A 461373-nucleotide genomic window follows, 5' to 3' on the forward strand; every position below is an offset into this window, starting at 1 on the left:
ACATTGTTTCTAAATTTTCTTTTGAAAATTTATTAATCATATGATGAGCATTTGTCATTTTGTCTTCTGTAATTTTATTTAGGTGATTGAGAAATAAAGTTTCATTTTTTCCATTTTTATTTGCAATATCTCTTTTCTCCAATCCTTTGTTTGATAATTTAAGCAATTCTTTCGACCAATATAATAAATCTTTACCCATTAACTGAGTATTGAAACCATTTTTTGGCGCTTCTAAATAAGCATTTATAATTTTATTTTTGTCCCATTTTGAAATTAGATCATAAGTTTCATCTAAATTCCCATAAAGGATACCTATGTTGTAAGCTGGTCCTGAACACAAACAATCCCAACCACATGTATCCATTGATCTCAATTCAATATATTTCTTAAGTCTGTTTTCTGTGAAAATGGTACTTAGATGGGTGGTCAGATCTTTTTCCGAAGGTAAACGATTTTCTATTTCATCAATTTTACCATCCATAAAGTCTTTAAAATAATATTTGTTACCAGAAATATAGGTGTCTTTATTTTCGATAAATAATAATGAAGAATTTATAATAAAATCAGCATATTTTTCAAAATTCATATCTTCAAAAAATATGGAAGGTAAACCACCTCTAGATGTGTTTTGCCAAACTTTTGATCTATAAGATAAGTATCCACTGTTCGATTTTTCAACTAGAGATGAATTTGCAAATAGAGCTATTGAAATGGGCACAAGTGCATTCACCACTTTAAATTTTTTAACAAAGTCTTCCTCAGAATTATAATCTATGTTTAGTTGCGTACCACAAGTTCTATACATCATATCTAAGCTCAGCTGACCTCCTTGAGGCATATCTTTTGTCATTAGTTCGTAACGTTGTTTAGGATTGTTTGGAATTTCATCTAATTTAGAAATTGGATCAAAACCTGCACTTACAATCCTGATATCAAGTTTTTTAGCAACTTGTTTTAATTCAAATAAATAATCTTGTGACTCAGCGCAGGCCTCATGAATGTTATTTAGTTTTGCTCCGGATAATTCAATTTGATTACCTGGCTCCAAAGTAATGTTACGCCCTTCTTTACTAAGACCAATTATATTATTTTTTTCTTTAATTGGTGCCCAACCAAATTCAGTTAAGCCAGCAAACATTTCTAAGATTTTTTTGTAGTCAATTCTTTTATTGGTATTTAGGTCAAATAAAAATTTTTCATGCTCAATACCAATTTTAAAATCTTTGTCTGCTTTTATACCTGAATTAAAATAGTCGATAATCTTAGATTTAGAATCCATCATGTGGTCTAATAAATAGTTCTTTATATGCTTCTTTCAAGAAGAGAGTAGGGTTTTCTAGCAAAAATTCTCTTAACCATTGGCTTAAAATCATTTAAAGACAAGCTTTTATAATTTGGATCAAATGAGGCCTGATCCCATTTTTCACAAAAATTTACCGTATCCGCATAATATTCATGACCTTTATATTTATCTCTTAAATTTCTATTTCTTCCTAAATGGTGAGCATAATAATACATTTGGAACTCGCCATGCTTTTCAATTATCCAATGTGTTTTTTTTGTAACATAAGGCTTTAATACAGCTGCAGCATACTCCGAGTGATTGAGTGGAGCCAATTCATCGCCTATATCATGCAATAGGGCAGCAACAATCATTTCTTCATCAGCTTTATCATTTAATGCTCTTGTGGCTGATTGCAGTGAATGTTCTAATCTTGTAATTTTGTAGCCTTCAAGAGTCGATTGCAAACCTTCCATAAATTTTAAAATTCTATCTGCAGTACCATCAATATAATTTTTTTCATGTTTATCTAAAAGAAGGTATTCTTCTTTTGTACCATCTTTCATTTGAGTAAAATTTACTGTTTTCATTAATTATTAGAAGCAGTGCTTAATAATGAAAGTTGTGTAATTTTATTATCACCTAAGTCATCAATAAGTTTGACAGGATAATCACCTGTAAAGTAATGATCTGTTAGTTGAGGATAATTCTCATTTCTATTTTCAAAACCAATAGCTCTATACATTCCGTCAATAGATAGAAATTTTAAAGATTTTGCTCCTATATATTCACAAATTTCTTCAGTTGTTTTGTTTGCTGATAATAATTCTTTTTTTGTTGGTGTATCAACACCATAAAAATCTGGAAATTTAATTTCGGGACAAGCTATTTTTACATGAACTTCTTTAGCACCTGCATCATATAACATTTTTACAATTTTGTGTGAGGTAGTACCCCTAACAAGCGAGTCATCAACTAAAATAACTTTTTTGTTTTCAATTGCTGTTTTATTTGCATTTAGTTTTAGTTTAACCCCTAAACTTCTAATCTGCTGACTAGGTTCAATAAAAGTTCTACCCACATAGTGATTTCTAATTAATCCTAATTCAAAGTTTAAATTTAAATGTTGTGCAAATCCTAGAGCAGCCGCATTACCAGAATCTGGAACAGGCACAACCACATCTGCATCTATTTCATTTTCTTTTGCTAATTGAACACCAAGATTTTTTCGATGTTCATAGGCTGTTTTTCCATTAAGAATACTATCCGGCCTTGAAAAATAAATATATTCAAATACACATGGTCTTATCTTCTTTGGAGGAAAAGGTTTGATACTTTCTAATTTATCATCTTCAATCAAAACAATCTCACCATTTTCAACTTCTCTTACAAATTTCGCACCAATAATATCTAGCGCACATGTTTCTGAAGCTAAAACATAACTATTTTTTATTTTTCCAATAACTAATGGTCTTATTCCAAAAGGATCTCTTACTCCTACCAAAGATTTTTGTGTTAACATAACAAGAGCATAACCACCTTGAATTTGAAAAATAGCATCAACAATTTTATCGATTGTTTTTGTTCTTTTTGATCTTGCTATTAACTGAACAATTGTTTCCGTGTCAGATGTTGTGTAAAAGATAGCTCCATCCTCTACTAATTTTTTTCTTAATGTAATCGAATTTGTTAAATTTCCATTATGAGCAACGCCAATACCACCGGCGTTAGTATCTGCAAAAAAAGGCTGAATATTTCTTAGAGTGTTACTACCAGTAGTACTGTATCTGTTGTGGCCAATTGCAAAGTTTCCTTTTAATTTACTTAAAACTTTTTCTTTATTAAAATTATCACCTACAAGTCCAAATCTTTTTTCAGAATAATATTTTTCACCATCAAAGCTTACAATTCCGCAACCTTCTTGACCTCTATGTTGTAATGCGTGTAATCCAAGAGCAGTTATTGCAGAAGCATCTTTTATATTACTAACTCCAAAAACACCGCACTCTTCATTTAATTTTGATTTAAAGTTCTTGAATTTTGTCTTTAGCATCTTGGTATTCATCTTCGTCTGGAATTTCATCACTTAAAAAACTACTACCTTTTTCTATTATTGAGAATGTTATAGATTCATCTGTATCAATTGGCCAGTCTTTATAATCAAAAAAATTATTAACTGTTGAAAAAATACAAATACAAACAATATAAGTCCTAAGTATTCCAAAGAAAAAACCGAATATTTTATCTACCTTACCTAAACTAGATAGTTTTATAGCTTTTTTTAAACCTTTATTTATCATTAATATAATAAACAAAATTAAGATAAATAATCCTACACCTAATATTATATCTAAAACATATTCATTTTTACTAAAGTCAGACACATAGGGTTTAACTATTGGAAAAAGATACAGTGTAAAAACATATGACAATAGCCATTTACTTGCAGAAAGTAGACTTGAAATAAAACCATTTATGTAACACTGGATGACTGAAAATATTAATAAAGTAAAAAAAAATAAATCAATTGGAGAAGAGTTTAAAAAAAAATCTTTTATATTTTCAATTATATTTTCAACCATAATTTTAAAATGGTCTAACTTTTAAAATTAGAGAAGGTAGTAATGTTAAAACAGATATCATAGCAAGCAACATAGCTATACCAGTAAAAACTCCAAAATAAATAGTAGGTATAAATTTTGATAATACCAAAATAGAAAAACCAAACACAATTGTTATTGATGTGTTTAAAATTGCAACCCCAACTGTTGAGTGACAGGTTTTCAAAGTTTCTTCATAATTTTGAATACGAGAGTATTCTTCTTTAAATCGATAAATGTAATGAATACTATTATCTACAGCAATACCAATTGTGATTGCAGCAATTGTTATAGTCATCATGTCTAAAGGTATTTCTAAAAGCCCTATAATTCCCAAAATAAAAAAAGCGGCAATAAAGTTTGGTACAACTCCGATTAAAGATAATTTAATATTTCTAAACAAAATTAGAAACATTCCAAATATTCCAATCATGACCAAACCTAGAGTTAGTATCTGAGATTTAAATAAACTTTGTAATAAATTGTTAAAAAGAATTAATACACCAGCAAGCTTAAATTCACTTTTATCTAAACCAATTTCATTTTCTAAGTCATAATTTATTTTATTAATTAAATCATTACGTCTTAAGTTTTCTTGAGAATCAATAATTCTAAGATTTATTCGAGCCTCATTATCTTTTATTGAAATATATGGATCAATAATTTCTGTTTTTATATTCTCCGGGATTTTAGAATATAGAACTCCCATTTCCAATGTACCTAATGGTTTGTTATTGTTTAGTTGTGTTGCAACATCAATAATTGAAGAGAAGGATAAAACTTTTCCTATTTCTGGCAATCCATCTAAATAATTGTGTACAGATTTTATTTTATCTATCTTATCTTTTGTAAACCAATATTTTTCATCATTAGTATCCTCTTCATTTTCCCAATCATCAAAATCATCATCTTCATTACTTTCATTAGTTTCAACTTTAGGAAATTTGATAATTACTTCCAATGGTGTTGTTCCTCCTAGCTCTTCATCAATTAATTTCATTCCTTTATAAATTTCAGTGTCTTTATCAAAGTAATTTATAAAACTGTTTTCAACTTCGAGCTTACTTATTCCAAGTATACTCAAAGTTATAATTATAATTGTTACCCCAAAAATAGAATTTTTATTATTGACTGATAAATTTCCTAAAAATTTTGTTACTTTAGAGTCCTTTTCCTCTTTAAGAGAAATATTGCTACTTGGTGCAAAACTTAAAAGGGTAGGCAACAAAGTAAATGTGATTAAAAAAGATGTTATTAAACCAAATGTCATCATCCAACCAAAATCAATAATTGGTTTTATTTCGCTAAAAATTAAAGATAAAAAAGCACACACTGTAGTTAGTACAGTGTAAAGTATTGGCCAAAACATTTTTCCAGTTGTTAGAGATAAGATTTCGAAATTTGTTTTATCCTCAAACTCTTTTCTTAGTTGAAGAAATCTTGTACTCATATGGATATTCATTGCCATTGTAAGAATTAACATTAAGGCGATGAAGTTTGATGAGATAACTGTCACTTTCCATCCTAATAATCCCAACAATCCCATCATTATTATAACTGAAAAAAAACAACTACTTATTGGGACTAAAATCCAAATTAATTTACGAAATACAAACCACAGAGTAGCTATGATAAATAGCAGAACTCCAATACCGAAGACGATGATATCACTCTTGATGAATGTCATCATATCATCAGCAATCATTGGAATACCACCAAGGTAAATTTTTCCAACACTTTCATAACTTTTAATAATGTCTCTAATCTCCAGGATATTTTGATGATTTTGTTTTTTTATTTTATCTTTGAACTCTTCAATCTCTTTTTTTGATTTATTATCAACATCCTCAAGTTCTTTATTTTTTTTTATATTAACAATTATTCCACTTGTTTTGCCATCAATACTAATGACAAAATTTCTAAAAACAGGACTGTTCAAAATTTCTTTAAATCCTCTTTCTCTGTCAACTTCTTCATCTTTTAAGGTTTTAAAACTCTCAAGTCTTTCTTGCAATGAAGCATCAGAATTATTTAGTAATGGGATATCAAGAAGTGTAATTACGCTATGAACCCATTCCAGACTTTGAATTTTATATTTTAAACTTAAAAGGTTATTAATTGATGTTTCCGATATCATTGATTCATTTGGCGTATATGTGAGAACCAAAAACTCTTTAGAACCATACCGATTTGTAATTTCTCTAAGATATTCTAAATCCGGATCCCCTTCGATCAAAAGTGTTTCAGATGATGCATCTAATCTAAAGTCTTTAGAAAAATAGCCAAAGCTTAATAATGCTATAATTAAAAGTATAAATATTGATTTTGGGTTTTTTAAAATAGTGCTTTGATATAATTGAGCAAACATTTTTACTCACTATATATTTTAAATTAGTTAATTTGAGTATCTTTAAATTTGGTATACATTGCCTCAAATTCAAGCATTATATTGCCTGTTGGTCCGTGTCTTTGTTTACCAACTATTATTTCTGCCAGATTCGAAACCTCATTCATTTTTGCTTGCCATTCAGCGTGCTCTACGGTTGCAGGTCTTGGTTCTTTTCTCTCTAAATAATAAGCTTCTCTATAAACAAACATGACAACATCAGCATCTTGTTCAATAGATCCCGACTCTCTTAAATCTGCAAGTTGAGGTTTTTTATCATCTCTTTGTTCGACAGCTCTTGAGAGCTGAGATAAAGCAACTACAGGAACTGACAGTTCTTTTGCTATTGCTTTTAAGCCTTGAGTAATTTCTGAAATTTCTTGCACTCTGCCATCTCTATTATTTATTGAACCTTTCATTAACTGAATATAATCAACAACGATCATATCTAATCCAAATAATCTTTTAATTCTTCTTGCTCTATTACTCATAGCAGCAATACTGATTGCTGGAGTTTCATCTATATAAAGAGGAAGCTCTGCAATATTTTTTGAGGTTTCTATGAATTTATCAAACTGCTCATCTGAAATTCTTCCTCTTCTAATATCGTTTGATTTAATCCTAGATTGCTCAGCCAAAATTCTAGTAGATAATTGCTCAGAAGACATCTCTAAAGAAAAAAATGCTATTGAAGATTTCTTTCCACTTTCCTGAAGTTTTTGCGCTGCATTAAATGCAATATTTGTTGCAAGAGCTGTTTTACCCATTGATGGTCTTCCTGCAATTATAATCAGATCAGATTGGTGCAATCCACCAAGTCTATCATCTAAATCTCTTAATCCAGTAGGGACACCCACAATTCCTTCATCATTTTTGTAAGCAGCTGAAGCCATTTCAATCGTTTGTCTCATAGCTTCATCAAATTTAACCATTGAAGAACTAAATGAACCTTTTTCTGCTAAATCAAATAACAATCTTTCAGAATTTTCAATTATATTTTGACCACTAACATCCAAGTCATTTAATTTTGCACTATCAATTGTTTGTTCTGAAATTTTTATTAATTCTCTTCTTACAAACATATCGTAAATAATTTTTGAATACTCAATCGCTTGTCTCGAAGAAGTTGAAAATTTTGTAATTTTTACAAGATACTCTGGAATATTGATTTCATCTTTTTCATCTTCAAAGTAATTCTTCAAGGTAATTGGATTTGCCAGCATCCCTTTGTAAATTAATACTTCAATTGCAGAAAATATTTTTTGATGCATTGGATCATAAAAATTTTGGCTTGAAATTATTGTATTAACTTCATCAAATATTTCATTGGTTACAAGTATTGAACCAATAACAGCTTGTTCTGCTTCAATATTATTTGGCAATTCTTTAAAGTTGTCTTTAACAATACTTAAGTTTGTTTCCATGATTTTGATCATAGAATGATAAACCTAAATTTAAATAAAATTTATTTCTTGGGGAAAAGTTTGTATAATTACTACTGAATGGATTCAGCTGACTCTACATTCACTACTATCTCTGCATCAACTTCAGAGTGTAAAGAAACTTTTACTTTAAACTTTCCAATTGATTTAATCTCATCAACCGGTTGTATCATTGAGGGTTTAATTTCAATTTTTTCCACAGTATAAATAAGCTTAGATATTTCTGTAGGCTTCACTGAACCATAAAGCTCATTATTTTCTGTGCTTAATCTTTTAACTGTATATTCTTTTTTGTTTATTTTTTCTGAAATTGATTTTGCATCTTGTTTCTTTTCATTATCTTTTTTTGATAACTCGGATTTAATTTTTTCTACTTCAGCGATATTATCTTTTGATGCATAAAGCGCTTTTTTATTTGCAATCAGAAAATTTCTAGCAAAACCTCTTTTAACATCGATTATTTCACCGATAGTTCCAATTCTCTTGATATTTTCTAATAAAATAACTTTCATTTAAATTAACGCTAAACTTCTTGCTCTCTTAATTGATAAAGCTAATTCTCTTTGTTTTTTCTGACTTACATTCGTTATTCTTGAAGGCAAAATCTTACCATTTTCAGAAACATATCTTTTTAAAAGCTTCACATTTTTATAATCAACCTTTGGAGCTCCTTTTACTGATAATGGACAAGTTTTTTTAAATTTATACTTGTTAGGTTGAAATATGCTTAATTTTGCAAAGTTACTTTGTTTACTTTTTTTATTTCCTGATTGTCTTTTAGGCATAATTAATTCTTAGTTTCTTTCTTTTCAGTTTCTCTATCGCTATTAAAATAGTTAGTATCTAAATCAAATTCTTTTACTTTAATTGTTAGATATCTAAGTAATTTTTTGTCTATAGCTTCATTTTTTTCAAGCTCATCTATCATTTTGCCATCACCCTTAATTTTGAAATGAATGTAGCTACCTTTTTTATTCTTTTTAATTAAGTGTGATAGATTGATTAATCCCCAGTTCTCTGTTTTTACAATTTCACCCTGATTTTTTTCAACAATTTTTGAGTACTTTTCAGTTAACTGTTTTATTTCCGCTGTAGACGTATCTTGACGTGCTATAATTGTGTGTTCGTATAAGTTCATATTAATTCTTTGATAAAAAGTGAGGATATACTATTATAATTATTATTTTACAACACATAATTAACAATATAGTCATTAATTTTTTATATGTTTTCAGTAGTTTTTCCAGGTCAAGGCTCTCAAGTTGTCGGAATGGGTAAAGAGTTTTATGATAAACATAAAATAGTTCAAGATCTTTTTAATGAAGCTGATGAAACCCTAGGTTTTAGCCTATCTAAACTCATTATAGATGGACCTAAAGATGATCTTGATTTAACTATAAATACTCAACCTGCTATTTTTTTAACTAGTTACTCAATATTTAAAGTAATTAAAGATGAACATAATATAGATCTTAGTAATGCCCATGCGTTTGCTGGCCATTCTTTGGGAGAATACTCTGCTTTGGCTTGTGCAGGTTATTTAAATTTTAATGAAACTTTAAAAATTTTAAAGTTGAGAGGTGAGTCTATGCAAAATGCGGTTCCGAAAGGAATAGGGGGAATGCTAGCGGTGTTAGGTACAACAACTGAAATTATAGAAAAAATATTAGATGAAAATAAAGACAACTTTCAAGCTCAAATTGCAAATGATAATTCAGATGGCCAGATAGTAGTAAGTGGTAAATTAGAAGATTTGAAAAAAATGATGGAAAATTTAAAAGAGAACAAGATAAAGAATATACAATTACCTGTAAGCGCCCCATTTCATTGCTCTTTGATGGAAAAAGCAACAGAAAATATGATAGGACCGCTAAACAACTTAAGCATAGAGCCAGTTGACATTAATATAGTTTCAAATGTAACAGCCTTAGCGGTTAATGAACCATCGAAAATTAAAGAATTGCTTATTAAGCAAATTGAAAACAGAGTTAGATGGAGAGAAAGTGTACTTAAGATGATAGATGAGGGGGTAGATAACTTTATTGAAATTGGTCCAGGTAAAGTTTTAGCTGGATTAATTAAAAGAATAAATAAACAAGTTAAAACAATCTCAATTAACAGTGAAGATGATATAAAAAATATAAACATATGATGATAGATCTTAAAAGTAAAAATATAATTGTGACAGGTGCTTCTGGGGGAATTGGAAATTCTATTGTAGAAAAATTGAATTTGAGCGGAGCTAATATTTTGGCCACTGGTACAAGAGAAGAAAAACTGAAAGAGTTAAAAGAAAAATTCAATAATATTAAAACTTTAAGGTTTGATATTTCTAATCACGAAAAGATTGAGGAATTTATCGAAAACGCAATAAACGAGCTTGGTGGAAGTTTGGATTGTATAGTTAACAATGCCGGAATAACAAAAGATAATCTAACAATAAGAATGAATATGGAAGAGTGGTCTAAAGTTATAGACATTAATTTAACATCAACTTTTTTAATGAGCAAATATTCAATTAAAAAAATGTTAAAAAATAAATCTGGAAAAATTATAAATATAACTTCAGTTGTAGGTCATACTGGAAATGTAGGACAAGCAAATTACACTGCTTCAAAAGCAGGAATAGTTGCAATGTCTAAAAGTTTAGCAATTGAATACGCAAAAAAGAATATTAATGTTAACTGCATTTCACCTGGATTTATCAGTACAGCTATGACGGATAAAATTGACGAAAAATTTAAAGATTCAATAATTTCAAAAATCCCTGCAAGTAGATTAGGAAAACCTGAAGATGTAGCTAATGCAGTTGTTTTTTTGGCATCCACAGCCTCAGACTATATTAATGGAGAGACAATTCACGTAAATGGTGGAATGTATTTAGGTTGACAAAATAAGTATTTCTACTATTAACGAAATTACAACAATAAAGGATTATTATGTCAGATGATGTTTCAAGCAAAGTAAAAAAAATAGTAGCAGATCACTTGGGTATTGATGAAGCTAAAGTAACAGAAGAATCAAGTTTTATCGATGATTTGGGTGCAGACAGTTTAGATACCGTAGAATTAGTGATGGCTTTTGAAGAAGAATTTGGATCTGAAATTTCAGATAGTGAAGCTGAAAAAATTCTTACTGTAGGTGATGCTATTAAATTTATAGAAGGTAAGGCCAATTAAACAAATCATGCCCATACGTAATGATGGGACAATGATAATTTTATCTTCACCATCTGGTGCGGGTAAAACTACGCTTGTAAATTTACTTTCAAGATTAGATAATTTCGAGATATCCATTTCTCATACCACTCGAAAACCAAGACCTCAAGAACAACAAGATAAAGATTATTATTTTGTAAGCGAGGAAGAGTTTAAGAGATTGATCAATAACCAAGAATTTTTAGAGTATGCGAAGGTATTTAATAATTTGTACGGCACAACAAGAACTCCAGTTATAAATAAGCTAAATGAAGGAAAAAATGTATTATTTGATATTGATTGGCAAGGTGCTGATCAAATAAAAAACAAAAAGTTAGATTATAGATTAATTACATTTTTTATATTACCTCCAAGTAAAGAAATTCTCTTTGATAGATTGTCTAATAGAGACATGAAAGACAAACTTATAGCTGAGGAAAGAATGAAACAATTTAGCAGAGATGTTTTGCATTGGATTAATTATGATTATGTGGTCATCAATGACAATCTTGATGAATGCTTCTTAAGAATTCAAAATTTAATTACTGCTGAAATTAAAAATGGTTCAAAAGACTATGATAAAGATTTTGTCAGAAACCATGTTGAAAAACTAACTAGTTAATTTTTCATATTCTTCAGTTAGTAAAAAATAATCATTGAGACTAAGGTTTTGAGGTCTTAAATTTAAATCAATATTTAGTTTTTCTGCTATCTCAGATTTTCCATTAAAAATAACATTAAAAGGTTTTTTAATCATTTTTCGCCTGTGATTAAAAAAAACTCTAGTTATATATTCCAAATTAGATGATTTTTTAAAGTTATAAAACTTTTTTTTAGGTTCAAATTTTAGAACAGAGCTATCTATTTTTGGTTTTGGGGAAAAACTAGCTGGACTTACATCACAAATTTTTTTTATATCTAACTTCCAATTTGCTAGAACTGACAGTCTGCCATAATTTTTGGTATCACTTTCAGCTAAAATTCTATCAGCTACCTCTTTTTGAAACATCAGAATTAGTTTATCAAACCAAAATAAATTATCTAAATTTACTATCCATCTACAAATAATTTCTGTTGAAATATTATAAGGCAGGTTTCCAAATACAGTTAATTTTTCTTTTGATATATCTTTTTCATTTATTTTTAGAATATCACCATTAATTATAGATAACTTATTTCCAAATTCTTTTTCTAATAATTCAGCTAAAGAATTGTCTTTTTCAACAACATAAAATTTTTTTGGATTTTTTTTTAAAATTGCAGTCGTTAAGTTTCCTGTACCAGGGCCTATTTCTAAAATTGATTTATTTTCAATCTCTGAACTTGAAATTATTTTATCAATAATATTCTTATCAATTAAAAAGTTTTGACCAAGACTTTTTTTTGCTATGACCACTATCTATCTAAAAATTCAATCGCTCTTATCAAACTCAAAGGATTAGATCTGTTTTTTCTAAACATTTTTATATTAGGACCATGATCTGGAGATACTCTAACAAATGGAAGGCCTAGCGTAATATTAATTGCATCAAATTCATATAAAGTTTTTAATGGAGTTAATACTTGATCATGATACATTCCAACAATCACATCAAATTTATCTCTATTACTTTTTTGAAATATTGTGTCAGCAGGAAAAGGACCTTTAATTTTCAAACCCTTTTTATTAAGCTTTTCAACACATGGTTTAACAATTTTTTCATCTTCATTAAATTTTGAAACACTCTCACAGTGAGGATTTAATCCAGTAACTGCTATATTTGGTTTTCTTTTTAAATGATTTTTATAAAATTTATTAATTAGGATAATTTTATCAAAAATATTTTTTTTATTTAAACTCTTAGAGATATTTTTTACTGGTAAATGGGTTGTGATTGGACAGACTGATTGTCTGTTATTAAAGATAAGCATTGCTACATTTTTAACTTTAAATTTATTAGCTATATATTCTGTAACACCTAGGAACTTTTTATCTAAAAAAATCTCTTTTGTTATTGGGCCATTTATAAATTTGTTTGAAATTTTTAATTTGATTAATTTGAAGACCTCGTCAAAACATTCTTTAACATATTGTTTGATTACTTTTTTTTGATCTATTTTTTTTAAATCTAACTTAATGTCAATAATATTAAGACAATTTTTATCTAGTTTTAAATGGTTAATTTTTTTTGTGTTAATAATATTAACTTTTTTTTTAAACCTAAAGATTTTCATTTCCTCTTTAAGAAGTTTATGAGATGTTATTAGTAAGATAGGATTTTTGACCTTAATTTTTTTCAGAGTCTTGAAAAAAATTTCAAAAAAAATACTTTTTGGATCACCAGCTATAATTAAAATTGGTTTATAATTCATTAATTATAAATTCTTTTTCAACTTTTTTGTAATATATATTTGAAAACTGGTTTAATTGCTCATTTCTTTTTGCATTAGCAATTGTTTCAATTTCTTTTTCAATATCAATTTTTTTTTCTTCAATTTTAATGTCTTTTAATTTTAAGATTATAAATCCTCCAGGAATCGTCACAGGATTTGTGTATTCATTTGTTTTTATTTTTGATATTTCTTTTAAAATTGTATCACTTACAGATGTTTCTTTGATCCATCCTAAATTCCCACTTGCTTTTGCGCTATCGGAAATACTATATTTCACTGCAGCATTCTCAAATCCTATCTTATCAATTTCATTTTTTATTATTGATAATTTATTTTCATAATTTTCATTTTCTTTAATATCAAATACTATTTCAGACAAATTATAATTTTTAATTTTTTCTCTATTGTTTTTTTGAATGTCTTTTCTTATTTTATTTAAATCTATCTGAACTTTTGATGAATATTTTGAAAAAACTAAATCATTCCACAAAGCTTCTATAATTATTTTTTCTTTAAAATTATTGAAGTCAATATTGTAATTTTTTAAATGAGCTTTTAATTCATCTAAACTTTTCATATTTAGCCTTAAATAAACATTCTTAACTAAAGGGTCTAAAAATTTTTTTTCAATTTCTATTTTTTCTACATAATTTAGTATTTCTTTTCGTTTTATTTTTTCTCGTATTAAAGAATTTTTTGCAATTTGAATAATTTGCTCTTCTCCAATATTTTCTAGTTCTCTATTTAAAGAAATTAAGTATCGGTATTCCTCTTGTATGTCCAAACTTGTAATTATTTCATTTCCTACTTTTAGGATTATTTGATTTTGTAAAGCTTGAGTATTATTTGACACAAAAATATTCAAAATAATTAAAAGAATTATAAGAAGTCTTATCATTATTATTGATCTACTTTTTGTTCAAAAGTGGATAAAGGAATTATTGTAACTGTGAATAGCAAGTCTTCATTTGGTTTTAAATCCCTATCTGCATAATAAGTCTTTTTATATTTAATACCGGCAGTAAGACAATCATTTTTATATTCATAAACTAAATCATAATATTCAGTTAAATTAATTTTTCTATTTCTTCTAGTCGTAAATTTAAGAAAATTTGAATCGTTGAAGTTATAAGAAGTTTTGTTTTCTAATGTATTTGTTGAGCCTATCAATCCATTTTTTTCAATGAAGTTAAATTCTGTGCTAAGTTTTTTTATACTAAGATTTGTATTCAATGAATTATACTCAAAATTTTTCATATTTTCATTTACAGAAAAATCATAACTTAGGTTAAAGTTTTTATTAAAATTGTTTTTGAATCTTCCAAATAAGTTTGAATTTTTTTTATCAAGAGATGAGCTTGTTGGTATACTCTGCTCATGTTTATCTCTAAATAATTTTGCAAGCTTGAATTCAAAATATTTATTTACATCTTTAATTTTAGATTTTTTGTAATCTACGCCCAATGTAAGTGATTTCCCAGCTTCTAAAGTATCGTTTAATCCCAATCGATTTATATTGAATATATTTTCAGTTGTAATAAGCCTTTCTTTAGATGTGGAATTTATCATCCCGCTCTCACTTAATCTTAGTGATAATTTAGGCGTTAGGATATCTTTTGTTTTGTTACTTGATTTAGTTAATGGCAACGATGAGGCCATTTCAAAAAGGCTTTTTCCGTCAACTTGAAGTGAATTTGTGTAAATTGTATCATTTTTAGCTGATCTATTAACATTTTTGAAATATGCATTAAAATTATTTTTTATTCCATAATTTGAAATCCAATCGAATGATTTATAATTGATATCATTTATAATTCTAGAACTTAAATTATTTGTATTTGAAAGTTTATTGTCTCCACTTGAAAACAAATCGAAGTTACCATTAAGTTTTTCAGCAGAAATAGTTTTTGAGAAATTGTAATAGGGAAACACATATTGGTATCTATCACTGTTTGTACCACTTAAAGTTTCATATGCAGAAAAACCTGACGTTAGATTAAAATCGCTGTTTGAAAGTGTATATTTTATTTCATTTTTTGTTTTATTTTTTTCAGAAGGTTTCAAATTTACATTTGAAAGATCTGTATCAAATACTTTTAAATATGTGTCATTACTAACTTTTTCTATATTTATTTGTAATTCGCTCAAGTCGTAATCAGGAAAATTAAAGTCATAATTAAATTGAGCAAATAAGTGTCCAATACTTTTTGTCTTAGCAGTGGTAGAAGATTTATATTTGCTTACTAAACCTACATCCGATTCTAAATAAGAATTTTTTGTTATTTGTCTGTACTCAGTTTGTAATGAAGTTTTGTTATCATCATATATAGTTGGTTTGAATGTTAAATCTTTATTTACGTCTAAAACTTTGAAATATGGCAAATAAAAAGATGAGCCTAAATTATTAGAATTGTTAAATTGTGGTTTTAAAAAACCTGATTGCCTTTTTACAGTTGGATCTGGGTGAAAAAATTTTGGAAAATATGCTACCGGCACATCATAAATTTTTAAAATTGCATTATCATAAACCATCTCTTTATTTTGTTTATCATGAGTGATTTTCTCTGCTTTAATACTCCAAGGTGTACAATCTTCATTTTTTTGACAACTTGTAAATACACCCTTATTTACAATTGTTTTATTATTATCACCTTTAGATGACACACCATACAAACGAGGATCATTTTTAGTATTGTCAAATATATCTTTAGCTACATAAATTTTTGTATCCGTAGATAAAAATTCATTTGAATTTAGATTGATGATGCCTTCAGCAAAATTAAACTTATCAGAGTAAATCTTTTTCGTATCATCAGTTATGTTAATATTTTTACCTTTTAAAATCTCATCAGTTATTGAGTATCTAAAATTATCTAATTTAATTAGTCGATTGTTATTATCTTCTATGATGCTTAAATTATCTGAAATTAACACCTCGGCTTTTTTATCATAGGTTACGTCTTCAGACTCAAAATCATATTTTGATGAAATTTTAGCCTTTGTTTTGCCTTCACTAAAAAAAGTTTCATCATTTTTTTTATATAAAATTTTTTCAGATAAAATTTTTATATTTTCAACCTTATCCTCAATAACAACTTTTTCTTTAATCGTTATTGTTTCAAATTTTTTATTATACTCAAGATAATTTGATGTAATTTTCAAACCTTCCTTATTATTTGCAATCACATTTCCATTTGCAATAAAGAGATTCAAGATTTTATTATATTCAAAAGTATCTGATTGAATTTCAAACCCATCATCTTTGCTCGTAATCGTTCCTCTCTTTAAACCTTTTATTACGTTACCATTCTCAGTAATTTCAATCTCAGTTACATCAAAATTAAATTGCTCATTAGCATTAATTTCTTTTGTAAATAGAGCGAAAAATATTAAAGTTATAAGTTTGATTGTTTTATTTTTCATTAATTCCATAAGTAAAAATTAAACTAATAGTGGTAATAATCAAAATTGGCAACCAAACTGAGTAAATTATCGATATTTTCTCAGTATTTCCTAGAACGTTAAAAAAATTATTTAAATAGTAAATAACTACTGACATAGCTAAGCCAAAAGTAATTTTGACGGTAGAATTATTGAAATTTTTACTATTAAACATGATTATGGATGCTAGTAATGTCATGGCGGCAAGGTATAGCGGGTATGAATAAATTTTTTGAATTTGTATATCCACTTCAGTTGTAGAATAATTTAACTGATTATAATTTTCTTTAAGTTCAAACAACTCAAAAATTGTTAAAGCAGAGAGATTAGAAAATAAGTTAGTTATTTTCTGGTAATTGAAATTTGAATTTAAAGTATAAATGTCTTTTCTAATAATTTCTTTTTCAGAATATATTTCAACATCATACAAAACCCATTCATTTTTTTTAACATCAATTTTTTTACTATTTAGATTTCTAATGATATTATAATTTTCGTCAAATTGACTTATAAAAGTATTAATCAAATTTGTACCTTCTAGATTTGAAGCATTAATGATATAAGTTTCTTTTCCAATTTTGTCTTTAATCCACAATCCATTGTTCGTAATTACAACCAAGTATTTTCCATCATCAGTGTAATTAGTTTTAAGTTGTAGATAATAGTTTTTTAAACTTGAAGAAAAATTATAAAAAATACCAATCAATAATAAACTCATTAAAAAAGACATTGTACAAATTACAGTTAAAATTCTTGAGTTTTTTAAACCAGAATATTTAAAAATATTTATTTCATCATTATTAAAAAGCTTAATAAATAAGACTTGCGTAGATAATAAAAAAATAAAAGGAAACATTTCAAATAAAAGATCTGGAGAATTTAATAGCGATGCATAGAGTGGCAAAAGCGCACTTACATCATAGTCTTTAAAAAATTCTATTTCTGTTAAAATATTTAAGATAAAAACTAAACTTAACATCACAGCACTTACATATAGAAAAGAATTTAAAAAGGTTTTGATTAGGAATTTTATATATACTTTCATCTAGTTTTTAATTTAGGTTTTTTGAACAAAAAACACAAAGTTGCGTAAATGATTAAAAATATAATGATAGGTAATGAAAAAATTATCAAATTGTGGTTAAATTCGGTAGTTATGAATTTTAAAACTGACTCAGAAAAAACTATAATTATTATTCCTGATGTAAATACAATATACTTCAACCTGGTATAATTTGGGTTTTCTTTAGAGGAAATAATCAAAAAAAAAGAAATTAAAATTAAAATTGGTAAATAAAATGGAACTATCAATCTTTTATGTAATTCTTTATAAATATTGTATAGATTTTTCTTAGAACAATTAGTGATATCTTGATTGACAGAGCTAGAGTTGGAAAAACTTAAATTCTTTACACAGGTAATTAAAAATTTTGAGGGCATTTCTTGAGTTTTGGTTTTAACAACTGTATTCGTGTCTAAATTATTAAGACTAAAATCTGATTTCTCAAAATTAAAGGTTGTAATTTTATTACCATCACCATTAATTGTTTGACCATTATACAAGACCAAAACTCTATTTTTATTTCTATTTTCAAATATACCAGTTTTTGCAATTGTTATCTGAAAACCCTTGTCTGTGTTTTTTTTCAAATAAATGTTTTTTAAATTTCCATCATCATCTTTTTGATCTGTAAAAATTGTTAATCCTTTTATGGTGTCATTAAATTTTTTTGGTTTAATAAATCCTTCAAGAAAATTAACATCAGAAGATCTTAACAATGAACGTGCTGTATCTAATGTTTTAGGAACAATGAGTGCGTTTAGGAGCATTTGAAATAATAAAACTAATATTGAAAATCCTAAAAAAAAATTAATAACTTGTAATTTGCTAATTCCAAAATTCCAAAAAATTACCATTTCATTATTCGCCTCATATCTAGAAAGAACATTAAAAAAACTAAAAAAAATTGCAAAGGGTAAGATTTTACTTATTATTTTTGGAAAGTTGTAAAGACTATATGAAATATATACTAAATAATCTCTTCCATCCTCAATCATTATGTCCAGAAAATTAACTGCTTGAAATACCCAAATTATTGTACTTGCACTAATGAGAGTAATGAAAAAAAATAACAAGCAATCAGTTAATAATTTTCTAAATAAAATTTTTTTCATTGAATTATGGTAATATTAAACTTATATAACCTTAAATTTTCAGATTGAATCAAAAAATTTATGACAGTCAAATACAGCCTTATAAACAAAATAGATCTTAAAAAAATCAGAAATTTAGGGTTATTTTGTGATGAAAATTTTAACATAATAAACCTCGATAATTTAGGACTTTCCGACAAAAGTTTAATTGCAAATTTAATTAGAAATAACAAAAATCAAAAAAAAAGTATCTTAACAATCAATACTAGTGATAAGCAAAACCTTATTCTTATAAAACTTAAAAGAAATCAAAAATCAATAGACAATGAGAAAATTGGTGCAAAATTTTATGATTTTATCAGATCAAATTCTATTTTTGACTTAACATTCATTGATAAGAATTTTACAGGTCAAAAATTTGATCAATTTTTTATGGAAGAATTCTTACATGGAATTGAATTAAAATCCTATGAATTTAGAAAATACAAATCAAAAAAAGAAATCGAAAATTTTAAAATAAATATTTTTTCAAAAAATAATAAATTTAAGATAACTAATTCAAAGAGATTTAATTCTTTAATCTCAGGTATAAATTTTACCAAAGAATTAGTTTCTGAGCCTGGAAATATTTTGCATCCAGATGAATATGCTAAACGATTATCTTCTTTAAAAAAAGATGGTTTGAAAGTCACAATTTTAGATGAAAAAAAATTAAAAAAATTGGGCATGAATTCACTATTAGGTGTAGGACAAGGAAGTATCAGGGGATCATATTTAGTTTGTTTAGAGTGGAATGGCGCGAAGAACAACTCGAAGCCTCTAGCATTTGTAGGTAAAGGAGTTTGCTTTGATACAGGAGGCATTTCATTAAAACCTGCAAAATTTATGGAAGACATGACTTATGATATGGCCGGGTCTGCAGTAGTTGTGGGATTGATGAAAAATTTAGCATTAAGAAAAGCAAAAGTTAATGCAGTTGGTGTTGTAGGCTTGGTAGAAAATATGCCAGGAGGAAATGCACAACGACCTGGAGACATTGTAAAATCTTATAGTGGCAAAACAATTGAAATATTAAACACTGATGCTGAAGGAAGATTAGTTTTAGCTGACGCTCTAACTTATACTGAAAAAAAATATAAACCAAAATTTATTGTTGATTTAGCAACCTTGACTGGAGCAATAATTGTTTCTTTAGGATCAGAGTATGCGGGTCTATTTTCTAATGATGATAAATTATCTAATCAACTTTATGAGGCAGGGTTGAAGGTTGAGGAAAAAGTTTGGCGAATGCCATTGAATGAAAATTATGATAAGTTAATTAATTCAAAAAATGCTGACATGCAAAACATCAACTATCAAGGTGGTGCAGGCTCCACAACAGCAGCGCAATTTTTACAAAGATTTATTTTAAATAAAACACCATGGGCGCATCTCGATATAGCCGGTATGGCTTTTTCAAAATATAATGGTGCTTTAAATTCATGGGGCGCAACAGGCTTTGGAGTGAGATTATTAAACAAACTAATAGAGGATAATTATGAGTAATATTGAACAAACTTTATCAATCATTAAGCCAGATGCGGTTGAGAGAAATCTTGATAATGAAATTAAAGAAATGTTTAAAAGTAATGGATTTAAAATAGTAAATGAGAAAAAAATCCAAATAGAAAAAGCTGAAGCTGAGAAATTTTATAAGGTGCATGAAACTAAGCCATTTTATAATGATCTTTGCGCATATCTTTCATCTGGTCCGATTGTAGTTATGATCTTAGAGAAAGAAAATGCTGTATTAGCTAATAGAGATTTAATGGGAGCTACCAATCCTAAAGATGCAGCTGAAGGAACTATTAGAAAAAAATATGGAATTTCAATCGATAAAAATTCTGTTCATGGATCTGATAGTATTGAAAACGCAAAAATTGAAATAGACTTTTTCTTTAAAGACTAGAAATAACTTTATTTAGGGCAAGAGGATAAATTTTATGTTCTTGCCTTAGTATTCTTTTAGCTAAAATTTCAGCGTTGTCATTCTTATTAACTTTTACTTTTTTTTGTAAAATTTTTTTTCCAGCATCTAGTTTTGCATTAACAAAATGCACAGTACAACCTGAATATTTCTCATTATTATCTAAGACTCTTTGATGTGTATTTAAACCTTTATATTTTGGCAATAGTGATGGATGGATATTGATTATTTTGCCTTTATAGCTTTTAATAAATTTGCCAGATAAAATTTTCATAAAACCAGCTAAACATACAATTTTTATATTATTTAATTTAAGATATTTTAAAGATTTTTTCTCAGCATTTTTTTTATTTTTGTAATTCAAAATTTCGTAAGGAATTTTAAATTTTTTTGCAAATTTTAAACCCCCAGCGTTTTTTTTGTCAGAAAAAACATATTTTACAGTATATTTTGAATTCTTTAATTTTGAGTATTTGATAAGGTTAAGTAAGTTTGATCCAGTTCCTGATATAAAAACAGCAATATTTACTTTTCTAAGACCAGTTGATCTTACCATTTAATTTAACTCTATTTTGACCGTTTATTTTTGAAATTTTACCAATTACATAAGGTTTAAAATCTTTATCAAAAAAAGTTTGAATCTTATTAAATTTTTTTTGGTTGATAATTAAACAGAAACCCACTCCACAATTAAAAGTTTTAAGCATTTCTTTGTCACTTATTCCTTGTTTTTTTAACCAATTAAATATTTTTTTAACTTTAATTTTATTTAAATCTATTTCAGCTGTTAAATTTTCAGGAATAATTCTCTTTAAATTATCTGCGACTCCACCACCAGTTATATTTGCACATCCATTAATTAAATTATTGTTAAGTAAATTCAAAATTTCCTTAACGTAGATTTTAGTTGGCTTTAATAATTCTCTACTTAGATATTTGTTTTTTTTTAAGTTAATTTTTTTTTCTTTTAAAACATGTCTCACTAAAGAATACCCATTTGAATGAACTCCATTTGAAGGTATTGACAATATCAAGTCTCCTTTTTTAATTTTTTTTTTATTAAGGACTTTATTTTTTTCAACTATGCCTACCGCAAAACCTGCAATATCAAATTTATCTTTTTCATATGTGCCTGGCATTTCAGCAGTTTCACCACCCACTAATTCACAATTAGATATAGCACAACCTTTAACTATACCTTTGATGATAGATTTAAGTTTTGATGAATTTACCTTGTTGATTGATATATAATCTAAAAAAATCAGAGGAGTTGCACCTTGAACAATCAAGTCATTTACACTCATAGCAACTAAATCAATTCCGATAGTATTAAATTTGCTCAAAGTATTTGCTATTTCTATTTTTGTCCCAACACCGTCTGTACATGCTACAATCTGAGGGTTTTTGAATTTTTTAGAAATATTAGTTATTGATCCAAAACCACCAATGTTTGATAACTTTTTTTTGCCTTTTTTATTTGTATTTAATTGTGAAATAAATTTTACAAAATTATCTGCGGCTGCAATATTTACTCCGCTTTTTTTATAGGTTAAGTTTTTTGAAATCATTTTTTAAAATATGAATATAAAATTATTAATTATTCAAAAACATATATATCTATTTTTATTATTATTTTCTTTAAGTTATTTTTTTTTATCCACAAATAATGCTTTTTCAAAAAATTTAAAAATTGAAAATATTGAAATTTCAAAGAAATTTGATGAAAAGTTTAATAGAGATAAAGTTATAGATGAAGGATTTAATTTAGCATTTAAAGAGCTAATATCTATGCTGGTTCAATCTCAAGATCAATCAAAAATAAAAAATATTACTTTAGAAAATATTAAAATTTTGATTGAAAATTTTTCAATCAAAGAAGAAAAATTTCTTAATAATATGTATTATGTGTCTCTAGATGTAGAGTTTAGTAAAAGAAAAATATTTAGTTTATTGGAAAAAAAAAATGTTTTTCCTTCTCTGCCCAAAAAAAAGAAAGTTATGTTTATTCCAATTTTAATTGATGAAGAAAAAAATGATATTGTTCTTTTTTCAGAAAGTAAAATTTATAATAACTGGATTAAAAATAATGATAAAAAAGACTTGCTAGAATATATTTTACCCAATGAAGATTTGGAAGATGTTAATATCATTAGAGAAAACTATTCTGATTTAGAAGACTATGACTTTAATGATATAATAAAAAAATATTCTTTGAAAAGTTATATAATTTCTCTATTTTACAAAAATTCTAAAAAAGTTAGAGTATTATCTAAAGTTAATTTAAACAATCGTCTAATCTTGGATAATCAATATTTTGATAATTATAACTCAGAAGATGAAATAAATAATTTAATCAAAGTTACGAAAATAAGATTTAATGATTTATGGAAGAAAGAAAATCAAATAAATACATCAATAAAACTTCCTTTAATTATTACTGTTGATTTAAATGATAATAAAAAGATAGAAGATTTTGAAAAAATAGTTGACGAGCTAGATTTAGTTTCTAATTTTTTTATTTCAAAAATAGACAACAAAAAGGTTTATTATACATTAATTTATAATGGTACACCTAAAGCATTCATTAATAGTATTGAAAACTTTGGACATAAAATTGATTTTAAAAATAAGATTTGGAATCTGCAATGACAGATTTAAATCAATTGATTTTAGAGTTTGAATTTAAAGAAAATTTTAAGGATCAGGATTTTTATGTCTCAAATAGTAATCAACACGCTTATAAATTAATTAACATTTGGCCCAAATGGGAAAAAAAATTCCTAAATATTTGTGGAGATAAATTTTGTGGCAAAACACATTTGGTGAATATTTTTCAAAAAAATTTCGAAGCTACAAAAATTGAAGCAATTGAACTAAATAATAATTTTTTAAATCAAGCTAAACTAAATAAAAATATTATAATTGAAAATATAGATGAAAATACAAATGATGAGTTTCTTTATAGTATTTATAATATAGTAGATATGGAAGATAAATTCCTAATCACCACTTCTAAGATCCCAATTTTTGAAATCAATTTTAATTTGAATGATTTAAGATCAAGATGTAGTAATTTTGTTGTTTCAAAGATTTCAAATCCAGATGATGATTTAGTTTATGCATTAATAATAAAAAATCTTTCAGATAGACAAATATTAATTGATAAAAAATTAGTAGATTACATTGTAAAAAGAATAACGAGATCCTATGGAAAAATTTCGGATTTCATATATAAGATCGACCAAATTAGCTTAAAAGAAAAAAAATCTATAGATTTTAAAATAATTAAAAAAGCATTGGAGATGAATTGAATAAGTATAGGACACACACATGTAGTCAGTTGACCAAAAAAGAAGTTGGATCAAAAGTAAAAATTTCTGGATGGATTAATAAAAAAAGAGATCATGGAAACTTATTGTTTATTGACTTAAGAGACAATTATGGAATTACTCAATGTATTATTGACCAAGAAAATAAAAATTTTAAAGAAATCGAAAAATTACAGCTAGAAACAGTTGTTAAGATAGAAGGTTCTGTTTTAGAAAGAACTACCGAGACTGTTAATAAAGAAATATCTACAGGAGAAATCGAGGTTTCAATTGATGAATTTGAAGTTCTTGGAACATGCAAAGAATTGCCGATGCCAGTTTTTAGTGATCAAGAATACGCAGAGGAAATAAGATTAAAATATAGGTTTTTAGATTTAAGAAGAAAAAAAATTCATGAAAATATTTTATTAAGATCTAAGGTTATTTCATTTATCAGAGAACAGATGAATAAGTTTGGTTTTTTAGAATTTCAAACACCGATTTTAACTTCATCAAGCCCAGAGGGTGCAAGAGATTTTTTAGTTCCTAGCAGACTAAATCCTGGAAAATTTTATGCACTGCCACAAGCGCCTCAACAATTTAAACAGTTAATAATGGTTTCAGGCTTTGATAGATATTTTCAAATAGCACCCTGTTTTAGAGATGAAGATGCCAGAGCCGATAGAAGTCCTGGGGAGTTTTATCAACTAGATCTAGAAATGTCATTTGTTGAACAAGAGGATGTGTTTAAAGTTGTTGAAGAGTTATTGATAAACACTTTTAAAAAATTTTCAGATAAAAAAATGTTATTTGAAAAATTTCCAAGAATTTCATACGACGAAGCTATGTTAAAATATGGTTCTGATAAGCCAGATTTAAGAAATCCTTTAATTATAAATGACATAACTGAGATCTTTAGTAGAGAAGATGTATCCTTTGAAATTTTTAAGAAATTAGTAAAAAATGGTTCTTTGGTAAGATGTATTGTAACAAAAAATACCAAAGATAAACCTCGAAGTTTTTTTGATGGGATTGATAAGTGGGCGAAAGATCAAGGCTGGGCTGGATTAGCTTATTTTACTCTTGAACAGGACAAGGAAATAACAGCAAAAGGCCCAGTAGGAAAATTTTTCAAAGAAGAAGCTTTAAAAGAATTAATGAAAATAACAAATGCTGAAGTAGGAGATAGTATATTTTTTGCGTGTAATAAAAAAGACGAAATTGAAAAAATTACTTCACAAGCAAGAGAAAAAATAGCTAGTGATTTACAATTAATTGATGAAAACATTTTTGCTTTTTGTTGGATAGTTGATTATCCAATGTTTGAAATTGATGAGAGTAATGGTAAAATAGGATTTAGTCATAATCCATTCTCAATGCCACAAGGTAATTTAGAAACACTAAATCTTGAAAAACCTTTGGAAATGAAAGCTTATCAATATGATATTGTTTGTAATGGTATTGAGTTATCATCTGGTGCTATTCGAAATCATAAGCCAGAATTAATGTATAAATTATTTTCAATAGCCGGATATAGTAAAGAACAAGTAGATGAGAAATTTAGCGGGATGATTAATGCATTGAGTTATGGGGCACCGCCTCACGGTGGTATAGCTCCAGGAATAGATAGAATAGTCATGCTTTTAGCAAACGAAAAGAATATAAGAGAAGTAACAATGTTTCCTATGAATCAAAATGCCCAAGACCTCATGATGAATGCGCCATCAGAAGTAAGCGAAAATCAACTAAAAGAGTTAAATTTATCTCTAAAAAAAAGAAACTAGTTATTTCTTTCCTTTAAGACTTATTTTAACATCTGATAAATCAACTAGATTTTTTTTATAGTTATTTCTGACAAAACCTTTACTTGTCATGTCCTTCATAATTTTTAGTAACTGATTTTGACCTTCATTTTCTTGATCATCTATTGAAATACTGTCAGAGCTTCCAATCGACGGAGTATGAGCCAGGTCTTCTCTATTTTGATACGAAATTGCAAGTTCTCTAAAGATATAATCTAAAATTGAAGATGCGCTCAAAATTCTATCATTACCATAAACTTTACCAGAAGGTTCAAATTTAGTTCCTACAAACGCATTAATAAACTCATCAAGAGGAACCCCGTATTGAAGACCTAAAGAAACAGCAATTGCAAAATTATTCATTAATGCTTTAACCAATTCACCTTCTTTACTCGTATCAATAAAAATCTCACCAATCTTACCATCTTCGTATTCTCCAGTATGTAAATAAACTTTATGGTCTCCAATAGTTGCTTTTTGAATGTAGCCTTTTCTTCTGTCGGGCATACTTAATCTTTTTCCAGATTTTTCTGAAGTTTTCGCAAATATATTCTGTTGAAGGTTTTTTTCGGTTAACTTTGAATCATCTTTTTTAGCAACAATATTTATCTTTTTTTCTTCAACGACTTTATTATTTTTTGGATCTAAATTTTTTGTTTTTCTGTTATCTAGCTTAACATCTAAGACTTCAAATTTTCCATCGTCCCTTTTTTCAAGATTTTTTAATTCATTTTCGTTTATGTCATCAAGGTAATGATTAACCTTAAATGTACACGTGTAATATGTTTCAACTAAATATTTTGCCATTTTTCCTCTGTTAATAAAAATTGTTTGAAAATCGATTCAATTAATTTATATACATTATAATCTTTTAGTCTAATTTAATTTATACAATTAAAAATTGAAAAATTTATAAATGATATCTTTACTTCAAAAAATTTTTACCTGGTGGAATCAAGATACTTTTGGAACAAGACTGAAAACTTTAATTAGCGGAAGACTTGTTGGTCAAGATTCATTCGGAAATAAATATTATGAAAATAAAAAAGGTGAACGATGGGTAATTTACGCTAATGAAATAGATGCATCAAAAATCCCTGTAGAGTGGTATTCTTGGATCCATTATACGCCTAACAAAATCCAAAATGAACATGACCTTAAAAAATATTCTTGGCAAAAACCTCATCAACCTAATCTTACAGGTACTAAAGAAGCTTATTATCCAAATAAAGATAAAGATGAACCTGAAAAAAAATATAAAAGTTGGCTTAATTAGTATTGCCCTTTTAATTACTTCTATTTCTTTAGGAAATTCCAATACAAATCTTGAAGGAAATTATACAGAAATCAAAATTTTGAATAAAATCAGTTCAAAAAATACTTCATTAGAATTAGAAAATAACAAAGAAAAAGCTTTTGATGATTTATTAATTAAAAGTATCAAATGTAAAAACTCTGAGTTTGATGATGATCCAGAAATAATTGCATATATTCAAGTTATTGATCAAAGTACAACTAATAATAATGAAGTTTTTGTATTTAATGGCTGGATGTTTTCATCAAGTCCTTCGATCAATCCTTTTGATCATCCGGTATACGATATTTGGCTTACAAGCTGTTACTAAATTACTTTCTCGTTATCTAACCAGCTAACATTGTAATCAGAATCTAGAAACTTTTTATGTTTTAATAAAGTTTTATGAAGTGGAATAGTGGTAGTTATGCCTTCAATCACAAATTCATCCAAACATCTGTTCATTCTTTGAATAGCTTCAGTTCTATCTCTTCCATGACAGATTAATTTACAAATCATACTGTCATAAAATGGTGTTACTTTATAACCTTGAAATATTGCACCATCTACTCTTGTTCTAAATCCTGACGGTTGATGGCACATACCAATTGTTCCGGGAGAAGGCTGAAAGTTTTTACTAGCATCTTCAGCATTTATTCGACATTCAATAGCATGACCTCTTGGATTTATATCAGTTTGTTTTAAAGTAGTTTCTCCTGTAAAGGCAATTTGGATTTGCTCTTTAATAATATCTACACCGGTCACCATTTCACTTACTGGGTGTTCAACTTGAACTCTTGTATTCATTTCTAGAAAATAGAATTTTCCATCCTCATAAATAAACTCAACTGTTCCAGCTCCTTCATAACCAATTTTGGACACCATTTTTACAGTTTTTTCAAATAAATCTTTTCTTATTTCATCTGTCAGAACTGGACTTGGAGTTTCTTCAATCAATTTTTGATGTCTTCTTTGTACTGAACAGTCTCTTTCATGTAGATGTACTGTTCTATTTTTCCCTGCTAAAATTTGCACTTCTATATGTCTAGGATTTTGAAAAAATTTTTCGATATAAACTTCATCATTACCAAAATATTTTTGAGCTTCTGATTTAGCAGTAGAAAAAAGTGTTTCAAACTCTTCCTCTTTTTGAACAATTTTCATTCCTTTACCACCACCACCTCCTGATGCTTTAATCAAAACTGGGAAACCAATTTTTTTACACAAATCTTTGGCCTCTTTAATATCTGTCACACCACCTTCAGACCCCTCTATTACTGGAAGACCATTTTCTTTCGCAATTCTTTTTGCTTGAATTTTATCACCCATCATCTCTATATGTTTTGCTGAGGCCCCTATAAATGTAATTTTATTTTCCTCTAATACTCTCGCAAAATTTGCATTTTCAGATAAAAATCCATAACCAGGGTGAACTGCCTCTGCATTCGTAATTTCTATTGCTGACATTAAAGCAGGGATATTTAGATAACTATTTGCTGGTTGATGAGAACCAATGCATACACTTTCATCAGCAAGTCTTACATGCATGCTATCTCTATCCACATCAGAATGAACTGCAACAGTAGATATACCCCATTCTTTACAAGCTCTGATAATTCTAACTGCAATTTCCCCACGGTTTGCAATTAAAATTTTCTTAAACATTATTCTACTATGATAATTGTTTGGCCGAACTCTACTGGTTGACCATCTTCAACACAAATTTCTTTAACGACACCATCAGCTGTAGAAGGTACATGATTCATTGTTTTCATTGCCTCTACAATCATGACTGTGTCACCTTTTTTTATTTTTTTTCCAATTTCTACAAATTTCTTAGCTCCTGGTTCTGGAGCATGATATGCTGTTCCAATAATTGGAGATGTAACTTTTGTACCAGAAGTTGATTGTTGTTTAGTAATATCATTTTTTGAATTTTCAGTTGCTGATATTGCATGAATAGGTGCAGCAGCTGTTGTTACAGTTGCTGATGTTTTTGAAACTTTTATTTTTGTATCTTTGTCTGTGTATTCAATTTCAGTTAAGTTAAATTCATTTAGATATTCACTTAACTCTTTTATGGTTTCTTTATTTATTTTCATCTTGTAGCATCTTATGTAATCTAATTATGGCTAAAATATAACCTTCAGTACCTAGACCAAATATTCCACCAGTAACCACATCACTAATTAATGATTTTTTTCTAAATTCTTCTCTCTTATATATGTTAGAAATATGTAATTCAATAACAGGCTTCTTTAAAATATCTAAAGCATCTCTTATTGCAACAGAGGTATGTGTAAAACCAGCTGCATTTATAATCATTCCGTCATATTTTTTTCTTGATTCTTGAATAACATTCACAATTTCACCTTCCACATTGGACTGAAAAAAATCTATTTCCAAACCAATCTTTTTTGCTTCGGTTTCGCAATTTTCTTTTAATTGTTTGTAATTCATTGACCCATATTGTGATTGTTCTCTTTCTCCTAATAGATTAAGATTAGGACCATTAACTACAATAATTTTATTCATAAAATTCTTTATACATTATGAAAAAGATAAAAAAAATAAATATTAAATTAAATGGAAAAAAAACTAATGTAGATGATCAAATTAGTTTAAATAAAATTTTAAAAAATTTCAATATTCCAACAAATAAGGTGGCTATTGAGTTAAATAAAGAAATAGTTAATAAAAAAAAATTAAGTTCAATAAAAATTAGAAATAATGATAGTATTGAAATAGTTCATTTTATTGGTGGTGGTTAACATGAAAAAAGACAGTTTAGTAATTGCAAAAAAAAAATTTAAATCACGTTTAATTGTTGGTACTGGCAAATATAAGAGCATGTCTGAGTGCGCAAAGGCAATTAGCTTATCTGCTGCAGATATTGTAACAGTTGCAGTTAGAAGAGTGAATATTTCTGATAAATCAAAACCTTTACTAATGGATTATATAAATCCAAAAAAAATTACATATCTACCTAATACAGCAGGTTGTTTTACATCAGAAGAGGCACTTAGAACTTTAAGATTGGCAAGAGAAATAGGGGGTTGGAAATTAGTAAAACTTGAAGTTCTTGGAGATAAAAAAAATTTATATCCCGATGTTATTGAAACTCTTAAATCTACAGAAGTTTTGTCAAAAGAGGGATTTAAGGTAATGGTTTATTGTACAGACGATCCATTAATGGCAAAAAGATTAGAAAACGCTGGCGCATGCGCGATCATGCCATTAGCTGCTCCAATAGGATCAGGACTAGGAATTTTAAATAAAGTAAATATTAAGATGATAAGAAGACAAACTAAACTTCCATTAATAATTGATGCAGGGCTTGGACAGGCATCCGATGCTACAATCTCAATGGAACTAGGTTGTGATGGAGTGTTGGTAAATACCGCTATAGCTAAAGCAAACAAACCTTTTGAAATGGCTTTAGCATTTAAAAACGCAGTTATAGCAGGAAGACAATCTTTTTTAGCAGGAAGAATAAAACAAAATTTAATGGGAAGTGCCTCTTCACCATTAGATGGTATTATTTAGTTTTTTTATAATATTTTTTTTTAAATGGTTTTTTTTTAAATTTTTTTTTTACAATTTGTTTCGAATTTGAAAAGTCTTCATCAATAGGTGAGTTTGATAAGTTCTGAAGATTAATCAAATTCTCAAATATTTCTATTGTCTTTTTAGATTTATTTTTTAAGTCAATTATATATTCAGGGATGATAAGTTCGTTATCAGATATTATATCAATCTTAATTTTATTTTTCTTTTCAAAATAATTGAGGCTATCAATATAATTTTCTTTTAGAAAATTTGAAATTTTTTCACATACTTTAAGCTCAACAAATTTTGCTTTATTTGTTACGGCTTTAATTTCAACAAGCTTTAACACTTTTCTTGAAAAAGATTCATCTGTTAGTACAACTTTCCATTTTACTGCACTCTCTCTAAGTCTTTGTCTAGACATCTCTAACAATCCAAAATTACTAATCTTTCCAATTTGGATTCTTGCTCTGTCTGATCTGCATTTTTCTTTTAATCTTCTCTCAACTAATCTTCTGTTTCCAAAACTAAGCATGTCAATAAAATCAATGATTATTAATCCCGATAAATCTCTAATTTTTATTTGCCTAGCAATTTCTTCTGCTGCTTCTAAATTAGTATCTAAAGCAGTGCTTTCTACATTTTTTTGCTTAATTGAACTTCCCGAATTTATGTCTATTGAAACTAGAGCCTCAGTTGGGTTGATAACTAAGTATCCACCAGAAGTTAACTTAATTTCAGAGTCAAATATTTGATTAAGTTTTTGTTCGATATTTTCTTCAATGAATAAAGGTAGTTTACCTCTATATTTTTTTACTTTTTTTACATTTGAAGGCATCATCATTTTCATAAATGATTGGGCTTTTTTGTAACCTTCGTTACCATCTACAATTATATTTTTTGTATTTTCATCATACATATCTCTAATTGTTCTTTTGATAATCTCACTTTCTTGATGAACTAATGATGGAGCAATTGAGTTAATAGCTGTATCTTTGATTTGGTTCCATGTATTTATTAACGTTTCTAAGTCATGGTTAATTTCATTTTTAGTTTTATTACTACCCGCTGTTCTTACAATTAAACCCATTTCCTTTGGAATTTCTATTTCATTCAAAATTGATCTGATTTTTTTTCTATCGATTGGATTGAATATTTTTCTAGAAATTCCTCCGCCTTTTGCAGTGTTAGGCATTAAAACAATATATTTCCCTGCAATAGATATAAATGTACTTAAAGCAGCACCTTTTTGACCTCTTTCATCTTTAATAACTTGTACAAGAATGACTTGATTAGGTTTTATAACTTCTTGAATCTTGTATCTTTTATGTTTTATCTTTTTTATCTCTTTTTTATCTTCAACCTTTTCCTCAGAAGCATTACCATCTTTTTTTTCGTCTAGTTCTAAATCTTTATTTGAATCTTCAGCTTCATTATCGTTATTTGGTTCAACAGGATCGTTGGCATCCAATTTACCTTCTGCTAGATTTTCGTTATCTATTTCTTCTACTTGTTTTGATAATTCTTCTCTTATTTTTTCTTCTTCTTCTTTAAGTTTCCGTAAGTCACTTTGGGGAATTTGATAATAATCTGATTGAATATCATTAAATGATAAAAAACCGTGTCTTTCTCTTCCAAAGTCTACAAATGCAGCCTGTAGAGATGGTTCTATTCTGCTTACTTTTCCAAGATAAATGTTATTTTTGATTAAATCGTTTTTAAAACTTTCATATTCATAATCTTCAATATGATTGTCTGATTTAAGTACAACTCTTGTTTCATTAGGATGCGAAGCATCGATATATAAATTTTTTTCCATAATATTGATGTTTGATTTTTGTTAGAATTAATCGTCATAAAAATTTTGTGTGTAGCCTTATATTTAACAAATTCCACTATATAATGGAAACATAAATGAGCAAATTAATTAAAAATTTTACAATCATTTCAATAAGCCTAATTTTACTAATATTTGTTACTGGTTTAAGTGTTCTTTGGGTATATTCAAACAAAATACCAGATTATAAATTTTTAAAAAATTATAAACCTCCAGTATCAAGCAAAGTTTATTCAGGAAACGGAACTTTGGTGGCAGATTTTTCTCGAGAAAAAAGAGTTTTTGTTCCATATGAAACAATACCTCAAAATGTAATTGAATCTTTTCTTTCAGCTGAAGATAAAAATTTTTTTTCTCACCCAGGTGTAGATGCCAAGGGTGTTGCAAGAGCAGTAATAAACAATATTTCAAATATAAAAAATCAAAAAAGGCTTGAAGGTGCATCAACTATTACACAGCAAGTAGCCAAAAATTTTTTATTATCAAACGAGGTTAGTTTTAACAGAAAAATTAAAGAGGCAATTTTAGCTTTTAGAATTGAAAGAGCTTTAAATAAACAAAGAATTTTAGAATTATATTTAAACCAAATATATTTGGGTGGTGGAGCTTATGGAGTAGGAGCAGCAAGTTTAGAATATTTTGATAAATCTATTAAGGATTTAAATTATTCAGAAGCCGCGTTGTTGGCTGCACTTCCTAAAGCGCCAAGTAGATATAATCCATATAAAAATATAAAGCTTGCAAAATTTAGAAGAGATTTAGTTTTAAAAAACTTATATGATAATAATTATATATCTTTTAAAGAATATCAAAAATATCGAAATCAAAAAATACAACTAAAGAAAAAACAAAAAGTATTCTTAGAAGATGCTCAGTATTTTATTGAAGATATCAGGAAAAAAACGATTAAAGATTTAAGTTCTGACAGTGTTTATAAGCAAGGTTTAGTTATTAATACACCAATTGATTTAGAACTACAAAACTTTGCAACAAAATCGTTAAGAGATGGGTTGATTAGTTATGATAAACGACAAGGGTGGAGAGGCCCAATATTGAACATTAAAAACTACAATAAAAATTGGGCAGATAACTTAGAGAAATATAAACTTGAAAAATCAATAAACTGGAAACTTGCGATAATAAAAGATGTTAAAAACTACTCTGCGATAATAGAAACTCATGATTTAGAAACTGGAACTATAAGTTATAATGATATTTTGTGGACTAAAAAAGATTTAAATGATTTGTTAAAAATTGGAGACGTGGTTTATGTTGAAAAACTTAATGATAATTTTTATAGCTTAAAACAATTGCCGTTAGTTAATGGGGGCATAGTTGTTATGGACCCGTATTCTGGAAGAGTTTTAGCTATGAGTGGTGGTTTTAGTTTTAAATTAAGTGAGTTTAATAGATCTACTCAAGCTTTTAGACAACCAGGATCAGCATTCAAACCATTTGTATATGCTCTAGCTTTAGAAAATGATTATACTCCCTCCACTTTAGTTTTAGACGCACCATTAGTTCTTGATCAAGGTGAGGACCTTAAACTATGGAAACCTGAAAATTATGGAAAAAAATTTTATGGACCATCAACTTTGAGATCTGGTTTAGAGAAATCTAGAAATCTAATGACAGTAAGAATTGCTCAAGATTTAGGATTAGATCGAATTGTAAATTTTTCAAAGAATTTGGGTATATATGATAATCCAGATGAATTACTTTCAATATCTCTCGGTTCAGCAGAAACTACTCTTCTTAAATTAACGTCAGGCTATTCCGCATTTGTAAATGGAGGAAAATTAGTTACTCCGATAATAATAGACAGAATTCAAGATAGTGAAGGTAAAACAATTATGAATAATGACTTAAGACGATGTAGTAATTGTAATGAAATATCATATTTAGGAAAAAACTATCCAGAGATAAAAGATAATTATAAACAGATTTTTTCTCCTCAAACTGCTTATCAAATGACATCAATTTTAGAAGGGGTTGTTCAAAGAGGAACTGGAAAAAAATTAAGAGATTTAAATTTAAATATTGGTGGAAAAACAGGAACCACTAACAAAAACACTGATACCTGGTTTATAGGTTTTAGTTCTAACTTAGTTGTTGGAGTTTATGTTGGTTCTGATAATCCCAAACCCCTTGGAAAAAAAGAAACAGGAGCAAAAACAGCTCTCCCAATATTTAAAGATTTCATGAGTAAAGCTGTAAAAAAATCTGAGGCAAGACCATTTAAGGTTCCAGAAAATATTTTAATGATGGTAGTAGACTCAAAAACAGGGGAAAAAGTTAATTTTGCATCAAAAAATACAATTATTGAAAATTATAAAAAAAAAGATATTTTGAATCTGAGCGGTGTAAATGTTGGTCTTAATAAATTAAATATTAATAACACACTCAAATTTTACTAATGGAAAATAATACTTCAGAAATAATTCAAGATATTGATAAAGTAAATTTAAGAATCAAGGAGTTTCTTTGAAAAAAAGAAATTTCACTCAAAACTTGAGGAATTAAATTCAAAAATTCTTGAAGAAAATTTTTGGAAAGACAAAGAAAATTCAAAGAAAGTTTTAAAAGAAAAAAAAATTTACGAAGATTTAATAAATTCTTACAATCAATCACACCAAAAAACTTCTGAATTAAAAGAATTAATTGATTTAGCAAGTGAGGAAAATAATCAAGAATTAGCAGATGATCTTTTTAAAGAGCTAATTGAATTAAAAAGAAATGTTAAAAATTGTGAAATTAAATGCTTCTTATCAAATGACGTTGATCCTTTAGATTGCTATGTGGAGATTCATGCGGGCGCTGGTGGTACAGAGAGTCAAGATTGGGCTAACATGTTGAGAAAAATGTATGTCAAATGGGCTGAACATAAAGAATTCAAATTTGAATTAATTAATGAACACAAAGGAGAAGAGGCAGGCATAAAATCATCAACAATTAAAATAGAGGGAAGCTATTCATTTGGATGGCTGAAAAAAGAAAGTGGTATTCATAGATTAGTTCGTATCTCTCCATTTGATTCAGGAGCAAGGAGACATACAAGTTTTGCAAGTGTTTGGGTATACCCTGTTTTAAACGATACAATTAATGTTGAAATTCTTGAGAAAGATTTGAGAATCGACACTTACAGATCAAGTGGTGCTGGCGGACAACATGTTAACACCACTGATAGTGCTGTCAGAATTACTCATATACCATCTAAAATTGTAGTGCAGTGTCAAAATGAAAGATCTCAGCATAAAAATAAAGAAACCTGTATGAATATGTTAAAAGCAAGATTGTATGAACACGAAATGAAAAAAAAAGAAGAGCAAAGCAAAACAACTGAAGATTCCAAATCAGAAATTGGGTGGGGTCATCAAATTAGATCTTATGTTTTGCAACCTTACCAATTAGTAAAAGATAATAGAACAAATTTTGAAAGCACCAATCCTGAAAAGATACTAAATGGTGAAATTGATGAATTTCTTGAAAAATCTTTACATCAACTTTAATGAAAAAAATTTTATTTAAATTACTTACATTAATTATTTTCTCAGTTTTGAGTGTAGTTGCTTATCTAAGTTTAGTAGGTGTAGAAACAAAAAAATTTAATTCTTTAATTATAACTAACATTGAAAAGGTAGATCCAAAACTAAAAGTAAATTTAAGTGATGTTAAAATTAAATTAAACCCTTTAAAATTTAAAATCGATTTAAAGACATTAGGAACTTCTATATCTTACCAATCAAAACCAGTAGATCTGGAATATATAAAAATAGAAATTTCTTTAAGAAATTTATTGGACAAAAAAATTTCTTCGTCAAAATTTTTAATTTCAACTAAAGCTATAGAGGTCAATAATCTAGTTTCATTTACCAGATCTTTAACTGGAGAGACTAAATTATTTATTTTAGAAAATTTTATTCAAAAAGGAATTATTATTGCAGATTTAAAACTTAGTATTGGTGATAGTGGAAAAATAAAAGATGATTTTGAGATAAAAGGTCTTGTCAAAGATGCAAATATAAAATTATTAGATAATAAAAAAATATCAGATATTAATTTTATATTTAATATTCAGAAAAGTTTAGCGTCTATAAATGATTTAAATTTCAAATATGATAAAGTTAATTTAAGTGCTGAAAGTGTTAAAATTAAAACAAATCAAGATGAAATTGATATTTCAGGTAAATTAAGAAATCAAATTACAACTTTAAATGATCAAGAAACTTTAGACTTAATTTCTTTTGATGATTTTAATTTCAAAAATGTCAGATTTACTTCAAACAATGAATTTAAACTTGTTTTTAATAAAGATCTTAAATTAAAGAATTTTCGAACCAATTCATTTATTAATATCAAAGAAGCAAGCATTCAAAATGATTATGATTTTACAAATATTTTTCCAAATATAAAAAAAGAATTAAATTTAAAAAATCATGAATTAAATGTACTAAATGATAACTCAAAAATTATAATTGAAGGGCAAGGTGAGATTTCGGCTCAAAAAAATTTGGATAAAATAAAATATAAGTTTGAAAATATTGCTGACAAATTTTTATTTGATCTAAAATTAGATTTAATATCAAATCCAATTAATATTAGTTTTTTAAATTATAAAAATGATAGTAAGGAAGACACGTTAATTGATATCAAAGGAACATACCTAGAAAACAAAAAATTTAATTTTGATAAAATTAATATTAGCTCAAAAAACAATAAGATAAGTTTAAATAAATTATACTTGAACGATAAATTTCAATTTTCATCAATTCAAAATGCAGTTTTTAATTTTGTAGATACTATAAATATTCGAAATGATTTTGAATTGAAAAAGAGTAAAAAGAACGAATACAGTATTGTTGGAAAAAGTTTTAATTCTACTAAAATTATTGATGAACTTTTAGTTGGTGAGGATATTGATAATTTTTTACCAGATATTAAGCTCGAGATTAATATAGATAAAGTCTTAGTTGATAAAGAAAATGATATTAATAATCTAAAAGGAAAATTAGTTTTTAAAGATAATAAAATTGAAAACGGAAATTTAACTGGACTATTTTCTGATAATGAAAAAATAAATTTAACTATTATTACTAAAAATGAAAATACAGTCACAACTTTCTTCTCTGATCGAGCTGAGCCATTTGTAAAAAGATTTAAATTTATTAAAGGTTTTGAGGAGGGAGCTTTAGATTTTTATTCAGTTAAATCGGGAAATTCTTCTAATTCTCATCTGAAAATTTATGATTTTAAATTACAAGAATTGCCTGCTCTTACAAAAATTTTAACCTTAGCTTCATTACAGGGGATTGCTGATCTTTTATCTGGAGAAGGTATTAGATTTAATGATTTCGAAATGAATTTTGAAAATCGAAAAAATTCTTTGAAGATAAATGAAATTTACGCAATTGGACCGGCTATATCTATTATGATGGAAGGGTATGTTGAAAAAAATGATATCATTAGTTTAAGGGGAACATTGGTTCCTGCTACTACTATTAATAAGGCTATAAGTTCAATTCCTTTGTTGGGCAATATATTGGTTGGTAAAAAAACTGGTGAAGGAGTTTTTGGTGTAAGTTTTAAAATCAAAGGACCTCCAGGTAAAACAGAAACTTCTGTTAACCCAATTAAAACTTTAACCCCAAGATTTATTACTAGAACTTTAGAAAAATTAAAAAAGAATTAATTTAATTCAATTTTTAAGTGTCTTTTTTTTCCAATGGATAATTTCAGATAATCATTTTTAAAATTATCTAAATTTATTTTTAAATTTTCATCACTAATAACTTCATTATTAATTTTAATTCCATTATTTTTGATTAACCTTCTAATTTCACTTTTTGATTTTTCTAATTTTGTAATAATTATTAAATCAATAATATTTATAGTTTCTTCAACAGTTGATTTTTTAATATTAATAGTTGGTAAATTTGCACCATCTGAATTTTGTGTAAATGCCTCTTTTGCTGTTTTTTCTGACCTTTCTGCCTCTTCTTTGCCATGAAGCATTTCAGTAGCTTTATTTGCTAGTAATATTTTTAAATTATTAATGTCATCATTTTTGATTTTTTCAATTTCATCAATCTCTAAATCTGTAAAAATTTTTAAGAATTTAACTACATCTCTATCATCGGTATTTCTCCAAAATTGCCAATAATCATACGCAGATAAAAATTTTTTATCTAACCAAATAGCGCCAGTTTCAGTTTTACCCATTTTTGCACCTGATGCTAAAGTGATCAAAGGAGTTGTTAATCCAAAAACCTGATTTCCGCTGTATCTTTTTATTAAATCAACTCCATTAACAATATTTCCCCATTGATCTGAACCTCCAATTTGCAACATGCAATTTTCTTTTTTATTAAGTTCCAAAAAATCATATGCCTGAAGTATCATGTAGTTAAATTCCATGTAACTTAAAGACTGCTCTCTTTCCAACCTAATTTTAACACTATCAAAAGTTAACATTTTGTTGATTGTAAAATGTTTGCCTATATCTCTTAAAAAAGAAATATAATTTAAATGTTTTAGCCAATCATAGTTATTTACAAATATTGGTTTTGTTTTTTCATCTTTATCATCAAGAAAGTTTTTTAAAATTTTTTCGATGTTAGTGATATTTCTATTAATTTCTTCTTCATTAAGAATTTTTCTAGTTTTATCTTTGCCCGAAGGGTCACCAATTCTTGTGGTTCCTCCACCAATTAAAACAATAGGTTGGTGACCATGTTTTTGTAACAATCTTAAACACATTATTTGTAACAGGCTACCAACATGTAAACTTTCAGCTGTGCAGTCAAAACCTATATACGCTTTGATTGATTTATTATTTAATAAATCTGATAGTTCGTCATCACCTGTGCTTTGATAAAAAAGACCTCTATCTTTAAATTCTTTTAAAAATTTATTCATATGTCTATAAACTCTTTATACACATTTTATTAAAAAAAAATATTCATGAGTAAAAAAAAATATTGCTCTTTAGGATTTATGAGTGGAACTTCAATGGATGGTGTAGATGCATCATTAATTATATCTGACGGATATGATGATATTGAATTTTTAGATAATATTTATTCTAAATTTCCTGAGGGTTTATATTTAGGACTGATTGAACTTAGATCTAAAATTCAAAATTATGAAGATATCAATGAGAATATTAATAAAATTAACAAAATTGAAAGAGAGCTTACTTTATTTCACGCCGAAATAGTACAAAAACTCAAAAGAGATAGAAAAATTGATTTAATTGGATTTCATGGACAAACAATTTTTCATAATCCTGAAAAAAAAATTTCAAAGCAAATTGGTAATGCAAATTTATTAGCTCAATTAACAAAAAATAAAGTTGTATATGATTTTAGAAAAAATGATTTAGAGAATGGTGGACAGGGTGCACCACTAACACCAATATTCCATAATTTAATTTCAAAAAAAATACTTCATACTCAAGAAAACAAAAATCAAATTATCGTTTTTCTGAATATTGGCGGTATTAGTAATTTGTCAATTATAAGACCAGATAAGAACTTCAATTTAGATGAGTTAGAAGGATATGATATTGGACCAGGCAATTGTCTGATCGATAATTGGGTAAGAAACAACTCAAAACTTCAATTTGATAAAAATGGAGAAATAGCGTCTAGCTCAAATATAAATCAAATTATATTAAATCAAGCTATAGATAATATTGAGATTGATATTAAGCAATCACTAGACATAAGTGATTTTGATATTTCTTTTGCAAGAGGACTTTCTTTTGAAGAGGGTTGTGCAACAATTAGTGAATTAACTGGATACCTAATTTCAAAAGGAATTGAGAAAAGTATAAAATCTTTTTATGATAAACAAGTTATATGTGTTGTTTGCGGAGGAGGTGGAAAAAATAATTTTTTAATCAACAGTATAAAAAAAAATATCCAATTAAGTCAGGATATCATTATCAAAAAAATTGATGAGTTTAATATGGATGGTGATTTCATTGAGTCACAAGCATTTGGGTACTTAGCAATAAGATCATATTTAAATTTGCCATTTTCATTTCCAAAAACTACCAGATGTAAAAAACCTGTTTCTGGGGGAATAGTGGTAGAAAATTAGTTATATTAATAAAGAGCAGACTCTTTTTTTATATAATCATCTAAGCATTTTGTCAGATCATTTTCTGTTTTTGAAAAAAAATGATTAGCTTCTGGAATAGATTTAAATTCTACTTTAATACCTTTTTGAGCGCTTAATCTTTGATCTAATTCATTTATATATTCACTTGGAACTAGTTCATCTTTTTTACCATAAACCATTAAACCTGATGTTGGACACGGTGATAAAAAAGAAAAGTCATAGGCATTTGGTTGTGGTGAAATTGCAATGAATCTATTTATTTCTGGTCTTCTCATTAAAAGTTGCATTGCAATTAAAGAACCAAAAGAAAAACCAGAAACCCAACATTGTGAATTATCAAAATTTTCTCTTTCAAGCCAATCTAATGCAGCTGCTGCATCTGCCAATTCACCTTGGCCATTATCAAATTCACCATCACTTTTTCCTACACCTCTGAAATTAACTCTACAAACTGAAAAATCATTTTCCATAAAAGTATGAAAAGTTTCGACAACAACCTTGTTGTTCATTGTTCCACCATATTGAGGATGAGGTTGTAAAACTAAAGCTACTGGTGAAGTGGGTTTTTTGCTTTTATAATATTTAGCTTCTAGCCGCCCAGCTGGACCTGGTATGAAAATTTCTAAGATTTTATTATCCATATTATGAAAAACAGCATCATTAACATAACTATGCGATGAAATGGTAGTTTTTTTTTATGTCGCAATACTTGACTATTTTAGTCGGGTTTATATATACCCCCTTATAAATCTTATGAAATTAACATCTAAAGGTAGATATGCTGTTATGGCTTTAGTAGATATTGCTAAATTTGATAGTATTAACCCAGTATCTCTAAGAGATATTTCTCTTAGACAAGGAATATCTATTGATTACCTTGAGCAAATTTTTTCAAAATTAAAGAAGTATGAAATTGTAAAAAGTATCAGAGGTATCCAAGGTGGATATATTTTAAATAGAAAACCATCTGAAATTAAATTGAATAATATTTTTGATGCAGTTGATGAAAAAGTAAAAACTGTTCAATGCAAAAAAGAGTCTAAAAAAAGTTGTAATGGGAAATCAACAAAGTGTGTAACTCATGATTTGTGGAACGAATTAGAAACTCACATCAATACTTTTTTTGAACAAAAAAGTTTAGAGGATTTAGTAATTAATAAAGAAAGTAGAATTTAAATGGATCAAAGAAATAAAGAGATTGAAAAACTAAAAGATTATAAATACGGATTTTCTACTGATATAGAAGATATCAAAGCCCCAAAAGGATTAAATGAAGATGTAATAAAATTTATTTCAAACATAAAAAAAGAACCATCATGGATGCTAGAATTTAGGTTAAAGGCTTTCAATAGACTTAAAAGTTTAAAAGAACCTGATTGGCAAAAACCAAAATATCCTAAAATTGATTATCAAGATCTTTATTATTACTCAGCTCCAAAGAGCATGAAAGAAAAACCAAAAAGTTTAGATGAACTTGATCCTAAATTATTAGAAACTTATAATAAATTGGGCATTCCACTTCAAGAACAAGCTAGATTAAACGGTATTGCCGTTGATGCAGTTTTCGATTCAGTTTCTGTCGCAACAACTTTTAAGGAAGAACTAACTAAACAAGGAATAATTTTTTGCTCAATGTCTGAGGCTATACAAAAGCACCCAGATCTTGTTAAGAAATATCTTGGATCTGTAATTCCTATAACTGATCATTATTTTGCAACATTGAATTCTGCAGTTTTTACTGATGGTTCATTTGTTTACATTCCGGAAGGTGTTAAATGTCCAATGGAACTTTCAACGTATTTTAGAATTAATGCTTCAGAAACAGGTCAGTTTGAAAGAACATTAATTGTTGCAGATAAAGGAAGTTATGTAAGTTACTTGGAAGGGTGCACTGCTCCAATGAGAGATGAAAACCAATTACATGCAGCTAACGTTGAATTAGTAGCCTTAGATGATGCAGAAATAAAATATTCAACAGTTCAAAACTGGTACCCTGGAGATGAAAATGGAGTTGGTGGAATTTATAATTTTGTTACCAAAAGAGGTTTATGCAAAGGAAGAAATTCAAAAATTTCATGGACACAAGTTGAAACAGGTTCTGCTATTACATGGAAATATCCAAGCTGTATACTTAAAGGAGATAATTCTGTAGGAGAATTTTACTCTATTGCAATTACAAACAATCATCAAAAAGCAGACACAGGGACAAAAATGATTCATTTAGGAAAAAATACAAGAAGCAAAATTATCTCTAAAGGTATCTCAGCAGGAAAATCTGATATGATGTATAGAGGTCTTGTTGATATTTCATCAAAGGCAGATAACTCAAGAAATTTTACTCAATGTGACTCGTTGTTAATGGGAAATAAATGTGGAGCTCATACAATTCCATATATTAAAAATAAAAATATTAAATCAAATATCGAACATGAAGCGACAACTTCAAAAATTAGCGATGAGCAATTATACTATTGTAACCAGAGAGGTTTAAATCAAGAAGAGGCAGTAAGTTTAATTGTAAATGGATTTTGTAAAGAAGTATTACAACAATTGCCAATGGAGTTTGCAGTTGAAGCACAAAAATTAGTTGGAATTAGTTTAGAAGGGAGCGTTGGTTAAATGTTATCAATCAATAGTCTTAAAGCAAAAGTAGAAAATAAAGAGATATTAAAAGGTCTTAATCTAGAGATAAAACCTGGTGAAGTTCACGCAATAATGGGTCCCAATGGATCTGGTAAAAGCACACTTTCTAACATTTTATCTGGAAAAAAAGGTTATGAAATTGATGGGAAGATAACTTTTGAAAATGAAAATCTCCTTGATTTAGAAACTGAGGAAAGAGCTCACAAAGGAATATTCTTGGCATTCCAATATCCTCTTGAGATACCAGGGGTAAATACTAATACGTTTTTAAAGACATCTTTAAATGCAATTAAAAAAGCACGAGGAGAAAAAGAGTTAGATGCGATTGAATTTTTAAAGTTAGTTAAACAAAAATCAGCCGAATTAAAATTTGATGAAAAAATCTTAAGCAGACAATTAAATGTAGGTTTTTCTGGAGGTGAAAAAAAGAAAAACGAAATTCTTCAAATGTCTATTCTTAATCCAAAGCTTGCTATATTGGATGAAACAGATTCTGGTTTAGATATTGATGCTTTAAGAATAGTTTCAGAAGGTGTTAATTCATTAAGAAATAAAAATAATTCTTTTTTAATTATTACTCATTACCAAAGATTACTTGATTATATAAAGCCTGATTTTGTTCATGTGTTAAAAAATGGACAAATCATCAAATCAGGCGGACCTGAGCTAGCATTAGATTTAGAAAAAAAAGGTTACGAGGAATTTAATTAATGGAAAATAATTCACAAATAAATTTTGAAAATTTTTTGAAAGAGAAATCTTTTTCTAAAGACCAATTAGAAATAAGAAAAAAAAATTTTGAAAAATTTTCTACAGAAGGCTTTCCAAACAAAAGATTAGAGGATTGGAAATTTTCAGATTTAAATCAAATCATAAAAAATAATATAAAAAACTTTAATATTGATATATCCAATGAAAATAGTTTTGATGATAAAGATATAATTAATGACTTTGATCATAATAAAATTTTTATTTTAGACGGAAAAGTTATCAAAGAAGATTTTTCTTTTGAGAAAAAAAAATCAATAAAATTATCTGTAAAAAAAGAAATTGAAGATACAATTTATGGTAATACTTTATTAAATCTTAATTCTGCTCTAAATGAAGAAAACATATCCATTAATGTAACAGAGGGATATCAATCTGTAGCACCTTTAATTATTTACAATATATATTCCGATAAAAATCATAATTTAATTAATAATAAGATAAATTTTAATTTAGAAAAAAATAGTTCTTTAAAAATAATTAGTTTATCAAATGAAAATGCTAGTAGCAGTTTTTTAAATAGCAATTATGATATTAACTTAAAAGATGATGCTGTATTAAAATATTATTCTTTAAATTTTAAAGAGAATTCAAACATTATCCACTCATTTAGTAATATAAATTTAGAAAAAAATAGTCATTGTGAATATTTTATTTTATCTGCTGGAGCAAAGTTTTTAAAAAATGAAATAAAATGTTCTCTTAACAAGGATTTTGGATCAGCTTTTATTAATGGTGTTATCAGTTTAGATAAAGATAATCATCATGAAATAAAAACAATAATAAATCATAATGATGAAAATTGTAAAAGTTATCAATTAATCAAGTGTGTTCTTAATGATAATTCAAAAGGAATTTATCAAGGAAAAATTTTTGTAGATTCTAAAGCACAAAAAACTGATGGTTATCAATTAAGTAGAGCATTACTTCTAAATGAAAATACTGAATTTAATGCAAAACCTGAATTAGAAATTTATGCTGATGATGTAAAATGTTCACATGGATCCACATCAGGAAACATTGATGAAAATTCAATTTTCTATCTTATGTCTAGAGGATTATCTTATAAGCAATCAAAACAATTATTAATTAATGGTTATGTAGGCGAAGTTGTTGAAAAAATTACTGAAGATAAGATTAAAAATTTTATTAAAAAATTATTAGGAATAAATAATGAGTATTAATAACATAAAGAAAGAATTTCCTATTTTTGATGAGAAGATACATAATAATGACCTTGTGTATTTAGATAGCGCAAATTCTTCTCAAAAACCAAAAATCGTACTGGATAGAATTAATGATTTTTACTCTAAACAATTTTCTAATGTTGGTAGAAGTGTCCACTATTTATCAGTTGCTGCCACAAATATGTATGAAAACACAAGAACTTCTGTCCAAAACTACATAAATGCAAAAGATAAAAATGAAATTGTATTCACTAAAGGTGCTACAGAAGCGTTGAATTTAGTAGCAAATACTCTTGGGCAAACTGTTTTAGAGCCTGGAGACGAAGTGATTATTACTGAACTTGAGCATCACTCAAATTATGTGCCTTGGCATTTTCTAAGAAAATCAAAAAATATTAAAATTAATTTTGCTGAAATAAATGAAGATGGAGAAGTTCCAATAGAAAATATTGAAAAACTTATTACCGAAAAAACTAAAGTGATTTCAGTTACACATTTATCAAATGTAACGGGTGCAATTTTGCCAATTAAAGAAATAACATCATTAGCTCATTCAAAAAATATTATTGTTGTGATTGATGGTTGCCAAGGAGCTCCTCATTTAAAATTAGACATGCAAGATTTAGATTGTGATTTTTATGCGATCTCTTGTCATAAAATGTATGGACCAACTGGTTTAGGAGTGCTGTACGGGAAAAAGAAATGGTTAGAAAAATTACCTCCATACCAAGGTGGAGGAGGAATGATAAGAGAAGTAAAAAAAGATAGAATTACTTATGGAGATTTGCCAAATAAATATGAGGCAGGGACTATGGCTACAGCTCAAGTTATAGCTTTTGATCAATCTATAAAATTTTTAGAAACTATTGGTATAGAAAATATAATGAAACATGAAAAAGAATTAATTGAATATGGACAAGAATTATTAAGAAAAAATAATTCAGTAAAACTTTTGGGAAATCCAAAGGAAAGAGGAGGAGTCCTTTCTTTTATTATAGAAGGCGTTCATCCACATGATATAGCAACAATTCTAGATGAAGACGGTGTTGCAATAAGAGCTGGACATCATTGTTGTCAGGTATTGCATGATAAATTAAATATTCCTGCTAGTGCTAGAGCTTCTTTAGGTGTTTATAATACTAAAGATGATTTAGATAAGTTAAATGAAGCAATCAATAACTGTAAAAAAGTTTTTAATATATAATGAACTTAAAAGAATTATATCAAGAGATCATTCTAGATCATGGAAAAAATCCAAGGAACTTGAGAAAAACTGAAAATTTCAATAAAGACGCAAAAGGTAACAATCCATTATGTGGTGATAATGTTCATGTTTATTTGAAATTAAATGAAAATAAAAAAGTAGAAGATATTTCTTTTGAAGGAAGTGGCTGTGCGATTTCAATGGCATCAGCATCAATAATGACAGATCTTGTAAGAGGCAAAGAAGAATTTGAAGTTAAAGAAATTGTAGAAGATTTTTTAGGAATGATTAAAGAAAATCCAGAATTAAAATCTCAAAAACTTAAAGAGGATGAAAAAACTAAGCTAATGTGTTTATCTGGAGTAAAACAATATCCAATGAGAGTAAAATGTGCAACTCTATCATGGCACACATTAGTTTCAGCAATAGATAATAAGCAAGAAGAAATAAATACTGAAAATTAATTTATGAACACTAAAGAAAAAATAATTGAAGAAATTAGAAAAATTTATGATCCTGAGCTACCAGTGAACATTTATGAACTAGGATTGATTTATGATATTGAAGTAAATGAAAATAAAGCAAAAATTAAAATGACTCTAACCACTCCTAATTGCCCAGTCGCAGAAAGTCTTCCTAAAGAAGTGAAAGATGGTGCAATGCAAGTAGAAGAAATAGATGATGTGGATTTAGAGCTAGTATGGGATCCACCATGGAACAAAGACATGATGTCAGAAGCTGCAAAATTGGAGTTAAATTTGTAATGACACAGATTATTAAATTAAGCGACAATGCTGCTAGCAGAATAAAAGAGATTATGTCTAATGCAGAAAAAGATGCGTTAGGTGTTAGAGTTTCAGTTAAATCAGGAGGATGTGCAGGTATGTCTTATGTTATGGAATACACTAAAGAGGCAAACCCGGGTGATGAGGTGATAGAAGATAAGGGTGTTAAGGTATATATAGATTCTGCTGCTATTCTTTATCTATTAGGCACAGAAATGGACTATAAAAAAGAGGAATTTTCATCATCTTTTGTGTTTAATAACCCTAATGAAACTGAAAGATGTGGTTGCGGAGAGTCTTTTAAGGTTTAAAAAACTCTAGGTTGAATTGTCCCACTTTTAACATATCAGTATTGCATTGAATGCATATCTAGTGTAGCGTTTGAATAATGAACAAATTTGAATTTAGAAATCTTGTTAAGTCTTTAAGAGACACCTTAAAGCAAAAAACTTTTTTTAAAGATTTGCGAAAGGAAGTAGAAACTGGTGCAAATGGCACACAGGACTACGTTGTTAAAAAAGGTATTAACAAAGATACAGTTGCTACAACTAGACAGTAATTAAAATTAACTACTGTAATACATCTCAAACTCTACAGGATGAGGTGCGTGTTCAAACTTGTGAATTTCCTCAAACTTAAGAGCGATATAAGCATCAATCTGATCATCAGTAAATACACCGCCTTGAGTTAAGAACTCCCTGTCTTTATCTAAACTTTCCATAGCTTCCCTTAAAGATCCACATACAGTTGGGATTTTATTAACTTCTTCAGCAGGTAATTCATATAAATCTTTATCAAAAGACTCACCTGGGTGAATTTTGTTTTTAATACCGTCTAATCCAGCCATTAACATTGCTGCAAAAGTTAGATAAGGATTACCTGCTGCATCTGGAAATCTAATCTCACATCTTGCTCCTTTTTTACTTAATGTAATTGGGATACGACATGAAGCAGATCTATTTCTTGCTGAGTAAGCAAGCAGCACAGGTGCTTCAAATCCTGGTATTAATCTTTTGTAACTATTTGTTGTTGAGTTTGCAAAAGCATTAATTGCTTTGGCATGTTTTAAAATTCCACCAATATAATGTAATGCAGTTTCAGATAACCCTGAATATGCATCACCTGAAAATACAGGTGTATCACCTTTCCAAATTGATTGGTGAATATGCATACCTGAACCATTATCACCAGCAACAGGTTTAGGCATAAACGTTGCAGTCTTGCCAAATGAGTGTGTCACCATTTGAACTACATATTTGTAAAGTTGAACATTGTCTGCTTGATCAACCAAAGTACCAAAATACATTCCAAGCTCATGTTGGCTCGGAGCAACTTCGTGATGGTGCTTTTCAACTTTAATACCTACATCTTTTAAACTTTTTAGGTATTCACTTCTCATATCCTGTTCACTATCAACTGGTGGAACTGGGAAATAACCACCTTTTACACCTGGTCTATGACCCATATTTCCATTTTCGTATTCTTTACCTGAATTATAAGGACCTTCTTTACTATCAATCTTAAACCCAGCTTCATTCATATCGTTTTTAATTCTTACATCATCAAAAACAAAAAATTCTGGCTCAGGTCCAAAAAACGCTTTATCACCAATTCCTGAAGATTTTAAAAATTCTTCTGCTTTTTTAGCAATACCTCTTGGATCTCTTTCGTAAGGAGTTTTCTTTACTGCATCTAAAATATCACAAAATAAAACTGCAGTGTTATGAGAAGTAAATGGATCCATAAACATTCTTGAAGTATCTGGTTTTAAAATCATGTCCGACTCATTAATTGCCTTCCATCCAGCAATTGACGAACCATCAAAAAACACACCTTCATTGATCATATCTTCATCAACAATACTTGCATCCATTGTAAGATGTTGAAGTTTACCTCTTGGATCAGTAAATCTTAGATCAACAAATTCAGCTTCTTTTTCTTTAATAAATTTTAAAACATTATTTGCACTCATTTTAACTCCTTTTGATTTTGGTGGTTCTTAGCAAAAAAAAGTTTATAAATATCGCTCTTTAAATAAATAACACCTATGCAAAAATTACATAGATAGCAGATTATGAATGCAATTTTAGATAAAGAACCCGTGAAAAGAGCAGAAAAATCGCTCAAAAAATTTGACGAAAAACTAGAGGTAATTTGTTTGGAGCAATCAGCTAGAACTGCACAAGATGCTGCTACAGCTTTAGCTTGTGATGTGGGCGCTATTGTAAAAAGCTTGCTATTTAAAGCTGGAGACAGATTCATTTTAGGATTAGTTGCAGGTGATAAAAGATGTTCTTTAAATAAACTTAAGAAAATTCTTAATGAAAAAGATATATCGATGGCTTCACCTGATCAAGTTAAAGAAAATACTGGCTATACAATTGGAGGGGTGTCACCTGTGGGTCATTTGAAAGAGTGTGAGATTTTTATCGATGAAACTTTAGTCAGATTTAATGATATTTTTGGTGCAGCAGGTCATCCAAATGCTGTTTTTAAAATTGATTACAATAACCTAATAAACATGACGAAAGGTCTACCTAAAGATATAGTTGAATGAGAGAACCTAAATTAGCTGATTATACTTTACTAACACTTTTAGCAGTTATCTGGGCTTCAGCCTTTTTTAATATAAAAATTGCAACTTACTCATTTGGTCCAGTGACAATTGCTTTTTTAAGAGTTTTTTTTGGTGCACTACCTGTTTTGTTAATTTGTTATATCAAAAAAATTAACATTGAGGCTTTCTCAAAAGATTGGCATTGGTTTGCCTTGATTGGGTTTATAAATTTAGTAGCCCCATTTTTTTTGATAGCATATGGAGTTAAATCTGTTCAAAGTAATTTAGCTGCTATTTTAATGTCTACAACAACATTAAGTTCAACCGTCCTTGGTCATTTTTATACAAAGAATGAAAAATTTAATTTTACTAGAACAATTGGAGTATTAATTGGCTTTTCAGGTATCGTATATTTATTTTCTGACAATTTTTTAATCAATGAAAACAACTTTGGATCTGCATTATTAATTTTACTAGGATCTACTTGCTATGTTGTTGGAGGAGTTCTAACTTTAAAAATAAGTAAAAAGAAAAATGAAAATGTAACTGGATCAATTTTAATTTGGGCTACTATAATTTTATTACCTTTAGTATGTTTTATTGAACAACCTTGGAAAAATATTCCAAGATTAGATTCAACAATCTCAGTTGTATATCTTGGACTTGTTTCTACAGGAATTGCTTGGTTATTAAGGTTTAGAATTTTAACAACCAATGGATTGATTTTTCAGTCCCAAGTTTCATATTTAATTCCAATTTTTGGAGTTATCTTGAGTTATATTTTTCTAAAAGAATTAATAACGGTAAAAGTTTTAGTGGCCTTAGTTGCTGTAATTATTGGAATTTATTTTGTAAAAAAAGCTGGATTAAATAAAAACTAAAGAATTTTTTTTATAGCCTCAATATGAGCGGGAGTTGTTTCACAACAACCACCCAACATAGTTGCGCCACTCTCTTTAAATTTCTTTGCTAATTTTGCAATTACCTCAGGTGTTAAATCTTTTCTTTGACCTAAAAATTCATTAGGGTTACCATTACTCTTTCCATAGCTAGTTGTGTAACCATCTTTCGGTTGCGTAGTTTCAAAAGCATTAAATTTAAAACCACAAGGAACATCAAAACTTTTAAGTTCATCAAAATTTTTTTCAAAGTTTTCAGGAGAAATACAAGTTAAAATTACTCCTAATAAATTTTCATCAAATACTTTTTTTATATCTGAAACCTTTTCTCCACTTGGAAGTTTTGTCCCTTCAGAGATATGTATTCCAATTAGATAAGGCTTTTTAAATTCTTTAATAGCTTTTATTGCACACTCAAATTCTCTAACACTGCTTAATACGTGTAAAATAAAAAAATCTACATAAGGATTTAATAATTTAGCTTGTTCATTAAAACTCTTTGTAATCAAATCAGTTTCACGATCATCTGCTTCATATGTAAAATTTTGCGGAGGTAATTCACCAGCAATCTTAACATGTGGAAATTTTTCTTGAGCTTTTTTTGCTATTTCACCAGCTTTTTTATTTAGGTATTCAAATTTATCTTCAACACCATTATCTCTTAATCTTACTCTTCTGGTAGTAAATGTTGTTGTACAAATTACATCAGCTCCAGATTTAATATAATCTAAATGTGTATTTAATAATAATTCGTGATATTTTTCATCTAACAGGGCATTGGCGCTCCACAAGGTCCCGTTTGGCTTCATTCCTCTCGCTAAAAGTTCTTGTCCCATTCCGCCGTCAAGAATTCTTATCTTTTTGAAATAATCTAATTCCATGATTATTAAAATATTCTTATTCCTATTCTCATTGCTACAAAAATTACAAGTAATGATGTTAATATTGCTAATAATCTATTTGATAAAAATTTCAAATTAAGAAAATTTCCAATTTGACCACCTATTAAAACAGCCAAAAAAAGTGGGTAGTAGTTAAATAATTCATTTATTACATTTTCCTTCGTTAATTGGCCTAAAATCCCTGAAATTGAATTAAGTAATATAAATAAAGAGGCCGTTGTTACAATTTGCTTTGGGTGAGCGGCTTTTAATAAAAATAATATTGGGCTTAAAAAAATACCTCCACCAATACCAACTATACCAGATGTAAATCCTATTACTGACCCAATCATTATTGAAAACAAAGGATTAATGTCATTAATTTTAATTATTTTTTCAGAGTAGTTTCTATTGCTAATTAGTAAAAAAAAGCCTGCCAAACTTAAAACAACAAATAAGATTATTTCAAAAAATTTTTTTTCTACTGCAATTGAACCACCTAAAAATGCAAAAGGAATTGATCCCACTAGATACACTAATAATAATTTGGAATTGAAATTACCTGTTCTAATATAATTAAATGAATTACCTGAAACTACAATTACATTACAGACTAAAGCTAAAACAGGAAAAATATAATATGGAATATCCCATATTAACAAAAGAGCTAAATAAGTAGATCCACCACCAAATCCCACACTTGAATATAGAATAGCAGTTACAAAAAATAATATTGATAGTATAAACATAAATAATTTATGAAAGTTAACATAGCATTATTAACAGTTACAGACACTAGAACTTTTGAAAATGATAAATCTGGTGGAATTTTAGTAAACAAAATTAAAGAAGCTGATCACAATCTAATTGATAGAAAAATTTGCAAGGATAACAAGGATGACATTAAAGATATAATTAATGAATGGCTTAAAGAGAAAGATATTGATGTTATCATTACAACAGGTGGCACTGGGCTAACAGGTAGGGATATTACTCCTGAAGCATTGAATGAAATTGCAGACAAACATATTCCTGGTTTTGGCGAAATGTTTCGATATATAAGTATAAAATCTGTTGGAACTTCCTCTATACAGTCTAGAGCATGTGCAGTTTTAGCAAACGGTAAATATGTATTTGCATTACCAGGTTCATCAGGTGGAGTAACTGATGCATGGGATCAAATACTTAAGTATCAACTAGATATAAATCACAAACCCTGTAATTTTGTTGAATTATTTCCTAGACTAAAAGAGAAATAAACAGGTATCTAGATATCTTTCCAATACCAACAAGTATTAAAAAAATAAAAAACTTTGTTTTCATTGTGCCTGCAACAAATGTTAATGGATCACCAATTATTGGCACCCAAGCAAATAACAAAGACCACTTTCCATATTTTTCGAACCATTGAGAGGATTTTGAAATCTGTTCTTGGTTAAAAGGAAACCATTTTTTATTTTGTAATTTAATAAAATAAAATCCTAAAACCCAATTGAATACTGATCCAAGAATGTTTCCCAAGCTTGAAAATGTAATCAGTAATGTTCTATTATAATTTTCTATAGATAGCATTGATGCTAATATTAATTCAGAAGAAAAAGGTAAAATTGTTGCTGCTAAAAATGATATCGTAAATAAGCTAAGATAACCAATTATCACTTTGGATTAGATTGTTACTTTTGATATTTTTCTTTCCACTCAGAGTAGGGCATACCGTAAACATGCTCCCTTGCATCAGGATCTGAAATTGTAATTCCTTTTTTTTCTGCTTCTTCTCGGTACCATTTTGATAAGCAATTTCTACAAAAGCCTGCCAAGTTCATTAAATCAATATTTTGAACATCTTTCCTATTTCTTAAGTGTTCCATTAATCTTTCAAAAGCAGCAGATTGAAGTTCTTTTTTAGTGTTATCGTCCATAAAAATTTTATATAATTAGATTATGAAACTTTCAGGATCTTATCAAATAAATTTACCAAAAGAAAAAGTCTGGGAAGCTTTAAATGATCCAGAAATATTAAGACAAGCAATACCAGGATGTGAAGAGTTCACAAAAAACTCAGATACAGAATTTACTGCAAAAGCTACAAATAAAATTGGTCCTTTTAATGCCAGCTTTACAGGAGATGTAGAGCTTAAAGATTTAAATCCACCAAATAGTTACAAAATATCAGGATCTGGAAATTCTCCAGTTGGTTTCGCATCTGGTGAAGCAAGTGTGAATTTAGAAGATGAAAACGGCGGGACAAAGCTTACTTATGAAGTGGAAGCTAATGTAGGAGGAAAAATTGCTCAAGTAGGGGCAAGACTAATAGATATGACAGCAAAAAAAATGGCTGATATTTTTTTTGGTAAATTTTCAGAACTCATTACACCTTCAATTAATGAAGAGAGTGTAATTCAAAATCAGTCAGAAGAAAAAAATTCTGCAGATTCTTCTGGTAAGAAATCATCAAATCAAAAGTTATTAATTTATGGTGGTGTTGTTTTAGCTGTGGCAATTATCGCTTATTTAATTTTTTAAAATATTCATAATTACTCGATTTTTAGTTAGTTTCCTCTACCTCAGGTAGTAATGCATCAAATAATCGATTGCTTCTCTATTTTAGTTATGATCAGATGTTATTTAGGGAATAAGGCAATAGAGAAGGAGTAATTAATGACTAAAGTAACTTTAGAAGTTAATGGCAAAAAGGTAACTAAAGAAGTTCCGGACCATACACTTTTATCAGTATTTTTAAGAGATAATTTAAATTTAACAGGTACTCACGTAGGATGTGACACCAGTCAATGCGGAGCTTGCGTAGTCCATGTTGATGGAAAATCTATAAAAAGTTGTTCAACATTAGCTGCAGACATCGATGGATCAAAAGTAACTACTATCGAAGGTTTAGCAAAAAATGGAAAAATGCATCCAATGCAAGAAGCATTTAAAAAAACTCATGGTTTACAATGTGGATACTGCACACCAGGAATGGTTATGAGTGCAGTAGATTTACTTCAAACAAAAAAGAATCCAAGTGAGCAAGAAATTAGAGAGTGGTTAGAAGGTAACATTTGCAGATGCACAGGTTATCAAAATATAGTTGCTGCAGTTAAAGAAGCATCAACAAAAATGTAATTAAGATAAGGAGGAGAAAAATAAAATGCCAAGTTTAGTAGGATCAAGAGTTGAAAGAAAAGAGGATAAAAGATTTTTAACAGGAAAAGGAAGATACACAGCTGATATCAATATTGCTAATCAGACTTATGCTGTATTTGTTAGATCTCCACATGCAAGAGCAAAAATTAAAAAAGTAGATACATCAAAAGCATTAAAGTCTTCTGGTGTCGTTTCTGTATTAACAGGAAAAGAAATAGCAGAAGATAAAATTGGAGGATTAATAGCAGGTTGGGCCATTAGAAGTGAAGATGGTTCAGAAATGAAAGTACCTGCAAATCCACCTTTAGCTGGAGAAGTTGCAAACTTTGTTGGTGAACCTATTGCTGTAGTTTTTGCTGAAACTTTAGATGAAGCAAAAGCAGGCGCGGAAAAAGTTGAAGTTGATTATAAAGTCTTAAAAGCAGTTGTAGATCCAGCTGAAGCTATGAACAGTGAAGCTGTTCACGATGGAATAGATAAAAACCTTTGTTATGATTGGTTGTTAGGAGATAGAAAAGCTGTTGATGAAGCATTTGCAAAAGCAGACAAAATTATCAAAGTTGATTTAATTAATAATAGATTAGTTCCAAATGCAATGGAACCAAGAGCTTGTGTTGTTGATTACAATACAGCGTCTGAGGAAATAACTTTATATACTACAAGTCAAAACCCTCATCTATCAAGATTAGTAATGTCCGCATTTGGAGGTGTTGCTCCAGAAAACAAATTAAGAGTAGTTGCACCAGATGTAGGAGGTGGATTTGGTTCTAAGATTAATGTTTACAATGAAGAAATAGTTTGTAGTTGGGCATCTAAAAAAATTGAAAGACCAATTAAATGGGTTGCAGAAAGAACTGAGTCTTTCTTAACTGATACTCATGGAAGAGATCACGTAACACATGCTGAACTTGCTGTAACAAATGATGGTAAGTTTTTAGGTTTTAAAAATGAAACTATTGCAAACCTAGGTGCATATGCAAGAGTATTTGCAACAGTAACTCCAACATATTTATTTGGACCTTGTGCAACAGGTGTTTACGTAATTCCTGCTGCATACTCAAATGTAAAAGCAGTTTATACAAACACAGCACCAGTTGATGCATACAGAGGTGCTGGAAGACCAGAGGCAACTTATACTATTGAGAGATTAGTAGAGAAAGCTGCTATGGAACTTGGAATTGATAAAATTGAATTAAGAAAAAGAAACTTTCCAAGTGAGTTTCCATTTAAACAAACATTAGTTCATACAGTGGACTCAGGTGATTATGTTGCAGGTATTGAAAAAGCAAAAGAGATGGCAGATTATGCTGGCTTTGAAGCTAGAAGAAAACAATCTGAAGCTAATGGTAAGTTAAGAGGTATTGGTGTTTCTTCTTATTTTGAAGCTTGTGGTATTGCACCTTCGGCAGCAGTAATGTCACTTGGATGTGGAGTAGGTTTATGGGAATCTGCAGAAGTAAGATTTAATCCTACTGGTCAAGTTTCTGTATTTACAGGTTCACACAGTCATGGACAAAGTCATGACACTACATTTGCTCAAATTGCAGCAGATGAATTAGGTGTTCCAATGGAAAATATTGATCTAGTTCATGGTGATACAGATAAGAGTACATTTGGTATGGGTACTTACGGTTCAAGATCACTTGCAGTAGGTGGTATTGCAATTGTAAATGCTTGTAAAAAAATAGTTGCAAAAGGTAAGAGAGTTGCAGCTAAAATGCTTGAAGTCAGTGAAGAAGAGATCGAGTTTAAAGATGGAGAGTTTGTTGCTCTTAAATCTAATAAAAAGAAAACTATTGGTGAAATTGCTTTTGCTTGTTACGTACCAGGTCAAAGAGATGAAATGAAGTCACCAATTCCTGAAGGTGATGAGCCAGGTTTAATTGAGTCTGCATTTTACGACCCACCAAACTTTTCTTTCCCAGCAGGTTCACATATTTGTGAAGTAGAGATAGATCCTGCAACTGGAAACGTGAAGGTTGAGAAATATACAGCAGTCGATGATTTTGGAAGAATAGTAAATCCAAACATTGTTGAAGGACAAGTACATGGTGGATTGGCACAAGGAATTGGTCAAGCTTTGTATGAAAATACCATGTATGATGAAACTGGTCAGTTAATGACAGCTTCTTATATGGATTATACAATGCCAAGAGCTGATAATTTCCCAGAGTTTAATCTAGGATTTACTTGTACGCATGCAACATCAAATCCTTTAGGTGTTAAAGGATGTGGAGAAGCAGGAGCTATTGCTTCACCTCCAACTGTAATGAATGCAGTTATTGATGCATTAGGTGGTCAAGAAATTACAATGCCAGCTACACCTGAAAAAGTTTGGAAGGCTTGTAAAGCGCTTAAAAAATCTAACTCTAAAGCAGCTTAAGGAGGTTAATTATGAAAACTTTTAATTATCATGCACCAAAAGATGTAAAAGAAGCATCTAAACTTGCATCTTCTAATTCTGCTTTTTTAGCTGGAGGAATGACTTCTATTCCATCAATGAAGTTAGGATTAGCAACTTATAAAGATGTAATTGATATTAAGAAAATAAGTAAACTTTCTGGTATCAAAGTAAGTGGCAAGACAGTTAAAATAGGAGCTACAACTAAACATGCAGATGTTGCTTCATCAAAAGATGTTCAAAAAGCAATTCCTGCCCTGGCAAAGCTTGCTGGTAATATTGGTGATGCACAAGTTAGAAATAGAGGAACAATTGGTGGTTCTATTTCAAACAACGACCCATCAGCTTGTTATCCATCAGCTTGTATGGCTTTAAATGCAGTCATCCATACTAATGATAGAAAAATTGAAGCCAATAAATTTTTCAAAGGTATGTTCGAAACTGCTTTAAAGAAAGGTGAGATAGTTGAAGCTGTAGAATTTGCTATTCCAGAAAAAGCTGACTATCAAAAACATCCAAATCCTGCATCAAGATATGCAATAGTTGGTGTGTTTATTGCTAAACATAAAGATGGAGTTAACGTAGCCGTAACAGGTGCAAAATCTTGTGTTTATATTGATAAAGATTTATCAGGAAAACTTTCATCAGATTTTTCATCAGGAGCTATTGAAGGAATGGAACTTGATGATAGTGAGATGAACTCTGATATGCATGCGTCATCTGAATACAGAGCAAATCTAGTTTCATTATACGCTAAAAAAGCTGTTGAAGCTTGTTAGTATAGTTTTATATTTTATCAGATGAAAAATTCATTTGATGAAAAAATACTAGAAGAAGCAAACGATTGGATTAATGCCAATCAAAAAGTTGTCTTAGCAACAGTTATTCAAACTTGGGGATCATCTCCAAGACCCACAGGTAGCAGAATGATTATCAATGAAAAAGGCGATTTTTCAGGTTCTGTTTCTGGTGGATGCGTAGAGTCCGCAGTTGTAAGAGAGTCTATGTCTTTGATAAAAGACAATAAACCATTCAAAAAATTAGAGTTTAAGGTTTCAAATGAAAGTGCCTGGGAGATTGGCCTAGCTTGTGGTGGTGAAATAGCTGTTTATTTAGAGCAATTCAATTAATGCAAGTAGAGCTTAACAATTATTTTAAGTGCAAAATAGATAAATCTATTCTTAAAGAACTTTCACAAAAATCTGACATCAAAGGATTATTACATGTTAGCGGATACTTTGTATTGTTATTTGCTGTAGGATTTATCGCATATTTTACATGGGGAACTTATTGGTCGATCTTTTGGTTTTTAATTTATGGAAATATATATAATTTTGTAAATGCAATTTGGCATGAAACTAGTCACAATACTGCTTTTAATTCAAAAATTTTAAATTCAATTTTTTTTCATTTATCTTCGTTTATGGCTATGTTTGAACCAACAAGGTGGAAGTTTACTCATTTTGTTCATCATAAAAATACATACTCAACAAAAGATCCTTATGATCATGAAATTTTATATGGCAATGATTTAAAAAAAACTCCAAAAAGTTTTTTAATTAACTGCATACCTTTTGCAGACTTGTTATATTTAAAAAATCACATTTCTTTTGAAATTATTAAGCATTCATTAGGTATTGAAACCAAAGTTATGAAAGAGTGCATTCCAGATAATGCAAAACCAAGAGCTATTTTAATTTCTAGGATTTATTTAGTAATTTGGCTTTTAATAATATTTAGTTCAATAGTTTTTAAAACTTGGTTGCCTGTTTTGTTTTTGTTACTTCCAATATTTTATGGAAAAACTATGCATAGAATTGTTGCATTTGCTCAACATGCTGGACTTGCAAGAAACGTGAAAGATCACAGATTATCTTCAAGAGACATGCACTTAAATCCAATATTGAGTTTTTTATATTGGAAAATGGAATATCATTGTGTTCATCACATATATCCAACTGTTCCATCTTATAATTTAAAAAAATTGTATCATCATCTTGAAGATCAACTACCTAAAGCAAAAAATGGTTTGATTGAAACTTATAAAGAAATAATACCAGCATTATTGAAACAAAGAATTGATCCTAATTATAGTATCAACGTAAGATTGAATAAAAATGAAACAGTCACTGCTTAAAGAAATTATTAACCTAAAGGAACAAAAAAAAGAATTTGCAATAATTACAAATCTTGAGAATGGAAATTCTACAATTTACCATAATGAAAATGAATTAACTGGAGAGTTTGAAAGTTATAAAGATCAGATAATAAATTTCTATAAATCAAAAAATAATGGTGTAATTGATGGAACAAATGTTTTTGTTGAATCATACGTTAGACCAATAAAAGTTGTTATAGTTGGGGCCGTACATATCGCTCAATATTTAGTTGATTTTGCAAAAAGTTTAAATTTTGAAATCTCTATCATTGATCCAAGAGGTTACTTTGCATCTGAAAAAAGATTTCCCAATATGAAAATAATTAATAAATGGCCAGATGAAGCTTTCAAAGAGTTAGATACAAACGAAAGTACAGCACTAATTGCTTTAACACATGATCCAAAAATAGATGATCCAGCATTACAATATGGATTGAAAAATAAATTTTATTACATTGGTGCATTAGGAAGTAAAAAAACACACGCTAATAGATGTGAAAGATTGAAAGAAGCTGGGTTTAATGAAGAGCAGATAAATTCAATACATGGTCCAATAGGAATTAAACTTGGAGGCAAATCAGCCCCAGAAATTGCTTTATCTATTATTGCACAACTTGTTTCAGTAACTTATACAAAGTAATGATTAAATTACTTTATATTTTTTTATTTTTTTTTATCTCAACTAATATCTCAGCAAGTACATTAGACTATAAGGATTTAGATAAAATTTTAAAGAAAAGCACGTTTGTTGATAATCAAGGAAAAACTTATTCAATTGATAAAATAAATGACAAGAGAAATACTTTATTAATAATTGATAATCATGGCAGTGATTACGACATGGTCAAGGATAAATGTCAAAAAAAACCAAAATTGGGATATACATGGAATGGAGCTACAGTTCCTGCAATATTAAAACTTCACAACAAACAAATTAAAGGTTTAACCATTAAGATTTATCGCCTTTGCTCGGGAGTAAAAGGAATGTCTTTGAAAACAATGAAAAAATATAGAGATCAACTTAAGGAAACAGGCAATATTGAAATTGTTGAAGATGAGACAAAAAATATTAAAAGACAAAAAATAATCCTTAATGAATTGAATAAATTTAATGAAATGGGATTTGAACATATTGTTCTTTCAGGTTTTTCAGCTGGAGCCTGGGCGTCATTAAATTTGCAGTCTAAATATTCAGACAAAATAAAAGGAACTATTGCAATCAATCCAGCTGCATTTGGAAAAAAATCAATTTGGAAAAAAAAATACCCTGAATGGGGATTTTTTAGAAAATCAAACTTTGATGAACTAAAAAAATCTCAATCAATTAATTCAATTATATTCGTACACAACAAAGATAAATTTGAAACTCCAGAAACATTGTCTTTTTTTGAAGATATCAAAGGAGTAAATTTTATAGATTATAGCGAACTTAAACCTACAACGTGTAAATGGGCAGATGCAGATCACAATATGGGCCCCGCAGATGGTCATGGTATTCCTCAATCTATTTGTTTCACAAAATTTATAAATAAAAATGATTATTTAATAAAATTCTTAGAAAGAATTATACGATGATATCAGCAATATTACTTGCTGCAGGACAATCAAAAAGAATTCCAAAAGAAAACAAACTCCTTAAAAAATTTAAAGGAAAAACATTAATTAATCATATTTTAAATCAACTAATAAAAAGCAAAGTTAAAAAAATTATAATTGTTTTAGGACACGAACATTCATTAGTAAAAAAAGCAGTAACGAAAAACAAAAAAATTCAATTTATATTGAATAAGAATTATAAATCTGGAATTGCTTCATCAATTAAAACAGGAATTAAAAAAGTAAATAAAACTTCAAAAGGTTTTTTGATTGTTCAATCTGATATGCCATTCATAAAAAAAAGTCATATAAATAAAATTTATAACTCTATAGATAAAAAAGATAATCCTGTTCATTTATTAAAGTTTAAAAATAAAATTGGCAATCCCATTGGTTTCAATTCTTCTGTAATTTCAAAATTTAAAAAAATTAAAGGTGATGTTGGAGCTAAATTTATGGTTAAAAGTTTAAAAGAAGAAGCAGCTATAATTAAAGTGAATTCTCAAAAAATATTTAAAGACTTAGATAAGTTAGCTGACTTTTGAGGATGATTTAAAGTTTATTCTAAATGCTAATAAAGCTAAAATTATAAAAAGATAAATTAAAGGTTCAGTGAGATCTCTTTTTACTAACCAAATAAAATGAACTACAGCAAATATTGCTATTATATAAGTTAATCTGTGAAGTTTTTTCCAGTTATGTTTTAAAATACCCATCATTTTTTTGGAAGATGTTATTGCAAGAGGAACTAATAACAACCATGCAGCAAAACCTATAAAGATAAATTTCTTTGTAAGTATATCTCTTGAAATATTTTCCAAATCAAATCTATAGTCTAAACCAACATAAGTCATTAAATGTAAAGATGCGTAAAAAAAAGCGAACAGACCAAGCATCCTACGAAACGAAATCCATATATTTAAATTAGTAATTTTTTTTAAAGGCGACATTGCAAGAGTAAATATGATAAATAATAAAGCCCATTCTCCTGTATGATGAGTAATTTCTTTAATTGGTTCTGGACCTAAATTGTTAGTAAAAGTTTTATAAACGATAAGTATTAAAGGAATTAGACTGAGAAAAAATATTGATGGCTTGTATATTTTACGCATTAAAAGTTTTTCTTTAAATCCATGCCAGTATATAGATGAGCAACCTCATCACCATAACCGTTGAACATTAAAGTTTTTACTCTTGGAGAAAATACTTCACCATTAATAACTCTTTCAGTGGCCTGTGACCATCTTGGATGATTTACATTTGGATTTACATTAGAGTAAAAACCATATTCTCTTGGTGATGCCCACATCCAAGCAGTCATTGGCATTTTTTTTACCAACTCAATTTTTACAATAGCTTTGCCACTTTTGAATCCATATTTCCATGGAATGAATATTCTTAAAGGTGCTCCATTTTGATTTGGTAGCGGTTTACCATATAATCCTGTCACAACAGTTGTTAGAGGATGCATTGCTTCATCTAATCTCAATCCTTCAACGTATGGCCAATTTAATACTGCTCTTCGTTGTCCAACCATGTTTTCTGGATCATAAACACTTTCAAATTTTACAAATTTTGCCTCAGGTTTTATTTTAACTTTGTTTAGTAATTCGCTGAGCGAAAAACCCATCCAAGGTATGATCATTGACCAGCCTTCAACACATCTTAATCTTTGCACTCTTTCTTCTGACGGAAATGAATTTAGAATTTCATCTATAGGTAAGTCTATAGGTTCTTCAACTTCTCCCTCAATTCTTACAGTCCATGGTCTTGTTTTAAAATCTTGGGATTTTTTATAAGGATCTCCTTTACTAGTGCCAAACTCATAATAATTATTGTAAGTAGTTATATCTTTATAAGATGTTGGTTTAGATAAATCTGTGTTTGCTAAAGCATTATTTGCGAAAGCAATACCACCAATTCCATAGCCTAAATTTTTTAAGAATGTTCTTCTATTATTATAAATCTTTTCGGGTGTTATTTCTGAGTATTTAAATTTTTTCATTATTTATTGGGTTACCTTTCAACCATTTACTATCTTCATTTTCATAATGTTCTTTTTTCCAAATTGGTGATCTTTTCTTTATTTCTTCAATTATATATCTTGATAAAACATATGCTTGATCTCTATGCTTACAAGCAACAGCAATAATAATACTCATCTCACCAAGTTTTACATAACCTTTCACATGTTCAATATAAACCGCCTTATCTGTAATATTAAGTTTTTGTTCAGTTTCTTCATAGATTTCTTTAAAGCTTTTTATAACCATAGCATCATGGCTATCATATGTTATTCCTGTGACTTTTTTATTTTCATTAAAATCTCTTACTGTCCCAGTAAAAAAAATTGATGCTCCAAATTTTGATGAGGCAATAAATTTTTCAGCATTAGAAATTTCTATTCTTTCTTTTTCTGTATCTATGATTTTAGTATGAAGCATTAACCTCCTCCAATTGGGGGGATAATACCTATTTTTTGATCTTTTGTGATTTTATAATTGTCGCTAATTATTTCATTATCTTCAGAGCAAAAAGCAGAGGAATTAATTATTTTCTTAAAATTTTCATTTCCATTAAAAGTTTCATCAATAAAATTTAAGAGAACATTTTTAAAATCTTTTATGGTTATTTGAGATTTTAAATCAAATTCCAAAATATTTTTGTCACTAAAATCTCTACTAGCCCCGAATAATTCTAATATTATTTTCATTTCTTTAATTTAGATGAAAATTTTAAATTCTCATTAATAAAGCCTGATTGATTTTTACTTATAAATTCATCCATTATTTTTAATTTTTCTTCTTCAAATTCTGAAACTTTACGAGTGTTCAAATTCACATAAAGCGCTAGTGCTTCAAAGGTCGATGCTAAATATCCTTCTTTTTTATTTATCATTTCCATTTTGTATTGAAGTCTTTTCTTATCATGATCAAAATATAATAAGTTAATATCTACTTCATCATCAAGCTTAAGTTCTTGGTTATAAGTTATATTTGTTTCAACAATCATAGTGCTCATACCAGTACTTTTTGCAGATTCTTCACCCATCTTAAACATTCTATTTAGATTATCTGCTCCAAACTTATCAAAAATTAAAAGATAATAAGCTACATTCATATGATCGTTATAATCGATCCAATCTTTAATAATTTTTTGAGAACTAAGATGAACAGACATTTAAATTAAAAAATGTTTTCAAGAAATTTAGGTAATCCATCTGGATTGGTCCATAAACCATTTTTTCCACCTTCTTTAATTAGAAGCTTAACATTATCAATTTTTAAATGAGGATTAACAATTTTACTTAGATCATAAATTGTTGTTAATGCAGCATTCACCCCCATTATCGCTTCCATTTCAACACCAGTTTTCGCAACTGCAGACACTACACAAAATACTTCCAGGGAATTATCTTCTTCATTCATAATTATCTTTGTAGCAGTATGATCAATTGGAAGTGGGTGGCATAAAGGAATTAATTCGCTAGTTTTTTTTACACCCAATACAGCAGAAACTTCAGCTAAAGTTATAGGATCACCTTTTGGCATCTCTTTATTTTTAATTAATCCAAATACTTCTTTACCCACATAAATTTTTCCTGAAGCTAATGCTCTTCTGAAAGTTTCTTTCTTTGAAGATACGTCTACCATGTTAAAAGAGTTTTTTTGAAATATCTCTTTTGCCCAATCTTTTAATGATTGTTGGTCTACAACTTTTAGATTTTTCATTATCCTCCAGTAGTTGATAAATTTTTAGTTAAACCTGTTTCACCAAGCTCTAAATAATGAGACTCTTTTTTAAAATTTAATTGTTTTAAAATTAAATCTTTCAGTTCTTCAATTTGTTCATCTGTTTGCATTAAATGCCTTATGTTAATCCCTGTATTTCCAAATAAACATAATCTTAAGTCACCTTTTGCTGTAATTCTTAATCTGTTACAACTTTTGCAGAAATCTTTTGAGTAGGGTGCAATTACTCCAAACTTTCCCTTGAATTCAGAATTAATATAATTTTTGGATGGCCCAGCATCTCTTCCTAGTGTTTGAATTATCCAATTATTACCATTTAAATAATCAGTAAACTTTGTTGCAGGCACATGATATTTATTGAAATAATCTAAATTATCTCCCGTTTGCATTAATTCAATATATCTAAAGTCTATTTCATTATTTTTAATAAATTGTGACCACTCATTAAAATCTTTTTCACTATCATTAACGCCTCTTAGAAGAACAGCATTTACTTTAATATTTTTAAAATTAAGTTTCTGTAACTCTTCAATACCTTTTAATATTTCTGGTAATCTGTCATGACTTGTAATGTTTTTAAATGTTGCTCTATTTAAACTATCAATACTAATATTAATTCCATCAAGACCACTATCTTTAATTTTAGATGCAATTTTATCTAAATGATAACCATTAGTAGTAATTACAGTTTTTTTTATACCTGAATTTGATTTTATTAATTTTATAATATCAAAAAAATCTTTTCTTACAGTTGGCTCACCTCCAGTTAATCTTATTTTACAAACACCTAATTCAGACAAAGCTTTTGATAATCTTCCAATTTCTTCTGCGCTTAAAAAAGTTCGATTGTCACTTTTGTCTATTTGATATCCATTTGGTAAACAGTATCCACACTTAAAATTACAAACATCTGTTATTGATAATCTGATGTAGGGAAAAGATCTTCCAAAACTGTCTTTTAGAGTATTCATTTTTAATATAAGGTTAGCATAATTTAACTAAATTATCATGAGTCAAATATTAGAAAAAAGCCTTATTGATGAGTATAACCAAAATGGCGCAGTCTTAATTAAAGGAAAATTTGATCATTGCTGGATAAACAAATTAAAAGAAGGTTTTGAGAAAGCTAAATCCAATCCTAGTCCAAGGTTCGTTAATCACACAAAAGTTAAAAGTTCTCCAAGTTACTATGAAGATTTTTGGACATGGAATTTAATTCCTGAGTTTAAAGATTTTGTCTTTAACTCACCAACACCAAAAATTGCATCAGAACTTCTTGAAGCAAAAGAAATTAATTTAGTTATGGACAATTGGTTTTATAGAGAAGCTGGCTCTAAATCAAAACCACCTTTTCATCATGATATTTCTTATTTTGATTTTGAGGGTTCAATGTGTGTTTTATGGTTACCTTTAGAGCCAGTTAAAAAAGAAGAGGGGATTGCTTGGATTAAAGGTTCTCATCTATGGAATAAATTATTTTTAAGAACAAGATTTAACGATGGTCATTTGGTTGATGGTGAAGCTGGAATTGTTAATGGAAAAAAATATGAGGTCACTCCTGATATATTGAAAAATAAAGATGATTATGAATATTTAGAATGGGATCTTGAAGTTGGGGATTGTGTGTATTTTGATATTAGAACTCTACATGGTGGATTATACGAAAGTACCCCAAAATCTGATATTCATAGGTTCACCTTAAGAATGGCTAAAGAACAATCAAAAATTGAATACCGAGGTGATTGGGCTCGAGAAGAAAGAGCAATTATGGAGCAAAATGGCTACAAAAATGGGGATGATTTAGCTGGCAAAATGTTTCCAACTTTATATAAAAATTCATAAAAAAAGTCTTCACATTTTACAAAAAATTAGTACATAGAGCTCAAAATTTTTAATTAAATTTTTATTTTTTCTCTACCCTTATTCCCCTTTTGTCTCTTCAAAAGGGGAATTTTTTTTACCTAAATTATTTCCCAACAGGTCTATAAGCTGAAGCAGCCTTTGCTGCTTTCTCTGCAGCTTTATTGAAGTCAACGGCTTCCATTATATTCATATCTTCAATTGTGCCAGTTGATTGCATCAACATTTTCATTCCAGCCATAGTTTCAAAATCTGGCCCATCAATAATAGCGATGAAATCATATGCTCCTCTTAGAGTCATCATATCAATAAGTTTTCCACCAGCAGCTTCAGTTATTTTTTTTGCAGCTTCTTGTCTATTATCAGAAGGGTTTTTTACAAAACCAGCAAGACCTTGTGTTGAGTATTTTCCTAATACAACAAACTTCATTCTACCTCCTTTTTTAATGCTTTATTTTAACATTGTTACAAAAATATTATTATGTTTTAATTGCAAATCTGATACAACCTCGGTTATTAATTTTTTATGTACGAAAAATTTGGACAGTTTATTGACGGAAAATGGTCTCCTTCTTCAGATAATAACACGTATGAAGTGATTAATCCTGCAAACGAAGAAATTTTAGGAAAAGCATCTAAGGCAACATCAGAAGATGTTGATAGAGCATTAAAGTCTGCTGAAAAAGGATTGGAGGTTTGGAAAAAAACTTCCCCTTGGCAACGATCGTATATCATCAGAAGAATTGCAGACAAGATGAGAGAAAAACAAGATGTATTAGCAAAATGGATGACTTTAGAAGTTGGCAAACCTTTCGCAGAAGCAAAAGGTGAAGTAGGTGCTGCTGCAGATATTTTTGAATGGAACGCAGAAGAAACTAAAAGAATTTATGGTCAAACAGTTGAAAGTAGATTTGAAGAAACAAGAGTTCATGTTTATTATCAGCCAGTTGGTGTAGTTGCTGCTTTAACACCTTGGAACTTTCCATTAGTTTTGTCTTCAAGAAAAATTTCTACAGCTCTTGCAGCTGGTTGTTCTGTAATTGTTAAACCAGACACCATTACACCAGGAACAGTGATGGAATTAGTTGACATTTGTAGAGAATGTGGCGTTCCTGCAGGCGTTGTTAATTTATTATCAGGTGATCCACCAGCAATTGCTTCTCAATTAATTTCATCTGATATAATTAAAAAAATTTCAATAACTGGATCTACACGAGTTGGTAAATTAATTTTAAAACAAGCTGCTGATAAAGTCCAAAGAGTTACTATGGAGTTAAGTGGTCATTCACCTTTTATAGTTTTTGATGATGCTGATTTAAATAAAGCAACAGATATGGCTATTGCAGCAAAATTTAGAAATAATGGTCAAGTATGTATTTCACCAAACAGATTTTACATCCAAGAGAATAAAAAAAGTGAATTTACAAATTTATTTATAGACAAAATAAAAAAACTTAAAATTGGAGATGGTATGGATCCTGATACTCAGCTTGGTCCTTTAACAACTCAAAAAAGATTAAATGAAGTAGAAGCTTTGGTTGAAAAAACAAAACAAGAGGGTGCTACTGTTTTATTAGGTGGAAAAAGACCTTCTGGTTTTAATAAAGGTTTTTATTATGAACCAACTGTTTTTGATAATGTGAAAGATGATTTTACGATTATGAGAGAAGAACCATTTGGACCTTTAGTTCCAATGCTATCTTTTAAATCATTTGATGAAGTAATTGAAAGAGCTAATAATAATGATTTAGGTTTGTGTAGTTATATTTGCACAAATTCAATGGAAAAAGCACACAGAACATCCGAGTTAATGGAAACAGGAACTGTAGCAGTTAATACTCCATTAGTTGCAATAGCAGAAGCTCCTTTTGGTGGTATCAAGCAAACAGGTTATGGTCGTGAGGGTGGATCAATGGCCATTAAAGATTATCTTAATATAAAGTATACTCATCTAGGTATTAAAGGTTAAAAATGAAACTTTTAAGAGTTGGTGAGGTTGGAAATGAAATTCCAGCGGCACTAGACGATAAGGGTGTAATTAGAGATTTATCAAATCATATAAATGATTTTTCAGCTGAAACTTTAAATTTTGATAATTTAAAAAACTTAAAAAAATTAGATTTAAAAAATTTAAAAGAGATTGATAAAAATATAAGAGTTGGATCATGTGTTAAAAAACCCGGAAATTTTTTTGCAATAGGTTTAAATTATAAAGCACATGCAGAGGAAACTGGTACTGAAGCTCCAAAATTACCAGTGGTATTTAACAAATCTGTTCATTGCTTGGTTGGACCAAATGACAATGTTGTTATACCAAAAAATTCAGAAAAACTTGATCATGAAGTTGAAATAGCAATGGTGATTGGAAAAAAAGCTAAAAGAGTCAAAAGAGAAGATGCTCAAGATTTTGTTTTTGGTTATTGTATTTGTAACGACATTAGCGAGAGAGATTGGCAGAAAGATAAAGGCGGACAATGGGTAAAAGGAAAATCAGGAGATACATTTGGGCCTCTTGGACCTTATTTGGTTACTAAAGATGAAATAAAAGATTTAAACAATTTAAATTTATCCTTAGATGTAAACGGCAACAGGCACCAGACTGGAAATACAAACTTAATGATATTTGACTTTAATTATTTAATTGAACACTTGAGCAGTTTCATAACCTTAATGCCAGGCGATATAATTACAACTGGCACACCACCAGGTGTTGGACTTGGTATGGATCCACCACAGTTTTTAAAAGATGGAGATTTGATGCATCTTAAAGTTGATCATTTAGGAGAGCAAAAAAGTAAAGTTGTCAAAGAAGTTTGATGAAAAAAAGAGATCTATATTACGACAGAATTCCCACTAAATTTTTGAGGGAAGATATAAGATTACTTGGAAAAATATTCGGTGATGTTTTAAGAGAACAAGAAGGAGATAAATTTTATAAATTAGTAGAAGAAACAAGGTTATTATCAAAACCAAATTTATCTCTTATAAAATCTAAAAATCCTCATGAAAGAGTTTTGAGTAAAATTAAAAATTTGAATTCTGAAACTATTTTTAAGTTAACAAGATCTTTTAATCACTTTTGTAATTTAATGAATTTAGCTGAAGCTTTAGATACTTCGCATACGTTAAATGAAATAGAACAGAATAAAAATAAAAAAACTAAAAGTTTATTTATTGAAGAAATATTTGAAAATTTTTTTAAAAATAAATCTATTCCAAATAAGAAAATTTATGATTTAGCTCAGAAATTAAAAATTGGCATAGTACTTACAGCGCATCCAACTGAAGTAAAAAGAAGAACTCTTATTCAAAAGTATGCAAAGTTAATTGAGTTACTTGAACAAAGACATTTACATACAAAATCAAATAAAAAAATTTTAGAAATTGACAAATCTCTTTATAGTGAGATCACTATTATTTGGAAAACAGATGAATTAAAACGTTCAAAACCTTCTCCGTTAGATGAAGCGAGATGGGGACTTGCAATCATAGAAGATAGTCTGTGGGACACAATTCCAAGAGTTTATAAGAGATTAAATAAAATTTTTAGAGAGAACTATGGCAAAGATTTATCAAAAGATTTTAACCCATTAGAGTTTGGTTCTTGGATGGGTGGAGATAGAGACGGCAATCCAAATGTAACTTCAAAAGTCACATCTAAAGCAATTCTTTTTTCAAGATGGCAAGCAGCAAAATTGTATGACAAAGAACTTACAAAGTTGATTCAAGATTTATCAATGCAAAATTGTTCAAAAAAAATAAAAAACTTTTCAAAAAATTCTTATGAACCTTATCGTGTATTTCTTAGACCAATTAGAGATAAGATTAGATACACTCATATTAATATAGAAGAACATTTGAATGAAAATAAAAAGTTAAATGAAGAAAAGTTATTTAATGATAAAGATGAATTGATTAGTATCCTAAGAGATGTCAGAAAATCTCTTAATGAGAATAATGATAGAAGGGTAGGAAATTCAAATCTTTTAGATCTTATAAGAAGAGCAAAATGCTTTGGTATAAATCTTGCAAAACTAGATATTAGACAGGAGTCATCAAGACATCTAGCTTTAGTAAATGAAATTTTTACTAAAAAGTATGATCTCAAATACCAAAATTTATCAGAAAACGATAAGATTTCTAAAATTTCAAAATATTTTAATAATAAAAATAAAGATTTAAAAAAAATAAAAATATCAAACAAACTTAATAAGGAAGTTTGGGAAACTTTCGAAATAATATCTAAACAACCTTCAGAATGTTTGGGCGCTTATGTTATCTCGATGACATCAAATTCTTCAGATATTCTTGATGTTTATTATTTACAAAAATTAGCAAAAATTAAAAATTATTTGCGAGTTGTTCCGTTACTTGAAACCTTAGATGATTTGAAAAATGGAAAAAAGATAATGGAAAATTTATTTTCTTTAAGTTGGTATAGAAAATTAATCAATCATCAGCAGGAAGTAATGATAGGTTATTCAGATTCTAGTAAAGATGCTGGAAAATTATCATCTAGTTGGCATCAATATAAAGTAGAAGAGGAATTAAGAGACTTAGCAAAAAAATATAAAATTACACTTACCTTCTTTCATGGTAGAGGTGGATCACCTGGACGAGGAGGCGGACCTATACAGGCAACTTTAAAATCTCAACCAGCAAATACTGTTAATGGAAGAATAAGAATTACTGATCAAGGTGAGGTTATTCAACAGAAATATGGATATAAACCATTAGCGGAATATAATTTATGTAGTTACATTGGTGCAGTAATGGATGCTTCATTAAATCCTCCACCCAAATCAAAAATACAATGGAGAAATTTAATTGAGAAAATGACAGATCTTTCTACTTCATCTTACAGACGGAACATTATCTCAAATCAAGATTTTATAAGATATTTTAAAACTGTAACTCCTCATAAAGCTCTTGGAAAATTATCTATAGGATCAAGACCTACAAAAAGAAGAAATGTTGATAGTATTCAAAGCTTAAGAGCAATTCCTTGGGTTTTTGCCTGGACGCAAATTAGACTTCTTCTACCAGCATGGTTAGGAACAAGCGAAGCTTTAAGATATGCTTCAATTAAAAAATTTAAAAATACAATTAATGACATGGAAAGAAATTGGCCTTTTTTTTCTTCAACAATGGATATTTTAGATATGGTTATTTCAAAAGTAGATCCTGAAATATCTAAAATTTATGAAGATAACTTAGCAGATGAAAAATTGAAAAGAGTTGGAAAAAAACTCAGGTTTCAATTTGATAATTTAGTGAAACTTCATAAAAAAATTACACCTAAGGAAATTTTACGAGAAAGAAAGAATTTTAGAAAAAGCTTATATGTAAGAAATAATTACACAGAAGTTTTGAATGTTTTACAAGCAAAAATTATGAATAAATTAAATTCAAAAAAAATTAATAATAAAGATAGAAAATATCTGAATGATGCGTTAATGACATCTATCGCAGGAATTTCTGCGGCAATAAAAAATACAGGATAATGTTAGAATTATTTTTAGCTTTTGGAGCTGGTCTTATTAGTTTTCTTTCACCATGTGTATTACCATTAATACCTGGTTACATTTCATTTGTATCAGGACAATCTCTAAAAGAAATCACTGAAAAAAAAGATTTCAATCTTGCTCCACTGATAAAATTTTGTATTGGTTTTTCAATTGTCTTTATAACCTTTGGTGCATCAGCATCCTTCTTAGGTCAAACTTTACTACAGAATTCTCAATCCTTTAGATTATTGGCTGGTTTGGTAATTATCTTTTTTTCTTTACAGTTATTAGGTGTTTTTAATATTGGTTTTTTAAACATGGATAAAAGATTTGATTTTAAAAAGTTTGATAGCTTTTTTTTTCCAGTAATTATTGGTTTTGCATTTGGCTTTGGTTGGACGCCTTGTATCGGTCCAATACTAGGTTCAATCTTAGTTTTAGCTTCAATAGAGGAAACTTTGTTTAGAGCTATTTTGCTTTTAAGTTTTTATTCTTTAGGGTTAGCTGTGCCATTTATTATATCAGGGTACTTAATTCAGAGATTTTTAATTTTTTCAAAAAATATGAGAAAACATATAAATAGAATTTCTAAAATTGGAGGAATTTTACTTTTAGCTACTGGAATTTTAATTTTAACAAATAAATTACAATTTTTAGGTTTTTATTTAATAAATATTTTTCCATTTTTACAAAATATCGGATAAAAAATATTTATGAAAATTTATCAAATAGACTCAAGTGCAAGAAAAAAAGGTTCAACTTCTAGAGCATTAGCTAAAAAACTTTTAGATAAAATAAAAAAACCAGAGGATGAAATAATTTATAGAGATCTTGATGATGAAATGCTTTTTGTATCAGGCTTAACAGAGTCTGGAATGAATATTGATGAAAAAGACCAAACCCCAGAACATAAAAAAATGTTTGAGCTATCAGACAAACTTGTACAAGAATTGAAAGATAGTGATATTATAATTATTTCAGCCCCAATTTATAATTACGGACCTCCAGCAACACTAAAAGCTTGGTCAGATCTTGCTGCAAGAGTAGGGGAAACTTTTAGATTTAAACCCAACGGTAGAAGAGAGGGTTTGTTAAAAAATAAACAAGCATATTTGGTTATTACCTCTGGTGGTACAAAACTTAATAGTAACGAAGATTTTTTAACGCCTTGGTTAAAATTTATACTTAATTTTTTTGGAATAGAAAAAATCGAAGTAATCAGTGCAGATCAAATGGCTCTTGATTATGAAAAGTCAATCAATGATGCTGAAAAGCAGATTAATGATTTAATAATTTAGAGATTATTTTTTATTTGTTCAGAACAGGTAACGGTATCAGATTCACCACCCAAATCTTTTGTTCTATTCTTTTTATTTTCTAAAGTTTTTTCAATCGATGAAACTATTGAATTGGCCGCTTCTTTTTCTCCAAGATAATCTAACATCATAGCACCAGACCAGATTTGACCAACTGGGTTTGCTATACCTTGACCTGCAATATCAGGAGCAGATCCATGAACAGGTTCAAACAGTGATGGAAATTTATTCTCAGGATTAATGTTTCCAGATGGAGCTATGCCTATAGTGCCTGTACAAGCTGGACCAAGATCTGATAAAATATCACCAAATAAATTAGACGCCACCACAACATCAAACCATTCTGGATTTAAAACAAATCTTGCAACTAAGATATCAATATGAAACTGATCTGTTTCTATATCTGGGTAAAGTTTTTTATTTTCATTAAATATTTCATCCCAAAATGGCATTGTAATTGAAATGCCATTGGATTTTGTAGCATTTGTAAGTTTTTTTCTTTTTCTTGTTTTAGCTAATTCAAAAGCAAACTTTTGAACTCTATTTACTCCATGCCTCGACATTATTGTTTCTTGGATAGCAATTTCTCTATCGCTATTCTTAAACATTCTTCCACCAACTGATGAATATTCACCTTCGGTATTTTCTCTAACAATTAACATATCAATGTCACCCGGCTTTTTATTAGCTAATGGTGGGTTTATTCCTGGAAATAATTTTACAGGTCTTAAATTTATGTACTGATCAAACTCTCTTCTAAACTGAAGTAATGATCCCCATAATGATATATGGTCTGGAACTCGTTCAGGCATTCCAACTGCTCCAAAAAATATGGCATCATGTTTGCTTAATTTTTGTTTCCAATCATCTGGAAGCATTTTTCCATGTTTTTCATAATAATCACATGAAGCAAAATCATATTCTTCTAAATTAATTTTAAATTGATGTTTTTCAGCAGTTTCATTCAAAATTTTAATACCTTCAGGAAGAACTTCTTTTCCAATTCCATCTCCAGCAATACACGCAATATTATATTCTTTCATTCTAGTAATATATAAAATTAGCAGTTACAATAATCAACTAATAATAGGTTTATTAAGAGTGATGGGCAATTTAAATAAAACTGATGATGTTATTTTTAATTTCTTTAAACAAATTTGTGACGAAAAAAATGATGAAAAGTGTGTAAAACTTGGAAATGATTGGATATCAGCTATGGAAAATAATTTAAATAATATGGAATTACAATTAGATGAAGCTGACAAGATAAAACATAAAGAAGATATCAAAAATAACAGAGATCACTTAAATAGTTTAAAAAATAAATCATCTTCTGAGTGGAGAGAATACGCTACGCAATGTATGATTGAAATAATGGAAAACAAAAGGTCATGAGCAATCAAGAAAAAACTTTTATAATGATATGTATTTCACTGATAATATTCACTCTATATTATCTTATTGAAAAACATTTAATTTAATCTAATATTTACATAACGGGGTGTCATTAATGACTGAGATTAAACCCTTAGAACCTGTCCGGTAATTCAGAAAGGGATAAAATGGAAAATTATTTAGTAAGTCAATCAAACTCACTTTTATTAGTTATATCAATCAGTTTAGTCTTTAGTTTTTTAGGAATATTTTATTCAAAACAATTTAAAGGTTTATCCAATTATTTAACTGCTAATAGAAATATAGAATCATTTTCATTAACCTTAAGTTTAGTTGCATCAGCTTTAGGAGCTTGGATTTTGTTTGGCCCTGCATCCGCAGCTACTTGGGGAGGAATGGGCGCTGTAATTGGTTATGCCTTAGGAACTGCATTTCCAATGATTGCATTTATATTCCTTGGAAAAAAAATTAGAAAAGATTTTAAACAAGGATCAACTTTAATTGAATTTGTGAGAAAAAAATTTGGTAAAAGTTTATTTAAATTAGTTTTATTGATGAGCATATTTTATATGTTTATATTTCTGTGTGCAGAGCTAACTGCGGTTGCTTTTTTAATTAATTTTATATCTAGTACAGAATTATGGATCACATCCTTAATAATCATTTTATCAACATTGGCTTACACTCTTTATGGAGGTTTGAGAGCTTCTATTTTTACTGATAATATTCAAATGATAGTGATCTTTATATTGTTAATCATCTCATTTAATTACATATTGAATTTTAATGCTGATCAATTTTCTTTATCATTTATAAAAGAAAAAAGTCCTCATCTAGTAAGCTCTAATTATTTACCTAGTTATACAGCTGGATTAACTTTCTTTATTGCAGTTGCAGCTACAAATTTATTTCATCAAGGAAATTGGCAAAGAGTGTATGCAGCAAAGAACTTTGAAACTTTAAAAAAAAGTCTTTTAGTTTCTTTTTTTATAATTATTCCAATTGTATTTTTTATGGGTTTTTCAGGTTTAGTTGCAGTTTCGGTAAACTCAAAAGTTATTCCAGATTTAGGATTTTTTACACTTTTATTAAATGAAAATACGAAATACCTTTCTTTATTAATTGTAATTTTAGCTTTAGCTCTAACTATTTCTACAGTTGATACTTTAATTAATGCGATATCTAGCCTGATAGTAGTTGATGGAAAAGCAGCTCTTAATTTAGATAAGAAAACTGATTATCTAAAATTATCAAAATATATAATTATTGGATTATCTTTAATTGCATTTTTTGTAGCTTCAAAAGGATTTAGTATTTTATATTTATTCTTATTAGCAGATTTATTTTGTTGTGCTTTTGTCTTCACAATTTTTTATAGTTTTTATAATAAAAAATTAAAAGAGAAGTTGGCTTATAAAGCAATAATTGCAGGTTTGATTGGAGGATTTTTATTGTTTCCATCTCCAGATTTTTCAAAAAGTTTGTTAGTTGGTGTATTAATGTCAAAAGAATTATTTAATCCTTTTATATCTCAATCTCTATTATTTTTATCTTTTGTAATTGCAACGTTCTTACCGGCAATTTATTTAAAAATTAAAAAAAATTGATTTAAAAGAATAATCACTTAAAAATATCAACCTATGAATAGTTATAATTGGAATTATCCAACAACTATATGGGTTGGAGAAAATAGGATTAAAGATTTAAATGATGCATGTAAAAATTTGAATATAAAAAAACCTTTATTGGTAACTGATAAGGGTCTAAGTAATTCAGAATTTATACAAAAATCTTTAAAAGATTTAAGAGATCAAGGAACACATGTTGAAATTTTTTCTAATGTAATTGGAAATCCAACTGGCAACAATGTGGAAGAAGGAGTTCAATTTTTTAAGAAAAATAATTGTGACGGTGTGATTGCATTTGGAGGAGGTAGCGCTTTAGATGTTGGTAAAGCAATTGCTTTTATGTCAGGTCAAACTTTATCTATCTGGGATTTTGAAGATGTGGGTGATAATTGGACAAAAGCAAATTCAGATAAAATTGCTCCAATTATTGCAGTCCCAACAACAGCAGGAACTGGTTCAGAAACTGGAAGAGCATCCGTAATACTTAATGAGGAAACAGGTATAAAAAAAATAATCTTTCACCCAAAGTTTTTACCTTCAATCGTAATACTGGATCCAATGTTAATATTGGCATTACCAGCAAATATTACAGCAGCAACCGGTATGGATGCTTTAGCTCATAATCTAGAAGCTTATTGTGCACCAGGATATCATCCTATGGCTGATGGAATTGCTTTAGAAGGTATAAGATTAATTAAAGGTTGTTTGATAAAAGTTGTTGAAGATGGATCAAACCTTGAGGCAAGAATGAATATGCTAACTGCTGCAAGCATGGGGTCCACTGCATTTCAAAAAGGCTTAGGTGCAATTCATTCTCTTAGTCATCCGGTGAATGGTCAAAATAATATTCACCATGGTTTATCCAATGCAATATTTATGCCTTATGTTTTAACATTTAATAAAGATGTTATTGAAAAAAAGATAATTAAAATTTGTGAATATATAAATCTGAAAGATAAATCTTTTGAAGGTTTTATCGAGTGGATTTTAGATTTAAGAAAAAAATTAAATATTCCTCATAAATTATCTGATGTTATTCCTGAGAAAGATTTTGATTTAGAAAAATTATCTAAACTTGCATTAGAAGATCCTTCAACTGGAGGTAATCCAAAAAAGTTAACTTTGGATGATATGCGAATAATGTATGAACATAGTATGTCTGGAAAATTGTTTAGCTAAAATTGCTAGTTTTTATTAATTATAATTTCGTTGTATAAATATTATTTACAATTATATATCCATCGATGTCGGACGTTGAAATTTCAATAAATAATTTATCTAAAACTTATGATAATGGTTTTAATGCTCTTAAAACTGTTAACCTTGAAATAAAAAAAGGTGAGATATTTGCTATGCTAGGACCAAACGGTGCTGGCAAAACCACTTTAATAAGTATTATTTGTGGAATTGTAAAACCATCTGGTGGGAAAGTTACTGTAGATGGATTTGATATTATTGATGATTATAGAGAAACAAGATCAAAAATTGGACTTGTACCACAAGAGTTAACATTAGAATCATTTGAAACAGTTTTTAATAATGTTTCTTATTCAAGAGGATTGTATGGAAAAAAACCAAATCCAGAACACATTGAAAAAATTTTACGACAGTTAAGTCTTTGGGATAAAAAAGATCAAAATCTCAGAAAACTATCAGGAGGAATGAAAAGAAGAGTGCTTATTGCAAAAGCTCTTTCTCATGAGCCTACTATATTATTTTTAGATGAACCTACCGCTGGAGTTGATGTAGAATTAAGGCAAGATATGTGGAAAGTTGTTGAAGAATTAAGAAAAACTGGAGTTACAATCATTTTAACAACTCATTATATCGAAGAGGCAGAAGCTATAGCTGATAGAGTAGGTGTGATTAACCAAGGTGAAATAATAGTTGTTGATGAAACAAAAGAACTTTTAAAAAAAATGGGTCATAAAAAACTTACCGTAGAACTTCAAGAAAAAGTAAATGAAATTCCAAAGGTTTTAGAGAAATATGAATTATCTCTTGTTAATGATAATATGGCGTTAGATTATACCTATAATGTTCAAGCACAACAAACTGGAATAACTACATTGTTACAAGATATCAAAGATGCTGGATTAAAATTAAAAGATTTAAAAACAGAACAAAGCACATTAGAGAAAATTTTTGTGAATTTAGTAAAGGAAAAAAATGAAAGTTAATTTTTACGCACTAAAAGCAATTTATCTTCACGAGATGGATAGATTTAGAAGAACATTAATGCAATCAATATTGTCTCCAGTTTTATCTACTTCTCTTTATTTTATCGTTTTTGGTTCTGTAATTGGAGGATATGTAAAAGATATTGATGGTATAAGTTATGGATCTTATATTGTTCCAGGTTTATTGATGCTTACTTTATTAACTCAATCAATTAGTAACACGTCTTTTGGTATTTTTTTTCCAAAATTTAATGGAACTATCTATGAAATTTTAGCAGCTCCAATTTCAACTTTTGAGATTGTTTTAGCATTTGTTGGTGCGGGAGCAACTAAAACACTTATAGTAGGATTGATAATTTTCATTACCTCCACTTTTTTTGTTGATGTTGAAGTCCAACATCCTTTATTAATGATATTTTTACTTTTACTTGTTGCTTTTACATTTGCATTGTTTGGTTTTTTAATTGGGTTAATGAGTTCAAATTTTGAGCAAATGTCTATCATTCCAACTTTAGTTATTACTCCAATGGTTTTTTTGGGAGGAAGTTTATATTCTCTTGATATGTTGCCACCATTCTGGCAAACAATTACTTATTTTAATCCAGTAGTATATTTAATTAATGGATTAAGATTTTCTTTTTATGGAGTATCAGATTTTAACATTTGGTTTAGCATAAGTTCGATGGTTGGTTTTCTAATAGTATGTGTAACGATTGTGAGTGTATTATTGAAAAAGGGTTATAATATTAAAAATTAATTTAATGAAATTAGAAATTAAGTCAGATCCTGCTAACTTAAAAATAGTAAGGAGAAATATTGAAAGTTTCTGCAAAGAAAGAGAAATAGGTGTTGATGTTTTTAATGTAAAACTAGCAGTTGATGAAGCATTACAAAATATTATTCGTTATGCATATAATTTTGATAAAACAAAAGATATCATTATTAATTTTGAGAAAGTTTCCAAAAGCAGTTTAAAAGTTGAATTAAGAGATTTTGGTACTAAAGTTTCAACTAGTCATATTAAACCAAGAGAATTAGATGATGTTAGACCTGGTGGACTAGGAATTCATTTTATAAAAAGTATTGTAAAAGGAATGAGTTACGAACATAAAGAAGATGGTGGAACTCTTTTAACTTTAAATTTTTAATTACTCAGCTTTTATAACTTTGGGGGCTGAGCATTTATAAAATTGATTTGATCCTCTTAGCGCTGTTTGAAGCATGGCTAGGTCACCTTTTTTTTCGTCAAAATTGATAGTCGTCACTAAGTCATCAATTTCTCCTTTAGCCATAAATGCAGTTTCAGTTTTTCTGTCTATACTAAAACTCACTTTTGTTTTGGAATTATTAATTTTTGTTAAGATCATTTGATTTCTTTTTTTTGAATAAACCCATACGGTACTGTTTTTCTTACTTTTACAAGAAGTTTGAAAAATATTTGCATTAGTATTATTTGGAAAAAAATATACTATCAAATTTATGAAAAAAAAACTTATTAGAAATCGAGATAACATAAAAACTTTTTTAATAATGTTTTTTGCATTTTTAGCAGCAAATTATTTCTATAATAATATCGTTTCAAAGTCTACAGCAAGTAATGTTAAATTTCGAGATGTAAACGTAGAAGTGAATGGTGAGTTAACAGTAGAATTGAATTGCAAAGGATCAATTGACCCAAATCCTTCAAGTACTAACAGAGGCTTGGGTGAGCAATCAAAAAACAATTGCACAGGGACTGGAAAATTTAAAGCAATAGTTCCACAACAAAGATTTGTTGAAACACCTTAATTTATTCAACTAAATTTTTTTGCTTTAAACCTTCTAAACATTTTTCCATTGTGAACATTCCGTCTTTTGCGGATGTTTGAAGAGTAGATGCAATTTGTTCTGTTTTACCTTCTCTAATTAAATTTCTTATTGCCGGTGTTCCTGTCATTACTTCATGACAACCAATTCTTCCACCACCTTTTCTCTTCAGAAGTTGTTGAGACATCACCAATCTTATTGAACCAGCTAACATAGTTTGAGCTTGTTCTTTTTGTGCAGGAGGAAATACATCTAATACCCTTGTGATAGTTGATGAGGCACTACTTGCGTGCAATGTTCCAAAAACTAAGTGTCCTGTTTCTGCTGCTGTTAACGCTAATGAAATTGTTTCAAAATCTCTCATTTCTCCAACTAAGATAACATCAGGGTCTTGTCTTAATGCCGATTTTAAAGCTTTAGAAAAACTTCCAGTATCTTTTCCAACTTCCCTTTGTGATATGATACTTTTTTTTGCAGGATGAACAAATTCAATTGGATCTTCTATTGTGATAATATTTTCTGCCCTATTAGAGTTTATTTGATCTATCATTGCTGCAAGAGAAGTAGATTTTCCAGAACCTGTTTGGCCTGTTACAAGAACTAATCCAGTTTTATGTGTAATCGATTCATGTGCAGCTGGTGGCAATCCTAATTTTTCAATGTTTGGTATTTCACTAATAATCTTTCTTAATACCATGCTTGGTCCATATGATGAATAATAACCATTAGCTCTAAATCTTTGCCCATCTACAACAACAGCAAAATCCAGATCTCCATTATTTATTAAATAATCATATTGTGCTTTATCTAATGACTGTTTCCAAAATGTTTCAATATCTTGTCTTGTAACCACATCATTACTAAAGACTTTAATTTCACCATTTTCTCTTATCGCGAAGGGTTGATTCGATCTTATGTGAATATCAGACAGATCATATTCTTTTGGATAAGTTTTTAATTTGTCTTGAAGACTCATATCGACTTAAATGCTCTAAAAGTAATTGTTTTTCAAGTGTTTTTTAATGTTTACATTTATATATAAAGTAACACAACTAATGCTTGTGTACCGATTCGGTATTTATTAATGTGATTCTACAAGGTTTTTTTAAAAAAAAATGATTGATAAAATTGGGCCACCTATAGCAAAAATGTTTGCACCAATAATAAAAATTATTGGAAATTCTCATACAAAAAAAGAAAAAGTTGTGGGCGTTGTTGTTAGGGACAAATATATCCAAGCAGCCGAGATAACATTTAAAAAAAATACTTGCAAAATAAATAATTTTTCCAATCAACAAATTGCTGGCATAGGTGATGACCAAGATTTTTTGTCTGCAACTACTTATTTAAGTGATCAAGTAAAAAACGCATTAGATTCAATTAAAACAAAAACAAAAGACGTTGCAGTATCTTTAGATACTTCGAAAGCCCAAATTTATAATTTGCAAATACCAGTTATGGACGAACAAGATTTAGCTGATGCTAACGCTTTGGGCGGATTTTGGGATCAATTTGATGAGACACCAGAGAATTTAGATGAATTTGAAACAAGCTATTCAATTATAAATACTAATCAAGAACTTGGGATAATGGATATTGTTCTTGTTACAATGGAAAAAAAGTTTGTAGAAGCATATGCAAGTATTTTTAGATTGGCAGGCTTTAACCCGGTAGTAATTGATTTAGCTCCTTTTGCACATGTTAATACACAAGGGATTGAACTAGGCTTGGAAGGTTTTGAAACTCCGAATGCAATCTTTAATTACACAAAAGATTCAAAAAATATAACAATTTGTTCTGCCAAAGGATTTCAATTTTCAGAATTAAATATAATTGAAGCTGATCAAGTATTATTAGATACTATGGAAGAAGTTCCTACTGTGGAAACTGAATTTTGGGATGAAATTTTTGAAAGACTAGGATCGCAAATTAAACAAGCTTTAGTAGAGTATGAGACTAAATATGAGTTCGATCCAATTAGCATTGTAACAATTGTAACTGACAAAACAAAAGTAAAAAATTTATCCAAAGGTATTGAAAGACAATTAGGTGACGTTGTTGTTAAAGTTTTTAATCCCGAAGACTCAATGGAATTTTCAAAAGATGCAAAAAAATACATGGACTCTCTAAGTAATAAATCTCTTGCTTCAGAAGCTATTGGAATTGCTTCAAGAAAACTTAATTCGTTTAATCTCCCAACAAGTGAGATAATTTCAATTAATTTATTATCAAACTTTAATCAGATTAAAATTAATAGAAGATCAAAATCATTGGGTAATTTTTGTTTAATGATTTCAATTTTTTTTATTTTAGGATTTATTGGCCATGTTGTTCCTTTTAAAATTTTAAAGATGTTCAAAAATTCTTCCGATTTAAGTGAAGTTGCAACTCTACAAGAAGATCTAGCTGGAAAAAAAAATCTTTTGGATGGATATAGAGCAAAAATTCAACAGATTAACGAAAACAAAAGAATTGCAAGTTCACTTGGTTCAAATTTGAAAACAACTGCAAATCTATATGCAAATTTAAACGAAATAGTTCCAAAAGATATAAGATTAACTAAATTTGGTATAGAAGAAAAAAATACTGTTTTAATTTCTGGTGTAGCCAAGAATGGTCAAGCTGTAATTAATATGATGGAAAACTTTTCTGGAAGCGAAGTTGTAATGGATAGTAAAATGGAAGAAATGGTTGAGCTAAGCAAAGAAGATAGAATTGAACTATACAGTGTGAAGGGACAACCAAGACCAAAAGAAGAAGAGCTTCCAACGGAAACTATTACTAAAAAATTTAATTCAAGACTTTCTCTTAAACCTTTAGCAGAAGAATCGTTTGATGATGAAGCAATTGTAACAAATTTACTTAAAGCAGGAAAATGATGATAGTTTTAAGGTTTTTATTAATTTTATTTTTTACTTTCTTTAGTTTTACTGTTTCATCTGATCCATTTACCAATGAAATTGGATTAGTAAGTGAGCAAACAGAGGAACAAGTTGTAGAAATTGAACAAGATGAAATAGCAGAATCAGAAGCAGAGAATTTGTTTGATGAGGAGATTACTGAAGATATATCTTTAACTGAGGAGAGCCAGCAAACTGAGGAAATAACTGAAAAGGTAGTTGAAAAAACACAAACAGAAACTGATGCAGATTTAGATGTTGTGAGAATTTTAAATGTTGACCCAATAGTAGGAAGTCCATTAAAATCTTATATTTTAAAGGGTACAGCATTAAGCAAAAAAAATAAGAAAAATAATACATTTAAAAGATCGCGAATTAAAAGGACAGACCAGGCTAAAGTGCCTACAACTCACACAATTCAAGCAAATGAAACTGTTGAAAAAATCGCATTTAAATATGGTTTTCCATTAAGAGAATTGGAATTGGCGAATGCGATTTATCCAGGATCAAGAAAGCTTATTGCGGGAGATAAGTTGGTGATTCCGAATAGGTTCCATGTAGTTAAAGAAGGACAAGATTTAACAACTATAGCAGAAAGGTATAACTTAGATCCTGTGCAGTTGGCATCATACAACGATATGAATGACGAGTCTGTTCTTTTAATTGGTGACAAATTACAATTACCATTTTTCATACATGTCACTGATTCAAATGAGACATTGAGTGAAATAGCAGGTAGATATGAAAGAGAAATAGATGAGCTTATTAATTTTAATAAGCTTGATGAAAATGTGCTTGTATTAAATGAAAACCAATTAGTAAAAATTCCAATTTATGCTAATAGCATGATTGATTACGAAAATTTAGACAAAAAAAGTGTTAATGACTTTGAAATTGACAGAAAAAATCTAGCAATTGTTCAAATAGGATCTGGTCAATATCTTGTAAGAGAAGGTGATAGAATAGGTAATAGAGATGGAGTGATAGTTTCTATTGAAAGTACCAGAATGATAGTTTTAGAAAATAATATGGAATTTGAATTCTTAATTAATACTCCAATTGTGGGTGATGAATTTGCTCAAGTTACAGAAACAACAACTGGTAATATTGTAGAAGATATTTTAATGACCACAGATGAAGAGGAAACTTCTAATGAAGAAGTTCCAACTAATGTCGAGGATTTATTTAACTAATGAAAACTAATTTGAATATAATTTTTACGATCTTACTTTCAGTATTTTTAGTAAGTTGCAGCTTATCTGATAGGCCTAAAATGGCATATGACACTAAAGATGGAGGAGCTGTTCAAGAAATTAGTGCTTTTGATCCACTTGCCTCTGCTGAAAATTTTAGACAGGAAGCTGAAGGTTTTATTGCCAACTCTAGAGAAATAAAAAATAAAAATAAAACTGAGCAAAATTTGGTTAGGAGAGTATCACTTATTGACGGGAGTCAAGAAAATAAAAAAACTAGTCTCAAATTAATAGATAGGAATTTAAGAATCAAAAAATTAGAAAATAATGAAGTCAGTTTAAAACTCAATAACATGAGCATTAGATCTGCATTAAAACTTTTTGCAAGTTTAGTTCAAAGAAACATTATTATTGGTGATGAAGTTATTGGAGAAATTACAATTGACTTTGAAAATATAAAATGGGGATCAGCTGTTTATGCAATTTTAGACATTAATAGTTTAATAATGACAGTTGATGAGGATTCTGGATTGTTAAGAGTGCATACAAAAGAAAAATTTGCTGAATTAGAAAAATCTAAAATAGATAGCACAATTGAATCAAATAATAATATGGCATCATTAGAACTTGGTGGATCAGCAGATATTAGTGGAGATGACGAAACAGAAGAGCCAACTATAACAGAAGTGTTTAAAGTTTTTTATCAAAGTTCAACTGACTTAGCAGAAACATTAGAAAAAGTTATAGGAGAAGAGAATGAAGAATTTGTAGTTAATGATGATACTAAAAACAATCAACTTTTGATAACAGGTACCTTAGCCCAGTTAAACCAAGCTGAAAGATTATTAAATAAGATTGATTTAGAACAAAAGCAAGTAATGATAGAAGCTTATATTGTTAATGCTACAGATGGATTTAATAAAACATTTACAGCTAACATAGACGCATTTAATGCATCAGCAACTGCAAATGGTAGAGACAGAATTACATTTGCAGCAATCGGAACAAATCCATCAACTACAACTTCAGTATCAGCTGTAAACGATACAAATCCTGAAAATGCAGAGGTTCAAAATAATGATTTTGCAGATGTTAGTCTAGCTAGTGGAGCATTTATATTAGGTAATATTGGACTAACAAAACTCAAAGCTGTCATTAAAAGTTCAGTTAAAGATGCAAATACTGAAACTGTTTCAAATCCAAAATTATTTGCAATGGATGGTGAAGAAGCAACTTTAACTCAAGGTACAACTTTGTTAAAAGTTATACCAGCTTCAGGTGATGCCGCAGGCTCAACAGTTGAAGTACCACAAAATTTAAGTATTACTGTTAAACCAGAAATAGTTGGAGAAAGTGGAATCAAAATAGAATTAACACTTGCAAATGATACACCAGGCGAAGATGCGGGCGAAGATGTTGTTACAAATGAGGAATCAATTACATCTAAAATTAAAATAAATGCAGGTGAAGTGGCAGTGCTTGGTGGAGTTTACAAAAATACTAGAGAGAATTCAGAAACTTACGTTCCATTCTTTTCAAAAATTCCATTATTAGGAGCCTTTTTTAAACAAAAGACAGATAAGGACGATAAAACTCAACTGTTAATATTTATCAGTGCAAATGTTGTATAAGTTATAATTTCAATTATAACTTTCACTGATGACATCATTAAACCCTGAAATAAGCTTCAAAATTTCAAATTTACTTAAGACAAGTGGTAAATTATCAGAAGCAAATCTTAATGATGCAAAAAAGAAATATGAGGGCAACGGAAAAGCCCCATTAGGAGTTCTAGAATATTTACTAAGCGATAAGTTTGTTACTGAGGATGATATTGTTGCAGCGGTATCAAGAAATTATGCTTTACGTAAAATAGTACTGACAGAACAAAATATTAAAAAAGATGCTGTAAAAAAATTACCAAAAGAATTTATATTAGAGAATGAAATGCTTCCATTTGAGTTAAATGGTAGAATTTTGAAAATAGCTTTGTTTGATCCTACCAAATCTACATTAGCGGGTAAGATCAAGAGTATGACTGGTTGTAATGTGGAATTGTATGTTGCTAAACCCTCAAACTTAGAACAAGCCATGAAGTTTAAAAGTGTTGTTGAGGCAACACAAGAAGCGAAAAATCCGGCATCTACACAAACACAAAAAGTGGCAACTAAACCCAATCTAAATATTAAAGTTCCAACAGCAAAAAAAACTGAAGGCGGTGAAGAAAATGCAGTTGTTGAGTTTGTTGATAAATTATTGCTAGAGTCTTTTCTAAGTGGCACCAGTGATATTCATATTGAAGTATTTAGAAGAGGCGAAGCGTTCGTAAGATTTAGAAAAGATGGTGTTTTACAAGAACAAGAACAGTTTAGAGGATTTTTAAGAGAAAATTATAACGCTGTAATTACAAGATTAAAAATTATGTCTGGCTGTGATATTTCTGAAAAAAGATTGCCTCAAGATGGTAAACTTCAATTTAAAAATCCCAAACCAAAAAATGAAGATGATGTTGATATTGATGTTAGATTTTCAGTAATCCCTGCAAAAGAAGGTGAAAGAGTTGTAATGCGTTTACTTGCAGCTGGTCCAGATCTTGGTTTAGAGCAGATTGGTTTAGATAAAGAAGATTATGACAAATTAGTTGCGGCAATCACCGCCCCACAGGGAATGGTTTTAGTTACAGGTCCTACAGGTAGTGGTAAGAGTACAACTTTATACGGATGTATAAAAAAAATTAATAATCCAGGAACTAATATTATGACAGCTGAAGACCCTGTTGAATTTTATCTTAAGGGCGTTGGTCAAATTCAAGCTAACAACGAAATTGGATTAACATTCGAAGCAATTTTAAAATCTTTTTTAAGACAAGATCCAGAAGTAATCCTAGTTGGAGAGATCAGGGATAAATCTACCGTTGATATTGCAATTAAAGCAGCATTAACAGGTCACTTACTTTTAAGTACACTCCACACTAATGATGCGGTTTCTACTGTTGTAAGATTAACAAATATGGGCGTGCCTAATTTCATGGTTGCGTCTGCACTTAGCCTTATTGTTGCTCAAAGACTTGCAAGAAAAAATTGCTCTTCTTGTTTGGTAGATGATGAAAAAGCAACTAAAGAAACTTTGTTACAATATGGATTCACAGACGAGGAAATGACTGAATTTACCGCTAAAAAAGGAGCTGGTTGTGGAGAATGTAATAACACTGGCTATAAGGGAAGGCAAGGGATTTACGAAGTATTGAAAAAAACACCAAATCTTGAAGCAGCCATATTAAGAGATGCCAGAGGTGATGAAATGTTAGAAGTTGCAGTTAAAGATGGTTTTAAAACAATGCAAACAATTGGAAGAAATTTTATTAAAAAAGGTATATTATCAGTAACTGAATATTCAAGAATCTTAGTAGTTTAAATTATGGCAACATTTCAATATGCTGGCGTTCAAGCTGGCAAAAAGATAACTGGTCAAATTTCAGCATCTGATCCTAAAGCTGCTCAACTTGAGTTAAGAAAAAAAAAAATAATTGTAACATCGATTAAGAAAGGAAACGGAAAATCACAAGCTAAAGATGGACCATCATTAGACGATATACCAATTAGTAACGCTCCAATCATTATTTCTAAAGGAAATATTTATTTAAACTTTGGTCCATGGGCTAAAGTCCCTCCAAAAGAACTTCTGCAATTTACAAAAAAAGTATCTACAATGATTAAGGCTGGACTGCCCATCTTAGAGTCTATTGCAATGATCAGGGATCAAACAGTTCATATGAAAATGAAGATGACGGCTCATACTATTGTCAAAGATTTGAATGGTGGATTGAACCTTACTGATTCATTTGCAAAGCACCCAACAGTTTTTGATAACATTTATTTGAACATGATTTCAGCTGGTGAAGCTAGTGGTAAACTTGATGAATTTTTAATTAAACTCGTAGAATTATTAGAAAAAAATGCCAAAATTAGATCAGGAATAAAAAGTGCATTGTTCTACCCTGTAATGCTTTTAACAGTAGCAACTACCATTACTATATTCATGTTATGGAAGGTAGTACCTGTCTTTGAGAAAATGTATGGAGCCATGGGTGTAAAATTGCCAGCAGCAACACTGGTAATTGTTAATGCGAGTAAATTTATTGCAGATCCAGCTAATATAATGAAAATTATAGGCACAATTATAATAATAAGAGTCCTCTATAATTTTATGTATAAAAATATTGAAGGATTTAGACATGTAATGCATAAAAGGTTCTTAAAATTTCCATTATTTGGTGATTTAATTGTTAAAGCTACTGTTTCTAGAATGTGTATGATAATGGCAAATCTTACTAGAGCAGGTGTAAGCATTATAGATACGATAAAAATTTCAAAATCAGTGACAACAAACCTCGTCTTTATATATGCGCTAGAGCGAATATCTAAATTAATTATTACAGGTCAAGCTTTGTCCACTTTATTAAAACAAGAAGAGCATATTTTTCCACCTGCGTTATCTCAACTTACTGCAGTTGGAGAAAGGACCGGTAATATGGAAGAAATGTTTCAATCAATTGCAAGTTATTATGAGGAGGAGTTTGATGGAGTAGTGGCCGCTTTATCATCTATAATTGAACCTTTAATGATTGTATTAATTGGAGCAATTATTGGAGTACTTATGATAGCATTGTACATGCCAATTTTCAGTATTGGTCAAGCAGTAGGTTAAGTTATGAAAAAGTTTCAAAAAGGTTTTAGTTTAATGGAAGGTCTTGTTACGATCGGGATAATTTCTTTGGTTGTTGGAATAGGATTTCCAACAATTGACAACTTTGGAGAACAAGAACATTTTGAAGCCGATCTTGCAACGATTAGAGGTCAAGTAAATTATGTAAGGCAATTATCTTTAGAAGATGGTAACGCCTATGCAATTAGAATAGTTAATGACACAAGTAATAACTCCTCAGATTTGGAAGTTTGGAGAGCTGACGGTATTCATAGGCACAATGTTGAATATCATAAATCTACATCTACTAAATGTTCAGATTTTAATGGCACAGGTGATCGAGACACTTTTACTAAAGGCACAAAATTAAATGAGCTTACTAAAAAGCTTGAACATATGACAATAAAGAAGTGTACTAATTTAACCAGCGCTACATGTACAGCTGTATCCAATGATAATAATTTTTTTTGTTTTCTACCAGATGGAACAGCGCCAGAAAATACAAGAGGTGAAGTTCAAGCTTCAGCTAATGCAGGTAGTAAAAAAGATTTTATCCATTCATACGAAACAGGATTTTTTAATATTGGAAGTAGAATGTGATGATAGATTATTTGAAATATAAATTACAAAAAGGATTATCAATAGTTGAAGGAATGACAGCAGCAGCCATCTTAGGTGCCTCAATGACTGTTTTCATGACACTGCAATCAACACAAGAGCAAGATTTTTCGACCTTAAGAAAATTTGATAAAGCAGCTTATGCAGTAGAATTAATGTTTGAAGAGCTCGCAGCAGTTTATCAACCTATAGCAACTCAGTATGGAAACCCACAAGTAGCAGAAGATACAACAGCGGGGACACAACTTAAAGCCAAAGGATTTAGTGGCTTACCCAAGGTAGGAGATGAAATCATAATAACTGGTGTTGGTGGAAAATACGAAATTACAGCAAGAACTGTTTTTGATGGAGATCAGAATACCACACTAACTCTTGATCGCTCAGATGTAGCTGACACTAACATCGTTAATATGGCTGCAGATGCAGCATTGAATGCAAATATTACAATTATATCTAACGCTCAAGGGTCTTTAGATCCTTATCATTCTTTGGATTTAACAAGACACGAAGATGCTGCTTATATAGAGGATCTAGAAGATGATGACCTCGAGAAAGTTGCGCTGGACCTTCAAAACTGGGGAGCTTTGTTAGAAACACATTTAGGTCCAGCAAGAGATGGAGACATTCGAGAAATTGCAGTTGAAGATATAACAAAAAATGTCCCTTTAGATTTAGACAATGATGGTGTAACAGACACAGATAGTGAAGGTGATGACATTATTGAACAAGTTAAAAAGAAACAAGTAACAATAACTATAAAGCAAGACAATATTGAAGAAAGGTTTAGGAGATTATTTTTATCAGGAACTTAAAATGAATATTAAATATTTATATCAAAAAGGTATGTCAATTGCTGAAGTTTTAGTTGCATTAGTTATTGCAACTACAGTTATGGGCGCGTCTTATATGATTTATAATAATTTCCAAGGGACATTTGTTCGTCAGATAGGCCACAACAATATCAAACAAGAAGCTAGATTTGCTCTACATACATTACAATTTGATAGCAGAATGGCAGGATACAAACATCCAGATAGTGATAACGGAGAAATTCAATACCCAGTCACAGTTTTAAATGATGATGGAACAGAAGTGGCTGATTCAACAGAAATCGGTGAAGTAGTAAAATTTTGTTATGATACAGAGGCTATTACAGGCTATGATGATGATGATAACCCAATAGTAGAAATTCAGAGAAAGCTTATAAGATATGAGTTGAAGGTTCCATACTCACCTTTTACAGAAAAAACTATTTTAAAGAAGAAAACTTGGGTTACGTCTACGTGTATAGAAGACGATGATGATGTTGAAACCGATTGGACACCTGTTGCTCAATTTTTTAGTAAATTTGGAGTAAGAATAAGAAGCAAACATATTGATTATGAAATCAATATGACATCAAAAGATGAAAAAATTACTGAAAAATACAGTGCCTCGTCATATATGAGAAACTTAAATTATGGAGGGAACACATATTACGCTCGAGATGAAAATGATCTACACGACCAAAGAGATGAAGTTTTAGCATTCACCGGAAGTTTAAAAGCAACTTGTGCTAATAATGTAAAACGAGATATACAGCTTGCAAACTTTACAACTGATGATGATATCATTGAGCTTCACCAAGGTGAGTTAGTTGGAACTGATAACGAATATAGAACCCATGAAGCAATAACGATAAGAGCAGAAAAACCTCCTGAAATTTTAGGTATCCCTAGCATCCAACATTCTCAAATGAAATTAAGATTAACAAGAAAAGTAATAATTGGTCAAGATCTTCCATCTGGTTTAACAGCAACATCTGGTTTTACAGATACTGATAACGATGGTTCAAAAGATTCAGATGAAGATTATGATGGAACTTTAATAATCGAAGGTGATTTATCAAATGATGACTCAAGCTATACTTTTAACTCAAATGGTTATCAAGATTTTACTGTAACAGTTGAGGCAGATTTAGACGTGGATTGCAACAGTGATGGAACTTTTGATGATCAAAGTGTAGCGAAGAAAGCTTACAAAATTAGAGTTCATAAATATAAAGCCCCTCAGTTGTCTGATATCAACATGCATGAATGGAGTGGAAAAGGTATTACTCAAGACAAAGGAAACTACGAGTCAAGAGGTAATAGTACAGCTAATGGTGGACCATTTTATGATGTAAGTGCAGACGGAAAATCTTTTTATGTTCAGCAAAATTTATCTTCACCATCTTTTTATGTATCCAATGAAGAATATTCAGATGTAGTAGTGAAGGGTATGATTTGTCAGGGCAGTTATCCTGACTGTGTTAATCCAATGACTTCATGGATGGATGATGATTTAGTTGGAATGGCATTTGGATACACAAGACCAGCTACTGCACTAAAAGTATGGCCTGATGGAAGAATAAGAGCTTGCGCAGGAGTTGATTATCTAAATATTAAAGATAATGCTAATTTTAGTGAGACACGTCTAAAAAATTCATTAAAATCAAATGAGAGAAGTTCTTTTACCTCGGATAAAGAAAACTTTTTTGGGCCTGTAGCTGATAAAGTTTTTGATATGTATCTGTGGCATTGGTACGGACATTGGGGAACTAATTCATCTGGTCATGCAATATCTCATTTTAACAACGTTGAATTCACTCACGAAAAAGGTTGTGGTTTTTCTGATAGTGGAGCCGCTTATCCTGAAACTGGACCAACTATTTGGAATAGAGGAACAAGCTCACCTATAACATATTATGCAAAAGGCTATGATCACTTGTATGCAAACATGTCAGAAACAAGACCTAGCGGAGGAGAGGCTAAAAGACAATGTTATAAAAGTGGGAGTTGGAGCAACACAAATGGAGAATACAGCTTTGGTGTTTTAAGTTATGCCCCAGGAGCTTATCACACTCAAAGAAGAAGAGGTTGTTGGAGATGGGGTAAAGACACTGGAATTAAAAATTTGATTACTGCAACTTACAAATCAAATAACTTAAGAGTTAATATTGAGAATAAACCTTTCAGAATTGGTACTGACAGAATTAGATATACAGCTTTTAACTTAAAGTTTGATGGAGGAGTGTTAAAAGATTATAATCAAGCTACACCAGCAAATATCGCTTTGCCAACAGATACTGATTGCACGGACACGGTCACAACGAATTGCGCTAAACCAGAATTAAAATCTGATGGATTTAAAAAATTTCAAAGTGGATCTATAGCAATTTTTACTCAATCACAACCTGACGTTAAATATTCTAATTTCCAAATTGCAAGATTACCAAGATGGGTTCCTAAATCAAATGCATCAAACAAACCTATGCCTAAAGCTAACAATTTATACTATTATATGAATGATACATATAACACCATTAATAAAGTTAGCGGATTATTGAGTAAATCTTATGATCCTAATGGCGAGTTATTAAATGTTGCAGTTTCAGCAGACACCTGTGAAACAGTTGGTGGCAGGGGTACCGCTTCAAGTGGAACATTAAAAACTCAAACTATCGATGGAGCATCTAGAACAATTAATTGTAGACTTAGTGGGGTTTGGAGAGCAAAAACCATGGATTGGGAAAAACCTAACAATCTTCCAAATATAAATGAAATTTATGATATGAATGCAAAAGCTTCATACAGTGGAGCAAGAGCTACCGTTTCTACAGCACAAGGTGGAGAAATATATGTATATACAGATGGCTCATTTAAATACAAAACAGTTCCATCTGCTTTTTCAGGAAATACGCCAGGAACAGACTCATTTTATTATGCAGTGCAAACTGATGATACTGGTAATGCAAGAGTTTCAGACATAAAAAAAGTAACTATTGGTTATAATATTGCCAACACAACACCAACAGGACTTACATTAAAGAGTGTTAAGATTAATCCTGGAGATAAAGATGTGTTTATTTTAGATGATACAAATTTAAATTCTGCCACTCTAACAACTATTTCTGATGAAGATGATTTAAATTTTGATGAAGATTCAAAAAAAGATCTTGTTATTGCTAAATTAGAAGTAACATCTTCTCAAGAACCAGACACAGCTGATATCGTTAGATTTAATATAGGTAAATTAAAAAGTGACGACAGTGATATAGCTTTAAAACATAGTAACAGATTTAGAATAGATCAAAAAGACGATGATTTCTATTTAGTTTTAAACAGAGATGATGACAACAGATGGAGTGATTTACCACAAAATAAAAAATTTTTTAAAGTAAGAATTATTGCAACTGACTTAAGAGGTAATCAGTATAATAAAGACACTAAAGTTTTTGTTAATAGAGTTGACTGCTCAGAAACAGGCATGGAAAATATTATTGTTTACAAAACAAAGGCTGCAATGACAATAAGTGGCTTTATTAAAGCAACTTCAGATAAAAAAGTGTTTAGAAGAAAAACTGTTCCTTTAACAAAAGATCCAGATGAAGCGATTATAAAGTTTAATTTTCCAGAAAGAAGTGTTCAACCAAGTATAAGAATTACAGATGATGGAATGCTATCTAACAAATGTAAAGACTCTCATAATTTCATTGATAGACAACAGCTTTGGAGTGACAGCTAATGTATACAAAAAAAAAACAAAAGGGATTTGCTTTAGTTTTTGTAATTGCAGTGATTGCCGCTTTATCTGTAATGACAACTTCAATGTTTTTTTATTATGACAGTGATTTAAAATCAGTTTCTAGAAATTCTGTAATGCAACAAGTTTTGCTAGCATCAGAAACTGGTTTACAAGAAGGTCAGAAATGGATCAATGATCAATTGAACGCTGATACTTTTGGTTTAGCTGATATTCAAAATGATTTTCACATTGATGCCTCAAATAATACATGTTTAAACCGTCATGGTTATACTGATACAACGGAAGATATTTATTTTGCAAGAAGGTTATATGATAATATTGGTGATGATGATCCAAAATTTAAAGATATTGAATATGAAGTTTTTGTACAAAGATATGCTGATTATGTAAGATCAATTTATTTTAAAGGAGTTGAGGCAAGAAATTCAAACGTTGGAATAGATTATAAAAAAAGATCTTTCGCGCTAGTTAAACAATTCAAAGATTTTCCAACCAAACAATTTACCATAGAAATGTGGATTAAAAATATGAAAGCCGCTGATGACTCTGACTATAACATGCATGCTTTTGAATGGGGTAGAGAGTGGGACTTAGTATTTAAAGTTCTTGATGATAGGTGGTCTCCAAGATTAGGAGAGAAAGTTTTAGGTGGAAGTGGAACTGTTGGAACACCGGTTAAACAAAAATGGGCACATATTGCTTGGGTCTGGGATGGTGGAACACCCGGTTCTACAGATACAGGAAATGTTAAGATTTACCAGGATGGAGTTTTAGTTGGAACTTATAATGCTGATATCGGTGCTAGATCAAAATCTGGATATACAAACAAACCTGAAACTTTACCTGAAGGTGATTACTGGCCACTTGCAATTGGTGAGGGATTACATGGATTTCAACCATCAAACTATCTTAAAGGAGTTCCTAAAATTCAAGGTGTACCTTGGAAGGGAAATATTGCAGAAATGAGAATTTGGAATATTTCAAGAACTGGTGACGATATTGCAAACAATAACAGAAAAAGACTTACAGGATCAGAACCTGGTTTGGTGAGTTATTATAAATTTAATGAGGGCGCTGGTGATATTGCAAAAGATTTTAACACATCGAGAGAAGTTAAAAAAAGAAACGATGCTAAAATCTATGGTTTAGGTACCGCTGGTACAAAATGGGAAACACAACTTGCATATTACAAAACAAGACAAGTAGACAGTACGCCTGACGATGATGATGATGATATGGCTCCAGCACAAAATGTGCCACCAGGAGAAGATATAGTCTTATACAGAATTTTATCTTGTGGAACTGGACCTCAGGGTCAATTAATTCCATTAGAAAAAATTGTTTCAGCTCCAGTGGTTAAAGGAGACGTTGGTGATGGAAAAATATCTATTTCCAAACAAGATGTATCAGAGTTAACAGGTCAAGATGGATCTCCATTAGAAATTCCTTTAAGCCCTTATATTGCAGATCCAGATGTCACTGATGATATAAAAATATCTCCAAAAACTGAAACAAATTCAGATTTTTATGTTTTTAAAAGAGCACTTGAACAATGTACTAATAATACAAATTATGGAACATTCAGCACCTCTTCCACTTATACAGAAGGTCAGTGTGCAGAATTTGATGGTAAACTTTGGTTCGCAGAAGAGTCTATTTCTGCTGATGATTTTAAAGAAGAACAATGGAGTGAAGTACTTGGAAGTGGATGTGATGGGATACAATTTAAGAGTAACGGCAATAGTAATAATGGACATTATTATAAATATTTTACCACAAGACCAAATATAGGTAATCCAACTCAGGCAGATGCTGTTAGTTGGGATGAAGCAAGAAGAAGAGCTGAATTAACGACTTGTGGTGGAATGAGAGGTTATTTAGTTTCAATTGATAATGCTGCAGAGAATAATTTTATAAGAGACGCAATTGACAATGATAGCGGTATCACTTTTCATGGCCAAGCTGGACTAACAAGATCTGAGATGTACGGAAGTAATTTTTCAAACACAAACGCTCAACATTATGTTTGGTTAGGTAATTCAGACTGGAGAAATGAAGGCACGATGGCCACAGAGTCTGGACCAGATTTAGGTAATACAAATTCATATGTAAACTGGCAAAACAATGAACCAAATGACGTAGGCACTGACCCACCAGGTGAAGATTATGCTGATATGGAAATAAATAGAGGTGATAGGGGAGCTAACAGTGATGGAAAATGGAATGATTTACCTTTAAGACCAACACCAAGTGGAGCATTAGATGCTATTTCTGGTTATATAGTAGAATATGGTGGTTGGGATTATACAGATGTAAATTATGATCAAGATCTTGACGGCACTGTGGATCAAGGCGATATTCAAGAAAGCACAAAAATTTGTTACGCAAGAGCTACTATAAGAAAAGCAGAATACGTTAAAAATGAAGACTATTTAAAATATGACACAACATTCGATGATGCTCCAACAGGAATAATCGCAGATACATCGTCTACAAATGATAGCCAGCTAGATGAAGATTCAGAAACTGCGGGATCTCAAAACACATACCCTGGCTGGAACCATAATACTGGAGTTTTAACTTTAATCCACAATGATTTAACTGGAAGCAATCCAACCGTTCCAGCATGGAGTGGATCAACATCTTATTCAGCAAATGATTATGTCTGGTTTAATAATAGAGTTTGGCGAGCAATACAAAGTATTACAAATTCAGGCAGTGATACATTTCAAGTGCCAACATTGGATAATCCAAGTTATTGGGAACTTGTAGATGGTAATGACTCAGGTGATCCTTGTGCTCCAATTTCTGATTGGTTACAGGCTTTTGAAGGAATTAAGTATTACAACTCTAAGGTAATAGCAGAGGAAGAAAATGTAGGAGAAATAGAACCTGATGATGGTACAGATAATTTAGGTGGAGCAACTGAGTCTGAAATACTTCCAAAGCTTGGAGAAAGAGTTATTACTTTTTCTTTAGGTCCTTTGCACATTTATAATCACACAGATGGCTTTCAACATTTCTATGAATTTTACTCCTTTCCTACACCAGAAACAAGATTTTTATCAGAGAATAGAACTTGGACTAGTAGCTTACGAATGGCAAATAGACTTACTTACTTTGGAAAACAAGGTTATATGGCAAATGTAACTAGCCAAGATGAATCTGAAGTTTTAAGAGAAAAGGTTAAAAGTACTGGCTGGTTAGGAGGCTTAAGAGTCAGTCATGGTGATTCTGAAGCAAGAACTGAACAATGTGGTGGATTTAGACAATTAGATGAAGGTAGAGAAAGAAGATCACGTGCTCAGTACAATGAACTATTTAAAAATCCGACAATGGAAACATGGCAGAGTAAGATGGCAGGCGACACAATCTTGCCAAATGAAACATTTTATACGGGAACGAATAGAAGAACAGTTTATCAAAATTTAACTGGTTCTAACTTAACTGTTCCTAATCCAAAACCAGGAGATAACAATGATCCAGGTGCATTTGTTGATGAAGATATTGATAACGTGATGACAATAGTATGGGTTGATACACCTAGACAAGGCTCTGTACCAGCTAATTTTAATACAAATTGTACTCAGTGGAGATGGGTAACTGGCCCTGAAAGTTTTTTAGATAATGGTGTTGGTTTGGTATGGGACACTGGAAATCTTGGTACAGCAGATTGGGATAGAAATGGAACAACAACAGGTGTTGAATTTGGTACAGAAATTGTATCAACCGCACCTCAAATTGGAGAAGTTTTTAAGATGAATGGTTCACCATTTGAAGATTGGGCCAAGGTGTATCCAAATGAACCAAACAACAGCAGTACTGAATGGCTTGCTCATACTGTTGGCTTAGGAAATTGTGATGCGAGAAGCTCAATATCACAATCAAATAAAGCTGATTGTAAGAAAAAATATGAATTATATTGGAATGATTTACCTGAAAAAACTAATTGGGCAGGAACTGAAGTATTTGCGCCAAAAGGTATTGTTGTAGAGTATGGTGGCCTTGAAAATGAAGGAGACCCTAGGTTAAGATTTTCAACTCAAAGAGTAATCAAATTACAAGAAAGACAATTAAATCAAGCGACTATTTCTATATCTGCAGGCGCTCAATCAGGTGACGTTATATCATTTGGAACTGATGAGTTAACTGATGCGGGTATAACTGCAACAGATAATAATACAAACAGTGTTGAATTAACTGGAGAAGCTAGCTGTAAAACTTATGTTGGATTATTACAATCAGCTATATTTAAACATACTGCTTCGTCAGCAGGTACAAGGACTGTAAAAGTAAGTCTTGGTAACGTAACAAAACCAACAAATGCTCAACATTATTATCAAGTAGTAGAAGATGATTTAACTTACGCACAAGCAGATTTTCAAGCTAGTTATCAAAATTTATGTGGCCTTCAAGGTTATCTTGCTTATGTAAAAACTACTGAAGATGCTACAGCTGTAGGACAATTAGATTTACCAGATGGAAAAAAATCATGGGTGAATGGTTCAGACGAAACAATAGGAGGTACTTTTGATGAGAGAGAATGGAGATTTACCTCTGGTCCTGAATATTTAGAAAGTTTCTGGAAAGTAAGATCTGGAACAGACGCTTCAGTAACTAATTTTGCAAGTGCTAATTTTGCAACAGGTGAACCAACAAATGGTGGTGCTGATTATCTTGTGTGGGATGAAGCAGACTCTCAACTAGAGCAAGATGATGGAAATGCAAATTCAAATATAGGAAGCTTTATAATTAGATATGGGGGTTCTGTTGGTGATTATTCAGAAGCTGACGTTGAGGAAGATAACAATGATATAAACGTTATTTTACCTCCGTTAAGGGTAGAAGTTTCATTTTATGATGATAATTCTGATAATAGTATATATATGACTGGTGAAGATACAGTTCAATTTAATAATGCTGATCTAGATGGGTGGACAAAAAGTAACTTTAATGGAAACAGTTTTCCTTTAACATTAACTGCCCCTTCAGGAACATCAACGACAGTTGCACAGTTTAAAAAGAAGTTAGAAAAAGTTTATTATCAAAATTGTTCAAAAGATGCCGATTGTTCAGTTAAACCAAAAACATACACACCTGGAAACAGAAAAATTAAGATTACTTTAGTGTATGCAGATGCAAATGAAAACCAAACAATTGGTGTTCTTAAAACTATAGGAAGCAGAAATAAAGTTAATATTACTTCAATATCTTGGAGTAATAGAGAAAGATTAAACCAAGATTAAATTATTTTTTAATCATTTTCTTAAATTCTTCTTTAATCATATTTAAGAACTCTTCAGATTTAAGTTTTTCCAATGTGTCTTTAGACGTAAGCTTTCCAATAATGCTTTGAGATTGTAACAATTCTTTCAACTGATCAGGGTTAATTTTTGTATTACTATTAGATGTATTTAGATTTTGTATTAATTTATTTAAGTCTTGATTTTTAATATTTTCATTTTGTTTTAATCTTTTTAATATATCTTCTATATTTTTCTCATCTATTTTAACTTGTTTGTTAATTAAGTTTGTATCTAAATTTTCTTTTTCTTTTTTAACAATTTTTTCTTTAGAACATTTTGCCGTGATCTCATCTAGTTCATCATCAATTAATTTGTATTCTGGGGCTTGATTTGTTTTAAAATCATTTTTTCTTATATAAGAAAATTCTGGGCTAAAATTTAGTGTGTAAAATAAATCTTTAGCATCAAATATCATTCCATCTTTATTATGAATTTTAGTAATATCTATTTTGTATTTAGTTTTTTTATTGTTTAATTTATTCAATACAACTGATCCTCTATTAAACGAGTAAACAACAGAAAATGATTTTAGTGAGTTACCATTTTCATTTGTTTTGCAAGTGATTTGATAGATATTTGCTAAAGATTTTTCTGTAAGAATTAAAAGAAATAACAAAGAAACTATTATTGTTTTCTTAGTCTCTACCATTAGACGCTACTCCAGATACTTTGTTAGTTCCAGAGCCATCTGTAGTTTGTACTGTTACTGTTGTATCAACTGTATCTGCAAACGATCTATTAGTTTGATTGTTAAACTTAGATTCTACAGTCATAAATATTGTAGCAGAAGATAAATCTTCATAACCTGATGCAGGAACAGTTTTAGTAATATCTCCAGTAATTGAACTTGAAATATTAGAAACATTGCTAGAACTATCTATAGAAAATGATGCTGCTGGATTTACATTTCCAGTTGTGCCTGTGTTGTAGTTATAATCTTTACTTGTTGTGAATGATCTTGCTGTTGTGACAGAACCAATCTTTACAGAACCAGTAACACCTTGATTTATTGTTCTTGTACTGAAATTAATTGTGTGAGTTGGTTTAAATGATCCTGCTATACTTCCAGCAGCAGCTCCTCCACTTACATCCCTATCAACAATTAAATTTGTTGTTTTTCCAGTATAAGTATCAGTTCCAGTTGATCTTGTATTTAAGTCAGTATAAGACGTAGTTCCAACAGTAAATGAGTTAACTTCTTCTCTGTAACCAGGAACCTCTAATGGATTTGTTGGATATTTAACTACGATAAATTTTCTTAAAGCCTCATCAAAAGAAATTTTAGGGGTTTCTATTTTTCTTGGCTCTATTTTCGGTTCTTCTTTTACCTCTTCAACTTTAACATCTTCTTTTGGTGCTTCTCTTGCTATAATTTCTTCAGCACCAATTTCAATTACTTCAGTTTTAATTTGAGCAATTTTAATTTCTTTTTTAACTTGTGTTACCTCAACATTTATTTTTTCCAACTCTTTACTGGCTTTACTAGCTATTTGAGTTAGCTCTTCTGGTGTTGCACCCCTATCTTTTGCTTCATTAAGTTGTATTGTTATAATTTTTCTTTCTTGTTCAGCTAATTGACCTAATTCTTCAGCTTTTTTTTCTGCAGCAAAAATTTCAGGAAATTGTTGTGAATATTCTTGTTCGTATTGTTCATCTCTTATTTGCCATTGAGTATCAGCCTCATCTTTTTGAAATCTACTAACTCTTCCATCTAATTCAAAAATTGGAACAAAACCAGCTTGACTTGCTTCTTTCCATTCATTTGAATACTGATTTGTATCAAAAATGAAACTTTCTTTTGTTCTTTGGAAATCTTCATTTGAGAATACATCTAATTTAAAGTCATTGCCAAATTGATTTTGAAAAGCATTCACTTCAAAAGCTTGCGCAGCTTCATTTGCTTCAAAAATTACTTGATCTATTTCAAATGCTACTTCATCTAACTCTTGTGGTGTAGCACCAGAGGCTAAAAGAGTTTCAAATCTTTGATTTAAAGCTTCGATTTGTGGATCAACTTCTTGCTCAAAAAACCTACCTTTTTCTAAATCGATTGCTACTCGATCTTGTCCTTTTAAAAAAATTTGTTCATTAAATGAAGGTTCGCCAAAATCTAAATTGTTTCCAGTTAAACCAGCAAATTGAGGTTTAAAATCTATATCTCCCATTTCTAAAAAAACAACATCACCAGTTTCATCATTAAAAATTGGAACTTTTATATCACTGAAGCCAGCATTAAATTGATTAAATTCAGTTGGAACAAATTCAACATCTTCAATCCTTGCTGATACTAGCATAACTTTTTCTAATTCATTTTGAAGTTCATTTGCAAAAAAAGCATCAGCTTCAGGTGAGTTTATATCAACACCTTCAGGTAATTGCTCTTTAACGTCATCTGGGATTAAAGCTCTTGGAATAGCTGCTCCACTATTTAAAAAAGATTTTCCTAATAATTGAGCTGTAATACCACCATCATCTTTTGCTAATGCTGTAACTAGTGTATCTAAAACTAAATCACCAACATCTTCATCACCTGCAAAAATCTCATCTTTAATCAATTCTTTTATTTCATCTTCATTACCTGCTAATTGAATTTCTTCATCTTGTTGGTTGCTATCTGTAACTGGCGCGTCAGGCTCAATTTCAAGCTCTTGAAATTTTTTTAATTCGGTTTGTGGAATAATAGTTGGTTGCTTCGGAGCTGTGTTTTGATTTACTTCAGTAAACAAGTAAGGTTTATCCAACAGTACAGTTCCAGCAGCGTTAGAAACTTCAACGGCACCAGGTCTTAATCCAAGTGAATTTTTAGGTCCAGGACCAATTAATAAAATTTTACTTTTTTGAGTTTCAGGATCAACTGCTGCTTTAAATTCAGTACCCCTTGTTCCAATTGTTCCAGCTGGAGTTTCAACTACAAGATTTTCAGGATTTTTTTCGCTAATTTTACCTGTAAGAACTTTTACACTCCCTGATTTTATTGTTGAAAGAAGCTTGCCTTCTGTTTTTTTAGCGTCATATACAAATTCATCAATTGTTAGCTCTGTGCTTGAGCCAACCGTCATGACAGTTTGATCTACAAAAAGTATTTGAGATTTTCCGCCTTCATTTGTTGTTATTGTATCTCCAAAATATATTGGATCTCCTACACTCAATTTTTTACCATCTTGATTGAATGCTTCGCCAGTTATAAAACCAATTACACCTATTTCTGACGCATTAGATACGTTAGTAAAAAGCAGGATTATAGCAAATAACTTAAGGAAAATTTTCATTTTAACGTCTTTATATATGCTTTATTTTAATAATAAATCCTTTTTGTAAGGCCAAAAGTGAAGGTTTCTTTATCATAATTGTGCTGTAGCAGGCGACCTTCATTATTTGTTTCAGCCCATGACATATTATACGTAAGCGTATTCAATTGATTAATTATCCATTCAGGCAATTCTATCACAGGCATTGATCTCATTATTTGTCCTATACTACCATTCATCGAAACCGTATGGCTTTGTGATTCCTCTTCTCTTGTGAGCAACGAACTTACAAAACTATCTCTTTCATCATATTGTTTGTCAGATTTAGAGTAGCTATAAGTAAAATTACCCCAAGGAGTATTTTCTGTGTAAGAAGCTGAATATGTATGATTATCAAATGCATTATAATTTGCAATTGCATGAGTATCTGTAAAAGAATATTTAACACTTAATTTATGTTGAGCACCTTCGCCCATTAGCAAGTCGTATCCAACAGAATAACCCTGGCTCCAGGTATTTGAAGCTCTTCGAGTTAGATTTGAAGGATTTTGATCACCTTTATTTGTTGTAAAAGTTAGTCCACCATTAAACCTATGATTATTGGTTAAGCTATATGTATTATTAAAACTTAAGTTATTTGCATATGTGTCTGCTGCTCTTCGAGTATTAGTATCTGTAAATGAATAAGACGTTGTAAATGAATTTTTTTCTGAAAATTTACTATAACTTGTAGAAAATGAGTTTGTATCATTTTCATCTGTTGTACCTTTATTCTGTTCAGACGAAGACGTCCCTAATGATAAAGATAAATTTGAGGTATCGTTTATTTGATATATGACACCAGTTAAAGTGTTATATGTTTCAATATTATCACCTTGCACACCGTTCATTGCTACTGCAACTCCACCTGATAATTGAGTAGCAGTAGCTGAAACATTACCAACATTAGAATGCAGTGCAGTTTTGTAACCAATATCTTGGTAAAAAGTAAATTTACTTAGTAAACCTGTAGATCTTTCCGTTTGTTTTTCTACATCTTCAACAATTTTTCTTGCTTGTTTACGAGCATCAGCTTTTTCATCATCAATTTTCTTTTTGTTAATATCATCAAAGACTTGAGCTACTCTTTTTTTTACGTCATCAGTAATTTCGTCAGATTGCCTAATCTCATCAATTAATCTTAAAACTTTTTCTGTACTATCTGTTTTGACAGCAACAGATAATAAATATAATTTTAAATCTAAATTAGCTGGATAAAGAGCAGTTAATCTTTCTAATGTCGCAATTACACTTTTAAATTCACCTAAAGCTTCTTGTTCCTTTGCATATTGAAGGTTTAATCTTAAATCAGTAGGATCTTTTAAAATTTCCAAATAGGTAACTTCAGCTTTAGAAATTGAAGTAAAACCAAATAAGATAAGTATGATTAAAATTTTTTTCATAAGATTAATGACCTGAAACTACCATACTGGTAACATCATCTCTCAAAGGTGCATTTCTTTTGGTTAAAATATTGCTAACGTGTTCTATTATTTCAGTCGTATTAATTAGTTTATTGTTCGTTAATTCCTTTTCTAATCCGGCAACCTGAAGTTCTTCACCATTTTCTAAATAACCTTCAGTCACACCATCAGTATAAATCATTAAATTTTTGTCTTTAATATTGATTTTGTTAGTTTGAAAAAAGCCATCATCTTCAATACTCATTATACCAAGTGGTGGAAGCGTTGATTTCAAATATTCAAATTCATAATTTTTATCAAATACCATTATAGGTTCGTGACCGAGGTTTATATACTCAATTTCTTTTTCTGCTATGTTTAATTTTCCAATTACAGCGGTGATAAACATTCCCTGATAAGAGTTGTCAGCTACTTGATTATTGATAAATTTTGCTATTGTGGATACAGACTTTTCAAGTTTTGCCATTGATCTAAAAACTGCAGCAGCATTAGCCATCAAAATACCAGCTTTTACTCCTTTTCCTGATACATCAGCTAAAGTAAAATAAATTTCATTCTTATTAATCGAGATATAATCGTAATAATCACCCGAAACGTCTTTAGCAGGTACATTTTTAGCGTAAATTAACTCCTTATTTGAAAATTCAGCTGGAAAGAGTTTCTTTTGAACTTCACCAGCAATTTCTCTTTCTTGTTTTAAAACAATTTGTTTTTTTTCATTTTCAATAGCAATTTCGTTTTCTCTTAGATATCTGAAATATAATGTTGTTAAGAAAAGCAATGAAGAACTTAAGATTATATACAATACATCTACAAAATAATTATACTGGTATGCACTCATACTCAATATAAAGAGAAACACAACTAATCCAGTAAAAAAAACAATACTAAATTTTGGTAAAATTTTATTTGGTATAATTAGAACTAATACTAAAGATATAATTAGCAATATATTTTCAACAATCGTTGTGTAAATATTTTTTATTATAAAATCATTGTTTACAATATTTTCAATTAAATGAGCATGAGTTTGAACACCTGGTATAACATTTCCATTAGGAATTTTTACAAAATCAAATAACCCAGCAGCAGAACTTCCAATGATAACCATTTTGTTTCTTAGTTTTTCTGCTTCAACTTCCATATTTAAAACATCAACTGCTGGAATATAATTTTCTTTGTTGAACTCTTTATATTTTATATGAACGATGGCATTAGGGTCGGGTTCAATTTGATATTTCCTTGTTTTAATTAAATTAATCCCTGTTTCATCAGAGTTAATTAAAATACTTTTATGACCATGCACTACTCTTAATGCTTCTAAACTTAAAGCAGGCCAAACATCTCCACCTATCTTTAAAAAAATTGGAACAGATCTTAATACCGCATCAGGGCTATCTAAATAGGAGATAGTTCCAATTCCTGATGTTACATCATTAAATTTTTTTAAAGATGTAATTTTATTTTTAAAACTATAAACATAATCAGAGGCATCCATTCCTCTTGAAATTATATTTGTTTTTGGTTTTGATAAATTTTCTTTATTATAATCTGATACGTCACCAAGGACTGCCAAGACAACGTTTGATGATTGAATGCTTTCTAAAAGTTTTTGATCACTATCAATTACAGTGTCACTTTCAATATTAAATTCTTCTAAAATTTTTTTTGGATTTTGTTTATCTTCTTCACTAAAAAATATATCAAATGCAACAACCAATACTCCATATTGATTTAATCGATTAAGTAAATCTGCAAACACATCTCTTCGCCATGGAAACTGACCAATTTCACCGATACTTTTTTCATCAATATCTACAATTACAACTTCATTGTAATCACTCTTCTCAATAAAAATAGTTTGATAGGCATCATATAAAATATTTTCAACTTTCATAACAAAGTTGCTATCTTGAATTTTAATGAGAACTAAAAAGATTAATAAAACAATGCCTGTATATTTTTTTACATTGTTCATTAAAAAATTTTAACTTTTAGAATTACTCAATTCCTTATACGCGTTGTTAAACCCTTGTAGGGAGCTTTTTATAACTAATGGATCTTTTTGAAATGCATCTATACTTAACTCAAAGAAAACAGATTTATTAAGTGCAGCTTTAATTTGTTTAAACAAACTTTTTTCCGCATTGTCTTTACTATTATCTGACAATGTAATCACACAACCAAAAGCCTCACATTTTGTAAAACTTAAGTTTACTGCGGTTCCTTCATGAAATTTAACACCAACTTTTTTATTCAAATTAACACCTAGAGGAGTGATTATATTAAACACTTCTTTCAGTTCATTATCTTCATTAATGAAATTTGAAAAAGCGAAAGAAAATTGAATGTTAGTGTTATTGATTGTTAAAGTTTGAATAATTTCGCATTGATTTTTTTTGTTTACATTCACACATCTATAAACCCAATCTCTATATTGTTTTGTTAAAGAATTAGGTTTGTCTTCAGCAATAGATATTGAATTAAAACCAGTGATGAACGCAAGACTTAGCGCTAACTTTAAGAAATTTTTAATCATAAAATTCATGTTATAGTTTCTATATATAGTTGAATTTGATATAAATAAAGCAGTTTTATTAAGACTTTAAAACAGTTTAATTCAAAAATTAAGATCAAGAAATTTAAAAAGTGAGCACTTTTAATTTAAAAATTATAGTTAAGATACCTTTAGTTTTTTTGTTATTTTCATTGCTAACTATCAATCATTCACACGCAATTGATATTAATTGGACAATCAATAGCAACACTACAATAAGTTCTACTACTTGGAACAATAATGCATCCAATCAATCTTCAGCATGTCAATCATCTAACTATAGAAGTAGCACAGATTGTTTGCAGACAAGATTTGACAATTACAACATAACAGGGAGCAATACACTTACTTTAAATATAACATCTAACTTATCTTATAATAATTATAGCTCATTGCTTCAGCCTAGTATAACTGACTCAAGTGCAAATGTGATTTCAGGAACTGGTGGTCTAACTAAAACTGGTTCTGCAACATTAGATTTAATGGACTCTCAACTTACTTATACTGGAAGAACTCGTATTAACGCAGGTACTTTAAGAGCAAGTAGCGCTAATACTTTATCTGATACAACGCGAGTTAGTGTTTCGAGTGGTGCAACTTATGATGTAGATGGTTCAGATACTGTAGGTTCAATTGAAGGTGCTGGAACAATTGATATTGCAAGTGGAGTTACTTTAACTGCTGGTGATGGAACGAATAGAACTTTCTCTGGAAGTGTGACTGGTTCTGGTATTTGGAATAAATCAGGTTCTGGCCGGTTAACTACTACAGGTTCAAATCCATTTAATGGTACAATTAATATTAACGCTGGTACGTTCAGAATTACTAGTACATCCGGCACAAGTTCTCAGAGAGTAAATGTTTTAAGTGGTGCTACTTTAGATTTAGACGATAAAAATTTTCAATCTAATACGAGAGTAATTACAATTGAAGGAACAGGAGTTGGAAATGTTGGGGCTTTGTATCTTTCTGACGGTGGATCAGATAATACAGCGTTTAATAATTCAACAATTCAATTAAATGCAGATGCAAGTATTGGTGCAGCTTCTGGTGATACTTTAAGATTGTATGATGGAGATGCTAATACAGTAATTACAAGCCAAGGTTCAGAAAATAACAGTTTAACTATTACAGGCTTGGGAAAAGTTCAAGTTGAAGATGATATAAATCTTGGAAGTGGAAATATTACAGTTGGAAGTAATGCAACTTTAGAAATGCAAGGAAATTCAGGTAATACTATAGTTGGCATTTCTGCTGGAACAGTGACAGTCAACGGTACAATGATTTTAGATAGTCATGATGTATTTGGTAATCACATAGCATCATCCAGACCCACAATGGTTATTAATGGAACTTTAACGAATGCGACAGGTCACATAAATATGTTAGGGGCAACCACTTTGAGTGGAGCCACTATAAATATGTCACAAGGACATTCTGCAGGAGGAAGAACACTTGGAATTGTTTTTGATGATAATGTTACAGTATCAGGTTCTAGTGCATCTACTGTTTCAAGTTCTGGTACAGCTGTTATTGGTTTAACTTCAAATAATGCATCTGGAAGTAGAGATGTTACTTTTGATGTTGGAAATGTTGCAAGTGGCACTGATTTAACAATTAGTGCTGCAATCGAAAATGGTGTTGGTTCAACTTATCCTAATGCTGTTGCTTCTGGTTTAATCAAAGATGGAGCAGGAACAATGAGTTTATCTTCATCTTCAAATACTTTTACTGGTAGTACAGTTGTAAGAGCTGGAACTTTGATAGTTACCAGTTTATCATCTTCTTCAACAGTAACATTAACAGATAGTTCAACAACAAGTTCAGATACTCCTCAACTTTTAATACCGTTAACGACAACTTTAGCATCTGATATTGTTGTTGCAAATAACAGTACAGCAAGTAATCCAGTAATTGGATCTTCAGGTAGTGGTTTTAACAATGCTTTCTTTAGTGGAGATATAACTTTAAACAGAAATGTTACTTTCCATGATGCTGGAACCGATAGAACAACTTTTACTGGTAAAATTAGTTCATCAAATAATGATATTACAATAACTGGTACTAGAGTTACTTTAGACAACGACTCTAACTCTATTAGTGGAGCAACATTTGATGTTACAGATGGTTCAATTCTTCAATTAAACAATGAAGAAGTAATAGGTTCAAGTTCTACCTTAAATACTGTTGATCTTAATTCAACAGGTAAACTTTATATTAACGGAGGAACTGGTAGCAGCTTTTATGTAGGAGGTCTTACAGGTTCAGGTGGAACAGTTCAGAGAAATACAGGTGGCACAGAAACAATAAACATAGGTAACAATAATGATAACTCATTTGGTGGTGTTATTAGTGGCTCAGATCGAAATGGAAGTGCTGCAACAATAAATGTTGTAAAGGTTGGTAGTGGAATTCAAACTCTATCAGGCACTAATACTTATACTGGAAATACTACAGTTTCTGCTGGAACGCTTGAAATATCAGGAACTTTAGGGTCAGGAGATTATGCTGGAGACATATCTAATTCAGGAACTTTGTCATTTTCATCAAGTTCTGACCAAGATTTAACAGGAGATATTTCAGGAACTGGAGCTTTAACAAAGTCAGGAACAGGTGAACTTAAATTATTAGGATCAAATACTTACACAGGTACTACAACAATTAATGCTGGCACTTTAAGATTAGCAGGAACTTCTTCTAATACAGCAACTTTAGGACAAACTAATGTGACTGTTAATAGCGAAGGAAGATTTATTATTGATAACTACTCATCTATAAATGGAAACGCAACTATAGATATTAATTCTGGTGGTGAGATGAGAGTAAAACGAGATCTCTCAAACAATATCACTATATCTGGTGGAGGTAATACATCCTCTGTTACCAATAAGGGTGCAATAATAAATACAAGTGGAAATAATACTTATTCAGGACTTATTACTCTTGATGGAAATGCAACTATTGCTGCAAACTCTAATAATATGACGTTTAATGTAAGTTCTGGAAATTCTTTTACTGGGACTGGAGATTTAACTTTTGATACATCTAGTAATACAATTACGGTTTCAGATCCAATTGCTGTTACAGGAAATGTGATTAAAGAAGACAGTGGAACTTTAGTTCTTGCTGGAACAAACTCTTATTCTGGAAGTACTACAATAAGTGGAGGTACTTTAAATTTAACTGGCTCTTTACCAAACACAACTGCATTGACAGTAGCAACAGGTGCATTGTTTGATACTAGCAATCATGAAACAGTAGGTTCAATTGCAGGAGCAGGTACTATTGATATTGGACATAAAACTCAGTTAACAGTTGGGGGTGATAATACTTCAACAACATTTTCAGGAGTAATAAGAAGTGACAGTGGATCAGGTACTGGAGGAATTACAAAGCAAGGGACTGGCACACTAACTCTTTCTGGAACTAATACATTTTCAGGACCGGTAAATATTTCTGCTGGTACGGTTGCTGTAACTGCAAATGATGCTTTAGGGGATACTGGTAACATCACAAATATTTCATCAGGTGCTACTCTTGATTTACAAAACGTAAATTATTCAACAACAGAGACAGTACGAAGCTCAGGTACTATTTCAACATCAACAGGTACTAGTACTTTAGCTGGAAGTGTTGCGCTAGATGGAAATTCAATTGTAGACGTTGATGGAACACAATTAACTCTAAGTGGTGCTGTAAGTGGTAGTAATAATTTAGAAAAAACTGGAGATGGTATTGTAATACTATCTGGCACAAACACATATACCGGAAATACAACTATCTCTGCTGGAACTTTAAGAATTACAGGTACTTTAAATAGTTCGACAAATGTTTCTGTGAGTTCCGGAGCTACTTTTGATGTAGATGCATCAAATACTATAGGTTCTATCTCTGGTTCAGGTATTATTGATATAACTAATTCTACAACATTAACGTCTGCTTCTGGAAGCAATACGACTTTTGGTGGAGTTATCCAAGGATCTGGAAGTTTAACTAAATCTGGCTCTGGAGCTTTAACTTTATCTGGAACAAATACTTATTCAGGTAACACAAGAATTTCTGGTGGTTCAGTAATACTAACAGGAGCTTTATCAAACTCTACTTCTTTAACAGTTGCATCAAGTTCTTCATTAGATCTTCGAACAACCCAAACAATAGCTGGTTTAAATTTAGACGGAACAATTAGTAATGGCACAGGATCTTCATCTTTAATTGTTTCTGGAACTTCTGACATAGGTGGCAATATCACAACAACTGGTACGCAAACTTATAGAGGTGCAACTACATTGAGTGCTGCAAATACATTAACAACTACTAATTCAAGTATTACTTTTGGTAATACAGTAAACTCAAATAGTAGCGCAAGAGATTTAACATTATCAGTTGGAAGTGGGTCAGTTCAATTTTCAGGTATAGTAGGAGCAACTAATGCTTTAGCAAATATAGATATAACAGGTGCACTGGACTTAGATGCTTCAATTTCAGGTGCAACAACATTAGCTGTATCAGGTACATCAAATATAGGCGCAAATGTAACAACAACAGGAACACAATCATATTCTGGTACAACAACACTTTCTGGTGGAGATAGAACACTACAAGGTTCAACAGTTACACTCGCTGCCGTAACAGGTGGATCGAACGCTTTAACAGTTACTGGTAATTTAGACTTGGATGGCGCTATATCAGGAGTAACTGATTTATCAGTATCAGGGACATCAAATATAGGCGCAAATGTAACAACAACAGGAACACAATCATATTCTGGTACAATAACTATTTCTGCAAGCTCAACATTAAACGGTACAGGAATTACAGCAGCCGCGATAGTCTTAGATGATAATTTGAAACTAACTAACAGTAATTCTTCATCTGTGAGTGGAGTAATTTCAGGAACTGGTAATTTAAGAAAACTAGGTTCTGGCGCATTAACACTAAGTGGAACTAATACATATTCTGGATCTACAACAATTAGTAACGGAAGGTTAACTGTTTCAGGAACTTTAAATGATAACACTATTGTATCAGTAGCTTCTGGTGCTGTTTATGATGTTGATGAAACTGATGAAATAGGAAGTGTATTTGGTGCTGGTAACATTGAAATTGCTAGCTCAAAAACATTAACAACTGGTGATGCTGATGGATCATCAACTACAAGAACTATCAGTGGTATTATTTCTGGTGCTGGTGGTTTTACAAAAAAAGGCGAGGGTAGATTAAACTTAACTGGTGACAGTACTTATACAGGAACAACTTCAATTACAAATGGTCAATTAAGACTTCAAAGTGGATCTTCTATTGACTCGACAACAATAAATGTCTCTGGAGATGGAAGATTATATTTAGAATCTGAAGATGCTTTAGTAAGCACAACCAATATTACTTTAAATGGAGCAGCGTCTAGACTTTATGTTGCTGAAGACAATACTGTAAATACAGTTTCAGGAGCTGGTGCAATTCATATTCAAAGTGATAATATTTTAACTGTCACAGATATTTCATCTCACACAGGTAAAGTTAAAGGTCAAGGAGATATAGTTATAGCAGCATCTCATACTCTTGGTGCATTTATCGATACCACAGACAGCTCAAATGACAATATTAACACAAGAATATCCGGTGCTAGCACTACTGTAACAATGGCAGCCTCTAATTTTTTACCTGATGATGAAGATCTTACTGTAGAAAATAGTGGTACTTTAAATTTAAATTCAAACACTGACACTGTAGCTAATGTAAATTTAACTTCAGGTACAATTAGTGGAGGAACTATTAATGCTTCTAACCAACACACTGTAAGTTCAGGAACAATTGCTTCAACAGCAACACTAGGTGGAGCTGGAGCATTATCTAAAACTTCATCAGGTACAACAACTTTTGCAGGTACAGGAAGTTATTCTGGAGCTACTACAGTATCAGCTGGAACTTTAACAGTTACTGGTGCTCTTTCTAATACTACTGGAGTTACATTAAGTGGTGGTACTATGAATTTAAACTCAACTTCAGCAGTTAATTCAAGTGCTGATATGACTGTAAGTTCAGGCTCACTTAATGTTAATGAAAATACTACTGTAGCAGATTTTACTTCAAGTAGTGGAACAACAACAACAATTGCAAACGGAAGAATGCTGACAGTTAATCCAGGTACAGCTAATAATGATATTTATGGTTTAGCAGGGTCTGGTGGGTTTAAAAAAATGGGATCTGTAAGATCTATTTTAAGAGGAACACATAGTTACACAGGTGAGACAAGAGTTACAGAAGGAATTTTACAGTTAGCTTCAGGAGGAAGCATTAATTCATCAACTGATCTTATCATTGAAAGTGGAGCAGAATTTGATCTAGATGAAAGTATTACAGCAGCATCATTAGCTGATGCTGGTAATGTAGATGTTGCAAGTTCTAAAGTTTTAACAATTAATGGTTCTGGAGAAAAAACATTTACAGGGAGATTAAGAGGTAGTGGAGGATTTACATACTCAGGTTCAGGTGTAATGACTTTTAGAGGCAATAATGATATCTCAGGTCCTATAGCATTTAACAGTGGTACAATTTATGCTGGTACAGCATCAGACTCTGCTACAACAATTTTTTCAAATAATATAACACTTGCTGGTGCAACATTAGGTGGTGGAGGTAAACTAGGAGGTAATGTAACATCAACCGGTGGTTCTTTGGCACCTGGAAATAGTATTGGAACATTGACCATTGATGGTAATCTTACTTTAGATAGTTCTTCAACAACTACAATGGAGTTTGATCCTTCAAACTCCGATTTAATAATTGTTAATGGAGATATTTCGTTAGATGGTTCATTAGTTTTAGAACCAGCTTCAGGAACTTATTCGGCAGGAGTTTATACTTTAATTGATGGAAATAGTGGATCAGGAAATACATTGTCAGGAACATTTGCATCAACTACTGTTAATAATTCCAGCAATATTTCTGGCTTTACAACATCAATTTCTTATGACACGAGTTTAAGAAGAGTATTTCTTACACTTGGTGAGGCTAGCGTTGATACAGTGAAAAGTAAAACGACTATTTCTGGCTTTAAAGACATAGCAGAAATTTTCGATACAAATACAGCTTCTAAATTTGTAAGTGTAAAAAATCATCTTACAGATAGTGGTACAGATACAGCAACAGTAAATAAAGAACTAGAAAAATTAAAAGGTACAGTTTTCACAACTGCTTATGCTCAACCTGCATTAAATCACGGTCACTTTAATAGAGCTTTAAATAACGTTACATCAACTAATATGAGCACTTCTTTGGTAAGTAATTTTGCAAACACAACCGATGAACTTACATTGGCTTCTTTACAAGAAGCAGGTTTATTTGGAAAAAAAGAAAATTATGATGAATACTTTGATTATTCAGATCAATCCGTTTTAGGGTTCATAAAAAATAACAAAAATAAATCATTACTAAATGATTTTAGATCAGATGACTCAGCTACATTTATTAGAACATACGGAACAACTGCAAATAGAGACAATATTGGAACATCATACACAGGTTACAAATCAGAGACAGCAGGTATTCTTTTTGGTCAACAATTCAAAAATGATGATAATAAATTTACAGGTTATTCTTATGGTTTTACAGGAACAGACACAGATTATAAAAATAGTTATGGTAATTCAAAAACATATTCAATGCATGCATCATTATTTAGACAAATCGATAAAGAAGATTATGGTATAAATTTAATTTCGGGAATGTATGTTTCTAAAACTGAGAGTGAAAGAAATGTAGTTATCTCTGGTGCATCAATTAACGATAAATATTTGTCAGATTACTGGGATATAGGTTTTAACCAAGAAGCACAGTATATTAAAAAATTTGAATTTGCAGGTTTAAATTTAGCACCATCAGCAAAAATTAATTCTACGTATGTTATAAAAAGTGATACAGAAGAAACAGGTGGTGAACTTGCTTTAACAATTGAAAATGACAATTTATTTATCGTAAAACCTGAAATTGGACTTTCTGTTGGAAAAGATACCAGCCAAAAAGATGAAATTTCCAATGAGTTTAACATAGCAATGTTTGCTTCTAAAGATCACTTTCTAGAAGGAACGACATCTAAAGCGAGATATACATCAGGATCGTCATTTAATGTGGACATGCCAAGAAATGATGAAATTTATTATTCGCTAGGTCTGGGTTATAATTTTTTAAATAAAGAAACTGACACTAGCTTAATGGCTAATGTATTTTTAATGCAAAATGAACATAGTGATATGGACTCTAATATATTTTCATTCACTTTTAGAAAACTATTTGGTGAGTTTGGTAAGGGAAGAGTACCACCTGTTATAGCCAAGAAATCTGAAGAAGATATTATTAAAGTTATTTTACCTGATGAAACAACTAACAAAACTGTAATTAAAGAGGGAGAAAAATCTTTAGAGCAATTAGAAGAAAATATTGAAATTGTTTTAAAAGAAAATCCTACAGAAGAAGAGGTAGGAGAGGTTTATAGAAGTTTGAGTGATGGTTTAATTACAAAAAGAAAACTTACTGTAAATGATGTATACAATAATCTAGCTGCTAACTGTTACGCCGTTGAAAACAATTTAGTTCAATTAGTTAATTACTATAATAAACTTCAGTTATATAAAATCTTAGATAAGTGTAACAAACTTTCAGAACCTAAAGTTCATTTAATTGCAGAAAGACTTCATCAAATACAATTAGATGAAACAACTAAACTGCAAGAATTATATTATGGCTATCTTAGAATTTTGAATTATGTTCCTTACATTACTTTCATAGCATTTATAATATTAGCTTATGAATTTGTAAGAAGTTATATTGTTGCTCATTTTAGATCTCGAAGATCGATTTAACCAAAGTTATTTATTGCATTTTCAACATCTTCTTTTTTAATCATCATTAAATCTATCTTAGTTTTGTTTTCTTTTTGTTGTAGTCTTAATGATTGATATTGAATACTACTTTCAAATAATCTTCTAGCATCTCTTGCATTTGAATATGTATCTCCTGTCATTTCTATTAGCTTTTTACAAGAATTTTTAACTGTTACACTGGCATCATTTGCAATCATATAATTACTATCACGACACATTTTATAAAATATTTGGTAAAGCTCTAAATCATTATAATTTTCAAAATTAATATTTTTTTTAAATCTTGAAGCTAATCCTGCATTTGCATTTATAAAATCTTTCATTTCTTTTTCATAACCTGCCACAATTACTATTAATCTATCCCTATAATCTTCCATATATTTTAACAACTCATCGATTGCCTCTTGACCATTATCGTTTGGATCTTTTTTATTAATAAGAGTGTAAGCTTCATCTATAAACAAAACATTATCCAAAGCTTGATTGTATTTGTCAGCTGCCCTTAAAGCAGTTTTACCTTTTTCAGCAACCACTAAATCACTTCTTGTAACTTCAAAGAGTTTTCCACCTTGGATTAAACCAAGATCTCTATAAATATTTGCCAGTATTCGAGCTACTGTTGTTTTACCTGTGCCTGGGTTTCCAGAAAAAATTAAGTGTAAAGTAAGTGCTGGACCATCTCCCAAACCCTGTTCTTGTCTTTCTTTAGAACTTTGTAAATAAGCAACTAATGCTTTTACTTCATTCTTTACTTTTTTTAGACCAGGTAATTTATTAATCTCATCTAAGTTTTTTTGAAGTGTTTCGGTCATTGATTTATTTTAATTTATTAGTTAATTATTAATGTATTGTTTTAAATAAATGAACATATTAATTCAAATATTTTTATTAATTTTTCTATTTAACGTAAGTGCTTTTTCAGGTGAGTCGGGAGAATTACCGGGTCAAGAATCTCAGCAACCTAAAGAAGATACAGAGGTAGTTGAAGAAATTTCTGAGGAAACAGAAGGAATGAATGTTTCTAATGTTGATGATCTGTTAGAACCAAAAGATATCAATGAAATAAACTTACCAAAAAATAGATTAGTAGAAATTTTTGATCAATATTTTTTAGAAGAAATTAATCTTAATAAATTAGTTGTAATTGGTGAATGCGAAAAAAATACTACTGAAGGAAAATGTTATGTAGTTGAACCTTCCAAATTATCAAATCACTTTAATAACTATTACTTTTATACGAATGCAAATAATCAAGTTTATTCAATAATAGCATTTAATGACAAAAAACAAGGTGACCTAAATAAATGTAAAGAAAAAATAAATTTGTGGCGAGATTATTTTAACAGATACGATTTAGAAGAAAAAAAACCAACAGATAATAGTTTAAATTTTGTTATGACAGATGCGCCACAACAAAATAGTCTTGAAGTATTTGCTTCTTGTTATACAGAAAAACTTAGAGACATCTCATCTAGCTTTAGTATTAAATTTTATAAAAATATTTAATGAAAGTTTTAATTATTTTAATAATAATTATTTCTTTTAATAGTGATTTAAATGCTGGTAATATCACTGAGCAAGTAAGAAAGTCTTATGAAGAAAGAGCCAATTTCATAAAAGATTACATTTCAACAATAAAAGAAAATAGAAAAAAAGATAAAAAGTTTAAAGGCAGTGTTGTAGAGTCTGTTTCGGGAAGATTATTTACTCGGTGGGGGCCATTTTCTCAAAAAACGTTAGACAAAAATGCTTTAGATGATTGTAAAGAGGCTGGTGAACTAGATTGTCTTGTAAGATTCCGTACACTCACAAAAAATTCAAACTATAATAGATATGCTAAGTATGATAGTTCAAAGAAAAGTTTAAAAGTTTTAGGTGAATTCATAAAATCAAAAAAAATATTTACAACAAGAGGAATAGATGTCCTGATAAGTGAAGAAAATTTTAAAAATAGTAGAAATTTTTTTTGCGGCAAAACCAAATCAAATTATAGAGAAGTTGTAAGTTATTTAGTTAAAGAAATAGAAATTTATCCGTTAAGTTTTATAAAAAATTCTGGTCTCAAATATGTAATGATTTGTGAAAAAATTGAAGATGAAGAATTGGGATTTGAACCAGGAGGATTAGCTCCTGGGCATGTTGATCAATCACCAGGAGTTTTTTATTTAAATTTATCAATTTTAAATAAATATAAAAATCCAAAAATTAAAAAAGAAACCGTTAAACTTTTGTTTCACCATGAATATTATCACATAATAGACTCTTCATTATCCTTGATGCAATTAGATGAGAAATGGGAAAAGATAAATAAAGTTCCTTATACAAATAGATCAATGTTAGATGGATGGGGTATAGATACATCGGTTGAAGGTTTTATATCTGAATATGCAAGAAATAATTCTGCAGAAGATAAGGCCGAATTATTTGCATTTATGATTTCTGAGCATAAAAAATTTAAACAAGCTGTATCCAAAGATAAAGTTTTGTTAAAAAAATCAAAATTAATGATTTCTAGGCTCAAAGGAATTTCACCTGAGATAAATAAAAATTTCTGGAAAAAATTAAACTAGCTACTTCTTAGTTCGGTAATATTTTTAATAAGTTCAGAACAGTCTTTTTCAACTCTAGAAAACACTTCTTGCCAATCACCTTGCCTTCTCTGTCTGTAAATTCTAAAATTGTCATACCATATTGTTTCATCTTTAGAATTTAACCATCTCCAATCTGATACTTTTGGTAATAATAACCACGTTTGAGTACCCAATGTTCCTGCCAAATGAGCAACAGAAGTGTCTGTTGTAATTACTAGATCTAGATATTTTATGATTGCCGCAGAGTCTAAAAATTTTTTTGAGCCAGTATCCATCAACATATCGTAACTAATTATATTTTTTTGTAATTGTAATTTTTCAATATCAGATACAGCAGCACCTTTTTGCAAACTAATAAAACTTGCAGCTTTATCTGAGACTATATTTTTAAAATAATCTAAAGTAACAGAATTACTAGCAACTCTAGGGTTTGTTTTGCTGCCCTGCCAATTTAACCCTATTTTAATTTTGTCATCTAATGCGATTAATGTTTCCCATTCCAATAATTTATTATCATTAATTTTTAAAATAGATGGAAGAGGGCAATTAGCTGTTAAATCAGGTGTTAATAAATAAATTAAATTTTGGAGGGGAACCCAATAATCAAATTCTTGAAAATCATTGTCTAGACCTACAATTTCCTCAATATGTATCATGTCCTCAAAGAAATGGTGCAGTTCTTCCTGACATTTAAAAATAATTTTACAGTTTAACTGACTTAAAATTTCAAGGTATCTCGAGAACTGCAATGTATTCCCAAGACCATCATCTGCAATAACTAATATCTTTTTGTTTTCAACATTTTGTCCATTCCAAATTAAATTCTTTTTATCAAGAACAGATTGAAAATTTTTATCCTCATATATTCTATAATTATATTCTTTAAATCCTTCTTCAAAATTTGCCATTGATAACAGGGTTGATCCTAAACTAACTTTAGCTCTATAGAAGTTAGGTTTTAATTCTGAAGTTTTTCTATAAGCTTCAATTGCTTCTGTGTATTTTCCAGAATTAAGTAAAGTATTCGCGAAGTTAAATTGAACCTCGTATGAGTCTGGTTTTGACTTGACTGCTCTTTGATGACTAATGATAGCATCTTCATATTTATGTTGCAGGTAAAACAGATTACCAAGATTACTTAGTATAATGTGATTACTTGGATTGTTAATCAAACCTTGCTGATAAACTTTGATTGACTCGTCATATTCTAATTGTTCTTTATAAAGTGTTGCTAGACTTAAATATGGTTTTATATCTTTAGGGTCTATTTTTATTGCAGCATTATAACAGTCTATTGCTTTATCAATTTTTTTACTTTGCTCATAAACTAAACCCAAACTTAAATATCCTGCAATATATTTAGGATCATGAGCCAATAAATTTGTTAATATTTTTTCTGCTACAGGAAGATTATTTAGTAAAAAAATATTTGTACCTATTCTATTAAGAGCTTTAGTATCAAAACTTCTATCTAAAGAGGAAAAATAATACCAAATTGATTTATCAAAATTATTTTGTCTGTAATGGATATCGCCTATTAAATTATAAATTTCATGATTATTTGGATCATGTTTTAATAAATTAAAAGCATTTTGCTCTGCTAACCCATATTGGTTGTTATCTAATAGTTGATAATTTTTTTTTATATTTTGAGTTATTAAAGTTCTATCCATTTTTCACGAATCACTTATTTTTATATTATATCTTTAGATAAGATTATAAAAGAGTGATCCGAATGAAGGATATAACGCTGAGGCCAAGACTATAAAACAACCGTATGGAATTTGAAAATCTTTATTTTTTTTATAGCAATAAATAAATATTGAGCCCACAATTGCTCCAACTATTGCAGAGCTTGCTAAAATTAAATAAATTGATTCTATTCCAAGCCAAATACCAACCATTAAAAATAATTTTGCATCTCCTAAACCCATACCTTCAATCTTTCTAATTTTAAAAAATAAAAACCTAATAGAATAAATTATTAAATAACCAATTATTCCTCCAATGATTGAGCTTTGGATATCCACGTTGAAAGGATTAAAATTAAAAAAAGTTATCACCAAGCCAATAAAAGATATTGGAAAAGTTACTTTATCTAAAATTAAATAATATTTTAAATCTGTAAAAAAAATGATTAACAAGCTTGAATAAAAAATAATATAACCAACAAATTCAAAACTTAATCCATATTTAAAGTACGAATATACAAATAGACATGCGGTTGAAAGTTCTACAATTAAATAACTTATACTTATTTTAGCTTTACAATTTCTGCATTTACCTAGGTTGAAAATAAACGAGAGTATTGGAATGTTTAAATAAAAAGGTATCTGATATTTACATGAAGTACAAAATGAACTTTTTGAGACAACATCTAAATCATTAGGTAATCTGTAAATGCAAACGTTGTAGAAACTGCCGAATATTGATCCAATAGAAAACAAAAAAAAGGTTAACACTTACCTTTTGAATTTAATCTTATCACCATCGTCATCATCTCTTTTGATGCTTGGTTGAGTTTCCTCTGTATCGTTACTTTCCGTTTGTGTTTGCTCAGCTGGTTGAGTTTCTTCTGATGATGATGTTAAATCAACGTTTTCACTTGCTTGAGGCTCTGGTTCAGGAGCAGGAGCAGGTTCTGAACCTCCTTCGATTGCATCTTGGCCAGTGACACTTTTTATTGTGAAAAATTTATCTAAATGCGCTAACTGTATCACTTTCATTACTTCATTACTCACATCAGTTAGACTAAATTCTTTAGAATTACTTTTTGAAAGTTGCATACCTTCAACTAGAGCAGCAATACCTGATGAGTCTATATATTTGACCGCAGACATATGCACTTCAACTGATTTCACTTTGTCAATTAAATCTTTAATATTCTCTCTAACTTGCGGTGACTTGTCTAAGTCAATTTCATCAGAAAGAATTAATATTCCTGTGTTTCCGTTAATTTTTTGTTCGATAGACATAAGGCTTTTTTTATATTATTAATTTTATATTACAACATATGATTATCAACTGTATTTGTGGAAAAAAGAAGTTTAAATTAGCCGATGAGCTAATGCCATCTGAAGGCTCAAAAGTACGTTGTGGATCATGCTCAGAAGTCTGGTTTTATCATCCTAATCAAGGAAATTTAGCAGAAACAGAAGAAACTCCAAATTTAGAAGAACCTATTGTTCAAAATGATTATCAAGAGGAAACAAAATCAGAACCAAATTACAATCAACCTTCATCTAATATTTCTGAAGAACAAACAGCTCATCCTTCTGAGGAATTACTTCCAGATGTAGAGGGAGAAGAGTTGTTAGATAAAGATTTATTTAAAGATAGTGAAATTGAAGAAGATAATTCTAACAAGGTATCAGAATTCAAAATTTTTTCAGAAGAAGATAGTGATCTTCCATCTAAAGAAGAGATGGATAAAAATTTAGATAATCTAAAAATCGAAAGAGACAAAAATCTTAATTTTTTTCAACGTCTATTCAAAAGAGATAGAATACGTGATGCTAGAAATGCATTAAAAAAAAAACACGAAGAAGAAAAATATGAAGAAAAATCAGAAGTTGATGTTGGAAGAAGGACAAGGTTATTATTTTATCTCTTAATTCTCTTATCAATTGTATTTTCAGTTACAATTGTGCCTATGAGAGAAGATATCTCTGCGGCATTTCCTTTTATGAAAAGTTATTTAGAATTCCTTGTGCCAGTATATGAGCACATAAAAGTACCATTAAAACTTCAATAGTTATTCAGTTTTTTTCTCAGGATTATCTTCTGGTTTAGTTTTATCCTCTTCTTTTGCAAATTGTTCTATAATTGATGCTTTATCTTTTAAAAGTTTTTCTTTGCCAGGAAAAACATAAACTCCAATTTTACCTTCTGCTCTAACTTTATTAGAGATTGGACTTTCTCTTTCTATAGTTTCTTCAACTATATTAATTTTAAAACCAGTGTCTGAAATATTTTTTTTTAATTTTGTTAAATTTTCAAAAGTGCTTAAGAATTGATATTCGACATAATTTACAGCATATATTTTTCCTAAACCATCTGCTTTACCTTCATTTAAACTATTTATTTGAACATCAAATTTTGTAGCCATACCAGAGATAGAATTTTTGAAATTTTGAAATTCAGTAGGAGACATGAACTTCATTATTTCTTGAATATATTCATACTCAGCTTTATTGACATCCTTACCTACCTTAGCCATCTCAATAACGATATTATCAGACTGTTCTCTAACTCCACCCGAACCCGCTATTAGCTGTGCTTGTTTAGATAGCTGTATAGAAGTGTAGATTTCTCCAAAGATTAAAGTCAAGAAGGATACGATCATAACAGTAAAACCAACAACGACAAATTTAGATTTATCTCTTAGCGATTCGTCTTCAACTGCTTTGGTATTTTTGTTAGATCCAAACATTATAATTTTTTACTATCATTAACGGGTTTGATAAACTGTTAATGATTCGTACTTTAAATTTATTATATGGAAAAAACCCCAAATTACATCAAAAAAACCCTAGATGAAGTTAAGGTTGAATTGCTAAAAGATAAAAAACTTCAACTATCAAGAAAGCTTTATGTGCAAAAACTTAAAGAGATTTTTAGCAAACAAGTAATTGATTTAAAGGATGGAGTTCAGGCAAAACTTTCATCTACAGGCACTAACGAGTCTGTTGTATTATCATCTTCAGATACTACTTCGGTAAAAAAAACACCTATAAGAAATAGCAATAAAAATAATAAAGTTATCTTCTTAAATAACGAAATTATAGATCAAAATCTAAATGATATTGAAGAGGCTAATAATGAACTTTTTAATATGAATGAAAATGTAATTGAACTCAAAGATGAAATTCAAAGTAACGACCAAAAAATTATTGAACTGATAGAGGAAGTAGATGAAATAATCAATTTAACTGAAGAAGTTGCTGATACTGTAACAGCCTCTACCGATATAGCAAATGACGAAACATTAAATACAGAAGAAATACCTTCAGACGTTAGTAACGAAAATAATGACTTTACCGATCTAGAGGAGGATTTTGAAAATATTGATACACATGAAGCTGATCCAGATAGTGAGGAAATGCCATTAAATGAAGAATTAGAGACAACTAATAACGATGCAACGTATGTAAATGATGCTTTAGCAGAGGATACTTTAGAAAAAGTGAGCTTATCAAATGAACAAATTGATTTGTTAAGCGCTAAAATAAATGATTTAGACTTAAATAGTTCAGAATTAACAGAAAAATTAGATGAATTGTTAAATCAAAAAAATCTTTTTTCTGAAAAGTTTAATGACGAATTAGATATCAAATTAACCGAAGCATTAAATAGATCAGAAGAAAATTTAGAGGGCAAAATCAATAATATTAATGATACTTATCATCAGGAGTTTTCCAAATATGAAGATGAAGCAAGCAAGAACTTTGCAAATTTAGAAGATCAAATTGGGCAATTAAACTTACAATTAGATAAAATTACTGATTTACAAGATTACAATTTAAAAATTGAAAACTCTTTAAATAACTTAAATAATAAAATTGAAGAAACTTTAGATAAAATTTCCTTATATAAAAATGAAACAGATGAAAAGTTTAATCAAATTCATCAAAAAATTGACAATATGGAGCCTGAACTTGTTAATAAAATTGTAGAGAAAGAAAGAAACAAATCAGAGTCTGAAAAACTGCAAGATAAGTTTGATCAAATGTCAAAAATTATGGATATGCAAAATATGAGAATGTTACAAATGTATCATTCCTCTGAACTTCAACACAGTCATTCAATTCTGCAGAAAAATATGGAAAGCGGAAAAGGAAAGCCTGAACAAAAAATAAATCCAGAGTTTATATCTGAAGAATTAAAAAAAGAAGTTTTTCCAAAAATTCAAAAAGAAATGGACAAACAATTTAACTTGTTAAAAGAACAATTATCAGAATATGAAATTAAAAGTGTTCTTGATAAAATTGGCTCTACAGATTTGAACAAGGAGTTTAAGAAACCAACCAAAAAATTCAGTAATTTTTTCGATGCAAAAAAATATGTTAAAAATTCAATATCAAAAAAATCTCGAGATTGGATAAAGAATAATGATATTGCTATTGATGAAATAGCCAAAAAACTTTTAGATAAATAATTTTTTAATCAAACTTCTAAAATAAAATTCAATTAATATAAAAAGTATTTTCGAATTCATTTTACTTTCATTTTCATATCTTCTTTGAAAATCAATATAAAAATCTCTCACTTTTAAATTACCTTTAGAATTAATCAATATGTCAGCTAATATTTTAAATCCTCTACCAAAGTAATTATTTTTGTTTTGTGAATATATTTCTTTTTTAAAAAGAAAAAAACCACTCATAGGATCATTAGTTTTGATATTAAATATTTTGAATAAAAAAATTAAGATGACAGATGCATATCTTCTAAATTCTGATAAACCTTTATTTTTACCTGCTGTAAGTTTTCTCGCACCTATCACAATATCACAATTGTTTACAAATATTTTTAACATTTTAGAAATATATTTAGGATCATGTTGAAGATCAGCATCCATAATTAAGATATTTTTATATTTAGCCTTTTCTATGCCATCAAAGCAGGATTGCGTAAGGTCTCTGTTTTTTTTTCTCAAGACAGGTTTAAAAAATTTAAATCTTTTAGACAATGTTAAAAGAATTTTTTTACTATTATCTTCGGAGTTATCATCAACATAAATGATTTCAAATCTAATTTTTTTTAAATTTTTTATTAACTTATGTGTTAATTTTGAAATATTCTTTTCTTCATTCAGCGCTGGTATTATTATGCTAATTTCATTATTCATTATTATTTTGAATGCTACTAGCTAATATATTATTAGATGTTTCCCTCAAAAAGGGGTTTATCTCAATTGCATCTAAATATAATTTTGATGCATCCTCTATAAGGCCCATTTTTTTTAATGTAATAGCAGCATTATACAATGCTGTAGCATGCATAGGATTAATAACATTTGCAGTTTTGAAATATTCTAAAGCTTTCTCTTTTTCATCCATGTAAAAATGAACTTTACCAAGTTCAAAATACAAATCATCTAAAGGGGGATCTAAAAAAGTAACTCTTTTATTTTCTTTTTTCATTCTTACCTCAAGATCATCATAATGATCAAAAATTTCTTTTAAAACACTTTGTGCCTTTTTATACTCTTCATGAACAGTATAAAATCTAGCTAATGTAAATTTTCTTGGAGGATCATCTTCAAAGTTTTTTGTGAATTCATTTTCAAAAAAATCAATACCTTTTTCATTTTTTTCATAAATATAAAATCTTAAAAATTCCAAAATAGCTTTTTCGAAAGATGTATCTAATTGGTAAAATTGATAAAGATTAAAAATATATGATTTCATATCATCTACTAAAATAGAATTTTTGATATTTAAGGTAAAAGCATATCTATGGACATTCTTTGGGCTATTTTCGTCAATTTGATCCATGAAGATAAAGTTATTTTTGTAAACTAGACTTCTATCAACCAAAATAAAAATACAAAAAAATAAAATTAAAGAATAAAATCCTGATATAAATACATTTAAATATTTCTTTTTAGTAAGGTTTTTAAAAAACCAAATAAAAATTATTGAAACTGCAACAACCGAAGAATATTGATATCTTTCAGCTAAGTTGGATATTAAAGGAAATCCATACTCGATTACTCCAAAAAGTATTGGTAGAAATAAACTTGCACAAATCCAAAAAAAACTGATTAGCAATATAGGGTCTTTTTTTATCCAAAAAAAATAAAATGATATAAATCCAAAAATTATAAATACAGAAAATAAAATTACTGATGAAAAAATATTATAATTTTCTGCATTCACATAAATATGTTCATACGGAAAAAATAATCCAATTAAATAAAATTTAAGAGACGTTAAAAAGTAAAATATGAATTTATAAAGATCACTAAAAAAATTTAGATTATTTTCTTCTGTAAAAATATTTCTTAAGTAGTAATAGATAAAAAAAGTAATTGCTAATAAAACAAAAATATCGAAATTTCTTTTAAAGTTTTCTTTAAGATTAACACTATGAAAATTAAGCAAAAAAATTGTTAAAGGAATCAAACCTGCAAGATAAACTGTTGTTAATTTTGAACATAACGAGAAAAAAAAAAGTAAAGAAATGAAAAAATAATTAATTATTTTTTTTTCATAAGTATGTCCAATACAATAAATGAATGTTAGTAAACCAAAGAATAAAGCCAAACTTTCATTTCTTGTTGTAATATTAAATATTATTTGTGATGTGATGGGATGAAATAAAAAAATAAGAGACGCTAAATATGCGAAAATATTGTCTTTTAATTCATTTTCAATTTTTAAAATTTTTTTTAAAAACAGATAAACAAGAAATGAATTTGTTACATGTAAAAACATGTTAGTAAATTTTGCAATCTTTGCATTTGAAATTTCAAAATTATTGAAATTAACTAAAAAAGTTAAAAAATTATCTAATTCATGTGATAAAAAATAAATCGGATAAAAGTGAAATTTTGCGTAAAGAAAGCTTGAAATTAGCTTAGCATCTCCTGGTGATTTTATAACCCTATCAACTAAAGCAAAATCGTCATATGTTCTTCCATAATTTAAAGTCTCTCCAAAAAAAAAGAAAAACAACGAAAAAGATATCAAGTATATTGCATATTCAAAAAGCTTAATTTTATTGTTACTTAATAGCATTAATTGTTTCATAACGTATTTTTTTTAAAAAAAAATGGATTTCATCAGTTTTTTTAATGAGCAAAAACCACTAATTTTTTTAGTTTTTTTTCATAAAAATGACGAAATTTTATCATTTACAAGGTTAAAAATATGATTAGAAGAACAATAAATATATATATTAATTAAAGGATACATAATTATGAAAAAACTACAAAAAGGTTTCTCACTTGTAGAGCTTCTGGTTGTTGTTGCAATTATTGGAGTTTTAGCAGGTGTTGGGATCGTGGGTTATCAAAGTTATACAGACTCAGCAAAAAGCAGAGTAGGTATAGCCAACTTTAACTCAGTTAAAAGATTTACTGAAACAGAGTTAACTCTTTTAAACAATAATATCCAGACTGTATCAGGTGCATTAAGTGCTGCAGCTACTGCCAGCTCATGTACTACAGGTTTGTCACCATTTACAATTTACAGTTCTGATATGGAAGATTTTGTAAGGGGTTTAACTTGTTACTTTGCAACAGATGGATATGGAAATGCATTTAAAAATCCATTTGATGCTGGTGGCGGACACCAAGTGGTATTCTCTGGAGCTCCTGCTTCAATGAAAAAAGGAAATATCAACGTAAGGTTCTTTGCTGGTGCTAACCAAACAACTAATGGTGCAGAAGTTCCTGTATCGTCTTTAGTTGCAGCAGGTGGATCATCTGGTTATTTCTTAATTGAGTACTATACAGCTGATGGAGCTGCTGGTGCGGGAAGCACAGGTGAATACAAAGCTAAAGCTTTCCAACTTAAGTAATAATATTTAAAAATAATTAAACCCCTCTAGATTAATTTCTAGAGGGGTTTTTTTTTATCCAAATTTTAAAAGATAAGAAAGCAAAAAAATAAATTATGCTAAATAAAAAAACAATAATACTTATAAAATTAAAAAATATTTGAAGTTTTAATTGTTTAAATTCAAAAGGTTTATAGTTCAAAAAATTTATTAATTCATTTTTTTTATCAGATTTGAATAAAAAATTCTTATTACAATCATTTCCCTCAGGATTGATATAACATGATGGGTTAATAAAATTTAATTGTCTTTTATTTTCATGAAGAGGGTTTCCTTTATAAATATTTATTGGCGATCCAATTTTTTTAGCGGTTATTAGATTACCATCAACTGTCCACTTTTCATTTTTATTAAATATCAATTCTTTTACAATAGGTTTGAGAATTTCTAAATCGTAACCAAACATAGAAAAATAACAAAATTGGATAGATTGATTTTTTAAGAAAAAGTCATGTTGAGAAGGTCCATCGTAACTTGAATTTTTATCTAAAACAGTAATTATTTCTTTTATACTATATTCATCAACATTATCTTTAGTAATATTGTAATTAAATAAATCTTTTAAAGCTGTATGAACAAAAATTTTGTAAAGTTTATTTCTATCAAAAGTTATATTTTGAATTATCACAATTGATATAAAAATAATTGTGATAAGTTTGATTTTTTTAAAATTAATTTTTTCAAACATCATAGCTGATAAAAATGAAAATAAAATTATTAGTGGAGCTAACATTCTAAAAGAAATCCAATCATTAGAAATAAAAGGAATTTTTCTTACAAGAGAGCCTATTGATGTATTAGAAAAATTTAAAAGAATTAAGATAAAAAAACTTATCAATAAAATTAAACTATATAATAGCTTTGTTTTATCTTTAGTTATGGATGGCAAGTTTCTTAAATAAAAAAATAAAATAACCAAAGGTAAAATTGAAATATTAAATGAAAACTCTTCAATAGATAATGTTGCTGTTTGAGAACCAAATTGTTCAGTAACATTTTCATTAGGTATTAAAAAGAAAAAATCCATAAAGACAGAAATAAAACCTGTGATATTGTTAAAAAAGATAGGCTCAACATCTCTTGATAAGTTTTCTACGAAAGACCAAGCTGCATAAATTTTTGAAGACGAAATTAATAAACCAAAAAAAACACTTAAACTCACGTTTAATACTATTCTAAAATTTTTATAAACAATAAGGTGAAGTAATAATAAAAAATAAATAGAAACTAAAATTTCCATAATTATCCTTGTTCCACCGCTATGCATCATTATTGAAAAAATTAAACCAGCACTGATTATTAAAAAGAATGAATTTTTGCCATTAAACTGATTTATTGAAATTGCTGAAATGTAGAAAAAAATTGGTATAATTGAAAACAAGCCCCAACCAATATGCCCAGATAGATAATGGAATGCGAAATAATGATTAAAAAGAAATATTGTTGATCCTACTAGAGTAGCGTAATACGACAGTTTAAATATTTTTCTCAAAACTAAGAAAAATCCTACAAATGAGATAAACGAGTAACAAACAAACACTATTTTGAAAGTTGTTAAAGGTTTAAAGAATAGGAATAAAAACTGAATGGGAGAATAAAATTCAGATTGTGGATTTGCATAATATGGAGCTCCACAACATATATGGGGCGTAAACCAGGGTACAGATAAACCATTTTTTAAAAACCAGATTTTGCCAAATATAAGACGCGATAAAGCTGATTGGTAATCATAATGATATTTACCTAAATCTAGATAAGACAAAAATATTACCTGATGAATAGCGAAAATTGTTAAAGCTGCAAAAATAAAGATTAATTTGTTGAAAATTATTTTATTTTCTTGATAGAGCATATCTTAATATTTGTAAGTTAATAACATAAAAATTCTTTAAAGAAATTTTTATATTCCTATCAAATTTATTTTTTTCATAATTATCAAATAAGTTTTGAAACTTTTTTTGATCCTTCTTGTCAAGTGATTTGAAAATTTCTTGATGTGTCATATGATTTGAAATTATCTTATATCTATTTTTTAACTTGTTAAAAAATAAAGGATAAAGAATTTTTTTGTAATAAATAAAAGTTATTAATTTTAAGCTGTAAAATGTGAATGTTAATAATAAAAATAATAATATAATTATTTTTAGATTATCTGTGTTAGCTAAATTTTTTTTAATAAAATTTTCTCTAGATTTTTCATCATATTTTAAAAAACTATTAGTCCAAACATAATTCATGTATTCAAAATATACTCCAATTTTATTTATGCCATCTTCTGATGTTTCTAAAGAAGTTTGATTTAACGTATTATTAATTTCAAAATTTGTATTATTTGATTCTAATATATTTTCATTAGGTATAGATAATGTGGGATCATATCTAATCCAATTGTTGTTTAAAAATATTTCAACCCAAGAATGAGCATCCTGTTGTTTAAACGTATAAAATTTACCGATATCATTATAAGAACCACCATAATATCCAGTTACAATTCTTGAGGGTATACCAGCTAATCTAGCTAGAAGTGCAAAAGTCCCCGCATAATATTCACAATAACCAGTTTTTGAATTAAAGAAAAAATTTTCATAATCGTTACCTTTTGCTAAAGGAGTCAGGCTGTAGTAAAAATTATTATTTTTAAATTCTTCTAAAATATTATTTAGATAATCTTTTTTATTTTTTGAATTAGCTAAATTTATATTTGCCCATTCTTTCATTAGTGGTGACACATTATTCGGCAACTGTGTATAATATTTAATCATATTTTCTTGATAAGAAATATCTTTTCTTTCAAAAAAAAGTTTATAAGATTTTTTATTCGATAAAATTTTATTTGAAGTAATTGTGTTATTAATAAGATTTAAGTTAAGATCTTTGTTTATATAGTTATAGTCATTTAATTTAGGCACCCAATTCTTATCATGAGGAAAGATAATTAATGAAGCATCTGATATATCTTTATTATCAGTTTTAATTATTCTAAAATCATTCTTAAATTTAGAAAGCATTAATCTATACTCAGTATTGATCCAATCTTTATTACTAGTCATTTTATCAAATATCTTTACTCTAAAATAAAACTTTTTATCAATATCTTCATTGGAATTGGTGTAGATAAAAACTGTTTCATCACTGTCAGATATATCTTGAAAAGAACCTAGGCTAATTTTATCTGGAATGCCTAATTGATTTTTTTTGGTTTCAAAAAGTTTTATATTCAGTTCTGCTCTCGGAAATGTAAAATATACAATAGCAATTACCGGTAAAATACTTAGCGCAAATAGTAGATATCTAAAAAGATTTTTTATATTTAAATGTAAGATTTTAGTCTGATTTAAAGTGTATAAATGGATTATTGAGAGAATTATTATTATAAATGATAAAGTAGAGCTAATTAAATCTTGACCATAAATCAAAGAACTAATAGCCAAAAAAACACAGCTAAAATTAAAAAAATACTGATGTTCTTTCTTTTCTAATTCTGAATATTTTAAAAAAATTAAACCTAATATTAAATTAATAAAATATTCTTTTGATAAAGTGTAATCATTAAATACAAAAAGAATATATATTGTTGCAATTGATAATATTGAGCTAAAAACTTTTTTAAATTTATAATTCAAATTTTTTTGAAAAATTGAAAAAAATAATAATAAGAAAAAGAATAAATTACTTTTTAAATCTACTTCATTAATAACAAGTAAAAAACTCAATAATAACATTATTAAAGCAGTAAAGTTGTAATTTATTAAATTAAATTTATGCACAAGCTAGATATGTAAGAAGTTTATTTCTATGCTCTAATGAACATGCGACCGTAGAAATGTATTCATTGTTTTTCAACAAAAATGGTTTTTTGGTTTTGTAGAAATATTCAATTAAAAAAGCAGCATATGACAATTTTTTTTCAAAACTTTCTGCATTTAATTTCTGAAGATCAATTATTGCATGTTGCAAATTATTTGAAAATTTGAATTTTTTTTCATAAAGTTTTTTTTTAATTGATGAATGTTTCCAAGATATTTTTGATAGGTTGGTATTTTCTTTATTTTCCTCAATTTTATCAAACTCGTAATCGAATCCTTCATTACTATCTAGATTATTTAAGCTATCAAAAATTTCATTTGAAGGCCTTATTGGCTCTGGATACACAGTAATATTTTCAATTAATGATACACTTGTGAATGTATTTAATATCCCAAAAGGAAATATTGAATTGACATTTATAATAGGTGGTTTGTTAACACCTCTTTTTTTAAACTTATATTTTAAGAAAATTATAGTATTGTCTTTAATGTCTTTTGATATTTTATCACTTTTAATATTGAAATTTATATTAAGCCTTTCTTTGTTTTGCCTCTCTTTTATTTGAAAATCTAAATTAACCAATTTATTTGCAGGGTATAACTTACTAATTAAAGAAAAATCCAAATTTAATAAATTTTGATAAGAAATTAAAATTGAAATGAAATATATAAAAAAAAGAATTATTGATAATAATAAAGCAAAATTATTTTGATATAATATTGCAACTGCAAAACAAAAAAAAATCATAGCTCCAATTTGAAAGCCTTTAAAATTTGGAAATATGTATAAATTTTTCCTATTTATTGTATTTGGATTTTTTAAAGATTTTTTGTGAATAAATTTATTTAAAAATTTATTTTCCATCTGGAAAAGGCACTTTATTTAGAACTTCATCAATAAAACTATAAAATTCTTTTTTTTCAACAATATTTAATCTGTGTCTTAAAACATAAGGTATAACATCTTTAATTTCTTGATAAGTAACATATTTGCTAGAGTTTAGATAACTTAATGATTTTGCAAGATTAATTGTTTGTTTAAGACATCGTGGTGAGATGTGAGTATTACTGTAATTAGTCTTAATGTGTTCAGAAATGTTATCTATATATTCAATAACGTTACGATTGACATTGACTTTGTTAATTTCATTTACATTTTGATCAAATTTAAAATCAGAGTTTATATCTAAGTTATTATGTTCATTCTTTAATAATTCAATACGCTGTTCTTTATTTAACTCCTCTAAAGAAAATGAAATTGTAAATCTATCTAATTGTGATTCAGGTAATAAAGAAGTGCCAGATAAATCAGATGGATTTTGTGTTGCAATTACCGAGAATGGATTTGGTAGATTGAAAGTTTCTTTATCTATAGTCACTGTCTTTTCTTCCATAGACTCTAGAAAAGCACTCTGTGTTTTCGGACTTGCTCTATTTAATTCATCTGCAAGAACAATATTAGTAAATATTGGACCTTTATTAATTACAAAATTATCATTTTTTAAATAAGTATAGCCCACTATATCGCTTGGCAATAAGTCAGAGGTGAATTGTATTCTTTTAAACTCTAAATTCATCGCTGCAGTTAATGATTTTGCAAATGTAGTTTTTCCTGTTCCCGGCAAATCTTCAATTAATATATGCCCACCACTTAATATGGTTGCAATAGAAATTTTTATTTTAAATTCATTTCCAATTATTTTCTTTTGAATGTCTTTTATTAATTTTTCGTACATTTAATTCTATATGCTGAAGTAGACTTTAAGTTATATTTCTGATTGATATATCAAAATAAAAAAAATTGTGAATAATTTTATTATAATGTAAAAAATTATTAATTATGAGTAATATTGAATACAAAGGCTGGGAACTAGAACACTTTGATAACTCTTCCAACTTTAGAAATTATCAAAATACCCTGATAGCAAACAAAATAAGAGGCCATGTTGCCGAAGTTGGTCCTGGAAATGGTGAAAATTTACAAATTTATAAAGATAAAGTCGAAACTTTAGAATTATACGAGCCCTCCAAAGATTTATATGACAATCTTAAATTTAAATTTGGAAATAATAAAAATTTTTTCATTAAGAATGATTTTTTTTCATTAAAAGAGAATACATATGACACAATAATTTATCTTGATGTATTAGAACATATAGAAAAAGATCAAGAAGAAATATCAAAAGCTTTTAATTCTTTAAAACAAGGTGGCAAATTAATTATAAATGTTCCTGCATTTCAACATTTATATTCTAACTTTGATAAAGATGTTAATCATTTTAGAAGATATAATAAGCAAAGTTTGCTCAAACTGTTTAAAGATTTAGATTACTTGAATATTATTGTAAAATATTATGACAGTATCGGTTATTTATTATCTTTAATGTCAAAATTATTTACTAAAAATTATAAAAATAGTTTTAATAGAAAAATTCAGTTATGGAATGCTTTAATTCCATTTTCCAAAATACTAGATAAATTAACATTTCACACATTTGGAAAATCACTGCTGATGATAATTACAAAAAAATAAAAAAAAAGGCCTATATTATATATAGGCCTCTTAAAAACTTAGAAAGGGGAAAAAATTACAGTTTTTAAAATTGCTCTTCTTCAGTTGATCCAGACATAGCTGTTGTTGAACTTTGTCCACTACTAATAGTATTTGAAACAGCATCAAAATATGATGTACCAACTTCTCTTTGATGTTTGACACTTGTATAACCATCTTTTTCTCTCGCAAATTCTTGTTGTTGAATTCTAGAATAAGCTGTCATACCTTCTGTTTTATATTTTTCTGCAAGTTCAAATATTGCAATATTTTGTGTATGAAATCCTGCAAGGGTAATAAATTGAAATTTATAACCCATTTTACCAATTTCTTGTTGGAAAGTAGCAATCTGTGCATCAGATAAATGTTTCTTCCAATTGAATGAAGGTGAACAATTGTATGCCAATAACTTCCCAGGATATTTTGCATGGATTGCATCTGCAAACTTTTTAGCTTCTTCAAGATTTGGAGTAGCAGTTTCACACCAAATTAAATCAGCATAAGGTGCGTAAGCAAGTCCTCTTGATATAGCTTGATCAATACCATGTTTTACATAATAAAAACCTTCTGGAGATCTTTCACCTGTTAAGAAAGGTTTATCATTTTCATCATGATCATTTGTAATTAGTTTTGCAGCATTTGCATCTGTTCTTGCTAATATGATTAATGGTACATCAGCTATATCAGCGGCTAATCTTGCAGCTTTTAAGTTTTTAACCATTGTTCCAGTTGGAACCAAAACTTTTCCACCCATGTGACCACACTTTTTCTCGCTAGCTAACTGATCTTCAAAGTGAACACCCGCTGCACCAGCTTTAATGAATTTTTTAGCTAATTCAAAAACATTTAATGGTCCACCAAATCCAGCTTCTCCATCAGCAATAATTGGCAACATATAATCAACTTTGTTTTCCGGTTTCATTTCACCATCTTGCAATTCCATGTGTTGAATCTGATCTGCTCTGATTAATGCATTGTTCATAGATTCAACTAATTTTGGCGCACTATCATATGGATATAAAGATTGATCAGGATACATTTCACCAGCACTGTTTGCGTCTGCAGCTACTTGCCAACCACTTAAGTAAATTGCTTTTAATCCTGCTTTTGCGTGTTGTACTGCATGGTTTCCAGATAAAGATCCTAATGTATTAACATAAGGTTGAGAGTTTAATAGATCCCATAATTTTTGAGATTGGTACTTGCACATTGAGTATTCAATTTTAATTGAACCTCTTAGTCTCTCAACTTCCTCAGGTGTATAATCTCTTTGTATACCTGCAAATCTTTTTAGATCGTATGATACATTTTCTGCACTCATTAGGGTTATCCTATCTGTTATTTGTTAAAAAAAATTGTCTTTGAAAATTACTTAAAGGAGAAGTTGCGATTACTTAGATTCTTGGTCTTTGCTAGTAAGATCGTTAATTCCACTTGAACCCCAATCGCAATGATCATCTCTCATGTAGATACCTTTGTTCTGGTGATGAGAATGTTCCTCTGATTTAACGATTTGGCTCGAATTTTCAGTGTTTTTTAATTTTGAACTCATACCTATTATATAATTTACAAAATTTACAAATTCCATAAAAAAGTGTTAAAATGCTTGTAAATCAACAAAAAATTTTGTAAAAATAAATTTACAAAATTTACAAATAGTAAAAATGAGTCAATTTGATTTAAAAATAGGGCCTAAAATCAAGTCTTTTAGAAGACAGATGGGATTACAAGCAAATAAATTAGCTGAGGATTTGGATATTTCGCCTAGTTATTTGAACTTAATAGAAAGTGGAAAAAGAAAAATAGATGGAGACTTACTATTAAAAGTTTGTGAGATTCTTAACATTCAGCTTTCAGACCTCACATCTAAAGCAGATGTTAATTTACAAAATACAGTTTCAGAAATTTTAGATGATAGTTTATTTGAAGATTTAGATATTTTAGGACCAGAAGTTAAAGATTTAGTAAGTACAAATCCAAAAATTGGAAAAGCAATTGTTAGATTGGGTGACATATTAAAAAAGAAAGATCATGAATTAATAAATAAAATTGAAAAGATTTCTGGAAAGATAGTAGATAATAGAAAAAGCTCTTTTCCAGGTGAAGTAATTTCAGATTTTATTCAGGATAATAACAATTATTTTCCTAAATTAGAAGAATTTGCAAATAAAGTTTTTGCTAAAGTTCAAAAAAATAACAGAACGAGATATATATCTCTATGTGATTACTTAAAAAAAGAATATTCAATAGCCGTTAAAGATGTAATTCCTGCAGAAGACAAACCATTTTCAAAGATATATTTAAAAAATAAAAAAGAATTATTATTAAGTGATTATAGTTCATTAGAAACTAAAAAACTACATGCAGCAGCTCAAATAGCACAAGAGGGTGCCAATAAAGAAATAGAAGAATATTTATCTAAATTTAAATTTCCAAGTGAAGAATCTAAAAGATTATCAAAAGTTGCATTGTTAAATTATTGTGGTGCCGCAATTTTAATGCCTTACAAATTATTTCACGCAGAATGTAAAAAATTAAAATATGATTTAGAGCTATTACAAAATACTTTCGCAACTTCATTTGAACAAGTTGCTCATAGAGTAACATGTCTTCAAGATCCAAAGTTACCAGGTATTCCTTTTCATATGTTAAGGGTTGATATGGCTGGAAATATTTCAAAAAGATTTTCTTTATCAGGAATTGAAATTCCAAGATATGGAGGAGCCTGCCCTAGATGGAATGTTTATTCTGCTTTTACAAGACCAGGCGTTATCCAAGCAGCTGTAAGTAAAATGACTAATGGAGAAAAGTATGTTTGTATTGCTCGAACAGTAGAGAAGGGCGTTGGAAGATTTGGTCAAGCCAGAAGTATTTTATCAATAGGTTTAGGTTGTGATGCAAAGTATGCAAAAGACTTTGTATATACTGAAAATGCAAATGTTAATGATAAGTCAACAGAAATTCCAATAGGAGTTTCTTGTAGAACTTGCGATAGATTAGATTGTTCTCAAAGAGCATTTCCACCTTTACATAAAAAATTTGATGTAGATATAAATACAAGAGGTGTATCAATATACGTGAACGATAATGATTAAATTTATAATTCCAGCTGTAATAGTTTTTCTTATTGTTTTGTTTTGGGAAAAGATAAATGAGTTTATCTATAAAAAATTTAACATTAAAATTAATTATATAGTTGTTACAATTTTTATATTAATTATAGGAATTATTTTAGCTTTGTTATATTACTAGGGTAAATGCAAAAATTTATCCTTGTTATTTTATTATTATTTCATTCAAATTATCTTTTTGCATTTGATTTAAAGAGAGCAAAAGCTGAATTTCCAAAGAATGATTTTCAAAATACAACTATTTTTTTAGACGAGATAATTTCAGGTGGACCTCCAAGAGATGGAATACCTCCAATAGATAATCCTAAATTTAAAAAAATGGATATTAGTATGGGTTTTAATGAACCAGTAATATATTTAGAGATAAATAATGAGGCAAAAATTTATCCAATTAGAGTTTTAACTTGGCATGAAATAGTAAATGATGAAGTTGGCGGGGTACCAGTTTCTGTCACATATTGTCCTTTATGTAACGCCTCAATAGTGTTTGATCGTAGATTTGAAGATAGAATTTTAGATTTTGGTACATCTGGAAGATTAAGAAAATCAGACTTAATAATGTATGACAGGCAAACTGAAACCTGGTGGCAACAATTCACCGGTGAAGGAATTGTAGGTGAATTAGCTGGTAAAAAATTAGAAAAAATACCAGCTTTAATTGTCTCTTTTAAGAAAGCTTTAGATATTGCTAAAAAAAATGGATACGAGATTAAGATATTAAAAGGTAACGCAGCTAGAAGATATGGGGACAATCCGTATGTTGGTTATGATAAATCAGGGTTTCCATTTCTATATAGTGGTGGCTTACCTAAAGACATAAGTCCAATGGATTATGTAATTGTTGTTGAAGATGTTGCTTATTCTCTATCATTAATTCAAAGAGAAAAGATTCTTAAACAAAACGGTATAATTATTTCTTGGTCAGAGGGTTTGAATTCAGCACTTGAGGAGGGCAAAATCAGAGAAGGCAGAGATTTAGGTTTTGTCAGAGTTCAAAAAGAGGTCGATGGAATATTACAAGATATTGTTTACGATTATACTTTCGCGTTTGTTTATCATGCTTTTCATGATGGAAAAAAAGTAATTCAAAATAGATAAGACTTTTTGTCTCTTTAAATCAAGGTATCTTTAACCACATAATCATCATGTTCAATGTTAACTATGATATAATTGAAACTGATGGTGTTATTACCTTTAAGAATCAAAATACCACTTTAGGTTTTATTAGATATGATAATAGTGGTGAAATTGAATATATATTTGTAAATCCTATTTTTAGAAAAAAAGGTTTAGCAAAAAAATTACTTAAAATAACAGAACAAAAATTGGGTAAACCTCTAACTCCCCAAGAACCTATTAGCCCTCTTGGAAAAAAATTATTTCATTTAAATTAATTTATTTAAATTTTTTTTTAATCCCTTATAAAGACAAAAACTAAGGAGTATTTATGAAATCATTATTAAAAATTGTATTATTATTTGTAACATTCATTTCTATTCAAAATATTGCAAAAGCTGAACAAGCATTAATAGGCGTGGTTAATGGTATGGTTTGTATCGAATGTCAGAAAAAAGTGGAAGCTGCATTAACTGAAAAAGCTGGAACTAAAGCAACTGTTGATGTTTCTTGGCCAGAGAATGTTGCTGTAGTAAGTTTTGAAGGTACAACTAATTTAACAGAAGCTGATTTTAAAAACGTTGTTGAAGGTGTTGGTTTTACAACTGGTAAAATTGTAAAAGTTGATGAACAAGTAAGAACAGCTGCAGATGGTGTTGTTACACTTAAGAAGTTTTAATTGTTAAAAAACATTAAAACTGTAGATATCGTCAAATGGATTGCTACAGTTATCCAACTAATTGGATATGGTCTTACAGGTTTAGGCCTTTATCCAATTAATGTTGGGTTTTTTGTTGTAGGAATTTTTCTTTGGTTTGCTGTAGGAGTTATGTGGAAAGACAAAGCAATTATGGTTGTTCACATAGGGGCACTAGCATCAATTGTTAGTGGGTATTTATTTAGCAATTAATCTAATGAGAAAAATATTCTGGTTCAGAAATGATTTAAGAATTAATGATAATCAAGCTTTTCAAGAAGCTTGTTCTAATGGTGATGTTTTACCGATATACATATTTGACAAAGATTATTATCTTTTAGATACCTCAAGCTCATTTCATTTAAAATTTATTAGAGATTCATTAGAAGAATTAAACAAAAATTTTAAAGAGAGGTTTAATAGCAAAATAAATATTTATTACGGAAATACTTTAGAGATTTTAAAACACTTAACTGATAAATTTAAGATCAATGAAATTTATTCAAATATCATATTCAGGAATAAATACATTAATGATTTAGATAAAAAATGTTTAGAATTTTTTAATAGTAAAAATATAAACTGGAATTATACAAATCAATTTGGTGTTCAGCTAAATCATCGTCAAAGATATCAATGGGCTAGTAATTGGAATTCATTTATCGGATCTAAAATTATTGAAAAAGAAATCAAATGTAATTTTTTATCTGATGAAAATAGTTTTGAATATTCATCAGTTAAAACTAATGAAATAAATACTGATTTTATTCAAAAAGGCGGTAGATCTAATGCTATAGATTTATTAACAACATTTCTAAACACAAGATCAGAAAATTACCAAAAAGAAATGTCATCTCCAATTACAGGTGAAATCTCGTGTTCAAGATTAAGTCCTCATATTACTTATGGAACAATATCTTTAAGAGAAATTTATCAAAAAACATTTAAAAAATTAAAAGAGGATCTTTCTTACAAAGGCAAAAGATCTTTAGTGGCATTTAAAAGTAGACTTGCTTGGCACTGCCATTTTATACAAAAATTATATGATGAACCTGAATTAGAATATAAAAATCTTAATTCTGCTTATGACGGTTTAAGAGAAAATGATTTTAATGAAAATTTTTATAAAGCTTGGAAAGCTGGATATACAGGTTATCCATTTATTGATGCATGCATGAGATATCTTAATAAAACAGGCTGGATAAATTTTAGAATGAGAGCAATGTTAGTATCATTTGCTTCATATCAGTTATGGTTAGATTGGAAAAAAACTTCAAAACATTTGGCAAAAGTATTTACCGATTATGAACCAGGTATTCATTATTCACAATTCCAAATGCAATCAGGAACAACTGGTATAAATTCAATAAGAATTTACAACCCAATAAAACAATCAATTGATCAAGATCCAACAGGAGAATTTATTAAAAAATGGGTTCCAGAATTAAAAGAAGTACAAGGTAAGCTAATTCATGAACCATGGAAACTTACATATATAGATCAAAAAAGTATTAATTTAGAATTAGGAAAAAACTACCCAATGCCGATCGTAGATAATAAAGTGAGCACAAAAATTGCAAAAGATAAAATTTGGAATGTTAAAAAATCAAGAGATGCAAAAATTATTGCTGATCAAATATTAATTAAGCACGCAAGTCTTTCAAGCAGAAGATAATGGAACAGATTAGTACTTATCTATCAGCTGGAATACTTGGAATAATGTTATTCTTTTCATTTGTTATTGCTCCTGTAATTTTTAAATCTTTAGATGAGAAAAATGCCAGAGTTTTTATAAGGAATATCTTTCCATATTATTATTCAGTAAATTTAGGGTTATGTTTAATTGCTATCATTAATTATATTTATCTAGGATTAACTGATTTAAAATTTTATCTGATACTTATTATTGGAATACTTTTTGCCATTTCAAATTTTATCTTAATGCCTTTGATCAATAAATTTAGGGATACTAATCAAGATAATAAATTCAAGTATTCACATGCACTAAGTGTTATTATTAACTTAATCCAGATAGTGATTTTGATATTTCTATTAATTAGAAATTAATTTCTTTTAATTTTCTATTCAATCTTCTACAAGTTCTGATGATAAAAAAAGAATTTGGTTTTGGAACACAGATTAGAAAATCTCCATATTTTAATGCAACTGTCAGATGGGGTGCAAAAGATTTTTCGGTATATAATCACATGTATATCCCAAGAGATTTTGGTAGTCCTGAAGAAAACTTTTGGAATTTAATTAATGATGCAATTTTATGTGATGTGGCTGTTGAAAGACAAGTAGAAATAACAGGACCAGATGCGTATAAATTTATTCAGTTACTTACACCTAGAGATCTTACAAAATTATCTGTTGGGCAATGCAAATATGTTTTAATTACAAATCATGAGGGTGGAATTTTAAATGACCCTGTACTTTTAAGATTAGCAGAAAATCATTTTTGGTTATCTTTAGGAGATAGCGATATTTTGTTATGGGCACAAGGTGTTGCTGTTAATTCAGGATTGGATGTTAAAATTTCTGAACCTGATGTCTCTCCTTTACAGCTTCAAGGACCTAACTCCGGCAAAATAATGCAAACACTATTTGGCGATAGTATTAATGATTTAAAATATTATTGGTTAAGAGAATATGATTTAGATGGAATACCTTTAATTGTATCAAGAACTGGTTGGTCAAGTGAACTTGGATATGAAATATATTTAAGAGATGGAACTAAAGGAGATGATTTATGGGAAAAAATTATGGAAGCTGGAAAAAATTATAATCTAAAGCCAGGCCACACATCATCAATTAGAAGAATAGAGGGCGCCATGCTATCTTATCATGCTGATGCAGATATTTATACCAACCCATTTGAAGTTGGATTAGATCGATTAGTAAGTTTTGATACTGATATAAACTATATTGGTAAGGACGCTTTAAAAAAAATAAAACAAGACGGAATAAAAAGAAAACAAATTGGGATTATAATTGAATGTGAACCGTTAAAAGGACCTAACACTACTTTTTGGAAAATATTAAAAGATAATAAACAGATTGGTAAAGTTACCTCAGCTGTTTATTCACCAAGGTTAAAAAAGAACATTGCATTAGCTATGGTTAATATAGAATATTCAGAAATTGGTATAGAACTAGACGTAAAAATTGGAGAAAAGAATTTTAAATCTACTGTTGTTGAAAAACCATTTTACGACCCAAAAAAGAAAATAGCTTCAAGCTAAGTAATTATTTTTTTTTATTTAATCCTAGTTTAGAACTATGTCTAAATCTCATAACCACGATTGCAATAGCTATCAGTAAAATTGCTCCTGCTTCATACATTAATGATGAAGGATCCATTTCCTTTCCTTGAAGAATAATAAATCTAGATAGAGCTGTTATTGCAATTAATAAAGGTAAAGTAATACTTATTGATTGCTGTTCCCAAAATACTCTTACCATTGCTAAAACTTCTAAATAAAGAAACATCAATAATAAGTCAGCAAGAGTAATATCTTTTAATTGATACATATTAGAAATTTCAAGAAATACTGCAATTACAGTACTAATCAAAATAACTACTAATAATCCAAGCTGTAAGTTTTTAATTAAATCTTTCATTTATCTTTTTTCTTTTTTGTAAATGGTAACCATTTTTCTTCTGCTGTTTTATCAGGACCATCATATTTAATTGTATATGAATTAGTGTTGTTTAAAACCTCAATTCCTTTTGAAAATACAAATATAAAGACAATTACAAAAACAATGATCATTATCTTAAATGGATCATAATTTTTAGCTTTGAAAACACTAGCTGATTGAGCTTCAGCACGATGAAACTGTTTGAAAGTCATATAAACTGCAAATATTAAACCAATGTGTGCAATAAATAATCCTGCCCATCCAAAAGCAAAAGTTGTGTATGAAAAGATATAAAGACTAAAAACTGTTGTCCAAATAAAACTTAAAACTAATAATATTTGCAATCTAACTGATCTTGGTAAAGATCTTAAATCATTTTTGCTATCATCAAATAAGATGTTAGCACTATCAATCATCCAGTTTTTTAATTTTTCCATAGTTAGATTCTAATCATTAATTATTAAATTAATATTAAATAAATTGTTTAAATATGTATAAATTACTTACATATGAGTAAAAAATTTAAAGCAATGGTACTATCTTGTATGGATCCAAGGTTTCAGTCATTAGTTTTTAATTATTTAAATAAAAAAGGTTTAAAAGGAAAATATAGTGCTTTCACTATTGCTGGTGCTGCAGTAGGTGTTACTCATAATAAATTTAAAAGATGGCATACAGCTTTTATTGAAAATTTAGCCACATCCATTGAGCTTCATAAAATTGAAAAATTAATTGTGATCAATCATAGAGATTGTGGGGCAGCAAAAATTGCTAATGGTAAAAAAGAGTTTTCTTTAGCAAATGAAAATCATATTCACAAAACTTCTTTTCAATCATTAAAAAAAATTTTAAAGAAGAAATTTCCAAAATTAAAAGTTGATTTTAATTTGATGGGCTTAGATAAAAAAGTTCAAAAGTTTAAATAACTATTGATTTCTTATCATCGGGTAAACTTTAGGACTTAAATATTTTAAGTTTGTAAGAAGGATTAGCAATAATGTTACTGATCCAATTGAAAAACCAAGATAAATCAAAACTTTAAAATCAAATTGCCAAACAAGTTCAAATATTTTTTCCATTATAAATTTTGAGCCTATGACTGCAAAAAATATAGCTATTAATATTACTGATTTAAATATAATTAAAAATTCAATTAATGATGAGAGCACCACTTCCTTCTTTGAAAAACCTAAAATTTTAAATACTAAGTTTTGATATTCTTTGACTTTTCCTTGTACCATTATTGCGCTTGAGATTACTATAAGTCCAATTACAATTGTTACCGCAGATATCAATGTTACAGCAATAAACACCTTATTTAATACTGCTGTTACTTTATTTAAGTAATCTGCAATTTTAATCATGGACAAGCTAGGCAAAACCTCAAGCATATTTATTTCATCAAATTTATTTACATCATTAAATTTGGCTGTTGCTAAATATTCATGAGGAATGTTGTTTGCAAATTGAGGATTGAATAACATTGCAAAATTAATACTTAGATCTCTGTAATCTACCGCTCTAAAATTAACCACTGTTCCATCAATTTCTCTTCCATAAATATTTAAAGTAAAGACATCTCCTAGTTTTACATTGAAATCTTTTGCAACTTTTGCATCTAAAGATATCTGAAGTTCATCTGGTTTTGATAAATCCCACCATTCACCAGCAGTTAAAGGATTATCTTCCGGAATATCATCTTTCCATGAAGACCTTCTTTCACTACCAATTACCCAATAACTATCATTGTCAGGCGTAATATATGTATTTGGATTTATTCCATTTATCTTTGAAATTCCTGAAGAAACCATTGGTACAATTTCAATATTGGCAGTTGGATCCATATTTAAAATACCATTTTCAAATTTCTCTTTTTCGCCTTTTTGAATACCAACAAAGAAATAATCAGGTGCAATATCAGGAATAGATTTAGCTATTTCTCTTTTAAAGTTTGTTCCAACTAAAGCTAAAGTTAATAACAAAGTCACCCCTAATCCAAGAGACATGATTGTAATAGGTGTAATACTTTTTGAATGAGTAATATTTTTAATTGATACTTTTAATGAAATATTTGATTTTCCTTTAAGTTTTTTCAAAAAGAAAATGATTAATTTAGATAATAAAAAGAAAACTATTAGGCAGACAAAAAATGCTCCAAAATATCCTAGGCTATAAGAAGGTCTTTCTGAACCAATCGTAAAAATTAATACCAAGATAGATAATAATACAAAACTTAAAGCAACAGACTTTTTAGAATAATAAAATTGTAAATTTTGAAATACATTTCTAAACAGATTTGATGCCTTTACTTGATCAATTGAACTTATGGTTGGGATAGAAAATATAATTAGCACTAATAATCCAACTAAAAATATTTTTATAAAATTGATAATAGAGAAAATAGGTTTTACATTTAATCCTAAACCTTCTGATAAATAATGATCAACAATGGGTACTATAAAAAAACTAAATCCATAAGCAAAAACAGTTATTACAAACAATAAAATAAGTAATTGAAGATAATATAAAGTTTTAATATTTGATGAGTAAAAACCAACTGCTTTTCTGACAGCAATGGACATGTTGTTTTGGTTAATAAATGAAAGAAGAGTATTAGCTATTCCAATACCTGCAATTAACATCGCACTAATTGAAACTAAAGATAAGAACTGAGAAAAATTATTAATAATTCTTTTTAATCCACTTGCAGAATTTTCTGGATAACGAAGTTTTACTTTTTCATCATCTTTAAAGATTGTCTCAATTCTTTTCTCAAGTTGATCAACATTATCTTCTTCATTAAATTTTACTTTATATTCATAGTTTAAAAAGCTTCCGATACCATTAAGTTTTAAAATTTCTAAAGTTTGCTTTCCTGCTAATGCCCAATCACCAAATGCAACAAAACCACTTACATCAGGAACTGATTTTACTATTCCAATAATTGTGAATAATTGATCTTGTACTTTTATCTTTTCATTAATTTTAAGATTTAAATTTTTTGATAAACTCTCATTAATTAAAATAGTATTTGGTTCAGTTTGCATTCTCTCATATGCACCTGCTGGCTCATATAAAACTTCACCATATAAAGGATATTTTTCATCAACTGTTTTTATTCTTGTAAATAAAGATTTATTTTTTTCTCTATCAATTGTTGAGATCATTGTAGAAAACTCAATCATTTGAGAGACAGTTGCAAAATCTTTTACTTTTTTAACTAATTCAAGATTTCCTTGATTACGATTATAATCAATTTCAATATCTCCACCTAATAAAGCCTTAGCATTATCGTTCAATTCTTTTTTTAAACTGTCTTCAATTGTAAAAATTGCACTTAAAATAAATAAACTAATGAAAAGAGTAATAATGATACTAGATATTTTTTTATAATTTCTGCTTAAATCTTTTAAAGCATACTTAAAAATTAGATTAAACTCAGATGAATTATTTGATCTTTCCATCTTTAATTTTGATTTTTCTTTTTGCTTTATTAGCAAGTTTAGGGTCATGTGTTACCATGATTAAAGAAGAACCTTCTTCTTTAACATATTTGAATAAAATATCTGAAATCATTAATGAGTTTTCAGTATCTAAGTTACCCGTTGGTTCATCTGCTAAAATCAACTCGGGTTTCATTGCAATTGCTCTTGCAATTGCTACTCTTTGCTGTTCTCCACCTGATAGTTGGCTAGGTAGATTGTTAAATCTATGACTTAAACCAAATCTATCTAATAATTTTTTTGCTTCTTTTTCAGGATTACTAAATTTATTTAGCTCTAGAGTTAAAGCTACATTTTCAACTGCTGTGTAATTAGGAATTAAATAAAATGACTGAAAAATAATTCCAATATGTTTCTTTCTAATTTCAGATACCTCATCCTCATTTAATTTGGTAATGTCTTGATCTTGAAAGAATATTTTACCTGATGTTGCATTTTCAAGGCCACCAATAAGCATAATTAAACTTGTCTTTCCTGATCCACTTTCACCAACTATTGAAATTGTCTCTTTTTTCTTTGTTGTAAGATCAATATTTTTAAGCACATTAATGCTATCTTTACCTGTTTGGTATTTGAGATTTACTTTTTTTAATTTAAGAAGTGTGCTCATGAAAAAATTTTTAATTTATAATTTACTGATACTTTCTTTACTAACCTTTAAGGTATCTGCAATAGAAAAAATAATTTTATTTGGTGATAGTTTGATGGCTGGATATGGTTTACCTAAAGAACACCATTTATCATTAGTTTTACAAAAAAATTTAAAACAACAAGGCTTTGAAATTGAAATTATTAATGGCAGTGTATCTGGCAGCACATCTTCTGGAGGTTTAAATAGAGCAGAGTGGAGCCTATCAGAGCCTGGAATTGATCTTATGATATTAGGACTTGGTGCAAACGATATGCTTAGAGGTATTCAACCTAATGAAACAAAACAAAATCTTGATCAAATTATTCAAAAAGCAAAAAACAAAAATATTAAAGTAATTATAGCAGGGATGATTGCTCCAACAACACATGGTGAAACTTATAAAAACAATTTTGATGCAATTTATCCAAATTTGGCAAAAAAATATAATCTGCCTTTAATTCCATTTTTATTAGATGGAATTGCTTTAAATCCAAAATTAAACCAACAAGATGGTATTCATCCTAATAAAGATGGCACAATAGTAATGAGTAAAACTTTGCAAAAAAGTATTATCAATAATATTAAATAATTATGAATGGGGCTTTATATAAAATAAAAGAAAGTAGAATTTTTCAATTTGTTGTAATTTCAATTATCATTTTAAATGCAATAACAATTGGAGTTAACACTTACGATTTAAGTGATTTGACTAAAAAATTAATAAACTATCTTGATTATTCAATTACCATTTTCTTTGTTATAGAAATTATTATTAGATTTATTGGGGAACCCAATAAAAAAGATTTTTTTAAAAGTGGGTGGAATATATTCGATTCAACAATTGTATTAATTTCTCTTATTCCAATCCCAAATAATTCTAGCTTTTTACTTTTAAGATTACTTAGAGTGTTTAGAGTTTTAAGGATTATTTCAGTAATACCAGAACTTAAAAAAATAATTGAGGCGTTACTTAATTCAGTAAAACGAGTGTTTTATGTATCTCTCCTTCTTTTCATTATACTTTATATATACGCTACTATTGGATCAATTTTATTTAGTGAAGATATTCCAGAACGTTGGAGTGATCTTGGTGTTTCAATGATTACTTTGTTTCAAGTTTTAACACTTTCTAGTTGGGAACAAGTAATGCTACCTTTACAAGATATATATTGGTGGGCTTGGATTTATTTCTTTAGCTTTATAATTATATGTGGAATTACAATGTTGAATTTATTGATAGCTGTCTTAGTAGACGTTGTGATTAATCAAAAGAAATTATAATTGCTAAGCGTAACTAATTAAAGCTACGCTTAACATAAAATATTTTTAAGCTTTATTTCCGTAATCAGTCATGTGTTTTGGAATTCTTTTATTCTTTCCATACATGAAATGATTTTCCATATTCTCTCTGTATTTACTTGCAGGTACTTTTAATCCAACTGCTTCAGCAGTTTCTCTAATTAACATTGGATTAGCACCACAACAAACACCAAGATAATTTATCTTCATATCATAAGCATCTTTTGCAAACTGACCCATTTCGTATCTATTACAGAACATTGGATCTAGTGCAGTTGGAAATGTTCTTCCATGTGGAGAAGGACATTTACAGTTATCATAATCTGGAAGATTAAAGAAAGTAGGGTGGTCATCACTTGTTCTATAAGGAATTGGAAGTGCTCCTACATGACACTTAACTGCTGCTCTTACTTTTTTTAAGTAAGGCATCATTGTTTCTGGTCCTCTAAAACAATTAAGACCAACGACATCAGCTCCACGTTGCTCTAATTCTTTGCAAGTATCAACAACTGACATACCATCTCTCATCTTGTTTTCACCCATTGGAGAGATAGTAAGAACTGTTGGAAGACCTGATTTTTTCATTATCTCCAAAGCTTTAAAAGCTTCTTCTGCATAATAAAAAGTTTCACCAATCAACATATCAGCACCTTCATCAACTGCCCAACCAATCATTTCAGAAAACATTTTTTCAACTTCTAACTGAGCTTTTTTGTCGTCTTCTTTCCAAATATTTGAATTTGAAATGTTCCCAGCCATTAAGTTCGGAGCCATTCCTTCAGGTGTATCCATTGCAACTTTTTTTGCAATTTTTAATGCTGATCTATTTAATGGCTCAAGTAACTCTTCCTTACCGATCACTCTCATTTTTTCTCTGTGACCATTGTAAGTAAAAGCTTCCACCACATCAGAACCAGCGTGTTGAAATTCTCTATGAAGATTTTCAAGAACATGCGGATGATCTAAAGATACCATTGGCACAAATTCTCCAGAGGCCATATAACCCCTTCTTTCAATCTCAAATAAAAAACCTTCAGCGCAAATAACAGGTCCTTTGTTTAAACGATCTACTAATTTATTAGACATATATATTTATCCTTTCTTATAACTTCAGCGGCAAATTTTTGAGAATGTCGCTTTAGCGTATTTTTTTAAGCGCCAGCAATTTGTTTTAAATCAGCGCTAAAAGAATCTTATCAAATAATTGAATTTTTTTAAAGAGAAATTGATATAAGATTAAAATAATTTTTATGAAGAAAATTATAATTTTAATTATTTTAATATTATCTAATTCAAACTTTGCTATCGCTAATAATACCAATATCAAATTTGATGTTGATATTTCAATGAACTGCAAATTTGAAAGGGTAATTATAAATAATTCTGAATATAATTATGAAACCTTACTGCCAGATCAAGTTAAAAGAAAAGATCTCAAAAATTTAAGATTTATTTCAAAAAAACCAAACTCTTTAGAGGTAAAAAATCTTTCAAAATTTATTAATAAAACTGATCTTGATTTAAAGATTGTAAATAAAGACATTATTTTAATTAGAGCTTTAGATGCTAGTAAGAAATATTCAGAGTCAGCAGTGTTTACAAAAAAAACTGGTGAATTCATTCATGAAATTACTAGAAATATAGAAGCTGATGATAAAGAGAAAGAAAAAGATATATCTTTCTATAGCTGCGAAATTAAGAATGAAAACATTTAAAGAGTTATGTGTGGAAGATACGTTATTACCAATCCTGTTGTTAAAACTGAAAAGTTAGTAAAATCTGCAATTCAAGTTGAAAATAATGAGAATTACAATGCTCATCCTTATCAAAAACTTCCAGTAATAAAGAAATATAAAAATGGTAACACTTTAGAAAATCTTAAATGGGGAATTATACCAAGTTGGGCTAAACAAAAAGATTTTAAAGCTTTAACAAATGCAAGACTTGAGACCATTGATGAAAAGGTTTCATTTAAAAAGTTAATTCAACTCCATAGATGTGTTGCAGTTGCAGATGGTTTTTATGAATGGAAAAGGGAAGAGAAAGAAAAAACTCCTTTTTATTTTATGAGAAATGATAAAAAAACAATTTTTATTGCAGGTATATATGAAAATGATGAGTTCTGTTTAATTACAGAGGAAGCAAAACCAAATGTTCAAGAAATTCACCATAGACAACCAGTTATTTTAAATGAGACAGATGTAAATAGATATTTAAATTTAGAATTAACAGGCTCTTCTTTTTTAAAAGAATGCAATAAACCAGATTTAGAATTTTATCAAATCTCTAAAGATGTGAATAAACCTACAAACAATAGTATTTCATTAATTCAAAAAATATAAATTATTAATTTTTTCTAGTTACTTTGATATTATCTATAATTATTAATTTATTGTTACAGTAATTCACTGATTTTATGTTCTCATCTTCCACTAAAGCTTTTAATTCTTTGTGCATATAACCATCTGGGTATAATCTATGTTTTACAATGATTATACTATTTGCTTCATTTAAATTTGCCCAAGCAGGATTATAAATCCATTGCTGAGAAATATAATTAACTTTCCTATTTAAACTTTCTAAAATTATTCTACCTGGCCAATAATCAGCTATTACTGTATACTTTTTAATCATTGAAATATTTTTCACGCAAATAATTTCATCATCAAAATTAAAATGAGTTCTTTCATTTCTCATTTTAGTATCAGTTAAATTATAATTAATTATTTGAGCTATTCCAAAAATTAAAAAAAATAGTGAAATATAAAATAATTTTCTTAATTCAATTAAGTGAATTTTAAAGACTTCATAAATCAACAGAATACTCACTGGCAAGATAAAAACATAAAATCTCATGTTCAGGTATGAATAATTGTCAGTTAAAATTATAAATATAAAACTTACAAAAGAACCAAAAAAAATACATTTGATAAAATCAGAAATATTTTTTTTATAATATAAATAAACAAAACAGATTGCTGGCAATGCATATATTAAAAAAAATATAGTTATAAAACCTATGCTATCATCAACAGATTTATTATTTTTTGTTAATCGATAATCACTCAATTGATCATTTGTGTAATAAGTAATCACAAGAGCAGCAGAAGCAATTAATGTAAGCATACAAATATCAATAAAATTTTTTTTATTCATATTAATCAAATAAAAAATTCCAATTATGGGTAGAAAATAAATTGCAAACCAAAAATCACTAAATGATAAAATAAAAACTAAAAAATATAATATAAGATTATTTGTTTTTTTATTTTCCTTGAAATAAAAATAATATGAGAGCACTATTGCCATGACAGTGCTAAGACCATGATTTCCAGGGATTAAAATATAATTATTAATTATAAGTAAAGGATATATCTCTAAACTAATAGCGAGACTAAAAAAATAAGAAACCAGTATGTTGAAATGATAATATGCTAAAGTTGAAAGCATTAATAATATTCCTATTTCATAAACTTTTTCCTTTTGCTGTGATTTGTAAAAGTAAGTAAAAAAGAATATTAAAATTAAGATATTAATTGGTGAGACGAGTATAGAATGCAGCAAATAATCATTCAATAAAGATGGTAAAAATGAAATAGCAATATCTAAAAAATAATAAAAAGGTGGAAAGGTAAAATTTTTTAAATTTACTCCCTCTATAAGGTCTCTAGAAAAAGAATAACCCCATATTGTGTCACTATTAACTACACTGTCTTGGTTATAATAAACATAGATAAAATGATATATTAAAAAAAATATAAGAATTAACGTAAATTCTATTAAAGCTTTCTTATTCATTTAATTTCCACATTAATTATTTTTTAAAAATACAAAAGTATTGGGCACCTAAAAATAACCACTTCATATATTTTTCAAAATTAAAAAATAATTTTAATTTTGATGGAAAAAAATGTATGTAACCAGATTTTTCAAGTTTAAAATTACTTTTTCTACAAATCTTGATCAAGTTCATTTTGTTAATTAGTTCAGCATCAACATCAAATTCACAATTAGACACGATTTTTAAAGTAATTGGGTTATAAGGGTTGTGTTCAAAAATTAAAAGTCTTCCATTATCATTAAGTAATCCAAAAATTTTTTCAAACAGCTCATCTCTTTCAGCACTTTTTACATGATGAATTACATTGGTTAAGATTATCAAATCAAATTTTTCAGCATTATCAAATTTTTCAATACAATTAACTTCTGGATATCTTGATTTTACATAAGCTAAACTTTTTAAAGATTTGTCATATGCATATAATGTACTATCTTTAAAATTGTCTTTTAAAAATTTTAACATAGAACCAACACCGCATCCAAAGTCTAATATTTTAGAAGGATCATGACCCAACTCTCTTTTTGCAATTTTAGCTTTTCCCGCATGATAATAAGAAAAATTGCTGTCAAGTCTTCCAAAACTCTCTAAGAGTTTTTTTTCATAATCTGAGCTAAAATCATCAAAATCTATAGACTTATTTTTATTATCCAATTTGCTCATAAATTCTTAATAATTAAAAGTTAAAGAGACGTATACAATTATTAATTATTAAAACTAGTTAAAATATACAGATATGTATTGGTTAATATTATTTCTTTTTAGAAAAAATGTTTAATAGTTTAAATATTTTCATATCAGGATATTTATCTGACCCTAATTTAATGTTTTTGGTATTTTCTAAATTCTGAACATAATATTCATAAGTAGAATAAAAAAGTTCTCTACTAGAAACTTTGCTTTCAACGTTAATTCTTTGCTTTATTTTTGAAACATTTAATAAGATATTTTTAGTGAGTAGAGATTTGTGATAAGAATTTATGTCAATCAATCTTAAGCTAATTAGTATATTTAAGATAAATAAGCCAAAATTCTTATTTAAAGAATAAAATTTTGATGTTGAGTTTGTTTTTTTTATAATGAATTCAAGATTTTCTTTAAAAGAGTAAGATTCTGAACAACCTATATTAAATATATTAAACCCTTTAAGTCCAATAACTTTTTCAATAGCTAAATTTAATTCATCTACAGATACAAATTGAATTTTATTACTTCCATTACCAATTAAAAAAATTGGCAAACCTTTTCTGATTAATTCAAATAAAATTCCAATACGGTGACTTCTTGATTTACCAATTACTATTGGAACTCTAAAAATTGTAATATCAATATTTTTTTGTTGTTTAAGTTTATTTTCTATATCAAATTTTGAAACCCCATATTTATTCAAAGTTGAAGGCTCTTCTGTTTCTTTAATTAACTCCTCATAGTTCTTTTCATAAATTGAGAAAGTAGAGGTAAAGATTATTTGTTTTATTTTAAAATTTTTAGCAAGTTCAATTAAATTTGTGGCGCAAACTAAATTATTTTCATAAATAATATCTTCATTAGCATCGAATATTTCAGACGCTAAATGTATAATTGTATCAATTTTATTATTAGTAAAAAATTCTTCTAATTTTTTTTTATCTTTTAAATCAATTTGAAAAAAATTTTTTTCCTCAGAATGTTTATTCTTGTCAATTAAGTAAGTTTCATAATTTTCTGATATTTTTTTTGATAAAATTTTACCAATAAAACCAGATGAACCCGTGATTAATATTTTGGCACTCATTATAAAAAATATTTTTTAACTAATTTTTCAGATAAATAAAGTATAAATAAAAAAACTTAAGATTGATCAATTAGAATTAGTAAATTTTAAGTAAAATTTAATTCGTTCTATTTATTTTTTATTTTTAGACTTAAATTTAAAGCTTTTCGGTCTTTTTCGATTTTTAAATTTTTTTTTAAATTTAAACTTTTTTTCTTTAGTTTCTTGATTGCCTTTTGACCTAAATTTCTTTTTACCCTTATTTTTTTTGAATTTACCTTTAAATTTTTTATTTTTCTTATTAGAAGGGTTTTTAACTTGTTCTTTTAATTTAAAATTTGGATCAATCAGTTTTTGAATAGATCTCCACATACTATTGTCATGATTAGTTAGAAAAGTCATTGCAGAACCTTCTTTCCCAGCTCTTCCAGTCCTTCCAATTCGATGAATATAATCTTCAGGCACCTGAGGAAGATCATAATTTATCACATGCTGAATTAATGGAATATCCAAACCACGCGCCGCTACATCTGTTGCAACTAAAATCCTATTTTTGCCAGATCTAAACCCTCTAATTACTCGATCTCTTTTGCTTTGTCTTAAATTTCCATGAATAGCATCAGCTGAATGACCGTCGTATTTTAATCTTTTAACAATTTTATCAGCACCATGCTTTGTTTTAACAAAAACTAATATTGAACCTGATCTTTCAACTAACTGATTAATTAATTCATGATATTTTTTATCTGGAGTTATTTGAAAAGTTTCTTGTTTTATCTTTTCAATTGGAGTTGAAACTGAACCAATTGATATTCTCTCAGGATTTTTTAAATATTTTTCTGAAATTTTTAAGATGTCATTTGGTAAAGTTGCAGAAAATAATAATGTTTGATGACTTTTTGGAATATGTCTTAAGATCAATTCTATTTGTGGAGTAAAACCCATATCCAACATTCGATCTGTCTCATCTAAAACAAGATAGGTTACTTTATAAAGTTTTAAAGATTTTCTCTCAATGTGATCGTTAATTCTGCCTGGGGTTCCAACAATTATTCTTGTTCTTTTAGTAAGTTGTCTTAGTTGTTTTTGCATACTCTCACCACCTATTAGAAGAGCTGAATTGATATTAATCTCTTTACTGTTTAATTTTGTAACTGTTTGCATAACTTGTGATGCAAGTTCTCTTGTGGGGCAAATAATTAATGCCATTGCATTTTGATCTTTGATTAATTTATTAATCATAGGAATAGTAAATGCTAAAGTTTTTCCAGTTCCTGTTTGAGCAGTTCCTAAAATATCTTTACCTGTTAAACTCAATGGTATGGATTGGCTTTGAATCGGTGTAGGCGTTTTAAAATCTGCAAATTTAAGTGAGTTCTTTAATTTATTTTCTAAAGGGAGTTCATTGAAATTATTCATATAATAGTAATTGAGTGAGGTGCTTATACTGTTTATTAGTAATATCAATATTATTAATATTTGTTATAAAACAGTCAAAAATTTTAGGAGAAATTAATGTTAAAAGTTTATTTAGCTGGTGAAATTCACACAAACTGGAGAGAAGAGATAATTGATAATTGTAAGAAACAAAATTTACAGATTGAATTTACTTCACCTGTAACAGATCATCCTTCCTCAGATGATTGTGGTGTTGAAATATTAGGACCTGAAGAAAAAAACTTTTGGAAGGATAGAAAAGGGGCAAACATTAATTCTATTAGAACTAAAAAATCTATTAATGACTGTGATGTAATCATTGTTAAATTTGGTGAAAAATATAAACAGTGGAACGCTGCATTTGATGCAGGTTATGCTGCTGCTTTAAATAAATCTATTATTGTAATTCAAAATGAAGATCATCAGCATGCTTTAAAAGAAGTTGATGCTGCAGCCGCTGCAGTATGTTCAAATCAAGAACAAGCAGTTCGTATTTTAAAATATGTTTTAGAAGGTTCTTTAAAGTAAAGATTTAAGTTACCACCATCCTAACAACCTTCCATTACCAATTATTATCATTAAACAAGTTGCTATATGTAGTAACACCCAAAAAGATCTAACGATCACTACTTGTTTATCGTATGGTTTTGTTTTTTTATCTGAAAAGCTTCCTAAAGCATACAGCCATATCTTAAATAAGTTATTCATTTTTATCTCCATATCTTTTATTGGAGAAGTTTATTAAAATCTAATTTTGAAAAAGCAAGTTTCTAATGTCAGTAATTATCTGTCTCATTCTTTGATCATAGTCTACCGATGGACCAGACATATGTTCACCTCTTTGAGTGTAAAATAATATAGCTCTTAAATAAGTTAATGAATCTTTATATTTACCTTCATTAAAGTATTGATCATAAAAATTACTTTCATTTGAATTAAATTCTTTTTCTATTTGATTATCTTCATAAGCATTAAATGTAAGAGCAAAATGATTAATTTTTTCTATTAAACAGTCTTTAGGATCTGGAACATCATCTATAATAATGTCATCATGTTTTAATTTGAATGTAGGAAAATCTATTAATTTGAATTCTGAAATGTGAGCATCTGTTTTCACATATTCATGCCATTCTTTTCTTCTTTGTTTCTTCATAAATTTTATAATCGAGAATAGTATTTATTGGTTTTTTTAAAAAATAAATATAATCTTTTGTCATATGATATTTGTTAAGAATATGAATTCTGTGTCTGAACAAGATTGGACTACTAGCGAAAAGTATCCAGGAGTTAGATGGAAGTTTTTAATTGATGAAGATTATAATGACAGCAAAGGTCTTTCTTGTGGCTTTGCTGAAATAGAACCTGGTGGAAATTTAACATTACATCATCATGCGCCCGATGAGATTTACGTTGTAACAAATGGAAGTGGAACATTAAATAAATCTGGAGAATTAGAAGAAATTAAAAAAGGTGATGTTGTATATATTGCAGGAAATGCAAAACATGCTCTACAAAATAATGGTAAAGAAGTTTTAGGTTTTTATTGGGTATTTCCAACAAATCGTTTTAAAGATGTAGAATATATTCCTGACGTTTAATTAATCTCTAAAATTTATAAAATCAATTGGTAGACCAATATCAATAGATCTTATAGCACCCATAGCTTCTTGAAGATCGTCTTTCTTTTTTCCATCAACTCTTAACTCATCACCTTGAATTTTGATTTGGATTTTAAGCTTTAGTTTTTTGATATCAGCAATAATTTTTTTTGCATTTTCTTGGCTGATGCCTTCTTTTAATTCACTAACTTGTCTAATAGAGCCACCTGATGCACCTTCAGAGTTTTTAATTTCTATTACTCTTGGGTCAACTTTTCTTCTTACCAGATGAGTTTGTAATAATTCATTAACTTGTTTTAATTTTAATTCATCAGGTGCAACTGTTGTAATATTTTTATCTTTTCTCTCAATTGTAATTGTAAGACCTTTAAAATCATAACGATTACCAATTTCTCTTAAACAATTAGCTAAGGCATTATCAAATTCTTGGAAATTAATTTTACTGATTACATCAAAAGAAGGCATAAGTTATATTATCAAATTAGCTTTATTAATTAAACAAAATTTGAGTTTTTATAACTCATTGAGAATTACAGATTTTCAACTATATATGTCCTATGGTCAATTTAGATATACATCACAAACCAGAAAATATTAGTGATCGAGTAGCTTTAGCTTTTACTAAACTACTTAGGTTTATAGCTGATACTTTTTTTAAGAAAAAATATGGTCATAGAGCTGTTGTTTTAGAAACTGTTGCAGCTGTACCTGGCATGGTAGGTGGAATGTTGATACATCTTAAGTCTTTACGAAGAATTAAAGAAGATAAAGGTTGGATCAAAACTCTTTTGGATGAAGCTGAAAATGAAAGAATGCATTTGATGACTTTCATTAATATTGCTCAACCAACTTTATTTGAAAGATTTCTTATAATGTTTGCTCAGTTTATCTTTATAATATTTTATTTAATTGTTTATATAATTTCTCCAAGAACCGCTCATAGAGTAGTTGGGTATTTTGAAGAAGAAGCTGTGATAAGTTATACTCAGTACTTAGAAGAAGTTGAAAGTGGTAAAATTGAAAATGTTAAGGCTCCAAAAATAGCAATTGATTATTGGAACTTGCCATTAAACTCTACTCTTAAAGATGTTATCAAAGTTGTTAGAGATGATGAAGCAGGTCATAGAGATTTAAATCATAGTTATGCTAATATATTAAATAATAAAGAGGATCCAAACGAAGAACAATTACAACATTAATTTATGCTTTTAAGTTATATAATACCTTTTTTAATTTTGATTTTAGTAGTGGTTTTTATCCATGAATATGGTCATTATTATTTTGCTAAAAGATATGGAGTAGGAGTTACAGATTTTTCAATTGGATTTGGTAAGGAATTATTTGGCTGGAATGATAAATCTGGAACAAGATGGAAAGTTTGCGCTATTCCATTAGGTGGATATGTAAAATTTTTTGGTGATAGAAATGTGTATTCTCAAGCAGATCATCAAGAAATTCTTGATAAATATAATGAGGAAGAGAGACAAAAACTATTTATATTAAAACCTTTATATCAAAGAGCTTTAATTGTTTTTGGAGGCCCACTTGCTAATTTTTTATTAGCTTTAGTAATATTTTTCTCAATTTATACATTTGTTGGTAAGGATTTTACTCCTGCTGTTATTAATGAAGTTCAAAAAGATAGTCCTGCAATGGTGGGAGGATTAAAAGAAAAAGACATCATTTTAGAGATAGATGGTAATGAAGTTAAAAGTTTAATGGATGTCTCAAAATATATTACAATGTCTACAAGTGATTTTATCGATTTTAAAGTAAAGAGAAATTATGATGAATTAATCTTAAAAATTAAGCCCAATATGGTTATGAGCGAAGATAACCTTGGAAATAAGATCAATAAAAGAATGGTTGGTATTAAACTTGGTGCTTATAATGATGAAATTAATCACGTAAAATTAGGTCCTGCCCAAGCAATTTATCATGCTGCTCATGAAGTTTATTATGTAAGTATTTCATCACTTAAATATCTTGGCGGAATGATAATGGGAAAAGCTGACACTTCTCAATTAGGTGGCCCAATAAGAATTGCTAAAATTTCTGGACAAGTCGCAACGTTTGGAGTGATAGCTTTCATAAGTATGATGGCATATATCTCAATAAGTCTTGGATTAATTAACTTATTTCCAATACCAATGTTGGATGGTGGTCATTTAATGTTTTATACTTTTGAAGCTTTGCTTGGGCGTCCATTAAGCCAAAAAACTCAAGAAGGTTTCTTTCGAATCGGATTATTTTTGTTGTTATCTTTAATGTTTTTTACAACCTTCAATGATCTTAGAGATCTCGGATTATTTGGTTGATTTAATTTTGTAAAAAGTTCAAAAATCCAATAAAATCAACAATTATTTAAGTTTTCACAACATATAGCATGTTGTTTATTAACAGCTACTAAAAAAGACCTTGATTTATCAACACTTTTAACAATGATAGTAAATAACCTAATAAAACCGGAGCTAAAATGAACAAAAAACAATTAGTAGTAAAGCTTTCAAGCTCGCTAAATTTAAGTAAAGCAGACGCTGAGAGAACTTTTGATACTATTACCAACACTATTTTAGACGCTTTAAAAAACGATGATAGCGTTAAAATTGCTGGTTTTGGCACTTACAAAGTAGCTAAAAGAAAAGCAAGAGTTGGAAGAAATCCTAGAACTGGTGAGCAGATCCAAATCGCTGCATCACAAAAAGTTAAGTTCTTACCTGCTAAATCTTTAAAAGAAGCTTTTAACAGATAATACTTTTTAACAGCCTTAATACTGAAATAGTGTTAAGGCTGTTTCTATATGCAAAATCTGCATACCCCTTTTACAGTATAAACGTTAGTTAAAAAAATTAATCAAAATATAAGACACTTTTTAAACAAGGGAGGTCTTATGACTAAATTAATAAAAAAAATAAGCGCACCGCTTATTAGTTTAATTTTGTTATTAAACATGAGTAGTGCAGGAATGGCAGAAACAACAGTATCTGCTGAAGTTGGGTTTATATTCAATACTCTTCTATTTTTAATATGTGGTTTCCTAGTCATGTTCATGGCAGCAGGTTTTGCAATGCTAGAATCTGGAATGGTAACTTCAAAAAGTGTCTCGGTAATTTGTGCAAAAAATATCGGACTATTTTCAATTGCTGGAATAATGTTCTGGCTGTTTGGATATAACTTAGCTTATGGAATTCCAGAAGGTGGTTATATAGGTAAATTTATACCATGGTCAGACTCGAGTGCTATAGATACTGGTTATTCAGATGGATCAGATTGGTATTTCCAAATGGTATTTTGCGCAACAACAGTTTCAATTGTATCAGGAGCAATGGCTGAAAGAATTAAATTATGGCCTTTCTTCTTTTTTGCAGCAATTTTATCTGGAATTTTATACCCAATCGTAATGGGTTGGCAGTGGGGCGGAGGCTGGTTAGCAGAACTTGGCTTCTCTGATTTTGCTGGATCAACTCTGGTACACTCAACTGGTGGAGCAGCAGCTTTAGCAGGTGCAATCATTATTGGACCTAGACTTGGAAGATTTACTAAGTCTGGTGAAGCAACACCTATTAAACCGTTTGCAGCTTCTTCAATTCCATTAGTAACACTCGGTGTATTTGTTCTATGGTTAGGTTGGTTTGGTTTCAATGGTGGTTCTCAATTAGCTATGGGAACAGCTGATGATGCGATCGCTGTATCAACTATCTTCATTAACACATTCTTAGCAGGAGCTGGTGGTGTATTAGCAGCAGCTGTTGTTACAAGATTGTTTATTGGTAAGACAGATGTAATCCAAATGTTAAATGGTTGTATTGGTGGTTTAGTTGCAATTACAGCAGAGCCATTAGCACCATCACCATTTGCTGCAATTTTAATTGGTGCAGTGGGAGGTGTAATAGTTGTTTACGGTACTAAGTTCTTATTACAGATGAAAATTGATGATGTAGTAGGTGCTGTACCAGCTCACTTGTTTGCTGGTATCTGGGGAACATTAATTGTTCCAGCTACAAATGCTGATGCATCTTTTAGTGCGCAATTAATTGGTGTTGTAGCTGTGAATTCATTCATATTCTTCGTAGCTTATATAATCTGGTCAATCATGAAAGCAACAATTGGTCTAAGATTAAGTAAGGAAGGTGAAATGAAAGGTACAGACGTAACCGAAACAGGAGTAATTGCTTACGCGATACGTGACTAATTACATGTAATATAGGAGTTCTCCGGCTCTCTAGATCTACTCATCGGAGGGCTCCTTTAAGAATTAACTTCTCTCTCTTTTAGTTAATAATTAGAAAGGCCCTTCGGGGCCTTTTTTTAATTTAATGATTTTAAAGTTTCTAATACTTCTTTTGCGTGATCTTTAATTTTCACGTTATTCCAAATTTTTAAAATTTTTCCATTTTTATCTATTAAAAAAGTACTTCTAATTGTTCCCATAAACTCTCTACCCATGAATTTTTTCTTACCCCATATTTTAAGTTTTTTATGAAGTTTAATTTCTTGATCAGATAAAAGATTAAATTTTATCTTATATTTTGCTCTAAATTTATCATGGCTTTTAATATCATCCTTTGAAATACCTAGTATTTCACAATTCAGTTTTTTAAATTTAGGTAGTAATTTGTTAAAATCATTAGTTTCAATTGTGCATCCAGGTGTGTCATCTTTTGGATAAAAATATAGTACTAAATAATTAGAAATATTATCTTTTAAAGAAAAGTCATTACCTGAAGTAGATGGAAGAGTGAAATTTGATATTTTTTTCATTACAAAGAATTTATTATAAAATTAAAAACATTATCAACTTTTAATTTTTTCATACCTTCTCTATCTCTATTCCAAACATTATCAACATAATCATCTGGTGTAATTGGAATTACTTTACTGTATTTTAATTCACTAACAGGATCGTTTGCAATTAATCCAAATGATTTAACACCTAGGGCAGCAGCTAAATTCATTGGTCCAGAATTATTTCCTACGAAGAAATCTGAGTTTTTGATTGCTAAAATTACTCCTTTCAAATCTTTATTTGAACAATCAATAAAATAATTTCGCTTTGAATTTTCAATGATTTTTTTAGAAATATAAGATTTGTCTGGGCTACATATTAGATAAATGTGATTAAATATTTTTTTTTCATATAAAAGATCGGCTAATTCTATAAAACTATCCTCAAACCACATTTTATAATCCTCAAAAGAATCCACACCAAATGCAATTTTTTTTCCAGACAGTAATAAATCTTTATTACCATCTTTAAAATTATTAATGTCTATTTCTATCTCAGGATAAATATTATTAATTTCAATTGAATTAATCTTTAACAATTTTTGAGATTGTTCAGAATAATTAAGCTTCCAATCTTCATCAGACAAAACTTTGGATACTGTTAACCATTTTTTTTGATTACCAATACCTGGTCCAATTATATTTTTAATTCCAGCTAACCTTGCAGCAATTGCAGGTTTATTTACTTTGTCTAAGATATAAACAAATTCATATTTTTTATTTAAAAAAAGATTTGTAAGTTTAAAAACATCAATCCAATAACTCAAACCTTTTCTAAAATTATTATAATTGATTTGATTAATATATTTTAGATCTTTTAAAATATTTTTGGCTTGAGTCTTTTCTCTTACAACTAAATCTATATTTTCTTTATGATGATCACTGATTGCTTTGATATAAGGTAGCTGCCAAATCAAATCTCCTAATTTATGATGGGTATAAACGATACAAATTTTAGTCATTAAATTTAATTTTTATATCTTCTCTTCTTTTTAAATTTGCAAAATCTAATCCATTAATTGGAAATGAATTTTTTGTTTTTTTATTTGAAATCTTAAATTTTTTTTTATTTAAAAAAGTAAGCTCAAGAACATCAGGAATATTCTTAGAATTTACTTTGCCATAATTATTAGCATGTATATGAATAAGCTTGAATTTAGAGTTTTTCATAAAATTTATAATTTTTTTTAAATTTTTGTTTACTGAGTGAAATTCAACAATTAATAAATTAATTTTATTTGAATTATTTAGGATATCCTTGAAAACTTTATATTCATCTCCCTCGATATCTACTTTTAAAACTGTATCTTTATATTTTTTATATATCTCGTTAATAGTAATTTCGCTTGTTTTCTTTTTTTTTCCAACAATCTTTTTTATATGATGTTCATTTTTTGATTTAAAAAATCTTTTATATTCCCAATATTTGAATACATCTTTAATTTTATTAAAGCTTAATTTCTTCAAAAGTATTAATGATATAAGATCTTTTCTAAGTCTCTTATCCCAAAATTTATTATCTATCGTGTGGTCATACGCAATAACTTTGCATTTTTCATTTTTACTTAAAAAATCTTTTTCAAATTCCCAATCGTCATTTAAACCGCAAGTGACAATTGTTTTTGATTTAGAAATAACTCTTTTATCTATTACATAACCGCCATCTTTATTAGGGCCAATTCTAAGTAAATTTGATCTTTTTACATGAAAGGGTTTAAATATTTGTGGCAACATAATTTTTTACTTTAGCTTTTAAAAAAAATATATATTAAGTCTTTTATTATGAATATTAAATCATCTCAAACTCTAGTTACAGAAGCTTTGAATGAGATTAAAACTATCTCAACAGATGAGGCTTTTAATAAGTTAAATAAAAATGAATGTAATTTAATTGATATCAGAGATATTAGAGAACTGGATAAAGAGGGCAGAGTTGAAAATGCCAGTCATATTCCAAGAGGTATGCTTGAATTTTGGCTAGATCCAGAAAGTGTTTATTTCAAAGATGGTAAACTTGATATGAATAAAGAAATGGTTTTGTTTTGTGCGGGTGGATTAAGATCAGCTCTTGCTGCGAAAACATTGCAAGAAATGGGCTTTGAAAAAGTTTCTCATATCGATGGCGGTTTTGCTGCTTTAAAATCTAGCAAGTTTAATATCGTTTAATCGTTTAGTTCCTCTAAAGCGTAATCAAGTCTATCTTGACCCCAAAATAGTTTGTTGTTTATTACAAATGTGGGAGCGCCAAAAACGTCCTTATCAAAAGCATCGCTCGTCAAATTTTTAAGTTCATCTTTTATTTTTTGATTATTTATTCCGTCTGAAAAAAGATTTTCATCAATATTACATTCGCTTAACATCATTTTAATTACATCTTTCTTTGAAATATCTTTGTTTTTTTCCCAATAGTAATCAAAACAAATATCAATAAATCTATCTTTTTGATCATCACTAATAAAAATAAATCCTCTCATTAAATATAAAGAATTAATTGGAAAATTTGCATTCCAAACAAAATCAATTTCATTTTTTTGAGCTATAATTTCACAATCATTTTTCATATTTTTCATTTTTCTTTCATTAAAAGCAGGAGCAGTAATCCCACCAAGATTATGTAAACCACCTAGCAAAATTGGCTTGTAATTAAAGTTATTCCTTTTATTCAATTTGATAATTTTTTTATGAGCTAAAAAAGTATAGGGACTTATAAAATCAAAATAAAAATCTATTTTATTAATCATAAAGACTTATTCTTTTCGCGTAAAATAATCTGATGAACCAATAAATAAATAATCCTAAAGGACCAATTAAATAAGTAGTGATTAAAGGAACTCCTAATAAATATTTATTCACTCCAAATTTTTGTGAGTCTTTTAAAATCCAACCTCCAGCAAATAGATTTATTGAAACAAAATGGATCCAAAACATTATTAAAAAAGTATCATCGGAAAATAAATCTGACAATTCTGCAATACCTAAATATAACATAAAATTTTTATCAAAATCATAGGCACCAATGTAAGATTGATAGAGCATAAATATATAGGCCCCACCCAATAGAGTTATAGGAAATATTGATGTGACAAAGTATTTACAAAGATGCGACTGGGGAAAAAAAATTAAAATAATCCAGAAAGGCAAAACACCACAATTGATCCACAAATAAAGCATCTCAATAGTAAAATATGTATAAATTTGTTCGATCATTTAAAAATATATTATATTAAATCTATCGATGATTCCTATAAGAAATAAAAAAAAAGAACTTAAAGTAACCGTAGAAGAAATGCGTAATTTTGCATTTGCTTATGTAGAAAAATATGCGCCATCAAAACAACAGTTAAAAACATATTTGCTTAAGAAATATTTAAAAACTTCAGTACCAAATGTTAAAAAACAAGATGTGAGTAAATTAATTGAAATTGTTCTAAATGACTTAGAAAAGAGTAAATTTATAAATGATAAATTCTATTCTGAGAGTAAAGCCAGAAGTATGATTAATAGAGGAAGTTCAATAAATAAAATTAGGAGCTACTTACTAGGTAAGGGAATTGATGAAAATTATATTAATAATACAGTTGAACAAATTCATGATGAAAACTCTGATCAAGATTTTTTTTCTGCAATTAAAATTTGCAAAAAGAAAAGAATAGGACCAGCTAGAGTAGAGGACAATCGACCATTATTTTATAAAAAAGATATATCTTTATTAGCCAGAAATGGATTTGATTTTGAAACTTCTAAAAAAGTGATGGATATGACAAAAGAAGAGTACAAGAAAATAATAAATTTACTCTGATTTTCTTTTTTTTTCTTCTTCTACTAAGTAATCAATTTTCTGTTTAATATAATTTCTTACAAATACAAAAACTAACAATCCTAATATTGAGACCGAAAATATAATTATCAGGATAATTCGTAATTGTTCATCCATTGCTTAATCTTTTACTTTTAAGAACTATACTTGGATTTAGAAAATCTTTCTTACCATAAAGTATTTTGTTTCCATTAAAATCTTCAACAGATCCACCAGCATGTATCAATATAGCATGACCTGCAGCGATATCCCATTCACAGGCTCTTGGTTCTGCTGCGTACAAATCATACTCTCCTGTTGCTACTACACAAAACTTGTATGAGCTTTTCATTTTTTGGTACTCTGAAATATTATTATCGTTGTGAATTTTTAAAATTTCAGGCTTTAAAGTATTGGCATAACTCACAGCTTTAATTGATTTATTTTCATTCGTTAAATAATTAAGATTTATTTCTTTATCATTAACAATTTCATAACTATGACCTTTGCTATAGGCATAAAATAATCTATTCTTTGCAGGAGCTTTTATTATTCCTATCAGTGGTTCTTTATCAATAATTAATGAAGCATTAAGTGTAAACTCATCTCTATTTTCAATGTAATCTCTTGTTCCGTCTATTGGATCAATTAACCAAAAATCTTTTAAATTTTTAACGTCTTTATTTGCTGAGGTCTCTTCTGAAACAATCGGTATATTGGGAGTTAAGCTTGAAATTTTTTTTGTTAAAATCTTATTAACTTCAATATCACCATTTGAAACAGGTGTGTTATCTGACTTTATTTCTTTTTTAAGCCCTTCCTCTCTAAGCTTTAATGAAACCTGTCCTGCATCATTAAATGTATCTAACAGAGAAAGAGTTATTTTTTTTGCTTCTTCAAAATTCATTATTTAAACTTTTCAATTTTTACTTCTTCAACATTAATTACTTGTTTTCCAGCATTCTCAAAATTAATTGTAACTTTATTACCTATAATTGATTGAACTTGACCAATTCCCCATTCTTTTTTAGCAGGATTTACAACTTTATCGCCTGGTTCGTAATCTAAAATCATTTAACTTAACTTATATTGCAAATGAGTATAAATACCAGCACATGAATAAAGAAATAAATTCCTTAGGCATTAATAAAAAACCTTCTGAAACTAAAGTAGTTGTTGCTATGTCCGGAGGTGTAGACTCATCTACCGTGGCGGGGATGATGAAAAAAGAAGGTTATGATGTAGTGGGAATTACTTTGAAATTATATGATGATGGTAAAGAAGTAGCAGCATCTAAGCAGTGTTGTTCAGGTCAAGATATCATGGATGCTAAAAGGGTTGCTAACAAATTAGATATAGAGCACAAAATTTTATATTATCAAAATAAGTTTAAACAAGGAGTGATTGATAATTTTGTAGAGAGTTATCTAAAAGGAGAAACTCCAATTCCTTGTGTTCAGTGTAATCAAACGGTTAAATTTAAAGATTTATTTGAGGTAGCGAAAGAATTAAAAGCAGATGCAATGGTTACAGGACATTATGTGAAAAGTATTACTGATAAAAATATTACTAACATGTACAGAGCGATAGATGAAAATAGAGATCAAAGTTATTTTCTCTTCAACACTACAAGAGAACAGTTAAATTATTTAAGATTTCCTCTTGGCGGGATGTTAAAAGACAAAACTAGAGAGATAGCAAAAAATCTTGATCTTAACGTTGCTGACAAACCTGATAGTCAAGATATCTGTTTTGTGCCAAACGGCGATTATGCATCTGTTATTCAAAAATTTAGACCAGACTCTTTTCAAAAAGGTAATATCAAAAACTTGGATGGTAAAGTTATAGGAGTCCATGATGGTATTATTAATTTCACGATAGGCCAACGAAAAGGAATTAAAGTTTCTGATAAAGAGCCTTTGTATGTTTTGAAAATTAATTCAGATAAAAATGAAATAATTGTTGGTTCAAAAGAACATCTAGGAAAAAAAATAATTAAAATTAAGAATATAAATCTACTTTGTGAAGAAAGAGAATTAGATAAAGATATTTTCTGCAAGGTAAGATCTACTGGAAAATTATTAGACGCAAAAGTTAATGTAAATAAAGACTTAACGGGTGAGGTAAGCCTTAAAATTCCAGAAGATGGCATTTCCCCAGGTCAAGCGTGTGTTTTTTACGCTAAAGACCAGGTCGGATATAAAGTCTTAGGTGGTGGTTGGATACAAGAATAACTATTTTTTCTTATTCTTTTTTCTAGCTCTTCTTTTTTTTGAGCCCATTTTTCTTCGGCCTCTATGTTTCTTCGGGTAACCCATTTTTTCCTTTGTTTATAATTTAATTGAAATTATTCGCGGGATATAGCATTGTCCCCTCAACTTATCAATTTTTTTATGAGTAATACTTTTAAGACATTTTTAAAGCATACGGCTAAAGACTTTCATAATCAGTCTGTAAACCCTCCAATTGTTAGAGCATCAACAATTATCTTCAAATCAATGCAGGATATAAGAAAAACACAATCCAAAGCGGCTAAAGATCCAACTGGTGGGTACTTTGACTATGGAAGACAGGGCACATCTACGACACATATATTACAAAAAATTTTATCAAAGTTAGAAGAAAGTTATCATGTTTTTCTAACGCCAACAGGATTCGGAGCAGTCTTTTTATCAATATTTAGTGTTACAAGACCAGGTGATGAAATTTTAGTTGCAGATCCAGTTTACAGTCCAACAAGACTATTAACTCAAGATTACCTTAAAGAATTTAATATTAAAGCAACATTTTATAATCCAAGCGATTTAAAAACATTAGAAAAGAATATAACTAAAAAAACAAAACTAATCTTTGTTGAAAATCCTGGAAGCAATTCTTTTGATTTCCAAGATCTTGGCAAGATAGTTTCAATAGCAAAGAAAAATAAAATATTAACAGCAATAGATAACACTTGGGGGACACCATATTTTTTAAAACCTATAAAACTTGGTTTTGATATGGCTATTGTTTCTGCAACAAAATATTATTCTGGTCACTCAGATGTAATGGGTGGTTCCTTAGCTGTTAATAAAAAAGTGTTTAAACAAGTCCAAAGAACAGACAAAATTACTGGTATGAGAATGAGTCCCGATGATGCTTATTTAATTACAAGAGGACTTAGAACTTTAGATGTAAGACTAGATAGACACAGAGAGAATGCAAAAAAAGTTTCAGAATTCCTCTCAAAATTTAAGAATATTAAGCTGTTGTATCCTTATAAAAAAGATTCAGTGAACTTTAGAATGTGGAAAAAATATTATTCAGGCGCATCTGGCCTAATGGGACTAAAAGTTAAAGCCAAAAATAAATCTTCGGTAGTAAAATTTGTAAACTCACTAAAACTTTTTGGTTATGGGTACAGTTGGGGCGGCTTTGAAAGTTTAGCCTTACATCAAGATATAAGAGAACAAGGAAAACGAAATTATCTTAAATTAGATAGTAACGAACATCTTGTTAGACTTCATATCGGTCTAGAAGATCCTAATGACTTGATTGCAGACTTAAAACAAGCTCTCAAGCATTTAAGATAATGCAGAGTAAATTTTTCCAATCAAAAACTGCTTTGATAACTTTAATAGCTGCTTGTGCAGTAGTTTTTATTTCACTTGGGGTCCGACAAACTTTTGGTTTATTTTTTATGGATTTCAAAAGAGATCTTGGAATATCCATAACAAATTCTGGTTTGGCTGTTGGAATTCAAATGTTAATGTGGGGTTTAACAGGTCCGATTTTTGGTGCGATTGCCGATAAATATGGTGGTCATAAAGCAATTAGTTTAGCTTTTATATTTTATATTTTAGGAATTTATTTTTTATATAATGGCCCTAATACAGGCTTGTTTTTTCAATTAGATTTAGGATTATTAGTTGGAATTGGATTAGGTGGAACAGCGATAAGTATTCCAATGGCAATAGTTGGAAAACATTTTCCTTTATCAAACAGAACTATAGCAATGAGTTTTGTAACAGCCGTTGGATCTTTAGGTTATTTTGCCTCTCCTTTATATACAAACTATTCTTTAAATGCGAATGGGTGGGAGCACACCTTAAGTGTTTTTATGTTTTTTCTAATTTTTGGATTGTTGGTGTCTTATTTTGTCAGATCTCCATCTTTAAATGAGTCACCTGAGAAAAAAAATGATCAAACAGTTTCTGAAGCATTAAAAGAAGCCTTTGGAACTAAGAGTTATATTTTATTGGTTTCAGGATTTTTTGTTTGTGGTTTTCATATAACTCTAGTTGGAACACATGTTCCAAAATATGTAATCGATAGAGGTTTAGAGGATTGGACAGCAGCTGCAATTTTATCGTTAATTGGTTTATTTAATATTTTTGGCTCATTATTAAGTGGATATCTATCTTCAAAAATGAGTAAAAAAATTATTTTAAGTGTAATTTACCTACTTAGAGGAATATCAATTATTTTCTTTATATTCTTACCACCTAGCAACCTAAACGCTTTTATTTTTGGAGCAAGTTTTGGATTTTTATGGCTTTCGACTGTTCCGGCTACTAGTGGAATTGTTGCTCATATTTTTGGCACAAGATATTTAGGTTTATTATATGGATTAGTTTTTTTAAGCCATCAAATTGGATCGTTCTTTGGTGCTTATTTAGGTGGATTATTTTACGATACATATGGTTCATATGATTATGCGTGGTATTTAGCAATTGTACTCTCTGTTTTTGCTGCAATAATTCACTTACCAATTAAAGAACAAGCAGTTTTAAGATTAAGAACAGAATAAATTGAATATACTTGAAAATCTCTCTAGATCCGAACAGCCATTTATACTCTATAGGTCTAATATAGGCTTTAAATTATATTCTCAATTCTCAAAAAAAATTATTTTAAACGAAAAAAACATTAAAAGTTTTTTAAATAGTATAAAAAAAAAGAAATCAAATTTTAAAGAAACAGACTTATTTGTGGGTTTTTTTGGTTATGAAATATTAAACAACTTAATTGGCATAAAACTTCCAAAACAAAAAAGCATCAATTTTCCTAAAGGAATTTTTTATAAACCTGAAAAGGTACAAAATTTAAAAGATATTAATTATAAAAATGAAAAGAGACAAAAAACCTATACGAAATTCAAAATAAACTTATCATTAAATAATTACATAAAAATATTTGAAAAATTTAAGAAAAAAATAAAAAGCGGTGATACATATCAAATTAAAATCTGCACAAAGTATAAAAATAAGTCAATTATTGATCCATTAGATTTGTTTTCTAAATTATGCAAAACTAATCTAGCACCTGAGTCTTTTTTTATTAAAGATAAGGATTATTCAATAATAAGCTGTTCTCCCGAAAACTTGATAGATAGAAGAGGAAATTTTATTTCAACAAAGCCTATCGCTGGAACACTGAAAAAGAATAAGAAATTGAATAAATCAAAAGCTCTTAAATATTTTAGAAAAAATATTAAAGAAACTAAAGAACACAATATGATTGTTGATATGGAAAGAAATGATTTATCAAGGATTTGTGTACCCGGAACAGTCAAAATTAAAAAAGAAAAAAAAATTGAAGAATATAAAGATCTATTTCACTACGTAACTTTGATTGCTGGCAGATTAAGAAAAAATATAAAAATTATTGATATAATTAAATCCATGATGCCAGGCGGATCTGTAATTGGCTGTCCAAAAATTAGCACCTTGAATTTATTAAACAATCAAGAAAGAGAAAATAGAAATATTTATACAGGCAGTTTTGGTTTTATAAAGTTTAATGGTGATATGAGATTCAACATAATAATTAGATCTTTATTGTATTATAAAAGTATATCAGAAATTTCAGTTGCATCTGGTGTTGTTGTAGACAGCAAGCCAAAAAATGAATTTAATGAAAATTTTATTAAAGCTAAAGCCTTATTAGATTTATTCAAATGATTTATATTATTGATCATAAAGATTCTTTCACCTTTAATGTCGTTCATCAATTTTCTTTATTTGATAAAGTGGAATGTGATGATTATTCAGAAATTAAAGAGAAAAAATTAAATAAAGCTTCTGCAATTGTTTTTTCTCCGGGACCAGGATCTCCAAAAGATTATCAGATAACCTCAAAAATCTATAAAAAATTTAAAAATAAAAAAAAAATTATTGGAATTTGTTTGGGTTTTCAGCAGATACTTCATTGTGAAGGTGGAAAAATTGTTGAACAAAATAAAATATATCATGGCTATCAATCAAAAATTAAAGTTGTATCTAGAAATTCTTTATTTAAGAAAAATACTAATTTTGTAGTAGGCAGATATCATTCATTAAAATTAAAAGAACCTTTTAAAGCAAAAAATTTTGACATCACAATGAGATGTGCTAATTCAAATGTTGCGATGGCAATTGAAAATAACAAAGAGAAAATTTATGGTTTTCAATTTCATCCAGAATCTTTTTTAACAATAAATGGTAACTTACTTATTAAAAAAATCTTATCGGCTTAAAGATTATAAAGAAATTGAATTTAATGATCTTTGGGGTGATCATGGTGTGTTCACAACGATGTGGTTATTTGACAAACCACAAAAAATTTTATTTTTTGATCAACACATAAATAATTTAATAAAATCTACAAAAGTCTTTAAAGTTTATAAAGCAGATTTAAAATTGAATATTTTAAAAATTTTGAAAGAGATAATAAATCCAAAAATTAAATATAATCACTTGTTAAGAGTAGCAATAAACAAAAAGACATTATCTGTCTCTATAAGAAAAAGAATAAAGCCAAAATTAGATTTTACTTTAAATCTGGTAAATCTTAAAAGAGCCAAACCTGAATATAAAAATTTAAAATATAAACAAATTTTAAAATATCTTTCAAAATTAGATAATTCAAAAAATGATATAGGCTTATGTGTAAAAAATAAAGTTTTTGAAACTGGAACTTCAAATTTAGTTTTTATAAAGAAAAATAAAATATTTTTTCCAAGAAATAATTATTATAAAGGAATAACATTTAAATTTTTTAAAAATAAATTTAAAAAATTTTATTATACAGATATTAGAATTAATACATTGTCTGAATTCGATGAAATTTTATTAATAGGCTCTGGAAAAGGGGTTGCGTCAGTTAAAAATATTAAGAATTATGCCTGGTCAAGAAAAAGTATGAAGTATTACAAATTATTTTCATCTACGTATTTAAAAGCAATTCAACAAAGTAAAAAATATTAATGATAAGAGATCCAAATAATCCTTGCTTATTTTGTAATGCAAAAGAGAGTGGTATTGCTGCAGAAAATGAATTTGCATACGCAAGTTATGACTCTTATCCGGTTTCAGATTTTCATTGTCTTATTATTCCCAAAAGACATGTAAAAGATTATTTTGAAATGAGTGATGAAGAATTGTTAGCTTGTAACGATTTAATTATAAAAATTAAAAATGAAATCCTAGCTAAAGATAAAACGGTTAAAGCATTTAATATTGGAACTAATGCTGGAAAAATTTCTGGTCAATCAATTATGCATTGCCATATTCATCTGATTCCAAGAAGAGAGGGAGATGTTGAAAATCCCCAAGGAGGAGTAAGATCGGTTATTCCTAAAAAACAGCACTATAAAAGAGAAAATTAGACTATTAACAAAGACAAATTGACCAATTCTTACATATTGAAGTCCTGTACAAACTAATTTAGAAAAGTGTGAAATTAACTAAAATTTAAAACTATGTTACAAAACAATCCTTTTCTAAATTTAGCTGAAGTAGTTTCACCCTATGCAATGCAATCATTCATTATTGCAATGATAGTTTTAATAGCTGTTGGAACTATAATTCAAATGATACATCATAAGAACGTTACTTACTTTTTGAACAATGCAAAAAAAGCAAAATTATCTGCTACAAAAGAATTAAGTGCAGGAGAGAAAGCGGCAATTATAGCTAAAACAACAGTTGTGGATATTGGCACAACATCAGAATTAGGAATGGGTAAAAGAAGATTAGCGCATGTATTAGGTATGTACGGAACTATTTTATTTTGGATTTCATCTGCTGTATTGATATTTGGTTATACTAGCGAAGGTTCAACAACAACTGTTTGGTCAACTTTGTGGCATGTTGGAGCGATACTTACTTGTTTAGGTGGATTTTGGTTTTGGTTTTTTTTAAGAGTAGATGTATCTGCAGAAGCTTTTCCTTGGTATAGGATTATTAAAGCAGATTTATTCGTACTAGCTCTTTTAGCTTGTTCAACATTTGGTTTAGCGTGGTCATATTTTCAATATTCAAGTCAAATGGGATTAAGTTATTTATTTCTAGCATTATTTGTAGTTGCTAACATCGTGTTATTCGGTGGAGTTTACTGGTCTAAGTTTGCTCACATGTTTTACAAACCTGGGGCAGCTATTCAAAAAAATCTAGCTGAAGCAGATGGTTCAAGAGATAATCTTCCTCCACCAGCTGATGCACCTGAACAATTTGGTTTAGGAATTAAAAGAGAAGAACCAAAACATTATTAACCATGAGATTATTTAAAAAGGAGAAAAAATAAATGTCAACTTTTGTATACATGACTAGATGTGATGGCTGTGGTCATTGCGTAGATATTTGCCCATCTGATATAATGCATATCGATGAAAATATAAGAAGAGCAAAAAATATTGAGCCAAATTTTTGTTGGGAATGTTATTCATGTGTTAAGGCATGTCCTAACCATGCAATTGATGTAAGAGGTTATGCTGATTTTGCTCCAATGGGTCACAGTGTTAGAGTAAGAAGAGAAGAAGAAAAAGGAACCATCTCTTGGAAAATAAAATTTAGAAATGGAACTGAAAAAAACTTTGTATCTCCAATTACAACAAAACCTTGGGGTGAGTTTATTCCAAAACTTGCTGATGGCGACAAACCTAATCAAGGTGAAATAAATTCACAAAGACTTTATAGAGAACCTGAAGGTTTAAATATTGATGGTGAACTTCCATCAGTTCCAAAAGAGTCTTTTAAAAAAGGAGTTTATTATTAATGGCTAAACATAAAACTCATTACGAAGAATGTGATATTTTAGTTGTCGGTGGCGGTATGGCCGGTACAGGTGCAACTTTTGAAGCAAGACACTGGGGAAGAGATATGAAAATTGTTTGTGTTGAAAAAGCAAACATTGATAGAAGTGGAGCTGTTGCTCAAGGTCTTTATGCAATTAACTGCTACATGGGAATGCAGTGGGGTGAAAACCAACCTGAAGATCACGTTAGATACGCAAGAAATGATTTGATGGGAATGGTTAGAGAGGATTTAGGTTACGACATGGCTCGTCACGTAGACTCAACAGTTCATATGTTTGATGAATGGGGTTTACCTATGATGAAAAATGAAAAAACAGGTAGATATTTAAGAGAAGGTAAATGGCAGATAATGATCCACGGTGAAAGTTACAAACCAATTGTAGCTGAAGCTGCAAAAAAATCTGCAGATAAAATTTATAACAGAATAATGATCACTCATTTGTTAATGGATGAGTCTCAAGAAAATAGAATTGGTGGAGCAGTCGGGTTTAACATGAGAACAGGTGATTTTCATGTATTTAGAGCTAAAGCAGTGATTGTTGCAGCAGGTGGTGCTTCACATATCTTTAAACCAAGAGCAGTTGGTGAAGGAATGGGTAGAACTTGGTATGCACCTTGGAGTAACGGTTCTGCGTATGCATTACCAATTGCAGCTGGTGCAAAAATGACTCAAATGGAAAATAGAATTGTTCTTTGTAGATTTAAAGATGGTTATGGACCAGTTGGTGCTTATTTCTTACACCTAAAAACATATACACAAAATGCTAATGGTGAGAACTATGAGAAGAAGTGGTATGATCAAACTAAAGAATTAGTTGGAGAGTATATTGATCATCATCCAACACCTACTTGTTTGAGAAACCATGCATTCATTCAAGAAGTTGCAGCCGGCGGTGGACCAATCCACATGGTAACAAAAGAGGCATTCCAAGACCCACATTTAGAAACTGTTGGATGGGAAAATTTTTTAGGAATGACAGTTGGTCAAGCTGTTGTATGGGCTTCACAAAATATTGACCCTAAATATACTAATCCAGAATTAACAACATCTGAACCATATGTAATGGGCTCACATGCAACATGTTCTGGAGCTTGGGTAAGTGGACCTGAAGATTTGTCACCACCTGAATATTTCTGGGGATACAACAGAATGTTAACTATTGATGGTTTATTTGGAGCTGGAGATACAGTTGGTGGAAGTGCACATAAATTCTCATCAGGATCATTTACTGAAGGTAGATTAGCAGCAAAAGCAGCAGTAAAATACATTGAAGATAAGAAAGCTGATGGTATTAAAGTTTCTGACAAACAATGTGAAGATTTTAAAACTAAAGTCTACAAACCATTAGATAATTATACAATCGGAAGAAATGAAATAACTGGAGGAACGGTTTCTCCAAGTTATATTTCACCAATTCAAGGTTTACAAAGACTACAAAAAATCATGGATGAGTATGTTGGGGGAATAACTTCAAATTACATGACTAACGGAAATATGCTAAAAAGAGGCCTTGAATTACTAGAATGGCTTCAAGAAGATCTAGAAAATGTAGGTGCTGAAGATTATCACCAGTTAATGAGAGCATGGGAGCTTAAACATAGAGCGTTAACTTCTCAGTGTGTTACAGAACATACTTTATTTAGGGAAGAAACTCGTTGGCCAGGTTACTATTACAGAGGTGATCACATGAAACTTGATGATGAAAATTGGCATTGTCTAACTGTTTCAAGAAGAGATCCAAAAACTGGTAAGTTTACAATGGAAAAAGTACCTGTGTACCACATTGTAGATGAAAAAGAGGAAAAGAAAGCTTCTTAATTTAACAGATCAAAGGAAATAAGTTGAAAGATTTACTTAATAAATCTGATGACGAAGTCTTTGCTATTGCAAAGCCTTTTTGGGAAAATCTAGTAAAATCTTCAAATCTTAAAGATTATGGTGGTTTTACGCGAGATTTTTCTACTCAAATGCTGTTTGGAGCAAATGAAGTAGAACTTGGAAAGCAATGGGCTAATAATAAGGTAATTACCAACCTTCATGATACCTACAATCCTTTTGGAACTCTTAGAAGAGGGGATCATATTACTGTATTGATTAAACAGACTAATAAAGAGCTTCCGGGCGAGTTTTTAGGAAGGTTAGTTTTAGGTGTTGAGGATAATGAAGTTAAAATCTTTGGTGCTACTATATATTAAAAAAATTTAGTCTATCAAACAAATAAATTGACAAATTTCTCGCTAATGTTATTGAGCGAGAGATGAATTTCCTCTTCTTAAAAATATCAAATAAAATTAAGCTTTTAAAACTGAGCCTAGTTAAGTTTGGAATAGTAGTTAGTTTAACTGCTTATTGGAGTGTTATTTTAGTTGGAACTTTCCTTGCTTTTAATTAAGTAAAATATTAAAAAATTAACATATATGGATGTATATTTACCGATAGCGGAAGTAAACATTAATGCTATTGAAATACTTCTTCTCAGCGCAATAGTTGGTGTACTGTCAGGATTATTTGGTGTGGGTGGAGGATTTTTGATGACACCTTTTTTAATTTTTTTAGGAGTTCCCCCTGCTTACGCCGTTGCAAATGAAGCAAATAATATTCTGGCAACTTCCGTGTCAGGCTCAACAACACATTATTTAAAAAATACATTGGATTATAAAATGGGTTTAATGATAGTAGCTGGAGGAGCTATTGGTACTTTATTAGGAATTTATACTTTTTCTTATTTTCAAAATATGGGTAAAATCGATGTAGTTATAGCTTTAGCTTACATGTACATTTTAGCAATAATTGGTTCTTTAATGTTAGTGGAGAGCCTAGGTGAGATCGATAAACAAAGAAGAAATGTTGTAGTTAAAAAAAAATTACATGTTCACTACTGGATACATGGTCTCCCATTTAGATTAAGATTTCCAAAATCAAAATTATATGAAAGCGCTTTTACTCCAATTATAATAGGTTTATTTGTTGGGTTTATTGCAGCAATAATGGGAATTGGCGGAGCGTTTATTTTAGTTCCTGCAATGATTTATATTATCGGTATGCCAACAAAATTAGTTCCTGGTACTTCATTATTTGTAACAATATTTGTAAGTGTAATAGTAACTTTTTTGCATGCTTTTAATTACGGATCAATTGATTTGCTTTTAGTTTTAATGTTAGTTGCAGGTTCGATTATCGGTGTTCAAATTGGTCAAAAGCTTGGAGAAAAAATAAATAGCAGTGGATTAAGAGCTTTATTAGCTATCTTGCTTTTGTTAGTTGGAATAGCAATGGCTTATGATACTTTTTTTGCTGAAAAAGTTGAGACAGAATTTGTAAAAGTATTAGACGATGATCTAAACTTTTTTTCAGTTTTCATTCAAAAATTTTCTCAAGAGATGCCACTTTTTTATAGTTTGTTTACTATTATGTTTGCAATATTCTTAGGAGTAGCAGCAGCTTTTATTAGAAGATTTTTTTCAAATTTAAGAAAAAAATTAGCAGTACCTGCTAATAAGTAATTATATTAGTAAAAAATTCTATACAAAAAATACTCACAACTCCAACTGTGGTCATTCCAATCAAACCTACAACAAAAGGTTTATAGCCCATTGATTTTATATCTCTAAAATTTGTTGATAATCCAATTGCAGCCATTGCCATTGTAAGAAATACTTTAGATGAAGATTTAATTATACCAATAGTGTCAGTCCAAATTTGATTGGCACTATCTAATAAGTAATAATCACCTATGTTTCTTACTATTATCATGCCTACAAATCCAAGTACAAAATAGGGAAAAATGCTTATTATTGAATAATTTTTTTTAACAACATTTCCTCTATTATATAAAAATGCAAAAAGAGGTATCATTATTACTAAAAAAGTATTTCTTATTAATTTTGTTACAGTTGCTATATTTAATGTTTCTGGGCTATTAAATTGCTGTTCATAAATTAATCCTGCTGCTGCTACTTGAGATGTTTCATGAATAGATGTGCCAAGAAAAAGTCCAACTAATAGAGGTTCTGCATCAAAATAAAAATTTGCGAAATAGGGATAAACAAGCATTGAAAAAATGCCAAATAAAGTCATGTTTGCGATTGCGTATGATACCTCACTTTTATTAGCTTTTATAACTGGAGCAGTTGCCATAATCGCAGTCGTACCACATACTGTTGACCCAATTGAAATTAGATAAGCCATTCTAGTAGGTATCTTTAATTTTTTAATAACAAGTTTTATTACCACTAAAACACTTACAATGCAGATGATGATTAGTGGAATTGCTATAGTTCCAAATTTTAAGAATTCAAAAGGTTTTAATTGTATTCCTAAACAGATAATTCCAAGTTTTAAAATATTTTTTTGAGTAAAATCTAAACCAATTAAAAATAATTTTCTGATTTTGAAAATGTTTCCAAGTATCATTCCAATTAAAATAGCAAACATCGCAGTAGATATTGGACTTTTGTCGTAACCTAATAACTCAATTCCAATTACATTATTTATTCCTTGAGAAAGAGAGTATAAAATAAAAGCCAGTACAATCCCTGGTATTACTACCAACTTTTTTTTTATAGACATTATACCTTATTAATAATTATGCACTTCTATAAAGTTTAGTCATAACAAACTCTCTATGACCTAAAGCTTCTGCACAAGTTAGTCTTCCATTTGCAACTCTTAGAGTTGTTTCTATCAACTTATCTCCTGCTTCTGACATGTTCATTTCTCTAGATAGAATTTTTGAAACGTCACAATCAATATGTTCACCCATACCTTTTACAGTTAATGGATTAGCTGTTAATTTTACAACTGGTTCAATTGGATTTCCAACAATATTACCTTGTCCAGTTGGAAACAAATGTATATTAAATCCAGCTGCTGCTTGAAGAGTTACACATTCAGCTGCTGCTGAAGATGTATCCATAAAATAAAGTCCTTTACCTTTTTTTGGTTCTTCCGCTGGTTCTAAAACATCAACAAATTTCCTTGATCCAATTTTTTGAAAATTTCCAAAAGCTTTTTCCTCAATTGTAGTTAAACCTCCAGCAATATTTCCAGCTGTTGGTTGACTTTCTGAAAGATCATCTGTTGCTTCTTTTAAAATGAAATCGTTGTATGCACTCCAAGTTTTCATAAACTTATCTGAAGCCTCCTTTGTTGCACCTCTAGTAGCACAAACTTTTTCCGCTCCGGTTAATTCAGAAGTTTCACCAAAACATAAATGAACTCCTAATGGCTCAAGTTTATCCATTAAGTTTCCTACAGTAGGATTTGCTGCTAAACCAGATGTAGTATCAGACTCTCCACATTTTACCGAAATCCATAAATCACTTATTGGACATTCTTCTCGCTGTTTTTCAGATGCCCACATCACAAATTCTTGAGCTTTTTTTGAAGCTTTCATTACTGTTCCAATGTCACCAGTTCTTTCAATATGAAAACCTTCAACTGGCTTCCCAGTTTTTGCAATTCCATCAACAATTTTTTTTGTCCATTTTGGCTCAATACCTATTACAATCACCGCGGCAACATTTGGGTTGCTTCCAGTTCCTATCATTGTTCTAAAATGTAGTTCTAAATCAGCACCAAATTGCAATCTTCCGTAAGAGTGTGGCAATGCAATTGTCCCTTTAATGTTATTTGCTACAGCTTCTGCACATGCATTTGAAATATCGTCTACTGGCAAGATAATCACATGATTTCTTGTTCCAACTCTGCCATTTTCTCTTTTATAACCTAAAAAACTCTTTGGAATTTCCATATTACTACCACTTCTTTGTTTTAACATTGTGAACATGAACGTGTTCACCTTTTTTGATTGATTTAACTACTTTACCAATATCATGACCGTATTTGAGAATCGTATCACCTTCGTTTAGGTCAGTCATTGCAATTTTGTGCCCTAAAGGTATTTCATCTACTGATTGTATATTTACTGTGCTGTCATTTTCCATTATCCAGCAAGAACAATCTTGTTTTGGAGTTATTTTTTCAATAACAACTACTCCTACGTTGTCTTTTTCATCGTGAATTATGATATCTGTTGCCATATATGTTGTGTCGAAATGTTTGTTTGAATTTCCCAAAATCTTATATATTAATCACAAAAATTAACAAACAGTTTTTAAAAAAAGAGACTAAATTTAAAGAGAGGTTACACTAAATTATGACTAAAATGACAACTGAAGAAGCTTTTGTAAAAGTTTTACAAATGCATGGTATTGAGCATGCTTTTGGTATTATTGGATCAGCGTTCATGCCAATTTCAGATATATTCCCTGACGCAGGTATAACATTTTGGGATGTTGCTCATGAAACTAATGGTGGGTTAATTGCTGACGGTTACACAAGAGCCACAGGAAAAATGTCAATGGTCATTGCACAGAATGGTCCTGGGATTACTGGTTTAGTAACTCCAATAAAAACTGCTTACTGGAATCATACACCTCTTTTATTAGTTACACCACAAGCTGCAAATAAAACTATGGGCCAAGGTGGTTTCCAAGAAGTTGAGCAAATGAATTTATTCAAAGATATGGTTTGTTATCAAGAAGAGGTAAGAGACCCATCTAGAATGGCAGAAGTGTTAAACAGAGTAATCGAGAAAGCTATAAGAGGATCTGCACCTGCCCAGATTAATGTTCCAAGAGATTATTGGACACAAGTTATTGATATTGATCTTCCACCAATCGTAAGATTAGAAAGACAAGGTGGTGGATCTGAAGCTATAGATAAAGCTGCTAACTTACTTTCAAATGCAAAATTTCCAGTAATCCTCTCAGGAGCTGGTGTTGTAATTGGAGGAGCAATTGAGGCTACTAAAAATCTAGCTGAAAAATTAGATGCACCTGTTTGTTCTGGTTACCAACATAATGACAGTTTTCCAGGCAGTCATCCTTTAGCAGTAGGCCCTTTAGGTTACAATGGTTCAAAAGCTGCTATGGAATTAATTTCAAAAGCTGATGTTGTATTAGCTTTAGGAACAAGATTAAATCCTTTTTCAACTTTACCAGGTTATGGAATTGATTATTGGCCAAAAAATGCAAGTATTATTCAGGTAGATATTAATCCAGATAGAATTGGTCTAACTAAAAAGGTAACTGTAGGTATCAGTGGTGATGCAAAATTAGTTGCAGAACAAATTTTAGCTAAACTTTCATCAAGCGCTGGTGACACTGACAGACAAACAAGAAAAGATTTAATTCATCAAACAAAATCTGCATGGTTGCAAAAACTTTCAAGTTTAAACCATGAAGAAGATGATGAAGGTACAGTTTGGAATAAAGAAGCAAGAGAAAGAGATGCTGATAGAATGTCACCCAGACAAGCTTGGAGAGCAATACAAGCTGGTATGCCTGATGATGTTATTATTTCAAGTGACATTGGAAACAATTGTGCAATTGGAAATGCTTATCCAACTTTTGAAAAAGGAAGAAAGTATTTAGCACCAGGTTTATTTGGCCCATGTGGTTATGGTTTTCCATCTATTTTAGGAGCAAAAATTGGTTGCCCAGATACACCAGTTATTGGTTTTGCTGGAGATGGAGCTTTTGGTATTAGCATGAATGAAATGAGTTCATGTGCTAGAGAAGAGTGGCCAGCCATAACAATGGTGATTTTTAGAAATTATCAATGGGGAGCTGAAAAAAGAAATACTACTCTTTGGTTTGACAATAACTTTGTTGGAACTGAGCTTGATCCAGAATTAAGTTATGCAAAAGTAGCTGATGCTTGCGGTCTTAAAGGGGTAACTGCAAGAACAATGGAAGAGACTACTAATGCGATCAAGCAATCATGTGAAGATCAAAAAAAAGGAATTACTACTTTTATAGAAGTAGTTTTAAACCAAGAGTTAGGTGAACCATTTAGAAGAGATGCGATGAAGAAGCCAGTAAGAGTTGCTGGTATCAACAAAGCAGATATGAATAAACAACCTTCATTAAACTCTTAATTCTTTAAAAAATTTATCAATTATCGTAAAGTCACTTCATGGAAGTGACTAACGATAATGGTTGTGGTTGGATCAAAGATCTTAATCCTAGACAAAATATCAAAACTTTAAGTGATAATTTATCAACTAGTTGGCTTATCGTTGGAGCTGGTTTCACAGGTTTATCTGCTGCTAGAAAGTTGGGTGAAATATTCCCAAAGAAAAAAATTATTATTGTTGATGCTCAATTAGCAGGAGATGGAGCAAGTGCGAGAAACTCTGGTTATCTAGTTGATACAACTTTAAATGACGGTTTCACGTCTAATAAAGAGTTAGAAAGTTATAAAAAAAAAGCAGACATATATGATTTAGGAATTAAAGCTGTCAAAAATTTTATCAAAGAATATCAAGTTGATTGTGATTGGAATGAGTGTGGAAAATTTTTTGCGTCTTCAAGAACAGAAGATTTAACAATATTAAATAATTTTTCAAATACTTTAGAAAAACTAGGTTATGAACATTATATTCTCAACAACGAACAATTAACTAATAGATTGGGTACAAATTTTTATAATGTAGGTTTGCATACCAAGGGTGGTATATTATTACATCCTGGAAAACTTGTAAGAGCAATGGTTGATACATTACCAAAAAATATTGAGCTATATGAAAACTCTTCATTATTTGAATGGTCTAAAGAAAAAGATTTTATTAATTGTAAATTTAAAAATAATACAATTAAAACAAAAAAAATAATTTTTGCGACCAATGGTTTTTTAAGATCATTAGGTATTAAAAAAAACTATAATTTTCCAATTACTCTTACAGCAAGCATGACAAGACCATTAACTGATAATGAATATGAAAATATAGGAAACCCAAAAGAGTGGGGTGTTCTTCCTATTAGACCTATGGGTGCTACAATTAGAATGACAAAAGATAGACGAATCTTAATCAGAAATACAGCAGAGTTACGCAATCCAATGAAAATGTCTCAATCAATTTTAAATCAAAGATATTTAAAACAAAAACTAGGAGTTAAAAAAAGATTTCCTCAACTTCCCGATGATATTATTCAATCTACTTGGTCAGGTATAGTTTCAAGAACAAGAAATAGTTCTCAGATATTTGAAAAAATAGATGATAATATTTTTGTAGGCGGTTGTTATAATGGTTCTGGAATAGGTGTTGGAACATTATTTGGAGAACAAATTGCCCTTAAAGCAGTTGGACAAAACACAAAAGAAATTGAAACTATCGAATTAAGAAACAAACCAACTTGGTTACCACCTGAACCTTTTTTAAGTATAGGTGTAAGAGCAAGACTATTCTATGAAAGAATAAGAGCAACTACAGAAGTCTAATTTATGATTGCTTTAACTGAGCCAAGTTTATCTATCTTACCTTGATAGAGACCTTTACCTAAAATTGGAACAACACCAACTGTTGATCCAGTAAATACATAAAAATCTTTTTCTAAATTAATCTTATCTTTTTTTAATTTATTAAGAACAAATCTTAGAGAGTTAACTGGGTTTACATAAACTGTATTAGTATTTCCATCCACAGATTGATTTATTTTTTTGTTTTGAATGTTTGTTTTTAAATTTTCAATATTTATTTTCTTATACTTTTGCTTCTTTCCTATTAAAAATTTAACATTACATCCAAAATCACTACATAAATCTCCAAAACCAGTTACACCCTTTTTTTTCTGTCTGTACCCAATTACTTCAATGCAAGGAGCCATATGAGAAATATATTTAGTTACATTTTTCATTGTAATTTTGCCCTTAGATTTAAAAAATTCCTTTTTAACTAAATAACAAACCTCAAGTTCTATGCCTAAAGTGGATTTATTAATTTTAATTTTTTTTCCAGAAATATCAAAATTTCTTTTAAATATTGAAGCATAAAATGGCTCCTTCTCTTTGAATTTTTTCATTAATGGAAATCCAGTCCCAGCAGCTTTAAACCCAATAATTGGATCTTTAACTTTGCTCTCACAAAGTTTTCTAAATTTTTCAGCATCTTTTAATTTTTTGGTGAATTTTAAAGGTAATGGAGAAATAATTTTATTTTTTAAAAAGGCATTTACTAATTTATCAGAAGTTTTTTCTATTAATGTTTTCATGGGAAATTTTTAGTTTATTACAGACATCGGATCAAGTCTTGTTTGAAACCAATTTATTCTAAAATCTAAATGAGGTCCTGTGGATCTACCTGTTGAACCAACAGTTCCAATTATGTCTCCTTGATTAACTTTATCTCCAACATTCACATTAATCGTTTCTAAATGTGAATAAATTGAAGAAATACCATGTCCATGATCCATAATAATTGTGCCACCCGTGTAATACAAATCTGACTCAGCCATTGTAACAACTCCTGTTGCAGAAGACTTTATTTTGGTTCCTTTTTTTGCAGCTATATCAATTCCATAATGAGGCCATTTAGGTTTTCCATTTAATATTCTTTGACTACCGTAAACACCACTTATTATTCCATCTACAGGCATAATAAATTGATCTTTGAAGAAAATTAGATCTGAATTTATAGCTCTTGCTTCTCCAATTTTATTATTTTCTGCTTTAATTCTTTTATATACAGACTCAGGCGGAGTAACTTTGTTTTCAGGAAGACCATCTATTCTTTGTATATTATATTCTCTTTTTAAAACTCTTTTAGTTATGGTTTCTCTTTTATCATTATAAATTTTTGTAATTAAAATGTCATTTTTTCTATCTCTATCCAAGCCAAAAACAAAGAAACCATCTTTAGAAACTCTAACTTCTTTTTTGCCAATAATTATTTTTGTACCAGTTTCAGTTTTGCCTGTAATAAAATGACCTTGAATAAATTTACCATTAAATTCAATAGAATGAGAGGAGGTTATAAATAATAAAAATAATATAAATGATATTTTTTTCATCTCTATTTAGCTGTCCATCCTCCATCAATTATAACCGAGGTACCCGTTATCATGGAAGCGGCATCTGATGCTAAGAAAGTAATTGCTGTAGCAACATCACTTTCAGTTGCAATTCTTCCTAATGGAATATTAGATAAAGCGTATTTTTTAAAAGATTTGTTAGCTAAATATTTTTTTGCCCTAGGTGTTGCAACAAATGTAGGACAAACACTGTTTACCCTTATATTTGATGCGGCTAAATCTATAGACATTCCTTTAGTTAAACCTTCTAATCCAAATTTAGTCATACTATAAACTGTTCGATTAGGACCACCAACTAATCCAAACATTGATGATGTATGTATGATGCTTCCACCTATATTTTTTCTATTTTTAAGTTTCAACATTTTATCAGTACACAATTTTGCCATGTTAAACGCAGATTTGGTATTTACCTCTAATAATGTTTCTAAAGAAGATTTTTTAACACTTAAAAATGGTTCTGGTAAATTTGTACCAGCGTTATTGACCAAAACATCAACTCTATTAAGACTGTTGATAATTTTTTTTATTTCTTCATAATTATTAACATCACAAGAAAAACACTTTATTCTTCTTCTTAGTTTTTTCTTCAAAGAGCTTAGTTCATTTTTATTTCTTCCAATTGCCACAACATTTGCACCTACTTGATGTAAAGCTATTGCTGTAGATCTTCCTATGCCTTTAGTTGCACCTGTTACAACTGCAACTTTATTTTTTAAATTGATATTTTTAAGGTATTTACCCATTATTGCGCGGTCCAACCACCATCAACCATCAAAGACGTTCCTGTTATTGAATTTGAACTATCTGCTGCCAAAAAGGCAACAGCAGTTGAAACATCATTTTCTTGAGCAACTCTCCCAAGAGGAATATTTTTAATCATTTGTGCTTTAAATTTTTTGTTTTTAAAAAAAGCTTTAACCATAGGTGTTTCAACAAAAGTGGGGCAAACACTATTTACTCTTATGTTATATTTTCCAAGTTCTAGAGCCATTCCTCTTGTTAAACCCTCTAAGCCAAATTTAGTCATATTATATACACTTCTTATTGGTGCACCAACTCTACCAAGTTGAGATGACATGTTGATTATTGATCCTCCAACTTTTTTTCTATTCTTTAATTGAACCATTTTTTTTGAGCAAAGTTGAGCGACATTAAATGAAGCTTTCATATTTAGTTCGACTAAATACTCCATATTTTCTTTTTTAATTTTAGTGAAATGCTCTGGTCTGTTGTTACCAGCATTATTAACTAAAATGTCTAATTTATTAATTATATTTAATATCTGTTTGAATTTATCTAAATCTGTTACATCACATTCAAATTTTAAACATGATCCTTTAGTTTTTTTAATTTCTTTTTCTACTTTAGTAAGATCTGAAAGTGTTCTGCTTATAATAATTACTTTTGCGCCAGCTTCCGCAAGAGCAATTGCGCAAGCTTTTCCAATACCTTTTCCAGCTCCAGTTACAATTGCTGTTTTTCCTGAGAGATTTATTTTTTTAAACATTAAATATTATTTTAATATCTGTATAGATTAATTGAACTGCAACAATTAAAATTGCAAACAAACCAACCCAAGCAATCCATTTATATTTCTTTATCCAACCAGATATTAAATTTGCTGCTGTTGCCATTAAAACTATTGATAGAGCTAAACCAAAAATTAGTAAGCCGTAATGATCGCCAGCAGCACCAGCAACGCCCAAAACATTGTCCAAGCTCATTGTAAAATCTGCTAATAATACTGTCCAAATAGCTTTGAGAAAACTTGAATTATCAACTTTTATATCTTCTTCTTGTTCAGCGCCTTTAATTACATCAACATAAAGTTTGTAGACTATATAAAGTAAAAGCAATCCTCCTACTAATCTTAAACCTGTAATTTGTAGCAAATAAGCTGTAAGTAAAGTTAAAATAATTCTAAGTATTACTGCACCACCAATACCCCAAAAAATTACTTTCTTTCTTTGATCTGGTGGAAATTTAGATGCAACCATCCCAATAATGATTGCGTTATCTCCTGCTAAAACAAGATCGATAAAAATTATTTGACTTAATATAGCTATCTGTTCTGGTGTGAATATCTCTGCAAACATTATTTTCCTAATATCATATCAGCACCTTTTTCTGCAATCATAATTGTGGGTGCATTAGTATTTCCAGATGTGATGTTAGGCATTATAGATGCATCAATTACTCTTAAATTTTCAATTCCATGAACTTTAAGTTGATCAGATACCACTGATGTTTCATCATTTCCCATTTTACATGTTCCAACTGGATGAAAAATAGTTTGAGCAAAATGACTAGACGCTTTAACAAGCTCTTCGTCATCTTGTAAATGTATCCCAGGTCTATGTTCTTCTGGCTCATATTTTTTAAACTCTTCTGTTTCCATAACAATTTTTCTTGCAAGTCTAAGACCATCAGCTGCAACTTTTCTATCATCTTGAGTGGATAAATAGTTCATTTTGATTTTTGGATATTCTCTACTATCTTTACTTGTGACATTTATTTCTCCTTTACTAGTTGGTCTTATGTTGGCAACGGTAGGAGTAAACGCATCGAAATCATGAAGATCTGAAGCACCAAGTTTATCAAGACTAATTGGTTGTACATGGAACTGCAAATTTGGAGTTGCTCTAGAGCTGTCACTTTTTGCAAAAGCACATAATTGACTTGCACCCATTGTCATTGGTCCTTTTCTTAAAAAAACATATTCCATTCCAATCATTAGTTTTCCAAAAATACTATTAATCTTTTTATTAAGAGTTTTAATATTTTTTACTCTATAAACAGGCCTAAACATTAAATGGTCTTGAAGGTTTTTACCCACACCAATCAAATCATTAATAACTTTTATACCTAAATTTTTTAACTTTGATCCTTCACCAATACCTGAAACTTGCAATATCTGAGTTGAGCCAATAGATCCTGCGCTTAAGATAATTTCTTTATTAGATTTTACAGTAAATGATTTATCTTTTTTCCAAAATGAAACACTTACAGCCTTTTTTCCTTCAAAATTAATTTTTTCAACATGACAGTTAGTTTCAATTTTCAAATTTTTTCTATGCTTTACTGGATTTAAATACCCAACAGCTGTGCTACATCTTAATCCATTTTTTTCTGTTACTTGAAAGTATCCACATCCAAAATTATCCCCTGTATTAAAATCATCAACACTTGGTATGCCAGTTTCCTTAGCTGCATTTCTAAATACATCTAATATAGGAAGTTTAACTCTAATATCTGAAACTGATAATGGTCCATCAACACCATGAAATTCATTTTCACCACGTTCTTGATTTTCAGCTTTTTTAAAATAAGGTAGAACGTCATTCCATCCCCAGCCAGTATTTCCTAACTGTCTCCAGATATTATAATCTTCTTCTTGTCCTCTTATATAAAGTAATCCATTTATTGATGAACTACCTCCCAATGTTTTACCTCTAGGATAGGGAATGGAAACTCCTTCCATAGTTTCATCTGGTTCTGTTTTATAACACCAATCTGTTTTTGGATTGTGCATAGTTTTGTAATACCCAACTGGAATATGGATCCATGGATATGTATCTTTTCCACCAGCTTCAATTAATAAAACTTTGTTATTAGGATTTTCAGATAACCTATTTGCAAGAACACAACCCGCAGAGCCTGCTCCAAGAATGATATAGTCAAATGTGTCCATTGATTGAACACTTATAGTGATAAATATCAAAATTTCTACATTAGAATCTTTTTAATCTTTAGTTTGTGCCAATTTAACACTTGTAGTCTTATTTTATTTTTGAGAGGTTATCGACTTTATATATATAAAAAACTTAAAGGGGAAAAATAAATATGAAAAAAATCATATCATTAGTTGTAGGAACTCTTCTTTTAACTGTTATGTCAGTTACAGGAGCGAATTCTGCACAAACTCTTAAGTGCCAAACTGTAATTAGTGCAAAAGCTGATGAAGTAAAAATGTTAAAAGATTTTACTGACACAGTAACTGAACTAACTCAAGGTTCACTTAAGTTTGAAATTATGCCAGCGGGAGCAGTTGTTGGTGTAAAAGAAACTCTAGACGCTGTAGACAAAGGTTTGATCGATTGTGGTTTCGCTTGGACTCACTATTGGTCAGGTGATCACCCAGCTGCAATGTTATTTGGTTCGCCAGTAGCGGGCGCAGGTGTTGGTATTGATAACATCGCGTTCTTATCTTGGTTCCAATATGGTGGTGGTAAAGAGCTTTACGACCAATTATGGAGCGAGATGGGAAGAGACATTAAAGGTTTCATGTTACAACCAGTTGGTCCTGAAGCTTTAGGTTGGTTCAAAGAGCCAATTAACAGCATGGCTGACTTTAGAAAATATAAGTTCAGAACTCCTCCTGGAATTCCTGGTCAAACTTATAAAGATATCGGTGTAGCATCTGTTGCAATGGGTGGTGGAGATATTCTACCAGCTCTTGAAGCAGGAACTATTGATGCAGCAGAATGGTGTTGTCCAAAGCCTGATATGGTTTTCGGTTTACACAAAGTTCTAAAAAATTACTACTTACAAGGTCTTCACCAAGTAGTAGTAAACGCTGACTTCTACTTAAACGGTAGCAAATATAAGAAAATGTCTGCAATCGAGAAGAAAGCTTTAGAAGTAGCTGCAAACGCTTCTTTATCTAAATCAATGAGTTACAGAATATATGAAAACGGAAAAGCACTTGCTGAATTAACAACTAAGCATGGTGTAATCTTACAAGATACTCCGTCTGATTATTTCCCAGCATATATGGCTGCTGCAAAAGCAAGTTTAGAAAAAAATGCTTCTGAGAACGCATTCTTTAAAAAAGTATGGGACTCTCAAAAAGCATTTGCTGATATTGCAGTACCTTTCTGGTCTGGATCTCAAATGTCAAATGCTAAGCTAGGAATGGCTCACGCAGAGACACTGAAGTAATATTCAGTAAGTAATTATAACTAAAGCGGATGATAAATCCGCTTTAGTTTTTTTTTAAAAAAATTCTTATGGCTGAAGAACTAAATAAATTAGATATTACAGATGAAATGATCGCTGAAAGGCGAGGTGGTTCTGGAAAAATGCCAAGTGATATGCCTAATTGGATGGCATCGACCATTATAAATATTGATAAGCTTAGTAAAATTATTGGTAACATAGTTTGTTGGATTACTATGCCATTAATTTTTGCAATGGTTTACGAAGTATTAGCAAGAAAATTATTTAATGCTCCTACAATGTGGGCTTATGACATGAGCAGATTTATGTATGGTGCGCTCTTTATGTTGGGTGCAGGATATGCTCTCTCAAAAGGTGTTCATATTAGAGCAGATTTTTTATACAGAAATTTCAAAACAAAAACGCAAGGCACAATAGATTTTTGGTTATATCTTTTATTTTATTTTCCTGGCTTAATTGTCTTTTTGTACATGACAACAGGTTTTGTTCAGGAGTCTATAATGAGAAGCGAAAAAGGAATGGATACAGCCTGGATGCCATTAATGTGGCCTATCAAAGCTTGCTTGTGGTTTGGAATATTATTTTTATTAATTCAAGGTGTTTCAGAGATATTAAAAAGTTATTGGGCTTCAACGAAAGGTAAATGGCCAGGAGACGAGGAATAAATGTTAGCAGAGTTTATAGATCCAGCAATACTTGGTTTTATTCTAATTGGAGTAATGTTATTTTCGATATTCGTTGGTTTTCCAATTTCATTTACTCTTATCTTTCTAGGATTTGTATTTGGTTATTTAGGTTTTGGAAAACTAGTCTTTTATTTAATGACCTTGCAATTCTCAATGGTCATGACCGAACAAACCTTGGCGGCCGTCCCGCTCTTTGTCTTTATGGGTATTATGATGGAGCAATGTGGTTTGATGGAAAGGTTGTTTTCTGCGTTTCAATTAATCTTAGCTAAAGTTAGAGGATCACTTTATTACGCAGTTTTATTTGTTTCAGTTATTTTTGCAGCTGCAACGGGAATTGTTGGAGCATCCGTTACAATTCTTGGAATTATGGCAGCAAAATCAATGAATAGATCTGGTTATGATGTAAGACTTGCAGCAGGAACCATTACTGCTGGTGGTACTTTAGGAATTTTAATTCCACCAAGTATTATGCTTGTAGTTATGGGACCTATCATGGAAATTCCAGTAACTGATTTATTTGCAGCAGCAATATTACCAGGTGTATTGCTTGCAGTTTTATATGCTGGATACACTACAGTTAGATGTATGATCAATCCAAAGTTAGGACCAGTGTTACCTCCAGAGCTTAGAGCTACTAGTATGAAACATGTTTGGATAGAATTTTTCTTAGGACTTGTTCCTCCTGCAGCCCTAGTATTCGCGGCCCTTGGAAGTATTTTATTTGGATTTGCAACACCAACTGAAGCAGCTGGTTGTGGAGCAATGGGTGCACTTTTATTAGCGATTGCATATAAAAAATTAACTTTAAAAAAATTACAAGACTCTCTTGTTAAAACTTTAGAAATATCCGCATTAATAATGGTTTTAGTTGCGGCGTCCAATTTCTTTGGTGCTGTGTTTTCAAGATTGGGTACTCCAATGTTGCTTACAGACTTTTTATTGAGTCTAGAAATGAATAAATATTTAATATTAGCAATAGTAATGGTTGTAATATTTTTGCTTGGATGGCCATTAGAATGGGTTCCTATTGTTATGATTATTGTTCCTATTATTTTACCTTTAATCGAAGCTTTAGGATTTAATCTAACTTGGTTTGCAATACTCGTTGCTGTAAATCTCCAAACCGCCTGGCTATCACCTCCAGTAGCATTGTCTGCGTATTTTTTAAAAGGAGTTGTTCCTGAATGGGATTTAAAAGATATTTATTACGGAATGATGCAGTTTATGGTTATTCAAGTAATTGGACTAATTTTAATTATTATGTTTCCTAAAATTGCGCTTTGGTTACCTAGTGTTCTTTACGCATCGTAAAATTTAGATTAAAAAATAAGTGTGTCAAAATCTAATAAAAATGATTTGGTTAATTGGGAGCTTGTAGCAACAAACCCAAGAGATAAAACTTGGGATTGGAAAGATCTTTTTTATTATTGGGGAGTAAATATACAAAGTGTGATTGGCTTCTCATTAATTGCCTCTTTATATTTAATTTATCAACTTAATACTCTTGTAGTTCTATTTGGCTCAATTATTGGATCAATTTTAGTTTGGTTATTTTCAAACATTATTGGAAAACCTTCCCAAACTCACGGATTGCCTTTTGTAGTATTGTTAAGAACCTCTCTTGGTCATAAAGGAGCAAAATTCTTTGGCTTTTTAAGATTTCTTGTTGGTGTATTTATGTTTGGAATTCAAACATATTTTTTATCTAAATCAATTAGTTACATTATAAGAATTATATTTTTTTCTATTGATAATGAGTCTTTAAATAAAGATATATTTTTATTTTTTCTATCAGGCTTGAATATAATTGATTGGTTTTCAATTATATTTGTCATTATCTTACAAACTTATTTTTTTAGATTAGGTGTTTTTTATAGTAAAAAAATAATGAAGTTTTCAGCTTTGTTTGTTTACATTGGTTTAATATTTTTTTTCTTAATTGTATTTTTTAATGACTTCAGACTTACATCTAGCGTATTTTTAAAAAATTTAAATTTTGCAAATTTTGCTACCACACAAAATATAATTCCAATTTTAACAGTAGCAGGAACTATATTTGCTTATTTCTCTATAATAATTTTAACTTTTGGAGACTTTTCAAAAAATTTAAAAAATGAAAAAGAATTAAGTAAAGGAAATTTAACTATTTTATTAAATCTAATTATTTTCTCTTTTTTTGCTGCATTTATAACAATTGGTTCAGATATATTTTTAAAAGATGATGCAAATAGTATTGTAAAAATATTGACTAATCCAACAGATATAATTGGAAAATTTGACAATATATTTATTACTTTAGTTGGATTGGTATTCATAATTATAGCTTCAGCATCAACAAATCTAGTAGCTAACTTTATTCCAAGTCAATTTACATTAATTAATTGCTTTCCTAAAAAAATTAATTTGAATTATTCAAGTTATGTAATTGCTGTTGTTGGTTTATTTATTGGAATTTTATGGCTACCTTTTTTTAGCCAGATTGGAATATTAGCTTTTATTGATACCTTTGCTTCTTTCTTTGGACCTCTATTTGGCTTAATGGTTACAGATTATTATTTATTGAAAAACAAACAGCTTATAAGTAAAGATATTTTTTCTTTAGAAGAAAAGTCATCCTACAACTACTCAAATGGATGGAATTATACAGCAGTTTATTGTCTTGTTTTAGGTTTTGTTTTTTCAGCATCAACAATTTGGAATTTCAATTTAATGTATTTTCAACCTTATTCATGGATTATTGGTGCATTTATAACTTCTTTAACTTATTATCTATTAGCAAAAAAATAATATGAAAGCATTAGTATACACAGGCACTCAAGAATTAGTTTACCGTGAAGAACAAAATCCAATAGAAGTTGATGGTGAAAGTATTTTAAAAGTACATGCGTCTGGAATTTGTGGTTCAGATATGCATGCATATCATGGTCATGATGAAAGAAGAATTCCACCATTGATCCTTGGTCATGAAGTAAGTGGTGAAGTTCAAAATGGAAAATATAAAGGCAAAGATGTTGTTCTAAATCCTTTGATAACCTGTGGAAAATGTGAATATTGCACAACAGGAAGAGAACACTTGTGTCCGAGTAGAATAATCCTAGGTATGAATAGACCTATAGAAAGACAAGGTGTTTTTGCAGAATTTGTTTCAACACCTGACAAAAATATTTATGAAATTCCAGACGGGTTAGATAAAAATGAAGCTCCAGTAGCAGAACCTACAGCTGTATCATTGCACGCTGTTCTTATTGGAGAACAAGCATTAAAAAAACCACTATCTGAATGCAGGACTTTAATTCAAGGTGGCGGTGCTATAGGTTTGCTTTGTGGCTTGATACTTTCAAAAATTAAAGGAAATAAAAATATAATTTTATCTGATCCTAACAAACTAAGATTAGATGAGTGTTCAAAATATTTAGATGCAAAATTTGTTGCGCCAAATGATAAAGAAATTCAAAGTAATGGTTTTGACATTGTCTTTGACACTGTAGGACTTGAAATCTCAAGACAACAAGCAATTGAAGTTGTTAAGCCTGGAGGAACAATTATTCATATAGGATTAACTCAACCTGCTGGAACGTTTAATTTTAGAAAAATGACCCTTCAAGAAGTTACAGTCATTGGTACTTATTGTTATACAAATAAAGATTTTGAGCAAACTTTATCAATTTTATCTAAAAAAGAGATTGGCCCATTAGATTGGATCGAATTTAGAGATCTAAAAAATGGCGGAGATGCTTTTAAGCAAATTCACGATGGAACTTGTGTTGCTCCAAAAATTATTTTGTTACCTTAGACTGATATGTCTGGGTTTTACTGTATTTTGCTCTACTTAACTTAAATTCGTCAGACATAATTGGTGCGAATAAAATTACTGACCAATACAATAAAAGAATAAAGATAGAGATTGTTTTCATGAATATATATTTAAGCTACGATGATGATGAATGAATGTTTAAATTATGTCTAAATGTTGAAAATTAATTTTTATTTTATATAAGCCTTAGATGCTTAAAAAATTAATTTTAATTTTTACTTTGATAACCATTTCATCTTTTAGTCATAGCGAAATTGTGAAGGTTTTTGAGTTTACAGAAGATGAGCTAGCTGGCTTAGAAGAAAAGAAGGTTAGAGGGGCAAAAAATAAAACAAATTTTTCTGTTGGAGTTAATGAAAAGGGCAATTTTTTAACAGCAACTTCAAACAATGGTGGGTCAGGAATTGGAAAAAAGATAGAAATTGACCTCGAAAAAACACCTTTTTTAAACATTACATGGAAAGTGGAACAAGGGTTAAAAGGCATTGATGAGAGAAGTAAAAAAGGTCATGATTTTGCTGCTAGAATGTTTGTGGTTAAAAAAACAGGAGCAACTCCATTGTCGAATAGAGCAATAAATTTTGTGTTTTCAAGTAATGAAAATCTCAATGAATATTGGCCAAGTCCATATTTCAGTAAATCAATTGATTATGTTTTGTCGTCTACAAAAAATCATTCAAATGAATGGGTGACAGCCAAAACAAATGTAAAGGAATTATTTAAAACTTTACATGATTTAGATTTAAAGAAATTAGATGGTGTTGCTTTGATGGCGGACACAGATAATTCTGGATTAAGTTCAATATCCTATTATCAAAATATTTTTTTCTCAGCCAACTAACTACATCTTAAATTTTTTTTTCAATATTATCGAAAAAATTGACAATAAAATTGCCACAATAACATCTTCCAATGGACTAGCTTTTGGATAACCAAAGTTCCAAGCTATTACTAAAACTAACCAAATTGTAAAAATATTCATATCAAACGTTATATCTTAGATTGTATAAAAAATTTAATTATTTAATATAATTTATTATGCATGAAAATTTCTTTCATAAACTAAAAGTATACTATGAAGACACCGACTCCGGTGGTGTAGTTTATTATGCTAATTACTTAAAATTCTTAGAAAGAGCAAGAACGGAAGCTTTGTTTGCAATTGGATATAGTAATAAGAAAATTAAAGAAATGTTTAATTCTTTAATAATCGTAAAATCATGCAATATAGAATATAAAAAATCTGCAAATTTAGAAGATGAGTTAACAGTAAGATCATTTGTAAAAAAAGTTACAAAAACATCTTTTTTTATGAATCAGATTATTTCTAGAGAAGATGAAATTATTGTAGAAGCTCAAGTCCATCTAGTTTTTGTAAATGAAAACGGAAAACCTGTGAAAATCCCAGATGAAATTTATTCACATTTCAAACCTTATTTTTGCGATAGTATTAAAATCTAGCAATTTTTTTTGCTTTAAGAAATAAACTACAGATCATTTTTTTTGTAACAACTTTGGTATTTATATTTCTTGGGCTAGGGTGATAACAAGCAATTAATATTTTATTATCAGGCAATAAATATTCTTTTCCATGAATAAATAGAAATTTACTATTTAGACCATATCTTGATTTATAAATTTTAACACAATTATCAAAAGCAATCTTTCCAAGAGCCACTATTACTTTGAGATTTTTTAAATAATTAATTTCAGAATTAAAATAATTAGAACAATTTTTTAATTCATCTATTTTTGGTTTATCTTCTGGTGGCACACATTTTAATACATTTGTTACATAAGTTTTATTCAAATTTAATCCATCATGTAAGTGTGTTGAAAAATTTTGATTAGATATTTTTACAGAATATAAGCAATCAAATAATACATCCCCAGATTTATCACCTGTAAAAGCTCTCCCAGTTCTAGTACCTCCATGAGCAGCAGGTGCTAATCCTAAGATCATTAATTTAGCATTCTCTTTTCCAAATCCAGCTACTGGTTTACCCCAATATTTTTCATTTATATTTTGTGGTCTTTTCTCTTGAGCAATTTTGTTAATAAATTTATTTAAGCGAGGACACCTCTTGCACTTTATTATTGTTTTATTTAGTTTTTTAAATTTAATATCCATAAATGAGATTATTTAATTTAATATTAATATTTTTTTTATCATTCACAACTCCAACAATAGCAAATGATAATAATGAAATTATAGAAATTTTAAAAAAAGGTGGAAATTTAGTTTTTATAAGACATGCTTATGCTCCCGGAGGTGGTGATCCAAGTAACTTTGACATCAATGATTGTTCAACACAGAGAAATTTAGATAATAGTGGCAGAATACAAGCAAAAGAAATTGGTAAATTTTTTAAAGAAAATCAAATTCCACTTAAAAATATTTATTCTAGCAATTGGTGCCGCTGCAAAGAAACAGCTAAATTAGCTTTTAAAAATTTTGAAACAAAATCTTTTTTAAATTCTTTTTTTAGTTCAAAATTTGCTCATAATCGCAAACAACAAATGATAGATTTAAATAATTATCTTAAAAACTGGAATGGAAAGGATAATTTAATTTTTGTTACTCACTACGTCGTTATTTCAGAAGCATTAAGTTATGCGCCAGCATCTGGAGAAATAGTTGTTTCTGATAAAAATTTAAATAAAATAGGAAGTGTTAAAATAAATTATTAAAGTTATGTCTTCTAAAAGAGCAATGAAACAAGCACAAAAACAAGCATTTGCCAAACATCGTAGCAATATAACAAGTAATAGATTTAATTCTAAAAAATCTAAATTTTCAAAAAATAAAAAAAAGAATTAACTTTCTTTTTTATATCTCTCAATATTTTTACATGTAGACATTTTTGAGACACCTTCTTCGCCATTTATTACAGTTTTAATATAAATGTCTGGTGTATCTTTTTTAAATAATAATTGAGTATAAAATTGAGGATATCCCATTTTGTCAGTTAATATATTTTCACCTTCAAGATAAATAAAACTTTCTAGAGTATTTCTTTTTTTTGTACTTAAGTCCGTTAATCTATATTTTTGATAGGTTTTTTCATTATAGACATAATTTCTTGTCATTGTTTGTTTTTCTAAATCTAAAATATATTCATTTTTCAGAAAACCATCCTTATTATTCTCACATGAGCTCAGTTCTATTATTTCTGAAGAAACTAAACTCGATTTAAATATCAAAAATGATATTAAAAATATGAAATAAAAAAATCTATTGTCTTTCATCTTTTTCGACCAGAAAAAGACCAACCAATAAAAAAGCGGTCCAGATAATACCTATTAAAGCTTTTGGACTTGTATCTGCACTCCATAAATCAAGCACTAAAGCACCAAAAACTAATCCAGCAATATATATAATTATTAAAATTGTTGATTTATTCATTGATTAAATTCTTTTTAAATAAAGATATACCATTTTGAATCTTATATTCATACGATTCATTAAAACTCTCAAGTTGCCATCCAGTAAGCCTAGATTTTATTTCTTTTAAATTATTATTTTTCCATTCATCGGACGTTTCCTCTGACTTCCATATTTTTTTCTCATCATTACTACGTCCACAACCATAACAATAACCTGTTTTAGGGTCAGTTCGACATATGCTTATACACGGAGAGACAATCATTTTTTAAATATAGTAGTTATTTATATAAAAAAAATAATGTTTTTCATCAGAATTGTCATTGGACAAATTATTTCAATAATATATAAAACCTCTAAATTTTGTGGGGCGATGGCGGAATTGGTAGACGCGTTGGTCTTAGGAACCAATATGGCAACATGTGAAGGTTCGAGTCCTTTTCGCCCTACCATTAAAAAATATGAAAGTTACTGTAGAAAATAAAAAAGGTTTAAATAAAGACATCAAAGTATTCGTCGATAAGAAAACTATGGACGGATACATGGATGAAAAATACGAAGAGATTAAGGGTTCAGTAAACTTAAAAGGTTTTAGACCTGGCAAGGTTCCTAGAGAAATACTTAAAAGACAATTTGGTAAAGCTATTTTTGGTGAAGTTTTAGATAAAGTTTTAAAAGATACTTCTACTAAAGCGCTTGAAGAAAATAAGATCAAACCAGCAGGTCAACCCAAGTTAGATTTAAAAACATATGGTGAAGATAAAGATTTAGAATACGTTATCTCAGTAACAGAACTTCCGAAAGTTGAAGTTAAGTCTGTTGAAAATATTAAATTTGACGAATACACAGTTAAAATAGATGAGAAAGAAACAGATAAAAGAATTCAAGAAATAGCAAAGAACCAACCAAATTTTAAAGACGTAGATAAAGATGTAAAATCAAAAGAGGGTGACCTAGTTGTTTTTGATTATAAGGCAACAGTAGATGGAAAAGAATTTAAAGGAAGCGAAGGTCAAAATACGCAATTAACTTTGGGTAAAGATCTATTCCTAAAAGGTTTTGATAAACAATTAACTGGCGTAAAAAAAGATGAAGAAAAAACTGTTGAAGCAGTTTTACCAGAAAATTTTCCTGAAAAAGATCTAGTTAATAAAACTGCAAAATTTAATTGTAAAATTACTGCAGTTAAAAAACCAGAGCCAGTTGAAATTAATGATGAATTTGCAAAAAATTTAGGTGCTAAAGATCTTAACGATTTAAAATCACTAATAACAAAACAAATTAATGATGAATATAAAAACTCACTTGAGAGACTTTCTAAAAATCAAATATTAAAAGAAATTGAAAAATTTAAAGTTGATGAAATTCCTGAAAATTTAATTGAAGAAGAAGTTAAGATTTTATCACAAGGAATGTCAGAAGAAGACGCTAAAAAAAGTAGAAAAAATTTCGAAGACATTGCAAAAAAAAGAATTAAGGTTGGTTTAATATTGAATGAGTTTGGAGAACAAAACCAAATAAAAGTAACAGAACAAGAATTACAAGCTGAAGTTCAAAAACAAGTAAGGATGATGCCAGGACAAGAAAAAATGGTGATGGAATTTTATCAAAAAAATCCATCAGCTCTTTCAAGCTTAAGAGGAACAGTTTATGAGGAAAAAATAATTAGCCTTATCAAAGAAAAAGCTAAAGCGAATAAAAAAGAAGTAACAAAAGATGAAGCAGAAAAAATTTTAAAAGAAAGTCAAAAAGTAGAAACTGCTTCAGAAGAAAAAGATAATAAAGAAAAGACAGATACTAAAAAAACATCAGCCAAGACATCAGCTGCTAAAAAAGCTCCAGCTAAAAAAGCACCAGCAAAATCGACAAAAGCTAAACCTAAAACAAAAAAAGTTAGCAAAAAGTAAGCACAAGTTGTATAAGTAGATAGAATCAACTTATGACAACAAATTTTCCAGAACATATGAACACACTCGTTCCAATGGTAGTGGAACAATCTAGTAAAGGTGAACGAGCATATGATATTTATTCAAGATTATTAAAAGAGAGAATAATTTTTTTAACTGGTCAAATTAATGACACTGTAGCTTCTCTTGTAACTGCTCAACTATTATTTTTAGAAGCAGAAGATCCAAAAAAAGAGATTTATTTATATATTAACAGTCCTGGTGGATTAGTTACAGCTGGCCTTGGTATTTATGACACCATGCAATATATCAAACCTGAGATATCAACTCTATGTATCGGTCAAGCCGCATCGATGGGTTCTTTTTTATTAGCAGCTGGAACTAAAGGTAAAAGATTTTCATTACCTAATTCTAGAGTAATGGTTCATCAACCTTCTGCTGGATATCAAGGTCAAGCAACTGATATTGAAATTCATGCAAACGAAGTTTTATCTCTTAAAAAAAGATTAAACGAAATTTATTCAAAACATACCGGAAAATCTGTCGAAGAAATTAAATCTGCTTTAGAAAGAGATAATTTTATGACAGCAGATGTCGCAAAAGAATTTGGTTTGATCGACGAAGTAGTTGAAAAAAGACCATAATACACAATATATAGCCTCACATATCATTTGAACTTGATCTGAATGAGCCATTTATAATAAAGTAGGGATATTGATTCGATTTTAATATTTATGAACACAAATAACAAAAATATTCTTTACTGCTCTTTTTGTGGCAAAAGCCAACATGAAGTAAGAAAATTGATTGCTGGTCCAACAGTATTTATCTGTGATGAATGTGTTGAGCTATGTATGGACATTATAAAAGAAGAGAGCAAAGATACATTTGTTAAACATCAAGATGGATTGCCATCTCCAAAAGAAATTTGCACAGTATTAGATGATTATGTGATTGGTCAAGCTCATGCTAAAAAAGTATTATCTGTAGCGGTACACAATCATTACAAAAGATTAAATTATGAGAGCAAAACAAGTAAAAATGTAGAGCTTTCAAAATCAAATATACTTTTAGTTGGTCCTACAGGTTGTGGAAAAACCTTATTAGCTCAAACTTTAGCTAGAATTTTAGATGTTCCATTTACTATGGCCGATGCAACAACTTTAACTGAAGCAGGTTATGTTGGGGAAGATGTTGAAAATATCATTTTAAAATTACTTCAAGCTGCTGACTATAATGTTGAAAAAGCTCAAAGAGGAATAGTTTATATTGATGAAGTAGATAAGATAAGCAGAAAATCCGAAAACCCATCAATTACAAGAGATGTATCTGGTGAGGGTGTTCAACAAGCTTTATTAAAAATAATGGAAGGAACTGTTGCAAGTGTTCCTCCACAAGGTGGAAGAAAACATCCTCAGCAAGAATTTTTACAAGTTGATACAACAAATATTTTATTTATTTGTGGTGGTGCTTTTGCAGGCTTAGATAAAATAATTTCACAAAGAGACAAGGGTACATCTATTGGTTTTGGTGCTGATGTAAAAGATACTCAAGATAAAAAAACAGGTGAATGGATGAAAGGTTTAGAGCCTGAAGATCTATTGAAATATGGATTAATTCCAGAGTTTATTGGAAGACTACCTATGATTGCTACACTTGAAGATTTAGATGAAAAATCACTAATCAAAATTTTACAAGAACCAAAGAATTCTCTTACAAAACAATATCAAGAATTATTTAAACTAGATGGTGCTAAGCTTGTATTTAAAGACAACGCATTAAAAGAAATTGCATTAAAAGCTATTATTAAAAAAACAGGGGCTAGGGGTTTAAGATCAATAATGGAAAACATTTTGCTTAAGACAATGTATGATTTGCCAAGCATGGATAATGTTGAAGAAGTAATCGTTGATGCAAGTGCAGTTAAAGGTCAATCTCAGCCAATTATCGTTCATTCTAAGGGTGACAAGAAGTCAAAATCTGACAAAACAACAGCAGCTTAAGTTCTTAATAACTAACAAAAACCTATTGCAAATTTGGATTTAATCTCCATATTTGTAGGATGGAAGTTAAACACACATCACCATTATTACCTTTAAGAGATATAGTAGTATTTCCTAGTATGGTAATCCCATTATTTGTTGGAAGAGACAAATCTATCACAGCACTTAACGAAGTGATGAAAAAAGATAAAAAAATTATTCTTGTAACACAAAAAAATTCTGAGATAGACGATCCTAAAAAAACTGACATCTTCATGTATGGATGTGAAGGTAGCATTTTACAATTGCTTAAACTTCCAGATGGAACAGTTAAAGTTTTAGTTGAAGGAGTGAAAAGAGTTAAAATTTTAGATTTTAATGATAATGAAAAATTTATCACTTGCGAATATTCTCTATACAATGATGTTAATGAAAAAAATGAAGATTTATATCCTTTAGCTGCAACAGCCGTTAGAAGATTAGAAAAACTTACATCAATTAATAAAAAGATTTCTAATGAGACTATAAATACAATCAAGCAACTTAAGGACCCTTCACAAATTGCAGATAATATTGCTTCTCATTTGACTGCTACAATTTCTGAAAAACAACAAATATTTGAAACTGTTGATATTAAAAAAAGATTAAACGCTATAATTAAGATTATGGAAAATGAGACAAGCATAATTGGTGTTGAAAAAAGAATTAGAGGCAGAGTTAAAACTCAAATGGAGAAAACTCAAAGAGAATACTATTTAAATGAACAATTAAAGGCTATTCAAAAAGAACTTGGAGAAATAGAAGACGGTAAAGACGAAAGCACAAGTTTAAATAAAGCAATTTTAAAAGCTAAAATGCCTAAAGATGTAGAGAAAAAATGTCTACAAGAGCTTAAAAAATTAAAAAATATGAGTCCAATGTCAGCTGAAGCAACAGTTGTAAGAAATTATTTAGATTGGATGACAGAGCTACCATGGCATAAAAAAAGTGAAGTTGAAATCGATTTAGCAAAAGCATTAAACATACTTGATAAAGATCATTATGGTTTAGAAAAAATTAAAGAGAGAATTGTAGAATTTCTTGCAGTTCAAAAAAGAATGGAAAAAATTAAAGGACCAATCTTATGTTTAGTTGGACCTCCAGGTGTTGGTAAAACATCTTTAGGTAAATCGATTGCAAAAGCAACTAATAGAGAGTTTGTAAGAATTTCAGTAGGTGGCATGAGAGATGAAGCTGAAATTAGAGGTCACAGAAGAACTTATATTGGATCGTTACCAGGAAAAATTATTCAAATGATGAAAAAAGCTGGTACGAAAAATCCATTAATTTTATTAGATGAAATTGATAAAATTGGAAATGATTACAGAGGTGATCCTTCATCAGCGTTATTAGAAGCTTTAGACCCAGAACAAAATGTAACGTTCAATGATCATTACTTAGAAGTTGATTATGATTTATCAGACGTAATGTTTGTAACAACTGCTAATACATTAAACATCCTTCCACCATTATTAGACAGAATGGAAGTTATAAGATTAGCTGGTTACACTGAGGATGAAAAAATAAGTATTGCAAACAAATATCTTTTACCAAAACAAATTAAAGACAACGGCGTAAAAGAAAATGAGATGAAATTAGAGGATGATATAATTAAAGAAGTTATCCGAAGTTATACAAAAGAATCTGGTGTTAGAAATTTAGAAAGAGAAATTTCTAAATTGGCAAGAAAGGTAGTTAAAAAAGTTGTAGCTGGAGAAGAAAAAGAAGTAACGATTACAAACAAGAATTTGTCCGATTTCTTGGGTGTTGCAAAATATAAATTTGGTGAACTTGAGTCTCAGGATAGAGTTGGAATTGTTACTGGTCTTGCGTGGACTGAATATGGTGGTGAAATATTAAAAATTGAAACTGTAACAATGCCTGGAAAAGGTCGAATGCAGATTACTGGAAAACTAGGTGATGTTATGCAGGAGTCAGTGAAAGCTGCAAAATCATTTGTAAGATCAAAATGTCTTCAATATGGAATTATACCACCTTTATTTGAAAAGAAAGATTTTCATATCCATGTACCAGAAGGTGCAACACCAAAGGATGGTCCGTCTGCTGGTATAGGAATGGTAACATCAATTGTGTCATCAATTACAAATATTCCTGTGAGAAGAGATGTAGCAATGACAGGAGAAGTAACTTTGACAGGTCAAGTTTTAGCGATAGGTGGGTTAAAAGAAAAATTACTTGCTGCTCACAGAGCAGGCATTAAAGAAGTTTTGATACCAAAAGAAAATGAGAAAGATTTGGTAGACATGCCCAAAAAGATTATTGATGAAATAAAAATTACTCCTGTTGAATATGCTGATGAAGTATTAAAAATTGCTTTAACCAAAGAACTAAAAAAAACAGAGTGGGTTGAGGTAGACTTATCTAAAAAAGATGATAAATCGCAAGCAAGTATTCAATAATCAACTTTCATAATATTTTAGATATCTTTTATAATTGTTTTATAATTTTTAATTATGAAAATAAATTATCGTCCTGAAATTGATGGTTTAAGAGCTATCGCTGTTTGTGCCGTAATTCTTTACCACGCTGGTATTAAAAATTTTCAAGGTGGTTTTTTAGGTGTTGATATCTTTTTTGTAATATCAGGATATTTAATTACATCTATAATTTTAAAAGAATTAAAGCTCACTAGAACTTTTTCATTTAAAAATTTTTATGAACGTAGAATTAGAAGAATTATACCAGTTTTATTATTTGTTATCACAGCATCATTACCATTAGCCTGGCTTTATTTACTTCCTGTTAATTTTATAGAATATTCAAAATCTATTCTTTCTTCAATTGGGTTTACGTCAAATATTTATTTTTTGAATTCTGGTTTGCAATATGGCGCAGAAAGTAGTTTATTAAAACCGTTTCTTCATACTTGGTCTTTATCAGTTGAAGAACAGTATTATATTCTTTTCCCAATTATACTATTAATTATTTTCAAATTTTTTAAAAAAAATTTAATTTATTTATTAATATTTGGATTTTTTTTAAGTTTAGGCTACGCACATTATTTGAGCAAATATTTTCCTAGTCATAATTTTTATATTCTTCCAACTAGAGGATGGGAATTATTAACAGGATCATTATTGGCTTATTATGAATTAAAAAAAATCAATAAATTTAAATTTAAATTATTAAATTCCTTACTTCCTTTGATTGGAATTTTATCGATAATATTATCAATATATTTTTTAAACGATAAAATCCCACATCCATCTCTTTATACATTGGTTCCTGTAATTGGGGTTTCATTAGTGATTTGGTTTTCAAAAAAAGATGAATTTATAACAAATTTGCTTTCATCAAGAATATTTGTTGGTGTTGGGTTAATTTCTTATTCTTTGTATCTTTGGCATTATCCTATTTTTGCTTTTGATAGAATAACTGATCATAGTTTTTCAAACTTTGAATTAATAATCATTATTATTATCTTTTCATTATTTTCATATTTTTTTATAGAAAAACCTTTTAGAAGTAGAAAGTATAGATTTAAAAAAGTTTCATTTATCATAGTTGCACTTTGTTTATTTAATATTTTTATAAATTCAAAAATTATATTTTCAAATGGTTATGAAAATAGATTTTATTCTACAAATACTTATAAGCTCAACAGTATTATTTACGAAAAAGAAAATTATGATTTCGAAATGAATTATAATTATGACAATTACAATGAAAGAAAAAATGTATTAATCATTGGCAATTCTCATGCAGAAGATTTATTAGAAATTTTATCTAAAACAAATTTAACAGATAAAATCTATTTTAATTTAGCATCACCATTAAAAAGAGATCCGGAGTATAATTTTGAAATTTCTGATTTTTATAAATTTTTAATTAAAAAAGATCCTTTATTTGAACATTTTAAAAAACAATACAAAAAATCTAATTTACTTATTATCTCAACAAGATTTATTAATGAAAATAGAGATTTGGAAATTTTAGGAGAATTAATCAAACTTTTAAAAAAAGATAAAAAAAAAATAATCGTATTTGATCACGCTTTAGAACAAACTTTAAAAACATCTTATCTCCTTAATAGGTTAGATTATTACATATATTTAAATAACAGATTTCCAAATAAAGATAGATTATATCAAATAGAAAGAGAGATTTACAAAGATTTATCGAATAGAGAGTTTGTAAATAAGAATATTAAAAAGATAACCGAACAAAACGATGTAATCTTAATTGAGAGAAAAAAAATTTTTTGTAATATTGACCAAATGGTTTGCCCATCAATCACAGATGATGGTTATAAAATATATTGGGACTATGGGCATATAACATCCGAAGGTGCAAAATATTTTGCTAAGAAATTTGAAAAAGATAAATTTTTTATAGAAAATTTAAATTTTCTTTTGGATATTCAGTTAGATTAATCAGTGTTTTTAAAAACAATCCCTATGAAAAAATTTATAATAATAGTTATTTTTCATTATTATTAATTGTTGCGTATTATTAAGAAAAGTTATAAAAAACTGATGTTTTGGCAGGGGCGGTTAGCTCAGTTGGTAGAGCATCTCGTTTACACCGAGGGGGTCAAAGGTTCGAGTCCTTTACTGCCCACCAAAAAAATTCTTAGTGGGGGTGTAGCTCAGTTGGTTAGAGCGATCGCCTGTCACGCGATAGGTCGAGGGTTCGAGTCCCTTCACTCCCGCCACTTAGATCCACTAAATCGATACAAAATTCTAAGTAATAACTGTTTATATCTCCAATTAATGTGACCTATCTACACTTCATCAACAAAAAAAAAATGATATATAGAATTCAATGTTAATTGATTTTTTAAAAGATTATTTGCCTATAATTTTATTTTTAATAATTGCTTTAGGCCTAAGTTGTGCATTTGTTTTAGTAAATTTTGTTTTATCTCCTAAAAACCCAGATCCAGAAAAATTATCAGCATATGAATGTGGATTTGAACCTTTTGAAGATTCAAGAATGGAATTTGATGTTAGATTTTACTTAGTGGCAATTTTATTTATTATATTTGATTTAGAAATAGCATTTTTATTTCCCTGGGCTGTGTCATTAGGAAATATTGGAATTTTAGGTTTTACCTCAATGATGATTTTTTTATTTATTCTTACCATCGGATTTATATACGAATGGAAGAAAGGTGCATTAGACTGGGAATAAATTATGATTAACAAACTTGATCAAGTACCTGACGAATTCAAACAACTAGCTGAAGATTTTGGTAAAAATGGTTTTATAACTACCTCATTAGAAAACCTAATTAATTGGTCTAGATCTGGATCATTACATTGGATGACTTTTGGGCTTGCTTGTTGTGCTGTTGAGATGATGCAAACAGCTATGCCAAGGTATGATTTAGAGAGATTTGGAGCAGCCCCTAGAGGTTCACCAAGACAATCAGATGTAATGATTGTTGCTGGAACTTTAACAAATAAAATGGCGCCAGCTTTAAGAAAAGTTTATGACCAAATGCCAGAACCTAGATATGTAATATCTATGGGAAGCTGTGCAAATGGAGGTGGTTATTATCATTATTCTTATTCAGTAGTCAGAGGATGCGATAGAATAGTTCCAGTAGATGTTTATGTTCCTGGCTGCCCTCCATCAGCTGAAGCTTTGTTATATGGGGTTATGCAACTACAAAAGAAAATTAGAAATAAAGGTTCACTAGCGAGATAATGTTAAATTTAGAAGATTTAGAAAAAAAAATTAATTCAGAATTAACAACTAAGATTAATTCTACAAATATCAAACATGCTCAACTTTATATTGATATTGATAAAGAAGATTTGCTTGATGTAGTTCTGTTTTTAAAAACAAATAAAGATACAAAATTTAGACAATTAATAGATATAACCGTTGTTGATTATCCTGAAAGTGCAAAAAGATTTAAAGTTGTTTATCTATTTTTAAGTCATGAATTTAACCAAAGATTAGTTTTGAACTATTTAATTAATGAAAACGAAATAATTCCATCGTTAACATCAGTTTTTCCATCAGCAAATTGGATGGAGAGAGAAGTCTTTGATATGTATGGTGTAGATTTTAAAGATCATCCTGATTTAAGAAGAATTTTAACTGATTATGGTTTTGAAGGCCATCCATTAAGAAAAGATTTTCCATTAACTGGTCATACAGAGGTTAGATACAGCGAGGATGAAAAAAAAGTTGTTATGGAACCAGTAAAACTTGAACAAAACTTTAGAAATTTTGATTATGAAAGTCCCTGGGAAGGAACAAAATATATAAAAGAAGAAACAGAGAAAAATGACAAAAAAAATTAAAAATTTGAATCTTAATTTTGGTCCACAACATCCTGCTGCTCACGGAGTTTTAAGATTAATTTTAGAATTAGATGGTGAGGTTGTTGAAAAAGCGGATCCTCATATTGGTTTGTTGCATAGAGGAACTGAAAAATTAATTGAAAATAAAACCTATATGCAAGCTGTTCCTTACTTTGATCGTCTTGACTATGTTGCTCCAATGAACCAAGAACATGCTTTTGCGTTAGCGATAGAAAAAATCCTAGATATTGAAGTTCCAATTAGAGCACAATTTATAAGAGTTATTTTTTGTGAAATTGGAAGAATTTTAAGTCACATTTTAAATGTAACAACACAAGCTTTAGATGTTGGTGCTTTAACACCATCATTATGGGGATTTGAAGAAAGAGAAACTTTAATGACTTTCTACGAAAGAGCTTCTGGTTCTAGATTGCACGCTAATTACTTCAGAGCTGGAGGTGTTCATCAAGACTTACCAGCCGGTTTAGAGGAAGATATTACAAAGTTTTGCGAAACTTTTCCAAAAATAATAAATGATTTAGAAAATTTATTAACAGACAATCGAATTTTTAAACAGCGTAATGTTGATATTGGGATTGTTACTAAAGAAGATGCTTTAGATCATTCATTTAGTGGGGTAATGATAAGGGGGTCAGGTGTGCCTTGGGACTTAAGAAAATCACAACCTTATGATTGTTATGATCATTTAGATTTTAAAATTCCGGTAGGAAAAAATGGTGATTGCTATGATAGATATCTTTGTAGAATTGAAGAAATGAAGGAAAGTGTTTCTATAATTAAGCAATGTTTAGCAAAAATGGAAAAAGGACCAGTTAAATCATTAGATGGAAAAATAAGCCCACCACCAAAAAAAGATTTAAAACAATCTATGGAAGCTCTTATTCATCATTTTAAATTATTTACTGAAGGATACAGGGTGCCAAAAGATGAAATTTATACTGCAGTGGAAGCACCAAAAGGTGAGTTCGGTGTTTATCTAATTTCAGATGGTTCAAATAAACCTTACAAATGTAAAATAAGAGCTCCAGGTTTTTCACATTTACAATCAATGGATTATTTAATCAAAGGCCACATGCTCGCGGATGTACCAGCAATTCTTGGTTCGCTTGATATAGTTTTTGGAGAGGTTGACAGATGACATTAAGAAGAATTGCAAAAGAACAACCTGAAAATTTTGAATTTACTTCTGAAAGTTTGGCCGAGGCTAAAAAAATTATAGATAAGTATCCAAAAGGAAAACAACAAAGTGCAGTTATGTCATTACTTTATATTGCACAAAAACAACATGATAACTGGATACCTTTATCAGCCATGAAATATATCGGCAAGCTATTAGAAATGCCATACGTTAAAGTTTATGAAGTAGCAACTTTTTATACTATGTATAATCTTTCACCTGTTGGTAAACATTTTGTTCAAGTTTGTACAACAACACCTTGTATGATTAGAGGTGCTTATAAAATTGTAGAAGCGTGTAAAGAAAAAATATCTGAAAATGAAAATGAGTTTATAAAAGAAAAAAATTGTTCATGGATGGAAGTTGAATGTTTGGGCGCTTGTATTAATGCACCCATGATGCAAATTAATGAAAATTATTATGAAGATTTAGATAAAGAAAAAGCACTTAAAATTTTAGATGAAGTAATATCAGGCAATACTCCAAAACATGGATCTTTTAAAGGTAGATTAAATTCAGAACCTGAAAATAATAGAAAAACTTTAATGGATGTAAAAAATGCTTAAAGACGAGGACAGAATATTTAAAAATTTATATAATGATAACGGTGCTGACTATCAATCTGCGCTTAAAAGAGGTGATTGGTCTAATACAAAGGAAATTTGTTCAAAAGGAAGAGAATGGATTATAGAAGAAATAAAATCTTCAGAACTTAGAGGAAGAGGTGGAGCCGGATTTCCCACAGGTTTAAAGTGGTCATTCGCACCTAAAGAAGTTGGGTCAAGACCTCATTATCTAGTGATCAATGCTGATGAGTCTGAACCAGGCACTTGTAAAGATAGAGATATTTTAAGGTTTGAACCGCATAAATTAATTGAAGGTTGCTTAATTGCATCTTATGCAGTTAACGCTCATGCATGCTACGTATATATAAGAGGTGAGTATTACAATGAAGGCCAAAAACTTCAAAAAGCTATTGATGAAGCATATGAAAATAAAGTAATTGGAAAAAATGCAAGTGGTACTGGATGGGATTTCGATATTTACATTCATTACGGAGCAGGCGCTTACATATGTGGTGAAGAAACAGCACTTCTTGAAAGTTTAGAAGGAAAAAAAGGACAACCAAGATTAAAACCTCCTTTTCCAGCTCTAATTGGTTTGTATGGATGTCCAACAATTATTAATAATGTAGAAACTATTGCTGTAGTGCCGACAATATTAAGAAGAGGTGGAAAATGGTTTGCTAACATTGGAAAACCAAAAAATACTGGAACTAAAATCTTTTGTATTTCAGGCAATGTCAATAATCCATGTAATGTTGAAGAGGAAATGGGAATTACCTTAAAGGAATTAATTGAAACACATGCAGGTGGCGTTGTTGGTGGTTGGGATAATTTACAAGCTGTAATTCCAGGTGGATCATCCATGCCGCTACTTCCAAAAAATATTTGTGATACGATTACAATGGATTTTGACTCACTAATGGCTGAAAAAAGTGGATTAGGTACAGCTGGAATAGTAGTAATAAATAAAGATCAAGACATAATCAAATGTATGGCGAGGATTGCTAGATTTTATAAACACGAAAGTTGCGGACAATGCACTCCATGTAGAGAAGGTTCTGGTTGGATGTGGAGAATGTTAGAAAGAATGGCCAAAGGTGAAGCTTCAAGAGATGAAGTGGATATGCTTATGGATGTAACAAAACAAATTGAAGGTCATACGATCTGTGCATTTGGTGAGGGCTCTTCTTGGCCTGTTCAAGGTTTGTTGAGACACTTTAAAAAAGAAGTTGAACAAAGAAATAAATTTAGTCCTGTAATAGAGAAATCTCGAGATATTCCTTATCTAGTTGATCAACATATATTGGATAAAAAAAATGCCTAAGTTAAAAGTAAATGACATTGAAGTAGAAGTAGAAAATGGTCTAACAGTATTACAAGCTTGTGAAAAAGCTGGAGTTGAGATTCCAAGATTTTGCTATCATGAAAAACTTTCAATAGCGGGAAACTGCAGAATGTGTTTGGTTGAAATGGAAAAATCACCTAAACCAATAGCATCTTGTGCTATGCCAGCTGCTGAGGGAATGAATATTAAGACAAATACTCCTAAAGTTGAGAAAGCTAGAAAAGGAGTAATGGAATTTTTATTAGTTAATCATCCATTAGATTGTCCAGTTTGTGATCAAGGTGGAGAATGTGATCTTCAGGATCAATCAATGTTTTATGGAGTAGATAAATCAAGGTTTAAAGAAAACAAAAGAGCAGTTCCTGATAAAAATATGGGGCCTCTAATTAAAACACAAATGACTAGATGTATTCATTGCACGAGATGTGTTCGGTTTGCAACTGAAATTGCCGGTGTTCCAGAAATTGGAGCAATTGGTAGAGGTGAGGATATGCAGATCACAACTTATCTTGAACAATCAATGCAATCAGAACTTTCAGCTAATGTTGTAGATTTATGTCCAGTCGGTGCTTTAACATCAAAACCTTATGTGTTTGAAGCTAGACCATGGGAGTTAAAAAAAACAGAAACCATAGATGTTATGGACGCTGTAGGAAGCAATATTAGAGTTGATACTTATGATTGGGAAGTCAAAAGAGTTTTGCCGATTATTAATGAAGATATTAACGAAGAATGGATTTCAGATAAAACTAGATATGCTTGTGATGGCTTATTAAATCAAAGGTTGGATGTGCCATACATAAAGAAAGATGGCAAGTTTGTTCAGTCAAGCTGGAATGAAGCAAATGAATTAATTGCTAAAAAATTAAAAAATATTTCAAATGATAAAATTTGTGGATTTGTTGGTGATCTTACAAATATGGAAACTTCATTTGCATTTAAAGAGTTTTTTGACAGAGTTTTAGATACAAATCATTATGAAACAAGGTCTGAGGACAAGTATGTTGATACATCAAAAAGAGAAAACTACATATTTAACTCCTCTATAAATGGTATTGAAGATTCAGATTTTATTTTCTTAGTAGGTGCTAACCCAAGATTTGAGGCAACAATATTAAATGCAAGAATTAGAAAAGCTTATTTAAACAATAATACAAAAATAGTTTCTTTGAATGATGTTGGAGATTTAACTTACCCTTATGAAAGCTTAGATGGAAAAACTTCAACGGTTAAACAAATTGTAGAAAACAATCATAAGGTTGCTGATTTAATAAAAAATTCAAAAAATCCATTGGTGATAGTAGGAGAGTCTTTATTAAGATCTAACTCATCAGGTTTTATTGTTAACTCATTACAAAAATATTTATCTGATAACGGCAAAATAAACGATGATTGGAATGCCTTTAATATATTAACTTGTGATGCATCTACTGTTGGTAATTTAGATTTAGATTTAGTGAATTTAGAAAAAGGCAATTTTAAAAACAGTGTCTTAGATAATTTGAAAAATAATAAATATGAATTTGTTTTTTTAATAGGTCAAGACAATATAGATTTTGAAAAAAAGAATGAGTTTGTAGTTTATGTCGGAAGTCATGGAGATAAAGGAGCAGGGTTAGCTGATGTTATTTTGCCTGGATCAGCCTATACTGAACAATCTGGTCATTATACAAATTTAGAGGGAAAAATTCAAAAAGCATACAAAGCATCTTATCCACCTAATAAAGCTAAAGAAGATTGGGAAATTATTAATAACTTAGCTGAACAAATGAATAATCGTAAATTGTTCAACGATAAAGATGAGCTGGAAAGCAGCATGTTTAATTATTTAAAATTAAAAAAAGAAAATAAAATAAACCCAATGATAGATATTAGTAATTTTGTTGATGAGAAAATAAATATGAATGTTAAAGAATATTATTTTTCAAATGTGATTGCTCGATCCTCAAAAACAATGATCGAGTGCAATAGCGCTAAAATTGATATCAAAAAAACAGGAACAGAAGGTTAATAATGGAATATTTTAATATTTTGTTTGAAGAAATTTATAAGATTTTATTTTTATTAGTTCCTGTTTTAGTTTCTGTTGCAATGATTGTGTGGCTAGATAGAAGGGTGTGGGCATTTGTTCAAAAAAGAAGAGGCCCTAATGTAGTAGGTCCGTTTGGATTGCTACAATCATTAGCAGATGCTTTAAAATATATTTTTAAAGAGATAATTATTCCTGCAAGCTCAAATAAAGTAATTTTTATACTTGCACCAATAGTTACAATGACATTAGCATTAATTGCTTGGGCAGTTATTCCTTTTAGTGAAACTCAAGTTCTTGCAAACATAAATGTTGGAATTTTATATATTTTTGCTGTTTCATCTTTAGGCGTATATGGAATTATAATGGGCGGTTGGGCTTCTAATTCTAAATATCCTTTTCTTGGATCTATAAGATCTGCAGCACAGATGGTTTCTTACGAAGTTTCAATTGGTGTAATAATTATTAATGTGCTCCTTTGTGTAGGTTCATTAAATTTAAATGACATAGTTTTAGCTCAACAAAACATGTGGTTTGTAATTCCATTATTTCCAATGTTTGTAATTTTTTTTATATCAGCGTTAGCAGAAACAAATAGACCTCCATTCGATTTACCAGAAGCAGAGGCAGAGCTAGTTGCAGGTTATCAAACTGAATATTCTGGAATGATGTATGCAATGTTTTGGCTAGGCGAGTATGCAAACATTTTATTAATGTGCGCTTTAGGTTCTATTTTATTTTTAGGTGGATGGTTATCACCGATTGAAATTTATCCTTTCAATTTAATCCCAGGTGCTATCTGGCTGATTTTAAAAATATTATTATTATTTATGTTATTTGCATTAGTAAAAGCCATTGTACCTAGATACAGATACGATCAATTAATGAGATTAGGATGGAAAATATTTTTACCGTTATCATTGATATATGTTGTGTTAACAGCTAGCTACTTGTTTTATTTTAACCTCTTACCGACGAATTAATTATGAAAATATCTAGATTATTAAAAACAGTTTTAATGATAGACTTTATTTCAGGTCTACTGATTGCTATTAAAGAATTATTCTCATCAAAAAAAACAATTAATTATCCTTTTGAAAAAGGAAAAATTAGCCCAAGATTTAGAGGTGAACATGCTCTGAGAAGATATCCAAATGGTGAGGAAAGATGTATTGCATGCAAGTTGTGTGAAGCGGCTTGTCCAGCTCAGGCGATAACAATTGAGTCAGCTCAACGTGAAGATGGTAGTAGAAAAACTACAAGATATGACATTGATATGATGAAATGTATTTATTGTGGATTATGCGAAGAAGCATGTCCAGTGGATGCGATTGTTCAAGGGCCAAATTTTGAATTCTCAACTGAAACAAGGGAAGAGCTTTATTACACTAAAGAAAAGTTATTAGAAAATGGAGATAGATGGGAAAATGTTTTAGCTGCTAATATCAAAGCTGATAACCCTTACAGATAATCATGTTAGCTCATACGATATTTTTTTATATATTTTCAATAATTGCAGTTGTCTCAGCAATAATGGTCACCGTTTCTAAGAATACTGTACATTCTGTATTTTTTTTAATCTTAGATTTCATAAGTATTTCTTGTTTATTCATAATGATTGGTGCTGAATTTCTTGGGATGATTATGTTAATTGTCTATGTTGGTGCTGTTGCTGTTTTGTTTTTGTTTGTAGTAATGATGCTAAATGTTGCTCAACAAAAAAATCAGTGGTTTTTATCCGAAGAAAGCTCAGGACATATTCCAATTGGATTAATAATAAGCACAGTTATATTTTTTGAATTAATCATTGTCATTGGTGGTTGGAAATACAAACCTGACCTGTTAGAACTTAATAACATTCAAGTTTCAAACGAATTAAGTAATACTCATTCCTTAGGAGCGGTTTTATATACAGACTATATTCATATCTTTCAATTAAGTGGAATGATATTGCTTGTAGCTATGGTTGGAGCAATTGTTCTGACTTTTAGACAAAGGTCTGGTGTCAAAAAACAGAGTTACTTTAAACAAATTTCTAGAGAGAGATCTGAAGCTGTAGACTTAGTAGAAGTTGAGTCTAACAAAGGAGTTAAAATAGATGGCTGAAATTGGATTAGGACATTATTTAACTCTGGGAGCTGTAATTTTTTCTATTGGTGTAATTGGAATATTCTTAAACAGAAAAAATATAATAGTAATTTTAATGAGTATCGAGCTAATTTTGTTAGCTGTTAATATTAATTTAGTTGCATTCTCAATCTTCTTAAATGATATTGCCGGTCAAGTATTTACTTTATTTATACTAACTGTAGCTGCAGCAGAAGCCGCTATAGGATTAGCAATCATAGTTGTTTACTACAGAAATTCAGGGTCAATCAGAGTTGAACATATCGATAAATTAAAAGGATAATAATGGAACTATCTATTTTATTTCTTCCATTAATTGCATCAATCATTTCTGGTTTTTTTGGCAGATATATTGGTGACAGGAATTCAGAAATAGTCACTAGCGTGCTAGTTTCTATATCAGCAATACTTTCAATTTATGTTTTGTATGAGGTTATAGCAAATAACTTTCAAGAGAATATAGTTATAGCTACCTGGATAAATTCTGGATCTTTAAATGTTAACTGGTCTATGAATATAGACCCATTGTCTGCAATTATGTTGGTTGTTGTAACATCTGTATCTGCACTTGTTCATATTTACTCTATTGGATACATGTCTCATGATCCTCACAAGCCAAGATTTATGGCTTATTTATCTTTATTTACTTTTGCAATGTTAATGCTTGTAACTTCAGATAATTTTATCCAATTATTTTTTGGTTGGGAAGGAGTTGGTTTATGTTCTTATTTTTTAATTGGTTTTTGGTTTAAAAAAGAATCAGCAAATGCTGCTGCAATTAAAGCTTTTGTAGTTAACAGAGTTGGAGATTTTGGCTTTGCTTTAGGAATTTTTTTAATTTTCTATTTATTTGGTACGGTCAATTACTCTGAGGTATTTGAACAAATCCCAACAATAACTGAAAAAAATTTAGTCTTTTTAGGATTTGATATTAATGCAATTGATTTAGTTTGTTTATTATTATTCATAGGCGCAATGGGTAAGTCAGCGCAAATTTTATTACATACTTGGCTTCCGGATGCGATGGAAGGTCCAACACCTGTTTCAGCTTTAATACATGCGGCTACAATGGTAACGGCAGGAGTTTTTTTAGTTGTAAGATGTTCTCCAATTTATGAATACTCTGAATTAGTCTTAAACATAATAACAATAGTGGGAATGACCACAGCCTTATTTGCTGCATCAGTTGCTTTAGTGCAAACAGATATTAAAAAAATTATCGCCTATTCTACTTGTAGTCAACTTGGTTACATGTTTTTTGCTACAGGAGTAGGTGCTTACAACATTGCAATGTTTCATTTATTTACTCACGCATTTTTTAAAGCGTTATTGTTCTTGGGTTCTGGATCAGTAATTCATGCGTTTAAAGATGAACAGGATATTAATAAAATGGGAGGTGTTTGGAAACATCTGCCATATACTTATGCAATGATGATTATAGGTACTCTTGCGTTAACTGGATTTCCTTTTTTATCAGGCTTTTACTCTAAAGATGCAATAATAGAGTTTGCGTATTTAAGAGATAATACCACAGGCTATTACGCAGCTGGTATAGGAATATTCACAGCATTTTTGACATCAATATATTCTTGGAGATTAATTTTTAAAACTTTTCATGGAGAATTTAATAATGAAAAAATGAAAATTAATGAGACGCACGAGTCACCCTTAGTAATGTTGATACCTTTAGTTTTATTATCTATAGGTGCAATTTTTGCAGGAATGTTGTTCAAAGACTTATTTGCAGGTCACGGTTTATCTAGCTTTTGGAATCAATCTATATTTTTCTTAGAACCATTAAGCTCTGAACATCCACCAACATGGTTTTTATTACTAACTCCAATATTGGTAACTCTATCAATTCCAATTTCATATTATTTATTTGTAAAAAATAAAAAAGTTGTGGAAGGAATTGTTCAAGTAAATCAACCGTTATACAAATTTTTAAAAAATAAATGGTATTTTGATGAATTGTATGAAGTAATATTCATTAAATCATCAAAAACTATAGGATCTTTCTTGTGGAAGTTTTGTGATGTAAGAATGATTGATGGTTTTGGCCCCGATGGAATTTCAAATCTAATTAAAAAATTCTCACAAAAAGCGAATAAATTTCAAAGTGGTTTTATTTATCAATATGCCTTCGTAATGCTACTTGGCTTTTCAGCTTTATTAACTTTTTTAATTGTAAAATAAAGAAATGAGTTTTCCAATTTTATCATCATTAATTTTACTACCAACAATAGGATCAATTTTTTTATTTTTTTCAAAAGACAAGGGAGGTAATTCGAACACAATTAAATATGTAGCCTTATTTACTTCCATAGTGAATTTTTTAATTTCAATATATTTATGGTATCTTTTTGATCCAACCACTGCTGATTTTCAGTTTGTTGAAGACAGAGTATGGATAAAAGGTTTTGTTAATTATAAAGTTGGAGTTGATGGCATTTCTATTTTATTCATTATTCTAACTACTTTTATTACACCTCTATGTATTATCTCAGTAAACAATTCTGTTAAAAACAGATTAAGAGATTTCTTGATTGCAATCCTGATCATGGAAAGTTTCATGATAGGTGTCTTTTGCGCATTAGATTTAATAATTTTTTACTTATTCTTTGAAGCAGGTTTAATTCCAATGTTTTTAATCATTGGTATTTGGGGTGGTCCAAGACGAGTTTATTCTGCATTTAAATTTTTCTTATACACTTTATTGGGATCTGTCCTAATGCTAGTTGCGATAATTTCAATATACTGGATCAATGGTACAACTGATGTGGTTAAACTTTACGAACTTGGCATTGATACAAAATATCAAAATTTACTATGGCTAGCTTTCTTTAGTTCGTTTGCAGTAAAAACACCAATGTGGCCTGTTCATACTTGGCTTCCAGACGCACACGTTGAAGCGCCAACAGCAGGTTCTGTTTTGCTTGCAGCGATACTATTAAAAATGGCAGGATATGGTTTTATCAGATTTTCAATAGGTTTATTTCCAGAAGCTTCAGAAACTTTTACACCATTAATTTATACTCTGAGCGTAATAGCGATCATCTTCACATCGCTAATTGCATTGATGCAAGAAGATATGAAAAAATTGATTGCTTATTCATCTGTTGCTCATATGGGTTTTGTAACCTTAGGAATATTTACAATTCAACAACAAGGTGTTGAAGGTAGTATTATTCAAATGATAAGTCATGGATTAGTTTCAGCAGCTTTATTCTTATGTGTGGGAGTTGTGTATGACAGAATGCATTCAAGATTAATAAGCACTTATGGAGGGATTGTAACAATTGTTCCCAAATATGCTGTTTTATTTATGATATTTACTTTAGCTGCTTTAGGCTTACCTGGAACAAGTGGATTTATTGGAGAATTTTTAATTCTTATGGGAGCTTTCAAAGATAATTTCCTTGTAGCAGTAATTGCCAGTCTTGGTGTTATCATTGGAGCAGCTTATATGTTGTGGCTCTATAAAAGAGTTGTGTTTGGAAAATTAGTAAATAATGACCTAAGAAAATTAACTGATGTAGATACATCAGAAATTATAATTTTAATTTCATTAGCTATTCCAACTTTATTTTTTGGTTTTTATCCAGAACCTTTAATGAATACAATTGAAGTTTCTGTTCAAAATCTTATAGAAATGTATAACGCTAGTATTAATTGATATGGAAAATTTGAATTTAGTCTTACCTGAAATTTTTGTCTCTTTATCTATTATGTTTCTATTAATTTTGGGAGTTTTTAAAAATAACAGCGCAAAGCTTGTCCATAATTTTTCATTAGTTATCTTACTAATTACTGCAGGCATTACATTCAATGAAACTTTAAGTATTGATAAAGTTTTGATGTTTAATGGCACGGTAGTTATCGATTATCTATCTTCCTTTATGAAGTTAATAACCATTATTGCTGCTTTAATGGCATTAATAGTTTCATCGAATTATCTAAAAACATTTAAAATTTTAAAAATTGAATATCCTATTTTAGTAATTTGTGCCGTTCTTGGGATGATGGTCATGATCAGTTCAAATGACCTAATAGTATTTTATATTGGTTTAGAATTACAATCTTTATCATTATATGTACTTTCATCATTTAACAGAGATGAAGTTAGATCTTCAGAGGCGGGATTAAAATATTTTGTTCTTAGTGCACTTTCATCTGGTTTGTTATTATATGGCTGTTCGTTGATTTATGGTTTTTCAGGATCAACAAATTTTGAATTAATAGCCAGTAATCTAGATTCAAACGAGTATGCATTAACATTTGGAATAGTTTTCATATTAGTCGGGTTAGCATTTAAAATTTCTGCAGTACCGTTTCATATGTGGGCCCCAGATGTGTACGAAGGATCACCAACATCTGTAACACTCTTCTTTACTATGGTTCCAAAGATAGCAGCTTTAACAGTCTTTATAAGATTTTTGTACGTACCATTTATAAATTTGATTGACCAGTGGCAAATGATATTAATTTTCTTATCAATAGCTTCTATGGTGTTTGGTGCAGTGGCTGCGATTGGTCAAAAAAATATCAAAAGACTTATAGCCTACAGTTCTATAGGACACATTGGGTATGCTCTTGCTGGATTAACTACGGGAACTAATGAGGGAATTCAAAGTTCTGTAATTTACATAACAATTTATGTAATTATGAATTTAGGATTATTCTCTTGTTTATTAATGTTAAGAAGAAATGAAAAGTATTATGAAACTCTTGATGATTTATCAGGTTTATCTAAAAACCATCCACTATTATCTTTATCATTATTAGTAATACTTTTTTCTTTAGCTGGTATACCGCCATTAGCCGGTTTCTTTGCAAAGTTTTACGTGTTTAAAGCTGTTATTGAACAATCTATGTATTTCTTAGCAATTGTTGGATTGCTATCGACAGTTATTGCAGCCTTTTATTATTTAAGAATAATAAAAATTGTCTATTTTGATGAAGAAAAAGAAAAATATGATACCGACCATAGCTTTTGGTTAAAATTTTCACTTTCAGTATCAACAATATTAATTTTGATCTACTTCATTTTCCCGAGCCAAATAATTGATGTAGTTTCAAAAATTAATATTATTTAATGAAGTTTAAACAATTTAATTTTAAAAAAGTTAAAAGCACAAATCAGACAGCAATTAGAATTATCAAAAAAAATAATCACGATTTCGGTATTATAATTTCTGAAACCCAAACTGGTGGTAGAGGTCAATATGGCAGAAAATGGATTTCTTCTAAAGGTAATGTGTTTTTGTCATTTTTTTTTAAATTAAATAAGATAAATTTTTCTATGGAAACTCTTACTAAAAAGAATTGTTTATTAGTTAAGGGAGTCGTATCAAATTTTTATGGCAAAAAGATTACCTTTAAAAAACCTAATGATTTATTAATAGATAGAAAGAAAATATGTGGAATTTTACAAGAAAAAATTAAAAAACCAAACAAGGATTTTTTAATTGTAGGTATAGGATTTAATTTAGTTAAAAATCCTACAATTCCAAATTATCCAACAACAAATTTATATAAAATAACCAATAAAAAAATTGATAAATCAAAATTTATTGAATTATTAAAAAAAAACTTTGAGAAATTTTTATCAAAATATTATAAAAATTAACAAATGATTATAGTAGGAGATATAGGTAATACTGAAACAAAAATTTGTATAATTAATGATAGATTAAAAAAAATTAAAAAGTTTTCATTAAATAGTAAAAAGATAGATATTAAGAAACTAAATTATTATTTTAAAAATTATGATTTTAATAAGACTAAAAAAATTTTATTTTGCAGTGTAGTACCTTCAACATTTAAAAGTCTTAAAAAATTTTTTTTATCAAAAACAAAAGTAAAATGTCATGAATTAAAAGAATTAAATTTAAATTCTTTAATTAAGATTGATGTAAATTTTAAACAAGTTGGATCTGATAGATTGGCGAATGCTATAAGTGTTTCAAATGAAAAAAAAAACTTCATCATTTTAGATTTTGGGACAGCTACTACATTTGATGTTATGATAGGAAAAAATTACAAAGGTGGAATAATATCTCCTGGCATTAGATTGTCTCTTAATACACTTTCAGATAAAGCAACACTGATTCCTAAAATTAACTTAAAAAAAATGACTAAAATTGTTGGGCAAGACACGATTTCCGCTGTCAGATCTGGTTTTTTTTGGGGTTATGCTGGATTAATTGACAATATTATAAATTTAATTAAGAAAGAAACTGGAAAATCTTTTAAAGTAATTTTAACTGGTGGTTTTTCAAAATTATTTAAAAATCAAATAAAAACGAAAGTAAAACAAGATACTGATATAACGATTAATGGCCTTATCAAGTCATCTAATTTAATTAAATAAAATGAAAGATGAATTTTTATTTTGTCCACTAGGTGGATCGGGTGAGATAGGAATGAATATGAACCTGTTTGGCTTTGGTCAACCAGGCAATCATAAATGGATAATGGTTGATATAGGTGTTACTTTTGCAGATGACACTGTTCCAGGTATAGATTTGATATATCCTGACCCTGGTTTTATTGAACAAAGAAAAGATAATCTAATGGGTATAGTATTAACACATGCACATGAAGATCATATTGGAGCTATAGCTCATTTATGGCCAAAACTTTGTTGTAAAATATACGCAACACCATTTACAGCTGTATTAATAAGAGAAAAATTTAGAGAGAAACATATCGATATAACTAACGATTTACAGATAGTCGAACTAAATGGAAAAGTAAATTTAGATCCTTTCGAAATTGAATATATCACACTTACACATTCAATCTTAGAACCAAACGGCTTAAAAATTAAAACTCCTCTTGGTGTAGTTCTGCATACTGGAGATTGGAAAGTTGATCCAAACCCATTAATTGGAGATGAAATTAATGCTAAGAGATTAAAAGAAATTGGTGACGAAGGTGTCCTAGCAATGATCTGTGACTCGACTAACGTATTTAGTGCCGGAAGATCTGGTTCAGAGGCCGATGTCAGAAAAAATATGCTAGATGTAATGAGTAGACTAAAAAAAAGAATTATTGTCACTTCTTTTGCCTCTAATGTAGCAAGAATGGAAACAGCTTTTTATTGTGCAGAACAAACTGGGAGACAAATTTCTTTAGTTGGTAGATCAATGCACAGAATTTATAAAGCAGCAAGACAATGTGGTTATTTAAAAAATACAATTGAACCTATCGATCCAAGAGAAGCAAAAAATATCTCAAGAGAAAAAATGGTTTATTTGTGCACAGGTAGCCAAGGTGAACCAATGGGAGCAATGATGAGAATATCAAGTTATACTCATCCTGATGTGTTTATTGAAAAAGGAGATGCAGTAATTTTTTCATCAAAGATAATTCCAGGTAATGAAAAAAAATTATATAAACTTCATAACCAATTAGTAAAAGATGGAATAGAAGTTATATCTGAAGAAAGTGAATTTATTCACGTTTCAGGCCACCCTAACAGAGAAGATTTAAGAGATATGTATAATTGGGTAAAACCTAAATGTGTTATTCCTGTTCATGGTGAGCATAGACACATGATTGAACACATAAGTTTTGCAAAAGAAATGCAAGTACCATTTCCTGTTCAAGTGGAAAATGGTGATATAGTTAAATTAGCCCCAGGTAATAAGCCTGAAGTTTATGATAAAGCTCCTAGTGGAAGACTTTACTTAGATGGTAGTGTTAGTGTTGAAGAAGAAAGTCAATCAATAAAGGAACGAAAAAATTTAAGTGCAAATGGTTATTTAGAAATTACGATTATGGTGACCCCAAAAGGAAATATCCATAATAGTCCAATTGTTTCATATAAAGGCTTACCAATTTTCGAAAAAGATGAATTTGTCTATGGTATGGAAGATGAAATAGAAAAAACAACCAGATCTTTTAAGTTGGGTAGTAAACAACAAGAACACAATCTCATCGATGCTCTAAAAATTGCATGTAGAAAATTTTCAAAAGAAAAGACTGGAAAAAAACCATATACAAATATCAATATAGTTAAAATTTAATGAGCGTTACTGGATTAGCTATTTTATATATTATTATATGGTGGATTATTTTTTTCTCAATTTTACCTATTGATGTAGATAGAAATAAACCTGTAGAGATTGAGGGAGAAGATCCTGGTTCACCTCAAAATCCAAAAATGCTGAAAAAATTTTTATATTGCACGTTAATTACAACTATAATTTTTGGAATATTATTTGTGCTTATGAAGTTTGAATATTTGAATTTAAGGAATATGATAAGCTAATGTATATTTCAAAATCATTTATTCCAATTTTAAAGAATAATCCATCTGAAGCCAAAATTAAATCACATCAACTTATGTTGAGGGTTGGAATGATAAAACAATCTTCAGCAGGTATTTACTCATGGTTACCACTTGGTTTTAAAGTGATGAAAAAAATTGAACAAATTGTAAGAGAAGAACAAAATAAAATCGGTGTTCAGGAAATTTTAATGCCAACAATACAATCTAGTGAAATTTGGAAAGAAAGTGGCAGATATGAAGATTATGGTGAGGAAATGTTAAGAATAAAAGACAGACAAGGAAGAGAGATGCTTTACGGTCCTACCAATGAAGAACTTGTAACAGAGATTTTTAGAGCCTCTGTTAAATCTTATAAATCACTTCCACAGTTACTATATCATATTCAATGGAAATTTAGAGACGAAATAAGACCAAGATTTGGAATAATGAGAGGTCGTGAATTTTATATGAAAGACGCTTATTCATTTGATATTAATGATGAAGAAGCTTTTTTCTCATATAATAAATTTTTTTTATCTTATTTAAAAACTTTCAAAAGATTGGATTTAACAGCAATACCAATGGCAGCAGATACAGGTCCAATCGGTGGAAATTTATCTCATGAATTTATTATTCTTGCTGAAACTGGAGAGAGTAAAATTTTCACTGACAAAAGAATTTTTTATTTAAGTGGAGAAGGAACATCATTAGAAAAAGATTCATTAAAATCATTAAGAAAAAAATATGAACAATATTACGCTGTTACAGATGAAAAATTCAATAAAGAAGAATTTGAACAACAGGTATCAGAAGAAAATAGATTGATCACAAAGGGTATAGAGGTAGGACATATATTTTATTTTGGCGATAAGTATTCAAAACCAATGAATGCCTCCGTTGATTTACCAGGTGGAAAAAAAGATTTTGTCAAAATGGGATCTTATGGAATAGGGGTTTCACGTCTTGTTGGTGCCATAATCGAGGCTAAGTTTGATGATAAAAATGAAATTATGAAATGGCCATTATCTGTTGCTCCTTATGATGTTGCTATCATTCCAATGATTAACAAGAATGATATTACATCTTTAGAAAAAGCTAACAATTTGATGGCTGAACTAAATAAACATAATATCGATGTAATTATTGATGACACTGATGAAAACCTCTCATCAAAAATAAAAAAAATGAATTTGATAGGCGCTCCATATCAAATAATTATAGGTAAAAAATCAGATGGTAACCTTTTTGAATTTAAAGAAGTTGGAGAAGAAACTAAAAATTTATCAGTTTCAGAAATAATCAAAATTATATCAGAAGAAAAAAATAAAAATTGATTTCTCAATTAGAAAAAGAAGTTACTTTTAGATTTTTGAAAACCAGAAAAAAAGATGGTTTTTTAAATGTTATTTCTATTTTTTCATTTATTGGAATCAGCCTGGGTGTTGCAGTATTAATAATTGTAATGTCCGTAATGAATGGTTTTAGGACAGAACTAGTTAATAAAATTGTGGGATTCAACTCTCACATAACCGTTAAACCTTATACAAATAAAATTAATTTAAAAAAATTAAATGAAAATAAGATTAAAGATAAAATTAAGTATTATACTTTAAGCAATTCAGGTGAGTCAGTAATTTTAAATAATAATCTAACAAAAGGGATTTTATTAAGAGGATATTTGAAATCAGATTTTGATAAACTTGACATTATTAAAAATGAAAATTTTATTGGTAATAGAAATAGCCTAAACGAGGATTCAGTTTCTATTGGAAGAGAATTAAGCTTTATTTTAAATGTAGATCTAGGAGATAGCATTGTTTTAATGTCACCTTCATCAGTTGATACAATTGTTGGAAGCTTACCAAAACAAAAAAAATTTATTATATCATCTATATTTGATAGTGGCCTTTCTGATTTTGATAGCAATGTAGCATTTATAAATCTAAAAAGTTTAGAGGAATTTTTTGACTATGAGTTAGAAAAAAGAAATTTAGAACTATATTTTAAAGATCCTAAAAATATTGAAAAACAAAAAGAATTAGTACAAAATTTTTATAATGAGGATTACGTTTATTCATGGGCAGATTTGAATAGTCCATTATTTTCAGCTTTGAAAGTTGAAAGAAATGTAATGTTTATAATTCTTTCTTTAATAATTATTGTTGCAGCTTTTAATATAATTTCAGGATTAACAATCCTTGTAAAGAATAAGACAAAAGATATAGGTATTTTAAAATCTATTGGTGTTTTAAACAAGTCTATCATCAAAATATTTTTCCTTGTGGGAGTAATTATTGGAACTTCAGCAACATTTTTTGGCATCTTTTTAGGAGTAGCATTTTCTATATATATTGAAAATTTAAGAGAGCTTTTAAGCAATACATTCAATATAACTTTGTTTCCTGAAGAAATTTATTTTTTAAGCAAAATGCCTTCTGAAATAAATATTCCATCTATAATATTGATTTCTGTATGCTCTATTTTAATTACAATTTTAGTTTCTATTTTTCCAGCAATGAAAGCTGCAAGATTAGATCCAATTAAATCAATAAAATATGAATAGTTACATTGAATTAAATAAAATCTCCAAAAGTTTTTCATTAAATAAAAAAGTGAATGTTATTAAAAAATTAGATTATAAATTTAAGTTAGGTAAAATTTATTCATTAATGGGACCTTCTGGATCAGGTAAATCTACATTATTAAATATTTTATCGTTAATAGATGAACCAACTAGTGGTCAGCTTAGAATTCATGAAAATATTGTTAAATTTCAAGATAAAGAAAGTAATGATTTGTTTAGAGCGAGAAATATTGGAATTATTTATCAACAAAATAATCTCTTAAATGATTTTACTGCATTAGAAAATGTATATTTAGCAAATATGGCTAGTGGAGAAAATAAATCTCAATCTATATTAAATGCTAAAAGAATTCTTCAATCTGTTGGTTTATCAAATAGGATAAATCATTTTCCTTCAGAATTATCAGGAGGTGAAATTCAACGTGTGGCTATAGCAAGAGCTTTAATTAATGAGCCTAAAATTATTTTAGCTGACGAACCTACGGGTAGTTTAGACATAAATACTGCAAAAGAAATCTTCAAATTATTGTCTGAGCAAAAAACAAAAGATAGAATTATTATTTTTGCAACTCACAATAGATATTTTGCAAATAAGTCAGATTGCATATTGGAAATGGTTAATGGTAATATAAAAACCATTAATGCCAGAAATTAAATTACAAAATTTCAATCATTTAAAAATTCATTCTCAATACTCAATTTGTGAAGGTGCTGTCAAAATTGATGATATCGATAAGATCTGTAAAGAAAATAAAATAAAATCTTTAGGTTTAAGCGATACCTCTAATTTGTGTGGCGCTTTAGAATTTTCTGAAAAATTATCTAAAGTAGGAACACAGCCAATTTTGGGCACGCAAATTTATGTAAGATATGGTGATACATTTGGATTGATACCTTTATTTGCACTAACAAAAGAAGGTTACAAAAGAATTATTTATCTATCATCTCGATCATTTTTAGAAAATGATAATTTATCAGATCCACATATAAATTTTGAAGATCTTCTAAATAAAAATGAAGGTGTAGCAATTTTTTCAGGATCTATAAATGGATTATTTGGAAAACTATTCGATAAAGGTAAATTTTCTGAAATCACCGAATTATATCAACTGTTAAAGAAAAATTATAATAACAGATTTTATATAGAAATACAAAGGCACAATGATGAAAATGAAAAAGGATTTGAAAAATTTAATTTAAATCAATCTTTTAAAAATCAAATACCAATTATTGCAACCCACGAGGTTTTTTACTTAGAAAAAAATATGCATGAGGCTCACGATGCTTTGATATGTATAGGGAATAAAACTTACGTAAATGAAAAAAATAGAATTAAATTTTCTAATGAACATTACTTAAAAAATGATAATGAAATGTCTGAATTATTTTCAGATCTACCTGAAGCTTTAGAAAATAATTATAATTTTCCACTTAGATGTAATTATAGACCAACTTCGTCTAAGCCAATTCTTCCAGATATTAGCTCAAAAGAAGAAGGTAACGCTGATGAAATTTTAATGAACAATTCATTAGATGGCCTTAGAAATAAATTTAAAAAAGTTTTTAACATCAATGAAAAAGAATTTGATAAAAATTCTAAATACTTAGATTACAAAGATAGATTGGATCATGAATTAAAAATAATTATTGAGATGAAGTATTCAAGTTATTTTTTGATTGTATCTGATTATATAAAATGGGCAAAAAATAATGATATACCTGTAGGCCCTGGAAGAGGTTCAGGAGCAGGATCTTTAGTAGCTTGGTGTTTGTCAATCACAGATGTAGATCCAATTAAATTTAATCTTATCTTCGAGAGATTTTTAAATCCTGACAGAATATCTATGCCAGATTTTGATATAGACTTTTGCGAGGAAAAAAGAGACTTAGTTTTCAAGTATCTAACAAAAAAATACGAAAACAGTGTTGCCCACATTATAACTTTTGGAAAATTAAAAGCTAGAATGGCAATTAGAGATGTTGGTCGTGTGTTAGGTTTGCCTTATGGTTTTGTTGATAGTATTTCTAAAATGATACCTTTTGATCCATCAAGACCACAAACTTTATCTGAATGTATTGCAGGTGAACCTCGACTACAAAAAATGATAAAAGAGGACCCACGTGTAAAAAAATTAGCTGAAATTTCTTTGCAAATAGAAGGTTTAAATAGAAACGTAGCAACACATGCTGCTGGTGTTGTGATTGCAGACAGGAAATTAACTGACGTTGTACCATTATATAAAGATAATTCTGCAGATCTTCTTTTGCCTTCAACGCAATTTGATATGTATTCTGCTGAAAATGCTGGATTAATTAAGTTTGATTTTTTAGGACTTAAAACATTAACAGTTATTAATAATACTCAAAAATTAATTAGAAAAAAAAATAAAGATTTTGACATAGAAAAAATTAATTTTGATGATCAAAAAGTTTTTGAATTATTATCATTAGGAAAAACTGTCGGCCTATTTCAAATTGAAAGTGCTGGAATGCGAGAAGCGCTACTTCAAATGAAGCCAAATCATATTGAGGATATCATTGCATTGGTTGCTTTATATAGACCAGGCCCAATGAGTAATATACCAACTTACAATGACTGTAAACACGGAAGACAAACACCAGACTACCTCCATCCATTGTTAGAGGATATTTTAAAACCTACTTATGGAGTAATCATCTATCAAGAACAAGTAATGCAAATTGCACAAAAACTTTCTGGTTTTACTGCGGGTCAAGCTGATATTTTAAGAAGAGCAATGGGAAAAAAGAAAAGAGCAGAGTTAGAAAAACAAAAACAAGGATTTATTAATGGTGCTGTAAATAATGACATTAGCAAAGATGTTGCAGCAAGTATTTTTTTAAAGATAGAACCATTTGCTGAATATGGATTTAATAAAAGTCATGCGGCAGCTTATGCAATTATTTCATATCAAACTGCATTTTTAAAAACATACTATCCAAAAGAATTTGTAGCAGCTTCAATGACAATGGATTTATCAAATCAAAACAAATTAAGTGAATTCTATGAAGAACTAAGAAGGTTAAAAGTTGAAATAATAAGACCTGATATCAATGAATGTTTTGCAGATTTTAGAACTATAGATGAAAAATTTTATTATGCCCTGGGTGCAATTAAAGCAGTTGGTTATGAAGCTATTTCAAACATAGTTAAAGAGAGAGAGCAAAATGGAAAATTTAGCTCGATAAATGATTTTATTAATAGAGTTGACCCTAAAGATATTAATAAACTACAATTAGAAGGCTTGGTCAAAGCAGGAGCATTTGATAATTTAGAAAATAATAGACAAGCTTTATTTAATTCTATTCCCAACTTAATTCTCAAATCAAAAAATATTTTTGAAAATAAATCAGCAAATCAGATAGATCTTTTTGGAGACGAGTTATCTAAAAATGATGAGGATTTAATTCATAAAATTGATGATTGGAAATTTGAAAAAAGACTTTCAAAAGAATTTGAAGCAGTTGGTTTTTTCATTTCAGATCATCCTTTAAATCAATTCAAAGATACATTTGAAGATTATAATATTGCTGATTACTTAGAATTTAATAACAATGATCAAATTAAAGAGGCAAATATTTCAGCTACATTGCTAAAACTTACAGAACGAAAGACTTCTAAAGGCACACCTTATGGTGTTATTAAACTTACAGATCTAAATAGCGTTTTCGAATTATTTATATTTTCAGATACACTAGATTTAAATAGAGAAATTTTAAAAGAGGGTAATTCTTTGCTAATAACTTTATTTAAAAACATTTCAAACGACGAAAATAAAACAAAAAGAATAAATGTTCAAAAAATTGCCTCTTTAAAAGATCTTGTAAATAAACCTATTTCAGAAGTTGTTTTTAAGATTTCTTCAGAAGATCAAATTGAAAAAATTTCAAATCTTTTATTTGAAAAAGGTGATACCAAAATAAATATAGAGTTTGAAAATAATGATAAAAAACTTTTTTTGCAGCTTGAAAATTTAAGGAATTTAGATCGCAAGACTTTAAATTTAATTAAAAATCAACAAATTCAGGCTGAAATTATCTAAAAATTACTTGTTAAATTAAATAAATCTTGTATTACAAGCTTAAATTAACAATACGCACACAGTATTTGGTTTTATACCTCCGGTCCTTAAATGGAAATTACTGTGGTGGCTTAACCGGGAATAAATATGAAAATACCTAATCTTACACTACAACAACTTTTAGAAGCTGGCGTTCATCTTGGCCACAAAACTTTAAGATGGAACCCAAAAATGAAAAAATACATTTTTGGCAAAAGGGATTCAATCCACATAATTGATTTAACTCAAACATTAGAGCTAACAAAGATTGCTTTAGAAAAAGTTTATTCAACTATTGCAAACAATGGAAAAATTTTATTTGTATCAACAAAAAAACAAGCCTCAGAAGCTGTTGCTGAAGTTGCAAAAGAAACTGACCAATATTTTGTAAATCATAGATGGCTTGGTGGAATGTTAACAAACTGGGGTACAATTTCTAATTCAATTAAGAAATTAAGAAAATTAGAAACTGATCTTACTTCTGAAAATAGAGGTTTTACAAAAAAAGAACTTTTAAAAATGAGTGTAACCAAAGATAAACTTCAAAGATCTTTGGGTGGAATAGCAGAAATGAAAAAAATTCCAGATCTAGTATTCATTATTGATACTAATTATGAATCATTAGCTATTCAAGAGTCAGTTAAGCTTGGTATTCCAATAATAGCAATTTTAGATAGCAACTCAAATCCTGATGGAATCGACTATCCTATACCTGGAAATGATGATGCTAGAAGATCAATTGATCTTTATTGTAATTTAATAAAAGAAACAATTAATAATGCTAAATCATCTATCCCTGCACAGGAAAAACCTAAAGAAGAAACAAAAAAAAGTGAAAAAACTCTAGGAGAACTTGATAGAGAAAAATTAGATGAAAAATTTGCAAAAGAAAAAAAGGATAAATTGAATTAATATGAGCGATATAGAGAAAGTTAAAAAATTAAGAGAAGCAACTGGAGCTGGTTTTAAAGATTGTAACTTAGCAATAAAAGAGTCTGGTGGTGATTTAGATAAAGCAGTTGAGATATTAAGAGTAAAAGGAATTTCTAAAGCATCAAAAAAAATGTCTAGAGATGCCAAAGAAGGAGTAGTTGCTGTTTCTGGTGATGAAGGAAAAATTTCAGCTATTGAAGTAAATTGCGAAACAGACTTTGTTGCAAAGAATGATGATTTTATAAACTTTGTTAAAGAACTAAGTGAAATGAATAATGAAAAAAATTCAAATTTGGATGACTTGAACAATTCAAAGATGAAAAACGGACAAACAGTTTCAGATAATCTTGTAGCTTTAGTTGCAAAAATTGGAGAAAAAATAACTATAGGTAAAGTAAAAACTATCAAAAATGAAGGTGCTATCAACTTTCACTATTTACATACCGTAGTTAAAGATAACCTTTCTAAACTTGCTGTTTTAGTTTCTTTAGAAACCTCGGACAAATCTGACAACCTAAAATCTTTTGGTAAACAACTATCTATGCATATTGCTGCTTCAAATCCTCTGGCCCTTGACTCTAGTTCTTTAGATCAATCTATAATTGATAAAGAACAAGAGCTAGTTACAGAAGAGTTAAAGAATTCAGGTAAACCAGAAGATATAGCTAAGAAAATAAGCATTGGAAAAATGAATAAATTTAAGGAAGAAAATTCATTACTTACTCAAGCTTGGGTTATGGAACCAAAGAAAAAAGTTCAGGACGTAATTAAAGAGCTTGGTATTGCCGATTTAAAAATAAAAGAGTTTTCAAGAATAAAAATTGGTGAATAATGTTCGACGATAAATCATATAGTTCAAAGATGGATAAAACTATTGATGTATTTGTTAAAGAGCTGAGTTCATTAAGGACTGGTCGAGCTAATGCATCAATGTTAGATTTAGTTAAAGTTGATGTATATGGTCAACAAATGCCAATAAATCAATTAGCGAGCATTACAACTCCAGAACCTAGAATGATTAATATTCAGGTTTGGGATCAAAATAATGTGCCACTAGTTGATGCAGCAATAAAAAAATCTGAGCTTGGCTTAAACCCACAAATTGATGGTCAATTAGTTAGACTTCCTGTTCCTGAGCTTAATGAGGAAAGAAGAACTGAATTAAAAAAAATGATCAAATCAATGGGAGAAAAATGCAAAGTTTCCATTAGGAACATAAGAAGAGAAGCAAATGAAGAATTAAAAAAACTTTTGAAATCTAAAGACATTAGTGAAGATGAAGAAAAATCAAAAGAAAAAGTTATTCAAACAATCACAGATGATCATATTAAATCTGTAGATGAAAAAGTTTCTTCCAAAGAAAAAGAAATAATGACTATATGAACCCAATAAAACATGTCGCCATTATAATGGATGGCAATGGTAGGTGGGGTTTAAAAAATAAGAAAAATAGAAACGCAGGGCATAAAGCAGGTTTAGTATCAGTTGAAAAAATAATTAAAGAAACAATTATTCAAAAAATAAAGTTCTTAACCTTATATACATTTTCTACAGAAAACTGGAAAAGACCAGCTAAAGAAATTAATTTTTTGTTTAGTTTGTTAGAAAATTTTCTTTTAACAAAAATAAATATGTTAACGAAAAATAATATTAAGTTAAAAATAATTGGTGATAAAACTCAATTATCTAAAAAAATCATCAAACTTTTAAATAATTCCGAAAAGCAAACATCGTCTAATAAAAAATTACAAATTAATTTAGCTCTTAACTATGGTTCCAAAAATGAATTAATTAATTCAATTAAAATAATCAAACGAAAAAATATCGTCATAAATGAAAAGAATATTAGTAGTAATTTATTTACAGCAAATGTACCCGATCCAGATATATTGATAAGAACGGGTAATACAAAACGATTAAGTAATTTTCTATTATGGCAAATTGCGTATACTGAGATTTTCTTTGAAAAAAAATTATGGCCGGATTTCAATGAAAAAGATTATAGAAAAATAATCAATGAGTTTAAAAATTTAAAAAGAAACTTTGGAGGTGTTTAATGAAAAAAGAACTAAATAAACGTTTATTTACATCTGTATTGCTAATATCTTTATTATTTTTAATGCTACAATATTCTGTAGTATTAATTTCTTCATTATTATTAATTTTCGTTATCTCTTGGATAGAAATAAATGATATTTTTGAAAAAATATTGAATAAAAATAAAGGAAATTTTCTCCAAAAATTTTTTATAAAATTTCTAATATTTTTATATCTATTATTTTTTATAAAAGTTGTTGTTGATGAGTTTTTACAAAATCAACCAAATGTAAGTTGGAATTTAATTTTCATTATTACAATATGCATTTTAAGTGACATCGGTGGATATATTTTTGGTAAAACCTTCAAAGGAAAAAAACTTACAAAGATAAGTCCAAACAAAACATATTCTGGCATGTATGGCTCATTTCTTTTAACAATATTTTTTTCTTTAGTATATTCCTATTCAATAAGTTTTATAGACTTAGAAATTATTTTATTCACATCAATTGTGATTTCCGCAATTTGTCAGATTGGAGATTTATTTATTTCTTATTTAAAACGAAAAGCTAAATTAAAAGATACTGGAAATATTTTACCTGGGCACGGAGGTTTACTCGATAGAATAGATGGTATTCTTTTTGCGTTACCATTTGGTCTTATTATAATTAATGTTATTTATTAATGAAAAAGAAAATTGCAATTTTAGGATCAACAGGGTCAATTGGTAAAACTTTAATTGATATTATTTCCAAGGATAAAAATAATTTCAAAATTGATTTATTATCTGCTAATAAAAATTATAAACAAATTTTAAAACAAGCCATCAGATTCCATGTAAAAAATTTAATTGTTACCGATAAAAAAGCTTTCAATAAGTTACAAAACCAAATTAAAAAAAGAAACATCAAAATATTTAACTCTTTCGATCATTTCATAAAAAATCATAAATCAAAGTTTGATTATTCAATGTGTGCTATTACTGGTATTGATGGATTAAAACCGACACTAGACATTATTAGATTATCCAAATCAGTAGCTATTGCTAACAAAGAGGCAATTATTTGTGGATGGCCTTTAATAAAAAAAAGTTTAAAAAAATATAATACTAAATTTATTCCAGTGGATTCTGAGCATTTCACCATTTGGATGGCAACAAATAATTTTAAACATTCAATTGAAAAAATTTTTATAACTGCATCAGGTGGACCTTTTAAAGATTTAGATATAAAAAAGTTTAAACACATTACTCCTAATCAAGCTGTGAAACATCCTAATTGGAAAATGGGCAATAAAATATCAATTGACTCATCAACAATGATGAATAAAGTTTTTGAAATAATTGAAGCTAAGAATATATTTAATGTCAAATATCAGCAAATAGATATCTTAATACACAAAGATTCTTATTTGCATTCAATCGTTAAATTTCAAAATGGTATAATTAAGATTGTAGCGCATGACACAACAATGAAAGTGCCAATATTTAATTCAATTTATAATAACGAATCTAAAACAATAAAAACCCAAGATGTATCAATCAGTAAATTAAATAATTTAAAACTAGAAAAACCAAATGATAAAAGATTTAAAATTCTTAAAATCTTGAATTTTTTACCCCATAAAACCTCTCTTTTTGAAACAGCAATTGTGACAGCTAATGATATTTTGGTGGACTTATTTTTAAATAATAAGATTAGTTATTTAGATATTTCAAAAAAATTATATAAGTTCATAAAACTTAATAAAATTAAGAATTTTAAACATGTTGCTCCTAAAAATATTCAAGACATTTTAGGATTAAATGTTTATATTCGCGAGAATTTTGATTTTACAAGGTTATAGCAAGATACGTTACAAAACATGTTTAAATTTATAATTATAAAAATATTTTTTTTATTTTATTTTTCAATTGTTAACGCTGAAGTAATTAAGAAAATAGAAATTGAAGGAAATGACAGAATTCCAGATCAAACCATTGTCATGTTCTCAAAGGTGAAAGTAAATGATGATATTAATCAAAACGATGTCAACAAAATTCTAAAAGAAATTTATGATACTAACTATTTTAATAATGTTGTAGTGGATTTTAATAATCAAATTTTAAAAATCACTGTAGATGAGTTTCCTATAATTCAAAATTTACAATATGAAGGAATTAAAGCTCAAAAAATAAGAGATGCAATATTAGAAAATTTATCTCTTAAGGATAGATCTTCTTATAATGAGATTTTACTCAAAGAAGATAAGAAAAAGATCGATAATAATTTAAAAAAATTAGGTTATTATTTTTCAAGTACAGATGTTTTTGTTGAAGAGCTGGAAAATAATTTAGTAAATGTGACTTATGTTGTTGATCTAGGAGAAAAAGCAAAAATAAAAAAAATTACTTTTAACGGTGATAAAGTTTTTAAAGATCGAAAATTAAAAGGGATTATTATAAGTGAAGAATATAAATTTTGGAAATTTATATCAGGAAAAAAATTTTTAAATGAAGATATGATTTCTTTTGATGAAAGATTATTACAAAACTTTTATAATAATAAAGGTTACTACAATGCAGAAATAAACTCATCTTTTGCCAAATTAGTCGGAGAAAATGAGTTCGAACTTATCTATAATATAAATGCAAATAAGAAAATTTATTTTAATGAATTTAAATTAAATTTACCTGAAGATTTTGATCCAAATAACTTTTCTTCTTTACAATTACGATTTGATGAACTCAAAGGACAACCGTACTCTATTAATCTTATAGAAAAGATTTTGGAAGAGGTTGATAAGATTACATTAAATGAGCAATATATTTCAATAAAAGCATCAGTAGATGAAGATATCATTGATGATAAGATTAATTTAACATTTAATATTGAAGATGGTGAAAAATTTATTGTTGAAAGAATAAACATTTTTGGAAACAATATTACAAGAGAGAATGTTATAAGAAATCAATTAGAGGTGGATGAAGGTGATCCTTACAACGAAATTCTAACCAATAAATCTGTAAATAATATTCAAAGTTTGAATTTTTTTAAAACCGTAAACCAAAAAATTGTTGATGGTTCAAATGATAACTCTAAAGTAATCAACATATCAGTTGAAGAAAAGCCTACTGGTGAAATAACAGCATCTGCTGGAGTTGGAACCTCGGGTACTAGTATTGGTTTTGGTGTTAGAGAAAATAATTATTTAGGCCGTGGAATTGCATTAGACTCTAATATATCATTAGGTTCAGATACTATTAAAGGGTTATTTAGTGTATCAAATCCAAATTTTAGAAACTCTGATAAAGCCGTCTATGCATCAGCTGAAGCTAGTGAGACTGACAAATTAAAAGCTTCAGGATATAAGACTAGTAAAACTGGTTTTGAATTAGGAACAAATTTTGAATATTACGATGACGTTAGAATTGGGTTAGGTACCTCATCTTATCTTGAAAAAATTAAAACATCGACAAAGGCTTCTGCAAAAATGAAGAAGCAAAAAGGTGATTACTTTGATACATTTGCAAATTTTAGTTTTGATTATGACAAAAGGAACCAAAAATTTCAAACATCTGATGGTTTTAGAAGTACATATAAAACAAGTGTCCCTCTTGTTAGTGAGACTAATACGCTAACAAACACATATACTTACAAATATTTTACAGAACTCTATGATGATAATATTTCAAGTTTTTCAATTTATATGAAAGCAGCAAGCTCAATTAAAGACAAAGATATTAAATTATCAGAAAGATTGTTTGCACCATCAAATAGATTAAGAGGATTTGAATTTGGAAAAGTAGGCCCTAAAGATGGAAATGATTATATTGGCGGTAACTATGTCTCTACTGTCAACTTCACATCAACGTTACCATTTATACTTGAGAACGCACAAAATACTGACTTCTTAGTTTTTTTTGATGCAGCAAATATATGGGGTGTTGATTATGACTCATCTCTTAGCGATAAATCTGATGATATTAGAAGTGCAGTAGGAATAGGTGTAGATTGGTTTACACCTATTGGTCCATTAAACTTTTCTTTAGCTTCACCTATTTCAAAAAGCAATACAGATAAAACAGAAACATTCAGATTTAATTTGGGCACAACCTTCTAATGAAAAAAAATTTATTAATCTATATAATATTTTTTTTCTCCTTTTCTTTTGCAAATGCTAACGAAAAAATTGCTTTTATAGATATTGATTTTTTACTAACTCAATCAAAAGCTGGAAAATCAGTATTATCTGATTTAGATAAATTAAATAAAAAGAATATTAGCGATCTAAAATCTCAGGAACAAAAATTAATTAAAGAAAGGGAGGAGCTAGATAAGCTGAAAAATATTTCCTCACAAGAAGATATAAACATCAAGATACAAGCTTTTAAAAAAAAGATTGAACAATTTAATAAACAAAAAGTTGATCTTTCATCAAAATTTAATAATAAAAGAGATGAAGAAACTTTAGCGTTATTACAAAAAATTAATCCAATTATTTCAGATTATATGGAGAAAAATCAAATAACATTAATTTTTGATAAAAAGAATATATATATTGCAAAATCAGAATTAGATATAACAAAACCTATTTTAGAAATAGTAAACTCAAAAGTAAAATAATTTTATGAAATTGAATAAAACTGATATCGCTAATTTACTACCTCATAGAGAACCAATGCTATTAGTAGACGAGTTATATGATATTAAAAAACTAGAGTCTGCGACTGCTGTTGTAAAAGTTAAAAAAGACAGTTTTTTCGTTCAAGGTCATTTTCCTGGTCAACCCGTAATGCCTGGTGTATTAATTGTGGAGTCTTTTGGTCAAGCTGCAGCTGCTTTAACTGCACATGGACTAGATAAAGCCACATACGAAAATAAACTTGTTTTTTTGATGACAGTAGAAAAAGCAAGATTTAGAAATCCTGTAATTCCAGATTGTGATTTAATTTTAAAAATTAAAGCTATAAGATCTCATGGTAGAGTTTGGAAATATCAAGGTGATGCATTTGTAAATGATATCAAAGTGGCAGATGCAATATGGTCTGCTACTATAGTAGATAAAAAATAATCAGTAATATTTATTGATAAGATTTATAGTCAATTTTTGATAGATACATAATACAATGAATCCATTCTTTAAAAACTTTGGTCCTTTTAATTTAAAACAAATTTTAACTTTTTTAAATTTATCGATATCTTTACCAAATTCAGTTGAAAATATTTTGATAAAAGATGTAAAAGATCTCTCATCTGCTAACACAAATGAATTAACTTTTTTTCATAATAAGAATTATGAAAAACTTGCCTCAACCACAAAAGCATCTTGTTGTATAACTTTAGAAAATTTAGCTAAATACTTGCCAAATACTTGCGAACCTATAATAGTAGACAATGTTCTCCTTAGTATTGCAGAAATAACAAAAAAATTTTATCCCACTTCTGTAACTGATGATTTTGACTCTAGTGTTGTTGAAATTGAGAAAACATCTTTCAAAGATGATATCTTTTATGGAAGAAATATTTTTATTGGAAAGAATGTTCAAATAGGAAAAAATTGCAAAATAGGACATAACTCAATTATAGAAAGCAATGTTATAATTGGAGATGACTGTACTATTGGATCTAATGTTATATTAAGAAATTCTTTAATAAAAAATAATGTAAGTATATTAGATGGAGCAATTATTGGAAAAAAAGGTTTTGGTTTTTTTCCAAACAAAGACAAAAATGTAAGATACCCTCATATTGGTATTGTGATTATAGATGACAACTGTGAAATAGGTTGTGGCGCAACAATTGATAGGGGATCGATGTCGAATACCGTAATAGGAAAAAACACTTATATTGATAATCAAGTTCATATTGCTCATAATAATAAAATTGGTGAAAATTGCATTGTTGCTGGCCAAGTAGGATTTGCAGGAAGTTCATCTTTAGGAAATAATGTAATGATTGGTGGACAGGCTGGTATATCTGGTCATCTTAAAATTGGTCACAATGTTCAAATTGGTGGAGGCTCTGGAGTTTTGGATGATCTTAAGGATAACTCTAAAGTAATGGGATATCCTGCAACTAGTATAAGAAATTTTTTAAAAGAAAAAAAAAGTATATTAGATTTATTGAAAAGAAAAAAATGATACATGATACCTCTATAATTGATAAAAATGCCAAGATTGGCAACAACGTTGAAATAGGACCTTATTGTGTAGTTGGTCCCAATGTTAAAATAGCAGATAATAATAAATTACATTCTCACGTTAATATTTCAGGAAATACAAAAATTGGAGAAGGAAATATATTTTATCCTTTTTGCTCAATTGGCAATGATCCTCAAGATTTAAAGTTCAGTGGTGAAAATACTGAATTGATTATAGGAAATGGAAACAAAATTAGAGAATATGTAACCATGAATCCAGGAACAGCTGGTGGAGGTAAAAAAACAATAGTAGGTAACAATTGTTTATTTATGGTTTCATCACACGTCGCTCATGACTGTATAGTGGGTGATAATGTTATTCTGGCAAATAATGTTCCTTTAGGTGGACACGCTATAATTGAAGATGGTGTTATAATTGGGGGAAATTCAGCTGTGCAACAATTTACTAGAATAGGAAGAGGTGCAATGATTGGTGGAATGTGCGGCGTGGTAAGAGACGTAATACCCTATGGTATTGCTCTTGGAAATAGAAGTGTATTACAAGGTCTGAATTTGATTGGATTAAGAAGGAAAAATTTAGATAATAAAGATATAATTAAATTAAGTGAAGCTTATAAAATAATTTTTAAAAATGAAAATTTTTTAAAGAATATTGACGAACTTGATGAAAGTTTTATGAAAGTAGCAATGGTTAAAGAAGTTGTTGATTTTTTAACAAAAGATAAAAAAAGACCAATTTGCACTCCCTTTTCTAAATAATGAAAGTAATAGATCATTTAATTGAACCAGAATTGTTTCATAAATTTAGAAGAGTAATTTTAGAGGCGAAATTCCCATGGTTTTTTGTTAATGGAAAATCAGAACTTCAAGATGGTCTTTACCAATTTTCACATTTATTTGTAGATGATGGTGGTAAAATTGTTTCAAATTATTTCAAAATACTTTTACCAATTATTAACAAACTGAATGTAGAAAAACTTTATAGAATAAAAGCAAATTTAACCACAAAGAAAGAAACTAATGAAAAAGCTCCAATGCATATTGATACAGATGAAAAAGGTATCAAAACTGCAGTATATTACTGCAATACTAATAATGGAGGCACACTATTTCAAAATGGTAAAAAAATAGAGAGTAAAGCTAACAGAATTGTTATTTTTGATGGGCATCAAAAACATTGTGGTGTTGAATGTACTGATGAAAATATTAGAGTTGTGATTAACTTTAATTATTTTGAAAAAAAATGATTGGTTTATTTTTAGGAGATACTGAATTTCCAGAAATAGTATTATCAAAAGTAAAGTCAAAAAAACAAAAATACTTTATTATTGATCTATCAAAAAAAAACAAATTTAAAAAAGATAAGAATAGTTATCGAATTAGTATAGGAAAGTTCGGATCAATTTTAAAATTAATCCATGAGAAAAAATGCAAAAAAGTTTTATTTGCAGGAAAAATTGCAAAGCCAAATCTTTCATCATTAAGATTAGACGTAAAAGGTATTTATTATATTCCAAGAGTTATTAAAGCTTATAAGAAAGGCGATGCTGCTATAATTAAAAGTATTATCAGTATATTAAAAGATGAAAAAATTTCAGTTGTGCGATCTAATTTATTCAACAATGATTTGACAGTTTCAAAAGGTAATTATACTAAGTTGAAACCAGTGTTTTTTGACAAGAAAGATATAAATACAGGTATAAATTTTTTTAAAAAGTTAAATCCCCTTGATCATATTCAAGCAATAATTGTTAGAGAAGGTAAAATTTTATTAAAAGAAACAAAATTCGGTACAAGTAAAATGATATTAAATTCAAAAAATAAGAAAGGTGGTATTCTTATTAAATTTCCTAAAAAAAAACAGGACCTCAGAATTGATTTACCCACAATTGGAATAAAAACTTTGAAAGAATCTAAAAAACAAGGCTTAAAAGGAATAGTGTTAAAATCTAATCAAAATATTTTTCTTAATAAAAAAGACTGTATTGATTTTGCAAACAAAAATAAAATTTTTATAAGCGTTATATGAAAAAAATATTCATTGTTACCGGTGAACCATCTGGAGATAAATTAGCTTCAGAAGTTGTTAAAAAATTAAAAGAGAAATATGAACAAATAGAATATAGATGTGTTGGTGGGGAATACCTTAATTCATTAGGTATTAAAAGTATTTTTGATTTAAAAGATATAACACATTTAGCTTTCACAAGCGTATTGTTGAATATTTTTAAAATTAATAAAAGAATAAATCAAACTGTTAATTCAATATTAGAATTTAAACCAGATATTTTGTTAAGTGTCGATAGTCCAGATTTTACACTTAGGGTATCAGAAAGAGTTAAGAAAAAAAATTATGATATAAAAACAATACATTACGTAGCTCCACAAGTTTGGGTATGGAGAGAGGGTAGATTAAAAAAATTCAAAAAATTTTTAGATCATGTTCTTTTACTTTTTAAATTTGAACAAAAATATTTTGATAAAGAAAATATAAGCAATACTTTTGTAGGTCATCCTTTATTAGAAAAGAAAGTCTCAAGTAAGATAAATTTAGATAATTATTTTGATAATTCTAAAAAAATTGTATCGATATTTCCTGGAAGTAGAAAATCTGAAATAGATATTTTATTACCAATTTTATTAAAATCTGTAGTTTTAATTAACAATAAATTAAAAAATTTAAATTTTGTATTTCACGCAACTAATGAAACAAAAGATTTTATTGAAAAATATCTGAAAGAAACAAATATAGATAATATTGATATAATTTCTGACCCTGAAATTAAATTTAGCACATTATCAAAATCAATATTTGCGATAAGCAAATCTGGCACTGTTTCTCTTGAGATTTGCAATCAAAACATTCCATCAATAATAATCTATAAATTAAATTTCATTAATTATTTCATAATTAAATCATTAGTAAAAATTAGATTTGCCAATATAATTAATATTATTAACGATAAAGAAATCATTCCTGAGCTCATTCAAAATGAGTGCAATCCTAAAGAAATTTCAAATTCGGTTATATATCTTTTAAAAAATCCCAAAATGGTTGAGCTTATGTTGAATAAAATTCAGAAAACTCTTAGTAATATCAAATCTCAATCGTCATCTACAGAGGAAGCAGCTAAAGTAATAATGCAAAATTTAAGCTGATAATCTTTTGATTACCTCGTGTTTATCTAGTGAGGTAATAATATCATAAATTCCTGGACCAAATTTTGAACCAGTGAGCATTACTCTTAAAGGCTGACCCACACCTTTGAAGTTAGTCTCATTATCCGATATCAAAGTATTTACAATTGGTTCTAATGTTTCTTTATTTATAGTTTCAAGTTTTTCAAATTCTAATTTGAATTCATTGATGATTTTTTTTGACTTGTCATTAATTATTTCTAGAGAGTCTTGATTTATCTCTATATTTTCAACAATTATATATTTTAAGTTGTTGTTTATATCTTCTAATGTTTTGGCTTTATTTTTTAAAAAGCATAGAGATCTTTTAATATTTCCTTTTTTTTTATCAGGAATTTTTTGTTTAAATTCTTCACAATATATTTCTAAGTTTTTAAATAATAAATCTTCATCCAAATTCTTAATATAATGTTCATTCATTGATAGTATTCTACTCATATCCAATTTAGATGGCGATTTACCAATACCTTCAAAATTAAAGTATTTAATACTTTCTTCTTTTGTGAAAATTTCCTTATCCTTATATGACCATCCAAGTCTTAAAAGATAGTTTCTAAGTGCATCAGGTATTATTCCTATTTTTGAATAATCATCTAGCGTAGATGCATTGTCTCTCTTAGATAATTTTTTTCCATCTATAGTATGAATTAATGGTATGTGTGCAAATTTTGGCACATTCCATTTCATAGCTAAATAAATTTGTATTTGCTTAAAAGTATTTATCTTATGATCATCACCTCTGATTATGTGTGTCATATTCATATTATGATCATCTACAGTTGCTGATAAGTTATATGTTGGCGTGCCATCATTTCTCAATATAACAAAGTCTTCTATAGTATTATTTTCTATCTCCACATCTCCTTGAACTAAATCATTAAGTATGGAAGTTCCTTCAATTTTACTCTTAAATCTAATGACAGGTTTTACATCTTTTGGAGTATCTTTTTCATCTGCATCTCTCCATTTTCTATTATAGATATAGGGGATTTTTTTTTGTCTTGCTCTTTCTTTTTGTTCTTCTATTTCCTCTGTTGAGCAATAACACTTATAAGCATGTCCATCCTTTAAAAGTTGATTTGCAATTTCTATGTGTTTATCTATTTGATTTGACTGAATATACTCTTCTCCATCATGCTCAATTCCTATCCATTTAAGTGAGTTAACTATTTGTTTTTTGTATTCGTCTTTAGATCTTTCTTTATCAGTATCTTCAATTCTTAAATAAAACTTACCATTTTGGTTTTTAGAATATAACCAATTAAATAAAGCTGTTCTTACACCTCCAATATGTAAGGGACCAGTAGGGGATGGAGCAAATCTAGTTGCTACTTTTGACATCTGATGTATTTAGACTATTTTTTTAGAAGTTTCTATATAAAGATACTAAAACACCTTGAACTTTTACTCTGTCGGGACCAAAAATTTTTGTTTCGTAGTTTCTATTAGCACTTTCTAAGGCAACAACTTTACCTTTTCTTCTAATTCTTTTTAACATTGCCTCATGGTCATCAATTAATGCTACAACAATTTTACCATTGTCCGCTGTATCTGTTCTTTTGATAATTACTGTATCTCCTTCATTGATACCAGCTTCAATCATCGAGTCACCTTGAACTTTTAGTCCAAAATAATCACCATTTTTTTCTAAATTATTTGGTAATGGAATTCTAGAAACCTCATTTTGTATCGCTTCTACTGGGGTGCCAGCTGCAATTTTACCTAATACTGGAACTTCCATATCATCAGATTTATTTACTTCTTCATCTAACCCACCTTTAATAACACTAGGTGAAAAGCTGTTATAAATATCATTTGCAGATGCAGTTTCTGGAAGCTTTACAACTTCTAAGGCTCTTGCTTTATGAGCAAGTCTTTTAATGAAACCTCTTTCCTCTAAAGCGCTAATTAATCTATGTATTCCAGATTTCGACTTCAGGTTGAGTGATTGCTTCATTTCTTCATAAGAAGGTGAAACACCTGAACTTCTCAACTTCTTGTTGATAAATAATAATAAATTTTTTTGTTTTTTTGTTAGCATAAGAACAAATATCGTACAAATAATGTTCTATAAAAGTTCTTTATATTTCACAATAGCAAAAAAAATAAGTAAAATAGGGAATTATTTAACTATAAAATTGAAAAAATGGAGTTTTTTTCTAAATCTTTCAAAAGTGATTCACCAATTAAAAAAGTTTTAATATTTGTTTTTGTCTGAAGATCTGAAACCTCATCTTTTGTTTTAATTCCACTTTCAGAAATTAGAGGTTCTTTATGTTCTTTAAGCGCATCATAAATAGCGTAGGTTGTATTTATATCTGTTTTTAATGTTTTTAAATCTCTATTATTAATTCCAATTAAAGCTTCTTTAAAATGTAATGCTTTTTTTGCTTCTTCCACTGTATGAACTTCAACAATCACCGACATATTATACCTTAAAGCTTCTTCATATAAATTATAAGCTAAATCATCACTAACACCCGCAAGAATTATTAAAATAGCGTCAGCACCATAGCTTTTTGCAAGTGGTATTTGAAACTTATCAATAAAAAAATCTTTGCAAAGAATAGGTAGTTTAAATTTATCTTTAATTTTACTGATATGGATTAAATTTCCCAAGAAAAATTCTTCCTCAGTTAAAACAGATAAACAAGTTGCTTTCTTTTCATAATAGATTTTAGCAATATCAACAGGATTATAATCATTAATAATTACCCCAGCTGAAGGACTTGCTTTTTTAATTTCAGCAATAAGTGATGTTTTGTTTTCTTGGATATTTGTTTTTATTTTTTCTTTAAAATTAATATAACTTTTATTTTCTTCAATAAGTTTCGTAAGGTCTTCAATTTTTGTAGTTTTCTTTATTTCATCAACTCTCTTAATTTTTTTAGAGATTATTTTTTCTAGTATGTTTTCAGACATTTTGTATTTTTTTTAAATGATCAAAAGCTTTTTTAGATAGAATATGTTCTCTAGCATTTTTATAAGCATCATCGAAATTTGAAAACTTTTCACTAACTATCAATCCAGCTGCTGCATTTAAACATACCGCTTTAGAAAAATCACTATCTTCACCTTGAAATATATCTATTATTTTTTTTGAATTAAATTTAGCATCGTCACCAACTAAGTTTTCAAATTTATCTGCATTGATACCAATTTTTTTTGGATCAATTGTAATTTTTGTTATTTCACCATTTTTAAGCTGCACAACATTTGTTGGAGCATATGGAGATATTTCATCTAATCCATCTTCACTATTTACAATCCAAGCAAACTTTATTCCTAAATTTTTTAACCCATTTGCAAATATTTCTAATAATTTTTTATCAAATACACCAACGATTTGTCTTTGAACAAGAGCAGGGCTACTTAAAGGTCCAATCATATTAAAGATAGTTCTTTTTCCAATTTTTTTCCTCGTAGGCCCAACATATTTCATTGCACTGTGATAGTTTGGTGCAAACATAAAACCAAAGTTGTTACTATTAATTGAGTTTTTTATTTCATTAGGTTCTAAATCAATTCTAATTTTTAGTTCTTCAAGTACATCACCAGATCCACATTGTGAGGAAACAGCTTTGTTGCCATGTTTTGCAATCTTGATACCCATACTTGCTAACAATAAAGCAGATGCTGTTGAGATATTTAAAGTATTCATTCCATCTCCACCTGTTCCACATGTATCTACACAATCTTCAACATTTACTCTTTTAGATTTTTCTCTTAAAACAAACACACCTCCAGCTATTTCATCTGCTGTTTCACCTTTTTCAGATAATAGTGTTAAAAATTTATAAATCTCTTCATCTTTAGCATTACCAGACATCAATATATTAAATACTGATTTACTTTCTTCAAAAGTAAGGTTTTGTTTCTGCTTAATTTTTTCTAAAAATTCTTTCATTAGTTTTTATAATTTATAAAGTTTTTTAATAATTTCATTCCAACATTAGTTTTAATACTTTCAGGATGGAATTGTACACCGTGAATATTGTACTTTTTGTGTTGAATTCCCATAATTATTCCATCTTCTGTTTCAGCTGTAATTAATAAATCTTTGCTCATATTTTTCTTATCAATTATTAAACTATGATACCTAGTAGCTTCAAACTTATTAGGAATATTTTTAAAAATACCCATATTTTTTGATATGATTTTACTTGTTTTTCCATGCATTAATTTTTTAGCCTGAACAATCTTACTCCCAAAAGCTTGTCCTATGGTTTGGTGCCCTAGACAAACACCAAATATTGGTAATTTTTCTTTTAGATTTTTCACAATTTTTAAACAATTTCCTGCCTGATTAGGATTACCTGGGCCTGGAGATATTACAATTTTTTGATATCGGTTTTTTAATATTTCTTTAGATGTAATTTCGTCATTTCTAATAACATCCACCTTCGTCTTAAGTGATGAAAGATAATGATAGAGGTTAAATGTAAAACTATCGTAATTATCTATTAATAATATTTTCATTATCTTAATGCGTTGATTAAAGCTTTAGCTTTATTTACTGTTTCTTCATATTCTTTAATTGGTTTACTATCAGCAACTATTCCAGCGCCTGCTTGAACATAAAATTTATTCTTTTTAGCAACTGCCGTTCTTAATGCGATACAAGTATCAAATTCACCATTAGCTGAAAAATAACCAATACCTCCAGCATAAACTTTTCTCTTAGTATTTTCTAATTCATCTATTATCTCCATAGCTCTTATTTTAGGTGCACCAGAAACAGTTCCAGCAGGAAAACCAGCTAAAAGAGATTTAAATTTTGAAAACTTTTTATCATATTTACCAATTACATTAGATACTATGTGCATTACATGTGAGTATCTCTCTATAATAAAGCTTTCTGTAACCTTAACTGTATTAATTTTTGAAACTTTACCCGCATCATTTCTACCCAAGTCTAATAACATTAAATGTTCAGATAATTCTTTTTTATCTTTTAATAGATCCTTTTCAAAAAACTTATCTTCTTTAGTAGTTTTACCTCTTGGCCTAGTACCCGCTATGGGTCTAACAGTTATATTTCCATCTCTTAATCTAACTAGAATTTCAGGACTTGCTCCTATAATTTGAAAGTCACTAAAATTGAAATAAAACATAAATGGAGAAGGGTTCGTTAATCTTAATTTCTTATAAATTTCTAATGGTTTTTTAGTAAGATTTGCTTCAAATCTTTGGCTTAGGACTACTTGAAAGATGTCACCAATTTTAATGTATTCTTTCGCTTTATTAACCATACTTAGAAAACGTTTTTTTGGAGTATTGGATTTTACTTTAACAACTTGATTTGATTTGATTTTAGTATCTTGATCAATAGAAACAGAAGACTGATTAATAATTTGATTTATTTGTAATTTAATTTCTTCAAATTTTTTCTGATAATTTGAAATTTTTTCATCCTTAAAAACATTAATAATGTAGTGAATTTTTTTTTTAAGGTTATCATGAATGATTAATGTTCTAGGTCTTAGCAACCTTACATCTGGTAAGTTAAGATCGTTCTTACATTTATCTGGAATACGTTCAATATATCTAATTGAATCATAGGAAAAATATCCAGAAATTAATGAACATATTGGAGGAAGATTTTTAGGTGTTTCAAATTTAAATTCCTCAATAATATTTTCTAATATCTTATTTGGCTTACCTTTAAGTTTTATCTTTTTATTATTTTTTATAAGATAAGATTGATTGCCATTAAATTCCCAAATTTTATCAGGATCTTTCCCAAAAATTGTATATCGACCTCTTATTTTACCTTTCTCGACAGACTCGAAAATAAAACTATTTTTTTCTTTTAGAAAATTATCAATTAGATTTAAAATAGCTTTGTCATCTTTGACATTTTTAGAGCTAAAGATAACTTGATTTTTTTTGCTTCTGTGTCGAAACTTAAAATCTTTGAAGCTTCGGTTTATTATCATTTGAAATAATTTTTAACTCTTTCCAAAGTCTTTTGATTAACATCAACAGTATATTTTTCATTCAAATGTGTATCGTAAGATCTAAGAATATTTTTTCTATCATTTGATAATTGAGTTGATGAGAATGTTTTGTACTCATCACTGTTATAATCGATAATTTGTTCTGATATATTTTCAATTTTTGCAAGATAAATATCTTCTTTATTATTAATCAATGTAAATGACCCAACTGGTAAAGAGTATAAAACTTTGATTGAGTTAATATCAAATTTTTTATTATCTTTAATCGAGTTTAAGGTAGTTTCCTCAACAAGATTTTTCCCTAATTCATTAAATTTTGAATTATCAAAAGACTTATCACTTATTTCTTCTAAAATTTTTCTATGAAAATCAAATTTATTTTTTTCAAAGACCAGTTTTTTCATTTCCGAAGCAGATTGCTCATTGTTTAAATCTGGTGCTTTTGATTCCGTTTTATCAATAGTAAAAAAAATAAAGTCATTCTTATTTTCAATCAATCCAACCTGATCAAATCTATTAGCAAATATTTTGTCTTCTATTTCTTTTTGATTTTCTGACAGTGAAAAATCTTTTACTTTAACAATTTCACCTTCCAGTTCTAGGTTAGAGAATATTGTTTTAAAATTTACATTTTTTGAAATTTCATTTTCAATAAAATCAATCTTATCAAAAAAATCTTGATTAAATTCATCTATACCAATCAGATTTTTTGGATTTATAAGCACATACTTAAAATCAATATGTTCTTTATTTAGTTGTTCTTTATTTTCTTCAACAAAATTTTCTATTTCCGTTTTTGTAATATCACTTTCCTTTTTATATAAAGTTTTTAGAGGAAAAAATTTTAAATCCAATTTATTGTTTGTTTCTTGATAATTTTTATCAATTAAAAATTTAGGAGTTACAGACCCTGCTCCTATATAATCAAATAATTGTTTTTGTTTTTCTCTGTCTGATAAAGCAATTTCAAATGCTGGGGCAGACATATTGTTTGTTAATAAAAACTTTTCATATTCAGTTCTTTGAAAAATATTATTTTCATCTAAAAAACTCTTATTATTTTTAATTTTTCTTAAAAGTGTTTGCTCGGAAACAATAATATCAAAATCTTGTATTTCTAAATCTAATAAAGTTGTTGAAACTAATGTTGATAGTAATTCTTCAAGAATACCTTCATTCATTTTCTCTTGAATTGTTTTCCTGTTTACACCAGAAGTATTTAGATAATCTATAAAATCTTGTGTAGAAACGTTTGTTTTATTAATTTTGGCAATGTTGTTTGTATTTCCACTGTTAAACATACTTCCCATTCCCCAGAATACAAAAGGGATGATTATTATAAAAACTAAAACTCCAGCGAGTTTTGTTTTTGCAAAATTTCTTAAACTTCCAATCATGGCTTTATAAATATATTGATCTATAAAAAACAAAGCTATAGATTAAATTTTCCATTATGACAAATAAATATATGTATTTTATAGCCAACTGGAAAATGTTTGGTGATTTCAAGTCATTAAAACTAGTGGATAAAGTAATCAGTTTTTCAAAAAAATTTAAAATTAAAAATTATAAGGTTGTTTATGTTCCTCCTCACACTTTAATTTGCCCTATGGCGCAAATGGTGAAAAAAACAAAAATTGAAGTTGGTGCGCAAAACTGTCATCATCAAAATGATTATGGAGCATTAACAGGATCAATTAATGCCAAAATGATTAAAGGCGTTGGAGCAAACTATGTAATTCTTGGTCATTCTGAAAACCGTCAAAGAGGAGAGTCTGATAAATTAATAAACTTAAAAATTAAAACTGCATTAAATAATAATTTAAAAGTAATATTTTGTATTGGTGAAACTATTAAAGAAAAAAAAAATAATAAAACAAATCTGGTATTATCAAGACAATTAAAACTTGGACTACAAGGTTTAAAATTTAATAAAAATCTAATTATTGCGTATGAGCCTGTGTGGGCTATTGGTAGTGGCATGATCCCCACATCAGAGGATTTATACAAAACAATAAATTTTATTAAAAGCAAAGTAAAAAAAAGTGTAAAAGTTTTATACGGCGGTTCTGTAAATGATAAAAATATTACAGAATTAAAGACAATAAATAATATTGATGGGTATTTAATAGGAGGAGCCTCTCAAAACTCAAAGAAATTCATTGATATAATAAAAAAAACATATAATTAACCCCACATGGAAAACATATTATTAGTACTAAACATAATTTTTGCATTAATTCTTGTTTTGTTAGTATTGGTTCAAAAATCTGAAGGTGGAGCTCTGGGGATAGGGGTTTCTCAGGAAAATTTTATGTTTTCAAGATCTGCTGGTAACTTCATGACAAAAGCAACAGCAATTGTTGCTACTCTTTTTATTATTTGCAGTCTTGCACTTACAATTGTTTCAAGAGGCGAGTTAACACCAACAAGCTCAATATTAGACACTGTCGAAGAACAGGCTGAAGATACGCCTGCTATTCCTGAGAATAATTAATCCTTTTCATTTCTGTTTTTAAGGTCTATAAGATAATTCCATGGCGCGATATATCTTTGTCACCGGCGGCGTGGTTTCTTCTCTTGGTAAAGGTCTCTCTTCAGCATCCCTTGCATATTTATTACAATCAAGAGGTTATAAAGTTCGTTTACGAAAATTAGATCCTTATTTAAATGTAGATCCAGGAACTATGAGTCCATTTCAACATGGAGAAGTTTTTGTAACTGATGATGGTGCGGAAACAGACTTAGATTTGGGTCATTACGAAAGATTTTCAGGTGTAACAGCAAAGAAAACAGACAATATTACAACTGGTAAAATTTATAGCGATGTTCTTAGAAAAGAAAGAAAAGGAGAATACCTTGGAAAAACAGTTCAAGTTATTCCTCACATCACAGATAGAATTAAAGAGTTTATAAATCACGATACATCAAAAGAAGATTTTATTATTTGTGAAATAGGTGGAATAGTAGGAGACATAGAAAGTCTTCCATTCGTAGAAGCAATAAGACAATTTTCAAATGATATTGGAAAAAGAAACGCTTTATTTATTCATTTAACTTTAGTTCCTTATTTAAAAGCATCAGATGAAATAAAAACTAAACCAACTCAGCATTCAGTTAAAGAATTAAGAAGTATTGGAATTCAACCTGATATTATTATTTGTAGATCAGAAAGAGCAATTCCGTTGGAACACAGAAAAAAAATATCTTTGTTTTGTAACGTTGATATTAAAAATGTTATAGAAACTGTTGATGTTAAAACCATTTATGAGGCACCAATTAGTTTTGCAAAAGAAAAACTAGATGTTCAAGTTTTAGATTATTTCAAATTAAAATCTAAAAAATCAAATAACCTAACCCCTTGGAAAAAAATAACTCAAATTACTCTTAATACAAAAAGACATGTTAACATTGCAATTATTGGTAAATATGTTGAACTAAAAGATGCTTACAAATCTTTAGATGAGGCACTTACCCATGGTGGCATAACTAACAACCTTAAAGTAAATTTAGTTAGAATTGACTCTGAAAAATTAAAAGTTTCAGAAATAAAAAATAAACTCAAAAATGTTTCAGGAATTTTAATTCCAGGTGGATTTGGCAAAAGAGGAACAGAGGGTAAGATTGAAGCTATTAAACATGCCAGAATAAACAAGATACCATTTCTTGGTATTTGTTATGGTATGCAAATGGCGATAATAGAGTTTGCAAGAAATCAATTAAAAATTAAAAAAGCAACTTCATCTGAGTTTGATAAAGGAGGCATTCACATTGTTGGCTTAATGCATGAATGGGAGAAAAGTGGAAAAAAAATCAAAGGAACAGATAAAGATTTAGGTGGAACAATGAGGCTGGGTTCTTATCAAGCTATTTTAAAAGATAAATCAAAAATTAAGGATATTTATAAGTCTAAATTAATTAAAGAGAGACATAGACATAGATATGAAGTGGATATTTCGTACAAAGAGAAATTTGAGAGCAAAGGTCTAATATTTTCAGGTTTATCCCCAGATAATAAATTACCAGAAATCATTGAACTTAAAAATCACCCTTGGTTTATTGGTGTTCAGTTTCATCCAGAATTTAAATCTAGACCTTTGAACCCACATCCATTATTCTCATCTTTTATCAAAGCGGCGAAAAATCATAAATGAGTGCGATTAAAGTAAATTGTGAAAATATAGAAATTTCTAACAATAATAAGATTTGCATTATTGCAGGTCCTTGTCAGCTTGAAACCGAACAACACGCGATGGATATGGCAGGCAAGATAAAGGACATAACTTCCAAATATAACCTTGGATTTATTTACAAAACTTCTTTTGATAAAGCTAACCGAACAAGTCTAAAAGGAAAAAGAGGAGCAGGGTTAGAGGCATCACTACCTGTTTTTGATAAAATAAAAAAAGAATTAAATGTTCCAATTTTAACAGACATTCATAATGCTGAACAATGCACAATTGTTTCAGAACATGTTGATGTTTTACAAATCCCAGCATTTCTTTGCAGACAAACAGATCTCTTAATAGCTGCTGCTAAAACAAATAAAATTATTAATGTTAAAAAAGGTCAGTTCTTAGCCCCATGGGATATGGTAAATGTTACAAAGAAAATTTCAGATTCTGGAAATGATAAAATATTAGTAACCGAAAGAGGAGCAAGTTTTGGCTACAACACTTTAGTGTCTGACATGAGATCATTACCTATAATGGCTAAAAATGGTTATCCGGTAATTTTTGATGCAACTCATTCAGTTCAACAACCTGGTGGACAAGGTGAAGCTAGCGGTGGACAAAGAGAGTTTGTAGAATATTTAGCAAGAGCAGCTGTTGCAGTAGGAGTTGCTGGAGTATTTATAGAGACCCATCAAGATCCTGACAACGCTCCTTCTGATGGCCCCAATATGGTGCCATTAAATAAGTTAGAAGATCTTTTAAAACAACTTAACGACATTGATAATCTTATTAAAAATTAAGTGAGTAAAATTACAAAAGTTAAAGCAAGACAAGTTTTTGATAGCAGAGGCAATCCAACTGTAGAAGCTGAAGTTTATGTTAAAAATCAGAGTGCTAAAGCTATTTGTCCATCGGGAGCCTCAACTGGAACTTATGAAGCATATGAAAAAAGAGATACTAAAAATAAAAGATATTTAGGAAAAAGCGTTTTTTCAGCTGTTAATTTAGTTAACACTAAAATTTCAAAAGCATTAAAAAATAAAAGTATTTACGATCAAGTAAGAATAGATGAAATATTGATCAATCTAGATGGCACAAGACAAAAAACAAGATTAGGAGCTAATGCAATTTTAGCTGTATCAATGGCTGCTAAAAAGTTATCTGCAAAAGTAAAAAAAATACCTTTGTATAAATCTTTTTATATAACTAAAAATTTTCAATTACCTTATCCATTAATGAACATAATTAATGGTGGTGCGCACGCAAATAATGGTCTGAGAGTTCAAGAATTTATGATTAGACCCGATAGAGCTAAATCATTTTCTGAAGCCATGAGAATTTGTTATTTGGTAATTAAAAATCTTAGTAAATTAATTACAGCAAAAGGATTGTCGACTTCAGTAGGTGATGAAGGAGGTTTTGCGCCAATGATCGATAGTAACAAACAAGCTTTAGACTTAATAGTTTTAGCGATTAAAAAATCAGGTTTCAAAAATGGTAAAGACGTTTCTATATGTTTAGATGTTGCGGCAAATGAATTAATTAAAAAAGATAAATATTCGATCCATTCTAAAAAATATATCTCTGTAGATCAATCAATCAAAGAATATAAAAAAATGATTGATAAATATAAAATCAAATCCATAGAAGATCCTTTTGGTGAAAATGATTGGGGCGCTTGGAACAAACTTATGAAAGCAACAAAAAAAGTTCAAATTGTTGGTGATGATCTTTATGTTACAAATCTTGAAAGACTTAAAAAAGGTTTTTTAAACTTATCTTCAAATTCAATTTTAATAAAATTAAATCAAATTGGAACAGTTTCTGAAACATTAGATGTTATTAAGTTTGCTCAAACAATTGGATTTAAAACAATCATTTCTCACAGATCTGGTGAAAGTGAAGATACTTTCATTGCTGATTTAGCAGTTGGAACAAATTCAAATCAAATCAAAACTGGATCTTTAGCTAGATCAGAAAGAGTTGCTAAATATAACCAATTATTGAGAATAGAAGAAGAACTTGGAAAAAATGCAAGAATGAATAAAATTCATTAATGCTCAATAAATTAAAAAAAAATTACTTCATAATAGTTTCATTTTTTTTGATCTTGTATTTTTTTACTAATTTATTATCTGGAGATAGAGGTCTTTTCTCTTATTTTGAAAAAAAAGACCTACTAAATAAACTTGAAAAAGAAGAAATGTTAATAACAAAACAAATTAAGGACACTAGTTTTAAAAACTCACTTTTAAGTGATAATTTTGATTTAGATTTTGTTGAAATACTAATTAGAGAAAAGTTCCTTTTTGGAAAAAAAGGTGAAAAAATTTACATAATTAAATCAAATGAAAAATAGACATCCTGAGAAAGTAAATAGACCTGTTAATCCAATTAAAAAAAAACCAGAATGGATTAGGTCAAAGCTTTCAAATAGCAAAGAATTTTTTCTAACTAAAACAATCGTTAATAATAATAATCTTGTAACAGTATGTCAGGAAGCTAACTGTCCAAATATTACAGAGTGCTGGAGTAAAAGACACGCAACATTTATGATCATGGGTGATACCTGTACTAGAGCTTGTGCATTTTGTGATGTCAAAACAGGAGTACCAGGAAAATTAGATGAATTAGAGCCAGTTAAAATTGCAGAAGCAGTAAAAAAATTAAATTTAAGACATGTGGTGATTACCTCTGTTGATAGAGACGATTTAGAAGACGGTGGTTCTAATCATTTTTTTGAAGTGATTAACCAAACTAGAAAAACGAACCCAAATACAACTATCGAAGTTTTAACACCTGATTTTTTAAGAAAAGGTGAAGCCTATAAAAAAGTTTTAGAGGCAAGCCCAGATGTTTTCAATCACAACATTGAAACTGTCCCAAGTTTATATTTAAAGGTTAGACCAGGGTCTAGATATTTTGCATCATTAGAACTTTTAAAAAATGCAAAACTTCATGACAAAAATATTTTTACCAAATCAGGTATTATGGTTGGATTAGGTGAAACACGAGATGAAATTTTACAAGTGATGGATGATTTAAGAGCTGCTGATGTAGACTTTTTAACAATTGGTCAATATCTTCAACCATCAACAAAACATTATCCTCTTGATAGATATTATGATCCTAAAGAATTTGAGGATTTAGGTAAAATTGCAAAAGCAAAAGGTTTTCTTTTAGTTTCATCATCACCATTAACTAGATCGTCGTATCATGCTGATGAAGATTTCTCTAAGTTAAAAGAAAATAGATTAAATAGTCATTAATGCCCAAGGCATCAGTAAAAAGAATTATAGATAAAAAAAAAGAGAAACTTATCGAGTTTGTTCTTGATATAGAAAAATATCCTGAGTTTATTCCTTTTTGCTTGGGCTCCAAAGTTTATGATAGAAAAGAAAAAGGAGATAAAATTTTTATAATTGCAGATCTTACAATTGGTAAGGGCCCGTTTAATGACACTTACAAAAGTGATGTAAGATTTGATAAAAAAACTGATACAATTAATGTTACAAACATTGAGGGTCCGTTAACTCATCTACAAAATAATTGGAAGTTTGTTGAAAAAAATAATATGACCGAAGTTTATTTTGATGTTGACTTTGAAATTAAAAATAAATTTCTCAATATGTTAATGGAAAAATCATTTGAATATGGCTTAAACAAAATAGCTGATGCTTTTCAAGATAGAGCTGAAACAATTTAAATTAAAGAATTAACTAATTCTAAAGATTTTTTAACAGTTGCTTTTTGAATAGCGTTTCTCGTTTTTTGTTTAAATATATTCTTAGTTATTAGCAATTTGTTAGATTTCTTAATCCCTATATAGACAAGTCCTACAGGTTTTGCCTTGGTTCCGCCATTTGGTCCTGCTATACCAGTAATTGATACATTTATTTGAGCTTTTGAAAGTTTGGATAAACATTTTACCATTGCTTCACAACATTCTGCACTAACGGCACCATGTTTTCGAATTAATTTTTTATTAACTTTTAAAATATTAATCTTTGCATCATTAGAGTAGGTCACCAAACCTAGATTGAATACTTTAGAGGCTCCACTTATAGATGTAAGAGTTGATGCTAGCATTCCACCAGTACAAGACTCAGCAAAAGAAATTTTTAGTTTTTTTTGTTGAAGTTTTTTAACAATATTTTTCATATTAGATGAAGCTTTTAACTACCATAAAACATATTAATGATAAGACAACATAGAAGCCCGCACAAACATCATCCATTACAACGCCAAAACTATTTTTATGTTTTTTATCAAAATAATTTACTGGGAAAGGTTTTTTGATATCAAAAAATCTAAAAAGTAAAAAGCAGATTGCATAAATAAAAATTGCTTGATCTGTAGCTTTTTCTGTTCCGTGAGAGATTTCATATAAATATATTGGTATTGCCTGTCCTATAAATTCATCAATAATTATTTCACCAGGGTCTTTGTTATCACTATCTTTTGTATGATTTTTTATTGCTATGAAAGAATATAAAAAAGTAATTATCATGATGAAAAGAATTATATTTGATGAAATATTTAATATATGAAAACAAAAAAATAATAATAATACAGTGGCCAATGATCCAAAAGTGCCTGGAATAAATCCTATACGACCTAACCCAAACATTGTGACAAATAAAAAATTAAATTTTTTAATCATATTTTGAAATTGAAACAATAACCTCACAAGCAATTGCTTTTTCTTTTCCAATTAAACCTAACTTTTCTACAGTTTTACCTTTTAAATTAATTAAACTTTCATCTATATCTAATAATTTTGCTAATGATTTTATTATTTTATTTCTATGATTAGATACTCTTGGCTTTTCACAAATTAAATTTATATCGATGTTATTAAAATAGAAATTTCCTTTATTAAGTTTCTCTATTATTGGTTTTAACATTTTTGGCGATCTTATATTCTTAAATTTATTATTGTTGCTTGGAAAATGTGTGCCAATGTCTTTTTGTCGTAAAGCACCTAAGATAGCATCTGTAATTGAATGCAAAATTACATCTCCATCAGAATGACCTTGGAGACCCGAGTGAAATGGAATTTTAATTCCACCCAAGAAAAGAGTTTTATTCTTCACTAATTTATGAATATCAAAACCTATTCCCATAAAGTTTTTCGTTGAATTTATATCCTCAATAAAAGTAATTTTATTATTATTATTTTCTCCTTTAATGAATTTTACTTTTTTATCTGTTTCAACAAAAAGTGTTGCTTCATCTGTAATTTTAGCTTTTTGTTTAATTGCAAGTTCATATAAATCTTTAAATCTAAAAGCCTGGGGTGTTTGTGTTAAATATGAATTATCTCTATTTAAATTATATATCTTATTTTTTATTTTATATTTTAAAGAGTCTCTAGAATTTAAAGCAGGTATAACAGCAATATTGCTTTTTAAATTTTTGGTTAAATCTTTCAATAGTTTAATAGAAAAATTTGGTCTAGCAGCATCATGAATTAATACATTTTTAATGTTAAATTTTTTTAAAAATCTTAAACCTAATAAAGATGAGTCTGATCTTTCTTTCCCGCCCTTAATAACACTAATTCTTTTATCATTAATTTTGATTCTTTTTGGGTTATCACTTACTAGGACTATTTTATTAAATAACTTTGAATTTAATGCCTTCTCAATTGAATGAATATAAATTGGCTTATTTTTATATATATTATATTGCTTAGGTATTTTTGACTTAAACCTTTTGCTTTTTCCAGAAGCTAATATTATAAGAGCGCAATTCATTTTAAATATATACAAATGGTAGATTTTATTAAAAAAAACATATTTATAATAATTCTTTTTACAATTACTTTATTCATTGGTTTTGTAACATTTTTAACATTCATTGATAAAAGTTTTATTCAATTAACTCAGAATAATCTTCAATACCTATTAGTACTAAATATTGGGCTTTTAGCTTTATTATTTGGTTTCATTTTCTTTGAGGTAAAAAAAACAATTAAAAATGACATCGATAAAGATGGTTTAAGTTCTAATAAAAAATATATAACTTATTTTTCATTATTTACTTTAATTCCATCAATTTTAATCTCAATTTTTTCACTATTTCTTTTCTCATTCGCATTAGAAAAATATTTTGATAAAAAAGTTACTACTGTAGTAAATAATTCTTATGAACTTGCTCAAAGTTATGTTCAAGAAGTTAGAAATAAAATTGAGTCTGATATTGTTTTGATTGCTTTCGATACCAATAAGGCAAAAAATTTTTTAAATGCAAATGAAAATGAATTTAAAAGATTTTTAAAAACTCAAAAACTAATAAGAGATGTAGATGAAGTTCACATAATTGATCAAAATAAGAATTTAATTTTATCATCATCAGATGATACCAGTAAATATATACCTCCTGTAGATGACGCGTTAAAAATGGTTTTAACTGATGATAGACCATTAAAGATTATTAATGCGTTTGAGAATACTTCCTCAGCCATCATGAGGTTGCAAAACTTTGATGATAGGTTTTTGTATGTGGTAAAATTATTAGGTAAAGATATTTCAAGATATTTGACAGAGTCTCAAGAAGCGATCAATTTTTATTATACGGTTGAAGAAAAAAGTACTGGCATCAAAATATCATTTGCGATTATTTATATTATCGTAGTAACTCTGTTATTATTCTTATCAATAACGATTGCTATACGTTTTTCTTCAAGATTTTTTAGATCAATAAATAATTTAATTTTAGCATCTGTTGCTATTGGAGATGGTAACTTAAATACAAAAGTTCCAGAAATAAAAACTGATAAAGATTTAGAATTATTAAATAGAAATTTTAATTCAATGATAAGCAAACTTAAAGATCAACAAGAAAAACTTATTATAAATGAAAGACATGAAGCTTGGGGTAATTTAGCAAGAAAGTTGGCTCATGAAATTAAAAACCCATTAACACCTATTCAATTAACCATTGATAGAATTAAGAATAAGTTTTCAGATCAAATTAATTCTGATGAACAAGACACATTTAAGGATAATTTAAAAATTATTAACAATCAGATTAAACAAATTGAAAAATTGGTAAATCAATTTTCAGATTTTGCTAGGATGCCAAAACCAATTTTACAAGAAAATGATCTGATTAGTATATTCAATGATAATATTAAATTACTTCAAGAACTTGATAAAAATATTGAGATCAAATTTAATAAAAATTCAGAGAAAATAATTTTTAATTGTGATCAGGAACAATTAGGAAGGGTGTTTTTTAATTTAATCAAAAATGCTATTGAGAGTATTCAACAAAAATCAGAAAATAACAAAGATTTTTCAAAGAAAATAGCTATTGATATTAATGATTATAACGACCATATAAATATTACTATAGTTGATAATGGAATTGGTTTTGGAATATTTGCAGCAAATATAAAAGATATTCTTAATCCTTATTTTACAACTAAAAAAAATGGAACAGGTTTAGGATTGTCTATTGTTAGTAAAATCGTAAACGATCACAATGGAAAAATCGAATTTATACCTATCGATGATGGAGCAAAAATAGATATCTTGTTTAAAAGATAATGACAGCAGAAATATTAATTGTTGATGATAATGCAGATATCAGAAATTCTATAAATGATATCATTCTAGATCACGGTTACAAAACAAGATTGGCTGCTAACTACAACCAGGCCTTAAATGAAATTGATAAAAAATTACCTGATGTTGCTATATTAGATGTAAAATTAGATAAAGGTGATAACGATGGTATAGAGTTGCTGTCACACATAAGAACTAAGAATAAAGATATACCGGTAATAATTATTTCAGGCCATGCAAATATTGAAATGGCAGTTAAATCTTTAAAGAAAGGTGCATTTGAATTTATAGAGAAACCTTTTGATTTAGAAAGATTATTGAATTTTGTGAACAGAGCTGTTGAAAATTATCAACTAAAAAAACAAAATAGAGAATATGAAACAAAACTATTTTCTTCTTATGATTTAATAGGCGACAGTAAGAACATAATTACGATCAAAGATCAAATTCAAAAAATTTCAATTACAGATAGTAGAATTCTAATTAATGGACCATCAGGATCTGGTAAAGAACTTGTTGCTAGAAAAATACATAAACAATCTAAAAGAAATAAAAAACCATTTGTGATTTTAAATGGAGCATTACTTGATACAGCTAAATATGAACTGGAACTTTTTGGCGAAGAAAAACAAAATGGAGTTATTTCCTATGGTGCATTAGAAAAAGCAAATAAAGGAACTCTTTTGATCGATCAGGTATCAGAAATTCCTTTAGATATTCAATCAAAAATTTTAAGAGTTTTAGTAGATCAAAAATTTAAAAGAATAAATGGTAATAATGATATTAATGTTGATGTAAGAATTATCTGCTCATCAAGTAAAAATTTAAAAAATGAAATAGAAATTGGAAACTTTAGGGAAGATCTTTATCATAGACTTAACGTATTTGAAATTAACATAGAACCATTAAACCAAAGAATTTCTGATATACCTTTTTTAATAAATTATTTTTCAGAGAAAATATCTGAAAACTATAATATTAAAAAACTTGATATTGATGAAAATAATAATTACTTAATCAATCATTTATGGCCAGGTAATGTAAGGGAGCTAAGAAATTTGATTGAGAGAATTGCTATTTTACAACCAGATACTAAAGATAAAATTTCTAATATTATTAAAGAGTCTATAAAAACGGATACTTTGAATGAAAAAGTTACTGAAAACACACTTTCTGTGCCATTAAAAGAAGCTAGAGAAAAATTTGAAAAAGAGTATTTAATAGTTCAATTAAAGAAATTTAATGGAAATATATCAAAAACAGCAAGTTTTGTTGGCATGGAAAGAAGTGCTCTCCATAGAAAATTAAAAGGTCTAGGAATTAAAGAATTTAATTAAATGAATATAATAATCTGTGGCGCTGGTAGAGTAGGCTTTACCATCGCTAAATTACTTAGTGAACAAGGTCACTCAATAACAGTAATTGATCTCTCAAGTGAAGACATTCAAAAAATTAATGACACCTTAGATGTTAAAGTTATTGTAGGTAAAGCTACATACCCATCAATCCTTGAAAAAGCTAACGCAGCTGAGGCAGACATGATTATAGCTGTAACAAGAAATGACGAAATAAATATGTTGATATGTCAAATTGCGTTCTCGATTTTTAACGTACCGAAAAAGATAGCTAGAATTCGATCTCAAGACTATCTTAATCCAAAATTTAGTAGAGTATATAATAAAGAAAACTTACCAATTGACGTAATCATTTCACCAGAACTAGAGATAGCCAAATCAATACAAAGGAAATTAGAGGCCCCAGGTGCACTTGATAGCGTCCCATTTGCTGAAAACAAAATAAGATTATTAGAAATTCTAATTAAAGATGATTGTCCATTAATTGATGTCAAACTAAATGAAATGACAAATAAGTTTCCAAATCTTGAGGCAAATATTGTTGGAATTATTAGAAATGATAAATTTTTAATACCTAAAAAAACCAATACGATAAAAAATGATGATAAAATTTATGTAATAATTAACTCTAATCAAATGACAGAAACTCTAGAAGCGTTTGGTCATAGTGAGAAAGTTTCTAAAAAATTATTAATCATTGGTGGCGGAAATATAGGTTTTAATTTAGCAAAAAATTTAGAAGAAACTTATGATGCTGCAAGAATAAAAATTATTGAAAAAGATAGAGAGCGCGCCGAATATTTAGCTAATGAATTACATGACTCTATTGTAATCAATGGCAATGGGTTAGATGAAGAAGTTTTAACAGAAGCAAATCTAGAAGAAGCAGAAACAGTCCTTGCTTTAACAAATGATGATGAAGATAATTTGATGGTAAGTGTTCTTGTTGAGAAGTTTGCTAAAGATAACGAGACCATTGAAGATAAAAGAACAATGGCGTTAATTAACAAACCAAATTATTCACTTCTTCAATCATCATTAAAGATTGACGATTTTATAGATCCAAGAATGAACACAGTATCAAGTATTTTAAAACATGTTCATAAAGGAACAATAGAAACAGCATATACAATTTTAAATGGTGAATATGAAGTTATAGAAGCAGACATTATTGAAACTTCTGAATTGATTAACAAATCATTAAAAGACTCTGGTTTACCTGAGGAGATAAGAATAGGAGCAGTTTTAAGAGATAAAAAAATAATTATACCAAGATCAGATTTTTTTTTTAAAAAAGATGATACTGTTGTTTTTCTTGCTAAAAAAGAAACAATTTCACTAGTTGAAAATTTATTTAGAATTAGCTCAATTTAATTGATGTTAAAAATAAGATTAAAATATTTAAGCGTCTTTTTCGCTTTAATTTCGGTACTTTCTTTTTTTAATATTCTTTACTCATATTATTTCAATTTGTATCTAAATCTTGATACATATTTCTATACCTTAGTTGTTTCATTACTTATTTCTTTATTGACATTTAAGTTAAGATCTCCTGATGATAAGCCCAATATATTTAATAAGATCTTAACTATTTTACTCGGTTACGTCACATTACCTCTGATTTTATCTATCCCATTTTATTTTAGTATTTATGATTTAACTTTTATTAATTCATTATTTGAAAGTGTATCAGGCTTTACATCAACAGGCTTTTCTACTTTTGAAAATATAAAACATATTGATCAAAGCTTAATAATTTGGAGATCTTCTATTCAATGGATTGGAGGATTTTATTTTTTATTTTCTATTATTTTTCTAATCGATATTTATGATGATAGTCTTAAAAAATCTTTAACTAATTTTATTTCGTTCAATAATTCAGAGATTATTAAACAAACAATTAAGATATTTGTTCTTTATTCTTCATTAACAATATTAATATTTTTAATTTTAAATTTATTTGATGTAAGAACATTTAATTCTTTTAATTTAAGTATGACATTGATTTCTTCTGGAGGGTTTCTTCCAGTTAATGAAATTTCATCAATTTTAGTAACTGATGTCCAAAAATTAATATTTTCATTTCTAATGTTAATTTCATATTTTAGTATTTTTTTTATTTATAATTTAATTTTTTTTAAAGATAATAATAAGGACTTTTTTTATGAAGATTTTCATTTAGTTTTTTATCTAATTATTTTGCTCTCAGTTTTTTTTATTTTTTTTAGTTTTAATAGTAATTTTATTGATCTATTTTTTATGATCTCTAGTAGTATTTCCAATATTGGTTTTGCACCTAGTTCGGAACATTCTTATCTAAGTTTTATATTTATGATGTTGGTAATAATAGGAGGGTCTTTTTTTTCAACAAGCTCAGGTTTAAGATTTATAAGAATTTATACATTACTAAAGTTTTCTCTTAATCAAATGCTTTCATTTAGCAAACCAAGAAATATTTTTATGAGTAAATTAGCTTTTTCAAATATAAATTTTAATTTTGAGGTGATAAATAAATATTTTTTATCAATATTAGTTTTTATAATTTCTTTTTTTTCACTTACTATAATATTGAGTTTTTTTAATATTGATTTTGAACAAAGTATTAAATTATCGGTTTTAACCTTAATGAATACTGTTAATTCTTCTGCATATGGAATTAGTGATTTTGACTTTCAAAATCTACATTTTTTAAATAAGTATTTACTTATAATATTCATGATTATCGGCAGAATTGAATTATTAACTATATTTCTGATTTTAAAAAAATATCTTTTTAAAAATTAATTTTGTAATATATAGAATATATAATTTGCTTTATGCGCCCTTAGCTCAGCTGGATAGAGCATCGGTTTTCTAAACCGAGGGTCGGAGGTTCGAATCCTCCAGGGCGCGCCACCAAAAATTGCTATATATTGTGTCTATTTTGGCCTTGCGCTAGTTAATCTAACATGATTAAATTCCCGCCAATTCAAATTAGTTTTTGAATTATTTGTTAACAAATAACTAAAAGGAAGAATAATGTTTAAATACTTAAAACAATTGACTTCTTTAGTAGCAATGGTTGCTGTGTTGTTTACTTTTACAACAGAGTCTATGGCTGCTAAAAAATCTAAAACTCTTAAAAACACTCAAAAGAAAGGTTTTGTAAGATGTGGAGTATCTCAAGGTCTTCCAGGATTTTCTAATGCTGATGCATCAGGAAATTGGACTGGTGTTGACGTTGATGTATGTAGAGCGGTAGCTGCTGCAGTATTAGGTGATGCGAATAAAGTAAAATTCACACCACTAAGTGCTAAAGAAAGATTTACAGCTTTAACTTCTGGTGAGATTGATATCTTATCAAGAAACACTACTTGGACACTTTCTAGAGATGCTGACATTGGTCTTACTTTCGTAGGTGTAAACTTCTACGATGGTCAAGGTTTCATGGTTAGAAAAAGCTCAGGAATAACTTCAACAAGCCAATTCAAAAATGGTATCTCTGCTTGTACAAACATTGGTACTACTACAGAGCTAAACATGAGAGACTTCTTTAATTCAAAAGGAATTTCTTATGAGCCAGTAGCTTTTGAAAAAGCTGACGAAGTTGTAGCTGCATACGATGCTGGTAGATGTGATACTTACACTACTGATAAATCTGGATTAGCTGCTCAAAGAACTAAAATGAGTAACCCAGATGAACATATTGTATTACCAGAAACAATTTCTAAAGAGCCATTAGGTCCAGTTGTAAGACAAGGGGACGCTGTGTGGGAAGATATCGTAAGATGGTCTTTAAACACAATGATCGAAGCTGAAGAATACGGAATTACTTCAGCAAACGCAGACTCTATGAAAACTTCAGAAAACCCAGCAATCAAAAGATTAGTTGGTGCTGAAGGTGAATTAGGTGCTGCTTTTGGTCTAGACAACGAGTGGAGCTTAAGAATTATTAAGCAAGTTGGTAACTACGGTGAAAGCTATAAAAGAAATATAGCAGACACAGGAATTTTACCTGACAGAGGTCCTAACCAATTATGGACTAAAGGTGGAATTCTTTACGTACCACCTGCAAGATAATTGCACATTTAATTAGTTAAAAAGGGCTAGATTTTTCTAGCCCTTTTTTTTATAAATCACGTGATGAATTTTAAGATAAAAAACTTAATCCCTCAGATAATTACACTTTTATTTGTAATAGCTATATTTGGTTTCTTTTCATATAACGCTCAAGTCAATATGGAGAACAGGGGTATTGATTTTGGATATGGCTTCTTATCACAAGAATCTTCTTTCGATGTTCAGTTTTCTTTAATTGAATATGACGGATCGCATTCATATTTCAGAGCTTATTTAGTAGGATTGTTAAACACAATTCTTGTTTCTGTAATTGGAATAATTTTTGCAACTATTTTAGGAGTAATAGTTGGAGTTGCGAGATTATCACCAAATTATCTAATCAATAACTTTGCAGCTTTTTATGTAGAATTTTTTAGAAATATTCCTCTATTGTTACAAATATTTTTTTGGTATTTTGCAGCTTTAAGAGCGCTACCTTTACCGCAAGATGCGGAAGCAATTTTTGGAATATTTTTCTTAACGATTAAAGGTTTGTATGTACCAGCCTTTATTTGGGAGAATTTTAATATATTCTTTTATTCAATACTTGCTGCAATAATAGCAATAATTGTCATCAGAGTTCACGCTAAAAAAGTTCAAGAAACACAAGGTAAACAATTACCTGTATTATGGATATCACTTGGTTTAATTTTAATCTTACCTTTATTAAGTTTTTTAATTGGAGGTGTTAGTCTATCATTTGAAATTCCTAAATTAAAACAATTAGCAACAACTTCATTTATTTATGAGGGTGGTGTGAGTTTGCCACCTGAATTAATTGCATTAACTTTGTCTTTGTCATTATATACTGCCACTTTTATTGCAGAATGTGTAAGAGCTGGTATTCAAGGTGTTGGCAAAGGTCAGAAAGAAGCTGCAGCATCTATTGGTTTAACACCTAATCAAGTGTTAAAATTAGTTGTAATGCCTCAAGCATTAAGAATAATTATTCCACCAACAACTAATCAATATTTAAATTTAACTAAAAACTCATCATTAGCAGCTGCGATTGCTTATCCAGATTTGGTCTTGGTTTTTGCAGGAACTGCATTAATGCAAACAGGTAAAGCAATTGAAATTGTTTCTATTACAATGTTAACCTATTTAAGTTTAAGTGTATCAATTTCTCTTTTAATGAATTGGTACAACAAAAAAATTGCTATTAAGGAAAAATAATTAGTGTCAAAAATAAACTTTATGAAACCTAATAAAGAAAATCTAAATACATTTTTGTATTTAGGATCAGCACTTTTCTTTATTAGTGTTTTAGATGTTTTTTTAAATTCATTTTATTCTTCTAATATAACTGGTTTTTTACCAGCCACATTAAGCTTTTTATTTCCATTGATAATTGGTTTTATAGGTCTTCATTTTATTAGAATTGAAAATAGTGGGATCAAATATCTAGATTTAATTAATAAGAATATAAATACTACTAATTTTAATGCATTATTATCTTTGTTAATAATCTTTATAATAATCAAATCAACACCTCCAATTTTCAGTTGGTTTTTTGCCGACGCGAGCTTTGCAGGTGATAGTAAAGATGTTTGCACAGGCGCAGGCGCGTGTTGGACATATATTAAAGTTTGGATGAGAAGATTTATGTATGGCATGTACCCTAATGCCGAGCAATGGAGAATTAATTTATCATTTATTTCTTTAGCTTTGCTTGGGTCTGTTGGATATTTTGCTACAGAAAAATTTAAAAAATATTTAACTTTATATTACGTTATAATTTATCCATTTATTGCTTTTTTATTTATCTTTTTCTTTATTTCAGGTGGACCAGTATTTTTTGATTTTTCTTATGGAATTATTGCAGCTATAGTCTCAATAATAGTAGGATTTTTTATTCCAAGTAAATTTAGATTTTATTATTTTTTATTAGTTCCAATAACAATTTATATACTTTTGAAATATTTCATTTTTTATGAAGAATTAATTGAATTAGGTAAATTAGATGGTTTAAATTGGGTTGAAACAGGTGCATGGGGAGGATTATCCCTTACTTTTATTATCTCATTTTTCTGTTTAATTTTTTGTTTTCCGATTGGTATGGCTTTTGCACTAGGTAGAAGATCAAACTTTCCAATCATTAGATATATTTCAGTAGGGTTTATTGAGTTCTGGAGAGGTGTTCCATTAATAACTGTATTGTTTATGTCAGCCGTTATGTTTCCTATGTTTTTACCAGAAGACTTCTTTATTGATAAACTTGTAAGAGCAATTATCGCTATTTCTTTATTTGAAGCAGCTTACGTAGCAGAAGTTATCAGAGGAGGTTTGCAAGCGCTACCTAGAGGTCAATACGAAGCTGCCAAATCGTTAGGTATGGGATATTGGAAAATGCATATTTTTGTAATTTTACCTCAAGCATTAAAATTAGTAATTCCAGGAATAGCCAACACTTTCTTAGCATTAGTTAAAGACACACCTTTAATTTTTGTAGTTGGTCTTTTAGAAATTGTTGGAATGCTGAATTTAGCAAAAACTAATCCAGAATGGTTAGGTTTTGCAATGGAAGGTTATGTATTTGCTGCAATAATTTTCTGGATTATTTGTTATGCAATGAGTAAATATAGCTACAAATTAGAGAAAAAATATAAAACAGAGAGATAATTTATGTCAGATAGTATAATTCAAATTAAAAATGTAAATAAATGGTTTGGAGACTTTCAAGTTTTAAAAGACATAAATTTAGAAGTAAAATCTCAACAGAAAATTGTAGTTTGCGGACCATCTGGATCAGGAAAATCAACTTTAATAAGATGTATTAACAGATTAGAAGAGCATCAAGAGGGTGATATTATAGTTGATGGCACAACTTTAACTGAAGATACAAAAAATATTGAGCAAATAAGAGCTGAAGTTGGAATGGTATTTCAACAGTTTAATTTGTTTCCACATTTATCAATTTTAGATAACTGTACATTGGCTCCAATTTGGGTAAAAAAATTGCCAAAGAAAGAAGCAGAAGAAATTGCTTTAAAACACCTTGAAAGAGTACAAATTTTAGATCAAGCCCAGAAATATCCTGGCCAATTATCTGGAGGTCAACAACAAAGGGTAGCTATTGCAAGAGCATTATGCATGAAACCTAAAATCATGTTGTTTGATGAACCAACATCAGCATTAGATCCAGAAATGATTAAGGAAGTTTTGGATGTAATGGTTGACTTAGCTAATGAAGGAATGACTATGATAGTAGTTACACATGAAATGGGTTTTGCTAAAGAAGTTGCAGATCAAATGATATTTATGGATGAAGGTATGGTAGTCGAAAAAGCAGAAACAAAAGAATTTTTTGCTAATCCTAAGAGCGATAGAACTAAACTTTTCTTAAGCCAGATACTTTAATAAGCGTCAAAATACACAAGCATTATTCTTAAATTGCATACAACTTAAACTTGACATCATCTTAATTTTTTTACTTTTCTTATTAAAAAAAAAAATTTAATTGTTGCACTAGGTTTAAAAAACAGGTTGAATTCAAATTATACAAAATATTAAGAGGGGTCTTAATGGAAGATAATTTTAACAAACATTTAGGTAATAAATTAAAACTTAGAAGATTAGCACTAGGTTTAACACAAACAAAAGTTGCAAAAGCTATAAACGTAACATTTCAACAAATACAAAAATATGAAAAAGGCACTAATGGAGTTAGCTCTATAAGACTACTTCAACTATCCAACTACTTAAAAGTGCCGATAAATTATTTCTTTGAAGATTTTTCAGAATATCTTGTGAATTTAGAAAAATCACAAGAAGGTCATATGAATGTGAATTATAATTTTTTAGCTAAAGTATATTCAGAATTGACACCAGACCAGAAAAACAAGTTTGATAAAACTCTTCAGGTTAATAATCCAGGAATTTCAAAGGCTGTTTGATTTTTGGCTCCTCGGGCAGGACTCGAACCTGCGACCAATTGATTAACAGTCAACTGCTCTACCAACTGAGCTACCGAGGAATGTAAAAACCCAAATTTACTTTTTTTTTTAATTAAAACAAGAACATTTTTATTGGAGGCAACGCCCGGAATCGAACCGGGGTACAAGGATTTGCAATCCTCTGCGTAACCATTCCGCCACGTTGCCACTTGATACGCAAAATAAGTTACAATGGCTTTATAATTAAATTAAATCAATAGTCTATTAAATAACGATTTAATTTGATTATTGTTAATTTGAATTATTAAATTATAAACTAATTCTCTCATGAGTAGTGATAAATATATACATTCTGATGTCGAAGATAGAATTTATTCCTATTGGGAAAAAAACGGCTTATTTAAACCTAAACAGAATTCGCAACAATATTCTATAGTTATTCCACCACCGAATGTAACCGGAAGTTTGCATATGGGTCACGCTTTAAATAATTCTATTCAAGATTTACTAGTTAGATACTACCGAATGAATAACCATGAAACTTTATGGCAACCAGGTACTGATCATGCTGGTATAGCCACACAAGCCTTAGTGGAGAGAAAATTAGAAAAAGAAAACATAAATAAAAATGATATTGGAAGAGAAAAATTTATTGAAAAAGTTTGGGAATGGAAAAATCAATATGGTGATATCATAATAAACCAACTAAAAAAATTAGGCTGTTCATGTGATTGGAGTAGAAATGCATTCACAATGGATGAAAATCTCTCAAAATCAGTAATTAAAGTTTTTGTAGACCTTCATAAAAAAGGATTAATTTATAAAGCTAAGAAATTAGTAAATTGGGACACCGTTCTTAAAACTGCAATTTCAGATTTAGAAGTTGATCAAAGAGAAATGAATTCATTGATTTATTACATAAAATATCCAATAGATAATTCTGATCAATTTATCACTATTGCAACAACTAGACCTGAAACAATGTTAGGAGACACCGCAATTGCAGTGAACCCAACTGATAAAAGATTTAAATCATTTGTTGGTAAAACTGTAACAATTCCAATTGTAGGAAGAAAAATTAAGATTATTGAAGACGATTATGCTGATCCTGAACAGGGAACAGGTGCTTTGAAAATTACACCAGCGCATGATTTTAATGACTATGATGTAGGTGCTAGGAATAATCTAGAGATAATTAATGTATTTACGGAGGAAGGAAAAATTAATGAAAATGCCCCACAAGAATATATTGGTCTTAATAGATTTGATGCACGAAAGAAAATTTTAAAAGAATTAAAAGAAAAAGATTTTTTTGTAAAAGAAGAGAATATTAAAAATAAAGTTCCATATGGAGATAGATCTAATTCTGTCATTGAACCTTATCTAACCGATCAATGGTTTGTGGATGCAGAAAAATTAGCAATCAAAGCTAAAGAAATAGTTAACAATAAAAAAACAAATTTTTTTCCTGAAAATTGGTCAAAGACATATTTTCAATGGATGAACAATATTGAGCCTTGGTGTATTTCAAGACAACTTTGGTGGGGTCATCAAATACCTGCTTGGTATGGTCCAGATGAAAAAATCTTTGTTGCTGAAAATGAAGACGATGCAAAACAACAAGCTAAAAAATTTTACAAAAAGAATGTTGAATTACATAGAGATCCTGATGTTTTAGATACTTGGTTCTCATCAGGTTTATGGCCTTTTGCAACTTTAGGGTGGCCTGAAAAAACAGAAGAGTTAAACAAGTTTTATCCAACAACAGTTCTTGTAACTGGTTTTGATATTATCTTTTTCTGGGTTGCGCGAATGATGATGTTTGGAATGGAATTTTTAAACAAAGAGCCATTTAAAGATATTTATGTTCATGCATTAGTTAGAGATGAAAAAGGACAAAAAATGTCTAAGTCAAAAGGAAATGTTATTGATCCTTTAGATTTGATAAATCAATATAGTGCCGATGCATTAAGATTTACTTTATTGTCAATGGCATCACCAGGTACAGATGTAAAATTATCAGAAGACAGAGTTAAAGGTTATAGAAATTTTTTAAATAAATTATGGAATGCTAATAATTTTTTAATAACTAATAAGTGTGATTTTTCATCAACAAATGAAGTACCTAAATTATCTTTAAATATTAATAAATGGATCTATTCAGAATTAATACAAACTAAAAATACTATTGAAAAAAATCTTAAGGATTATCGTTTCGATGAGGCTGCAAAAAATGCCTATAAATTTGCATGGAATTCATATTGTGATTGGTACCTAGAACTATCAAAAACGATACTATTTTCTGATAAAGAAGAAGATATTAATGAAGTTAAAAAAGTATCTTCTTATGTTTTTAAACAAATTTTAGTGATGCTCCATCCATTTATTCCATTTGTAACAGAAGAAATATGGTTAAAAAATAAATTTGATAATTCAGGTAAAGATTTTTTAATGCACCATAATTGGCCATCTGGTGAGATAAAAATTGATCAATCTCAAAAAGATGTAGAAAAAATTATTGATATAATTTCTGAACTTAGATCATTTAAAAATGAATTAAATGTAAGCCCTGGGTCTTTTACAACAATATCAATTGGTAATTTATCAAAAGAAACCAAGAAATTTGTAAATGATAATAGTACTGTTTTAAAAAAACTTGGAAGAGTTAATGAGTTTTTAGAAGATGATCAAAATAAATCATCCGGTTCGATGGTAATATCTGGTGAAATTTATAAGGTTTATTTCGATGAAAATGTAAACTTAACTTTGATAAAAGAAAATTTAGTAAAAAAACAAAGCAAATTAAAAGAAGAAGCTGATAAAATATCGAAGAGATTAACCAACAAAGGTTTCGTAGATAGAGCTCCAAAAGATATTGTTGAACAAGAAAAATCTAATTATAATAATTTAGAAAATGATATAAAAAAATTATCACTAACCATTGAAAGCTTATAATGAAAAAATTTAACAAAAAGAAACTACCAAGTAGACATACATCAATAGGTCCAGATAGGGCACCACATAGATCATTCTATTATGCTATGGGTGAAACTGAAAAAGACGTATCAAAACCATTTGTAGGCGTTGTTTCTACTTGGAATGAGGCTGCACCTTGCAATATAGCTTTAATGAGACAGGCTCAATCAGTTAAAAAAGGTGTTAGAGCTTCTGGTGGTACTCCAAGAGAATTTTGTACAATTACTGTAACTGATGGTATTGCAATGGGACATGAAGGAATGAAATCTTCATTAATCTCAAGAGAAGTTATAGCTGACTCTGCTGAATTAACCGTAAGAGGGCACTGTTATGATGCTTTAGTTGGTATTGCCGGTTGTGATAAATCTTTACCAGGCTTAATGATGTCGATGGTTAGACTGAATGTGCCAAGTGTATTTATCTATGGTGGTTCAATTCTCCCAGGAAGATACAAAGGAAAAGATGTAACTGTAGTTGATGTATTTGAGGCTGTTGGAAAACATTCTTCAGGACAAATGTCAGCAGCAGAACTTAGAAAATTAGAACTTGTTGCTTGTCCAAGTGCTGGTGCTTGTGGTGGACAATTTACTGCTAATACTATGGCATGTGTTTCAGAAGCCATTGGTTTAGCGCTTCCTTATTCCGCTGGAACTCCAGCTCCTTACGAAGAAAGAGATAAATACGCAAAAGAAAGTGGAAAACAAGTAATGAATTTGTTGGCCAAAGGAATTAAACCAAGAGATATTGTTACAAGAAAAGCTTTAGAAAATGCAGCAACAATTGTGGCTGCAACAGGTGGATCAACTAATGCAGCTTTACATTTACCTGCAATTGCAAATGAAGCTGGTATTAAATTTGATTTAATGGATGTTGCTAAGATTTTTAAAAGAACACCTTATCTTGCAGATTTAAAACCTGGTGGAAAATATGTTGCAAAAGATATGTGGTTAGCAGGTGGTGTTCCAATGTTATTAAAAACTCTTTATGATGGTGGGTACATTCATGGTGACTGTATGACAGTTACAGGTAAAACTATGAAAGAAAATTTAAGAAATATTAAATTTAATCCAAAACAAAAAGTTTTAAGAGCTTACAATAATCCATTATCTCCAGATGGAGGTGTTGTTGGATTAAAAGGTAATTTAGCGCCTGAAGGCGGAATAGTAAAAATTGCTGGACTAAAAAAATTACAATTTACTGGAAGAGCGAGATGTTTTGATAATGAAGAAAGCGCAATGAAAGCAGTTCAAACAAGAAAATACAAAGATGGTGATGTAATTATTATTAGATACGAAGGACCAGTAGGTGGACCTGGTATGAGAGAGATGCTTTCAACAACTGGTGCAATTTATGGTCAAGGTAAAGGAGAGAAGGTTGCTCTTATTACTGATGGAAGATTTTCAGGTGCAACAAGAGGATTTTGTGTAGGTCACGTTGGACCAGAGGCAGCTTTAGGTGGACCTATAGCATTACTTAGAAATGGAGATATCATTGATATAGATGCTAAGAAAGGAACAATTAATGTTCGACTAACTAAAGCACAATTAGCTTCAAGAAGAAAAAAATGGAAAGCTAAAAAATCAGATTTTGGATCAGGAACTTTATGGAAATACGCACAAACTGTTGGACCTGCTTATTTAGGTGCCCCAACACATCCTGGTAAGAAAAAAGAGGTTAAAGAATACTCAAAAATTTAATGAAAATTCGTCCAGTAATTTTGTGTGGTGGAGCTGGAACTAGACTTTGGCCTAATTCTAAAAATCATCAGGCAAAACAATTCATTGATTTTGGTAGCTGGACTTTATTAGGTAAAACCCTAGAAAGAGTTAAAGGATCAATTTTTGATGCTCCGATTATAAGCACTAATGCAAAATATCTTAAACAAGTTAAGCAACATTTAAATGAACATAAAATTAAGAAATATAAGATTGTTTTAGAGCCAGCTAAAAGAAATACAGCTCCTGCAATTTTAAGCACTGCTTTAATAAAAGATATTCCTAACGAACAAGCTTTAATGTTTTTTTCAGCAGATCACTTAATTGAAAAAGTAAGTGTTTTTAATAGATCAATTGCCAAGAACAAATCTAATTTAAACGATCAAAATATATTTATATTTGGAATTAAACCAACCTCACCATCAAGTGAATATGGTTATTTTTTAACAAAAAAAATTAAAGGAAATATAAATAAAGTAACAAAATTTATTGAAAAACCAAAAGAAGCAAAAGCAAAACAAGTAATTAAAAAGAAAGGTTATTGGAATTCAGGAATGTTCTTTTTAAGAAAAGACTCGATAATAAATAACTTTAAGAAATATCAACCTACCATTTATAGAAATTGTATTAAGGCTGTAGAAAAAGCTAAATATAAATCTAATACTTATTATCTCAATAAAGCTTCATTTATAAAAGCTACTGCAAAATCATTTGATTATGCAATCTTAGAAAAAACAAAACAAATCAATGCGATAAAATTAGATATTCCATGGTCAGATCTTGGAAGTTGGAAAGAAATATTAAAGATGTATGACAAAAATAAAAATAAATACATTAAGAAGAAAAATGTATTTTATAGACCTTGGGGCAGATATACTAATTTATTTGAGGGTAAAGAATTCTTGATCAAAGAGTTATTTGTAAAACCAAATGGAATATTAAGTCTTCAAAAACATCACCATAGAGCTGAACACTGGCTAGTTACCCAAGGAAATCCAAAGATAACTTTAAATAAAGATAGTTTTATTAAAAAACCATTTGAACATATTTTTATTCCATTAGAGGCGATACATAGAATTCAAAATCCTGGAAAAAAACCAGTTAAGATAGTTGAAGCCCAAGTAGGATCTATTCTAAAGGAAACAGATATTGTCAGATATCAAGATGTTTATGGAAGAGTAAAATAAGTGGATTTATTAAACTTTATACTTTTATTTATCATTGCTGTTTTAATTTTTTTTCTCCTAAAAAAAGAAAAAGTGTTAGGTATTAATACAGAAGAAAAAAATAATAATGAAAAAATTAAGATAATTGAAAACAAAGAATATAGAGGAAGTATCTATGATTTATTAAATTATATTCCAGAAGGAGTCATTGTTGTAGATAAGAGTAAAAAAATTTTATTTAGCAATAATTCAGCTACAAATTGGTTTCAAATAAAATTAAACGAAAATTTAAGTGGTTTTTTAAGAAACCCAGATTTACTCAATTCTATAGATAAAGCTTTCAATGGCGAAAATTTATCTGATTTTGAGATAGAAATTCGAACACAATCAGTATCAAGACTTAATATCACTATATATTTAGATAAAAGAGACCTTTTCTTTGATGAAACTACATGTGTTTTATTTATTAGAGATCTAACTGAGTTTTATAAGTTTCAACAATTAAAATCTGACTTTGTTGCAAATGTTTCTCACGAACTAAGAACACCTTTGCAATCGATCAAAATGGGACTTGAAACATTTGAAAAAAATTCTGAATTAAAAGATAATTCTGAGGTAAAAAATTTCCTTCCCGTAATGATTTCTCAATCTGAAAGAATGGAAAATTTAATAAGAGATTTACTTTCTTTATCCAAAATTGAATTACAAGAACATATAAGACCCACTCATGAAATTGATCTAATAGAATTATTAGAATTTGTTATTAAGACTTATGAAAAGATTATTAAAAAAGATAATATTAATATTGTTTTAAATAAAACAGATAATTTTAAGATTATAGGTGATAGAGATAAATTAATTGAAATATTTACGAACCTTATTGATAATTCAATTAAGTATAGCGATAAAAATAAAACCATAACAATTTCTACCAAAAAAGAAGGTGAAACAAATGTAGTATCTGTAGAAGATCAGGGAATAGGAATACCTAAAGAACTAATACATAGAATCACCGAAAGATTTTTCACTGTTGATCCTAGCAAAAGTAGAAGTGTAGGAGGTACTGGATTAGGTTTGGCTATTGTCAAACATCTAGTTTCTCAACATAGAGCTGAAATGGATATAAATAGTGTGAAAAATGAAGGTACATCAATAACTATCAAATTTAACGCTTTATAATTCAACTAAAAAGTTAGTCATTGTAACAAAACTTTAACCTTCCTTTAATAATTTATTTAAAATTATAATTTAAATAGCTTCGTATATGAATCTTAAAAGGAGAATTATGAATAAATTAACAAGTATATTATTAAGTTGTCTTTTAGTGCTAAGTTTTACATCAATTAGTCACTCGAGAGACCAAATTAAAATTGTTGGCTCTTCAACTGTATATCCTTATGCAACAGTTGTTGCTGAAAAATTTGGTAAAGGTGGAAAGTTTAAAACACCTGTTATCGAAAGTACTGGTACTGGTGGTGGAATGAAATTATTCTGTGCTGGTGTCGGTGTTAATCACCCTGATGTTACAAATGCATCTAGAGCAATTAAACCAAAAGAAAAAGCTTTATGTGAGAAGAATGGTGTTTCAGAAATTATCGAAATAGTTGTAGGAAACGATGGTATTTCTTTTGCTCATGCTGCGAATTCACCTGATGCTAACTTTACAAAAGAACAACTTTGGAGAGCTTTAGCTGCAAAAGTTGATGTAGATGGAAAATTAGTTGAAAATCCATATAAAAAATGGAGTGATATCGATGCTAGTCTTCCAAATAAAAAAATTGAGGTTTTAGTTGCACCACCTACTTCAGGCACAAGAGATGCTTGGAATTCCCTGGTTATGGTTAAAGGTTGTTCAAAAGAGGCTAAATCTTTATTTGGTGATAAAGCAAAAAAAGAATGTGCTAAAATCAGAGAAGACGGTTATGCAGTAGAAGCTGGCGAGAATGATACTTTAATAGTTCAAAAATTGACTTCAAATCCCGATGCTTATGGTTTCTTTGGTTATAGTTATCTAGTTGCAAACAAAGACAAAGTTAAAGCTGCTTCAATTGAAGGTGTTCAACCATCTCTAGAAGGTATCCAAGATTATTCATACCCGATTGCTAGACCATTGTTCTTTTACGTTAAAAAAGCTCATATTGGTGTAGTACCAGGTATCCAAGAATTTCTTAAAGAATTTACATCAAAAAAAGCTATGAGTAACAGAGGTTATCTAGCTAAAATTGGTTTAGTTCCATTGGCTTCTGATAAATATGAAGTAACTAGAACTGCTGCGATTGATTTAAATATAATTAATATTAAGTAAAAATTAAATTTATCCACAAAAAAGGCCAGTATTTTACTGGCCTTTTTTTTTATTCAATTATTAAGTTAAATTGTAACAAAACTGTAACATTACACAGTTATCAGAAACATAATGAATTCTGTTCTAATTTTCTTAATCATAATATTTTCATTATCATTATTTTTTTATGGAAAATCTAAAAGTAAGACTATTTCAATAAATAATAATATTAAATTAAATGCACTTCCAAAATTTTATGGTTATTACCTTGTATTATGGTGCTCCATTCCAGCATTGGTTTTTTTATTAATTTGGTCATTATTTGAACCAGTAATAATTAAATCAATAATTATTGATACTGCTGCTAATCAAGGAGCAATTTTTAACGACAAAAATGAAGCAAATTTGATTTATGAAAAAATCAAAGCTATTCATTTAGGTACATATTTAGGTGACATAGATAGCATTCTCAAAGAAAGCGCATTGGCTTATGCAAAATTTATTAATTTATTTACAAACTCTAAGATAGTTCTAATTTTTGGAATTATCATTGCATCTATAATTTATTCATTAAATAAAATTAAGAACAATAATAAAGCCAGAGACGATGTAGAACTTATATTAAAAGGTCTTCTATTTGCTTCTTCTTTAATTGCTATATTTACTACATTAGGAATTATATTTTCGCTGTTATTTGAAAGCATTAAGTTTTTTTCTGTAATAAATGTATTTGATTATTTGTTTGGAACTAATTGGAGCCCACAAAGGGCTTTTGTAAGAGATGCATCAGCAATTACAGAAGCAGAGTATGCTGAATTAAAAGATGCATTTGGTTTTATACCTTTAATTGCAGGCACATCTTTCATAGCTTTCATTGCAATGCTTGTTGCTGTACCTATTGGATTGTTCTCAGGTATATATATGGCTGAATATGCTTCAATTAAAATTAGAAGAGTTTCAAAACCAATTATTGAAATTTTAGCAGGTATACCAACTGTTGTTTACGGTTTTTTTGCAGCTTTAACAGTTGGACCTTTTTTTAGACAAGTTGGAGAAAGTTTTGGATTATCTGTTTCATCTGAAAGTGCTCTTGCAGCTGGACTTATTATGGGAATTATGATCATTCCTTACGTCTCATCTTTGTCTGATGATGTAATTAATTCCGTACCTCAATCTTTACGCGATGGTTCCTATGCTATTGGCGCAACAAAATCAGAAACAATTAAAAAAGTAGTGATACCTGCGGCATTGCCAGGAATTATTGGATCAATTCTTTTAGCTGTATCTAGGGCAATTGGTGAAACTATGATTGTTGTAATGGCAGCCGGTTTAGCTGCTAACTTAACTATTAATCCATTAGAATCCACTACAACAATTACAACTCAAATTGTAATGATTTTAGTTGGCGACCAAGAATTTGATAGTCCAAAAACACAGTCAGCGTTTGCTCTTGGATTAACACTTTTTATTGCAACATTGATTTTAAATTACATAGCCCAAAGAGCTGTTAAAAAATACAGAGAAAAATATGACTAAAGAAGAAAGATTAAAAAAAAGACATAGTGCAGAAAAAAGATTCAGATTCTATGGGATCGCTTCAATTTTTGTCGCATTACTGTTTGTTCTAATTTTAGTTCATAATATTTTTTTAAAAGGAAGTTCAGCTTTTATGAAAACAGCAATAAATGTTGAAGTATTTTTTGATCCTGAACTCATTGATATCCAAAATGGAGCATCCATAGATGAAATTATGCAGTCAGACTTTTTTGATATTACGATTGAAACACTATTAAAAACATACCCTGTAAATGATTTTGACCAAGAAAATGAATTAATTGATCTATTTACCACTGATGCAGAATTAGAAATCAAAAGAGCTTTGATAGATAATAATAATTTGATTGGAAAAAGAATTAATTTAGAAATAACAGCATCAGATGATATTGATCAATTGCATAAAGGAAATTATCCAAGAGATTTACCAGAGGAAAGAAGACGGATATCAAATTTTCAACTACAAATTTATGATACTTTAGTTGAAAATAAAAAGATCCTTAAAAACTTTAATAATTATTTTTTTAAAAATGGAGATTCAAGGGACCCAGAATTAGCTGGAATAGGAGGTGCTTTAGTTGGTTCATTTTACAGTGTCTTAATATGTTTATTATTAGCTTTTCCTGTAGCAGTTTTAGCTTCTATATATTTGGAGGAATTTGCTCCTAAAAATAAGATTACTGACTTTATTGAAATAAATATTAATAACTTAGCTGCTGTACCCTCTATTGTTTACGGATTACTAGCGTTGCAAATACTTTTAGCAACAATTCAATTACCTAGATCAACTCCCTTAGTTGCTGGTATTACTTTAGCTTTAATGACTTTACCAAGAATTATTATTCCATGTAGAGCATCTTTAAAAGCTGTTCCACCATCTATAAGAGAAGGCGCTTTAGCTGTTGGAGCATCTAAATTTCAATCAGTTTTTCACCATGTTGTTCCTTTAGCTTTACCTGGAACATTATCAGGAACTATTATTGGATTAGCACAAGCATTGGGAGAAACAGCACCATTAATATTAATTGGAATGGTTGCATTTGTTGTTGATATTCCATCAACACCCATTGATCCATCATCTTCTTTACCTGTCCAAGTATATTTATGGTCTGAATCTGCAGAAAGAGGGTTTGTTGAAAAAACATCTGCCACTATAATGATGTTATTAAGTTTTTTAATTGTAATGAATTTTTTAGCAGTATATTTAAGACAAAAATTTGAAAAGAGATGGAATTAAATGAGTGATATAAAAATTAAATCAAAAAATTTAAATGTTTTTTATGGAGAAAAACAAGCTCTCTTTGATGTTAATTTAGATTTAAATGAAAAAGAAGTCACTGCTTTAATTGGACCATCTGGTTGTGGAAAGTCTACATTTATAAGATGTCTCAATAGAATGAATGACGTCATAGATATTTGTAAAGTTACTGGAAATATTGAAATAGATGGAATTGAAATCAATGATAAAAATTTAGATGTGGTATCTCTAAGAGAAAGAGTGGGTATGGTCTTTCAAAAACCAAATCCATTTCCAAAAAGTATTTATGATAATATTTCTTATGGCCCCAAAATTCATGGAAAAGGCGAAAGTAAAAGTGAACTTGATGAAATTGTAGAGAGTAGTTTAAAAAAAGCTGCTCTGTGGGAAGAAGTAAAAGATAGATTAGACGAACCAGGAACAGGTTTATCAGGTGGACAACAACAAAGATTATGTATTGCAAGAGCGATTTCTGTTAATCCAGAGGTTATCCTTATGGATGAGCCTTGTTCAGCTCTAGACCCAATAGCAACTGCAAAAATTGAGGAATTAATAGATGAGTTAAAAAAAACCTATACTATTGTAATTGTTACTCACTCAATGGCACAAGCAGTAAGAGTTTCTCAAAAAACTGGCTTTTTTCATCTAGGAAAATTGATTGAAGTAGGAAAAACAGAGAAAATTTTTAAAAATCCTGACAACAAAATGACACAAGATTATATTACAGGTAGGTTTGGATAAATTATGAGTAACGAACATACAGTAAAATCATACGAGGAAGAGTTAAGACATCTAATTGATTCAGTAATCAAGATGGGGAGTTTAACCGAGTCACAAATGGTCGACTCTATGGATGCTATTATAAAAGTTGATAAAGATTCTATTGATAAAATTATTAAAAGTGATGAAGAGATAAATAAATTTAGATCTAAAATTGATACTCAAATAATGACCCTTTTAGTTAAAAGAGCACCAATGGCAATTGACCTTAGAGAAACAATAAGTTCTTTAAAAATTTCACAGGATCTTGAGAGAATTGGTGATTTATCAAAAAGTAATGCAAAAAAAGTTAAGCCCTTACCTTTAGATTTACCAGAAGAATTATTAGGAAATTTAAAAAGACTTGGTGATTTAGTTCTTAAACAATTAAATGATGTATTAGATAGCTTTGTTAATAAAGATTTTGATAAAGCTAAAGAGGTATGGGAAAAAGATGAACAAGTTGATGATCTTACATATATTGCTATGGAAAGTGTTATTGATTTCTTATCTAAAGATAAAAAGAATTTAGATTTTTCTACTCACTTAATATTTGCAACTAAAAATTTAGAAAGAGCAGGAGATCATATTACCAATATAGCTGAAAATGTTTGTTATTTGATTAAGGGTGAATATTTAAAAGGTAACAGACCAAAAGGAAAAGTTATCCAAGAATAAAATGAATGGTAAAATTTTTATTATTGAAGATGAACCTTCAATAATTCAATTAGTCCAACATAATCTTGAAAAAGAAGGTTTCATAGTATCTTCATCAGAAAATGGCAATGAAGGATTAAAACAATTAAAAAAATTTGAACCAAATTTACTTTTGTTAGATTGGATGTTACCTGATTTATCAGGAATCGAAATTTGTAAAAATATAAGAAAAGGTAATAAGTTTAAATCTTTACCAATAATTATGCTTACAGCAAAAGGTGAAGAAGAAGATAAAATCAAAGGTTTGGACAGCGGTGTAGATGATTATCTGACTAAACCATTTAGTTTTAATGAATTATTAGCAAGAATTAAAGCTATTCTTAGAAGATCTAATCCAGAGATAGTTTCTGACAATTTAGAATATCAAGATTTATTTTTGGACAGAATAGAAAAAAGAGTGTTTAGAAATAAAAAAGAAATAAAGCTAGGACCAACTGAATTTAGGTTGTTAGAATTCTTCCTAATGAATCCAAAAAGAGTTTATTCAAGAGATCAAATTTTAGAAAATGTTTGGCCAAATAATGTAAATGTAGAAAGCAGAACAATTGATGTCCACATTAGAAGATTAAGACAATCTATAAATATTGATAATACAAAAGAACTAATTAGAACAGTTAGAGCCTCTGGGTATTCTTTAATTTAAATTTTTCTATATTAGAATTTTATAAAAACCTATTAAGAATAAAGGTATTTGTAATCCAAAGTTAGTAAGTATTGCCTTATCTTTTGAAAGATATCCTGCTACCGTCCAACCAACTACACCTAATCCATGGAAATATATATTGAAAGGGTAGTAATTTAAATTTGTAAACAATATTCCTGTTAAAACTAATAATGTACTAATCCATTTTAAATATTTTTTAATAAACATCAGAAATGTTTATTTCAGTATTGTTAAAGATTTATTAAAAAAAATAATTTACTTACACTTTTTACACAAACCAAATAACTCAAGGTTGTATCTTGTATAATTCATTCCAGAATTATCTTTAAAACTTTTTAAATATTTTGAAATTTTTGTGTCTTTAATTTCCTCAATATTTTCACATTTTTCACAAATAGAAAACGCTGTAGTCTTTGTGACATCACAATTTGTGTTTTTACATGCTACGAAAGCATTTTTACTTTCTATTTTATGTATTTTACCAATCTCAATTAATTTATCTAAAGCTCTGTATACTTGGGGAGGCGCTTTGATACCCTTTTTTTTAACATCAAATAAAATGGAATAAGCTTTAAGTGGTTCATTAGAATTTTTGATTGTATCAAGAACTATTTGTTGATTTTTTGAAAGAAATTCTTGTTTCATATTTATAACCTTATTCATTATAGATTAGTTTTTCAATTGCGGTGATTGTTTTATTTTAAATAAAGACAATATAAATAAGAATAAAGAAGCAGCAATAATAGATGGACCTGATGCTGTATTAAATTCTAATGATGAAAAAAGACCTAAAATCACAGACATCAAACCTCCAATCACAGAAAATATAACCATCATTTTAGGACTACTAGAAATATTTCTAGCCATTGCCGCAGGTATAATTAACATTCCGGTAATCAACAATAATCCAACCATTTTTATTGATATTGCAATTATTGCAGCCATTAAAATTGTGAAAATGATTTTAGACCTTTCTGGATTTAGGCCTTCTGCTTCAGCTAGTTCATAATTAACTGTTGATGCAAATAAAGGTCTCCATATTAATTTAAGTATACAAAGAATAATTGCTCCACCAATCCAAATAACGGTAATATCTTTAACGGTAACAGCTAAAATATCTCCAAAAAGTAAACCCATTACGTCAAATCTAATAAATGTTAAAAAACCAATAACAACTAATCCAACTGCCAATGAAGAATGAGCCAATAGACCAAGTAAAGCATCTCCTGGTAAATTAGTTCTGCTTTGAAGTTTAATTAAGATTATTGCAACAATTGAAGAAATTAGAAAAACAGAGAGAGCAATATTTAATTCAAATGAATACGCAAGCGTAACACCCAATAAAGCTGAATGTGATAATGTATCTCCAAAGTAAGATAATCTTCTCCAAATAACAAAACAACCAAGAGGTCCTGTGACTAAGGCAACCCCAATTCCAGCAATCAAAGCTCTTATAAAAAAATCATCTAACATTTTAATTTTTTTTTATTTCACCATCGTTCGAATGAACATGATCATGGTTATGTTCATATAAAGCAAGAGTTTTTGAAGCTTGTTCACCAAATAAGGCTTTGTATTCATGATTTGATGCAACATCTATTGGTGAACCAGAACAACAAACATGGCCATTTAAACAAACTACATGATCTGTAGCACTCATAACGGTATGAAGATCATGTGAAATTAATAGAATTCCACACTTTAATTCATCTGAAATTTTTTTGATTAATTCATATAAAGCAATTTCACCAGTATAATCAACACCTTGAACTGGTTCATCTAAAACTAAAAGTTCTGGTTTTTTAGATATTGCTCTTGCAAGTAATACTCTTTGAAATTCTCCTCCAGAAAGACTACCTAGATTATTATTTTTTAAATGAAGAACTCCTGTCAAACCTAAAGCCTCATTAATTTGTTCATCATTTATACTTTCAGTCAGATTCATAAAATCTTTAACTCTTAAAGGTAAAGTCCAGTCAATAGATATTTTTTGAGGAACATATCCAATTTTATTAGTAAATTTTTCAACTTTACCCTCAATATTTTTATAAATACCAAGTGCTATTTTTGCAGTTGTACTTTTTCCTGATCCATTGGGTCCAATAAGTGTTACAATTTTTCCTTTTTCAACACTTAAAGAAATTCCCTCAACAAGAATTTTATCTTTAATTTTAAATCCAGCATTTTCTAATTTTACTAGAATATTTTTAGAACTCATTTTATATATTGACTTATAATTGTTATATTATTACATAATGTTATATTATAACAATTTAATAATACAACATATGAAAAACATTAAAAAATTCCCATTTATCTTAACTATTTTATCACTCTTAACAATTATTGTACCTGCAAAAGCTGAAATTAAAGTAGTAACTTCAATCAAACCAATTCATTCATTGGTAAGTTATTTGATGGATGGTTTAGGTAAACCTGATTTAATTGTAGATGGATACGCGTCTCCTCATGGATTTGCATTGAAGCCGTCACATGCAAAAATGTTACAAAATGCTGATTTGATATTCTGGGTTGGAGAAGATTTGGAAAATTTTTTAGAAAAACCATTAAATTCAATAGCGAAAAAAGCTGAAAAGATAGAATTATTAGAAATTAAAGGATTAACAAAATTAGAATTCAGAGAAAGAAATATTTTTGATGAACATGATGATCATGCAAAAAAAGAAGATGTCCATGATGATCACGATCATGATAAAGATGGTCATAAAGAAGATAACCATGATGATCACGATCATGATAAAGATGGTCATAAAGAAGATAACCATGATGATCACGATCATGACGAGCACGGCCATGAAGGACATGCGCATGGTGAGTATGATCCACATATTTGGTTGGATCCGATGAATGCGAAAGTGATTTTAAGTGAAATGGCAGAGCACTTGATCGAAAATGATCAAAAAAATGAAGCTAAATATAAAGCAAACTTAAAAAAAGCACATAAAGATTTAGATAAACTAACTAAGAAAGTTAAATCTGAATTAAACAAAGATTTCAAATCAATCGTTTTTCATGATGCTTATCAATACTTTGAAAAAAGATTTAATATAAATGTATTAGGTGCTTTCACTTTAAATACTGATGTTATGCCTGGAGCAGAGCAATTAGCAGAAATTAGAGAATTAATTGAACATGACAAAATAAGTTGTGTATTTTCTGAGCCTCAATTTAACCCTGATATAATCAAAGCAGTTGCTAAAGATATGAATATTCAGACTGGCGTTATAGATCCTTTAGGAGCTACACTTAACCCAGGAAAAGATTTATATTTTGATTTAATTAACAACATGTCAAAATCTTTTGAAGGTTGTTAAATAAAAATTGATCTTTAGCCATAAATAATATCTAATAATGGGATGAGTACAGTTTCCCTAACACTAGATGAAATATTTGATTTAGCTAAAAAAACTTTATTAGCTAATGGATGTGCTGAAGATACGGCATCTATTCTTGCAGATTTAATTAGAAATGCTGAAAGAGATGGTTCTTTATCTCATGGTCTCTTTAGATTGCCAGCTTATGTTTCTGGATTAAAAAGCGGTAAGATAAATGGAAAAGGAAAACCTGAAGTAAAAAAGATTTCACCTTCAGTTATAAAAGTTGAAGGAAATAATAGCTTAGCCCCAGTAGTTTTAAATAAAGGATTACCAGAACTTGTTAAAGCAGCTAAAGAAAATGGTGTTGCAGTTTTAGCAATAAACAATTCTCATCACATGGCTGCTATGTGGCCAGAGACAGAAAAATTAGCTGAAGAAGGCTTAGTAGCATTTGCATGTACCTCTTATAAGCCGGCTGTTGCTCCAGCTGGTGCAATTAAACCTTTGTTCGGAACTAATCCGATTTCGTTTGCATGGCCTAGACCAGGAAACACTCCTGTAGTTTATGATATGGCTACAGCTTCAATGGCTATGGGTGAAGTTCAAGTTGCTAAGCGAGAAGGTCATAAAGTTCCTTTAGGTACAGGATTAACTAAAGATGGAAAAGAAACAACAGATCCAGGAGAAATTGCAGATGGTGGTGTATTATTACCTTTTGGTGGTTACAAAGGCTCAGTAATTGCAATGATGGTTGAATTAATGGCAGGTGCTTTAGTGGGCGATAATTTTAGTTATGAAACAGCTGCAAAAGATAATAATGATGGAGGACCACCAAGTGGGGGAGAATTTATTCTAGCAATTTGCCCTAACAAAACTTCGGGTACTGATTGGCAAAAACATTCAGAAGAATTTTTTGAAAAAATGAAATCTATGGGTGAAGTAAGACTTCCTGGTGAAAGAAGACATAAAAATAGATTGGATACTGGTCCAAGAAATATTAACGAAAAATTAATTAATAAGATTAAATCTCTAAGCTAAAGTAATCTCTACCGGTGTGTGGTCAGATGGTTTTTCTCTGCCCCTTGGATCTTTATTTATATTAATCTCTTTAACACTATCTATTAAAGAATTTGATACTAAGAAATGATCAATTCTCATACCATTATTTTTTTGCCAAGCACCTCTCATATAATCCCAAAAAGTGTATCCTTCTTTGTCTTCATAAAAGTGTCGATACACATCATTAAGACCAAGATTTAACATCTCTCTATATTTTTTTCTTATTTCTAATCTAAACAAAGCATCATCTTCAAAACTTTTAGGATTATAAACATCTTCAGCAGAAGGAATTATATTAAAATCACCAGCTAATATAATATTTGAATTTTTTTTGCTTAAAGACTTAAGTTGTTTGATTAGTTGATTTATCCAATCTTTTTTATATTCATATTTTTCTGTATCAACTGGATTACCATTTGGAGTGTAAATATTTATTAACTGAATTTTCTTTTTTTTATACTCAATTTCAGCAGAAATAATTCTTGATTGCTTTAATTTATCTTTAATTAAATCTGTTCTAATATTCGAGAGCTTATTTTTTGAAATTATTGCAACACCATTATAACTCTTCTGTCCAAAAACATGACACTCGTAATCCATAGAAGCGAAATCATCATAAGGAAAATTAACATCTTCAGTTTTAATCTCCTGCATCATTAAAATTTCAGGCTTATATTTAAGTAAATAACTCTTTATATTTTCTATTCGAGCTCTAACAGAATTGACATTCCAAGATGAAATTTTCATTATAGAGAAAAAGAAACACCACAACCACAAGAAGATTTTGTTTGTGGGTTAGTAATTTTGAACTGTTCACCAATTAATTCAGATACATAATCTACTTCTGAGCCTTTTAACAAATCTGCAGAGGTTTTATCAATTAAGATATTTTCATAATTCAAATCATCTTCATTTTTACTTTGATCAAAAGTGAATTCATATTGAAAACCTGAGCAACCACCACCTTTAATAGCGATTCTAAAAAAACTTCCCTTATCTTTTTTTGATAATAAATTAGTTATTTGTTTTAAAGCTTTATCAGTAAATTTAATTTCTTTAATCATGAATGAACACTGTTAATACTAATATAGTACTTAATTTTTATATTTAAAGAATGAAAAACTACTCAAACATTGGGGAATTCAAAAGCAAAGGAAGATTATATAAAGAATCACTTTCTAAATACAGAACTCCATTTCAAAGAGATAGAGATAGAATTATTCATAGTGCCTCATTTAGAAGATTGAAACATAAAACTCAGGTTTTTGTAAATACAGAGGGCGATCATTTTAGAACTAGGATTACACATTCAATTGAAGTGGCTCAAATAGCAAGATCAATTTCAAAATATCTAAAATTAAATGAAGATTTAGCCGAAACATTAAGTCTTGCTCATGATTTAGGTCATACTCCATTTGGCCATGCAGGAGAAGATGTCCTAAGTGAATGCATGGAAAATTATGGGGGTTTCGATCACAACTTACAAACACTAAGAATTATTATGTTTCTTGAAAACAAATATCTAAAGTTTGATGGTTTAAATCTTACAATTGAAACTTTAGATGGTTTATTAAAGCATAATGGTCCACCAAAAGATCTTGATAAAGTAAATCAATTAATTGGACTAAGATCGTTCAAGAATATGATTATTTATAAAAATCAGCCCTCATTAGAGGCTCAAATTTCAGCTATATCAGATGATATTGCTTATAATAATCATGATATTCAGGATGGTATAAAAGCAAATTTGTTTAGATTTGAAGAGTTAATTGAAATTAAATTTTTTAAAGATATTTATAAAAAATACAAAAACAAAATAAATAAGACTAATTACAAAATTGCAATTTATCAAATTATAAGAGACTCAATAGATTTAATGATTAAAGATTTAATAATGAATACGCAAAGAAATCTAAAAAGTAATAAAATCAATTCAATTAATGATGTTAAAAAATCTAATAAAATGGTTGTTAACTTTTCAAACTTTATGCAATCATCATTAGAAGAAATCAGATTTTTTTTAAGAGTGAATATGTATGATAATAAAAGTGTTTTACTAAAAAATAACAATGGAAAAAAAATTATAAAAAATTTATTTGATAAAATTAAAAATAAACCTCTTAAATATATTTCTAAAAAAAAACTTTCTAAGGATAAATATAGAGCAATAGCTGATTATATCTCAGGAATGACAGACAGATATGCAATCAATTTACACAAAAATCTAAAATGAATATTTTTGATATATATTTAGATAAAATTAAAAAAATATTAGATACCTTATCTAAAAAAGATGAAATTGTTTTACCAGAAAAATTAGATGGAATTAATGCAGAAATTCCACCTGCAAAATTTGATTGCGATATATCCACTAACGTTGCAATGGTGTTGTCAAAAGCTAACCAAAAATCTCCAATTGATCTTGGAAATATTATCTCAAAATCACTAGTCGAAAGTGATAATATGATTGAAAAAGCTGAAGTAGTTAAACCAGGATTTATTAATATAAATTTAAAACCTGAATTTTGGTCAAACTTTTCAAAAGAAATTTTAGATAATTCAAAATCATTTGGCAAAAATTCAAAAGAAGAAAAAAATAATTACCTAGTTGAGTTTGTTTCTGCCAACCCCACAGGTCCGTTGCATGTGGGCCATTGTAGAGGCGCTATATTAGGTGATGTAATTTCCAATGTACTATTATTCAATAATCATAAAGTAACAAAAGAATATTATGTTAATGATTATGGTAACCAGATAATCAATTTTACAAAATCTGTTTATTTTAGAATAAGAGAAATATTATTTAATGAAAAATTTCCCATTGAAAATGAAGATTTATATCCTGGAGATTATTTAATCGATTTTGCAAAAAATATTACTACTGAACAAAAAGATTTAAATTTTGAGAATTATGAAAAAATTTCAACACAATTAACTCATTTATCAGTTGAACAAGCACTTAAGTTAATTAAAAAAAATCTAAGTAGCTTAGGGATAGAGCATGACAATTTTGTTAGTGAAAAAAAATTAGTTGAAAATAATGAAGTTCAAGATGTAATTAAATTTCTTACAGAAAATAATTTTGTTTATAGTGGAAAAATTAAAGCCCCTGAAGGCGAGGATAATAAAAATTGGATTGAACGCGAACAATTATTATTTAAATCAACTGATTTTGGTGATGATAAAGATAGGGCATTGCAAAAATCAGATGGTTCATGGACTTATTTTGCTAGTGATGTTGCTTACCACAAAAATAAATTGGATAGAAAATATGATTGTTTAATTAATATTTTAGGAGCAGATCATGCGGGATACATCAAAAGAATTACATCCTCTGTTGATGCATTATCAAAAACAAATAATAAATTAATTTGTAAAGTTAGTCAGTTAGTAAAACTGATAAAGGATAACAAACCATTTAAAATGTCTAAACGTAAAGGAGACTATATTACAGTCGATGATTTAATATCAGAAGTAGGTAAAGATGCTACCAGATTTATAATGTTGAATAGAAGTAGTGATGTTGAGTTAGATTTTGATTTTGACAATGTAATTGAAAAATCAAAAGATAATCCACTTTACTACGTTCAATATGCTTATGCTAGAATTTCATCTGTATTTAGACATATAGGAAAAGATATCAACTCAGATTTGAATGTGCAAAATTATGATTTTAAATATTCAAAAGAAGAAATTAAAATTTTAAAAAAAATTTCTGAATGGCCAAAGTGTATTGATGCGTCTTGTAAAAAACTTGAACCACATCGTATACCTAGTTTTTTGTATGAACTTTCATCTGAATTTCACTCTTATTGGAATTTAGGAAAAGATAATCCTGAAAAAAGATTTATAAATGAGAATAAAGAAATCTCAGATGATAAATTGGTATTTTTGAAAAATATTTCAAATTTAATTAAGTCCGGCATGAGCATAGTAGGTGTTTCCACTCCAGAAAAAATGTAATGTTAAAGGAAATTAAATATTTAATATTTGTAATAATTATTTCTTTATTTCTTTTTTTTACAGGAAAATATTACTTTTCAGATGAATATAAAAAAAAATCTTATCGATCATTAAATAATATTAATTCAAAAATAGATAACTATTCTTCAAAATTACCAACATTAGAAAGTGATACTGATAACGTTGTCGAATATGTAAAACAAACTACCAAAAAAAAGAAGAAATTTAATTTTTGGAAACTACTTGAAGATAATGAAGAATAGAAGAGCATTTATTACTGGTATCAAATCTTACAAATTAAATTCGTCTGAGAAAAAATTTCTAAAAAAATTTAAACCATGGGGTGTCATTTTATTTTCGAGAAATATAAAAAGTATTGATCAAACAAAAAAATTAACTGAAAGTGTAAAAAAAATTTTTAATGATAATAATTATCCAATTCTAATTGATCAAGAAGGTGGAAGAGTAAATAGATTAAATAAAATTATTTCTTTTGATACATTAACTTCAGAATATTTTGGTAATTTATTTAAAAAAGATAAATTTAAATTTAATATAATTTATAAGATGTTTATTGATCAAACATCATATTTATTAAAATTAATAGGGGCTAACATCAACACAGTACCAGTTTTAGATACAAGAGTAAAAGGCTCAAGTAATATTATAGGTGATAGGGCATATTCTAATAATCCTAAGTTAATTTCAAAATTAGGAGACTTTTGTATTAAATATTTTCATAGAAATTCTATAGGGACAATTATGAAGCATATACCCGGTCATGGAGAAGCAAAAGTTGATAGTCATTACTTTACACCAATCGTTAAAAAGAAATTATCTAAACTAATTAAAGAAGATTTTTCTCCATTTAAAAACAAAAAATGTTTTTTCGCTATGACGGCGCATGTTGTTTATAAAGATATTGATAAATCAAATACAGCCACTCACTCAAAAAAAATGATAGCGCTTATAAGAAACAAAATAGGTTTCAAAAATATTTTAATTTCAGATGATTTATCAATGAAAAGTTTAAAAAAAGACTTAGAATATAATACTCTTAAAACATTCACCTCAGGTTGCAATATTGCATTACATTGTAATGGCAATATTAAAGAAATGGTAACTGTTGCTAGCAATTCACCTTTGGTAAATAAGTTTATTATTCAAAAAACTTCAGAATTTTATAAAATTTTAAGATAAGATGATTTTTAATGAGTGAAGTTGATTCAGATTTATTCAATGTAGATATAACCAATTATCAAGGATCTCTCGAGGTTCTTTTAGATTTGGCAAAAGCACAAAAGGTTGATTTAGAACAAATATCAATCACAAAATTAGCTGATCAATTCAATAGTTATATAAAAGAAAATTCAAATTTAAATTTAGAAATAGCATCAGAATATTTGTTGATGGCAACATGGCTTGCTTATTTAAAATCAAAATTATTATTACCAGGAACTCCTGAAGAAGAATTTAAAGTCCAAGAAGTTGCTGAAAAGTTAAAATTACAATTAAAAAAATTAGAATTAATAAGATTATTGTCAGATCAAATGTTGAAAAGAGAAAGATTAGGAAAAGAAATCAGAACAAGAGGCATGAAAGCAAATATCAGATCAATTTATAATTCGGAATATAAACTCAATTTGTTTGAAGTATTAAAAACTTATGCAAACATAATTATGACAAAAGATTTTCAAAAAATGAATATTCCTAAGCTACCCGTTTATACCACAGAAGATGGCATAAAAAGAATTAAAGAATTTTTTGGTAAATTATTAGATTGGAAAGATTTGGAAGATTTAATCCCAAATAACTTCAAAGATGGAAAAAATTTTAAAAAAACTGGAAAGGCAGGTATATTTGCTGGATCTTTGGAATTGGTTAAAGAAGGAAATTTATCGATTAAACAAGAAGATCTATTTAAGAAAATTTATATAAAAGAAAATAAATGAAAAAAGATAAAATTGAAAAAAAAAATAACGTAGTAAAATTTCCTTCTAAACGATCTAGTTTGGAAAGAGAAATTGAAGCAATTATATTTGCAGCTGCAGAACCTTTAGATTTAGATACAATTGAAAACAAAGTTGTAAGCAAAGGTAATGTCAAAAATTCACTAGAAAAATTACAGGAAGAATACTCGACTAAAGGAATAAATTTAGTTTGTATATCCAAAAAATGGTCTTTTAGAACTGCACAAAATTTGTCTAGCCTAATGTCTAAAGAAAAGACAGTTGAAAAGAAATTATCCAAAGCAGCAATTGAAACATTGGCAATAATTGTTTATCACCAACCAGTAACAAGAGCTGAAATAGAAGAAATTAGAGGTGTAGCTTTTGGAACTAATACTCTAGAAATATTGATGGAGTTAAATTGGGTCAAGCCTGGTGGCAGAAAAGACGTTCCGGGTAAACCAATTCAATATGTAACTACAGATGATTTCTTAAGTCATTTCAATCTTCAAAAGTTATCTGATCTACCAACCGTAGATGAGCTTGGTGCTGCAGGTCTAATAGATACTACAAGTGTAGATAATGCTATTTTTGGTACTGGAAAATTTTATAAGGAAAAACAAGAAGAAAAAAAAGAAGATATATATTCAAATATAGACGAAATGCTTAACAGCACCTTAGAAGAAGAAGAAAATCCAAATTGATACTTTTATTTTAACAACAAAAAGGCTATAAACATTTTATGAGTATCGGAATTTGGCAAATAGTTATCATAGTTATTTTAGTAGTTCTTCTTTTTGGAAGAGGAAAGATTTCTAGTTTAATGGGCGACGTAGCAAAAGGAATTAAAAGCTTTAAAAAGGGTATGGCTTCTGATGTAGATGACAATGAGCCCAAAAACATATCTGATAACAATCAAAATAATAACAACCAAGACTCCAACAACAAAGAATAAATCACATGCCTACTATCGGTTGGTTTGAGATTTTAATTGTAGTTGCACTTGCTATTATTGTGCTTGGACCTAAAGATTTTCCCATAATGTTAAAAAAAGTAGGTTCTTGGATTGGTTCAACAAAAAGATACATCAATAATATTCAAGATGAAGTTTCTAATATCAGCATAGAGCCTGATGAAAATGAAAAAAAAGATAAAGATGAAAAAATAAAAGATGAATGAAGATAAATTTGAAGGTGGTTTTGTAAGTCATTTAGCTGAATTAAGACAAAGATTAATTCACAGTTTTATTTTTTTAATAATTTTTTTTGTTATTTGCTATTTTTTTTCTGAATATATTTATGGCTTTTTAGTAGATCCCTTTGCGCAAGCTGTAAAAGATGATAATTCAAATAGAAGATTAATATTTACCGCCTTACAAGAGACTTTTCTTACTTATTTAAAAGTCTCTTTTTTCACTGCATTTTTTGTAACATGCCCATATATTTTAATGCAAATTTGGAAATTTGTTGCTCCAGGTCTTTATAAACATGAAAAAAAAGCCATCATGCCATATTTAATATTAACACCAATTCTATTTTTTTTAGGTGGAATGCTTGTTTATTATTTAATAATGCCTCTAGCTATTAAATTCTTTTTATCTTTTGAAAGTACAGGTGCATCAACAAATTTACCAATACAACTTGAAGCAAAAGTAAATGAATATTTATCTTTAGTGATGAAATTAATTTTTGCATTTGGAATAAGTTTTCAATTACCTGTTGTTTTAAGTTTATTAGCAAGAATTGGTGTTGTTGATTCTGAATTTCTTAAGACACGAAGAAAGTATGTTGTTGTAATTATATTTGCAGCAGCTGCTATTTTAACACCACCAGATCCAATCACTCAAATTGGATTAGCAATACCATTGTTAATATTGTATGAGTTATCAATCTTTTCTGTAAACTTTATTGAAAAGAAAAAAATAGAACAAGAAGAAGCTGATGCATAACATTAAAGATATTAGAAAAGATCTAAAATCTTTCGAAGAAAACTTAAAAAAAAGATTTATCGATATTGATATAGATAAAATCAAAAATTTAGATGAAAAAAATAGAGATTTAATACAAAAAAAAGAATTATTAGAAAATGAAAAAAAGGAAATTTCAAAATCAAAAGATCAAAGTTTATTTAAAAGATCAAAAGAAATTTCTTTAGAGATTGATAGCTATTCAAAAGAACAATCAGTTATAAAAAATGAACTTGATGAAATTCTATCTTCTATTCCTAATATTCCTCATCCGGACGTTCCATTAGGAAAAGATGAAAATGATAATAAAGAAATTTCAAAGTCAGGAAATCTTCCAAAGTTTGATTTTAAACCCATGTCTCATTATGATTTAGGTGAAAAATTAGGAATGCTTGATTTTGATTTAGCTACAAAAACAACAGGATCTAGATTTGTTTTTGTTAAAGATAAGCTTGCTTTGCTGGAAAGAGCTATTACTAATTTTATGCTAGATACACATATACACAAAAATTCATATCAAGAAATATCACCACCATTAATGGCATCTGCAAACACAATGTATGGTACAGGACAATTGCCAAAATTTGAAAATGATCAATTTGAACTTAAAATGGAAGAAGGTACAGATAGAAAATTTTTGATACCTACTGCTGAAGTGATTTTAACAAATATAGTTAAAAATCAAATTGTTGATAAATCCAAACTGCCAATGAGATTAGTTGCTGCTACTCCTTGTTTTAGAAAAGAGGCTGGTAGTTATGGTAAGGATACCAAAGGTATGATCAGACAACATCAATTTTATAAAGTTGAAATGGTTAGTATTGTTGAAAATAATAATTGTCTTACAGAACTAGAACGTATGACTGATTGTGCTACAAATATTCTAGATCAATTAGAATTGCCTTATAGAAAAATAGTTTTATGTACAGGCGACATGGGTTTTAGTGCTGAAAAAACTTATGATATTGAAGTGTGGCTGCCTTCAGAAAACAAATATAGAGAAATTTCATCATGTTCGTCTTGCTCAACTTTTCAAGCTACTAGAATGAAATCTCGATATAAGAATGAAAAAAAAGAAACTTTATTTGTCGGTACATTAAATGGAAGTGGTTTAGCAGTTGGAAGAACAATGATTGCAATAATGGAAAATTATCAACAAAAAGATGGTTCAATTACAATTCCTAATGTCTTAAGACCTTACATGAACAATATGGACAAAATAACAGCTAAATAAAGTTGTTTTAGTAATATAGATAGTATAAATATTCATCATCATATAAAGGAGAATTATGGAAGGTTCAGGAATAGGTCAGTTTATACCGCTAATTTTAATATTTATTATATTTTATTTTTTTCTTATCAGACCACAGCAAAAAAAAGTTAAAGAACACAAAGCTATGGTTGAAAACCTAAAAAAAGGCGACAAAGTTATTACGTCAGGTGGAATTACAGGTACAATCGAAAGAGTAATTGATAACGAAAGAGTCGAAGTTGAAATTGCTGAAAATGTTAAAGTTGAAATCATTAAAGCAACAGGTATTCAATCTTTAGTGGGCACACCAGAAGTAAAAAATTAATTTTTTCAAATAGTGTTATATTTTTCTAAAACTAGAATTGTATCTATTGTTTTATTTATTTTAGTTTTTGTTTTCATTTCCTCATCAAATCTTTTTAATTTTTCAAATCAAACAATTAATAAAAAAATTAACCTAGGTCTAGATCTACAAGGCGGCTCTTATCTATTGTTAGAAATTGATAATAGACCTGTAATACAACAAAAACTTCAAAATTTAACTACTACTATAAGAAGCTATTTTAAAGATAAGGACATAAATATATTTGATATTTCAATTGAAAATGAAAATATATTTTTCAAAGTTGATAACTCAAATAAAGAAACAGTAATATCAATTTTTAAAGATGAAGAAAGTGAAATTAATCCGTATTATCCAAGATTTAAATCACATCAATTAGATATTGTAGAGGAACAAGATAAATTGAAATTATCTTTTTCTAAACAAGGGCTTATTGAACTCAAAACCTCTTCTCAAGATCAAGCTATTGAAATTGTAAGAAGACGTATTGATGAAATTGGTACTAATGAACCAAATATTTTGAAAAGAGGAAATAATAGAATTCTAGTTGAATTACCAGGATTAGATGATCCAATGAGAATAAAATCATTATTGGGTAAGACAGCAAACTTAACATTTAGATTTGTTACTCAAAATGAAACAGAAACATTTGGAGTAGAAAAATTATTTTATGAAAACGAAACAGATGAGGCTCTGGTTAGTAAAAGAATAATTCTTAGTGGTGAAAACTTATTAGACGCTCAACCAAGAATGGATACTCAGAACAATGAAACTGTTGTTTCTTTTTCATTAGATAGAGTAGGGGCAAAAAGATTTGGTAAAGCAACTTCTACTGGAATAGGAAAACAATTAGCAATTATTTTAGATGGTAAAATTATAAGTGCTCCTGTAATTCAAGACGCTATAGTTAGTGGAAACGGACAAATAAGTGGTGGATTTACGTTTCAATCTGCAACAGATTTAGCCCTGTTACTGCGATCAGGTGCATTACCAGCTCCCATGAATATTATAGAAGAAAGAACTGTTGGACCAGATTTAGGGCAAGACTCCATTGATGCAGGTATATTTGCTTTAGTAATTGGTTCTGTACTGATTTTAATATTTATGATTGTTAAGTACAAAATTTTTGGGATTATAACTAACGTCACTCTTATATTGAATTTAATTATTTTAATGGGTGTATTAACTCTATTTGAGGCAACTTTAACTTTACCAGGTATAGCGGGAATTATTTTAACAGTGGGTATGGCTGTTGATGCAAATGTACTTATTTTTGAAAGAATTAAAGAAGAATTAAAAGAAGAGAAGAATAATATAATAGCTTTTGATAGTGGTTACACAAAATCAAGAACTGCGATAATAGATGCAAATATTACAACTTTGTTAGCTGCAATAATATTATTTTTTATGGGTTCAGGGCCAATTAAAGGATTTTCAATAACTTTGGGTGTTGGTATTTTCACTACTTTATTTTCAGTTTATTTTATAGCCAGATTACTTACCAGTTTATATGTGTCCAAAAATAGAGACAAAGAGGCTTCGATCTAAAATGATATCTTTTAATAAGTATTATAATTTCTTTAATATTGTATCTATTTTATTAATAACAGCATCGATACTATTACTTGTTTTTAAAGGATTGAATTTTGGTATTGATTTTAAAGGTGGAACTTTAATTGAATTAAGATCTTCAGATAACAAAATAAATATTTCCTCATTAAGAGACTCTTTAAAGAATATGAATTTAGGAGATGTATCTGTCAAAAATTTTGGAAATGAAAAAGATTTTTTAATCAAATTTGAAAATAATACTCAAAAAAATATAATTGAAAAAATTAAGATTACGTTAGAAAATTCTTTTGGAAAAAGCTTCAATTTTAGGCGAGTAGAAAATGTTGGTCCAAAAGTAAGTGGTGAATTATTAAAATCTGGAATTATAGCTATATCAGTTTCACTAGCTGTAATGTTATTTTATATTTGGATAAGATTTGAATGGCAATTCAGTCTAGGTGCAATCCTTGCACTGTTTCATGACGTTTTAGTTACACTAGGAATTTTTTCGCTATTTAGTTTAGAAATTAATTTATCAATTATAGCAGCAGTACTTACTATTGTTGGCTATTCAATGAATGATACGGTTGTAATATATGATAGAGTAAGAGAAAATCTACGAAAGTATGCAGACATAAAAATCTTTGAATTGACCAATATTTCAATTAACGAAACACTTTCTAGAACTATAATCACTTCGGTTACAACTTTACTAGCGTTATTAGCTATTTACTTTTTTGGTGGTGAAATATTGAAAGGATTTTCTTTAGCAATGATACTTGGTGTAGTATTTGGAACATACTCTTCAATTTACATAGCTAACACTGTTTTAGTTAGACTAAAAGTTTCTCAAAAAACTGTTCTTAGAGAAGATAAAGATTAATTAATATAAATTCTGCGCTGCTACCATAGTTAGTAACATAGGTAGTGATAACAAAGTATTTGTTCTTGAAAATAGCATTGCAGTTTTTGCAGACTTAGCTTTTAATTCTGGATCACATTCAACAATACCTAAAGCTCTTTTTTGGTTTGGCCAAATTACGAACCAAACATTAAACGCCATTACAAGACCAAGCCACATGCCAATGCCTATAGCTGTATGTTTTGGAATTCCAGAACCAATACTAAATGTCATTGCATCATGCAAATATCCATTTAATCCAGCTAAAATTAATCCAGATAAAACTGTAAATGCAGCAGCCCATCTAAAGTAAAATAAAGCAGCAGGAGCGATTACTTTACCTATTGCAGGTTTTTGCTCATCTGGAATTTTTCCCATATTTGGAATTTGCACAAAGTTGAAATACCAAAGTAATCCAATCCACATAATACCAACTACTACATGAACATATCTTGCAACCCAACTCCAAAATGCTCTATCAAAACTAAATCCATCATTTTGCATAAATAAACCAAGAAACAAAATAATAGCTAATGCTAGAGAGGCATGAATTGTCTTAGATAAAGAAGATAATAAATTACTCATGAGTCGTTAGTTTATACACTAAAAATAGTTAAAATTTAATATTTAATTTAGAAGAGGTTTTAAAAATTTACCAGTATAACTATCCTTAATTTTACTTATTTCCTCTGGTTTACCTTCAGCTATGATTTTTCCACCCTTTACGCCACCTTCAGGACCCATATCTACAATATAATCAGCTGTTTTTATTACATCTAAATTGTGCTCAATAACAACTACAGTATTCCCTAAAGCTACAAATGTATGTAAAATTTCTAGTAATTTCTTAATATCATGCTGATGAAGACCTGTTGTTGGTTCATCTAGAATATACATTGTTCTTCCGGTTGATCTTTTTGACAGTTCTTTTGCAAGCTTAATCCTTTGAGCTTCTCCACCTGATAGGGTAGTAGCTTGTTGACCAATTTTTATATATCCCAAGCCTACTTTTTTAAGAGTTAGTAATTTTGATTTAATATTGGATATGTTTTCAAAATAATCACAACCTTCATCAACAGTCATGTTCAAAACATCTGCAATACTTTTATCTTTAAATTTTATTTCTAATGTTTCTCTATTGTATCTAGTACCTTTACATTCATCGCATTGAATATAAACGTCAGGTAAAAAATGCATTTCATAAGTTATAACTCCATCTCCTTCACAAGCTTCACATCTACCGCCTTTAACATTGAATGAAAATCTACCAGGTTTGTAACCTCTAGATTTTGACTCTGGTAAAGCCGTAAACCAATCTCTAATTGGACCAAATGCACCAGTGTATGTTGCGGGATTAGATCTTGGCGTTCTACCAATCGGTGATTGATCAATATCAATTATTTTATCTACAAGTTCTGTTCCTTTAAAACCTTTAAATGGTTTTGGTATTTTTCTTGATTTATTATTATTTAAAGTAAGATTAAGAGCATTATATAATGTTTGTAAAACTAAAGTAGATTTTCCACTTCCAGAAACTCCAGTAACACATGTAAGACTTCCTAAAGGTATCTTTAAATTCACATTATTTAAATTATTACCTGAAGCTCCAGTTATTTCTAAAAACCTTCCATTTTTTGCAAGTCGTCTTTTTTTTGGGACGTCTATTCTAAACTTATTAGATAAATATTTTCCTGTAATACTGTCTTTGTTTGAACAAATATCTTTAAAGGATCCCTGAGCAATTACTTCACCACCTTTACTACCGGCTTCTGGACCAAGATCAATAATATGATCTGCATTTTCCATTGTCTCAGTATCATGTTCAACAACAATTACAGTGTTACCTAGATCTCTTAATCTTTTTAGAGCACTGATTAATTTTACATTATCTTTTTGATGTAACCCAATAGATGGTTCATCTAAAACATATAATACCCCTGTAAGTCCTGAACCTATTTGTGAAGCCAATCTTATTCTTTGAGCCTCACCACCAGACAATGTGCTAGACTCTCTAGATAGAGTTAAATAATCTAATCCTACATTTAATAAAAATTTTAATCTTTCGTTAATTTCTTTTAATATGTGTTCTGCAATTTTTAATTGTCTTTTATCTAGTGTTTTTTCTAAATCATTAAACCACTTTGCAGCATCACTTATAGATTTCTCTGTAACTTCACTGATATGAAGATTGTCGATTTTAACACAAAGTGCTTCATCTTTTAATCTATGTCCATTACATCTTTCACATTTAGTATCTGATTGATATTGAGCAATTTCTTCTCTTTTCCAATCACTATCTGTTTCTAAATATCGTCGTTCTAAATTATTTATAACACCTTCAAAAGTTTTTTTGTGCGAATAAGCTTCATAACCATCATCATAATTAAACTTAATTTCCTCATCATCAGATCCATAAAGAATTACGTCTCTTATTTTTTTTGGTATTTTGTTCCATTTATCTTCTAAAGAAAATCCATAATGTTTAGCTAAAGAAGCTAAAGTTTGAGCATAATACATAGTTGTAGTTTTAGCCCATGGTTCAATTGCTCCATCAGCAATACTTTTTTTATCATTTGGTATTACAAGATTTGGATCCACATTAAGTTTTACACCAATACCCTCACACTCTTCACACGCTCCAAATGGACTGTTAAATGAAAATAATCTTGGTTCTATTTCTTCAATTGTAAAACCACTTTCAGGACAAGCAAATTTTGTAGAAAATATTAAATTTTCAACTTTTCTAAATTTTTTCGGTAAAGTTTCGTCCTCATATTCTACAAAAAGAAGTCCATTTGCTAAATTTACAGCTGTTTCAATACTTTCAGCAAGCCTATTACCCAAAGAAGAGTTTAATACAATTCTATCAACTAATATTGAAATGTCGTGCTTAACTTTTTTATTTAGTTCTGGAGACTTTTCAATATCGTATAAAACGTTATCAATTTTAATTTTTCTAAATCCTCTTCTCTTATAACTTTGAATTTCTTTTTTATATTCACCTTTTCTTCCTCTGACTACTGGAGCATATAAATAAATTGTTGCTTTCTTTGGTAATTCTTTAATCTTATCAACAATTTGAGTAATAGTTTGTGAAGTAATAGGTTTACCGGTAAAGGGTGAATAGGGAATGCCAGCTCTAGCAAATAGAACTCTCATATAATCATAAATTTCAGTTACAGTAGCTACAGTTGATCTAGGATTTTTGGATGTATTTTTTTGTTCTATTGAAATTGCCGGACTTAATCCCTCAATAAGATCAACATTAGGTTTCTTCATCTTATCCAAAAATTGTCTTGCATATGCAGATAAACTTTCAACATACCTTCTTTGACCTTCTGCGTAGATAGTATCAAAAGCTAACGACGATTTTCCAGACCCTGATAGACCAGTTATGACAACAAATTTATCTTTTGGAATTTCAAGAGAAACATTTTTTAAATTATGTTCTTTTGCCCCCTTAATAAGTATCTTTTTAATCATAAATTTTAGTTGCTTTGTCTAATAAAATTATTATTCAGAGTAAAGTGTGATATAAATCTATTTAATTTAATTAACAAATATTAAAATATTATGGCGGGAAGTTTAAATAAAGTACTATTAATTGGTCGTTTGGGCGCAGATCCTGAAATCAAACAAATGGTAAATGGAAAAAGTGTTGCAAGACTTAGCCTTGCAACTAGTCAAAGTTGGAAAGACAAAAACACTGGTGAAAAAAAAGAGAAAACTGAATGGCACCGTGTGGTTGTATTTAATGAAGGATTAGTAAATGTTGTTCAGCAATATCTTAAAAAAGGTGCGCAAATTTATGTTGAGGGACAAATTACAACAAGAAAATGGAAAGACGAACAATCTGGACAAGATAGATATTCTACAGAAATTGTCATTCAAGGATACAATTCATCATTAACTATGCTTGGTGGTGGAAATAGTTCTGGTGGAATTCAAAATGATTCTATGTCACAAATTTCAAATGATATGTCAGATAATTCTCAATTATCAAATGAAATGGATGACGACATCCCATTTTAATTTTTTTATAGATAATGCAAAAAACTGAATTGCCTAAGGATAATAATATAAAGCTAATCTCAATGCACGATGAGATGAGCTCATCATATTTATCTTATGCAATGAGCGTAATTGTATCAAGAGCATTACCAGATATCAGAGATGGTTTAAAACCTGTTCATAGAAGAATTTTATACGCTATGTATAAAGGTGGTTATGATTGGTCAAAACAATTTAGAAAATCAGCTAGAATAGTTGGAGATGTAATTGGTAAATATCACCCTCACGGTGATCAATCTGTATATGATGCTCTTGTAAGAATGGTTCAAGATTTCTCAATGAGCTTACCTTTAGTAGATGGACAAGGAAATTTTGGATCTATAGACGGTGATCCTGCTGCTGCCATGAGGTATACAGAAACTAGATTATCTAAAGTTGCTCAATTTCTAATTGATGACATCGAAAAAAACACCATATCATTTAAAAGCAATTACGATGAAACAGAGAAAGAACCATCTGTTTTACCCGCTCAATATCCTAATCTTTTAGTCAATGGAGCTGGTGGTATTGCAGTTGGAATGGCAACTAGTATCCCTCCACATAATTTGGGTGAGATTATTGATGGTACATTAGCGTTGATAGATAACAAAGATATTACAGTTAAACAATTAATGAAACACATACCGGGACCTGATTTTCCAACAGGCGGTATAATAATTGGTAAAGATATTATCAAACAAGGATATAGCAAAGGAAGAGGATCTTTTAAAGTTAGAGGTCAAATTTCAATCGAGCAAATGAAAAATGGCAGAGAAAGATTGGTAATTACCTCTATACCTTATCAAGTGAACAAATCGGTTCTTAATGAAAGAATTGCACAATTAGTTAGAGAAAAGAAAATAGAAGGAATTAAAGATATAAGAGACGAGTCAAGCAGAGAAGGTATTAGGGTAGCTATTGATTTAAGGAATGGAGTTGAGCCTGAAACTGTAAAAAGGCAACTTTATAAAAATACTCAAATTGAAAGTTCTTTTGGGTTTAATACTTTAGCTATAGTTGATGGAAAACCACAAACATGTAACTTAAAAGATTTCTTATCAAACTTTTTAACTTTCAGAGAAGATGTAGTTATTAAAAAAACAAAATTTGATTTAAAGAAAGCAGAAGAACGCGCTCATATTTTAATCGGTTTATCTGTTTCTGTAGAAAATCTGGATAAGATAATTAAGATCATTCGTTCATCCAAAACACCAGATGATGCTAAAAAATCAATATTAGCAACTAAATGGAAAATTAATAAATCACAAAAAATGATTTCACTAGTTGAAAACAAAAAATCAAAAGGTTTGTATAGTTTGTCAGAACCTCAAGTGGTTGCTATTCTTGAATTAAGATTACAAAAACTAACTGCGTTAGGTATAAACGAAATTGAAATCGAAATTAAAAAACTTGCTGAATTAATTGCAAAATACAAAAAAATTATTTCATCTAAAAAAGAACTTCTTAAAGTAATCAGTGATGAGCTTAAAAATATTAAAGAAAAATTTTCTGTTAAAAGAAGAACCGATATTATAGATGCTGTTTTAAATTACGATATTGAGGAAACCATTCAAAAAGAAGCAGTAATAATCACTGTAACTTTACAGGGTTATATTAAAAGAGGGTCACTCAATAATGTTAAACAACAGAAAAGAGGTGGTAAAGGTAAGACTGGTATTACAACTAGACAAGAAGATTCTGTAATTCAATCTTTATCAGTCAATACACACACATCTGTATTATTTTTTTCCACAGAAGGATTGGTATACAAGGTAAAAGCGTGGAAAATTCCAGAAGGATCCTCTGTTTCAAAAGGAAAATCATTATTTAATATATTACCATTAAAGAGTCACCAATCTATTAGTTCGATCATGCCTTATCCAGAAGATGATCCAGAATCTAAAGATTTAATGATTATTTTTGCTACTGCTCAGGGTAAAGTAAGAAAAAACAGCCTTGAAGATTTTTCATCAATTAATGCTGCAGGTAAAATAGCAATGAAATTAGACCCAAATGATAAAATTGTTGGAGTAAAAATTTGCAGAGATGATCAAGACGCAATGTTAAGTACTAAATTAGGTAAATGTATAAGATTTGAGACGAAAAAATTAAGAGTTTTTAAGGGTAGATCGTCAAAAGGAATTAAGGGAATTGAATTATCAAAAGATGATGAGATTGTATCCTTATCTATAATCCAAAACGACAAAAGCAGCAAAAATGGAAAAAAATCTCCTGCAGAAAAATCAGAGATTAAAGCAAAAGAAAAATTTATACTATCAATAACAGAAAATGGCTATGGTAAGAAAACTTCTCATTATGATTATAGAGTAACAAACAGAGGAGGTAAGGGTATAATAGGTATTATCAACTCAGCTAGAAATGGCAATATTTCATCATCTTTTCCTGTTTATGATGGAGATGATATATTAATATCCACAAACAAAGGTAGAGTAATAAGAGTAGCCGTTAAAGAAATAAGAACAGCAGGCAGAAACACACAAGGTGTAAGAATTATCAAACTTTCTGGAGATGAAAAAGTTGTTTCAGCAACAAAAATTGATGATAATTTAGTTTGATGAGTAAAACTGCTATCTATCCTGGAACGTTTGATCCTATAACATATGGGCATATAGATGTTATTAAAAAAGGACTCAATTTATTTGATAAAATTGTAGTTGGTGTATCAGACGTAAATAATAAAAATTATTTATTTAATTCTGACGAAAGAATAGAAATCGTTAAAAATGCTTTATTCAAAGATTTAAAATTAAACAAAAAAAAAATTACCATTGTTTCATTTTCATCACTAACAACTGATTTATGCAAAAAATATAAATCAAACATAATACTTAGAGGTCTTAGAGCGGTATCTGATTTTGAATATGAATTCCAACTTGCAGGGATGAATAGAAAATTGAATTCAAAAATTGAAACTTTGTTTTTAATGTCAGATGTAGAAAATCAAATTATTTCATCAAGATTTGTAAAGGAAATAGTGAAATTAAATGGTAATATAGGAAAATTTACTACCAAAAGTACAATTAAATCTTTAAAAGAAAAATTATGAAAAATATATTTGTAAAATTATTTGTTTTATTTTTTTTATTAATCAATCAATCAATAGCTGAGGAGAATATAATGATTTTAAAATTAAAAGATGGAGATGTTAAAATAGAACTATTTCCAGATGTTGCACCCAATCATGTTAAAAGAATTAAAGAATTAGCCGATAGTGGTAAATATGATGGAGTTGTTTTTCACAGAGTTATAGATGGTTTCATGGCACAAACGGGTGATGTTCAATTTGGTAATTCATCTAATGATAATTTTGATTTAAGAAGAGCTGGTATGGGTGGATCTGATTTGCCAGATTTAGGACAAGAATTTAGTAGTTTACCACATGAAAGAGGAACTTTATCAATGGCAAGAGCACAAGATCCAAATAGTGCAAACAGTCAATTCTTCATTTGTTTTAAACCTGCGCCATTCTTAGATAGACAATACACAGTCTTTGGTAAAGTTATTGAAGGAATGGAACATGTTGATAGCATCAAAAGAGGTGACAGTAATAATAATGGTGCTGTTGATGATCCTGATAAAATTATAAGTTTTAAATCACTATAAAAATTTTTTTAAATGGCATTAAAGAATTTTGCCTTTAAAGTTTTAATTAAAGATAAACATGCACGCCGTGGCGTAATAGAGACACACAGAGGTAATATTAGAACTCCGGCGTTCATGCCTGTTGGAACTCAAGCTACAGTTAAGGCTTGCTTCATTGATGATATAAAAAAAACTGGTTCAGATATTATATTATCAAATACCTACCATTTAATGATCAGACCAGGTGTGGAGAGAATTCAGTCAGCAGGTGGGTTGCATGAATTTATGAACTGTGATCTTCCAATTTTAACTGACTCAGGTGGTTTTCAAGTCATGTCTTTATCAAAACTAAATAAAATAGATAGAGAGAAGGGGGCAATATTTAATTCTCATGTAGATGGTAAAAAATATTATTTAAGCCCTGAAGAAAGCATAAGAATTCAATTAGGATTAAATTCAGATATCGTAATGATTATGGATGAATGTCCAAAAAAAACAACTGATTATAAAATAATTAATGACTCAATGAATTTATCTTTATACTGGGCAGATAGGTCAAAAAAAGCTTTTGGTGACAATCCTCACAAAGGTTTATTTGGTATAATTCAAGGTGGATTATTTAATGATTTGAGACTTAAATCTTTAGATGGTCTACAAAAAATTGGTTTTGACGGTTATGCTGTAGGAGGTTTAGCTGTAGGAGAGACTCAAAAAGAAATGTTTGATGTATTGGATGGATTAAAAGATTATTTACCTGAGAATAAACCTCATTATTTGATGGGTGTGGGCACACCCTCAGATATTATCGGTGCAGTTAAAAGAGGTATAGATATGTTTGATTGTGTATTACCATCTCGATCTGGTAGAACAGGATTGGCCTTCACATGGAATGGGAGAGTTAATATAAAGAATAGCAAATATCAATCTGATAACTCACCATTAGATGAAAATTGTAGCAAATTTGATTTAAATAAATATGGAAAAAATTATTTAAATCATTTGTTTAATACAAATGAAATATTAGCATCTATGCTTTTAACACTTCACAATATCAATTTTTACCAAGAATTAATGCAAGCTATCAGAGAAAATATTGAAAAAGGTACTTTTGATGAATTTCATGATAAATACATTGATAAGTTGTAATTTCGATACAAAATATGTCCAAATTGTTATTTGATATATAAAAATAAATCTGTATATAAACCTCAATCGTTTTCGATTTGTGGGCCGTTAGCTCAGTTGGTAGAGCAATTCCCTTTTAAGGAATGGGTCGCTGGTTCGAGCCCAGCACGGCTCACCACTTAAATCACAAGTGGTGGATATTTTAATATTATATCGTTAGTCCACTCATCAATGTTTTTTATTCTATTATCAGACGATGGGTGGGTGCTCATAAATTCTGGTGGTTCTTTTCCTTTATTAAATTCTTTCATTCTTTCCCAAATTTTTCTTGTTTCTCTAATATCGTATCCAGATAGTGATGAAAAAATCATTCCTAAATAATCTGCTTCGCTCTCTTGTTTACGATTAAATGGATTCATAATACCTATTGAAGAAAGAAGACCAACTGCATCCATTCCTGTTGTTCTATTTATGTCAGATAAAATACCTCCGCTAAAGATATCTAAAACTCTTGTACCTGTGTTTACTAGAACTCCTCTACTTGCTCTTTCAACAGAATGTTTTGCAACAGCATGAGCTATTTCATGACCCATCACTGCTGCTAATCCATCATTATTTTTTGTTACATCCAATATACCTGTATAAACAGCAATTTTTCCACCAGGCATACACCAAGCATTTCTAATTTTATCATTATCAATTAAAATATATTCCCAATCAAAATTTACTGTTGGATCATCAATATTTGAACGATCGAAATATTCGCTAATAGAATTTTCCATTTTTTTACCAATTTCTTTAATTTCATTTAACTTCGCTGTGTCTTTACTTAGTTCTTCTTTTTCTTTTATTTGTTCGTAAATTTGAGCAGCTTGTGCATTTAATTTTGCCTCTGGTATTATCTTAAGTTGTTTTCTGTCTGTGATAGGGGCCGTAGAACATGAGCTAAGTACAAAGCTACAACAACTGCAACCAGCATAAGTTAAAAATTTTCTTCTATCCATTTTAATTTTTTGTTGATAATAGTTATATATTATGAATCTTAATAATAAAATATTAGTTGTATTATTTATAATTACAATCTCTTTTGTTATTTATTCAAGCTACAATTAATTAGATGGCCAAAAAAAGAAGATCATTTTCACTCATTTTAAGAAATTATTTTATTGCGGGAGTTGTTGTATTAATTCCAATTGGATTTACTCTATATTTAAGTAAAATTTTAATTGGTATTTCGTCTAAAATTTTACCCAACAATATTAACCCTAATAATTACCTTCCATTTGAAATACCAGGTATAGAAATATTAATCTCAATAATATTCATCACATTTGTCGGTGGTTTATCTTTATCTTTTCTTGGAAAAAGAATTTTAAAACTTATAGATGACTTATTCAAAAGAATTCCTTTTTTAAGAACAGTTTATTCCGCAATCGTTCAAATGACCGAAACGTTTTCAAAAAAGGACGATGGTAAAAAAAGTGTTGTACTAATTGAATATCCAAGAAAAGGTGTTTGGGCTGTAGGCTTTGCAACAAGAGAAAACAATGGAGAAATGGCAAAAAAAACAAATAAAAAATTAATAAATGTATTTGTTCCTACAACGCCAAATCCAACAAGTGGATTTTTATTAATGTTTCCAATTGATGAAGTTATCTATTTAGATATGACTTTCGAAGAAGCATCTAAATTTATTGTATCCGCAGGCACATCATCTAAAAATTAAGCTATATCATTTATAATATCAGCTCTGTCGTATAGTTTTAATAATGGTTTAAAATTACTTATGTCTTCATTATCATTTTCAATTCTTTTTATCTCTTTTTCTGCAATTTTAAAAAGGTCGCTATTGTGTATTGGGTCAGCTAATTTAAATGTTTTTATACCACTTTGTTTGAAGCCTAAGATATCTCCATAACCTCTTAATTTCATATCTTCTTCAGAAATTTCAAAACCATCATATGAATTTTTTAAAATATTAATTCTTTTTTTTGCATTTTCGCTAAGGTTTGATTTAAACATCAAAATACATGTTGATTGTTTATGTCCTCTTCCAACTCTACCTCTAAGTTGATGGAGTTGAGAAATACCAAACTTATTTGAATTTTCGATTACAATTACATTAGCATTAGGAAAATCAATACCAACTTCGATAACAGTAGTAGAAACTAATATCTTATATTCTTTATTTAAAAATTTATTTAAAATTAATTCTTTTTCATCAATATCAGTTTTGCCATGAAGAAGAGCAACTTGATTTGGAAAAATTTTTGATAAAAAATTGTATTTTGCAACTGCCGAGGCATGATCAATTTTTTTAGACTCTTCAATTAAAGGACAAACCCAAAAAACTTGATTATCATTTTTGATTTCTTTTTTGATAAACTTTAAAACATCATCTAATTTACTATCAAGCTTGCTATACGTAATTACAGGTTTTCTAGATTTAGGTTTCTCTCTAATTATAGAGAGATCCATATCACCATAAATAGTCATTGTTAGTGTACGAGGAATAGGGGTAGCTGACATCAATAATACATCACAATTATCACCACCTTTGTCTGAAAGCTTTTTTCTTTGGTTTACTCCAAATTTGTGTTGTTCATCTATAATTACTAACCCTAATTTTTTAAATTTTACCTTAGTTTGAAATATTGCATGAGTGCCAAAAACTAGATCAATCTTATTATCAATTAATCTTTTTAATGTTTCTTTTTTAATTTTGTTTTCTGATTTACTAGATAATAAATCTAAAGAAATATTTTTTGAAAATAAATTTTTTGCTAAATTATAATGTTGTCTTGCTAAAATTTCTGTTGGAGCCATAAAAGCGACTTGAAAACCGGAATTAATACAATTTAATGCAGCTAGCAGTGAAACTATAGTTTTACCACTTCCTACATCGCCTTGTAACAATCGAAACATTTTATTAGGTGAATTTAAATCTTTATTTATCTCTATTAACGCTTTTGTTTGATCGTTAGTGAGTTTAAATTCTAATTTTGAAATAATCTTATTTTGGCCTTTTAAATTAAAAATTTTTTTTTGTTTTTTGATTTTCTTAATTTTTTTTCTTATTTCTGAATTAACTAAAAAAGAGGAGAATATTTCATCAAAAACCAATCTTTTATAGAAGTCAGAAGAATATTTTCCAATATTTTCAGGTTTGTGTAGTTCTATAATTGCATTATTCCATGATATATTTTTAAAGAGTTTACAAATATTTGCACTGTGCCATTCATTTAAATTAGGTAAATTTGCTAAAATTTGGTTAATTATCTTATTATAAATGTTCTGAGTTATACCTTCTGTTAGTGAGTACTCATTGTGTTTAGATTTAATTAGCTCCTCATTTTCAGAAACATACTTGGGGTTTGTTATCTGATATTTATTTCTAAAATGTGATACTTTACCGCTTATAGTTACAAGTTTTCCTATTGGTAAAATCTTTTTTATATATCCTTCGTAACTATTAAAAAAAACACACTCTAAATCTCCAGTTTCATCCTTACAAAGTACTTTGTTAGGTAAATTTCTAATTCTAGGAAATGAATATTTATATGGTGTTACTGATACAGTTTGTGTATCTGATATTTTCAAATCTTTAATTTTAGAAGTAAAACTTCTATCTGTATAAGATTTGGGTAATTTCCATAATAGATCAAAAATATTATTTATTCCTTTTTTTTTAAGTAAATTTTCAATCTTTTTTCCTACACCTTTTAATTTAGATAAGTCAGATAAAAGATAGTTATGATTGTTGTTATTCATTAGAATCGTTATTATATTTTACAAATGAACAACAATATAGATACGTTAAAAAAAAAAATTCTCTACAGATCTAATTATCGAGGCACAAAAGAAATGGATAATTTGATAGGCTCATTTGTAAAGAGCATATTAGAGGAATTGGATTTAAAACATTTAGAACTATTAAATGAGTTTATAGAAATTGATGATGATAATTTATTAAAGTTTTACAGAAATCTCGACACTGAATTTGAATTTAAAAAAAATAATATCACGCAAAAATTTAAGGATTTTAAATTGAAGGCCAAGTAAAAATGGCGGAGAGACTGGGATTCGAACCCAGGAAAGAGTTGCCCCTTTGCCGGTTTTCAAGACCGGTGCTTTCAACCGCTCAGCCATCTCTCCGTGAGGTGTTTTTTAATATCAAATATATTTAATTCAACAAGAAAATCATTTAAACATTAAGTATTTCTTATTTTATTTAGTTTATGAACAGTGATTTCAATAAAGGTCTTATTTTAACAAGTTTAGGTTCATTTTGGTGGGGATTTATTGGTGTTATATATTTTGAATTAATTTCATTCATTGGTTACACTGAAGTAATTGTTCATCGTTGTTTATGGACTGCAATTGCATTAGTTATTACGACAAGTTTATTATCTAAATGGAATTCTTTTTTTTCAACTGTTAATGATAAAAAAAATTTATTTTACTTATTCATTTCTGGTTTTCTAATTTTTTCTAATTGGTCTGTATGGATATATGCAGTTGCAACAAACAGAATAATAGATGCAAGTTTTGGATATTTCATTATGCCTATAATGAGTGTTTTGCTAGGTTTTATTTTTTTTAAAGAAGAATTGAATAAAAAAAGAATTATTTCAATTTGGCTTGTTATATTCTCAATTTTATACTTAATATTTTTTAGCATCAAAGCTATACCTTGGGTAGGTATTTTGGTAGCTATAAGCTGGGCGTTATATAACCTTGTGAGAAAAAAAATTAATGTTCCAACCGATATTGGACTATTAATTGAAAGCCTTTTTATTTTACCAATTGCATTAATAGTTTTTTATTTCATTATAAAAAATGGAAATAATTATTTTGATATTTCGAACCCTCCATTAATGCTTTTATTAACATTAGCGGGTCCAATGACAGTGATTCCTTTATTTCTTTATGTGAGGGGTGTTGAATTATGTGGTCTAGGTCCAACTGGTATGGTTTTTTATATAACTCCAACTTTACAATTTTTATTGGGATATTTTTATTATAATGAAGAATTTTCGTTAAATAAATTTGTTAGTTTTATTATTATATGGATTGCTGTATTTATTTATTTAAAGGACTTATATGAAAAAAATTAGCTATATTTTTATATTTATTATTTTTTTTCTAAATAAATCATATGCAGACATAAACAATGATTTCGAAGCTTGGAAAAATGAATTTAAAAAATTAGCCTTATCAAATGGAATTTCAGAGGAAACTTTTAACTTAACAATTAAAAACACAAAATATTTGTCAAATGTCATTAAATATGACCGCTATCAACCCGAATTTTATGAAGATACAAAAACTTATATTGAAAAAAGAACATCTAACAAGAAAGTAAATTCTGGCTTAACCTTATACAAAGGTAACTCTGATATTATTAATAATGTAGAGGATAAATTTTCTGTAGAAAAAGAACTAATGCTAGCCTTAATGGGGATCGAAACCAATTTTGGTTCTTATGTTGGAAAAATGGACATATTATCTTCTCTTGCAACATTAAGTTTTGATAAAAGAAGATCTGAATTCTTTACCGATGAACTAATAACATTGTTAAAATTAATCGAAGAAGAAAAAGTTAATTATAAAACTTTATATGGTTCTTGGGCGGGTGCTTTTGGTTTCTTTCAATTTATGCCTAGCACAATTAAGAATTATGCAATTGATTATAATGAGGATAAAAAAGTTGATTTAAAAAATAATATAGATGCATTTGCTTCAGCTGCAAATTATTTATCCAAAATAGGATGGAAAGAAAATCAGCCATGTTTTCAAAAAATAGAGCTTAATGAAAACGTTCCAGCAAAATTTTTAAATACCTCAGCAAGAAACATAAACAATAAGAAAAAGATTAATTCATTTAAAAAATATATAAAAAATGAATTTTATCCAAACGATATTAATCAGAATTCTATCGTAGGCATAATAACTCCAGATAAAGATATAGTTGAAAATGCAGATCCTTTAAAACCTGCATATTTAGTTTTTTCAAATTATGAAGTCATTCTGAAATGGAATAGGTCATTAAGATTTGGTTTAGCAGTATGTACATTAAAAAATAAATTCAAAAATGCATTATAAAAATTTAATTTTATTTTTTGTATTATTATTAATTACTAATTGTGTAGCTCCAAATCAATCGAGTAAAATATCAAAAATATCAATTAAAGAACTTTATTCAAATAAGGGATTTACACTTGTATATGAAGATAAATTGTTTCAAGACAAAATCATTTCTAAAAAATTAGACAATAGGTCTTACTTAATCTTTAATAGAAATCTTAAGAAAAATGCTAATGTGAAAATTACTAATCTTATAAATGGAAAAAGTATTATTGCTAAAAATCACTCAAATAATGTTAATTTCCCTTTATTTTATAATTCAGTTATTTCTCAAAGGATTTCGAACGATATAGAGATATCAATCAATGAACCCTATATTGAAATTCAATTAATTGAAAATAATTCTTCTTTTGTTGCAAAAAAAACTAAAACTTTTGATGAAGAAAAAAATGTTGCCGAAAAAGCACCTGTTGATGGAATTACTATTAGTGATTTAAATCAATCCAAAAATTTAAAGAAAGAAACTGAAAAAAAAAAGATTTCATTTTCTATTAAAATTGCAGATTTTTTTTATAGAGGTTCTGCAGAAGAAATGATCAAAAGAATTAAAAACGAAACTAAAATAAGTAATTATAAGATTATCACAATTTCTGAAACAAAATTTAGAGTTATACTGGGGCCATTTAATGATATAAAAACTCTCGAAGATTCATATATTAAAGCAACCGTATTAAATTTTGATAATTTAGAGATTTTAAGAAATGAATAATTTTATTAAATATATAATTTTAATTTTTAGTTTAATTACAACAAATGTTAATGCTGAATTTAATGTAAAAGCTAGATCTGCAATTTTACAAGACTTTCATTCGGGTAAAATTCTATATGAGAAAGAAGCAGACGCCTCTATTTATCCAGCATCTATGACAAAAATTATGACTGCAATAATTGCTTTTGACTTAATTAAATCTGGCGATCTTAACTTAGATGATAAATTTATAGTATCAGAAAGAGCGTGGAGATTATCAACTGCAGGATATTCTTCTATGTTTATCATGGTTGGTGATGAAGTGTCTGTAGAAAATTTATTAAGAGGTATTATTGTAGCATCTGGAAATGATGCGTGTGTCGCATTAGCTGAAGGTATTGCAGGTACAGAAGAAGAATTTGCAATATTGATGACTGCTAAAGCAAAAGAAATAGGTATGGAAAATACTAATTTTTCAAACTCATCTGGTATTAATGATCCAAATAATTATTCAACAGTTAGAGACATACTAAAAATGTCTAATTATTTAATAAAAGAATATCCAAAATATTACGAATATTTTTCAGAAAAAGAATTCACTTGGGATAGAACAGGTGGGGATCCGATCACTCAAGGAAACAGAAATCCTTTACTTTATAAAAGTTTAGGTGCTGATGGAATTAAGACAGGTTATCTAGCAGTTGAAAAATATTCTTTGGCATCATCAATAGATAGAAACGGTAGAAGATTAATTGCTGTAGGAAGTGGTTTTGATACCAAAAATGCTAGGTCTAGAGAAAGTACAAAAATTTTGACTTATGGATTAACTAATTTCGATTTAGTAAAAATTACTGAAGCAGAAAAATCAATCTCTGAAGTTGACGTGTGGCTAGGAAAACAAGCTACTGTAAAAGTTTACACAAAAGAAGATATTTATAAGACAATTAAAAAAGCTAGAAAAAAAAATCTTAAGATATCATTAAATTATGATGGACCAATTGAAGCTCCAATTTATAAAGATGACAAAGTGGCTAAATTAAAAATTGTTTACGACGAAGAAATTATAGGTGAATATGATTTGTTTGCAGCACAAGAAGTAAAAAAGTTAAACATGTTTTCTAGGTTGTTAAGATCCTTAAATTATTTAATTTGGGGTGATGTATAAAAAACCAATTATCGTTTTCGAGGGTATAGAAGGATCTGGAAAAACTTCACACATTAAATTTGTTGAAAATTTTTTAAAAAAAGAAAAATTAAAATATCTTAAAATTAGAGAACCCGGAGGAAGTTCAAATGCGGAAAAAATTAGAAATTTGATATTAAAAAAAAATTCTTCCTTTAATAAAACAACTGACCTTTTATTATATTTATCTGCAAGAAGTGAAAATATTGAATTATTAAAAAAAAATTTTCAAAAAAAAATTATCCTAATTGATCGGTTTATAGACTCAACTATAGCTTATCAACATTATGGAATGGGTGTAAATTTAAACCTAATTAAAACAATAAATAATTTTTTACTTAAAGATATAAAAGTGGACTTTACTTTTTTGCATACTGTTGACAAAAAAAATATGTTTTCTCGATTAAAAGAAAGAAAAAATTTAAATCGTTATGACAAATTTAAATTTAATTTCTACAATAAAGTTCAAAATGGTTTTTTAAAGCTGTCAAAAAAAAATAAAAAAAAATACCTAATAGTTAACTCAAATTTAGATATTGATTTTAATAAACATCAAATCATTAATCAGATCAAAAAAATTTTAAGATGAATTTAGATCCGTTTTATCAAAAAAACTTATACGGTTTAGATTCATATTTTGATGAACTTGTTCTATTATTTAAAAAAACAAAATTACCTAATAAAATTCTTTTAAATGGCAAAAGAGGTATAGGTAAATTTACATTAGCTAATCACTTTATAAACTATTGTTTATCTTTAGATGAAGACTTTTCTTATGATGTAAAGAATTATGAAATTAATGATCAAAACCATTCATATAAACTTATTATAAATAAATCCTCACCAAATTTATTTTTGATTGATTTAAATGATGAAAGAAAAAATATTGAAATCAGTCAAATTCGAAATTTGATTAATTTTTGTAATAAATCAAATTTCAATTCCAAACCTAGATTTATTTTAATTAATAATCTTGAAAAAATGAATCCAAATTCATCTAATGCTTTACTAAAAATTTTAGAAGAACCAAATGAAGGAATATTTTTTATACTGATTAATAATTCATCAAAAATTCTACCAACTATCAAATCACGATGTTTGAGTTTTAATATTTCTTTATCATCAGATGAAATATTTAAAATTAGTTCAAAGATAATAGGTGAAAATATTAATCAAATCCTCAATGAAGATTTTTTAAATTATTATTTCTCTATTGGTGATTTAGTTAATATTTGCGAATTTGCTAAAATGAATAATATAGATCTTTCAAATATTACTTTAAATGAATTTCTTAAAACAATTATAAAAGATAGAATTTACAAAAAAGAAACTTTAATAAGTGATTTAATTTATAATTTGATTGAAATTAATTATTTAAGAAATATTAAGTCTATTACAAATAAAGATTATGAAAATCATATAAGATCAGTAAATAATACTAAGAAATTTAATCTTGATACTGAAAGTATATTTCTTAAATTGCAACAAAACTTAATTAATGAATAAAAATTTTTATATAACAACACCAATTTATTACCCTTCAGCTAAACCACATATGGGACATGCTTATTCGAGTATTATTGCTGATTTTTTTGCTAGATTTAAACGTATTGATGGTTTCAATGTTCATTTTTTAACTGGTACAGATGAACATGGATTAAAAATTCAAAGATCAGCTGAAAAAAAAAATATTGAACCTTTAAAGTTTTGTGATGAAATTAGCCAAACATTTCGTGATTTATCCTCAAAACTCAATTTAACGAATACTGATTTTATACGAACAACAGAAGAAAGGCATAAAAATTCTGTTCAACACTTATGGAAAGAACTTGAAAAATCAGGTGATATTTATTTATCTAAATATTCTGGCTGGTATTCGGTTTCAGATGAAGCTTATTATAATGAAGATGAGATAGAGGAAATTGATGGTGTTAAAATTGCAATTTCCTCCAAATCAAAAGTTGAGTGGATTGAGGAAGAATCTTTTTTTTTTAAATTATCAAAATGGCAAGATGCGCTTTTAAAACATTATGAAGACAATCCAGATTTTATTTCTCCACCAAGCCGTAAAAATGAAGTTATAAGTTTTGTAAAAAGTGGATTAAAAAATTTATCTGTTAGTCGAAAAAGTTTTTCATGGGGTATTAAAGTACCAGATAATCATGACCATGTTATTTATGTTTGGTTAGATGCATTAACTAATTATATCAGTGCATTAAACTACCCAGATACAAAAGATGATCTGTATAAAAATTTTTGGCCAGCATCAATTCATTTGATAGGTAAAGATATTTTAAGATTTCACGCAATATATTGGCCTGCTTTTTTATTAGCAGCTAAATTACCTTTACCAAAGAAAGTTTATGGTCATGGTTGGATACTCTCTGATAATGAGAAAATGTCAAAATCGAAAGGGAATATTTTAGATCCTTTAAAAATAATTGATAATTATGGGTTGGATCCTCTTAGATACTATTTAATCAAAGAAGTATCTTTTGGTAATGATGGTAATATTTCTCAAGAACGGTTGGAAGATTGTATCAATAGTGATCTAGCAAATAATTATGGAAATCTCTGTCAAAGAGTTACAGCATTTGCTTCCAAAAATTGTAATGACATTGTTCCTAGTGATATTGAGTTTAATGATGATGATAAAAAAATATTAGATAATTTTACAAACAATATTGAGCTAATTAGAGAAAAAATTGATAGACAAGACGTAAATTTTTACATCGATTTTATTGTAAATTCATTATTTGAAGCCAATAAATACTTTAATGACCAAGAGCCTTGGAAAAAGAAAAATGATTTAAAAAGACTAAATACAATTGTTTATACTACTTTGGAAATTGTTCGAAAAATCTCGTTTTTATTATATCCAATCATACCTTCATCATCTCTTAAAGCTTTACAAATATTTGGTTTAGAGGAAAAAGATATAATTTTATCAACTTTATCTGATCATAATTATCTAAAAGGAAATACAAAATTGAATAAAGTTGGTATTTTATTTAATAAGATTGAAAGAATAAAAGAAAATGATTGATTCACATTGTCATTTAGACCATGAGCCTTTATTCAGCGATCTTAAAAATGTAATTAAAAGATCACAAGATGTTGGTATCACCAAAATGCTCACAATAAGTACATCGTTAAAAAGTTTTAATAATATAAAAGGGATTATTAAGGATAACACAATGATATATGGAACATTTGGTATCCACCCTCATGAAGTTAAATTAAATAAACTATCAAAAAATGAGATAGTAAATAATGCTAATTTTGATAAAAAAATTATTGGAATAGGGGAAACTGGCTTAGATTTTTTCTATGAAAATTCAGAGAAAGAAGATCAGACAACAAGTTTCATAAATCATATAGAGGCTTCAATAGAACTTGATTTACCTGTAATTATACATTCAAGAGATGCTGAAGATGAAACTTTTAATATCCTAAAAGAATATAAACAAAAAAATCTCAAAATATTGATGCATTGCTTTACTGGAAGTTTAGATTTTGCAAAAAAACTAATGACACTAAATGCGTACTTTTCAGCAAGCGGTATAATAACATTTAAAAATGCAACAGAATTACAAAACACATTTAAGTATATTCCAATCGAGAAAACCTTAATTGAAACTGATAGTCCTTTTTTAGCTCCAGTTCCTAACAGAGGTAAAAAAAATGAGCCTTCATTTATTAAACATACAGCTCAAAAACTAAGTGAAATAAAAGATGTTACTTTAGAAAATCTAATATTAAAAACTACTAACAATTTTAATAATTTATTTAATTTAATATGAAATTTATAATTCTTGGCTGTGGTAGCTCTATGGGGGTGCCTAGAGCCGACGGCAACTTTGGCAAATGTGATCCTAAAAATCCAAAAAACTATAGAACCAGATGTTCCGGAATATTAATGACAAAAGATGAAAATATTCTATTCGATACGTCACCGGATTTAAGGCAACAACTTTTAAATAATAAAATTACAAAAATTGATAAAGTACTCTATTCACACATGCATGCAGATCAAACTCATGGAATTAATGATTTAAGAGTATTTTATATTAGAAATAAAAAAACCATTTCAGCTTATGCAGATGCACCTACAACAAAGTACTTAAAATCTGCTTTTGGTTATTGTTTTAAATCCTTTAACAAAGAATACCCCGCAACAATAAAATTAAATAAATTAAAAAATAATATCAATGTAAAAGATGGAAATAAGAAAATTAATATTAAATCTTGTTCTGTCCCACATGGGAATGTAAATAGTGTATGTTATAAAATAGATAATAAATTAGCTTATATTAGTGATGTAAGTAACATTGAAAAAAAACAATATAATAATTTTAAAAAACTAAAATACCTTGTAATAGATTGTCTTTGGTACCGATATCATCCTTCTCATTTAAATTTAGAAAATACTTTAAAGTTGGTTAATATTTTTAAGCCTAAAAAAACTATTCTTACCAATCTTCATTCTGATTTAGACTATAACGAACTTAAAAAAATCACACCAAAAAACGTTGTGCCAGCATATGATGGTATGAAATTAGAATTATAATATTTTTTCTAATTCTTTGATAATTTTAGATGACATGGGATTTGTGAATGAACCGTATGTTTCTTGAATTTTACCTTCTTTATTAATTAAAATCTTATGAAAATTCCATTTTGGAACAGATGAACTTCCAAAATTTTTTTCTGCCCATTTGTATATTGGATGAGCATTATCACCTTTAACTTCAATTTTATCAGTCATTGGAAATGAAATATTAAAATTAGTTTCACAAAACTCCTTAATTTCTTCATTTGAACCAGGCTCTTGACCACCAAATTGATTTGATGGAACACCTAATACTATGAAATTGTTGTTTTTATATTTGTCGTACAATTGTTGAAGATCACTATACTGTTTTGTAAATCCACAATTACTAGCAACATTTACCATCAAAATGGTTTTATTTTTAAATGTTGAAAAATCTAAATTTTCTCCAGTTATAGATTTGATACTAAAATCATAAAACACTTTTTCATAATTTGCATTAGATTTTGATAAAAAAGAAAACATAATTAAGAATAAGTATAGAAAAATTTTTTTTTTATTCATCTTTTATTTGAAGAAATTAAAAGTAACAAATATCCAAATACAGTAGACAATAGCGATCCAGTTAAAACTCCTATTTTAACACCATCTATGTATTGTAGATTGTCTGCGAATGCTAAATTACCCACAAATAAACTCATTGTAAAACCTATACCAGTTAATATCGAAACTCCGTAAACACTCAGCCAATTAGAATTATTTGGCATTTCAGCTAATTTCATTTTTATTGATACATATGAAAATAACAATACTCCAATTTGTTTCCCAAAAAATAAACCTAATAAAATTCCTAATGGAACAGGATTTAATAATGTACTAAAAGTTAATCCTTCTAAACTTACTCCTGCATTTGCAAAAGCAAAAATCGGCATAATTAAAAAAGCTACATATGGTGAAATAGCATGTTCTAGTTTAACCAATAACGAAAAATCCTTTTCTTTTGATCTATGTGGTATTGTTGCGGCTAATAAAACTCCAGCTATTGTTGCATGCACACCTGATTTGTATGTAAAGTACCACATAAATAATCCTACAATCAAATATGGTAGAAATATTTTAACTGAAAATTTGTTTAAAACTAATAATAGAATAAATGATAATAAGATTAAACTTAGGTAAACTATACTTAAATCGCCTGAGTAAAAAAATGCTATAATTAGAATTGCACCCAGGTCATCAATAATTGCTAAAGCTGTTAAAAAGACTTTTAAAGAGATGGGCACACGAGAACCGAGTAATGAAAGTATACCTAAAGAAAAGGCAATATCTGTTGCCGAAGGTATAGCCCAACCATTGATTGTTTCACTATTTCCATAATTAATTATGACATAGAACAAAGCAGGTATTACCATTCCACCAACTGCAGCTATGATTGGTAACATTGCCTGTTTGAGATTTGATAATTCACCTTGTAAAAATTCTCTTTTTATCTCTAAGGTTACAAAAAAGAAAAAGATTGCCATAAGAGCATCATTTATCCAATGATGAACAGACAACTTTAGACCAAATTCATTAATACCAATAAACAGATACTTTTCTAAAGTGCGGAAATAAAATTCACTTAATGTGCTGTTACTAATGATTAAAGCCAAGATTGCTGCTATAAGAAGTATTAATCCGCTTGCAGCTTCTAGCTTGAAAAACCATTTAAAAGGCTTTGAGATATAATTAATCATATTTAAAAAATAAGATCTTTAATGAAAAATTTAACATCTTTCAATATTTCAATTAAATTAAATAAATAAAGTTCTAAATTTGGAAAAATACCACTAAGAGGTGATTTAAATGTGTCTAAAATAATTAAGAAGGCTGTAAGCGTAATAATCGATACAATAAAATAAGCTAAAGTCTTTATGAATACAGCACCAAAATTTAAATTAGAAAATTTTGAATTAATTTCATTTACATTGGCACTATCTGTTTCAATTTGTTCATAATTATTAAAGTTTCCATGATTAGCAGGGATTACTTCTTCTGATACAATTGCTTCATTTGTATTTGAAGTTTTAAAAAACCATTTATGGTCACAAGAACTACATTGCAACATTCGACCATTTTCTGGTATTAAATTATCCTCAACATCAAATTTTTTTAAGCAATTTTGACAGCTAATAATCATAACTTTTTTATAACAGAAATGCTCAAAATGTCCTTAATTTGATGATCTTTATTCATTGAAAATTATTATAAGTACTGTATTAGTTATTTTCTCGGAGTGTAGCGCAGCCTGGTAGCGCATCTGGTTTGGGACCAGAGGGTCGCAGGTTCGAATCCTGCCACTCCGACCATTAGTATGAAAAAAGCTAAAATCTACATACCAAATAAAAACCCAATGCAATCTGGTTTAGGGAAAACTTCTAAATGGATTTTAGAATTTGAAACAAATAATCCTACCAAAAATCCTTTAATGGGATGGGAAAGTTCTGATGATACTTTAACTGAACTTAAGCTTGAATTCTCCACAAAAGAACTTGCATTAGAATATGCAAAAAAAAATAAAATTGATGCTGAATTAATTGAACCTAGAAAAAGAAAAATTGTTAAAAAATCTTACGCAGATAATTTTTTAAAATAAAAAATGTTTAAATTTTTTACACAAAAAAAATGGTTTCTTTGGAGTATATTTGGATCTCTTTTTATTTTAATATCTACATGGTATCAAGTTCAACTTGATGTAAAAATTAATGAATGGTTTGGTGAATTTTACGACACTCTTCAAAAAGCTTTAACAACACCAAATTCAGTTTCTGAAAAAGAATTTATTGGTTATCTTTTCACTTTTGCAAAAATTGCAGCTTTATGGATTTTGATTGCTGTATTTACAGGTTTTTTTACTAGTCATTGGGTTTTTAGATGGAGAACTTCAATGGCAGAATATTACCATGAGCAATGGTCGAATGCGAGATTAACGGAAGGTGCCTCTCAAAGAGTTCAAGAAGACACACTTAAGTTTGCTAGAATTATGGAAGGTCTTGGAACTGGATTATTGGATAGTTTAATGACTTTAGTGGCATTCACTCCAATTTTGTGGGGTCTTTCAAAACAAATAGATGTTTTGCCTTGGATTGGTGAAGTTGATCATGCGCTAGTTTGGGTAGCGATAATTTCAGCATTAGGAGGAACATTGTTACTTGCTGCTGTTGGTATCAAATTACCTGGCATTGAATACGATATACAAAAAGAAGAGGCGGGTTATAGAAAAGAATTAGTACATGGTGAAGATGATCCTATAAGAGCTGCTCCTCCAACTATTGGTCAATTGTACAATAGAGTAAGAGGAATACATTATAAATCTTATTTTCACTATTTGTATTTTAACACTGTCAAATGGAGTTATTTTCAAGGAATGGTAATTGTTCCCTATTTAGCATTAGCACCAACAATTGTTACTGGAGCAATCACTTTAGGATTTGTTCAACAAATCACAAGAGCATTTGGTAGAGTTGAAGGATCATTACAATACTTAGTGAAAAGTTGGTCAACAATTGTAGAACTAATTTCTGTATGGAAAAGATTAAGGGAATTTGAAGATAAACTAAATGCTAATAAAGATATTCAAATTGCTTAATGACAATTGATAAAAAATTTATTGATCAACTTATAGAAGTATCTTCAAGAGCTGCTTATGCTTCATCACATATAGTGGGAAAAAATGACAAGATTGCTGCAGATAAAGCTGCCGTTGATGCAATGAGACAATGTCTTAATAAAATGGATATTAATGGAAAAGTTGTTATTGGCGAAGGGGAGCTTGATGAAGCTCCCATGTTATACATTGGTGAAGAATTAGGTACTAAAAACGGTCCTGATATTGATATTGCAGTTGATCCTCTCGAGGGGACAAATTTTGCAGCTAAAAATCTACCAGGAGCATTATCAGTTATTTCAATCGCAGAAAGAAACAATCTTTTTCACGCGCCAGAAACTTATATGAATAAAATAGCTGCTAAAGTTGATCAAAAAAATATAGTTGATTTAGATTTTAGTGTTAAAAAAAATTTAGACAACCTTGCCCAATATAAAAATAAAAATATTGAAGACTTAACAGTTTGCATATTAGACAGATCAAGGCATAAAAAAATTATTGAAGAAATACATAATAATAGCTCAAAAACTAAACTTATTACTGATGGTGATGTTGCTGGAGCGTTACTAGTAACAAATGATGAATTTAAAGTTGATTTATTTCTTGGTATCGGGGGAGGTCCAGAAGGGGTTTTGGCCGCTTCTGCTTTGGATGCATATGGATGTTTTTTTCAGGGAAAATTTTTATTTGAAAATAAAAATGACAAACAAAGAGCAAAATCAATGGGTATCAGTGATTTTGAAAAAAAATATTCACTTAATGAAATTGTTTCTGGAGATTCAATTTTTTGCGCGACAGGTATTACATCGGGTGATCTTGTGTCTGGCATCCAATCTTATGACAAAAGTTTTACATCTGAAACTCTAGTTACTCATAAAAACTCAAACTTTAAACGAAAAGTCAAAAGAGAATACAATATCTGATGATTTCAATTTCAGGTAAAGAATGGACCGAAATTAAACACAATAATTTAAAAGTTAAAAAAATATCTCAAGATTATGAATTTAATGAAATTATTTCAAAAATAATTTCAAATAATAATTTTACAAAAGAAGAAATTTATTCGATTAATAATTTAATAAATTTTAAGAATCCTTTTTTATTAAATTCAGATTTTAACAAATCAAAAAATATTATTATCCGACACATTAAAAACAAAAAAAAAATTTTAGTTATTGGTGATTATGATGTTGATGGATCTGTATCAACAGTAATGTTTTTAAAATTATTTAAAGATATTAATCATCCGTTTGATTTTTATATACCTGATAGAAATAAAGACGGTTATGGTATTTCAATTGATTTATTTAAAAAACTTAAAAAGAGATTAACAGATTTAATTATCATTTTGGATTCAGGTTCTAAATCAAAAAAAGAAATAGATTATTTAAACACACTACAAATACAAACAATAATTATAGATCATCATGAAATTATAAAACCATATCCTAAAGCAACTGTTTTTATAAATCCAAAAAAAAATTATGATAATAAATTTTTAAATAATCTTTGCTCTAGTGCTCTTGCATATTTTTTAATTGAATTAATTTATAAAGAGTTAAAATTAGATTTTCAAAAAAAAAAATACAATTTACTCTCAGCATTGGCAACTATATGTGATGTGATGCCTTTAAATAACTTAAATCGTTATATAGTTAAAAAGGCAATTAATGATTATCATTATAAATTATTTTATTTTTTTGATTTAATTTTAAAAAAAAATAAAAAAAATAATGAATTAAAAGTAGAAGATTTTGCTTATTTAGTAGGACCAATTCTTAATTCGGGTGGGAGATTAAATAAATCTTATCTAGCAGTAGAATTAATGATCTCAGATGATAGGTTAATGATTGAAAAAATTTACAATCAACTTGTTGAATTAAATCTTAAAAGAAAAGAAATTGAAAAAAACATCCTACTAAATTTAGATTTTGAAAAGTTAAAAAACGATAAATCAGATATATTACTTATTAAAGATATAGAAATACCAGAAGGACTTATCGGAATAATCGCTGCTCGTTGCGTTGAAAAATTCAATAAACCAACTTTTGTCATTACTCAATCAGGAAATAGATTAAAAGGATCTGCTAGATCTTTACTCAACATTAATATTGGATCAATTATTAATAATGCTGTTCATTTAAATATTCTTGAAAGTGGGGGTGGACATAAAGCTGCTGGAGGTTTTAATTTAAGAAAAGAAAATTTTTATAAATTTAAAGATTATTTAAGTTCACTTAAAATTTCGTCCATTGAAAACAAAAAAAAATATATTTCTAAAATATCATCTACAGCATTAAATATTAATTTTATAAAAAACATTAATAAACTTGAACCGTTTGGTAATGGTAATCAAAAACCTCTTTTTTTAATAGAAAATTTAAAAGTATTTAAACCAAAGATTATTAATAAACTACATATTTCATGTTTATTAAAAGATAATAAAAATAAGTTTTATGATTCTATTGCTTTTAATGTTTTAAATTCAAAAATAGGTGAATATTTATTAAATTATAAAAAAGAAATTAGTGTTTTAGCTGAACTAAATATTTCCTATAAAAATAATAATATGGTTAATATTAACATTATTGATATTATTGCTAAAAAACCTTGATAATTCGAAACTTTTACAATAAAAGACTAGCTCTTGGTCCCTTCGTCTATCGGTTAGGACACATGGTTTTCATCCATGAAAGAGGGGTTCGATTCCCCTAGGGACCGCCACATAATGCCTTTTTTTGTTTACATGTTAAAGACCATAGACAAAATAAAACCTAAAACTTATGTGGGTTATACAATTGATATTCCAAAAAGATTGAAATTACATAATTCTAATAAAGGTGCTAAATCAACAAAAGGTTATAAGTGGAAAATAATCTTCAAAAAAAAGTTTAAAAGTAAAAATGAAGCTATGTCATATGAATATCTACTTAAAAATGATAGAAAACATAGATTATCTATTTTAAAAAAAAATGATTGTTAAAGGAAATATAGCTACCGTTTTACCTTATAAAGAAAATTATACTTTTAGTGGAGCACAAGCAGCAGCTTTATGGGTTAGTGAGTTTTTCAAAAATTCAAGATTTAAAAAATCTAATTATATTTATGGTAGTACAAATTCAAAAGATTTCTTAACAAAAAATTACATAAATATACCTCTAAAAAATAAAAATAAATTTCAAAGCACCACAAGTGAATATTGTGATAAATTTTATGAATTAATAAAAGGTGAAGATGTTGATATAATTGAGATACATAATAGACCAACAATATTCATAAATTTAAAAAAAAGAATAAAAGTCAAATATATCCTTTATTTTCACAATAATCCCCTGATGATGAAAGGATCTAAATCAGTATCTGAAAGACTTTGGCTTTTAAAAAATGTTGATAAGATAATTTTTGTTAGTAAGTGGACACAAAAAAAATTTTTTGAAAATTTAGATGAAAAATTAATGAACGATACAGAAATTATTTATCCAAGTGTAAACAAGATATCTCATCTTCCTTTAAAAAAAAAATATATAACGTTTGTTGGTAAATTAAATATGTCAAAAGGTTATGATATATTTAAAAATGCTATTACAAAAATTTTAGATAAACATGAAAATTGGAAAGCTTTTTCAATTGGTAATGAAGAACGCAGACAAATATACATAAATCATTCAAGACATAAAGAATTAGGATTTCTGAATCATAGTAAAGTAATCAATCATTTAAAAAAAACAAGTATTGCGGTTGTTTGTTCAAAATGGGAGGAGCCTTTTGGTAGAACTGCTTTAGAAGCATCATCTTTAGGTTGTGCAACAATCATTTCAAACAGAGGAGGTTTACCAGAGACTTGTAAACATAAAATTATTTTAAAACATAATAATGAAATCGAACTTTATAAAGTAATTAACAAACTAATATTACATAAGAATTTAAGAACTCAAATTCAAAAAAAAGCTTATTTAGACGTTACCCATATAATTAAAACAAATACTGTGATGATCGACAAAATAAGAAATAAATTAATTTATAATTTTAGTTTGAATTACATTACAAACAAAATGAAAATCATGAATATTTATAATATTGGACAAAAAATGAATCATAGACTTTACAATATTTCAATTGGTAAAAAATTTACCAATGGATTTATCAGAAATAATCATGATGTCTTAGAAATAAGTGATAGAGATTTTATCAAATCAAACAGATTTTTTTTAACAAATAATGCAAAAAAAAAATTTCAAAATTATTTGATCAAAACCTTCGAAAACTACAATCCTGATTTGTTATTGTTTGGTCATACAAATAATATTGACCAAGAAACTATATCTACTTTTAGAAATCATAAAAAAAATTTAATCATTTCTCAATGGAATGAAGACCCTATTATGAAAGGACTTGATTATTCGAAAAATAATATAGCTAATTTTAGTATTTATAAAGATTTAGTTGACCACAATTTTATAACAACTCATCCAGAAATTTTAAAATCTTATGGGTTAAATGTATCAAATTTTCATTTCTTTTTTGTGCCGGTTGATAAAAATATTGAATGTTTTGATGTTTATAAACAAAATCCTAACAAAGATATTTTTTATGCAATGAGTCATGGGGTTAACAGGGCAGGGTTAAAAAAAGGTAAAATCGATAATAGAATTAATTTCTTAAATAAGCTTGTAAAAAAAATAAGCGATGTTAGCTATGATTTTTATGGATTTGAAAACAAAGACCCTATTTGGGGTAATAATTTTAATGAAGCTCTTATAAATTCAAAAATGGGTCTTAATTTAAGTAGAGGCAAACCAACTAAATATTATTCAAGTAATAGAATTGCGTCTTTAGTAGGAAATGGTTTACTAACATTTATTGATAAGAAAACTCAAATAAATGAAATATTTAATAACAATGAAATTATATTCTATAAAGATATTGATGAATTAGCTGATCAAATAAAATTTTATAAAAAAAAAGACAATATAAGAAAAAAAATTGCTCAAAAAGGAAAAGCGAAATATTTCAAATTATTTAATGAAAAATTAACTACTAAATATATTTTAGATATATCGATTGGAAAACAATCTAAATTATTTTAATGCGAATAAGTATTTTAATAGCAACTTACAATAACATCGATTACTTAAAATTATTTTTACATTCGATACATCAAAACTCATTTTTTGAACATGAGATACTCATACATATTAATGATGGGTCTGATGGCACTTTAAATTATGTGAAACAAAAAAAATTAAATTTTACATATTCAGAGAAAAATATTGGATTATGTAAATCGATAAATCTTATTTCAAAAAAAGCAACCACTGATTATATCCTTTATGCTCATGATGATATGTTTTTTTGTAAAAACTGGGATGTGTATCTGACGGATGAAATTAAAAATATGAAAAATAATAATTATTATTTAGCAGGCACAAACATTTCAGTTAATAAAGGTTTAATAAATTATGATTGTGGATCAACATATAAAGATTTTAATGAGGACAAATTTAATCTTTTTTGTTCAACCGATAAATCAAAAGATTATCAAAGTTCACATTGGTCACCTCATTTAATTCATAAAAATTTATGGGAAGAAGTGGGGGGATTTAGTGAAGAATTTACTCCTGGTGATGGTTCTGATCCAGATTTATGCATGAAATTGTGGAAAAAAAAAGTTCGTATCTATCGATCTCTTTCAAAATTTAAAGTGTATCATTTTAATTCTGTAACAACTAGAAAATCAAAAATGAAATTAAATGATGGAACTAAAACATTTATTTTAAAATATGGTTTTTCGCCAAGATTTTTTAGAAAATATTTTTTAAAAGGTGATATTTCGAGAGAATACAATGGTGAATTATATGATCCAAAAATAAATTCTCAAATGATTTATGATTTAATAAAAAATAAATTAGTATACTATTATCTTAAGATACTTAATTTGTTAAAATAATTTATCTTAGAATATTTTTTTAACATGCCAAAGCCAACAAAAATTTATTTTATAGAAAATTCCTATGATCATAATGGAGAAGATTTAGATAATCCTAAAATTGGCGGTTCTGAAAAAACAACAATTAATATTACAAACGAATTATCGAAAAAAAAAAATCTGCTTATTAAAGTTTTTAATAATACATCTAAACCTAAAAAAATTAAAAACGTTATTTGGGAAAATATTAATAATTTATCTCTAAATGATATTCCAGACTATGTTATTGCTAAAGGTGATGCCAATTTATTTTATAAGTTAAATTGTAAAAAAAATTTTTTATGGTCTCATAGCATTCAATCAATAGAAAAATTTATTAGAAAAAAACAATTATTTCCATTTTTAAAATTTAAACCAAAACTAATATTGGAAGGCGAGTACCATTACAATAAAAGAAATTTTTTTACATCAATGTATGGAAAAAAAATTCTTGAAATTGCACCAGACTTTGAATTTTTAAATACGAAAATTGACAAAGATATAATACCAGATGCAAATGCCATATTTACTACAAAATCTGATAGAAATTTAGATTTTTTAATAAATTCATGGTTTAAAATTAACGAAAATATCAAAAATTCTAAACTATACATCAATCCTCCATATGAACTTAATTATAAGGAAATTAAAAAAAATATAATTATAAGAAATAAGGGCGATAAGTTTGATCTTATTAATGATTTAAAAAACTCAAGATTGTTTCTCACCCCAGGCCATAAAACTGAAGTTTTTTGTTTAGCAGCAGAAGAGGCAAGAGAATTGTGTGTTCCAATTGTTACAATGGGAAAAGGATGTTTATATGAACGAGTAATTCATGCTAAAACTGGGTATATCGCAAAAAACCAAAATGAATTTATTAATTACGCAACTCAAGTTTTGAGTGATGATAATTTATATTTATATTTAAAATCAAATTTATTTAATTTAAGAGGCTCTAAGAATTATTCAATTGTTGCTACTAATTTTCTTAAAATTTTAAATATCAATTAATAATCTTACTTATTATTTCTTTTTTTGTTTTTTGTAGATCTATATAGGTTTGTTTTTCATCATACATTCTGCTTTTTTTTTTTAAATTTGAATATGTTTCATCAAATAAATTTAAATTACTATCAACATTATCATGCTTCCATATTTTCTTTTTGGTAATTATAAATTTATATGTTCCTCTAGAAATATCACATAACCAATTATCTGCGTAATAATGATAAAATTCTTCACAAAGATAATAACCTAATGTTTCATACCACTTTTTACTAATTATTGGTGCATTGCAGTGTAAATAACTGTACTTTAATCCATCTTCATTTGCCCAAATACAATATGATTCATCCTTATGAAACTTGTTTGACTCTTTGTTTATTTCTTCGTCCCAATCTTTATTTAAATACATATCGTCATTGAAACCCCAAATTAGATTTCCTTTACTTTTTTTGCATAAATAATTCATTTTAGCTGTATTTTTTTCTATGTTTCCGATTTCTAAATAAATTTTCATTTTTTTGGAAAAATCTTTAATGATCTTTTTATACATAAAAATTTCTTTATCATCTTCATCTATAAATATTCTTAATTCAATAAAATCTATATTTTTTGTATTTTTATAAAGATGTTTAATAGCTTTATTCAATCTTTTTGATCTATTTTTTGAAATACAAACCAATGATATTAGGTTAACTCTTTTTTCTTTTTTGAATTTAAAAGATCTATAAAAATAAATTAAATTAGTAATATTTTTCCAATATATTTTTTTAAAAAAAATATTCACTTCCTTTTTTATGCTTTGTAAAATTGTTTTTTTTTCTTTAATAGGAGTATACATTTTAAAAATTTATCTTGTTTAATGCATTATTTTTAAATAAATTGGCTTCTTTGATATATCTTCTTACCATTTCTGTTGATTTATGCCCTGTCATTGCCATTATAGTTCGTTCTTCTGCACCAGCTTCAGCAGCAGAAGTTGCAAAACCTGACCTCAAGCTGTGTCCTGAGTAATTAGAGTTTTCAATTCCTGCTAACTTTAAATATTCTTTTATAAGTAAAGCGACTGTTTGGTCTGTCAATCTATTATCTGATAATTTTGATCCTTTGATAAATCTTCTAAATAATGCCCCTGAATTAATTTTTGAAATTTTAATCCACTCAATTATTGATACTACTGGACAATATTTAGAGTTTTCAAAGTAGGGTAGTCCTTTAACTGATCCTTCTCCAAATTGATCGGTTTTTGATCTTCTTAGATTTATTTTTAATCCCTCTTCAACAAAATCTAGATCTTCATAATCCAGTGAAACTATTTCATTCCTTCTAAATCCTCCTGAAAAGCCAATTAAAATTATTGATCTATCTCTAAATTTTTTTATTTCCTCAATTTTTAATTCATCTATTACATTAATAAGTTTTTTTAAGTTATTGATTAATAATGGTTTTTTACCTTTTTGAATACTTCCTTTTCTTCTCTTAATTCCCATTATATTTTCAATAATTGAGGGATGTTTAGTGTCTAAATAATGCCCTTTAAGCTTATGTATTACACCAATCGAAACTAATCTACGTTTTAAAGTACTCATTTTAATGTCTTTTTTTGACAAATTTGTTAAATATAATGATACTATTTTTGGGTTTGTTGGTAGTGGATTAAAACCATTCAGTTTACAAAATAAACTAAAATCATTAAAATCTGACTTATAGGCTCTTATAGTATTGTTGGCTTTAGAGTGTTTTAGATTTATTAATGTTTCTTCCTGCAGCTCTTTTAAGTTTATACTTAATTCTGATTTGGTTTTTGGTTTTATTTGAATCATTGAAAAAGGTTTTTTTAAAGTCATTTTTATATATTACTATTGATAACCATTAATTATCGTTAGTAATATAATAATAGAAATTAGAAGTCAATACTAATAATTAATTAATTATGATTAAAAAATCTAAAGAACATTTGAATTCAGTAAACGAAAGTTATTTCGAGCATATGAATATTGCAAGTAATGTTGGTTTTAAAATGCTTTCAGGTGGTTTAATGGCGCTTATACACGGCATAGTTCCTGGCATATTTCAAACTGATGCTAGTAATAAAATCAAAGAACTTTATGAATTCATTAATAAAGAAAGATAAAATAACAATAACAATTATTTAATTAAAATAATTAAAGTAAATGATTAGATATTTAGAAAGAAAAGATAAAGAAAATTGGATAAAATTGTATTGTGGATATGCAAAGTTTTACAAAGTTCCAATGACACAGGATATTTTAGATACTTTATGGAACTGGATACATGATAAAAACCATATAATTGAGGGTATTTGTTTTGAGTTAGAGGGAAAAGTTGTTGGGATAGCCCATTTTAGAACAATGCCAAGACCTATTAAAGGTCATTATATTGGATTTTTAGACGATTTATTTGTTAATCCAGATTATAGAAGACAAAAAATAGCCCAAAAACTAATAAATCATTTAAAAGGACTATCGAAAGATAAGAATTGGCAAGGAATTAGATGGATTACCCACTCCACTAATGAAAATGCGAAAAAATTATATGATAAAATAGCAATAAACACGGGATTTGAGTTATATGAGCTTAAAGGGGACTAAATTTCAGATAAAAGTTTGGAATTATTTAAAAAAAATACCCAAAGGTGAAACTAGAACCTATTTACAAGTAGCAAAAGCAATAGGAAATCCAAAAGCTCATCGCGCAGTCGCAAATGCAGTGGGTAAAAACCCCTATCCTCCCAAAATACCTTGTCATAGAGTAATTCGCTCAGATGGTAGTTTAGGTGGATACTCTGGTAAGGGCGGAATCAAGACAAAACTAAAATTATTAAGATCTGAAAAAGTTAAAATTTAAGCATTTTTTAAGGAATTTTTGGTCTTAAAAAGCCTATAAAATATGGCTTTTTTGTTTAAAAAGCCTATTTTTAGCAAAAATAGCTTAGTTCACCCTTCAGTTGTACTATTTAGCAGCTAGATATCAAAATAGAGCGTTCTATGGCCTATTAAACGCTATATTCACATAGTGCAAAGCTCAATGAACAAACAATATCAAAGCTTTTTTGAATGGGTTATTTATAGGGTTTTACAGTACTCATATAGTTAAAAAACATTAAATTTATTGGTTTTTTTAAATAATTTTGAGTTTTAATAGTATTTTAATTTTTTTGATTTTTTTTTGATTTAATATTTCAATTTTTATAAGTATATTTAGATTTTTACCTTATTTTTTACATTATTTTTATATTTTTACTATTATTAAAAATATAATAATTACAATAATTTAAATGCACAAATTAAAGTAATACTTTATATGTTAGTAAATAAATATTACTTATTTTTTTAATGATTTTACAATGACCTCTCTTCTAGAAATATAGACACCGCTCAAAATTATTATAAATAAACCTAGTAAAGTCCAATTATCAGGGAATTCATTAAAAACATAAAAACCAATTATAACGTTATTTACTATCTCAAAATAAGCTAATGGGGCTAATTTAGAAGCATCAGCTAATCTCAATGAAAGTATCAAAAATAAATGACCTAATGTTGCAAATAACCCAATACTAAACATCATTAACCATTGCTCTTTACTTGGAAAAACCCATACAAAAGGAATTATGAAGGTAGTGAGTAAGGCTCCTATTATTCCAGTTAATAATAATGTCAATAAAGGACTATCACTTGTACTTAATTTACGAGTTGCAATTAAATAAAAGGCATACATTATTCCAGTAGCGAGTGCAGCAATACTAGCAAGATTAAAGTCAATAAAACCAGGTCTAATTACAATTAGTGACCCTAGAAAACCAATTATAACAGCTGACCATCTTCTAAACCCTACTCTCTCATTTAATAAAAATGGTGAAAACGCTGTTACTACTAAAGGGCATACAAATGCTAAAGTAAGTGCTTTTGCCATTGATATTTTTGAAAGAGCATAAAAGAAAAAAAGCGTGGCAAAAAGTAATAATAATCCTCTAATGAGTTGAAGTTGTGGTTTATCGGTCCATTTAAATTGTTTTTTAAAAAAGATAAGTATTATTGGCAAAACAATTACTACTGTAAAAAAATATCTGGCCCAAACCACTTGAAGAACATGCATGTCTTGACTTAGGTATTTTGCAAAAGCATCCATGATTGGAAGTATAGACCAAGCGCACAGATTAAGAATAATCGCCTTCATTAGAATAAAGTTATACTTTAATTAAAGTATTTTAAAGTAAAGAATATAACAATTGGTATTGATACAAATGACATAAAAGTTGATACAACTATGGTACTGGCAACACTGTCGACAATTTTTTTAGAAGAATACATAGTTGCAATCAAATAATTTAAAACCGCACTTGGCATTGAACATTGAATTAATAAAACACCAGCAGCAAAACCATTAAGATTAAAAATTTTTATTACTCCGAAACCAATAATAGGTCCTAAAATGACTCTTCCAACAGAGCATACTAAAGCTTTATTTAATGAAAAAACTTTAAGTCTTGTTAAGGCTATACCTAAAGACATCAAAATTAAAAAAATAGTAGCATATGTCAGTAATGAGCTTGTGTTTTCAATAAAAGTAGGAAGTTTAATGTTGTAATATAAAAGTATAACAGAAATTATGATTGCGTAAAAAGGAGGACTTTTAATTATTACATCAAAATTAAATTTTCTATCTGCTAAAAAAACTCCAACAGTAAAATGAAAAAGAATAATCAATGCTGATATTGCGCCAGCCACACCTAAGCCTGATTGCCCATATGCAAATAAACTAAGTGGAAGTCCTAAATTTCCTGTATTTGGCATTAATAAGGGTGGTAATTCTCTAATTATATCTTTTACTTTTAAAAAATATAATAAAGAAACTCCAACAACAAAAAAACAAGAGATGGCAATCAAATAATACCAAAAATAACTTTTAAAAACTTCAAATGTAATAAACTCTGCATTTAATGAATATATGATCATAGCAGGCGATCCTATATTAGCTGCAAAAGTGGTTATAAATGTTGTGTCTATCTTGGGATTTTTTTTACCTAAATAGTATCCAATACCTACAACAAAAAAAACTGGAAACAATACTTCAAATAACTTTATGTAAATTTCCATTAATTATATAGTCTAATTAATGTGGGCTGTTTTAGAAGAATTTTTTCTTTACTAAGATTTTTTAGACAATTGTTTATACTTTGCTCAGTAGTCTTATGAGTAATAATAACAATTGTTGCTTTATTAGCATTATTATCAGGTGTTTGAATTAATCTTTTAACTGAAATTTTATATCTAGCCATTTGATTTGTAATTTTTGATAAAACACCAGGTATATCTTTAACTTCAAACCTCAAATATAAAGAATTTGTGTAATTAAGTGCATTATAGGGTTTAAGTTGTTTTCTTTTAGTTGTTGGTGATCCAAATGGATACTTAATATTTTCTCTTAAAATAGATAATAGATCTGATAATAATGATGATGACGTAGGACCTGGCCCTGCCCCCTCTCCTTGCATAATACTCTCGCCAACAGGTTTACCATTAGTAATAACAGCATTCATTACACCATTAACATTGCCAATATAATTATTTTTACTGACTAAACACGGATGTACTCTTTCAAATAATTGATTATTTATAATTTCAGAAATACCAAGAAGTTTAATTCTCATATTTAATTGATTAGCGATTGAAATATCTTTTAATTCAATTTTTTCAATTCCTTCCATTAAACATTTATTTTGTGCTACTTTTGAATTAAAACATAAGGCTGAAAGAATTCTGACTTTTGCAAAAGCATCGTAGCCATTCAAATCTAATTTTGGATTTCCTGGCTCTGCGTAACCTAGGGCCTGAGCTTTTTTTAATACATTTTCAAAACTTTGTTTGGAATTTTCCATTTCAGATAAAATGTAATTACAAGTACCATTTAATATGCCAAAGACTTTTGAAATTTTATTCGTTGCTATCCCCTCTTTAATACTTCTTAATATTGGTATTCCACCTGCTACCGCTGCTTCAAATTCTAAATTGACATTATTTTTTTCTGCTAAAGATGATAAATAATCACCATGTTTTGCAATTAATGCTTTATTAGGTGTAATTACATGAATTTTTTCTCTTAATGCTGTTTCAACAATTTTTTTAGAAATACCATCTGAAAGACCAATAGACTCAAATAAAATATCTATTTTTGTCTTTTTAAATATTTCTAACGGATTTGTAAAAAATATTTTTTTATCAATTTTAAAACGTCTTTTTTTATTTTTGTTTTTTGCTGAAATTGCAACAATCTTTATTTGTTTTCCTGTTTTTAATTCAATAATTTTTTTTTTAGTTTGAAGTTCGTTGTATAGATAAATACCAATTTGCCCTAAACCAACTATTGCAATGTTAATTTTACTATTCATACTAATCCTTTATATCAGGGTATGGGCTATTTTCAGTAAAGATTTTAAATTTTTCTTTAAATTGGTCAAAATTTAAATCTTCATAAATATTAAATTTAGAAGAATTAATATTATCCTTATTTTGTAAAGATGAACAAGATGAAAGGGAAATCATAATTAATAAAAAAAATATTTTCATTGAAGACCCTCATTTTCTTTAAAACCAAACTTTAAATTCATGTTTTGAATTGCTTGACCAGAACCACCTTTAATAAGATTATCAATTGCAGAAAGTAATATAATTCTATCTTTCCGTTTAGTATTACAGACTGAAATGTAACACATGTTAGTGTTTATAACGTCATTAGTGCTAATAAATGTATTTTTTTTCAAAATTTTAACAAAAAGTTTTTTTTTGTAGAAAGAAATTAGTTCTTTATTAATTAATTCTATAGAATTTGGTTTTTTGAGATCAATATAAATCGTACTTAAAATACCCCTAAACATTGGTGTTAAATGTGGTGTAAAGTCAAATTCAACTTTACCCTTTTTTAACCTATCTAATTCCTGTTGTATTTCTGAATTATGTCTATGAAAACCCACACCATATGCGCTAATAGATTCATATAAATTTTTATTTTCATACTTCTTATGAACACCTCTACCTGCTCCAGAGTAACCTGATTTTGAGTCAATAATAATATTTTTAGTACTTATGAGTTTCTTTTTTATCAATGGTATTAAGGGTAATAAAACTGAAGTTGGATAACATCCTGGATTACCTAATATCTTAAAACTTTTAATATTATTTTTTTTTATTTCAGGTAACGCATAAATACTTTTTTTTATATTGTTGGGTGCATTATGTTTAAGTTTGTACCATTTTAGATAATCTTTTGCGCTATCTAGTCTAAAATCAGCAGCTAAATCAATTAATGTATTATTTTCGTTAATATATTGAGAAATTTTTTGTGCTTCACCATTTGGTAAAGCTGTAAAGATAACATCAATATCTTTTAAAAGATTTTTATTAAACTTAATAATTTTGGGTAATCTTTTGCTATTAAGTGATTTGTCAAAAAAAGAAATTTTCTTTCCAACTGAACTACTGCCACACAAATATTTAATATTAACATATTTGTGTTTATTTAATAATTTAACAAGTTGAACTCCAATATATCCAGTCGAACCTGCAACTAAAACATTTAGTTTAGGCATAAAAACCTCAATTTAAATTATCTTTTCGAGAATTGGAAGCTTCTTCTAGCTTTTCTTCTACCAGGTTTTTTTCTTTCAACAGCTCTTGGATCTCTGGTAGTTAATTTTTCAGTTTTAAGTGTTGATTTTAATCCTTCATCAAACATCACTAATGCTTTTGAGATACCATGCACCATTGCACCAGCTTGTCCTGTTGGTCCACCACCTTTAACGCTACATCTTACATCATACTCAGTTGATTGTTTGATCACTTCAAAAGGTCTTGTAATTTGCATTTTGTGGTTATCACTTGTGAAATAATCTTCCATTAACTTTCCGTTAACATAGATTTTTCCAGTTCCTTTTTTTACCCAAACTTTAGCAATTGAAGTTTTTCTTCTACCTGTAGCATATTTGCTATCTTTAAAATCTAATTTTAGTTTAGTAGCTTTTGCTGAATTTTGTGTGTTTTCCATTTTAGTTTCTTACTATATTTTTGTTGTTTAATTTAGAAATCTCAATGACTTGAGGATTTTGAGCTGTGTGAGGATGATTTTCTCCAGCATAAATTTTTAATTTTGTTAATTGCTTTCTACCTAAAACTCCTCCTGGTAACATTCTTTTAACTGCTAATTTAAGTGTTTCACCAGGTTTTTTTTCATGTAATTTCTCAGGAGTAGTTTCTTTTATACCACCTGGATGACCTGTGTGTCGGTAGTATTTTTTATCTTGAAATTTTTTGCCTGTAAATTTCGCTAAATCAATATTTTTTACAACTACAAAATCTCCATCATCCATATGAGGTGTGAAAGTTGTTTTGTTTTTTCCTCTAATAATTTTTGAAATTACTGTTGCCAATCTACCTATTACAGCATTTTTGGCATCGATTTCATACCATGATGAAGATAATTGGTCTTTTTTAAGAAATTTTGTCATTGTGCCAGGATTAATACTATTAAATAATTCAAAGTCAAATTGATATTTGCATTGATTTATTTGATATAAATGCTAAAAACAATCTGCCGATTTAATCCAATTGCGGGCTTTATACAGCTAAAATGGAAATTTTACTAAATTGGCGGGTATTTGAACTATATTGTGCACCTTGCATAATGCAAAAGCACTAAAAAAGGAATAAAAATGACTACAAAAAAAAATAATCCCGAGACTTTGGCTATACATGGTGGAGACTATAAAAGTGATCCAGCTACTAATGCTGTGGCTGTACCAATCTATAGAACAACATCATATCAATTCAACAGCACAGAGCATGCCGCGAATCTATTCGCATTAAAAGAGTTTGGGAACATTTACACACGTATAATGAATCCCACTAATGACGTTCTAGAAAAAAGAGTAGCTGGACTAGAATCTGGCTTAGCCTGTTTAACAGTATCTTCAGGACAAACAGCATCAACTTTTGCAATATTAAATGTTGCACAAGCGGGAGATAATATTGTCAGCTCAACAGATTTATATGGAGGCACTGTATCTTTATTTACTCACACATTAAGTAAGTTAGGTATAGAAGTTAGGTATGCAGATCCATCAGATCCAAAAAGTTTTGAAAAAGCCATTGATGAAAAAACAAGAGCATTTTATGGAGAAACATTACCAAATCCATATTTGAGAGTTTTTCCTATTAAAGAAGTTTCTGATATTGGTAGAAAATATAATATACCTCTAATAATGGATAATACTGCATCGCCTGTAATATGTAAGCCTATTGAACATGGGGCTGCTGTTGTTGTTTATTCATTAACTAAATATATTGGTGGACATGGTACGGCAGTTGCAGGTGCAATCGTTGATGGTGGAAATTTTGATTGGACTGCAGACCCAAAAAGACAACCGTTGTTTAATGAGCCTGATGCTAGTTATGGTGGAGTAATTTGGGGTAAAGCAGTACCAGAATTAACAGGAGCAAACGTGCCTTTTGCTGTTAGAGCTAGAGTTTGTTTATTAAGAGATCTAGGCTCAGCACTAGCGCCCGATAACGCTTTTGCAATAATTCAAGGTTTAGAGACTGTAGCATTAAGAATGAAACAACATTGTGAAAATGCAGAAAAGGTTGTTGAATTTTTATCTAAACATAAAGAAGTATCAAAAGTAATTTATTCAACTAAACATGACGCTCATATTTCAGAAAGAGCAAAGAAATATCTTTCTGGCGGAAATGGGCCAATTGTAGGTATTGAATTAAAAGGTGGTATAGAAGCAGGCAAAAGATTTATTGAGTCTTTAAAAATGTTCTATCATGTTGCTAATATTGGTGATGTAAGAAGTCTTGCAATACATCCAGCAAGTACAACACATAGCCAATTAAATGAAAAAGAACTAGCAGCCTCAGGTGTTACTCAAGGTTATGTTAGACTTTGCATAGGTATTGAACATATAGATGATATTATTGAAGATCTTGATCAGGCTTTGAATAAATCTTCTAAAGGAAATCTTAAGGCAGTCAGTTAGTATTTTTGTAATAAATAAAAAGAAAACTCAATAATACTAAAATAGATCCCAACTGGTGTATGGAAGCATATTTAATCTCTACACCAGTTACTAAGGTGATTATTCCGAGTATAATTTGGATAGCAACCGCAATATTCAAAACAGTAATATTATTAAAGTCTATACCTTTGGTATAATGGAAATAATTAAGCGTTACCAAAAATAAAATAATAATATAGGCAATAAATCTATGATAAAACTGTATAACAGTTGGATCATTTGATGATGATATTTTTATTAAATCTGTTTTATCAATATCACTTGGAATAAACTGTCCATTCATATCTGGCCAAGTATTATAAATCAAACCTCCATCTAAACCGGCCAAAAATGCTCCTAATATTATTTGAATAATTAAAAAAAATAAAAAGACTGATAAAAAAAAGAAGTTAATTTTTTGAGTATTTTTTTTAATTTCTAAGTTTTGTAACAAAAACCAAAAAACCAATGACAATATTAAAAATGCTATAGATAAATGTGAGGCTAACCTATAATGACTTACATCAGTGTTTTCAACTAAACCACTTGATACCATAAACCAACCTATAAATCCTTGAAAACAAACAAGTAAGAAAACTAAGTAATATTTTTTTTCAAAAAATAAATTTTTCTTAAATCTAAGAAAAATAATAATAAGAGGTATTATTGACATTAAACCAATTATTCTTGCCAAAATTCTGTGTCCCCATTCCCAATAAAAGATAACTTTAAATTCTTCTAAAGTCATATTGAAATTCAAAATTTTATATTCAGGTATTTTTTTATATTCATCAAAATAAAAATTCCATTTTTCAATATTAAATGGTGGAAAAATTCCCGAAAATAATTCCCAAGCTGTAATAGATAAACCAGAGTCAGTTAGTCTTGTTAATCCCCCTACACCAACAATTGATACAATGAGTATAATCATTGTAATTAACCATAATCGAATATATTTTGTGTACTGATCAGTGTTTACAAACATATTTTATACATATAATAGTATGCACATATACCAATAGAATTAATGTCGCCAATAAGAAAAAAAAAATTAGAAGTCATTAGAAAAAAATTAGATAAACTAGATAATAGTTTAATCTCAATCATCAAAAAAAGAACTCAATTGGTCAATGAAGTCATTAAACTTAAACAATATAAAAAGGAAATAGTTGATCAAAAAAGAATAAAGATAATTCTTGCTAAAATTAGAAAAAAATCAATTCAACAAAAAATAGACCCAAGCATTACAAATAGAATATGGAAGAATATGATATGGTCTTATATCAATTACGAAAGAAAAAATTTTAATAAAAAATAATTACTTACTGTGGGGTGGTAATTTCTTTTCTACAAAAACTTCATGTTTTCTTGTTGCTGGATTATATTTTTTTGCGCTTAATTTTACCTTAGCTTTTTCACCACCAGCTGGTTTTTTGACATAATAAAAAAATGGACTATCAGGTTTATCTTCAGGAACCATTCTTACTTTAACATGTGTTTTTTTTGCCATATTATTTATTATTTTTAAGTTTTTTAATTATTTCAGAAATTTTTTGTAATTTTATTCTTAATTTCTCAGTCTTTATAGAATTATTAGCTAATTCGTCAAGTGGTAAAGACTCCTTAGAATCTAGTATCTTTTTAACGCCGTTAATTGTCATTCCCTGATCTTTTAGTAAAAATTTAATCTTTTTTAATAAATCTATATTCTTGTTATCAAAATATCTTCTATTTCCATTTAAAATTTTTGGTCTAATTTGTTTAAATTCTTTTTCCCAAAAACGAATTGTATGCGTAGCTAATGTCCCTTTTTTATTGTCATTTAATCCTAAGATTTTAGCAACTTCGCCTATTGTTTTGTATGCATCGTCAGATTTAGTCATTTTTATTAATTAAATCTTTAAACTCTTTTGACGGTTTAAATAAAACAACTTTTCTTGCTGAAATAGTTTTTTCTTCTTTGGTTTTAGGGTTTCTGCCTACTCTTGATTTTTTTTCTCTTAAAGAAAAAGTTCCAAATTTTGATAATTTAAGTTTTCCATCTTTTTTAACTGATATAAACAAAGATGAAAAAAAATCTTCTATTAAATTTTCAGAAATTTCTTTTGAAAAACCAAGCTGCATGTAGACACTGTTAACTAAATCTTTTTTAGTTAAATTGAGTCTCATACTAATTTATATTATCTTTAATCTTATTAATCAAATTTCCTTTCACTATCTTTCTACAAACTTCTAAGGAATTTGAAAAACCAATATAATCTGTACCACCATGGCTTTTTACTACAGGTGAATCTAAACCTATAAATATTGCACCATTATAAAGTCTTGGATCTAGCCTTTGTTTAAATTTTTTTAAATTAGCATAATTCAAAAGTGTTGCTATTTTTCCAATTAAGTTACCAGTCATAGCTTTCTTTAGCTCTGTATTAATAAAATTAGCTGTTCCTTCAGCTGTTTTTAACGCGACATTTCCTGTAAACCCATCTGTCACAATTACATTTACGTCACCATTCATTAGTTCATTACCTTCAATAAATCCTGAAAATTCAAAATCTAAATTATTTTGCTTGTTTAAAATTTGAGAAGTTTCTTTTATTGTTTCATTTCCTTTTATATCTTCAGAACCAATATTTAATAATGCAACTTTAGCCTGATCTTTAGGAAATAGGGCTTTATAAAGAGATGAACCCATAATTGAGAAATCAACTAAATTTTTTGAACTGCACTCAATGTTGGCGCCTAGATCTAAAACAACATTCATTCCTGTTTTGTTTGGCCAAAGTGCAGATAAAGCTGGCTTATCTATACTATCAATCATTTTAATATTTAATTTAGAAATAACAAGGAGAGCCCCTGTGTTTCCAGCAGAAATAATTATGTCACAATCTTTATTTTTTACGCTTTCAATAGAAAGCCACATACTTGTTTTTTTTCCTCTTTTAGCACCTTCTAATGGTGTGTCGCCACTTTTTACTGTTTCACTGCAATGAACTATCTCAAAGTTTTCTGAATGAATCTTATCTTTTAATAAAACTTTTATTTGATTTTCGTCACCAAATATCTTGTAAAATACATCTTTGTGATAAGTGTGGTGATTGATGATACCATCAATGACTTTTTTTGGTGAACCATCACCGCCCATTGCATCAACTGCAATTTTAACCATTTCTGTCATTATTATATATTAAAATTAATTAATCTTTAGGATCAAGAACTTGTCTGCCTTTATACATCCCAGTTTTTAAGTCTAAATGATGTGATAGTCTATATTCACCTGACTTTTTATCCTCAACAACATTTTTAGCAGAGAACTTCATATTCTGAGCTCTTCTCATCCCTGTTCTTGAAGGTGTCTGTTTTCGCTTTGGAACTGCCATAATTACGGTTTAATTACACTGTTTAGATAATATTTCAAATTATTTTTTTGTAAATTGTCATAAAAATCATCAAAATATTCAACAAAAAACTTGATTTCTTTGAATTCAGATAAAAAAATTGATAACTTTTCTACTTTAGTGTCAAATTCCATCTTTTCCCAAAAATGTAATTCATCAACAACTGAATGAAAATAATTTAAATAAACTTTCATTTTTTTATTTATTGATTGGTCTCCATAACCCTCTTCTCTTATAGAGAGTTCTAATTGTCTAAATACAAAGTCATAAATTTCTTGCATTATTTTTCTATTTTCCTCGCTTTTAAATCTTTTTAAAAAGAAACAGAAATGAACTAAAAGAATTGTTAATCTATCTGAAAAATCATCATTTCTATTGAGAAATTTATACAAATCTTTATTTCTAGAGAATATGATCAAATTATTATAAACATTAATGTAATTTTCACTCATGATAAAATATTTATATATAACTTTAATCTTTTTTGCACTGAGTAATTGCTCATTTAATAAAGTTGTAAAACATCATGGAGTCCCTTTACTAGAAAAGAAACAAGATAAGATAATAGTAAACACATCAAATAAAAACGATATTATTAATTTATTGGGATATCCATCAACAAAAAGTCATTTTGATAATGATATATGGATTTATATAGAACGTAAGCAAACCCAATCAGAATTTAAGAATTTAGGAAGAGACATAATCTTTAAAAATGACGTATTGGTTTTAGAAATAGACAAATATGGAATAATAAAGAAAAAAGATTTTTATACGATGGAAAATATGAACGAGCTTAAGGTCGCAAAAAATGAAACAACAGGATCATTTAGAAAAAAATCATTTGTTTATGATTTTTTATCTAGTATGAGACAAAAAATTAATGACCCTCTTGGACAGAGGGCCAAAAAAAGAAAAGAACTTAACCGGCGATAACAGCTAATAAAAGTAAAGCAACGATATTTGTAATTTTAATCATTGGGTTTACCGCTGGTCCAGCTGTATCTTTGTAAGGATCACCAACAGTATCACCTGTTACAGCAGCCTTATGAGCTTCTGAACCTTTTCCACCGTGATTTCCATCTTCAATGTATTTTTTTGCATTATCCCAAGCACCACCACCAGCAGTCATTGAAACAGCAACAAATAATCCAGTTATGATTACTCCAAGTAACATTGCACCAACAGACGCTAAAGCAGCTACTTGTCCACCAATAGCAAATATTACATAGTAGAGAACGATTGGTGATAATACTGGCAATAAAGATGGTATTATCATTTCTTTAATTGCTGCAACTGTAAGTAAGTCTACCAATTTTGCATAATCAGGTTTCTGTTTTCTTTTCATAATACCTGGAAATTTTTTAAATTGTCTTCTTACTTCTATAACAACAGCTCCACCTGCTCTACCTACAGCTTGCATACCCATTGAGCCAAATAAATAAGGTAACATTCCACCAATTAATAAACCAACAACAACATATGGATTTGATAAATCAAATGTAACAACAATACCTTCTAATTTCGAGCCAACTTCTTTAGAGAAATGTTTGATATCCTCAGTATATGCTGCAAATAAAACTAATGCTCCTAAACCTGCTGAACCAATTGCATATCCTTTTGTAACGGCTTTTGTTGTATTACCAACCGCATCCAATGCATCAGTAGTTTTTCTAACATTATTAGGAAGTTTTGACATTTCTGCAATACCTCCAGCGTTATCAGTTACAGGACCGTAAGCGTCTAAAGCAACAACCATACCGGCAAGAGCTAACATTGTTGTTACGGCAATAGCAATTCCATATAAACCAGCAATGTGATTTGTTAATAAAATACCACCAACAATAATTAAAGCTGGTATTGCAGTTGCTTCAAGAGATATAGCCAAACCTTGAATTACATTTGTTCCATGACCAGTTGTGGAAGATTTTGCTACACTTTTTACTGGTCTATAATTCGTTCCTGTATAATATTCAGTAACCCAAATTAATAAACCTGTAATTACTAAACCTATAATTCCACAATAATATAAATCTTTACCTGTGAAAGTTACGTCATTAAATTTATAGACATTTTCTAAACCTAAAACATAATCAGTCACTGGATATAAAATAGCCAAAGAAGTTACAGCAGAAACAACAAATCCTTTATATAAAGCGTTCATTACATTTTTACTGCTTCCCAATTTAACAAAGAAAGTTCCAATAATTGAAGTAAGAATACAAGCACCACCAATTGTTAGAGGATAAAGCATCATATTAAGATCACCCACGAAAAATATAGAAGCTAGTACCATTGTTGCAACAATTGTAACTGCATAAGTTTCAAATAAATCAGCTGCCATTCCAGCACAATCTCCAACATTATCACCAACGTTGTCTGCAATTACAGCTGGGTTTCTTGGATCATCTTCAGGGATACCTGCCTCTACTTTACCAACTAAATCAGCACCAACATCAGCACCCTTAGTAAAAATACCACCACCTAATCTTGCAAAAATTGAAATTAAAGATGCTCCAAAACCTAATGCAACAAGAGCGTTAACAATCTCTCTATCATCTACTCCTGCTTTTAGTAAGCAATAGTAATAAACAGCTATTGCTAATAAGGCTAAACCAGCAACTAACATTCCAGTAACAGCGCCTGATTTAAAAGCAACAGATAAACCACTTGCCAAACCTTTTCTAGAAGCTTCAGCAGTTCTTACATTAGCCTCTACCGATACAAGCATTCCAACATAACCAGCCACGCCAGAGAATGCAGCACCGATTAAATATCCGACACCAACAAGCGGACTAAAAGCATAACTAACAATTACAAGTACAACAACTCCAACAATTGCAATAGTTTTATATTGTCTAGCTAAATATGCTTTTGCACCAATTTGAATGGCAGATGCAATTTCTTGCATTTTAGAATTACCTGCACTTGAATTTAAAATGTTTTTTCCAGTGAAAAAACCATAAACAATAGATAGCAGGCCTGCGATTATTGTATAAATTAATATATTTTCTTCTGTGTTGCTCATTTTTACCTTGATAATGTTGTTAGTTTAATAATGCCCGGACAATACAAAAAAAGCTATAAAAGGCAATAAAAACTTCAAAATTGGTGTTCAAAACCTTTGTAAAAGTCCTTAATTTTATTACCTTTTTTATTAATAATTAAAGGACCATTTTTGCTAGCAATAATATTCCCAATTTTGGTAATCCTTAAATTTAATCTATCTGAAATATTTTGAATGATTCTTGATTTTTTTTTGTCAGCAGTGAACAAGATTTGATAATCATCACCTCTAGATACAACATTTTTAAAAGAAATTTTTTTATCCCTAATTAGTTTTTCTAAAAACTTTGAAACAGGAATATCTTCAAAGTTAATTGTATAAGAAAGATTTTGATTATTTAGCATTTTTTTTAAGTCAGAAATTAAACCATCAGAAAGATCAATTGAGGTATTAGCATGATGTAAAATAAAATTTACTAAATTAGTTTTAAGATCTGGCAAATAATATTTTCTTGTGAAATATTTTTTTTCAGTTGTATTTAAGACAATTTTTTTTTTTAAAATATTCAAACCAACAAAACTATCTCCCAGTTCACCTGTAACATATATATCGTCATTTATTTTAGCATTATTTCGTTTTATAATTTTTGTTGAAAAACCTATGGAAACAAAAGTAAAACTTAATTTAGATGAATTTGTAGTATCACCACCACAAAGTTTTATACCAAATTTTTTTTGTTCTGATTTTAAAGCTCTAGATATTAATCTTAAATTTTTTTTCGAAAAAGATTTTTTATTTCCAGAACCAGAAATGAAGTAGTATTGAGGTTTAACACCTTTGCAGATTAAATCTGAAATTGATGATCTTAGAATTTTTTTAATAACCAAATCTGGATTTTTAAAATCTAAAAAATGATTACCTTCAACATAAGTATCTACTGAAATTACTAATTTTTTTGATCTATCAAAAAATACATCATCATTTAAATATAATGAAGCAGGATTGTTTTTTGACAAACTTGAAAAATATTTCTTTATTATTTCAAATTCTTTCATCAAGTTTTCTTAAATTTTTGCCCACCGTATCAAGAAGAGCATTCAAATATTTAGTTTGAGAATCTTCGATAAAAAAATTAGAAGCATTTAAATATTCTTTAATAATAATTTTAATCGACAGATTTGGTTTATATAAAAATTCAAATGTTGCTGCTTTTAGTATAATTTGAAAAACTTTATCAAAAGATTTTTCTTTCATATTGATGGATAAATTTTTATTTAATTCATCTTCTAACAATTCATTTCTTTCAATAGAGCCATTAACAACTTCTTTAATAAATTTTTTAAATCTATGTTTTGGAAACTCAATAGCTTCTTCATTATTTATTAGGAAGCCATACAATTTTTGTATTATTATAACTCTTGGATTGTTTTTTGGGCTATATTTTATTTTCATTAAATAGATAAAATTGAGATTACTGCCTCAGCTGCTTCAGCACCCTTTTTTTTTCTTTTGATAGCTTGTTGCATGTTAAGACAAGTGATTATTCCATTCCCAATTGGTTTTCTATTTTGAATTGACAATTCCATGATTGCGTTTGTAGCTGCTTGAGAAATAAAATCAAAATGAGGTGTTTCTCCTTTTATCACGCAACCTAAAGCCAAAAAGCCATCATATTTTTTTATTTTTTTTGAAATAGCTACCGGTATTTCGAAAACTCCTGGAACTAATAATTGATCACATTTAAATTTTTTATTTAATTTATTTATAGCGCTCTGAAATAGACCAAAGTAAATTTGATTGTAATAATTTGAGCCTACAATAAGTATTTTTTTCTTCATTTAATAATTTCTTGTTTAACTATCTTAATATCATAACCATCCAATCCAATAACTTTTTTTGGTGATTTAGTTATAAGTATCATGTTTTTGATATTAAGATCTTTAATAATTTGAGCTCCAATACCATAGTTTCTAATTAATTTATCATTACCTTTTCTGTAGAAATTTTTATTCTCATAATCTTTTAAAGTTTGAGACACAGATTTCAAATTACTATCTTTAATAAATACCAAAACACAGTTTTTAAATTTTTTAAAATAGTTAAGAGTTTTATTAAATGAATTTGGTAATTGTTGGTTTATAAGATAGTTTTGAACAACGTTTGATGAAATCACTCTTACACGAGGAGTAATTTTTCTTCCTAATTTTCCTTTAATTAAAGCAAAATGTTCAGATCCATCTAATGTGTTTTCGTATATTCTTATATCATAAAGATTATCTTTAAATTTAATTGATGACTTATCTTTTAGTCTAATTAATTTTTCTTTTTTTAATCTGTAAGAAATTAAATCTTCTATTTTACCAATTTTTAATTTATGTTTTTTTGCAAAATCATGCAATTCCTTACCTTTGGACATAGTTCCGTCATCATTCATGATTTCACAAATAACTGCAGAATTATTTTTTTTTGCAAGTTTTGAAATATCAACTGATGCCTCTGTGTGGCCGGCTCTAACAAGGACACCGCCATCTCTAGCAATTATTGGAAATATATGACCAGGCGAAACTATATCTTTTTTTGTAGCATTTTTTTTTGTAGCAACTTTAATTGTTTTTGCTCTATCTTTTGCTGATATTCCAGTGGTAATTCCTTTTCTTGCTTCTATTGAAATTGTAAAGGCAGTTTTATTTCTCGATTCATTTTTAGGTGACATTAAACTTAAATTCAGTTTTTTTGCCTGGTGACTGTCTAAAGCTAGACAAATAAGTCCACGACCATACTTGGCCATAAAATTGATATTTTTTGTATTAGCACAAGTAGTTGGTATTATTAAATCTCCTTCATTTTCTCTTTTTTCATCATCAACCAAGATGAACATTTTATTTTTTTTAGCATCATTGATTATAGATTCTATTGATGAAAAATTACTTTTTGCCATTGAGATAATTTCTTACATATTTTGATAAAATATCAATTTCTATATTTACAATGCTACCTTTTGATAGAGATGAAAGATTTGTAAGTTTATAAGTATGCGGAATTACCCATATTTCGAATCCTTCTTTTGTTATTTTTGAAATTGTTAAAGAAATTCCGTTAATACTAATTGATGCCTTTTCAATTAACTCTTTTCTAAATTTTTTTTCTAAACCAAATTTAATTAAATAAGACTTATCAATTTTTTTTATAGATATTATCTTGCCAATTGTATCAACATGGCCTTGGCAAATATGGCCCGATATTGGTTGTTTATACTTCAAAGGAAGTTCTAAATTTAATATATTGCCGACTTTAATTTGTTTAAAATTTGATCGCATTATTGTTTCGTTTGAAAGATAAAATTCTAATAAATTTTTTGAAACAGAAACTAATGTTAAACAAACTCCATCACATGCGACTGATATACCTAAGTCTTTTTTTTTAAGTTTTAGATCAGTTTTTAAAAAAATATTTATACCCTTAGGTCTTTTTATTATTTTTTTTAAAATACCTTTGTTGAATATTATACCGTTAAACATAATTAATTCTTATATAAGATTATTATGTCTTTATCATTATGATTTGTTAAATCAATTTTGAATTTAAATTTATCCAATTTACTTAAATAATTTTTAAAAAAAATACTATTATCTTTAAATTGAATATTTTTTTTATTATTAAATAAATAGAATTTATCAAAAAGCCTTTTTTCTAAAAATTGATTAGTTAATTTATTACCACCCTCCACTAGTAAGTTTCGACATCCCTCTGAATAAAGTTTTTTTAATACTTTTAATAAATCTAAATTTTGATTTTTGTCTAATTTTACATTTATTGGTTTAATCTTATTCTTTATTAATAAATCAATTTTTGTTTTATTTTGATTATTGTAAAAAATGAGGGTTCTAACTTTTTTTGCACTTTTAACTATATAAGATGAGAGGTTTATTTTTAAATTTTTATCTAAAATAACTCTAGTTGGAGAAAAATCTTCAAAACCATCTAATCTGCAGTTTAGTTTTGGATTATCTGTATTTAAAGTTTTTGAAGATATTAAAATCATGTCATTTTTATATCTTAAATAATGAGAAAATTTATCTGTATTAATGTTGGTAATTTTTTTATATTTCTTATTGTAAATTAAATCATTATTCGTTTTTGCAATTTTACCAGTAACAAATGGAATCTTTTTTTTTCTATTTTTAAAATATGGTTTATAGAATTCTTTAATCTTATCGGTTAAAATACCTTTTTTTACAATTATATTTTTTTTTTCTAAAATTTTTTTAGTTTTACCACTGACTTTTTTATCAATGTCATTAACGCCATAAATTACTTCTTTTATTTTGTTCTTAATAATTATGTTTGTACAAGGAGGTGTTTTTCCATAATGTGAACACGGTTCTAATGTAACATATATTTTAGAACCATTAACAGGCTCTGTTGAAAGATTTATTGCAGATCTTTCTGCATGCGGTTTTCCTCCTATTCCTGTTGTTCCAATTGATATTATTTTGTCATCTTTTACTATTAAACAACCAACTGAAGGGTTTGTGCCAGTAAGACCGTGTTTTGACATTGCTAATTGTAAAGCAATGCCCATATAGTGTTTGTCGGAATAATTTTTTTTATCTTTTTTTGTAGACATCTAGTTTGTCAACAAATTGAACAAAATCCTTTTCTTCTCTAAAATTTCTGTAAACAGAAGCAAATCTCACATACGCAACAGGATCTAAATCTTTTAAACCTTCCATAACTAATGTGCCTATAGTATTTGTTGAAATTTCACTTTGTCCTAACTCTTCTAAAGACCTTGCTATTCTACTTATAAATTTTTCTGTTGTCTCCGTATCGATTGGTCTTTTCTTTAAAGCTATAAAAACTGATTTTGCTAACTTATCTCTATCAAATGCTGATTTTCTTCCATTTTTTTTGACAACCATTATTTCTCTATACTGAACTCTTTCAAAAGTAGTAAATCTTGCTCCACATACACACAGTCTTCTTCTTCTTATAGCGGTACCATCTTCTGTTGGTCTGGAGTCTACAACAGAAGTCTCTCCTTTTTTACATATTGAACAAATCATTTTCTAAGATGTTTGTATATAGGGAAAGATGAACAAAGTTTAACTACTTCGTCTCTAACTTCAGATTCTACTTTAGAATTATCATCTGGATTTTTAGATAAACCTTCAATAACTTTTGTTATTAACTCTCCAACTTTTTGAAACTCATTTAACCCAAATCCTCTAGTAGTTGCTGCTTGAGATCCAAGTCTTATACCTGAAGTAACCATTGGACTTTCAGTGTCAAAAGGAATTCCATTTTTATTACATGTAATATTTGCTCTAGATAAACTATCTGCAGCCATATTACCTTTTACATTAAATGGTCTTAAATCAACCAACATAAGGTGCGTATCTGTGCCTCCTGAATAAATTTTAAAACCATTATTTTTTAAAGTCTCAGCTAACATTTTGGCATTAGCTAAAACATTTGAAATATAAGTTTGAAATTCAGGTTTTAAAGCTTCATAAAAACCAGCTGCTTTAGCAGCAATGATATGCATAAGTGGTCCGCCTTGGTAGCCAGGAAATACAGCTGTATTAAATTTTTTTGCTAAGTCTTCATGGTTTGTAAGTATTATTCCTCCTCTAGCACTTCTAAAAACTTTATGAGTAGTTGAAGTTACTACATGTGCATGATCACATGGATTTGGATAACCTTTACCTGCAACCAAACCTGAGAAGTGAGCCATATCAACCATTAGGTAAGCTCCAACTTTGTCAGCGATATCTCTAAATCTTTTAAAATCAATCACTCTAGAATATGCGCTACCACCAGCGATAATTACTTTAGGTTTATTTTCTAAAGCTAATTTCTCAACTTCATCATAGTCTATTAAACCAGTTTCTTTATCAACATCATATCCTATTGGATTAAACCATTTACCTGACATTGAGATTTTTAATCCGTGAGTAATATGGCCACCTGAATTCAAACTCATTCCCATAAACGTGTCACCTGGTTTTAAGAGAGCCAAAAAAACTGCACCATTTGCTTGAGCTCCTGAGTGTGGTTGAACGTTCGCAAATTTACAATTAAATAATTTCTTCAATCTTTCTATTGCTAATTCTTCTGCAACATCCACATGTTCGCAACCATTGTAATATCTTTTTCCTGAATAACCTTCCGCGTACTTATTTGTTAAGACAGAACCTTGTGCTTCCAATACAGCTTGTGAAACAATATTTTCAGAAGCAATTAACTCTATATGATTTTGTTGTCTAACAAGTTCATCATTAATTGCTTTAAATAATTCTGGATCACTCTCAGAAAGACTTTTTTCAAAAAAATTTTGATATTCATTATTTAAATATTTTGCTTCACTCGACATAGCTTTACTCCAATTTATATTTTTTTCACTCTTTTGAGATGTCTACCACCTTCAAATTTTGTATCCAAAAATGCATTTATGCATTTAAGTGCTGTATTTTTATTAATCAGTCTTGAACCTAATGTAATAACATTTGCATTGTTATGCAATCTAGATAATTTTGTATTTTTGACTGAATAACATAAGGCTGCTCTTATTTTTTTATGACGGTTTGCAGCCATAGACATACCCATGCCTGATCCACAAATTAATATCCCCATATTTGAGGTTTTTTTTGAAACTTTTTTACAAAGTCTATGAGCAAAATCAGGGTAATTAACTGAAATTTTATCAGTTTGTGGTCCCTGGTCATCAAATTTAATTTTTCTTGAAAGTTTTTTTTTTACAAACTCTTTAAGAGAAAAACCAGCGTGATCTGAGGCTATATAAAGTTTTTTCAAATTAGTTAAATTTGTGGTTAAGAACACATGCAACTATATGAATTCTGTCTTCTTCTCCACCATTAAAAAAATTATGATATTTTGTATTATTAGTAATCCATGCGTGACCATCAGCTGGCATATGTTTAGCCACATTATCAATAACCATAATGCATCCCGGGTTTGTAATTATTGGGATGTGTAATCTTGGTTCAGGGTCTCTATGCCAACTTAGTGTTGAACGAGGTTGTTTTAGTAATATCCTAACTCTTCCAAGTTTATAATGTTTAGAAAGTGTGTCGTAAACTTCTTTGAAGTATGTGTTTTTATATTCATCAATAAATTCAGAATATTTTTCTTCTTCAACACTAACATCTCTAGACACTTCCTTACCTGTAGAGTCTGGTTTTGTCCAAAAAACACCTCTTGCTTTATAACCTTTGATTGAATCAGGATCACCTGGAATTTGGGTTAATGAAATAGCACCAAAATTTGTCACTTCTCCAGGAGACTCAAAACTTTTTAATTTTATTACTTCTTTATATGCTGCTTGAAGTTTGGATACATCAAATTTTAAGTCTAATTTTAAAAAATCGTTAAAGTTTAAATTCATGCGTTTTGTAATACAATTTCTGAATAATAATTGTATAATAGATTTGTCGCATTATACAATTACTTAATATGATAACAGGAAAATACCCAAATCTAAGACTGAGACGTAATAGAAAACAACCTTGGATAAGACGTTTGACACAAGAGAATATGCTTAGTCCAGATGACTTTATATTACCAATATTTTTAATAGATGGCAAAAACAAGAAAGAGAAAATTAAATCCATGTCTGATGTTTATAGGTATTCAATCGATAGAATAGGTCAAATTATCGATAAAGCGATCAAACTAGGAATTCCGATGGTTGCGCTATTTCCAAAAACATCTGAAAAATTAAAAAATGAAATTGGCACAGAAGCTTTAAATGAAAAAAATTTAGTTTGTAGAGCAATAGTTGAAATTAAAAAAAGATATAAGAATGAGATTGGTATAATGTGTGATGTAGCCTTAGATCCTTATACCTCTCATGGCCATGATGGTTTGATTAAATCAAATACAATAGTTAATGATGAAACAATAGAAGTTTTAGTCAATCAATCTTTACTTCAAGCAGAAATGGGATGTGATGTCTTAGCTCCATCAGATATGATGGATGGACGTATTGGAAAAATCAGGAAAGCATTGGATAAAGAAAATTTTAAACAAGTGCAAATTTTATCATATGCAGCAAAATATGCTTCTAGCTTTTATGGACCTTTTAGAGATGCAGTTGGCTCAAATAAATTCTTAAAAGGAGATAAAAAAACTTATCAAATGGATTTTAGAAATTCAGATGAAGCACTTAGAGAAATTGCTTTAGATATTAAAGAAGGTGCAGATATGGTAATGGTTAAACCAGGTATGCCATATTTGGATATCATTAAAGGAATAAAAGATAAATTTAAAATTCCAGTTTTTGCTTACCAAGTTTCAGGTGAATATAGTCTATTAGCTACTGCAATAGAAAAGAAAATTCTAAACAAAGATGCAGTTTATGAAAGTTTAATGGCGTTTAAAAGAGCTGGCGCAAATGCCATAGTAAGTTATTACGCAGATAGACTGGATAAGATATTAAAATAATTACTGTATAGAATTTATAAAAGAAATTCTGTTATTAGGAAAAGTTAAATTATTAGGTTTGAGAATTGATTTTTCCAGGAAGTCACCAACTATCTTGAGACCAGCTAGCAAATCTTTATCTTCAGCAACGATGTCTTTTTCAATCAAAAAATTTGGTATTATTCTTTCATCAATTGAAGATTTGGTTGTGTATTGTATCTTATTATCTGTAATTTTTTTTTCTACTAATTTGGTTAATTCCAAATCATAACCCAACAAACTAAAAAGCTCTAGTTCCCAAAAAATATAGTTTTGTATCCATTTATTTGATTTCAAAACTTCAAAAAAATTTTCAATAAGATTATAAATCTTTAAATTTTGTTGAGCTTCAGCATTTAAGATTTTTATAAGTTGCATTGCTGAAATTAAACAATTTAATTTTTCCCTATGATCAAAAAATAATGGTGAAGATGCCTCAATTATTTCAAATTTAAAATAGCCAATACGGTTCTCGTTTTTAGAATTATAATTTGTAAATAACTTATTTCCTATTTGAAGATAATTCTTTATTTTTTTGGAAGTTCCGCCAAAAACTATACCGGAAACTTTTCCATGTTCTTTTGTAAAAACTTCTACAATTAGTGAATTTTCATTATATTTGTTTTTAGATACTAAAAAACCAATGTCATCCCAAATCATATTTTTAAACTTTCTATACATGAAATTGCTGCATTTTGTTCAGCAATTTTTTTTGAACTACCTTCGGCAACAAAAATTTTTGAGTTTTGAATTTTTACACTTACTTTTATTACTGGTTTATGTCTTGGTCCTGTATTTGAAATCAATTTATACTCAGGTAATTTTTTAAATCTTTTTAAAGAAAATTCTTGTAACTTCGTTTTAGCATCAATTTGAGTAATTTTGCTTTGTGAGATTTCTTCTTTCCATAAATCTAATATCAATTTTTCAACGGTACTAAAACCTTTATCCAAATATACAGCACCCAACAATGCTTCACAGCTATCTGAAATTACTTTATCTTGAGGTGGAAATTTATTCTTATTTTTATCTAGTGTGAGAATAAATTTTTCTAAATTAATTTTTTTAGCAATTTTCAAACAAGTTTTTTTATTGACTAAAGACGCAAATTTTTTATCAAGAGATCCTTCTTTTTCATCAGGATAAATTTCTAATAATTTTTTTGAGATCACTAAGCCTAAAACTCTGTCACCTAAAAACTCATACTTTTCATTATTTTCTTTTGAGTTAAAACTTTTGTGTGTTAATGATTTTATAAGTTTATTCTTGTCCTTAAAATTAATGTTTAATTTTTTTTCTAATTGATCAATGCTTACTTTCATTAAATAATCTTTTTAAAAAATCTGTCTAGTCTTATTGATTTATGCCATTTCCAAAATTGAAAAAAGTTTCCAATTTTCTTATCTGATGAAAAAAAGATGAATTGAGCTTTTCCTACTAAATTATCTTTATGTACATAACCAACACTAGATAAAAATCTGCTATCTTTAGAACAATCACGATTATCACCTAGAAAAAAATAATGATCATCTGGAACAGTAAACAAATCTGAATTTTGAAAAGAATAGTTTTTTAAGTAAACAGTTTTAAATTCTTTACCATTAGGTAATTTTTCATCAAACGTAAAAACTTCAATCTTAATATCCCCACAATAAATTATATCATTGCTTGAAACTTTTGATTTAAAAATTTCATTATTATTTAAGAATAAGTTTGAATCAATAAATTGAATTTTGTCTCCTGGCAAACCTATTAATCTTTTTATGTAATCAGTTCTGTTATCAGCAGGAGTTTTAAATACGATCACATCACCTCTTTCTGGTGAATTAAATATAAGTCTACCCTTGAAAATTGGAGGACTGAAAGGAAATGAATGTTTGCTGTAACCATAAGAATATTTAGTTACAAATAGTCTATCTCCGACTAATAGTGTTGGTTCCATTGAAGACGAGGGTATATAAAATGGTTGTAAAAAAATTGATCTAATAAAAATTGCAATAATTAATGCATATAATAAAGTTTTAATATTTTCGTCAAAAAATTTTTTATCTAATTTCATTTTTTCTGGATAATTGCAAATGCGATGGAATAAAGTTTTTCATCAGATAACGAAAGAAAAAAATCTAAATTTTTTACCTTTAATGATCTAAAAATTATTTTTTTTAATTTAGAATTAATTGAATAATATGGTTTTCCAAGTTTATTATTCAATATTTCAATATCTTTAAAATTCAAATTTTTACGAAAACCAGTGCCTAATGCTTTTGCAAAAGCCTCTTTTGCAGCAAACCTCTTTGCCAAAAAACTTGAAATTTCTTTTTGTTTTTTTGCAAATTTAATTTCTTGATTTGTGTATATGCGATTTAAAAAATTTTTATTTTTAATCAACTTTTTTATCCTATTATTTAAAACTATATCAGTACCAATACCAATAATTTTCATTATTTTTTTTTTATAATTTTTTTAAATTTTTTAATTACTTTTGAAAAACTAAAAAATAATGCCTCTCCCACAATAAAGTGACCTATATTGAATTCTTTTATTTCATTAATTTTAGTTAGTAATTGTGTAGATTTATAATCAAGTCCATGGCCAGCATGAACTTCGATACCTAACTTATTAGCTAGTATTGCAGATTTTTTAATTCTTTGAAGTTCACTTTTAAAATTTTTTTTAGATTTAACTAAATTTGCTAATTTACCAGTATGTATTTCAATACAATCAACATCTAATTCTTTTGAAATCAAGATATCATTTACATTAGCATCAATGAATAAACTAGTTCTTATCTTTTTTTTCTTAAATTTTTGAATAATTGTTTTAAGTTTTTTTTTATTAGCTTTTAAATTTAAACCGCCCTCTGTTGTAATTTCTTTTCTATTTTCAGGAACTAAACAAATAAAATTTGGTGAAATACTCAATGCTTTTTTTACAATTTCAGAATTCATTGAGATTTCCAAATTAACTAATAATTTTTTTTGACTGCAAATTTTTTTTGCATCAAAATCATTTATATGTCTTCTGTCTTCTCTTAAATGAATTGTAACAGAATCAGCACCATGTTTAGTCACAAATTTAGACGCATAAAAAGGATCTGGATGTTTTTCTCCTCTTGCGTTTCTTAGAGTTGCTACATGATCGATATTTACACCTAATCTTTTCATTTAATAAATCTACTACCTGGTTTTGTTATCTTAATCTTTTTAAGATCATCAGGTAATTGATCTTTTTTAAATGTAGGTACATCAATTTTAAGATGAGAAACTATTTTTGATTTTATTTTTAAGGAATTTTTTGATGACCTATCAATAATTGATGCAAAGCCAAGAAGTTTAGCTTTTGATTTATCTATTAGTTTTACACATTCTAAACTTGACTTACCTGTTGTAATAACATCTTCAATTATTAAAACTTTTGAACCTTTTTTTATACTAAAGCCTCTTCTTAATTTAAACTTTCCCTCTACTCTTTCACAGAAAATTGTTTCTTTTTTTAATAATCTTCCAATTTCATAACCTATTACCACACCACCCATCGCTGGAGCTAAAATTAAATCAATTTGTTTAAAATTTTTTTTTATATTATTTGCTAAAGATTTACATATATCTTTGGCTAAATGCGGATAACTTAATAATTTTGCACATTGAATATATTTTGGAGAATGAAGTCCAGATGATAAAACGAAATGTCCTTCTAACAATGCATTAGTTTTTCTTAAAATATTTAAGGATTTTTTGGGTGAAAGCATTTCTTTTTTCTTCGTGTCTGATTATTTTAAATTTTATATTCTTTTGTTTTAGTTCTGCAATAAAATTTGTAAAATTTTTTAAATCTCTAATGATTAATTGAAATTTGAAATTTATATAATTAGGGTTTTTGCCCACCATTTCAACTTTAGAAATATTTAGCTTATGACCTCCAATTAAAGTAGTGATATCTCCTAGTTGACCAGGTCTGTCTGGTAGAGAAATCCATAGAGTAGTATTATATTTCTTTACTCTTTCCTCTTTTTGCTCACCTTTATCATGCCAATATCTTCTTATAGCCGCTCTTGCTTTACCTGTTTTTGTAATCGGTATCCAATGTAAAGATGGTGAGTGATTTTTTGATGTTATGATATTTACTCTATCACCATTTCTTAAAATAGTTTGTAACTCTGATTTATTTCCATTTATTTCACAACCAATAGCGCTATTACCAATTGTTGTATGAACTGCATAAGCAAAATCTATAGGTGTTGCATCTTTTGGTAATTTTATAACTGAACCTTTAGGTGTAAAACAAAATACATTTTCCTGAAACATTTGTAATTTTGTATATTCGTAAGAATGCTCGGGGTTTTCATTCTTTTCTATAATTTCTACTAAATCTTTTAACCAATCGTATTCTTTCCAACTTAAAGAATTAAATTTTTCTGAAGATTTATATTGCCAGTGAGAGGCAATACCTCTTTCAGCAAACTCATGCATTGATGAAGTTCTAATTTGAATTTCTATTGGTTTTTGATTTGGTCCAATGACTGCTGTATGTATAGACTTGTAACCATTTATTTTAGGTGAAGAAATATAATCTTTAAATTTTCCCGGTACACAGTTCCATTTTTTATGAAATATACCTAAAGTTTTGTAACAATCATCTACTGTGTTTAAAATTATTCTAAAACCTACAATATCTGTTATTTGATCTAGTGAGGTTCTTTTCTTTTGAACTTTTCTCCATATTGAAAATGGTGTTTTTTCACGTCCATATATTTCGGCGAATATTTGATAGTCATTTAACAATTCAGATAATTCTTGCGATAAAGACTCAAATATATTTTGTTTATCTTCTTTAATTTCATCTAATTTTTTCTTTATTAATGATCTTGCTTCATCGTTAAGAATTCTAAAAGATAAATCTTCTAGCTCATCTCTTATTCTGTGCATTCCCATTCTATCTGCTAAAGGTGCGTATATCTCCATAGTTTCTTGAGCAATACGTTTCCTTTTTTCTTCTTTTGGAATAGCATCTATTGTTCTCATGTTATGCAATCTGTCAGCAATTTTAACTAGTAATACTCTAATATCTTTTGAAGTAGCTAATATTAATTTTCTAAAATTCTCTGCTTTAGAATTTGATGCTGCTGTATTTTCAAACACTGATATTTTTGTGACACCATCGACTAAATCTGCCACTTCTTGTCCAAATTCATTTTTAATAGTTTCGTAAGTTGCGTAAGTATCTTCAATAGTGTCATGCAACAAGCCTGTGGCAATTGTTGCGCTGTCTAATTTTAAGTCAGTTAATATGTTTGCAACAGCTATTGGGTGCATTGAATAAGGATCACCAGAAGCTCTTTTCTGATCTTTATGAGCTTGTACAGCAAAATTATATGCTTTATCTAATTTCTCAGGATTTAAAAATTTATTATAAATTTGTATTTTTTTAATTAGTTCCTGAGAATTAATCATTTAAATATTATAACACTAAATTAAATTTGTTTAATAGTTTGAATATCCTTATCTGGTAATAAATTTATCAATTGTTTAATATTTTTCTTAAAAATAGAGTGTTTCCAGCTTTTGTTTATTTCATACAAAGGTATTAAAACAAAATTTCTTTTGTGCATTAATTTGTGGGGAATAAAAATTTCTTTTTTTGATTTAATCCCATTATAATCAATGATATCTATATCACATTCCCTTGGTGAATTTTTTTCTCCAAATTTTCTACCCATTTCTTTTTCAATTTTTTTGCAAATGTTAAGTAGAGATTGGGATGAATAAAAAGTCTGAACTTCTATTACAATATTAATAAATTTTGGTTTTGTTGGATCAGGCCATGAAGGTGTTTCGTAATAACTTGATGACTTAATTATTTTTATATTATTTGTGTATAATTTATATTTAGTAATCTCAATATTATGAAATCTATTTCCTAAGTTAGATCCAATACCCAAAAAAACAGTCCTAGCTTGATTTTCTAATGTATCGAGCTTTGTCACGGTTCCAATCTCTTGTTTTTTTTGTTGCTCTTTTATCAAACTGTTTTTTTCCTTTTGCTACAGCTATTTCTAATTTTGCTTTACCATTTTTAAAATACATTTTTGTAGGTACTAAAGTGTAACCCTCTCTTTGCATTTTACCTATGAGTTTATTTATTTCTTTTTTATTTAATAAAAGTTTTCTCTCGCCTAAAGGGTTGTGATTTGCACTGCTGGCTTGTTTATATGTGGCTATATGTGAGTTAATCAAAACTATTTCTCCATTTTTCTCAACAGCATAGGAATCTGCTATACTAATTTTGCCCTCTCTAACTGATTTTATTTCAGAACCTTTTAAAACAATTCCAGCTTCTAATAAATCTTCAAAAAAATAATTAAAACTTGCTTTTCTATTCAGGCTAATAATTTTTAAACCAGAATTGGTTTTTTTATTCATTATAATAACTTGGCTGAACTTAGAGCTTTCTTAACTATGTCCTGTGTTTTGTTTGTTATCTTAACTAATGGGAGCCTTACATCATCTTCACATAATCCTAGAAGTTTTGCTGCATATTTTACAGGGCTAGGATTGCTCTCTACAAACATTGAATGATGTATTGGTTGTAATATTGAATCTAATTTTACTGCTTCTTTTTGTGATGCATCATTATCTTTATCATTAGATGTTTTTTGGAAATCTGAACAAAGTTTTGGTGCAATATTTGCTGTAACACTTATTGCTCCAATGCCCCCTCTTTTATTAAATTCTAAAGCATTATCGTCGTTACCTGTAAGTTGAATAAAATCTTTCCCCATTTTTTTTAATTGTTGATCAACTCTATTTAAATCACCTGTTGCATCTTTAACACCAACTATGTTTTTAAGTTCAAACAATCTAGCCATAGTATCAACCGACATATCAATTACAGATCTACCAGGTATGTTATAAATTATTATTGGCAAACCCGAACTATCATTTATTGCTTTATAATGTTGATAAAGACCTTCTTGTGTTGGCTTGTTGTAATATGGAGTAACTATCAAAGCTCCATCAGCCCCGGCTTTTTCCGCATGTTGAGTTAATGATATAGCTTCGTCAGTCGAGTTAGATCCTGTTCCAGCAATTACTGGTATTTTTCCATTACTTTCGCTAATACATAAATCAATAACTTTTTGATGTTCTAAATGACTTAGTGTTGGAGACTCTCCGGTTGTGCCAGCTGGAACTAAACCATTTGTACCATTATCTATATGGAAATGAATAAGCTTGATATATGCTTCTTCATCAAGTTTATCATTTTTAAACGGTGTAATTAAAGCAACATTTGATCCTTTGAACATAAATACTTATAACATACTTTAAAGATTCATTTACTAAAAAACATGAAAAAAATAACATTTTTTATAATTTTTTATACTCTGTTATTTAATTCGATTTCTTATTCTGAATTTATAAATCTTAAAATAAAACCGATTAAAAAACCAACTTTAGATAAAACAGAAATTGAAAAAAGACTTGCAAAAGAAGAGTTAAGACCTCTACCTAAACCAGGTACAAAAAAAGAAAAAGTTAAAAAAGTAGAGGAAATTAAAACAGAAATTGAAAAAATTGAAGAAACTAAAAAAGATGAAACTGTTAAAAAAGCTGAGTTTATAGTTCCAAAAAAGAAACCAATAACTATCAAAACAGAAAAAGCCAAAAAAACTGAAAAAGTTATAAAATCCAAATACTATTCAAAAAAAGATTTTAATCTTGCCAAAAAAGCAATATCTGAAATGGAAAAAGGCAAATGGTCCTCAGCAGTAAATTTAGCAAAGAAAGCAAAAGATAAATCTATTTATAATTTCATACAATGGAGACATTTATTAACTAAAGGTAATAAAGCATCTTTTTTTGAATATAAATTTTTTATAGATAAAAATGATCCTTATCCAAGAATAGGAAGAGTAAAATATTTAGCTGAACATAAAATTTCTGTAGAGCAAGTTTCGCCAAAAAAAGTTATTGATTGGTTTGGTCAAAATGAACCTTTAAGTGGTTTTGGTAAAATCATGCTTGGTCATAGTTTTATTGAAATTGGTCAAATTGAAAAAGGAACAAAATATATTAAAGATGGTTGGGTAACTGCAGAGCTTTCTAAATCACAATTAAAAACTTTCAGAAAAAAATATAAAAAATATTTAAATGCTAATGACTACATTAAAAGAGCAGACTATTTAGCTTGGGAGGGTAAACAATGGGATTTAAAAAGATTATTAAGATATCTACCTAAAGAATATGAATTGCTTTACAACGCTAGACAAATTTTGATTGCTAAATCTTATGGAGTAGATCAAGCAATAAAAAATGTGCCTGAAAGACTTAAAAATGATGCTGGCTTAAATTATGATAGACTCAAATGGAGAAGAAAAAGAGGTCGTGTTGACAGTTCGTTAGAAATTTTACTTAAGATAAAAAACACTAAGGATTATATGAAGCGTCCTGAAAAATGGTGGAAAGAAAGAGAAATTGTAGCAAGATCTCTAATTTACAAAAAAAAATATGAAACAGCTTACAAACTAACTAGTAATCACGCTATGAGGGAAGGTGCAGATTATGCTGCAGCTGAATGGATGAGTGGATGGATAGCTTTGAGTTTTTTAGATGATCCAATTTTAGCAATAGATCATTTCAAAAATTTTTACAATAACGTTAGTTATCCAATAAGTCTATCTCGTGGCGCGTACTGGCTTGGTCGATCATATGAAAAAATTAGTGATAAAAGTTCTTCATTAGAATGGTACGAAGTTGCAACTAAATATATGACAACTTACTATGGTCAATTAGCATCAAGAAAAATAGATCCAAATAGAAAATTTGAATTAACATTGGATAGTCAAATAGATGATAAATATAGAAAAGATTTTTTTAATAAAGAACTTGTAAAAATTGTTTATCTTTTAGATGAACTTAATAAAGACAAATACACAAAACATATCTTAAGACACTTAGCATTAGATAATATACAAAATGGAAGTGAACCACTTGCTGCTGAACTTGCAACTAAAATTGAAAGATATGATTTTGCAATTCAAGTTTCCAAAATTGCTTCTTATGAAAAAAGGTTTCACAATAAATTTAATTATCCAGTTGTGAGCACTCCAATTTATGTTAATGGGAGAAAAATTCCTGAAAACGCATTTATTTTATCTTTGATAAGACAAGAGAGTGAATTTGATTTAAGTGCTAATAGTCATGCGGGTGCAAAGGGATTAATGCAGTTAATGCCCTACACCGCAAAAATTGTAGCTAAACAAGCTAAACTCCCGTACTCTAAATCTAGATTAACAACTGATCCTGAATATAATATTAATTTGGGTTCTCACTATATTGCTGGTTTAATTCTTGAATACGATGGAGCCTACCCTTTTGCAATTGCAGCTTATAATGCTGGTCCAAAAAGAGTGAAGTATTGGAAAAAATTAAACAAAAATCCTCAAAAAAAACAAATAGATTATGTTGATTGGATTGAATTAATTAAATTTAGAGAAACAAGAAACTATGTTCAGCGTGTATTGGAAAACTATAACGTTTACAGATATGTTCTCGAAAGAAAGCCTATTCTTGTAAAAGATTTTTTTAAAGATGATCCTCTTTATTAGTGATTAGTGGCGGAGAGAGAGGGATTCGAACCCTCGGTACAAGTTTCCTCGCACGGTCATTTAGCAAACGACTGGTTTCAGCCTCTCACCCATCTCTCCACAAGAAAAAACAATACTTTTGATTGTATTGAATATTCAATATTTATAAAGTAATTATTCTAAAATTTATGAAAAACAAGTATTCAATTTTTTCTTTAGTTAAAAATGCGTTCTCATACCATGAAAATTGGGAGAAAGCTTGGAAAGATCCAGAACCAAAAAAAGAATATGATGCTGTAATAGTTGGTGGTGGTGGCCATGGACTTGCTACAGCTTATTATTTAGCAAAAAAACACAATATGAAAAATATTGCTGTTGTGGAAAAAGGATGGATTGGTGGAGGTAATACTGGAAGAAACACTACAATAATAAGATCAAACTATCTATGGGATGCAAGTGCAGGCTTATACGATCATGCTTTAAAAATTTGGGAAAGTTTATCACAAGAATTAAATTACAATGTAATGTTTAGTCAAAGAGGAGTAATGAATTTAGCTCATAATCTTCAAGATGTAAGAGATCTAAAAAGAAGAACTCATGCGAATAGACTAAATGGAATTGATGCTGTTTATTTAAGTACTGAAGAAGTAAAAAAATTCTGTCCTATTATAAATACTTCACCAGATATACGTTACCCTGTTCTTGGTGGTACTTTACAAAGACGTGCAGGAACAGCTAGACATGATGCAGTTGCTTGGGGTTATGCCAGAGGTGCAAATGAAATGGGAGTAGATATTATTCAAAATTGTGAAGTAAAAGGTATTAAAAGAAATGGTGATGCTGTTGAAGGAATTGAAACAACTAAAGGATTTATCAAAACCAAAAAAATTGGAGTTGTAGCGGCTGGTCATTCAAGTGTAATTGCAAATTTGGCTGGTCTAAGATTACCTTTAGAAAGTAAACCACTGCAAGCTTTGGTTTCTGAACCTGTTAAACCAATTATCGATACAGTTGTAATGTCTAACGCTGTACATGCTTATGTGAGTCAATCTGATAAAGGAGAATTAGTTATTGGTGCTGGAACTGATGATTATGTTTCATATACTCAAAAAGGAAGTCACGATATTGTAGAAGGAACTTTAAACGCAATTCTAGAACTTTACCCAATCTTTAGTAGAATGAGAATGTTAAGACAATGGGGAGGAATTGTGGACATTTGCCCTGATGCAAGTCCTATAATTAGCAAAACCTCAATCAAAGGATTGTACTTTAATTGTGGTTGGGGAACTGGTGGATTTAAAGCAACTCCTGGTTCTGGTGATTTGTTTGCTCACACAATTGCAAATGACGAACCACACAAATTAAATGCTGCATTTAATATCAATAGATTTGTTAGTGGTGATTTAGTTGATGAGCATGGAGCAGCTGCAGTAGCACACTAATGTTTGTAATACACTGTCCTTTTTGTGGTGAGAGAGAGCAAAGCGAATTTAAAGCTGGCGGTGAAGCTCATATAGTAAGACCCAAACAACCAACTGAACTAAGTGATGATGAATGGGCAGAATATTTATTCATGAGAAAAAATATTAAAGGCATTCAGTTTGAAAGATGGAACCATGCTCATGGATGTAGAAAATGGTTCAATATGGTTAGAGATACATCGAATGATAAGATAAAAGCTGTTTATAAAATGGGTGAAAAACCCCCTATCGAATAAATAATATTTATGTCAAAAAATCTAAGAGTTAAATCTAGTTCATATATTGATGAAACAACAAGAATTTCATTTAAGTTTAACGGTAAAAAATTATTTGGTTTCAAAGGTGATACACTCGCATCAGCGTTACTTGCAAATGATATACATTTAGTTGCAAGAAGTTTCAAATATCATAGACCAAGAGGAATAATGACGTCAGGCTCAGAAGAACCTAATGCAATAGTCCAATTACATGATAATTCTTCAAGAACTGAACCTAATGTAAGAGCAACCGAGATTGAGCTTTACGAGGGGTTGGAAGCTTCTAGTCAAAATTGTTGGCCCAGTGTTAATTTTGATATAGGTGGAATTAATAATTTTTTATCCCCTCTTCTTCCAGCTGGTTTTTATTACAAAACTTTTATGTGGCCTGCTAGCTTTTGGGAAAAATATGAATATTTTATTCGTAAATCAGCTGGTCTTGGTAAGTCTCCAACTGAAGCAGATCCTGACATTTATGATCATAAATATGTTCACTGTGATGTTCTTGTAATTGGTGGAGGTATTTCAGGAATAATTGCTGCAAAGTCCGCTGCAAAAAATGGTTTAAAAACTTTAATTGTTGATGAAAAGCCAAATTTAGGTGGAACAACAATTTATCAAAATAATGATCATTTTAAAATAAATGACGAAAATTCTTCAAAGTGGTTACAGAACGAAATTGATACTTTAAAAAATTTCGAAAATTTAGAAGTAAAAACAAGAACTAGTGTTGCTGCATATCATGGTTACAATTTTGTTTTAGCAAGAGAAAATTTAACTGATCATATAGAAATCTCAAAAAGAGAAAACAAAGTAAGACAAAGATTACTAAAAATTAGAGCAAAGAAAGTTATTACAGCAACTGGTTCTATTGAAAGACCACTTATATTTAATAATAATGACAGACCTGGAATATTGCTTTCATCAGCAATTAAAAAATATGCTGATTTTTATGGAGTGAAAAGTGGTGAGGAAATTGTTTTATTCACTAATAATGATACTGCTTATGAAACTGCTCTTTCATTAAGTGATAAGGGTATCATGGTTAAAGCAATTGTGGATATAAGAGATGCTAATGAAAATAGATTAATAAAATCAATAAAAGATTTAAACATTAAAATTTATAATAACCATACTGTTGTAGATACAAAAGGTCATAAAAGAATTAATAAAGTTTCTATAATGGAACTGTCTAAGGACGGCACTACAGTTATTGGAAATAAAATAGATATTAATTGTGATTGTCTTGGAATGGCTGGTGGATGGACACCTGCGGTACATTTGTTTACACAATCTGGTGGAAAATTAAAATTTAGAGATAGCGATAATATATTTGTTCCTAACCTTTATAGCTCTGACCAAGTCAGTATTGGAGCTTGTAATGGTGATTTTGAATTGAGCGATATACTTTCTGTATTACCTGATCAGATAAATAAGTTTCTTGGTATTAATGAGGAAAGTTTTAAAAGTGTCCAAGTTATTTGTTCGAAGGATAATAACTATAGAAATATATGGTTGTTACCATCTGATAAAATTTTAGGAAAAACGAAACCTTTTGTAGACTATCAAAATGATGCTACAGCAAAAGATATAAAATTAGCTTTAAGAGAAGGATTTAGATCTATTGAACATGTAAAAAGATATACAACAACTGGTATGGGTACTGATCAAGGTAAACTTGGAAATATGCATGCGCTTGGAATAATTGCAGAAACAGCAAAAGTTCAAATGGGAGAATTAGGAACAACTACTTTTAGACCACCTTATACTCCATTAACATTTGGAACAATTGTTGGAAGAAATGTTGGTGAATATTTTGATATCTTTAGAAAAACACCAATGCATGATTGGCATGTTGAACACCAAGCTGAATTTGAAAATGTAGGACAATGGAAAAGAGCTTGGTATTATCCTAAGAACAATGAAGATATGCATCAAGCTGTACAAAGAGAAAGTAAAGCTGCAAGAGAAAGTGCTGGTATTTTAGATGCTTCCACATTAGGTAAAATTGATATTCAAGGAACAGATGCTTCGGAATTTTTAAATCGTGTCTATACAAATGCATGGTCTAAACTTGGAATTGGAAAATGTAGATATGGCTTGATGCTAAATGAAGATGGTATGGTATACGACGATGGAGTTACAACTCGTCTAGGAGAAAATCATTACATCATGACTACAACAACGGGTGGCGCTGCAACTGTTCTTGGTAAGTTAGAAGATTATCTACAAACTGAATGGCCAGAACTTGATGTTTATCTTACTTCAGTTACTGATCATTATGCAACAGCAAGTGTTTGTGGACCAAACAGTAAAAAAATTCTTTCAAAATTAATTCCGGATTTAGATTTATCAGATGAAAATTTCCCGCATATGTCATTTAAAGATGCAACTATTGGAAAGATAAAATGCAGAGTTATGAGAATTAGTTTTACTGGTGAGCATAGCTATGAAATCAATGTTCAGGCAAATTATGGAAAGTCTATTTGGGAAAAATGCATGGAAGCTGGGAATGAATTTAATATTACTCCTTATGGAACAGAAACAATGCATTTATTAAGAGCTGAAAAGGGATTTATAATTGTTGGTCAAGACACAGATGCAACGATGACACCTATCGATTTACAAATGGATTGGATAGTCAGTAAGAAAAAATATGATTTTATTGGAAAAAGATCGTTATACAGATCGGATACAATAAGAGAAGATAGAAAACAATTAGTTGGTCTTTTAACAGAAAATCCTAACGAAATTTTAGAAGAAGGTGCTCAAATTGTTGCTGAAACTAACAAACAACCTGTAGAAATGTTAGGACATGTTACTTCGAGTTATTTCAGCCCTAATCTTAATAAATCAATAGCACTTGGAGTTGTTAGAGGTGGAAAAAACATGTTGGGTCAAAAATTATTTGTGCCAATGGAAAATAAAATAATCAATGTGACTGTTGCTGATCCAGTTTTTTTAGATAAAGAAAATAAAAAGTTAAATGCTTAGTTATAACAATCCCATAAAAGAAACAAAAGAATATTCTGGTTTAAAAATTCAAGAATTAAAACCAATAATGAAACTTAATTTAAGAGGAAAAAAAAGAGAATTTTTGTCTGCGGTTGGAAAATCTCTCAATATGCTTTTGCCTACAGAAAGCAATACATCAACCTCGAGTGAAAACTATACGGCGCTTTGGCTAAGTCCAGATGAGTGGATGCTATATTCAAATAATGAAATGAATGAAAATGACAATAGTTATGAAGTTGAAAATGAACTTATCAATAATGTAAGTAAAGTTAATTTAGGAGCAATAATTGATGTAACAGATCATTTTGTGCTTCTTAAATTAAGTGGAGACAAAATTTATGATTTATTTTCAACAGGTTCACCATTTAATTTTAATGATTTTCAAAACAAGAACGGTGCTGTAACACAAACATTATTAGCTAAAATAGATGTTATTGTTCACAATATAGATAAAAAAAATGTAAATCTATTTGTACGAAGATCTTTCTCTGAACATCTTTTCTCTTGGATTAATGATAGTGCGTCAAGATTGTAAGCTTTAGCGGCAAGTTTACATTAATAATTCTAATTAAATTGGTTATCATACACTTATTATGAAAAAAATATTATCTATAGTACTTTTTGTACTAATCTCTTTATCTGCAAATGCGGAATCAAATTTAAATAAAATTCTTTCTTCAGGAGAATTAAGAGTTGGAACTACAGGAGACTGGGACCCAATGACTGTAAAAGATCCAGCAACTAATAAATACAAAGGTTTTGATATTGATGTAATGAACGAATTAGCAAAAGATATGGGTGTTAAAGTTAAATTTGTTCCAGCTGAGTGGAAAACTATAGTTTCTGGAATAACATCAAATAGATATGATATTTCAACAAGTGTAACAAAAACACCTAAAAGAGCTGAAGTTGCAGGTTTTACAGAGACTTATTATAAATATGGGACTGTACCTCTAGTTCTTAAAAAAAATCTAAACAAATTTTCAACTTGGGATTCACTAAATAATGAAAGTGTTACAATAGCTACAACTCTAGGAACATCTCAGGAAGAAAAAGCAAAAGAGTTTTTTCCAAAATCTAATCTGAATTCTGTAGAAGCTCCTGCAAGAGATTTTCAAGAAGTTTTAGCTGGCAGAGCTGATGGTAACATAACAAGTTCAACAGAAGCAAATAAGCTTGTTATCAAATATCCTCAATTAGCAATAGTTCCTGATGGAGAAAAAAATCCAGCATTTTTAGCTATGATGGTTTCTAAAGGTGACGATGAATGGAGAAACTACGTAAACAACTGGATTAATAAAAAAAAATCATCTGGTTTTTTTACAAAGTTATTAGCTAAATATAATTTGAAAAGTTTATAATCAATTAGTAATTAATTATTAATAATTTATAACTTTAAGAGTGAAAAATCTTTTTTTTTTACTTTTAATTTTATCTCTAGCTTCATGTAGTAAGAGTGAACTGAATTGGTTGGTTCTATCACCTAATAATTTAGAAGGATTAACAAATTTAAAATTTTTATTAAGCGGTTTAACTACAACTATTTTTATTTCTGTAGTTTCAATAATCATTTCAATTATTCTAGGATTAGTTGTTGCAATACCCTCATTAGCAAAAAATAAGTTTCTTACTTATATTAATATTGGTTATGTTGAGATTGTAAGAGCTATTCCACTTTTGGTTTTAATTTTATGGATATATTATGGATTGCCAATAATGACTGGGATAAGTTTTAGTCCATTTGTCTCTGGAATTATTGCTTTATCAATAAGTGAAAGTGCTTTTCAAGCTGAGATATTTAGAGCTGGTATAAATTCAATTAAAAAAGCACAGTGGGAAGCAGGTAGTTCTCTTGGGTTGAATTTTTTTAGAAAATTAAGATTAGTTATCTTACCACAAGCTATTAAAAATATTTTACCTGCAATTGGAAATCAATTCGTCTATGTGTTGAAGATGTCATCATTAGTTTCAATTATTGGAATTGGGGATTTAACAAGAAAAGCAAATGAACTTGTGGTTACCACCTATAGACCACTAGAAATTTACACTTTCTTAATTTTTGAATACCTAATTTTAATACTAATTGTTTCTTATTTTGTCAGAAAATTAGAGAAAAAATTAAAAACTGATTAGTTTTTATTTTTTTTTCTCCACTCCCATGGATTTATAAAAGATCCTTGCCAAATACCTAATTTATTTTTTTTAGCTTGATTTTCTTGAGCTACAAATTTTTTTGAATATTTTAAATAAGCTACTGCATATCCATTTTTTACCATCCATGAATTTATATTTAAATTTTTATAAAAACATTCGCCTATAAATCTTCCATATCTATCTTTATTTGAAATTAAGCACGAAATTTTTTTGTTAGAAATTTTATCTCTTAGTTTCTTTGTTGAGATAACACCACAATTATATTTTTTATATAGACTGTAAAAGGAAAAAGAAATAAATGGTTTTTTACAACTTTGCTTTACTTCTGGCGCATCAATTCCAAATAATCTAATTTTATTTCCATTTATCTTGATGGTATCCCCATCGGTAACTGATGGTACTCCTTCAATTTTTTCTATTGAACTTGCTTTTGTTAAAAGCAAAAAAATAAAGAAACTAAAAACTAAAAAGTTTTTTATTTTGTTTAAAAACATTGTTCAAAAAATACCCAATAAAAATTAATACAGCAAAACCCATTATCCAATTAGTAGCCAAAATAGTATAGAAAATATCTTCATAGTTTCCGCCTCTAATATTAATAACATACCACAAACATAAAAAAGGAAATGCTGTTAATCGTAAAATACTCAAATATAAACTGTAAATCGGTTTTTTGACTGCTTGAAAGACCGCTGTAGTTATAAAGAAAACCGGATAGATTGGACCAATTAATGCAGCTACTTGTAAATAAATAATACCATGTTTAATTGCTTCCTCATTGTCAGTAAATAAAGAAACTAAATATTCTGCACCAAAAAAAATAACTAAACCTGCGCAAATCATAAAAGACGATCCAAAAAATAAGGCTTTTTTATATAATTCTCGTATACGATCAAATTTTTTTGCACCAAAATTTTGTCCACCTATTGATAGGACAGCTGTATTCAGTCCAATAACTGGCAATAAAAAAACTTGTTCAATTCTTAAAGCTGCTCCATAACCAGCAGCTGCAAGTTCGCCAAATTGTCCAATAAAATATAATACGTTAAAAATACCAACACCAATAAACAACATGCTAAACATAATTGGCAGTGATTGTTCTAACAATTCTTTAAGAAGTTTTAAATTAGGAACAAAACATTCAATTTTAAGAAATTCTCTTAATTTACAAGAATTAACTTTATAAGCTAAATATAAAGTTCCAATTGTTTGAGAAATTACTGTTGCGATTGCTAAACCTGCAATTCCAAAACCAGGAATAAAAGCATATCCCCAAATAAATAGAGGATTTAAGAATATATTAAGAAAGAAACTAAATATTAAAACATTTCTATAACTCTTTGTATCACCTTGAGCATTAAGAGTTCCATTGAGAGATATTTGTATCAAAACAATAAATGTTCCATAAAAAATTATATCCAAATATTCTCTAGTAAGAATTATACTTTGTTGATCTGAACCCATTACAGATAACAAAAAATTTGAGGAATTTAGACCAAACAAAGTTACTATCACTGATACGATAACAGCGAAAATTACTGATTGTGCAACTAATAAAGAAGCCTTCCTAATTTTTTTTTCTCCTAAAAGATTTCCAATGCAAGCATTCGTTGCAGCGCCTATACCAACTCCAACTGCAATAATCACAAAATAAATAGGAAATGATTTTGCTATTGCACCAATTGCTTCAGCTGATATTTTTCCTGCAAACCAAGTATCAACAAGATTATAAAAAGTTTGAAATAAAGATCCTGTACTTGCTGGTATAGTAACTTTTCTAAGTAATTCCCATATAGGGTCCTTAGTAAGTTTGATTGATTTAGACAAATAATCCCCTATTTAAATTCTTTCTGAAATAAATAATTTTTTCCTGATTTTTTTGCTCTATATATCTGACTTTGTCTCATTCTAAAACGTGATTTTTGAGAAGTTGTTAATTTATCAAAACAATTTGGGCAAGATACTCCCTCTTCATATTTCTTTGATTTTTTATCCTTATTTGATATTGGCATTCTACATCCACTACACATTGAGTGTGTACCTATCTTTAAACCATGTTTTAAACTTATTCTGTTATCGAAAACAAAACATTCGCCTTTCCATAAACTTTGATCCTTTTTAATTTTTTTAAGGTAATTCAAAATTCCTCCATTTAATTGAAAAATGTTCTTAAATCCTTTTTTTTGTAAATAAACAGAAGTTTTTTCACATCTAATACCACCAGTACAAAACATTGCGACTGGTTTATCTTTTTTAAGTTTATTAAGATACTTAGGAAAATCTCTAAAATTAGTTACGTCGGGATTTACTGCTTTTTTAAAAGTTCCAACTTTATATTCAAATGGTTTTCTAGTATCAATTATATGAGTATCTTTGTTTTTAATCAGCTTATTCCAATCCTTTGGCTCTAAATGCGTTTTCAAATTTCTTTCTTTCGAATTTAATTTTAAATTCATAGGAACAATTTCATCTTTTATTTTAACTTTTGGTTTATGAAACGGTTGAAAATCTGAATTAGACTCATTGAAATTATCAAATTTTTTAAAAGAGAATAAAGATTTGATTTTTTTTTTTGTTTTTTCAATGTTTGATACTCTGCCAGATATAGTGCCATTAAGACCTTCTTTGGCTATAATAATAGTTCCTCTAATATTTTTATTATTGAAAAATGTAGTTAAAATCTCTTTATTCTTTTTTAAAGATTTAACTTTAATAAATTTATAAAATCCAAAAACTTTAAACATTATAGTACTCTACAAACAGTCATTCCATCACCTAATGGAAAAATTATTTGCTCTACTCTATGATCATCTGAAACAAACTTATTAAATTCTCTTATATTCACAGTGAATTTGTCATTATTTTTTTCATCTACTACTTCTCCATGCCACAAAACATTATCAATAATTATTAATCCACCTTTTCTTGTTAGATGTAATGAATTTTCATAATATCTTTTATAATTCATTTTATCTGCATCAATAAATACCATATCAAATTTTTCATTCTTTAATTCTTCAAGACTATCAATCGCAGGTTTTATAATAGTCTTAATTTTATGATCTTGATTAGCTTTTTTAAAAAAATCAACAGCAACTTTGTTTGTCTCCTCATTTTTATCAAGAGCAATTAATTTACCATCGTTAGGTAATGCAAGAGAAATGGAGAGAGCACTTAGACCGGTAAACGTTCCAATTTCAAGAACACTTTTAATATTTGCAACTTTGATTATCAAATGAAGAAAATAACACTGCGTAGGATCAATCTGCATCCTTTTTATTTCTCCTAAAGTTTTATTATAATCAATTATCTCTTGTTGGATTGGATTTAATTCAAAACTAAAATCTTTAATATAGCTTTGTAATTTTTCTGTAATTTCTAGGTTTGCACCCATTTTATTAAAGTTTTTTCTTTAATATTTCATTTATCAATTGAGGATTAGCTTTACCACCTGAAGCTTTCATTGCTTGACCAACAAAAAAACCAAATAATTTTTCTTTACCGTTTTTATATTCAATTGCCTTTTCTCTGTTGTCATTAATTATTTTATCAATCAATGCTTCTAATGCTTTTGGATCACTTTGTTGTTTTAAACCTTTTTCTTCAACAATTTTTTGAGGATCTTGGTCACCATCAATCATAAATTCGAAAATTGTCTTTGCAATTTTACCTGAAATCGTTCCATTTTTTATTAAGTTTACCAAAATAGATAAATTTTTAGCACTCACAGGACTTTGTGAAATTTCTAAATTTCTATCATTCAAAACTGCAAATAATTCTCCAGTAATCCAATTAACTGCTAATTTGATATTCTTATTTTTACCCATTTTAGTTACAACTTCTTCAAAATATTTTGAAGTTTCAATATCAGAAACAAGAATAGTTGCTTCGTACGGAGATAGTTTAAATTCATCAATAAATCTTTTCTTTTTATCATCTGGTAACTCTGGGATATCTTTTTTGATGTTATCAATAAATTCCTGAGAAACTTCTAATGGTAGCAAATCTGGATCAGGAAAATATCTGTAATCATGAGCATCTTCTTTTGATCTCATAGATCTTGTTTCATTTTTTTTTGTATCAAATAATCTTGTTTCTTGATCAATTGATTGACCTTCTTCGATTAAATCAACTTGTCTATTTGCTTCATATTCAATAGCCATCTGCATAAATTTAATTGAATTTACATTTTTAATTTCACACCTAGTACCAAATTCTTTTGCACCTTTTGGTCTAACTGAAACATTTACATCAGCTCTCAAAGAGCCCTCTTGCATGTTACCATCACAAGTGCCTAGATATCTCATAATTGATCTTAATTTTTTAATATAAGCATTAACTTCATCAGGTGATCTTAAATCAGGTTTACTTACAATTTCCATTAAAGCTACACCAGATCTATTTAAATCTACAAATGTATTTTGAGGATCAAGATCGTGTATACTTTTACCAGCATCTTGCTCTAGATGTAATCTTTCAATACCAATTTCTTTTTGTCCATCAGGTAAATCTAAAATTACTTTTCCTTCACCTACAATTGGATCTTTAAATTGGGAGATTTGATATCCTTGAGGTAAATCAGCATAAAAATAATTTTTTCTGTCAAAGACTGAACGTTTATTAATTTTTGCGTTTAATCCAATTCCAGTTTTTATTGCTTGCTTTACACAAAATTCATTTATCACTGGTAACATTCCAGGAAAAGCTGCATCAACTAAACTTACTTGAGTATTAGGTTCGGCTCCAAATTTAGTTGCAGAAGAAGAAAAAAGTTTTGATTCTGAAGTTACTTGTGCGTGGACTTCTAACCCTATTATAACTTCATACTGATTATCCTTTCTGTTGATTAAATATTCGCCTTTGTTTTTACTCATTTAATCCACCAATCAGTTATATTATTTTTAAAACCAATTTTTTCTTCCATGGCATATGCAATGTTTAATATATTTTGTTCATCAAATGCTTTACCGATAATTTGTAATCCTAATGGATAACCTTTTGCATCATGTCCAGCTGGAATAGATATACCAGGTAATCCAGCTAAATTAACTGGAACAGTGAATATGTCATTTAAATACATAGAAACTGGATCATCTTTTTTTTCACCAATTTTAAAAGCTGAACTTGGTGTAGATGGAGTTAATATTGCATCTACTTGTTTATAAGCTTCATCAAAATCATTTTTAATTAATTTTCTTACCTTTTGAGCTTTAAGATAATAAGCATCATAATATCCTGAAGATAAAACATATGTTCCAATCATAATACGTCTTTGAACTTCTGCTCCAAAACCTTCAGATCTAGTTTTTTCATACATATCAATTAAATTTTTACCTTCGGCTCTAAAGCCATATTTGACTCCATCGTATCTAGCCAAATTTGATGAGGCTTCTGCAGGTGCAACAATGTAATAAGTTGGCAAAGCATAACTTGTATGTGGTAAAGAAATATCAACGACCTCTGCCCCACAATCTTTAATGTGATCAATTCCTTTTTGCCATAAATCTTCTATTTCTTTTGGCATTCCTTCAACTCTGTATTCTTTAGGTATTCCAATTTTTTTTCCTTTAATATTCTTAGTGAGTTCTTGGAGATAATTATTTCTTTTAAAATTAATAGAGGTTGAATCTTTTTTATCAAAAGTACTAATAACTTCATGTAACAAAGCACAGTCCTCAACGTTTTGAGACATTGGACCAGCTTGATCTAATGATGATGCAAAAGCAACAATTCCATATCGAGAACAGCTACCATAAGTAGGTTTTAGTCCAACAGTTCCTGTAAATGATGCTGGTTGTCTTATAGATCCACCAGTATCTGTGCCAATAGTGATTGGAGTTAATTGTGCAGCTACAGCAGATGCTGAACCACCCGAAGAACCGCCTGGTACTAAATTTTCGTCAATTGGGTTCTGTACATTGCCGTAATAACTTGTCTCATTTGATGATCCCATTGCAAATTCATCACAATTTAATTTGCCTAATAATATGCCTCCCGCATTCCATAAATTATCTGTAACTGTAGACTCGTATGTTGGAGTAAAACTTTGTAATATTTTACTTCCAGCGGTTGTTTTAACATTTTTGGTACAAAATAAATCTTTTACAGCTATTGGGATACCAGGTAGTTTTAAATCAAGATTTGGTTTTTCATCAAATTGTTTTGCTTTTGTTAAAGCATTTTCAAAATCTGTAGTAATATAAGCATTAAGTGTTTTTGATTTTTCAGATCTTTCTATAAAAGCTTTAGTTACTTCTGTTGAAGAAACTTTTTTTTCTTTAATACTTTTGCATAATTTTACTAATGATTGACTTGTTAATTCTGACATTACTCAACTACCTTAGGTACTACAAAAAAATCTTTGTTATCTTTGGGTGAATTTTTAATTATTTCTTCTTTAATATTTTCACTTTTTACTTCGTCTCCTCTTAATCGAAGAGTAGTTTCAGCAACAGAAGTCAAAGGCATGACATCATCTGTTTTTAATTCATTTAATTTTTCTATAAACTTAAAAATAGAATTCAAGTCATTAGCAAGTTTTTCAGCTTTTGTTTCATCTACAGATATTCTTGATAATTTAGATATATGCTTTATTGTTTTAAGGTCTATTGTCATATGAAAATTAAATACGTCGCAAACTATCACCTAACATAAAAATTTACAACATGATCACACTAGATGAGTTTAAAAAAAATAACCCAAAAAAATGTAGATTAATTGGATTAGATTTAGGGTCTAAAAGAATTGGGGTAGCAATTTGTGATGAAAATTGGTCTATCGCAACTCCATTTAAAACAATACAGAAAACTAGTAATGAAAATCTTATTAAAGACTTAAAACATATAGTTTTAGAAAATAATATTAAGGGTATCATAATTGGAAATCCCATAAATATGGATGGTTCTTTAGGTAGATCTGCTCAATCTGTCAAAGATGTTTCAACAAATATAAATAAATTAATAGATATACCTGTTTGCTTGTGGGATGAAAGGTTATCTACAGTAGGAGCTTTTAATTTATCAAGTCAATTAGATATTAATGTAAGTAAAAGAGAGAAAAATATTGATCAAAATGCAGCTGCATTTATTTTGCAAGGAGCCATTGATTATTTAAGTAATTAATACTTGCTATATAGGCATTTAATAGTTATAGAGTTGGTTTTAATGGCAACTAAAATCAATAAAGCTATTAAAATTTCTCAAAAACATTTATTAGGAATTCAAGATCTATCTATAAACGATGTGCTACTTATTTTAGATGAGGCACAAGATTTTATAAAATTAAATAGAAGTAAAAATAAAAAGATTGATATTCTACGAGGAAAAACGCAAATCAATCTATTTTTTGAACCTTCAACAAGAACACAAAGTTCATTTGAACTAGCGGGTAAAAGATTGGGTGCTGACGTTATGTCAATGAACATTGGTAATTCAGCAATAAAAAAGGGAGAAACTCTTATTGATACTGCAATGACCTTAAACGCCATGCATCCAGATATTATTGTTATAAGACATCAAGATTCTGGAGCATGTAATCTTTTATCTCAAAAAGTTAATTGTGCAGTATTAAATGCAGGAGATGGAAGAAGAGAGCACCCTACTCAAGCTCTTTTAGATGCTCTTACAATAATAGATAGAAAGAAAAAGATCGAAGGTTTAAAAATTGCAATTTGTGGAGATATACTTCATTCAAGAGTTGCGAGATCAAACATTTATCTTCTAAATATGTTAGGTGCGGAAGTTAATATTATTGCTCCAACAAATTTAATGCCAAAAGAAATAAGTAAATTTGGTGTAAATCCTTTTACCGATATGAAAAAAGGATTAAAGGACTGTGACATAGTAATGATGCTTAGACTGCAAAATGAAAGAATGACTAGTTCATTTCTTGCCTCAAACAGAGAATATTATGAATATTATGGATTAACTCCTGATAAATTAGATTGTGCAAAAGATGATGCTTTAATTATGCATCCTGGACCAATGAATAGAGGAATTGAAATAGACACAAAGTTAGCAGATGATATTAATAAAAGTGTAATTAAAGAACAGGTAGAATTGGGTGTAGCTGTCAGAATGGCGTGTCTTAAATTATTTTGTGAATAGATGAAAAAAAAATATTTTATAAACGCAAACATAATTGATCCAAAAAATTCAATTAATGAAAATGGAGGATTGATTATTGATGAAGAAGGAAAGATAGAAGCAGTAGGTAAAAAAGTTAATACTAACAATTTACCTTCTAGAGAAAAACCTATTGATTTAAAAGGAAAATACATATTTCCAGGATTAGTAGATATGAGAGTATTTGTTGGTGAGCCAGGATATGAATATAAAGAAAATTTTAGAACACTAAGTGAAGCTGCTCTTGCAGGTGGTGTCACGTCTGTTGTAACAATGCCAAATACCGATCCTGTAATTGATGATGTTTCAATTGTAGATTTTTTAAAAAGAAGAGGAAGAGATAAATCTAAAATAAATATATTCCCATGTGCATCTTTAACCGAAAACCTAGATGGAAAAAATATGACAGAATTTGGCTTACTCCAAAATAAAGGAATTATTGCTTTTACTGACGGATTAAGAACGATTCAAAATACTAGATTGATGATGCGAATTATGAATTCCGCTTATGATCTCAACAGTCTAATTTTACAACATGTAGAAGATTATGAATTGTCTAAAAACGGAATGATGAACTCTGGTATAATCGCCACTAAACTAGGTTTATCTGGAATACCAGCTGTGGCTGAAAAAATTATTATTGAAAGAGATCTAACTTTATTAGAAAATATTAAGTGCAGATATCATATTTCTCAGTTATCGTCTTCAAAATCAGTGCAAACAATTAAAGAGAGAAAAGATAAAGTTAAATTTACATGTGGAGTTTCAATTAATAATTTATCTTTAAATGAAAATGACATAGGAGATTTTAGAACTTTTTTAAAATTATCACCTCCTCTAAGGACTGAGGAAGACAGAATTTCATTAGTTCAAGCAGTAAAAGATGAATTAATTGATGTAATAGTTTCAGATCATAAACCTGAAGATGAAGAGTCCAAAAGATTAACTTTTAGTCAAGCAGCGACTGGTGCTTCCGGAATTGAAACATTATTATCTCTAAGTTTAGAATTATATCACAATGGTTCTGTCAAGTTAGAAACGATAATTAAAGCACTCACATCAAACCCTGCGAAAATTTTAAAAATTGATAAAGGTAATTTATCAATTGGTAACGATGCGGATTTTTGTATAGTAGATATTGATAAACCTTGGATTGTAAAAAAAGAAAATTTGGTTTCAAAATCAAAAAATACAGCCATAGAAGATAAAAAACTTCAAGGAAAAGTAACTAATACATTTGTAAAAGGTTTGGAATTATTTAAATTATAATTAATGGATTTAGTTTTAATTGGAATAGTATCGTATTTATTTGGGTCAATACCTTTTGGTTTGATATTAACTAAGTTTTTTTTAAAAAAAGATATCAGAGAAATAGGATCAGGAAATATTGGGGCCACTAATGCTCTTAGATCAGGTAATAAACTAATTGGTTATTTGACTTTAATCTTAGATATAACAAAAGCAGTCTTACCTGTATTGTTTGTTAAAATAAATTATCCAGAATTAATATATTTATCAGCCTTATGTTCTTTCCTTGGTCATGTTTTTCCAATTTGGTTAAAATTTAAAGGAGGTAAAGGAGTTGCTACTTACTTAGGTATTTTGTTTGTAATAAATCTATCCTATGGCGTTATTTTTATAACTATTTGGATATTCATTTTTATTTTGTCAAAATATTCATCCTTATCTTCAATTTTAGCAACTTCATCAGTTCCAATTTTTTTACTCATAAGTAAAAATTTTTCTGAAGTAATTTTCTTTATTATAATGTTTGTATTAATTTTTTATACTCATAGAGAAAATATAAAACGCCTTAAAAACAAAGAAGAAAAAGAGACAAAAATTTATTAAATTGACTAAAAAACTCTTTTATGTAGTTTGTTAAATTATGAATCTCGTAATTGTAGAAAGTCCTGCAAAAGCAAAAACAATTAATAAATACTTAGGTGATAATTATACTGTTTTAGCAAGTTATGGTCACATAAGAGATTTGCCTTCAAAAAATGGCTCGGTTGATCCTGAGCAAAATTTCAGAATGGAATGGGAAGTAGATAGTTTTTCAAAGAAATATTTAAAAGAAATTACTGATGTTGCAAGAGAATCTTCTAAAATTATTCTTGCTACAGACCCTGATCGTGAAGGTGAAGCAATAGCCTGGCATGTAAAAGAATATTTAAATGATAAAAAATTATTAAAAGATAAAGAAATTGAAAGAGTTGTATTTAACGAGATTACAAAAAAAGCTGTAATACATGGTATTGAAAATCCAAGACAAATAGAACCATTGCTTGTTGATGCTTACATGGCACGAAGGGCCTTAGACTATTTAGTTGGATTTAATATATCTCCAATTCTTTGGACAAAATTACCGGGTTCTAAATCAGCTGGTCGTGTTCAATCTGTTGCACTTAAATTGATAACGGAAAGAGAACATGAAATTGAGTCTTTTAACCCTGAGGAATTTTGGACATTAAGTGTAAAATTCAATGATGATAAAAATAACTCTATAACTTCAAGTATTTCTCAACTTAATGGAAATAAAATAGAAAAATTTTCTTTTAAAAATAAAAATGAAATTAATAAAGCAATTGAAGATATAAAAGAAAAAAAATTTTCAATTACTGATATCTCTAGTAAAATTATAAGCAGAAATCCATCGGGTCCATTCACAACCTCTACATTACAACAAACTGCATCAAGTAGACTTGGATTTGGTGCTTCAAGAACAATGCAAATTGCTCAAAAACTTTATCAAGGTATTGAAATTGAAGGTGAAACTGTAGGGTTAATTACATATATGAGAACAGATGGAACAAATCTTTCTGTAGATGCTATTAATTCATTTAGAGATTATATAAAGAATGATTTAGGGGCAGAATATTTACCTGAAAAACCTTTGAATTATTCTGGTAAAAAAGCTAAAAATGCTCAAGAGGCCCATGAAGCAATAAGACCCACAGAAATAACAAGAACACCATCAGCAATAAAGAAATATTTAAGTACTGACCAAATAAAATTGTATGATTTGATTTGGAGTAGAGCTTTATCCTCACAGATGGAGTCTGCTAAATTTGATAGAAACACTATAACAATTAGTTCTGAAGATGGTGCAACAATATGTAAGGCAAGCGGTTCAGTTCTAAAATTTGATGGTTTTATTAAGATATATAGCTCCCTATCAAAAGATGATAACGAAGATACATTACCTCAAATGTCAAAGGGTCTTGTAAACATTGAAGCTTTAATTGATGAACAACACTTCACGCAACCACCGCCAAGATATTCTGAGGCTAGTCTTGTTAAAAAATTAGAAGAGTTAGGTATTGGTAGACCATCCACTTATGCGAGTATAATTTCAACTATTGCAAACAGAGGTTATGCTGAAATAACAAATAAAAGATTTTTTCCAACTGACAGAGGAAAATTGATATCGGCTTTCCTGCAAAAGTTGTTTTCAAAATATGTTGATTATAATTTTACAGCCGGTTTAGAAGATCAATTAGATGACATTACGTCTGGTAAAGAAACCTGGATAAAAGTTTTAGAAATGTTTTGGAAAGATTTTAATAATAATGTTTCTCAAGTAAAAGAAAAGAGAACAAGAGAAGTTTTAGATCTTTTGAATGAAAGCCTTGGTGAATTAATTTTTGAAAAAAATAATGAAGGAAAAATAGATAGAAGTTGTAAATTATGCAATGAAGGAACATTAAGTTTAAAAAATAGCTTCAGAGGTGGAGCGTTTATTGGTTGCTCAAATTATCCTGAATGTAAATTTACAAGACCATTATCAAAAGCTAAAGCAGCTGCTCAAGCACAATTAGCTGAACCCAAATTTATAGGTAAACATGATAATGGTAATGATATTTACCTAAAAAATGGAAGATTTGGACCTTATTTACAATATGAAATAAATGCAGAAGATATTGAAGAACAAAAAACTAAAAAAAGAAAAACTAAAAAAAAGAAAGATGAAAATGAAAATTTAAAAAATGTCTCTATACCAAAAGGTATTGAATTAAATGATGTTGACTTAGATAAAGCTAAATTTTTATGTTCATTACCCAAAAATTTAGGAGTAAATCCAGATAATCAAAAAGATATATTGTTAAATACTGGCCGATATGGACCATATTTGAAATGTGATAATAAATCGGCAAGAATTGAAAATATAGATGAGATTTTTTCTATAGGATTAAATAGAGCTATAACATTAATAGCTGAAGCTAAACCAGGTAGAATGTCATCTTCAATTATAAAAGATTTAGGGGAACACCCTGAAGATAAAAAGCCAGTCAGAATAATGAAAGGTCAATACGGGCCTTATATCAAATACAAATCATTAAATGCAACTATCCCAGAGGAAAAAGATCCGGCAGAATTAACTATGGAAGAAGCATTAATATTAATTGAGAAAAGAAAAGAGTACGATAAAACAAAGAAGTCAAAAAAAAGGAAAAAATAATGAACTTTGATGAAAAAATTAAAGAATTAAAATTAAATTTACCAAAAGCAGCAGATCCTGTTGGATCATATATAGCGGCAAAAAAAGTAAATAAGCTACTTTATATATCTGGACAAATCTCAATTTCAGAAAATGGTGAACTTATAAAAGGTAAACTAGGGTCTGAACTAGATGTTGATGCTGGCTATAAAGCAGCTGAGAGATGTGCTTTAAGTATAATTGCGCAAGCAAAAAAAGCATGTGGTGAAGATCTTTCAAAAATCAAATCCTGCGTAAAATTAACTGGCTTTGTAAATTCCACTAACGACTTTACAGATCAACCGAAAGTTATAAATGGTGCATCTGATTTAATAGCTAATGTTTTTGGTGACGCTGGAATGCACACTAGAGCGGCTGTAAGTACAAATAGTTTACCACTAGGTGTTGCAGTTGAAGTTGATGCTATTTTTGAATTAAATTAACGTCCAATACCAAAATAATTTATTCCCTGTTCTTTCATTTTTTCAGGGGAGTAAATATTTCTCATGTCGTAAACTGTTAATTTTTTGTTTTTAGACAATTTTTTAAAATTGATTGATTTAAAATCATTCCATTCAGTGTGAATAATTGTTAAATGAGAATCTTTAATTGATGCATTAATATCTTTGATAAACTTTACATTTTTTAAGTTTTGAAATTCTTTTTTTTCACCAGTTGGATCGTAATACGCAATTTTTGCACCTTTTCTTGTAAGTAAAGGTATCATGGAAAGACTCGAGGAGTCTCTCATATCGTCTGTATTTGCTTTAAATGTAACACCCAGAAAAAGAATTTTTTTATTTTTAATCTTTCCCTTCAGAATATCATGTACTCTATTCATTAATAAGGATGATCTTTTTTCGTTTGATTTTATTACACTTTTTATAACTGAAAGATTTGTTTTATATTTATCTGCTGTAGTTGTGATTGCCTTTGTATCTTTAGGAAAACAAGAACCACCATAAGCTGGTCCTGCTCTTAAAAAACGGCCACCTATTCTTTTATCTAGACCTATTCCAATAGATATATCTTCAACATTAACATTTATTTTCTCACAAAGATTAGCAATTTCGTTTATAAAAGTAATTTTTGTAGCTAGGAAAGCATTAGATGCGTATTTAATCAATTCGGCAGCTCTTCTTGATGTATGGATGTAATTAGCTCCCTTAGAAATTAAAGGGCTATACAAATTCTTCATTATTTGATTGGATTTTTTACTATCTGTTCCAATTACAATTCTATCTGGAAATGCAAAATCTCTAATGGCCTCACCTTCTCTTAAAAATTCAGGATTAGAAACAACTGAAAAATTCTTTTTTTTTATTTTTTTTGTTAATATTTTTTCAATTTCATCTCCAGTTGTAACCGGTACTGTAGATTTTGTAATAATAATCTTAAATTTATTTATTGATGATGAGATTTCTTTTGCAACATTATATATTTGACTTAAGTCTGCTCCACTCCCTCCTTTTTTGGTGGGTGTACCAACGCATATAAAAATAATATCTGATTTTTTTACTGATTCTTTTAAATCAGTTGAAAAAGATAGTCTTTTATTTTTGTAATTTTTTAAAACTAATTCTTCTAGGCCTGGCTCATAAATTGGAATTATACCTTTTTTTAAACTATCAATTTTTTTTTTATCTTTATCGACACAAATAACATTATTTCCCAAATCTGAAAAACACACTCCACTTACAAGACCAACGTAACCAGTTCCTATCATACAAAGATTCATAATTTTGAAATTTCCAAAGTTGAGTTGATGTATCCATTCATCGTACCACAATCAAGATATTTACCTTTAAAATTATGAGCAACAAATAAATCACCTTTTTTGATCAAATTTTGAATTGCATCTGTTATATGTATTTCGCCACCTTTTCCAGGTCTTAGTTTCTTAATTTCGCTAAATATATTTTTTGGCAAAATATACCTTCCTATAACTGCTTTATTTGAGGGTGCATTTTTAATAGAAGGTTTTTCAATTACATTTTCAATAACAGAGTCATTTTTAGTTAATTTCTTTGATAGTTTGTATATACCCCATCTAGATACTGTTTTTTTATTTACGCTCATACTAGCCATAACTGATGATTTAAATTTTCTGTGAATTTTTATCATAGATTTTGAGCAATTATTTTTAATTATCAAATCATCTGGTAACAACATTAAAAAATGACTACCACTAATATATTTCTTTGTTTTCATAACAGCATCACCTGTTCCTAATGGCTTATTTTGATATACAAATTTAATCATTTTTTTGTATTTTAAAATTTTCTCATACTCTTTTTTAATTCTAGGATCTTTTTTTTTTTTTAAAATTTTTTTATAAAAAACATCATTATAGAAATAATCTCTAATCATTTTTTTTTTATCAGAAATAATAAAAATAATTTCTTTTACACCAGCATCAATACATTCATCCAGAATATACTCAACACCTGGTTTACCATTTATTGGTAATAATTCTTTTGCAAAAACACTTGTTAATGGAAGTAGTCTTGTACCAAGACCCGCTAAAGGAATTATTGCTTGTTTAATCATTTAAATAATTTACTTATAAAATAATCTTTAAAAAATGAAAGTTTTATTAAACAATAATGATCTTATTAATGTAATTAAAGACATCAAAAATATAGGCTTTGTTCCAACAATGGGCAGTCTTCATAAAGGACATGAGAGCTTAATCAAAGAGAGTCAAAAAAAAACAAAAAATACAATAGTAAGTATATTTGTTAATCCTAAGCAATTTAATGATAAAAAAGATTTTGCAAGATATCCGAAAAATCAAAAAAAAGACTTGGCAATACTTAAAAAATTAAAAGTTGATTACGTTTTTATACCATCTGTAGAAGATATTTATCCTAAAAAATCAAAGAATAAAAATTTTAGTATTGATAAAAATTTAAATATTTTATGTGCAAAATATAGAAAAGGACATTTCGAGGGTGTTCTAGAAGTTATGAATAGACTTACTTATTTGATTAAACCTAATAAAATATTTATGGGTGAGAAAGATTTTCAACAATTCTATTTAGTGAAAATGTTGTTAGAAAAAAGATATTCTACTAAAATTATTTTATGTAAAACAATTAGAAATAGCAAAGGGCTTGCTTTATCTAGTCGAAACAAACTTCTTTCCAAAAAACAAATTAATATTGCTGAGAAAATAGTAAAAACTCTTAAAATACTTAAAATTAAACTAAAAAGATCAGATCAAATCGAAAAAAAACTAACAATTGAAAAAAAAATATTAGAAAAAAAATTTAATTTTAAAATTCAATATTTAGAACTGAGAAATAAAAAAAATTTTAAAAAAACTAATAAACTAAAAAACTCTAAATTATTTGTAGCGTTTTTTTTAAAAAAAATAAGATTAATTGATAATTTTTAGTTTAAAGAAAATAGGCACCGACACCTAGAAAAGACACAAATCCAATAACATCTGTGATTGTTGTAACAAATACACTTGAAGCAATTGCCGGATCAATATTTAATCTTTTTAATGTTACTGGTATTAGAATACCAAAGAGACCAGCTATAATCATTGTTAAAATCATAGAGATTGAAATTATTAAAGATAATTGACTATCTTGAAACCAAATCTGAACTATAATTGAACTAATTATAGCAAAAATTATTCCATTAAGTACACCAATATTAAATTCTTTAAATATATTTTGATTAAAATTATTTTTTGTAAGATCGTTTGTAGCTAACGATCTAACGGTAACTGCAAGAGTTTGCATACCTGCATTACCACCCATTGATGCAACTATTGGCATTAGAAAAGCTAAAACAACCATTTGTTCTATTGTTGCGCCAAAAAGACTAATGCACCATGTTGCTAAAAAAGCTGTAAATAAATTTAATAGAAGCCAATTGAATCTTCTTTTTGTTTTAGTTATAACTCCGTCAGTAATTTCCTCATCGCCAACTCCAGCCAATCTTAGTGCATCTTCTTCTGCTTCTTCTTTTAATACAGTAAGAACATCGTCTGATGTAATCATTCCAACAAGTTTATCTGTCTTGTCTACTACACAAGCTGAGTTTAAACTATAGTTTTCAAATAAATTTCCAACCTCTTCTCTATCCATGTCAACTGGGACTAAAAAGGGTGAATCAATCATTATTGAAACCATCTTTGCATCTCTTGGTGTTCTTAAAACTTTAGACGATGGAACGACACCAATTGGTTTAAAATTTTCATCTACAATAAAAATTTCTAAAAATTCTTCAGGAAGATCTTTATTTTCTCTTAGATAATCAATTGTCTGTCCAACAGACCAATTACTTGGTATTGCTGTAAATTCTCGTTGCATTATTCTGGCAGCACTATCTTCTGGATAACTCAAGCCTTCAAGTAAAGCAAATCTGTCTTTGGGTGGTAGTGCAGATAAAATTGTATTTTTATCTTTTTCATCTACATTTTCTAAAACCATAATTGCATCATCAGAGTCTAAATTTTTTAAAATGCTTACAATTGAATCTGAAGAAAGATATTTGATTATTTCAGATTGAACAGACTCATTAAGCTCAATAAAAACATCTGGGTCAATTTTAAAGTTATTTAATTTAATTAAACTTTCTCTGTCGTTTAAGCTTAAATGTTCAATTATATCTGCAGCATCAGCAGGGTGCATTTCTTTAAAAGAATTTGTGATAAATAAAGCATCGTTTGATGCTATTTTTTCGGTGACAACTTTAATATATTCTTTATTAAATTCAAAATTGACTGTTTTGTCTTTAATTTTTTTATTCAAAGTCATAAAATTACCTATTACATTGCACGGACCTTTTAATATAATTAAAAAAGATTACAATTTATTAATGAAAATAGAGATCAAAAAGTCAATAAAACCAATAGATTATAATTTTGCATTATCATTTTTAGAACAAAGGTTGGAAAAAATTCATAAAAACGAATGTAATGAATTAATCTGGATATTAGAACATAATGATATCTATACAGCTGGAACAAGCGCAAAGGAAAGTGAAGTTTTAAATAAAAAAATAAATTTATTCCACACAAATAGAGGTGGAAAAATTACATATCATGGAAAAGGTCAGTTGATTTTTTATTTTGTCATTGATTTAAGAAAAAGAAAAAAAGACATTAGAAAATTTATTTCAATAATTGAAAAAACAATTATTGAAACAATAAGTGAATATAAGATTGAAGTTTTTGCCGATAAAAAAAATATTGGTATTTGGTATAAAGAAAATAATTCAATCAATAAGATTGCGGCTATAGGAGTTAGAATAAAAAAATGGATTGCTTATCATGGATTTTCTTTAAATATAGATTGTGATTTAAAAAATTATGAAAATATTATTCCCTGTGGAATATCGGATAAGGGAGTTACAAATTTAAGCAAAATAAAAAAATCTAATTTTGATAGTATAGAAGATAAGCTAATAAAAAAATTTATTTTGAATTTGGAAAGTTTAAACGTTTAGTTTTTAACATTTCATTAAAATATTTTGGCAACAATGCTCTATAAGTATATTTTTTATCATTAATCATAAATCTAATTTGATAGGCATGAAGCATTAGATTTTTATTTTTTGAATTATTGATCAATTTATTTGAATATTTCTTGTCCCCATAAATTGAATGTCCTGCAGCATAAAGTTGTTTTCTAAGTTGATGTTTCCTTCCAGTAATGGGTTTCATTTCTACAAATGAACAATTGGAATTTTTATCTAATACTTTATAGCTTGTTCTTGCTTCTTCTATTAATTTTTTTCCATTATCATATCTAATGAGTTTATCATTCCATTCACCTGAATTTTTTTCTACTTCACCATGGCAAATTGCTAAATATGTTTTATGGACTTTTCTTAATCTAAAAAGTGAGGTTAAAAGTTGAGCTGTTTCTCTATTTTTAGCGATTAAAAATACACCGGAAGTTTCTTTATCTAATCTATGAACAGAATAAGGTTTTTCATTTCTGAATATTTCACTTTGAGCAAAAATATCTATTAGATTTTTTTTTGATTTAGTTCCTCCTTGAACAGAAATTCCTGCGCTTTTGTTTAAAACTACAAAATTTTCATTATTATCAATAATTAAATCTTCATTTTCTTTTATTATTTTATTTGTAGGTTGGAAATTTACTTTTTTGTTTATAATTTTTTCTTTAAAATCAAAATTATATAAATCAATCTTATCATTTTTATTTAATTTAAAAGAGCTTTTTACTTTTTTTTGATTTACTTTTATTTTGCCATTTCTTAATGATTTCTCAATGAGAGATTGGGGCATTTTACAAATTTTAAATCTAAGCCATCTATCAATACGCATTTGAGAGCACGTTTCGTCAACGTTAAACGACTTTATCATTTTATGGATGTTATATTAAAATTAGCCTGTTGCTAATTGTTTTTCTTCAACTTTATTTTTTTCTGTGGAAGTGTCTTTTTTCTTTTTATCAACTCTTTTAGCTTCAACATCTCTATCTACAAATTCAATTATTGCCATTGGCGCATTATCACCATATCTAAAACCCGCTTTAATAATTCTAGTATAGCCACCTTTTCTGTTTTCATATCTTTTCGATAAAGTTTTTTTGACTTTATTTGCAGATTTTACGTCTTGTAATTGTGAAACCAACATCTTTGTATTGTGTAAAGTATCTTTTTTACCCAACGTAATAATTTTATCTGCTTGTGGTTTTAAAAATTTAGCTTTTGGTAATGTAGTTTTAATTTGCTCATATTTAATTAAAGAATTAAGCATATTTTTTAATAAAGCTTTTCTGTGCTCTGAAGTTCTATTTAGTTTTTTGTTTACTAAACCGTGTCTCATTTAATTATATAGCTTCCTCAAGTTTTTTTGACATTTCTGCAATATTGTCTGGTGGCCAATTTGGTATTTCCATACCTAAATATAAAGACATTCCGGTTAGAACTTCTTTTATTTCATTTAAAGATTTTCGTCCAAAATTAGGTGTTCTTAACATTTCACCTTCTGATTTCTGAACCAAATCCCCAATATAAATTATATTATCATTTTTTAGACAGTTCATTGATCTAACAGATAACTCTAATTCATCTACTTTTCTTAGTAGATTTTTATTAAATTCAGGTTCAGTAGACACTTCTTTAACAGGTGCTTCAACCGGCTCATCAAAATTAATAAACATTTTCAATTGATCTTGAAATATCCTAGCTGAATAAGCTACCGCGTCTTCTGCTGAGATTGACCCATTTGTCTCCACTTGCATAGTAAGTTTATCGTAGTCTAAGGCTTTCCCTTCTCTTGCTGTACTTACAGAATATGAAACTTTTTTGACAGGACTATATAAAGAATCTATAGCAATTAATCCTAATGGTGGTTCCTCAGGTTTGTTTAACTCTGCAGGGACATAGCCTTTACCTGTGTTTAAATTCATTTCCATGTGAAAGTTTGTATTTTCATCTAAATTGCAAATTACTAAGTCTGGGTTTAGAATTTCAACATCAGCTACAGAAGTTATATCTGAAGCTTTAATTTCACCAGGTCCTTTAGCATCTAAAACTAATTTCTTAGTACCTTCAGATGCACATTTTAATGCTAAAGATTTAACATTTAAAACTATATCCGTTACATCTTCTCTTACTCCTTTGATTGAAGTAAATTCATGTAACACACCATCAATTTGAATTGATGTTACAGCTGCACCTCTTATTGATGATAATAAAATTCTTCTTAAAGAATTTCCCAATGTTAAACCATAACCTTTTTCTAAAGGTTCAGCAACAATTGTGGCTTGTGTTAAATCATCGTTCATTTTAACGTCAAGCTTGGTTGGTTTGATCAATGATTTCCAATTCTTAACATTTACATTTTCAGTTTCCATTAAACTCTCCTTTTCTTAGGTGGTCTAGTACCATTGTGTGGCATTGGTGTAGTATCTTTAATTGATAAAATTTTGAAACCTCTTGCTTGTAATGCTCTTAAAGCCGTTTCTCTTCCAGAGCCTGGACCTTTAACTTCTACAGATAATGTTTTCATTCCATACTCTAGTGCTTTAGATGCAGCTGTATCTGCTGCAACTTGAGCAGCATAGGGTGTTGATTTTCTTGAACCTTTAAATCCTTTTGATCCTGCAGAAGACCAGGAAATTACATTTCCGTTAGTATCTGCTATTGAAACTATAGTATTATTAAAAGTTGATTGCACATACGCAATTCCATTTAGAATATTTTTTTTAATTTTTTTCTTTTTTGAATATGAGCTTTTATTAGATTTTTTTGAGGATTTCTCAACCTTCTGATCTTTATTTTCAGTTTTATCTGTTTTAGCCATTTCTATTTTTTAGTTGGTGTTAATTTTTTACCAGCAATTGCTATTGCTTTACCTTTTCTAGTTCTCGCATTACATCTTGTTCTTTGACCTCTCACGGGTAATTTTTTTCTATGTCGTGATCCTCTGTAGCAAGCTAAATCAATTAGTCTTTTAATGCTAAGCGAATAATCTCTTCTTAAATCACCTTCAACTTTAAAATTTTGATCGATGTATTCTCTTATTTTTAATATTTCATCATCAGTTAATTCATTTATTCTTTTTTCTCTTGGTATTTCCAACGATGAACAGATTTGATTTGAAAATTTGTTTCCTATACCATAAATATAAGTAAGTCCTATATGGACGAGTTTGTTTTGTGGAATATTAATACCTGCGATACGAGCCATAGTTCTGTGATAAATTGTAGCCTTTATATAAGAAGATCTCTCAAAGTCAACTTCTTATACCCTGATAATATTGTTAATTTTGTCAAATATTTCCTCAATTTTTAAGGTCCCATCAACCTCTTCTATGGATAATGAGTTAGACAGAAAATCTAGCACTGGTTTAGTTGTCGATATGTATTTATCATAACGATTTAAAATTGTCTCTAAATTGTCATCTTTCCGTTTAATTAAATGTTCTCCCTTGCAAGAAAGTGAATTGATCTTCTCTTTGTCAAAATATTCATTAAGGGTAATATTGCATTTTTCACAAGTAACCCTGCCAGCTATTCTTTTTTGAATTATTTCCCTTGGTACATTAAGAGAGATTACACAATGAATCTTTTGATGAAAATCTTCCATGATTTTAATCAATTCTTCTGATTGACCGATTGTTCTTGGATAACCATCAAAAATTATCTTATTTTTGTCTTTTAAACTTGAAATTTTTTTTTTTAATAATTCAGTGACAATTTCATCAGAAACAAACTCACCTTTTGAAATTAAGCTTTCAATTTTGATACCTAAATCAGTTTTTTTTTTGGCTTCGTTTCTTAATAAGTCTCCAGTAGAAATTTGGCAATAATTGTGTTGTTCAACTAGTATTTGAGCTTGTGTTCCTTTACCTGCTCCAGGAGGACCAAATAAAACTATATTCACTTTTATCTATTTCCAAATTTAGTTTTTTTGATTAATTGCTCATATTGTGAGCTCATCAATCTAGTTTGAATTTGTGTAACAGTATCAATAGCTACAACTACTACAATCAAAACAGACGTACCACCCAAGTAAAAAGGTATTGGGTAATTTGCAATTAAAAATTCGGGCATTAAGCAAACTAAGGTTAAATACAACGCACCAATTGTAGTAAGTTTAGTTAGAATATTTTCTATATAGATAGCTGTACTTTCGCCTGGTCTTATTCCTGGGACAAAGCCTCCATATTTTCTTAGATTCTCTGCAGTCTCCACAGGATTAAATGTTATTGAAGTATAAAAAAAAGTAAAAAATATTATACCAGAAGCATATAGTAACATGTAAAGAGGTTGTCCTTGAGTGAAATAAGAACTAATATTTAAAAAAGTTTCGTTATCTGAAAAATTAAAATTAGAGAATGTTACTGGCAAAAGTAATAAAGCTGATGCAAAAATCGCTGGAATAACTCCTGCTTGATTTATTTTTAATGGAAGATGAGAGGACTCTCCACCATATAATTTATTCCCCATCTGTCTTTTAGGATAATTAATTAAAATTTTTCTTAAAGCTCTTTCCATAAAAACAATAAATAATATTGTTAAAATTAATAGAACAAAAATTGCTAAAATCATTACTGTTGAAACTGCGCCTGTTCTTCCTAATTCAAAAGTAGTAACTAAAGCTCTTGGAATTTCCGCAACGATACCAGCAAAAATTATTAAAGAAATACCATTTCCAATTCCTCTTTGAGTAATTTGCTCACCTAACCACATTAAAAAAATTGTACCAGCAACTATAGTAGTAACTGTAGAAATCTTAAAAAAAACTCCTGGATTAATCACTAAATTAGCTGAAGACTCTAAACCAACTGCTAATCCATATCCTTGAACGGTTGCTAGTAAAACAGTTCCATATCTTGTGATTTGAGTTATTTTTGCTCTGCCAATTTCTCCCTGTGCTTTTAAATTTTTAAAATAATCAGAAACACCTGTTAAGAGTTGAACTATAATAGAAGAAGATATGTATGGCATAATTCCTAATGCAAATATTGCCATTCTGCTTACCGCTCCTCCTGCAAAAACATTGAACATACCAAGCAATCCTTTTTGGTTACCATCCATTAATATTTTTAATTGTTCAGGGTCGATACCTGGTAGAGGTACGAAAGTACCAAATCTATAAACTGTTAGTATGAAAATAGTAAAGATAATTCTATTTTTAAGATCTGCTGTAGAAGAAGTAGAGCTCATTTATATTTAACTACTTTTTCAATTGGATTGAGCCACCAATTTTTTCTAATTTCGTTAATGCTGATTTAGAAGCTAAGTCTGCTTCAATATTAATTTTTTCTTTTATTTCACCTGTACCTAAAATTTTCAATTTTTTTGAATTCTTATTGATTAATTTTAGTTTCTTTAATGTATCTGCATTTAAAATTTCTGATGTTTTAATACTTTTTTTATCAATATATGATTGGATTTTTTCCAGATTTAAAATTGCAATCTCTTCTTTTGAAATTGTGTTAAATCCTCTTTTAGGAAGTCTTCTATATAATGGCATTTGGCCACCTTCAAAACTTTTGATCGCAACACCTGATCTTGATTTTTGACCTTTTATACCTCTACCAGATGTTTTGCCTTTTCCAGACCCTATACCTCTTCCTACTCTAATTTTAGATTTATTAATTTTAACTTTTGTATTTAATGTGGTCATTATCCTCTTTTTTCAATTATCTCTGATATTTTTTTATTTCTAATAGCTGAAATTTGTTTAGGTGAAGTTTGTTTCATAAGAGCTTTCATTGTAGCTCTAATAACGTTGTGTGCATTAGAAGTTCCCATTGATTTAGCAACAATATCCTTAACGCCTAATACTTCACACACAGCTCTAACTGGTCCTCCAGCTATAATACCTGTACCTTTTGAAGCAGCTCTTAAAACAATTCTACCTGAACCATCTTTTGCTTTTACATCATGATGAATAGTTCTTCCCTCTCTCAAAGGTATTTGAATAAGTTTTCTTCTTGCCATTTCATTTGCTTTTTTAATTGCATCAGGAACTTGTTTTGCCTTTGCATGAGCAATACCAATTCTTCCTGCTTGATTACCTACTACAACTAAAGCTGAAAAACCAAATCTTCGACCACCCTTAACAACTTTTGTGATCCTATTGATATGAACAAGTTTTTCTAAGATATCGTCAGTTTTTTTATCTTTATTATTTTCCATAATTAAAATTCCATTCCATTTTTACGTAAAGTCTCAGCAAACACCTTAACTCTTCCATGATATTTATAAATTCCTCTGTCAAAGAAAATTTTTGTAATTTTTTTCTCCTGAGCCTTTTTAGCTAATTTCTCAGCAACAATTTCTGATAATTTAGATTTATTTACTTTCTCTGCTGACTTAATATCTTTTTCAACAGATGAAGCAGATAATAAAGTAATATTCTTTGTGTCATCGATTATTTGAGCAGATATATTTTTTGCAGATCTGAAAATACTTAATCTATATCTATCTTTTGATGCAACTTTTTTAACTTTGTTGCTAACTCTAAATTTTTTTCTAGTGCTCGTATTTATTTTCATTACTTTTTCTTTCCTTCTTTTTTCAACACATATTGACCTTTTTCTCTGATACCTTTTCCTTTGTAAGGTTCAATTTTTCTTAAGGTTTTAATTTTTGAAGCGACTAAACCAACTTGTTGCTTATCTGAACCTGTGATTTTTAAAGTAGTTTGTTTTTCTACTGCAATTTTAATTCCTTCAGGAATATCAAAATCAATATCATGACTATAACCTAATTGTAGATTTAATTGGTTACCTTTTAACGCTGCACGATATCCAACACCTACTAACTCTAGTATCTTCTCATATCCCGTGCTTGAACCAATTACAGCATTATTTATTAAGCTTCTGTTCATACCCCATAATCTTTTTGTATTTTGATCAATTTTTTTTGGTTTTATAGAAATTTCCTTTCCCTCTTTAATGTCCAAGTTAAATATATCTAAATCTATTCCAATTGATTTTTTTCCAAGAGGTCCTTCAATATTCAAATTACTTCCAGCCAATGCTACTTTAACTTTTTCTGGGATAGCTATATTTATTTTACCAATTTTAGACATTAAAATACCTTACAGATTATTTCTCCACCAACTCTTTGTTTTCTTGCATCTAGATCAGTCATTACGCCCTTTGGTGTAGAGATAATTGCAATTCCTAATCCATTGTTAATCTTTGGTAAGCCTTCTGCACTAGAAAAAATTCTTCTTCCGGGTTTTGAAACTCTTTCGAAAGTGCTTATTACTGGACTACCTGAATGATATTTTAACTCTAAAGATAAAACAGCTTTATTATTTTCGCTATTTACTTTGAAATCTTTAATAAAACCCTCATTCTTCAAAATGTCTGCAATTTTTGTTTTAAAATTAGAAGAAGGTAACTCTACTTTTTTATGATTTCTTGCTTGAGCATTTTTTACTCTAGCTATCATATCTCCAATTGGATCACTTAAACTCATATATTCCTTTCTACCAACTCGACTTTACTAATCCTGGTATTTTGCCTTGTAACCCTAACTGTCTCAAAGCAATCCTGGATATTTTTAATTTTCTATATACACCATGTGGTCTGCCTGTAATTTGACATCTATTCATTACTCTAATTTTGGCAGAATTACGTGGTAATTTTGACAGTTTCTGTTGAGCTTTAAATCTTTCTTCAAATGGTAATTTTTTATCCATTACTATTTTCTTTAACTTTTCTCTCTTTTTGTAAAATTTATCAGAAAGTTTAATTCTCTTATTGTTTTTATTTATTGAGCTCAATTTAGCCATATTAATTGTCTCCTTTTTTAATAAATGGAAAATTCATTTTTTCTAAAAGTGCAAAGCTATGCTCTGGATTTTTTGAAGATATAGCTATTGTAATATCTAAACCTCTTACTTTATCAGCTCTATCAAAACTTACTTCGGGGAATATTATATGTTCTTTTATACCAAAAGTATAATTGCCTAATTTATCAAAACCTTTTGGTGACAAGCCTCTGAAGTCTTTAATTCTCGGAAGAGCGATATTTACTAATCTGTCTATAAATTCATACATTTTATTTTTTCTTAAAGTCACTTTCAAACCAGCATTTGAACCTTTTCTTGTTTTAAAATTAGCAACAGACTTCTTAAATTTTGTAATTACCGGTTTTTGACCTGTAATTTTTGCCATATCTTCTTCACAAGATTTTAAAATCTTGCTATCACTTCCATCCAGACCTAATCCCATATTTAAAACAACTTTTTCTATTTTTGGACCCATATACAAATTTTTGAGACCAAATTGATCTTTAAGGGCAGGTTGAATTTCTTTGAAATAAATTTCTTTTAATCTTGGTGCCATAATTATTTCTTAGCCTCTTTTTTTGTAGCTTTTGCTTTATCCTCAACTAGTTTTAAATTAGAAATATGAATAAAGCTCTCCTTGGATACTATTCCACCTTTTTTCTCTTTTGTTGTTTTGACGTGCTTTTTAACCATATTTATATCTTTAACTTTAGCTCTGTTGAGGGATCTATCAATTTCTATAACTTCACCCTCTTTTTTTTTGTCTTTTCCAGTCAGTACAACCACTTTTAAACCTTTTTTAATCATCTATAAAACCTCTGGAGCCAATGAAATAATTTTCATCTGACCTCTTGTTCTTAATTCTCTTGTAACTGGACCAAAAATCCTTGTTCCAACTGGTTCACCTTTATCATCTACTAACACAGCAGCATTATTATCAAATCTTACTTTAGAACCATCATCTCTATGAATACCTTTTTTTACTCTAACAACTACAGCTTTATGAACCGACCCTTTCTTGACTTTACCTTTAGGAATAGCCTCTTTTACTGCAATCACGATTGTATCTCCAATGCTTGCATATCTTCTTTTCGAACCACCCAAAACTTTAATACACTCTATTCTTTTAGCACCGGTATTATCTGCAACTTGTAACTCTGTTTGAACTTGTATCATTACTTTGTGTTCTCCATTACTTCAAATTTCTTATTTTTTGAATAAGGTTTGCTTTCAATTATTGAAACTTTATCTCCATTTTTAAACTTATTATTTTCATCATGTGCATTGTATTTCTTTCTTACTCTAACAACTTTTTTTAAAACTGGGTGAGAGTATTTTCTTTCAACCATTACAGTTATTGTTTTGTTAGGTTTATCGCTTACAACCACACCTGTTAAAATTTTCTTAGGCATTATTTTTTCCTTTTAAAATTGTTTTTAATCTAGCTATTGTTTTCTTAGTCTCACCTATCTTTGCAGGGTTTGTTACCTGAGAATTCATCTTTTGAAATCTAAAGTTAAATAAATCTTTTTTAAACTTATCTATGTTCTTGATTACTTCATCTTTAGTCATTTTTTTAATCTCAGTTTTCTTCATTTACGCAAACCTTTTAATCGTTTTTGTTTTAATTGGTAATTTAGCAGATGCCTTATATAAAGCTTCTTTAGCTATTTGTTCAGAAACTCCATCCACTTCAAATAAGATTCTTCCTGGTTTAACTCTGCATGCATAATATTCAGGTGACCCTTTACCTTTTCCCATTCTAACTTCGATAGGCTTTTTTGAAACAGGAATATTAGGGAATACTCTTGTCCAAACTCTACCTTGTCTTTTCATATGTCTTGTTAAAGCAACCCTAGCAGCTTCAATTTGTTTTCCAGTAATTCTCTCTGGTGATAATGCTTTCAAAGCAAATGCACCATAATTTATAAAGTTTGCTCTAGAAGCAGTTCCATGGATTCTACCTTTGTGCGCTTTTCTCCATTTTGTTCTAACTGGTTGTAACATTATTTGTTTGCCTCTTTTGGTGTTTCTTTGTTTGTTTCTTGACTAAATTCTCTTGCAAATACTTCACCTTTGTAAATCCATACTTTAATTCCAATTATTCCATAAGTTGTTAGCGCTTCAGCTTCAGCATAATCTATGTCTGCTCTTAAAGTGTGAGAAGGTATACTGCCATCTCTTAACCATTCTGTTCTAGCAATTTCATTTCCACCTAATCTACCACTTATTGAAACTTTAATTCCTTTAGCGCCTAATCTTAAACAAGATTGCATTGCTCTCTTCATTGCCCTTCTATATGAAATTCGTTTAACTAATTGTTGAGCAATGTTCTCTGCTACTAGATATGCGTTAGTCTCAGGTTTTTTCACCTCTTTGATATTAAGAGCTACTTCATTAGAAGTTATTTTCGATAAATTATTTTTAATCTTATCAATATCACTTCCCTTTTTACCTATTACAAAACCAGGTCTTGAAGTGTAGATGGTAACATAACATTTGTTTGAAGTTCTCTCGATCATTACTTTCGATACACCAGAATTTATTACATTTTTCTTGATGTATTCTCGGATTTTGAAATCTTCTATTAAATAATTACCAAAATCTTTCTTCTTAGCGTACCATACAGAGTCCCAGCCTCTGTTGACACCAAGTCTAAAACCTACTGGATTAACCTTTTGACCCATGACTCTCCATTTGTTTTGCTTCGCTTAATATAATTGTAACACTAGAATAAGGTTTTAAAATTGATGCTGCACGTCCCTTTGCTCTAGGTCTAAATCTTTTCATCGTAATTTTTTTTCCACAGTAGGCTTCTTTCACTATTAAGTTGTCAATATCATATTGAAAGTTGTTTTCAGCATTAGCAACTGCCGAACTAATTGTTTTTCTAATATCTCTTGTAATTCTTTTTTCAGAAAACTCCAAATCTCTAATAGCAACATCTACTTTTTTTCCAACAATACCTTTAAGTATAGGGTTCAGTTTTCTCACACTTGATCTAATATTGTTGTTAATTGACTTAACAATTTTATTAGTTTTATTTTGTGTTTTCTTTTTTTTGCTCATTTTTACTTTTTAGCCTCTGCTGGTTTCGCTTTTTTATCTGCAGGAGTATGACCAAAGAAAGTTCTTGTAGGTGCGAACTCACCAAGTTTGTGCCCCACCATATCCTCAGAAACAGTAATTGGAATAAATTTCTTACCGTTATAAATTAAAAAGCTAACTCCAACAAAATCAGGAATTATAGTTGATTTTCTTGACCACGTTTTTATAGGAATTTTTTTAGGATCAGCCTTATATTTGTCTACCTTTTTCATGAGGCTTTCTTCAACAAATGGACCTTTCCAAACTGCTCTTGCCATATAATGTTAATCCTTTCTCTTCTTTCTTCTTCTAACAATAAATTTGTCTGTTCTTTTATTGTCTCTTGTTTTTAATCCTTTAGCAGATTGACCTGTTGGTGACACTGGATGTCTTCCTCCAGCCGTTTTACCTTCACCACCTCCGTGTGGGTGATCAACTGGGTTTTTAACTACACCCCTTGTATGAGGTCTTCTACCTAACCATCTTGATCTTCCTGCTTTTCCAATTTTAATATTTTTTTGGTCTGGATTGCTTAAAATTCCAATTGTAGCTAATGCTCTTGAATCTATCTTTCTTACTTCACCTGATGCAAGTTTAATCAAACTATAATTACCATCAATACCACTGATAGTAACTGAAGTTCCTGCTGATCTAGCTAGTTTACCTCCAGCACCTGGTTGAATTTCAACATTATGAATATTTATTCCTACTGGTATATCTTGTAGTGGCATACAATTCCCAACTTTAATTTCTTTTTTAGAACCATTCTCAACAATATCACCAGCTTTAATTTTTTGGGGAGCTAAATAGTATGCGTGCGTGTTGTCTTGAAATTTTACTAGCATTATGTAGCAAGATCTATTTGGATCGTATTCAATTCTTTCAACAGTAGCTGGGATATCAAATTTTTTTCTATAAAAGTCTACATGTCTGTACATTTTTTTATGACCACCAGCCCTATTTATAGAAGTAATTCTTCCATTATTATTTCTGCCTTTCATTGCATTTTTAGGTGAAACTAATGATTTAAAAGGTTTACCTTTCCATAATTCAGATCTATCAACAAGGATTGTACCTCTTGTAGATTTTGTATACGGTTTAAATGTTTTTAATGCCATCTTATATTCCAGTTGTTAGATCAATACTTTGACCTTTTTTCAAAGTTATTATCGCTTTTTTAAAACCAGATACTTTAACTTTTCTTCCTCTAGAAAGTTTTCTTCTGTTTTGCTTATTAATAATGTTAATTTTTGTTACATTAACTTTAAATATTTTTTCAATATTTTTCTTTAAATTAATTTTATTTGCACTTGAAGGTACCTTAAATACAATCTTATTATGCTCAGATAAATTTGTAGATTTTTCAGTTACAACTGGAGATAAGATTTTATCGTATAAGTGTAATTTGCTCATTAACTATATCTCTTTTCTAATTCTTTTACTGAACTTTCCGTAAAAACAATTTTTTTAAATTTTACAACATCAAAAGCACTAAAATGATTTACATCTGTAACTTTGATATTTGGTATATTTCTTACTGATCTTTCAATTTTATCCTTTGAAGATTTGTCTAAAATTATTAATGAATTTGTAATGTCAAATTTTTTTACAATTTGGCTCATTTCCTTAGTTTTTTTAATTTCTGAATTAAAGTCGTTAAAAATTACCAAATTTTTATCTTTATTTTTTTCACTTAATAAAGATGCAATGCTTAATTTTTTTTCACTTTTATTTAATTTTCTTTTTTTATAAGCCAACTCACCCTTAGGTCCATGAGCAACACCACCTCCAACAAAAATTGGAGCTTTTCTTGAAGCGTGTCTTGCATTACCTGTGCCTTTTTGAGCATAAATTTTTGATGTAGGTCCCGATACCTCATTTTGTTGTTTTGTTTTCGCGTGTCGACCTTTGTAATTAGCATTTGTTTTATATAAAACTGCACTTACTAATTTTTTATTAATTTTTGCAGAAAAAACTTTATCTAAAACTTCAATAGAGTCTTTTTTACCGTCCAAACTATGTTTATCTAATTTCATTATTTTTTCTTCTTATCCGGTGTTTTTTTAGCTTCCTCTGCTGCAGCTATTTTTTCAGTAACAGTAAGTTTTTTAATACTTTTAACTGATTTTTTAACTAGTACCTCTGTATTTTTTGAACCAGGAATTGAGCCTTTTAAATAAAGCAACTCATTTTCTAAATCAGTTTTTATTATTTCTATATTTTGCATTGTTCTTAGCTTATCACCCATATGACCAGCCATTTTTTTTCCTTTAAATACTTTACCTGGATCTTGTCTTTGACCTGTAGATCCATGTGACCTATGTGATATCGATACACCGTGTGTAGCTCTTAAACCACCAAAGTTATGTCTTTTCATGGCTCCTGCAAAACCTTTACCGATAGTTTTTGATTTTGTGTCTACAAACTTAATATCTTTAAAAATTTCTAAACCAAATTCATTGCCTTCTTTATAATCCTCAGTTTTTGCTACTCTATATTCTTTTAATTTTTTCTTAGCTTCTGTATTCTTTTTTGCAAAGAACCCCTTCATAGCTTTTGTTAATTTTGAACTTTTAATTTTTCCATATCCAAGTTGAACAGCTTTATAACCTCTCTTTTCTTCTTCAATTACTTGTATAACTCTTGCTTTTTCCACCTTTAATACTGTAACTGGAACAAGTTGACCTGTTTTGTAGAACTCACGGGTCATACCAATTTTTTTACCAATTAAAGCTATTTCAGACATTAAATTTTTATCTCCACATCAACACCTGAGGCTAAATCTAATTTCATTAGAGCTTCAACAGTTTGTGGTGTTGGTTCTATTATATCGATTAATCTTTTATGGGTTCTAGACTCAAATTGTTCTCTGCTTTTCTTGTCTATGTGAGGTGATCTTAGTACAGTGTATCTCTCTATTCTTGTTGGTAATGGAATAGGTCCCTTTATCGTAGCTCCAGTTCTTTTCACAGTATTAACAATTTCTTCTGTAGAAGCGTCTAAGATTTTATTATCATACGCTCTTAGTTTAATTCTGATGTTTTGTTTTTCCATACTAACCAGCTACCTTTTTTGTTACTTCATCTTGTACATTTTGAGGTACTTTTGAATAATGATCAAAGAACATTGAGTATTGTGCTCTTCCTTGTGACATAGATCTCAAATTATTTATATAACCAAACATGTTAGCTAAAGGTACCATCGCAGTAATAACAGTTGCATTACCTCTTTGTTCTTGAGTGCTAATCTGACCTCTTCTGCTATTTAAATCTCCTATGACGTCACCCATGTAATCTTCAGGTGTCACAACTTCTACTCTCATTATTGGTTCTAATAATTTTAGACCACCTTGAGTACATGCTTCTTTGAAACATGATCTGCTTGCTAATTCAAAAGCTAAAACACTTGAATCAACATCGTGGTGTAATCCATCAACAATTGTTACTTTGTAATCAATCATTGGAAATCCTGCTAATATGCCTGAGTCTGAGACTGTCTCTATCCCTTTTTCTACACCAGGAATAAATTCTTTTGGAATAGCTCCACCTTTAATCGCACTTTCCACTAATCTGCCCTTACCAGGTTCTTGTGGTTCTACTAATAGTTTAACTTTAGCAAACTGACCTGCACCACCACTTTGCTTTTTGTGAATATATTCAAACTCAGCTGAGCTCTCAATTGTCTCCCTATACGCAACTTGAGGCGCACCTACATTAGCCTCAACTTTGAATTCTCTTTTCATACGATCAACGATTATATCTAAGTGTAGCTCACCCATACCTTTGATGATTGTTTGTCCCGACTCATCATCTGACGATACTCTGAAAGATGGATCTTCTTTTGCTAATCTTGCTAATGCTTCACCCATTTTTTCTTGGTCACCTTTTGTTTTAGGTTCCACAGCAATTTCAATAACTGGCTCTGGGAACTCCATAGGTTCAAGTAAAACTTGGTTATCTTTGTTACATAATGTATGACCTGTCATTGTATTTTTTAAACCAGCAAGTGAAACAATATCACCAGCATTTGCCTCTTTTATATCTTCTCTAGAATTAGCATGCATTAAAAGCATTCTTCCTACTCTTTCCTCTTTTTCAGAAGATGAGTTATAAACAGCTGTACCTGATTTAATTGTACCTGAGTAAATTCTTATAAATGTTAGAGATCCTACAAAAGGATCATTTGCAACTTTAAATGCTAGTGCAGAAAAAGGAGCGTTGTCATCAAACTTCATTTCAACTTCTTCATCTGAGCCTACTTTTGTTCCTTTAATTGAACCAATATCGACTGGACTTGGTAGATAATTTATTACAGCATCTAATAATGGCTGAACTCCTTTGTTTTTAAAAGCTGATCCAGTCAAAACTGGTACAAAGCTGAAGTTTAAAGTTCCTTTTCTAATACATTTTACTAAATCTTCTTCTTTAATTTCGTCACCATTTAAATAGCTTTCCATCAACTTTTCATCTTGCTCAACAGCCATCTCAACTAATTCAGTTCTATATTTATTTGAAATTTCTTTTAAGTCATCTGGGATTTCCTTGTATTCCCATTCTGCACCTAGAGCTTCGTTTTTCCAAACTTGGGCTTTCATCTTAACTAAATCTACAACACCTGATAAAGAAGCTTCTATTCCTATTGGAACTTGTAAAACTAATGGTTTAGCTCCCAATCTATCTTTAATCATGTCAACACATCTAAAAAAATCAGCGCCAGTTCTATCTAGTTTGTTTACGAAACAAATTCTCGGAACTTTATATTTATCAGCTTGTCTCCAAACTGTTTCTGATTGTGGCTCAACCCCTGCAACACCATCAAAAACTGCAACTGCACCATCTAAAACTTTTAATGATCTCTCAACTTCAATTGTAAAATCTACGTGGCCTGGTGTATCGATAATATTAATTCTATGATCTTGCCAAAAACAAGTTGTTGCTGCTGAAGTAATAGTTATACCTCTTTCTTGTTCTTGCTCCATCCAATCCATAGTTGCAGCACCATCATGCACTTCTCCAATTTTATGACTTTTACCTGTATAGTATAAAATTCTTTCAGTAGTAGTAGTTTTACCAGCATCTATGTGAGCCATGATACCTATGTTTCTATATTTATCTAATGTATGTGTTCTAGCCATTTAATTACCACCTAAAATGCGCAAAAGCCTTATTTGACTCTGCCATTTTATGAACATCCTCTCTTTTTTTAACTGCTGCACCTCTGTTTTCGTATGCATCATATAATTCATTAAAAATTTTATCAGACATATGTTTGTCTTTTCTTTTTCTTGCTGAATCCACTAACCATCTAATAGCTAAAGCTTGTGCTCTTTTGCTTTTTACCTCAACAGGAACTTGGTAAGTAGCACCACCAACTCTTCTAGATCTTACTTCAACAGTTGGTTTAATGTTATTGATTGCTTCGTTAAAAACATTGATTGGTTCTTCTTTTGATTTTGTTTTAATCTTATCGATCGCATCATACACGATTTTCTCAGCAACTCCTCTTTTACCATCATACATTATATTGTTTATTAATTTAGGTATTACTGTTGAATTGAACTTTGGATCTGGAACTATATTTTTTTTTGGCTGAGTTTTTTTTCTAGACATCTTTTTTATTTACCTTTTTTTGTTCCGTATAAAGATCTTCTTTTTTTTCTATTAGCAACACCTTGCGTATCAAGGTTTCCTCTTAAAATATGATATCTAACACCCGGTAAATCTTTTACTCTTCCGCCTCTAATTAAAACTACAGAGTGTTCTTGTAAATTATGTCCTTCACCAGGAATATAAGCTGTTACTTCAAATCCATTAGATAATCTTACTCTAGCGACTTTTCTTAAAGCTGAGTTAGGTTTTTTTGGTGTTGTTGTGTAAACTTTAACACAAACACCTCTTTTAAGAGGTTGCTTTTGTAAAGCTGGAACTTTATTCCTGTTAACTTGTTTAACTCTTTTTTTTCTTAACAACTGATTAATCGTTGGCATAAAATTTTAATAATTAATTATATTTTTGAATGAAATAACTGACAGGTTATTTGTGGCAGCGTTTAGTACCTAAGTTAGCACTACATTCCAACCAAAAACATCGCCAAAATACTTATTAATCGCGCTTTGTCAAACTAAAACTAAAAAAAAAATTAGTAATTTCTATTGATTTGCTTGGTTTTCTGAAGCTTCAGTTTCAGCAGGCTCTAATTTGTCTTGTTCAGATAAAAACTTATTATCATCGTCTAAAGCCTTATTATTCCATCTATTTTTGATATTTCCTGTACCAGCTGGAACTAGTCTACCCACAATAACATTTTCTTTTAAACCATTAAGAGGGTCAACTTTACCTTTGATTGCTGCATCAGTTAAAACTCTTGTTGTTTCTTGGAATGAAGCTGCTGAAATAAACGATTCAGTTTGTAATGAAGCTTTTGTAATACCCATTAGAACTCTTTCACCTTCAGCAGGCGTTTTTCCATCTGTTTTAAGTTTTTCGTTGGTATTTTCAAACTTAATTCTATCAACTACTTCACCTGGTAAGTAAGAAGAGTCTCCTGAGAATTTAACTTCAACTTTTTTCAACATTTGTCTTAAGATTGTTTCAATATGCTTATCATTAATTACAACACCTTGTAATCTATAAACTTCTTGTACTTGATTAACAAAATATTCAGTTAAATCTTTAATTCCTTTAATTCTTAAGATGTCATGAGGTAATGGCACTCCATCCAGTAAATGCTCACCTTTTTGAATTTTTTCACCTTGGTTGAAATTAATATGTTTGCCTTTTGGTATTAAGTAGTTTGATGGTTCTGAGCCATCTTCAGGAACAATTGATACTCTTTGTTTTCCTCTAACCTCTTTACCAAAAACAACTTGGCCATCATTCTCTGCAATGATTGCACTATCTTTAGCTTTTCTTGCTTCAAACAATTCAGCTACTCTTGGTAATCCTCCAGTAATATCTTTTGTTTTTGTTGTTTCTTTCGGTAATCTTGCAATTACGTCACCTGCAGAAACTTTTTGTCCATCTTTTACTGATAAAATAGAATCTGGTACTAAATAATATCTAGCTTCATTATCATCTGCTTTTTTAATTATATTACCTTTCTCATCTCTTAATGTAATTCTTGGTTTTAAATCAGTGCTTTTAGATTGTGATCTCCAATCAATTACAGATTTAGAAGAAATACCAGTTGCATCGTCAGTAGTTTCTTGAATTGAAACTCCGTCAATTAAATCTACAAAAGTTGCATTACCACTTTTTTCAGCAATCACTGGTGTAGTATATGGATCCCACTCACAAATTTTTGTGTTTGCTTTGATTTTATCGCCATTTTTAAAAAATAGTTTTGAACCATAAGCAACTTTATAAACTGCTATCTGTACACCATTATCATCTTCAATGGATAACTGAGTGTTTCTACCCATAACTATTAAATTCTTTTTTGAATCTTCAAGTATATTAGAGTTAATTATTTTTAAAGTACCATCATTTTTAGATATAATTTGAGAATCTTGTTTTACAGAAGCTGTTCCACCAACGTGGAAAGTTCTCATTGTTAACTGAGTTCCTGGTTCACCAATTGATTGAGCAGAAATCATACCTATAGCCTCACCTACATGAACAATTTTCCCTCTAGATAAATCTCTTCCATAACATGTGGCGCATACACCTTCTTTGGAACTACAAGTCATTACAGAATAAACCTTAATAGCTTTAATACCCGCTGCATCTATTTGATCACAAGATGCTTCATCAATCATTGAAGATTTTTTTATTAATACATCACCAGTTAAAGGATGTTTCACATCCTGAGCTGTAACTCTTCCTAGAGATCTTTCTGATAAACTAACTACAACATTACCACCTTCTAAAATTTCTGAAATTTCTATAAATCCAGGGTCATCACACTGAACTTTAGTTACTGTTAAATCTTGTGCTACGTCACAAAGTCTTCTTGTAAGATAACCAGAGCTTGCTGTTTTCAAAGCTGTATCTGCAAGTCCTTTTCTTGCTCCGTGGGTTGAATTGAAATATTCAAGTGCCGTTAAACCTTCTTTAAAGTTTGAAGTAATCGGACTTTCAATAATTTCTCCAGACGGTTTTGCAATTAGACCTCTCATACCAGCTAATTGCTTCATCTGCGCAGCAGAACCTCTTGCACCACTATCTGCCATCATAAATACTGAATTGATTTTTAATCCTTCATCTGTTTTTTCAGTTGCAGAAATTCCTTTCATCATTTCAGCAGCAACGCTATCAGTACATTTTGACCAAGCATCTACAACTTTATTATATTTTTCACCTCTGGTAATTAATCCTTCTGAATACTGATTTTCATACTCAGCTATTAACTTTTTAGTATCATCTATAAGTTTTGTTTTACTTTCTGGGATTACTAGATCATCTTTTCCAAATGATATACCTGCTTTAAATGCGTGTTTAAAACCTAAATCTTTTAATTTGTCACAAAATATAACAGTTGTTTTTTGACCACAGAATCTGAATACTATATCAATTATCTCTGAAACTGTTTTTTTAGGAAGTAATCTATCCACTAATGAAAATTTAATATTATGATTTTTAGGAAGTAAATTAGCTAATAAAAATCTTCCAGCAGTAGATGTATATTTCTCATATTTTTTATTTCCTTTATCATCAACAGTTTCAAATCTTGATATAATAGTACTATGAACTTTTATCTGTCCTGATGATAGTGCAAACTCAATCTGGTCTGAGTCTGTAAAGTATCCAATTGGTTTATCTGAAATTGGTTCTTGAGATAGATAATATATTCCTAAAATCATATCCTGACTCGGAACAATTATAGGTTTTCCATTAGAAGGAGATAAAATATTATTTGTTGATAACATTAAAATTCTAGCTTCAAGCTGTGCTTCTAAACTTAAAGGAACATGCACTGCCATTTGGTCACCATCAAAGTCAGCGTTGAATGCTGCGCATGTTAAAGGATGTAATTCGATTGCATCTCCTTCAATAAGTTTTGGTTCAAACGCTTGAACTCCAAGTCTATGAAGTGTAGGTGCTCTATTTAATAATACCGGATGTTCTCTCACGATTAATTCGAGAGCATCCCAAACAGCATTAGTCTCTTTTTCAACTAATTTTTTTGCTTGTTTAATAGTAGAAGCTAAACCTAATTTATTTAATCTTGCATATAAAAAAGGTTTAAAAAGTTCTAATGCCATCTTTTTCGGCAAACCACACTCATGTAATTTTAAATCTGGACCAACAACGATTACCGATCTACCAGAGTAATCAACTCTCTTACCTAGTAAATTTTGTCTAAATCTACCTTGTTTACCTTTAAGCATTTCAGCTAAAGATTTAAGTGGTCTTTTTCCAGTTCCTGTAATTACTCTTCCTCTTCTACCGTTATCAAATAATGCATCCACAGATTCCTGGAGCATTCTCTTTTCATTTCTTACAATTATATCTGGAGCTTTAAGGTCCATTAATCTTTTTAAACGATTATTTCTGTTGATTACTCTTCTATAAAGATCATTTAAATCAGATGTTGCAAATCTTCCTCCGTCTAATGGAACAAGTGGTCTTAGTTCTGGTGGAATAACTGGAACCACGGTCATAATCATCCACTCTGGTTTTTGACCTGTTTCGATAAAAGACTCAATAAGTTTTAATCTTTTTATAGCTCTTTCTTCATTAACCTTTGATTTTGTTTCTTTAATATAATTTACAAGATTTTTTCTCTCTAGCTCCAAGTCTAAACCTTTCAACATTTCAAGAACAGCTTCAGCTCCAATACCAGCTGTAAACGCTTCTTCACCAAACTCATCTTGATACTTGGCAAGTTCTTCTTCATTCAAAAGTTGATTTTTTTGTAAACCAGTTAAACCAGGTTCTATTACGATAAAATTTTCAAAATATAATACTCTTTCAATCTCTTTCAACTTCATGTCAACAGCTAGAGCTATTCTGCTTGGTAGAGATTTTAAAAACCAAATATGAGCAACTGGTGTTGCTAAATTAATGTGTCCCATTCTTTCTCTTCTCACATTTGATTTGGTTACTTCAACACCACACTTTTCACATATAATTCCTCTGAATTTCATTCGTTTGTATTTTCCACACAAACACTCATAATCTTTTATAGGGCCAAAAATTCTTGCACAAAATAAACCATCTTTCTCTGGTCTAAAAGTTCTATAATTTATTGTTTCAGGTTTTTTAATTTCACCATAAGTCCAAGATTTAATCTTCTCCGGGCTAGCAAGAGTAATCTTAATGCTATTAAAATTTTGAGCTTCAGAAACTTCTGAATTTTTAAATAAATCTGTTAATTCTTTTTTCATTAATTTAACTCCACATTAAGCGCTAAAGATTTAATTTCTTTTACTAAAACGTTGAAAGATTCTGGAATACCAGATTCAAAATTTTCTTCTCCTTTAACAATTGTTTCATAAACTTTAACTCTTCCTGCTACATCGTCAGATTTTACAGTTAATATTTCTTGAAGTGTATAAGAAGCTCCATATGCTTCTAGAGCCCATACTTCCATTTCACCAAATCTTTGGCCACCAAGTTGAGCTTTACCACCCAAAGGCTGTTGGGTAACCAAACTATAAGGTCCTGTTGATCTTGCGTGTATCTTATCTTCTACTAAATGGTGTAGTTTAAGCATGTAAATTATTCCAACAGTTACAGGTCTATCAAACATTTCACCAGTTCTACCATCCCATAAATAAGTTTGTCCTGAACCAGGTAAGTTTGCTAGTTCTAACATTTCAGTAACATTCTTTTCTTTAGCGCCATCAAACACTGGTGTTGAAATTGCAATTCCATTTTGAAGATTTTCACATAAATCTTTAAATTCAGTTTTATTAAGCTTTTCAACTTTTTCATCATAAGCTTCATCACCATAAACGGATTTTAAGAATTTTGAAATTTTTTCAGTTTTCTCTATTTTTTTCTGATTTTCATTAATCAGTTTTTTTATTTCTTCACCAAATTCTTTACAAGCCCAGCCTAAGTGAGTTTCTAGTATTTGACCTACATTCATCCTACTAGGAACTCCAAGTGGATTTAGCACTATATCAACTGGTCTTCCATCTTCTCTGTAAGGCATATCCTCAACAGGAACAATCTTACTAACAACACCTTTGTTACCATGTCTTCCAGACATTTTATCACCTGGTCTCAATCTTCTTTTAATAGCAACAAAAACTTTAACCATTTTCATCACACTTGGTAATAAATCGTCACCACTTCTAATTTTTAATACTTTGTCCTCAAATCTCTCAGTAATATCTTGTTTGGCACTTGTGTATTGATCTTTTAACTGAGCTAAAGTTGCTTCATCGTGAACATTTCCAACACTAATTTTAAATATATCGTTAATATTTAAACCATTAATTAAATCTGCATTAAGCTCAGTACCTTCATTAATATCTTTAACTTTTTTATTTAATTTAGAGCCTGATAAAATTTGAGCAGCTCTTTGTTTAATACTTCTTTCTAAAATTTCTTCCTCAACAATTTTATCTTGTTGTACTTGCTCGATCTCTGCTCTTTCAATTGTTATTGATCTTTCATCTTTTTCAATACCATGTCTATTAAATACTCTAACATCAACAACAGTTCCACTGCTTCCTCTAGACATTCTTAAAGAAGTATCAGTTACATCAATCGCTTTTTCACCAAATATAGATCTTAAAAGTTTTTCTTCTGGGCCAGAAGCTGAGTCGCCTTTTGGAGTTACTTTTCCAACTAATATATCGCCTGCATTTACTTCTGCACCGATGTAGACTATTCCAGATTCATCTAAATTTTTAAGTGCATCTTCATTAACGTTAGGAATATCTCTTGTAATTTCTTCTTCACCAAGTTTTGTATCTCTTGCCATAATTTCATATTCAACAATGTGAACTGAAGTAAAAACATCATCTGTTACACATCTTTCAGAAATTAAAATAGAGTCTTCAAAGTTGTAACCTTGCCACGGCATGAAAGCTACAGTTACGTTTTTACCAAGAGCCAATTCACCTAATCTAGTTGAAGGTCCATCAGCAATAATATCTCCTGATTTAACTTTATCCCCAACTCTAACTAAAGGTCTTTGATTAATACATGTATTTTGATTTGATCTTTTAAATTTTTGAAGATTATAAATATCTACTCCAGATTTACTAAAGTCAGTTTCTTCTGTTGCTTTAATTACAATTCTTTTACCATCAATCTTATCTACAATTCCATCTCTTCTAGCAACAATAGTTACCCCAGAATCTAATGCAACATCACTTTCAATACCTGTACCAACTAAAGGTGACTCAGGTTTTAATAAAGGTACTGCTTGTCTCATCATGTTTGAACCCATAAGAGCTCTGTTGGCATCATCATTTTCCAAAAATGGGATTAACGAAGCTGCAACTGAAACTAACTGTTTAGGTGAGACATCGATGTAATCAATAGTATCTGGTTTAGCCAATAGAAAGTTTAAGTTTTGTCTGCAAGACACAAGTTCCTCAATAATTTTTCCATTTTTGTCTAACTTTGTGTTTGCTTGAGCAATTGTATATTTAGTTTCTTCCATTGCAGATAAGTATTCCACTTTATCTTGCACCACGCCGTCTTTAACTCTTTTGTAAGGGCTTTCTATAAAACCATACTTATTAATTTTAGCATAAGTAGATAAACTGTTAATTAATCCAATGTTTGGTCCTTCTGGAGTTTCGATTGGACATATTCTTCCGTAATGAGTTGGGTGAACGTCCCTAACTTCAAAACCAGCTCTTTCTCTTGTAAGACCACCCGGTCCTAAAGCAGAAACTCTTCTTTTGTGTGTAATCTCTGATAATGGATTAGTTTGATCCATGAACTGGGATAATTGAGAACTTGCAAAGAAATCTTTTAAAGAAACAGTTAGTGGTTTAGCGTTTATTAAGTCTTGTGGCATTGCAGACTCGACATCGAGAGTAGTCATTTTTTCTTTAATTGCTCTCTCCATTCTATAAACACCAATTCTTGCTTGATTTTCAACTAATTCACCGACCGATCTAACTCTCCTATTTCCTAGATGATCAATATCATCAACGTCATCTTTACCATCTCTTAAATCTAGCATTTTATGAATTATCGAAATGATATCATCATTTCTTAAAATAGTTATTTTATCAGAGCAATCTAAGTTTAATCTTGAATTCATTTTTACTCTTCCAACATCAGATAAATCATACCTATCTGAACTAAAGAATAGATTGTTAAAAATTTGAGTAGCTATTTCAATTGTAGGTGGCTCACCTGGTCTTAACATTTTATAGATTTCAGTAATAGCTTCATCTTTAGTATTATTTTTATCGTTTAAGATTGTTGTTAATAAGTATGGACCTTTATTAATCGCATTTGTTGTGGATATTTTAATTGTATGAATATTAGCTTCTAAAATTTTTTCTATAATCGTATCATTTAATTCAGTACCAATTTTAAAAGTGCCCTCTTCTTCTTCACTTACCTTAATATCAGTGTGTAAAAATTTTCCAAACAAAGACTCTTTAGATACAAATATGTCTTTTAAACCTTCGTTTGCTAATTTTTTTGCATTTAAAAAATTAATTTTATCACCAGGTTTAATGACTACCTTGCCAGTTTTTGCATCAATTACTTCTTCTGAAAAATTTTTAGCTTTATAATTTTCTGGATTAAACTTTGTTTTCCATTTAGATGTTTTTGCATCATAAACATAATTTTCACTTTCATAAAATTCATTAGCAATCTCTGATTTTGTATAACCAAGAGCTAATAATAATGTGGAGGCTAGAATTTTCTTTTTTCTATCTATTTTAAAGTATAAGAAATCTTTCACATCAAATTCAAAGTCTAACCACGAACCTCTATTAGGAATAACTCTGCAGTTAAATAACAATTTACCACTTGCATGAGTTTTTCCTTTATCATGATCAAAGAATACACCTGGACTTCTGTGCATTTGGTTAACTACAACTCTTTGAACTCCATTTGTAATAAATGTTCCACTATTAGTCATCATTGGAACATCGCCCATATAAACTTCTTGTTCTTTTGCAGATAAAATATCTTTAGTATTATTTTCTTGATCTATTTCATAAACAACTAGTCTAAGAGTACATTTTAAAGCTGATGAATATGTAAGGCCTCTTGCTATACATTCTTCAACATCAAATTTTGGTTTCTCTAATCTATAAGAAACATATTCTAAAGTTGCTTTGTCGTTTAAATCTTCAATTGGAAAAATGCTTTTAAAAACTCTATCAAAACCTTTTGTTAAATCACCTGCATCTTCTTTGAAATCAGTTAATTCTTTGTAAGAATTTTTTTGAACTTCAATAAGGTTAGGAATTGATAATCCCTCTTTTAATTTTCCGAAACTTTTTCTAATGTTTTTCTTTTCAGTAAAAGATAATTGCATTTATATCCTACGATGCTGGTTATAAATAAACAGCACCTAAATAATTCCTTGTTAATTTACTTAAGTTCTACTTTAGCGCCTGCTGCTTCTAACTTAGCTTTAATTTCTTCAGCTTCTTTTTTTGGAACACCAGATTTAACTTCTTTTGGTGCGCCTTCAACTAAGTCTTTAGCTTCTTTTAATCCTAAAGAAGTTGCTGCTCTTACTTCTTTAATTACATTAATTTTTTTATCACCTGCTGAAACTAACATGATAGTAAAATCATCTTTATCTTCAGCTGGAGCTGCTCCACCGGCTGCTGCTGGTGCAGCTGCTGCCATAGGTGTTACACCCCATTTTTCCTCAAGTTGTTTTGATAACTCAGCAGCTTCAGCAACTGTCAAGTTTGATAAATCTTCAATAATTTTGTTTAGGTCTGGCATAATTCACTCTTTGGTTATTTTTCAGAATTTTCTGCCGACAAATTACCCATTTTTTCTGATCTTGCAAGTAAAATACTTACTAATTTTGATGCCGGAGCATTTAAAATACCGACAATATTCGCTCTTGCTTCATCTAAAGTAGGTAAAGTGGCTACATTTTGAACACCTGCCTGGTCCAAAACCTCATTTTCCATGATTCCACCGATCAACTTCAGATTCTCATTATTTTTGGCAAATTTTGATAAAATTCTCGCTGAAATAATAGCATCCTCACCAAAAGCCACCGCTGTAGGACCAGTGAATAAATCAGCTAAATCTTTACATCTTGTTTTTTCAAGTGCTAATTTTGTAATTCTATTTTTTGTGATTTTAAAAATTATTCCATGCTCTCTCATCTTGGCTCTAAGTTCATCTATTTGAGGCATTGTTAATCCTTGATAATGAGTAACCATTACAGCTTTACTGTTTTCAAACTGTTTCGACATTTCATCGATATAAACTTTCTTTTGTTCTTTGGTCATCATAGTCTTATATTACCTTATTCAATTTTAATTTATAAGAAACACCCATTGAAGATGTTATAAAAGCTGATTTTATTAAATCACCTTTAAGAGTGTTGTTTGATTTTTCTTTTTCTAGAGCTTCTAAAATTGCATTATAGTTTTTGATTAATTTATCATCTTCAAATGATTTTTTTCCAATACTAACACCAATGTTACCGTCTTTATCATTTCTTATTTCAGCTTGACCAGACTTTGCATCTTTAATAGCAGTTTTTAAATCTTCAGTCACTGAACCTAATTTAGGATTTGGCATTAAGCCTTTTGGTCCTAAAACTTTTCCTAATTTTGATAATTTTATCATCATTGCTGGAGTGCAAATTAATTTTTCAAAATTGATTTCACCAGCTTTAATCTTATCTATAAAATCATCACCACCTACAATATCTGCACCAGCTTCTTTTGCATCATTAGATTTAGCATCTTCACAAACCACTGCAACTTTAACATCTTTACCTGTTCCACCTGGTAAGTTTACTACAGTTCTAATATTTACTTCACTTTTTTTTTGCTTATTGTTGATTTGAAAACTTAAATCAACCGACTCATCAAACTTTGTAGTACAATTTTTTTTAACCTCAGGTAATAACTTCTCAATTAAGTCTGCGTTTAACTCTGAAGTATTGTCAGGTAATTTTTTATATCTTTTTGATGGCATTACTCTTTTACCTCAATTCCCATTGATCTTGCAGAACCTGCAATAATTTTAACAGCTTGTTCTAAATCTAAAGCATTTAAATCTTTCATTTTTTGGTTTGCAATTTCTTCAACTTGTTTTTTTGTAAGAGTTGCAACTACATTTCTACCAGGCTCTTTAGATCCACTTTTAAGCTTAGCTGCCTCTCTAATAAAAAAAGAAGCTGGAGGTGATTTAATTTTAAAATCAAATTTTTTATCTTTGTAAACTGTAATCTCAACAGGAATAGGTTTACCTGCCATAGATTTTGTTTTGTCATTGAATGCTTTACAAAATTCCATAATGTTAACACCACGTTGACCTAACGCAGGACCAACAGGCGGAGCTGGGTTAGCTTGACCACCTTTAATTTGTAATTTTATAAATCCACTAATTTCTTTTGCCATTAACTTACCTTTTCCACTTGGTTATATTCTAAATCAACCGGTGTAGGACGACCAAATATAGAAACTGAGACCTTAAGTCTAGACTTTTCTTCATCTATTTCTTCAACCATTCCACTAAATGAAGCAAATGGTCCGTCCACTACCTGAACTTTTTCACCAACGCTGTACTCTATACCAGATTTTGGCTGAGCTACACCATCTTTTATTTGGCCTAAAATTTTCTCAATTTCTTTATCAGAAACTGGTACAGGCATGCCTTTAGAGCCTAAAAAACCACTCACTCTCTTTATATTCTTTATCATGTGATAAATGCTATTATCCATTTCACTCTTTATTAATACATAACCAGGAAAATACTTCTTCTTTCTTTGTATTCTCTTTCCCCTTTTGACTTCTGTTACATCATGAGTAGGAACAACAATTTCATCAAATTTATCTGAGATTTTAGCTTTTTCAGCTTCCTCTCTTATTAAACCTGCAACTTTATTTTCAAAACTAGAGTGTGATTGAACAATATACCAATTTTTCATTAAATACTCACTTTCAATAGCAATTCTAAGAAAAATTTAAGAACTTGATCAATTAATAAAAAAAATAAAGACATCACAACAGCCATAGCAAACACCATAAGTGCACCTTGAACTGTTTCTTTGCCAGTAGGCCAAGTAACCTTAAAAGCTTCTTGTTTTACTTCCTGTAAAAATTTAATTGGGTTCTTCATTTTTTATTTAGCTCTAATTGGCAGGAGCGGAGGGACTCGAACCCTCAGCCTCCGGTTTTGGAGACCGGCGCTCTACCAATTGAGCTACACTCCTATTTATAGAGCTTACTCTATAATTTTTGTTACTACACCAGCTCCAACAGTTCTTCCACCTTCTCTAATTGCAAAATTTAATTTTTCAGCCATTGCAATCGGTGTAATCAACTTAACTGTGAACTTAGCATCGTCACCAGGCATAACCATTTCTGTACCAGCTGGTAATTCTACTTCACCAGTCACGTCAGTAGTTCTGAAATAGAACTGTGGTCTGTACTTAGTGAAGAAAGGAGTGTGTCTTCCACCCTCCTCTTTTTTAAGCACATAAGCCTGAGCTTCAAATTTAGTATGTGGAGTAATTGATCCTGGTTTACAAAGAACTTGACCTCTTTCAACGTCTGTTCTTTCAACACCTCTTAATAATACTCCAATGTTATCTCCAGCTTCACCTGAGTCTAAAAGTTTTCTAAACATTTCTACTCCAGTACAAACTGATTTTTTAGTTTCTCTTATTCCAACTATTTCAATTTCTTCACCAGTTTTAATTACACCAGATTCAACTCTTCCAGTTACAACTGTTCCTCTTCCAGAAATTGAAAATACATCTTCAACCGGCATCAAAAACTCTTTATCTTTTGGTCTGTCAGGTTGTGGAATAAATTCATCAACATTTTTCATTAACTCTAAAATTGAATTTTTTCCAATTTCATCATCTCTTCCTTCAACTGCTGCAAGTGCTGAACCTTTAGCAATTGGAGTTTTGTCTCCTGGAAATTTGTATGATGTTAATAATTCTTTAATTTCTTCCTCAACAAGTTCGATCATTTCTTTATCGTCAACTTGATCAACTTTGTTTAAGTAAACACAAATTGCAGGTACACCAACTTGTCTTGCTAATAGAATGTGTTCTCTAGTTTGAGGCATTGGACCATCTGCAGCGTTAACTACTAAGATTGCTCCATCCATTTGTGCAGCACCAGTAATCATGTTTTTTACATAGTCCGCGTGACCTGGGCAGTCTACGTGTGCATAGTGTCTTTTTTCTGTTTCATATTCAACGTGAGCAGTTGAAATTGTAATTCCTCTTTCCTTTTCTTCAGGTGCTTTATCGATTTCATCATAAGCAACTGATTTTGCTCCACCCTGTTCTGCTAAAACTTTTGTGATTGCAGCTGTTAAAGTTGTTTTACCATGGTCGACATGTCCAATAGTACCAATATTACAGTGGGGTTTATTTCTTACAAACTTTTCCTTTGACATTACTTTATTACCTCAGTTTATTTTTTTTATAATTTTCATTTCTTGGAGCGGGTAAAGGGAATCGAACCCTTACATCCAGCTTGGAAGGCTAGCGTTCTACCATTGAACTACACCCGCACAACCCCAAGAGTAACACTCCATGTTATTCAAAAAAAATTGAATGGTGGAGGGGGAAAGATTCGAACTTTCGAAGACCGAAGTCAACGGGTTTACAGCCCGCCCCATTTGACCGCTCTGGAACCCCTCCTTTAATTTGGGGAAGTGTCCCCTTGTTCAATAAGCTTCAAATAACAGCCGTTTTATATATTTTATTTGTATAATTGCAACACGAGATTTGATATTTAATATAATCATAAGACGTTAAAAAACCTTATAAAATATGAATAAATCAACCTTTTTTATTGTTGGGCAACATCCTGTAATTGAGGCTTTAAAAAATCCAAAAAGAAAGGTGCTAAAACTGTTTCTTACTGAGGAAAGCAAGAAAAACATACATAGAAAAAGTCCAAGAAAAAACCTATTAGAAGATGTTAAAGTTTATTTTAAGACTAAAAAAGAACTAGACAAATATTCAACAAAAGAAAATATTCAGCATCAAGGCTATGTTGCTGAAATTGAAAAATTAGATCAACCTGTTTTAAAAGAATACATTAAAAATAAACAAAATTTAACATTAGCTTGTTTAGATGGTGTTACTGATCCAAGAAATATTGGATCAATTATAAGAAGTGCAGCTGCATTTAATATAGATGGACTTATAGTAAAAGAAAGACATTTTCCAAGTGAAAGCAAATTAATGTTTAAAGCTGCAAGTGGATGTATTGAATATCTAAATATTTTTGAAGTATCAAATATAAATTCAACTTTAAAAAATTTAAAAGATAAAAATTTTTGGATTTATGGATTTGATAGTGAAGCCAAGAAAAATTTTTCAGACATAAAATGGGAAGGGAATAACATTTTAGTTTTTGGATCTGAGGGTGAAGGTATGCACAAACATACATCTAAATATGCTGATTTTCATGTAAAGATTGAGATGAATGAACAGATAGAAAGCTTAAATATATCAAATAGTGCAGCAATCGTATTTCATCACTTAAGTTATATAAAAAAAAATCTTGATTAATTTAGAAAATAGTTAATATTGCGCCTATGCCCTTGTAGCTCAGTTGGTAGAGCAATTGATTTGTAATCAATAGGTCCGCGGTTCGAATCCGTGCGGGGGCACCACTTCACTTACTTTTTGATTAAAATTATTTTTGCAAAAGCTACTCTTACGACAATAAGTGTTGTCAGATTGTTGTCAGTTTATTGTCAAATCAAGTGGACTTTTAATTTTGATATTCTGAATAAAAAGCTTTCTCAGAAGATTGTTTTATAATTTTTTCTATATCTGAAATAGTTAACCAACAATCAATATATACAGTTCCCTCTGTTACTAAACTAGTTAATTGATTTTGGGATATTCTTGATCTTGACGCTGTAACTAATTTTAAATTATTTGAATTTGTAAATGACTTTAGCACTGATGATTTTATTCCAAAATTAAAACCTTCAATTCCCTCTTTTTCAATTTTTGCAACTGCAACACCAATTACATTTCCACCTTTATCAATAATTGGTCCCCCGCTATTACCTTTGTTGAGGGCTGCATCAGTTTGAAATTCTGAAAAATTATTTCCCATGCCAGAAAGTGATGTCACACTTCCTTTTGTAGTTTTGATACCAGTACTAACTTTATTACCTAAAGGATAACCGGCTATAACAACATCATCCATTAATTTTGGATCCTGTTTTGAAATTCTATAAAATTTCTTAGGTCTGATATCTGATTTTAAAATAGCTAGATCATTTCTTTCATCATAAGCTATTACATCTACTTCAATATATTTTCCTTGTTGAGAAATTGTAACATTTCTACATCCAACAATCACATGATCGTTAGTTATAATATGACCATTATTACTTACAAAGAAACCTGTACCTGATGAAGCTGGAACTAAAGTATTTTTATCTGCTGTAGATTGAGAATTATTTGATTTTGGTTTTTTTTTCTTTTTTACAGTTTGCGTTGGTTTTTTATATCTTTCACCAGTATCACTAGCAACATACCAGCCTCCATCTCTCTCAGCAAAAGTTAAAAATTTATAATTATTAGTGTACTTGTCTTTCCATTTGTTGGCCTCATCATAGCCAACATGTCTTTTATTAATTTGTTTTAATGCACAGTATTTACCAGGATTAAAATGCTCACAAGTTCTAAATGCAGCATAGATTGCATACTCAACTGATTTTTGACCAGTACCAATACCAAAACCATTATCTGGTGTTGTAACTAATGCACTATTTTTATTTCCCACATGAACTGAGTAATGTTCTGCAGGAGTATAACATCCTGTTAATAAGATCAGAAAAAAAAATACTAATATTTTTTTCATACAAAACCTTATCATTGTTGTCAGATTGTTGCCAAGTTTAAAATATTTAAAAATTATTGTTGCAAACAAATGATTACTTAAACTTTAGCAATTGATTTGTAATCAATAGGTCCGCGGTTCGAATCCGTGCGGGGGCACCATCAAAATATCAAAGATAATAATAAAAACATTCCTATTAATTTTAAAGTCATACTGGTTACACCACCTTGAACTAACCATACTGAAAATTTAATCCAAAAATTTTTCATATTTAGAAATACATACGAAACAACCAATTAACCGATATGCATGAAGCTGCAATAACAATTAGATATAGTCCTATGTAGTCTATGGGTTTCATTTAAAAATTGTTTTCTTGCTTTATCTTAATTTTAACTAATATTTTGAGAAACTGCTAAAAGATTTCTCTTTTGATTTGTTCAATTTTAATTTTTTTTTCTAAACTTCTATTATGATTATAAAGTAAATTAAACTTTATCTTTGAGTTTGTTTTAATTGATATCATTTTTGCATTTCTCACTTCAATGTTATCAGCAACAGAACTGATTGGTCTTTTAATTGGATTTAAATTTTTAATAGTTATTTTTGTTTTATCACTTACAACTTTTCCCTTCCATCTTCTGGGTATAAAGGGGCTTATAGGAGATATAGAAAGTTTTTTTGAATTTAAACTTAGTATTGGTCCATGAACTGAAAGATTATAAGCTGTACTTCCTGCGGGTGTTGATACCAGCACTCCATCTGAAACTAATTTTTTAATAATATCTTTTGATCCATTTTTGATTGAAATATATGCTGCCTGTCTACTCTGTCTTAAAATAGAAACTTCGTTAATTGCTAAATGTTTTTTAGTTTGATTTGTTTTGTTTTTGACTGTCATTTCTAATGGTGAAATTGTAATCAATTTAGGATTTGAAATGTTTCTTATGAAATTTTTTGATGAAAATTTATTCATCAAGAATCCATAATTTCCTGAATTTACACCGTAAAAATGTTTATTTGAATTTTTGTTTTTTTTTAAGGTTTGCAACATAAAACCGTCACCACCTATAACAATTACAAAATTTTTTTTATAAAATTTATTTCTATTAATTAAATTTAAGACAGTTTTTTTTAAGATTAATGATTTCTTATTTTTGTCAGAAATTATTAACTGTTTGCTCATTTTAAGTGGTGCCCTCGGCCAGACTCGAACTGGCACTCCGCAAGCGGCAAGGATTTTAAGTCCTTTGTGTCTACCAATTTCACCACGAGGGCATTAAAGCTTTTTTTAGATATTTTTTATCAAGATTGCAATCTTTATATCCGCGTTTAACAATATTTAAATATCTTTCAGTTGGATATCTAAATAAAGTTTTTTTCACCATTGTATAAGTCATCACTTTTTTTCCATAATGATAAAAATAATGTTTTTTATAAAGTATTGGAAAATCTTCATATACATCTAGTTTCTTTTCATCGCTTTTAGATATTTCAAACAAACCACCTGGTACTATTGAGTTTTTCTTAGGCTCTATGTCGGCCGCTCTATATTTGCTTCTAAAAGTTAAACGAAAATCTTTTAAATTTATTTTTTTTAAAAATACACTGTCTTTACATCTTCTTTTCATTTGAAAATGATGAAGATTACTACCATAGGCAAAATATAACATGGGATTTTATCTTTCTACGATTTCAATATTTTTTTCATTTACGAATTGAAGTATCTTTGAATTACATTCATCAATTTTGCTCTGATTTTCAGATCTTAGAACAATCGAGACTCCAAGTTTTCCGGCTTGAAAGAATGGATAGCTCCCTATTTCCACATCTTTATTTTCATTTTGAACTTTAGTTAGAGAGTCTGCTATTTCGCTTTCAACTGTTCGCAAACTAATAGTTTTGCTAATTATAGGGTCACCACCAACAATGTCATTTTTCAATCCACCTAACATTGATTTTAAAATTGAAGGAACTCCTGGAAGACAATAAACATTCTCAACATTAAAACCAGGTGCTCCACTTGTTGGATTAAGAATCAAATTTGCATTTGCAGGCATCCATACCATTTTTTGTCTACCTTTGTTGAATTCACCTGGCTTATAATATGCTTCTAGAATTTTGTAAGCCTCTTGATGGACTTCATATTTTAATCCAAAAGCTTTTGAAACTGACTCAGCTGTAATATCGTCATGAGTAGGTCCAATACCACCAGTAGTAAAAACATAATTATAGATATTTCTTAAATGATTAAGAGTTGAAATTATTGTTTCCTCAACATCAGGAATGACTCTCACCTCTCCAACTTTGACACCAATAGAATTTAACCAAGTAGCAAGCGTACTTGTATTTGTATCTTGAGTTCTTCCTGAAAGAATTTCATTACCAATTATTAATATAGCGGCATTAACTTTAGTTTCTTTGGTCATTTTAAGAATGTATAGTCTATATATGAAATTTACCAAGCCTTTAATCAAAGGCAAATTAATCAAAAGATATAAACGTTTTTTTACAGACGTTAATATTAATGGTGTCAAAGTAACAGCTCATTGTCCTAACACTGGATCAATGAAAGGTTTACTTGATGAAGGTAATGAAGTTCATGTACTTAAGCATGATGATCCAAAAAGAAAATTAAAATATGGTTTAGAAATAATTAAAGCAAATAAAAATCTTGTTGGTGTTAATACACATATGGCAAACAAAATTGCTAGGCATGCTTTAGAAAATAATCTTATTAAAGAATTTCAGAATCTTGATCAAATCAAAAGTGAAGTATTTTTTAATGAAGAAACAAGATTTGATTTTTATTTAGAGAAGAAAAAATCAAAAATGTTTTTAGAGGTTAAAAATGTCACTTTATTTAGAGATAAAAAAACTTCTGAATTTCCTGATGCTGTAACTTCTAGAGGCTCAAAACATCTATTAACTCTTATTGATGCCACAAAAAAAGGTTATAAAGCTTATTTGTTATTTTTAGTACAAATCCAAAATATGGAAAACTTTAAAATAGCTAAAGATATTGATAGTGAGTATTACAATAATTATTTAAAAGCAAAGAAGGCTGGTGTTAATTTTTTAGCATACAGATGTAAAATAAGCTCGAAAGAGATTTTTGTAGAAAAAAAACTAAAAATTATTGATGAGTAGTTATACAGAAAAATTTGAGAAAATGAGGGTTGCAGGAAAACTTGCGGCTCAGACTCTTGATATGTTAACAGACAACGTAAAAGAAGGAGTTTCGACTGATCAAATAGATAAACTTGGATATGAATTTATAAGAGACAATGGTGGATATTCTGCTCCACAATTTTATAGAGGCTTTAAAAAATCATTATGTACTTCTTTAAATCATGTCGTTTGTCATGGTATCCCTGGGGATAGAGTTTTGAGAGATGGTGATGCAATAAATATAGATGTAACTGCTATTGTTGATCATCATTATGGCGACACTAGTAGAATGTTTTGTGTTGGTGAAACTTCGGTTAAAGTAAACAATCTCATTGATGCAACTTATAATTCAATGATGAATGCCATAAAAATATTAAAACCAGGTTTAAAGTTAGGAGATATTGGTTATACAATTCAATCTTATGTAGAAGAAAAAGGTTATTCTGTTGTAAGAGATTTTTGTGGTCATGGAATAAGCACTATTTTCCATGAACCTCCAAATGTTTTACATTATGGAAGTAAAAATTCTGGAATGGAGATTAGACCGGGGATGACTTTTACAATTGAACCAATGATTAATGCAGGTAAATTTCAAACAAAAATGTTGAATGATGGATGGACAGCAGTAACAAAAGATAAATCTTTATCAGCACAATTTGAGCATACTGTGGGTATTTCTGAAAATGGATATGAAATTTTTACAGAATCTGCTAAAGGTTATACGAAGCCTCCATATAAATAATGATAAAAAGATATTCTAGAAAAGAACTCACTGATATTTGGTCAGAAGAGAATAAGTATAAAATTTGGTTAGACGTAGAAGTTGCTGCAGCTGAGGCAATGGAAAAATTGGGTCATATTCCAAGGGGTGTTGCATCAGTTGTTAAGAAGAAAGCAAAAATCAATGTAAAAAGAATTCATCAAATAGAGGCAGATGTTAAACATGATGTAATTGCCTTTTTAACCTCAGTTTCTGAAAAAGCTGGAATTAAAGCAAGATACCTCCATCAAGGTATGACATCATCTGATGTATTAGATACAAGTTTTAATATTCAACTTGTTCAATCTGGAAAGATTTTACTCCAAGATCTTGATAAAATTCTGATTGTTTTAAAAAGACAAGCTAAGAAACATAAGTTCACTCCTTGTATGGGGAGAAGTCATGGAATTCACGCTGAACCAGTTACGTTTGGTTTAAAGCTTGCATCTTTCTATGAAGAATTCAAAAGAAATAAAATAAGATTAAAAAGTGCAATTGAGGAAGTTTCAACATGTGCAATTTCAGGAGCTGTTGGAACATTTGCTAACATAAATCCGAGTGTTGAAAAACATGTTGCTAAAAAGTTAAAGATGAAAGTGGAACCCATTTCTACTCAAGTAATACCAAGAGATAGACACGCTTACTATTTTTCAGTTTTAGGAATTATTGCTGGATCAATTGAGAGAGTAGCAATTGAAATAAGGCACCTACAAAGGACTGAAGTTTATGAGTTACAGGAATTTTTCTCAAAAAAACAAAAAGGCTCATCTGCAATGCCACATAAAAAAAATCCAATATTAAGTGAAAACTTAACTGGACTTGCAAGAATGGTGAGAAGCGCTGTGATCCCTGCCCTTGAAAATATAGCGCTTTGGCATGAAAGAGATATTTCGCATTCAAGCGTTGAAAGAAATATAGGTCCTGATGCAAACATTACTTTAGATTTTGCATTAGTGAGACTTTCCAATCTTTTAGATAATATGATTGTTTATCCTAAAAAAATGCTTGAAAACTTAAATTTAACTAAGGGGTTAATTTTTTCTCAAGAAGTAATGTTGGAATTAACTAAATCAGGCTTAAGTAGAGAAAAATCTTACAGAATTGTACAAAATTATGCAAAAAAATGTTTTAGTGAAAATCTAAATTTAGTTGATGTAATTAGACAAGATAAATTCATAATGTCTAAAATTTCTGAAAAGAAATTAAAAACTATATTTAGTTATGCGAAACATTTCAAAAATGTGAATTTGATATTTAGAAGAGTATTTAAATAATGAAAAAAGGTAAAAAACTTTACGAAGGAAAAGCAAAAATAATTTATGCTACATCTGACAAAAATTTAGTAATTCAATACTTCAAAGATGATGCAACAGCTTTTAATAATCAAAAAAAATCTCTTATTGAAGGTAAAGGTGTTTTAAACAATAGAATATCTGAACATATACTTACAAATCTTAAACAAATTGGAATTAAAAATCATTTAGTAAAAAGATTAAATATGCGTGAACAAATCATCAAACATGTTGAAATTATTCCAATTGAATTTGTGTTAAGAAATGTTGCAACTGGTTCAATAACCAAAAGATTAGGTATTGAAGATGGAACAGTTCTTAAAGAACCTTTAATTGAATACTGTTTAAAGGATGACAAACTAGGTGATCCATTAATTTCTGAAGAGCATATTTTAGTTTTTGAATGGGCAACTAAAAAAGAAATAGAAAAAATTAAAAAAATGGTTCTTCGTATCAATGACTTTATGGTTGGTATGTTTAGAGGTGTTGGAATTAAACTGATAGATTTCAAATTAGAGTTTGGGAGAATAAAATTAAACGGTAAAAATGAAGTCATACTTGCTGATGAGATAAGCCCAGATACATGTAGATTATGGGATAGTATTACTGACAAGAAAATGGATAAAGATAGATTTAGAAAAGATTTAGGTGATTTGATCCCAGCTTATACAGAGGTTGCTAGAAGATTAGGTATCTTACACGAGCAATCTAATGTATCAGCAGTTAACGTAACAAAACTTTCAAGTGTTAAGAAAAAAAGAAAATGAAAATCTCAGTAATTATTACTCTTAAACAAGATGTGCTAGACCCTCAAGGTAAAGTTATAAACCAAACTCTTACAGGTATGGGTTTTGATAATATAGATGAAGTAAGGCAAGGAAAATATTTTGAAATTAATGTTAATGAACAAGATGAAAACATAGCTAAAGCTCAGGTTGAAGAAATGTGTAAAAAACTTTTAGCAAATCTTGTAATCGAAAATTATAAAATTCTTTAAACTCAATAATGAAATCAGCAGTTATTACTTTTCCAGGTTCAAATTGCGATAGAGATATGCATGTCGCTTTAAACAAATTTGGCTTTAAGAATAAAATGGTATGGCACAACGATAATGATATCCCAAAGTCTGATTTGGTAGTGCTTCCTGGAGGTTTTTCTTATGGAGATTATTTAAGATGCGGAAGTATGGCATCAAAATCTAAAATAATGAAATCTGTAATAGATTTTGCAAAATCAGGTGGATTGGTTATGGGAATTTGTAATGGGTTTCAAATTTTAGTTGAAACAGGTTTAGTTCCAGGTGTTTTACTTAGAAATAAATACTTAGAATTTATTTGTAAAAATGTATTTGTTAAAATTAATGATAAAGATAGCTCGTATTTTAAATATCTTGATAAAAAAGTATTAGAATTTCACGTTGCTCATAATGAAGGAAATTATTTCTGCAGCAAAGATCAATTAAAAGAAATTGAAGATAACAACCAAATTGCAGCTTATTATTGTAATGAACAAGGTCAAGTTGATGAGCAATATAATCCAAATGGTTCAATAAAAAATATAGCAGGAATTTTTAATAAAGAAAAAAATGTACTTGGGATGATGCCTCATCCAGAAAGAATGGTTGATAAAAGTTTATCAGGTGAGGATGGCTCAATATTTTTTGAAAATTTAATGAATAATATCAAGTAATGGACGTAAACGAACAAGTTGCAATAGATCATGGTCTTAAAAAAGATGAATATGCAAAGATTTGTGAATTATTGGAGAGGACACCTAATATTACAGAACTTGGTATTTTTTCTGCAATGTGGAATGAGCATTGTTCCTATAAATCCTCAAGACTACATCTAAAAAAATTACCAACTAAAGGCAAAAAAGTTATTCAAGGACCTGGTGAAAATGCTGGTGTTATTGATATTGAAGACGACGATGCAATTGTGTTTAAAATAGAAAGTCATAACCACCCTTCTTTTATTGAACCTTATCAAGGCGCTGCAACAGGTGTTGGTGGTATAATGAGAGATGTTTTTACAATGGGAGCAAGGCCTATTGCCAATTTAAACTCTATTCATTTTGGCTCAACCCATCACAAGAAAACAAAAAATCTATTAAGAGGTGTTGTTCATGGAATTGGTGGATACGGAAATTGCATGGGAGTGCCAACAATTGCAGGTCAAACAAGTTTTGATAGTTCTTATAATGGCAACATATTAGTTAACGCAATGACACTAGGTTTGGTTAAAAAAAATAAAATCTTTTATTCAAAAGCAGCAGGGCTTGGAAAACCTGTAATTTATGTTGGATCAAAAACAGGTCGTGATGGAATTCATGGTGCTAGTATGGCATCAGCAAGCTTTGATGATAAAATTGAAGAAAAGAAACCAACTGTACAAGTTGGAGATCCTTTCACTGAAAAACTTTTGCTTGAAGCTTGTCTTGAATTAATGGCTGGAGACTCGATAATAGCAATCCAAGATATGGGTGCAGCTGGTTTAACTTCATCAAGTATAGAAATGGCTTCAAAGGGTGATCTAGGAATTGAGATTAACTTAAACAAAGTTCCATGTAGAGAAAGTAAGATGACGCCTTATGAGATCATGCTTTCAGAGAGTCAAGAAAGAATGCTAATTGTTTTAGAAAACGGTAAAGAAGATCTTGCTAAAAAAATATTTGATAAATGGAATTTAGATTTCTCAGTAATTGGTAAAACAACAGATACTAAAAGAATAGAATTATTTTTTGATGATGAAAAAATTGCAAACATTCCAGTTAATATACTTGTTGAAAATTCACCAATGTATGACCGTAAATGGAAAAAGGCAAAATTACCTAAGAAAAATAAAATACCAAAAAAAAATTTGACCAATCTAAAATTTAAAGATGTTTTAAAAAAAATATTATCCAACCCTAATGTTTGTAGTAAGCAATGGATATGGGAGCAATATGATCATACTGTAATGGGAGATACTATTCAAAAACCAGGTGGTGATAGTGGTGTAGTAAGAGTTCATGGAACAAATAAAGCAGTTGCAGCCTCAGTAGATTCTTCTGCTGTCTATTGTTGGGCACATCCATTAACAGGTGGAAAACAAGTTGTTTGCGAAAGTTGGAGAAATCTAATTTCAGTAGGTGCAAAACCAATCGCAATTACAAATTGTCTTAATTTTGGAAGTCCAGAGAACGAAGAAAACATGGGAGAGTTTGTTGAGTGTGTTGAAGGTATAGGAGAAGCAAGCAAATATTTGAACTTTCCTGTGGTTTCAGGAAATGTATCTTTTTATAACCAGACAAAAGAAATTGGAATTAAACCTACTCCTGCAATTGGTGGAGTTGGATTAATAAAAGATTATTCAAAAATGATCACAATGGAATTTAAAGAAACCGGCAATATTGTTTTGGTAATTGGCAAAACTGAAGGTCATATTGATCAAAGTTTATTTGCGAGAAATATATTAGATGAAAAAAACGGCCCTCCTCCTGAAATCAATTTATTTAATGAAAAAAATAATGGAGAAACTTTATTAAAACTTATTGAAAGTGACTTAATAAAAAGTGCGCATGATGTTTCTTTAGGTGGAATAATCACAGCAATATCTAAGATGTGTATTAAAGGAAATAAAGGGATTGATATTAAAAAACCTAAATCTTTGATGAACGAATTTGAGTATTTTTTTGGTGAGGATCAAGGAAGATATATCATTGAAGTAAATAAAGATGATTTAAAAAAAGTAACAAATTTATTAAACAAAAACTCAGTACATTTTGATCAACTTGGAGAAATTAAAGAAAAAAACCTGACAATTGATAAAAAAACAGATCTTTCAGTTGACGATTTAAAAACATTTAATACAAGTTGGCTTAAAGATTACATGAGTAAATAATATGGCAATGGATTTAAAAGAAATTGAAAACTATATTAAAGAAGCATTGCCCAATGCTATTGTAGAAATTCAAGATTTAGCAGGTGATGGAAATCATTATTCTGCTACTGTGACTGCGCCTGAATTTTCAGGTAAATCAAAAATTGAACAACATAAAATGGTTTATAACTCTCTAAAAGGTAAAATGGGAAATGAACTTCATGCGCTAGCAATTAAAACAAAGGAAAAATAGATTATGAATGATGATATAAAAAACATGATACAAAATGAAATTGATAACAATGAAGTATGTTTATTTATGAAAGGTACGCCTGATGCTCCGCAGTGTGGATTTTCAATGGCAGTATCTAACATGTTAAAAATTCTTGAAGTAAATTTTAAAGGTATCAATGTATTAGAAAACCAAGAACTAAGAGAAGGTATCAAAGTATTTAGTGACTGGCCTACTATACCACAACTTTATATTAAAAAAGAATTTGTTGGTGGTTGTGATATCGTAAAAGAAATGTACGAAAACGGTGAGCTGAAACAAACTCTTGAAGCAAAAGGGATAAACTTTAAGAAATAATTATCTAGAGTAATATTCAATAACTAGATTTGGTTCCATCACGATTGGGTATGGAACTTCTTCAAACTTAGGTACTCTTACAAACTTAAGTTTTTTATTCTTCTCATCCATTTGGATGTATTCTGGAATTTCTCTTTCTTTACTTGCAAGAGCAATATCAATAATTGCTAATTGTTTTGATTTATCTCTAATTTCAATATTGTCTTCTTCTTTAACTAAGTAACTAGCTATATTAACTTTTTTACCATTTACTTTTACGTGACCATGATTGATTAGTTGTCTTGCTGAGAATATTGTAGTTGCGAATTTTGCTCTATATATTACTGCATCTAATCTTCTCTCTAATAATCCGATTAGATTTTCACTAGTATCACCTTTAAGCATTGTCGCTCTTTGGTACATATTTCTAAATTGTCTCTCATTCATGTTTCCATAATAAGATTTTAATTTTTGTTTAGCTTGTAACTGAATTCCGTAGTCTGAGGGTTTAGATGTTTTTGTTTGACCATGTTGTCCTGGTCCATATGCTCTAGTATTAAATGGACTTTTTGGTCTACCCCATAAGTTAACTTTTAATCTTCTATCTACTTTATGTTTAGAGTTTAATCTTTTTGTCATGTGATGTCGGCTTTATAAACTTAGTTTTTAGTTTGTCAATCAACGTTTTTTCCCCAAACTAGCAAATACACTTGATAATATACGAGTTTCTTTGTCAGATAATTCCATTTTATAGAAGATATTCCTCAAATTTTCTAACATGATTGGTTTTTTCTCTTTAGGCTTGAAAAAATTAATCGAGTCAAGATTTTGTATACAAAGATTAGCCATTGCTAGTATCTCTTTTCTAGACGCAGATTTCACCTTTTTTGACTTTTTGTAATCAAATGACTTTGATTTTAAAACACTAGAAACGTATTGTGCAATAATAATTAGGCTATGTGATAAATTTAATGATTTAAACTGAGGATTAGTTGGAATCTGAAGAGTATAATTTGCATAACTAATTTCATTATTTGATAATCCCGATGCTTCAGATCCAAATAAAAAACCAACTTTTTTATTAAAATCAATATTTTTTAAATCCTCTAACGAAATATGTTCAATGTTTTTGTTTCTAAATCTTGCTGATGTAGCTATTAAATAATCTAATTTTTCTACAGCTGGACCTAACTCCTCAAATACTTTTGATTTATTTATAATATTTTTAGCTCCAACAGATGTAGCTAGTATCTTATCATTGGGATAGATGGGTTTTGGATCAACAACAGATAAATTAGTAAAATTAAAATTCTTTAAAGCTCTAGCGCAAGCACCAATGTTTTCAGATAATTGGGGCTTATGAAGAATAAAAGTAATGTTGTTTATTTTCACAATTATTTGCTAGCAGGTGCATTATCTTTAAATAATTTATAATCTAAACTATCTATCAATGCCTTAAAAGATGCATCTATTATGTTAGGAGATACACCTATTGTAAACCAATTTTTACCCTTAGAGTCTGTACTTTCAATTGAAACTCTTGTTACTGCTTCTGTTCCTGTATTTAAAATTCTAACTTTATAATCTACTAATTTTAAATCTTTTAAATACTTTGAGTATTTTGATATTTTATCAATATTATTTCTAATAGCATTATCTAATGCATTAACTGGACCATTGCCCTCACCTTCACATACAATAGTTTCGCCATCTACCTCTAATTGGGCTTTTGCAGAAGAAATAATTTCTCCAGATTTATTTTTCTTAACACCAACATCATACTCGTTAATTGAAATATATCTTGGTATTTCACCCATTATTCTTCTTGCTAATAATTCAAATGAAGCATCAGCACCATCGTAACTATAACCAATAAATTCTCTGTCTTTTACTTCATCTAATAATTTTTTTATATTTGGATTATTTTCTTCAAAATCTACATTTAAACTTTTTAATCTTGAAACAATATTAGATTTTCCTGATTGATCTGAAACTACTATATTTCTCACATTACCTACTTCTTCTGGATTAATATGTTCATAAGTTTTTGGATCTTTTTGTACTGCTGAAACATGCAATCCTCCTTTATGAGAAAAAGCTGCTGCGCCAACATATGGTAAATGTTTATTTGGTTTTCTATTTAAAATTTCATCTAACAATCTTGAACATTGAGTTAGATTTTTAATGTGCTCTGATTTGATATTCATTTCAAATTTATCAGAAAAATCTCTTTTTAAATAAAAAGTTGGGATCAATGACATTAAATTTGCATTACCACATCTTTCACCTAAACCATTAATGGTACCTTGAACTTGTCTTGCACCTGCCATTACGGCAGCTAAAGAGTTTGATACAGCATTTCCTGTATCATTATGTGCGTGAATACCTAAATTTTTTCCTGGAATAAATTTTGTTACCTCTGAGACAATATTTGAAACTTCGTGAGGTAAAGTTCCTCCATTAGTATCACAAAGAACAATCCATCTTGCACCTTTTTCATAAGCAGCTTTTAAACAAGAAATTGCATAATCTTTATTAGCTTTATATCCATCAAAAAAATGTTCTGCATCAAACATAAATTCTTTTTTTTGTTCAACAAAATGTGATGCGCTCTCGCTTATATTGGATAAATTTTCATCATTAGAAATTCCCAATGCAATATCAACATGAAAATCCCAGGATTTTCCAACTAAACAAACTGCATTAGTATTTGAATTCATCAAAGCAGATAAACCAGGATCATTTTTTGCACTTCTTCCAGATCTCTTGGTCATCCCAAAGCATGTCAGGACTGCATTTTTAAAATTATGTTTTTTCTGAAAAAATTCAGTATCTGTTGGGTTTGCCCCTGGCCATCCACCTTCAATATAATCAACACCCAGATTATCTAATGCAGATGCAATTTTTTCTTTATCATCTACTGAAAAGTCAACACCTTGAGTTTGTGCACCATCTCTAAGTGTTGTATCAAAAATATATAATCTCTCTTTACTCATTTAAATTTCCAGACCGTTTTACCATCTTTGTCTTCTATTAAAACACCTTTGTCCAAAAGTTCATTTCTTATTTCATCAGCTTTTTGATAGTTTTTTTCAGCTCTTGCTTTATTTCTTTCATCAATCTTTTCTTCAATTTCCTTCTCAGATAGAGAAACATTTTTTTTCTTATAACTGACCCATTCCTCTTTTGCTTCAGTTAAAAAACCTACAAACTTACAAGCAGAGATGAAGATTTTCTTGTTATCATCAGATCCGTTTACTGCTTTATCATAAAGTTTATGAAGATTAGCAATATAACCTGGGGTATTTAAATCTTCGTATAAAGGTGAAATTATTTCAGCTGTTATATTAACTGTTTCAAAATTTTGATCATAAACTTTGTACCATTTATCAAGTGTATTTTGACAATCTTTTAAAAGTTTATCATTCCAGTCTAAAGGTTGTTTATAATGCGCACTCATCAGGGCAAATCTAATAACCTGTCCACTGATGTTACCTTCTCTAAAATCTTTTATCTTTATAATGTTGCCTTGAGACTTTGCCATTTTTTCATTTGACATTGTCAGGAAAGCGTTATGAACCCAATAATTCGCAAATGTCTTGGTGCTATTAGCACATCTTGATTGGGCTATTTCATTTTCATGATGAGGAAAGATTAAATCTATTCCTCCTCCATGAATATCAAATTCATCTCCTAAAAATTTCTTTGACATTGCAGAACATTCTAAATGCCAACCAGGTCTTCCTCTCCCCCACGGAGAATCCCATCCTGGTTCTTCTTCATTTGAAGGTTTCCATAAAACAAAATCCTCAGAATTTTTCTTATTATTGCTTACCTCAATTCTTGAACCTGCAATTAATTCATCTAATTTTTTGTTTGAAAGTTTTCCATAATCTTCAAATTTTTTAACTTCAAAATAAACATGTTTTTCATTTTCATAAGCAAAACCTTTTGAGATTAAAGTTTTTGTCATTTCAATCATTAAATCAATGTGTTGAGTTGCTTTTGGTTGATAATTGGGTTCTTCACATTTCAAAAATTTACAATCTTCAGCAAAGCTTTTAATAATTTTGTCAGTAAGTTCTTTTATTGAAACATTGTTTTCTTTTGCAAAATTAATAATTTTGTCATCTACATCAGTGATATTTCTTACATAATTCACTGATTTAAATTTATTTTTTAAAACTTTGTATAGAATATCAAATATGACTAGTGGCCGAGCGTTACCTATGTGAGGATCGTTATATACTGTAGGACCACACACATACATTCTTACATTATTCTCGTCCATAGGAACAAATTGTTCACGCTTATTGGACAAATTATTTGTTAAATAAATTTCTTTAGCCATAAAAATATGAATATACTTTAAATTATGATTTGTGAATCAAATTGATTAGTTAGGAATTTTACACACTGGAATAGGCTCCATTTTGTGTAAATTTTGACTACGAATTTTTTCGTATTTTTCTCTGTGAGGAGAATTTGGATTTACCATAGCATCTTCTAGCTCAGGATATTTAAAACCTAATTGTCCTTCATCTGTCCTACCATCATCCCATAATCCATCAGTTGGATCAGCTTCAATAATTTCATTAAGTATTCCAAGCTCTTTACCTAGTTCCCAGACTTCTGTTTTATTACAATCTGCTATTGGAGAAATATCAACACCTCCATCTCCATATTTTGTATAAAAACCTACTCCAAAATCCTCTACTTTATTACCTGTTCCAACAACAATTCCTTTATTTGCTGCGGCTACTTGATAAAGCGTAGTCATTCTTAGTCTTGCTCTAGAATTTGCAAACCCATGTTCGTTATCAAAATTGCTCAAGCTTTTTGTAAAGCTTTCAAATAAATTATCTAAATTTATTGTATGAGCTTCAACATTTTTAAAATTCTCTAATAACCATTTTTGATGTTTTAAACTTAAATCATGTTGATTTGATTTTTGTTTAATTGGCATTGTAAGAACTATCGTTCGTAATCCAGTCATGGCACTCAAAGTACTTGAAACAGATGAATCTATACCACCTGAAATTCCAATAATTAATGACTCGGCTTTTGACGGCATATCTAAAGCATAATCCTTAATCCAATTAGAAATAAATTTTGCTTTATCTGAAACATTCATAATTATTAAATAAACAGACTATTGATTAAATTCAATATCCTAAGATGCCGCTTGAACTGCGTTTTTAGAATAACTGCTATTCTTTTTAATCTCATCTGAAATCAAAAAGGCTAATTCTAAAGCTTGATTAGCATTTAATCTTGGATCACAGTGCGTGTGATATCTAGAAGACAAGTCTTCGTCCGTAATTTTTTGTGCGCCACCGGTGCATTCAGTAACATTTTGTCCTGTCAATTCGATATGCAAACCTCCAGCATAACTTCCCTCACTTTGATGACATTCAAAAACATTTTTAACTTCTTTCAATACATCATTGAAAGGTCTAGTCTTAAAACCAGATGTTGCTTTAATAGTATTTCCATGACAAGGATCACAAGACCAAATTACATTTAAGCCTTCTTTTTTAATTGCTCTAATTAATTTTGGTAAAAACTTAGAAACCTTATCATGACCAAATCTAGAAATTAATGTTATTTTACCTTTTTCATTTTGAGGATTAATTTTGTTGCATAAGTTTATTAAATCTTGAGGTTCTAAAGTTGGACCACATTTAATTCCAATAGGATTTTCTATTCCTCTACAAAATTCAACATGCCCACCATCTAATTGTCTTGTTCTATCACCTATCCACACAAAATGAGCAGAGGTATCATGGTTCTCACCAGTAGTAGAATCTGTTCTTGTCATTGCTTCTTCATAAGGTAAATGCAAACCTTCATGTGAAGTCCAAAAGTTAACTGTTTTTAATCTTCTATTAAAATCAGAATTAATCCCACATGCATCCATGAACGCTAAAGCTTTTTCAATATTATCTTCTAATTCTTTAAATTTTTTTGCCTCGGGTGTATTTTTAATAAATCCTAAGTTCCACGTATGAACTTTTTTCAAGTCAGCAAACCCACCATGTGAAAAAGCTCTAATTAAATTTAAAGTTGCTGCAGCTTGTGAGTAAGCTTTAAATAACCTTTTTGGGTCTGGTATTCTGGCTTTTTCATTGAACTCAATACCATTAATATTATCACCAAGGTAACTTGGTAACTCAACACCATCTTTTACTTCAACAGGGGAACTTCTTGGTTTAGAAAATTGACCAGCAATTCTTCCAACTTTAACAACTGGTAAAGAAGCCGAATAAGTTAATACTAATGACATTTGTAAAATTAATTTAAAAGTGTCTCTTATATAATCTGGATTAAATTCCGCGAAACTTTCTGCGCAGTCTCCACCTTGAAGAAGAAACGCTTTACCATCAACAACATCAGCTAATTGTGATTTTAAATGTCTAGTTTCACCTGCAAATACTAATGGTGGAAAAGTTCTGATCTTATTAAGAACTTGATCCAGTTCTGCCTGATCAGGATAATCAGGAACGTGTTTTACAGGATAATCTCTCCAACTATTTATTTTCCAATTGCTCATAAAATATTCAACCAGTGAGTGTTGTAGCAGAGATTAGAATTTATTCAACTGTGACTGATTTTGCTAAATTTCTTGGTTTATCAATGTCGTAACCATTATTTAAAGCAGAGAAATAAGCTAATTTTTGCAAAGGTATAGTTAATAAAAAAGGAAGTAGATCATCTTCAGCACTTTCTACTTCTATTGTTTCCCAAATATTTTCAGGAATAACTTCATCTTTACTTTTATTTGTAATCAACAAAACTTTAGCACCTCTTGCAATGACTTCCTGCATATTAGAAATCGTTTTTCTGTAATAGTTATCTCTTGGAGCAAGCACAACGACAGGCATACCATCTTCAATTAATGCTAAAGGTCCATGTTTCATTTCTCCCGCAGGATATCCCTCAGCATGAACATAAGATAATTCTTTTAACTTTAATGCACCCTCTAATGCTATTGGGAAAGAAAATCCTCTACCTAAAAACATTGACCCTTTTGCCTCATTAAATGTTTTAGAAATTAAATGAATTTTGTTGTCAAAATTTAGGGTTTTTTTAATTTTTTCAGGTAAACTCTGTAAATTCTTTATTTTTTCTTTGAATATTTCCTTATTGATTGAATTGTCTAGATTGCCAATTTTTAAAGTTAAAATATAAAGCACCATAATTTGACCCAAAAATGCTTTAGTAGAAGCAACACCTATTTCTGGCCCACAATGTATGGGTAATACAAAATCAGAATCTCTAGCTATAGAACTTTCAATAACGTTAACTATTGAACAAGTTTTCATACCATTTTTTTTACATAATTCTAAAGCAGCATAAGTGTCAGCTGTTTCTCCAGATTGAGAAACAAAAATATATAATCCATCTTTTTTAAATCTATTTTTTCGATATCTAAATTCAGATGCGATATCTATATTTACATCTAACGAAGTTAATTCCTCTAGCCAGTACTTTGCCATTAAACATGAGTGATAAGCAGTTCCACAGCCAATTAGCGTAATCGATGAAATTTCATTTATTTTCCATGGAAAGTTATAAATATTAATTTCTTGATTTGATTTATCAATATATTCATTAATACAATTTTTAATTGTAGTTGGCTGTTCCTCTATTTCTTTAGCCATAAAATGCTTATATTCACCCTTGCCATAATTTTCTTCAGAAGATGATAATTCCAAAACTTTTTTATTTATTTTTGTTCCTTCCTCATTAAAGAATTCTGTTTGATCTTTTTTAATAATACAAAATTCACCATCATCCAAATATGTGATTTTGTTAGTCATTGATTTTAGAGCATAAGAATCTGAACCTAAATAATTTTCATTGGGACCGTAACCCACAGCTAAAGGTGAACCCCTTCTGGCTCCTACAATTAAGTCTGGTTCATCTTTGAAAATTATTCCTAATGCAAAACTTCCAATTAATTGTTTTAGAGTTTTAGTAATTGCATCAACTAAATTAAACTCTTTTAAATTTTCAGTTATTAAATGTACAATTACCTCTGTATCTGTCTGTGACTTAAATTTATAACCTTTGCTTACTAAAAACTTTTTCAATAAAGTCGAATTTTCAATAATTCCATTATGAACCACTGAAACATTATCAGATGAATGAGGATGGGCATTTATAGTGTTTGGGATACCATGTGTTGCCCATCTTACATGTCCAATCCCTACAATCCCATCCAAACCTTTCAGCAATGAATTTCTTTCAAGTTTATCAACTCTACCTTCAGATTTTACTTCATTAATTTCTCCATTAAATAAAGTTGCAACTCCAGCAGAGTCATAACCCCTATACTCCAGTTTCTTTAAAGAATTAATTATTGTTGCTAGAACAGGTTTGTGACTTGTAATTCCTATAATTCCGCACATTTATTTTTTTTTCTTTCTTTTGTAATTTTTAATTTCAATTTGTTTGGCTCTAGTTAAGGCTAATGATTTTTTCTCAACTTTTTTTGTAATTACAGATCCAGCTCCCACAATGCTTTTGGCTTCAATAGTTATGGGTGCTACTAAAGATGAGTTAGAGCCAATAAAAACATTATCACTAATTTTAGTTTTATATTTATTTATTCCATCATAATTACAAGTAATAGTACCAGCACCAACATTTACAGATTTTCCAATATCACTGTCACCAATATAAGATAAATGATTAACCTTTGAATTTTTATCAATTATACTTTTTTTAATCTCTACAAAATTTCCAATTTTAGAACCTTCTTTTAAAGTTGTTTTGGGTCTAATTCTTGCATATGGGCCAATTTCAACTTTATTCATTATGTTGCATTCTTCCAAGTGTGAAAAAGATTTGATTACAACATTGCTTCCTACTTTTACTTTGGGTCCGAAAACCACATAAGGTTCAATGGTTACATTTTTTCCAATTTTTGTATCTTTTGAAAAAAAAATTGTTTCAGGACCAACCATTTTAACTCCCTGCTTTAAAAACTTTTCTCTGATTTGATTTTGTGTCTTTGTTAAATTTGATTGTTTCATGTTTTAAAATCTTTATATTCATGTATTAGTGATACATAACTCACAAAATATTTCTTAAAATAACCTTTTAATGACTAAAAATTTTACAATTTTATTTGATTTAGATGGCACTCTTGTTGATACAGCACCTGACCTTATGGAAGCACACAATCATGTAATGAAAAAATATGGTTATCCAACTAAATCTACTGAAGACATTAGAAATTTAGTTGGGAAAGGTGCCGGAGCTTTAATTGGAAGATCAATTTGGGGTCAGGCAAAAAAAGAATTTGGAAAAGTCCAGGATGAAAAAATTAAAAAACAAATGGTTGAAGATTTTGTAGATTATTACGGAAGAAATATAATCAACCAAAGTACATTAATAAATGGGGTTTTGGATTTTTTGAAATGGTGTAAAGAAAAAAAAATCTTGATGGCCGTTTGCACAAACAAACAAGAACATTTAGCTGTTGATCTTTTGAAAAAAATAAAAATTTATGATTTCTTTGAATATGTTGCTGGTTCAAATACTTTTGATTATTGCAAACCAGACCCTAGACATCTGACAACTATTATTGAAATTCTTGATGGTGATGTAAAAAAAGCTTTAATGATTGGCGATAGTGAAACCGATGCTAATGCAGCAAAGGCTGCTGATATTCCAGTTGTTCTTTTAGAAAACGGATATACTGAAAAAAACTCGCATGAAATACACCATAATCATCTAGTTAAAGACTTTATTGGTATTGAAAAAATTATTTTAGATTATCTTTAATATTGATTAAAAATAAATCCTGTCTAAAACAACACCTAAAAATGCATTTTATTGAAAAAGAGCCTAGTCAAAAAAGAAAAGATTTTTCAGATAAATTAAAATCAAATAAAATATTGCGTGTTCCTGGTGCATACAATCCTCTTACCGCAAAGTTGATAGAAGAAATTGGTTATGACGCAGTTTATGTTTCTGGTGGTGTAATGGCTAATGATCTTGGTTTTCCTGATATTGGTTTAACAACTCTGCAAGATGTGAGTACAAGATCATACTTGATTTCAAGAGTTACTAACCTTCCAACAATAGTAGATATTGATACTGGTTTTAAATCTTGCAAGGAAACTATTGAAACTTTTGAGGAATTTGGAATTACAGCAGTTCATATAGAAGACCAAATAGAAAGAAAAAGATGTGGTCATCTTGATAACAAAGAACTGATTTCTACAGAAGCTATGGTTAAAAAGATTAAAGAATGTGTTGATGCCAAAAAAGATAGTAATTTTAAAATTATAGCTAGATCAGATGCCAAGGGTGTTGAAGGTATAGATAAAATGATAGAAAGATGTAAGGCTTACATTGATGCTGGTGCAGAAATTGTTTTTCCAGAAGCACTATACGATGAAAAAGATTTTGAAAAAGTAAGAAAAGAACTTTCATGTTATTTACTTGCTAATATGACTGAATTTGGAAAATCAAAATTATTCAACTATAAAGAACTTGAAAATTTCGGATACAACATAGTTATTTATCCTGTAACTACACAACGTTTAGCAATGAAGAATGTTGAGGATGGCCTAAGGGACATTTATGCAAATGGACATCAAAATAATATCATTGATAAAATGCAAACTAGAAAAAGATTATATGAACTTGTTGAATACGAAAAATATAACAGTTTAGACGAGAAAATTTATAACTTTAGTACGGAAGGACATGAATAATGAGTGAAGATATTAAAAAAGGTTTACTAGGAATAGTTGTAGATGAAACAGAAGTTTCAAAAGTTATGCCAGAAATTAATTCTCTGACTTACAGGGGTTATGCTGCTCAAGATTTATGTGATTATTGCAGATTTGAAGAAGTTGCTTACTTAATTTTAAATAAAGATCTTCCAAACACTATTGAATTACGAAAGTTTGAAAAAGAAGAAAGAGGTAATAGAGATTTATCAAAAGATTTATATGAAATTTTGAAAAGAATGCCGAAAAAGTCTCATCCTATGGATGTAGCAAGAACTGCTGTAAGTGTGATGGGACTAGAAGATAAAGAAACAACAGACTCTTCTCTAGACGCAAATATGAGAAAAGCTATAAGAATTCTAGCAAAAACACCAACTGCTCTTGCTGCATTTTATAGATTAAGAAAAGGTAAAAAAATTATTAAACCAAAAAAAGAATTAAATTTTGCAGAAAACTTTTTCTATATGTGTTTTGGTAAAGTTCCTCAAAAAGAAATAGTAAAAGCTTTTGATGTATCTTTAATATTGTATGCAGAACACAGTTTTAACGTTTCAACATTTACTGCAAGAACAATTACATCTAGTTTATCAGATATTCATGGTGCAATTACTGGAGCTATTGCAAGTCTTAAAGGACCACTGCATGGTGGTGCCAATGAAGAAGTGATGCACATGATGAATAAAATTAAGAAACCAGAAAATGCATTAAAATGGATAAATGATGCATTAAAAAACAAAGAAGTAGTAATGGGATTTGGTCATAGAGTTTATAAAAGTGGTGACTCTAGAGTTCCTACAATGAGAAAATATTTTGGAAAAGTCGCAAAACTTAAAAAAGATAAAAAATTTGAAAAAATTTATGACATTGTAGAAAAGGTAATGATAGATAAAAAAAATATTCATCCTAATGTAGATTACCCTACTGGTCCAACTTATCATTTAATGGGTTTTGATACTGATTTCTTTACACCAATTTTTGTAATTTCAAGAATAACTGGTTGGTCAGCTCACATTATGGAGCAACATGCAGCTAATAAATTAATTAGACCTCTTGCGAGTTACAAAGGAAGTAAACATAGAAAAGTTTTAGAACTTAATCAAAGATAGAGTTACTTTTTTTCTATTAAAGCAAATCTATTATTTAATAATATCTTTTTTTGAAAATTGTTGTTTTCAACAAATTCATCAATTGCTTTTTTTACTCCTGGAGCATATTCTAAATCATAATCATCACAGAAAATAGTTCCGTTATTAAGAATTACATCTTTAGAGTAATTTAAATCATTCATTACAGTATCGTAATGATGGCCTCCATCTAAAAAAACAAAATCTATTTTTTTCATATCCATTTTTTTTAACAAATTATTTGAATTACCTTTTATTAAATGAACATTATTTTTAAATTTATTTAATAAATCACTTACAGCTTCTAAGCTATATGGGTTTTGTCTTTTGATATATTTAAAGTAAAAATTTTTAATTGGATTATTAAAAGTTGTGTTTGGAATTATTTCATTTTCATTTTCTGAACTTTCTTCGAATAAATCAATTCCAACATATTTAAAATCATTACCATGAAATTGATTTAATAATTCACAAACATTTCTAGCTGTAACGCCATGAAAAACACCTATCTCTAAAAAAGATTTAGGTTTTTTTTGTCCAATTTGATCTAAGAAAAAATCTCCTACACCTTTTTGCTTAAAGCTAGTTTTTCTGAAATATTTTTTGTATCTCAAAGCAATTAACTAAATGCTTCTGTCCAAGTTCCTTGAGTTGATGCTTTAGAATATTCAGTTGCACGACCTTCAAAGAAATTCATGTGCTCAACCGCATTCAACATTGTATCTAACCAACCTAAAGGATTTTTTTCAACTTTATAAATTGCTTCTAATCCTAATTGATCTAATCTTCTATTGGCTATAAATCTAATATAGTTTTTAACATCTTGTGCAGTTAATCCTTCCATTGGACCCATTTGAAAAGCTAAATCTATGAAAGCATCTTCGTGATGAACTATTGTTCTGCACGCTTCATAAATTTCTTTTTTAAGTTGAGGCGTCCATGTTTCAGGATTTTCTTTGATGAAATCTTTAAATAATCTAATCATCGAATTGCAATGAAGGGTTTCATCTCTTACAGACCAAGTAACAATCTGACCCATCCCTTTCATTTTGTTATGTCTAGGAAAATTTAAAAGGATTGCAAAACTTGCAAATAACTGAAGACCTTCAGTGAAAGCACTAAACACTGCAATAGTTTTTGCAATATCGTGGTTTGACTTAACATCAAAGCCTTGCATGTAATCGTATTTATCTTTCATTTCTTTATATTTCATGAAAGCTGAATATTCAGACTCAGGCATACCAATTGTATCTAATAAATGTGAATAAGCTGCGATATGTACTGTTTCCATTGAAGCAAATGCAGACATCATCATTAGAACTTCAGTTGGTTTAAACACGTTCATATAATGTCTGATGTAACAGTTACTTACTTCAACATCAGCTTGAGTAAAAAACCTAAAAATCTGGGTAAGTAGATTTTTTTCTGATGGGCTTAGATTTTTTTGCCAATCTCTAACATCATCTCCTAGTGGAACTTCTTCTGGTAACCAGTGAATTCGTTGTTGAGTTAACCAAGCATCATAACACCATGGGTATCTAAACGGTTTATAAACAGGATTTCCAACTAATAATCCGTTGTTATTTTTTGTTGTTTCTGAACTTTTAATATTTTCTGCTACTGACATGATAAACACTCCTCGTATTCTGGTTCGCTACTTGTTGATTTATTTTTATATACATTAGCAAGAACGTCAGTTGATTTCGAATCGTTAACATTCTCTGCTCTTTGAATTGATTTTGACCTACAGTAATAAAGGCTTTTTAGACCTTTTTTCCACGCATCAAAATGTATTTTGTGAAGCTCTCTCTTATGTACATCAGCAGGTAAAAATAAATTTACTGATTGGGCTTGAGATATATAAGGAGTTCTGTCTCCACTTAATTCTATGATCCATTTTTGGTTTAATTCAAAAGCTGTCTTAAAAACATCTTTTTCTAAATCTGTTAAGAAATCTAAATGTGAAACTGAACCTTGATTAGTTGTAATACTTGACCAAGTTTCTTCATCATTTTTTCCATGGTTTTCTAAAATTTCTTCCAAGTATCTATTTCTGACATTAAATGAACCTGACAATGTTTTGTGAGTATAGCTATTAGCAGCAATTGGCTCTACTCCAGGTGATGCTCCACCGCAAATAATTGAAATTGAAGCAGTTGGTGCAATTGCAGTTTTGTTTGAAAATCTTTCTTGATAACCATATTCAGCTGCATCAGGACAAGCTCCTCTTTCTTCAGCTAAATCTTTAGAAGCTTGATCAACTTGATCACTAATATGCTTGAATATTTTTTTGTTCCAAGATTTTGCCATTACCGACTCTAATGGAATTCTTTTTTGTTGTAAGAAAGAATGGAAACCCATAACACCTAAACCAACGCTTCTTTCTCTTTCAGCAGAATATTTTGCATCTTTAAATTGATCTGGGGCTTTATTTATAAAATCACTTAAAACATTATCTAAAAATCTCATGACATCAGGAATCATATCTTTATCGTCTTTCCATTCATCATATTTTTCTAAATTTAAAGAAGATAAACAACAAACGGCTGTTCTATCATTTCCATCTTTATCAATTCCTGTTGGTAAAGTAATTTCACTACATAAGTTAGAAGTTTTAACTGTTAAGTTAGCTAACTTATGATGTTGAGGAATTTGTCTATTAACTGTGTCGATGTAAATAATATAAGGCTCACCTGTTTCTATTCTTGCAGTTAATAATCTGATCCAAAGATTTCTTGCTGATATAGTTTGTTGTATCGATCCGTCAGCTGGACTTTTCAAGGCCCATTGATCATCTGTCTCAACAGCTCTCATGAAAGCGTCTGATATGAGAACACCATGATGCAAGTTTAAAGCTTTTCTATTTGGATCACCTCCTGTCGGCCTTCTCATTTCTATAAATTCTTCTATCTCAGGATGATCTATTGGTAAATAACATGCTGCAGACCCTCTTCTAAGAGAACCTTGGCTAATTGCCATTGTTAACGAGTCCATTACTTTAATGAATGGAATTATTCCTGAAGTTTTTCCTACTCTACCAATTTTTTCACCAATTGATCTAAGGTTGCCCCAGTAACTTCCAATACCACCACCTTTTGCAGCTAACCAAACATTCTCACTCCATAAATCTAATATTCCGCCCAAGCTATCTGAAGCTTCATTTAAGAAACATGAAATTGGCAAACCTCTTTTCGTACCACCGTTTGATAAAACAGGAGTTGCAGGCATAAACCAAAGGTTGCTAATGTAGTTATAAATTCTTTGAGCATGTAAATTATCATCTGCATATGTGCTAGCTACTCTTGCAAACAAATCTTGGAAAGATTCATTCTGACCTAAATATCTATCTAGCAATGTAGCCTTACCAAAATCAGTTAAATTGCTATCTCTAGATCTATCGATCTTAATGATAATTCCTTTATCATTTTGAAATAACTCAGTTTGGTTGTTTAATGAAAAAAGATCGGGTCTTTTGGTTTCTGAAGTTTCATTTACCTCTGGCGTATATTCGGAGACAGCTTTCTTGATTGCTAATGACAATATTTTGTTCATAAACTTTTACTTTAATTAGTATTTTGGTTAAAACAACTATATGTTGTATGCACAAATCAGTAATACACTATATGAGTAATAATACAACAGAACATATATAGAACAATAGAAAAAAAGATCAATAAAAATTATGAAAAAAATGTAAGTAATTAACAGATGAATCGCAATATAAAAATCGACCCTTACGGCTTTAGAGAATATGACGCACGATGGCTTTACGAAAAGGATATCAATAAGGATGGAATCGTAAACTTGGGAAAAGGTTTAGGAACTCAAATCATACAACATACAAAAAAAGAAAATCCAAGAATTATAGTTGGGCATGATTACAGGTCTTATAGTGAAGAAATTAAGTCAGCTTTAAAGGAGGGTTTGTTATCTACTGGCTGTAATGTAGAGGACGTTGGATTGTCATTATCACCAATGGTTTACTTTGCGCAATTTAATCTTAATTCGGATGCAGTTGCAATGGTAACAGCTAGTCATAATGAAAATGGTTGGACAGGTGTAAAAATGGGAATTCAAAAAGGCTTAACTCATGCGCCTGAAGAAATGAAAGAATTAAAAGAGATTACTTTAAATGAAAAATTTTTAAATGGAAATGGAAGTGAAAAACAGATTAAAGATTTCGAAAAAATTTACAAAAAAGATTTAATTGAAAAAAATAAGATTGATAAAAAAATTAAAGCAGTTGTTGCATGTGGAAATGGCACAGCTGGAGTATTTGCACCAGATATTCTTAAAGGTATTGGCTGTGAAGTGATAGAGCTCGATTGTGAGTTAGATTGGACTTTTCCAAAATATAATCCTAATCCAGAAGACTTAGAAATGTTACATGCTATAGCAAAAGCAGTTAAAGATAATAATGCAGATATTGGATTTGGGTTTGATGGTGATGGAGACAGAGTTGGGGTAATTGATGATAAAGGTAATGAGATTTTTTCAGATAAAATAGGGTTACTGATAGCTCGTAATCTAGCTTCCAATCATAAAAATTCTAAATTTGTGGTAGATGTAAAATCAACTGGTCTTTATTCAACTGATCAAGTTTTAAAAGATAACAACTGTGAGACAATTTATTGGAAAACAGGACATTCACATATCAAAAGAAAAGTAAATCATGAAAAAGCACTGGCTGGATTTGAAAAAAGTGGACATTTCTTTTTTAATCAACCACTAGGTTATGGATACGATGATGGGATCAATTCTGCAATTCAAGTTTGCCATTTGTTAAATAATCAAAATAAAAAAATGAGCGAAATTATAGATAAATTACCAAAAACTTTTCAAACACCAACAATGGCACCTTTTTGTAAGGACGAGGAAAAATATACCGTTGTTGAACAGTTAGTAAAAAAAGTCCAACAAATTAAAGAAGATAAAACTCTTATAGATGATCAAGAAATAAATGAAGTATTAACAGTTAATGGAATAAGATTTTCATTTCCTGATGGTTCGTGGGGATTGATAAGAGCTTCATCCAATAAACCTTCTTTAGTTGTAGTAACTGAAAGTCCTACTTCAGATAAAAGAAAGAAAAAAATATTTGAATTCATCGATGAGCTTCTACAAAAGACTGGGAAAATAGGTGAATACGATCAAAAAATTTAAACTTTGATTTGTTGTTTATAATTAAAAAATACAACTAAGAAGTGTTCACAAAAATGTAAAGAATCATTTAAACTCAAATTGTGAGGTGATGGAGGGAGACTGAAATCACCTCTTTTTTTTTGTGAAAGCTTTTTGAATTTTTTCTAAATTTAAGTTTAACTCTTTTTTTGTATAACTTTTGCTCTTAACAACCCACACAGGTAACGGCCAAGTGCTGTCTGTTTTTTTTCTAGCGATTATATGAATATGAAGCTGAGGTACAATGTTACCTATCTTTTCAACATTTAGTAAAGATGTTTTGAAAGTTTTCTTCATAATATTGCTACAATGAACAATCTCTTCAATTAGCTGAAAACGATCATTTCTTTTTAACGCAGTAATATCAGTAACTCCTCTTCTTTTTGGAATTAAGATAATCCAGGGAAACTTAGCATTATCAATCATTCTGATCGTGCAAAGTTTTAAATCAGAAACATAATGAGAAGATTTAAGAAAATTTTTATTAACTTTGTTTACCATCTTATAACTTAAAGTATTCGTATAAAAATTTAGATGCAATAATTAACAGGAATAACCCAAAAAATTTACTTATTTTGTTTTTATCTATTTTGTGTACTGTTTTAGCGCCTATTCTAGCCATAAAAGTTGTAATCGGTATAAAGATTAAAAATGCTGGCACGTTTAAAAATCCAATACTTAAGGGTAAATTTGTATTTAAATAACTCCCAGATATCAAAAAACCTCCAGCACCAAATACAGCAATTAAAAAACCAATAGCAGCCGCACTCCCTATTGCTTTATTAATTGAGTATCCAAAAAATTTTAAAATTGGCACATTCATAATTGCGCCTCCAATACCCATAGGAGCGGAAATAAAACCAACTATAAAACCAAATATTATTTTTAAATTTAATTTAATCTCTTTAATTGCTGTTTGATCTTTTTCTTTAAGAAGAAGTAAATAAAAGCTTAGTAAAAATATGATTATTGAAAAAAATAATACCAATGATTTAGTTTTTAGTGCTGCAGCAAATATAGTTCCTACGATCACACCCGATACAACAAAAAGACCATAACTTTTAACTATAGTAAAATCTACAGCATTAAATTTGTGATGAGTCATTACAGATACTATGGAAGTTGGAATAATTATTGCAAAAGAGGTACCAACAGCTAAGTGCATCACATATTGTGGATCAACACCCAATTGATTAAAAATATAATAAAGGAAAGGAACTGTGATTAATCCTCCACCTATTCCAAATAAACCAGCAACAAACCCAACAGGAATTGCTGTTAAGGCCATTAGTAAAATTATGTAAAAATATTCGTAGGATAAAATTGAACTAAGCAGAAGAACCTACGCTTCGATCAAAATTGTTAAATTTCACTTTATCCATTATATGATCAATCTTTTTGACATCTGCATCACGCACACACATATTTTCACTTAAATATCTCTTCCAATAACTTGCACCTGTTTGTCCATGAAACAATCCTAACGTATGTCTCATTATCTGATTAAGTCTAGTTCCTTTTTTTAATTCTGATTTTACATATGGTATCAATTGTTCAATTACATCTTGTCTACTTGGAACATTCTCATTATTAAAAATTTCTTTTTCTATATCAGCTAATATATATGGTGTGTGATAAGCAGCTCTTCCTATCATTACACCATCAGTTTTTACTAAATGTGGTTTTATCTCATCTACAGATGTGATGCCTCCATTTATTATTACTTCATCATCTGGAAAATCTTGTTTTAATTTATAAACATAGTCATATTTTAAAGGTGGAATGTTTAAATTTTGTTTTGGAGTAAATTTTCCAAGCATCGCTTTTCTTGCATGAATTATAAAAGTTTTAATCCCAACTTTTTTAAGTGTTGAAATGAAAATATGAAAATTTTCATAATCATCAACATTATCATAGCCAATTCTAGTTTTTATAGTGACAGGAAGTTTTGTTACAGCTTTCATTTCACTTAGGCAATCTGCAACTAAATTTGGTTCTTTCATCAAACATGCACCAAATTTATTTTTCTCTACTTTTCTACTTGGGCAACCTAAATTTAAATTGATTTCATCATAACCAAAGTCTTCTCCAACTTTTGTTGCTGCTGCTAATAGTTTTGGAGATGATCCTCCTAATTGTAAAGCTACAGGTTTTTCTTCAATATTAAATTCTAATAATTTTTTTTTATCACCTCTATTGATCGCTTCATCAACAACCATTTCAGTATATAAAAGTGTATTTTTTGAAATTAATCTTAAAAAATATCTCTCATGACGGTCTGTGCAATCCATCATTGGTGCAACAGAAACTTTCCTATTCATAACAACAGTGATTTTATATTATTTTATTAAGAGTTTGAAGTGTCTGTATCTTCAGAGTTTTCATCTGCAACTTGTTCTTCACTAGCTGAAACATCGTCTAATGACACATCTGCTTCCTCAGATGAAGCATCTTCACTTACCGGAGTTTCTACTTCTGGAGTAGCAGTTTGTGATAATTCAGCTAAATCTTCTTTAGAAACTTGAATTTTTTCTGGAGTTTTTCTTGCTCTTTTAGATGGCAAAATAGGCGCACCACTTTTTGAAACTTCACCTTTGTATAAGCTTTCAAAATCATCACCAATTTCTTCATCATCTTCAGATCCATCATCGACTTGTTCTACATGTTTTCTTAACTTATATATTGCTGCTTCTGATAAATCTGGAACTTTAACAGTTTCCTCTGCTATTTCTCTAAGAGCAATTACTGTGTTTTTATCATTATCTCTATCTAAAGTTGGTTCAATACCTGAACCTAATTGTGCAGCTCTTTCTTTAGCTACCAATACCAATTCGTAGGGACTTTCGACTTTATCGATACAATCTTCTACAGTTACTCTTGCCATGCGCAGTATCTACACAGGGATTAAAAGAAAAGCAAGGAGAAATTCTACAAATATTGAGGTTTTAGTTTGTTTTTTATCAAAAATAATAGAACAAACATTGATAATATATATAAGCCTGAAAAACTTGCTATTTGCTCAATTGTAAAACCTTTATCTATAAGGAAACCAAACAATGCTGTCCCAAATGCAGTTGAAAAAACCATTAATGCGGATGTCATAGCTTTAATCCCACCTATAAATTTAACTCCATAAAGTTCAGCCCAAGTTGATGAGCCCAAAACATTAGCAAAACCATTTGTGACTCCCATCAAACCCAAAAATATAAAAGATGAAAAAGGGTTGTCGAAAAAAATTAATATCAAAGTAGCAAGCATCAATGGGATATTCGTAAATATCAATAGTTTCCTACTAGTAAACTTATCAATTAAAAAACCAGTTACAAATAAAGTAATTACAGATAATATTGAATAAGCCATAAAGGATTGGGCGATAACGTAAGGACCCCATTCTTTAGAGAACTGAACAAATGATTGAAAAACTGCAAAACCAGTAAAGATCCAAGGCATTGCCAATAAGTTTCCACAAATAATATAAAATTTATAATCTTTTAAAACTTCAGATCTTTTCCATTGTTTAATTTTATTTTCATTTTCATTTTTTTTGTTTTCAGTTTCTCTGGAATTTATATCTAATTTTCTTATCAAGAATACTGAAGATACGGGAAGAAATAATATAATTAATAAAGAAAAACTTACCCAAAGATCTCTCCAATCTAAAATAGTTAATAGATATACTATTGCTACTGGTAATAAAAATTCTGCTGATGACAAACCTAGCCAAGCAGTGCTTAAAGCTTTTCCTCTAGATTTATCAAAGTATCTTGAGACTGTTGTTGTTGCTGTATGAGACATCAGGCCTTGACCAAACAATCTCATTAGAAAAATTGCAAAAAATAAAAAAACAATTGAATTTATTTTTGAGAATAAAAAAGATGAAATACTCAAAGAGATTATAACAAAAAAAGCAAATTTAATTGCATTTACATCATCAATTTTTTTTCCTAACCATATTAATATAAAACTACTTAATAAAGTTGCTGAAGCATAAATAGAACCAAATTGACCATGAGATATGGATAGTGCATCTCTAATACTTGAATTAAATAAACCTAAAAAAAAACTCTGTCCAAAGCTTGAAAAAAATGTAAAAATAAATCCGAATATAATTACTTTTAAACTTAAACTTTTAAACATAGAAAAAAATTATGACTTGTAATGTTGCTTTCATAGGTCTTGGGGTTATGGGCTACCCAATGGCTGGTTATATATCAAAAGCCGGACACAATGTAACTGTTTTTAACAGGACAACAGCAAAAGCTGAAAAATGGGTTAATGAATATAAAGGTAAAATGGCAGAAACTCCTGCTGAAGCTGCTAAAGATGCTGAATATATTTTTACATGTGTTGGGAACGATAATGATTTAAGAGAAGTTACATTTGGTGATAAAGGAGCATTCAAAACAATTCAAAAAGGATCTGTATACATAGACAACACAACGGCATCAGCAACAATTGCAAGAGAAATTTACGACTACGCAAAAAAAAATGGTTTCGGTTCTTTAGATGCACCTGTTTCTGGTGGTCAAGCTGGAGCTGAAAACGGTGCGTTAACAGTTATGATTGGTGGAGATCAAGCTGACTTTGATAAAGCGAAAGATAAAATTGATTGTTACAGTAAAAAAATGAAATTACTTGGTAATGCTGGAAGTGGACAGCTTGCAAAAATGGTAAATCAAATTTGTATTGCAGGATTAGTTCAGGGTTTATCTGAGGGAATTAATTTTGGTATGAAAGCAGGTCTTAATATGGAAGATGTAATTGAAGTTATTTCAAAAGGTGCTGCTCAATCTTGGCAAATGGAAAATAGATACAAAACAATGATTGATGATAAATTTGATTTTGGTTTTGCAGTTGATTGGATGAGAAAAGATTTAAAAATTGCTATGGAAGAAGCTAAAAATAATGGCTCTTCACTACCTATTACAGAAATAGTCGATAAATACTACGGCGAAGTTCAAGAACTTGGTGGAAATAGATGGGATACCTCAAGTTTAATCAAAAGATTTAGAAAGTAAAATTGTATGCAACCAGCATACTATGAAAATTTTGATGAAATTATCAAAAAGATCTGGCTTATGTTGGATGACGCAGTAAAAAATAGAAGTTCTCAATTTAGAATACCTACTTTTATTTGTGGAAATCAAAATGATTTAGATGGACGTATTGTTGTACTTAGAAAATCAAAGCAACAGGAAAGATTATTACAATTTCATAGCGATATACGATCTGATAAAATTCTAAAACTAAAATCTAACAATAAAGCTGCTATGTTATTTTATGATAAAGACGAAAAGATACAAGTGAGAGCAAAAGTAGAATGTGTAGTTAATCATAAAAATGAAATCACAAAAGAGTCTTGGATAAACACAGGTCATATAAGTAGAAAATGTTACCTTGTAGACAGTGGACCTGGGACTGAGTCAGAAAATCCTACATCAGGCTTAAGACCAGAACTAGATAATTTCGATTATACTCATGAAGAGAGTGAAAAAGGTTATGAAAATTTTACCGTAATACAATGTAAAATAAATTCTTTAGAGTGGTTGTATTTAGCAGCCAAGGGTCATAGAAGAGCTAAATTTGAATATGGAGATAATTTAGGATCAGAAACTACATTCATAAAAAAAACTTGGCTTATACCTTAGTAGAACATGGATAAAAAATTTAAAATAGGAATAGATTATGGAGGAACCAAAATTGAAGCTATTCTGATTGATGAGAATGGAAAAGAAATAAGAAGAGAGAGATCCGGTTATGACAAAAACTATGAGTCAGGAATAGAAACTGTAAAAAAATTTGTTGAAAATTTTAAACAAGAATCAAGTCAAGATGCAACAGTAGGCATAGCTATACCTGGTTTTTTATCAAATGAAACTGGCTTAGTTCACAATGCTAACTCTGATTGGTTAAATAAAAAATCTTTTAAAAAAGATTTAGAAAAAGAATTAAGCTGTGAAATTAAAATGATGAATGATGCCAATTGCTTTACACTTTCAGAGTCCATTGATGGTGCTGGTAAAGATTTTAAAAGTGTTTTTGGTGTCATAATTGGAACTGGTTTTGGTGGCGGTTTATCGTTTAATAAAGAAATAATTGAAGGTGCCAATCAAGTTGCGGGGGATTGGGGTCACCAACCACTACCCTACCCAACTGAAGATGAAAAAAATACAGAAATAAAATGTATTTCTCCAACATGTGGAAGACCATTGTGCGCAGAACAATTTATTTCAGGAACAGGCTTTGCAGATATCTTTAATAAAAAATATAATACAAATTATAAATCACCCGAGATTGTTGAATTAGATAGAAATAACGATGAAAGAGCAAATGAAGAATTTAAATTATATGAAGACAGATTTGCGAGATTAATTGCTGTAATGATTGGAATATTTGATCCAGAAGCAATTATTTTAGGTGGAGGAATGTCAAATGTTGATAGACTGTATAAAAATCTTCCAGATATTATTCCGAAATATACATTTTCAGAAAAAGTAAGAACTAAAATTTTAAAAAATAAGCACGGTGACTCAAGTGGTGTGCGAGGAGCTGCATGGTTATGGAATTAAAAAATATTTAATTAAGACTGAATAAAAAAGACATAAAATTTAGAGAAATTTATGCGACCTTTCGTAGCTTTAATTAAGAATAAATGGATTATTTCGAATTAATTCTTGTTTGATTTTATCAAAAAACTTAAGCTAGTCTTTTTAACATAAACTAAGAGAGAAATATGAAAAACTTAAAAAACCTAACGGTTGCATTATTTGCTCTTTTATTTGCTACAACTGCAAATTCAGAGACAATTAAAGTTGCAACAGTAAACAATGGTGACATGATTAGAATGCAAGGTCTTACTAATGACTTTACTTCTAAAACTGGCATTAACGTTGAATGGGTAACTTTAGAAGAAAACGTTCTAAGACAAAAAGTTACTACAGACATCACTACAAAAGGTGGACAATTTGATGTTCTTACAATTGGAACTTATGAAGTGCCAATTTGGGGAGGAAAAAATTGGTTGAATGAATTAAAATTTAGCGCCGCTTACGATGTAGATGATTTATTACCTGCTATAAGAAGTGGTTTATCAGTTGATGGCAAATTATATGCTGCTCCTTTCTATGGAGAATCTTCAATGATTATGTATAGAAAAGATTTAGTTGCTAAAGCAGGTATGACAATGCCTCAGCAACCAACTTGGGGTGAAGTCTATGATATTGCTAAAGCAATCACTGAAGGAAACGATGGAGTTTATGGTGCTTGTTTAAGAGGTAAGCCTGGTTGGGGTGAAGGTGGAGCTTTCATTACAACAGTTGCAAACGCATTTGGTGGAAGATGGTTTGATGAAAACTGGCAACCACAAATGAATAGCCCTGAGTGGAATGCTGCAGTTTCATTTTATGTTGACTTATTACAAAACTATGGCCCTCCAGGAGCATCTTCAAATGGTTTCAATGAAAACCTTGCTTTATTCAATGAAGGTAAATGTGGAATGTGGATTGATGCAACAGTTGCAGCAAGTTTTGTGACAAACCCTAAACAATCAAAAGTACATGACAAAGTAGACTTTGCACAAGCACCTTGTGCTGTAACTTGTAAAGGTTCTAACTGGTTATGGGCTTGGTCTTTAGCAATTCCAGGTGGTTCTAAAAAAGTTGATGCGGCTACAAAATTTATTGATTGGGCTACATCAAAAGAATACCTTGAGTTAGTTGCTTCTAAAGAAGGATGGGCAAACGTTCCTCCAGGAACTAGAACTTCTTTATATAAGAATCAAACTTATTTAAATGAAGCTCCTTTCGCAGCTATGACCTTAAATGCAATTAATACTGCCGATCCATCTTTTAATGGTACTTTAAAAAAGAAACCATACATGGGTGTACAGTTTGCAGCTATTCCTGAGTTCCAAGGAATTGCAACATCTGTAAGTCAGCAAGTATCGTCTGCATTAGCAGGAAAAATTTCAGTGGAAAAAGCATTAAACAATGCTCAAAAGATTGCTGAAAAAGAAATGAAAAAAGCAGGTTATATTAAATAATTATAACTAAGACTTTTTAGAAATCAAAGGCCACTAATCTATTTGAATTAGTGGCCTTTATTTTATTTTAAACTAAATTAACTTAAAGTTTTCTTATGAAAAATAAGTTTATTTCTAGAGCAACATCCTATCCTACAATCACTCTTTTATTTATCTGGATGGCTGTACCATTAGGTATGACAATTTATTTTTCATTTCTAAGATACAGTTTAATGAATCCGGATGTTCAAGATTTTACTGGTATTCTAAACTACGAATATTTTTTAACTGATTTTGCTTTTTTAGAAGCTTTGTGGAATACATTCGTTTTAGTTTTTTCTGTTTTAATTGTTTCAGTATTGTTTGGAATTGCATTTGCGCTGTTATTAAACCAAGACTTTTTTGGCAGAGGTTTCGCAAGAATTTTAGCGATAGCTCCTTTTTTTATAATGCCTACTGTTAGTGCATTAATTTGGAAAAACTTATTTATGAACCCTGTTTCAGGTTTATTTGCATGGTTACTATCTTTATTTGGTTTAGATCCAATTGACTGGTTTACACATGTTCCAATGCTTTCAATAATTATAATTGTTTCTTGGCAATGGATACCATTTGCTACTCTTATATTATTGACAAGTTTGCAATCAGTTGACAAAGATCAAATAGAAGCAAGTAAAATAGATGGAGCAAATCAATTTCAAATTTTTAGATATGTAACACTACCTCATTTATTAAGACCAATTGCTATTGTCATTTTAATTGAAACAATATTCTTACTCACTATTTTTGCCGAAATTTTTGTAACTACAACTGGTGGACCAGGTTTAGCTACAACAAACCTAGCATTTTTAGTTTTTACTGAAGCACTATTAAAATTTGATATTGGGATAGCATCTGCTGGTGGAGTAGTTGTTGTAATACTTGCAAATATAGTTGCGTTCTTTTTAGTTAAAATGATTGGGAAAAATTTACAATAATTATGAAAAAAAAAATTACTTTAACTTTTTTAGCTTGGTTAATTTCCTTAATAATGTTCTTTCCAATTTTATGGATGATTATCACTTCATTCAAAACTGAATTGGATGCAGTAGCGATTCCACCTCTATTTTTTTCTTTTGAACCAACGGTTGAAAATTATGGAATTGTTCAGGAAAGAAGTAACTATTTTAGATTTGCTTTAAATTCTGTAATCATTTCTTTTGGCTCAGCAATATTAGGATTAATTTTATCTATACCGATTGCTTGGTCTATGGCTTTTCATCCTACAAAAAGAACTAAGGGAACTTTATTATGGATATTATCAACAAAAATGATGCCACCAGTTGGGGTATTAATTCCAATATATCTAATATTCAGAGATCTATCACTTTTAGATTCAAAAATTGGAATGATTGTAGTTTTATGTTTTGTAAATTTACCAATAATGATCTGGCTTTTATATTCATACTTTAAAGAGATCCCTAATGAAATTTTAGAAGCAGTAAGAATAGATGGTGCTAACACTTTTCAAGAAATAATTTATGTTTTGTTACCACTCTCTTTGCCAGGATTGGCATCGACTACTCTACTTTGTATTGTGCTTGCTTGGAATGAAGCTTTTTGGACCCTAAATTTAACATCAGTTGATGCAGCTCCACTCACAACATTTATAGCTTCCTATTCAAGTCCTGAAGGTTTGTTTTATGCTAAACTATCAGCAGCATCTACTTTGTCAGTTTTGCCCGTTCTATTTTTGGGTTGGTTAACTCAAAAGCAATTGGTCAGAGGCTTAACTTTTGGAGCTGTTAAATAGATGATTTTGAAAAATGAAATAAATCAAAATTCTTTACAATTAATTGAGAATAGTTTTGAAAAAAAAAAATTAAAACCAGGTATTTTGCATATTGGAGTGGGTAATTTTCATAGATCTCACCAAGCATACTTGATTGATAAATTTATAGAAAAAAGTTCTGAATTTAATTGGGGAATTGTTGGATTAAACTTAATTTCTAATAGCTCAAATATTATTAATAATTTAAAAAAACGTGATGGAAATTATGTATTGAAGACAATTTCATCAAATGGTGAGGTTAAATATAAAAATGTTAAATCAATTATTGAATTAAGTGACTGGTCTACTGAAAAAGAAAATTCAGAAAAAATATTAAATAATGAAAATATACATCTAATAACAATCACAGTTACTGAAACTGGTTATTTTTTAAATGAAAAAAATGAACTTGATGAAAATAACAAATTAATAAAAGATGAATTAAATAATAAAATATCTAATTCAATTTATGCATATTTAAGAATTGCTTTAAATAATAGAAAAAAATCAACAAACAAACCAATCACCATTCTTTGTTGTGACAATTTAAGAGAAAATGGAAAAATATTAAAAAATTGTTTCATAAAATATTTAGAGCTTATTAATGATAAAGAATTAATTAATTGGTTATCAAAAAATGTAACCTTTCCTTCATGTGTTGTTGATAGAATTACTCCTAGAACACCAGAAAACTTGGCTGAAGAAATAGAGCAGAATTTCAATATTAAAGAAGACTGCTCAGTTCTTTCTGAAGATTTTATTCAATGGGTAATAGAAGAAAATTTTGTGGCACCATTTCCTGCACTAGATCAACTAGATAATGTGTATTTTACAACAAATGTGATTAACTTTGAGGAAACAAAAATAAGAGTTTTAAATGGTGGTCACTCATGTTTAGCATATTTTGGTGCTCTAAAACAGCTGAATACATTTGATCAATGTTTTAAAGAAAAGTTTTTGGATAACTTTTTTAAGGAATTAGAAAATGAGGAAATTTTGCCTGCACTTGGAAATATGGATCCAATAAAATTACCTGAATATCTAAATACAATTTATAGTCGATTTAAAAACTTGTATATAAGTGATGCTCTTGAAAGGATTTGCATGGATGGTTCAAGTAAATTTCCAATTTTTGTAATACCTACAATTGAAAAATGTTTTTTAAAAAATATAGAACCTCATAGAGCAATTTCATCTATTGCTAGCTGGTATATATTTATGAAAAAAATTAACAACAATGAAATAAAATTTAATTACATAGATCCAAAATGGGAATGGTTAAAATATTTTTTACATGAAAATAAAATTGATGACTTCTGTACAAATAAAGAACTTTGGGGTGATTTACCTGAAAGATTTCCTAGATTTAAAGAAATATTAAGATTAAAAATTAAAGATATTAACTTTTGGAATAACTTAAATGGCTGACATAAAAATTAAAAAACTTAATAAATTTTATGGCGATTTGCATATCATTAAAGATATAGATATCGAAATAGAAGATAAATCCTTTACTGTATTAGTTGGTCCTAGTGGAAGTGGAAAATCTACAATGTTAAGGATGATAGCTGGTTTAGAAGAAATTAATTCTGGAGAAATATCAATTGATGATAAAATTGTAAACAAACTTGATCCAAAAGATAGAGAAATCGCAATGGTATTTCAATCTTATGCTTTGTATCCACATATGAATGTTTTTGACAACATGGCCTTAGGTTTGAAATTAAAAAAAACTCCAAAAGACGAAATTGAGAAAAAAGTTCACGAGGCAGCAAAAATTTTACAGTTAAATGATTATCTAGACAGATTACCAAAGCAATTATCTGGTGGTCAACGTCAAAGAGTGGCTATTGGAAGAGCAATTACAAGAGATCCAAAAATTTTTTTATTTGATGAACCTTTATCAAATTTAGATGCAAAATTAAGAGTGGAGATGAGAAGAGAATTAAAAAAACTTCATCAAAATTTAAAAACAAC

Annotated in this window: 482 protein-coding genes, 16 tRNA genes, 1 pseudogene and 1 riboswitch (2 of these 500 only partly in view); of the genes and pseudogenes, 270 read left to right on the forward strand and 229 right to left on the reverse strand. The window is 28.9% G+C overall.

The genetic code is table 11. The features are described from left to right. From ACTT9P_RS03005 to rpsF, 9 genes are all read right to left on the reverse strand, one after another. Positions 1-1279 carry the 5' portion of a glutamate--cysteine ligase gene (locus ACTT9P_RS03005; protein ID WP_440909215.1) on the reverse strand. 11 nt of this gene lie to the left of the window's left edge, so the window shows 1279 of its 1290 coding nt (coding positions 1-1279); it begins with the start codon at positions 1277-1279; its stop codon lies beyond the left edge, outside the window. A 23-nt stretch (positions 1280-1302) separates the two neighbouring features. Continuing rightward, on the reverse strand, positions 1303-1872 hold the full coding sequence (locus ACTT9P_RS03010; protein WP_440909216.1) for an HD domain-containing protein: 570 nt from the start codon (positions 1870-1872) through the stop codon (positions 1303-1305). Beyond that, a complete protein-coding gene (gene purF / locus ACTT9P_RS03015) occupies positions 1872-3335 on the reverse strand; it encodes an amidophosphoribosyltransferase (protein ID WP_440909217.1) in 1464 nt (487 codons plus the stop codon). The genes ACTT9P_RS03010 and purF overlap by 1 nt, the downstream gene beginning before the upstream one ends. Next, complete coding sequence (locus ACTT9P_RS03020; RefSeq protein WP_440909218.1) at positions 3307-3864, reverse strand: CvpA family protein; 558 nt, start codon at positions 3862-3864, stop codon at positions 3307-3309. Before ACTT9P_RS03020 ends, purF begins: the two co-directional genes overlap by 29 nt. 4 nt (positions 3865-3868) lie before the next feature. Then, complete coding sequence (locus tag ACTT9P_RS03025) at positions 3869-6250, reverse strand: efflux RND transporter permease subunit (protein ID WP_440909219.1); 2382 nt, start codon at positions 6248-6250, stop codon at positions 3869-3871. Positions 6251-6273: 23 nt separating this feature from the next. Next, complete coding sequence (locus ACTT9P_RS03030) at positions 6274-7692, reverse strand: replicative DNA helicase (protein WP_440909964.1); 1419 nt, start codon at positions 7690-7692, stop codon at positions 6274-6276. A gap of 71 nt (positions 7693-7763) precedes the next feature. Next, positions 7764-8222 carry a 50S ribosomal protein L9 gene (gene rplI / locus ACTT9P_RS03035; RefSeq protein WP_440909220.1) on the reverse strand — a complete coding sequence of 153 codons (459 nt, stop codon included), beginning with the start codon at positions 8220-8222 and terminating at the stop codon, positions 7764-7766. After that, on the reverse strand, positions 8223-8495 hold the full coding sequence (gene rpsR, locus ACTT9P_RS03040) for a 30S ribosomal protein S18 (RefSeq protein ID WP_440909221.1): 273 nt from the start codon (positions 8493-8495) through the stop codon (positions 8223-8225). 2 nt (positions 8496-8497) lie between these two features. Then, positions 8498-8848, reverse strand: a complete 351-nt coding sequence (gene rpsF, locus ACTT9P_RS03045; protein ID WP_440909222.1) for a 30S ribosomal protein S6 — start codon at positions 8846-8848, stop codon at positions 8498-8500. An 87-nt stretch (positions 8849-8935) separates the two neighbouring features. On the opposite strand from rpsF, the gene fabD reads away from it, so the two are divergent. The 4 genes from fabD to gmk are packed head-to-tail and all read left to right on the forward strand — an operon-like array spanning position 8936 to position 11529. After that, positions 8936-9862, forward strand: coding sequence for an ACP S-malonyltransferase (gene fabD / locus ACTT9P_RS03050; RefSeq protein ID WP_440909223.1), 927 nt, complete (start codon positions 8936-8938; stop codon positions 9860-9862). After that, positions 9862-10599, forward strand: coding sequence for a 3-oxoacyl-[acyl-carrier-protein] reductase (gene fabG / locus ACTT9P_RS03055; protein ID WP_440909965.1), 738 nt, complete (start codon positions 9862-9864; stop codon positions 10597-10599). The genes fabD and fabG overlap by 1 nt, the downstream gene beginning before the upstream one ends. Positions 10600-10649: 50 nt before the next feature. Continuing rightward, positions 10650-10889, forward strand: a complete 240-nt coding sequence (locus ACTT9P_RS03060) for an acyl carrier protein (RefSeq protein WP_440909224.1) — start codon at positions 10650-10652, stop codon at positions 10887-10889. Between the two features lie 7 nt (positions 10890-10896). Beyond that, positions 10897-11529, forward strand: coding sequence for a guanylate kinase (gene gmk, locus ACTT9P_RS03065; protein WP_440909225.1), 633 nt, complete (start codon positions 10897-10899; stop codon positions 11527-11529). On the opposite strand, the gene rsmA is transcribed toward gmk, so the two are convergent. Genes rsmA through ACTT9P_RS03095 form a run of 6 tightly spaced genes read right to left on the reverse strand, consistent with a single transcriptional unit; the run spans position 11518 to position 18896 of the window. Continuing rightward, on the reverse strand, positions 11518-12303 hold the full coding sequence (gene rsmA / locus ACTT9P_RS03070; RefSeq protein ID WP_440909226.1) for a 16S rRNA (adenine(1518)-N(6)/adenine(1519)-N(6))-dimethyltransferase RsmA: 786 nt from the start codon (positions 12301-12303) through the stop codon (positions 11518-11520). The two genes, gmk and rsmA, sit on opposite strands and share 12 nt — an antisense overlap. Then, positions 12303-13259 (reverse strand): 4-hydroxythreonine-4-phosphate dehydrogenase PdxA, encoded by a 957-nt coding sequence (locus ACTT9P_RS03075; RefSeq protein WP_440909227.1) that lies wholly within the window; start codon positions 13257-13259, stop codon positions 12303-12305. The genes rsmA and ACTT9P_RS03075 overlap by 1 nt, the downstream gene beginning before the upstream one ends. Continuing rightward, complete coding sequence (locus tag ACTT9P_RS03080; RefSeq protein ID WP_440909228.1) at positions 13249-14178, reverse strand: peptidylprolyl isomerase; 930 nt, start codon at positions 14176-14178, stop codon at positions 13249-13251. The genes ACTT9P_RS03075 and ACTT9P_RS03080 overlap by 11 nt, the downstream gene beginning before the upstream one ends. A gap of 2 nt (positions 14179-14180) precedes the next feature. After that, on the reverse strand, positions 14181-16703 hold the full coding sequence (locus tag ACTT9P_RS03085; protein ID WP_440909229.1) for an LPS-assembly protein LptD: 2523 nt from the start codon (positions 16701-16703) through the stop codon (positions 14181-14183). Then, on the reverse strand, positions 16693-17766 hold the full coding sequence (locus ACTT9P_RS03090) for an LptF/LptG family permease (protein ID WP_440909230.1): 1074 nt from the start codon (positions 17764-17766) through the stop codon (positions 16693-16695). The genes ACTT9P_RS03085 and ACTT9P_RS03090 overlap by 11 nt, the downstream gene beginning before the upstream one ends. Further along, on the reverse strand, positions 17763-18896 hold the full coding sequence (locus ACTT9P_RS03095; protein WP_440909231.1) for an LptF/LptG family permease: 1134 nt from the start codon (positions 18894-18896) through the stop codon (positions 17763-17765). The genes ACTT9P_RS03090 and ACTT9P_RS03095 overlap by 4 nt, the downstream gene beginning before the upstream one ends. Positions 18897-18956: 60 nt before the next feature. On the opposite strand from ACTT9P_RS03095, the gene ACTT9P_RS03100 reads away from it, so the two are divergent. Then, positions 18957-20420 (forward strand): leucyl aminopeptidase, encoded by a 1464-nt coding sequence (locus ACTT9P_RS03100; RefSeq protein ID WP_440909232.1) that lies wholly within the window; start codon positions 18957-18959, stop codon positions 20418-20420. After that, positions 20413-20823 carry a nucleoside-diphosphate kinase gene (gene ndk / locus ACTT9P_RS03105; protein ID WP_440909233.1) on the forward strand — a complete coding sequence of 137 codons (411 nt, stop codon included), beginning with the start codon at positions 20413-20415 and terminating at the stop codon, positions 20821-20823. Before ACTT9P_RS03100 ends, ndk begins: the two co-directional genes overlap by 8 nt. On the opposite strand, the gene purN is transcribed toward ndk, so the two are convergent. Next, the gene (gene purN, locus ACTT9P_RS03110) at positions 20813-21397 is read right to left on the reverse strand and encodes a phosphoribosylglycinamide formyltransferase (protein WP_440909234.1); all 585 of its coding nucleotides are present in this window, start codon (positions 21395-21397) and stop codon (positions 20813-20815) included. The two genes, ndk and purN, sit on opposite strands and share 11 nt — an antisense overlap. Further along, positions 21375-22409, reverse strand: coding sequence for a phosphoribosylformylglycinamidine cyclo-ligase (gene purM, locus ACTT9P_RS03115; RefSeq protein ID WP_440909235.1), 1035 nt, complete (start codon positions 22407-22409; stop codon positions 21375-21377). The genes purN and purM overlap by 23 nt, the downstream gene beginning before the upstream one ends. Positions 22410-22419: 10 nt before the next feature. On the opposite strand from purM, the gene ACTT9P_RS03120 reads away from it, so the two are divergent. From ACTT9P_RS03120 to aspS, 3 genes are read left to right on the forward strand one after another with little or no spacing between them, the layout of a single operon-like run. Then, on the forward strand, positions 22420-23490 hold the full coding sequence (locus ACTT9P_RS03120) for a hypothetical protein (protein ID WP_440909236.1): 1071 nt from the start codon (positions 22420-22422) through the stop codon (positions 23488-23490). Next, complete coding sequence (locus ACTT9P_RS03125; protein ID WP_440909237.1) at positions 23487-24152, forward strand: DNA replication protein; 666 nt, start codon at positions 23487-23489, stop codon at positions 24150-24152. The genes ACTT9P_RS03120 and ACTT9P_RS03125 overlap by 4 nt, the downstream gene beginning before the upstream one ends. Beyond that, positions 24149-25933, forward strand: coding sequence for an aspartate--tRNA ligase (aspS, locus tag ACTT9P_RS03130; RefSeq protein ID WP_440909238.1), 1785 nt, complete (start codon positions 24149-24151; stop codon positions 25931-25933). Before ACTT9P_RS03125 ends, aspS begins: the two co-directional genes overlap by 4 nt. On the opposite strand, the gene ACTT9P_RS03135 is transcribed toward aspS, so the two are convergent. Further along, positions 25934-26758 (reverse strand): TSCPD domain-containing protein, encoded by an 825-nt coding sequence (locus tag ACTT9P_RS03135; RefSeq protein WP_440909239.1) that lies wholly within the window; start codon positions 26756-26758, stop codon positions 25934-25936. 109 nt (positions 26759-26867) lie between these two features. Between ACTT9P_RS03135 and ACTT9P_RS03140 the strand changes: the two genes are divergently transcribed. Together ACTT9P_RS03140 and ACTT9P_RS03145 are read left to right on the forward strand one after the other, a co-directional pair. After that, the gene (locus tag ACTT9P_RS03140; protein ID WP_440909240.1) at positions 26868-27227 is read left to right on the forward strand and encodes an NADH-ubiquinone oxidoreductase subunit NDUFA12 family protein; all 360 of its coding nucleotides are present in this window, start codon (positions 26868-26870) and stop codon (positions 27225-27227) included. Then, on the forward strand, positions 27190-27576 hold the full coding sequence (locus tag ACTT9P_RS03145) for a DUF2155 domain-containing protein (protein ID WP_440909241.1): 387 nt from the start codon (positions 27190-27192) through the stop codon (positions 27574-27576). The genes ACTT9P_RS03140 and ACTT9P_RS03145 overlap by 38 nt, the downstream gene beginning before the upstream one ends. Here the strand turns inward: ACTT9P_RS03145 and accC are convergent. Genes accC through aroQ form a run of 3 tightly spaced genes read right to left on the reverse strand, consistent with a single transcriptional unit; the run spans position 27573 to position 29780 of the window. Next, a complete protein-coding gene (accC, locus tag ACTT9P_RS03150) occupies positions 27573-28910 on the reverse strand; it encodes an acetyl-CoA carboxylase biotin carboxylase subunit (protein WP_440909242.1) in 1338 nt (445 codons plus the stop codon). The two genes, ACTT9P_RS03145 and accC, sit on opposite strands and share 4 nt — an antisense overlap. Beyond that, complete coding sequence (gene accB, locus ACTT9P_RS03155; protein ID WP_440909243.1) at positions 28910-29347, reverse strand: acetyl-CoA carboxylase biotin carboxyl carrier protein; 438 nt, start codon at positions 29345-29347, stop codon at positions 28910-28912. Before accB ends, accC begins: the two co-directional genes overlap by 1 nt. After that, positions 29334-29780: a type II 3-dehydroquinate dehydratase gene (gene aroQ / locus ACTT9P_RS03160; RefSeq protein WP_440909244.1), complete on the reverse strand. Its 447-nt coding sequence runs from the start codon at positions 29778-29780 to the stop codon at positions 29334-29336. The genes accB and aroQ overlap by 14 nt, the downstream gene beginning before the upstream one ends. Positions 29781-29797: 17 nt before the next feature. Here aroQ and thiS point away from each other — a divergent pair, with 17 nt between their 5' ends. Next, positions 29798-30016 carry a sulfur carrier protein ThiS gene (gene thiS, locus ACTT9P_RS03165; RefSeq protein ID WP_440909245.1) on the forward strand — a complete coding sequence of 73 codons (219 nt, stop codon included), beginning with the start codon at positions 29798-29800 and terminating at the stop codon, positions 30014-30016. A 1-nt stretch (position 30017) separates the two neighbouring features. Next, positions 30018-30791, forward strand: coding sequence for a thiazole synthase (locus tag ACTT9P_RS03170; protein ID WP_440909246.1), 774 nt, complete (start codon positions 30018-30020; stop codon positions 30789-30791). Here ACTT9P_RS03170 and ACTT9P_RS03175 read toward each other — a convergent pair. After that, positions 30784-32613: an Rne/Rng family ribonuclease gene (locus tag ACTT9P_RS03175; RefSeq protein ID WP_440909247.1), complete on the reverse strand. Its 1830-nt coding sequence runs from the start codon at positions 32611-32613 to the stop codon at positions 30784-30786. The two genes, ACTT9P_RS03170 and ACTT9P_RS03175, sit on opposite strands and share 8 nt — an antisense overlap. Before the next feature lie 95 nt (positions 32614-32708). Between ACTT9P_RS03175 and ACTT9P_RS03180 the strand changes: the two genes are divergently transcribed. From ACTT9P_RS03180 to ACTT9P_RS03190, 3 genes are all read left to right on the forward strand, one after another. Beyond that, positions 32709-35048: a penicillin-binding protein 1A gene (locus ACTT9P_RS03180; RefSeq protein WP_440909248.1), complete on the forward strand. Its 2340-nt coding sequence runs from the start codon at positions 32709-32711 to the stop codon at positions 35046-35048. Continuing rightward, a protein-coding gene (gene prfB / locus ACTT9P_RS03185; protein ID WP_440909249.1) for a peptide chain release factor 2 occupies positions 35048-36140 on the forward strand; the annotation gives its coding sequence in 2 pieces (ribosomal slippage) (positions 35048-35116 and positions 35118-36140; 1092 coding nt in all). The genes ACTT9P_RS03180 and prfB overlap by 1 nt, the downstream gene beginning before the upstream one ends. Continuing rightward, on the forward strand, positions 36140-38320 hold the full coding sequence (locus ACTT9P_RS03190; RefSeq protein ID WP_440909250.1) for a hypothetical protein: 2181 nt from the start codon (positions 36140-36142) through the stop codon (positions 38318-38320). Before prfB ends, ACTT9P_RS03190 begins: the two co-directional genes overlap by 1 nt. Here ACTT9P_RS03190 and tyrS read toward each other — a convergent pair. Further along, entirely contained in the window at positions 38317-39546 is a 1230-nt protein-coding gene (gene tyrS / locus ACTT9P_RS03195; protein ID WP_440909251.1) for a tyrosine--tRNA ligase, read from the reverse strand. The genes ACTT9P_RS03190 and tyrS overlap by 4 nt on opposite strands. A gap of 45 nt (positions 39547-39591) precedes the next feature. Here tyrS and ACTT9P_RS03200 point away from each other — a divergent pair, with 45 nt between their 5' ends. Continuing rightward, positions 39592-40734, forward strand: coding sequence for an anhydro-N-acetylmuramic acid kinase (locus tag ACTT9P_RS03200; protein WP_440909252.1), 1143 nt, complete (start codon positions 39592-39594; stop codon positions 40732-40734). A 5-nt stretch (positions 40735-40739) separates the two neighbouring features. On the opposite strand, the gene ACTT9P_RS03205 is transcribed toward ACTT9P_RS03200, so the two are convergent. After that, the gene (locus ACTT9P_RS03205) at positions 40740-41384 is read right to left on the reverse strand and encodes an alpha/beta hydrolase (protein WP_440909966.1); all 645 of its coding nucleotides are present in this window, start codon (positions 41382-41384) and stop codon (positions 40740-40742) included. Positions 41385-41508: 124 nt separating this feature from the next. Between ACTT9P_RS03205 and ACTT9P_RS03210 the strand changes: the two genes are divergently transcribed. The 9 genes from ACTT9P_RS03210 (at position 41509) to ACTT9P_RS03250 (ending at position 47901) form a co-directional block, all read left to right on the forward strand. Next, positions 41509-41931: an Rrf2 family transcriptional regulator gene (locus ACTT9P_RS03210; protein ID WP_440909253.1), complete on the forward strand. Its 423-nt coding sequence runs from the start codon at positions 41509-41511 to the stop codon at positions 41929-41931. Continuing rightward, positions 41932-43374, forward strand: a complete 1443-nt coding sequence (gene sufB / locus ACTT9P_RS03215) for a Fe-S cluster assembly protein SufB (RefSeq protein ID WP_440909254.1) — start codon at positions 41932-41934, stop codon at positions 43372-43374. It abuts the gene before it with no gap. Continuing rightward, positions 43375-44109: a Fe-S cluster assembly ATPase SufC gene (sufC, locus tag ACTT9P_RS03220; protein WP_440909255.1), complete on the forward strand. Its 735-nt coding sequence runs from the start codon at positions 43375-43377 to the stop codon at positions 44107-44109. It begins immediately after the preceding gene. Next, positions 44109-45350, forward strand: a complete 1242-nt coding sequence (gene sufD / locus ACTT9P_RS03225) for a Fe-S cluster assembly protein SufD (protein ID WP_440909256.1) — start codon at positions 44109-44111, stop codon at positions 45348-45350. Before sufC ends, sufD begins: the two co-directional genes overlap by 1 nt. Next, complete coding sequence (locus ACTT9P_RS03230; RefSeq protein WP_440909257.1) at positions 45340-46557, forward strand: aminotransferase class V-fold PLP-dependent enzyme; 1218 nt, start codon at positions 45340-45342, stop codon at positions 46555-46557. The genes sufD and ACTT9P_RS03230 overlap by 11 nt, the downstream gene beginning before the upstream one ends. Next, positions 46557-47021: a Fe-S cluster assembly sulfur transfer protein SufU gene (sufU, locus tag ACTT9P_RS03235; protein WP_440909258.1), complete on the forward strand. Its 465-nt coding sequence runs from the start codon at positions 46557-46559 to the stop codon at positions 47019-47021. The genes ACTT9P_RS03230 and sufU overlap by 1 nt, the downstream gene beginning before the upstream one ends. Before the next feature lie 3 nt (positions 47022-47024). Beyond that, the gene (locus ACTT9P_RS03240; protein ID WP_440909259.1) at positions 47025-47321 is read left to right on the forward strand and encodes an iron-sulfur cluster assembly protein; all 297 of its coding nucleotides are present in this window, start codon (positions 47025-47027) and stop codon (positions 47319-47321) included. Next, on the forward strand, positions 47321-47653 hold the full coding sequence (locus ACTT9P_RS03245) for a HesB/IscA family protein (protein ID WP_440909967.1): 333 nt from the start codon (positions 47321-47323) through the stop codon (positions 47651-47653). The genes ACTT9P_RS03240 and ACTT9P_RS03245 overlap by 1 nt, the downstream gene beginning before the upstream one ends. Positions 47654-47730: 77 nt before the next feature. After that, complete coding sequence (locus ACTT9P_RS03250) at positions 47731-47901, forward strand: hypothetical protein (RefSeq protein WP_440909260.1); 171 nt, start codon at positions 47731-47733, stop codon at positions 47899-47901. A gap of 6 nt (positions 47902-47907) precedes the next feature. On the opposite strand, the gene glnA is transcribed toward ACTT9P_RS03250, so the two are convergent. Then, positions 47908-49314 (reverse strand): type I glutamate--ammonia ligase, encoded by a 1407-nt coding sequence (glnA, locus tag ACTT9P_RS03255; protein WP_440909261.1) that lies wholly within the window; start codon positions 49312-49314, stop codon positions 47908-47910. A gap of 102 nt (positions 49315-49416) precedes the next feature. Here glnA and ACTT9P_RS03260 point away from each other — a divergent pair, with 102 nt between their 5' ends. After that, a complete protein-coding gene (locus tag ACTT9P_RS03260; protein WP_440909262.1) occupies positions 49417-49899 on the forward strand; it encodes a YbaK/EbsC family protein in 483 nt (160 codons plus the stop codon). Continuing rightward, positions 49896-50780 (forward strand): DMT family transporter, encoded by an 885-nt coding sequence (locus ACTT9P_RS03265; RefSeq protein ID WP_440909263.1) that lies wholly within the window; start codon positions 49896-49898, stop codon positions 50778-50780. The genes ACTT9P_RS03260 and ACTT9P_RS03265 overlap by 4 nt, the downstream gene beginning before the upstream one ends. Here the strand turns inward: ACTT9P_RS03265 and ACTT9P_RS03270 are convergent. Together ACTT9P_RS03270 and ACTT9P_RS03275 are read right to left on the reverse strand one after the other, a co-directional pair. Next, entirely contained in the window at positions 50777-51679 is a 903-nt protein-coding gene (locus tag ACTT9P_RS03270) for a homocysteine S-methyltransferase family protein (protein ID WP_440909264.1), read from the reverse strand. The two genes, ACTT9P_RS03265 and ACTT9P_RS03270, sit on opposite strands and share 4 nt — an antisense overlap. 5 nt (positions 51680-51684) lie before the next feature. Next, complete coding sequence (locus ACTT9P_RS03275) at positions 51685-52428, reverse strand: sulfite exporter TauE/SafE family protein (protein ID WP_440909265.1); 744 nt, start codon at positions 52426-52428, stop codon at positions 51685-51687. A 9-nt stretch (positions 52429-52437) separates the two neighbouring features. Here ACTT9P_RS03275 and moaB point away from each other — a divergent pair, with 9 nt between their 5' ends. Further along, on the forward strand, positions 52438-52938 hold the full coding sequence (gene moaB / locus ACTT9P_RS03280) for a molybdenum cofactor biosynthesis protein B (protein WP_440909266.1): 501 nt from the start codon (positions 52438-52440) through the stop codon (positions 52936-52938). Here moaB and ACTT9P_RS03285 read toward each other — a convergent pair. Both ACTT9P_RS03285 and ACTT9P_RS03290 read right to left on the reverse strand, forming a co-directional pair. Further along, a complete protein-coding gene (locus ACTT9P_RS03285) occupies positions 52919-53338 on the reverse strand; it encodes a YqaA family protein (RefSeq protein WP_440909267.1) in 420 nt (139 codons plus the stop codon). The two genes, moaB and ACTT9P_RS03285, sit on opposite strands and share 20 nt — an antisense overlap. A 14-nt stretch (positions 53339-53352) precedes the next feature. Beyond that, complete coding sequence (locus ACTT9P_RS03290; protein WP_440909268.1) at positions 53353-53598, reverse strand: DUF1244 domain-containing protein; 246 nt, start codon at positions 53596-53598, stop codon at positions 53353-53355. Between the two features lie 22 nt (positions 53599-53620). Between ACTT9P_RS03290 and ACTT9P_RS03295 the strand changes: the two genes are divergently transcribed. From ACTT9P_RS03295 to ACTT9P_RS03335, 9 genes are all read left to right on the forward strand, one after another. After that, on the forward strand, positions 53621-54202 hold the full coding sequence (locus ACTT9P_RS03295) for an SRPBCC family protein (protein ID WP_440909269.1): 582 nt from the start codon (positions 53621-53623) through the stop codon (positions 54200-54202). Positions 54203-54337: 135 nt separating this feature from the next. Further along, a complete protein-coding gene (locus tag ACTT9P_RS03300; protein WP_440909270.1) occupies positions 54338-54799 on the forward strand; it encodes a (2Fe-2S)-binding protein in 462 nt (153 codons plus the stop codon). Between the two features lie 25 nt (positions 54800-54824). Beyond that, entirely contained in the window at positions 54825-57203 is a 2379-nt protein-coding gene (locus ACTT9P_RS03305) for a xanthine dehydrogenase family protein molybdopterin-binding subunit (RefSeq protein ID WP_440909271.1), read from the forward strand. An 11-nt stretch (positions 57204-57214) separates the two neighbouring features. Continuing rightward, positions 57215-58000: an FAD binding domain-containing protein gene (locus ACTT9P_RS03310; RefSeq protein WP_440909272.1), complete on the forward strand. Its 786-nt coding sequence runs from the start codon at positions 57215-57217 to the stop codon at positions 57998-58000. A gap of 21 nt (positions 58001-58021) precedes the next feature. Beyond that, on the forward strand, positions 58022-58351 hold the full coding sequence (locus tag ACTT9P_RS03315) for an XdhC family protein (protein ID WP_014952945.1): 330 nt from the start codon (positions 58022-58024) through the stop codon (positions 58349-58351). Further along, on the forward strand, positions 58351-59358 hold the full coding sequence (locus ACTT9P_RS03320; protein ID WP_440909273.1) for a fatty acid desaturase: 1008 nt from the start codon (positions 58351-58353) through the stop codon (positions 59356-59358). The genes ACTT9P_RS03315 and ACTT9P_RS03320 overlap by 1 nt, the downstream gene beginning before the upstream one ends. Beyond that, entirely contained in the window at positions 59339-60019 is a 681-nt protein-coding gene (locus ACTT9P_RS03325; RefSeq protein ID WP_440909274.1) for an XdhC family protein, read from the forward strand. The genes ACTT9P_RS03320 and ACTT9P_RS03325 overlap by 20 nt, the downstream gene beginning before the upstream one ends. Next, on the forward strand, positions 60019-60954 hold the full coding sequence (locus ACTT9P_RS03330; protein WP_440909275.1) for a hypothetical protein: 936 nt from the start codon (positions 60019-60021) through the stop codon (positions 60952-60954). The genes ACTT9P_RS03325 and ACTT9P_RS03330 overlap by 1 nt, the downstream gene beginning before the upstream one ends. Then, a complete protein-coding gene (locus ACTT9P_RS03335; protein ID WP_440909276.1) occupies positions 60951-61520 on the forward strand; it encodes a nucleotidyltransferase family protein in 570 nt (189 codons plus the stop codon). The genes ACTT9P_RS03330 and ACTT9P_RS03335 overlap by 4 nt, the downstream gene beginning before the upstream one ends. Here ACTT9P_RS03335 and ACTT9P_RS03340 read toward each other — a convergent pair. From ACTT9P_RS03340 to moaA, 7 genes are read right to left on the reverse strand one after another with little or no spacing between them, the layout of a single operon-like run. Continuing rightward, complete coding sequence (locus ACTT9P_RS03340) at positions 61506-62087, reverse strand: sulfite oxidase heme-binding subunit YedZ (protein WP_440909277.1); 582 nt, start codon at positions 62085-62087, stop codon at positions 61506-61508. The two genes, ACTT9P_RS03335 and ACTT9P_RS03340, sit on opposite strands and share 15 nt — an antisense overlap. Further along, the gene (gene msrP / locus ACTT9P_RS03345; protein ID WP_440909278.1) at positions 62087-62980 is read right to left on the reverse strand and encodes a protein-methionine-sulfoxide reductase catalytic subunit MsrP; all 894 of its coding nucleotides are present in this window, start codon (positions 62978-62980) and stop codon (positions 62087-62089) included. Before msrP ends, ACTT9P_RS03340 begins: the two co-directional genes overlap by 1 nt. Further along, complete coding sequence (locus tag ACTT9P_RS03350) at positions 62967-63419, reverse strand: molybdopterin synthase catalytic subunit (protein WP_440909279.1); 453 nt, start codon at positions 63417-63419, stop codon at positions 62967-62969. The genes msrP and ACTT9P_RS03350 overlap by 14 nt, the downstream gene beginning before the upstream one ends. Further along, positions 63419-63688 (reverse strand): molybdopterin biosynthesis protein MoeD, encoded by a 270-nt coding sequence (locus ACTT9P_RS03355; protein WP_440909280.1) that lies wholly within the window; start codon positions 63686-63688, stop codon positions 63419-63421. Before ACTT9P_RS03355 ends, ACTT9P_RS03350 begins: the two co-directional genes overlap by 1 nt. Next, entirely contained in the window at positions 63685-64155 is a 471-nt protein-coding gene (locus ACTT9P_RS03360; protein WP_440909281.1) for a thioesterase family protein, read from the reverse strand. The genes ACTT9P_RS03355 and ACTT9P_RS03360 overlap by 4 nt, the downstream gene beginning before the upstream one ends. A gap of 5 nt (positions 64156-64160) precedes the next feature. Continuing rightward, positions 64161-64706, reverse strand: a complete 546-nt coding sequence (gene moaC, locus ACTT9P_RS03365) for a cyclic pyranopterin monophosphate synthase MoaC (RefSeq protein ID WP_440909282.1) — start codon at positions 64704-64706, stop codon at positions 64161-64163. Next, positions 64706-65698 carry a GTP 3',8-cyclase MoaA gene (gene moaA, locus ACTT9P_RS03370; protein WP_440909283.1) on the reverse strand — a complete coding sequence of 331 codons (993 nt, stop codon included), beginning with the start codon at positions 65696-65698 and terminating at the stop codon, positions 64706-64708. Before moaA ends, moaC begins: the two co-directional genes overlap by 1 nt. A gap of 37 nt (positions 65699-65735) precedes the next feature. Between moaA and ACTT9P_RS03375 the strand changes: the two genes are divergently transcribed. After that, positions 65736-66569 (forward strand): phytanoyl-CoA dioxygenase family protein, encoded by an 834-nt coding sequence (locus ACTT9P_RS03375; protein WP_440909284.1) that lies wholly within the window; start codon positions 65736-65738, stop codon positions 66567-66569. A gap of 124 nt (positions 66570-66693) precedes the next feature. On the opposite strand, the gene ACTT9P_RS03380 is transcribed toward ACTT9P_RS03375, so the two are convergent. Further along, entirely contained in the window at positions 66694-67017 is a 324-nt protein-coding gene (locus ACTT9P_RS03380) for a GYD domain-containing protein (RefSeq protein ID WP_014952957.1), read from the reverse strand. Between the two features lie 96 nt (positions 67018-67113). On the opposite strand from ACTT9P_RS03380, the gene ACTT9P_RS03385 reads away from it, so the two are divergent. The 5 genes from ACTT9P_RS03385 to ACTT9P_RS03405 are packed head-to-tail and all read left to right on the forward strand — an operon-like array spanning position 67114 to position 73392. Beyond that, entirely contained in the window at positions 67114-68556 is a 1443-nt protein-coding gene (locus ACTT9P_RS03385) for an NAD-dependent succinate-semialdehyde dehydrogenase (RefSeq protein WP_440909285.1), read from the forward strand. A gap of 2 nt (positions 68557-68558) precedes the next feature. Then, positions 68559-69404 carry a fumarylacetoacetate hydrolase family protein gene (locus tag ACTT9P_RS03390; RefSeq protein WP_440909286.1) on the forward strand — a complete coding sequence of 282 codons (846 nt, stop codon included), beginning with the start codon at positions 68559-68561 and terminating at the stop codon, positions 69402-69404. Beyond that, a complete protein-coding gene (ppc, locus tag ACTT9P_RS03395; RefSeq protein WP_440909287.1) occupies positions 69404-72091 on the forward strand; it encodes a phosphoenolpyruvate carboxylase in 2688 nt (895 codons plus the stop codon). Before ACTT9P_RS03390 ends, ppc begins: the two co-directional genes overlap by 1 nt. Further along, positions 72091-72798 carry a cytochrome c biogenesis CcdA family protein gene (locus ACTT9P_RS03400; protein WP_440909288.1) on the forward strand — a complete coding sequence of 236 codons (708 nt, stop codon included), beginning with the start codon at positions 72091-72093 and terminating at the stop codon, positions 72796-72798. The genes ppc and ACTT9P_RS03400 overlap by 1 nt, the downstream gene beginning before the upstream one ends. A 9-nt stretch (positions 72799-72807) precedes the next feature. Continuing rightward, complete coding sequence (locus ACTT9P_RS03405; protein WP_440909289.1) at positions 72808-73392, forward strand: FMN-dependent NADH-azoreductase; 585 nt, start codon at positions 72808-72810, stop codon at positions 73390-73392. Here the strand turns inward: ACTT9P_RS03405 and ACTT9P_RS03410 are convergent. Next, the gene (locus ACTT9P_RS03410; protein ID WP_440909290.1) at positions 73389-74453 is read right to left on the reverse strand and encodes a tartrate dehydrogenase; all 1065 of its coding nucleotides are present in this window, start codon (positions 74451-74453) and stop codon (positions 73389-73391) included. The two genes, ACTT9P_RS03405 and ACTT9P_RS03410, sit on opposite strands and share 4 nt — an antisense overlap. A gap of 61 nt (positions 74454-74514) precedes the next feature. Between ACTT9P_RS03410 and ACTT9P_RS03415 the strand changes: the two genes are divergently transcribed. From ACTT9P_RS03415 to ACTT9P_RS03440, 6 genes are all read left to right on the forward strand, one after another. Further along, positions 74515-74805 carry a hypothetical protein gene (locus ACTT9P_RS03415; protein ID WP_440909291.1) on the forward strand — a complete coding sequence of 97 codons (291 nt, stop codon included), beginning with the start codon at positions 74515-74517 and terminating at the stop codon, positions 74803-74805. Positions 74806-74972: 167 nt separating this feature from the next. Then, the gene (locus ACTT9P_RS03420; RefSeq protein ID WP_440909292.1) at positions 74973-76412 is read left to right on the forward strand and encodes a sodium:solute symporter family transporter; all 1440 of its coding nucleotides are present in this window, start codon (positions 74973-74975) and stop codon (positions 76410-76412) included. 33 nt (positions 76413-76445) lie between these two features. After that, on the forward strand, positions 76446-77612 hold the full coding sequence (locus tag ACTT9P_RS03425) for an iron-containing alcohol dehydrogenase (RefSeq protein WP_440909293.1): 1167 nt from the start codon (positions 76446-76448) through the stop codon (positions 77610-77612). Positions 77613-77677: 65 nt separating this feature from the next. Beyond that, positions 77678-78613, forward strand: a complete 936-nt coding sequence (locus ACTT9P_RS03430; RefSeq protein WP_440909294.1) for an ABC transporter ATP-binding protein — start codon at positions 77678-77680, stop codon at positions 78611-78613. Next, the gene (locus tag ACTT9P_RS03435) at positions 78603-79370 is read left to right on the forward strand and encodes an ABC transporter permease (RefSeq protein WP_440909295.1); all 768 of its coding nucleotides are present in this window, start codon (positions 78603-78605) and stop codon (positions 79368-79370) included. Before ACTT9P_RS03430 ends, ACTT9P_RS03435 begins: the two co-directional genes overlap by 11 nt. A gap of 4 nt (positions 79371-79374) precedes the next feature. Continuing rightward, positions 79375-79761: an ATP-binding protein gene (locus ACTT9P_RS03440; RefSeq protein ID WP_440909296.1), complete on the forward strand. Its 387-nt coding sequence runs from the start codon at positions 79375-79377 to the stop codon at positions 79759-79761. Here ACTT9P_RS03440 and ACTT9P_RS03445 read toward each other — a convergent pair whose 3' ends face one another. Then, the gene (locus ACTT9P_RS03445) at positions 79762-80088 is read right to left on the reverse strand and encodes a hypothetical protein (protein WP_440909297.1); all 327 of its coding nucleotides are present in this window, start codon (positions 80086-80088) and stop codon (positions 79762-79764) included. A 4-nt stretch (positions 80089-80092) separates the two neighbouring features. On the opposite strand from ACTT9P_RS03445, the gene ACTT9P_RS03450 reads away from it, so the two are divergent. Continuing rightward, positions 80093-80401, forward strand: a complete 309-nt coding sequence (locus tag ACTT9P_RS03450; protein ID WP_440909298.1) for a hypothetical protein — start codon at positions 80093-80095, stop codon at positions 80399-80401. 1 nt (position 80402) lies between these two features. On the opposite strand, the gene ACTT9P_RS03455 is transcribed toward ACTT9P_RS03450, so the two are convergent. Then, entirely contained in the window at positions 80403-81395 is a 993-nt protein-coding gene (locus tag ACTT9P_RS03455; RefSeq protein ID WP_440909299.1) for a type IV pilus twitching motility protein PilT, read from the reverse strand. Positions 81396-81534: 139 nt separating this feature from the next. Here ACTT9P_RS03455 and ACTT9P_RS03460 point away from each other — a divergent pair, with 139 nt between their 5' ends. The 9 genes from ACTT9P_RS03460 to ACTT9P_RS03500 are packed head-to-tail and all read left to right on the forward strand — an operon-like array spanning position 81535 to position 99646. Further along, the gene (locus tag ACTT9P_RS03460) at positions 81535-83298 is read left to right on the forward strand and encodes a PilN domain-containing protein (protein WP_440909300.1); all 1764 of its coding nucleotides are present in this window, start codon (positions 81535-81537) and stop codon (positions 83296-83298) included. Then, the gene (locus ACTT9P_RS03465; protein ID WP_440909301.1) at positions 83295-84512 is read left to right on the forward strand and encodes a LysM peptidoglycan-binding domain-containing protein; all 1218 of its coding nucleotides are present in this window, start codon (positions 83295-83297) and stop codon (positions 84510-84512) included. The genes ACTT9P_RS03460 and ACTT9P_RS03465 overlap by 4 nt, the downstream gene beginning before the upstream one ends. Next, positions 84512-86143, forward strand: coding sequence for a secretin N-terminal domain-containing protein (locus tag ACTT9P_RS03470; protein ID WP_440909302.1), 1632 nt, complete (start codon positions 84512-84514; stop codon positions 86141-86143). The genes ACTT9P_RS03465 and ACTT9P_RS03470 overlap by 1 nt, the downstream gene beginning before the upstream one ends. A 28-nt stretch (positions 86144-86171) precedes the next feature. Beyond that, positions 86172-87926, forward strand: coding sequence for a GspE/PulE family protein (locus ACTT9P_RS03475; protein ID WP_440909303.1), 1755 nt, complete (start codon positions 86172-86174; stop codon positions 87924-87926). 3 nt (positions 87927-87929) lie between these two features. After that, complete coding sequence (locus tag ACTT9P_RS03480; RefSeq protein ID WP_440909304.1) at positions 87930-89219, forward strand: type II secretion system F family protein; 1290 nt, start codon at positions 87930-87932, stop codon at positions 89217-89219. Positions 89220-89222: 3 nt separating this feature from the next. Next, positions 89223-89816 carry a pilus assembly FimT family protein gene (locus tag ACTT9P_RS03485; protein WP_440909305.1) on the forward strand — a complete coding sequence of 198 codons (594 nt, stop codon included), beginning with the start codon at positions 89223-89225 and terminating at the stop codon, positions 89814-89816. Next, on the forward strand, positions 89816-90646 hold the full coding sequence (locus ACTT9P_RS03490; protein WP_440909306.1) for a hypothetical protein: 831 nt from the start codon (positions 89816-89818) through the stop codon (positions 90644-90646). The genes ACTT9P_RS03485 and ACTT9P_RS03490 overlap by 1 nt, the downstream gene beginning before the upstream one ends. Position 90647: 1 nt before the next feature. After that, positions 90648-94379, forward strand: coding sequence for a PilW family protein (locus ACTT9P_RS03495; protein WP_440909307.1), 3732 nt, complete (start codon positions 90648-90650; stop codon positions 94377-94379). Next, positions 94379-99646, forward strand: coding sequence for a LamG-like jellyroll fold domain-containing protein (locus ACTT9P_RS03500; protein ID WP_440909308.1), 5268 nt, complete (start codon positions 94379-94381; stop codon positions 99644-99646). The genes ACTT9P_RS03495 and ACTT9P_RS03500 overlap by 1 nt, the downstream gene beginning before the upstream one ends. A gap of 1 nt (position 99647) precedes the next feature. On the opposite strand, the gene ACTT9P_RS03505 is transcribed toward ACTT9P_RS03500, so the two are convergent. Genes ACTT9P_RS03505 through ACTT9P_RS03525 form a run of 5 tightly spaced genes read right to left on the reverse strand, consistent with a single transcriptional unit; the run spans position 99648 to position 106956 of the window. Continuing rightward, complete coding sequence (locus ACTT9P_RS03505; RefSeq protein ID WP_440909309.1) at positions 99648-100355, reverse strand: hypothetical protein; 708 nt, start codon at positions 100353-100355, stop codon at positions 99648-99650. After that, the gene (locus ACTT9P_RS03510) at positions 100342-102975 is read right to left on the reverse strand and encodes a FecR domain-containing protein (RefSeq protein ID WP_440909310.1); all 2634 of its coding nucleotides are present in this window, start codon (positions 102973-102975) and stop codon (positions 100342-100344) included. The genes ACTT9P_RS03505 and ACTT9P_RS03510 overlap by 14 nt, the downstream gene beginning before the upstream one ends. Before the next feature lie 26 nt (positions 102976-103001). Further along, positions 103002-104396: a hypothetical protein gene (locus ACTT9P_RS03515; protein WP_440909311.1), complete on the reverse strand. Its 1395-nt coding sequence runs from the start codon at positions 104394-104396 to the stop codon at positions 103002-103004. A 4-nt stretch (positions 104397-104400) separates the two neighbouring features. Next, positions 104401-106395, reverse strand: a complete 1995-nt coding sequence (locus tag ACTT9P_RS03520) for a CHASE2 domain-containing protein (protein ID WP_440909312.1) — start codon at positions 106393-106395, stop codon at positions 104401-104403. Between the two features lie 9 nt (positions 106396-106404). Further along, positions 106405-106956, reverse strand: a complete 552-nt coding sequence (locus ACTT9P_RS03525; RefSeq protein ID WP_440909313.1) for an invasion associated locus B family protein — start codon at positions 106954-106956, stop codon at positions 106405-106407. Between the two features lie 110 nt (positions 106957-107066). Here ACTT9P_RS03525 and ACTT9P_RS03530 point away from each other — a divergent pair, with 110 nt between their 5' ends. After that, the gene (locus ACTT9P_RS03530) at positions 107067-115832 is read left to right on the forward strand and encodes an autotransporter-associated beta strand repeat-containing protein (protein ID WP_440909314.1); all 8766 of its coding nucleotides are present in this window, start codon (positions 107067-107069) and stop codon (positions 115830-115832) included. Here ACTT9P_RS03530 and ACTT9P_RS03535 read toward each other — a convergent pair. After that, entirely contained in the window at positions 115829-116665 is an 837-nt protein-coding gene (locus tag ACTT9P_RS03535; protein ID WP_440909315.1) for an AAA family ATPase, read from the reverse strand. The genes ACTT9P_RS03530 and ACTT9P_RS03535 overlap by 4 nt on opposite strands. A gap of 49 nt (positions 116666-116714) precedes the next feature. Between ACTT9P_RS03535 and ACTT9P_RS03540 the strand changes: the two genes are divergently transcribed. Continuing rightward, positions 116715-117359, forward strand: coding sequence for a hypothetical protein (locus ACTT9P_RS03540; RefSeq protein ID WP_440909316.1), 645 nt, complete (start codon positions 116715-116717; stop codon positions 117357-117359). Then, on the forward strand, positions 117359-118423 hold the full coding sequence (locus ACTT9P_RS03545; protein WP_440909317.1) for a putative zinc-binding metallopeptidase: 1065 nt from the start codon (positions 117359-117361) through the stop codon (positions 118421-118423). The genes ACTT9P_RS03540 and ACTT9P_RS03545 overlap by 1 nt, the downstream gene beginning before the upstream one ends. Here ACTT9P_RS03545 and ACTT9P_RS03550 read toward each other — a convergent pair. From ACTT9P_RS03550 to ACTT9P_RS03560, 3 genes are read right to left on the reverse strand one after another with little or no spacing between them, the layout of a single operon-like run. Beyond that, positions 118420-120117, reverse strand: coding sequence for a tetratricopeptide repeat protein (locus ACTT9P_RS03550; protein ID WP_440909318.1), 1698 nt, complete (start codon positions 120115-120117; stop codon positions 118420-118422). The two genes, ACTT9P_RS03545 and ACTT9P_RS03550, sit on opposite strands and share 4 nt — an antisense overlap. Positions 120118-120150: 33 nt before the next feature. Then, positions 120151-120891, reverse strand: coding sequence for a prepilin peptidase (locus ACTT9P_RS03555; protein ID WP_440909319.1), 741 nt, complete (start codon positions 120889-120891; stop codon positions 120151-120153). Between the two features lie 15 nt (positions 120892-120906). Further along, positions 120907-121419 carry an STAS domain-containing protein gene (locus ACTT9P_RS03560; RefSeq protein ID WP_440909320.1) on the reverse strand — a complete coding sequence of 171 codons (513 nt, stop codon included), beginning with the start codon at positions 121417-121419 and terminating at the stop codon, positions 120907-120909. 38 nt (positions 121420-121457) lie between these two features. Between ACTT9P_RS03560 and ACTT9P_RS03565 the strand changes: the two genes are divergently transcribed. Then, on the forward strand, positions 121458-122198 hold the full coding sequence (locus tag ACTT9P_RS03565) for a zinc-ribbon domain-containing protein (RefSeq protein ID WP_440909321.1): 741 nt from the start codon (positions 121458-121460) through the stop codon (positions 122196-122198). Here the strand turns inward: ACTT9P_RS03565 and ACTT9P_RS03570 are convergent, their stop codons facing one another. Next, positions 122199-122876, reverse strand: a complete 678-nt coding sequence (locus tag ACTT9P_RS03570; RefSeq protein WP_440909322.1) for a hypothetical protein — start codon at positions 122874-122876, stop codon at positions 122199-122201. A gap of 66 nt (positions 122877-122942) precedes the next feature. Here ACTT9P_RS03570 and ACTT9P_RS03575 point away from each other — a divergent pair, with 66 nt between their 5' ends. Then, positions 122943-124601 (forward strand): hypothetical protein, encoded by a 1659-nt coding sequence (locus tag ACTT9P_RS03575; RefSeq protein ID WP_440909323.1) that lies wholly within the window; start codon positions 122943-122945, stop codon positions 124599-124601. On the opposite strand, the gene ACTT9P_RS03580 is transcribed toward ACTT9P_RS03575, so the two are convergent. Both ACTT9P_RS03580 and ACTT9P_RS03585 read right to left on the reverse strand, forming a co-directional pair. Then, entirely contained in the window at positions 124590-125294 is a 705-nt protein-coding gene (locus ACTT9P_RS03580; RefSeq protein WP_440909324.1) for a glycosyltransferase, read from the reverse strand. The two genes, ACTT9P_RS03575 and ACTT9P_RS03580, sit on opposite strands and share 12 nt — an antisense overlap. Then, positions 125287-127200: a hypothetical protein gene (locus tag ACTT9P_RS03585; RefSeq protein ID WP_440909325.1), complete on the reverse strand. Its 1914-nt coding sequence runs from the start codon at positions 127198-127200 to the stop codon at positions 125287-125289. Before ACTT9P_RS03585 ends, ACTT9P_RS03580 begins: the two co-directional genes overlap by 8 nt. 169 nt (positions 127201-127369) lie before the next feature. On the opposite strand from ACTT9P_RS03585, the gene ACTT9P_RS03590 reads away from it, so the two are divergent. After that, positions 127370-127972 (forward strand): pilin, encoded by a 603-nt coding sequence (locus ACTT9P_RS03590; protein ID WP_440909326.1) that lies wholly within the window; start codon positions 127370-127372, stop codon positions 127970-127972. Positions 127973-128003: 31 nt separating this feature from the next. Here the strand turns inward: ACTT9P_RS03590 and ACTT9P_RS03595 are convergent, their stop codons facing one another. From ACTT9P_RS03595 to ACTT9P_RS03610, 4 genes are read right to left on the reverse strand one after another with little or no spacing between them, the layout of a single operon-like run. Then, complete coding sequence (locus ACTT9P_RS03595) at positions 128004-129863, reverse strand: hypothetical protein (protein ID WP_440909327.1); 1860 nt, start codon at positions 129861-129863, stop codon at positions 128004-128006. After that, positions 129844-131778: a transglutaminase family protein gene (locus ACTT9P_RS03600; protein WP_440909328.1), complete on the reverse strand. Its 1935-nt coding sequence runs from the start codon at positions 131776-131778 to the stop codon at positions 129844-129846. Before ACTT9P_RS03600 ends, ACTT9P_RS03595 begins: the two co-directional genes overlap by 20 nt. Further along, complete coding sequence (locus ACTT9P_RS03605; protein ID WP_440909329.1) at positions 131771-132682, reverse strand: hypothetical protein; 912 nt, start codon at positions 132680-132682, stop codon at positions 131771-131773. Before ACTT9P_RS03605 ends, ACTT9P_RS03600 begins: the two co-directional genes overlap by 8 nt. After that, on the reverse strand, positions 132672-133553 hold the full coding sequence (locus ACTT9P_RS03610; RefSeq protein ID WP_440909330.1) for an AAA family ATPase: 882 nt from the start codon (positions 133551-133553) through the stop codon (positions 132672-132674). Before ACTT9P_RS03610 ends, ACTT9P_RS03605 begins: the two co-directional genes overlap by 11 nt. Before the next feature lie 104 nt (positions 133554-133657). On the opposite strand from ACTT9P_RS03610, the gene ACTT9P_RS03615 reads away from it, so the two are divergent. Then, positions 133658-134350, forward strand: coding sequence for a class I SAM-dependent methyltransferase (locus tag ACTT9P_RS03615; RefSeq protein ID WP_440909331.1), 693 nt, complete (start codon positions 133658-133660; stop codon positions 134348-134350). A 64-nt stretch (positions 134351-134414) separates the two neighbouring features. Here the strand turns inward: ACTT9P_RS03615 and aceA are convergent, their stop codons facing one another. Together aceA and ACTT9P_RS03625 are read right to left on the reverse strand one after the other, a co-directional pair. Then, positions 134415-135689: an isocitrate lyase gene (aceA, locus tag ACTT9P_RS03620; protein ID WP_440909332.1), complete on the reverse strand. Its 1275-nt coding sequence runs from the start codon at positions 135687-135689 to the stop codon at positions 134415-134417. 69 nt (positions 135690-135758) lie between these two features. After that, complete coding sequence (locus tag ACTT9P_RS03625; RefSeq protein WP_440909333.1) at positions 135759-135920, reverse strand: hypothetical protein; 162 nt, start codon at positions 135918-135920, stop codon at positions 135759-135761. Positions 135921-136032: 112 nt separating this feature from the next. On the opposite strand from ACTT9P_RS03625, the gene ACTT9P_RS03630 reads away from it, so the two are divergent. The 8 genes from ACTT9P_RS03630 to ACTT9P_RS03665 all read left to right on the forward strand — a co-directional run bounded on the left by ACTT9P_RS03630 (position 136033) and on the right by ACTT9P_RS03665 (position 142557). Continuing rightward, positions 136033-137463 carry a helix-turn-helix domain-containing protein gene (locus ACTT9P_RS03630; RefSeq protein WP_440909334.1) on the forward strand — a complete coding sequence of 477 codons (1431 nt, stop codon included), beginning with the start codon at positions 136033-136035 and terminating at the stop codon, positions 137461-137463. A gap of 162 nt (positions 137464-137625) precedes the next feature. Beyond that, positions 137626-138597, forward strand: coding sequence for a DUF3179 domain-containing protein (locus tag ACTT9P_RS03635; protein ID WP_440909335.1), 972 nt, complete (start codon positions 137626-137628; stop codon positions 138595-138597). 47 nt (positions 138598-138644) lie between these two features. Continuing rightward, complete coding sequence (locus ACTT9P_RS03640) at positions 138645-138893, forward strand: GNAT family N-acetyltransferase (protein ID WP_440909336.1); 249 nt, start codon at positions 138645-138647, stop codon at positions 138891-138893. A gap of 53 nt (positions 138894-138946) precedes the next feature. After that, positions 138947-139294, forward strand: coding sequence for a heavy-metal-associated domain-containing protein (locus ACTT9P_RS03645; RefSeq protein WP_440909337.1), 348 nt, complete (start codon positions 138947-138949; stop codon positions 139292-139294). Beyond that, positions 139295-139525: a DUF6552 family protein gene (locus ACTT9P_RS03650; protein ID WP_440909338.1), complete on the forward strand. Its 231-nt coding sequence runs from the start codon at positions 139295-139297 to the stop codon at positions 139523-139525. It abuts the gene before it with no gap. Positions 139526-139529: 4 nt separating this feature from the next. Beyond that, positions 139530-140987, forward strand: coding sequence for a deoxyribodipyrimidine photo-lyase/cryptochrome family protein (locus tag ACTT9P_RS03655; protein WP_440909339.1), 1458 nt, complete (start codon positions 139530-139532; stop codon positions 140985-140987). Next, positions 140987-141379, forward strand: coding sequence for a DUF4149 domain-containing protein (locus ACTT9P_RS03660; RefSeq protein WP_440909340.1), 393 nt, complete (start codon positions 140987-140989; stop codon positions 141377-141379). Before ACTT9P_RS03655 ends, ACTT9P_RS03660 begins: the two co-directional genes overlap by 1 nt. A gap of 38 nt (positions 141380-141417) precedes the next feature. Beyond that, a complete protein-coding gene (locus ACTT9P_RS03665) occupies positions 141418-142557 on the forward strand; it encodes a glycine cleavage T C-terminal barrel domain-containing protein (RefSeq protein WP_440909341.1) in 1140 nt (379 codons plus the stop codon). A gap of 4 nt (positions 142558-142561) precedes the next feature. Here the strand turns inward: ACTT9P_RS03665 and ACTT9P_RS03670 are convergent, their stop codons facing one another. Together ACTT9P_RS03670 and ACTT9P_RS03675 are read right to left on the reverse strand one after the other, a co-directional pair. Next, positions 142562-142936, reverse strand: a complete 375-nt coding sequence (locus tag ACTT9P_RS03670) for a phosphate-starvation-inducible protein PsiE (protein WP_440909342.1) — start codon at positions 142934-142936, stop codon at positions 142562-142564. After that, positions 142933-143394 (reverse strand): UbiA family prenyltransferase, encoded by a 462-nt coding sequence (locus ACTT9P_RS03675; protein ID WP_440909343.1) that lies wholly within the window; start codon positions 143392-143394, stop codon positions 142933-142935. Before ACTT9P_RS03675 ends, ACTT9P_RS03670 begins: the two co-directional genes overlap by 4 nt. A 72-nt stretch (positions 143395-143466) precedes the next feature. On the opposite strand from ACTT9P_RS03675, the gene ACTT9P_RS03680 reads away from it, so the two are divergent. Continuing rightward, positions 143467-143883, forward strand: a complete 417-nt coding sequence (locus ACTT9P_RS03680; protein WP_440909344.1) for a carbonic anhydrase — start codon at positions 143467-143469, stop codon at positions 143881-143883. On the opposite strand, the gene ACTT9P_RS03685 is transcribed toward ACTT9P_RS03680, so the two are convergent. Next, the gene (locus tag ACTT9P_RS03685; RefSeq protein ID WP_440909345.1) at positions 143884-146421 is read right to left on the reverse strand and encodes an ABC transporter permease; all 2538 of its coding nucleotides are present in this window, start codon (positions 146419-146421) and stop codon (positions 143884-143886) included. Beyond that, on the reverse strand, positions 146405-147070 hold the full coding sequence (locus ACTT9P_RS03690; protein WP_440909346.1) for an ABC transporter ATP-binding protein: 666 nt from the start codon (positions 147068-147070) through the stop codon (positions 146405-146407). Before ACTT9P_RS03690 ends, ACTT9P_RS03685 begins: the two co-directional genes overlap by 17 nt. Between ACTT9P_RS03690 and ACTT9P_RS03695 the strand changes: the two genes are divergently transcribed. Continuing rightward, the gene (locus ACTT9P_RS03695) at positions 147069-147680 is read left to right on the forward strand and encodes an arylesterase (protein ID WP_440909347.1); all 612 of its coding nucleotides are present in this window, start codon (positions 147069-147071) and stop codon (positions 147678-147680) included. The two genes, ACTT9P_RS03690 and ACTT9P_RS03695, sit on opposite strands and share 2 nt — an antisense overlap. A gap of 2 nt (positions 147681-147682) precedes the next feature. Next, positions 147683-148372, forward strand: coding sequence for an ion transporter (locus tag ACTT9P_RS03700; protein WP_440909348.1), 690 nt, complete (start codon positions 147683-147685; stop codon positions 148370-148372). Between the two features lie 45 nt (positions 148373-148417). Here ACTT9P_RS03700 and ACTT9P_RS03705 read toward each other — a convergent pair whose 3' ends face one another. Further along, on the reverse strand, positions 148418-149476 hold the full coding sequence (locus ACTT9P_RS03705; protein WP_440909349.1) for a homocysteine S-methyltransferase family protein: 1059 nt from the start codon (positions 149474-149476) through the stop codon (positions 148418-148420). Positions 149477-149640: 164 nt separating this feature from the next. Here ACTT9P_RS03705 and ACTT9P_RS03710 point away from each other — a divergent pair, with 164 nt between their 5' ends. Together ACTT9P_RS03710 and ACTT9P_RS03715 are read left to right on the forward strand one after the other, a co-directional pair. Further along, complete coding sequence (locus ACTT9P_RS03710; protein WP_440909350.1) at positions 149641-150105, forward strand: hypothetical protein; 465 nt, start codon at positions 149641-149643, stop codon at positions 150103-150105. A 6-nt stretch (positions 150106-150111) separates the two neighbouring features. Next, the gene (locus tag ACTT9P_RS03715; protein ID WP_440909351.1) at positions 150112-150732 is read left to right on the forward strand and encodes an SOS response-associated peptidase; all 621 of its coding nucleotides are present in this window, start codon (positions 150112-150114) and stop codon (positions 150730-150732) included. Between the two features lie 4 nt (positions 150733-150736). Here ACTT9P_RS03715 and ACTT9P_RS03720 read toward each other — a convergent pair whose 3' ends face one another. The 4 genes from ACTT9P_RS03720 to ACTT9P_RS03735 all read right to left on the reverse strand — a co-directional run bounded on the left by ACTT9P_RS03720 (position 150737) and on the right by ACTT9P_RS03735 (position 155400). Beyond that, positions 150737-152188 (reverse strand): hypothetical protein, encoded by a 1452-nt coding sequence (locus tag ACTT9P_RS03720; protein WP_440909352.1) that lies wholly within the window; start codon positions 152186-152188, stop codon positions 150737-150739. A 16-nt stretch (positions 152189-152204) separates the two neighbouring features. Then, positions 152205-152891 (reverse strand): class I SAM-dependent methyltransferase, encoded by a 687-nt coding sequence (locus ACTT9P_RS03725; RefSeq protein ID WP_440909353.1) that lies wholly within the window; start codon positions 152889-152891, stop codon positions 152205-152207. Between the two features lie 88 nt (positions 152892-152979). Next, positions 152980-154002, reverse strand: a complete 1023-nt coding sequence (locus tag ACTT9P_RS03730; RefSeq protein ID WP_440909354.1) for an NAD-dependent epimerase/dehydratase family protein — start codon at positions 154000-154002, stop codon at positions 152980-152982. A gap of 111 nt (positions 154003-154113) precedes the next feature. After that, positions 154114-155400, reverse strand: a complete 1287-nt coding sequence (locus ACTT9P_RS03735) for a DEAD/DEAH box helicase (protein WP_440909355.1) — start codon at positions 155398-155400, stop codon at positions 154114-154116. A 96-nt stretch (positions 155401-155496) separates the two neighbouring features. Here ACTT9P_RS03735 and ACTT9P_RS03740 point away from each other — a divergent pair, with 96 nt between their 5' ends. Further along, on the forward strand, positions 155497-155946 hold the full coding sequence (locus ACTT9P_RS03740; RefSeq protein WP_440909356.1) for a YtoQ family protein: 450 nt from the start codon (positions 155497-155499) through the stop codon (positions 155944-155946). Positions 155947-155955: 9 nt separating this feature from the next. Here the strand turns inward: ACTT9P_RS03740 and ACTT9P_RS03745 are convergent, their stop codons facing one another. Both ACTT9P_RS03745 and ACTT9P_RS03750 read right to left on the reverse strand, forming a co-directional pair. Continuing rightward, positions 155956-156126, reverse strand: a complete 171-nt coding sequence (locus tag ACTT9P_RS03745; RefSeq protein ID WP_440909357.1) for a hypothetical protein — start codon at positions 156124-156126, stop codon at positions 155956-155958. A gap of 40 nt (positions 156127-156166) precedes the next feature. Beyond that, positions 156167-156571: a hypothetical protein gene (locus ACTT9P_RS03750; protein WP_440909358.1), complete on the reverse strand. Its 405-nt coding sequence runs from the start codon at positions 156569-156571 to the stop codon at positions 156167-156169. A 64-nt stretch (positions 156572-156635) separates the two neighbouring features. Between ACTT9P_RS03750 and ACTT9P_RS03755 the strand changes: the two genes are divergently transcribed. Continuing rightward, positions 156636-157016, forward strand: coding sequence for a cupin domain-containing protein (locus tag ACTT9P_RS03755; RefSeq protein WP_440909359.1), 381 nt, complete (start codon positions 156636-156638; stop codon positions 157014-157016). Here ACTT9P_RS03755 and ACTT9P_RS03760 read toward each other — a convergent pair whose 3' ends face one another. Further along, the gene (locus ACTT9P_RS03760) at positions 157017-157502 is read right to left on the reverse strand and encodes a YajQ family cyclic di-GMP-binding protein (RefSeq protein WP_440909360.1); all 486 of its coding nucleotides are present in this window, start codon (positions 157500-157502) and stop codon (positions 157017-157019) included. Between the two features lie 92 nt (positions 157503-157594). On the opposite strand from ACTT9P_RS03760, the gene ACTT9P_RS03765 reads away from it, so the two are divergent. The 4 genes from ACTT9P_RS03765 to ACTT9P_RS03780 all read left to right on the forward strand — a co-directional run bounded on the left by ACTT9P_RS03765 (position 157595) and on the right by ACTT9P_RS03780 (position 161229). After that, positions 157595-158236 carry an alternative oxidase gene (locus ACTT9P_RS03765; RefSeq protein ID WP_440909361.1) on the forward strand — a complete coding sequence of 214 codons (642 nt, stop codon included), beginning with the start codon at positions 157595-157597 and terminating at the stop codon, positions 158234-158236. Positions 158237-158239: 3 nt separating this feature from the next. Next, positions 158240-159355 carry an RIP metalloprotease RseP gene (gene rseP, locus ACTT9P_RS03770; RefSeq protein WP_440909362.1) on the forward strand — a complete coding sequence of 372 codons (1116 nt, stop codon included), beginning with the start codon at positions 158240-158242 and terminating at the stop codon, positions 159353-159355. A gap of 158 nt (positions 159356-159513) precedes the next feature. Then, entirely contained in the window at positions 159514-159789 is a 276-nt protein-coding gene (locus ACTT9P_RS03775; protein ID WP_440909363.1) for an HU family DNA-binding protein, read from the forward strand. A gap of 138 nt (positions 159790-159927) precedes the next feature. Further along, positions 159928-161229 (forward strand): ammonium transporter, encoded by a 1302-nt coding sequence (locus ACTT9P_RS03780; protein ID WP_440909364.1) that lies wholly within the window; start codon positions 159928-159930, stop codon positions 161227-161229. Between the two features lie 116 nt (positions 161230-161345). Here the strand turns inward: ACTT9P_RS03780 and ACTT9P_RS03785 are convergent, their stop codons facing one another. Genes ACTT9P_RS03785 through ACTT9P_RS03795 form a run of 3 tightly spaced genes read right to left on the reverse strand, consistent with a single transcriptional unit; the run spans position 161346 to position 163556 of the window. Beyond that, positions 161346-161798, reverse strand: a complete 453-nt coding sequence (locus tag ACTT9P_RS03785; RefSeq protein ID WP_440909365.1) for a peroxiredoxin — start codon at positions 161796-161798, stop codon at positions 161346-161348. After that, positions 161798-162784: a glycosyltransferase family 9 protein gene (locus ACTT9P_RS03790; protein ID WP_440909366.1), complete on the reverse strand. Its 987-nt coding sequence runs from the start codon at positions 162782-162784 to the stop codon at positions 161798-161800. The genes ACTT9P_RS03785 and ACTT9P_RS03790 overlap by 1 nt, the downstream gene beginning before the upstream one ends. Beyond that, the gene (locus ACTT9P_RS03795; protein WP_440909367.1) at positions 162777-163556 is read right to left on the reverse strand and encodes an FkbM family methyltransferase; all 780 of its coding nucleotides are present in this window, start codon (positions 163554-163556) and stop codon (positions 162777-162779) included. Before ACTT9P_RS03795 ends, ACTT9P_RS03790 begins: the two co-directional genes overlap by 8 nt. A 48-nt stretch (positions 163557-163604) precedes the next feature. Between ACTT9P_RS03795 and ACTT9P_RS03800 the strand changes: the two genes are divergently transcribed. Beyond that, a complete protein-coding gene (locus ACTT9P_RS03800; protein WP_440909368.1) occupies positions 163605-163988 on the forward strand; it encodes a rhodanese-like domain-containing protein in 384 nt (127 codons plus the stop codon). Here the strand turns inward: ACTT9P_RS03800 and ACTT9P_RS03805 are convergent. Both ACTT9P_RS03805 and ACTT9P_RS03810 read right to left on the reverse strand, forming a co-directional pair. Next, a complete protein-coding gene (locus ACTT9P_RS03805) occupies positions 163985-164563 on the reverse strand; it encodes a 2-hydroxychromene-2-carboxylate isomerase (RefSeq protein ID WP_440909369.1) in 579 nt (192 codons plus the stop codon). The genes ACTT9P_RS03800 and ACTT9P_RS03805 overlap by 4 nt on opposite strands. After that, positions 164556-165029, reverse strand: coding sequence for an ABA4-like family protein (locus ACTT9P_RS03810; protein ID WP_440909370.1), 474 nt, complete (start codon positions 165027-165029; stop codon positions 164556-164558). The genes ACTT9P_RS03805 and ACTT9P_RS03810 overlap by 8 nt, the downstream gene beginning before the upstream one ends. A gap of 28 nt (positions 165030-165057) precedes the next feature. On the opposite strand from ACTT9P_RS03810, the gene ACTT9P_RS03815 reads away from it, so the two are divergent. Further along, on the forward strand, positions 165058-165621 hold the full coding sequence (locus ACTT9P_RS03815) for a regulatory protein RecX (RefSeq protein ID WP_440909371.1): 564 nt from the start codon (positions 165058-165060) through the stop codon (positions 165619-165621). Here ACTT9P_RS03815 and ACTT9P_RS03820 read toward each other — a convergent pair. From ACTT9P_RS03820 to ACTT9P_RS03830, 3 genes are read right to left on the reverse strand one after another with little or no spacing between them, the layout of a single operon-like run. Further along, positions 165613-165756: a hypothetical protein gene (locus tag ACTT9P_RS03820; protein WP_440909372.1), complete on the reverse strand. Its 144-nt coding sequence runs from the start codon at positions 165754-165756 to the stop codon at positions 165613-165615. The two genes, ACTT9P_RS03815 and ACTT9P_RS03820, sit on opposite strands and share 9 nt — an antisense overlap. Continuing rightward, complete coding sequence (locus ACTT9P_RS03825) at positions 165749-166525, reverse strand: 3'(2'),5'-bisphosphate nucleotidase CysQ family protein (RefSeq protein ID WP_440909373.1); 777 nt, start codon at positions 166523-166525, stop codon at positions 165749-165751. The genes ACTT9P_RS03820 and ACTT9P_RS03825 overlap by 8 nt, the downstream gene beginning before the upstream one ends. Continuing rightward, entirely contained in the window at positions 166525-166692 is a 168-nt protein-coding gene (locus ACTT9P_RS03830) for a DUF3553 domain-containing protein (protein WP_440909374.1), read from the reverse strand. The genes ACTT9P_RS03825 and ACTT9P_RS03830 overlap by 1 nt, the downstream gene beginning before the upstream one ends. 41 nt (positions 166693-166733) lie before the next feature. Here ACTT9P_RS03830 and mnmA point away from each other — a divergent pair, with 41 nt between their 5' ends. The 12 genes from mnmA to ACTT9P_RS03890 all read left to right on the forward strand — a co-directional run bounded on the left by mnmA (position 166734) and on the right by ACTT9P_RS03890 (position 178174). Continuing rightward, positions 166734-167852, forward strand: a complete 1119-nt coding sequence (gene mnmA, locus ACTT9P_RS03835) for a tRNA 2-thiouridine(34) synthase MnmA (protein ID WP_440909375.1) — start codon at positions 166734-166736, stop codon at positions 167850-167852. Positions 167853-168011: 159 nt separating this feature from the next. After that, positions 168012-169187 (forward strand): trans-sulfuration enzyme family protein, encoded by a 1176-nt coding sequence (locus tag ACTT9P_RS03840; RefSeq protein ID WP_440909376.1) that lies wholly within the window; start codon positions 168012-168014, stop codon positions 169185-169187. Then, entirely contained in the window at positions 169187-170404 is a 1218-nt protein-coding gene (locus ACTT9P_RS03845) for an MFS transporter (RefSeq protein ID WP_440909377.1), read from the forward strand. Before ACTT9P_RS03840 ends, ACTT9P_RS03845 begins: the two co-directional genes overlap by 1 nt. Position 170405: 1 nt before the next feature. Further along, complete coding sequence (locus ACTT9P_RS03850; RefSeq protein WP_440909378.1) at positions 170406-171557, forward strand: chorismate-binding protein; 1152 nt, start codon at positions 170406-170408, stop codon at positions 171555-171557. Further along, complete coding sequence (locus ACTT9P_RS03855) at positions 171554-172111, forward strand: aminodeoxychorismate/anthranilate synthase component II (protein WP_440909379.1); 558 nt, start codon at positions 171554-171556, stop codon at positions 172109-172111. Before ACTT9P_RS03850 ends, ACTT9P_RS03855 begins: the two co-directional genes overlap by 4 nt. Further along, complete coding sequence (locus tag ACTT9P_RS03860; protein ID WP_440909380.1) at positions 172074-172841, forward strand: aminotransferase class IV; 768 nt, start codon at positions 172074-172076, stop codon at positions 172839-172841. The genes ACTT9P_RS03855 and ACTT9P_RS03860 overlap by 38 nt, the downstream gene beginning before the upstream one ends. After that, a complete protein-coding gene (locus tag ACTT9P_RS03865) occupies positions 172841-173242 on the forward strand; it encodes an HIT family protein (protein ID WP_440909381.1) in 402 nt (133 codons plus the stop codon). Before ACTT9P_RS03860 ends, ACTT9P_RS03865 begins: the two co-directional genes overlap by 1 nt. Positions 173243-173335: 93 nt before the next feature. Continuing rightward, positions 173336-174127 (forward strand): adenylyl-sulfate reductase, encoded by a 792-nt coding sequence (locus ACTT9P_RS03870; RefSeq protein ID WP_440909382.1) that lies wholly within the window; start codon positions 173336-173338, stop codon positions 174125-174127. Between the two features lie 32 nt (positions 174128-174159). Further along, complete coding sequence (gene aprB / locus ACTT9P_RS03875) at positions 174160-174630, forward strand: adenylyl-sulfate reductase subunit beta (RefSeq protein WP_440909383.1); 471 nt, start codon at positions 174160-174162, stop codon at positions 174628-174630. Next, positions 174630-176489 (forward strand): adenylyl-sulfate reductase subunit alpha, encoded by a 1860-nt coding sequence (gene aprA / locus ACTT9P_RS03880; RefSeq protein WP_440909384.1) that lies wholly within the window; start codon positions 174630-174632, stop codon positions 176487-176489. The genes aprB and aprA overlap by 1 nt, the downstream gene beginning before the upstream one ends. A gap of 23 nt (positions 176490-176512) precedes the next feature. Then, positions 176513-176866 carry a hypothetical protein gene (locus tag ACTT9P_RS03885; RefSeq protein WP_440909385.1) on the forward strand — a complete coding sequence of 118 codons (354 nt, stop codon included), beginning with the start codon at positions 176513-176515 and terminating at the stop codon, positions 176864-176866. 222 nt (positions 176867-177088) lie between these two features. After that, positions 177089-178174, forward strand: a complete 1086-nt coding sequence (locus tag ACTT9P_RS03890; RefSeq protein WP_440909386.1) for a sulfite exporter TauE/SafE family protein — start codon at positions 177089-177091, stop codon at positions 178172-178174. Here the strand turns inward: ACTT9P_RS03890 and ACTT9P_RS03895 are convergent. Genes ACTT9P_RS03895 through ACTT9P_RS03905 form a run of 3 tightly spaced genes read right to left on the reverse strand, consistent with a single transcriptional unit; the run spans position 178164 to position 180712 of the window. Beyond that, the gene (locus tag ACTT9P_RS03895; protein WP_440909387.1) at positions 178164-179240 is read right to left on the reverse strand and encodes a YeiH family protein; all 1077 of its coding nucleotides are present in this window, start codon (positions 179238-179240) and stop codon (positions 178164-178166) included. The genes ACTT9P_RS03890 and ACTT9P_RS03895 overlap by 11 nt on opposite strands. A gap of 16 nt (positions 179241-179256) precedes the next feature. Further along, entirely contained in the window at positions 179257-180423 is a 1167-nt protein-coding gene (locus tag ACTT9P_RS03900) for a UxaA family hydrolase (RefSeq protein ID WP_440909968.1), read from the reverse strand. Positions 180424-180427: 4 nt separating this feature from the next. Further along, the gene (locus tag ACTT9P_RS03905) at positions 180428-180712 is read right to left on the reverse strand and encodes a UxaA family hydrolase (protein WP_440909388.1); all 285 of its coding nucleotides are present in this window, start codon (positions 180710-180712) and stop codon (positions 180428-180430) included. 116 nt (positions 180713-180828) lie between these two features. Here ACTT9P_RS03905 and xsc point away from each other — a divergent pair, with 116 nt between their 5' ends. Then, positions 180829-182613, forward strand: coding sequence for a sulfoacetaldehyde acetyltransferase (gene xsc, locus ACTT9P_RS03910; RefSeq protein WP_440909389.1), 1785 nt, complete (start codon positions 180829-180831; stop codon positions 182611-182613). Positions 182614-182651: 38 nt separating this feature from the next. Continuing rightward, a complete protein-coding gene (locus tag ACTT9P_RS03915; RefSeq protein WP_440909390.1) occupies positions 182652-183956 on the forward strand; it encodes an NAD(P)/FAD-dependent oxidoreductase in 1305 nt (434 codons plus the stop codon). On the opposite strand, the gene ACTT9P_RS03920 is transcribed toward ACTT9P_RS03915, so the two are convergent. Genes ACTT9P_RS03920 through ACTT9P_RS03945 form a run of 6 tightly spaced genes read right to left on the reverse strand, consistent with a single transcriptional unit; the run spans position 183953 to position 189239 of the window. Continuing rightward, positions 183953-184726 (reverse strand): fumarylacetoacetate hydrolase, encoded by a 774-nt coding sequence (locus ACTT9P_RS03920; RefSeq protein WP_440909391.1) that lies wholly within the window; start codon positions 184724-184726, stop codon positions 183953-183955. The genes ACTT9P_RS03915 and ACTT9P_RS03920 overlap by 4 nt on opposite strands. 9 nt (positions 184727-184735) lie before the next feature. Continuing rightward, positions 184736-185524, reverse strand: a complete 789-nt coding sequence (locus tag ACTT9P_RS03925) for a M23 family metallopeptidase (RefSeq protein WP_440909392.1) — start codon at positions 185522-185524, stop codon at positions 184736-184738. 2 nt (positions 185525-185526) lie between these two features. Next, entirely contained in the window at positions 185527-186291 is a 765-nt protein-coding gene (locus tag ACTT9P_RS03930; RefSeq protein WP_440909393.1) for an SDR family NAD(P)-dependent oxidoreductase, read from the reverse strand. Then, the gene (locus ACTT9P_RS03935; RefSeq protein WP_440909394.1) at positions 186291-187055 is read right to left on the reverse strand and encodes an SDR family NAD(P)-dependent oxidoreductase; all 765 of its coding nucleotides are present in this window, start codon (positions 187053-187055) and stop codon (positions 186291-186293) included. Before ACTT9P_RS03935 ends, ACTT9P_RS03930 begins: the two co-directional genes overlap by 1 nt. After that, positions 187048-187644 carry a TerC family protein gene (locus tag ACTT9P_RS03940; RefSeq protein WP_440909395.1) on the reverse strand — a complete coding sequence of 199 codons (597 nt, stop codon included), beginning with the start codon at positions 187642-187644 and terminating at the stop codon, positions 187048-187050. The genes ACTT9P_RS03935 and ACTT9P_RS03940 overlap by 8 nt, the downstream gene beginning before the upstream one ends. Further along, positions 187644-189239 carry a GMC family oxidoreductase gene (locus tag ACTT9P_RS03945; protein WP_440909396.1) on the reverse strand — a complete coding sequence of 532 codons (1596 nt, stop codon included), beginning with the start codon at positions 189237-189239 and terminating at the stop codon, positions 187644-187646. The genes ACTT9P_RS03940 and ACTT9P_RS03945 overlap by 1 nt, the downstream gene beginning before the upstream one ends. Before the next feature lie 152 nt (positions 189240-189391). Between ACTT9P_RS03945 and ACTT9P_RS03950 the strand changes: the two genes are divergently transcribed. The 6 genes from ACTT9P_RS03950 to ACTT9P_RS03975 all read left to right on the forward strand — a co-directional run bounded on the left by ACTT9P_RS03950 (position 189392) and on the right by ACTT9P_RS03975 (position 195851). Then, positions 189392-190489 carry a TRAP transporter substrate-binding protein gene (locus tag ACTT9P_RS03950; RefSeq protein ID WP_440909397.1) on the forward strand — a complete coding sequence of 366 codons (1098 nt, stop codon included), beginning with the start codon at positions 189392-189394 and terminating at the stop codon, positions 190487-190489. A gap of 68 nt (positions 190490-190557) precedes the next feature. Beyond that, positions 190558-191172: a TRAP transporter small permease subunit gene (locus ACTT9P_RS03955; protein WP_440909398.1), complete on the forward strand. Its 615-nt coding sequence runs from the start codon at positions 190558-190560 to the stop codon at positions 191170-191172. Next, entirely contained in the window at positions 191173-192507 is a 1335-nt protein-coding gene (locus tag ACTT9P_RS03960; protein WP_440909399.1) for a TRAP transporter large permease, read from the forward strand. A gap of 21 nt (positions 192508-192528) precedes the next feature. Continuing rightward, positions 192529-193983 (forward strand): cytosine permease, encoded by a 1455-nt coding sequence (locus ACTT9P_RS03965; protein ID WP_440909400.1) that lies wholly within the window; start codon positions 192529-192531, stop codon positions 193981-193983. 1 nt (position 193984) lies between these two features. Continuing rightward, entirely contained in the window at positions 193985-194989 is a 1005-nt protein-coding gene (locus ACTT9P_RS03970; protein WP_440909401.1) for an alcohol dehydrogenase catalytic domain-containing protein, read from the forward strand. 211 nt (positions 194990-195200) lie between these two features. Then, on the forward strand, positions 195201-195851 hold the full coding sequence (locus ACTT9P_RS03975; RefSeq protein ID WP_440909402.1) for a DUF3047 domain-containing protein: 651 nt from the start codon (positions 195201-195203) through the stop codon (positions 195849-195851). On the opposite strand, the gene ACTT9P_RS03980 is transcribed toward ACTT9P_RS03975, so the two are convergent. After that, on the reverse strand, positions 195852-195992 hold the full coding sequence (locus tag ACTT9P_RS03980) for a hypothetical protein (protein WP_440909403.1): 141 nt from the start codon (positions 195990-195992) through the stop codon (positions 195852-195854). Positions 195993-196048: 56 nt separating this feature from the next. Here ACTT9P_RS03980 and ACTT9P_RS03985 point away from each other — a divergent pair, with 56 nt between their 5' ends. Beyond that, positions 196049-196471, forward strand: a complete 423-nt coding sequence (locus tag ACTT9P_RS03985) for a YbgC/FadM family acyl-CoA thioesterase (RefSeq protein ID WP_440909404.1) — start codon at positions 196049-196051, stop codon at positions 196469-196471. On the opposite strand, the gene ACTT9P_RS03990 is transcribed toward ACTT9P_RS03985, so the two are convergent. Next, on the reverse strand, positions 196461-197141 hold the full coding sequence (locus ACTT9P_RS03990; protein WP_440909405.1) for a uracil-DNA glycosylase: 681 nt from the start codon (positions 197139-197141) through the stop codon (positions 196461-196463). The two genes, ACTT9P_RS03985 and ACTT9P_RS03990, sit on opposite strands and share 11 nt — an antisense overlap. A gap of 2 nt (positions 197142-197143) precedes the next feature. Between ACTT9P_RS03990 and ACTT9P_RS03995 the strand changes: the two genes are divergently transcribed. Continuing rightward, positions 197144-197701, forward strand: coding sequence for a histidine phosphatase family protein (locus ACTT9P_RS03995; RefSeq protein WP_440909406.1), 558 nt, complete (start codon positions 197144-197146; stop codon positions 197699-197701). Positions 197702-197705: 4 nt separating this feature from the next. Beyond that, positions 197706-197831, forward strand: coding sequence for a hypothetical protein (locus ACTT9P_RS04000; protein ID WP_440909407.1), 126 nt, complete (start codon positions 197706-197708; stop codon positions 197829-197831). Here the strand turns inward: ACTT9P_RS04000 and ACTT9P_RS04005 are convergent. The 3 genes from ACTT9P_RS04005 to ACTT9P_RS04015 are packed head-to-tail and all read right to left on the reverse strand — an operon-like array spanning position 197828 to position 198660. Then, complete coding sequence (locus ACTT9P_RS04005) at positions 197828-198259, reverse strand: hypothetical protein (RefSeq protein WP_440909408.1); 432 nt, start codon at positions 198257-198259, stop codon at positions 197828-197830. The genes ACTT9P_RS04000 and ACTT9P_RS04005 overlap by 4 nt on opposite strands. After that, complete coding sequence (locus tag ACTT9P_RS04010) at positions 198246-198416, reverse strand: hypothetical protein (protein WP_440909409.1); 171 nt, start codon at positions 198414-198416, stop codon at positions 198246-198248. Before ACTT9P_RS04010 ends, ACTT9P_RS04005 begins: the two co-directional genes overlap by 14 nt. Next, positions 198409-198660, reverse strand: coding sequence for a DUF1289 domain-containing protein (locus tag ACTT9P_RS04015; protein ID WP_440909410.1), 252 nt, complete (start codon positions 198658-198660; stop codon positions 198409-198411). The genes ACTT9P_RS04010 and ACTT9P_RS04015 overlap by 8 nt, the downstream gene beginning before the upstream one ends. Positions 198661-198762: 102 nt before the next feature. Here ACTT9P_RS04015 and ACTT9P_RS04020 point away from each other — a divergent pair. The 44 genes from ACTT9P_RS04020 (at position 198763) to lpxB (ending at position 243077) form a co-directional block, all read left to right on the forward strand. Continuing rightward, positions 198763-198847 (forward strand) — tRNA-Leu (locus tag ACTT9P_RS04020). A 9-nt stretch (positions 198848-198856) separates the two neighbouring features. Next, the gene (tig, locus tag ACTT9P_RS04025; protein WP_440909411.1) at positions 198857-200302 is read left to right on the forward strand and encodes a trigger factor; all 1446 of its coding nucleotides are present in this window, start codon (positions 198857-198859) and stop codon (positions 200300-200302) included. A gap of 32 nt (positions 200303-200334) precedes the next feature. Further along, complete coding sequence (gene clpP / locus ACTT9P_RS04030; RefSeq protein WP_440909412.1) at positions 200335-200946, forward strand: ATP-dependent Clp endopeptidase proteolytic subunit ClpP; 612 nt, start codon at positions 200335-200337, stop codon at positions 200944-200946. A gap of 90 nt (positions 200947-201036) precedes the next feature. Next, entirely contained in the window at positions 201037-202305 is a 1269-nt protein-coding gene (gene clpX / locus ACTT9P_RS04035; RefSeq protein ID WP_440909413.1) for an ATP-dependent Clp protease ATP-binding subunit ClpX, read from the forward strand. 59 nt (positions 202306-202364) lie between these two features. Further along, positions 202365-204743: an endopeptidase La gene (lon, locus tag ACTT9P_RS04040; RefSeq protein ID WP_440909414.1), complete on the forward strand. Its 2379-nt coding sequence runs from the start codon at positions 202365-202367 to the stop codon at positions 204741-204743. A gap of 54 nt (positions 204744-204797) precedes the next feature. After that, on the forward strand, positions 204798-206717 hold the full coding sequence (locus ACTT9P_RS04045; protein WP_440909415.1) for an acyltransferase family protein: 1920 nt from the start codon (positions 204798-204800) through the stop codon (positions 206715-206717). Between the two features lie 114 nt (positions 206718-206831). Then, positions 206832-206907: transfer RNA gene (locus ACTT9P_RS04050), tRNA-Val, on the forward strand. 14 nt (positions 206908-206921) lie between these two features. After that, positions 206922-206998 (forward strand) — tRNA-Asp (locus ACTT9P_RS04055). 110 nt (positions 206999-207108) lie between these two features. Beyond that, positions 207109-207477, forward strand: coding sequence for an NADH-quinone oxidoreductase subunit A (locus ACTT9P_RS04060; protein WP_440909416.1), 369 nt, complete (start codon positions 207109-207111; stop codon positions 207475-207477). Positions 207478-207480: 3 nt separating this feature from the next. Beyond that, a complete protein-coding gene (locus ACTT9P_RS04065) occupies positions 207481-207996 on the forward strand; it encodes a NuoB/complex I 20 kDa subunit family protein (protein ID WP_440909417.1) in 516 nt (171 codons plus the stop codon). Then, complete coding sequence (locus tag ACTT9P_RS04070; protein WP_440909418.1) at positions 207996-208601, forward strand: NADH-quinone oxidoreductase subunit C; 606 nt, start codon at positions 207996-207998, stop codon at positions 208599-208601. Before ACTT9P_RS04065 ends, ACTT9P_RS04070 begins: the two co-directional genes overlap by 1 nt. Next, a complete protein-coding gene (locus tag ACTT9P_RS04075; protein WP_440909419.1) occupies positions 208585-209760 on the forward strand; it encodes an NADH-quinone oxidoreductase subunit D in 1176 nt (391 codons plus the stop codon). The genes ACTT9P_RS04070 and ACTT9P_RS04075 overlap by 17 nt, the downstream gene beginning before the upstream one ends. Further along, a complete protein-coding gene (nuoE, locus tag ACTT9P_RS04080) occupies positions 209757-210365 on the forward strand; it encodes an NADH-quinone oxidoreductase subunit NuoE (RefSeq protein WP_440909420.1) in 609 nt (202 codons plus the stop codon). The genes ACTT9P_RS04075 and nuoE overlap by 4 nt, the downstream gene beginning before the upstream one ends. Beyond that, positions 210358-211689, forward strand: coding sequence for an NADH-quinone oxidoreductase subunit NuoF (nuoF, locus tag ACTT9P_RS04085; RefSeq protein WP_440909421.1), 1332 nt, complete (start codon positions 210358-210360; stop codon positions 211687-211689). Before nuoE ends, nuoF begins: the two co-directional genes overlap by 8 nt. Next, positions 211682-213721 carry an NADH-quinone oxidoreductase subunit NuoG gene (nuoG, locus tag ACTT9P_RS04090; RefSeq protein ID WP_440909422.1) on the forward strand — a complete coding sequence of 680 codons (2040 nt, stop codon included), beginning with the start codon at positions 211682-211684 and terminating at the stop codon, positions 213719-213721. Before nuoF ends, nuoG begins: the two co-directional genes overlap by 8 nt. 2 nt (positions 213722-213723) lie before the next feature. Beyond that, positions 213724-214722, forward strand: coding sequence for an NADH-quinone oxidoreductase subunit NuoH (gene nuoH, locus ACTT9P_RS04095; protein WP_440909423.1), 999 nt, complete (start codon positions 213724-213726; stop codon positions 214720-214722). 2 nt (positions 214723-214724) lie between these two features. Further along, complete coding sequence (gene nuoI / locus ACTT9P_RS04100) at positions 214725-215210, forward strand: NADH-quinone oxidoreductase subunit NuoI (RefSeq protein WP_440909424.1); 486 nt, start codon at positions 214725-214727, stop codon at positions 215208-215210. Positions 215211-215212: 2 nt separating this feature from the next. Then, positions 215213-215845, forward strand: coding sequence for an NADH-quinone oxidoreductase subunit J (locus ACTT9P_RS04105; RefSeq protein ID WP_440909425.1), 633 nt, complete (start codon positions 215213-215215; stop codon positions 215843-215845). Then, a complete protein-coding gene (gene nuoK / locus ACTT9P_RS04110; RefSeq protein ID WP_440909426.1) occupies positions 215838-216149 on the forward strand; it encodes an NADH-quinone oxidoreductase subunit NuoK in 312 nt (103 codons plus the stop codon). Before ACTT9P_RS04105 ends, nuoK begins: the two co-directional genes overlap by 8 nt. A 2-nt stretch (positions 216150-216151) precedes the next feature. Then, positions 216152-218062 (forward strand): NADH-quinone oxidoreductase subunit L, encoded by a 1911-nt coding sequence (gene nuoL / locus ACTT9P_RS04115; protein ID WP_440909427.1) that lies wholly within the window; start codon positions 216152-216154, stop codon positions 218060-218062. 4 nt (positions 218063-218066) lie between these two features. Beyond that, positions 218067-219542, forward strand: coding sequence for an NADH-quinone oxidoreductase subunit M (locus ACTT9P_RS04120; protein ID WP_440909428.1), 1476 nt, complete (start codon positions 218067-218069; stop codon positions 219540-219542). A 1-nt stretch (position 219543) separates the two neighbouring features. Further along, complete coding sequence (nuoN, locus tag ACTT9P_RS04125; protein WP_440909429.1) at positions 219544-220962, forward strand: NADH-quinone oxidoreductase subunit NuoN; 1419 nt, start codon at positions 219544-219546, stop codon at positions 220960-220962. Further along, the gene (locus ACTT9P_RS04130; RefSeq protein WP_440909430.1) at positions 220962-221495 is read left to right on the forward strand and encodes a biotin--[acetyl-CoA-carboxylase] ligase; all 534 of its coding nucleotides are present in this window, start codon (positions 220962-220964) and stop codon (positions 221493-221495) included. Before nuoN ends, ACTT9P_RS04130 begins: the two co-directional genes overlap by 1 nt. Before the next feature lie 3 nt (positions 221496-221498). Beyond that, positions 221499-222239 carry a type III pantothenate kinase gene (locus ACTT9P_RS04135; RefSeq protein ID WP_440909431.1) on the forward strand — a complete coding sequence of 247 codons (741 nt, stop codon included), beginning with the start codon at positions 221499-221501 and terminating at the stop codon, positions 222237-222239. A gap of 1 nt (position 222240) precedes the next feature. Next, positions 222241-223899: a ribonuclease J gene (locus ACTT9P_RS04140; RefSeq protein WP_440909432.1), complete on the forward strand. Its 1659-nt coding sequence runs from the start codon at positions 222241-222243 to the stop codon at positions 223897-223899. Next, complete coding sequence (locus ACTT9P_RS04145; RefSeq protein WP_440909433.1) at positions 223899-224144, forward strand: DUF1467 family protein; 246 nt, start codon at positions 223899-223901, stop codon at positions 224142-224144. Before ACTT9P_RS04140 ends, ACTT9P_RS04145 begins: the two co-directional genes overlap by 1 nt. After that, on the forward strand, positions 224144-225478 hold the full coding sequence (gene proS, locus ACTT9P_RS04150) for a proline--tRNA ligase (RefSeq protein WP_440909434.1): 1335 nt from the start codon (positions 224144-224146) through the stop codon (positions 225476-225478). Before ACTT9P_RS04145 ends, proS begins: the two co-directional genes overlap by 1 nt. Further along, the gene (locus ACTT9P_RS04155; RefSeq protein WP_440909435.1) at positions 225475-226707 is read left to right on the forward strand and encodes an FtsX-like permease family protein; all 1233 of its coding nucleotides are present in this window, start codon (positions 225475-225477) and stop codon (positions 226705-226707) included. Before proS ends, ACTT9P_RS04155 begins: the two co-directional genes overlap by 4 nt. After that, positions 226700-227383 carry an ABC transporter ATP-binding protein gene (locus tag ACTT9P_RS04160; protein ID WP_440909436.1) on the forward strand — a complete coding sequence of 228 codons (684 nt, stop codon included), beginning with the start codon at positions 226700-226702 and terminating at the stop codon, positions 227381-227383. The genes ACTT9P_RS04155 and ACTT9P_RS04160 overlap by 8 nt, the downstream gene beginning before the upstream one ends. Further along, positions 227370-230789 (forward strand): DNA polymerase III subunit alpha, encoded by a 3420-nt coding sequence (dnaE, locus tag ACTT9P_RS04165; protein ID WP_440909437.1) that lies wholly within the window; start codon positions 227370-227372, stop codon positions 230787-230789. Before ACTT9P_RS04160 ends, dnaE begins: the two co-directional genes overlap by 14 nt. Positions 230790-230915: 126 nt before the next feature. Beyond that, positions 230916-231719, forward strand: coding sequence for a 30S ribosomal protein S2 (gene rpsB, locus ACTT9P_RS04170; protein WP_440909438.1), 804 nt, complete (start codon positions 230916-230918; stop codon positions 231717-231719). A gap of 1 nt (position 231720) precedes the next feature. Then, on the forward strand, positions 231721-232572 hold the full coding sequence (gene tsf, locus ACTT9P_RS04175; protein ID WP_440909439.1) for a translation elongation factor Ts: 852 nt from the start codon (positions 231721-231723) through the stop codon (positions 232570-232572). Continuing rightward, entirely contained in the window at positions 232572-233123 is a 552-nt protein-coding gene (gene frr / locus ACTT9P_RS04180) for a ribosome recycling factor (protein WP_440909440.1), read from the forward strand. The genes tsf and frr overlap by 1 nt, the downstream gene beginning before the upstream one ends. Next, the gene (gene uppS / locus ACTT9P_RS04185) at positions 233120-233797 is read left to right on the forward strand and encodes a polyprenyl diphosphate synthase (protein ID WP_440909441.1); all 678 of its coding nucleotides are present in this window, start codon (positions 233120-233122) and stop codon (positions 233795-233797) included. The genes frr and uppS overlap by 4 nt, the downstream gene beginning before the upstream one ends. Beyond that, on the forward strand, positions 233797-234462 hold the full coding sequence (locus ACTT9P_RS04190) for a phosphatidate cytidylyltransferase (protein WP_440909442.1): 666 nt from the start codon (positions 233797-233799) through the stop codon (positions 234460-234462). Before uppS ends, ACTT9P_RS04190 begins: the two co-directional genes overlap by 1 nt. Continuing rightward, positions 234462-235622 carry a 1-deoxy-D-xylulose-5-phosphate reductoisomerase gene (locus ACTT9P_RS04195; protein ID WP_440909443.1) on the forward strand — a complete coding sequence of 387 codons (1161 nt, stop codon included), beginning with the start codon at positions 234462-234464 and terminating at the stop codon, positions 235620-235622. Before ACTT9P_RS04190 ends, ACTT9P_RS04195 begins: the two co-directional genes overlap by 1 nt. 18 nt (positions 235623-235640) lie before the next feature. Next, complete coding sequence (gene bamA, locus ACTT9P_RS04200; protein WP_440909445.1) at positions 235641-237878, forward strand: outer membrane protein assembly factor BamA; 2238 nt, start codon at positions 235641-235643, stop codon at positions 237876-237878. Next, the gene (locus ACTT9P_RS04205) at positions 237878-238381 is read left to right on the forward strand and encodes an OmpH family outer membrane protein (protein WP_440909446.1); all 504 of its coding nucleotides are present in this window, start codon (positions 237878-237880) and stop codon (positions 238379-238381) included. Before bamA ends, ACTT9P_RS04205 begins: the two co-directional genes overlap by 1 nt. Positions 238382-238385: 4 nt before the next feature. Beyond that, positions 238386-238829: a 3-hydroxyacyl-ACP dehydratase FabZ gene (gene fabZ, locus ACTT9P_RS04210; protein ID WP_440909447.1), complete on the forward strand. Its 444-nt coding sequence runs from the start codon at positions 238386-238388 to the stop codon at positions 238827-238829. 55 nt (positions 238830-238884) lie between these two features. After that, positions 238885-239898 carry a UDP-3-O-(3-hydroxymyristoyl)glucosamine N-acyltransferase gene (gene lpxD, locus ACTT9P_RS04215; protein ID WP_440909448.1) on the forward strand — a complete coding sequence of 338 codons (1014 nt, stop codon included), beginning with the start codon at positions 238885-238887 and terminating at the stop codon, positions 239896-239898. Then, positions 239895-240677, forward strand: coding sequence for an acyl-ACP--UDP-N-acetylglucosamine O-acyltransferase (gene lpxA, locus ACTT9P_RS04220; protein WP_440909449.1), 783 nt, complete (start codon positions 239895-239897; stop codon positions 240675-240677). Before lpxD ends, lpxA begins: the two co-directional genes overlap by 4 nt. Further along, positions 240677-241165, forward strand: coding sequence for a hypothetical protein (locus ACTT9P_RS04225; protein WP_440909450.1), 489 nt, complete (start codon positions 240677-240679; stop codon positions 241163-241165). Before lpxA ends, ACTT9P_RS04225 begins: the two co-directional genes overlap by 1 nt. Beyond that, complete coding sequence (gene lpxI, locus ACTT9P_RS04230) at positions 241162-241947, forward strand: UDP-2,3-diacylglucosamine diphosphatase LpxI domain-containing protein (protein ID WP_440909451.1); 786 nt, start codon at positions 241162-241164, stop codon at positions 241945-241947. Before ACTT9P_RS04225 ends, lpxI begins: the two co-directional genes overlap by 4 nt. After that, complete coding sequence (gene lpxB, locus ACTT9P_RS04235; protein ID WP_440909452.1) at positions 241944-243077, forward strand: lipid-A-disaccharide synthase; 1134 nt, start codon at positions 241944-241946, stop codon at positions 243075-243077. Before lpxI ends, lpxB begins: the two co-directional genes overlap by 4 nt. On the opposite strand, the gene gltX is transcribed toward lpxB, so the two are convergent. The 7 genes from gltX to ACTT9P_RS04270 form a co-directional block, all read right to left on the reverse strand. Next, positions 243069-244457 carry a glutamate--tRNA ligase gene (gene gltX / locus ACTT9P_RS04240; RefSeq protein ID WP_440909453.1) on the reverse strand — a complete coding sequence of 463 codons (1389 nt, stop codon included), beginning with the start codon at positions 244455-244457 and terminating at the stop codon, positions 243069-243071. The genes lpxB and gltX overlap by 9 nt on opposite strands. A 22-nt stretch (positions 244458-244479) precedes the next feature. Then, positions 244480-245157, reverse strand: a complete 678-nt coding sequence (gene lexA / locus ACTT9P_RS04245; RefSeq protein ID WP_440909454.1) for a transcriptional repressor LexA — start codon at positions 245155-245157, stop codon at positions 244480-244482. Between the two features lie 89 nt (positions 245158-245246). Beyond that, a complete protein-coding gene (locus ACTT9P_RS04250; protein ID WP_440909455.1) occupies positions 245247-246038 on the reverse strand; it encodes an indole-3-glycerol phosphate synthase TrpC in 792 nt (263 codons plus the stop codon). Further along, entirely contained in the window at positions 246031-247023 is a 993-nt protein-coding gene (trpD, locus tag ACTT9P_RS04255; RefSeq protein ID WP_440909456.1) for an anthranilate phosphoribosyltransferase, read from the reverse strand. The genes ACTT9P_RS04250 and trpD overlap by 8 nt, the downstream gene beginning before the upstream one ends. Next, the gene (locus tag ACTT9P_RS04260) at positions 247023-247595 is read right to left on the reverse strand and encodes an anthranilate synthase component II (RefSeq protein ID WP_440909457.1); all 573 of its coding nucleotides are present in this window, start codon (positions 247593-247595) and stop codon (positions 247023-247025) included. The genes trpD and ACTT9P_RS04260 overlap by 1 nt, the downstream gene beginning before the upstream one ends. Then, positions 247595-249055 (reverse strand): anthranilate synthase component I, encoded by a 1461-nt coding sequence (trpE, locus tag ACTT9P_RS04265; protein ID WP_440909458.1) that lies wholly within the window; start codon positions 249053-249055, stop codon positions 247595-247597. Before trpE ends, ACTT9P_RS04260 begins: the two co-directional genes overlap by 1 nt. Beyond that, on the reverse strand, positions 249052-250473 hold the full coding sequence (locus tag ACTT9P_RS04270; RefSeq protein WP_440909459.1) for a SurA N-terminal domain-containing protein: 1422 nt from the start codon (positions 250471-250473) through the stop codon (positions 249052-249054). Before ACTT9P_RS04270 ends, trpE begins: the two co-directional genes overlap by 4 nt. Before the next feature lie 56 nt (positions 250474-250529). Between ACTT9P_RS04270 and tpiA the strand changes: the two genes are divergently transcribed. The 8 genes from tpiA to ACTT9P_RS04310 are packed head-to-tail and all read left to right on the forward strand — an operon-like array spanning position 250530 to position 256957. After that, positions 250530-251267, forward strand: a complete 738-nt coding sequence (tpiA, locus tag ACTT9P_RS04275; RefSeq protein WP_440909460.1) for a triose-phosphate isomerase — start codon at positions 250530-250532, stop codon at positions 251265-251267. 6 nt (positions 251268-251273) lie between these two features. Then, on the forward strand, positions 251274-251573 hold the full coding sequence (secG, locus tag ACTT9P_RS04280; protein ID WP_440909461.1) for a preprotein translocase subunit SecG: 300 nt from the start codon (positions 251274-251276) through the stop codon (positions 251571-251573). 40 nt (positions 251574-251613) lie between these two features. Further along, positions 251614-253230 carry a CTP synthase gene (locus ACTT9P_RS04285; RefSeq protein ID WP_440909462.1) on the forward strand — a complete coding sequence of 539 codons (1617 nt, stop codon included), beginning with the start codon at positions 251614-251616 and terminating at the stop codon, positions 253228-253230. Next, positions 253227-254051: a 3-deoxy-8-phosphooctulonate synthase gene (gene kdsA, locus ACTT9P_RS04290; protein WP_440909463.1), complete on the forward strand. Its 825-nt coding sequence runs from the start codon at positions 253227-253229 to the stop codon at positions 254049-254051. The genes ACTT9P_RS04285 and kdsA overlap by 4 nt, the downstream gene beginning before the upstream one ends. Beyond that, positions 254052-255308 carry a phosphopyruvate hydratase gene (gene eno / locus ACTT9P_RS04295; RefSeq protein ID WP_440909464.1) on the forward strand — a complete coding sequence of 419 codons (1257 nt, stop codon included), beginning with the start codon at positions 254052-254054 and terminating at the stop codon, positions 255306-255308. It abuts the gene before it with no gap. Further along, a complete protein-coding gene (locus ACTT9P_RS04300) occupies positions 255308-255610 on the forward strand; it encodes an FtsB family cell division protein (RefSeq protein WP_440909465.1) in 303 nt (100 codons plus the stop codon). The genes eno and ACTT9P_RS04300 overlap by 1 nt, the downstream gene beginning before the upstream one ends. Next, positions 255600-256520, forward strand: a complete 921-nt coding sequence (gene lipA / locus ACTT9P_RS04305) for a lipoyl synthase (RefSeq protein ID WP_440909466.1) — start codon at positions 255600-255602, stop codon at positions 256518-256520. Before ACTT9P_RS04300 ends, lipA begins: the two co-directional genes overlap by 11 nt. Next, positions 256520-256957, forward strand: coding sequence for a type II toxin-antitoxin system RatA family toxin (locus ACTT9P_RS04310; RefSeq protein WP_440909467.1), 438 nt, complete (start codon positions 256520-256522; stop codon positions 256955-256957). Before lipA ends, ACTT9P_RS04310 begins: the two co-directional genes overlap by 1 nt. Here the strand turns inward: ACTT9P_RS04310 and ACTT9P_RS04315 are convergent. From ACTT9P_RS04315 to ispF, 3 genes are read right to left on the reverse strand one after another with little or no spacing between them, the layout of a single operon-like run. Then, positions 256954-257412 (reverse strand): CinA family protein, encoded by a 459-nt coding sequence (locus ACTT9P_RS04315; protein WP_440909468.1) that lies wholly within the window; start codon positions 257410-257412, stop codon positions 256954-256956. The two genes, ACTT9P_RS04310 and ACTT9P_RS04315, sit on opposite strands and share 4 nt — an antisense overlap. A gap of 1 nt (position 257413) precedes the next feature. Beyond that, entirely contained in the window at positions 257414-257914 is a 501-nt protein-coding gene (locus ACTT9P_RS04320; RefSeq protein WP_440909469.1) for a phosphatidylglycerophosphatase A family protein, read from the reverse strand. Continuing rightward, on the reverse strand, positions 257907-259010 hold the full coding sequence (gene ispF / locus ACTT9P_RS04325; protein ID WP_440909470.1) for a 2-C-methyl-D-erythritol 2,4-cyclodiphosphate synthase: 1104 nt from the start codon (positions 259008-259010) through the stop codon (positions 257907-257909). Before ispF ends, ACTT9P_RS04320 begins: the two co-directional genes overlap by 8 nt. Positions 259011-259025: 15 nt before the next feature. On the opposite strand from ispF, the gene ACTT9P_RS04330 reads away from it, so the two are divergent. From ACTT9P_RS04330 to ACTT9P_RS04375, 10 genes are all read left to right on the forward strand, one after another. Next, positions 259026-260807 (forward strand): ATP-binding protein, encoded by a 1782-nt coding sequence (locus tag ACTT9P_RS04330; protein WP_440909471.1) that lies wholly within the window; start codon positions 259026-259028, stop codon positions 260805-260807. Continuing rightward, positions 260807-262162 carry a sigma-54-dependent transcriptional regulator gene (locus ACTT9P_RS04335; protein WP_440909472.1) on the forward strand — a complete coding sequence of 452 codons (1356 nt, stop codon included), beginning with the start codon at positions 260807-260809 and terminating at the stop codon, positions 262160-262162. The genes ACTT9P_RS04330 and ACTT9P_RS04335 overlap by 1 nt, the downstream gene beginning before the upstream one ends. Then, positions 262163-263554, forward strand: coding sequence for a Trk system potassium transporter TrkA (gene trkA, locus ACTT9P_RS04340; RefSeq protein ID WP_440909473.1), 1392 nt, complete (start codon positions 262163-262165; stop codon positions 263552-263554). Positions 263555-263710: 156 nt separating this feature from the next. After that, entirely contained in the window at positions 263711-264964 is a 1254-nt protein-coding gene (locus ACTT9P_RS04345; protein WP_440909474.1) for a TrkH family potassium uptake protein, read from the forward strand. 34 nt (positions 264965-264998) lie between these two features. Continuing rightward, positions 264999-265075 (forward strand) — tRNA-Arg (locus ACTT9P_RS04350). A 123-nt stretch (positions 265076-265198) separates the two neighbouring features. Further along, positions 265199-266239 carry an amino acid ABC transporter substrate-binding protein gene (locus ACTT9P_RS04355; RefSeq protein WP_440909475.1) on the forward strand — a complete coding sequence of 347 codons (1041 nt, stop codon included), beginning with the start codon at positions 265199-265201 and terminating at the stop codon, positions 266237-266239. A 63-nt stretch (positions 266240-266302) separates the two neighbouring features. Continuing rightward, positions 266303-267454, forward strand: a complete 1152-nt coding sequence (locus tag ACTT9P_RS04360) for an amino acid ABC transporter permease (protein ID WP_440909476.1) — start codon at positions 266303-266305, stop codon at positions 267452-267454. Between the two features lie 3 nt (positions 267455-267457). After that, a complete protein-coding gene (locus tag ACTT9P_RS04365; RefSeq protein ID WP_440909477.1) occupies positions 267458-268900 on the forward strand; it encodes an amino acid ABC transporter permease in 1443 nt (480 codons plus the stop codon). A gap of 3 nt (positions 268901-268903) precedes the next feature. Continuing rightward, positions 268904-269638: an amino acid ABC transporter ATP-binding protein gene (locus ACTT9P_RS04370; protein ID WP_440909478.1), complete on the forward strand. Its 735-nt coding sequence runs from the start codon at positions 268904-268906 to the stop codon at positions 269636-269638. Positions 269639-269802: 164 nt separating this feature from the next. After that, positions 269803-270174 (forward strand): helix-turn-helix domain-containing protein, encoded by a 372-nt coding sequence (locus ACTT9P_RS04375; RefSeq protein ID WP_440909479.1) that lies wholly within the window; start codon positions 269803-269805, stop codon positions 270172-270174. Positions 270175-270178: 4 nt separating this feature from the next. Here the strand turns inward: ACTT9P_RS04375 and ACTT9P_RS04380 are convergent. Beyond that, positions 270179-270254 (reverse strand) — tRNA-Asn (locus ACTT9P_RS04380). Positions 270255-270307: 53 nt separating this feature from the next. Next, a tRNA-Cys gene (locus ACTT9P_RS04385) sits at positions 270308-270381 on the reverse strand. Between the two features lie 120 nt (positions 270382-270501). Here ACTT9P_RS04385 and ACTT9P_RS04390 point away from each other — a divergent pair. The 10 genes from ACTT9P_RS04390 (at position 270502) to phoB (ending at position 283246) form a co-directional block, all read left to right on the forward strand. Continuing rightward, entirely contained in the window at positions 270502-273129 is a 2628-nt protein-coding gene (locus tag ACTT9P_RS04390; protein ID WP_440909480.1) for a valine--tRNA ligase, read from the forward strand. After that, positions 273129-274847, forward strand: a complete 1719-nt coding sequence (ilvD, locus tag ACTT9P_RS04395; RefSeq protein WP_440909481.1) for a dihydroxy-acid dehydratase — start codon at positions 273129-273131, stop codon at positions 274845-274847. Before ACTT9P_RS04390 ends, ilvD begins: the two co-directional genes overlap by 1 nt. Then, positions 274847-276052: a sugar phosphate nucleotidyltransferase gene (locus ACTT9P_RS04400; protein ID WP_440909482.1), complete on the forward strand. Its 1206-nt coding sequence runs from the start codon at positions 274847-274849 to the stop codon at positions 276050-276052. The genes ilvD and ACTT9P_RS04400 overlap by 1 nt, the downstream gene beginning before the upstream one ends. Next, a complete protein-coding gene (locus ACTT9P_RS04405; RefSeq protein WP_440909483.1) occupies positions 276053-277210 on the forward strand; it encodes an ATP-binding protein in 1158 nt (385 codons plus the stop codon). A 106-nt stretch (positions 277211-277316) separates the two neighbouring features. Next, positions 277317-278336, forward strand: a complete 1020-nt coding sequence (locus ACTT9P_RS04410) for a substrate-binding domain-containing protein (protein ID WP_440909484.1) — start codon at positions 277317-277319, stop codon at positions 278334-278336. Between the two features lie 111 nt (positions 278337-278447). Beyond that, positions 278448-279851 (forward strand): phosphate ABC transporter permease subunit PstC, encoded by a 1404-nt coding sequence (pstC, locus tag ACTT9P_RS04415; RefSeq protein ID WP_440909485.1) that lies wholly within the window; start codon positions 278448-278450, stop codon positions 279849-279851. Continuing rightward, entirely contained in the window at positions 279844-281106 is a 1263-nt protein-coding gene (gene pstA, locus ACTT9P_RS04420; protein WP_440909486.1) for a phosphate ABC transporter permease PstA, read from the forward strand. The genes pstC and pstA overlap by 8 nt, the downstream gene beginning before the upstream one ends. Further along, positions 281107-281868: a phosphate ABC transporter ATP-binding protein PstB gene (gene pstB, locus ACTT9P_RS04425; protein ID WP_440909487.1), complete on the forward strand. Its 762-nt coding sequence runs from the start codon at positions 281107-281109 to the stop codon at positions 281866-281868. Positions 281869-281871: 3 nt separating this feature from the next. Beyond that, positions 281872-282564, forward strand: coding sequence for a phosphate signaling complex protein PhoU (gene phoU / locus ACTT9P_RS04430; RefSeq protein WP_014953210.1), 693 nt, complete (start codon positions 281872-281874; stop codon positions 282562-282564). Between the two features lies 1 nt (position 282565). After that, entirely contained in the window at positions 282566-283246 is a 681-nt protein-coding gene (gene phoB / locus ACTT9P_RS04435; protein ID WP_440909488.1) for a phosphate regulon transcriptional regulator PhoB, read from the forward strand. Between the two features lie 6 nt (positions 283247-283252). On the opposite strand, the gene ACTT9P_RS04440 is transcribed toward phoB, so the two are convergent. The 4 genes from ACTT9P_RS04440 to ACTT9P_RS04455 are packed head-to-tail and all read right to left on the reverse strand — an operon-like array spanning position 283253 to position 285485. Then, the gene (locus tag ACTT9P_RS04440; RefSeq protein WP_440909489.1) at positions 283253-283474 is read right to left on the reverse strand and encodes a DUF6552 family protein; all 222 of its coding nucleotides are present in this window, start codon (positions 283472-283474) and stop codon (positions 283253-283255) included. Positions 283475-283522: 48 nt separating this feature from the next. After that, a complete protein-coding gene (locus tag ACTT9P_RS04445) occupies positions 283523-283912 on the reverse strand; it encodes a Fur family transcriptional regulator (RefSeq protein WP_440909490.1) in 390 nt (129 codons plus the stop codon). A 24-nt stretch (positions 283913-283936) separates the two neighbouring features. Continuing rightward, positions 283937-284740 carry a metal ABC transporter permease gene (locus ACTT9P_RS04450; protein WP_440909491.1) on the reverse strand — a complete coding sequence of 268 codons (804 nt, stop codon included), beginning with the start codon at positions 284738-284740 and terminating at the stop codon, positions 283937-283939. A gap of 1 nt (position 284741) precedes the next feature. Next, positions 284742-285485, reverse strand: coding sequence for an ATP-binding cassette domain-containing protein (locus ACTT9P_RS04455; protein WP_440909492.1), 744 nt, complete (start codon positions 285483-285485; stop codon positions 284742-284744). Between the two features lie 70 nt (positions 285486-285555). Here ACTT9P_RS04455 and ACTT9P_RS04460 point away from each other — a divergent pair, with 70 nt between their 5' ends. Together ACTT9P_RS04460 and ACTT9P_RS04465 are read left to right on the forward strand one after the other, a co-directional pair. Continuing rightward, a complete protein-coding gene (locus ACTT9P_RS04460; RefSeq protein ID WP_440909493.1) occupies positions 285556-286602 on the forward strand; it encodes a zinc ABC transporter substrate-binding protein in 1047 nt (348 codons plus the stop codon). A gap of 42 nt (positions 286603-286644) precedes the next feature. Further along, positions 286645-287643: an Ldh family oxidoreductase gene (locus tag ACTT9P_RS04465; RefSeq protein WP_440909494.1), complete on the forward strand. Its 999-nt coding sequence runs from the start codon at positions 286645-286647 to the stop codon at positions 287641-287643. Here ACTT9P_RS04465 and xth read toward each other — a convergent pair. Then, on the reverse strand, positions 287635-288411 hold the full coding sequence (gene xth, locus ACTT9P_RS04470; RefSeq protein WP_440909495.1) for an exodeoxyribonuclease III: 777 nt from the start codon (positions 288409-288411) through the stop codon (positions 287635-287637). The genes ACTT9P_RS04465 and xth overlap by 9 nt on opposite strands. After that, on the reverse strand, positions 288411-288728 hold the full coding sequence (locus ACTT9P_RS04475; protein WP_014953219.1) for a HesB/IscA family protein: 318 nt from the start codon (positions 288726-288728) through the stop codon (positions 288411-288413). The genes xth and ACTT9P_RS04475 overlap by 1 nt, the downstream gene beginning before the upstream one ends. A 50-nt stretch (positions 288729-288778) precedes the next feature. Between ACTT9P_RS04475 and ACTT9P_RS04480 the strand changes: the two genes are divergently transcribed. The 13 genes from ACTT9P_RS04480 to secF are packed head-to-tail and all read left to right on the forward strand — an operon-like array spanning position 288779 to position 299571. Further along, on the forward strand, positions 288779-289897 hold the full coding sequence (locus ACTT9P_RS04480; RefSeq protein WP_440909496.1) for a deoxyguanosinetriphosphate triphosphohydrolase: 1119 nt from the start codon (positions 288779-288781) through the stop codon (positions 289895-289897). Then, the gene (gene argS / locus ACTT9P_RS04485) at positions 289894-291627 is read left to right on the forward strand and encodes an arginine--tRNA ligase (RefSeq protein WP_440909497.1); all 1734 of its coding nucleotides are present in this window, start codon (positions 289894-289896) and stop codon (positions 291625-291627) included. Before ACTT9P_RS04480 ends, argS begins: the two co-directional genes overlap by 4 nt. Beyond that, the gene (locus ACTT9P_RS04490) at positions 291627-291890 is read left to right on the forward strand and encodes a hypothetical protein (protein ID WP_440909498.1); all 264 of its coding nucleotides are present in this window, start codon (positions 291627-291629) and stop codon (positions 291888-291890) included. Before argS ends, ACTT9P_RS04490 begins: the two co-directional genes overlap by 1 nt. Further along, positions 291880-292827 carry a glycoside hydrolase family 3 N-terminal domain-containing protein gene (locus ACTT9P_RS04495; protein WP_440909499.1) on the forward strand — a complete coding sequence of 316 codons (948 nt, stop codon included), beginning with the start codon at positions 291880-291882 and terminating at the stop codon, positions 292825-292827. The genes ACTT9P_RS04490 and ACTT9P_RS04495 overlap by 11 nt, the downstream gene beginning before the upstream one ends. Positions 292828-292838: 11 nt before the next feature. Continuing rightward, complete coding sequence (locus ACTT9P_RS04500) at positions 292839-293579, forward strand: segregation and condensation protein A (RefSeq protein ID WP_440909500.1); 741 nt, start codon at positions 292839-292841, stop codon at positions 293577-293579. After that, positions 293576-294280, forward strand: a complete 705-nt coding sequence (gene scpB, locus ACTT9P_RS04505; protein WP_440909501.1) for an SMC-Scp complex subunit ScpB — start codon at positions 293576-293578, stop codon at positions 294278-294280. The genes ACTT9P_RS04500 and scpB overlap by 4 nt, the downstream gene beginning before the upstream one ends. Before the next feature lie 38 nt (positions 294281-294318). Continuing rightward, positions 294319-294531, forward strand: coding sequence for a twin-arginine translocase TatA/TatE family subunit (tatA, locus tag ACTT9P_RS04510; RefSeq protein ID WP_440909502.1), 213 nt, complete (start codon positions 294319-294321; stop codon positions 294529-294531). 5 nt (positions 294532-294536) lie between these two features. Then, on the forward strand, positions 294537-294755 hold the full coding sequence (gene tatB / locus ACTT9P_RS04515; RefSeq protein ID WP_440909503.1) for a Sec-independent protein translocase protein TatB: 219 nt from the start codon (positions 294537-294539) through the stop codon (positions 294753-294755). Next, positions 294748-295524 (forward strand): twin-arginine translocase subunit TatC, encoded by a 777-nt coding sequence (gene tatC / locus ACTT9P_RS04520; protein WP_440909504.1) that lies wholly within the window; start codon positions 294748-294750, stop codon positions 295522-295524. The genes tatB and tatC overlap by 8 nt, the downstream gene beginning before the upstream one ends. Then, on the forward strand, positions 295517-296776 hold the full coding sequence (gene serS, locus ACTT9P_RS04525; RefSeq protein WP_440909505.1) for a serine--tRNA ligase: 1260 nt from the start codon (positions 295517-295519) through the stop codon (positions 296774-296776). The genes tatC and serS overlap by 8 nt, the downstream gene beginning before the upstream one ends. Before the next feature lie 55 nt (positions 296777-296831). After that, a complete protein-coding gene (gene yajC / locus ACTT9P_RS04530) occupies positions 296832-297119 on the forward strand; it encodes a preprotein translocase subunit YajC (protein WP_440909506.1) in 288 nt (95 codons plus the stop codon). A 12-nt stretch (positions 297120-297131) separates the two neighbouring features. Further along, positions 297132-298685, forward strand: a complete 1554-nt coding sequence (gene secD / locus ACTT9P_RS04535) for a protein translocase subunit SecD (protein WP_440909507.1) — start codon at positions 297132-297134, stop codon at positions 298683-298685. A gap of 1 nt (position 298686) precedes the next feature. Then, entirely contained in the window at positions 298687-299571 is an 885-nt protein-coding gene (secF, locus tag ACTT9P_RS04540) for a protein translocase subunit SecF (RefSeq protein ID WP_440909508.1), read from the forward strand. Here secF and ACTT9P_RS04545 read toward each other — a convergent pair whose 3' ends face one another. Both ACTT9P_RS04545 and uvrA read right to left on the reverse strand, forming a co-directional pair. Then, a complete protein-coding gene (locus ACTT9P_RS04545; RefSeq protein ID WP_440909509.1) occupies positions 299572-300174 on the reverse strand; it encodes a urate hydroxylase PuuD in 603 nt (200 codons plus the stop codon). A gap of 42 nt (positions 300175-300216) precedes the next feature. Then, a complete protein-coding gene (uvrA, locus tag ACTT9P_RS04550) occupies positions 300217-303072 on the reverse strand; it encodes an excinuclease ABC subunit UvrA (RefSeq protein WP_440909510.1) in 2856 nt (951 codons plus the stop codon). A gap of 90 nt (positions 303073-303162) precedes the next feature. Here uvrA and ssb point away from each other — a divergent pair, with 90 nt between their 5' ends. The 6 genes from ssb (at position 303163) to ACTT9P_RS04580 (ending at position 308545) form a co-directional block, all read left to right on the forward strand. Next, the gene (gene ssb / locus ACTT9P_RS04555) at positions 303163-303621 is read left to right on the forward strand and encodes a single-stranded DNA-binding protein (protein WP_440909511.1); all 459 of its coding nucleotides are present in this window, start codon (positions 303163-303165) and stop codon (positions 303619-303621) included. A 14-nt stretch (positions 303622-303635) separates the two neighbouring features. Beyond that, the gene (gene gyrA, locus ACTT9P_RS04560; RefSeq protein WP_440909512.1) at positions 303636-306215 is read left to right on the forward strand and encodes a DNA gyrase subunit A; all 2580 of its coding nucleotides are present in this window, start codon (positions 303636-303638) and stop codon (positions 306213-306215) included. Further along, entirely contained in the window at positions 306215-306706 is a 492-nt protein-coding gene (gene coaD / locus ACTT9P_RS04565; protein WP_440909513.1) for a pantetheine-phosphate adenylyltransferase, read from the forward strand. The genes gyrA and coaD overlap by 1 nt, the downstream gene beginning before the upstream one ends. Continuing rightward, the gene (locus tag ACTT9P_RS04570; protein ID WP_440909514.1) at positions 306703-307263 is read left to right on the forward strand and encodes a peptidylprolyl isomerase; all 561 of its coding nucleotides are present in this window, start codon (positions 306703-306705) and stop codon (positions 307261-307263) included. Before coaD ends, ACTT9P_RS04570 begins: the two co-directional genes overlap by 4 nt. 12 nt (positions 307264-307275) lie before the next feature. Further along, complete coding sequence (gene tgt, locus ACTT9P_RS04575) at positions 307276-308388, forward strand: tRNA guanosine(34) transglycosylase Tgt (RefSeq protein ID WP_440909515.1); 1113 nt, start codon at positions 307276-307278, stop codon at positions 308386-308388. Positions 308389-308469: 81 nt separating this feature from the next. Continuing rightward, positions 308470-308545: transfer RNA gene (locus ACTT9P_RS04580), tRNA-Lys, on the forward strand. A gap of 1 nt (position 308546) precedes the next feature. Here the strand turns inward: ACTT9P_RS04580 and ACTT9P_RS04585 are convergent. Next, the gene (locus ACTT9P_RS04585) at positions 308547-309371 is read right to left on the reverse strand and encodes a M48 family metallopeptidase (RefSeq protein WP_440909516.1); all 825 of its coding nucleotides are present in this window, start codon (positions 309369-309371) and stop codon (positions 308547-308549) included. 113 nt (positions 309372-309484) lie between these two features. Between ACTT9P_RS04585 and ACTT9P_RS04590 the strand changes: the two genes are divergently transcribed. Continuing rightward, positions 309485-310093, forward strand: a complete 609-nt coding sequence (locus ACTT9P_RS04590; protein ID WP_440909517.1) for a DUF502 domain-containing protein — start codon at positions 309485-309487, stop codon at positions 310091-310093. Here ACTT9P_RS04590 and recG read toward each other — a convergent pair. Then, positions 310090-312138, reverse strand: coding sequence for an ATP-dependent DNA helicase RecG (gene recG, locus ACTT9P_RS04595; protein ID WP_440909518.1), 2049 nt, complete (start codon positions 312136-312138; stop codon positions 310090-310092). The genes ACTT9P_RS04590 and recG overlap by 4 nt on opposite strands. Before the next feature lie 24 nt (positions 312139-312162). Between recG and ACTT9P_RS04600 the strand changes: the two genes are divergently transcribed. Beyond that, positions 312163-312429, forward strand: coding sequence for a succinate dehydrogenase assembly factor 2 (locus tag ACTT9P_RS04600; RefSeq protein WP_440909519.1), 267 nt, complete (start codon positions 312163-312165; stop codon positions 312427-312429). 3 nt (positions 312430-312432) lie between these two features. On the opposite strand, the gene ACTT9P_RS04605 is transcribed toward ACTT9P_RS04600, so the two are convergent. Next, positions 312433-312522 (reverse strand) — tRNA-Ser (locus ACTT9P_RS04605). 83 nt (positions 312523-312605) lie between these two features. Between ACTT9P_RS04605 and rarD the strand changes: the two genes are divergently transcribed. From rarD to ACTT9P_RS04650, 9 genes are read left to right on the forward strand one after another with little or no spacing between them, the layout of a single operon-like run. Further along, on the forward strand, positions 312606-313484 hold the full coding sequence (gene rarD / locus ACTT9P_RS04610; RefSeq protein WP_440909520.1) for an EamA family transporter RarD: 879 nt from the start codon (positions 312606-312608) through the stop codon (positions 313482-313484). Beyond that, positions 313471-314472 carry a lytic murein transglycosylase gene (locus ACTT9P_RS04615; RefSeq protein WP_440909521.1) on the forward strand — a complete coding sequence of 334 codons (1002 nt, stop codon included), beginning with the start codon at positions 313471-313473 and terminating at the stop codon, positions 314470-314472. The genes rarD and ACTT9P_RS04615 overlap by 14 nt, the downstream gene beginning before the upstream one ends. Then, positions 314462-315223 carry a hypothetical protein gene (locus tag ACTT9P_RS04620; RefSeq protein ID WP_440909522.1) on the forward strand — a complete coding sequence of 254 codons (762 nt, stop codon included), beginning with the start codon at positions 314462-314464 and terminating at the stop codon, positions 315221-315223. Before ACTT9P_RS04615 ends, ACTT9P_RS04620 begins: the two co-directional genes overlap by 11 nt. Continuing rightward, complete coding sequence (locus tag ACTT9P_RS04625) at positions 315216-316367, forward strand: D-alanyl-D-alanine carboxypeptidase family protein (protein ID WP_440909523.1); 1152 nt, start codon at positions 315216-315218, stop codon at positions 316365-316367. The genes ACTT9P_RS04620 and ACTT9P_RS04625 overlap by 8 nt, the downstream gene beginning before the upstream one ends. Then, the gene (gene tmk, locus ACTT9P_RS04630; protein ID WP_440909524.1) at positions 316360-316974 is read left to right on the forward strand and encodes a dTMP kinase; all 615 of its coding nucleotides are present in this window, start codon (positions 316360-316362) and stop codon (positions 316972-316974) included. The genes ACTT9P_RS04625 and tmk overlap by 8 nt, the downstream gene beginning before the upstream one ends. Beyond that, positions 316971-317891, forward strand: coding sequence for an AAA family ATPase (locus ACTT9P_RS04635; protein WP_440909525.1), 921 nt, complete (start codon positions 316971-316973; stop codon positions 317889-317891). The genes tmk and ACTT9P_RS04635 overlap by 4 nt, the downstream gene beginning before the upstream one ends. Beyond that, positions 317884-319431 (forward strand): methionine--tRNA ligase, encoded by a 1548-nt coding sequence (metG, locus tag ACTT9P_RS04640; protein WP_440909526.1) that lies wholly within the window; start codon positions 317884-317886, stop codon positions 319429-319431. Before ACTT9P_RS04635 ends, metG begins: the two co-directional genes overlap by 8 nt. After that, positions 319424-320188, forward strand: coding sequence for a TatD family hydrolase (locus ACTT9P_RS04645; protein WP_440909527.1), 765 nt, complete (start codon positions 319424-319426; stop codon positions 320186-320188). Before metG ends, ACTT9P_RS04645 begins: the two co-directional genes overlap by 8 nt. After that, entirely contained in the window at positions 320185-320955 is a 771-nt protein-coding gene (locus tag ACTT9P_RS04650) for an MBL fold metallo-hydrolase (protein ID WP_440909528.1), read from the forward strand. Before ACTT9P_RS04645 ends, ACTT9P_RS04650 begins: the two co-directional genes overlap by 4 nt. Here the strand turns inward: ACTT9P_RS04650 and ACTT9P_RS04655 are convergent. From ACTT9P_RS04655 to ACTT9P_RS04665, 3 genes are read right to left on the reverse strand one after another with little or no spacing between them, the layout of a single operon-like run. Continuing rightward, entirely contained in the window at positions 320950-321501 is a 552-nt protein-coding gene (locus ACTT9P_RS04655) for a glutathione peroxidase (protein WP_440909529.1), read from the reverse strand. The two genes, ACTT9P_RS04650 and ACTT9P_RS04655, sit on opposite strands and share 6 nt — an antisense overlap. Next, positions 321498-322673, reverse strand: coding sequence for a Na+/H+ antiporter NhaA (gene nhaA / locus ACTT9P_RS04660; protein ID WP_440909530.1), 1176 nt, complete (start codon positions 322671-322673; stop codon positions 321498-321500). The genes ACTT9P_RS04655 and nhaA overlap by 4 nt, the downstream gene beginning before the upstream one ends. A gap of 2 nt (positions 322674-322675) precedes the next feature. Continuing rightward, positions 322676-323116, reverse strand: a complete 441-nt coding sequence (locus ACTT9P_RS04665; RefSeq protein WP_440909531.1) for a zinc-ribbon domain-containing protein — start codon at positions 323114-323116, stop codon at positions 322676-322678. Positions 323117-323208: 92 nt separating this feature from the next. Between ACTT9P_RS04665 and ACTT9P_RS04670 the strand changes: the two genes are divergently transcribed. The 10 genes from ACTT9P_RS04670 (at position 323209) to ACTT9P_RS04715 (ending at position 331559) form a co-directional block, all read left to right on the forward strand. Then, positions 323209-323285 (forward strand) — tRNA-Pro (locus ACTT9P_RS04670). Between the two features lie 5 nt (positions 323286-323290). Continuing rightward, entirely contained in the window at positions 323291-323572 is a 282-nt protein-coding gene (locus ACTT9P_RS04675) for an ETC complex I subunit (protein ID WP_440909532.1), read from the forward strand. Between the two features lie 3 nt (positions 323573-323575). Then, entirely contained in the window at positions 323576-324565 is a 990-nt protein-coding gene (locus tag ACTT9P_RS04680) for a putative transporter (protein WP_440909533.1), read from the forward strand. Then, positions 324565-325506: a class II fructose-bisphosphatase gene (gene glpX / locus ACTT9P_RS04685; protein WP_440909534.1), complete on the forward strand. Its 942-nt coding sequence runs from the start codon at positions 324565-324567 to the stop codon at positions 325504-325506. Before ACTT9P_RS04680 ends, glpX begins: the two co-directional genes overlap by 1 nt. Then, positions 325506-327197, forward strand: coding sequence for a single-stranded-DNA-specific exonuclease RecJ (locus ACTT9P_RS04690; RefSeq protein WP_440909535.1), 1692 nt, complete (start codon positions 325506-325508; stop codon positions 327195-327197). The genes glpX and ACTT9P_RS04690 overlap by 1 nt, the downstream gene beginning before the upstream one ends. Positions 327198-327232: 35 nt before the next feature. Next, positions 327233-327307: transfer RNA gene (locus ACTT9P_RS04695), tRNA-Glu, on the forward strand. A 4-nt stretch (positions 327308-327311) separates the two neighbouring features. Next, positions 327312-327566, forward strand: coding sequence for a GIY-YIG nuclease family protein (locus tag ACTT9P_RS04700; RefSeq protein WP_440909536.1), 255 nt, complete (start codon positions 327312-327314; stop codon positions 327564-327566). Next, positions 327556-329670: a glycosyltransferase gene (locus tag ACTT9P_RS04705; RefSeq protein WP_440909537.1), complete on the forward strand. Its 2115-nt coding sequence runs from the start codon at positions 327556-327558 to the stop codon at positions 329668-329670. The genes ACTT9P_RS04700 and ACTT9P_RS04705 overlap by 11 nt, the downstream gene beginning before the upstream one ends. Then, a complete protein-coding gene (locus ACTT9P_RS04710; RefSeq protein ID WP_440909538.1) occupies positions 329670-330530 on the forward strand; it encodes a glycosyltransferase family 2 protein in 861 nt (286 codons plus the stop codon). The genes ACTT9P_RS04705 and ACTT9P_RS04710 overlap by 1 nt, the downstream gene beginning before the upstream one ends. A gap of 24 nt (positions 330531-330554) precedes the next feature. Further along, positions 330555-331559, forward strand: coding sequence for a glycosyltransferase (locus ACTT9P_RS04715; RefSeq protein WP_440909539.1), 1005 nt, complete (start codon positions 330555-330557; stop codon positions 331557-331559). Here ACTT9P_RS04715 and ACTT9P_RS04720 read toward each other — a convergent pair. Beyond that, positions 331552-332391, reverse strand: coding sequence for a hypothetical protein (locus tag ACTT9P_RS04720; protein ID WP_440909540.1), 840 nt, complete (start codon positions 332389-332391; stop codon positions 331552-331554). The two genes, ACTT9P_RS04715 and ACTT9P_RS04720, sit on opposite strands and share 8 nt — an antisense overlap. A 1-nt stretch (position 332392) precedes the next feature. Continuing rightward, positions 332393-333373, reverse strand: coding sequence for a site-specific integrase (locus ACTT9P_RS04725; RefSeq protein WP_440909969.1), 981 nt, complete (start codon positions 333371-333373; stop codon positions 332393-332395). A 110-nt stretch (positions 333374-333483) separates the two neighbouring features. On the opposite strand from ACTT9P_RS04725, the gene ACTT9P_RS04730 reads away from it, so the two are divergent. The 3 genes from ACTT9P_RS04730 to ACTT9P_RS04740 are packed head-to-tail and all read left to right on the forward strand — an operon-like array spanning position 333484 to position 334418. After that, on the forward strand, positions 333484-333684 hold the full coding sequence (locus ACTT9P_RS04730; protein WP_440909541.1) for a DUF6356 family protein: 201 nt from the start codon (positions 333484-333486) through the stop codon (positions 333682-333684). A gap of 40 nt (positions 333685-333724) precedes the next feature. Next, positions 333725-334162 (forward strand): N-acetyltransferase family protein, encoded by a 438-nt coding sequence (locus tag ACTT9P_RS04735; RefSeq protein WP_440909542.1) that lies wholly within the window; start codon positions 333725-333727, stop codon positions 334160-334162. Then, positions 334143-334418 (forward strand): methylated-DNA--[protein]-cysteine S-methyltransferase, encoded by a 276-nt coding sequence (locus tag ACTT9P_RS04740; protein WP_440909543.1) that lies wholly within the window; start codon positions 334143-334145, stop codon positions 334416-334418. Before ACTT9P_RS04735 ends, ACTT9P_RS04740 begins: the two co-directional genes overlap by 20 nt. Positions 334419-334895: 477 nt before the next feature. On the opposite strand, the gene ACTT9P_RS04745 is transcribed toward ACTT9P_RS04740, so the two are convergent. Genes ACTT9P_RS04745 through rplM form a run of 7 tightly spaced genes read right to left on the reverse strand, consistent with a single transcriptional unit; the run spans position 334896 to position 340074 of the window. Beyond that, positions 334896-335750: a DMT family transporter gene (locus tag ACTT9P_RS04745; RefSeq protein WP_440909544.1), complete on the reverse strand. Its 855-nt coding sequence runs from the start codon at positions 335748-335750 to the stop codon at positions 334896-334898. A 17-nt stretch (positions 335751-335767) separates the two neighbouring features. Further along, positions 335768-336670: an AEC family transporter gene (locus tag ACTT9P_RS04750; RefSeq protein ID WP_440909545.1), complete on the reverse strand. Its 903-nt coding sequence runs from the start codon at positions 336668-336670 to the stop codon at positions 335768-335770. Further along, on the reverse strand, positions 336670-337962 hold the full coding sequence (locus tag ACTT9P_RS04755; RefSeq protein WP_440909546.1) for a homoserine dehydrogenase: 1293 nt from the start codon (positions 337960-337962) through the stop codon (positions 336670-336672). Before ACTT9P_RS04755 ends, ACTT9P_RS04750 begins: the two co-directional genes overlap by 1 nt. 1 nt (position 337963) lies before the next feature. Continuing rightward, positions 337964-338140: a hypothetical protein gene (locus ACTT9P_RS04760; protein WP_440909547.1), complete on the reverse strand. Its 177-nt coding sequence runs from the start codon at positions 338138-338140 to the stop codon at positions 337964-337966. Further along, positions 338137-339159 carry an N-acetyl-gamma-glutamyl-phosphate reductase gene (argC, locus tag ACTT9P_RS04765; RefSeq protein ID WP_440909548.1) on the reverse strand — a complete coding sequence of 341 codons (1023 nt, stop codon included), beginning with the start codon at positions 339157-339159 and terminating at the stop codon, positions 338137-338139. The genes ACTT9P_RS04760 and argC overlap by 4 nt, the downstream gene beginning before the upstream one ends. A gap of 17 nt (positions 339160-339176) precedes the next feature. Next, positions 339177-339614: a 30S ribosomal protein S9 gene (rpsI, locus tag ACTT9P_RS04770; protein WP_440909549.1), complete on the reverse strand. Its 438-nt coding sequence runs from the start codon at positions 339612-339614 to the stop codon at positions 339177-339179. A 1-nt stretch (position 339615) separates the two neighbouring features. Next, complete coding sequence (gene rplM / locus ACTT9P_RS04775) at positions 339616-340074, reverse strand: 50S ribosomal protein L13 (protein WP_440909550.1); 459 nt, start codon at positions 340072-340074, stop codon at positions 339616-339618. 135 nt (positions 340075-340209) lie between these two features. Further along, positions 340210-340276, forward strand: a riboswitch (SAM riboswitch). 2 nt (positions 340277-340278) lie between these two features. Between rplM and ACTT9P_RS04780 the strand changes: the two genes are divergently transcribed. Then, positions 340279-341607, forward strand: a complete 1329-nt coding sequence (locus tag ACTT9P_RS04780) for an O-acetylhomoserine aminocarboxypropyltransferase/cysteine synthase family protein (RefSeq protein ID WP_440909551.1) — start codon at positions 340279-340281, stop codon at positions 341605-341607. Here the strand turns inward: ACTT9P_RS04780 and ACTT9P_RS04785 are convergent. Then, a complete protein-coding gene (locus tag ACTT9P_RS04785; RefSeq protein WP_440909552.1) occupies positions 341600-342610 on the reverse strand; it encodes a COX15/CtaA family protein in 1011 nt (336 codons plus the stop codon). The two genes, ACTT9P_RS04780 and ACTT9P_RS04785, sit on opposite strands and share 8 nt — an antisense overlap. A 42-nt stretch (positions 342611-342652) precedes the next feature. On the opposite strand from ACTT9P_RS04785, the gene ACTT9P_RS04790 reads away from it, so the two are divergent. Next, entirely contained in the window at positions 342653-342943 is a 291-nt protein-coding gene (locus ACTT9P_RS04790) for a chorismate mutase (protein ID WP_440909553.1), read from the forward strand. Here the strand turns inward: ACTT9P_RS04790 and ACTT9P_RS04795 are convergent, their stop codons facing one another. Genes ACTT9P_RS04795 through ACTT9P_RS04820 form a run of 6 tightly spaced genes read right to left on the reverse strand, consistent with a single transcriptional unit; the run spans position 342944 to position 345472 of the window. Further along, positions 342944-343135 carry a 50S ribosomal protein L33 gene (locus tag ACTT9P_RS04795; RefSeq protein ID WP_440909554.1) on the reverse strand — a complete coding sequence of 64 codons (192 nt, stop codon included), beginning with the start codon at positions 343133-343135 and terminating at the stop codon, positions 342944-342946. It lies immediately after the preceding gene. A 1-nt stretch (position 343136) separates the two neighbouring features. Continuing rightward, positions 343137-343508: a MerR family transcriptional regulator gene (locus tag ACTT9P_RS04800; protein ID WP_440909555.1), complete on the reverse strand. Its 372-nt coding sequence runs from the start codon at positions 343506-343508 to the stop codon at positions 343137-343139. Next, a complete protein-coding gene (locus tag ACTT9P_RS04805) occupies positions 343501-343794 on the reverse strand; it encodes an integration host factor subunit alpha (protein WP_440909556.1) in 294 nt (97 codons plus the stop codon). The genes ACTT9P_RS04800 and ACTT9P_RS04805 overlap by 8 nt, the downstream gene beginning before the upstream one ends. Position 343795: 1 nt before the next feature. Next, complete coding sequence (gene plsX, locus ACTT9P_RS04810) at positions 343796-344800, reverse strand: phosphate acyltransferase PlsX (protein WP_440909557.1); 1005 nt, start codon at positions 344798-344800, stop codon at positions 343796-343798. Positions 344801-344819: 19 nt separating this feature from the next. Beyond that, positions 344820-345002: a 50S ribosomal protein L32 gene (rpmF, locus tag ACTT9P_RS04815; protein ID WP_440909558.1), complete on the reverse strand. Its 183-nt coding sequence runs from the start codon at positions 345000-345002 to the stop codon at positions 344820-344822. A gap of 2 nt (positions 345003-345004) precedes the next feature. After that, on the reverse strand, positions 345005-345472 hold the full coding sequence (locus ACTT9P_RS04820; protein ID WP_440909559.1) for a ubiquinol-cytochrome C chaperone family protein: 468 nt from the start codon (positions 345470-345472) through the stop codon (positions 345005-345007). Here ACTT9P_RS04820 and bamE point away from each other — a divergent pair. Further along, entirely contained in the window at positions 345471-345956 is a 486-nt protein-coding gene (gene bamE / locus ACTT9P_RS04825) for an outer membrane protein assembly factor BamE domain-containing protein (RefSeq protein WP_440909560.1), read from the forward strand. The two genes, ACTT9P_RS04820 and bamE, sit on opposite strands and share 2 nt — an antisense overlap. On the opposite strand, the gene ACTT9P_RS04830 is transcribed toward bamE, so the two are convergent. From ACTT9P_RS04830 to ACTT9P_RS04880, 11 genes are all read right to left on the reverse strand, one after another. After that, positions 345943-348048: a sodium-translocating pyrophosphatase gene (locus tag ACTT9P_RS04830; protein ID WP_440909561.1), complete on the reverse strand. Its 2106-nt coding sequence runs from the start codon at positions 348046-348048 to the stop codon at positions 345943-345945. The two genes, bamE and ACTT9P_RS04830, sit on opposite strands and share 14 nt — an antisense overlap. Positions 348049-348122: 74 nt before the next feature. After that, positions 348123-349082, reverse strand: coding sequence for a thiamine-phosphate kinase (gene thiL / locus ACTT9P_RS04835; RefSeq protein ID WP_440909562.1), 960 nt, complete (start codon positions 349080-349082; stop codon positions 348123-348125). Next, positions 349069-349479 carry a transcription antitermination factor NusB gene (locus ACTT9P_RS04840; protein WP_440909563.1) on the reverse strand — a complete coding sequence of 137 codons (411 nt, stop codon included), beginning with the start codon at positions 349477-349479 and terminating at the stop codon, positions 349069-349071. The genes thiL and ACTT9P_RS04840 overlap by 14 nt, the downstream gene beginning before the upstream one ends. Next, complete coding sequence (gene ribH / locus ACTT9P_RS04845; protein ID WP_440909564.1) at positions 349479-349865, reverse strand: 6,7-dimethyl-8-ribityllumazine synthase; 387 nt, start codon at positions 349863-349865, stop codon at positions 349479-349481. Before ribH ends, ACTT9P_RS04840 begins: the two co-directional genes overlap by 1 nt. Next, complete coding sequence (gene ribB, locus ACTT9P_RS04850) at positions 349862-350965, reverse strand: 3,4-dihydroxy-2-butanone-4-phosphate synthase (RefSeq protein WP_440909565.1); 1104 nt, start codon at positions 350963-350965, stop codon at positions 349862-349864. The genes ribH and ribB overlap by 4 nt, the downstream gene beginning before the upstream one ends. Next, complete coding sequence (locus tag ACTT9P_RS04855) at positions 350952-351545, reverse strand: riboflavin synthase (protein WP_440909566.1); 594 nt, start codon at positions 351543-351545, stop codon at positions 350952-350954. The genes ribB and ACTT9P_RS04855 overlap by 14 nt, the downstream gene beginning before the upstream one ends. A gap of 2 nt (positions 351546-351547) precedes the next feature. Further along, entirely contained in the window at positions 351548-352654 is a 1107-nt protein-coding gene (gene ribD / locus ACTT9P_RS04860; RefSeq protein WP_440909567.1) for a bifunctional diaminohydroxyphosphoribosylaminopyrimidine deaminase/5-amino-6-(5-phosphoribosylamino)uracil reductase RibD, read from the reverse strand. Next, entirely contained in the window at positions 352635-353093 is a 459-nt protein-coding gene (gene nrdR / locus ACTT9P_RS04865; RefSeq protein WP_440909568.1) for a transcriptional regulator NrdR, read from the reverse strand. Before nrdR ends, ribD begins: the two co-directional genes overlap by 20 nt. Further along, positions 353090-354403: a serine hydroxymethyltransferase gene (gene glyA, locus ACTT9P_RS04870; RefSeq protein ID WP_440909569.1), complete on the reverse strand. Its 1314-nt coding sequence runs from the start codon at positions 354401-354403 to the stop codon at positions 353090-353092. Before glyA ends, nrdR begins: the two co-directional genes overlap by 4 nt. Before the next feature lie 14 nt (positions 354404-354417). Next, positions 354418-354843 (reverse strand): ribose 5-phosphate isomerase B, encoded by a 426-nt coding sequence (gene rpiB, locus ACTT9P_RS04875; RefSeq protein ID WP_440909570.1) that lies wholly within the window; start codon positions 354841-354843, stop codon positions 354418-354420. Between the two features lies 1 nt (position 354844). Then, on the reverse strand, positions 354845-355435 hold the full coding sequence (locus tag ACTT9P_RS04880) for an aspartyl/asparaginyl beta-hydroxylase domain-containing protein (protein ID WP_440909571.1): 591 nt from the start codon (positions 355433-355435) through the stop codon (positions 354845-354847). A gap of 68 nt (positions 355436-355503) precedes the next feature. On the opposite strand from ACTT9P_RS04880, the gene hemB reads away from it, so the two are divergent. Further along, positions 355504-356493, forward strand: coding sequence for a porphobilinogen synthase (gene hemB, locus ACTT9P_RS04885; RefSeq protein ID WP_440909572.1), 990 nt, complete (start codon positions 355504-355506; stop codon positions 356491-356493). On the opposite strand, the gene recO is transcribed toward hemB, so the two are convergent. The 10 genes from recO to dapA are packed head-to-tail and all read right to left on the reverse strand — an operon-like array spanning position 356494 to position 363814. Further along, entirely contained in the window at positions 356494-357171 is a 678-nt protein-coding gene (gene recO, locus ACTT9P_RS04890; protein WP_440909573.1) for a DNA repair protein RecO, read from the reverse strand. Then, positions 357168-357833 (reverse strand): ribonuclease III, encoded by a 666-nt coding sequence (rnc, locus tag ACTT9P_RS04895; protein ID WP_440909574.1) that lies wholly within the window; start codon positions 357831-357833, stop codon positions 357168-357170. Before rnc ends, recO begins: the two co-directional genes overlap by 4 nt. Further along, the gene (lepB, locus tag ACTT9P_RS04900) at positions 357833-358570 is read right to left on the reverse strand and encodes a signal peptidase I (RefSeq protein ID WP_440909575.1); all 738 of its coding nucleotides are present in this window, start codon (positions 358568-358570) and stop codon (positions 357833-357835) included. Before lepB ends, rnc begins: the two co-directional genes overlap by 1 nt. After that, a complete protein-coding gene (gene acpS, locus ACTT9P_RS04905) occupies positions 358567-358953 on the reverse strand; it encodes a holo-ACP synthase (protein ID WP_440909576.1) in 387 nt (128 codons plus the stop codon). The genes lepB and acpS overlap by 4 nt, the downstream gene beginning before the upstream one ends. Continuing rightward, positions 358953-359675, reverse strand: a complete 723-nt coding sequence (locus ACTT9P_RS04910; RefSeq protein WP_440909577.1) for a pyridoxine 5'-phosphate synthase — start codon at positions 359673-359675, stop codon at positions 358953-358955. Before ACTT9P_RS04910 ends, acpS begins: the two co-directional genes overlap by 1 nt. Then, positions 359672-360259: an orotate phosphoribosyltransferase gene (gene pyrE, locus ACTT9P_RS04915; protein WP_440909578.1), complete on the reverse strand. Its 588-nt coding sequence runs from the start codon at positions 360257-360259 to the stop codon at positions 359672-359674. The genes ACTT9P_RS04910 and pyrE overlap by 4 nt, the downstream gene beginning before the upstream one ends. Continuing rightward, the gene (locus ACTT9P_RS04920; RefSeq protein ID WP_440909579.1) at positions 360216-361961 is read right to left on the reverse strand and encodes a bifunctional (p)ppGpp synthetase/guanosine-3',5'-bis(diphosphate) 3'-pyrophosphohydrolase; all 1746 of its coding nucleotides are present in this window, start codon (positions 361959-361961) and stop codon (positions 360216-360218) included. Before ACTT9P_RS04920 ends, pyrE begins: the two co-directional genes overlap by 44 nt. Before the next feature lie 20 nt (positions 361962-361981). Next, positions 361982-362494, reverse strand: coding sequence for a 2-amino-4-hydroxy-6-hydroxymethyldihydropteridine diphosphokinase (gene folK / locus ACTT9P_RS04925; protein ID WP_440909580.1), 513 nt, complete (start codon positions 362492-362494; stop codon positions 361982-361984). Further along, entirely contained in the window at positions 362460-362930 is a 471-nt protein-coding gene (gene smpB / locus ACTT9P_RS04930) for an SsrA-binding protein SmpB (protein ID WP_440909581.1), read from the reverse strand. The genes folK and smpB overlap by 35 nt, the downstream gene beginning before the upstream one ends. Then, positions 362930-363814: a 4-hydroxy-tetrahydrodipicolinate synthase gene (gene dapA / locus ACTT9P_RS04935; RefSeq protein WP_440909582.1), complete on the reverse strand. Its 885-nt coding sequence runs from the start codon at positions 363812-363814 to the stop codon at positions 362930-362932. The genes smpB and dapA overlap by 1 nt, the downstream gene beginning before the upstream one ends. Positions 363815-363856: 42 nt before the next feature. Between dapA and ACTT9P_RS04940 the strand changes: the two genes are divergently transcribed. Beyond that, positions 363857-366115, forward strand: coding sequence for a lytic transglycosylase domain-containing protein (locus ACTT9P_RS04940; protein ID WP_440909583.1), 2259 nt, complete (start codon positions 363857-363859; stop codon positions 366113-366115). Between the two features lie 7 nt (positions 366116-366122). Here ACTT9P_RS04940 and ACTT9P_RS04945 read toward each other — a convergent pair. Next, positions 366123-366214: transfer RNA gene (locus tag ACTT9P_RS04945), tRNA-Ser, on the reverse strand. 68 nt (positions 366215-366282) lie between these two features. On the opposite strand from ACTT9P_RS04945, the gene ACTT9P_RS04950 reads away from it, so the two are divergent. Genes ACTT9P_RS04950 through ACTT9P_RS04975 form a run of 6 tightly spaced genes read left to right on the forward strand, consistent with a single transcriptional unit; the run spans position 366283 to position 372980 of the window. Beyond that, positions 366283-367536: a sarcosine oxidase subunit beta family protein gene (locus ACTT9P_RS04950; protein WP_440909584.1), complete on the forward strand. Its 1254-nt coding sequence runs from the start codon at positions 366283-366285 to the stop codon at positions 367534-367536. Beyond that, positions 367536-367811, forward strand: coding sequence for a sarcosine oxidase subunit delta (locus ACTT9P_RS04955; protein WP_440909585.1), 276 nt, complete (start codon positions 367536-367538; stop codon positions 367809-367811). Before ACTT9P_RS04950 ends, ACTT9P_RS04955 begins: the two co-directional genes overlap by 1 nt. 9 nt (positions 367812-367820) lie before the next feature. Next, the gene (locus ACTT9P_RS04960) at positions 367821-370826 is read left to right on the forward strand and encodes a sarcosine oxidase subunit alpha family protein (protein ID WP_440909586.1); all 3006 of its coding nucleotides are present in this window, start codon (positions 367821-367823) and stop codon (positions 370824-370826) included. Next, positions 370819-371382 carry a sarcosine oxidase subunit gamma gene (locus tag ACTT9P_RS04965; protein WP_440909587.1) on the forward strand — a complete coding sequence of 188 codons (564 nt, stop codon included), beginning with the start codon at positions 370819-370821 and terminating at the stop codon, positions 371380-371382. Before ACTT9P_RS04960 ends, ACTT9P_RS04965 begins: the two co-directional genes overlap by 8 nt. A gap of 58 nt (positions 371383-371440) precedes the next feature. Continuing rightward, on the forward strand, positions 371441-372208 hold the full coding sequence (locus ACTT9P_RS04970) for a transporter substrate-binding domain-containing protein (RefSeq protein ID WP_440909588.1): 768 nt from the start codon (positions 371441-371443) through the stop codon (positions 372206-372208). Positions 372209-372248: 40 nt separating this feature from the next. Then, on the forward strand, positions 372249-372980 hold the full coding sequence (locus tag ACTT9P_RS04975; RefSeq protein ID WP_440909589.1) for an amino acid ABC transporter permease: 732 nt from the start codon (positions 372249-372251) through the stop codon (positions 372978-372980). On the opposite strand, the gene ACTT9P_RS04980 is transcribed toward ACTT9P_RS04975, so the two are convergent. Genes ACTT9P_RS04980 through gatC form a run of 7 tightly spaced genes read right to left on the reverse strand, consistent with a single transcriptional unit; the run spans position 372977 to position 379616 of the window. Beyond that, positions 372977-373495: a thermonuclease family protein gene (locus ACTT9P_RS04980; protein ID WP_440909590.1), complete on the reverse strand. Its 519-nt coding sequence runs from the start codon at positions 373493-373495 to the stop codon at positions 372977-372979. The genes ACTT9P_RS04975 and ACTT9P_RS04980 overlap by 4 nt on opposite strands. Next, positions 373458-374828, reverse strand: a complete 1371-nt coding sequence (locus ACTT9P_RS04985) for an MATE family efflux transporter (RefSeq protein ID WP_440909591.1) — start codon at positions 374826-374828, stop codon at positions 373458-373460. The genes ACTT9P_RS04980 and ACTT9P_RS04985 overlap by 38 nt, the downstream gene beginning before the upstream one ends. Before the next feature lie 8 nt (positions 374829-374836). Beyond that, positions 374837-375745, reverse strand: a complete 909-nt coding sequence (trhO, locus tag ACTT9P_RS04990) for an oxygen-dependent tRNA uridine(34) hydroxylase TrhO (RefSeq protein ID WP_440909592.1) — start codon at positions 375743-375745, stop codon at positions 374837-374839. Beyond that, positions 375745-376395, reverse strand: coding sequence for an O-methyltransferase (locus ACTT9P_RS04995; RefSeq protein ID WP_440909593.1), 651 nt, complete (start codon positions 376393-376395; stop codon positions 375745-375747). The genes trhO and ACTT9P_RS04995 overlap by 1 nt, the downstream gene beginning before the upstream one ends. 4 nt (positions 376396-376399) lie before the next feature. Beyond that, on the reverse strand, positions 376400-377875 hold the full coding sequence (gene gatB / locus ACTT9P_RS05000) for an Asp-tRNA(Asn)/Glu-tRNA(Gln) amidotransferase subunit GatB (protein WP_440909594.1): 1476 nt from the start codon (positions 377873-377875) through the stop codon (positions 376400-376402). After that, complete coding sequence (gene gatA, locus ACTT9P_RS05005) at positions 377872-379329, reverse strand: Asp-tRNA(Asn)/Glu-tRNA(Gln) amidotransferase subunit GatA (RefSeq protein WP_440909595.1); 1458 nt, start codon at positions 379327-379329, stop codon at positions 377872-377874. Before gatA ends, gatB begins: the two co-directional genes overlap by 4 nt. Beyond that, on the reverse strand, positions 379329-379616 hold the full coding sequence (gatC, locus tag ACTT9P_RS05010) for an Asp-tRNA(Asn)/Glu-tRNA(Gln) amidotransferase subunit GatC (RefSeq protein WP_440909596.1): 288 nt from the start codon (positions 379614-379616) through the stop codon (positions 379329-379331). The genes gatA and gatC overlap by 1 nt, the downstream gene beginning before the upstream one ends. A 50-nt stretch (positions 379617-379666) precedes the next feature. Between gatC and ruvX the strand changes: the two genes are divergently transcribed. Genes ruvX through ACTT9P_RS05040 form a run of 6 tightly spaced genes read left to right on the forward strand, consistent with a single transcriptional unit; the run spans position 379667 to position 386047 of the window. After that, a complete protein-coding gene (gene ruvX, locus ACTT9P_RS05015; protein ID WP_440909597.1) occupies positions 379667-380122 on the forward strand; it encodes a Holliday junction resolvase RuvX in 456 nt (151 codons plus the stop codon). 42 nt (positions 380123-380164) lie between these two features. Next, positions 380165-381106: an aspartate carbamoyltransferase catalytic subunit gene (locus ACTT9P_RS05020; RefSeq protein ID WP_440909598.1), complete on the forward strand. Its 942-nt coding sequence runs from the start codon at positions 380165-380167 to the stop codon at positions 381104-381106. Beyond that, positions 381107-382393 carry a dihydroorotase gene (gene pyrC, locus ACTT9P_RS05025; RefSeq protein WP_440909599.1) on the forward strand — a complete coding sequence of 429 codons (1287 nt, stop codon included), beginning with the start codon at positions 381107-381109 and terminating at the stop codon, positions 382391-382393. A 3-nt stretch (positions 382394-382396) separates the two neighbouring features. Beyond that, a complete protein-coding gene (plsY, locus tag ACTT9P_RS05030) occupies positions 382397-382975 on the forward strand; it encodes a glycerol-3-phosphate 1-O-acyltransferase PlsY (protein ID WP_440909600.1) in 579 nt (192 codons plus the stop codon). A 37-nt stretch (positions 382976-383012) separates the two neighbouring features. Next, entirely contained in the window at positions 383013-385586 is a 2574-nt protein-coding gene (gene topA, locus ACTT9P_RS05035) for a type I DNA topoisomerase (RefSeq protein ID WP_440909601.1), read from the forward strand. Then, the gene (locus tag ACTT9P_RS05040) at positions 385586-386047 is read left to right on the forward strand and encodes a RidA family protein (protein ID WP_440909602.1); all 462 of its coding nucleotides are present in this window, start codon (positions 385586-385588) and stop codon (positions 386045-386047) included. Before topA ends, ACTT9P_RS05040 begins: the two co-directional genes overlap by 1 nt. Here the strand turns inward: ACTT9P_RS05040 and ACTT9P_RS05045 are convergent. After that, positions 386044-387342 carry a UDP-glucose dehydrogenase family protein gene (locus tag ACTT9P_RS05045; RefSeq protein WP_440909603.1) on the reverse strand — a complete coding sequence of 433 codons (1299 nt, stop codon included), beginning with the start codon at positions 387340-387342 and terminating at the stop codon, positions 386044-386046. The two genes, ACTT9P_RS05040 and ACTT9P_RS05045, sit on opposite strands and share 4 nt — an antisense overlap. Further along, a complete protein-coding gene (locus ACTT9P_RS05050; RefSeq protein ID WP_440909604.1) occupies positions 387339-388154 on the reverse strand; it encodes a sugar phosphate nucleotidyltransferase in 816 nt (271 codons plus the stop codon). The genes ACTT9P_RS05045 and ACTT9P_RS05050 overlap by 4 nt, the downstream gene beginning before the upstream one ends. Positions 388155-388188: 34 nt before the next feature. Between ACTT9P_RS05050 and panC the strand changes: the two genes are divergently transcribed. Further along, positions 388189-389004: a pantoate--beta-alanine ligase gene (gene panC / locus ACTT9P_RS05055; protein ID WP_440909605.1), complete on the forward strand. Its 816-nt coding sequence runs from the start codon at positions 388189-388191 to the stop codon at positions 389002-389004. Between the two features lies 1 nt (position 389005). Here the strand turns inward: panC and mgtE are convergent, their stop codons facing one another. Then, positions 389006-390379, reverse strand: coding sequence for a magnesium transporter (mgtE, locus tag ACTT9P_RS05060; RefSeq protein WP_440909606.1), 1374 nt, complete (start codon positions 390377-390379; stop codon positions 389006-389008). A gap of 61 nt (positions 390380-390440) precedes the next feature. Here mgtE and lipB point away from each other — a divergent pair, with 61 nt between their 5' ends. Continuing rightward, positions 390441-391070, forward strand: coding sequence for a lipoyl(octanoyl) transferase LipB (lipB, locus tag ACTT9P_RS05065; protein WP_440909607.1), 630 nt, complete (start codon positions 390441-390443; stop codon positions 391068-391070). On the opposite strand, the gene ACTT9P_RS05070 is transcribed toward lipB, so the two are convergent. The 42 genes from ACTT9P_RS05070 to ACTT9P_RS05275 all read right to left on the reverse strand — a co-directional run bounded on the left by ACTT9P_RS05070 (position 391039) and on the right by ACTT9P_RS05275 (position 420689). Next, on the reverse strand, positions 391039-391956 hold the full coding sequence (locus ACTT9P_RS05070) for an RluA family pseudouridine synthase (protein WP_440909608.1): 918 nt from the start codon (positions 391954-391956) through the stop codon (positions 391039-391041). The genes lipB and ACTT9P_RS05070 overlap by 32 nt on opposite strands. A 21-nt stretch (positions 391957-391977) precedes the next feature. Beyond that, positions 391978-392421, reverse strand: a complete 444-nt coding sequence (gene rplQ / locus ACTT9P_RS05075) for a 50S ribosomal protein L17 (RefSeq protein ID WP_440909609.1) — start codon at positions 392419-392421, stop codon at positions 391978-391980. A 4-nt stretch (positions 392422-392425) separates the two neighbouring features. Further along, positions 392426-393454 (reverse strand): DNA-directed RNA polymerase subunit alpha, encoded by a 1029-nt coding sequence (locus tag ACTT9P_RS05080; RefSeq protein WP_440909610.1) that lies wholly within the window; start codon positions 393452-393454, stop codon positions 392426-392428. Continuing rightward, the gene (gene rpsK / locus ACTT9P_RS05085) at positions 393454-393903 is read right to left on the reverse strand and encodes a 30S ribosomal protein S11 (protein ID WP_440909611.1); all 450 of its coding nucleotides are present in this window, start codon (positions 393901-393903) and stop codon (positions 393454-393456) included. Before rpsK ends, ACTT9P_RS05080 begins: the two co-directional genes overlap by 1 nt. Positions 393904-393905: 2 nt before the next feature. Beyond that, positions 393906-394289, reverse strand: coding sequence for a 30S ribosomal protein S13 (gene rpsM / locus ACTT9P_RS05090; RefSeq protein WP_440909612.1), 384 nt, complete (start codon positions 394287-394289; stop codon positions 393906-393908). A gap of 54 nt (positions 394290-394343) precedes the next feature. Beyond that, on the reverse strand, positions 394344-394985 hold the full coding sequence (locus ACTT9P_RS05095) for an adenylate kinase (protein ID WP_440909613.1): 642 nt from the start codon (positions 394983-394985) through the stop codon (positions 394344-394346). A 2-nt stretch (positions 394986-394987) separates the two neighbouring features. Beyond that, positions 394988-396271: a preprotein translocase subunit SecY gene (gene secY / locus ACTT9P_RS05100; protein ID WP_440909614.1), complete on the reverse strand. Its 1284-nt coding sequence runs from the start codon at positions 396269-396271 to the stop codon at positions 394988-394990. 10 nt (positions 396272-396281) lie between these two features. Beyond that, positions 396282-396734 (reverse strand): 50S ribosomal protein L15, encoded by a 453-nt coding sequence (gene rplO, locus ACTT9P_RS05105; RefSeq protein WP_440909615.1) that lies wholly within the window; start codon positions 396732-396734, stop codon positions 396282-396284. Beyond that, positions 396734-397249: a 30S ribosomal protein S5 gene (gene rpsE, locus ACTT9P_RS05110; RefSeq protein ID WP_440909616.1), complete on the reverse strand. Its 516-nt coding sequence runs from the start codon at positions 397247-397249 to the stop codon at positions 396734-396736. Before rpsE ends, rplO begins: the two co-directional genes overlap by 1 nt. 2 nt (positions 397250-397251) lie before the next feature. Then, the gene (gene rplR, locus ACTT9P_RS05115; protein WP_440909617.1) at positions 397252-397608 is read right to left on the reverse strand and encodes a 50S ribosomal protein L18; all 357 of its coding nucleotides are present in this window, start codon (positions 397606-397608) and stop codon (positions 397252-397254) included. Next, complete coding sequence (gene rplF, locus ACTT9P_RS05120; RefSeq protein ID WP_440909618.1) at positions 397608-398147, reverse strand: 50S ribosomal protein L6; 540 nt, start codon at positions 398145-398147, stop codon at positions 397608-397610. The genes rplR and rplF overlap by 1 nt, the downstream gene beginning before the upstream one ends. After that, positions 398147-398542: a 30S ribosomal protein S8 gene (gene rpsH / locus ACTT9P_RS05125; protein ID WP_440909619.1), complete on the reverse strand. Its 396-nt coding sequence runs from the start codon at positions 398540-398542 to the stop codon at positions 398147-398149. The genes rplF and rpsH overlap by 1 nt, the downstream gene beginning before the upstream one ends. Before the next feature lie 10 nt (positions 398543-398552). Next, on the reverse strand, positions 398553-398858 hold the full coding sequence (gene rpsN, locus ACTT9P_RS05130) for a 30S ribosomal protein S14 (protein WP_440909620.1): 306 nt from the start codon (positions 398856-398858) through the stop codon (positions 398553-398555). A gap of 1 nt (position 398859) precedes the next feature. After that, entirely contained in the window at positions 398860-399414 is a 555-nt protein-coding gene (rplE, locus tag ACTT9P_RS05135; protein ID WP_440909621.1) for a 50S ribosomal protein L5, read from the reverse strand. 2 nt (positions 399415-399416) lie between these two features. Then, complete coding sequence (gene rplX, locus ACTT9P_RS05140; protein ID WP_440909622.1) at positions 399417-399665, reverse strand: 50S ribosomal protein L24; 249 nt, start codon at positions 399663-399665, stop codon at positions 399417-399419. Continuing rightward, positions 399666-400034 carry a 50S ribosomal protein L14 gene (gene rplN / locus ACTT9P_RS05145; protein ID WP_014953350.1) on the reverse strand — a complete coding sequence of 123 codons (369 nt, stop codon included), beginning with the start codon at positions 400032-400034 and terminating at the stop codon, positions 399666-399668. After that, on the reverse strand, positions 400034-400270 hold the full coding sequence (gene rpsQ / locus ACTT9P_RS05150; RefSeq protein WP_440909623.1) for a 30S ribosomal protein S17: 237 nt from the start codon (positions 400268-400270) through the stop codon (positions 400034-400036). Before rpsQ ends, rplN begins: the two co-directional genes overlap by 1 nt. Continuing rightward, positions 400263-400454, reverse strand: a complete 192-nt coding sequence (rpmC, locus tag ACTT9P_RS05155) for a 50S ribosomal protein L29 (protein WP_440909624.1) — start codon at positions 400452-400454, stop codon at positions 400263-400265. Before rpmC ends, rpsQ begins: the two co-directional genes overlap by 8 nt. After that, entirely contained in the window at positions 400455-400865 is a 411-nt protein-coding gene (gene rplP, locus ACTT9P_RS05160) for a 50S ribosomal protein L16 (protein WP_440909625.1), read from the reverse strand. It lies immediately after the preceding gene. Further along, positions 400865-401545, reverse strand: coding sequence for a 30S ribosomal protein S3 (gene rpsC, locus ACTT9P_RS05165; RefSeq protein ID WP_440909626.1), 681 nt, complete (start codon positions 401543-401545; stop codon positions 400865-400867). Before rpsC ends, rplP begins: the two co-directional genes overlap by 1 nt. After that, positions 401529-401927 carry a 50S ribosomal protein L22 gene (gene rplV, locus ACTT9P_RS05170; RefSeq protein WP_440909627.1) on the reverse strand — a complete coding sequence of 133 codons (399 nt, stop codon included), beginning with the start codon at positions 401925-401927 and terminating at the stop codon, positions 401529-401531. The genes rpsC and rplV overlap by 17 nt, the downstream gene beginning before the upstream one ends. Positions 401928-401929: 2 nt before the next feature. Beyond that, positions 401930-402223: a 30S ribosomal protein S19 gene (gene rpsS / locus ACTT9P_RS05175; protein ID WP_440909628.1), complete on the reverse strand. Its 294-nt coding sequence runs from the start codon at positions 402221-402223 to the stop codon at positions 401930-401932. Between the two features lie 6 nt (positions 402224-402229). Beyond that, a complete protein-coding gene (gene rplB / locus ACTT9P_RS05180) occupies positions 402230-403063 on the reverse strand; it encodes a 50S ribosomal protein L2 (RefSeq protein WP_440909629.1) in 834 nt (277 codons plus the stop codon). Position 403064: 1 nt separating this feature from the next. Next, positions 403065-403358 carry a 50S ribosomal protein L23 gene (rplW, locus tag ACTT9P_RS05185; RefSeq protein WP_440909630.1) on the reverse strand — a complete coding sequence of 98 codons (294 nt, stop codon included), beginning with the start codon at positions 403356-403358 and terminating at the stop codon, positions 403065-403067. Continuing rightward, a complete protein-coding gene (gene rplD, locus ACTT9P_RS05190) occupies positions 403358-403981 on the reverse strand; it encodes a 50S ribosomal protein L4 (protein ID WP_440909631.1) in 624 nt (207 codons plus the stop codon). The genes rplW and rplD overlap by 1 nt, the downstream gene beginning before the upstream one ends. Beyond that, entirely contained in the window at positions 403981-404691 is a 711-nt protein-coding gene (gene rplC / locus ACTT9P_RS05195) for a 50S ribosomal protein L3 (protein ID WP_440909632.1), read from the reverse strand. Before rplC ends, rplD begins: the two co-directional genes overlap by 1 nt. Continuing rightward, complete coding sequence (gene rpsJ / locus ACTT9P_RS05200) at positions 404691-404999, reverse strand: 30S ribosomal protein S10 (RefSeq protein ID WP_008546080.1); 309 nt, start codon at positions 404997-404999, stop codon at positions 404691-404693. Before rpsJ ends, rplC begins: the two co-directional genes overlap by 1 nt. Position 405000: 1 nt before the next feature. Then, positions 405001-407079 carry an elongation factor G gene (gene fusA, locus ACTT9P_RS05205; protein ID WP_440909633.1) on the reverse strand — a complete coding sequence of 693 codons (2079 nt, stop codon included), beginning with the start codon at positions 407077-407079 and terminating at the stop codon, positions 405001-405003. Positions 407080-407083: 4 nt separating this feature from the next. After that, a complete protein-coding gene (gene rpsG, locus ACTT9P_RS05210) occupies positions 407084-407554 on the reverse strand; it encodes a 30S ribosomal protein S7 (protein ID WP_440909634.1) in 471 nt (156 codons plus the stop codon). Between the two features lie 5 nt (positions 407555-407559). Further along, on the reverse strand, positions 407560-407931 hold the full coding sequence (gene rpsL, locus ACTT9P_RS05215) for a 30S ribosomal protein S12 (RefSeq protein WP_440909635.1): 372 nt from the start codon (positions 407929-407931) through the stop codon (positions 407560-407562). Positions 407932-408093: 162 nt separating this feature from the next. Next, complete coding sequence (gene rpoC, locus ACTT9P_RS05220) at positions 408094-412272, reverse strand: DNA-directed RNA polymerase subunit beta' (RefSeq protein WP_440909636.1); 4179 nt, start codon at positions 412270-412272, stop codon at positions 408094-408096. Next, positions 412272-416360 carry a DNA-directed RNA polymerase subunit beta gene (gene rpoB / locus ACTT9P_RS05225; RefSeq protein ID WP_440909637.1) on the reverse strand — a complete coding sequence of 1363 codons (4089 nt, stop codon included), beginning with the start codon at positions 416358-416360 and terminating at the stop codon, positions 412272-412274. The genes rpoC and rpoB overlap by 1 nt, the downstream gene beginning before the upstream one ends. Before the next feature lie 56 nt (positions 416361-416416). Further along, positions 416417-416782, reverse strand: a complete 366-nt coding sequence (gene rplL, locus ACTT9P_RS05230) for a 50S ribosomal protein L7/L12 (RefSeq protein WP_014953366.1) — start codon at positions 416780-416782, stop codon at positions 416417-416419. Positions 416783-416796: 14 nt separating this feature from the next. Next, complete coding sequence (gene rplJ, locus ACTT9P_RS05235; RefSeq protein ID WP_440909638.1) at positions 416797-417303, reverse strand: 50S ribosomal protein L10; 507 nt, start codon at positions 417301-417303, stop codon at positions 416797-416799. Positions 417304-417310: 7 nt separating this feature from the next. Beyond that, positions 417311-418000 carry a 50S ribosomal protein L1 gene (rplA, locus tag ACTT9P_RS05240; RefSeq protein WP_440909639.1) on the reverse strand — a complete coding sequence of 230 codons (690 nt, stop codon included), beginning with the start codon at positions 417998-418000 and terminating at the stop codon, positions 417311-417313. Beyond that, on the reverse strand, positions 418000-418425 hold the full coding sequence (gene rplK, locus ACTT9P_RS05245; RefSeq protein WP_440909640.1) for a 50S ribosomal protein L11: 426 nt from the start codon (positions 418423-418425) through the stop codon (positions 418000-418002). Before rplK ends, rplA begins: the two co-directional genes overlap by 1 nt. Beyond that, entirely contained in the window at positions 418425-418955 is a 531-nt protein-coding gene (gene nusG / locus ACTT9P_RS05250) for a transcription termination/antitermination protein NusG (protein ID WP_440909641.1), read from the reverse strand. The genes rplK and nusG overlap by 1 nt, the downstream gene beginning before the upstream one ends. After that, positions 418955-419146, reverse strand: a complete 192-nt coding sequence (gene secE, locus ACTT9P_RS05255) for a preprotein translocase subunit SecE (protein WP_440909642.1) — start codon at positions 419144-419146, stop codon at positions 418955-418957. Before secE ends, nusG begins: the two co-directional genes overlap by 1 nt. A gap of 18 nt (positions 419147-419164) precedes the next feature. Continuing rightward, positions 419165-419240 (reverse strand) — tRNA-Trp (locus tag ACTT9P_RS05260). An 11-nt stretch (positions 419241-419251) separates the two neighbouring features. Next, positions 419252-420442 (reverse strand): elongation factor Tu, encoded by a 1191-nt coding sequence (gene tuf / locus ACTT9P_RS05265; RefSeq protein ID WP_440909643.1) that lies wholly within the window; start codon positions 420440-420442, stop codon positions 419252-419254. Positions 420443-420485: 43 nt separating this feature from the next. After that, a tRNA-Gly gene (locus ACTT9P_RS05270) sits at positions 420486-420559 on the reverse strand. 44 nt (positions 420560-420603) lie between these two features. After that, positions 420604-420689 (reverse strand) — tRNA-Tyr (locus ACTT9P_RS05275). A gap of 132 nt (positions 420690-420821) precedes the next feature. Here ACTT9P_RS05275 and rlmB point away from each other — a divergent pair. Beyond that, a complete protein-coding gene (gene rlmB, locus ACTT9P_RS05280) occupies positions 420822-421568 on the forward strand; it encodes a 23S rRNA (guanosine(2251)-2'-O)-methyltransferase RlmB (RefSeq protein ID WP_440909644.1) in 747 nt (248 codons plus the stop codon). A gap of 28 nt (positions 421569-421596) precedes the next feature. Continuing rightward, positions 421597-421672, forward strand: a tRNA-Thr gene (locus tag ACTT9P_RS05285). Between the two features lie 101 nt (positions 421673-421773). On the opposite strand, the gene ACTT9P_RS05290 is transcribed toward ACTT9P_RS05285, so the two are convergent. From ACTT9P_RS05290 to ACTT9P_RS05310, 5 genes are all read right to left on the reverse strand, one after another. After that, the gene (locus ACTT9P_RS05290; protein ID WP_440909645.1) at positions 421774-422880 is read right to left on the reverse strand and encodes a S1C family serine protease; all 1107 of its coding nucleotides are present in this window, start codon (positions 422878-422880) and stop codon (positions 421774-421776) included. Positions 422881-423274: 394 nt separating this feature from the next. Beyond that, a complete protein-coding gene (locus ACTT9P_RS05295; RefSeq protein WP_440909646.1) occupies positions 423275-424045 on the reverse strand; it encodes an NAD kinase in 771 nt (256 codons plus the stop codon). Positions 424046-424051: 6 nt separating this feature from the next. Continuing rightward, positions 424052-424137: transfer RNA gene (locus ACTT9P_RS05300), tRNA-Leu, on the reverse strand. Continuing rightward, positions 424125-424532, reverse strand: a complete 408-nt coding sequence (locus ACTT9P_RS05305; protein ID WP_440909647.1) for a gamma-glutamylcyclotransferase family protein — start codon at positions 424530-424532, stop codon at positions 424125-424127. Before ACTT9P_RS05305 ends, ACTT9P_RS05300 begins: the two co-directional genes overlap by 13 nt. A gap of 6 nt (positions 424533-424538) precedes the next feature. Beyond that, a complete protein-coding gene (locus ACTT9P_RS05310; protein WP_440909648.1) occupies positions 424539-425288 on the reverse strand; it encodes a competence/damage-inducible protein A in 750 nt (249 codons plus the stop codon). Between the two features lie 22 nt (positions 425289-425310). Between ACTT9P_RS05310 and sfsA the strand changes: the two genes are divergently transcribed. Genes sfsA through grxD form a run of 9 tightly spaced genes read left to right on the forward strand, consistent with a single transcriptional unit; the run spans position 425311 to position 432531 of the window. Next, complete coding sequence (gene sfsA, locus ACTT9P_RS05315) at positions 425311-426009, forward strand: DNA/RNA nuclease SfsA (protein WP_440909649.1); 699 nt, start codon at positions 425311-425313, stop codon at positions 426007-426009. Continuing rightward, entirely contained in the window at positions 426002-426772 is a 771-nt protein-coding gene (map, locus tag ACTT9P_RS05320) for a type I methionyl aminopeptidase (protein WP_440909650.1), read from the forward strand. The genes sfsA and map overlap by 8 nt, the downstream gene beginning before the upstream one ends. Beyond that, the gene (gene purB, locus ACTT9P_RS05325; RefSeq protein ID WP_440909651.1) at positions 426772-428064 is read left to right on the forward strand and encodes an adenylosuccinate lyase; all 1293 of its coding nucleotides are present in this window, start codon (positions 426772-426774) and stop codon (positions 428062-428064) included. The genes map and purB overlap by 1 nt, the downstream gene beginning before the upstream one ends. Then, positions 428064-428849, forward strand: coding sequence for a phosphoribosylaminoimidazolesuccinocarboxamide synthase (purC, locus tag ACTT9P_RS05330; protein ID WP_440909652.1), 786 nt, complete (start codon positions 428064-428066; stop codon positions 428847-428849). The genes purB and purC overlap by 1 nt, the downstream gene beginning before the upstream one ends. Beyond that, positions 428846-429079, forward strand: a complete 234-nt coding sequence (purS, locus tag ACTT9P_RS05335) for a phosphoribosylformylglycinamidine synthase subunit PurS (RefSeq protein ID WP_440909653.1) — start codon at positions 428846-428848, stop codon at positions 429077-429079. Before purC ends, purS begins: the two co-directional genes overlap by 4 nt. An 8-nt stretch (positions 429080-429087) precedes the next feature. Beyond that, positions 429088-429771 carry a phosphoribosylformylglycinamidine synthase I gene (gene purQ, locus ACTT9P_RS05340; RefSeq protein ID WP_440909654.1) on the forward strand — a complete coding sequence of 228 codons (684 nt, stop codon included), beginning with the start codon at positions 429088-429090 and terminating at the stop codon, positions 429769-429771. Next, a complete protein-coding gene (purL, locus tag ACTT9P_RS05345; protein ID WP_440909655.1) occupies positions 429771-431963 on the forward strand; it encodes a phosphoribosylformylglycinamidine synthase subunit PurL in 2193 nt (730 codons plus the stop codon). The genes purQ and purL overlap by 1 nt, the downstream gene beginning before the upstream one ends. A 1-nt stretch (position 431964) precedes the next feature. Next, the gene (locus ACTT9P_RS05350) at positions 431965-432195 is read left to right on the forward strand and encodes a BolA/IbaG family iron-sulfur metabolism protein (RefSeq protein ID WP_440909656.1); all 231 of its coding nucleotides are present in this window, start codon (positions 431965-431967) and stop codon (positions 432193-432195) included. Between the two features lie 3 nt (positions 432196-432198). Next, positions 432199-432531 (forward strand): Grx4 family monothiol glutaredoxin, encoded by a 333-nt coding sequence (gene grxD, locus ACTT9P_RS05355; protein WP_440909657.1) that lies wholly within the window; start codon positions 432199-432201, stop codon positions 432529-432531. Here the strand turns inward: grxD and rpsD are convergent, their stop codons facing one another. Genes rpsD through ACTT9P_RS05395 form a run of 8 tightly spaced genes read right to left on the reverse strand, consistent with a single transcriptional unit; the run spans position 432532 to position 441551 of the window. Beyond that, positions 432532-433149 carry a 30S ribosomal protein S4 gene (gene rpsD, locus ACTT9P_RS05360; RefSeq protein ID WP_440909658.1) on the reverse strand — a complete coding sequence of 206 codons (618 nt, stop codon included), beginning with the start codon at positions 433147-433149 and terminating at the stop codon, positions 432532-432534. It lies immediately after the preceding gene. 39 nt (positions 433150-433188) lie between these two features. Next, the gene (locus tag ACTT9P_RS05365; protein ID WP_440909659.1) at positions 433189-433902 is read right to left on the reverse strand and encodes an RNA methyltransferase; all 714 of its coding nucleotides are present in this window, start codon (positions 433900-433902) and stop codon (positions 433189-433191) included. Between the two features lie 2 nt (positions 433903-433904). After that, entirely contained in the window at positions 433905-435506 is a 1602-nt protein-coding gene (cimA, locus tag ACTT9P_RS05370) for a citramalate synthase (RefSeq protein ID WP_440909660.1), read from the reverse strand. After that, positions 435503-436861: a cysteine--tRNA ligase gene (cysS, locus tag ACTT9P_RS05375; RefSeq protein WP_440909661.1), complete on the reverse strand. Its 1359-nt coding sequence runs from the start codon at positions 436859-436861 to the stop codon at positions 435503-435505. Before cysS ends, cimA begins: the two co-directional genes overlap by 4 nt. A 45-nt stretch (positions 436862-436906) precedes the next feature. After that, a complete protein-coding gene (gene nadE / locus ACTT9P_RS05380) occupies positions 436907-437644 on the reverse strand; it encodes an NAD(+) synthase (protein WP_440909662.1) in 738 nt (245 codons plus the stop codon). Between the two features lie 39 nt (positions 437645-437683). Further along, positions 437684-439063, reverse strand: a complete 1380-nt coding sequence (locus ACTT9P_RS05385; RefSeq protein WP_440909663.1) for a class II 3-deoxy-7-phosphoheptulonate synthase — start codon at positions 439061-439063, stop codon at positions 437684-437686. A 40-nt stretch (positions 439064-439103) separates the two neighbouring features. Beyond that, the gene (gene glmS, locus ACTT9P_RS05390; RefSeq protein ID WP_440909664.1) at positions 439104-440924 is read right to left on the reverse strand and encodes a glutamine--fructose-6-phosphate transaminase (isomerizing); all 1821 of its coding nucleotides are present in this window, start codon (positions 440922-440924) and stop codon (positions 439104-439106) included. Then, a complete protein-coding gene (locus tag ACTT9P_RS05395; protein ID WP_440909665.1) occupies positions 440925-441551 on the reverse strand; it encodes a DapH/DapD/GlmU-related protein in 627 nt (208 codons plus the stop codon). A 70-nt stretch (positions 441552-441621) separates the two neighbouring features. On the opposite strand from ACTT9P_RS05395, the gene ACTT9P_RS05400 reads away from it, so the two are divergent. The 3 genes from ACTT9P_RS05400 to ACTT9P_RS05410 are packed head-to-tail and all read left to right on the forward strand — an operon-like array spanning position 441622 to position 444367. Next, a complete protein-coding gene (locus ACTT9P_RS05400) occupies positions 441622-442305 on the forward strand; it encodes an HAD-IA family hydrolase (RefSeq protein ID WP_440909666.1) in 684 nt (227 codons plus the stop codon). 41 nt (positions 442306-442346) lie between these two features. Next, positions 442347-443243, forward strand: a complete 897-nt coding sequence (gene prpB / locus ACTT9P_RS05405) for a methylisocitrate lyase (protein ID WP_440909667.1) — start codon at positions 442347-442349, stop codon at positions 443241-443243. Continuing rightward, complete coding sequence (locus ACTT9P_RS05410) at positions 443243-444367, forward strand: bifunctional 2-methylcitrate synthase/citrate synthase (protein WP_440909668.1); 1125 nt, start codon at positions 443243-443245, stop codon at positions 444365-444367. The genes prpB and ACTT9P_RS05410 overlap by 1 nt, the downstream gene beginning before the upstream one ends. A 2-nt stretch (positions 444368-444369) precedes the next feature. Here ACTT9P_RS05410 and ACTT9P_RS05415 read toward each other — a convergent pair whose 3' ends face one another. Genes ACTT9P_RS05415 through ACTT9P_RS05425 form a run of 3 tightly spaced genes read right to left on the reverse strand, consistent with a single transcriptional unit; the run spans position 444370 to position 447937 of the window. Beyond that, positions 444370-444999, reverse strand: a complete 630-nt coding sequence (locus ACTT9P_RS05415; protein WP_440909669.1) for a class I SAM-dependent methyltransferase — start codon at positions 444997-444999, stop codon at positions 444370-444372. 5 nt (positions 445000-445004) lie between these two features. After that, the gene (locus ACTT9P_RS05420; protein ID WP_440909670.1) at positions 445005-446012 is read right to left on the reverse strand and encodes a ribonucleotide-diphosphate reductase subunit beta; all 1008 of its coding nucleotides are present in this window, start codon (positions 446010-446012) and stop codon (positions 445005-445007) included. Continuing rightward, entirely contained in the window at positions 446003-447937 is a 1935-nt protein-coding gene (locus ACTT9P_RS05425) for a ribonucleoside-diphosphate reductase subunit alpha (protein WP_440909671.1), read from the reverse strand. The genes ACTT9P_RS05420 and ACTT9P_RS05425 overlap by 10 nt, the downstream gene beginning before the upstream one ends. A gap of 156 nt (positions 447938-448093) precedes the next feature. Between ACTT9P_RS05425 and ACTT9P_RS05430 the strand changes: the two genes are divergently transcribed. Beyond that, on the forward strand, positions 448094-449548 hold the full coding sequence (locus tag ACTT9P_RS05430; RefSeq protein WP_440909672.1) for a phosphomannomutase/phosphoglucomutase: 1455 nt from the start codon (positions 448094-448096) through the stop codon (positions 449546-449548). A gap of 105 nt (positions 449549-449653) precedes the next feature. Here the strand turns inward: ACTT9P_RS05430 and ACTT9P_RS05435 are convergent, their stop codons facing one another. The 5 genes and pseudogenes from ACTT9P_RS05435 to ACTT9P_RS05455 form a co-directional block, all read right to left on the reverse strand. Continuing rightward, positions 449654-450067, reverse strand: a complete 414-nt coding sequence (locus tag ACTT9P_RS05435; RefSeq protein ID WP_440909673.1) for an HIT domain-containing protein — start codon at positions 450065-450067, stop codon at positions 449654-449656. 1 nt (position 450068) lies between these two features. Continuing rightward, on the reverse strand, positions 450069-450854 hold the full coding sequence (locus ACTT9P_RS05440; RefSeq protein WP_440909674.1) for a sulfite exporter TauE/SafE family protein: 786 nt from the start codon (positions 450852-450854) through the stop codon (positions 450069-450071). 40 nt (positions 450855-450894) lie between these two features. Continuing rightward, positions 450895-451887: a tRNA dihydrouridine(20/20a) synthase DusA gene (dusA, locus tag ACTT9P_RS05445; protein WP_440909675.1), complete on the reverse strand. Its 993-nt coding sequence runs from the start codon at positions 451885-451887 to the stop codon at positions 450895-450897. Between the two features lie 182 nt (positions 451888-452069). Then, positions 452070-452450: pseudogene (gene rpoZ, locus ACTT9P_RS05450) on the reverse strand (DNA-directed RNA polymerase subunit omega); the annotation flags it as partial. Positions 452451-452494: 44 nt separating this feature from the next. Then, the gene (locus tag ACTT9P_RS05455) at positions 452495-453703 is read right to left on the reverse strand and encodes an MFS transporter (RefSeq protein ID WP_440909676.1); all 1209 of its coding nucleotides are present in this window, start codon (positions 453701-453703) and stop codon (positions 452495-452497) included. A gap of 11 nt (positions 453704-453714) precedes the next feature. Between ACTT9P_RS05455 and ACTT9P_RS05460 the strand changes: the two genes are divergently transcribed. The 8 genes from ACTT9P_RS05460 to ACTT9P_RS05495 all read left to right on the forward strand — a co-directional run. Continuing rightward, the gene (locus tag ACTT9P_RS05460; protein WP_440909677.1) at positions 453715-454584 is read left to right on the forward strand and encodes an NAD(P)-dependent oxidoreductase; all 870 of its coding nucleotides are present in this window, start codon (positions 453715-453717) and stop codon (positions 454582-454584) included. Positions 454585-454590: 6 nt separating this feature from the next. Next, on the forward strand, positions 454591-455214 hold the full coding sequence (locus ACTT9P_RS05465; RefSeq protein WP_440909678.1) for a flavin-binding protein: 624 nt from the start codon (positions 454591-454593) through the stop codon (positions 455212-455214). A gap of 6 nt (positions 455215-455220) precedes the next feature. Continuing rightward, positions 455221-456135 carry an ROK family protein gene (locus ACTT9P_RS05470; protein WP_440909679.1) on the forward strand — a complete coding sequence of 305 codons (915 nt, stop codon included), beginning with the start codon at positions 455221-455223 and terminating at the stop codon, positions 456133-456135. Positions 456136-456299: 164 nt separating this feature from the next. Then, positions 456300-457607 carry an ABC transporter substrate-binding protein gene (locus ACTT9P_RS05475; RefSeq protein ID WP_440909680.1) on the forward strand — a complete coding sequence of 436 codons (1308 nt, stop codon included), beginning with the start codon at positions 456300-456302 and terminating at the stop codon, positions 457605-457607. 95 nt (positions 457608-457702) lie between these two features. Continuing rightward, entirely contained in the window at positions 457703-458563 is an 861-nt protein-coding gene (locus tag ACTT9P_RS05480) for a carbohydrate ABC transporter permease (RefSeq protein WP_440909681.1), read from the forward strand. A gap of 2 nt (positions 458564-458565) precedes the next feature. Beyond that, entirely contained in the window at positions 458566-459378 is an 813-nt protein-coding gene (locus ACTT9P_RS05485) for a carbohydrate ABC transporter permease (protein ID WP_440909682.1), read from the forward strand. Further along, positions 459379-460824 carry a mannitol dehydrogenase family protein gene (locus tag ACTT9P_RS05490; RefSeq protein ID WP_440909683.1) on the forward strand — a complete coding sequence of 482 codons (1446 nt, stop codon included), beginning with the start codon at positions 459379-459381 and terminating at the stop codon, positions 460822-460824. Next, positions 460817-461373: the 5' portion of an ABC transporter ATP-binding protein gene (locus ACTT9P_RS05495; RefSeq protein WP_440909684.1), read on the forward strand. It continues 535 nt past the right edge of the window; only the first 557 of its 1092 coding nucleotides appear in the window; its start codon is at positions 460817-460819; its stop codon lies off the right edge, out of view. The genes ACTT9P_RS05490 and ACTT9P_RS05495 overlap by 8 nt, the downstream gene beginning before the upstream one ends.

Source organism: Candidatus Pelagibacter sp. (genome assembly GCF_052048095.1).
Taxonomy (GTDB): Bacteria; Pseudomonadota; Alphaproteobacteria; order Pelagibacterales; family Pelagibacteraceae; genus Pelagibacter.

Excerpts from the sequence above, each read along its gene's own strand:
- ACTT9P_RS04740 (WP_440909543.1), top strand. The coding sequence starts at position 334,143 with ATGAGCTTAAAGGGGACTAAATTTCAGATAAAAGTTTGGAATTATTTA.
- ACTT9P_RS04460 (WP_440909493.1), top strand. The coding sequence starts at position 285,556 with ATGAAAAACATTAAAAAATTCCCATTTATCTTAACTATTTTATCACTC.
- ACTT9P_RS05045 (WP_440909603.1), bottom strand. The coding sequence starts at position 387,342 with ATGAATCTTTGTATGATAGGAACTGGTTACGTTGGTCTTGTAAGTGGA.
- ACTT9P_RS05385 (WP_440909663.1), bottom strand. The coding sequence starts at position 439,063 with ATGAGCAATTGGAAAATAAATAGTTGGAGAGATTATCCTGTAAAACAC.
- rpsM (WP_440909612.1), bottom strand. The coding sequence starts at position 394,289 with ATGGCTCGTATCGCAGGTATTAATATTCCACAAAACAAACTCGTCCAT.
- proS (WP_440909434.1), top strand. The coding sequence starts at position 224,144 with ATGTATATTTCAAAATCATTTATTCCAATTTTAAAGAATAATCCATCT.
- ACTT9P_RS05425 (WP_440909671.1), bottom strand. The coding sequence starts at position 447,937 with ATGAACAAAATATTGTCATTAGCAATCAAGAAAGCTGTCTCCGAATAT.
- lepB (WP_440909575.1), bottom strand. The coding sequence starts at position 358,570 with ATGAAATTAGATAAAAAATTTTTTGACGAAAATATTAAAACTTTATTA.
- ACTT9P_RS03665 (WP_440909341.1), top strand. The coding sequence starts at position 141,418 with ATGATAAAAAAAGAATTTGGTTTTGGAACACAGATTAGAAAATCTCCA.
- ACTT9P_RS03020 (WP_440909218.1), bottom strand. The coding sequence starts at position 3,864 with ATGGTTGAAAATATAATTGAAAATATAAAAGATTTTTTTTTAAACTCT.
- purF (WP_440909217.1), bottom strand. The coding sequence starts at position 3,335 with ATGCTAAAGACAAAATTCAAGAACTTTAAATCAAAATTAAATGAAGAG.
- ACTT9P_RS03340 (WP_440909277.1), bottom strand. The coding sequence starts at position 62,087 with ATGCGTAAAATATACAAGCCATCAATATTTTTTCTCAGTCTAATTCCT.
- ACTT9P_RS03660 (WP_440909340.1), top strand. The coding sequence starts at position 140,987 with ATGGAACAGATTAGTACTTATCTATCAGCTGGAATACTTGGAATAATG.
- ACTT9P_RS03990 (WP_440909405.1), bottom strand. The coding sequence starts at position 197,141 with ATGGATATTAAATTTAAAAAACTAAATAAAACAATAATAAAGTGCAAG.
- ACTT9P_RS03485 (WP_440909305.1), top strand. The coding sequence starts at position 89,223 with ATGAAAAAGTTTCAAAAAGGTTTTAGTTTAATGGAAGGTCTTGTTACG.
- ACTT9P_RS03865 (WP_440909381.1), top strand. The coding sequence starts at position 172,841 with ATGATAAGAGATCCAAATAATCCTTGCTTATTTTGTAATGCAAAAGAG.
- rplQ (WP_440909609.1), bottom strand. The coding sequence starts at position 392,421 with ATGAGACACGGTTTAGTAAACAAAAAACTAAATAGAACTTCAGAGCAC.
- tig (WP_440909411.1), top strand. The coding sequence starts at position 198,857 with ATGAAAGTTACTGTAGAAAATAAAAAAGGTTTAAATAAAGACATCAAA.
- ACTT9P_RS04455 (WP_440909492.1), bottom strand. The coding sequence starts at position 285,485 with ATGAGTTCTAAAAATATTCTAGTAAAATTAGAAAATGCTGGATTTAAA.
- glyA (WP_440909569.1), bottom strand. The coding sequence starts at position 354,403 with ATGTCGAGTGAAGCAAAATATTTAAATAATGAATATCAAAATTTTTTT.
- ACTT9P_RS04330 (WP_440909471.1), top strand. The coding sequence starts at position 259,026 with ATGGTAGATTTTATTAAAAAAAACATATTTATAATAATTCTTTTTACA.
- ACTT9P_RS03940 (WP_440909395.1), bottom strand. The coding sequence starts at position 187,644 with ATGTTTGCAGAGATATTCACACCAGAACAGATAGCTATATTAAGTCAA.
- ACTT9P_RS04690 (WP_440909535.1), top strand. The coding sequence starts at position 325,506 with ATGATTTCAATTTCAGGTAAAGAATGGACCGAAATTAAACACAATAAT.
- ACTT9P_RS03360 (WP_440909281.1), bottom strand. The coding sequence starts at position 64,155 with ATGTCTGTTCATCTTAGTTCTCAAAAAATTATTAAAGATTGGATCGAT.
- ACTT9P_RS03400 (WP_440909288.1), top strand. The coding sequence starts at position 72,091 with ATGTTAGAATTATTTTTAGCTTTTGGAGCTGGTCTTATTAGTTTTCTT.
- topA (WP_440909601.1), top strand. The coding sequence starts at position 383,013 with ATGAATCTCGTAATTGTAGAAAGTCCTGCAAAAGCAAAAACAATTAAT.
- coaD (WP_440909513.1), top strand. The coding sequence starts at position 306,215 with ATGAGTAAAACTGCTATCTATCCTGGAACGTTTGATCCTATAACATAT.
- rarD (WP_440909520.1), top strand. The coding sequence starts at position 312,606 with ATGAACAGTGATTTCAATAAAGGTCTTATTTTAACAAGTTTAGGTTCA.
- ACTT9P_RS03510 (WP_440909310.1), bottom strand. The coding sequence starts at position 102,975 with ATGAAAATTTTCCTTAAGTTATTTGCTATAATCCTGCTTTTTACTAAC.
- ACTT9P_RS05350 (WP_440909656.1), top strand. The coding sequence starts at position 431,965 with ATGGCAATGGATTTAAAAGAAATTGAAAACTATATTAAAGAAGCATTG.
- pstB (WP_440909487.1), top strand. The coding sequence starts at position 281,107 with ATGAGTGATATAAAAATTAAATCAAAAAATTTAAATGTTTTTTATGGA.
- tyrS (WP_440909251.1), bottom strand. The coding sequence starts at position 39,546 with ATGAATAAATTTTTAAAAGAATTTAAAGATAGAGGTCTTTTTTATCAA.
- ACTT9P_RS03700 (WP_440909348.1), top strand. The coding sequence starts at position 147,683 with ATGAATGGGGCTTTATATAAAATAAAAGAAAGTAGAATTTTTCAATTT.
- rlmB (WP_440909644.1), top strand. The coding sequence starts at position 420,822 with ATGAATAAATCAACCTTTTTTATTGTTGGGCAACATCCTGTAATTGAG.
- cimA (WP_440909660.1), bottom strand. The coding sequence starts at position 435,506 with ATGAGTAAAGAGAGATTATATATTTTTGATACAACACTTAGAGATGGT.
- ACTT9P_RS04480 (WP_440909496.1), top strand. The coding sequence starts at position 288,779 with ATGAAAAACTACTCAAACATTGGGGAATTCAAAAGCAAAGGAAGATTA.
- aprA (WP_440909384.1), top strand. The coding sequence starts at position 174,630 with ATGGCTAAACATAAAACTCATTACGAAGAATGTGATATTTTAGTTGTC.
- ribH (WP_440909564.1), bottom strand. The coding sequence starts at position 349,865 with ATGAAGAAAAAAATACTTATTGTAGGCTCAAATTATTACAATCAAATT.
- aceA (WP_440909332.1), bottom strand. The coding sequence starts at position 135,689 with ATGAGTGCAGAAAATGTATCATACGATCTAAAAAGATTTGCAGGTATA.
- ACTT9P_RS03920 (WP_440909391.1), bottom strand. The coding sequence starts at position 184,726 with ATGAAAACATTAATAGAAAAAACTTCTGATAAATTAGTAAATGCCTTT.
- rplF (WP_440909618.1), bottom strand. The coding sequence starts at position 398,147 with ATGTCTAAAATTGGTAAAATAAATATAGCTATCCCAGAAAAAGTTAAA.
- ACTT9P_RS05465 (WP_440909678.1), top strand. The coding sequence starts at position 454,591 with ATGCAACCAGCATACTATGAAAATTTTGATGAAATTATCAAAAAGATC.
- rplI (WP_440909220.1), bottom strand. The coding sequence starts at position 8,222 with ATGAAAGTTATTTTATTAGAAAATATCAAGAGAATTGGAACTATCGGT.
- ACTT9P_RS04970 (WP_440909588.1), top strand. The coding sequence starts at position 371,441 with ATGAAAAAAATATTATCTATAGTACTTTTTGTACTAATCTCTTTATCT.
- ndk (WP_440909233.1), top strand. The coding sequence starts at position 20,413 with ATGAGTAATATTGAACAAACTTTATCAATCATTAAGCCAGATGCGGTT.
- nuoH (WP_440909423.1), top strand. The coding sequence starts at position 213,724 with ATGGAATATTTTAATATTTTGTTTGAAGAAATTTATAAGATTTTATTT.
- ACTT9P_RS03315 (WP_014952945.1), top strand. The coding sequence starts at position 58,022 with ATGAAAAATTCATTTGATGAAAAAATACTAGAAGAAGCAAACGATTGG.
- ACTT9P_RS05490 (WP_440909683.1), top strand. The coding sequence starts at position 459,379 with ATGATTTTGAAAAATGAAATAAATCAAAATTCTTTACAATTAATTGAG.
- ACTT9P_RS04160 (WP_440909436.1), top strand. The coding sequence starts at position 226,700 with ATGAATAGTTACATTGAATTAAATAAAATCTCCAAAAGTTTTTCATTA.
- ACTT9P_RS05440 (WP_440909674.1), bottom strand. The coding sequence starts at position 450,854 with ATGGCCTTAACAGCAATTCCTGTTGGGTTTGTTGCTGGTTTATTTGGA.
- ACTT9P_RS04635 (WP_440909525.1), top strand. The coding sequence starts at position 316,971 with ATGAATTTAGATCCGTTTTATCAAAAAAACTTATACGGTTTAGATTCA.
- ACTT9P_RS03200 (WP_440909252.1), top strand. The coding sequence starts at position 39,592 with ATGAGTAAAAAAAAATATTGCTCTTTAGGATTTATGAGTGGAACTTCA.
- ACTT9P_RS04075 (WP_440909419.1), top strand. The coding sequence starts at position 208,585 with ATGACAAAAAAAATTAAAAATTTGAATCTTAATTTTGGTCCACAACAT.
- ACTT9P_RS04285 (WP_440909462.1), top strand. The coding sequence starts at position 251,614 with ATGGCGCGATATATCTTTGTCACCGGCGGCGTGGTTTCTTCTCTTGGT.
- rplE (WP_440909621.1), bottom strand. The coding sequence starts at position 399,414 with ATGGCACCAAGATTAAAAGAAATTTATTTCAAAGAAATTCAACCTGCC.
- ACTT9P_RS03605 (WP_440909329.1), bottom strand. The coding sequence starts at position 132,682 with ATGGAAAATAAATTTTTAAATAAATTTATTCACAAAAAATCTTTAAAA.
- ACTT9P_RS03790 (WP_440909366.1), bottom strand. The coding sequence starts at position 162,784 with ATGACTAAAATTTGTATCGTTTATACCCATCATAAATTAGGAGATTTG.
- ACTT9P_RS03495 (WP_440909307.1), top strand. The coding sequence starts at position 90,648 with ATGAATATTAAATATTTATATCAAAAAGGTATGTCAATTGCTGAAGTT.
- ACTT9P_RS04410 (WP_440909484.1), top strand. The coding sequence starts at position 277,317 with ATGAATAAATTAACAAGTATATTATTAAGTTGTCTTTTAGTGCTAAGT.
- ACTT9P_RS03545 (WP_440909317.1), top strand. The coding sequence starts at position 117,359 with ATGAAAGTTTTAATTATTTTAATAATAATTATTTCTTTTAATAGTGAT.
- ACTT9P_RS04585 (WP_440909516.1), bottom strand. The coding sequence starts at position 309,371 with ATGGATAGAAGAAAATTTTTAACTTATGCTGGTTGCAGTTGTTGTAGC.
- ACTT9P_RS03785 (WP_440909365.1), bottom strand. The coding sequence starts at position 161,798 with ATGAAAAAAATATCAAATTTCACTCTTCCATCTACTTCAGGTAATGAC.
- ACTT9P_RS05430 (WP_440909672.1), top strand. The coding sequence starts at position 448,094 with ATGAATCGCAATATAAAAATCGACCCTTACGGCTTTAGAGAATATGAC.
- ACTT9P_RS03560 (WP_440909320.1), bottom strand. The coding sequence starts at position 121,419 with ATGTCTATCGAACAAAAAATTAACGGAAACACAGGAATATTAATTCTT.
- ACTT9P_RS04645 (WP_440909527.1), top strand. The coding sequence starts at position 319,424 with ATGATTGATTCACATTGTCATTTAGACCATGAGCCTTTATTCAGCGAT.
- ilvD (WP_440909481.1), top strand. The coding sequence starts at position 273,129 with ATGAAAAAATTTAACAAAAAGAAACTACCAAGTAGACATACATCAATA.
- ACTT9P_RS05420 (WP_440909670.1), bottom strand. The coding sequence starts at position 446,012 with ATGTCAGTAGCAGAAAATATTAAAAGTTCAGAAACAACAAAAAATAAC.
- ACTT9P_RS03740 (WP_440909356.1), top strand. The coding sequence starts at position 155,497 with ATGTTAAAAGTTTATTTAGCTGGTGAAATTCACACAAACTGGAGAGAA.
- ACTT9P_RS04995 (WP_440909593.1), bottom strand. The coding sequence starts at position 376,395 with ATGGGTGCAAACCTAGAAATTACAGAAAAATTACAAAGCTATATTAAA.
- ACTT9P_RS03855 (WP_440909379.1), top strand. The coding sequence starts at position 171,554 with ATGATTTATATTATTGATCATAAAGATTCTTTCACCTTTAATGTCGTT.
- rplK (WP_440909640.1), bottom strand. The coding sequence starts at position 418,425 with ATGGCAAAAGAAATTAGTGGATTTATAAAATTACAAATTAAAGGTGGT.
- ACTT9P_RS04465 (WP_440909494.1), top strand. The coding sequence starts at position 286,645 with ATGAGTACAGTTTCCCTAACACTAGATGAAATATTTGATTTAGCTAAA.
- ACTT9P_RS04145 (WP_440909433.1), top strand. The coding sequence starts at position 223,899 with ATGAGCGTTACTGGATTAGCTATTTTATATATTATTATATGGTGGATT.
- ACTT9P_RS03590 (WP_440909326.1), top strand. The coding sequence starts at position 127,370 with ATGAAAAAACTACAAAAAGGTTTCTCACTTGTAGAGCTTCTGGTTGTT.
- scpB (WP_440909501.1), top strand. The coding sequence starts at position 293,576 with ATGAAAAAAGATAAAATTGAAAAAAAAAATAACGTAGTAAAATTTCCT.
- ACTT9P_RS03995 (WP_440909406.1), top strand. The coding sequence starts at position 197,144 with ATGAGATTATTTAATTTAATATTAATATTTTTTTTATCATTCACAACT.
- nuoE (WP_440909420.1), top strand. The coding sequence starts at position 209,757 with ATGACATTAAGAAGAATTGCAAAAGAACAACCTGAAAATTTTGAATTT.
- rpmC (WP_440909624.1), bottom strand. The coding sequence starts at position 400,454 with ATGAAGAAAACTGAGATTAAAAAAATGACTAAAGATGAAGTAATCAAG.
- sufD (WP_440909256.1), top strand. The coding sequence starts at position 44,109 with ATGGAAAATAATTCACAAATAAATTTTGAAAATTTTTTGAAAGAGAAA.
- glpX (WP_440909534.1), top strand. The coding sequence starts at position 324,565 with ATGACAATTGATAAAAAATTTATTGATCAACTTATAGAAGTATCTTCA.
- ACTT9P_RS03500 (WP_440909308.1), top strand. The coding sequence starts at position 94,379 with ATGTATACAAAAAAAAAACAAAAGGGATTTGCTTTAGTTTTTGTAATT.
- ACTT9P_RS03085 (WP_440909229.1), bottom strand. The coding sequence starts at position 16,703 with ATGAAAAATAAAACAATCAAACTTATAACTTTAATATTTTTCGCTCTA.
- tpiA (WP_440909460.1), top strand. The coding sequence starts at position 250,530 with ATGACAAATAAATATATGTATTTTATAGCCAACTGGAAAATGTTTGGT.
- nuoI (WP_440909424.1), top strand. The coding sequence starts at position 214,725 with ATGAAAATATCTAGATTATTAAAAACAGTTTTAATGATAGACTTTATT.
- ACTT9P_RS04390 (WP_440909480.1), top strand. The coding sequence starts at position 270,502 with ATGAGTAGTGATAAATATATACATTCTGATGTCGAAGATAGAATTTAT.
- ACTT9P_RS04600 (WP_440909519.1), top strand. The coding sequence starts at position 312,163 with ATGAACAACAATATAGATACGTTAAAAAAAAAAATTCTCTACAGATCT.
- ACTT9P_RS04780 (WP_440909551.1), top strand. The coding sequence starts at position 340,279 with ATGACTACAAAAAAAAATAATCCCGAGACTTTGGCTATACATGGTGGA.
- ACTT9P_RS03300 (WP_440909270.1), top strand. The coding sequence starts at position 54,338 with ATGACTAAAGTAACTTTAGAAGTTAATGGCAAAAAGGTAACTAAAGAA.
- moaC (WP_440909282.1), bottom strand. The coding sequence starts at position 64,706 with ATGAAAAATCTAAAAGTTGTAGACCAACAATCATTAAAAGATTGGGCA.
- ACTT9P_RS04445 (WP_440909490.1), bottom strand. The coding sequence starts at position 283,912 with ATGAAACAAGAATTTCTTTCAAAAAATCAACAAATAGTTCTTGATACA.
- gatB (WP_440909594.1), bottom strand. The coding sequence starts at position 377,875 with ATGAGTAAAAACAAAGGCGAATATTTAATCAACAGAAAGGATAATCAG.
- nusG (WP_440909641.1), bottom strand. The coding sequence starts at position 418,955 with ATGAAAAATTGGTATATTGTTCAATCACACTCTAGTTTTGAAAATAAA.
- ACTT9P_RS03615 (WP_440909331.1), top strand. The coding sequence starts at position 133,658 with ATGAGTAATATTGAATACAAAGGCTGGGAACTAGAACACTTTGATAAC.
- pyrE (WP_440909578.1), bottom strand. The coding sequence starts at position 360,259 with ATGCTTTCACCCAAAAAATCCTTAAATATTTTAAGAAAAACTAATGCA.
- sufB (WP_440909254.1), top strand. The coding sequence starts at position 41,932 with ATGGATCAAAGAAATAAAGAGATTGAAAAACTAAAAGATTATAAATAC.
- ACTT9P_RS03350 (WP_440909279.1), bottom strand. The coding sequence starts at position 63,419 with ATGCTTCATACTAAAATCATAGATACAGAAAAAGAAAGAATAGAAATT.
- ACTT9P_RS03955 (WP_440909398.1), top strand. The coding sequence starts at position 190,558 with ATGGCTGAAGAACTAAATAAATTAGATATTACAGATGAAATGATCGCT.
- ACTT9P_RS04010 (WP_440909409.1), bottom strand. The coding sequence starts at position 198,416 with ATGAATAAATCAACAATTTTAATAATTATATATATTGCTGGATTAGTT.
- rplD (WP_440909631.1), bottom strand. The coding sequence starts at position 403,981 with ATGAAATTAGATAAACATAGTTTGGACGGTAAAAAAGACTCTATTGAA.
- secF (WP_440909508.1), top strand. The coding sequence starts at position 298,687 with ATGATATCTTTTAATAAGTATTATAATTTCTTTAATATTGTATCTATT.
- pyrC (WP_440909599.1), top strand. The coding sequence starts at position 381,107 with ATGAAAAAAAAATATTTTATAAACGCAAACATAATTGATCCAAAAAAT.
- nuoL (WP_440909427.1), top strand. The coding sequence starts at position 216,152 with ATGGAACTATCTATTTTATTTCTTCCATTAATTGCATCAATCATTTCT.
- ACTT9P_RS03355 (WP_440909280.1), bottom strand. The coding sequence starts at position 63,688 with ATGAAAATAATATTAGAATTATTCGGGGCTAGTAGAGATTTTAGTGAC.
- rpsS (WP_440909628.1), bottom strand. The coding sequence starts at position 402,223 with ATGGCAAGAGCAGTTTGGAAAGGTCCATTTGTTGAAGAAAGCCTCATG.
- rplA (WP_440909639.1), bottom strand. The coding sequence starts at position 418,000 with ATGCCATCAAAAAGATATAAAAAATTACCTGACAATACTTCAGAGTTA.
- ACTT9P_RS04820 (WP_440909559.1), bottom strand. The coding sequence starts at position 345,472 with ATGAGTGAAAATTACATTAATGTTTATAATAATTTGATCATATTCTCT.
- pstC (WP_440909485.1), top strand. The coding sequence starts at position 278,448 with ATGAATTCTGTTCTAATTTTCTTAATCATAATATTTTCATTATCATTA.
- yajC (WP_440909506.1), top strand. The coding sequence starts at position 296,832 with ATGGAAGGTTCAGGAATAGGTCAGTTTATACCGCTAATTTTAATATTT.
- ACTT9P_RS03760 (WP_440909360.1), bottom strand. The coding sequence starts at position 157,502 with ATGCCTTCTTTTGATGTAATCAGTAAAATTAATTTCCAAGAATTTGAT.
- ACTT9P_RS03120 (WP_440909236.1), top strand. The coding sequence starts at position 22,420 with ATGAATATAAAATTATTAATTATTCAAAAACATATATATCTATTTTTA.
- rpsK (WP_440909611.1), bottom strand. The coding sequence starts at position 393,903 with ATGGCTAAAACAGATAAAACTGAAAATAAAGATCAGAAGGTTGAGAAA.
- ACTT9P_RS03975 (WP_440909402.1), top strand. The coding sequence starts at position 195,201 with ATGCTTAAAAAATTAATTTTAATTTTTACTTTGATAACCATTTCATCT.
- rplL (WP_014953366.1), bottom strand. The coding sequence starts at position 416,782 with ATGCCAGACCTAAACAAAATTATTGAAGATTTATCAAACTTGACAGTT.
- grxD (WP_440909657.1), top strand. The coding sequence starts at position 432,199 with ATGAATGATGATATAAAAAACATGATACAAAATGAAATTGATAACAAT.
- ppc (WP_440909287.1), top strand. The coding sequence starts at position 69,404 with ATGAAAAAAAGAGATCTATATTACGACAGAATTCCCACTAAATTTTTG.
- ACTT9P_RS04195 (WP_440909443.1), top strand. The coding sequence starts at position 234,462 with ATGAAAAAGAAAATTGCAATTTTAGGATCAACAGGGTCAATTGGTAAA.
- accB (WP_440909243.1), bottom strand. The coding sequence starts at position 29,347 with ATGAAAATAAATAAAGAAACCATAAAAGAGTTAAGTGAATATCTAAAT.
- accC (WP_440909242.1), bottom strand. The coding sequence starts at position 28,910 with ATGTTTAAGAAAATTTTAATTGCAAACCGTGGGGAAATTGCAGTTAGA.
- ACTT9P_RS04400 (WP_440909482.1), top strand. The coding sequence starts at position 274,847 with ATGAAAATTCGTCCAGTAATTTTGTGTGGTGGAGCTGGAACTAGACTT.
- rplJ (WP_440909638.1), bottom strand. The coding sequence starts at position 417,303 with ATGACCAAAGAACAAAAGAAAGTTTATATCGATGAAATGTCGAAACAG.
- ACTT9P_RS04705 (WP_440909537.1), top strand. The coding sequence starts at position 327,556 with ATGATTGTTAAAGGAAATATAGCTACCGTTTTACCTTATAAAGAAAAT.
- ACTT9P_RS03900 (WP_440909968.1), bottom strand. The coding sequence starts at position 180,423 with ATGGAAATTCCAAAGAGTTTTTTAGGTTATAAAAGAGAAAATGGCAGA.
- ACTT9P_RS04135 (WP_440909431.1), top strand. The coding sequence starts at position 221,499 with ATGATTATAGTAGGAGATATAGGTAATACTGAAACAAAAATTTGTATA.
- ACTT9P_RS04830 (WP_440909561.1), bottom strand. The coding sequence starts at position 348,048 with ATGAGCAACACAGAAGAAAATATATTAATTTATACAATAATCGCAGGC.
- ACTT9P_RS04225 (WP_440909450.1), top strand. The coding sequence starts at position 240,677 with ATGAAAGTAATAGATCATTTAATTGAACCAGAATTGTTTCATAAATTT.
- gatA (WP_440909595.1), bottom strand. The coding sequence starts at position 379,329 with ATGTCAGAATTAACAAGTCAATCATTAGTAAAATTATGCAAAAGTATT.
- ACTT9P_RS03080 (WP_440909228.1), bottom strand. The coding sequence starts at position 14,178 with ATGATAAGACTTCTTATAATTCTTTTAATTATTTTGAATATTTTTGTG.
- ACTT9P_RS04960 (WP_440909586.1), top strand. The coding sequence starts at position 367,821 with ATGTCAAAAAATCTAAGAGTTAAATCTAGTTCATATATTGATGAAACA.
- ACTT9P_RS04840 (WP_440909563.1), bottom strand. The coding sequence starts at position 349,479 with ATGAAAATAAAATATAGCCCAAAAAACAATCCAAGAGTTATAATAATA.
- ACTT9P_RS04940 (WP_440909583.1), top strand. The coding sequence starts at position 363,857 with ATGAAAAAAATAACATTTTTTATAATTTTTTATACTCTGTTATTTAAT.
- ACTT9P_RS05400 (WP_440909666.1), top strand. The coding sequence starts at position 441,622 with ATGACTAAAAATTTTACAATTTTATTTGATTTAGATGGCACTCTTGTT.
- ACTT9P_RS04980 (WP_440909590.1), bottom strand. The coding sequence starts at position 373,495 with ATGTTTTTAAACAAAATAAAAAACTTTTTAGTTTTTAGTTTCTTTATT.
- ACTT9P_RS03460 (WP_440909300.1), top strand. The coding sequence starts at position 81,535 with ATGATTGATAAAATTGGGCCACCTATAGCAAAAATGTTTGCACCAATA.
- ACTT9P_RS04190 (WP_440909442.1), top strand. The coding sequence starts at position 233,797 with ATGAAAAAAGAACTAAATAAACGTTTATTTACATCTGTATTGCTAATA.
- ACTT9P_RS04065 (WP_440909417.1), top strand. The coding sequence starts at position 207,481 with ATGATTAACAAACTTGATCAAGTACCTGACGAATTCAAACAACTAGCT.
- ACTT9P_RS03655 (WP_440909339.1), top strand. The coding sequence starts at position 139,530 with ATGAGAAAAATATTCTGGTTCAGAAATGATTTAAGAATTAATGATAAT.
- purN (WP_440909234.1), bottom strand. The coding sequence starts at position 21,397 with ATGGTAAGATCAACTGGTCTTAGAAAAGTAAATATTGCTGTTTTTATA.
- ACTT9P_RS04615 (WP_440909521.1), top strand. The coding sequence starts at position 313,471 with ATGAAAAAAATTAGCTATATTTTTATATTTATTATTTTTTTTCTAAAT.
- ACTT9P_RS04710 (WP_440909538.1), top strand. The coding sequence starts at position 329,670 with ATGCGAATAAGTATTTTAATAGCAACTTACAATAACATCGATTACTTA.
- rplB (WP_440909629.1), bottom strand. The coding sequence starts at position 403,063 with ATGGCATTAAAAACATTTAAACCGTATACAAAATCTACAAGAGGTACA.
- ACTT9P_RS03405 (WP_440909289.1), top strand. The coding sequence starts at position 72,808 with ATGAAAATTTATCAAATAGACTCAAGTGCAAGAAAAAAAGGTTCAACT.
- ACTT9P_RS03550 (WP_440909318.1), bottom strand. The coding sequence starts at position 120,117 with ATGGATAGAACTTTAATAACTCAAAATATAAAAAAAAATTATCAACTA.
- ACTT9P_RS03935 (WP_440909394.1), bottom strand. The coding sequence starts at position 187,055 with ATGTTTAAAAAAATAAATCTCTCAGGAAAAACAGCAATTGTAACTGGA.
- ACTT9P_RS03440 (WP_440909296.1), top strand. The coding sequence starts at position 79,375 with ATGAAATTAGAAATTAAGTCAGATCCTGCTAACTTAAAAATAGTAAGG.
- phoU (WP_014953210.1), top strand. The coding sequence starts at position 281,872 with ATGAGTAACGAACATACAGTAAAATCATACGAGGAAGAGTTAAGACAT.
- ACTT9P_RS03250 (WP_440909260.1), top strand. The coding sequence starts at position 47,731 with ATGAACAAATTTGAATTTAGAAATCTTGTTAAGTCTTTAAGAGACACC.
- ACTT9P_RS04590 (WP_440909517.1), top strand. The coding sequence starts at position 309,485 with ATGGCCAAAAAAAGAAGATCATTTTCACTCATTTTAAGAAATTATTTT.
- lon (WP_440909414.1), top strand. The coding sequence starts at position 202,365 with ATGGAAGTTAAACACACATCACCATTATTACCTTTAAGAGATATAGTA.
- ACTT9P_RS03410 (WP_440909290.1), bottom strand. The coding sequence starts at position 74,453 with ATGAAAGAATATAATATTGCGTGTATTGCTGGAGATGGAATTGGAAAA.
- ACTT9P_RS04760 (WP_440909547.1), bottom strand. The coding sequence starts at position 338,140 with ATGAAAATATTTTTTTTATTAATTATGATTTCCCTTTCATCTTGTTCA.
- ruvX (WP_440909597.1), top strand. The coding sequence starts at position 379,667 with ATGATCACACTAGATGAGTTTAAAAAAAATAACCCAAAAAAATGTAGA.
- ACTT9P_RS04625 (WP_440909523.1), top strand. The coding sequence starts at position 315,216 with ATGAATAATTTTATTAAATATATAATTTTAATTTTTAGTTTAATTACA.
- ACTT9P_RS04250 (WP_440909455.1), bottom strand. The coding sequence starts at position 246,038 with ATGTCTGAAAACATACTAGAAAAAATAATCTCTAAAAAAATTAAGAGA.
- plsY (WP_440909600.1), top strand. The coding sequence starts at position 382,397 with ATGGATTTAGTTTTAATTGGAATAGTATCGTATTTATTTGGGTCAATA.
- ACTT9P_RS04060 (WP_440909416.1), top strand. The coding sequence starts at position 207,109 with ATGTTAATTGATTTTTTAAAAGATTATTTGCCTATAATTTTATTTTTA.
- ACTT9P_RS04375 (WP_440909479.1), top strand. The coding sequence starts at position 269,803 with ATGGAAGATAATTTTAACAAACATTTAGGTAATAAATTAAAACTTAGA.
- ACTT9P_RS03680 (WP_440909344.1), top strand. The coding sequence starts at position 143,467 with ATGAGTAAAAAATTTAAAGCAATGGTACTATCTTGTATGGATCCAAGG.
- ACTT9P_RS04730 (WP_440909541.1), top strand. The coding sequence starts at position 333,484 with ATGATTAAAAAATCTAAAGAACATTTGAATTCAGTAAACGAAAGTTAT.
- clpX (WP_440909413.1), top strand. The coding sequence starts at position 201,037 with ATGAACACAAATAACAAAAATATTCTTTACTGCTCTTTTTGTGGCAAA.
- ACTT9P_RS04490 (WP_440909498.1), top strand. The coding sequence starts at position 291,627 with ATGTTAAAGGAAATTAAATATTTAATATTTGTAATAATTATTTCTTTA.
- ACTT9P_RS03505 (WP_440909309.1), bottom strand. The coding sequence starts at position 100,355 with ATGGTAGAGACTAAGAAAACAATAATAGTTTCTTTGTTATTTCTTTTA.
- ACTT9P_RS05475 (WP_440909680.1), top strand. The coding sequence starts at position 456,300 with ATGAAAAACTTAAAAAACCTAACGGTTGCATTATTTGCTCTTTTATTT.
- lpxA (WP_440909449.1), top strand. The coding sequence starts at position 239,895 with ATGATACATGATACCTCTATAATTGATAAAAATGCCAAGATTGGCAAC.
- phoB (WP_440909488.1), top strand. The coding sequence starts at position 282,566 with ATGAATGGTAAAATTTTTATTATTGAAGATGAACCTTCAATAATTCAA.
- ACTT9P_RS03730 (WP_440909354.1), bottom strand. The coding sequence starts at position 154,002 with ATGAGTGCCAAAATATTAATCACGGGTTCATCTGGTTTTATTGGTAAA.
- ACTT9P_RS03805 (WP_440909369.1), bottom strand. The coding sequence starts at position 164,563 with ATGATTAATAAAATAGATTTTTATTTTGATTTTATAAGTCCCTATACT.
- ACTT9P_RS04360 (WP_440909476.1), top strand. The coding sequence starts at position 266,303 with ATGAATTTTAAGATAAAAAACTTAATCCCTCAGATAATTACACTTTTA.
- ACTT9P_RS04440 (WP_440909489.1), bottom strand. The coding sequence starts at position 283,474 with ATGTTTATTAAAAAATATTTAAAATGGATTAGTACATTATTAGTTTTA.
- ACTT9P_RS03230 (WP_440909257.1), top strand. The coding sequence starts at position 45,340 with ATGAGTATTAATAACATAAAGAAAGAATTTCCTATTTTTGATGAGAAG.
- ACTT9P_RS03795 (WP_440909367.1), bottom strand. The coding sequence starts at position 163,556 with ATGTTGCCACAAATATTTAAACCCTTTCATGTAAAAAGATCAAATTTA.
- ACTT9P_RS03950 (WP_440909397.1), top strand. The coding sequence starts at position 189,392 with ATGAAAAAAATCATATCATTAGTTGTAGGAACTCTTCTTTTAACTGTT.
- ACTT9P_RS03320 (WP_440909273.1), top strand. The coding sequence starts at position 58,351 with ATGCAAGTAGAGCTTAACAATTATTTTAAGTGCAAAATAGATAAATCT.
- rpoC (WP_440909636.1), bottom strand. The coding sequence starts at position 412,272 with ATGAAAAAAGAATTAACAGATTTATTTAAAAATTCAGAAGTTTCTGAA.
- ACTT9P_RS03830 (WP_440909374.1), bottom strand. The coding sequence starts at position 166,692 with ATGATTTTAGATTACGAACCAGGCGATAAAGTTGTAAATCCTGCTAAA.
- rplP (WP_440909625.1), bottom strand. The coding sequence starts at position 400,865 with ATGTTACAACCAGTTAGAACAAAATGGAGAAAAGCGCACAAAGGTAGA.
- rpsR (WP_440909221.1), bottom strand. The coding sequence starts at position 8,495 with ATGCCTAAAAGACAATCAGGAAATAAAAAAAGTAAACAAAGTAACTTT.
- frr (WP_440909440.1), top strand. The coding sequence starts at position 232,572 with ATGTTCGACGATAAATCATATAGTTCAAAGATGGATAAAACTATTGAT.
- lexA (WP_440909454.1), bottom strand. The coding sequence starts at position 245,157 with ATGCTAACAAAAAAACAAAAAAATTTATTATTATTTATCAACAAGAAG.
- ACTT9P_RS03595 (WP_440909327.1), bottom strand. The coding sequence starts at position 129,863 with ATGCTCTATCAAGAAAATAAAATAATTTTCAACAAATTAATCTTTATT.
- sfsA (WP_440909649.1), top strand. The coding sequence starts at position 425,311 with ATGAAATTTACCAAGCCTTTAATCAAAGGCAAATTAATCAAAAGATAT.
- ACTT9P_RS04335 (WP_440909472.1), top strand. The coding sequence starts at position 260,807 with ATGACAGCAGAAATATTAATTGTTGATGATAATGCAGATATCAGAAAT.
- ACTT9P_RS03425 (WP_440909293.1), top strand. The coding sequence starts at position 76,446 with ATGAATAGTTATAATTGGAATTATCCAACAACTATATGGGTTGGAGAA.
- tgt (WP_440909515.1), top strand. The coding sequence starts at position 307,276 with ATGGCATTAAAGAATTTTGCCTTTAAAGTTTTAATTAAAGATAAACAT.
- mgtE (WP_440909606.1), bottom strand. The coding sequence starts at position 390,379 with ATGACTTTGAATAAAAAAATTAAAGACAAAACAGTCAATTTTGAATTT.
- glnA (WP_440909261.1), bottom strand. The coding sequence starts at position 49,314 with ATGAGTGCAAATAATGTTTTAAAATTTATTAAAGAAAAAGAAGCTGAA.
- trkA (WP_440909473.1), top strand. The coding sequence starts at position 262,163 with ATGAATATAATAATCTGTGGCGCTGGTAGAGTAGGCTTTACCATCGCT.
- ACTT9P_RS03430 (WP_440909294.1), top strand. The coding sequence starts at position 77,678 with ATGTCGGACGTTGAAATTTCAATAAATAATTTATCTAAAACTTATGAT.
- ACTT9P_RS04955 (WP_440909585.1), top strand. The coding sequence starts at position 367,536 with ATGTTTGTAATACACTGTCCTTTTTGTGGTGAGAGAGAGCAAAGCGAA.
- ACTT9P_RS03270 (WP_440909264.1), bottom strand. The coding sequence starts at position 51,679 with ATGGAATTAGATTATTTCAAAAAGATAAGAATTCTTGACGGCGGAATG.
- recG (WP_440909518.1), bottom strand. The coding sequence starts at position 312,138 with ATGAATAACAACAATCATAACTATCTTTTATCTGACTTATCTAAATTA.
- ACTT9P_RS03575 (WP_440909323.1), top strand. The coding sequence starts at position 122,943 with ATGGAAAAAACCCCAAATTACATCAAAAAAACCCTAGATGAAGTTAAG.
- ACTT9P_RS03670 (WP_440909342.1), bottom strand. The coding sequence starts at position 142,936 with ATGAAAGATTTAATTAAAAACTTACAGCTTGGATTATTAGTAGTTATT.
- serS (WP_440909505.1), top strand. The coding sequence starts at position 295,517 with ATGCATAACATTAAAGATATTAGAAAAGATCTAAAATCTTTCGAAGAA.
- ACTT9P_RS04785 (WP_440909552.1), bottom strand. The coding sequence starts at position 342,610 with ATGTTTGTAAACACTGATCAGTACACAAAATATATTCGATTATGGTTA.
- rplN (WP_014953350.1), bottom strand. The coding sequence starts at position 400,034 with ATGATACAAGTTCAAACAGAGTTACAAGTTGCAGATAATACCGGTGCT.
- rpsD (WP_440909658.1), bottom strand. The coding sequence starts at position 433,149 with ATGACAAAAAGATTAAACTCTAAACATAAAGTAGATAGAAGATTAAAA.
- lpxB (WP_440909452.1), top strand. The coding sequence starts at position 241,944 with ATGAAAAAAATATTCATTGTTACCGGTGAACCATCTGGAGATAAATTA.
- ACTT9P_RS04270 (WP_440909459.1), bottom strand. The coding sequence starts at position 250,473 with ATGATTGGAAGTTTAAGAAATTTTGCAAAAACAAAACTCGCTGGAGTT.
- hemB (WP_440909572.1), top strand. The coding sequence starts at position 355,504 with ATGATAACAGGAAAATACCCAAATCTAAGACTGAGACGTAATAGAAAA.
- ACTT9P_RS04665 (WP_440909531.1), bottom strand. The coding sequence starts at position 323,116 with ATGATTATTAGCTGTCAAAATTGCTTAAAAAAATTTGATGTTGAGGAT.
- ACTT9P_RS03240 (WP_440909259.1), top strand. The coding sequence starts at position 47,025 with ATGAACACTAAAGAAAAAATAATTGAAGAAATTAGAAAAATTTATGAT.
- ACTT9P_RS03630 (WP_440909334.1), top strand. The coding sequence starts at position 136,033 with ATGAGTCAATTTGATTTAAAAATAGGGCCTAAAATCAAGTCTTTTAGA.
- ACTT9P_RS03720 (WP_440909352.1), bottom strand. The coding sequence starts at position 152,188 with ATGAATAAGAAAGCTTTAATAGAATTTACGTTAATTCTTATATTTTTT.
- rplM (WP_440909550.1), bottom strand. The coding sequence starts at position 340,074 with ATGACAAAATTTCTTAAAAAAGACCAATTATCTTCATCATGGTATGAA.
- gatC (WP_440909596.1), bottom strand. The coding sequence starts at position 379,616 with ATGACAATAGACCTTAAAACAATAAAGCATATATCTAAATTATCAAGA.
- ACTT9P_RS04545 (WP_440909509.1), bottom strand. The coding sequence starts at position 300,174 with ATGAGTAATTTATTATCTTCTTTATCTAAGACAATTCATGCCTCTCTA.
- ACTT9P_RS03570 (WP_440909322.1), bottom strand. The coding sequence starts at position 122,876 with ATGTTTGGATCTAACAAAAATACCAAAGCAGTTGAAGACGAATCGCTA.
- nrdR (WP_440909568.1), bottom strand. The coding sequence starts at position 353,093 with ATGATTTGTTCAATATGTAAAAAAGGAGAGACTTCTGTTGTAGACTCC.
- ACTT9P_RS04300 (WP_440909465.1), top strand. The coding sequence starts at position 255,308 with ATGCTCAATAAATTAAAAAAAAATTACTTCATAATAGTTTCATTTTTT.
- sufC (WP_440909255.1), top strand. The coding sequence starts at position 43,375 with ATGTTATCAATCAATAGTCTTAAAGCAAAAGTAGAAAATAAAGAGATA.
- recO (WP_440909573.1), bottom strand. The coding sequence starts at position 357,171 with ATGATTTGGGATGACATTGGTTTTTTAGTATCTAAAAACAAATATAAT.
- rpsG (WP_440909634.1), bottom strand. The coding sequence starts at position 407,554 with ATGTCTAGAAAAAAAACTCAGCCAAAAAAAAATATAGTTCCAGATCCA.
- bamA (WP_440909445.1), top strand. The coding sequence starts at position 235,641 with ATGTTTAAATTTATAATTATAAAAATATTTTTTTTATTTTATTTTTCA.
- fabD (WP_440909223.1), top strand. The coding sequence starts at position 8,936 with ATGTTTTCAGTAGTTTTTCCAGGTCAAGGCTCTCAAGTTGTCGGAATG.
- ACTT9P_RS03585 (WP_440909325.1), bottom strand. The coding sequence starts at position 127,200 with ATGAAACAATTAATGCTATTAAGTAACAATAAAATTAAGCTTTTTGAA.
- ACTT9P_RS04735 (WP_440909542.1), top strand. The coding sequence starts at position 333,725 with ATGATTAGATATTTAGAAAGAAAAGATAAAGAAAATTGGATAAAATTG.
- ACTT9P_RS05295 (WP_440909646.1), bottom strand. The coding sequence starts at position 424,045 with ATGAGCAAACAGTTAATAATTTCTGACAAAAATAAGAAATCATTAATC.
- purS (WP_440909653.1), top strand. The coding sequence starts at position 428,846 with ATGAAAATCTCAGTAATTATTACTCTTAAACAAGATGTGCTAGACCCT.
- ACTT9P_RS03420 (WP_440909292.1), top strand. The coding sequence starts at position 74,973 with ATGGAAAATTATTTAGTAAGTCAATCAAACTCACTTTTATTAGTTATA.
- rplR (WP_440909617.1), bottom strand. The coding sequence starts at position 397,608 with ATGAAAATAAATACGAGCACTAGAAAAAAATTTAGAGTTAGCAACAAA.
- tmk (WP_440909524.1), top strand. The coding sequence starts at position 316,360 with ATGTATAAAAAACCAATTATCGTTTTCGAGGGTATAGAAGGATCTGGA.
- cysS (WP_440909661.1), bottom strand. The coding sequence starts at position 436,861 with ATGGCTAAAGAAATTTATTTAACAAATAATTTGTCCAATAAGCGTGAA.
- ACTT9P_RS03890 (WP_440909386.1), top strand. The coding sequence starts at position 177,089 with ATGGATGTATATTTACCGATAGCGGAAGTAAACATTAATGCTATTGAA.
- msrP (WP_440909278.1), bottom strand. The coding sequence starts at position 62,980 with ATGAAAAAATTTAAATACTCAGAAATAACACCCGAAAAGATTTATAAT.
- ACTT9P_RS03735 (WP_440909355.1), bottom strand. The coding sequence starts at position 155,400 with ATGAATAATTTCAATGAACTCCCTTTAGAAAATAAATTAAAGAACTCA.
- ssb (WP_440909511.1), top strand. The coding sequence starts at position 303,163 with ATGGCGGGAAGTTTAAATAAAGTACTATTAATTGGTCGTTTGGGCGCA.
- ACTT9P_RS03705 (WP_440909349.1), bottom strand. The coding sequence starts at position 149,476 with ATGTCTAATAAATTAGTAGATCGTTTAAACAAAGGACCTGTTATTTGC.
- ACTT9P_RS03475 (WP_440909303.1), top strand. The coding sequence starts at position 86,172 with ATGACATCATTAAACCCTGAAATAAGCTTCAAAATTTCAAATTTACTT.
- bamE (WP_440909560.1), top strand. The coding sequence starts at position 345,471 with ATGATAAAATATTTATATATAACTTTAATCTTTTTTGCACTGAGTAAT.
- nuoN (WP_440909429.1), top strand. The coding sequence starts at position 219,544 with ATGGAAAATTTGAATTTAGTCTTACCTGAAATTTTTGTCTCTTTATCT.
- ACTT9P_RS03450 (WP_440909298.1), top strand. The coding sequence starts at position 80,093 with ATGAAAAAAAAACTTATTAGAAATCGAGATAACATAAAAACTTTTTTA.
- ACTT9P_RS05485 (WP_440909682.1), top strand. The coding sequence starts at position 458,566 with ATGAAAAAAAAAATTACTTTAACTTTTTTAGCTTGGTTAATTTCCTTA.
- ACTT9P_RS03100 (WP_440909232.1), top strand. The coding sequence starts at position 18,957 with ATGACAGTCAAATACAGCCTTATAAACAAAATAGATCTTAAAAAAATC.
- kdsA (WP_440909463.1), top strand. The coding sequence starts at position 253,227 with ATGAGTGCGATTAAAGTAAATTGTGAAAATATAGAAATTTCTAACAAT.
- ACTT9P_RS03690 (WP_440909346.1), bottom strand. The coding sequence starts at position 147,070 with ATGAGCACACTTCTTAAATTAAAAAAAGTAAATCTCAAATACCAAACA.
- rpsI (WP_440909549.1), bottom strand. The coding sequence starts at position 339,614 with ATGGAAAACACACAAAATTCAGCAAAAGCTACTAAACTAAAATTAGAT.
- ACTT9P_RS04855 (WP_440909566.1), bottom strand. The coding sequence starts at position 351,545 with ATGTTTAACGGTATAATATTCAACAAAGGTATTTTAAAAAAAATAATA.
- argS (WP_440909497.1), top strand. The coding sequence starts at position 289,894 with ATGAATATTTTTGATATATATTTAGATAAAATTAAAAAAATATTAGAT.
- ACTT9P_RS03905 (WP_440909388.1), bottom strand. The coding sequence starts at position 180,712 with ATGGCAACAGATATCATAATTCACGATGAAAAAGACAACGTAGGAGTA.
- ACTT9P_RS04755 (WP_440909546.1), bottom strand. The coding sequence starts at position 337,962 with ATGAATAGTAAAATTAACATTGCAATAGTTGGTTTAGGGCAAATTGGT.
- ACTT9P_RS03295 (WP_440909269.1), top strand. The coding sequence starts at position 53,621 with ATGAAACTTTCAGGATCTTATCAAATAAATTTACCAAAAGAAAAAGTC.
- ACTT9P_RS04745 (WP_440909544.1), bottom strand. The coding sequence starts at position 335,750 with ATGAAGGCGATTATTCTTAATCTGTGCGCTTGGTCTATACTTCCAATC.
- rpsE (WP_440909616.1), bottom strand. The coding sequence starts at position 397,249 with ATGGAAAATAATAAAGATAAAAAAACTGACGATATCTTAGAAAAACTT.
- ribB (WP_440909565.1), bottom strand. The coding sequence starts at position 350,965 with ATGGCAAAAAGTAATTTTTCATCAATAGAATCTATAATCAATGATGCT.
- ACTT9P_RS04500 (WP_440909500.1), top strand. The coding sequence starts at position 292,839 with ATGAGTGAAGTTGATTCAGATTTATTCAATGTAGATATAACCAATTAT.
- ACTT9P_RS03305 (WP_440909271.1), top strand. The coding sequence starts at position 54,825 with ATGCCAAGTTTAGTAGGATCAAGAGTTGAAAGAAAAGAGGATAAAAGA.
- ACTT9P_RS03455 (WP_440909299.1), bottom strand. The coding sequence starts at position 81,395 with ATGAGTCTTCAAGACAAATTAAAAACTTATCCAAAAGAATATGATCTG.
- ACTT9P_RS04805 (WP_440909556.1), bottom strand. The coding sequence starts at position 343,794 with ATGAGACTCAATTTAACTAAAAAAGATTTAGTTAACAGTGTCTACATG.
- glmS (WP_440909664.1), bottom strand. The coding sequence starts at position 440,924 with ATGTGCGGAATTATAGGAATTACAAGTCACAAACCTGTTCTAGCAACA.
- ACTT9P_RS03480 (WP_440909304.1), top strand. The coding sequence starts at position 87,930 with ATGGCAACATTTCAATATGCTGGCGTTCAAGCTGGCAAAAAGATAACT.
- moaB (WP_440909266.1), top strand. The coding sequence starts at position 52,438 with ATGAAAGTTAACATAGCATTATTAACAGTTACAGACACTAGAACTTTT.
- ACTT9P_RS03775 (WP_440909363.1), top strand. The coding sequence starts at position 159,514 with ATGAACAAAAAACAATTAGTAGTAAAGCTTTCAAGCTCGCTAAATTTA.
- ACTT9P_RS03470 (WP_440909302.1), top strand. The coding sequence starts at position 84,512 with ATGAAAACTAATTTGAATATAATTTTTACGATCTTACTTTCAGTATTT.
- ACTT9P_RS04920 (WP_440909579.1), bottom strand. The coding sequence starts at position 361,961 with ATGATTAATTCTCAGGAACTAATTAAAAAAATACAAATTTATAATAAA.
- dusA (WP_440909675.1), bottom strand. The coding sequence starts at position 451,887 with ATGAATAGGAAAGTTTCTGTTGCACCAATGATGGATTGCACAGACCGT.
- ACTT9P_RS03490 (WP_440909306.1), top strand. The coding sequence starts at position 89,816 with ATGATAGATTATTTGAAATATAAATTACAAAAAGGATTATCAATAGTT.
- ACTT9P_RS04105 (WP_440909425.1), top strand. The coding sequence starts at position 215,213 with ATGTTAGCTCATACGATATTTTTTTATATATTTTCAATAATTGCAGTT.
- secG (WP_440909461.1), top strand. The coding sequence starts at position 251,274 with ATGGAAAACATATTATTAGTACTAAACATAATTTTTGCATTAATTCTT.
- ACTT9P_RS03980 (WP_440909403.1), bottom strand. The coding sequence starts at position 195,992 with ATGAATATTTTTACAATTTGGTTAGTTTTAGTAATAGCTTGGAACTTT.
- ACTT9P_RS03895 (WP_440909387.1), bottom strand. The coding sequence starts at position 179,240 with ATGTCTATAAAAAAAAAGTTGGTAGTAATACCAGGGATTGTACTGGCT.
- ACTT9P_RS03525 (WP_440909313.1), bottom strand. The coding sequence starts at position 106,956 with ATGATTAAAAATTTCTTAAAGTTAGCGCTAAGTCTTGCGTTCATCACT.
- purL (WP_440909655.1), top strand. The coding sequence starts at position 429,771 with ATGGACGTAAACGAACAAGTTGCAATAGATCATGGTCTTAAAAAAGAT.
- ACTT9P_RS03145 (WP_440909241.1), top strand. The coding sequence starts at position 27,190 with ATGAACCTGAAAAAAAATATAAAAGTTGGCTTAATTAGTATTGCCCTT.
- ACTT9P_RS04700 (WP_440909536.1), top strand. The coding sequence starts at position 327,312 with ATGCCTTTTTTTGTTTACATGTTAAAGACCATAGACAAAATAAAACCT.
- ACTT9P_RS04315 (WP_440909468.1), bottom strand. The coding sequence starts at position 257,412 with ATGAAAAATATTGTTAAAAAACTTCAACAAAAAAAACTAAAAATTTCT.
- ACTT9P_RS03820 (WP_440909372.1), bottom strand. The coding sequence starts at position 165,756 with ATGGATGAACAATTACGAATTATCCTGATAATTATATTTTCGGTCTCA.
- ACTT9P_RS04950 (WP_440909584.1), top strand. The coding sequence starts at position 366,283 with ATGAAAAACAAGTATTCAATTTTTTCTTTAGTTAAAAATGCGTTCTCA.
- ACTT9P_RS03750 (WP_440909358.1), bottom strand. The coding sequence starts at position 156,571 with ATGAAGAAACAAAGAAGAAAAGAATGGCATGAATATGTGAAAACAGAT.
- ACTT9P_RS04355 (WP_440909475.1), top strand. The coding sequence starts at position 265,199 with ATGTTTAAATACTTAAAACAATTGACTTCTTTAGTAGCAATGGTTGCT.
- ACTT9P_RS05040 (WP_440909602.1), top strand. The coding sequence starts at position 385,586 with ATGAACTTTGATGAAAAAATTAAAGAATTAAAATTAAATTTACCAAAA.
- ACTT9P_RS03825 (WP_440909373.1), bottom strand. The coding sequence starts at position 166,525 with ATGAATTTTGAAGAAGCAAAAAAAATAACTCTTTCTCTGTTAGATACA.
- trpE (WP_440909458.1), bottom strand. The coding sequence starts at position 249,055 with ATGATAATAAACCGAAGCTTCAAAGATTTTAAGTTTCGACACAGAAGC.
- argC (WP_440909548.1), bottom strand. The coding sequence starts at position 339,159 with ATGCCTAAACTAAATGTTTTAGTTGCAGGTTCGACTGGATATATTGGA.
- prpB (WP_440909667.1), top strand. The coding sequence starts at position 442,347 with ATGCATTTTATTGAAAAAGAGCCTAGTCAAAAAAGAAAAGATTTTTCA.
- dnaE (WP_440909437.1), top strand. The coding sequence starts at position 227,370 with ATGCCAGAAATTAAATTACAAAATTTCAATCATTTAAAAATTCATTCT.
- ACTT9P_RS03290 (WP_440909268.1), bottom strand. The coding sequence starts at position 53,598 with ATGGACGATAACACTAAAAAAGAACTTCAATCTGCTGCTTTTGAAAGA.
- map (WP_440909650.1), top strand. The coding sequence starts at position 426,002 with ATGAGTAGTTATACAGAAAAATTTGAGAAAATGAGGGTTGCAGGAAAA.
- ACTT9P_RS03710 (WP_440909350.1), top strand. The coding sequence starts at position 149,641 with ATGAAGAAAATTATAATTTTAATTATTTTAATATTATCTAATTCAAAC.
- ACTT9P_RS03135 (WP_440909239.1), bottom strand. The coding sequence starts at position 26,758 with ATGGCAAAATATTTAGTTGAAACATATTACACGTGTACATTTAAGGTT.
- ACTT9P_RS03075 (WP_440909227.1), bottom strand. The coding sequence starts at position 13,259 with ATGAATTATAAACCAATTTTAATTATAGCTGGTGATCCAAAAAGTATT.
- tuf (WP_440909643.1), bottom strand. The coding sequence starts at position 420,442 with ATGTCAAAGGAAAAGTTTGTAAGAAATAAACCCCACTGTAATATTGGT.
- mnmA (WP_440909375.1), top strand. The coding sequence starts at position 166,734 with ATGAATAAAGAAATAAATTCCTTAGGCATTAATAAAAAACCTTCTGAA.
- ACTT9P_RS03125 (WP_440909237.1), top strand. The coding sequence starts at position 23,487 with ATGACAGATTTAAATCAATTGATTTTAGAGTTTGAATTTAAAGAAAAT.
- fabG (WP_440909965.1), top strand. The coding sequence starts at position 9,862 with ATGATAGATCTTAAAAGTAAAAATATAATTGTGACAGGTGCTTCTGGG.
- uppS (WP_440909441.1), top strand. The coding sequence starts at position 233,120 with ATGAACCCAATAAAACATGTCGCCATTATAATGGATGGCAATGGTAGG.
- ACTT9P_RS03535 (WP_440909315.1), bottom strand. The coding sequence starts at position 116,665 with ATGACCGAAACACTTCAAAAAAACTTAGATGAGATTAATAAATTACCT.
- ACTT9P_RS03610 (WP_440909330.1), bottom strand. The coding sequence starts at position 133,553 with ATGTACGAAAAATTAATAAAAGACATTCAAAAGAAAATAATTGGAAAT.
- aprB (WP_440909383.1), top strand. The coding sequence starts at position 174,160 with ATGTCAACTTTTGTATACATGACTAGATGTGATGGCTGTGGTCATTGC.
- ACTT9P_RS05080 (WP_440909610.1), bottom strand. The coding sequence starts at position 393,454 with ATGGAAACTGAAAATGTAAATGTTAAGAATTGGAAATCATTGATCAAA.
- ACTT9P_RS03030 (WP_440909964.1), bottom strand. The coding sequence starts at position 7,692 with ATGGAAACAAACTTAAGTATTGTTAAAGACAACTTTAAAGAATTGCCA.
- trpD (WP_440909456.1), bottom strand. The coding sequence starts at position 247,023 with ATGAAAGAATTTTTAGAAAAAATTAAGCAGAAACAAAACCTTACTTTT.
- ACTT9P_RS03840 (WP_440909376.1), top strand. The coding sequence starts at position 168,012 with ATGAGTAATACTTTTAAGACATTTTTAAAGCATACGGCTAAAGACTTT.
- ACTT9P_RS04140 (WP_440909432.1), top strand. The coding sequence starts at position 222,241 with ATGAAAGATGAATTTTTATTTTGTCCACTAGGTGGATCGGGTGAGATA.
- rpsC (WP_440909626.1), bottom strand. The coding sequence starts at position 401,545 with ATGGGTCAAAAGGTTAATCCAGTAGGTTTTAGACTTGGTGTCAACAGA.
- ACTT9P_RS03725 (WP_440909353.1), bottom strand. The coding sequence starts at position 152,891 with ATGAGCAAATTGGATAATAAAAATAAGTCTATAGATTTTGATGATTTT.
- ACTT9P_RS03090 (WP_440909230.1), bottom strand. The coding sequence starts at position 17,766 with ATGAAAGTATATATAAAATTCCTAATCAAAACCTTTTTAAATTCTTTT.
- ACTT9P_RS03375 (WP_440909284.1), top strand. The coding sequence starts at position 65,736 with ATGAGTCAAATATTAGAAAAAAGCCTTATTGATGAGTATAACCAAAAT.
- rpoB (WP_440909637.1), bottom strand. The coding sequence starts at position 416,360 with ATGCAATTATCTTTTACTGAAAAGAAAAACATTAGAAAAAGTTTCGGA.
- pstA (WP_440909486.1), top strand. The coding sequence starts at position 279,844 with ATGACTAAAGAAGAAAGATTAAAAAAAAGACATAGTGCAGAAAAAAGA.
- tatA (WP_440909502.1), top strand. The coding sequence starts at position 294,319 with ATGAGTATCGGAATTTGGCAAATAGTTATCATAGTTATTTTAGTAGTT.
- tsf (WP_440909439.1), top strand. The coding sequence starts at position 231,721 with ATGAGCGATATAGAGAAAGTTAAAAAATTAAGAGAAGCAACTGGAGCT.
- trhO (WP_440909592.1), bottom strand. The coding sequence starts at position 375,745 with ATGTTTAAAGTTTTTGGATTTTATAAATTTATTAAAGTTAAATCTTTA.
- aroQ (WP_440909244.1), bottom strand. The coding sequence starts at position 29,780 with ATGAATAAAATTATTGTAGTTAATGGTCCTAATCTTAATCTATTAGGA.
- ACTT9P_RS04795 (WP_440909554.1), bottom strand. The coding sequence starts at position 343,135 with ATGGCAAAAAAAACACATGTTAAAGTAAGAATGGTTCCTGAAGATAAA.
- ACTT9P_RS03695 (WP_440909347.1), top strand. The coding sequence starts at position 147,069 with ATGAAAAAATTTTTAATTTATAATTTACTGATACTTTCTTTACTAACC.
- ACTT9P_RS05480 (WP_440909681.1), top strand. The coding sequence starts at position 457,703 with ATGAAAAATAAGTTTATTTCTAGAGCAACATCCTATCCTACAATCACT.
- ACTT9P_RS03625 (WP_440909333.1), bottom strand. The coding sequence starts at position 135,920 with ATGAGTTCAAAATTAAAAAACACTGAAAATTCGAGCCAAATCGTTAAA.
- purM (WP_440909235.1), bottom strand. The coding sequence starts at position 22,409 with ATGATTTCAAAAAACTTAACCTATAAAAAAAGCGGAGTAAATATTGCA.
- ACTT9P_RS05070 (WP_440909608.1), bottom strand. The coding sequence starts at position 391,956 with ATGATAAAGTCGTTTAACGTTGACGAAACGTGCTCTCAAATGCGTATT.
- ACTT9P_RS05050 (WP_440909604.1), bottom strand. The coding sequence starts at position 388,154 with ATGATTAAACAAGCAATAATTCCTTTAGCGGGTCTTGGTACAAGACTA.
- ACTT9P_RS03310 (WP_440909272.1), top strand. The coding sequence starts at position 57,215 with ATGAAAACTTTTAATTATCATGCACCAAAAGATGTAAAAGAAGCATCT.
- gyrA (WP_440909512.1), top strand. The coding sequence starts at position 303,636 with ATGCAAAAAACTGAATTGCCTAAGGATAATAATATAAAGCTAATCTCA.
- ACTT9P_RS03845 (WP_440909377.1), top strand. The coding sequence starts at position 169,187 with ATGCAGAGTAAATTTTTCCAATCAAAAACTGCTTTGATAACTTTAATA.
- rplO (WP_440909615.1), bottom strand. The coding sequence starts at position 396,734 with ATGACCACATTAAATACAAAAGTTAAAATTAATAAATCTAAAATTAGA.
- ACTT9P_RS04965 (WP_440909587.1), top strand. The coding sequence starts at position 370,819 with ATGCTTAGTTATAACAATCCCATAAAAGAAACAAAAGAATATTCTGGT.
- ribD (WP_440909567.1), bottom strand. The coding sequence starts at position 352,654 with ATGTCTACAAAAAAAGATAAAAAAAATTATTCCGACAAACACTATATG.
- gltX (WP_440909453.1), bottom strand. The coding sequence starts at position 244,457 with ATGTCAAAAGTAGCAACTAGATTTGCTCCATCCCCTACTGGTCCCTTA.
- ACTT9P_RS04260 (WP_440909457.1), bottom strand. The coding sequence starts at position 247,595 with ATGAAAATATTATTAATAGATAATTACGATAGTTTTACATTTAACCTC.
- ACTT9P_RS03635 (WP_440909335.1), top strand. The coding sequence starts at position 137,626 with ATGCAAAAATTTATCCTTGTTATTTTATTATTATTTCATTCAAATTAT.
- nhaA (WP_440909530.1), bottom strand. The coding sequence starts at position 322,673 with ATGATTAATTATATCTCAAAGCCTTTTAAATGGTTTTTCAAGCTAGAA.
- ACTT9P_RS03645 (WP_440909337.1), top strand. The coding sequence starts at position 138,947 with ATGAAATCATTATTAAAAATTGTATTATTATTTGTAACATTCATTTCT.
- fusA (WP_440909633.1), bottom strand. The coding sequence starts at position 407,079 with ATGGCTAGAACACATACATTAGATAAATATAGAAACATAGGTATCATG.
- nadE (WP_440909662.1), bottom strand. The coding sequence starts at position 437,644 with ATGAATGTTTCAGATAAAGCAAAATTTATTTCTAATTGGATTAAGGAT.
- uvrA (WP_440909510.1), bottom strand. The coding sequence starts at position 303,072 with ATGATTAAAAAGATACTTATTAAGGGGGCAAAAGAACATAATTTAAAA.
- lpxI (WP_440909451.1), top strand. The coding sequence starts at position 241,162 with ATGATTGGTTTATTTTTAGGAGATACTGAATTTCCAGAAATAGTATTA.
- ispF (WP_440909470.1), bottom strand. The coding sequence starts at position 259,010 with ATGAATTGCGCTCTTATAATATTAGCTTCTGGAAAAAGCAAAAGGTTT.
- ACTT9P_RS03860 (WP_440909380.1), top strand. The coding sequence starts at position 172,074 with ATGGTAACTTACTTATTAAAAAAATCTTATCGGCTTAAAGATTATAAA.
- ACTT9P_RS05460 (WP_440909677.1), top strand. The coding sequence starts at position 453,715 with ATGACTTGTAATGTTGCTTTCATAGGTCTTGGGGTTATGGGCTACCCA.
- ACTT9P_RS04070 (WP_440909418.1), top strand. The coding sequence starts at position 207,996 with ATGTTAAATTTAGAAGATTTAGAAAAAAAAATTAATTCAGAATTAACA.
- ACTT9P_RS03390 (WP_440909286.1), top strand. The coding sequence starts at position 68,559 with ATGAAACTTTTAAGAGTTGGTGAGGTTGGAAATGAAATTCCAGCGGCA.
- ACTT9P_RS03515 (WP_440909311.1), bottom strand. The coding sequence starts at position 104,396 with ATGAAAAAAATTTTAATCATACTTATCTTATTTGGTTTTACTTCAATT.
- ACTT9P_RS04750 (WP_440909545.1), bottom strand. The coding sequence starts at position 336,670 with ATGGAAATTTACATAAAGTTATTTGAAGTATTGTTTCCAGTTTTTTTT.
- purQ (WP_440909654.1), top strand. The coding sequence starts at position 429,088 with ATGAAATCAGCAGTTATTACTTTTCCAGGTTCAAATTGCGATAGAGAT.
- ACTT9P_RS03915 (WP_440909390.1), top strand. The coding sequence starts at position 182,652 with ATGGAAGTGACTAACGATAATGGTTGTGGTTGGATCAAAGATCTTAAT.
- ACTT9P_RS04120 (WP_440909428.1), top strand. The coding sequence starts at position 218,067 with ATGAGTTTTCCAATTTTATCATCATTAATTTTACTACCAACAATAGGA.
- ACTT9P_RS04310 (WP_440909467.1), top strand. The coding sequence starts at position 256,520 with ATGCCCAAGGCATCAGTAAAAAGAATTATAGATAAAAAAAAAGAGAAA.
- ACTT9P_RS03580 (WP_440909324.1), bottom strand. The coding sequence starts at position 125,294 with ATGAATAATGAAATTAGCATAATAATACCAGCGCTGAATGAAGAAAAG.
- ACTT9P_RS05305 (WP_440909647.1), bottom strand. The coding sequence starts at position 424,532 with ATGTTATATTTTGCCTATGGTAGTAATCTTCATCATTTTCAAATGAAA.
- ACTT9P_RS04715 (WP_440909539.1), top strand. The coding sequence starts at position 330,555 with ATGCCAAAGCCAACAAAAATTTATTTTATAGAAAATTCCTATGATCAT.
- ACTT9P_RS03810 (WP_440909370.1), bottom strand. The coding sequence starts at position 165,029 with ATGATCGAACAAATTTATACATATTTTACTATTGAGATGCTTTATTTG.
- ACTT9P_RS03755 (WP_440909359.1), top strand. The coding sequence starts at position 156,636 with ATGATATTTGTTAAGAATATGAATTCTGTGTCTGAACAAGATTGGACT.
- ACTT9P_RS04475 (WP_014953219.1), bottom strand. The coding sequence starts at position 288,728 with ATGATTAAAGAAATTAAATTTACTGATAAAGCTTTAAAACAAATAACT.
- rpsN (WP_440909620.1), bottom strand. The coding sequence starts at position 398,858 with ATGGCTAAATTGAGCTCAATAAATAAAAACAATAAGAGAATTAAACTT.
- ACTT9P_RS03325 (WP_440909274.1), top strand. The coding sequence starts at position 59,339 with ATGAAACAGTCACTGCTTAAAGAAATTATTAACCTAAAGGAACAAAAA.
- ACTT9P_RS03800 (WP_440909368.1), top strand. The coding sequence starts at position 163,605 with ATGAATATTAAATCATCTCAAACTCTAGTTACAGAAGCTTTGAATGAG.
- ACTT9P_RS03715 (WP_440909351.1), top strand. The coding sequence starts at position 150,112 with ATGTGTGGAAGATACGTTATTACCAATCCTGTTGTTAAAACTGAAAAG.
- ACTT9P_RS04000 (WP_440909407.1), top strand. The coding sequence starts at position 197,706 with ATGTCTTCTAAAAGAGCAATGAAACAAGCACAAAAACAAGCATTTGCC.
- ACTT9P_RS03330 (WP_440909275.1), top strand. The coding sequence starts at position 60,019 with ATGATTAAATTACTTTATATTTTTTTATTTTTTTTTATCTCAACTAAT.
- ACTT9P_RS04205 (WP_440909446.1), top strand. The coding sequence starts at position 237,878 with ATGAAAAAAAATTTATTAATCTATATAATATTTTTTTTCTCCTTTTCT.
- moaA (WP_440909283.1), bottom strand. The coding sequence starts at position 65,698 with ATGAATACTCTAAAAGACAGTTTTGGAAGATCTTTTCCCTACATCAGA.
- ACTT9P_RS03970 (WP_440909401.1), top strand. The coding sequence starts at position 193,985 with ATGAAAGCATTAGTATACACAGGCACTCAAGAATTAGTTTACCGTGAA.
- ACTT9P_RS03435 (WP_440909295.1), top strand. The coding sequence starts at position 78,603 with ATGAAAGTTAATTTTTACGCACTAAAAGCAATTTATCTTCACGAGATG.
- ACTT9P_RS04880 (WP_440909571.1), bottom strand. The coding sequence starts at position 355,435 with ATGAATTTAAACTTTAACGATTTTTTAAAATTAGACTTAAAATTTGAT.
- rplW (WP_440909630.1), bottom strand. The coding sequence starts at position 403,358 with ATGAGCAAATTACACTTATACGATAAAATCTTATCTCCAGTTGTAACT.
- rpsB (WP_440909438.1), top strand. The coding sequence starts at position 230,916 with ATGAAAATACCTAATCTTACACTACAACAACTTTTAGAAGCTGGCGTT.
- rpsF (WP_440909222.1), bottom strand. The coding sequence starts at position 8,848 with ATGAACTTATACGAACACACAATTATAGCACGTCAAGATACGTCTACA.
- ACTT9P_RS05410 (WP_440909668.1), top strand. The coding sequence starts at position 443,243 with ATGAGTGAAGATATTAAAAAAGGTTTACTAGGAATAGTTGTAGATGAA.
- ACTT9P_RS04370 (WP_440909478.1), top strand. The coding sequence starts at position 268,904 with ATGTCAGATAGTATAATTCAAATTAAAAATGTAAATAAATGGTTTGGA.
- lipB (WP_440909607.1), top strand. The coding sequence starts at position 390,441 with ATGAAAATAGAGATCAAAAAGTCAATAAAACCAATAGATTATAATTTT.
- ACTT9P_RS05455 (WP_440909676.1), bottom strand. The coding sequence starts at position 453,703 with ATGTTTAAAAGTTTAAGTTTAAAAGTAATTATATTCGGATTTATTTTT.
- tatC (WP_440909504.1), top strand. The coding sequence starts at position 294,748 with ATGAATGAAGATAAATTTGAAGGTGGTTTTGTAAGTCATTTAGCTGAA.
- ACTT9P_RS03010 (WP_440909216.1), bottom strand. The coding sequence starts at position 1,872 with ATGAAAACAGTAAATTTTACTCAAATGAAAGATGGTACAAAAGAAGAA.
- ACTT9P_RS03140 (WP_440909240.1), top strand. The coding sequence starts at position 26,868 with ATGATATCTTTACTTCAAAAAATTTTTACCTGGTGGAATCAAGATACT.
- ACTT9P_RS03765 (WP_440909361.1), top strand. The coding sequence starts at position 157,595 with ATGGTCAATTTAGATATACATCACAAACCAGAAAATATTAGTGATCGA.
- ACTT9P_RS03275 (WP_440909265.1), bottom strand. The coding sequence starts at position 52,428 with ATGTTTATACTATCAATATTATTTTTTGTAACTGCTATTCTATATTCA.
- ACTT9P_RS03245 (WP_440909967.1), top strand. The coding sequence starts at position 47,321 with ATGACACAGATTATTAAATTAAGCGACAATGCTGCTAGCAGAATAAAA.
- ACTT9P_RS03265 (WP_440909263.1), top strand. The coding sequence starts at position 49,896 with ATGAGAGAACCTAAATTAGCTGATTATACTTTACTAACACTTTTAGCA.
- ACTT9P_RS03335 (WP_440909276.1), top strand. The coding sequence starts at position 60,951 with ATGATATCAGCAATATTACTTGCTGCAGGACAATCAAAAAGAATTCCA.
- ACTT9P_RS05290 (WP_440909645.1), bottom strand. The coding sequence starts at position 422,880 with ATGAAAAAAATATTAGTATTTTTTTTTCTGATCTTATTAACAGGATGT.
- ACTT9P_RS04015 (WP_440909410.1), bottom strand. The coding sequence starts at position 198,660 with ATGATTGTCTCTCCGTGTATAAGCATATGTCGAACTGACCCTAAAACA.
- ACTT9P_RS03465 (WP_440909301.1), top strand. The coding sequence starts at position 83,295 with ATGATGATAGTTTTAAGGTTTTTATTAATTTTATTTTTTACTTTCTTT.
- acpS (WP_440909576.1), bottom strand. The coding sequence starts at position 358,953 with ATGAAAATTATTGGTATTGGTACTGATATAGTTTTAAATAATAGGATA.
- ACTT9P_RS03025 (WP_440909219.1), bottom strand. The coding sequence starts at position 6,250 with ATGTTTGCTCAATTATATCAAAGCACTATTTTAAAAAACCCAAAATCA.
- ACTT9P_RS03960 (WP_440909399.1), top strand. The coding sequence starts at position 191,173 with ATGTTAGCAGAGTTTATAGATCCAGCAATACTTGGTTTTATTCTAATT.
- thiS (WP_440909245.1), top strand. The coding sequence starts at position 29,798 with ATGAAAAAGATAAAAAAAATAAATATTAAATTAAATGGAAAAAAAACT.
- ACTT9P_RS04675 (WP_440909532.1), top strand. The coding sequence starts at position 323,291 with ATGAAAAAAGCTAAAATCTACATACCAAATAAAAACCCAATGCAATCT.
- ACTT9P_RS04790 (WP_440909553.1), top strand. The coding sequence starts at position 342,653 with ATGTCGCCAATAAGAAAAAAAAAATTAGAAGTCATTAGAAAAAAATTA.
- rnc (WP_440909574.1), bottom strand. The coding sequence starts at position 357,833 with ATGAAAGTAAGCATTGATCAATTAGAAAAAAAATTAAACATTAATTTT.
- rpsQ (WP_440909623.1), bottom strand. The coding sequence starts at position 400,270 with ATGCCTAAGAAAATTTTAACAGGTGTGGTTGTAAGCGATAAACCTAAC.
- xth (WP_440909495.1), bottom strand. The coding sequence starts at position 288,411 with ATGAAAATTTCATCTTGGAATGTCAATTCTGTTAGAGCTCGAATAGAA.
- ACTT9P_RS04045 (WP_440909415.1), top strand. The coding sequence starts at position 204,798 with ATGAAAATAAATTATCGTCCTGAAATTGATGGTTTAAGAGCTATCGCT.
- ACTT9P_RS04570 (WP_440909514.1), top strand. The coding sequence starts at position 306,703 with ATGAAAAATATATTTGTAAAATTATTTGTTTTATTTTTTTTATTAATC.
- nuoF (WP_440909421.1), top strand. The coding sequence starts at position 210,358 with ATGCTTAAAGACGAGGACAGAATATTTAAAAATTTATATAATGATAAC.
- ACTT9P_RS03945 (WP_440909396.1), bottom strand. The coding sequence starts at position 189,239 with ATGGACACATTTGACTATATCATTCTTGGAGCAGGCTCTGCGGGTTGT.
- sufU (WP_440909258.1), top strand. The coding sequence starts at position 46,557 with ATGAACTTAAAAGAATTATATCAAGAGATCATTCTAGATCATGGAAAA.
- ACTT9P_RS03870 (WP_440909382.1), top strand. The coding sequence starts at position 173,336 with ATGTTACAAAACAATCCTTTTCTAAATTTAGCTGAAGTAGTTTCACCC.
- ACTT9P_RS03985 (WP_440909404.1), top strand. The coding sequence starts at position 196,049 with ATGCATGAAAATTTCTTTCATAAACTAAAAGTATACTATGAAGACACC.
- ACTT9P_RS03380 (WP_014952957.1), bottom strand. The coding sequence starts at position 67,017 with ATGAAGTTTGTTGTATTAGGAAAATACTCAACACAAGGTCTTGCTGGT.
- ACTT9P_RS03260 (WP_440909262.1), top strand. The coding sequence starts at position 49,417 with ATGAATGCAATTTTAGATAAAGAACCCGTGAAAAGAGCAGAAAAATCG.
- ACTT9P_RS03180 (WP_440909248.1), top strand. The coding sequence starts at position 32,709 with ATGAGCAAATTAATTAAAAATTTTACAATCATTTCAATAAGCCTAATT.
- ACTT9P_RS03540 (WP_440909316.1), top strand. The coding sequence starts at position 116,715 with ATGAACATATTAATTCAAATATTTTTATTAATTTTTCTATTTAACGTA.
- ACTT9P_RS04725 (WP_440909969.1), bottom strand. The coding sequence starts at position 333,373 with ATGATTCAAATAAAACCAAAAACCAAATCAGAATTAAGTATAAACTTA.
- gmk (WP_440909225.1), top strand. The coding sequence starts at position 10,897 with ATGCCCATACGTAATGATGGGACAATGATAATTTTATCTTCACCATCT.
- ACTT9P_RS04495 (WP_440909499.1), top strand. The coding sequence starts at position 291,880 with ATGAAGAATAGAAGAGCATTTATTACTGGTATCAAATCTTACAAATTA.
- secE (WP_440909642.1), bottom strand. The coding sequence starts at position 419,146 with ATGAAGAACCCAATTAAATTTTTACAGGAAGTAAAACAAGAAGCTTTT.
- ACTT9P_RS03190 (WP_440909250.1), top strand. The coding sequence starts at position 36,140 with ATGAAAAAAATTTTATTTAAATTACTTACATTAATTATTTTCTCAGTT.
- lipA (WP_440909466.1), top strand. The coding sequence starts at position 255,600 with ATGAAAAATAGACATCCTGAGAAAGTAAATAGACCTGTTAATCCAATT.
- ACTT9P_RS03780 (WP_440909364.1), top strand. The coding sequence starts at position 159,928 with ATGACTAAATTAATAAAAAAAATAAGCGCACCGCTTATTAGTTTAATT.
- ACTT9P_RS03175 (WP_440909247.1), bottom strand. The coding sequence starts at position 32,613 with ATGGAAAAAAATTTATATATCGATGCTTCGCATCCTAATGAAACAAGA.
- rpmF (WP_440909558.1), bottom strand. The coding sequence starts at position 345,002 with ATGGCAGTTCCAAAGCGAAAACAGACACCTTCAAGAACAGGGATGAGA.
- rpsH (WP_440909619.1), bottom strand. The coding sequence starts at position 398,542 with ATGAGTTTAAGTGATCCAATTGGAGATATGATAGCTAGAGTAAAAAAT.
- ACTT9P_RS03815 (WP_440909371.1), top strand. The coding sequence starts at position 165,058 with ATGATTCCTATAAGAAATAAAAAAAAAGAACTTAAAGTAACCGTAGAA.
- ACTT9P_RS04650 (WP_440909528.1), top strand. The coding sequence starts at position 320,185 with ATGAAATTTATAATTCTTGGCTGTGGTAGCTCTATGGGGGTGCCTAGA.
- clpP (WP_440909412.1), top strand. The coding sequence starts at position 200,335 with ATGACAACAAATTTTCCAGAACATATGAACACACTCGTTCCAATGGTA.
- ACTT9P_RS03675 (WP_440909343.1), bottom strand. The coding sequence starts at position 143,394 with ATGGAAAAATTAAAAAACTGGATGATTGATAGTGCTAACATCTTATTT.
- ACTT9P_RS03930 (WP_440909393.1), bottom strand. The coding sequence starts at position 186,291 with ATGGGTAAATACCTTAAAAATATCAATTTAAAAAATAAAGTTGCAGTT.
- rplC (WP_440909632.1), bottom strand. The coding sequence starts at position 404,691 with ATGTCTGAAATAGCTTTAATTGGTAAAAAAATTGGTATGACCCGTGAG.
- ACTT9P_RS05310 (WP_440909648.1), bottom strand. The coding sequence starts at position 425,288 with ATGACCAAAGAAACTAAAGTTAATGCCGCTATATTAATAATTGGTAAT.
- secY (WP_440909614.1), bottom strand. The coding sequence starts at position 396,271 with ATGAGCTCTACTTCTTCTACAGCAGATCTTAAAAATAGAATTATCTTT.
- ACTT9P_RS05435 (WP_440909673.1), bottom strand. The coding sequence starts at position 450,067 with ATGGTAAACAAAGTTAATAAAAATTTTCTTAAATCTTCTCATTATGTT.
- ACTT9P_RS03210 (WP_440909253.1), top strand. The coding sequence starts at position 41,509 with ATGAAATTAACATCTAAAGGTAGATATGCTGTTATGGCTTTAGTAGAT.
- thiL (WP_440909562.1), bottom strand. The coding sequence starts at position 349,082 with ATGAAAGAATTTGAAATAATAAAGAAATATTTTTCAAGTTTGTCAAAA.
- lpxD (WP_440909448.1), top strand. The coding sequence starts at position 238,885 with ATGAATCCATTCTTTAAAAACTTTGGTCCTTTTAATTTAAAACAAATT.
- dapA (WP_440909582.1), bottom strand. The coding sequence starts at position 363,814 with ATGTTCAAAGGATCAAATGTTGCTTTAATTACACCGTTTAAAAATGAT.
- ACTT9P_RS03385 (WP_440909285.1), top strand. The coding sequence starts at position 67,114 with ATGTACGAAAAATTTGGACAGTTTATTGACGGAAAATGGTCTCCTTCT.
- rplX (WP_440909622.1), bottom strand. The coding sequence starts at position 399,665 with ATGATTAAAAAAGGTTTAAAAGTGGTTGTACTGACTGGAAAAGACAAA.
- purB (WP_440909651.1), top strand. The coding sequence starts at position 426,772 with ATGATAAAAAGATATTCTAGAAAAGAACTCACTGATATTTGGTCAGAA.
- ACTT9P_RS04720 (WP_440909540.1), bottom strand. The coding sequence starts at position 332,391 with ATGTATACTCCTATTAAAGAAAAAAAAACAATTTTACAAAGCATAAAA.
- ACTT9P_RS03415 (WP_440909291.1), top strand. The coding sequence starts at position 74,515 with ATGGGCAATTTAAATAAAACTGATGATGTTATTTTTAATTTCTTTAAA.
- ACTT9P_RS05470 (WP_440909679.1), top strand. The coding sequence starts at position 455,221 with ATGGATAAAAAATTTAAAATAGGAATAGATTATGGAGGAACCAAAATT.
- ACTT9P_RS05395 (WP_440909665.1), bottom strand. The coding sequence starts at position 441,551 with ATGAAACAATCAAATTTAACAAAGACACAAAATCAAATCAGAGAAAAG.
- nuoK (WP_440909426.1), top strand. The coding sequence starts at position 215,838 with ATGGCTGAAATTGGATTAGGACATTATTTAACTCTGGGAGCTGTAATT.
- rpsJ (WP_008546080.1), bottom strand. The coding sequence starts at position 404,999 with ATGGAAAAACAAAACATCAGAATTAAACTAAGAGCGTATGATAATAAA.
- ACTT9P_RS03640 (WP_440909336.1), top strand. The coding sequence starts at position 138,645 with ATGTTCAATGTTAACTATGATATAATTGAAACTGATGGTGTTATTACC.
- ACTT9P_RS03095 (WP_440909231.1), bottom strand. The coding sequence starts at position 18,896 with ATGAAAAAAATTTTATTTAGAAAATTATTAACTGATTGCTTGTTATTT.
- ACTT9P_RS04910 (WP_440909577.1), bottom strand. The coding sequence starts at position 359,675 with ATGAAAAGATTAGGTGTAAATATCGATCATGTAGCAACTCTAAGAAAC.
- plsX (WP_440909557.1), bottom strand. The coding sequence starts at position 344,800 with ATGACAGAAATGGTTAAAATTGCAGTTGATGCAATGGGCGGTGATGGT.
- ACTT9P_RS03685 (WP_440909345.1), bottom strand. The coding sequence starts at position 146,421 with ATGGAAAGATCAAATAATTCATCTGAGTTTAATCTAATTTTTAAGTAT.
- ACTT9P_RS03520 (WP_440909312.1), bottom strand. The coding sequence starts at position 106,395 with ATGAACAATGTAAAAAAATATACAGGCATTGTTTTATTAATCTTTTTA.
- ACTT9P_RS03170 (WP_440909246.1), top strand. The coding sequence starts at position 30,018 with ATGAAAAAAGACAGTTTAGTAATTGCAAAAAAAAAATTTAAATCACGT.
- ACTT9P_RS03060 (WP_440909224.1), top strand. The coding sequence starts at position 10,650 with ATGTCAGATGATGTTTCAAGCAAAGTAAAAAAAATAGTAGCAGATCAC.
- ACTT9P_RS04800 (WP_440909555.1), bottom strand. The coding sequence starts at position 343,508 with ATGACTAAATCTGACGATGCATACAAAACAATAGGCGAAGTTGCTAAA.
- ACTT9P_RS04680 (WP_440909533.1), top strand. The coding sequence starts at position 323,576 with ATGTTTAAATTTTTTACACAAAAAAAATGGTTTCTTTGGAGTATATTT.
- nuoG (WP_440909422.1), top strand. The coding sequence starts at position 211,682 with ATGCCTAAGTTAAAAGTAAATGACATTGAAGTAGAAGTAGAAAATGGT.
- metG (WP_440909526.1), top strand. The coding sequence starts at position 317,884 with ATGAATAAAAATTTTTATATAACAACACCAATTTATTACCCTTCAGCT.
- smpB (WP_440909581.1), bottom strand. The coding sequence starts at position 362,930 with ATGAATAAAAAAACCAATTCTGGTTTAAAAATTATTAGCCTGAATAGA.
- tatB (WP_440909503.1), top strand. The coding sequence starts at position 294,537 with ATGCCTACTATCGGTTGGTTTGAGATTTTAATTGTAGTTGCACTTGCT.
- ACTT9P_RS03745 (WP_440909357.1), bottom strand. The coding sequence starts at position 156,126 with ATGAATAACTTATTTAAGATATGGCTGTATGCTTTAGGAAGCTTTTCA.
- rpsL (WP_440909635.1), bottom strand. The coding sequence starts at position 407,931 with ATGCCAACGATTAATCAGTTGTTAAGAAAAAAAAGAGTTAAACAAGTT.
- ACTT9P_RS04130 (WP_440909430.1), top strand. The coding sequence starts at position 220,962 with ATGAAGTTTAAACAATTTAATTTTAAAAAAGTTAAAAGCACAAATCAG.
- ACTT9P_RS05020 (WP_440909598.1), top strand. The coding sequence starts at position 380,165 with ATGGCAACTAAAATCAATAAAGCTATTAAAATTTCTCAAAAACATTTA.
- ACTT9P_RS04655 (WP_440909529.1), bottom strand. The coding sequence starts at position 321,501 with ATGAATAAAAAAAAAATTTTTCTATACTTATTCTTAATTATGTTTTCT.
- rseP (WP_440909362.1), top strand. The coding sequence starts at position 158,240 with ATGCTTTTAAGTTATATAATACCTTTTTTAATTTTGATTTTAGTAGTG.
- ACTT9P_RS03925 (WP_440909392.1), bottom strand. The coding sequence starts at position 185,524 with ATGAAAAAAATATCATTTATATTATTTTTATTATTTATAACCTCCTCT.
- ACTT9P_RS04620 (WP_440909522.1), top strand. The coding sequence starts at position 314,462 with ATGCATTATAAAAATTTAATTTTATTTTTTGTATTATTATTAATTACT.
- purC (WP_440909652.1), top strand. The coding sequence starts at position 428,064 with ATGAAAAAAGGTAAAAAACTTTACGAAGGAAAAGCAAAAATAATTTAT.
- xsc (WP_440909389.1), top strand. The coding sequence starts at position 180,829 with ATGACTAAAATGACAACTGAAGAAGCTTTTGTAAAAGTTTTACAAATG.
- ACTT9P_RS04005 (WP_440909408.1), bottom strand. The coding sequence starts at position 198,259 with ATGAAAGACAATAGATTTTTTTATTTCATATTTTTAATATCATTTTTG.
- ACTT9P_RS04320 (WP_440909469.1), bottom strand. The coding sequence starts at position 257,914 with ATGATTAAAAAATTTAATTTTTTATTTGTCACAATGTTTGGGTTAGGT.
- rplV (WP_440909627.1), bottom strand. The coding sequence starts at position 401,927 with ATGAGCAAAAAAAAGAAAACACAAAATAAAACTAATAAAATTGTTAAG.
- ACTT9P_RS04450 (WP_440909491.1), bottom strand. The coding sequence starts at position 284,740 with ATGTTAGATGATTTTTTTATAAGAGCTTTGATTGCTGGAATTGGGGTT.
- panC (WP_440909605.1), top strand. The coding sequence starts at position 388,189 with ATGAAAGTTTTATTAAACAATAATGATCTTATTAATGTAATTAAAGAC.
- ACTT9P_RS03565 (WP_440909321.1), top strand. The coding sequence starts at position 121,458 with ATGATTATCAACTGTATTTGTGGAAAAAAGAAGTTTAAATTAGCCGAT.
- fabZ (WP_440909447.1), top strand. The coding sequence starts at position 238,386 with ATGAAATTGAATAAAACTGATATCGCTAATTTACTACCTCATAGAGAA.